General features: G+C 73.6%; 408 protein-coding genes, 5 tRNA genes, 3 rRNA genes, 2 pseudogenes and 1 riboswitch (2 of these 419 only partly in view). Of the genes and pseudogenes, 259 read left to right on the top strand and 159 right to left on the bottom strand.

Annotated features, from left to right (window positions below; genetic code table 11):
* The 4 genes in view from JOF54_RS09125 to xylB are tightly spaced (each overlapping or abutting the next) and all read left to right on the top strand, a layout consistent with a single transcriptional unit that may run on beyond the window.
* A protein-coding gene (locus tag JOF54_RS09125) for a shikimate dehydrogenase family protein (protein ID WP_210054941.1) crosses the window boundary here: on the top strand, positions 1-134 show its 3' portion. The gene continues 793 nt to the left of window position 1, outside the view; only the last 134 of its 927 coding nucleotides appear in the window; its start codon lies off the left edge, out of view; its stop codon occupies positions 132-134.
* A complete protein-coding gene (locus tag JOF54_RS09120; RefSeq protein ID WP_210054938.1) occupies positions 131-1,108 on the top strand; it encodes a phosphotriesterase family protein in 978 nt (325 codons plus the stop codon). The genes JOF54_RS09125 and JOF54_RS09120 overlap by 4 nt, the downstream gene beginning before the upstream one ends.
* Complete coding sequence (locus JOF54_RS09115; protein WP_210054937.1) at positions 1,105-1,713, top strand: glucose-6-phosphate isomerase family protein; 609 nt, start codon at positions 1,105-1,107, stop codon at positions 1,711-1,713. Before JOF54_RS09120 ends, JOF54_RS09115 begins: the two co-directional genes overlap by 4 nt.
* Positions 1,710-3,197 carry a xylulokinase gene (gene xylB / locus JOF54_RS09110; protein ID WP_210054935.1) on the top strand — a complete coding sequence of 496 codons (1,488 nt, stop codon included), beginning with the start codon at positions 1,710-1,712 and terminating at the stop codon, positions 3,195-3,197. Before JOF54_RS09115 ends, xylB begins: the two co-directional genes overlap by 4 nt.
* 61 nt (positions 3,198-3,258) lie before the next feature.
* On the opposite strand, the gene JOF54_RS09105 is transcribed toward xylB, so the two are convergent.
* Positions 3,259-4,146, bottom strand: coding sequence for a peptidoglycan-binding domain-containing protein (locus tag JOF54_RS09105; RefSeq protein ID WP_210054933.1), 888 nt, complete (start codon positions 4,144-4,146; stop codon positions 3,259-3,261).
* A gap of 187 nt (positions 4,147-4,333) precedes the next feature.
* On the opposite strand from JOF54_RS09105, the gene JOF54_RS09100 reads away from it, so the two are divergent.
* The 3 genes from JOF54_RS09100 to JOF54_RS09090 all read left to right on the top strand — a co-directional run bounded on the left by JOF54_RS09100 (position 4,334) and on the right by JOF54_RS09090 (position 6,620).
* Positions 4,334-5,914 carry a sugar porter family MFS transporter gene (locus JOF54_RS09100; RefSeq protein ID WP_281073669.1) on the top strand — a complete coding sequence of 527 codons (1,581 nt, stop codon included), beginning with the start codon at positions 4,334-4,336 and terminating at the stop codon, positions 5,912-5,914.
* On the top strand, positions 5,904-6,437 hold the full coding sequence (locus tag JOF54_RS09095; protein ID WP_210054929.1) for a hypothetical protein: 534 nt from the start codon (positions 5,904-5,906) through the stop codon (positions 6,435-6,437). Before JOF54_RS09100 ends, JOF54_RS09095 begins: the two co-directional genes overlap by 11 nt.
* Before the next feature lie 110 nt (positions 6,438-6,547).
* A tRNA-Lys gene (locus tag JOF54_RS09090) sits at positions 6,548-6,620 on the top strand.
* A 595-nt stretch (positions 6,621-7,215) separates the two neighbouring features.
* On the opposite strand, the gene JOF54_RS09085 is transcribed toward JOF54_RS09090, so the two are convergent.
* The 8 genes from JOF54_RS09085 to JOF54_RS09050 all read right to left on the bottom strand — a co-directional run bounded on the left by JOF54_RS09085 (position 7,216) and on the right by JOF54_RS09050 (position 23,747).
* Complete coding sequence (locus tag JOF54_RS09085; protein ID WP_210054925.1) at positions 7,216-9,810, bottom strand: DEAD/DEAH box helicase; 2,595 nt, start codon at positions 9,808-9,810, stop codon at positions 7,216-7,218.
* Positions 9,807-11,864, bottom strand: a complete 2,058-nt coding sequence (locus JOF54_RS20925) for a site-specific DNA-methyltransferase (RefSeq protein WP_307803991.1) — start codon at positions 11,862-11,864, stop codon at positions 9,807-9,809. Before JOF54_RS20925 ends, JOF54_RS09085 begins: the two co-directional genes overlap by 4 nt.
* The gene (locus tag JOF54_RS09075; RefSeq protein WP_210054923.1) at positions 11,852-13,288 is read right to left on the bottom strand and encodes an AAA family ATPase; all 1,437 of its coding nucleotides are present in this window, start codon (positions 13,286-13,288) and stop codon (positions 11,852-11,854) included. The genes JOF54_RS20925 and JOF54_RS09075 overlap by 13 nt, the downstream gene beginning before the upstream one ends.
* Positions 13,289-13,353: 65 nt before the next feature.
* The gene (locus tag JOF54_RS09070; RefSeq protein WP_210054921.1) at positions 13,354-16,089 is read right to left on the bottom strand and encodes a hypothetical protein; all 2,736 of its coding nucleotides are present in this window, start codon (positions 16,087-16,089) and stop codon (positions 13,354-13,356) included.
* A gap of 39 nt (positions 16,090-16,128) precedes the next feature.
* Positions 16,129-17,661: a hypothetical protein gene (locus JOF54_RS09065; protein WP_210054919.1), complete on the bottom strand. Its 1,533-nt coding sequence runs from the start codon at positions 17,659-17,661 to the stop codon at positions 16,129-16,131.
* Positions 17,658-20,834, bottom strand: a complete 3,177-nt coding sequence (locus tag JOF54_RS09060; protein ID WP_210054917.1) for a C-terminal helicase domain-containing protein — start codon at positions 20,832-20,834, stop codon at positions 17,658-17,660. Before JOF54_RS09060 ends, JOF54_RS09065 begins: the two co-directional genes overlap by 4 nt.
* Positions 20,831-22,573, bottom strand: a complete 1,743-nt coding sequence (locus tag JOF54_RS09055; RefSeq protein WP_210054915.1) for a phospholipase D family protein — start codon at positions 22,571-22,573, stop codon at positions 20,831-20,833. Before JOF54_RS09055 ends, JOF54_RS09060 begins: the two co-directional genes overlap by 4 nt.
* Complete coding sequence (locus tag JOF54_RS09050) at positions 22,554-23,747, bottom strand: DUF6361 family protein (protein WP_210054913.1); 1,194 nt, start codon at positions 23,745-23,747, stop codon at positions 22,554-22,556. The genes JOF54_RS09055 and JOF54_RS09050 overlap by 20 nt, the downstream gene beginning before the upstream one ends.
* Positions 23,748-24,271: 524 nt before the next feature.
* Between JOF54_RS09050 and JOF54_RS09045 the strand changes: the two genes are divergently transcribed.
* The 4 genes from JOF54_RS09045 to JOF54_RS21885 are packed head-to-tail and all read left to right on the top strand — an operon-like array spanning position 24,272 to position 36,250.
* A complete protein-coding gene (locus tag JOF54_RS09045) occupies positions 24,272-25,834 on the top strand; it encodes a 3'-5' exonuclease (protein WP_210054911.1) in 1,563 nt (520 codons plus the stop codon).
* On the top strand, positions 25,834-29,619 hold the full coding sequence (locus JOF54_RS09040) for a protein kinase domain-containing protein (protein ID WP_210054909.1): 3,786 nt from the start codon (positions 25,834-25,836) through the stop codon (positions 29,617-29,619). Before JOF54_RS09045 ends, JOF54_RS09040 begins: the two co-directional genes overlap by 1 nt.
* On the top strand, positions 29,616-31,229 hold the full coding sequence (locus JOF54_RS09035) for a methylation-associated defense system protein MAD7 family protein (protein ID WP_210054907.1): 1,614 nt from the start codon (positions 29,616-29,618) through the stop codon (positions 31,227-31,229). Before JOF54_RS09040 ends, JOF54_RS09035 begins: the two co-directional genes overlap by 4 nt.
* Positions 31,226-36,250, top strand: coding sequence for a helicase HerA domain-containing protein (locus tag JOF54_RS21885; protein WP_210054905.1), 5,025 nt, complete (start codon positions 31,226-31,228; stop codon positions 36,248-36,250). The genes JOF54_RS09035 and JOF54_RS21885 overlap by 4 nt, the downstream gene beginning before the upstream one ends.
* A 111-nt stretch (positions 36,251-36,361) precedes the next feature.
* On the opposite strand, the pseudogene JOF54_RS21880 reads toward JOF54_RS21885, so the two are convergent.
* The 3 genes and pseudogenes from JOF54_RS21880 to JOF54_RS09015 form a co-directional block, all read right to left on the bottom strand.
* A pseudogene (locus JOF54_RS21880) lies at positions 36,362-36,515 on the bottom strand (ISL3 family transposase); the annotation flags it as partial.
* 254 nt (positions 36,516-36,769) lie between these two features.
* On the bottom strand, positions 36,770-38,338 hold the full coding sequence (locus JOF54_RS09020) for an SIR2 family protein (protein ID WP_210054903.1): 1,569 nt from the start codon (positions 38,336-38,338) through the stop codon (positions 36,770-36,772).
* 180 nt (positions 38,339-38,518) lie between these two features.
* Positions 38,519-39,067 (bottom strand): helix-turn-helix domain-containing protein, encoded by a 549-nt coding sequence (locus JOF54_RS09015; RefSeq protein ID WP_281073357.1) that lies wholly within the window; start codon positions 39,065-39,067, stop codon positions 38,519-38,521.
* A gap of 97 nt (positions 39,068-39,164) precedes the next feature.
* Between JOF54_RS09015 and JOF54_RS09010 the strand changes: the two genes are divergently transcribed.
* From JOF54_RS09010 to JOF54_RS08995, 4 genes are all read left to right on the top strand, one after another.
* On the top strand, positions 39,165-40,433 hold the full coding sequence (locus JOF54_RS09010) for a vWA domain-containing protein (RefSeq protein ID WP_210054898.1): 1,269 nt from the start codon (positions 39,165-39,167) through the stop codon (positions 40,431-40,433).
* Between the two features lie 99 nt (positions 40,434-40,532).
* On the top strand, positions 40,533-40,973 hold the full coding sequence (locus tag JOF54_RS09005; RefSeq protein ID WP_210054896.1) for a protein-tyrosine phosphatase family protein: 441 nt from the start codon (positions 40,533-40,535) through the stop codon (positions 40,971-40,973).
* A gap of 66 nt (positions 40,974-41,039) precedes the next feature.
* Positions 41,040-41,399, top strand: a complete 360-nt coding sequence (locus JOF54_RS09000) for a hypothetical protein (RefSeq protein WP_210054894.1) — start codon at positions 41,040-41,042, stop codon at positions 41,397-41,399.
* Between the two features lie 180 nt (positions 41,400-41,579).
* Positions 41,580-42,755: a hypothetical protein gene (locus JOF54_RS08995; protein ID WP_210054893.1), complete on the top strand. Its 1,176-nt coding sequence runs from the start codon at positions 41,580-41,582 to the stop codon at positions 42,753-42,755.
* 281 nt (positions 42,756-43,036) lie between these two features.
* On the opposite strand, the gene JOF54_RS08990 is transcribed toward JOF54_RS08995, so the two are convergent.
* The 4 genes and pseudogenes from JOF54_RS08990 to JOF54_RS08975 form a co-directional block, all read right to left on the bottom strand.
* Positions 43,037-43,468, bottom strand: a complete 432-nt coding sequence (locus JOF54_RS08990) for a tyrosine-type recombinase/integrase (RefSeq protein WP_210054891.1) — start codon at positions 43,466-43,468, stop codon at positions 43,037-43,039.
* Positions 43,469-43,519: 51 nt separating this feature from the next.
* On the bottom strand, positions 43,520-43,639 hold the full coding sequence (locus tag JOF54_RS22135) for a tyrosine-type recombinase/integrase (protein WP_210054889.1): 120 nt from the start codon (positions 43,637-43,639) through the stop codon (positions 43,520-43,522).
* A 181-nt stretch (positions 43,640-43,820) separates the two neighbouring features.
* Positions 43,821-43,982, bottom strand: a pseudogene (locus JOF54_RS22130) (hypothetical protein); the annotation flags it as partial.
* Positions 43,983-44,485: 503 nt separating this feature from the next.
* Positions 44,486-45,988, bottom strand: a complete 1,503-nt coding sequence (locus JOF54_RS08975) for an MFS transporter (RefSeq protein WP_210054884.1) — start codon at positions 45,986-45,988, stop codon at positions 44,486-44,488.
* A gap of 83 nt (positions 45,989-46,071) precedes the next feature.
* Here JOF54_RS08975 and JOF54_RS08970 point away from each other — a divergent pair, with 83 nt between their 5' ends.
* Positions 46,072-46,812, top strand: a complete 741-nt coding sequence (locus tag JOF54_RS08970) for a TetR/AcrR family transcriptional regulator (RefSeq protein WP_245358028.1) — start codon at positions 46,072-46,074, stop codon at positions 46,810-46,812.
* Between the two features lie 6 nt (positions 46,813-46,818).
* Here the strand turns inward: JOF54_RS08970 and JOF54_RS08965 are convergent, their stop codons facing one another.
* Entirely contained in the window at positions 46,819-47,514 is a 696-nt protein-coding gene (locus tag JOF54_RS08965; RefSeq protein WP_210054880.1) for a TetR/AcrR family transcriptional regulator, read from the bottom strand.
* 133 nt (positions 47,515-47,647) lie between these two features.
* On the opposite strand from JOF54_RS08965, the gene JOF54_RS08960 reads away from it, so the two are divergent.
* Positions 47,648-49,021, top strand: coding sequence for an MFS transporter (locus JOF54_RS08960; RefSeq protein WP_307803990.1), 1,374 nt, complete (start codon positions 47,648-47,650; stop codon positions 49,019-49,021).
* A 94-nt stretch (positions 49,022-49,115) separates the two neighbouring features.
* The gene (locus JOF54_RS08955; protein WP_210054877.1) at positions 49,116-50,141 is read left to right on the top strand and encodes an aldo/keto reductase; all 1,026 of its coding nucleotides are present in this window, start codon (positions 49,116-49,118) and stop codon (positions 50,139-50,141) included.
* A 34-nt stretch (positions 50,142-50,175) separates the two neighbouring features.
* Here JOF54_RS08955 and JOF54_RS08950 read toward each other — a convergent pair whose 3' ends face one another.
* Both JOF54_RS08950 and JOF54_RS08945 read right to left on the bottom strand, forming a co-directional pair.
* Positions 50,176-50,814, bottom strand: a complete 639-nt coding sequence (locus JOF54_RS08950; protein WP_210054875.1) for a Pr6Pr family membrane protein — start codon at positions 50,812-50,814, stop codon at positions 50,176-50,178.
* A gap of 98 nt (positions 50,815-50,912) precedes the next feature.
* Positions 50,913-52,019, bottom strand: a complete 1,107-nt coding sequence (locus JOF54_RS08945; RefSeq protein ID WP_210054872.1) for a YeiH family protein — start codon at positions 52,017-52,019, stop codon at positions 50,913-50,915.
* Positions 52,020-52,112: 93 nt separating this feature from the next.
* Between JOF54_RS08945 and JOF54_RS08940 the strand changes: the two genes are divergently transcribed.
* From JOF54_RS08940 to JOF54_RS08930, 3 genes are all read left to right on the top strand, one after another.
* A complete protein-coding gene (locus JOF54_RS08940) occupies positions 52,113-53,024 on the top strand; it encodes a LysR family transcriptional regulator (protein WP_245358026.1) in 912 nt (303 codons plus the stop codon).
* 197 nt (positions 53,025-53,221) lie between these two features.
* Complete coding sequence (locus JOF54_RS08935) at positions 53,222-54,034, top strand: putative ABC transporter permease (RefSeq protein ID WP_210054870.1); 813 nt, start codon at positions 53,222-53,224, stop codon at positions 54,032-54,034.
* Between the two features lie 138 nt (positions 54,035-54,172).
* Complete coding sequence (locus JOF54_RS08930; RefSeq protein WP_091414909.1) at positions 54,173-54,376, top strand: cold-shock protein; 204 nt, start codon at positions 54,173-54,175, stop codon at positions 54,374-54,376.
* Positions 54,377-54,804: 428 nt separating this feature from the next.
* On the opposite strand, the gene JOF54_RS08925 is transcribed toward JOF54_RS08930, so the two are convergent.
* Together JOF54_RS08925 and JOF54_RS21455 are read right to left on the bottom strand one after the other, a co-directional pair.
* Positions 54,805-55,083 (bottom strand): hypothetical protein, encoded by a 279-nt coding sequence (locus JOF54_RS08925; protein WP_210054868.1) that lies wholly within the window; start codon positions 55,081-55,083, stop codon positions 54,805-54,807.
* Positions 55,084-55,137: 54 nt separating this feature from the next.
* Complete coding sequence (locus JOF54_RS21455) at positions 55,138-55,863, bottom strand: TetR/AcrR family transcriptional regulator (RefSeq protein WP_210054867.1); 726 nt, start codon at positions 55,861-55,863, stop codon at positions 55,138-55,140.
* Positions 55,864-55,948: 85 nt separating this feature from the next.
* Between JOF54_RS21455 and JOF54_RS08915 the strand changes: the two genes are divergently transcribed.
* Positions 55,949-56,809 carry an NmrA family NAD(P)-binding protein gene (locus JOF54_RS08915; RefSeq protein ID WP_210054865.1) on the top strand — a complete coding sequence of 287 codons (861 nt, stop codon included), beginning with the start codon at positions 55,949-55,951 and terminating at the stop codon, positions 56,807-56,809.
* A gap of 22 nt (positions 56,810-56,831) precedes the next feature.
* On the opposite strand, the gene JOF54_RS08910 is transcribed toward JOF54_RS08915, so the two are convergent.
* From JOF54_RS08910 to JOF54_RS08890, 5 genes are all read right to left on the bottom strand, one after another.
* A complete protein-coding gene (locus JOF54_RS08910) occupies positions 56,832-57,038 on the bottom strand; it encodes a hypothetical protein (RefSeq protein WP_210059762.1) in 207 nt (68 codons plus the stop codon).
* Positions 57,035-57,238 carry a helix-turn-helix domain-containing protein gene (locus tag JOF54_RS08905; RefSeq protein WP_210054863.1) on the bottom strand — a complete coding sequence of 68 codons (204 nt, stop codon included), beginning with the start codon at positions 57,236-57,238 and terminating at the stop codon, positions 57,035-57,037. Before JOF54_RS08905 ends, JOF54_RS08910 begins: the two co-directional genes overlap by 4 nt.
* On the bottom strand, positions 57,238-57,717 hold the full coding sequence (locus tag JOF54_RS08900) for a DUF2975 domain-containing protein (protein ID WP_210054861.1): 480 nt from the start codon (positions 57,715-57,717) through the stop codon (positions 57,238-57,240). The genes JOF54_RS08905 and JOF54_RS08900 overlap by 1 nt, the downstream gene beginning before the upstream one ends.
* A gap of 54 nt (positions 57,718-57,771) precedes the next feature.
* Entirely contained in the window at positions 57,772-58,821 is a 1,050-nt protein-coding gene (locus JOF54_RS08895; protein WP_210054859.1) for a LacI family DNA-binding transcriptional regulator, read from the bottom strand.
* Positions 58,822-58,896: 75 nt separating this feature from the next.
* On the bottom strand, positions 58,897-59,241 hold the full coding sequence (locus tag JOF54_RS08890; RefSeq protein ID WP_307803987.1) for a DUF3817 domain-containing protein: 345 nt from the start codon (positions 59,239-59,241) through the stop codon (positions 58,897-58,899).
* A 143-nt stretch (positions 59,242-59,384) separates the two neighbouring features.
* On the opposite strand from JOF54_RS08890, the gene JOF54_RS08885 reads away from it, so the two are divergent.
* The 3 genes from JOF54_RS08885 to JOF54_RS08875 all read left to right on the top strand — a co-directional run bounded on the left by JOF54_RS08885 (position 59,385) and on the right by JOF54_RS08875 (position 61,295).
* Positions 59,385-59,552, top strand: coding sequence for an Rv0909 family putative TA system antitoxin (locus JOF54_RS08885; RefSeq protein ID WP_210054857.1), 168 nt, complete (start codon positions 59,385-59,387; stop codon positions 59,550-59,552).
* Positions 59,553-59,702: 150 nt separating this feature from the next.
* Positions 59,703-60,092: a histone-like nucleoid-structuring protein Lsr2 gene (locus JOF54_RS08880; RefSeq protein ID WP_210054854.1), complete on the top strand. Its 390-nt coding sequence runs from the start codon at positions 59,703-59,705 to the stop codon at positions 60,090-60,092.
* A 255-nt stretch (positions 60,093-60,347) separates the two neighbouring features.
* Positions 60,348-61,295: an anti-sigma factor RsbA family regulatory protein gene (locus JOF54_RS08875; protein WP_210054852.1), complete on the top strand. Its 948-nt coding sequence runs from the start codon at positions 60,348-60,350 to the stop codon at positions 61,293-61,295.
* A gap of 24 nt (positions 61,296-61,319) precedes the next feature.
* On the opposite strand, the gene JOF54_RS08870 is transcribed toward JOF54_RS08875, so the two are convergent.
* On the bottom strand, positions 61,320-61,805 hold the full coding sequence (locus JOF54_RS08870) for a DUF309 domain-containing protein (RefSeq protein ID WP_307803985.1): 486 nt from the start codon (positions 61,803-61,805) through the stop codon (positions 61,320-61,322).
* Positions 61,806-61,864: 59 nt separating this feature from the next.
* Here JOF54_RS08870 and JOF54_RS08865 point away from each other — a divergent pair, with 59 nt between their 5' ends.
* A complete protein-coding gene (locus tag JOF54_RS08865) occupies positions 61,865-63,433 on the top strand; it encodes a hypothetical protein (RefSeq protein WP_210054850.1) in 1,569 nt (522 codons plus the stop codon).
* Between the two features lie 10 nt (positions 63,434-63,443).
* Here the strand turns inward: JOF54_RS08865 and pknB are convergent, their stop codons facing one another.
* Positions 63,444-65,363, bottom strand: a complete 1,920-nt coding sequence (gene pknB, locus JOF54_RS08860; protein ID WP_210054848.1) for a Stk1 family PASTA domain-containing Ser/Thr kinase — start codon at positions 65,361-65,363, stop codon at positions 63,444-63,446.
* Between the two features lie 215 nt (positions 65,364-65,578).
* Between pknB and JOF54_RS08855 the strand changes: the two genes are divergently transcribed.
* Entirely contained in the window at positions 65,579-66,658 is a 1,080-nt protein-coding gene (locus JOF54_RS08855) for a WD40/YVTN/BNR-like repeat-containing protein (RefSeq protein ID WP_210054846.1), read from the top strand.
* 505 nt (positions 66,659-67,163) lie between these two features.
* Here JOF54_RS08855 and JOF54_RS08850 read toward each other — a convergent pair.
* On the bottom strand, positions 67,164-68,195 hold the full coding sequence (locus tag JOF54_RS08850) for a DUF2891 family protein (RefSeq protein WP_210054844.1): 1,032 nt from the start codon (positions 68,193-68,195) through the stop codon (positions 67,164-67,166).
* 227 nt (positions 68,196-68,422) lie between these two features.
* Between JOF54_RS08850 and JOF54_RS08845 the strand changes: the two genes are divergently transcribed.
* The 3 genes from JOF54_RS08845 (at position 68,423) to JOF54_RS08835 (ending at position 70,462) form a co-directional block, all read left to right on the top strand.
* Positions 68,423-68,698 carry a hypothetical protein gene (locus tag JOF54_RS08845; RefSeq protein ID WP_210054842.1) on the top strand — a complete coding sequence of 92 codons (276 nt, stop codon included), beginning with the start codon at positions 68,423-68,425 and terminating at the stop codon, positions 68,696-68,698.
* Positions 68,699-68,763: 65 nt separating this feature from the next.
* Complete coding sequence (locus tag JOF54_RS08840; RefSeq protein WP_210054840.1) at positions 68,764-69,096, top strand: TfoX/Sxy family protein; 333 nt, start codon at positions 68,764-68,766, stop codon at positions 69,094-69,096.
* Positions 69,097-69,142: 46 nt separating this feature from the next.
* Positions 69,143-70,462, top strand: coding sequence for an amidohydrolase family protein (locus JOF54_RS08835; protein ID WP_210054838.1), 1,320 nt, complete (start codon positions 69,143-69,145; stop codon positions 70,460-70,462).
* A 130-nt stretch (positions 70,463-70,592) separates the two neighbouring features.
* On the opposite strand, the gene JOF54_RS08830 is transcribed toward JOF54_RS08835, so the two are convergent.
* Positions 70,593-71,564, bottom strand: coding sequence for a PDR/VanB family oxidoreductase (locus JOF54_RS08830; RefSeq protein ID WP_210059456.1), 972 nt, complete (start codon positions 71,562-71,564; stop codon positions 70,593-70,595).
* A 210-nt stretch (positions 71,565-71,774) separates the two neighbouring features.
* Here JOF54_RS08830 and JOF54_RS08825 point away from each other — a divergent pair, with 210 nt between their 5' ends.
* The 7 genes from JOF54_RS08825 to JOF54_RS08795 all read left to right on the top strand — a co-directional run bounded on the left by JOF54_RS08825 (position 71,775) and on the right by JOF54_RS08795 (position 78,875).
* Complete coding sequence (locus tag JOF54_RS08825; RefSeq protein WP_210054835.1) at positions 71,775-73,070, top strand: amidohydrolase family protein; 1,296 nt, start codon at positions 71,775-71,777, stop codon at positions 73,068-73,070.
* Positions 73,067-73,867, top strand: a complete 801-nt coding sequence (locus JOF54_RS08820) for an ABC transporter ATP-binding protein (RefSeq protein ID WP_307803984.1) — start codon at positions 73,067-73,069, stop codon at positions 73,865-73,867. The genes JOF54_RS08825 and JOF54_RS08820 overlap by 4 nt, the downstream gene beginning before the upstream one ends.
* Entirely contained in the window at positions 73,864-74,733 is an 870-nt protein-coding gene (locus JOF54_RS20910; protein ID WP_210054833.1) for an ABC transporter permease, read from the top strand. The genes JOF54_RS08820 and JOF54_RS20910 overlap by 4 nt, the downstream gene beginning before the upstream one ends.
* Positions 74,734-74,865: 132 nt before the next feature.
* Positions 74,866-76,035, top strand: coding sequence for a type 2 periplasmic-binding domain-containing protein (locus tag JOF54_RS08810; RefSeq protein ID WP_210054832.1), 1,170 nt, complete (start codon positions 74,866-74,868; stop codon positions 76,033-76,035).
* A 31-nt stretch (positions 76,036-76,066) separates the two neighbouring features.
* The gene (locus JOF54_RS08805; RefSeq protein ID WP_210054830.1) at positions 76,067-77,410 is read left to right on the top strand and encodes an FAD-binding oxidoreductase; all 1,344 of its coding nucleotides are present in this window, start codon (positions 76,067-76,069) and stop codon (positions 77,408-77,410) included.
* Complete coding sequence (locus JOF54_RS08800; RefSeq protein WP_210054827.1) at positions 77,407-78,186, top strand: creatininase family protein; 780 nt, start codon at positions 77,407-77,409, stop codon at positions 78,184-78,186. The genes JOF54_RS08805 and JOF54_RS08800 overlap by 4 nt, the downstream gene beginning before the upstream one ends.
* A 188-nt stretch (positions 78,187-78,374) precedes the next feature.
* The gene (locus JOF54_RS08795) at positions 78,375-78,875 is read left to right on the top strand and encodes a pyridoxamine 5'-phosphate oxidase family protein (RefSeq protein ID WP_210054826.1); all 501 of its coding nucleotides are present in this window, start codon (positions 78,375-78,377) and stop codon (positions 78,873-78,875) included.
* On the opposite strand, the gene JOF54_RS08790 is transcribed toward JOF54_RS08795, so the two are convergent.
* A complete protein-coding gene (locus JOF54_RS08790; protein ID WP_210054823.1) occupies positions 78,872-79,915 on the bottom strand; it encodes a methylenetetrahydrofolate reductase C-terminal domain-containing protein in 1,044 nt (347 codons plus the stop codon). The two genes, JOF54_RS08795 and JOF54_RS08790, sit on opposite strands and share 4 nt — an antisense overlap.
* Positions 79,912-81,210: an alpha-hydroxy-acid oxidizing protein gene (locus JOF54_RS08785; protein ID WP_307803982.1), complete on the bottom strand. Its 1,299-nt coding sequence runs from the start codon at positions 81,208-81,210 to the stop codon at positions 79,912-79,914. The genes JOF54_RS08790 and JOF54_RS08785 overlap by 4 nt, the downstream gene beginning before the upstream one ends.
* Before the next feature lie 213 nt (positions 81,211-81,423).
* Here JOF54_RS08785 and JOF54_RS08780 point away from each other — a divergent pair, with 213 nt between their 5' ends.
* From JOF54_RS08780 to JOF54_RS08770, 3 genes are read left to right on the top strand one after another with little or no spacing between them, the layout of a single operon-like run.
* Positions 81,424-83,058 (top strand): phosphodiester glycosidase family protein, encoded by a 1,635-nt coding sequence (locus JOF54_RS08780; RefSeq protein WP_307803981.1) that lies wholly within the window; start codon positions 81,424-81,426, stop codon positions 83,056-83,058.
* Positions 83,055-84,554 carry a gluconokinase gene (locus tag JOF54_RS08775; protein WP_307803980.1) on the top strand — a complete coding sequence of 500 codons (1,500 nt, stop codon included), beginning with the start codon at positions 83,055-83,057 and terminating at the stop codon, positions 84,552-84,554. Before JOF54_RS08780 ends, JOF54_RS08775 begins: the two co-directional genes overlap by 4 nt.
* Positions 84,555-84,592: 38 nt before the next feature.
* Entirely contained in the window at positions 84,593-85,315 is a 723-nt protein-coding gene (locus tag JOF54_RS08770; RefSeq protein WP_307803979.1) for a mycothiol-dependent nitroreductase Rv2466c family protein, read from the top strand.
* Between the two features lie 11 nt (positions 85,316-85,326).
* On the opposite strand, the gene JOF54_RS08765 is transcribed toward JOF54_RS08770, so the two are convergent.
* Complete coding sequence (locus JOF54_RS08765; protein ID WP_307803978.1) at positions 85,327-85,779, bottom strand: very short patch repair endonuclease; 453 nt, start codon at positions 85,777-85,779, stop codon at positions 85,327-85,329.
* 156 nt (positions 85,780-85,935) lie between these two features.
* Here JOF54_RS08765 and JOF54_RS08760 point away from each other — a divergent pair, with 156 nt between their 5' ends.
* Entirely contained in the window at positions 85,936-86,448 is a 513-nt protein-coding gene (locus JOF54_RS08760; protein WP_210054821.1) for a hypothetical protein, read from the top strand.
* A 106-nt stretch (positions 86,449-86,554) separates the two neighbouring features.
* Here the strand turns inward: JOF54_RS08760 and JOF54_RS08755 are convergent, their stop codons facing one another.
* From JOF54_RS08755 to JOF54_RS08740, 4 genes are read right to left on the bottom strand one after another with little or no spacing between them, the layout of a single operon-like run.
* Entirely contained in the window at positions 86,555-86,860 is a 306-nt protein-coding gene (locus JOF54_RS08755; RefSeq protein ID WP_210054819.1) for a hypothetical protein, read from the bottom strand.
* Positions 86,861-86,915: 55 nt separating this feature from the next.
* Positions 86,916-88,424, bottom strand: a complete 1,509-nt coding sequence (locus tag JOF54_RS08750) for an ADP-ribosylglycohydrolase family protein (protein WP_210054817.1) — start codon at positions 88,422-88,424, stop codon at positions 86,916-86,918.
* Positions 88,421-89,146 (bottom strand): NUDIX hydrolase, encoded by a 726-nt coding sequence (locus tag JOF54_RS08745; protein WP_307803977.1) that lies wholly within the window; start codon positions 89,144-89,146, stop codon positions 88,421-88,423. The genes JOF54_RS08750 and JOF54_RS08745 overlap by 4 nt, the downstream gene beginning before the upstream one ends.
* A gap of 4 nt (positions 89,147-89,150) precedes the next feature.
* Positions 89,151-89,597 (bottom strand): T3SS (YopN, CesT) and YbjN peptide-binding chaperone 1, encoded by a 447-nt coding sequence (locus JOF54_RS08740; protein ID WP_210054815.1) that lies wholly within the window; start codon positions 89,595-89,597, stop codon positions 89,151-89,153.
* Positions 89,598-89,773: 176 nt separating this feature from the next.
* Between JOF54_RS08740 and JOF54_RS08735 the strand changes: the two genes are divergently transcribed.
* Positions 89,774-90,709, top strand: a complete 936-nt coding sequence (locus JOF54_RS08735; RefSeq protein WP_210054813.1) for an NADP-dependent oxidoreductase — start codon at positions 89,774-89,776, stop codon at positions 90,707-90,709.
* A gap of 115 nt (positions 90,710-90,824) precedes the next feature.
* On the top strand, positions 90,825-91,208 hold the full coding sequence (locus JOF54_RS08730) for a DoxX family protein (protein WP_307803976.1): 384 nt from the start codon (positions 90,825-90,827) through the stop codon (positions 91,206-91,208).
* Between the two features lie 113 nt (positions 91,209-91,321).
* Here the strand turns inward: JOF54_RS08730 and JOF54_RS08725 are convergent, their stop codons facing one another.
* From JOF54_RS08725 to JOF54_RS08695, 7 genes are all read right to left on the bottom strand, one after another.
* A complete protein-coding gene (locus JOF54_RS08725) occupies positions 91,322-91,822 on the bottom strand; it encodes a PaaI family thioesterase (protein ID WP_210054810.1) in 501 nt (166 codons plus the stop codon).
* A gap of 5 nt (positions 91,823-91,827) precedes the next feature.
* Positions 91,828-93,546 (bottom strand): dipeptide ABC transporter ATP-binding protein, encoded by a 1,719-nt coding sequence (locus JOF54_RS08720; RefSeq protein ID WP_210054808.1) that lies wholly within the window; start codon positions 93,544-93,546, stop codon positions 91,828-91,830.
* Positions 93,530-95,335, bottom strand: a complete 1,806-nt coding sequence (locus JOF54_RS08715; protein WP_245358024.1) for a gamma-glutamyltransferase family protein — start codon at positions 95,333-95,335, stop codon at positions 93,530-93,532. Before JOF54_RS08715 ends, JOF54_RS08720 begins: the two co-directional genes overlap by 17 nt.
* On the bottom strand, positions 95,335-96,237 hold the full coding sequence (locus tag JOF54_RS08710) for an ABC transporter permease (protein ID WP_210054807.1): 903 nt from the start codon (positions 96,235-96,237) through the stop codon (positions 95,335-95,337). The genes JOF54_RS08715 and JOF54_RS08710 overlap by 1 nt, the downstream gene beginning before the upstream one ends.
* A complete protein-coding gene (locus JOF54_RS08705) occupies positions 96,237-97,190 on the bottom strand; it encodes an ABC transporter permease (protein WP_210054804.1) in 954 nt (317 codons plus the stop codon). The genes JOF54_RS08710 and JOF54_RS08705 overlap by 1 nt, the downstream gene beginning before the upstream one ends.
* Positions 97,190-98,815 (bottom strand): ABC transporter substrate-binding protein, encoded by a 1,626-nt coding sequence (locus JOF54_RS08700; RefSeq protein WP_210054802.1) that lies wholly within the window; start codon positions 98,813-98,815, stop codon positions 97,190-97,192. The genes JOF54_RS08705 and JOF54_RS08700 overlap by 1 nt, the downstream gene beginning before the upstream one ends.
* A 159-nt stretch (positions 98,816-98,974) precedes the next feature.
* Positions 98,975-101,278, bottom strand: coding sequence for a helix-turn-helix domain-containing protein (locus JOF54_RS08695; protein ID WP_210054800.1), 2,304 nt, complete (start codon positions 101,276-101,278; stop codon positions 98,975-98,977).
* A gap of 160 nt (positions 101,279-101,438) precedes the next feature.
* Between JOF54_RS08695 and JOF54_RS08690 the strand changes: the two genes are divergently transcribed.
* The 4 genes from JOF54_RS08690 (at position 101,439) to JOF54_RS08675 (ending at position 104,459) form a co-directional block, all read left to right on the top strand.
* On the top strand, positions 101,439-102,080 hold the full coding sequence (locus JOF54_RS08690; protein WP_210054798.1) for an HD domain-containing protein: 642 nt from the start codon (positions 101,439-101,441) through the stop codon (positions 102,078-102,080).
* Positions 102,081-102,190: 110 nt separating this feature from the next.
* Complete coding sequence (locus tag JOF54_RS08685; RefSeq protein WP_210054796.1) at positions 102,191-103,012, top strand: alpha/beta fold hydrolase; 822 nt, start codon at positions 102,191-102,193, stop codon at positions 103,010-103,012.
* 143 nt (positions 103,013-103,155) lie between these two features.
* Positions 103,156-103,896 carry a GAF and ANTAR domain-containing protein gene (locus JOF54_RS08680; protein WP_210054794.1) on the top strand — a complete coding sequence of 247 codons (741 nt, stop codon included), beginning with the start codon at positions 103,156-103,158 and terminating at the stop codon, positions 103,894-103,896.
* Positions 103,897-103,979: 83 nt separating this feature from the next.
* Entirely contained in the window at positions 103,980-104,459 is a 480-nt protein-coding gene (locus JOF54_RS08675; protein ID WP_210054792.1) for a DUF4383 domain-containing protein, read from the top strand.
* A 2-nt stretch (positions 104,460-104,461) separates the two neighbouring features.
* Here the strand turns inward: JOF54_RS08675 and JOF54_RS08670 are convergent, their stop codons facing one another.
* From JOF54_RS08670 to JOF54_RS08645, 6 genes are all read right to left on the bottom strand, one after another.
* The gene (locus tag JOF54_RS08670; protein WP_210054790.1) at positions 104,462-105,190 is read right to left on the bottom strand and encodes a GAF and ANTAR domain-containing protein; all 729 of its coding nucleotides are present in this window, start codon (positions 105,188-105,190) and stop codon (positions 104,462-104,464) included.
* Positions 105,180-105,896, bottom strand: a complete 717-nt coding sequence (locus tag JOF54_RS08665) for an ANTAR domain-containing protein (protein WP_210054788.1) — start codon at positions 105,894-105,896, stop codon at positions 105,180-105,182. Before JOF54_RS08665 ends, JOF54_RS08670 begins: the two co-directional genes overlap by 11 nt.
* Positions 105,893-106,645 carry an ANTAR domain-containing protein gene (locus tag JOF54_RS21875; RefSeq protein ID WP_210054786.1) on the bottom strand — a complete coding sequence of 251 codons (753 nt, stop codon included), beginning with the start codon at positions 106,643-106,645 and terminating at the stop codon, positions 105,893-105,895. Before JOF54_RS21875 ends, JOF54_RS08665 begins: the two co-directional genes overlap by 4 nt.
* Before the next feature lie 46 nt (positions 106,646-106,691).
* A complete protein-coding gene (locus JOF54_RS08655; protein ID WP_210054784.1) occupies positions 106,692-107,804 on the bottom strand; it encodes a VIT1/CCC1 transporter family protein in 1,113 nt (370 codons plus the stop codon).
* A 158-nt stretch (positions 107,805-107,962) separates the two neighbouring features.
* Complete coding sequence (locus tag JOF54_RS08650) at positions 107,963-108,517, bottom strand: universal stress protein (protein ID WP_210054782.1); 555 nt, start codon at positions 108,515-108,517, stop codon at positions 107,963-107,965.
* A gap of 10 nt (positions 108,518-108,527) precedes the next feature.
* Positions 108,528-110,000, bottom strand: coding sequence for an MFS transporter (locus JOF54_RS08645; protein ID WP_210054780.1), 1,473 nt, complete (start codon positions 109,998-110,000; stop codon positions 108,528-108,530).
* A gap of 242 nt (positions 110,001-110,242) precedes the next feature.
* Here JOF54_RS08645 and JOF54_RS08640 point away from each other — a divergent pair, with 242 nt between their 5' ends.
* Positions 110,243-111,385, top strand: a complete 1,143-nt coding sequence (locus JOF54_RS08640) for a sensor histidine kinase (RefSeq protein WP_210054778.1) — start codon at positions 110,243-110,245, stop codon at positions 111,383-111,385.
* A gap of 7 nt (positions 111,386-111,392) precedes the next feature.
* Here JOF54_RS08640 and JOF54_RS08635 read toward each other — a convergent pair whose 3' ends face one another.
* Positions 111,393-112,277, bottom strand: a complete 885-nt coding sequence (locus JOF54_RS08635) for a dihydrodipicolinate synthase family protein (protein ID WP_210054776.1) — start codon at positions 112,275-112,277, stop codon at positions 111,393-111,395.
* 59 nt (positions 112,278-112,336) lie between these two features.
* Positions 112,337-113,305 carry an aldo/keto reductase gene (locus tag JOF54_RS08630; protein ID WP_210054774.1) on the bottom strand — a complete coding sequence of 323 codons (969 nt, stop codon included), beginning with the start codon at positions 113,303-113,305 and terminating at the stop codon, positions 112,337-112,339.
* 119 nt (positions 113,306-113,424) lie between these two features.
* On the opposite strand from JOF54_RS08630, the gene JOF54_RS08625 reads away from it, so the two are divergent.
* The 3 genes from JOF54_RS08625 to JOF54_RS08615 are packed head-to-tail and all read left to right on the top strand — an operon-like array spanning position 113,425 to position 115,960.
* Entirely contained in the window at positions 113,425-114,411 is a 987-nt protein-coding gene (locus JOF54_RS08625) for an iron-siderophore ABC transporter substrate-binding protein (RefSeq protein ID WP_210054772.1), read from the top strand.
* Complete coding sequence (locus JOF54_RS08620; protein WP_210054770.1) at positions 114,411-115,211, top strand: siderophore-interacting protein; 801 nt, start codon at positions 114,411-114,413, stop codon at positions 115,209-115,211. The genes JOF54_RS08625 and JOF54_RS08620 overlap by 1 nt, the downstream gene beginning before the upstream one ends.
* A 29-nt stretch (positions 115,212-115,240) precedes the next feature.
* Positions 115,241-115,960 carry a DUF2470 domain-containing protein gene (locus JOF54_RS08615; RefSeq protein WP_210054768.1) on the top strand — a complete coding sequence of 240 codons (720 nt, stop codon included), beginning with the start codon at positions 115,241-115,243 and terminating at the stop codon, positions 115,958-115,960.
* Between the two features lie 66 nt (positions 115,961-116,026).
* Here JOF54_RS08615 and JOF54_RS08610 read toward each other — a convergent pair whose 3' ends face one another.
* On the bottom strand, positions 116,027-116,929 hold the full coding sequence (locus JOF54_RS08610; protein ID WP_210054766.1) for a hypothetical protein: 903 nt from the start codon (positions 116,927-116,929) through the stop codon (positions 116,027-116,029).
* Positions 116,930-117,069: 140 nt separating this feature from the next.
* Positions 117,070-117,789, bottom strand: coding sequence for a GntR family transcriptional regulator (locus tag JOF54_RS08605; RefSeq protein ID WP_307803971.1), 720 nt, complete (start codon positions 117,787-117,789; stop codon positions 117,070-117,072).
* Between the two features lie 122 nt (positions 117,790-117,911).
* Between JOF54_RS08605 and JOF54_RS08600 the strand changes: the two genes are divergently transcribed.
* Genes JOF54_RS08600 through JOF54_RS08590 form a run of 3 tightly spaced genes read left to right on the top strand, consistent with a single transcriptional unit; the run spans position 117,912 to position 121,081 of the window.
* Positions 117,912-118,733, top strand: a complete 822-nt coding sequence (locus JOF54_RS08600) for a 6-phosphogluconolactonase (RefSeq protein WP_210054764.1) — start codon at positions 117,912-117,914, stop codon at positions 118,731-118,733.
* A gap of 45 nt (positions 118,734-118,778) precedes the next feature.
* Positions 118,779-120,080: a family 4 glycosyl hydrolase gene (locus JOF54_RS08595; RefSeq protein WP_210054762.1), complete on the top strand. Its 1,302-nt coding sequence runs from the start codon at positions 118,779-118,781 to the stop codon at positions 120,078-120,080.
* On the top strand, positions 120,077-121,081 hold the full coding sequence (locus JOF54_RS08590) for a BadF/BadG/BcrA/BcrD ATPase family protein (RefSeq protein WP_210054760.1): 1,005 nt from the start codon (positions 120,077-120,079) through the stop codon (positions 121,079-121,081). The genes JOF54_RS08595 and JOF54_RS08590 overlap by 4 nt, the downstream gene beginning before the upstream one ends.
* A gap of 25 nt (positions 121,082-121,106) precedes the next feature.
* On the opposite strand, the gene JOF54_RS08585 is transcribed toward JOF54_RS08590, so the two are convergent.
* Positions 121,107-121,811, bottom strand: a complete 705-nt coding sequence (locus tag JOF54_RS08585) for an MOSC domain-containing protein (RefSeq protein ID WP_210054758.1) — start codon at positions 121,809-121,811, stop codon at positions 121,107-121,109.
* Between the two features lie 235 nt (positions 121,812-122,046).
* On the opposite strand from JOF54_RS08585, the gene JOF54_RS08580 reads away from it, so the two are divergent.
* Entirely contained in the window at positions 122,047-123,852 is a 1,806-nt protein-coding gene (locus tag JOF54_RS08580) for an ABC transporter substrate-binding protein (RefSeq protein ID WP_210054756.1), read from the top strand.
* Between the two features lie 84 nt (positions 123,853-123,936).
* Here the strand turns inward: JOF54_RS08580 and JOF54_RS20900 are convergent, their stop codons facing one another.
* Positions 123,937-124,746, bottom strand: coding sequence for a phosphatase PAP2 family protein (locus JOF54_RS20900; protein WP_245358022.1), 810 nt, complete (start codon positions 124,744-124,746; stop codon positions 123,937-123,939).
* 68 nt (positions 124,747-124,814) lie between these two features.
* Between JOF54_RS20900 and JOF54_RS20895 the strand changes: the two genes are divergently transcribed.
* Genes JOF54_RS20895 through JOF54_RS08570 form a run of 3 tightly spaced genes read left to right on the top strand, consistent with a single transcriptional unit; the run spans position 124,815 to position 127,650 of the window.
* Positions 124,815-125,894 (top strand): LolA-like protein, encoded by a 1,080-nt coding sequence (locus JOF54_RS20895; protein WP_245358019.1) that lies wholly within the window; start codon positions 124,815-124,817, stop codon positions 125,892-125,894.
* Entirely contained in the window at positions 125,891-126,841 is a 951-nt protein-coding gene (locus JOF54_RS20890; RefSeq protein ID WP_307803970.1) for an ABC transporter ATP-binding protein, read from the top strand. Before JOF54_RS20895 ends, JOF54_RS20890 begins: the two co-directional genes overlap by 4 nt.
* Entirely contained in the window at positions 126,838-127,650 is an 813-nt protein-coding gene (locus tag JOF54_RS08570; RefSeq protein ID WP_210054754.1) for an ABC transporter permease, read from the top strand. Before JOF54_RS20890 ends, JOF54_RS08570 begins: the two co-directional genes overlap by 4 nt.
* Before the next feature lie 188 nt (positions 127,651-127,838).
* On the opposite strand, the gene JOF54_RS08565 is transcribed toward JOF54_RS08570, so the two are convergent.
* On the bottom strand, positions 127,839-128,624 hold the full coding sequence (locus JOF54_RS08565) for a lipase family alpha/beta hydrolase (protein WP_210054752.1): 786 nt from the start codon (positions 128,622-128,624) through the stop codon (positions 127,839-127,841).
* Between the two features lie 104 nt (positions 128,625-128,728).
* Between JOF54_RS08565 and JOF54_RS08560 the strand changes: the two genes are divergently transcribed.
* Positions 128,729-129,517 carry an ANTAR domain-containing protein gene (locus tag JOF54_RS08560; protein WP_210054750.1) on the top strand — a complete coding sequence of 263 codons (789 nt, stop codon included), beginning with the start codon at positions 128,729-128,731 and terminating at the stop codon, positions 129,515-129,517.
* An 18-nt stretch (positions 129,518-129,535) separates the two neighbouring features.
* Here the strand turns inward: JOF54_RS08560 and JOF54_RS08555 are convergent, their stop codons facing one another.
* Positions 129,536-130,672 (bottom strand): carbohydrate kinase family protein, encoded by a 1,137-nt coding sequence (locus JOF54_RS08555; protein WP_210054748.1) that lies wholly within the window; start codon positions 130,670-130,672, stop codon positions 129,536-129,538.
* Positions 130,673-130,773: 101 nt separating this feature from the next.
* Here JOF54_RS08555 and JOF54_RS08550 point away from each other — a divergent pair, with 101 nt between their 5' ends.
* Complete coding sequence (locus JOF54_RS08550) at positions 130,774-132,090, top strand: 6-phospho-beta-glucosidase (RefSeq protein WP_210054746.1); 1,317 nt, start codon at positions 130,774-130,776, stop codon at positions 132,088-132,090.
* Positions 132,091-132,122: 32 nt separating this feature from the next.
* Here JOF54_RS08550 and JOF54_RS08545 read toward each other — a convergent pair whose 3' ends face one another.
* Positions 132,123-132,929 carry an SAM-dependent methyltransferase gene (locus JOF54_RS08545; RefSeq protein WP_210054744.1) on the bottom strand — a complete coding sequence of 269 codons (807 nt, stop codon included), beginning with the start codon at positions 132,927-132,929 and terminating at the stop codon, positions 132,123-132,125.
* 84 nt (positions 132,930-133,013) lie between these two features.
* Between JOF54_RS08545 and JOF54_RS08540 the strand changes: the two genes are divergently transcribed.
* Positions 133,014-133,919, top strand: coding sequence for an aldo/keto reductase (locus tag JOF54_RS08540; RefSeq protein WP_210054742.1), 906 nt, complete (start codon positions 133,014-133,016; stop codon positions 133,917-133,919).
* Positions 133,920-133,990: 71 nt separating this feature from the next.
* Here JOF54_RS08540 and JOF54_RS08535 read toward each other — a convergent pair whose 3' ends face one another.
* Entirely contained in the window at positions 133,991-134,998 is a 1,008-nt protein-coding gene (locus tag JOF54_RS08535; protein ID WP_210054740.1) for a LacI family DNA-binding transcriptional regulator, read from the bottom strand.
* Positions 134,999-135,168: 170 nt separating this feature from the next.
* Here JOF54_RS08535 and JOF54_RS08530 point away from each other — a divergent pair, with 170 nt between their 5' ends.
* The 5 genes from JOF54_RS08530 to JOF54_RS08510 all read left to right on the top strand — a co-directional run bounded on the left by JOF54_RS08530 (position 135,169) and on the right by JOF54_RS08510 (position 141,509).
* Positions 135,169-136,452 carry an ABC transporter substrate-binding protein gene (locus tag JOF54_RS08530; protein WP_210054738.1) on the top strand — a complete coding sequence of 428 codons (1,284 nt, stop codon included), beginning with the start codon at positions 135,169-135,171 and terminating at the stop codon, positions 136,450-136,452.
* A 95-nt stretch (positions 136,453-136,547) separates the two neighbouring features.
* Positions 136,548-137,504: a carbohydrate ABC transporter permease gene (locus JOF54_RS08525; RefSeq protein WP_210054736.1), complete on the top strand. Its 957-nt coding sequence runs from the start codon at positions 136,548-136,550 to the stop codon at positions 137,502-137,504.
* 17 nt (positions 137,505-137,521) lie between these two features.
* A complete protein-coding gene (locus JOF54_RS08520; RefSeq protein ID WP_210054734.1) occupies positions 137,522-138,379 on the top strand; it encodes a carbohydrate ABC transporter permease in 858 nt (285 codons plus the stop codon).
* Positions 138,380-138,453: 74 nt separating this feature from the next.
* Positions 138,454-140,394 carry a glycoside hydrolase family 127 protein gene (locus tag JOF54_RS08515; RefSeq protein ID WP_210054732.1) on the top strand — a complete coding sequence of 647 codons (1,941 nt, stop codon included), beginning with the start codon at positions 138,454-138,456 and terminating at the stop codon, positions 140,392-140,394.
* 80 nt (positions 140,395-140,474) lie between these two features.
* Positions 140,475-141,509: a zinc-dependent alcohol dehydrogenase gene (locus JOF54_RS08510; RefSeq protein WP_210054730.1), complete on the top strand. Its 1,035-nt coding sequence runs from the start codon at positions 140,475-140,477 to the stop codon at positions 141,507-141,509.
* Between the two features lie 11 nt (positions 141,510-141,520).
* Here the strand turns inward: JOF54_RS08510 and JOF54_RS08505 are convergent, their stop codons facing one another.
* Positions 141,521-143,371, bottom strand: a complete 1,851-nt coding sequence (locus JOF54_RS08505; RefSeq protein WP_210054728.1) for a D-apionate lactonase family protein — start codon at positions 143,369-143,371, stop codon at positions 141,521-141,523.
* Positions 143,368-144,108: a FadR/GntR family transcriptional regulator gene (locus JOF54_RS21870; RefSeq protein ID WP_210054726.1), complete on the bottom strand. Its 741-nt coding sequence runs from the start codon at positions 144,106-144,108 to the stop codon at positions 143,368-143,370. Before JOF54_RS21870 ends, JOF54_RS08505 begins: the two co-directional genes overlap by 4 nt.
* Positions 144,109-144,219: 111 nt before the next feature.
* Here JOF54_RS21870 and JOF54_RS08495 point away from each other — a divergent pair, with 111 nt between their 5' ends.
* From JOF54_RS08495 to JOF54_RS08485, 3 genes are read left to right on the top strand one after another with little or no spacing between them, the layout of a single operon-like run.
* Complete coding sequence (locus JOF54_RS08495) at positions 144,220-145,017, top strand: sugar phosphate isomerase/epimerase family protein (protein WP_210054723.1); 798 nt, start codon at positions 144,220-144,222, stop codon at positions 145,015-145,017.
* Positions 145,014-145,898 (top strand): phosphogluconate dehydrogenase C-terminal domain-containing protein, encoded by an 885-nt coding sequence (locus JOF54_RS08490; protein ID WP_210054721.1) that lies wholly within the window; start codon positions 145,014-145,016, stop codon positions 145,896-145,898. The genes JOF54_RS08495 and JOF54_RS08490 overlap by 4 nt, the downstream gene beginning before the upstream one ends.
* 11 nt (positions 145,899-145,909) lie before the next feature.
* Complete coding sequence (locus tag JOF54_RS08485; protein WP_210054719.1) at positions 145,910-146,665, top strand: SDR family NAD(P)-dependent oxidoreductase; 756 nt, start codon at positions 145,910-145,912, stop codon at positions 146,663-146,665.
* A gap of 1 nt (position 146,666) precedes the next feature.
* Here JOF54_RS08485 and JOF54_RS08480 read toward each other — a convergent pair whose 3' ends face one another.
* Complete coding sequence (locus JOF54_RS08480; protein WP_210054717.1) at positions 146,667-147,578, bottom strand: aminoglycoside phosphotransferase family protein; 912 nt, start codon at positions 147,576-147,578, stop codon at positions 146,667-146,669.
* 128 nt (positions 147,579-147,706) lie between these two features.
* Between JOF54_RS08480 and JOF54_RS08475 the strand changes: the two genes are divergently transcribed.
* On the top strand, positions 147,707-148,057 hold the full coding sequence (locus JOF54_RS08475; RefSeq protein ID WP_210054715.1) for a UBP-type zinc finger domain-containing protein: 351 nt from the start codon (positions 147,707-147,709) through the stop codon (positions 148,055-148,057).
* A gap of 10 nt (positions 148,058-148,067) precedes the next feature.
* Here JOF54_RS08475 and JOF54_RS08470 read toward each other — a convergent pair whose 3' ends face one another.
* Both JOF54_RS08470 and JOF54_RS08465 read right to left on the bottom strand, forming a co-directional pair.
* Positions 148,068-148,700 (bottom strand): alpha/beta hydrolase, encoded by a 633-nt coding sequence (locus JOF54_RS08470; RefSeq protein WP_210054713.1) that lies wholly within the window; start codon positions 148,698-148,700, stop codon positions 148,068-148,070.
* Positions 148,701-148,704: 4 nt separating this feature from the next.
* Positions 148,705-149,670 (bottom strand): ring-cleaving dioxygenase, encoded by a 966-nt coding sequence (locus JOF54_RS08465; protein WP_210054711.1) that lies wholly within the window; start codon positions 149,668-149,670, stop codon positions 148,705-148,707.
* 700 nt (positions 149,671-150,370) lie between these two features.
* On the opposite strand from JOF54_RS08465, the gene JOF54_RS08460 reads away from it, so the two are divergent.
* The 4 genes from JOF54_RS08460 to JOF54_RS08445 all read left to right on the top strand — a co-directional run bounded on the left by JOF54_RS08460 (position 150,371) and on the right by JOF54_RS08445 (position 157,027).
* Positions 150,371-151,889: ribosomal RNA gene (locus JOF54_RS08460) — 16S ribosomal RNA — on the top strand.
* A gap of 339 nt (positions 151,890-152,228) precedes the next feature.
* Positions 152,229-155,349, top strand: a 23S ribosomal RNA gene (locus JOF54_RS08455).
* 127 nt (positions 155,350-155,476) lie between these two features.
* Positions 155,477-155,593, top strand: a 5S ribosomal RNA gene (gene rrf, locus JOF54_RS08450).
* The 16S, 23S and 5S rRNA genes sit together here, the layout of an rRNA operon.
* A gap of 192 nt (positions 155,594-155,785) precedes the next feature.
* Positions 155,786-157,027 (top strand): MFS transporter, encoded by a 1,242-nt coding sequence (locus JOF54_RS08445; protein ID WP_210054709.1) that lies wholly within the window; start codon positions 155,786-155,788, stop codon positions 157,025-157,027.
* Positions 157,028-157,037: 10 nt separating this feature from the next.
* Here the strand turns inward: JOF54_RS08445 and cls are convergent, their stop codons facing one another.
* Together cls and JOF54_RS08435 are read right to left on the bottom strand one after the other, a co-directional pair.
* Positions 157,038-158,501 carry a cardiolipin synthase gene (gene cls / locus JOF54_RS08440; RefSeq protein WP_307803968.1) on the bottom strand — a complete coding sequence of 488 codons (1,464 nt, stop codon included), beginning with the start codon at positions 158,499-158,501 and terminating at the stop codon, positions 157,038-157,040.
* A 110-nt stretch (positions 158,502-158,611) separates the two neighbouring features.
* Positions 158,612-160,276, bottom strand: a complete 1,665-nt coding sequence (locus tag JOF54_RS08435; RefSeq protein ID WP_210054707.1) for a catalase — start codon at positions 160,274-160,276, stop codon at positions 158,612-158,614.
* 281 nt (positions 160,277-160,557) lie between these two features.
* Here JOF54_RS08435 and JOF54_RS08430 point away from each other — a divergent pair, with 281 nt between their 5' ends.
* A complete protein-coding gene (locus JOF54_RS08430) occupies positions 160,558-160,896 on the top strand; it encodes a hypothetical protein (protein ID WP_210054705.1) in 339 nt (112 codons plus the stop codon).
* A 3-nt stretch (positions 160,897-160,899) separates the two neighbouring features.
* Here JOF54_RS08430 and JOF54_RS08425 read toward each other — a convergent pair whose 3' ends face one another.
* Positions 160,900-163,866, bottom strand: a complete 2,967-nt coding sequence (locus JOF54_RS08425) for a helix-turn-helix transcriptional regulator (protein WP_210054703.1) — start codon at positions 163,864-163,866, stop codon at positions 160,900-160,902.
* A 198-nt stretch (positions 163,867-164,064) separates the two neighbouring features.
* On the opposite strand from JOF54_RS08425, the gene JOF54_RS08420 reads away from it, so the two are divergent.
* The gene (locus tag JOF54_RS08420; protein WP_210054701.1) at positions 164,065-164,274 is read left to right on the top strand and encodes a hypothetical protein; all 210 of its coding nucleotides are present in this window, start codon (positions 164,065-164,067) and stop codon (positions 164,272-164,274) included.
* A gap of 184 nt (positions 164,275-164,458) precedes the next feature.
* Positions 164,459-180,160 (top strand): DUF11 domain-containing protein, encoded by a 15,702-nt coding sequence (locus JOF54_RS21445; RefSeq protein ID WP_210054699.1) that lies wholly within the window; start codon positions 164,459-164,461, stop codon positions 180,158-180,160.
* 76 nt (positions 180,161-180,236) lie between these two features.
* Here JOF54_RS21445 and JOF54_RS08410 read toward each other — a convergent pair whose 3' ends face one another.
* The gene (locus JOF54_RS08410; protein ID WP_210054697.1) at positions 180,237-180,998 is read right to left on the bottom strand and encodes an alpha/beta hydrolase; all 762 of its coding nucleotides are present in this window, start codon (positions 180,996-180,998) and stop codon (positions 180,237-180,239) included.
* 117 nt (positions 180,999-181,115) lie between these two features.
* Here JOF54_RS08410 and JOF54_RS08405 point away from each other — a divergent pair, with 117 nt between their 5' ends.
* The 3 genes from JOF54_RS08405 to JOF54_RS08395 are packed head-to-tail and all read left to right on the top strand — an operon-like array spanning position 181,116 to position 183,254.
* Positions 181,116-182,126, top strand: coding sequence for an SDR family oxidoreductase (locus JOF54_RS08405; RefSeq protein ID WP_210054695.1), 1,011 nt, complete (start codon positions 181,116-181,118; stop codon positions 182,124-182,126).
* Positions 182,123-182,536 (top strand): hypothetical protein, encoded by a 414-nt coding sequence (locus JOF54_RS08400; RefSeq protein WP_210054693.1) that lies wholly within the window; start codon positions 182,123-182,125, stop codon positions 182,534-182,536. The genes JOF54_RS08405 and JOF54_RS08400 overlap by 4 nt, the downstream gene beginning before the upstream one ends.
* 10 nt (positions 182,537-182,546) lie before the next feature.
* Positions 182,547-183,254: a ZIP family metal transporter gene (locus JOF54_RS08395; RefSeq protein WP_210054691.1), complete on the top strand. Its 708-nt coding sequence runs from the start codon at positions 182,547-182,549 to the stop codon at positions 183,252-183,254.
* Between the two features lie 51 nt (positions 183,255-183,305).
* Here JOF54_RS08395 and JOF54_RS08390 read toward each other — a convergent pair whose 3' ends face one another.
* Together JOF54_RS08390 and JOF54_RS08385 are read right to left on the bottom strand one after the other, a co-directional pair.
* Positions 183,306-185,126: an ABC transporter substrate-binding protein gene (locus JOF54_RS08390; RefSeq protein ID WP_210054689.1), complete on the bottom strand. Its 1,821-nt coding sequence runs from the start codon at positions 185,124-185,126 to the stop codon at positions 183,306-183,308.
* Positions 185,127-185,167: 41 nt separating this feature from the next.
* Positions 185,168-186,109, bottom strand: coding sequence for a phytanoyl-CoA dioxygenase family protein (locus JOF54_RS08385; protein ID WP_210054687.1), 942 nt, complete (start codon positions 186,107-186,109; stop codon positions 185,168-185,170).
* A gap of 94 nt (positions 186,110-186,203) precedes the next feature.
* Here JOF54_RS08385 and JOF54_RS21865 point away from each other — a divergent pair, with 94 nt between their 5' ends.
* The gene (locus JOF54_RS21865) at positions 186,204-187,154 is read left to right on the top strand and encodes a helix-turn-helix transcriptional regulator (RefSeq protein WP_210054685.1); all 951 of its coding nucleotides are present in this window, start codon (positions 186,204-186,206) and stop codon (positions 187,152-187,154) included.
* Positions 187,155-187,285: 131 nt separating this feature from the next.
* On the top strand, positions 187,286-188,953 hold the full coding sequence (locus JOF54_RS08375; protein WP_210054682.1) for a hypothetical protein: 1,668 nt from the start codon (positions 187,286-187,288) through the stop codon (positions 188,951-188,953).
* Positions 188,954-189,037: 84 nt separating this feature from the next.
* Here JOF54_RS08375 and JOF54_RS08370 read toward each other — a convergent pair whose 3' ends face one another.
* The 3 genes from JOF54_RS08370 to JOF54_RS08360 form a co-directional block, all read right to left on the bottom strand.
* A complete protein-coding gene (locus tag JOF54_RS08370) occupies positions 189,038-189,352 on the bottom strand; it encodes a hypothetical protein (RefSeq protein ID WP_210054680.1) in 315 nt (104 codons plus the stop codon).
* A gap of 73 nt (positions 189,353-189,425) precedes the next feature.
* Positions 189,426-190,016 (bottom strand): GNAT family N-acetyltransferase, encoded by a 591-nt coding sequence (locus JOF54_RS08365; RefSeq protein ID WP_210054678.1) that lies wholly within the window; start codon positions 190,014-190,016, stop codon positions 189,426-189,428.
* The gene (locus JOF54_RS08360) at positions 190,013-190,453 is read right to left on the bottom strand and encodes a HEAT repeat domain-containing protein (protein WP_210054676.1); all 441 of its coding nucleotides are present in this window, start codon (positions 190,451-190,453) and stop codon (positions 190,013-190,015) included. Before JOF54_RS08360 ends, JOF54_RS08365 begins: the two co-directional genes overlap by 4 nt.
* 294 nt (positions 190,454-190,747) lie before the next feature.
* Between JOF54_RS08360 and JOF54_RS08355 the strand changes: the two genes are divergently transcribed.
* The 11 genes from JOF54_RS08355 to JOF54_RS08305 all read left to right on the top strand — a co-directional run bounded on the left by JOF54_RS08355 (position 190,748) and on the right by JOF54_RS08305 (position 201,512).
* Positions 190,748-191,881: an alcohol dehydrogenase catalytic domain-containing protein gene (locus tag JOF54_RS08355; protein WP_245358015.1), complete on the top strand. Its 1,134-nt coding sequence runs from the start codon at positions 190,748-190,750 to the stop codon at positions 191,879-191,881.
* Positions 191,878-192,720 (top strand): triose-phosphate isomerase, encoded by an 843-nt coding sequence (locus JOF54_RS08350; protein WP_307803967.1) that lies wholly within the window; start codon positions 191,878-191,880, stop codon positions 192,718-192,720. Before JOF54_RS08355 ends, JOF54_RS08350 begins: the two co-directional genes overlap by 4 nt.
* A gap of 184 nt (positions 192,721-192,904) precedes the next feature.
* The gene (locus tag JOF54_RS08345; protein WP_210054674.1) at positions 192,905-193,567 is read left to right on the top strand and encodes a DUF2291 family protein; all 663 of its coding nucleotides are present in this window, start codon (positions 192,905-192,907) and stop codon (positions 193,565-193,567) included.
* The gene (locus JOF54_RS08340; protein ID WP_210054672.1) at positions 193,567-195,156 is read left to right on the top strand and encodes a sugar ABC transporter ATP-binding protein; all 1,590 of its coding nucleotides are present in this window, start codon (positions 193,567-193,569) and stop codon (positions 195,154-195,156) included. Before JOF54_RS08345 ends, JOF54_RS08340 begins: the two co-directional genes overlap by 1 nt.
* The gene (locus tag JOF54_RS08335) at positions 195,156-196,295 is read left to right on the top strand and encodes an ABC transporter permease (protein WP_210054671.1); all 1,140 of its coding nucleotides are present in this window, start codon (positions 195,156-195,158) and stop codon (positions 196,293-196,295) included. Before JOF54_RS08340 ends, JOF54_RS08335 begins: the two co-directional genes overlap by 1 nt.
* Positions 196,296-196,478: 183 nt before the next feature.
* Entirely contained in the window at positions 196,479-197,480 is a 1,002-nt protein-coding gene (locus JOF54_RS08330) for a D-ribose ABC transporter substrate-binding protein (RefSeq protein WP_210054669.1), read from the top strand.
* Between the two features lie 130 nt (positions 197,481-197,610).
* Positions 197,611-198,420 (top strand): DeoR/GlpR family DNA-binding transcription regulator, encoded by an 810-nt coding sequence (locus JOF54_RS08325; RefSeq protein ID WP_210054667.1) that lies wholly within the window; start codon positions 197,611-197,613, stop codon positions 198,418-198,420.
* Positions 198,421-198,447: 27 nt separating this feature from the next.
* Positions 198,448-200,175: a dihydroxyacetone kinase family protein gene (locus JOF54_RS08320; protein WP_210054665.1), complete on the top strand. Its 1,728-nt coding sequence runs from the start codon at positions 198,448-198,450 to the stop codon at positions 200,173-200,175.
* Between the two features lie 33 nt (positions 200,176-200,208).
* Complete coding sequence (locus JOF54_RS08315; RefSeq protein ID WP_210054663.1) at positions 200,209-200,673, top strand: ribose-5-phosphate isomerase; 465 nt, start codon at positions 200,209-200,211, stop codon at positions 200,671-200,673.
* 106 nt (positions 200,674-200,779) lie between these two features.
* Positions 200,780-201,004 (top strand): hypothetical protein, encoded by a 225-nt coding sequence (locus tag JOF54_RS08310; RefSeq protein ID WP_210054661.1) that lies wholly within the window; start codon positions 200,780-200,782, stop codon positions 201,002-201,004.
* 19 nt (positions 201,005-201,023) lie between these two features.
* Complete coding sequence (locus JOF54_RS08305; RefSeq protein ID WP_210054659.1) at positions 201,024-201,512, top strand: hypothetical protein; 489 nt, start codon at positions 201,024-201,026, stop codon at positions 201,510-201,512.
* Positions 201,513-201,629: 117 nt separating this feature from the next.
* On the opposite strand, the gene JOF54_RS08300 is transcribed toward JOF54_RS08305, so the two are convergent.
* The 5 genes from JOF54_RS08300 to rhaI all read right to left on the bottom strand — a co-directional run bounded on the left by JOF54_RS08300 (position 201,630) and on the right by rhaI (position 207,960).
* Positions 201,630-201,929: a putative quinol monooxygenase gene (locus JOF54_RS08300; RefSeq protein WP_210054657.1), complete on the bottom strand. Its 300-nt coding sequence runs from the start codon at positions 201,927-201,929 to the stop codon at positions 201,630-201,632.
* A gap of 96 nt (positions 201,930-202,025) precedes the next feature.
* Complete coding sequence (locus JOF54_RS08295) at positions 202,026-203,075, bottom strand: LacI family DNA-binding transcriptional regulator (protein ID WP_307803966.1); 1,050 nt, start codon at positions 203,073-203,075, stop codon at positions 202,026-202,028.
* Between the two features lie 89 nt (positions 203,076-203,164).
* On the bottom strand, positions 203,165-204,616 hold the full coding sequence (locus tag JOF54_RS21440) for a rhamnulokinase (protein ID WP_210054655.1): 1,452 nt from the start codon (positions 204,614-204,616) through the stop codon (positions 203,165-203,167).
* Positions 204,613-206,646, bottom strand: a complete 2,034-nt coding sequence (locus JOF54_RS08285; protein WP_210054653.1) for a bifunctional aldolase/short-chain dehydrogenase — start codon at positions 206,644-206,646, stop codon at positions 204,613-204,615. The genes JOF54_RS21440 and JOF54_RS08285 overlap by 4 nt, the downstream gene beginning before the upstream one ends.
* Before the next feature lie 150 nt (positions 206,647-206,796).
* Positions 206,797-207,960 carry an L-rhamnose isomerase gene (gene rhaI, locus JOF54_RS08280; RefSeq protein ID WP_307803965.1) on the bottom strand — a complete coding sequence of 388 codons (1,164 nt, stop codon included), beginning with the start codon at positions 207,958-207,960 and terminating at the stop codon, positions 206,797-206,799.
* A 198-nt stretch (positions 207,961-208,158) separates the two neighbouring features.
* On the opposite strand from rhaI, the gene JOF54_RS08275 reads away from it, so the two are divergent.
* The 7 genes from JOF54_RS08275 (at position 208,159) to JOF54_RS08245 (ending at position 217,090) form a co-directional block, all read left to right on the top strand.
* Positions 208,159-210,435 carry an alpha-L-rhamnosidase gene (locus tag JOF54_RS08275; RefSeq protein WP_210054649.1) on the top strand — a complete coding sequence of 759 codons (2,277 nt, stop codon included), beginning with the start codon at positions 208,159-208,161 and terminating at the stop codon, positions 210,433-210,435.
* Positions 210,436-210,775: 340 nt separating this feature from the next.
* A complete protein-coding gene (locus tag JOF54_RS08270) occupies positions 210,776-212,119 on the top strand; it encodes an ABC transporter substrate-binding protein (RefSeq protein ID WP_210054647.1) in 1,344 nt (447 codons plus the stop codon).
* Positions 212,120-212,231: 112 nt separating this feature from the next.
* Positions 212,232-213,167 carry a carbohydrate ABC transporter permease gene (locus JOF54_RS08265; protein ID WP_210054645.1) on the top strand — a complete coding sequence of 312 codons (936 nt, stop codon included), beginning with the start codon at positions 212,232-212,234 and terminating at the stop codon, positions 213,165-213,167.
* Positions 213,167-213,994 carry a carbohydrate ABC transporter permease gene (locus JOF54_RS08260; RefSeq protein WP_210054644.1) on the top strand — a complete coding sequence of 276 codons (828 nt, stop codon included), beginning with the start codon at positions 213,167-213,169 and terminating at the stop codon, positions 213,992-213,994. The genes JOF54_RS08265 and JOF54_RS08260 overlap by 1 nt, the downstream gene beginning before the upstream one ends.
* Before the next feature lie 81 nt (positions 213,995-214,075).
* Positions 214,076-214,873 (top strand): (Fe-S)-binding protein, encoded by a 798-nt coding sequence (locus tag JOF54_RS08255; RefSeq protein ID WP_210054642.1) that lies wholly within the window; start codon positions 214,076-214,078, stop codon positions 214,871-214,873.
* Between the two features lies 1 nt (position 214,874).
* Positions 214,875-216,440 carry a LutB/LldF family L-lactate oxidation iron-sulfur protein gene (locus tag JOF54_RS08250; RefSeq protein ID WP_245358013.1) on the top strand — a complete coding sequence of 522 codons (1,566 nt, stop codon included), beginning with the start codon at positions 214,875-214,877 and terminating at the stop codon, positions 216,438-216,440.
* On the top strand, positions 216,437-217,090 hold the full coding sequence (locus JOF54_RS08245; RefSeq protein WP_210054640.1) for a LutC/YkgG family protein: 654 nt from the start codon (positions 216,437-216,439) through the stop codon (positions 217,088-217,090). The genes JOF54_RS08250 and JOF54_RS08245 overlap by 4 nt, the downstream gene beginning before the upstream one ends.
* A 228-nt stretch (positions 217,091-217,318) precedes the next feature.
* Here JOF54_RS08245 and JOF54_RS08240 read toward each other — a convergent pair whose 3' ends face one another.
* The 3 genes from JOF54_RS08240 to JOF54_RS08230 all read right to left on the bottom strand — a co-directional run bounded on the left by JOF54_RS08240 (position 217,319) and on the right by JOF54_RS08230 (position 221,525).
* Positions 217,319-219,352, bottom strand: coding sequence for a PhoX family protein (locus tag JOF54_RS08240; protein WP_210054638.1), 2,034 nt, complete (start codon positions 219,350-219,352; stop codon positions 217,319-217,321).
* 131 nt (positions 219,353-219,483) lie between these two features.
* Positions 219,484-220,422, bottom strand: a complete 939-nt coding sequence (locus JOF54_RS08235; protein WP_210054636.1) for a homocysteine S-methyltransferase family protein — start codon at positions 220,420-220,422, stop codon at positions 219,484-219,486.
* A gap of 50 nt (positions 220,423-220,472) precedes the next feature.
* Positions 220,473-221,525 (bottom strand): aldo/keto reductase, encoded by a 1,053-nt coding sequence (locus JOF54_RS08230; RefSeq protein ID WP_210054635.1) that lies wholly within the window; start codon positions 221,523-221,525, stop codon positions 220,473-220,475.
* Positions 221,526-221,624: 99 nt separating this feature from the next.
* Here JOF54_RS08230 and JOF54_RS08225 point away from each other — a divergent pair, with 99 nt between their 5' ends.
* Positions 221,625-222,320 carry a YoaK family protein gene (locus JOF54_RS08225; RefSeq protein ID WP_210054633.1) on the top strand — a complete coding sequence of 232 codons (696 nt, stop codon included), beginning with the start codon at positions 221,625-221,627 and terminating at the stop codon, positions 222,318-222,320.
* Positions 222,321-222,407: 87 nt separating this feature from the next.
* Here JOF54_RS08225 and JOF54_RS08220 read toward each other — a convergent pair whose 3' ends face one another.
* The gene (locus tag JOF54_RS08220) at positions 222,408-223,121 is read right to left on the bottom strand and encodes a hypothetical protein (protein ID WP_210054631.1); all 714 of its coding nucleotides are present in this window, start codon (positions 223,119-223,121) and stop codon (positions 222,408-222,410) included.
* A 177-nt stretch (positions 223,122-223,298) separates the two neighbouring features.
* On the opposite strand from JOF54_RS08220, the gene JOF54_RS08215 reads away from it, so the two are divergent.
* The 4 genes from JOF54_RS08215 to JOF54_RS08200 all read left to right on the top strand — a co-directional run bounded on the left by JOF54_RS08215 (position 223,299) and on the right by JOF54_RS08200 (position 226,860).
* On the top strand, positions 223,299-224,309 hold the full coding sequence (locus JOF54_RS08215; RefSeq protein ID WP_210054629.1) for a Bug family tripartite tricarboxylate transporter substrate binding protein: 1,011 nt from the start codon (positions 223,299-223,301) through the stop codon (positions 224,307-224,309).
* Complete coding sequence (locus JOF54_RS08210; RefSeq protein WP_210054627.1) at positions 224,306-224,860, top strand: tripartite tricarboxylate transporter TctB family protein; 555 nt, start codon at positions 224,306-224,308, stop codon at positions 224,858-224,860. The genes JOF54_RS08215 and JOF54_RS08210 overlap by 4 nt, the downstream gene beginning before the upstream one ends.
* 40 nt (positions 224,861-224,900) lie before the next feature.
* Positions 224,901-226,397 carry a tripartite tricarboxylate transporter permease gene (locus JOF54_RS08205; protein WP_210054625.1) on the top strand — a complete coding sequence of 499 codons (1,497 nt, stop codon included), beginning with the start codon at positions 224,901-224,903 and terminating at the stop codon, positions 226,395-226,397.
* A 70-nt stretch (positions 226,398-226,467) separates the two neighbouring features.
* Complete coding sequence (locus tag JOF54_RS08200) at positions 226,468-226,860, top strand: universal stress protein (protein WP_210054623.1); 393 nt, start codon at positions 226,468-226,470, stop codon at positions 226,858-226,860.
* A gap of 14 nt (positions 226,861-226,874) precedes the next feature.
* Here the strand turns inward: JOF54_RS08200 and JOF54_RS08195 are convergent, their stop codons facing one another.
* The 5 genes from JOF54_RS08195 to JOF54_RS08175 all read right to left on the bottom strand — a co-directional run bounded on the left by JOF54_RS08195 (position 226,875) and on the right by JOF54_RS08175 (position 230,719).
* Complete coding sequence (locus JOF54_RS08195) at positions 226,875-227,402, bottom strand: SRPBCC family protein (RefSeq protein WP_210054621.1); 528 nt, start codon at positions 227,400-227,402, stop codon at positions 226,875-226,877.
* The gene (locus JOF54_RS08190; protein ID WP_210054619.1) at positions 227,399-227,731 is read right to left on the bottom strand and encodes an ArsR/SmtB family transcription factor; all 333 of its coding nucleotides are present in this window, start codon (positions 227,729-227,731) and stop codon (positions 227,399-227,401) included. The genes JOF54_RS08195 and JOF54_RS08190 overlap by 4 nt, the downstream gene beginning before the upstream one ends.
* Positions 227,732-227,783: 52 nt before the next feature.
* Positions 227,784-228,188: a hypothetical protein gene (locus tag JOF54_RS08185; protein WP_210054617.1), complete on the bottom strand. Its 405-nt coding sequence runs from the start codon at positions 228,186-228,188 to the stop codon at positions 227,784-227,786.
* A gap of 58 nt (positions 228,189-228,246) precedes the next feature.
* Positions 228,247-229,851, bottom strand: a complete 1,605-nt coding sequence (locus JOF54_RS08180; protein ID WP_307803963.1) for a phospholipase D-like domain-containing protein — start codon at positions 229,849-229,851, stop codon at positions 228,247-228,249.
* A 91-nt stretch (positions 229,852-229,942) separates the two neighbouring features.
* On the bottom strand, positions 229,943-230,719 hold the full coding sequence (locus tag JOF54_RS08175) for an SDR family oxidoreductase (RefSeq protein ID WP_210054615.1): 777 nt from the start codon (positions 230,717-230,719) through the stop codon (positions 229,943-229,945).
* 123 nt (positions 230,720-230,842) lie between these two features.
* Between JOF54_RS08175 and JOF54_RS08170 the strand changes: the two genes are divergently transcribed.
* The 6 genes from JOF54_RS08170 to JOF54_RS08145 are packed head-to-tail and all read left to right on the top strand — an operon-like array spanning position 230,843 to position 235,895.
* Entirely contained in the window at positions 230,843-231,646 is an 804-nt protein-coding gene (locus JOF54_RS08170; RefSeq protein WP_210054613.1) for an SDR family NAD(P)-dependent oxidoreductase, read from the top strand.
* 25 nt (positions 231,647-231,671) lie between these two features.
* Positions 231,672-233,084: a hemolysin family protein gene (locus tag JOF54_RS08165; protein ID WP_210054611.1), complete on the top strand. Its 1,413-nt coding sequence runs from the start codon at positions 231,672-231,674 to the stop codon at positions 233,082-233,084.
* Positions 233,077-234,117, top strand: a complete 1,041-nt coding sequence (locus tag JOF54_RS08160) for a hemolysin family protein (protein ID WP_210054609.1) — start codon at positions 233,077-233,079, stop codon at positions 234,115-234,117. The genes JOF54_RS08165 and JOF54_RS08160 overlap by 8 nt, the downstream gene beginning before the upstream one ends.
* A 48-nt stretch (positions 234,118-234,165) precedes the next feature.
* A complete protein-coding gene (locus tag JOF54_RS08155) occupies positions 234,166-234,696 on the top strand; it encodes an RNA polymerase sigma factor (protein ID WP_210054607.1) in 531 nt (176 codons plus the stop codon).
* The gene (locus tag JOF54_RS08150; RefSeq protein WP_210054604.1) at positions 234,693-235,361 is read left to right on the top strand and encodes a methylated-DNA--[protein]-cysteine S-methyltransferase; all 669 of its coding nucleotides are present in this window, start codon (positions 234,693-234,695) and stop codon (positions 235,359-235,361) included. The genes JOF54_RS08155 and JOF54_RS08150 overlap by 4 nt, the downstream gene beginning before the upstream one ends.
* An 18-nt stretch (positions 235,362-235,379) precedes the next feature.
* Positions 235,380-235,895, top strand: a complete 516-nt coding sequence (locus JOF54_RS08145) for a universal stress protein (RefSeq protein ID WP_210054602.1) — start codon at positions 235,380-235,382, stop codon at positions 235,893-235,895.
* 24 nt (positions 235,896-235,919) lie between these two features.
* Here the strand turns inward: JOF54_RS08145 and JOF54_RS08140 are convergent, their stop codons facing one another.
* A complete protein-coding gene (locus JOF54_RS08140; protein ID WP_210054600.1) occupies positions 235,920-237,332 on the bottom strand; it encodes a protealysin inhibitor emfourin in 1,413 nt (470 codons plus the stop codon).
* 492 nt (positions 237,333-237,824) lie between these two features.
* Here JOF54_RS08140 and JOF54_RS08135 point away from each other — a divergent pair, with 492 nt between their 5' ends.
* Positions 237,825-237,983 carry a hypothetical protein gene (locus tag JOF54_RS08135; protein ID WP_210054598.1) on the top strand — a complete coding sequence of 53 codons (159 nt, stop codon included), beginning with the start codon at positions 237,825-237,827 and terminating at the stop codon, positions 237,981-237,983.
* A gap of 240 nt (positions 237,984-238,223) precedes the next feature.
* Here the strand turns inward: JOF54_RS08135 and JOF54_RS08130 are convergent, their stop codons facing one another.
* Entirely contained in the window at positions 238,224-239,228 is a 1,005-nt protein-coding gene (locus JOF54_RS08130) for a hypothetical protein (RefSeq protein WP_210054596.1), read from the bottom strand.
* A gap of 133 nt (positions 239,229-239,361) precedes the next feature.
* Between JOF54_RS08130 and gnd the strand changes: the two genes are divergently transcribed.
* Both gnd and JOF54_RS08120 read left to right on the top strand, forming a co-directional pair.
* On the top strand, positions 239,362-240,861 hold the full coding sequence (gnd, locus tag JOF54_RS08125) for an NADP-dependent phosphogluconate dehydrogenase (RefSeq protein WP_210054594.1): 1,500 nt from the start codon (positions 239,362-239,364) through the stop codon (positions 240,859-240,861).
* A 2-nt stretch (positions 240,862-240,863) separates the two neighbouring features.
* Complete coding sequence (locus JOF54_RS08120) at positions 240,864-242,072, top strand: CDP-glycerol glycerophosphotransferase family protein (protein WP_210054592.1); 1,209 nt, start codon at positions 240,864-240,866, stop codon at positions 242,070-242,072.
* Positions 242,073-242,103: 31 nt separating this feature from the next.
* On the opposite strand, the gene JOF54_RS08115 is transcribed toward JOF54_RS08120, so the two are convergent.
* Entirely contained in the window at positions 242,104-242,361 is a 258-nt protein-coding gene (locus JOF54_RS08115; RefSeq protein WP_210054590.1) for a PLD nuclease N-terminal domain-containing protein, read from the bottom strand.
* Positions 242,362-242,495: 134 nt separating this feature from the next.
* Between JOF54_RS08115 and JOF54_RS08110 the strand changes: the two genes are divergently transcribed.
* Together JOF54_RS08110 and JOF54_RS08105 are read left to right on the top strand one after the other, a co-directional pair.
* Positions 242,496-243,299, top strand: a complete 804-nt coding sequence (locus JOF54_RS08110) for a CDP-alcohol phosphatidyltransferase family protein (protein ID WP_210054588.1) — start codon at positions 242,496-242,498, stop codon at positions 243,297-243,299.
* The gene (locus JOF54_RS08105) at positions 243,296-244,192 is read left to right on the top strand and encodes a glycosyltransferase family 2 protein (RefSeq protein ID WP_307803960.1); all 897 of its coding nucleotides are present in this window, start codon (positions 243,296-243,298) and stop codon (positions 244,190-244,192) included. Before JOF54_RS08110 ends, JOF54_RS08105 begins: the two co-directional genes overlap by 4 nt.
* A 9-nt stretch (positions 244,193-244,201) precedes the next feature.
* Here the strand turns inward: JOF54_RS08105 and JOF54_RS08100 are convergent, their stop codons facing one another.
* Positions 244,202-244,513 (bottom strand): DUF1905 domain-containing protein, encoded by a 312-nt coding sequence (locus JOF54_RS08100; protein WP_210054587.1) that lies wholly within the window; start codon positions 244,511-244,513, stop codon positions 244,202-244,204.
* Positions 244,514-244,552: 39 nt separating this feature from the next.
* On the opposite strand from JOF54_RS08100, the gene cds1 reads away from it, so the two are divergent.
* Positions 244,553-245,638 carry an L-cysteine desulfhydrase Cds1 gene (gene cds1, locus JOF54_RS08095; protein ID WP_210054585.1) on the top strand — a complete coding sequence of 362 codons (1,086 nt, stop codon included), beginning with the start codon at positions 244,553-244,555 and terminating at the stop codon, positions 245,636-245,638.
* A 70-nt stretch (positions 245,639-245,708) separates the two neighbouring features.
* Here the strand turns inward: cds1 and JOF54_RS08090 are convergent, their stop codons facing one another.
* The gene (locus JOF54_RS08090) at positions 245,709-246,617 is read right to left on the bottom strand and encodes a 1,4-dihydroxy-2-naphthoate polyprenyltransferase (protein WP_210054582.1); all 909 of its coding nucleotides are present in this window, start codon (positions 246,615-246,617) and stop codon (positions 245,709-245,711) included.
* Complete coding sequence (locus JOF54_RS08085) at positions 246,614-247,804, bottom strand: AMP-binding protein (RefSeq protein ID WP_307803959.1); 1,191 nt, start codon at positions 247,802-247,804, stop codon at positions 246,614-246,616. The genes JOF54_RS08090 and JOF54_RS08085 overlap by 4 nt, the downstream gene beginning before the upstream one ends.
* Before the next feature lie 51 nt (positions 247,805-247,855).
* Between JOF54_RS08085 and JOF54_RS08080 the strand changes: the two genes are divergently transcribed.
* Positions 247,856-248,830: an o-succinylbenzoate synthase gene (locus tag JOF54_RS08080; protein ID WP_210054580.1), complete on the top strand. Its 975-nt coding sequence runs from the start codon at positions 247,856-247,858 to the stop codon at positions 248,828-248,830.
* Positions 248,823-250,469, top strand: coding sequence for a 2-succinyl-5-enolpyruvyl-6-hydroxy-3-cyclohexene-1-carboxylic-acid synthase (menD, locus tag JOF54_RS08075; protein ID WP_210054578.1), 1,647 nt, complete (start codon positions 248,823-248,825; stop codon positions 250,467-250,469). Before JOF54_RS08080 ends, menD begins: the two co-directional genes overlap by 8 nt.
* Here the strand turns inward: menD and JOF54_RS21860 are convergent.
* From JOF54_RS21860 to JOF54_RS08050, 5 genes are all read right to left on the bottom strand, one after another.
* The gene (locus JOF54_RS21860) at positions 250,444-252,369 is read right to left on the bottom strand and encodes a TM0106 family RecB-like putative nuclease (protein WP_210054576.1); all 1,926 of its coding nucleotides are present in this window, start codon (positions 252,367-252,369) and stop codon (positions 250,444-250,446) included. The two genes, menD and JOF54_RS21860, sit on opposite strands and share 26 nt — an antisense overlap.
* 13 nt (positions 252,370-252,382) lie before the next feature.
* Positions 252,383-253,078 carry a demethylmenaquinone methyltransferase gene (locus JOF54_RS08065; protein WP_210059436.1) on the bottom strand — a complete coding sequence of 232 codons (696 nt, stop codon included), beginning with the start codon at positions 253,076-253,078 and terminating at the stop codon, positions 252,383-252,385.
* A gap of 109 nt (positions 253,079-253,187) precedes the next feature.
* Entirely contained in the window at positions 253,188-253,985 is a 798-nt protein-coding gene (locus JOF54_RS08060) for an anti-sigma factor (RefSeq protein WP_210054573.1), read from the bottom strand.
* Entirely contained in the window at positions 253,982-254,608 is a 627-nt protein-coding gene (sigK, locus tag JOF54_RS08055; RefSeq protein WP_210054571.1) for an ECF RNA polymerase sigma factor SigK, read from the bottom strand. Before sigK ends, JOF54_RS08060 begins: the two co-directional genes overlap by 4 nt.
* Before the next feature lie 68 nt (positions 254,609-254,676).
* Positions 254,677-255,348, bottom strand: coding sequence for a fasciclin domain-containing protein (locus JOF54_RS08050; protein WP_210054570.1), 672 nt, complete (start codon positions 255,346-255,348; stop codon positions 254,677-254,679).
* Between the two features lie 168 nt (positions 255,349-255,516).
* Between JOF54_RS08050 and JOF54_RS08045 the strand changes: the two genes are divergently transcribed.
* The 3 genes from JOF54_RS08045 to JOF54_RS21855 all read left to right on the top strand — a co-directional run bounded on the left by JOF54_RS08045 (position 255,517) and on the right by JOF54_RS21855 (position 259,835).
* Positions 255,517-256,161, top strand: coding sequence for an ABC transporter ATP-binding protein (locus JOF54_RS08045; protein WP_210054568.1), 645 nt, complete (start codon positions 255,517-255,519; stop codon positions 256,159-256,161).
* Positions 256,158-257,804 (top strand): DUF6297 family protein, encoded by a 1,647-nt coding sequence (locus JOF54_RS08040; RefSeq protein ID WP_210054566.1) that lies wholly within the window; start codon positions 256,158-256,160, stop codon positions 257,802-257,804. The genes JOF54_RS08045 and JOF54_RS08040 overlap by 4 nt, the downstream gene beginning before the upstream one ends.
* 99 nt (positions 257,805-257,903) lie before the next feature.
* Entirely contained in the window at positions 257,904-259,835 is a 1,932-nt protein-coding gene (locus JOF54_RS21855) for a glycosyltransferase (protein WP_210054564.1), read from the top strand.
* A 42-nt stretch (positions 259,836-259,877) separates the two neighbouring features.
* On the opposite strand, the gene JOF54_RS08030 is transcribed toward JOF54_RS21855, so the two are convergent.
* Positions 259,878-261,467, bottom strand: a complete 1,590-nt coding sequence (locus JOF54_RS08030) for a molybdopterin-dependent oxidoreductase (protein ID WP_307803958.1) — start codon at positions 261,465-261,467, stop codon at positions 259,878-259,880.
* 106 nt (positions 261,468-261,573) lie between these two features.
* Between JOF54_RS08030 and JOF54_RS08025 the strand changes: the two genes are divergently transcribed.
* Together JOF54_RS08025 and mobA are read left to right on the top strand one after the other, a co-directional pair.
* Positions 261,574-262,872: an isochorismate synthase gene (locus JOF54_RS08025; RefSeq protein ID WP_210054562.1), complete on the top strand. Its 1,299-nt coding sequence runs from the start codon at positions 261,574-261,576 to the stop codon at positions 262,870-262,872.
* A gap of 10 nt (positions 262,873-262,882) precedes the next feature.
* On the top strand, positions 262,883-263,515 hold the full coding sequence (mobA, locus tag JOF54_RS08020) for a molybdenum cofactor guanylyltransferase (RefSeq protein WP_210054560.1): 633 nt from the start codon (positions 262,883-262,885) through the stop codon (positions 263,513-263,515).
* A 93-nt stretch (positions 263,516-263,608) separates the two neighbouring features.
* On the opposite strand, the gene JOF54_RS08015 is transcribed toward mobA, so the two are convergent.
* Positions 263,609-264,841: a geranylgeranyl reductase family protein gene (locus JOF54_RS08015; protein WP_210054558.1), complete on the bottom strand. Its 1,233-nt coding sequence runs from the start codon at positions 264,839-264,841 to the stop codon at positions 263,609-263,611.
* A gap of 247 nt (positions 264,842-265,088) precedes the next feature.
* Between JOF54_RS08015 and JOF54_RS08010 the strand changes: the two genes are divergently transcribed.
* The 15 genes from JOF54_RS08010 (at position 265,089) to JOF54_RS07940 (ending at position 282,633) form a co-directional block, all read left to right on the top strand.
* On the top strand, positions 265,089-265,448 hold the full coding sequence (locus JOF54_RS08010) for an NADH-quinone oxidoreductase subunit A (protein ID WP_091414586.1): 360 nt from the start codon (positions 265,089-265,091) through the stop codon (positions 265,446-265,448).
* 60 nt (positions 265,449-265,508) lie between these two features.
* Positions 265,509-266,063 (top strand): NuoB/complex I 20 kDa subunit family protein, encoded by a 555-nt coding sequence (locus tag JOF54_RS08005; RefSeq protein ID WP_210054556.1) that lies wholly within the window; start codon positions 265,509-265,511, stop codon positions 266,061-266,063.
* 152 nt (positions 266,064-266,215) lie between these two features.
* Complete coding sequence (locus JOF54_RS08000; protein ID WP_210059434.1) at positions 266,216-266,929, top strand: NADH-quinone oxidoreductase subunit C; 714 nt, start codon at positions 266,216-266,218, stop codon at positions 266,927-266,929.
* An 8-nt stretch (positions 266,930-266,937) separates the two neighbouring features.
* Positions 266,938-268,320 carry an NADH-quinone oxidoreductase subunit D gene (locus JOF54_RS07995; protein ID WP_210059433.1) on the top strand — a complete coding sequence of 461 codons (1,383 nt, stop codon included), beginning with the start codon at positions 266,938-266,940 and terminating at the stop codon, positions 268,318-268,320.
* 505 nt (positions 268,321-268,825) lie between these two features.
* The gene (gene nuoE, locus JOF54_RS07990) at positions 268,826-269,476 is read left to right on the top strand and encodes an NADH-quinone oxidoreductase subunit NuoE (RefSeq protein WP_245359386.1); all 651 of its coding nucleotides are present in this window, start codon (positions 268,826-268,828) and stop codon (positions 269,474-269,476) included.
* A complete protein-coding gene (nuoF, locus tag JOF54_RS07985) occupies positions 269,473-270,801 on the top strand; it encodes an NADH-quinone oxidoreductase subunit NuoF (RefSeq protein WP_210054552.1) in 1,329 nt (442 codons plus the stop codon). Before nuoE ends, nuoF begins: the two co-directional genes overlap by 4 nt.
* Entirely contained in the window at positions 270,798-273,299 is a 2,502-nt protein-coding gene (locus tag JOF54_RS07980) for an NADH-quinone oxidoreductase subunit G (protein WP_210054550.1), read from the top strand. Before nuoF ends, JOF54_RS07980 begins: the two co-directional genes overlap by 4 nt.
* Positions 273,296-274,651 (top strand): NADH-quinone oxidoreductase subunit NuoH, encoded by a 1,356-nt coding sequence (nuoH, locus tag JOF54_RS07975; protein ID WP_210054548.1) that lies wholly within the window; start codon positions 273,296-273,298, stop codon positions 274,649-274,651. Before JOF54_RS07980 ends, nuoH begins: the two co-directional genes overlap by 4 nt.
* Positions 274,651-275,289: an NADH-quinone oxidoreductase subunit NuoI gene (gene nuoI / locus JOF54_RS07970; RefSeq protein ID WP_210054546.1), complete on the top strand. Its 639-nt coding sequence runs from the start codon at positions 274,651-274,653 to the stop codon at positions 275,287-275,289. Before nuoH ends, nuoI begins: the two co-directional genes overlap by 1 nt.
* Positions 275,290-275,315: 26 nt before the next feature.
* Positions 275,316-276,164, top strand: coding sequence for an NADH-quinone oxidoreductase subunit J (locus JOF54_RS07965; RefSeq protein ID WP_307804464.1), 849 nt, complete (start codon positions 275,316-275,318; stop codon positions 276,162-276,164).
* On the top strand, positions 276,161-276,460 hold the full coding sequence (nuoK, locus tag JOF54_RS07960; RefSeq protein ID WP_091414569.1) for an NADH-quinone oxidoreductase subunit NuoK: 300 nt from the start codon (positions 276,161-276,163) through the stop codon (positions 276,458-276,460). Before JOF54_RS07965 ends, nuoK begins: the two co-directional genes overlap by 4 nt.
* 9 nt (positions 276,461-276,469) lie before the next feature.
* Positions 276,470-278,395, top strand: a complete 1,926-nt coding sequence (nuoL, locus tag JOF54_RS07955; RefSeq protein WP_210054544.1) for an NADH-quinone oxidoreductase subunit L — start codon at positions 276,470-276,472, stop codon at positions 278,393-278,395.
* Between the two features lie 13 nt (positions 278,396-278,408).
* The gene (locus JOF54_RS07950) at positions 278,409-279,968 is read left to right on the top strand and encodes an NADH-quinone oxidoreductase subunit M (RefSeq protein WP_210054542.1); all 1,560 of its coding nucleotides are present in this window, start codon (positions 278,409-278,411) and stop codon (positions 279,966-279,968) included.
* Positions 279,968-281,566: an NADH-quinone oxidoreductase subunit NuoN gene (gene nuoN, locus JOF54_RS07945; RefSeq protein ID WP_210054540.1), complete on the top strand. Its 1,599-nt coding sequence runs from the start codon at positions 279,968-279,970 to the stop codon at positions 281,564-281,566. The genes JOF54_RS07950 and nuoN overlap by 1 nt, the downstream gene beginning before the upstream one ends.
* A gap of 95 nt (positions 281,567-281,661) precedes the next feature.
* Entirely contained in the window at positions 281,662-282,633 is a 972-nt protein-coding gene (locus tag JOF54_RS07940; protein ID WP_307804463.1) for a polyprenyl synthetase family protein, read from the top strand.
* A gap of 45 nt (positions 282,634-282,678) precedes the next feature.
* Here the strand turns inward: JOF54_RS07940 and JOF54_RS07935 are convergent, their stop codons facing one another.
* Entirely contained in the window at positions 282,679-284,643 is a 1,965-nt protein-coding gene (locus tag JOF54_RS07935; RefSeq protein ID WP_210054538.1) for a M13 family metallopeptidase, read from the bottom strand.
* Between the two features lie 130 nt (positions 284,644-284,773).
* On the opposite strand from JOF54_RS07935, the gene JOF54_RS07930 reads away from it, so the two are divergent.
* Genes JOF54_RS07930 through JOF54_RS07915 form a run of 4 tightly spaced genes read left to right on the top strand, consistent with a single transcriptional unit; the run spans position 284,774 to position 287,223 of the window.
* A complete protein-coding gene (locus JOF54_RS07930) occupies positions 284,774-286,003 on the top strand; it encodes an FAD-dependent oxidoreductase (protein WP_307803957.1) in 1,230 nt (409 codons plus the stop codon).
* Positions 286,004-286,627, top strand: coding sequence for a TetR/AcrR family transcriptional regulator (locus JOF54_RS07925; RefSeq protein ID WP_210054536.1), 624 nt, complete (start codon positions 286,004-286,006; stop codon positions 286,625-286,627).
* Positions 286,628-286,651: 24 nt separating this feature from the next.
* Positions 286,652-287,053, top strand: a complete 402-nt coding sequence (locus tag JOF54_RS07920) for a hypothetical protein (protein WP_210054534.1) — start codon at positions 286,652-286,654, stop codon at positions 287,051-287,053.
* Positions 287,053-287,223, top strand: coding sequence for a hypothetical protein (locus JOF54_RS07915; RefSeq protein ID WP_210054531.1), 171 nt, complete (start codon positions 287,053-287,055; stop codon positions 287,221-287,223). Before JOF54_RS07920 ends, JOF54_RS07915 begins: the two co-directional genes overlap by 1 nt.
* A gap of 155 nt (positions 287,224-287,378) precedes the next feature.
* Here the strand turns inward: JOF54_RS07915 and rarD are convergent, their stop codons facing one another.
* Positions 287,379-288,293 (bottom strand): EamA family transporter RarD, encoded by a 915-nt coding sequence (gene rarD / locus JOF54_RS07910; protein WP_210054527.1) that lies wholly within the window; start codon positions 288,291-288,293, stop codon positions 287,379-287,381.
* 80 nt (positions 288,294-288,373) lie between these two features.
* Here rarD and JOF54_RS07905 point away from each other — a divergent pair, with 80 nt between their 5' ends.
* From JOF54_RS07905 to JOF54_RS07885, 5 genes are all read left to right on the top strand, one after another.
* Positions 288,374-289,861: a purine-cytosine permease family protein gene (locus JOF54_RS07905; protein ID WP_210054524.1), complete on the top strand. Its 1,488-nt coding sequence runs from the start codon at positions 288,374-288,376 to the stop codon at positions 289,859-289,861.
* Positions 289,858-290,403, top strand: a complete 546-nt coding sequence (locus tag JOF54_RS07900) for a cysteine hydrolase family protein (RefSeq protein ID WP_307803956.1) — start codon at positions 289,858-289,860, stop codon at positions 290,401-290,403. The genes JOF54_RS07905 and JOF54_RS07900 overlap by 4 nt, the downstream gene beginning before the upstream one ends.
* Complete coding sequence (locus JOF54_RS07895; protein WP_307803955.1) at positions 290,400-291,197, top strand: SDR family NAD(P)-dependent oxidoreductase; 798 nt, start codon at positions 290,400-290,402, stop codon at positions 291,195-291,197. Before JOF54_RS07900 ends, JOF54_RS07895 begins: the two co-directional genes overlap by 4 nt.
* Positions 291,198-291,355: 158 nt before the next feature.
* A complete protein-coding gene (locus JOF54_RS07890) occupies positions 291,356-292,336 on the top strand; it encodes an Ldh family oxidoreductase (protein WP_210054522.1) in 981 nt (326 codons plus the stop codon).
* A complete protein-coding gene (locus JOF54_RS07885; RefSeq protein WP_210054520.1) occupies positions 292,333-293,136 on the top strand; it encodes an alpha/beta fold hydrolase in 804 nt (267 codons plus the stop codon). The genes JOF54_RS07890 and JOF54_RS07885 overlap by 4 nt, the downstream gene beginning before the upstream one ends.
* Here the strand turns inward: JOF54_RS07885 and JOF54_RS07880 are convergent.
* The 4 genes from JOF54_RS07880 to argE all read right to left on the bottom strand — a co-directional run bounded on the left by JOF54_RS07880 (position 293,120) and on the right by argE (position 296,253).
* Positions 293,120-293,410 (bottom strand): hypothetical protein, encoded by a 291-nt coding sequence (locus tag JOF54_RS07880; protein WP_210054518.1) that lies wholly within the window; start codon positions 293,408-293,410, stop codon positions 293,120-293,122. The genes JOF54_RS07885 and JOF54_RS07880 overlap by 17 nt on opposite strands.
* Before the next feature lie 80 nt (positions 293,411-293,490).
* Positions 293,491-293,730 carry a hypothetical protein gene (locus JOF54_RS07875; RefSeq protein WP_210054516.1) on the bottom strand — a complete coding sequence of 80 codons (240 nt, stop codon included), beginning with the start codon at positions 293,728-293,730 and terminating at the stop codon, positions 293,491-293,493.
* Between the two features lie 52 nt (positions 293,731-293,782).
* Positions 293,783-295,063 carry an MFS transporter gene (locus JOF54_RS07870; protein ID WP_210054514.1) on the bottom strand — a complete coding sequence of 427 codons (1,281 nt, stop codon included), beginning with the start codon at positions 295,061-295,063 and terminating at the stop codon, positions 293,783-293,785.
* Positions 295,064-295,071: 8 nt separating this feature from the next.
* Positions 295,072-296,253 carry an acetylornithine deacetylase gene (gene argE, locus JOF54_RS07865; RefSeq protein ID WP_210054512.1) on the bottom strand — a complete coding sequence of 394 codons (1,182 nt, stop codon included), beginning with the start codon at positions 296,251-296,253 and terminating at the stop codon, positions 295,072-295,074.
* Positions 296,254-296,385: 132 nt separating this feature from the next.
* Here argE and JOF54_RS07860 point away from each other — a divergent pair, with 132 nt between their 5' ends.
* Together JOF54_RS07860 and JOF54_RS07855 are read left to right on the top strand one after the other, a co-directional pair.
* The gene (locus JOF54_RS07860; RefSeq protein WP_425560612.1) at positions 296,386-297,996 is read left to right on the top strand and encodes an ABC-F family ATP-binding cassette domain-containing protein; all 1,611 of its coding nucleotides are present in this window, start codon (positions 296,386-296,388) and stop codon (positions 297,994-297,996) included.
* Positions 297,997-298,064: 68 nt separating this feature from the next.
* Complete coding sequence (locus JOF54_RS07855) at positions 298,065-299,198, top strand: Kelch repeat-containing protein (RefSeq protein ID WP_210054507.1); 1,134 nt, start codon at positions 298,065-298,067, stop codon at positions 299,196-299,198.
* 61 nt (positions 299,199-299,259) lie between these two features.
* On the opposite strand, the gene JOF54_RS07850 is transcribed toward JOF54_RS07855, so the two are convergent.
* Positions 299,260-300,366 (bottom strand): 2-oxoacid:ferredoxin oxidoreductase subunit beta, encoded by a 1,107-nt coding sequence (locus JOF54_RS07850; RefSeq protein ID WP_210054505.1) that lies wholly within the window; start codon positions 300,364-300,366, stop codon positions 299,260-299,262.
* Positions 300,363-302,312 (bottom strand): 2-oxoacid:acceptor oxidoreductase subunit alpha, encoded by a 1,950-nt coding sequence (locus JOF54_RS07845; RefSeq protein WP_210054503.1) that lies wholly within the window; start codon positions 302,310-302,312, stop codon positions 300,363-300,365. Before JOF54_RS07845 ends, JOF54_RS07850 begins: the two co-directional genes overlap by 4 nt.
* A gap of 251 nt (positions 302,313-302,563) precedes the next feature.
* On the opposite strand from JOF54_RS07845, the gene JOF54_RS07840 reads away from it, so the two are divergent.
* From JOF54_RS07840 to JOF54_RS21850, 3 genes are read left to right on the top strand one after another with little or no spacing between them, the layout of a single operon-like run.
* Positions 302,564-302,965, top strand: coding sequence for an NADH-quinone oxidoreductase subunit B (locus JOF54_RS07840; RefSeq protein ID WP_210054501.1), 402 nt, complete (start codon positions 302,564-302,566; stop codon positions 302,963-302,965).
* Complete coding sequence (locus JOF54_RS07835; RefSeq protein ID WP_210054499.1) at positions 302,962-303,546, top strand: NADH-quinone oxidoreductase subunit C; 585 nt, start codon at positions 302,962-302,964, stop codon at positions 303,544-303,546. Before JOF54_RS07840 ends, JOF54_RS07835 begins: the two co-directional genes overlap by 4 nt.
* On the top strand, positions 303,543-303,866 hold the full coding sequence (locus JOF54_RS21850; protein WP_307803953.1) for a 4Fe-4S binding protein: 324 nt from the start codon (positions 303,543-303,545) through the stop codon (positions 303,864-303,866). Before JOF54_RS07835 ends, JOF54_RS21850 begins: the two co-directional genes overlap by 4 nt.
* A 195-nt stretch (positions 303,867-304,061) precedes the next feature.
* On the opposite strand, the gene thiD is transcribed toward JOF54_RS21850, so the two are convergent.
* The 10 genes from thiD to JOF54_RS07780 all read right to left on the bottom strand — a co-directional run bounded on the left by thiD (position 304,062) and on the right by JOF54_RS07780 (position 312,441).
* Entirely contained in the window at positions 304,062-304,868 is an 807-nt protein-coding gene (thiD, locus tag JOF54_RS07825; protein WP_307803951.1) for a bifunctional hydroxymethylpyrimidine kinase/phosphomethylpyrimidine kinase, read from the bottom strand.
* Entirely contained in the window at positions 304,865-305,488 is a 624-nt protein-coding gene (thiE, locus tag JOF54_RS07820) for a thiamine phosphate synthase (RefSeq protein ID WP_210054497.1), read from the bottom strand. Before thiE ends, thiD begins: the two co-directional genes overlap by 4 nt.
* On the bottom strand, positions 305,485-306,300 hold the full coding sequence (thiM, locus tag JOF54_RS07815) for a hydroxyethylthiazole kinase (protein ID WP_307803950.1): 816 nt from the start codon (positions 306,298-306,300) through the stop codon (positions 305,485-305,487). Before thiM ends, thiE begins: the two co-directional genes overlap by 4 nt.
* Positions 306,297-307,034, bottom strand: coding sequence for a thiaminase II (gene tenA / locus JOF54_RS07810; RefSeq protein ID WP_210054495.1), 738 nt, complete (start codon positions 307,032-307,034; stop codon positions 306,297-306,299). Before tenA ends, thiM begins: the two co-directional genes overlap by 4 nt.
* Before the next feature lie 5 nt (positions 307,035-307,039).
* Positions 307,040-307,128: riboswitch (TPP riboswitch) on the bottom strand.
* 15 nt (positions 307,129-307,143) lie between these two features.
* Positions 307,144-308,712 carry a beta-N-acetylhexosaminidase gene (locus tag JOF54_RS07805; protein WP_210054493.1) on the bottom strand — a complete coding sequence of 523 codons (1,569 nt, stop codon included), beginning with the start codon at positions 308,710-308,712 and terminating at the stop codon, positions 307,144-307,146.
* Positions 308,713-308,721: 9 nt separating this feature from the next.
* Complete coding sequence (locus JOF54_RS07800; RefSeq protein WP_210054491.1) at positions 308,722-309,150, bottom strand: VOC family protein; 429 nt, start codon at positions 309,148-309,150, stop codon at positions 308,722-308,724.
* Positions 309,147-310,391, bottom strand: a complete 1,245-nt coding sequence (locus tag JOF54_RS21845) for a cytochrome P450 (protein ID WP_210054489.1) — start codon at positions 310,389-310,391, stop codon at positions 309,147-309,149. The genes JOF54_RS07800 and JOF54_RS21845 overlap by 4 nt, the downstream gene beginning before the upstream one ends.
* A gap of 13 nt (positions 310,392-310,404) precedes the next feature.
* Positions 310,405-311,487, bottom strand: coding sequence for an alpha-hydroxy acid oxidase (locus JOF54_RS07790; protein ID WP_210054487.1), 1,083 nt, complete (start codon positions 311,485-311,487; stop codon positions 310,405-310,407).
* Positions 311,484-311,828 carry a hypothetical protein gene (locus tag JOF54_RS07785; protein WP_210054484.1) on the bottom strand — a complete coding sequence of 115 codons (345 nt, stop codon included), beginning with the start codon at positions 311,826-311,828 and terminating at the stop codon, positions 311,484-311,486. The genes JOF54_RS07790 and JOF54_RS07785 overlap by 4 nt, the downstream gene beginning before the upstream one ends.
* Before the next feature lie 121 nt (positions 311,829-311,949).
* The gene (locus JOF54_RS07780; RefSeq protein WP_307803947.1) at positions 311,950-312,441 is read right to left on the bottom strand and encodes a YajQ family cyclic di-GMP-binding protein; all 492 of its coding nucleotides are present in this window, start codon (positions 312,439-312,441) and stop codon (positions 311,950-311,952) included.
* Between the two features lie 185 nt (positions 312,442-312,626).
* Here JOF54_RS07780 and JOF54_RS07775 point away from each other — a divergent pair.
* The 9 genes from JOF54_RS07775 (at position 312,627) to treZ (ending at position 317,762) form a co-directional block, all read left to right on the top strand.
* Positions 312,627-312,708, top strand: a tRNA-Tyr gene (locus tag JOF54_RS07775).
* Between the two features lie 77 nt (positions 312,709-312,785).
* Positions 312,786-312,858 (top strand) — tRNA-Thr (locus JOF54_RS07770).
* A 98-nt stretch (positions 312,859-312,956) separates the two neighbouring features.
* Positions 312,957-313,032 (top strand) — tRNA-Met (locus JOF54_RS07765).
* 102 nt (positions 313,033-313,134) lie between these two features.
* The gene (gene rpmG, locus JOF54_RS07760) at positions 313,135-313,302 is read left to right on the top strand and encodes a 50S ribosomal protein L33 (RefSeq protein WP_210054482.1); all 168 of its coding nucleotides are present in this window, start codon (positions 313,135-313,137) and stop codon (positions 313,300-313,302) included.
* An 11-nt stretch (positions 313,303-313,313) separates the two neighbouring features.
* Positions 313,314-314,075, top strand: a complete 762-nt coding sequence (locus JOF54_RS07755) for a sirohydrochlorin chelatase (protein WP_210054480.1) — start codon at positions 313,314-313,316, stop codon at positions 314,073-314,075.
* Positions 314,076-314,085: 10 nt separating this feature from the next.
* Positions 314,086-314,511 (top strand): FAS1-like dehydratase domain-containing protein, encoded by a 426-nt coding sequence (locus tag JOF54_RS07750; protein WP_210054478.1) that lies wholly within the window; start codon positions 314,086-314,088, stop codon positions 314,509-314,511.
* Entirely contained in the window at positions 314,508-314,936 is a 429-nt protein-coding gene (locus JOF54_RS07745) for a MaoC/PaaZ C-terminal domain-containing protein (protein WP_210054476.1), read from the top strand. The genes JOF54_RS07750 and JOF54_RS07745 overlap by 4 nt, the downstream gene beginning before the upstream one ends.
* Complete coding sequence (locus tag JOF54_RS07740) at positions 314,929-315,978, top strand: UDP-N-acetylmuramate dehydrogenase (protein WP_210054474.1); 1,050 nt, start codon at positions 314,929-314,931, stop codon at positions 315,976-315,978. The genes JOF54_RS07745 and JOF54_RS07740 overlap by 8 nt, the downstream gene beginning before the upstream one ends.
* On the top strand, positions 315,975-317,762 hold the full coding sequence (treZ, locus tag JOF54_RS07735) for a malto-oligosyltrehalose trehalohydrolase (RefSeq protein WP_210054472.1): 1,788 nt from the start codon (positions 315,975-315,977) through the stop codon (positions 317,760-317,762). Before JOF54_RS07740 ends, treZ begins: the two co-directional genes overlap by 4 nt.
* A 99-nt stretch (positions 317,763-317,861) precedes the next feature.
* Here the strand turns inward: treZ and JOF54_RS07730 are convergent, their stop codons facing one another.
* Complete coding sequence (locus JOF54_RS07730) at positions 317,862-319,358, bottom strand: long-chain-fatty-acid--CoA ligase (RefSeq protein ID WP_210054470.1); 1,497 nt, start codon at positions 319,356-319,358, stop codon at positions 317,862-317,864.
* A 50-nt stretch (positions 319,359-319,408) separates the two neighbouring features.
* A complete protein-coding gene (locus JOF54_RS07725) occupies positions 319,409-320,431 on the bottom strand; it encodes a LacI family DNA-binding transcriptional regulator (RefSeq protein ID WP_210054469.1) in 1,023 nt (340 codons plus the stop codon).
* A 144-nt stretch (positions 320,432-320,575) separates the two neighbouring features.
* Between JOF54_RS07725 and xylA the strand changes: the two genes are divergently transcribed.
* From xylA to JOF54_RS07685, 8 genes are all read left to right on the top strand, one after another.
* Positions 320,576-321,766 (top strand): xylose isomerase, encoded by a 1,191-nt coding sequence (gene xylA, locus JOF54_RS07720; protein WP_210054467.1) that lies wholly within the window; start codon positions 320,576-320,578, stop codon positions 321,764-321,766.
* A gap of 122 nt (positions 321,767-321,888) precedes the next feature.
* Positions 321,889-323,172 carry an aspartate aminotransferase type Ic gene (locus JOF54_RS07715; RefSeq protein WP_210054465.1) on the top strand — a complete coding sequence of 428 codons (1,284 nt, stop codon included), beginning with the start codon at positions 321,889-321,891 and terminating at the stop codon, positions 323,170-323,172.
* Between the two features lie 207 nt (positions 323,173-323,379).
* Positions 323,380-323,452 (top strand) — tRNA-Trp (locus JOF54_RS07710).
* Positions 323,453-323,526: 74 nt separating this feature from the next.
* Positions 323,527-324,111, top strand: coding sequence for a preprotein translocase subunit SecE (gene secE / locus JOF54_RS07705; protein ID WP_210054462.1), 585 nt, complete (start codon positions 323,527-323,529; stop codon positions 324,109-324,111).
* A gap of 110 nt (positions 324,112-324,221) precedes the next feature.
* On the top strand, positions 324,222-325,076 hold the full coding sequence (gene nusG / locus JOF54_RS07700; RefSeq protein ID WP_307803945.1) for a transcription termination/antitermination protein NusG: 855 nt from the start codon (positions 324,222-324,224) through the stop codon (positions 325,074-325,076).
* Positions 325,077-325,185: 109 nt separating this feature from the next.
* Positions 325,186-325,617, top strand: a complete 432-nt coding sequence (gene rplK / locus JOF54_RS07695; protein WP_210054458.1) for a 50S ribosomal protein L11 — start codon at positions 325,186-325,188, stop codon at positions 325,615-325,617.
* A gap of 229 nt (positions 325,618-325,846) precedes the next feature.
* Entirely contained in the window at positions 325,847-326,548 is a 702-nt protein-coding gene (rplA, locus tag JOF54_RS07690; protein WP_210054456.1) for a 50S ribosomal protein L1, read from the top strand.
* A gap of 96 nt (positions 326,549-326,644) precedes the next feature.
* On the top strand, positions 326,645-328,066 hold the full coding sequence (locus tag JOF54_RS07685) for an MFS transporter (protein ID WP_210054454.1): 1,422 nt from the start codon (positions 326,645-326,647) through the stop codon (positions 328,064-328,066).
* Positions 328,067-328,075: 9 nt separating this feature from the next.
* Here JOF54_RS07685 and JOF54_RS07680 read toward each other — a convergent pair whose 3' ends face one another.
* Together JOF54_RS07680 and JOF54_RS21840 are read right to left on the bottom strand one after the other, a co-directional pair.
* Positions 328,076-328,750 carry a response regulator transcription factor gene (locus JOF54_RS07680; RefSeq protein WP_307803944.1) on the bottom strand — a complete coding sequence of 225 codons (675 nt, stop codon included), beginning with the start codon at positions 328,748-328,750 and terminating at the stop codon, positions 328,076-328,078.
* On the bottom strand, positions 328,738-329,949 hold the full coding sequence (locus JOF54_RS21840; RefSeq protein WP_210054452.1) for a sensor histidine kinase: 1,212 nt from the start codon (positions 329,947-329,949) through the stop codon (positions 328,738-328,740). Before JOF54_RS21840 ends, JOF54_RS07680 begins: the two co-directional genes overlap by 13 nt.
* Before the next feature lie 130 nt (positions 329,950-330,079).
* On the opposite strand from JOF54_RS21840, the gene JOF54_RS07670 reads away from it, so the two are divergent.
* Together JOF54_RS07670 and JOF54_RS07665 are read left to right on the top strand one after the other, a co-directional pair.
* Complete coding sequence (locus JOF54_RS07670) at positions 330,080-330,976, top strand: ABC transporter ATP-binding protein (protein WP_210054450.1); 897 nt, start codon at positions 330,080-330,082, stop codon at positions 330,974-330,976.
* Positions 330,973-331,785, top strand: a complete 813-nt coding sequence (locus JOF54_RS07665) for an ABC transporter permease (protein ID WP_210054448.1) — start codon at positions 330,973-330,975, stop codon at positions 331,783-331,785. The genes JOF54_RS07670 and JOF54_RS07665 overlap by 4 nt, the downstream gene beginning before the upstream one ends.
* Here the strand turns inward: JOF54_RS07665 and JOF54_RS07660 are convergent.
* A complete protein-coding gene (locus JOF54_RS07660; protein WP_210054446.1) occupies positions 331,778-332,284 on the bottom strand; it encodes a GNAT family N-acetyltransferase in 507 nt (168 codons plus the stop codon). The two genes, JOF54_RS07665 and JOF54_RS07660, sit on opposite strands and share 8 nt — an antisense overlap.
* Before the next feature lie 86 nt (positions 332,285-332,370).
* Between JOF54_RS07660 and JOF54_RS07655 the strand changes: the two genes are divergently transcribed.
* Positions 332,371-333,846: a carboxylesterase/lipase family protein gene (locus tag JOF54_RS07655; RefSeq protein ID WP_210054443.1), complete on the top strand. Its 1,476-nt coding sequence runs from the start codon at positions 332,371-332,373 to the stop codon at positions 333,844-333,846.
* A 77-nt stretch (positions 333,847-333,923) separates the two neighbouring features.
* Here the strand turns inward: JOF54_RS07655 and JOF54_RS20835 are convergent, their stop codons facing one another.
* Entirely contained in the window at positions 333,924-334,865 is a 942-nt protein-coding gene (locus JOF54_RS20835) for a C40 family peptidase (RefSeq protein WP_245358010.1), read from the bottom strand.
* Between the two features lie 514 nt (positions 334,866-335,379).
* Between JOF54_RS20835 and rplJ the strand changes: the two genes are divergently transcribed.
* Together rplJ and rplL are read left to right on the top strand one after the other, a co-directional pair.
* A complete protein-coding gene (gene rplJ, locus JOF54_RS07645; protein WP_210054441.1) occupies positions 335,380-336,084 on the top strand; it encodes a 50S ribosomal protein L10 in 705 nt (234 codons plus the stop codon).
* A 15-nt stretch (positions 336,085-336,099) separates the two neighbouring features.
* A complete protein-coding gene (rplL, locus tag JOF54_RS07640; protein ID WP_210054440.1) occupies positions 336,100-336,489 on the top strand; it encodes a 50S ribosomal protein L7/L12 in 390 nt (129 codons plus the stop codon).
* A gap of 123 nt (positions 336,490-336,612) precedes the next feature.
* On the opposite strand, the gene JOF54_RS07635 is transcribed toward rplL, so the two are convergent.
* From JOF54_RS07635 to JOF54_RS07625, 3 genes are read right to left on the bottom strand one after another with little or no spacing between them, the layout of a single operon-like run.
* Positions 336,613-337,368 carry an SDR family NAD(P)-dependent oxidoreductase gene (locus tag JOF54_RS07635; protein ID WP_210054438.1) on the bottom strand — a complete coding sequence of 252 codons (756 nt, stop codon included), beginning with the start codon at positions 337,366-337,368 and terminating at the stop codon, positions 336,613-336,615.
* Entirely contained in the window at positions 337,365-338,231 is an 867-nt protein-coding gene (locus tag JOF54_RS07630) for a fumarylacetoacetate hydrolase family protein (RefSeq protein WP_210054436.1), read from the bottom strand. The genes JOF54_RS07635 and JOF54_RS07630 overlap by 4 nt, the downstream gene beginning before the upstream one ends.
* Positions 338,232-338,260: 29 nt before the next feature.
* Positions 338,261-339,571 carry an L-fuconate dehydratase gene (locus JOF54_RS07625; RefSeq protein WP_307803943.1) on the bottom strand — a complete coding sequence of 437 codons (1,311 nt, stop codon included), beginning with the start codon at positions 339,569-339,571 and terminating at the stop codon, positions 338,261-338,263.
* A 151-nt stretch (positions 339,572-339,722) separates the two neighbouring features.
* Between JOF54_RS07625 and JOF54_RS07620 the strand changes: the two genes are divergently transcribed.
* Positions 339,723-340,607, top strand: coding sequence for an amidohydrolase family protein (locus tag JOF54_RS07620; protein WP_210054434.1), 885 nt, complete (start codon positions 339,723-339,725; stop codon positions 340,605-340,607).
* Positions 340,604-341,374: an SDR family oxidoreductase gene (locus tag JOF54_RS07615; RefSeq protein ID WP_307803942.1), complete on the top strand. Its 771-nt coding sequence runs from the start codon at positions 340,604-340,606 to the stop codon at positions 341,372-341,374. Before JOF54_RS07620 ends, JOF54_RS07615 begins: the two co-directional genes overlap by 4 nt.
* A gap of 94 nt (positions 341,375-341,468) precedes the next feature.
* Here JOF54_RS07615 and JOF54_RS07610 read toward each other — a convergent pair whose 3' ends face one another.
* Complete coding sequence (locus JOF54_RS07610) at positions 341,469-341,798, bottom strand: L-rhamnose mutarotase (RefSeq protein WP_210054432.1); 330 nt, start codon at positions 341,796-341,798, stop codon at positions 341,469-341,471.
* A 422-nt stretch (positions 341,799-342,220) separates the two neighbouring features.
* On the opposite strand from JOF54_RS07610, the gene rpoB reads away from it, so the two are divergent.
* Together rpoB and JOF54_RS07600 are read left to right on the top strand one after the other, a co-directional pair.
* A complete protein-coding gene (gene rpoB / locus JOF54_RS07605) occupies positions 342,221-345,697 on the top strand; it encodes a DNA-directed RNA polymerase subunit beta (RefSeq protein WP_210054430.1) in 3,477 nt (1,158 codons plus the stop codon).
* A gap of 99 nt (positions 345,698-345,796) precedes the next feature.
* Positions 345,797-349,651, top strand: coding sequence for a DNA-directed RNA polymerase subunit beta' (locus tag JOF54_RS07600; protein WP_210054427.1), 3,855 nt, complete (start codon positions 345,797-345,799; stop codon positions 349,649-349,651).
* Between the two features lie 147 nt (positions 349,652-349,798).
* Here the strand turns inward: JOF54_RS07600 and JOF54_RS07595 are convergent, their stop codons facing one another.
* From JOF54_RS07595 to JOF54_RS07585, 3 genes are all read right to left on the bottom strand, one after another.
* Positions 349,799-350,599 (bottom strand): ABC transporter permease, encoded by an 801-nt coding sequence (locus JOF54_RS07595; protein WP_210054425.1) that lies wholly within the window; start codon positions 350,597-350,599, stop codon positions 349,799-349,801.
* The gene (locus JOF54_RS07590) at positions 350,596-351,546 is read right to left on the bottom strand and encodes an ATP-binding cassette domain-containing protein (protein ID WP_210054423.1); all 951 of its coding nucleotides are present in this window, start codon (positions 351,544-351,546) and stop codon (positions 350,596-350,598) included. Before JOF54_RS07590 ends, JOF54_RS07595 begins: the two co-directional genes overlap by 4 nt.
* A gap of 61 nt (positions 351,547-351,607) precedes the next feature.
* Positions 351,608-352,144, bottom strand: coding sequence for an AAA family ATPase (locus JOF54_RS07585; protein ID WP_307803941.1), 537 nt, complete (start codon positions 352,142-352,144; stop codon positions 351,608-351,610).
* Between the two features lie 99 nt (positions 352,145-352,243).
* On the opposite strand from JOF54_RS07585, the gene JOF54_RS07580 reads away from it, so the two are divergent.
* The 13 genes from JOF54_RS07580 (at position 352,244) to JOF54_RS07520 (ending at position 364,360) form a co-directional block, all read left to right on the top strand.
* Entirely contained in the window at positions 352,244-352,642 is a 399-nt protein-coding gene (locus JOF54_RS07580) for a TOBE domain-containing protein (protein ID WP_210054421.1), read from the top strand.
* Positions 352,639-353,412: a molybdate ABC transporter substrate-binding protein gene (modA, locus tag JOF54_RS07575; protein WP_210054420.1), complete on the top strand. Its 774-nt coding sequence runs from the start codon at positions 352,639-352,641 to the stop codon at positions 353,410-353,412. The genes JOF54_RS07580 and modA overlap by 4 nt, the downstream gene beginning before the upstream one ends.
* A complete protein-coding gene (locus JOF54_RS07570; RefSeq protein WP_307803940.1) occupies positions 353,409-354,227 on the top strand; it encodes an ABC transporter permease in 819 nt (272 codons plus the stop codon). The genes modA and JOF54_RS07570 overlap by 4 nt, the downstream gene beginning before the upstream one ends.
* Positions 354,224-355,309 carry a sulfate/molybdate ABC transporter ATP-binding protein gene (locus tag JOF54_RS07565; RefSeq protein ID WP_307803939.1) on the top strand — a complete coding sequence of 362 codons (1,086 nt, stop codon included), beginning with the start codon at positions 354,224-354,226 and terminating at the stop codon, positions 355,307-355,309. The genes JOF54_RS07570 and JOF54_RS07565 overlap by 4 nt, the downstream gene beginning before the upstream one ends.
* A gap of 9 nt (positions 355,310-355,318) precedes the next feature.
* A complete protein-coding gene (locus JOF54_RS07560) occupies positions 355,319-355,744 on the top strand; it encodes a hypothetical protein (protein ID WP_210054418.1) in 426 nt (141 codons plus the stop codon).
* Between the two features lie 55 nt (positions 355,745-355,799).
* Positions 355,800-356,468 carry an MOSC domain-containing protein gene (locus JOF54_RS07555; RefSeq protein WP_210054416.1) on the top strand — a complete coding sequence of 223 codons (669 nt, stop codon included), beginning with the start codon at positions 355,800-355,802 and terminating at the stop codon, positions 356,466-356,468.
* Positions 356,469-356,780: 312 nt separating this feature from the next.
* Positions 356,781-357,152 carry a 30S ribosomal protein S12 gene (rpsL, locus tag JOF54_RS07550; protein ID WP_091414459.1) on the top strand — a complete coding sequence of 124 codons (372 nt, stop codon included), beginning with the start codon at positions 356,781-356,783 and terminating at the stop codon, positions 357,150-357,152.
* On the top strand, positions 357,152-357,622 hold the full coding sequence (gene rpsG / locus JOF54_RS07545; RefSeq protein WP_210054414.1) for a 30S ribosomal protein S7: 471 nt from the start codon (positions 357,152-357,154) through the stop codon (positions 357,620-357,622). The genes rpsL and rpsG overlap by 1 nt, the downstream gene beginning before the upstream one ends.
* A gap of 102 nt (positions 357,623-357,724) precedes the next feature.
* The gene (fusA, locus tag JOF54_RS07540; protein WP_210054412.1) at positions 357,725-359,827 is read left to right on the top strand and encodes an elongation factor G; all 2,103 of its coding nucleotides are present in this window, start codon (positions 357,725-357,727) and stop codon (positions 359,825-359,827) included.
* Positions 359,828-360,020: 193 nt separating this feature from the next.
* Positions 360,021-361,214 (top strand): elongation factor Tu, encoded by a 1,194-nt coding sequence (gene tuf / locus JOF54_RS07535; RefSeq protein WP_210054410.1) that lies wholly within the window; start codon positions 360,021-360,023, stop codon positions 361,212-361,214.
* Positions 361,215-361,330: 116 nt separating this feature from the next.
* Positions 361,331-362,041 (top strand): GNAT family N-acetyltransferase, encoded by a 711-nt coding sequence (locus tag JOF54_RS07530; protein ID WP_210054407.1) that lies wholly within the window; start codon positions 361,331-361,333, stop codon positions 362,039-362,041.
* Between the two features lie 55 nt (positions 362,042-362,096).
* The gene (locus tag JOF54_RS07525; RefSeq protein WP_210054404.1) at positions 362,097-363,587 is read left to right on the top strand and encodes an ABC transporter substrate-binding protein/permease; all 1,491 of its coding nucleotides are present in this window, start codon (positions 362,097-362,099) and stop codon (positions 363,585-363,587) included.
* Entirely contained in the window at positions 363,584-364,360 is a 777-nt protein-coding gene (locus tag JOF54_RS07520) for an amino acid ABC transporter ATP-binding protein (RefSeq protein ID WP_281073345.1), read from the top strand. Before JOF54_RS07525 ends, JOF54_RS07520 begins: the two co-directional genes overlap by 4 nt.
* A gap of 212 nt (positions 364,361-364,572) precedes the next feature.
* Here JOF54_RS07520 and treY read toward each other — a convergent pair whose 3' ends face one another.
* Positions 364,573-366,834: a malto-oligosyltrehalose synthase gene (gene treY / locus JOF54_RS07515; RefSeq protein ID WP_210054402.1), complete on the bottom strand. Its 2,262-nt coding sequence runs from the start codon at positions 366,832-366,834 to the stop codon at positions 364,573-364,575.
* A gap of 42 nt (positions 366,835-366,876) precedes the next feature.
* Positions 366,877-368,253: a gamma-glutamyltransferase gene (locus JOF54_RS07510; RefSeq protein ID WP_245359328.1), complete on the bottom strand. Its 1,377-nt coding sequence runs from the start codon at positions 368,251-368,253 to the stop codon at positions 366,877-366,879.
* A gap of 506 nt (positions 368,254-368,759) precedes the next feature.
* Between JOF54_RS07510 and rpsJ the strand changes: the two genes are divergently transcribed.
* The 27 genes from rpsJ (at position 368,760) to JOF54_RS21835 (ending at position 385,634) form a co-directional block, all read left to right on the top strand.
* A complete protein-coding gene (gene rpsJ / locus JOF54_RS07505; RefSeq protein ID WP_091414454.1) occupies positions 368,760-369,068 on the top strand; it encodes a 30S ribosomal protein S10 in 309 nt (102 codons plus the stop codon).
* 13 nt (positions 369,069-369,081) lie between these two features.
* Positions 369,082-369,756 carry a 50S ribosomal protein L3 gene (rplC, locus tag JOF54_RS07500; RefSeq protein WP_210054398.1) on the top strand — a complete coding sequence of 225 codons (675 nt, stop codon included), beginning with the start codon at positions 369,082-369,084 and terminating at the stop codon, positions 369,754-369,756.
* The gene (rplD, locus tag JOF54_RS07495) at positions 369,753-370,478 is read left to right on the top strand and encodes a 50S ribosomal protein L4 (RefSeq protein WP_210054395.1); all 726 of its coding nucleotides are present in this window, start codon (positions 369,753-369,755) and stop codon (positions 370,476-370,478) included. The genes rplC and rplD overlap by 4 nt, the downstream gene beginning before the upstream one ends.
* Positions 370,475-370,783 carry a 50S ribosomal protein L23 gene (gene rplW, locus JOF54_RS07490; protein ID WP_210054393.1) on the top strand — a complete coding sequence of 103 codons (309 nt, stop codon included), beginning with the start codon at positions 370,475-370,477 and terminating at the stop codon, positions 370,781-370,783. Before rplD ends, rplW begins: the two co-directional genes overlap by 4 nt.
* Before the next feature lie 19 nt (positions 370,784-370,802).
* A complete protein-coding gene (rplB, locus tag JOF54_RS07485) occupies positions 370,803-371,639 on the top strand; it encodes a 50S ribosomal protein L2 (RefSeq protein WP_091414451.1) in 837 nt (278 codons plus the stop codon).
* A 20-nt stretch (positions 371,640-371,659) separates the two neighbouring features.
* On the top strand, positions 371,660-371,941 hold the full coding sequence (rpsS, locus tag JOF54_RS07480) for a 30S ribosomal protein S19 (RefSeq protein WP_091414450.1): 282 nt from the start codon (positions 371,660-371,662) through the stop codon (positions 371,939-371,941).
* A gap of 32 nt (positions 371,942-371,973) precedes the next feature.
* Entirely contained in the window at positions 371,974-372,363 is a 390-nt protein-coding gene (rplV, locus tag JOF54_RS07475; protein WP_210054389.1) for a 50S ribosomal protein L22, read from the top strand.
* 2 nt (positions 372,364-372,365) lie between these two features.
* On the top strand, positions 372,366-373,199 hold the full coding sequence (rpsC, locus tag JOF54_RS07470; protein ID WP_210054387.1) for a 30S ribosomal protein S3: 834 nt from the start codon (positions 372,366-372,368) through the stop codon (positions 373,197-373,199).
* A gap of 2 nt (positions 373,200-373,201) precedes the next feature.
* Positions 373,202-373,621, top strand: coding sequence for a 50S ribosomal protein L16 (gene rplP / locus JOF54_RS07465; protein WP_210054385.1), 420 nt, complete (start codon positions 373,202-373,204; stop codon positions 373,619-373,621).
* Positions 373,621-373,908 (top strand): 50S ribosomal protein L29, encoded by a 288-nt coding sequence (gene rpmC / locus JOF54_RS07460; RefSeq protein ID WP_210054382.1) that lies wholly within the window; start codon positions 373,621-373,623, stop codon positions 373,906-373,908. The genes rplP and rpmC overlap by 1 nt, the downstream gene beginning before the upstream one ends.
* A 1-nt stretch (position 373,909) precedes the next feature.
* Positions 373,910-374,200, top strand: coding sequence for a 30S ribosomal protein S17 (gene rpsQ, locus JOF54_RS07455; protein WP_210054380.1), 291 nt, complete (start codon positions 373,910-373,912; stop codon positions 374,198-374,200).
* A 121-nt stretch (positions 374,201-374,321) separates the two neighbouring features.
* Positions 374,322-374,693, top strand: coding sequence for a 50S ribosomal protein L14 (rplN, locus tag JOF54_RS07450; protein ID WP_210054378.1), 372 nt, complete (start codon positions 374,322-374,324; stop codon positions 374,691-374,693).
* Between the two features lie 2 nt (positions 374,694-374,695).
* On the top strand, positions 374,696-375,112 hold the full coding sequence (gene rplX / locus JOF54_RS07445; protein WP_210054376.1) for a 50S ribosomal protein L24: 417 nt from the start codon (positions 374,696-374,698) through the stop codon (positions 375,110-375,112).
* The gene (gene rplE / locus JOF54_RS07440) at positions 375,112-375,684 is read left to right on the top strand and encodes a 50S ribosomal protein L5 (protein WP_210054374.1); all 573 of its coding nucleotides are present in this window, start codon (positions 375,112-375,114) and stop codon (positions 375,682-375,684) included. Before rplX ends, rplE begins: the two co-directional genes overlap by 1 nt.
* A 15-nt stretch (positions 375,685-375,699) precedes the next feature.
* Positions 375,700-375,885, top strand: coding sequence for a type Z 30S ribosomal protein S14 (locus tag JOF54_RS07435; RefSeq protein ID WP_091414441.1), 186 nt, complete (start codon positions 375,700-375,702; stop codon positions 375,883-375,885).
* A gap of 94 nt (positions 375,886-375,979) precedes the next feature.
* A complete protein-coding gene (rpsH, locus tag JOF54_RS07430) occupies positions 375,980-376,387 on the top strand; it encodes a 30S ribosomal protein S8 (RefSeq protein WP_210054372.1) in 408 nt (135 codons plus the stop codon).
* Between the two features lie 26 nt (positions 376,388-376,413).
* Positions 376,414-376,956 (top strand): 50S ribosomal protein L6, encoded by a 543-nt coding sequence (rplF, locus tag JOF54_RS07425; RefSeq protein ID WP_210054370.1) that lies wholly within the window; start codon positions 376,414-376,416, stop codon positions 376,954-376,956.
* The gene (gene rplR / locus JOF54_RS07420) at positions 376,956-377,339 is read left to right on the top strand and encodes a 50S ribosomal protein L18 (RefSeq protein ID WP_210054368.1); all 384 of its coding nucleotides are present in this window, start codon (positions 376,956-376,958) and stop codon (positions 377,337-377,339) included. Before rplF ends, rplR begins: the two co-directional genes overlap by 1 nt.
* Positions 377,340-377,357: 18 nt before the next feature.
* On the top strand, positions 377,358-377,957 hold the full coding sequence (gene rpsE, locus JOF54_RS07415) for a 30S ribosomal protein S5 (RefSeq protein WP_210054367.1): 600 nt from the start codon (positions 377,358-377,360) through the stop codon (positions 377,955-377,957).
* Positions 377,954-378,136: a 50S ribosomal protein L30 gene (gene rpmD / locus JOF54_RS07410; RefSeq protein ID WP_210054365.1), complete on the top strand. Its 183-nt coding sequence runs from the start codon at positions 377,954-377,956 to the stop codon at positions 378,134-378,136. The genes rpsE and rpmD overlap by 4 nt, the downstream gene beginning before the upstream one ends.
* Before the next feature lies 1 nt (position 378,137).
* Entirely contained in the window at positions 378,138-378,578 is a 441-nt protein-coding gene (gene rplO / locus JOF54_RS07405) for a 50S ribosomal protein L15 (protein WP_210054363.1), read from the top strand.
* A gap of 167 nt (positions 378,579-378,745) precedes the next feature.
* Positions 378,746-379,393, top strand: coding sequence for a DedA family protein (locus tag JOF54_RS07400; protein WP_210054361.1), 648 nt, complete (start codon positions 378,746-378,748; stop codon positions 379,391-379,393).
* Between the two features lie 118 nt (positions 379,394-379,511).
* Positions 379,512-380,483 carry an SMP-30/gluconolactonase/LRE family protein gene (locus JOF54_RS07395; protein WP_210054359.1) on the top strand — a complete coding sequence of 324 codons (972 nt, stop codon included), beginning with the start codon at positions 379,512-379,514 and terminating at the stop codon, positions 380,481-380,483.
* Positions 380,484-380,717: 234 nt separating this feature from the next.
* Positions 380,718-382,025: a preprotein translocase subunit SecY gene (gene secY / locus JOF54_RS07390; protein WP_210054357.1), complete on the top strand. Its 1,308-nt coding sequence runs from the start codon at positions 380,718-380,720 to the stop codon at positions 382,023-382,025.
* Positions 382,025-382,624, top strand: coding sequence for an adenylate kinase (locus JOF54_RS07385; RefSeq protein ID WP_210054355.1), 600 nt, complete (start codon positions 382,025-382,027; stop codon positions 382,622-382,624). The genes secY and JOF54_RS07385 overlap by 1 nt, the downstream gene beginning before the upstream one ends.
* Before the next feature lie 7 nt (positions 382,625-382,631).
* Positions 382,632-383,492 carry a type I methionyl aminopeptidase gene (gene map, locus JOF54_RS07380; protein ID WP_372443514.1) on the top strand — a complete coding sequence of 287 codons (861 nt, stop codon included), beginning with the start codon at positions 382,632-382,634 and terminating at the stop codon, positions 383,490-383,492.
* Between the two features lie 39 nt (positions 383,493-383,531).
* A complete protein-coding gene (locus JOF54_RS21835; protein ID WP_210054351.1) occupies positions 383,532-385,634 on the top strand; it encodes a prolyl oligopeptidase family serine peptidase in 2,103 nt (700 codons plus the stop codon).
* 106 nt (positions 385,635-385,740) lie between these two features.
* On the opposite strand, the gene mgrA is transcribed toward JOF54_RS21835, so the two are convergent.
* Positions 385,741-386,775, bottom strand: coding sequence for an L-glyceraldehyde 3-phosphate reductase (mgrA, locus tag JOF54_RS07370; RefSeq protein WP_210054349.1), 1,035 nt, complete (start codon positions 386,773-386,775; stop codon positions 385,741-385,743).
* Positions 386,776-386,832: 57 nt separating this feature from the next.
* On the bottom strand, positions 386,833-387,219 hold the full coding sequence (locus tag JOF54_RS07365; protein ID WP_245359322.1) for a VOC family protein: 387 nt from the start codon (positions 387,217-387,219) through the stop codon (positions 386,833-386,835).
* Positions 387,220-387,320: 101 nt separating this feature from the next.
* Between JOF54_RS07365 and JOF54_RS07360 the strand changes: the two genes are divergently transcribed.
* The 10 genes from JOF54_RS07360 (at position 387,321) to rplQ (ending at position 394,184) form a co-directional block, all read left to right on the top strand.
* Positions 387,321-388,352 (top strand): sigma-70 family RNA polymerase sigma factor, encoded by a 1,032-nt coding sequence (locus tag JOF54_RS07360; RefSeq protein WP_210054346.1) that lies wholly within the window; start codon positions 387,321-387,323, stop codon positions 388,350-388,352.
* A gap of 9 nt (positions 388,353-388,361) precedes the next feature.
* On the top strand, positions 388,362-388,730 hold the full coding sequence (locus JOF54_RS07355) for a DUF1707 SHOCT-like domain-containing protein (RefSeq protein WP_210054344.1): 369 nt from the start codon (positions 388,362-388,364) through the stop codon (positions 388,728-388,730).
* 138 nt (positions 388,731-388,868) lie between these two features.
* A complete protein-coding gene (locus tag JOF54_RS07350; RefSeq protein WP_210054342.1) occupies positions 388,869-389,750 on the top strand; it encodes a GTP-binding protein LepA in 882 nt (293 codons plus the stop codon).
* Between the two features lie 140 nt (positions 389,751-389,890).
* Positions 389,891-390,112 carry a translation initiation factor IF-1 gene (gene infA, locus JOF54_RS07345; protein WP_091414427.1) on the top strand — a complete coding sequence of 74 codons (222 nt, stop codon included), beginning with the start codon at positions 389,891-389,893 and terminating at the stop codon, positions 390,110-390,112.
* Positions 390,113-390,384: 272 nt separating this feature from the next.
* Positions 390,385-390,498, top strand: coding sequence for a 50S ribosomal protein L36 (gene rpmJ, locus JOF54_RS07340; protein ID WP_020490683.1), 114 nt, complete (start codon positions 390,385-390,387; stop codon positions 390,496-390,498).
* 257 nt (positions 390,499-390,755) lie between these two features.
* Complete coding sequence (gene rpsM, locus JOF54_RS07335; RefSeq protein WP_210054339.1) at positions 390,756-391,130, top strand: 30S ribosomal protein S13; 375 nt, start codon at positions 390,756-390,758, stop codon at positions 391,128-391,130.
* A 47-nt stretch (positions 391,131-391,177) separates the two neighbouring features.
* Entirely contained in the window at positions 391,178-391,582 is a 405-nt protein-coding gene (rpsK, locus tag JOF54_RS07330; protein ID WP_091414425.1) for a 30S ribosomal protein S11, read from the top strand.
* Between the two features lie 32 nt (positions 391,583-391,614).
* On the top strand, positions 391,615-392,220 hold the full coding sequence (rpsD, locus tag JOF54_RS07325; RefSeq protein ID WP_210054337.1) for a 30S ribosomal protein S4: 606 nt from the start codon (positions 391,615-391,617) through the stop codon (positions 392,218-392,220).
* A gap of 160 nt (positions 392,221-392,380) precedes the next feature.
* Positions 392,381-393,403, top strand: a complete 1,023-nt coding sequence (locus JOF54_RS07320) for a DNA-directed RNA polymerase subunit alpha (protein ID WP_210054335.1) — start codon at positions 392,381-392,383, stop codon at positions 393,401-393,403.
* Between the two features lie 133 nt (positions 393,404-393,536).
* Entirely contained in the window at positions 393,537-394,184 is a 648-nt protein-coding gene (gene rplQ, locus JOF54_RS07315; RefSeq protein ID WP_210054332.1) for a 50S ribosomal protein L17, read from the top strand.
* Positions 394,185-394,263: 79 nt separating this feature from the next.
* On the opposite strand, the gene JOF54_RS07310 is transcribed toward rplQ, so the two are convergent.
* Positions 394,264-394,929 carry an HAD family hydrolase gene (locus tag JOF54_RS07310; protein ID WP_210054330.1) on the bottom strand — a complete coding sequence of 222 codons (666 nt, stop codon included), beginning with the start codon at positions 394,927-394,929 and terminating at the stop codon, positions 394,264-394,266.
* A gap of 26 nt (positions 394,930-394,955) precedes the next feature.
* Positions 394,956-395,921 (bottom strand): glycosyltransferase, encoded by a 966-nt coding sequence (locus tag JOF54_RS07305; protein WP_210054328.1) that lies wholly within the window; start codon positions 395,919-395,921, stop codon positions 394,956-394,958.
* A 124-nt stretch (positions 395,922-396,045) separates the two neighbouring features.
* Between JOF54_RS07305 and JOF54_RS07300 the strand changes: the two genes are divergently transcribed.
* Positions 396,046-396,786: an SDR family NAD(P)-dependent oxidoreductase gene (locus tag JOF54_RS07300; RefSeq protein ID WP_210054326.1), complete on the top strand. Its 741-nt coding sequence runs from the start codon at positions 396,046-396,048 to the stop codon at positions 396,784-396,786.
* 92 nt (positions 396,787-396,878) lie between these two features.
* On the opposite strand, the gene JOF54_RS07295 is transcribed toward JOF54_RS07300, so the two are convergent.
* From JOF54_RS07295 to JOF54_RS07275, 5 genes are read right to left on the bottom strand one after another with little or no spacing between them, the layout of a single operon-like run.
* Positions 396,879-397,718 carry an ABC transporter ATP-binding protein gene (locus tag JOF54_RS07295; RefSeq protein ID WP_210054324.1) on the bottom strand — a complete coding sequence of 280 codons (840 nt, stop codon included), beginning with the start codon at positions 397,716-397,718 and terminating at the stop codon, positions 396,879-396,881.
* Positions 397,715-398,863 carry an ABC transporter ATP-binding protein gene (locus JOF54_RS07290; RefSeq protein WP_210054322.1) on the bottom strand — a complete coding sequence of 383 codons (1,149 nt, stop codon included), beginning with the start codon at positions 398,861-398,863 and terminating at the stop codon, positions 397,715-397,717. The genes JOF54_RS07295 and JOF54_RS07290 overlap by 4 nt, the downstream gene beginning before the upstream one ends.
* On the bottom strand, positions 398,860-399,822 hold the full coding sequence (locus JOF54_RS07285) for an ABC transporter permease (protein ID WP_210054320.1): 963 nt from the start codon (positions 399,820-399,822) through the stop codon (positions 398,860-398,862). The genes JOF54_RS07290 and JOF54_RS07285 overlap by 4 nt, the downstream gene beginning before the upstream one ends.
* Positions 399,822-400,832 (bottom strand): ABC transporter permease, encoded by a 1,011-nt coding sequence (locus JOF54_RS07280; RefSeq protein WP_210054318.1) that lies wholly within the window; start codon positions 400,830-400,832, stop codon positions 399,822-399,824. Before JOF54_RS07280 ends, JOF54_RS07285 begins: the two co-directional genes overlap by 1 nt.
* A 33-nt stretch (positions 400,833-400,865) precedes the next feature.
* Positions 400,866-402,695: an ABC transporter substrate-binding protein gene (locus tag JOF54_RS07275; RefSeq protein WP_210054316.1), complete on the bottom strand. Its 1,830-nt coding sequence runs from the start codon at positions 402,693-402,695 to the stop codon at positions 400,866-400,868.
* A gap of 564 nt (positions 402,696-403,259) precedes the next feature.
* Between JOF54_RS07275 and JOF54_RS07270 the strand changes: the two genes are divergently transcribed.
* On the top strand, positions 403,260-404,807 hold the full coding sequence (locus tag JOF54_RS07270; protein ID WP_210054314.1) for an ATP-dependent DNA ligase: 1,548 nt from the start codon (positions 403,260-403,262) through the stop codon (positions 404,805-404,807).
* On the opposite strand, the gene JOF54_RS07265 is transcribed toward JOF54_RS07270, so the two are convergent.
* Positions 404,804-406,156 (bottom strand): NAD(P)/FAD-dependent oxidoreductase, encoded by a 1,353-nt coding sequence (locus JOF54_RS07265; protein ID WP_210054312.1) that lies wholly within the window; start codon positions 406,154-406,156, stop codon positions 404,804-404,806. The genes JOF54_RS07270 and JOF54_RS07265 overlap by 4 nt on opposite strands.
* A 64-nt stretch (positions 406,157-406,220) precedes the next feature.
* Between JOF54_RS07265 and JOF54_RS07260 the strand changes: the two genes are divergently transcribed.
* Positions 406,221-406,955 (top strand): type 1 glutamine amidotransferase family protein, encoded by a 735-nt coding sequence (locus tag JOF54_RS07260; RefSeq protein WP_210054310.1) that lies wholly within the window; start codon positions 406,221-406,223, stop codon positions 406,953-406,955.
* Positions 406,956-407,202: 247 nt separating this feature from the next.
* Here JOF54_RS07260 and JOF54_RS07255 read toward each other — a convergent pair whose 3' ends face one another.
* Positions 407,203-407,829, bottom strand: a complete 627-nt coding sequence (locus tag JOF54_RS07255; protein WP_210054308.1) for a superoxide dismutase — start codon at positions 407,827-407,829, stop codon at positions 407,203-407,205.
* A gap of 169 nt (positions 407,830-407,998) precedes the next feature.
* On the bottom strand, positions 407,999-411,019 hold the full coding sequence (locus JOF54_RS21830) for a glycosyl hydrolase (RefSeq protein ID WP_210054306.1): 3,021 nt from the start codon (positions 411,017-411,019) through the stop codon (positions 407,999-408,001).
* 177 nt (positions 411,020-411,196) lie between these two features.
* Between JOF54_RS21830 and JOF54_RS07245 the strand changes: the two genes are divergently transcribed.
* Together JOF54_RS07245 and JOF54_RS07240 are read left to right on the top strand one after the other, a co-directional pair.
* Positions 411,197-411,967: an ABC transporter ATP-binding protein gene (locus JOF54_RS07245; RefSeq protein WP_210054304.1), complete on the top strand. Its 771-nt coding sequence runs from the start codon at positions 411,197-411,199 to the stop codon at positions 411,965-411,967.
* Positions 411,937-413,523, top strand: coding sequence for a hypothetical protein (locus tag JOF54_RS07240; protein ID WP_210054302.1), 1,587 nt, complete (start codon positions 411,937-411,939; stop codon positions 413,521-413,523). Before JOF54_RS07245 ends, JOF54_RS07240 begins: the two co-directional genes overlap by 31 nt.
* Positions 413,524-413,544: 21 nt before the next feature.
* Here JOF54_RS07240 and JOF54_RS07235 read toward each other — a convergent pair whose 3' ends face one another.
* The 10 genes from JOF54_RS07235 to JOF54_RS07190 all read right to left on the bottom strand — a co-directional run bounded on the left by JOF54_RS07235 (position 413,545) and on the right by JOF54_RS07190 (position 422,331).
* Entirely contained in the window at positions 413,545-414,585 is a 1,041-nt protein-coding gene (locus JOF54_RS07235; RefSeq protein WP_210054300.1) for a DMT family transporter, read from the bottom strand.
* 66 nt (positions 414,586-414,651) lie between these two features.
* Complete coding sequence (locus JOF54_RS07230; RefSeq protein ID WP_307803930.1) at positions 414,652-415,260, bottom strand: NUDIX domain-containing protein; 609 nt, start codon at positions 415,258-415,260, stop codon at positions 414,652-414,654.
* Positions 415,261-415,277: 17 nt separating this feature from the next.
* Complete coding sequence (locus JOF54_RS07225; RefSeq protein ID WP_210054298.1) at positions 415,278-415,895, bottom strand: class I SAM-dependent methyltransferase; 618 nt, start codon at positions 415,893-415,895, stop codon at positions 415,278-415,280.
* The gene (locus tag JOF54_RS07220; protein ID WP_210054296.1) at positions 415,892-416,770 is read right to left on the bottom strand and encodes a tRNA pseudouridine synthase A; all 879 of its coding nucleotides are present in this window, start codon (positions 416,768-416,770) and stop codon (positions 415,892-415,894) included. The genes JOF54_RS07225 and JOF54_RS07220 overlap by 4 nt, the downstream gene beginning before the upstream one ends.
* Positions 416,767-417,555 (bottom strand): tRNA (guanosine(46)-N7)-methyltransferase TrmB, encoded by a 789-nt coding sequence (trmB, locus tag JOF54_RS07215; RefSeq protein WP_307803929.1) that lies wholly within the window; start codon positions 417,553-417,555, stop codon positions 416,767-416,769. The genes JOF54_RS07220 and trmB overlap by 4 nt, the downstream gene beginning before the upstream one ends.
* Positions 417,552-417,749 (bottom strand): hypothetical protein, encoded by a 198-nt coding sequence (locus JOF54_RS07210; RefSeq protein ID WP_210054294.1) that lies wholly within the window; start codon positions 417,747-417,749, stop codon positions 417,552-417,554. Before JOF54_RS07210 ends, trmB begins: the two co-directional genes overlap by 4 nt.
* 9 nt (positions 417,750-417,758) lie before the next feature.
* A complete protein-coding gene (locus tag JOF54_RS07205) occupies positions 417,759-419,348 on the bottom strand; it encodes a M28 family peptidase (protein WP_210054292.1) in 1,590 nt (529 codons plus the stop codon).
* Positions 419,349-419,383: 35 nt separating this feature from the next.
* Positions 419,384-420,271 (bottom strand): ABC transporter permease, encoded by an 888-nt coding sequence (locus tag JOF54_RS07200; protein WP_210054290.1) that lies wholly within the window; start codon positions 420,269-420,271, stop codon positions 419,384-419,386.
* The gene (locus JOF54_RS07195; protein WP_210054288.1) at positions 420,258-421,220 is read right to left on the bottom strand and encodes an ABC transporter ATP-binding protein; all 963 of its coding nucleotides are present in this window, start codon (positions 421,218-421,220) and stop codon (positions 420,258-420,260) included. Before JOF54_RS07195 ends, JOF54_RS07200 begins: the two co-directional genes overlap by 14 nt.
* A gap of 10 nt (positions 421,221-421,230) precedes the next feature.
* Complete coding sequence (locus tag JOF54_RS07190; protein WP_210054286.1) at positions 421,231-422,331, bottom strand: LolA family protein; 1,101 nt, start codon at positions 422,329-422,331, stop codon at positions 421,231-421,233.
* Positions 422,332-422,431: 100 nt separating this feature from the next.
* Here JOF54_RS07190 and JOF54_RS07185 point away from each other — a divergent pair, with 100 nt between their 5' ends.
* The 4 genes from JOF54_RS07185 (at position 422,432) to JOF54_RS07170 (ending at position 426,951) form a co-directional block, all read left to right on the top strand.
* Positions 422,432-423,088, top strand: a complete 657-nt coding sequence (locus tag JOF54_RS07185; protein WP_210054285.1) for a response regulator transcription factor — start codon at positions 422,432-422,434, stop codon at positions 423,086-423,088.
* Complete coding sequence (locus JOF54_RS07180) at positions 423,085-424,464, top strand: sensor histidine kinase (RefSeq protein ID WP_307803927.1); 1,380 nt, start codon at positions 423,085-423,087, stop codon at positions 424,462-424,464. Before JOF54_RS07185 ends, JOF54_RS07180 begins: the two co-directional genes overlap by 4 nt.
* Positions 424,465-424,638: 174 nt before the next feature.
* Positions 424,639-425,166 (top strand): peptidase, encoded by a 528-nt coding sequence (locus JOF54_RS07175; RefSeq protein WP_210054283.1) that lies wholly within the window; start codon positions 424,639-424,641, stop codon positions 425,164-425,166.
* A gap of 87 nt (positions 425,167-425,253) precedes the next feature.
* Positions 425,254-426,951: an ATP-binding cassette domain-containing protein gene (locus JOF54_RS07170; protein ID WP_210054280.1), complete on the top strand. Its 1,698-nt coding sequence runs from the start codon at positions 425,254-425,256 to the stop codon at positions 426,949-426,951.
* Here JOF54_RS07170 and JOF54_RS07165 read toward each other — a convergent pair.
* The gene (locus JOF54_RS07165) at positions 426,909-428,024 is read right to left on the bottom strand and encodes a CDP-glycerol glycerophosphotransferase family protein (RefSeq protein ID WP_210054278.1); all 1,116 of its coding nucleotides are present in this window, start codon (positions 428,022-428,024) and stop codon (positions 426,909-426,911) included. The two genes, JOF54_RS07170 and JOF54_RS07165, sit on opposite strands and share 43 nt — an antisense overlap.
* Positions 428,025-428,250: 226 nt before the next feature.
* Positions 428,251-429,531, bottom strand: coding sequence for a citrate synthase (locus JOF54_RS07160; protein ID WP_210054276.1), 1,281 nt, complete (start codon positions 429,529-429,531; stop codon positions 428,251-428,253).
* 239 nt (positions 429,532-429,770) lie between these two features.
* On the opposite strand from JOF54_RS07160, the gene rplM reads away from it, so the two are divergent.
* Genes rplM through glmM form a run of 3 tightly spaced genes read left to right on the top strand, consistent with a single transcriptional unit; the run spans position 429,771 to position 432,130 of the window.
* Positions 429,771-430,214: a 50S ribosomal protein L13 gene (gene rplM, locus JOF54_RS07155; RefSeq protein WP_210054274.1), complete on the top strand. Its 444-nt coding sequence runs from the start codon at positions 429,771-429,773 to the stop codon at positions 430,212-430,214.
* Between the two features lie 29 nt (positions 430,215-430,243).
* Positions 430,244-430,762 (top strand): 30S ribosomal protein S9, encoded by a 519-nt coding sequence (gene rpsI, locus JOF54_RS07150; RefSeq protein ID WP_210054272.1) that lies wholly within the window; start codon positions 430,244-430,246, stop codon positions 430,760-430,762.
* 15 nt (positions 430,763-430,777) lie between these two features.
* Entirely contained in the window at positions 430,778-432,130 is a 1,353-nt protein-coding gene (gene glmM, locus JOF54_RS07145) for a phosphoglucosamine mutase (protein WP_210054271.1), read from the top strand.
* Between the two features lie 256 nt (positions 432,131-432,386).
* Here glmM and coaA read toward each other — a convergent pair whose 3' ends face one another.
* Positions 432,387-433,346 (bottom strand): type I pantothenate kinase, encoded by a 960-nt coding sequence (coaA, locus tag JOF54_RS07140; RefSeq protein WP_210059412.1) that lies wholly within the window; start codon positions 433,344-433,346, stop codon positions 432,387-432,389.
* Positions 433,347-433,423: 77 nt separating this feature from the next.
* On the opposite strand from coaA, the gene glmS reads away from it, so the two are divergent.
* From glmS to JOF54_RS07050, 18 genes are all read left to right on the top strand, one after another.
* Positions 433,424-435,268, top strand: coding sequence for a glutamine--fructose-6-phosphate transaminase (isomerizing) (gene glmS / locus JOF54_RS07135; protein ID WP_210054269.1), 1,845 nt, complete (start codon positions 433,424-433,426; stop codon positions 435,266-435,268).
* Between the two features lie 46 nt (positions 435,269-435,314).
* Positions 435,315-435,665, top strand: a complete 351-nt coding sequence (locus JOF54_RS07130) for a holo-ACP synthase (protein ID WP_210054267.1) — start codon at positions 435,315-435,317, stop codon at positions 435,663-435,665.
* A gap of 76 nt (positions 435,666-435,741) precedes the next feature.
* The gene (locus JOF54_RS07125; protein WP_210054266.1) at positions 435,742-437,196 is read left to right on the top strand and encodes an NAD(P)H-hydrate epimerase; all 1,455 of its coding nucleotides are present in this window, start codon (positions 435,742-435,744) and stop codon (positions 437,194-437,196) included.
* Positions 437,193-438,338, top strand: coding sequence for an alanine racemase (alr, locus tag JOF54_RS07120; RefSeq protein WP_307803923.1), 1,146 nt, complete (start codon positions 437,193-437,195; stop codon positions 438,336-438,338). Before JOF54_RS07125 ends, alr begins: the two co-directional genes overlap by 4 nt.
* A gap of 50 nt (positions 438,339-438,388) precedes the next feature.
* Positions 438,389-439,543, top strand: a complete 1,155-nt coding sequence (locus JOF54_RS07115; protein WP_210054263.1) for an alpha/beta fold hydrolase — start codon at positions 438,389-438,391, stop codon at positions 439,541-439,543.
* A gap of 221 nt (positions 439,544-439,764) precedes the next feature.
* Positions 439,765-442,755, top strand: coding sequence for a DEAD/DEAH box helicase (locus JOF54_RS20815; protein ID WP_245358005.1), 2,991 nt, complete (start codon positions 439,765-439,767; stop codon positions 442,753-442,755).
* Between the two features lie 89 nt (positions 442,756-442,844).
* Positions 442,845-443,792: a tRNA (adenosine(37)-N6)-threonylcarbamoyltransferase complex ATPase subunit type 1 TsaE gene (tsaE, locus tag JOF54_RS21825; RefSeq protein ID WP_307803920.1), complete on the top strand. Its 948-nt coding sequence runs from the start codon at positions 442,845-442,847 to the stop codon at positions 443,790-443,792.
* The gene (tsaB, locus tag JOF54_RS07100; RefSeq protein ID WP_210054261.1) at positions 443,785-444,453 is read left to right on the top strand and encodes a tRNA (adenosine(37)-N6)-threonylcarbamoyltransferase complex dimerization subunit type 1 TsaB; all 669 of its coding nucleotides are present in this window, start codon (positions 443,785-443,787) and stop codon (positions 444,451-444,453) included. Before tsaE ends, tsaB begins: the two co-directional genes overlap by 8 nt.
* Positions 444,450-445,055, top strand: a complete 606-nt coding sequence (locus JOF54_RS07095; protein ID WP_210054259.1) for a GNAT family N-acetyltransferase — start codon at positions 444,450-444,452, stop codon at positions 445,053-445,055. The genes tsaB and JOF54_RS07095 overlap by 4 nt, the downstream gene beginning before the upstream one ends.
* Positions 445,052-446,092: a tRNA (adenosine(37)-N6)-threonylcarbamoyltransferase complex transferase subunit TsaD gene (gene tsaD, locus JOF54_RS07090; protein WP_210054257.1), complete on the top strand. Its 1,041-nt coding sequence runs from the start codon at positions 445,052-445,054 to the stop codon at positions 446,090-446,092. Before JOF54_RS07095 ends, tsaD begins: the two co-directional genes overlap by 4 nt.
* Positions 446,093-446,126: 34 nt before the next feature.
* Complete coding sequence (locus JOF54_RS07085; RefSeq protein ID WP_210054256.1) at positions 446,127-447,320, top strand: class I SAM-dependent methyltransferase; 1,194 nt, start codon at positions 446,127-446,129, stop codon at positions 447,318-447,320.
* Positions 447,321-447,465: 145 nt separating this feature from the next.
* Positions 447,466-448,941, top strand: a complete 1,476-nt coding sequence (locus tag JOF54_RS07080; protein WP_210054254.1) for a metallophosphoesterase — start codon at positions 447,466-447,468, stop codon at positions 448,939-448,941.
* 365 nt (positions 448,942-449,306) lie between these two features.
* Positions 449,307-450,668 carry a metallophosphoesterase gene (locus JOF54_RS07075; RefSeq protein ID WP_210054252.1) on the top strand — a complete coding sequence of 454 codons (1,362 nt, stop codon included), beginning with the start codon at positions 449,307-449,309 and terminating at the stop codon, positions 450,666-450,668.
* 219 nt (positions 450,669-450,887) lie between these two features.
* Positions 450,888-451,184 carry a co-chaperone GroES gene (gene groES, locus JOF54_RS07070; RefSeq protein WP_091414381.1) on the top strand — a complete coding sequence of 99 codons (297 nt, stop codon included), beginning with the start codon at positions 450,888-450,890 and terminating at the stop codon, positions 451,182-451,184.
* Positions 451,185-451,208: 24 nt separating this feature from the next.
* On the top strand, positions 451,209-452,825 hold the full coding sequence (groL, locus tag JOF54_RS07065) for a chaperonin GroEL (RefSeq protein WP_210054250.1): 1,617 nt from the start codon (positions 451,209-451,211) through the stop codon (positions 452,823-452,825).
* Positions 452,826-453,005: 180 nt separating this feature from the next.
* Complete coding sequence (gene shbA / locus JOF54_RS07060) at positions 453,006-453,641, top strand: RNA polymerase sigma factor ShbA (RefSeq protein ID WP_210054248.1); 636 nt, start codon at positions 453,006-453,008, stop codon at positions 453,639-453,641.
* Positions 453,642-453,784: 143 nt separating this feature from the next.
* Positions 453,785-455,272 (top strand): IMP dehydrogenase, encoded by a 1,488-nt coding sequence (gene guaB, locus JOF54_RS07055; protein WP_307803919.1) that lies wholly within the window; start codon positions 453,785-453,787, stop codon positions 455,270-455,272.
* Between the two features lie 55 nt (positions 455,273-455,327).
* Positions 455,328-455,856 carry the start of a GuaB3 family IMP dehydrogenase-related protein gene (locus JOF54_RS07050; protein WP_210054244.1) on the top strand. The gene runs 575 nt beyond the window's last position, so 529 of the gene's 1,104 nt are visible here — the first part of the coding sequence; it begins with the start codon at positions 455,328-455,330; the stop codon falls past the right edge of the window.

Below are 455,856 nucleotides of genomic sequence, written 5' to 3'. Positions count from 1 at the left end.
GCGGCCTGCACGTGGAGGACGGCTGGCGCTACTTCGTGCACGGCTGGACCCAGGCCGTCGCCGAGGTGTTCGACGTCCCGATGCCGCCGGCCACCGTCGACGAGCTCGGCCGGATCGCCTCCGAGCACCGGTGATCACCACAGTCCTGGGCGAGATCCCGGCCGACGCGCTCGGGGCCACGAACTACCACGAGCACCTCTTCCAGGTGAGCCCGCTGCTGCCGGGCGACGAGCTCGACGACGAGCCCCGCAGCCTGGTGGAGGCGGTCTCGCTGCGCGCGTCCGGGTTCCCCGCCGTCGTCGACGCCACCCCGACCGCCCTCGGCCGGCGCCCGTCGGCTCTCGCGCGGGTGGCCGCGACGAGCGGCCTGCACGTCGTCGCCACCACCGGCGCCCACCGCGAGCCGCACTACGGCGCGGGCCACTGGCTGCTCGAGCTCACCGAGGCGCAGCTGGCCGACCGCTTCACCGCCGACGTCGTCGACGGCCAGCCCGACGTCGACGGCCCCGGGCGCGGCGCCCCCGCCCTGGCTCACGACGGCCGTCCGGTGCGCGCCGGCGTCGTGAAGGCGGGCATCGGCTACTGGAGCATCGGCGCCTTCGAGCAGCGGGTGCTGGCCGCGGTGGCCGCGACCTGGACGCGCACCGGAGCGGCCGTCATGGTGCACCTCGAGCACGGCAGCGCCGCCTTCGAGGTCCTCCGCGCACTGGAGGTCCTCGGCGTGCCCGCCTCCGCCGTCGCGCTGGCCCACGTCGACCGCAACCCCGACCCGGGCCTGCACGCCGAGCTGGCCGCCGCCGGCGCGTACCTCGGCTACGACGGCTGGGCCCGCAGCCAGCGCTGGCCCGACAGCCTGCTGCTGGACTGCCTGGTGCGCGCCGCCGAGCAGGGGGCGGGCGAGCGGCTGCTGCTGGGCGGCGACGTCGCCCGGGCCACCCGGTACCGCGGCTACGGCGGGATGCCGGGCCTGGCCTACCTGGGCGAGCGGGTGCTGCCCCGACTGGCGCGCGCGACCTCGCCGGCGCTGGTGACGGCGCTGACCCAGACCAACCCCGCCCGCTGGCTCAGCGGGACCGGGACGACCGAGCACGAGGAGGAGAGACGATGACAGAACCCGAGGTGCGGCCGGTGCCGCCGGTGACCCTGACCCTGCGGCCCGAGGAGGGCCGGCTGGAGGGCAGCAACGGGCGGTACGAGAAGTTCCTGCCCGACCTGGAGGGCCTGTACCGCGACCCGGATGCCTACGCGCACCGCCTCTCGACCGACGACGGCAGCCCCGTCTACTGGGTGGAGACCACCCAGACCGAGGACGGCCCCGGCGGGCTGATCACCGGCATCAGCGTGCTGGAGCCGGGCACCGTCGGCCGGGAGTACGCGATGACCCGCGGCCACCTGCACGCCGTCTCGGACCGCTCCGAGCTCTACGTCGGGCTGAGCGGGCGCGGCGTCATGGTGCTGGACAGCCTCGACGGCCAGAGCCACGTCGTCGAGGTGACCCCGGGCAAGGCCGTCTACGTGCCGGGGCACTGGGTGCACCGCAGCGTCAACGTCGGCGACGAGCGCTTCGCCACCCTCTTCACCTACGCCGCGGACGCCGGCCAGGACTACGCGATCATCGAGCGGGCCGGCGGCATGCGGTCGCTGGTCGAGGTGGACGGCGCCGGGTACCGGGTGCGGGAGAACCCCGACCACCGCGGGTACCAGCGGGCATGATCATCTCGCACGACCTCGGCACCACCGGGGACAAGGCCACGCTGGTCAGCGACGAGGGCCGGGTGGTGGCCGCCGTGACGGCGACCTACGGCACCGACTTCGGGCCCCGCGGCAAGGCCGAGCAGGACGCCGGCGACTGGTGGAACGCCGTCTGCCGCGCCACCCGGGACCTGCTGGCGCAGGCCTCCGTGGCGCCCGCCGACGTCGAGGTCGTCTCCTTCTCGGGGCAGATGATGGGCGCCGTGCTGCTGGACGGCGACGGCGTCCCGGTGCGGCCGGCGATCATCTGGGCCGACACCCGCTCGGTGGCCCAGACCGCCACCCTGGTGGAGCGCGTGGGCATGGAGCGCGGGTACCGGATCACCGGCCACCGGCTCAACCCGACGTACTCGCTGTCCAAGGTCATGTGGGTCCGTGATCATGAGCCCGAGACGTTCGCCCGGGCGCAGAAGGTCGTGCTGGCCAAGGACTACGTGGCCTTCCGGCTGACGGGCGTGCTGGCCACGGACCCGTCCGACGCCTCCAGCACCAACGCCTACGACCAGGCCGCCGGCCGCTGGTCCGACGAGCTGCTCGAGGCCGCCGCCCTGCCGCTGTCGCTGTTCCCCGACGTCGTCGCCTCGACGGCGGTCGTGGGCCGAGTCACCGACGAGGCTGCCACCGCGACCGGCCTGGCCGCCGGCACCCCCGTGGTGATGGGTGGTGGCGACGGCCCGATGGGCGCGCTGGGTGCCGGCATCCTCGGGCCGGAGTCCGGCGCCTACGGCTACCTGGGCTCGTCGTCGTGGGTCTCCGTCGCCGCGGACGCGCCGCTGCACGACCCGCAGATGCGCAGCATGACCTTCAACCACGTGCTGCCAGGGCGCTACGTGCCGACGGCGACGATGCAGGCCGGCGGCGCGTCGCTGGAGTGGGTGATCGACACCCTCGCCCCCGGTCAGGACGACCGCTACGCCCGGCTGCTGGCCGACGCGGCCGACGTCCAGGCCAGCGAGGACGGCCTCTACTTCCTGCCGCACCTGCTGGGGGAGCGCTCGCCCTACTGGAACCCCGCGGCGCGCGCGGTCTTCGCCGGTCTGGGCCGGCACCACGGGCCGGCGCACCTCACCCGGGCCGTCCTCGAGGGCGTGGCCTTCAACCTCTACACGGGCCTGCTGGCGTTCGTGGAGAACGGGACGCCCATCGAGGCCGTCGACGCCATCGGCGGGGCGGCGAACTCGCGGCTGCTGCTGCAGGTCTTCGCCGACGTCTGGGGCGTGCCGGTGACCCGGCGGAACCTCGTGGACGAGGCGACGGCGGTGGGCGCGGCGATCGTCGGCGGCGTGGGGGTCGGCATCTTCGACGACTTCGACGTCGCCGGACGGTTCTCCGAGGAGCTCACCTCCCAGGCCCCCGAGCCGGACCGGCACGCCCGGTACGCGGGCGAGTACGCCCTGTTCATGGAGGCCTACCAGCGCCTGGAGCCGTGGTTCGACAAGCTCTGAGCGCCCGCAGCCCCCGACCTGCAGAGGTCGGGGGGTGCGGTACGTCAGGGGGACGCGGGGGTCAGACGATCCCGGCGTAGCGCTCCCAGGTGGTGAAGGGGGTGCGGTAGCGGGTGGGGGTGTTGTCCCGGGCGTGCCCGGCCAGGCCGTTGCGGCCGACGAAGTAGTCGGCGACCTGGTCGCGGTTGGTGTACTTGCCGTTCTTCTGCCACAGGTCGGTGTCGCCGATCGCGATGGCGTGGATGTGGGCCGGCCAGCAGCCGCCGCACTGGCTGGGCAGCCGCAGCCAGGCGGCGAAGCCCACCTGGCGCAGGGCCTGCACGGTCCGCCAGCGCTGGGTGCTCGTCATCCCGGCGACCTTGAGGTCGATGCTGCCGCCCGCGTCGTGGGTGCCGCCGGACGCCTTCGCGCAGCCGGCCTTGGTCAGCACGCAGTAGGAGCCCTGGGTGACGGTGATGGTCCAGGGGACGGTGGCGTCGGCCGCGGTGAGCATCTGCCGGGTCCGGGTGTTGACCCGCTTGGTGCCGTAGCGGTCGTTGCGGCTGCCGATCTGCACCACCCGGGCGACGGCGAACCGGCCCTGGCCGAGCCGGGCCAGGGACTGCGGGCCGGGAATGCCGTTGGCGTCGACGCCCTTGTAGCCCAGCGAGCGCTGGTACTTGATGTAGGCCGCCGTGGTGGCCCGGCCGTAGTGGCCGTCGGCGACGACGCGGAAGCCGCGGGCGGTCAGGGCCAGCTGGACGAGCCGGGTCGAGTCGTCGTCGCCGAGGGCCGGCTGGTTGCCGCGGTAGCCCTCGACGTGCGCGGCGGCGGTCAGGGCGGTCATGTCGACCACCGGCAGCACCGGGACGGCCGCGGGCTTCGGGGCCGCCGAGGCGGGCGTCGCGGTCACGACCAGGCCGAGCAGGGTCAGCAGGGTGAGCAGGGGGAGTGCGAGCGTGCGGAGCATGGGGTCGGTCCTCGTCGGTCGCCCGGTCGCCCGGGTGCGGTGCGGCGAGGCGGCGCCTCGCCCGGATCTGGTCCTGCCCGACCCCCGCGGGCGAGGCAGCCGTGCGGCTGCTTGTACCGGACCTCGCGGGAGACAGTACCGACGGAACGCCGTCCGTCATGTTTCTGTCGTGTAACAGTCGTCCCAACTGCCCCAGGACTTTCGTCCCCGCTCCAGCTCCGAGGCCTCTCGTGAGGGCGCGACCGGGGGTGCCGTCGCCGCTCGGACGGGGTGGCATACCGTCCGGGAGGGACGTGGCTGGCGCGTCCGCCGCCCCTCCCAGGAGACCTCCCCCATGACCGCAGAGGCGCAGTCGACCTCATCCGCCCGCAAGGGCGACCGCACCGGGCCCGAGGTCTCGCAGCACCTGACCGGGCGGATGCTGATGGCCGCCGTCGTGTCGGCGATCTCGGCCCTGCTCTACGGCTACGACACCGGCATCATCTCCGGCGCCCTGCTGCAGATCAGCGAGGACTTCACCATCGGCACCGGCATGGAGCAGGTGATCGCCGCCAGCATCCTCTTCGGGGCCGTGCTGGGCGCCTTCGTCTGCAGCCGGCTGTCGGAGCGGCTGGGCCGCCGTCGCACGGTGCTGCTGGTCTCGGCCGTCTTCGTCGTCGGCTCGCTCGCCTGCGCCGTCGCCCCGAACGCCGCCGGCCTCTCTCTGGCGCGCGTCGTGCTCGGCTTCGCCGTCGGCGGCGCCACCCAGGTCGTGCCGATGTACGTGGCCGAGCTGGCGCCGGCCAGCAAGCGCGGTCGCCTGGTCCTGACCTTCCAGCTGGGCATCGGCGCGGGCATCGTCATCGCGACGCTGGTGGGGGCGACCGAGGTCGTGCCCTGGCGCGTCTCGGTGGGCAGCGCGGCGGTGCCGGCGCTGATCATGGGCCTGCTAATGCTGCGGCTGCCGGAGAGCCCGCGGTGGCTCGTCAAGGGCGACCGGCACGACGAGGCCCGCGAGGCCCTGCGCGGGGTGCGGGAGGACGGCAGCGACCTGGGTCCGGAGCTGGACGAGATCGTCGCCCTCGAGGACCGCGAGCGCGACGCCGGCAGCGGCAACCGCGGCTGGCGCGGGCTGCGGAAGCGGTGGGTGCGCCCGGCCCTGGTGGTGGGCTGCGGCATCGCCGTCTTCACCCAGCTGAGCGGCATCGAGATGATCATCTACTACGCCCCGACGATCCTCACCGACAACGGGTTCTCCACCACCGCAGCGCTGCGGGTGAGCGTGGCCCTCGGCGTGACGTACCTGGTGATGATGATCGTCGGGCTCGCGATCGTCGACAAGGTGGGCCGGCGACGGCTGACGCTGATCATGGTCCCCGGTGCGGCCGTCAGCCTCGCGGTGCTGGGCGCCCTGTTCGTCACCGGCCACAGCGGCCGCGGGGACGTCCCGTTCATCGTGGCCTGCCTCGTCGTCTTCATGTTTTTCAACGCCGGCGGCCTGCAGCTGATGGGCTGGCTCACCGGGTCGGAGATCTACCCGCTCGCCGTGCGCAGCGCCGGCACCAGCGCGCAGTCGATGACGCTGTGGGCGACCAACATGCTGATCACGCTCACGCTGCTGTCGATCATCGAGGGCATCGGTGTGGGCCTGACGATGTGGCTCTACGCCGCCTTCAACGTCGCTGCCTGGGTCTTCGTCTACCTGCGGATGCCGGAGCTCACCGGGCACAGCCTTGAGGGCATCGAGGGCCGGCTGCGCGAGGGCCGGTTCCGCCCGCGTGACTTCTGATCCCTCCCTGCCCGTCGTCTTGGCGCCCCGGTGGGGCGTCGTCGTGGCGCTGGCCGTCGCGGCCGTGCTCGGCGCTGTCGCGGTGCTGGGCATCCTTCGGCAGGCGCTCGACGTCGTCGAAGGCCGGGGGCTCTATGTTTTCGCGGCCGTCGGGGTGGGTCTCGTCGTCCTCGTCGCGCCGTTGGTGCTGCTCCGCGTGATCAGCAGGACGCGGGTCCACGTGGGCGCCGACGCCGTCGAGCGCCGCGCCGGCGACCGCGTGCTGGCCCGGCTGCGCTTCGACGAGGCCCGGGAGATCCGGGTGAGGTGGCAGGTCAGCCCTGGGGTGATGGGCCGACGGCCGGTCGTCGCGCTGCTCGGTCCGGCCGGCGGGGTCCGCGGCATCGTCGTCAACGGCCTATTGGTCGCCGACCTCGACCCTCTGCTCGACCGGGTCGCCGTCGAGGTCGGCTGGCGGCCGGCGGTGCTCACCTCCGACTGGGCCGTCTACGACGAGGTGATGGCTTCGCGGTCGAGCCACTGAGGGAACTGCTCTGTCGGCCGCGCCGGGGTGGTGCGGTCTGCGATGATGGACGCCGGGTCGGCACATCCGTCCTGTCGGTCACCGGGTCGCCTGTGCTGCCGCCCGGACCGGGGCCTCTAGCTCAACTGGCAGAGCAGCGGACTTTTAATCCGCGGGTTGTGGGTTCGAGTCCCACGGGGCCTACAAGTCACCTAGTCAGCGGCGGATTTGTCGGCTGCAGCGTCCTCGGATGCGGTCAGGGGAGACGAATGCCTCACGGGGGCTCGGTTCCCGAGCTGGCGGACGGAGGTCCGTACGACCCCAGCGCGGCGAGGTTGCCGGCGTTCGCGACCCGCCGGCCGAGGTAGACGTCCTGGGGTCATCGACACCCGAGAGTGACCCAGCTGGTCGGCGATTATGCGGGCGCTGGCGCCACTCCCGTCCAGCAGGGTCGCCACCGTCTTGCGGAAGGTGTGGGTCCGCCGACGCAGTGCTTCGGGTGACCAAGCGGCGAGAGCTCGGCGGCTCGGCCCCCACCGGTGAGCCCGCGGGCGAGTGCAGGCGATGCGGGCGGCTCCTCGTGCGCGTGGAAGGTCGGCAGGCGTTCGGGAGGTGTCCGCACTGTGTGACTTTCGAACTCGAGCGATGCCTTCGCAAGCGCGGTGATGACATCCCTGTAAGGGGGTGCTGCCCAGGGATTGCGTCACGAGAGAAGCGGGGAATAAGTCAATTGAGATTCCCGGGCTCTCTGCGAGGGCTGCACCCGGACGCCGCGCACCTCGTGGTCTCGGGTACGACCTCAACCAACGGCAACATACTCCACAGCCACCGTCGACTCGTAAAGCTCCAAGGGCGACGCTTGAGCGGCGAGGACTGCGTCTCGGACGACGGTCAGCTTCAGGTCGAGGATCTTCATAGCCGGACCAAGGAACGATACGGCCCAGATGCGTTCGAACTGGTCGCCGTGGTCGGCGGCGTAGCGAGCAAGGCCCTGCAGTTTGACCATCGAGTCCTCGAGATGGTGACCGTGCGGGTCCACGATCGAGGGTCGGACGGCTCCGTCGACCTCATTAAAGAAAATGAAGTCAGGATGCATCGAGCGCCAGTTGCCGAACTCGTCCCGGTAGGCGATGCCGATTGAGTCGGTGGACTGGCGTGGCGGGTTGCGGTACCAGCCGACCGAGCTGGGCCGGGCCAGCTCGCGAGTTAAGACCTCGCGCTCCCAGTCGTTGAGCGACCCGATCGGCATGCGACCGTGGTCGTCGGCCATCAGATGGCGCGTCACTAGTGGAGCGTCAACCAGGTAGCCGTCGGGCAACTCGACCTTGTAGTCCTCGATGCGCGTCCGTGGTCGGTCCAGGCTGGCCGGCTGCGGGCTGGTAGCGAGCGCCCGGATCTCCTCGTAGTCCTGCCGACGCAGGTCGGTCAGGTGACGGATCGCGTCGGCGTGCTCTGCGAGCCAGTCGGCGGCGAGCGCTGCGGCTGCGCCATCGACTAGGTCGCGGACCTTGGTCACGGTGGCTAGGGCGGCCGTGGCGACGTACGCCTCCCGCAGGCTGTCGTCGCCGGAGTCGTCGTCGCCCGCCAGGTGGTTGACGTACGACGTCGCGACGTCCGGGCCGAATGCCTTACGTGCGTCCTCGAAGGCCACCCGGATCGCGCGGTCGTCCGCCCGTTCGACGAAGTCTGCGTACGTCAACTGCGCTCCCGGCTTGCCGATCCGCCCCGCGATCGACTGGCCGCGGACGGCCCACACCTCGGCCACGGCGCGTTCCGCCTGGTCGGCATGCGTCGCCCCCGCCTCGTCGAGCAGCACGTGCATCCGCGTCTCGGCGTCGGCGATCGCCCCAGGGCGTAGCCCGTCTTGAGACAGCGCCAGCGCCAGCGACGTGAGCCGCCGAACCGGCGACGCCCCACGCTTGGGCACGGTCTCGCTGGGCAAGGCGTCCCAGCACGACCAGATCTCGTCCGAAACGTCAGGGTTCGGCTTGAGGGAGCACTCCTCATGAATGACCTTCTTGCCGGCGAGGTCGACGCCCTCGGTTGCTCCGGTGAGGAACTTGACGACCTTCCCCGCGGTGGTGCGGTCGAAGAAGGGCAGAATGCACTCGACCGAGTTGAGCTTCTCGTCGCCGGGGATCCGCCGCGCGAGCGGGTTGCGGACCATCCGCCCGAGCAGCTGGGTGATGTGGGTGTGGTCCTTCGCCGGACGGAACGACACCAGCACCTCGGCCCGCGGGCAGTCCCACCCGGTTGAGATCGCGTCCTTGGCGATCAGAACCCGCACCCGCGTCGTGTCCTCCACCCGCTGTGGCTCGATGTACTCCACCTCCCAAGTCCCGAACCTCTGCACTGTGTGCTCACCGAGCACGTGCCGCACCGAAGCCTCGTCCAACTCGGGCAGTTCGGCGAAAATGGTGTCCAGAGCGCGAGCGATGTCGTCGGGATCGGGAGCGGCCGGCGACTGCAGCACGAGCAACGGTCGCACGACGGTGGGCAGGCTCTGCGAGTCCGCGTACCGGCCCCACCGTTCCGAGGACTCGCGCAGCTTGCGCGCCGCACGCCGAACGAGGACGGAGTCGAAGGCGCCCGCCTCGGCCGGGATCTCGAGGACGATCGTGTCCTTCACGAGGCCGGACTCCTGCACGCGGAAGCCGTTGACGGTGACCATGGGGAGCTGGCGTCGCGTCCGGCTGACCGCGTGCATCGCCACCTCGAACCGCTCGATGGTGGCCGAGATCCCCCAGACCACCGGGATCGGTGGGTACCCGGCGTGCCCGTCGACCAGTCGCTTGATGATCGTGGGCTTTTCGGACTTGGCCTTCGTGTTGAACCCGCGGTGTGCCTCATCGAGAACCAGGTAGACGGTTGTGTCCTCGGCGTGGATGGTGTTGGCGATCGTCTCCCAGATCGTCCAACCCTGCAGGTCCGGATGGGCGTCGCGAGCGAGGCCCGGGAGCGACTCACCCTCGTCCGCGTCATGCCCACGGGTGAGCAGCGAGTTGCGACCGAGCCGCTGAGTGTTGAGGAAGTAGACCTTGCCCGGGTCGAGCCGGGGCTTGGCAAAGGGTGGCGCGACCGTGACCAGGTCGGAGTGCAGCAGTTTATCCGCGGCCTCCATCAGCCGACCACGGGTCTGGTCGTTGAGGTTGGGGTCGTCGGAGAACCAGATCACCACCGCGCCGGGGTCCGGCTCGAAGTCGAGGTCGCTGTTGCCGTAGAACAGCGCCTCGATTACCGCAGCCGCCATGACCGTCTTGCCCGCGCCGGTGCTCGCGGTCAGCGAGAACGACGACACCGTGTCGTCGCGTTCGTAGATTGTCTTGGCTTCCTCGAGTCGCTCAAGAACGTCAGCGACGGCCTCGGCCTGGTAATCATGCAGCCGGAACTTCACCGGGCTCCCCGTCCAGACTCAATCTCGAAGTTACGGAGGTACGACTCGTAGAGCCGCACCGGCTCCACGTGGTCCGGAAGATCGCGACACACCGACTCGAAGAGCCGGTTTTCGTCTGTCACCACGAAGACCAGAGTTGCGGCCTCCTGCTCCTTCAGCGCATGCAGAAACGCTTCGACCTGGTCGAGGTTGGCCAGCACGCCGTAGGTCTCGGCCACGTCCCAGCCGGCCTTGATGTCGTTGATCCGCCGACCCACGGAACCCGCACGCAACCACAGCAGCGGCGCGATCCGCTCGAACTCACGGTGGCTAGCCACGCGCAGCGGCGCCTCGTACGTGAGGGTGAAGAACTCAATATTTGCCGCAACAGTGTCTTGGTACTTCGATCCGTCTGGCCGCTCGCCGTCTACCACCGCAATGATTCGAGGCTTGGCCACATAGTCGTGGACGCCCAACTTCTCCCACTCCTGGTCTCCCTCCCGGTATCCCGCCTTTGCAAGGGTCTTCGCGTCCGTCGAGGGAATCTCATTGTTAGTGACTAGAAGACACTGACGTGCGCCCCCGTCCTCCGCATTGAGCCGTATGACGGCCTCCGAAGTGCTGCCGGAGCCGCCGAAGAAGTCGAGGATGAGGGCATCCTGCGGCGCGACGATGTTGAACCATCGCATCAGCACCGTGTGATCCTTCGGGTAGGGAAATCGTCTCTCACCTAGAATTGACGTCAGGCGGCTCGAAGCCGCCGCGCGGTCCTGGTTGAAGACGGGGCTGACAGCTTGCGAATCGTCGCTAGTAAGGTATCTCTTATATTGGACGCCCGATTCGGAAGTTGCGCCGAATAGGACATCGCCAGAGGCAATCCGCTCGGACATGACGTCCCGGCTCCAGCGCCAGCCATTCGGAGGCATCTTGCAAGGCGAGCCCGACGGATGCATAACTTCATACATTAGATTGGCGCGCGGATTTGGCGAGCTTAGCGGCAGCGTGCGGTAAACCCACCCCTCCCGGCCGGGAAGATGCTCGACGCGATCATAAATTGCTAGCCCAGGGTTGGACTTCGCTGGGTGATCGCTCGGAATAGATTTCCACCAGCGGCGAAGTTGATTCTGTGCTATCGCGCTCGCTTCTGGTCCAACTTTGCCCAGATCTATAGCAGCTTGCCACGCTAGTCCTCCTTGTCTTACAACCTCCGAAACTCCGGGTTTAGGCTCGCGCCATCGAACATTGTGGGCGGTGAGACCGTCCGCTGATTTTGCGTACATGAGCATGTAGTCGATCGAGGAGGAAACGTATCTAGAGTCATTTTTGCGCACGCCTTCCCAGGCCACATTTGCAAGAAAGTTGCTCGTGCCGAAGATCTGGTCGAGCAGCGACCTCAACCGGTGGTGCTCGTCGTCGCCAATTGCGACGATCAGCACCCCGGTGTCCTTGAGCAGTTCACGCGCAAGCAGCAGCCGGCGCTCCATAAATGCGAGCCACTTGCTGTGCTTGTAGTGGTCGTCGTCAGCGACGTAACGGTCGTTGTAGATCCAGCCCTCATTTCCCGTGTTATAAGGTGGATCAATATATATACAGTCAATTTTGCCGCGATGAGTGAATAATAGCGTTTGTAACGCGTGGTAATTTTCGGCGTTGATGACTATGTGAAAGGGCTCGTCGCCGCCGCGCTCGACCTTGCCGTTTGAAATCAGGCCGGGGTAGATCGGGTCGCGGAACTCGGCGACCACGACCAAGTCGTCAACTGACGACATAGCGGTGTCCCGCGGGTCCTCGCCGTCCATCGCCTCGAGGGACGCTTTTCCCGACGAGAGTCTACCGACCCGCCACAGCCGCCGATCCGCTGTCGTCGGCATGCTGCCGCGCAGCGGCAGGATGCGGACCTTGTCGCCGCGGCGGACCTTACGACCGGGCAGTTCGACCGCCTCGGGGACGTGGCGCTCGAAGTTCAAACCGAAGGCGCGGCGGTCGACAAGTGCGTCCACCTCGCGCTGCAGATCTGCTGCCAGGGCAGGGTCCTTGAGCCGGAGCTGACGGAGGAGGTCGTTCAGTCGGGACACGCAGTCACCTTTCCACGAGCGAACGTCGCCAGGATGCGTTGGTGGGTCTGACGCGGCAAGTGTCGGTTTCCCGGCTCGCCGAAGGGCGTCCCGGGCCGAGCCGGCGCTTCACCCAGCAGCTGGTCAAGCCCGGGTCGGGTGACCATCAGCAAACCGTGCGTCGCGCGTGTGCAGGCGACCGCCAACCGGCCGAAGGCCGAGTTGAACTCGTCCAGCTTCGACGCGCCGGTGAGGGGGTGCACCGCGATGGTGATTCCGTTGGTTTGGCCCTGCCACCGGTCTACCGTGGAGGCGAGGATTTCGGTCTCAGTCAGCCCGTGCCGCTCTCGCAGCCGCTCTACCACGTCGGTGGCGTCGTCCACGGCTTGGTTGCGGGTGGCCAGGATCGCCACCAGGGGGTCTCCCGAGCCGGCACCCGGTGCGGTCGTGATCGTCTCGCCGGTTGGGGTGCCGGTGCCGTCGGCGTACGTCGCCTGCTCGAGCGCGAACCCGGCTGTGAACAACTCGTCGAGCAGGGACTCGACGTACTGCATCAGGGGGAGGTCGACGTCGGCCGCCTCCGGGTCGGGAAGTCCGTCGACCTCGAGCAGTGTCGGGACGCCGGTGCCGACCTGTGTCCACACGTCGGTGGAGACCCCAGACAACCCTTGGACGACGAGACGCCGGTCCTCGGGGGCCGCGACGCAGTGCAGCTCCCCCCACTCGGGGTAGAACGCGCGCCAAAGGTTCAGCTGACCGGCGGCCGGTCGCCAGACCGCTGGTAGCTCGAGCGGAACGGTACGAGCGTCCTCGTCGTACTCGGTCGGCCACGCGCGGAACGGGTTGTGACGCGGATCGCCACGCCACGGGTTCTGACCCACCTCGAGCGGCGGCAGCTGCCCGACGTCACCGACGCCCAGATGGATAGGCGCCGCCCCCGAGACCCTGTCGAAAAGGTGGTGCGGCAGCTGCCAGGCCTCGTCGACGAACAGGACGTCGAACGCCGCCGCACCGTTGGCGGCCGGACCGAATCGAGCGAGCAGCTGCGTCAGCGTGGTGAAGGCACCGAGCTTGTGGGAGGTGGCGATCAGCACCTCCACGTCGGTCGGGACGGCGGCCGTCGCCGAGACCACGACGGCGTGTTGGTGCACCTCGTCCGGGACCTGCGGCTGCATGTCCTTGGCGACGAACAGGCACACGCGGTCGCGGCCCAACTCCCGCCCAACCGCAATGGCCAGCGGCCAGACTTGACGGTTCTGGAACGCGATCAGCGCTACGCGACGGCACCGCGGATGAGCGACCGCGTCGGCTACTAGACGGCGCAGTACGTAGGACTTTCCCGCGCCTGCGGCTGCCTTCAGCAGGATCCGGTTGACCTCGACGTCGCCGGAGAGCGCGTCGAGGAGCACGCCGCTCGCGTGGTCCGCGACTGCGGAGTTGCGCATCGCGGCCTGAGCGTGGTGTACCCGGTCGCCGGTGACAGCGAGGGGTGGGGGAGTGAATACGACGGTCACTCCAGGTCGTCCATTGTCACGTCGTCCGGAACTGGTGTGGCGGGCACCGCCAGCGGGTCTCCTACAGCAGACCCGGCAGCCACGACCTCGAAGGCGTCACCGTCGACAACAGGAGGCCATACCTGAGGGTTGAGTTCGCCCCGCGCCCGGCGTCGTGCGAGCTCGTCGGAGAAGTCCGCCTCAGCGATCTCGTGCGGCTTGCAGCAGTACTGATGAGCGTCGGGGTCGTCGTCGTAGGAATGCGGGTCACAGGTGGGCTTCGGCGCGGCTTGGTCGTCGGCGCCGGGTCGGGTGACGTTGAGGAAGGTGTTGCCCTTATTCGCGGAGAACCATTCGAAGTCGCCGATGACCAGCCGATCGCCCTGCTCAAGGCTCGGGGCGATGGACGGTGCCCAGCTGAAGCGATGTGGGTTCTGGTCGTCCGTCGCGGCGAGTGGTCCGATGGACAACCCGGCGATTCGGAAGCTGCCCTTCTGGTGCTTGATCTCGACCTGCGGGTCGTCGACGCACGTCTGATCGCCAGCATGAAGGAGGACAACGCGTGAACCATCGCCTATCCGGCGCGATTCGACGTCGAGCACGAGCGGTGTCGTGGACGCCACAGTGGCGGCGGCGATCTGTCGGGTGCCGGCGTCGATCGCCAGGTCCTCGGCGGCCTGACGGTTGGCCAGGACGAGCAGCTGCTCTCGACACGTGCCGTCACGCTCGATCACCTCGACCAGGCGGTTGCGCCAGAAGCGGTAGGTGCGGCCGAACCTGACGAGGTCGGAGGCGTGCAGCGAGAGCCGCCGTCGCCACACCGCCTGCGCGTCGCCCTCGATCGCCCGACGGATCTCGCGCACCGTCGAGTCAGGGAACGAGCCCAGCGCGTCGAGCGCGCGCTCCAGCGTCTGGCACTTGTAGGCGAGCTCCTCGCGTACGAGTGCGTCGTACGTCACCGGGTCGACCGGCCTCTGCTTCGGGTTCTGCCCGTGTGAGCCGGAGCCAGTGAGGGCGGTGTGGATCGCGTCGGAGCGTATCCCGGTGAGGCGGGCACCTGGGGTGTGCTCGGACTGCTCGACCAGGTCGGCGACTTCGCGATGCTCGAGCGGGTCGTCGGGGTGGGCTTTTGCCCACTCGACGAGGTAGTCGAGACGGAGCGAGTTGACTGCAGGACCGCCTGCGACGACGTGCCGAGCCAGAGCCTGACGGACGTCGACGATCGGTGAGCGCAGCGTGAGCGCACGGGCTCGGTCCTCCTCCAGCAGGAACGACACCGCGGTGCGGTCGGATTCGGGCAGCTTGGGCGGGATGGTGGCGGGTTCGCCGTTGAAGGTGAGTGCCTCGCGGCCCATCTGCTTGTCGCGCTCCCACCGAAGGCGGCTCAGCTCTACACCGGCCAGGTTGTCGGCGATGGAAACCAGCACGTCCGCAGTGGGCTGGTCGGGAACGACGAGGTGCACCGGACTGGGCGCCTCGCGATTCGCCTTTCGCTGAGCGGTCATCGCCTGGGTGAGCTGCTTGCCCAGCAGCCTCATCACCGCACGCCGAGTGTCGGCCGACTGCGGGTCGTCGACAACGGTGATCTCCCACGGCTGCCGGCCACTGGCGGTGACCTGTTGGGTCGCGACGCCATGGACGCCGAGCGCAGCGGCGTCGGACTTGGCGATCACGACGTTGATCGTTCCCGGTTGGTCGGCTTGATCGGTGCGCAACTGACCGGTCCGTCGCCCGACGCCGGTGAGGGTGGCCTCTACATTGGCGACGAGCGACGCTGACGCCCTGCCGATGACGCCGGAGCCGTCAACCATCCCGACGACGTGCGGTCGGGCGTCGGAGGCGACGCCCAGCTCGACCAGCAGTTCGGTGGGGTCGTCAGAGTGTCGCAACTCGTTCCGGCAGTAGGAGAACAACGTGCACGTAGTGCAGGACACCGGGTCGAAGGTGGCCTGCAGGTGGCCGACGAACGTCGGCAGCTCGTCCCTCTCGTCGTACGGCTCCCGGGCGGCCTCGCGGCGCCGTTCGGCGAGGCGCATACGTACCTCGGCACGGTGGTCGTCGAGGAGCTCCACCAGTGCCTCCGGCTGGAGGAAGGCGTTGCGCGGGACGGCGAGCACGCCGTGGCCGTGGACCGTCATGTCCGCGGGTAGGTGTGACCATCGATCCGCAGACTCGGCGCCCAGCGCGACCTGCAGGAACCCCTTGAGCAACCGGCCGTCGTCGATACGCGACCGCACCCGCTCGTAGTCCTTGGCGTCGCCCATCACCAGCCAGCTGCCCTGACTATGTTCGCCGACCTGCGGTGCCACCACGGCGAAGTCAGGTCGGACATCAGTGGCTCTGGTCTTCTCGAATCCGGCGAACGGCACAGCCAGCCCGTGGATGAGCGTCGCCGCCCGCTGGGAGACGGCGCGCACGTGCGCGTCGCCCAGGAGTTTGGCCGTGGTGTCGACGCTGAGGTGCGCGTTGACAGTGACCACCTCGGTCGGCCGATCGAGACCGAGTCGCCCCGCCGTCGTCGTGGCCACCTCACTGGCGAATCTGACGTCTCGGACTAGCCGCTCGAACGTCATCGCCCGCATCCACCGTGCCTCAGGGATGCGGCCCGAGTCGTCGGGGAAGTTGAGAGCGGTCGCCAAGGCGCGCCGGGTTACGCCGGTGATCAGCGGATCGGTGCCACGGAATCGGGCACAGGCCGCATGCGCTGATGCGGCGACAGCGCTGGAGCCACCTCCGAGGGCTTTGCCCGACACCTCGCTCCTTTCGATTGACCGTGTGTTGACTTCTAGCACCTAACTATCAAGTTCTCCGGCGAGTGCCGCCACGCTGGCCAGAAGGGCAGCCGTCGATCGCGGCCGTTGAGGGATTTCCTCCGGCGGCAGGCTCATCAGCGACTTCAGCAGGTCGTTGGCGTAGGTGACATCCACGTCCGAGGCATCCGACGGCCACTCCAGCTTGAACGTCCGTTCGACGGCGACGAGCTCGACGGTCCGCTTCTTCGCGTCGGTACGGACGTAGCGGATCGAATGGGAGGGCACCTGGTGGTCGAGGGCGTGGTCGTTGAACAGGGCCTTCTCGCGCGTGAGGACCAGCTCGCCGGGCAGCACGAAGAGGAACGCACTGCTGTTGAAGGCGCCGAGCTCGCAACTGGCCGCCAGCGTCTGGGGTCGCTCCTGCTCTAGGACCAGAGGCAGCATCCGGCTCGCGCGCTCGAGCTTGGATGAGCGCCCGAGGAAGACCTCGGGTGTCCCTAGGGCTCGATCAACAGCGGGCAGCGCGTCGAGGACCTTGGCGCGCAGGGCTTGCGCCACCTGCCGTGCCTCGGCCGCACTCTTGAAGCGGCCGAGCCGACGGTCGCCCGATTCCTGCAGCAGACCCAGCATCCGCTGAAGACGGTCAGCCAGGGCGATGACCAGGTCGGCCGTGATGCGGTTCTGCTCCTGCGCAGTCTCCCTGATCCGTGCCGTGAGCTTGATCCCCCGCTCGCTGGTGTCCGACTCAGCGACGTTGGCGGCCCGGAGCGCCTGGAAGACGAACCACGCCTGCTGCACCTGAACGAGCGAGCGGAGGTCGTTCAAGCTGCGCTCTGCGCGGTCCGAGAGCCACTTGCGTCGGGATTCAGGGTTGTCCGCCTGCTCGAGCTCAGTGACGTAGGCGGAGACCCTGGTGAGCAGGAGGGTGCGAGCCTTATCGATGCGGTCTTCCTTGCCCCGGATCTCGCCGTAGATCTGCGGGGTCACCGCGCCGACGTGCAACGCCTCAGAATACGCCCGGTGCACATCGCGAACGAGGGAGACCAGTTCGGCGTCGTTGGCCCAGCCGAGCTCCGTCAGAACCTCCTTGGTCAGGTCGATGTTCTGGTCGAGCTTCCGGCTGATGTCCTTCAGCTGCAACTGAATCGCCACCAGAGTCATCGCTGGACCCATGTTCGTGGCGAACTGAAGGCCAGCAGCCCCACTCGCCGGCGCCCATTGAACGCTGTGCGCGAACTTGCCCGCCGCTCGCAGCGTTCCGAGGTTCCAGCCGTTGGCTCCGACGATCGGCTCCAACGTCCGTAGGGCAGCCATCGTCGTCGGGGACAGCTGCACGATGCCCTGGGCAGCCATGAGGGCAGGACTGATCTGCAGAGCAACGTTCAGGCCGCCGACCGCCAGCGCAGCAGCTTCGTGGAGATGAGCACGGTCGGCCGAACTCGCCCCAAGGAATGGCTGCACCTCAAGCCACGAGGGTGAGTCAGCGCCGAAGACCAGTGCTGCGTCCTCACTGACCTGGACGAGCATCAGCTCTGCGGAAGGCTGCGTGTCCTGTGGTTCGTTCTCCGTCATCGCATTTCCTCCGGTGGTTCTGCTCGGTTGTCTCGCTCAGCGGCTCCTGGCGGTGGACGTAGGTCCAGCGGCTCCGTGGCCTGCGTCGTCCCGCGCCTCTTCATCAACTCCAACATGTCTTCCTGCCGAGGCTGCCCGAAGGCCAGACGGTACGTGGCCAGGTCGACCTTCAGTTGTTCATAGCGGCTCAAGTCGCGGCTCAAGGGATACGGGAGCACGTGGCGTTCGATCTTGGCCGCGCCCGGGAAAACCCAGTAAGGCGAGAACTCTCCCAGGTCCCCGGAGGCTGCCAGCGCCGCGTCGTAGGCGGCGCGCCACGGGTCAGCGTCACTCGACGCCAGAACGTCGTGGCGATGCGCGGCGGCCACGTTTCGTCGGACCGCGTGGCCACCGAAGCGGTGCACTCGGCCTTCGCGCTGCTCGAAGTCGACGGGGTTGCTCGGGGTATTCCAGTGGATGACGGCCGAGCACCACCAGTGAAAGTCAATACCTTCCTGGCCAGCGCTGGTCGTAGCCATGACGAAGGGCCAGAAGGGGCTGTTGAATGCGGCACGCACCTCGCTCGCCCGCACCTGGTCCGTCCCGGTTCCCTCGCGGGCGCCGTAGCGCAGAGCGAACCGGCAGCGCAGCGTGATCGGGTCCGCCGGGGCGTGCGGGTCGAAGGCGCGGAGAGTTACAGCCCGAAGCGACAGGACGTCTGAGGCCGACGTCGCCAGCTGGAGGAGCGTCTCGTCGTCGAGCGGTCCGCTCGGCTTCTCGCTCCTGAGGTGGTGCAGGTACTCGTCGAGGACAGCCTGCAGATCGCCGGCTGCGCAGTAAGCGAGCACCTGGCGCCAGTAGCTGTCTCCAGCGTCGTTCTCCCCGACGCCCTGCTCGATGACTAGGACGGACTCGGGACGCTGAAAGAGTGTCCGGAGCCCCGTCGCGATCGTCAGCGCAGCTCGCCACCTGCCTTCGAGGGTGACGGAGTCGCTTTCACCGAGGAGCCGGCTGACCGCCCGCCAAGCAGCGTTGCCCGGGGCGAAGAGCGCCAACGCCGCCAGGTCGCGACTTTCGCGCTCTACGTCCGCCGCAGACGCGGGCCGTCGTTCAAGCTGGAACGTCTCCTCCATGGCTCGGTCCCAGCCGCGGAGGTCGGTATCGTCATCCACGGAATCGTCGCCTCCGGGCAGGCTGCCTGCGTCGGGCTGTCGACGGAGTGGCCAACGCAGAGCGAGCTCGGCTGCCGATGCACCCGCCTCTCCATCGTTCCCCTTGACCCTCTCTGCGATCAGTGACTCGGCGTATGCGGTCGCCGCGGTGCTCGAGAGGAACCCCGGGCTGGATCGTGCCAACACGAGCGGGTCGCAGAGCTCGGCGAGCTCCGGCTGCGGCCAGAACAACGCGATCGCCGTCTGGTTGGGCCGGGGTTGGTCGAACCGTAGGGCGAGACGGCGGGTGGCGTTGCGGATCGCTAGCGGATCGTTTTCAAGCCCACGTCCACCCATCAGATGCCGTTCGACCTCGTAGCTGATCAACGAAGCCACAGCGGCCGGGGTGGCGTTCCACCCGGAGAACACGAGCCGCTTGGTGATGCCCGACTCACGCAGGGCACCGAACGGCTCCTCGAGTTGGACGTATGGCATCGAGGGCGGCATCCAGAGCAGCTTCCACCAGCCCGCGTCAACGGTTTGGGCAGCAACGGCCCGCAGGCGTGCGTTGCCGAGTCCGATGTCGTCAAATCGTCCGACGGCATGCCGATCGATCAGGCTCAGACTAGAAAGCAGCTCGCCGACATCGCGTTGCTTCAGCCGCTCCTTGATGCGCTGCCCGATCTGGTAGCTCTCGGCGAAGTTCAGAAAGTAGGGCGCGGACTTCCAGTAGTCGAGCGACATGTGGGCATCGATGGTCGTGGCAAGCTGACGCATGGCCACGTAAGAGACGAGGTCGTCAGCCAAGAGGTCCTCGGCCGCCACCATGTGCTCTCTCAGCATGCCGTCGTGCCGAGGGACGCCAGTAGCCTCGCCCACCTCACCCAGCGTCGGCCGCTCCGTACGGCTCATCACCTGGAGGAGCAGCCGACGCACGCGCTCCCGGGCTGGAGGCCCATCAGCGTCATCGCCCGTCAGCAGCGAACGGCGGTAGTCGGCCAAGGCGCGGTCGACCTCGCGATCCCAGTCCTCGTCCTGCGCCAGGAAGCCCAGCGTCTGACGGAAGTCCTTGTAGTGATCCTCGCCGGCTGAGCTCTCTTCGACGCTGGTGAAGGGCTTGTACGGCGTCGCCGACAGCAGCAGTAGGCGAGTGTCGCGATGGTCGTATAGGGCCTCCGCAAGCTCGGCGCTCTCCCCGCCCTGCTCAGGATCCATCAGGTGCCGGAACCGCTGGAACTCATCGAATATCACCAAATCGGGTTCAAGTCGTTCGACCGACGCGCGAGCGAGGCACTGCCGCAGATCGCTGATCAGCCGGCGCACCTCAGGCCACAGTGCGTTGGACACGTCCTTCGCGCGCTTGTCGATCAAGAGCTGGAGCAGGTCAAGGAAGCGCACGTCCAGGCCGCGTCGCTGCACCTCGCTCCAGAACGCGTTGGAGATGCCCTCGTCGGGCGGACCGTCGAGTGCGCGTCGGGTGTTGGCTATGGCCCCTTCGAACCCTTTCCTGGTGGCTGTCGCCCGGAGGAGGGTGACCGCGTAGTTCTTCTGCTGCTGCCCGAGCCGACAGGCTTCCGCGAGCATGACGTACAGCAGTGCTCGTTCTTCCGCGTGACCAGTCGCCCACCCGCTGCTGAACGAAGTGCCGGGCGTGAACGCGATGACGTTGACCGGCGTCGCCGCCACATCTGCGGCACCTTGGAAGGTCCTTGCGTCGCGCGCCAGCAGCGTGAGCCGCGTGGTCGAAACCGTTGCTGACCCCCCAGTGACGTCCAGCCGCTTCAGGTTCTGGCGGGCGATGTCGAAGTTTGAACAGACGTACACGATGTCGATCCGGTCGACGGAAGAATCGTCCTGCAGTCGCTCGATGACCCGTGCGACCACTCCACGGGCCACGACAGACTTGCCGAGGCCCGTCTCGTCGGCAACGAGAAAGCGCTTCGTCGGGAAGTCGCCGTAGAAGCGGTCAACGACGTGCTCGACAGTGGCGCGCTGGAAGTCCTTCAGCCCGTCGAGGATAGGCGCAGCGTCGAAGTGCGTCATGCTGCCGTGCCTCGCGCAAGGGCAGTGCGCACGACCTGCCACAGCTCGACGAAGCCCTCGGGCAGGACCTGGCGGTTGTCCGGGGAGCTGAGGACCTTGTCGACGAAGCGCTCGATCAAATGAAGCTGCTCCGGGTGGTCGGCGAGACCCGTGACCATGGCCTCGAACAGGCCGCGCTGCTGTGCCTGGACGAGCCATGAGCCGCCCGAACGCTCCTCGTCCAAGGGCACGAGAAAGCCGGCCCCGGGATCTTCGGCGAGCAGCATCAGGAGCCAGCGCAGGAACTTCTCGGCGGTGTCGACCTGGCCCATCAGGACGTGGTCGAGCCGCTCTGGTACGTCGTCCAGGAGCGTCGCGCGCAGGCAGGCTGATGCCGACTGCCCGTCCTGCTCCACTGTGAGAATCAGGAACGGGGTCACCTCGGGAATCGTGAGGGACGCGAAGCAGACAGCATCGACGGAACCGTTCGACAAGGCTTGTCGGCGCCCCCTGGTGGTCAGGAGCTCGACTCCTACCTGCTGCGTCGACGGGTAGAGCAGCGACTCCTCGGGCCAAACGAGCTCCGACCAGGCGTCTCCGTCGGCAGCCGCTCGAGCGCTGAAGGAGACGCCCGCCAAACTGCTAAGCGTGCTCTCCAGCGCCTCGGACGTCTCGTCGAGAGCACTCGGCGACTGTCTGTCGTAGTCCACCAGGAGGTGCCCCAGGCTGTCGTCGCTCAGCCAGCGGTCGAGGCCGAAATCCCTCTTGGACCCTTCGAGGGTCACGGCGAACTCGATGTTCGCTCGCCGGTCGCCGACCAGGCCCGGGCGTGTGGCGTTCGGCGAACCCAGGATGTTCCATGCTCGTCGGTCGTACTCGATCACGTAGGCCTTCGCGTGGAGGCCGGTCAGCTGGTTGTCTTCTCCGCCCTCGGACAGCCAGGCGGCCTCGTTGAGCACTCGGGCATCGATCCGGCTCAGGGCCGCGTCGTCGAGCCGGTCAAGCTCCTCGGGTCGGGACACGACGACGTGGGTGCGCGCCTTGATCAGGTCGAGACCGTCGGCCTGGATGAACGGCGAGACCACGAGGGCCCGAGTCCCAGCCAACTTGAGTGTGTTCGGCAGCCCGACGCCGAGGGCGTGCAGGGTGACCTCCCACGCGTCGGCCGGCTTCTCCCAAGCCGTGCGAGCCGCGTCGCCCAAGAGACCCTGCAGCCTCTCCTGCCGCCGTGGGCCGAGTGCCGGGCCCTTCGTGTGGCTGAGCGCCCACTTCACCAGCTCCGGGAGAGAACGGTCGCGGCGCTGCTTCGGGTCAACCTCCCCGTCGAGGGACACCGCGAGGTCCCATGCACGGTCGGCCGTCAGGTTGCGCGTGAGCACCAGCAGTCGCATGCGGGAGCCCAGCGGACCGTCGTACCGCAGGAGCCAAATCTTGGGGTGGAACAACCTCGACCGCTGCCAGACCTGGGTGATCATCGGCTCCAAGAACGCGAACAGCGTCGACTGGGTCGTCGGTGGCCTGATGGCTCCCGCTTGGCAGAAGATGTCAATCCGGTCCCGGCAGTCGCGCAGCGCCTCCATCACGGAGATCGGGTCGTTCAGGTCCTGGCTCCGACCGCGGGCAAATGCGATCGGAATGCTCATCGCCGTCTCGAGGTCGAGCGTGAAGGTCGTGGCCACGGCTTGGCCCAGCACCATCCCCAGCGGAGGCCGGAGTGCGCTGATCAACGCCGATCGGTCGTCAGGCGACAGCAACGTCATCGCTCCTCAAGCCGGCGATGACGTCGTTCAGCAGCTGCCGGGCCTGACTCCAGCGGAACTCGAAGGCTCCGGCACCGCTCGAACCGCCCCACCGAGACAGCATGGTCGGGTTGGTGAAGCGAGATTGGAGTCTCTTGATCGAGACCTCCCGGCTTCGTACGAGCGTCTGCGCGGCATCTGAGCGCCAGAGGTCGTGCGGTTCCTCCTGCGCCACGAGCGAGAACCAAGCCTCGGCGAAGGCGTTTAGACTCACGTTGCGCAGGACATTGCCGTTCTCGTCGGCCGCTCTCGTCCGGATGTCTCTCCATGACGGCCAGGACGGTCCCAGCTCCCGGAGTTTGACCGCCCAGTCGTCGAGCCGCGCCTCGTAGCGTTCGACCGGGTTCTCGACTGTCGTCCAGCCGTCCTGCTCGTACTTCCGCGCGACGAGGTAGTTGTAGAGCAGGTTGGCGCCGTGGGCGATCGTGGAGAACGTCTCAGCCAATTGGACATCGTCCCTGATGTGAGGCGGCGCTTGTTCGACAATTGGTTCTTTCCAGAGGCGTGGCGCCTCCAACGCGCGGCCGCAGTGGTCGGCGAGGTAGGCGAAGAGCGACGGCGGACCGTCGATGCTCAGCAGCCGGCCCTGGAGATATTCGGCCTCGCCGTAGGTGAGCGCGAAGGCCCCAGGAGCCCGTTCGGGGAAGTCGAGCGGTGGCGCCGGAAGCCGGCGGTGCCAGCCGTGGGTGGCGACGACCAACTCGCCGTCGTCAGGCGACGGAATGTCCTGGTCGTTATCGCCTTGAATGTGCCAGCGCTCGAGGGCGGTGCGGTAGGTCCCCGAGGGCAGATTGCGAACAGTCCACCCTCGTCGACCGCCGATCAGGCCATGGACGCCGGGTATCGAGCTCAGAGTCTGGATTAGTCGACGTTCGTTGTCGCGGCTGGCTCGTTCCAGGCGTTCCCCGGTGTATCCGCGTCCGGCTGCTGCGATCGAGCACCAAGGGATGAAAAGCAAGTACTTTGCCCGGGTGTGCAGTGTGGAGGTTCCCGGGAAGAGGAGGTCGCCATACGCGTCGCGGACCTGACCGAAGCCGAGAGCGTCCTGGGTCTCTGGCTGGTCGAACGACCGAATCATCTCGCGCACACGGCGCTCGTCCTCAGTTGAGTGGTCCAGCCAGGCGACGAAAGACATCGACCTCCTCGGGGGTGGGGTCAGGCCGTGCTGAGGAAGACTAACCAAACCCGGGTCGATTGGGGCACGTTCCACGAAGTTCGTCCGGAAAGTTGCTCGGTACTTGGTTCTCCATGGGCAGTTCTGAGGAAACGACGGAGCGGCTCTAGAGCCCTGCGGACGCTGGGCCGGACCTTCCTGTCACGACGGGCGCCGTCGTCCGACTTCCCGCCGAGGCGCATCGGGTCGGGCGCCAGGTGCGGCTTCCCCGCGCTCGCGATTCGCCCGCGACGACTGCCTGACGCCCGGCCCCTTGCTGGCCGACATCGCGCCGGGTCACGAGCTGGCCTGCTGCTCCCCCTGCCGCAACGGGGGCCTGGGGAGCGATCTCCCTGAGGTCCGTCGACGGCCCGCTGAGGTGCGAGAAAGTCCACCGGAATGTATACAAGGCACGCGCGCCTGCCCGCCTGATGGCAAGATCTCCCGCGAAGGATCTTTGCTCATCGTTGGACTGAGTGCTCAGAGACGGTTTGGAGGAGCAGGCCATGCCCAATGCTGGGGCGTCGGAACTCGAAGGCGCGCTCACGACGCACCTGACCGAAGCCGGCTTCGATGTCTTCTGGCCGAAGTCCGAAGATCTGCCGACCGTGGTCGCCGCGGGTGGTGGTTTGGGACTCTTGGTGCTCGACCTCGTCGATCACGAGGATGGCGCCCTGGTCGAGCTCAACCGAAAGCTCGCGAGGTTGCGCAACGACGTTCCGCAAGTCGCGCGGGTCCGCGCCCAACGAATCATTGTGGCCCCTGACGCTGGCGCCTCGAGCGATGTAATCTCAACCCCAGAGGACGCGGCTGCGGGTGTGTTCGTCAGACAGCTCTCGCCCAACGGCATGGATGACGGGGCCGTCAAGGCGGTGGCGGCCTATCTTGCGCCTCGTTTGAGCGTTGACGTTCCGCGGCGGCATCCAATGTCAGACGAGGGCGCGGCGGCGCGGGCCGTGGAGCGGCTGGTGTTGGACGCAGCCCAGAGCGACATCGCCTGCAGGCATGTGGACGACGTCTTGCACATCACGGGCCCCCCGGGCAGCGGCAAGACCCTGGTCCTGGCCGCCCGGGCCAAGTGGCTAGCGGCCCAGGATCCTAATTGGCGCATCGTGCTGCTCTGCTACAACCGCCTGCTCGTCCCCTACCTCGAGGCGTTGGTCTGGGGCCACGCCAACATCACCGTCTGCACATTCGGGCAGCTGACCAGTCGGCTCAGAGTCCGCGTCTCCCTAGACAATGAGGAGTGGGCTGAGCAGAACGTGGCGCAGGCGTTGGCGCACGTGAAGCCGGTGTATGACGCAGTCCTAGTCGACGAATGGCAAGATTTCATGGACCCATGGACCCGCCTGGTCCTTGCGACTGTTCGGCCTGGGCGGGGTGGGCTGACCGTCGCGGGTGACCCTAAGCAGGCGCTCTACCGCGACGCTCATAGCTACATCGCTCTCGCTGGGCACAATGTGGAGGAGGCCGCGCTGCATCGGCCCTATCGGTCGACGAGGCAGATCCTCGAGGTGACCTCTGCGCTGGACCAGTCCATGAACGTGGATGGCAGGGCGGACGCTGCCGAGGGTCGGCCCGTGGACCTCGTGTGGGCCGAGAACGTGTCGGAGCTCGGAGCAGCCGTAGCTCGGGACATCGAGCTGCTGCTTGCCGAGGAGGAGCGCCATCCGCAGGACATCGCGGTGCTCGTGACACGCAAGTGGGACATTGGCAAGGTCATGTACCCCCTCAAGAAGGCAGGGATCCCGGTCAGGGCGGTGTACCCGAACCACGCCGAGGAATTCGACTTGTCGGAGTCGTCGGTCAAGGTAATGACCGTGCACTCGTCCAAGGGCTACGAGTTTGACGTCGTCTTCCTCGTTGGCATGGAACACCTCGCAGATCCCGACGGGAGCGATCGCGCCGGTCGCGAGGGTCGGTGCGGCTACGTCGGATCGACGCGGGCCAAAGACCAGCTTGTCCTCACCTACTCACGCGAGAACGTCTATCTCGACCGGATTCGTTCGCTGCCAGACAGTTTGGTCCAGCCGTGGGTCTGGCCGGACGACTACCCCGAGGTGCATTGATGGCTGATCTACGAGTGAAGGGCGAATACGTCGGGCCCGGTGAGCAGCGGACGGCGGAGCACCTCGCTGCAACTCTTCCGAGCGACTGGGTCATCTTCGCCGGCCGTAAGTTGCCGGGCCCGAACCGTGACGATGCCGACCTCGTGGTGGTCGGCAAGTCTCTTGTCTTTGTCATCGAGGAGAAGGCCTGGGGACCCACAGTCGTCGTCGATGACAACAACTGGTATGTCGGCTCGGACGCCAGACCGAATCCGCTCAACCGCGTGGGTCAGGTGGCCCGGATCGTGGCCGGCACCCTCAAGCAGCGAGCCGACGGCTACAAGAACCTGGGTTCCGCCCGCCGCGTTGTACCAGCGGTGATCCTGAGCCATCCGAGGCTGCAGATCCTACGTGGGCGCAATCACGATGAGCGGGAGCACATCTGGGCGCTCACGGAGGCCGCGGACGCGCTCGTGGCCCTCGACGAGCAGTTCCCTGGGTCGGGTCTGGGCGTCGCCCGTCGCCCAGTGATCACCTATCTAGACGACCTGCCCAAGCCCTACGGCAAGCCGACCCTTGGTGGCTACACCCTGGAGTCTCGACTAGCCAGCGCTGGACAGGAACAGGCGTGGTCCGCGACGGACTCGACCGGCGAGCGGCTGGTGCTGAAGTGCTATCCCTCGGCCGCGTTCGGCGCTCACGGTGATCCCGGAGAGTTCCTCCGGCGCGAGTACGTTGCCGTTAACCGGGTTGCGGACCTCGGCCGGACTTGGCGTGCGTTCCCGCCCTTCAAGGATGATTCCGGCAGCCTCTTCGTCGTGCCGGTTGTGCCCCCTAGGGGCGGTACGACGCTGCATGCTTCCGTGCAGGAGGAGGTTCCGCAACGCCCGGGTGGGCGACTGGACGACCAGATCGCACGCGCAGTCACCATCGACGCCTTTCGCGCGCTCCAAGACATTCACGACGCCGGACTTGTGCACCGGGCGCTCCACCCCAAACGGGTCTGGCTGCACCAGAAGCGTCGAGTCATGTTTAGCGATCTCAACCTCGCTCGAGTGGAGGGTGACGAGTCGATCGCACTCTGGGCTGATGACGGCGACATCAGCGAGGACTACCGGGCCCCCGAATGCGCGAGCAGTCTGGCGCTAGCCAACCGAGCGTCGGACGTTTTCAGTCTGGCGCTGTGCCTCGGCTACTGGCTGCTTGGCAGGGACATCATAGAGCAAACGCGGGAGGAGATCGGCGAGCGTTTAATCACCGCGTATCCGTGGGTGCAGCCAATGCTTCGAGCCTTGTCCGGCGCCTCTCAGGACCGACCTCACGCCGGAGAACTGGCTGACAAGCTGTTGCCGGCCGCGCCAGTGGCGGAACCGGTACCCACCCCCTTGGGGGTGTTCGAGGTGGGCGGACTCATCGCAGACCGCTACGAGATCGTCCGCAAGCTCGGGCGCGGAGGGTTTGCGACGTCGTGGAGGGTTTACGACCGGCAGCGCGAGCTGCCGATGGTGCTTAAGCAGTTCCACCAAGACCTGCCGGACAACGTGCGCACCGAGTTTCAGTCGGCACACGGGCTGCATTATGACTACTGCGGAAGCGTCCACGACATTCACGTCAACGAGACGCCCCACTACCTTGTCTCGGAGTATGTCGACGGCGAGAGCCTCGCTGAGGAGGGGCAAGCCTTTTCGGTTGAGCAGCTGCTTGAAATCGCCGTCTGCGTTCTCAAGGCTTTGGATTACATCCACAGCCACGACCGGGTGCACGGCGACGTCACGCCCTCGAATGTGATTGCAGCCCCGGACGGCAGCAGCGCGAAGCTGATTGACTTCGGGCTGACGGTACGTGCCGGCCAGCGGCCGGCAGGTCAAACGCCCCGGTTCGCGGCGCCTGAGCTCAGCGCAGGGCAGCCCGCAACTGTGGCCAGCGACCTGTTCGGCTTCGCCGCGACCATGGCCTACGCCATGCTGGGGCGCCAGATCAGCTCAATGGCGTCCGGCAGCTTCGAGCTGGTTCCCCCGACCGACGCGGAGAAGGAGGCCTGGGGGCCAGGGGGTTCGCGGCTCCTGGACAGCTTCCTGGCGGCGGCCAGACCGGCCCCGGTCGAGCGTCCACCGTCGGCAGCAGCCCTCCTTGAGCTCGTGCGGAGCACACGCATCACCCCGGAGCCCGACACGCCACGTGACGGCGAGGACGAGTTTCGCGTGAACCCCTACGTCGCGAAGATCAGGCGCTTGTACCGCGCGAGCTCGATCGGCAACGCTGGCAATCGCGGGCTCGACGACGCGTTTGCCCTCGCGACGTACGTCCCCACGCGCCTTGATCAGAACCTGCTTCCGAGAGTGGAAGACGGCGACCTCGATGTGGTCCTCCTCAGTGGCAACCCGGGCGACGGAAAGACGTCACTGCTAGTGCAGCTCGGCCAGAGGCTGAGAGAGCGTGGCGCGGAGACGCTTCACGAGGACGAGGCGGGATGGAGCCTAAAGCTGGCTGATCGCACCTTCCACGCGGTTTTCGATGCCAGCGAGGCACACGGCTTGCTGACCTCTGACGAGCTTGTCAAGCAGGCGCTCGAGCCAGTCCGCAACGGGACAGCAGGGCCGGCCACGGCGCTCATCGCGGTCAATGACGGGCGCTTGCACCAGTTTTTCGAAGACAACAGTGAGCGCTACGAGGACTGGTGGTTTGAGATCCAGGACCAGATCGCGGGGAAGGGCCCGGGTAAATCGCGGGTGGTGCTCGTTGACCTCAAACGCCGCTCGCTCGCGTCGACGGACGAGTCCGGTCTGGCCGATCAAGCGCTCGCCTCACTGCTCCGACCCGAGCTCTGGGGCGTCTGCTCTTCCTGCGCAGCGCGGACAGCTTGCCCGATTCTCGCCAACCGGGAGAGCATGAATGGGCCGGGCGCGGGTGGCTTCAGTGAGCTAATGCTAGTCAGCCACCTGCGGCGCCGGCGCCGGGCAACTTTCCGCGACGTCCGGTCCGCGGCCGCCTGGGTCGTCACCGGCGATCGTGACTGCGTCGACGTCCACCAGCTGATCCTGGAGGGAAGGAACGCCAGCCTGATGTCTGACGCCCTTGCACATGACCTGGCCTTCGCGACGGACAGCAACGACTACCTAATCGACGAGTGGAGCGACCTCGATCCCGCGCTCGTCTCGAGTCCGAGCGTGGACCGTGCGCGGCGGCAGTCCAACACGGCCGAGGGGATGGCGTTCCTGCGCAGCACGGAGAGCGCCGCCCGCTCGGTTTACTTCGGCCACCACGTCGACGACGACATCACGCGCAGCGATGTCAGGGTGTACCGCCACTTGACCGAGTTCACCGGGATGCTCAACGGGGGGGATGCGATCGCCACGCGTGATCGTCTCCTGCTCGGCATCAGCAGGCTCCTCGGGGCGCCGGGCTACCGCTCCTCCGGGCTGGCCTTTGGTGTCGGTGCCGGCGACTCCAGCTGGGCGATCCTCCACGCGATCGAGAGCGAGGCCTTCACCGTGCATGTCGCCGACCCAACTCATCCCTACGTGGAGACGATGGCAGACCTACTCGAGCTGCGCCACAAATCCGGTGCGCACACGCTGAGGCTCAATCTCGATACGGCCGAGATGATCCTGCGCGCCGCCGACGGCGAGCTTGTCGATGATTCTGCGTCCGACGCTATCCGCCAGGAAATCGATGCCTTCGTCGGACAGTTGAGCCGCCACCCAGCAAAAGCTGCACACATAGTGGACTCGTCGGGCTCCGTGACCACAGCGACCAGGCGAGGCGTCGAGATCGCGTTCGCGGTCGACCGAGGCGAGCGCTCGTGACCTTCGCGATCCCCAAGGGACTTACGCAGAACTCGCTTGTAACCGAGAACGTCATCAACGTCGAACTCAACGACACCGACATCGACCGGATGATGACCAAGATCCTCGAGCGGGCCGTCAAGCGGGGCCGAGTGTCCGGTTCGCGGGTGGACACGAAGGACTATGACGGCTACCTCGCGAAGTTGCAGCGGTCCCCGCACCTCATCGGGGTTGAAAGCGACCGGGGGCTCGAAGTCCTCGACGGGTGGATTCGCGCCTCCGTCTTGGTTCAGGAGACGGCAGGGCTGCGACGCGACATTGTTCAGATGGGCTACCTCCGCCCACTTACCATTGCGGCCTATCGCAGCGGACTACCGCGGAGCCAGTCCCGCAACCGTCGGGCGGACGCCCTCGCCTACAAGGCAATGGCGCGTACCCTCAAGGCTCGTGGGGACGACAACGAGTCCGCCGTGATCCAGGGCCTATTCCTGCGCACCTTCGGCCGAGGCGTCGAGCTAGGGCCGTTTCCGTCGACGAATCCGACCTACGACGGGTCCGAGGTGGACATCGACACTCTTCTCGCCCTCCGGTTCATCGAGCAGTTTGAGGGCAACGAGGCGCATAACCGGGACCTTGAGCCGCTCGACCCGCCCGTACCTCTCGCCGTCGATCCCCTGAGCCGGGACCTCCTCGAATTCCTCACGTTTTACGGCCCGAAGCTGCCGGTTGCCGAGGCGTATATGCACCTCTCAACCCTGCTGAGCCTGCGCCTGTTTCAGCTACCTCTGGTTACTGCGCACGCCGTGCGGTCCCTGCTCGCCAGCGGGGCCGAGCTGCCTGCATCCGAAAACCCCTGTGCGCAGTACTTCGATTTCGTGCGCCTGCGCGGTCACCCTTCCGACGAGTTATCCCGCATGTCAGTCCAGCGTGACCTCGAGGTAATGCGCACGTTCTTCGGCGACCGACTGCTGCTTCGCTCGCTACAAGAAGCCGTCGTGCTACTACCGACCAAGCCGGATCTGGGTGAGACTGCGGCGTCCCGGCTCGCCGCGCTTGCCGCCTTGAGGGACGACGGCATGATGCAGATGGCCCTACAAATGCAGGTCAGCGCGGTCGAGGCCGCGCTCGCGCCGGAGGACGAGGGCCGCGCTTACATCGCAGAGGTGAGGGCGTCCGGGGGCCTCACCGCCGCCGATCAACTCACCGCGATCCTTGTCGAGGGGCTCCGCAGGCGCGGTCTGGAAAACCAGGTCAAGTGGTTCCACTCCACCGGAGGTATCAAGAAGCCGTACGGGGTCCTCAAGGGCGACCTGCGTTCCCGCGGAAGCTGGCGCTACTCGCTGTCCGACGAGGCGCTGGTCGCGCTCCTATGCATCATCTTCGTCGACGCTAGCGGACAGCGAACGACGACCAGACTGCCCATCCGAGAGGTTCTGGCCCGACTTGAGCGACGCTTCGGCATCCTCATCGCCTCACCCCCGGCGGACCTCGACTCCGCCGACGCCCGTGTCGGCGCGGCGGCGAATTTGTCCGCCTTTACCCAGCGCATGAAGCTGCTTGGCTGTTTCGAAGGACTCTCCGACGACTTCAATGCCCAGTTCGTGACCCGACCCAGGGAGTCGGTCAAGTGACGGCGTCCGCCAATGGGGTGCTCACGTCCACCCTCGCTGAGTACATCGCTTCGATACTCGACCAGGCCGAGGCGGGACACTGCGTGCGCGTCGACGATGTGAACACGGCGCTAGCGCCCGACCTTGCATCTGCCCTCTCTCAGAAGCTGCCGGCGGCCGCCATTCACGTGCTCCGGGCCAGGCCTCAAGGGAACCTGGACATCGCCGCAGAGCGTGCGATCGAGATCCGTAATCGCAAGCGACAACCGTGCGTCCTGGTGGTGCCAGCAGGAGAGGGCCACGCCGCCAGCTCCCTCGATAACTCCTTCCGACGCATCCCTGTCCTGGCCGCTTACCACCATGTCGAGCGACTGCTGCTTAACCGCATCGGCGACCAGGGCGTCCGCGAGCTGGCTACCCGTAACCGCCGCTGGCTCCGTGCTCAGCGTCAAGAGGCCTGGACGGAATTCTTGGCCCAGCTCTGCGTCGAGCCCAGTGAGGCCACTTTCGGGCGGCACCTGTGGATGGTCGGGCTGGTGCCCGACCACGCCGAACACCCGGGCGACCGCGTCGAGCGGAACCGGCTGGCGGTGCAGGCGATCAGCCGCCCGACTCGTCCCTCGGCTGCGATGGACGAGCGGTTCACCGTCGCGGGACTTCAGGATGGGCCGTGGCGGGGCCCTCTGCGCCGGTTCTGCGAGCAGCGCGGAGCTCAGCTTGCCAACCCGCGTCTTTGGACTCAAGCAATTGCCGAGCACTTCCCCGAGCTCACCTTCGACAAGTGGGTCCTAGCTGAAGACATCGCCGAGGACATCGACGAGCTCGAGGTCGTCCCCTTCACGAGGGCGGCCGGCACGGTCGAGAAATGGAGCAAGCTCAAGCAGGGAGCTGACGGCCAGTTGGTCCTAGAGGTCCCCGAGGGTGGCGTCGGGTCGGTCACAGTCAAGTGGAGGACGGCACCCGCCAACGTGGCCGTAGTCGCCTCGTGGGAGTTGTCCGTGGTGCCACCGAACGATCTGCGCACCGATGACACCGAGCCACTCGCCTTGACCGTGATCGCTGGCGCTCGCCGCCAGGGCACTGTGAAGGTTGCCCTCGATGAGGACTCCCTGACCGACGGCACCCGCTTCGTAGTGAGCGTCCGTGCGATCGGGGAGCACGGGGAGTCAGTCAACCTCACCTCAGGCGAGCTCGCGGCCGCGGACAGCCAGGAGTTCCAGATCGTCGGCGCTCAGGTGGGTGAGACGAAGACCCGACGGACCGCAGCCGCGAGTGTCCCCGAGGCCGTGGTCCGCGCCGCTCTCGACGGTCTCGATGACCTATCCGAGGATCTGGTCTCCTGGGACCTGGACGGGCAGGTCTTCTCCCTGCGGTTGGGCAACAAGCGCGCGGTCCAAGTCCGGATCTGTGCCCCGCTGATCAGCTGGCAGCGAGCGGCTACTGCCCGGCCCGATCGGCCTGTCCACTTACGCGCTAGCGGATCCCACGGCACCCCGCTCGACCTTGACCGGGTTCAACAGGTCGAACTGCCGCTCCCCACCGCGCTCCGGCGAGCGCGCGCTGAGTTCCTGTCCGCTCTGGCGGGGACGCCGCACCGCGACACGGTCGAGTCGGCCGCCTGGGATGATGTGCTGCGCGACCTCGCCGTGGCGTACGGCGCGACCTACAAGCGCGCGCTGGAACTCCCCGGCCAACAACTTGACGACCTGCTGCGTATGGACACCGTCTCAATCGATGTCCTGCGTAGCAACACGGTCATTCGTGCGGTCGTCGTCCTCCCAACGCACCCGCTGCGTGCGGTGTGGGCGGCGACTCATGACCGCGTCCTGCGGGACTGGGCCCACCAGCTGACCGAGCTGACACCGCGCGGCGCGCGCGCGCACATGGTCGACGCCGGCCTCGTGACGCAGGTCGTACCCGCCAACCTGCCGTTCACCGTTCCGGTTGACGGCGCGCTCGCGGTGTATACCGAAGAGCTGACTTTCGGCTCCGGCCTTTACTTGGTCCCTAGCAACGTCGACAGCGAAGCGGCTGCCGAGTCCGTGGCCTCGGTGCTCGAGCTTCAGCGGGCCGGTTCCACCATGCGCGCGTCGTCGCAGATGGTGGCGGAGCGGATCCAGGCTTACGAGGCCGCGCACAACCCCGGCGGCACGCTGCGGGTGCTCGCGGTGAACCCAGGTTCCGGTGAGCTGCTCGCTGGCGCTCTTCGCGAACCCGTACAGGTTAGCGAGGAGGAGGACGAGGAGGACCCGCGGCGGTTGGAGATCTTGGCCTACTCTGACAGCCCGTCCTACACCCACCCCGTTGCCGCTCTCTCAGGCCTGCAGCAATCCCTGCGGCGGCGCGAACTCGCCCGCAAGACCACCCACCTGACGCCGCCGCTGTCTCTGTCCGTGCGGCCTGTAGACCAACTCAAGACGGATCTGCAGGACGCCCACCTGACCGTCATTCAGGACATCGGCGCCCCTAAAGTTGAGTTCGGCGCGGACCCCGAGCGCCGGCCGGCGTTCGAGGACCTCCTCGTGCCTATTGTGACTCGATCGTTCAGTGCGGCCGGCGACCTCGTTTGGGAGAGTGTCCCGGCGACCGGCCCCGCGGCCGGGGGCAGCGACGGCGAACTACCAGTCGTGCACCGAACTCATCAACGAGCAGTGGCACGCCTTGCCTCAGGACCGGACGGCACTGTCCCAGCCGTGAGAGTGGTGCTGGATGGCGAGCACCAGGCCCGCATCGGCGCTGCCCATGGCCGGTCGGACTGGGTGATCGGCATCGACCGGTTCATCGGCGTCGACCTGTTCGAGTCGGGCGCCACCGGGGCGATTGGCAAGTCGTACATCCTCGACTACGCGCCGGACTTCGTCGAGGGCATTGGTGAGCGCCTCACCGTGACTACGGCGAACCGTCGCGAGGTGGAACTCCTCCTGGAGGAGGCGATGCGCGATCTCGGCCTCGCCGAGGTTCAGGACAGCGTGGGCGGGGTGCTGTCGACGCTAGCCGTTGTCTCCGGGCGGCTGGCGCTGCGGTTACTCGAGAACACAAACCATGCCCGCGAGGCGGTCGCTCTGGCAGCAGTGATCGCCCACCTTCGCGAACGGGGGGACCTGGAGGGGCTGATCGTGGTGCCTGTCGACGCCCACCCGGAGATCTTCGGCGTCGCGGCGCGCGATGAGGGAGCAGGGCATCGGTGTGACCTGTTGCTCGTGCGCGTCAGTCAGCGATCCTTCAAGATCGAATGCATCGAGGTGAAGTCCCGCAAGGAGGCGCGCCTGCCGCAGATGCTTGCCGACCACATCGTCGACCAGTTGCAGGACACCAAGCGTGTGCTGCAATCGCGATTTTTCGCCAACGATCCTCCTCGCATCGACGTCAAGCTGCAGCTCGCGCGGTTGGCGAGCATCCTTCATTACTACGCCGACCGATCTGCCCGACATGGCCTTATCGCGGAGGAAAGGGCTGCCGAGGTTCACCGTCACATCGATCGGGTAATCGAGGGCCAGGTGGTCCCGGAGATCTCCCTGCGCGGGTACGTCATCAGTCTGGCCGGCGGTGAGGGTTTTAAGAAGAAGTACGGGGAGGTCCCCCTAAACGTCTTAACGGCCAACGACTTGGGCAACCTCGGCTTCACCACCGTGCTGCCGATGCCCTCCGCGCGCTCCGAACCCGACGCGCCGATGTCACCCGGGCTCCCGGCTCAGCGGCGCGCCGGGAATCCGGCCTCGCCGACGCCCGCATCCCGCCCGGAACCCCAGCCCGCGCCCGCGCATGCGACGCAGCAGCCCGATCCCCTTTGGAAACTCGAGAGTCAAGCTGCAGCCAAGGATGATCCAAGGTCGCCGACGGAGGGCGAGCAGTCCGCCGGTTCGGACTCGGACGGCGCTAGCCCGGACTCGCGCCGAAGAGCGCGGTGGACGAGCGCCCCGAGGAACGAGCTCCCGGCTGCGACGCCTGCGCCCTCGGGTTCCGAAGGAGGTGAAGGTCCAGGGACGGGAAAGCCGATCGATCCGAAGAATCCCCGCGAGGTCGAGACCGTCCTGGGTGTTGATGCGAGCTCCTCTGACGTGCTGTGGCGCGTCAGCACCCAGGGCAGCCCTCACGCATTCATCATCGGTATCCCGGGACAGGGCAAGTCGGTGACGACCCGGCACATCATTCGAAGCTTCGCCGACCAAGGCCTGCCGTCGCTAGTATTTGACTTCCATGGTGACATGGCCGCGGATCCGCCGTCCGGCTCCACGGTGCTGAACGCCGCTGAGGGCTTGCCCTTCAGTCCTTTCGAGGCGGATGTCCGTGTGGGGCGACCTATCAACACGACCGCCTGGGAAATATCAGAGATCGTCGCGTACGTCACCAAGCTCGGTGAGATTCAGCGCAACCATGTTTACGACGCTCTTCAAGCGATGTACTCGGCTCGCGGGTGGCAGGGCGTCAATCGGGGGGACAGCGTTCCGGTCATCAGCGAATTTGGCGATGCGGTGGAGATCGCCGAGGCCAACGCTCGCGGCCGCAACGCGCGGCAGAGGCTTCGGCCGATGACCGACTTTGGCCTTTTCCGCGACGATGCGGATACGGCGTTCGACCTCCTCAACGCTTATCGCGGTGGCGTCGTCGTGGACTTGAGCCAGCTAGGGCTTGAAGAAGTGCAGCTTTTCGCGGCCTCCTTCATCTTACGCAAGATCTACCGTGAGATGTTCAACTGGCCGCAGGACCACACGCTGAAGCTGGCAGTCGTACTCGACGAGGCACATCGGATGGCACGTGACGTGACGCTACCGAAACTCATGAAAGAGGGCCGAAAGTACGGGATCAGCGTCATCGTGGCCAGCCAGAGCGCCGACGACTTCCACAAGGACGTCCTGGGCAACGCCGGCACTAAGATCGTCTTCCGGACCAACCACCCCGCCTCCCGCGCCGTTTCCGGGTACCTGCGCGGGCGAAGCGGACTGGACCTAAGTGTCGAGATCGAGAAATTGAACGTTGGCGCGGCCTATGTGGCAACTCCTGACCATCCCCAGGCGCGACGCACCTATATGAGGGATGATTAGCCCTGTGACAGGTTGCTCGGCGCAGTTGCCCGTACCCCGGCTCAGCCAGTCCAGGTCGAATGGCGCGTGCGCAAGCCGGCGCATTACGGTGTCTGGCGCTCTGCCCTGTCATCCGCACCTGCGGCACCACTCTTCAAACGTCGCCACTCGGCAAGCCAGCACCGCCCGGGCGGGGCTCCAGTCGTTGCGCGGCAGCCTCCAAGCCGATCTCGTCCAGCCGGCAGAAGGTGGTCAGGTCAGGACAAGCAAAGGTAGCGTCAACCACGTCGAGGTCTTCCTGGTGGGTTGTGTGAGGACTGGCATCATGGGAAGACCTCAACTCCAACCTCGCCAAACGATGCGCTGGCCACCACTACACCTTGATCTGTGAAGAGCCGCGTAAGCCACCATCCGGTCGACGGGCCCACCGCCTGGCCGCAGTCAGCGCTCCTCACCGAGCACCGCTGACGGTCCTCGGTTCTTGCCGAAAGGGTCGGTGTCTGCTCACTTCCTTCAGCGATAGAGCGGCGCAGCTGTCGATTAGTGCTGGTCTCGGGTCGTGCCGGGATGGGGACCAGACGTGGCGGTACCTGTGCCGCCAAGAGCTAGCAATGTTTCCTCGACCCGCGCCCATCCAGCACTCTGCCGCGCGGACATTGTGGCTCCAGCCTCGAACGCTTGCAGCGCGGCACGCAGTGCGCGGTCGTCCGCGTTCAGCCCGGTGGCGTACCTCTCGTCCAGGAGGTACTCCGCGGATAGGTTGCGATTCCTCGCGGCTGTCCAGGCGAGCCGATCCAAGAAGATCTCCAGGATGCGTGCGGCCGCCCCAGGATCGGCCTCGTCGGTCATGTTGAGGAGCTCCAGTTCGGAGTTCAGGTCGTTGTTCTGCCTGTCGCGCTGAGTGAGGGCGAGCGCGGTCCCGGCCGGTGGGAGGGGTGACCCGTCCTCGACCACGGCGTCGCGCCGTACCCGGGCGACTGCAGCGGCCATCTTTAGGAAGTTTCGGTCCGTCATGCTGAAGCCGACGAACAGGAGGTGGCTAGTCAGCAGGAGGCTCTGCACGACGCCGTGCAGAGCTGCGTACTCCTCGGCATGTGTCTGGTACTGCGCGCCATCGAGGACGAGGGACCCAGGCCGGTTGATATCGCCGTGGAGCTTCAGCAACCACGGCATGCTGGCGTCCGAGATGTGGCGGGTGAGCACCCGATACTTGCCGCTGGACTCGGCGTCCAGGGCGAGCTCCATGCACGGGTCGAAGTTGGTGGTCACCATTTGTCGGACCGCGAGTCCGGCTAGCAAACCATGCCCGATCCCATGCTTGGAACTTCCGAGCCGTTCGCGAATCGCGTCGTGGAAGCGGTCGCCGAGCTCGGCGACAATCGGAGTGGCGACCTCCACCGGGTCGGCCGACGCGGCCCAGTCCACCGCCAGGTTGGCTTCACGCGCCAGGTCCTTGAGCAAGCTCCACCAGTCCGGTAGACCAACCGGCCTGGATACCCCCGCCCCGATGAACAGTGACAGCTGCCCATGTGCCGCCCGCTCACCCAGGCGATCGGCGGCTAGCCTCAGAGGTGGGGAGAGTTCGGTCCAGTCGGCGCCGTCGGTGCGGCGGTGCTGAACTGCTGCGAGATCAGGTCGATTCCAGAGCACGAGCGCAATGTCGAAGCCCTGGGCGGCTCTCCGGAGCGCGGGGAGCAGCGCCTCGATTACCTCGCCACGCCTCTCCCGCAGGCCGCCGGTGCCGGTACCAACGAGCGGTACGGCGATGAGCGGCAGGTGCCGACCGTCTTGAGCCTGGAGGCCGCTCGCTGCAGTTTGGATGCCGTCAACGATCCGCTGCGCCACCGTCCCTGGGGTGGCGTCTGAGTTGGTGGGCGTCGTGATGGTTGCGTAGATGCGGCGTTTGTCAACCTGGGGAAGTCGGATGACATTGTCGCCAATGCGGTCGTTGTCGAGGCGCAGCCAATCCAGATCGCCGGGCGCGAGGCCCTCCGGCAGCAGGGGCTTCCAGACCGGGTTGATGTTGAGGCGGTCATCGCAGGAGAGGACGACTGCGTCGCAGGCGAGGCGGGTGAGGTCGCCGCGGAGGACGAAAAGGTGGCCAGGCATGCGCTACATCCTCGCCTAGAGCGTCCGCCGACTCGGACGGCTCGCCCGATCGCGGGGGGTCCGCACCGGCTGATAGTGGGTGACATCTCACCGTCGTACGGGCGCCATCCCGCCACGGCCATGACGGCCAGTGATCGGCCGCCCCAGCTGCTCATCCGGCTGTACCGTCCTTGACGATTCCTACTGGTAGTCCGGATGCGTGATCCGCTGCGCTTCGTGTTGAACGAGGTCTGACAGCAGCCGAGCTTGGACCTTCCCGAGTGCCTCGAGCCGTCGCCCGGCAGGTAGCTGTGACAGCAATTCGACCGCGCGGCTGACGATGTCAGATTCTGGCAGGGCCGGGACTGCAGGGGGGCCGGACGGGGCTGCAGCTTCAGGTGCTCTGGTGGCTGCCAGGTAAGCCGGGTTGGTGTACCAGGAGTCGTCGTCTCTGCCGGCTGCTTGGCTCGGCCGGGTTCCCTCGGCTCTGGTAGAGGTCGGTGAGGGTTCGCTGGCGAGGACGTCGTACAGGTCGGCGGGGTCGAGTTGGAGGGCGCGGGCGATGACGCCAAGGCGGCCGGGGGAGAGGCCGCGGTAGGCGGTCTCGATCTGCGCGACGGTCGAGTACGGGACGCCGGTGACGTCAGCCAGGTCCTGGCGGCTCATTCCGAGCTGTTGGCGGCGGTTCCGGATGAGCTGGGCCAGGACCGTGCTACCGGTCTTGCCGCTCCTTGGTGCTGAGGACACCATCTCTCTCCTTTTGCTTGTGGCATTATGCTGCTGGCGTTATGCTCTGAGCGTAGCACGGAGCGGCAGAAAGCTCTCCGACGAGGAAGGGACTAAACCGATGCATCTGAACACACATCTTGATCTGGACGTTCTCGCGCACGAGACCGAGGACCACGTCTCGGTGCTGGTAGAGCTCACCGCACCCCAGCTGCCCACCGATGTCACCCGGTCTCCAGCCACCTTGGTGGTGGTCCTGGACCGCAGCGGATCGATGGCCGGTGACCGGATCGAGGCCGCGAAGACGGGGCTGCTGGCGCTGGTCGACCGGCTGGACCCGCGGGACCGGTTCGGCCTGGTGGCCTTCGATGACCAGGTTCAGGTGGTGGTGCCGGCCGGGCCGCTGACCGACAAGCTGGTGGTGAAGCAGGCAATCGCAGCCATCGACGATGGCGGTTCCACCGACTTGGCGGCTGGGTACTTCCGCGGTTTGCAGGAGGCGCGCCGGGTCGCGGGCCGCAACGGTGCGACGTTGCTGCTGGTCAGTGACGGTCACGCCAACGCGGGGGTGTGCGATCCGACTCAGCTCGGCGACGTCGCCCGGAAGGCCCACGCGGACGGGATCACCACGACCACGCTGGGGTTGGGGTTGGGGTTCGACGAGCGGCTGCTGTCGGCGGTCGCGGCCGGGGGAGCGGGCAACGAGCACTTCGCTCGGAACGCCGACGACGCGGTCACGCTCGTCGCCGGCGAGGTTGACGGTCTGCTGTCGCTGGCCGCGCAGGCCGGGGCCCTGCTGGTGCGCACGTCGCCGCACGTCCGCGGTGTGCGCGTGGTCAACGAGCTGCCGTCGGTGGCGGTGCCGGAAGGGGTGCTGGTCGAGCTCGGCTCCTTCTACTCCGGGGAGTCCCGCAAACTGGTTCTCACCTTCGACGTCCCGGGAATCCCCGCGCTGGGGCTGGCCGAGATTGCCACCCTGGAGTTCACCTACGTGGCGCTGCCCGCCCTCGAGCAGCACACGGTGACCGTGCCGTTGCACGTCAACGTAATACCCGGTGACCAGGCCGCCGGCCGCATCCCGGACCCGGTGGTGCGGACCGAGCTGGCGTTCCAGCAGGCGCAGCGGGCGAAGCGGGAGGCGTCCACCGCCCTGTCCGCCGGGGACTCCAAGTCGGCGCGCCGGTCGCTGCGCGCCGCCCGGTCGGCGCTACAGGACGCCTGCGCCGCCGCACCAGCGGCAATGGCCGCGGAGCTGCAGGACGAGCTCGCGGTGCTGACGGAGCTGCAGCAGCAGGCCGCTTCCGGTGACCTGGCCCACGCCGCCAAGCTGAGCTCGGCCGACGCCTCCTACAAGTCCCGCACCCGCGGCCGCACCCGGCCCTCCGCGTGAACGGCCCTTCGATGCCTGCCGGTCTGGCGGCCCCGCGCTGGGTCGAGGCCGACGAGCTGCCGCAGTGGGTCGTTTTAGGAGATCCTGCCGCGGCTGTTCATGGGCGACACCGCCGACGACGCCGTCATCTCCGTTCCCGCGCTGCGGCGGTACCGGCCCGGCGAGCCGAGACCGTACGACGCGGTGGTCACCCTCTACGCCTGGGCGCAGCCGGTGGACTGGGAGGTGGAGGAGCTGCGCTACGGCTTCGGCGACGGCAACCTCACCCGCGTCGACCTGGATCGGGTCGTCCGTGCCGCGGAGTGGGCCTGGCAACGCTGGTACACCGGCGACCGGGTCCTGATCCGCTGCCAAGCCAGGCTCAATCGCTGCGGCGTGGTGACCGCCCTGGTCCTCATGCTCGACGGCCACGACCCGCAGGACGCGGTTCGGTTGATCCGCCTGCGCCGGTCGCCCTGGGCGTTGTGCAACGACGACTTCCTCGACTGGCTCCTGCACGGAGCAGGCGTACTGCTGAAGCACCGTCTTCTTGCGTCCTGAGCGTGCCGCTCCCTAGCCTGCGACCACAGCCGCACCCGATTCCCCCCTACTCCGTGGGAGGCACCCATGACTGACCTGACTGACCGTCCAGCCGTCGTTCTGCGGATCGGCAAGAAGTGGCGCCCCGGCATGGACGCGGACGAGGTTTACGACACCGTCCGCGGATGGTGGGTGATCGGGCCGAAACGGGAGCAGTGCGAGTACGCCATCGCCGTCGCCCGCGGCACCGTCCGAGGCGTCTACCAGATCCACAGTTGGGGGCCACGACAAGAAGGCGACCGTGACTGGCAGGACGACCTTCCGGGCAAGCCCAAGTGGGGATTCGATGGCGCACCCGCCCCCGAGCTCCAGCACCTCATCGGCCGCGACGTCTCCCACCTGTTCACCAGAGGCGCCGCCAACCCCGTCACCTACCTCAACTGCTGAGGGACGCGGAGCCCTGACGGGGGCGGCCACGGCCGCCCGGCTGGGCGAACGCCACACCAGCTGGCGGGTGTTCTTCTGGAATCAGGCCTTTGTGCCGCCACACACTTAGAACGAGGTAGAGATGCTTCACATGATGGGGAATGAACCGTGGGTCGGGCGACGCTCCGGCACAAGCATCAGGTGGACCGCCTGATGCGCATCGAGCAGTGGCAGGTCGACATGGCCAAGCGAACGCCGCCGTCCGTCGACACGTTCGTGCAGGGCTCCACGCCCGTGATCTCGTTCGGTGACCCGCTGACCGCGGAGGTAGCGACCATCGGGATCAACCCGAGTCGACGCGAGTTCGACGACGGCGGTTGGCTCCGAGGGTCGAAGCGGCGGCTCGCCACGCTCGACTCTCTTGGAGCGGCTCCCGGGCAGGAGCTGACCCAGGAACAGGCACGCCAGGCCGTCGAGGACTGCAACCGCTACTTTGACCACGACCGAAATCACTACCACAAGTGGTTCGGTCCGCTCGACAAGCTTCTGGCTGCTGCGATCGGTGGTGGCTACGGGGACGGGACCGCATGCCATCTGGACCTGGTGCAGTGGGCGACCGATCCCGTCTGGGGCAAGTTGGCGAACAGGGCAGACAAGGAAGCTCTGCTCCGGGAGGGCCGCCCCCACCTCGAACTGCTGCTTGCCAGGTCGAACGTCCGCCTGATCCTCGCTAACGGCAGGGCCGTAGTCGACCAGTTGCAGCGGATAGGAATCGTGCGCTGGCAAGAGATCGGCAGGCTCCCGCTCGGCCTCGGCACCTGCACCCTCCTGCAGAGTCAAGGTGATGACAGCCTCAGATATGTTGGCTGGTCGACCAACCTCCAGGCGGGGCGGGGGGTGTCGAACGAGTTCAAGGAGCGTTTGGCCGCAGCCATCGCGCCCCTCGCCGCGCCCGTCGTGGTGCGCGACCTTGAGCCGGGAACGAGCGACGGCCGACTTGAAGTCGATGCTTCAGGCCACCTGCCGCGCGTCCTTAGAGTAGTGGGCAAAGAGCAGCTCACAGAAGCACTGCGCCGCTGGTACGACGAGAGTGACGCTGCAACCGTCGGAGACGTCGGCCTCTTCGGTGGCCGCCCAGCCATCGCCATCGCCATCGACCTCGGCGACAAAACGGCTGTCCTCAACGTGGACACCAAGCGCAGCGCTGTAGCCGCCTACCTCGAGCACGCGAGAACCAACGGCGTCGACGCGCCCTGGCGGGTAGTGGCCAACACACGCGGCAACGTCAACAAGGTGATCTTTAGCGACGAACCCGCCGCAGCCGCCGGCTGGTATGTCTACCTACGGAAGCCTCTGGTGGAACCCGCGACGCTGTGAGTGGCCAACTAACTAACCCTCCCGCGGAGAACTCGAGTCGTTCGACCCCGCAATTGCTCCTCAGGGTCATGCTCGGCCACGCCGCTACCTCGCGCGCGGTTCCCGTAACGCGCCATTCCTGTCGATGTGGCGACGTCCGGCTCTGGAGATCGGTGCAATGAGAAGCCGTAGCGGGGGAGCTCGAAGGAATCGGGCGTGCGCCAAGGGGTGGCGGAGCTGACCGAGTCATCAAAGGGCCACTGAGGACTCCGCGGCATGATCACGCCGTGGGCGTCCTGGCGTCAAGACTGCCCGTGTGCCGCAGGTCTCGTGCCGACCCTTCTACTACTGGGAAGTTTCGCTAACTCGGCGCGTGGGCCCTCTAAGAGCTTCTCCAGGACTGCAGCCGCCCCGGTGGCCCGCTTCTTGCGCCCCATGTAGACGTCGGCCGTCAGTGACGTCTTCGAGTGCCCGAGCTGGTCGGCGGCGGCTCGAGCCGACAGTCCGGCACCATCCATCAGGGTGCCAACAGTCTTGCGGAACTGGTGGCTGGTGAGACCGTCGAACCCGGCGGCCCTGAAGGATTCCCGCATCATCTGTAGCGTGTTGTCCGGATCCCGGAGCCCGCCGGCGACGGGTGCTGGGAACGCGACGAAGGTTTCGGCGTCGGTCGACGGCTTTGCTGCCTGATGCCGTCGGCGGAACATCGCGATCGCCCACGAGGTCAGCTCCACGATCCGCTGGCCGGCCGCGGACTTCGTTGATGGCTTGATGATGAGCCCGCCCTACCGGAGCCGAAGGACGGTTCCGTGTATGTCGACTGTGCCGGCCTCGAGATCGATGTCGGACCAGCGCACGGCCAGGGCCTCGCCGATCCGCAGTCCGGTCGCGAGAAGGAAGGACACCAGGTCGGGGGAGGTCCCGGGTCACCGAGCGTGGGTCCTGTGACAACCAGAGGGCCAGCCGTCTGACCTCCTCGACGGTGAGGGCGGTGGGCCGCTTGCGGGGCTTGGCGGAGATGCGGGCGACGTCGCGGCAAGGGTTGTGGGCCAGGGCGTCGTGTCGGCACGCGAGGCGGCACATGTTGGACAGCACGGTCTTCGTGGTCTTGGCCAGGGCCGGTCCGTGCTTTCGCCGGACGGCGGCGAGGTGGCGGTCGACAAGACCGGTGGTGAGCTCGCGTACGCGGAGGTCGGCCATCGCGGGCAGGATCTGCCGGTCGAGGCGGTCACGGTAGAGGTGGTGCATGCCCGGACTGAAGTCGCTCTCGCGAGCCTGGTCGAACCAGATCTGGGCGAGCTTGGAGACCTTGGTCTCCGCAGTGAGGCCGGGCCCCCTCGATGCGGTGGCGCGGTCGCGGATCGCGGGCGCGAGGGTCCGGGTGGCTGCGCCCTTGGTGGCTGCGTGGCGCTCGATCTGTCGGGCCTTGCCGTCCCAGTCGCGGTACTGCGGTAATTGCCCGGTAGCCCTGCGGGGTCTTGTAGACCCGGACAGCACCCGCTGTGCCAAGGTCCAAACTCGGTCGTCCCATTCCCCTAGAATAACCCCAAGAACCACAGATTACTCACAAGGAAAAGTCCATAATTTTAGTTGTAGTTCACAGGTCTGGAGGCGAGTCGAGCGCGATTTACGGCTCCCGCTAGGGGTTATGCAACTCATTGGGAGCTATCGACAGGTAGTATCAAATGGCCCTGACCAATTCCGCGGGTTGTGGGTTCGAGTCCCACGGGGCCTACAAGAAGAGGGCCTGGTCAGCGCTGAGGCTGCGCGCCGATGGCGACCTGCTCCTCGTTGGTCGTCCGAACCTCCTCCGCCGTGCGGGAGTCGGTCAGTGAGAGCGAGCCGACGGTCGCGATCACGGCGACCAGGACGGCGACGGCGAGGTAGGTGACCCGTTCACCGGCGAAGTAGGCCTGGACGAGGTCGGGGCTCCACGCGCCGTCCGGCAGCGTGGTGGTGACCAGGGCGGCGATCAGGGTGCCGACGACGGCGGTGCCGAGGCTGGTGCCGACCTCCTGCGAGGTGTCGTTGAGGGCGGCGCCGATCGAGGTGCGGTTCCTCGGCATCGCCTCGACGAGGGCGACGGCGCAGATGGTCATGATCGTCCGCAGCCCGGTCGTCAGCACGACCATCATGGCGGCGATCGCGAGATAGCCGTGCTCGACCGCCCACGCCATCCCGACCAGCGAGCCCACCAGGAGCCCGGTCCCGACGAGGCAGGCCCGGCGGTGACCGAGACGGGTCGCCAGCTGCTCGGCGACCGGCGTCGCCAGGAGCATCGTGAGGATCAGAGGCAGGTTCGCGAGGCCGGCGCGGACGGGGCTCCACCCGTAGGCGTACTGGAAGTGCAGGATCAGGCCGAACATGACGCTGGCCATCGTCACGGAGGCGCCGAGCTGGGTGATCGCCGCGCCCCGGGCGGGTCCGGTGCGGAAGATCGCGAGGTCGATCATCGGGGAGGCGGCCTGCCGCTCGCGGAGGACGAAGCCCCCGACGGCGGCCACGGCACCGACGGCGCAGGCCAGCGTGACCGGTGCGAGCCAGCCGTGCTGCACCCCGCTGGTCAGGGTGTAGCAGCCGAGCCCGATCGCGGCGACGGTCAGAGCGGTGCCGGGTAGGTCGAGGCGCTCGCTGGTCAGGTCCTCGCGGCGGTCGGCCGGCACGCCGGCGCGCACGCCGATCCAGGCGATCAGCGCGATCGGTGCGTTGACGACGAGCAGCCACTGCCAGCTGGCGTGCGCCAGGACCGTCCCGCCCAGCAGGGGGCCGAGGACGAAGCCGGACATGCCGACGACCATCACCACGCTGATCGAGCGCATGCGGAGCTTCTCGTCGTCGAAGAGCCGGAAGATGAGCGACATCGTGACGGGCGCCATCGCGGCCGCGGCGCACCCGAGGGCCGCGCGCAGGACGATGAGCTGGCCGATCCCGGTCACCAGGACGACGGCCCCGCTGACCAGGCCGAAGACCGCGAGGCCGGTGAGCAGCACGCGCCGCCGCCCGAACCGATCGGCCGCCGAGCCGGCGGTCAGCAGCAGCCCGCCGAAGGTGAGGGAGTACGCACCCGTCACCCACTGCAGCCCCGTGGTGCCGCTGCCGAGCGCTCGGGCGATCGTGGGCAGGGCGACCGAGAGCAGGGTGTTGTCGACCATCTCGACGAAGAAGGCCAGGCAGAGCGCGGCCAGCGGGACGGCCGCGGCGCGCAACGAGGTGTAGGTGGGGGCTGGACGGAGCAGGACGGTGGCGGTGCTCATCGGCGACCTCTCGAAGATCGAACGTCGTTCGACTATCGAACGGCGTTCCAGACGATAGAACGCTGTTCGGTAACATGCAACCCATGACGGCAGACCGATCTCCGCAGACCGAGCGCCCCGGTCGCGCCCCTGCTCGCCCGAGCGGTCGGCGGCGGGCGTCGCACTCGCTGGAGGCGGTGCTCGGCGAGGCCATCGCGATCCTCGACGAGTCGGGGGAGCCGGCGCTGACCTTCCGCGCGCTCGCCGCCCGCCTGGGCGGCGGCGTGGCGAGCATCTACTGGTACGTCGGGAGCCGCGACGAGCTGCTCGAGCGGGTGACCGAAGAGGTGATGGGGCGGGTGCTGGCCGACACCGAGCCGCTCGCGCACGGACCCGACCCGGTCGCCAACGTGCGCGCCCTCGCCCTGGCCCTGTTCGACGAGTTCGTCCGCCGGCCGTGGTTCGGCCAGTTCATGCTTCGCAACAACGGGCTGCAGCCGAACTCGATGGCGATGTTCGACCGGGTCGGCCAGCAGGTCATGCAGTTGGACCTGACGCCCAAGCAGCGCTTCCACGCGGTCTCGTCGATCATCAGCTACGTCGTCGGGGTCGCGGTCGACCTCGCGCAGCCGCCGCCGCCGGAGTTCCTGGAGAGCGGGCTGGCGCCGTCGGAGTTCCTCGCGATGTACGCCGACCGCTGGCGCGCCCTCGACCCGGAGGTCTACCCGTTCGCCCACCAGATCGCCGACGAGTTCGCCGTCCACGACGACCTCGAGGTGTTCCGCTCCGGGCTCGACCTGCTGCTGGCGGGACTGCGTCTGCAGGCCGGCGTCGACACGTCGTAGCCGCCCTCACCGTCCGGCGTCGTCACCCCGCGCCGGCTTGCGAGTAGTGGTGGGGGCCATGACGGCGTGCGTCTGGTCGCTGGTCAGGGCGGCGACCGGCAGTGGCGTCGGGCGCCCGGGCTGCGCGCGCAGGCCGTCGAGCACCAGGTGGAGGTAGCGGCGGTACAGGTCGGGGTGCGCGTCGCGTGACCGCGTCATGACGGCGTTGAGGCCGACCTGCAGGAACGTGAGGTCGGTGCCGGTGACGTCGTCGCGCAGCACCCCCGCCTCGCGGCCGCGGGCGACGAGGGCCCGGTTCTTGGGCGCCATCACCTCGCGGTTCCAGTCGTGCTGCTCGGCGCTGATCCGGTCGCCGCTGACGATCTGGGCGAGACCCTTGTCGCGCAGCTGCAGGGCCAGCGACTGCTCGAGGTAGCCCACCAGCCCCTGCCAGGGATCCGGGTCGGCGAGGGCGGCGTCGGCGGCGGCGGCCAGCTCGACGGTCTGCTCGACGAACAGCGCGTCCAGCAGGGCGGCCTTGTTCGCGAACCGGCGGTAGGCGGTGCCGACGCCCACGCCGGCGTGGTGGGCGATGTCGTCGAGGGTGACGTCGAAGCCCCGGTCGGCGAAGAGCTCGCGGGCGGCGGCCAGCAACCGGTCGCGGTTCTGCGCGGCGTCGCGTCGCAGGGCCCGCGGGGGGCCGGCTGCTGCCGTCTCGGTCATCAGGTCACCCTACCCGATGCGGAGAGAAAACCTCCGGATCGCGTGCTAGAGTCGCCGCATCCGGAGATACCCGCTCCGGTTAGCGTCCACGGCAGGGAGAGAGACGTCGATGCCCGTCAGCACAGGGAGCCGGGTGGCCCCTCCGGTCGTCGGCCGGCCGGCCGCCCGGCACGCGCAGGTCGTGATCGCCGTCGCCTCGATGGGGTTCTTCCTCATCACGCTGGACATCTCCATCGTCAACGTGGCGCTGGTCCAGATCCGGGCCGAGCTGGGGGGCGGCACCGTCGGCCAGCAGTGGGTCATCGACGGCTACACCCTGCTGTTCGCCGCGCTGCTGCTCTTCGCCGGCAACCTGTCCGACCGGATCGGGGCGAAGAAGGCGATGGCGCTGGGCATCGCGCTGTTCGGCCTGACGTCGGCGGCCTGCGCCTTCGCGCCGAGCGCGGCGCTGCTCATCGCCGCCCGGTGCGCCCAGGGCGCGGCCGCGGCGGTCATGCTGCCCGCCTCGATGGCCCTGGTCCGCGAGGCGTTCCCCGACCCGGCCCGGCGCGCACGCGCCCTCGGGGTCTGGGCGGTCGGCGGCGCCGTCGCCGCCCTGGTCGGCCAGCCGCTGGGTGGGCTGCTGACCACCGTCGACTGGCGGTGGGTCTTCACCATCAACCTGCCCGTCTGCGCCGCCATGCTCGTCCTCCTCCGCGCGGTCGCCCCCTCGCCCACCCGGCCCGCCCCGTTCGACTGGGCCGGCCAGGTCCTCGCCGTCGTCGGTCTGTCCACGCTGGTCTACGGGCTGATCGACGGCGGGCACGCCGGTTTCGGCTCGCCGCCGGTCGTCGCGGCGCTCACGGTCGCGGTCCTCGCCCTGGCCGGCTTCGTGCTCGTGCAGGCCCGGGTCCGGCACCCGATGGTGCCGCTGGACCTGTTCCGGGCCCGCGGGGTCCGGCTCGCCCTGCCGGTCGGGTTCGCGTTCATGGTCGGCAACTACGGCCACGTCTTCGTCGTCAGCCTCTTCCTTCAGCAGGAGCTCGGGCTGTCGCCGCTGCGCGCCGGCCTGGTCTTCCTGCCGGCGGCCGTCTTCGCGATCGTCGCCAACCTGGCCTCCGGTCCGGTCACCAACCGCCTCGGGGCCCGCCTCCCCGTCGTCGCCGGCCTGACGTCGATGGCGGTCGGCCTCACGGCCATGCTGCTCGTCGCCCCGCTGGGCCACCCCCTCCTGATCGCCGCGTGCGTCATCCCGGTCGGCGCCGGGGGGGCGCTGGCCATGCCCTCGGTCACGGGCGTCGTCCTCGAGGGGGTGCCCGCCCAGCAGGCCGGGACGGCCTCCGCGGTGTTCAACACCTTCCGCCAGGTCGGCGGAGCCGTGGCGATCGCCGTCTTCGGCGCGCTCATCGCCGACCCGGACCAGGTCGTCCCGGGGCTGCGCCTCAGCCTCGGCATCGCGGCCGGGCTCCTCGTCCTCGCCGCCGTCAGCAGCCTCCGCATCCCACCCCGCCGCGACCCCTCGACCTGACCCGCACCCCGCTCACCGGGCGGGTCGCGCACGCGCACCCACCGACCACCGGACCGCCGCCCCGGCGTGACCGGACGACCACCAGGAGCACCCCGTGAACCACCACCTGCTCGGACGCACCGGCGTCTCCGTCAGCCGGCTCTGCCTCGGCGCCATGATGTTCGGCGCCTGGGGCAACCCCGACCACGACGAGTCCGTCCGGATCATCCACACCGCCCTCGACGCGGGGATCAACGTCATCGACACCGCCGACGTCTACGCGCAGGGCGAATCGGAGGAGATCGTCGGCAAGGCGATCAAAGGGCGGCGCGACGACATCGTCCTGGCCACGAAGTTCCACGGGGCGATGGGGGACGACCCCAACCGTCAGGGGAGCTCGCGGCGGTGGATCATCCGCGCCGTCGAGGACTCCCTGCGCCGCCTCGGCACCGACTGGATCGACCTCTACCAGGTGCACCGGCCCCGGACCGACACCGACGTCGAGGAGACCCTCGGCGCCCTCACCGACCTCGTCCACCAGGGCAAGGTCCGCTACGTCGGTGCCTCGACCTTCCCCGCCAGCCAGATCGTCGAGGCGCAGTGGCTGGCCCGGGAGCGCGGCCTGCAGCGCTTCGTCACCGAGCAGCCGGCCTACTCGATGCTCGTGCGGCGGGTCGAGGACGACATCCTGCCCACCTGCCAGCGGCACGGGATGGGCGTGCTGTCCTACAGCCCCCTGACGGGCGGCTGGCTGTCCGGTCGCTGGCGCAAGGACAGCGGCCAGCAGGCCTCCTCGCGCGCCGGGCGGCTGCCCGAGCGGTTCGACCTCTCCCAGCCGGCGAACCAGCGCAAGCTCGACGCCGTCGAGGACCTCGCCCAGCTGGCCGACGACGCCGGCCTCACCCTCATCCAGATGGCCATCGCCTTCGTGCTCACCCACCCCGCGATCACGTCGGCCATCATCGGCCCGCGGACCCTGGACCAGCTCACGGGCCAGCTCGCGGCCGCCGACGTCGTGCTGGAGGCCGACGTGCTGGACCGGATCGACCAGATCGTCGCCCCCGGCACCACGGTCAACCCGGTCGACAACTCCTTCGACAACCCGGCGCTCACCCCTGGAGCGCGGCGTCGGACCTCCTAGCGCAGGAGGCCTCGCGCACCCGGCCGCGCTGCCCTCAGGCGGTGCGGCCGGTGCTCCCCGTCTGCCGGGGCGAGCGGTTGCCGGCCCAGCGCACCAGGAGGGCGAGCGCGGCGAAGGCCATCAGCAGGACGAGGCAGGAGACGACGACACCTCCGTAGCCGCCGTTCGCCCCCGGGTTGAAGAACGGGTAGGGGTAGAAGCCGGTGGCCGAGCCGCGCACCAGGGAGTAGGCGACGTAGACCGCCGGGAACACCGCCCACAGCAGGGCGGTGCGCAGCGAGATCCGCACCCGGGACGGTTGCAGGACCCAGTCGACGACCACCACGAGCGGCATCACCACGTGGTGGACGAGGTTGACCCACGGGCGGAGGTCGCCCAGGTCCTCACCGCGCAGCAGGGTGTTGAACACCAGCCCCACGAACGCCAGGTAGACGACCGACGCGCCGCGGACGGCGACCGCCGGCGGCGAGGGTGCCCGGCCGGCGACCAGGCGGAGCGCGGAGCCGATGAGGACGACGCTGCCCAGCACGTTGGACAGCGTCGTGAAGTAGCTGAAGAAGCTGACCGCCCCCAGCCCGGTCTCGAGGGCCACCAACAACTGGACCACGACGCCGGCCAGCGACAGGGCGGCCGCCACGAGCCGGACGAGGACGACAGCGCGGAGCCGGGTCACGAGGGCACCCTAGGCCGTCAGCAGCCGGTCCACCCCGTCCACCACGCCGGGTCCGGCCAGCGCCGGTCGCGCGTCCCGCTGCCTCGCGCTCACCTCGGTCACAGGTCGAGCAGCCGGACGCCGAGGTAGGCCGTCCCGGCCACCAGCACCCAGGAGCCGAGGCCGAGGACCAGTGCGCGCCCGCCGGTTCGGCGGAGGGTGGCGAGCTGGATGCCGGTACCGAGCCCGACGAGGGCGGCGACCAGCAGCACCTCCTGCAGCTGCTGGGCGACGGCGAGGACTGCCGGCGGCAGCAGGTGGGTGCTGGTGAGGACGATGGCGGCGAGGAAGCCGACGACGAACAGCGGGACGACGGGCGGCCGCCGGGTCGCGAGGCCCGGGTCGGCGACAGCCGTCCGCCGCGCGCGACGGCGTGCGGCGAGACCCACCCCGGCGACCAGGGGGGCCAGCAGCACGACGCGGCTGAGCTTGACCACCACGGCCGTGGTCAGGGCGCCGGGGACCTGGTTCGCGGTGGCGACGGTCTGGCCGACGTCGTGGACGCTGGCGCCGACCCAGCGGCCGAAGTCGGCCGGGTCCAGACCCAGCGGGCCGCGCAGCAGCGGCAGCAGGACGATGGCGAGGCTGCCGCAGAGGGTGACGAGGGCGATCGCGACGGCGGTGTCGTCCTCGTCGCCGTCGGCGACGTCGGACATCGCGGCGACGGCGGAGGCGCCGCAGATCGAGAACCCGGTCGCGACCAGCAGGGCGCGGGCGCGCGGCACGCGGAGGGCGCGGCCGAGCAGCCGGGTGCCGGTGAAGGTGACGGCGACGGTGGCGACGACCACGGCCAGCCCGCCGGGGCCGAGCGCGACCAGCTGGGGCAGCCCGAGCTGCAGGCCGAGGAGGACGACGGCGATCCGCAGCAGCCGGTGCGAGGCCACGTGCGTGCCGGCGTGCAGGACGGGCCGGTGCAGCCGGAGGTTCGCCGCGAGGGCGCCCAGCACGACCGCGACCGTCGCCGGGTGGACCGCCGGCACCAGGTCCGCGACCCCGAACGCGAGCGCGGTGGCCAGGGCCACGGCGACCAGGCCGGGGAGCGCCGCCGACGTCGGGTCGCCGTCCGGCCGGTGGTGGCCGAGCAGGTGCCGCGGGCTCATCGGGGCCAGGTCGCAGCCGGGCCGGCACCGGCTCCGGGCCGGCGGTCGGAGGGTGGAGGTGGTCACGCCTCGAGCCTCGTCCGCTCCGGCCGACCGCGGTAGAGGTCGCGACCGGATCAACCCATCAGCGCTGCTGATGAGCGGCGATAGGGTGACCTGATGGTCTCGCCCCGGGTTCCTGACCTCGACAGCCTGGCGCTGCTGCTGGAGATCGCCGTCTCCGGCTCCCTCGGCCGGGCGGCGGCGCGGCACGGGCTGAGCCAGCCGGCGGTCTCGGCCCGGCTCCGGACGATGGAGGCGCTGGTCGGGGTGCCGCTGGTCGAGCGCAGCCCGCGGGGCTCCTCGCTCACGGCGGCGGGGGTGCTGGTCGCCGGCTGGGCGCGCGAGGTGCTGAGCGCCGCCGAGGTCCTCGACGCCGGCATCACGTCCCTACGCGCGGACCAGGACCAGCACCTGCGGGTCGCCGCCAGCATGACCGTCGCCGAGCACCTCCTGCCCCGCTGGCTGGTCCGGCTGGCCGCCGACCGCCCCCAGACCGCGGTGAGCCTGCAGGCGATGAACTCGACGCGGGTCGAGCAGGCGGTGCTCGGCGACGAGGCTGACCTCGGCTTCGTCGAGGGCCCCGACGTCGGGGGAGGGCTGGACAGCCGGGTGGTGGCGCGCGACCGGCTGGTCGTCGTCGTCGCGCCCGGCCACCCGTGGACGCGCCGGCGCGGGGTCGACGCGGCCGAGCTCGCCGCCACCCGGCTGGTGCACCGGGAGCCGACCTCCGGCACCCGCACCGCCCTGGAGGCCGCGCTCGCCGCGCACGGCCCGCTGGCGGCCCCGCTGCTCGAGCTCTCGACGTCGACCGCCGTCCGGTCGGCGACCGCGGCGGGTGCCGGCCCCGCCGTCCTCAGCCGGCTGGCCGTGCAGGATGACCTCGACCACGGACGCCTGCTGCCGGTGCCGGTCCGCGGCGCGGACCTGACCCGGCTCCTCCGCGCCGTCTGGCCCGCCGCGCGCCGCCTCAGCCCGCCGGCCGAGGCCCTGCTCGCCATCGCGACCGCCGCCGCCCGGGCCGACCGCTAGGTCGGCGCGCCTCGGGGCGTCCCCGGCCGCGTTTGCCCCGCACCGCCCCCGGGTAGGTCCTCGACCAGATTCGAGCCGTGGGTCTGCCGTCACCTGAGGGGCGCCATGACCACGCGCACGTCCACCCGCCCGCCCGCCCACCGGCGAGCACCCGCCGCCGCGCCGCGCCGCGCGGCCGCCGGGGTCGAGGGGGACCGGTGACCGTGCTCGGCTTCCCGCTCGACGTCGTCGGCTGGGTCTTCCTGATCTGCTCGTGCGCCGGCGTCGTGGTCGAGGGCGTGTTCTTCCTGGCCACCACCCGGCGGCTGGAGCTGCGGCTGGGCCTGCTCTACCTGCCGCTGCGGCCGCTCTACGGCGTCGGCGGCACGGCCTGCGCGGTGCTGCTCACCCCGCTGCTGGACCACCCCGTCGTCGTCTTCGTGCTCAGCGCCGTCGTCTGCAGCGTCGTCGAGTTCGTCTCCGGCTGGGTCGTCGACCGGGCGTTCGGCACGGTCTCGTGGGACTACAGCGACAAGTGGTGCCACCTGCGCGGCCGGATCTGCCTGCAGTACTCGCTGTGCTGGGGGTTGCTGGCGACGGCGGCGCTGTACGCCACCCGGCCGGTGCTGGCCGAGGCGGTCGCCCGGCCGGCGCCCCGACCGGGCGCGCGCCTGCTGGCGGTCCTCCTGGTGCTCACGCTGCTCTCGGCGGTCCTCACCGTGGCCGCGCTCGCCCGGGCGCGGCGCCGCGTGGACGCGTCCCGGCTCCCGACGGGCGAGGGCCCCGTCACGGCGACGCGCTGGGAGGGGCTGGTCGACCGTCTCGTGCCCGACGCGGTGCTGGTCCACAGCCTGCCCCGGATGGTGCTGAGCGCGGAGCTGCGGGCGCTGACCCCTCCCGGGGGGCGGGTCGGGGGAGGCGTCGCCGGGTCCCGGGGTCCGCGTGCGGGGGCTGCCGGGGGGGCCTCGCGACCCGTGCCGGACGGGCCCGGGACCCGCCGGGGAGGGCGCCGCTTCGGCGTCAGGGCCTAGGCGTGCAAGACTTGCCTTGCTGACGTAGGTCTCGCCTCCTGGCGTGTGCTTCGCGGAGAGGATCTGCCGAGCCCCGATTCGGGTGCCTCGCAGCATTCGAGGGCCGTGAGGTGCGGCCTCGAGATCTAGGAGATTGTCATGGCACAAGGCACCGTGAAGTGGTTCAACGCTGAGAAGGGCTTCGGCTTCATCGAGGTCGACGGTGGCGGCGCGGACGTGTTCGTGCACTACAGCGCGATCGCTTCCTCCGGCTTCCGCTCCCTCGACGAGGGCCAGAAGGTCGAGTTCGACACCACGCAGGGCCCGAAGGGCCCGCAGGCGGACAACGTCCGTCCCCTCTGAGCTCCTGCTGACGGCCGCCGGCCGTCGGTGACCGCACCTCCCGCGACCCTGTCGCCCGAGGAGCGCTCACCGGCGGTCGGCGGTTCGTCGTTTCCGGGCCGGTCAGCCACGCGTGCTGCACGCTCTGGTGGGTCCTGAGTGCGGGTACCGCCCGGGACGGCGGCGGTCGGGGTGCCCAGCCCGGAGCGACCCGCAGGTCCGCTCGACGGTGGCCGGAGAAACAGAGAAGTCCGTGACCACCTGCTCGGGGGTTCAGGTGGTCACGGACTTCAGCTGTGAGGTGTCGGGGACCAAGCTCGGGGGTTCATGGCCCCCGACACATCCCTTACCTTAGGGCAGCCCGAACGCCGGGTGTGACACTTCGGGCGTCCACTTCCGGACATGTCCGCAAGTGGACACGCTGGACCGGAACTCGGCCCGCGACGGGCTCAGGCCGGCGTGCTCGCACCGGGACCGGCCTCACGCCGGAACCGGAGCACCGCCTCCTGGGCGGTCGTGTCGGCGTAGGCGCCGGGGTCGGAGCCGGTGAGCGGTGACGTCGTCCCGGTCCGGGTCCGCGCCCGCGCCAGCGCGCCGAGCAGGCTGCTGAACAGGGCCCGGCGCTGCGCGGCCGAGAGGTCGCGGCGGGCGGCCCAGCGCGCCGTCACCCGCCCGACCCACTGGGCCAGCTGGCTCTCGTCGTCCTCAGCCCGGAACGGTCGCTGCACGCTGTCCTCCTCCGCCGTGGTCCCGCTGAGGCCACCGTAGCGACCTGGCCCCCCTCACGACGAGGGGCGCAGGGCGGCCAGGGACCGGTCCAGCCACTCGCCCAGCACCGACCGCTCGGCGTCGCTGAGCCCCGGCAGGTCCGGGACGGCCGCGGCGAAGGTGACGGCCACCGCCCGCGTCGTCGTGTCCGGCACCGCGGGCGCCTGGGCCAGCACGCGCCCCAGCACGGCGTCGAGCATGGCGTCGGCCAGGGCGGGGTCCCGCTCGGGCTCCGGGGTGCCGAGCAGGGCGAGCACCGTGCCCGTGCCGGCGGCGTGCACCATCGTCAGGGCGAGCGGCTCCTCGACCCGCAGCAGGCCGGCGGCGGCCAGCCGCCCGATCCGCCCGCGGAGGACGGCGATGCCGGCCAGCGTCGCGGGCGAGCGCGCGCTCCGCCCAGGTGCCCCCATCAGCGCGAACAGCTCCGGGTTGGCGAGCCCAAACTCGACGTGCCGGGCCCACGCCGCGCGCAGGTCGGCGACCGGATCGGTCGTACTCGCCCCCGGGTCCTCGGCCTTGCTCGCCACGTAGCTGGCCATCACGTGCTCGGCCACGGCGTCGACCAGCCCGTCCTTGTCGCCGAAGAGCCGGTAGATCGTCGGGGCCTGCACCCCCGCGGCCTGGGCGACGGCCCGCGTGGTCACCCCGTCCGCCCCCTTCTCGCGCAGCAGCCGGGCGGCCTCGGCCACGATCTCGGACCGGAGGTCCTCCCGCGAGCCCGTCTCCTGCGCCTTCGTCACCGGTCGATCGTAACGGCGGTCCACTCCAGGTGCTACCAGTGATAACGTACTCTCAGTATCAGCGGAAACACACAGAGGAGATCGCATGCACGTCGTCACCGGGGCCACGGGTCAGCTGGGCTCGCAGATCGTGGACCAGCTGCTGGAGCGGGTGCCGGCCACGGAGGTCGGGGTCAGCGTCCGCGACGTCGGGGCCGCCGCGGGGCTGGCCGCGCGGGGGGTGCGCGTGCGGCGTGGCGACTTCACCGAGCCGGCCACGCTGGCGGACGCCTTCGCGGGGGCGACGAGGGTCCTGGTGGTGTCGGCCGCCATCCGGGGTCCGGGAGCGGTGGCCGCCAACCTGGCCGCCCTGGACGCGGCGCGCGCCTCCGGCGCGGGGCGCATCCTCTACACCAGCCACCAGGCGGCGTCGCCGGACTCGCTGTTCGCCCCGCAGGCCACGCACGCCGTCACCGAGGACCACCTGGCCGGGCTCGGCGTGCCCTTCACCGCGCTGCGCAACGGCTTCTACGCCAGCACGCTGGGCTTCCTGACGGCCGGCGCGCGGGAGTCGGGCCGGATCGTGGCCCCGGCCGACGGGCCCGTCTCGTGGACCGCCCACGCCGACCTGGCCGAGGCGGCCGCCGTCGCGCTCGTCGACGACGCGGTCCTGGACGGCGTGACCCCGCCGCTGACGGCGTCGGAGACCCTCGACCTCGAGGCGGTCGCCGCCGTCCTGTCCGAGCTCACCGGCCGGACGGTCACCCGGGTGGTGGTCGACGACGAGGAGTGGAAGGCCGGCGCGGTCGCGTCGGGGATGCCGCCGGCGGCCGCGGACTTCACGCTCGGGATGTACCGGGCGGCCCGTCGGGGCGAGTTCGCCGTCACCCACCCCGCGCTCGCCGACCTCCTCGGCCGGGAGCCCCGCTCGGCGCGCGCGGTGCTGGCCGACCTCGTCGCCGGCTGAGGCTGGGGCCGCCGCCCGCCCGTCACGCCCGCGGCGGGGTCGGCCGGCGGTGGCGCCGGGCCCGGACGTGCAGCACCACCGCGGCGAGGACGAGCAGGGCGCCGAGGGCCTGCAGGCCGGGGGAGTCGTCCCGCTCCCCGGCCACGACGCCCGCGACGCCCGCCGCCACCACGAGCAGGGTCGCCACGGTGGCCGCGACCCGTCCGGCCGTGCTCCGAGCCCTGCTCACTCCACCCACTCGAGCAGGTCGCCCGGCTGGCAGCCCAGCACCCGGCACATCGCCTCGAGGGTCTGGAAGCGGACGGCCTTGGCGCGGCCGTTCTTGAGCACCGCGACGTTGGCCGGGCTGATCCCGACCTTCTCGGCGAACTCCCCGACGCTCATCTTGCGCCTGGCCAGCTCGACGTCGATCCGCACGACGATCGGCATCAGATCACCCCCTCCAGATCGGTCCGCAGGGTGGTGGCGCGGCGCAGCAGCGCCCGCATCACCACCATCAGCAGGCCCAGCACGGTGACCCCGACCGTCAGCAGGAACAGCAGCAGCGGCAGCCCCGGGTCGGTGGCGTTGAACCCGACGAACAGCAGCACGGCCACCAGCACGACCCAGGCGGCGCCGACGGCCCAGACGATCCCGTCCACCCAGCGCAGGGCGCCGTCGGTGAAGATCTCGTCGGCCAGCACCAGGGTGAGCAGCTTCCAGGTGCAGACCACGACCACCTGCACGCAGAGCACCCAGAACACCGTCACCGCCGTCGCCGGCCACCGGAGGTAGGCCATCTCGGGGTCCTGCTCGGCCAGGTGCCGGAACTGCCCCGGGAGCGACATCACCTGGAACAGCACGAGCACCGCGAAGAGCACGACGAGGAAGAACCGCAGGGCGGCCACCGCACGAGATTCCGTCACCATGCATCGATGGTCGACCATGATCTATCGAATGTCAATCGGTACGAGAGCTGCGCGTCAGCCCGAGCGGCGGCTCGGCGGGGCGGTCGACGCCCGCTCGACCAGCTGCGTGGCGAGCTCGACGTGGTGGCTCTCCAGCGTCTCGCCGTCCGCCAGCCGCAGCAGCGTCCGCAGCGCCACCCGGCCCATCTCCTCCAGCGGCTGGGCGATCGTCGTCAGCTTCGGGAAGCAGTGCTCGGCCAGGTAGGTGTTGTCGAAGCCGACGACGCTGAGGTCCTCCGGCACCCGCAGGCCCAGCGTCCGCGCCGCCTCGACGACGCCGACGGCGGTCGCGTCGCAGCCGGCGAAGACCGCGGTCGGCGGGTCGGGCAGCGCCGCCAGCGCGAGGGTGGCCGCGTAGCCGGTCGGGGTGTCGAAGCCCCCGCCGTGCACCAGCGCCGGGTCCTGCGCGATGCCCGCCTGGGCGAGCGCGGCGTGGTAGCCGTAGAGCCGGGCCTGGCTGCAGGTCGCGCCAGGCTCGCCGCCCACGTAGGCGATCCGCCGGTGGCCGAGCGCGGTCAGGTGGGCGGTCGCCGCCATCCCGCCCGCCCAGTTCGTGGCCCCGACGCTGACGGTGTCGCGGCGCGGCGGCGGGTTGATCGGGTCGATGAGGACCAGCGGCAGCCGTTCGCGCTCGAAGGCGCTGAGGTGGTCCGCCGTCATCTCCGTCGTCACCGAGATGATCCCCGAGCGGCCCGCCAGCCGGGAGCGCCGGGCCCAGTGGTCCGCGTCGGGCCGGCGGTCGCCGAAGCGGCCGAACTTGGCGATGACGACGTCGACGTCGTGGCTGCTGGCGGCGTCGGTCACCCCGCGCAGGATCTCGATCGAGTAGGCGCTGACCACGTCGTCGAAGACCAGCTCGACGACGGGGGTGGTGGGCTTGCCCGCGCGCCGGGTCACCCGGAGGTAGCCGCTGTCGCGGATCGCCTGCTGGACCCGCTGACGGGTCTCCTCGGCGACGTCGTGGTGGCCGTTGAGCACCTTGGAGACGGTGGGCAGGGACACCCCGGCCTCCCTGGCCACGCTGGCCAGCGTGACCCGCGTGCTCGGCTGCGTGTCGGACGTCATGGCGGCCCCCTCCGGTGCTCCGGCGATCATCTCACCGCGCGGAGGTGTTCTCGTCAGCGTCCGCCGTGGCCCCGGTCACCCGGCGACGGCGGCCGCGCTCCGGCCGGCGCGGCGGGCCGGCCAGGTCAGCCGGCCGGTGCGGACCGCCCACCACTCGAAGGCCAGGGTGGCAAAGGGCGGGACCGAGCAGGCCAGCGCCAGCAGCGTGGTCCAGACCGACCAGCGCAGCGTGCGGGAGACCAGCAGCGTCAGCAGCACGTAGGCGACGAAGACGCCGCCGTGCACGGGCCCGAAGATCTTGACGCCCAGCTCGCCCGCTCCGGTGAAGTACTTCACGTACATCCCGACGAGCAGGCCCAGCCAGGAGAGGGCCTCGACGGACGCGACGACGACGAACAGGCGGACGAGGGTGGCGGACACGGCCCCGATGGTAGGCGGGCGCTCGGCGGCGAGTCCTGGCCCGCTCAGGGGCGCCACAGGTCACCGGGTCAGCCCGCCGCGGGTGGGTACAGCACGCACGGGACGGCAGCCGCCGTCCCGTGCGCACCGATCGAGGAGGACCCATGGGTCTGGACGAGCTCAAGGACAAGGTCAGCGGCGAGGGCGTGGAGAAGGCCAGCGACGCGGGCCTCGACAAGGCCGGCGACGCCGCCGACGCCAAGCTCGGCGGCAAGGGCGGCGAGCAGGTGGACACGGCGCAGCAGGCCGCCGACGACAAGATCGGCCAGTAGGCGGGTGCCGGTCCCGCCCCGCACGGCGGGGCGGAGCCGGCGCTGTCGAGATTCCTCGGGGGAGGTGCGTGACGATCCGGCCCACGACGGCGTCCTGGCTGTCGTGGGGCCCGTGCGGACCGGGCCGACGAGCGACAGGAGGCGCAGAGCATGGTGCGGGTGATGACCTACCGCAGCTACGACGACCTCGACGGCCAGGAGGTCGACGAGGGCGGCGGGACCGTCCACTTCTGCTTCGAGGGCCGTGCCTACGAGATCGACCTGCGGGCCGAGAACGTCGAGGAGATGCGCCGCCTGCTGAGCCGCTACACCAGCCACGGACGGCCGGCCCAGCCGCCGCCGGAGGAGCCGGTGGACGGCCGTGAGGTGCGGGCCTGGGCCCAGCAGCAGGGTATCGAGGTCGCCCCGCTGGGCCGGCTCGCCAGCCAGGTGGTGGAGCAGTACCGGCGGGCGCGCGAGCAGGAGCGGGCCACCGCCGAGGACGCCGACGACGCGTCCGCCGCCGGCCCGGGCTGCCCCCTGCACACCCCGGCGGGCTAGCGCGGTGTCGTCTGCCCTCGCTCCGCTCGGGCGCGGACCGCGCTCTGACCCGCCGGCTTCGTCGTCACCCGTGGACGAAGAGCGTGTCCACGGGCTCCTCCTCACTCCGGCGGCGCGCGGTCCGGGTGCCTGGCCGCGATGCGCGGATGGGCCTGCTGTGGGCTCGAGAAGGGTGGGTGTTCTGGTACCTGACGCCCACCGGCGGGCCGGGCTACGGTCGGCGCTCCAGAGCATCGGTGACCGGGGGAGTCCAGCATGTCGTGGTCCTCGCCCGCGCGGGAGCACCAGAGCTACCGCCACGAGGCGTTCCTCTGGGCCGACGCCGACGACTTCACGGCCGGCCTCGTGCCCTTCCTGCGGGAGGGGCTGGACGCCGACGAGCCGGTGATGGTCGCCGTCGGCCCGGAGCACACCCGCTGGCTGCAGGAGGGCCTGGGGGAGCGCGCCGCCGAGGTCACCTTCGTCGACATGCACCAGCTGGGCGCCAACCCGGCCCGGATCATCCCCGCCTGGCAGCGGTTCCTCGACGAGGAGGCCGCGGGCGGCCGGCCGGTGCGCGGCATCGGCGAGCCGATCTGGCCCGGCCGCCGGGCGGAGGAGCTGCTGGAGTGCCAGCTGCACGAGGCGCTGCTCAACGTCGCCGTCGACCCCGAGGTCCCGTTCTGGCTGATCTGCCCCTACGACACCGGCGGGCTCGGCGCCGACGTCCTCGAGGAGGCCTTCCGCAGCCACCCGGTGCTGGTCGACGCCGGCGGGTGGAGCGGCAGCGCCGGGTACCGGGGCCGCGACCACGTGGACTCGCTCTTCGCCGGTGACCTCGCCGCGCCGCCCGTCCAGGTGAGGCGGGCGCACTTCACCACCGCCGACGTCGGCCGGCTGCTGACCTACACCCGGCTCGAGTTCTACGTCGCGGGGCTCAGCGCCGCCCGGGCGGCCGAGCTCGCGCACGTCGTCGAGCGGCTGGCGGCCGGCAGCCTCCACCGCGGGGCCGGGGGCGGCACCGTGACGATCTGGGCTCAGCCGGGCGCCGTCGTCTGCGAGGTCGCCGACGACGTCGGCGTGGACGACCCGCTGCTGGGCCGGCGGGCGCCCTGCGGGGAGGACCACGACGCGCTCTGGGTCGCCAACCAGCTCTGCGACCTCGTCCAGCTGCGCTCGACCGTCCGGGGGACCGCCGTCCGGGTGCACGCCTGGACCTGCTGACCCGTCCCCGCGGCGCGTCGCCGCTCAGCCGGCGGACGGGTCCTGCTGCAGCCGGGGCGCCGCCGCGGTCGCGGCACCGCCGGTGGCCAAGGCGTCGAGGGCCGTGTCGCACCAGGCGGCCAGCCCGACGACGTCGACCTGGTGCGGCGGGCCCGACGTGTAGGGCGCGATCCGCCGACGGGCGCGCTGCAGCAGCGTCGTCGCCCCGGCCGGGTTGCCGCGCAGCAGGTGGGTCCAGCCGACGGCGAGCTGGGCGAGGCCCTGCCAGAGCTCGCGTTCGGCGTCCGGCGCTGCCTTCCAGCGGGCCTCCAGCACCTCGTGGGCGTGGAACGGCATCCCGGCGTCGAGCAGCCGCTGGGCCTCGACGAGCGTGGGCCCGGGCGGCAGCAGCAGGTCGTCGGGCACCCGGGGCACCCCGGTGGCGCCGCGCGGCAGCGGCCGGCCCAGCCCGTCGCGCGGGCGCGCGTTGCGCGCCCGACCCTGCTCGTCCCGCTCGCGCTCCACCGCCACGGCCCCATCCTGCCCCGTGGTCACCGCCTCCGACCCGGCGTCCGGGCAGGATGAGCGCCATGACGGACTGGGACTGGTTCTTCACCAGCGAGGCGGGACGCACCAACCTGCTGCGCTCGCAGGTCGACGACCTGGCGGCCTCCTCGGCCTCGGCGAACGCGCGGAGCTCGCGGCTCAGCAGTCAGCTCGCGCAGCTGCAGGGCTCCCTGGAGACGCGGCTGAACGCCCTCTCCCAGGCCTTCGACGCCTACGTGGAGCTCGGTGACGTCCGCGAGCAGCTGGCCGCGCACGCCGGCACGGCGGCCGTCCGCCGCGACGTGCTCGCCGCCGTCGAGGCGCTGGTGGCCGGCCGCCCGGCCGAGCGCGTCGAGCCGGGGCCCGAGGACGACTACTGGCTGCCGCACGCGATGAACGCGGTGACGGCGCTGGTCGCCGGCGCGCCCGACCGCGCCGCGGAGGAGCGCGCCGCGGCCCTGGATCGGCAGGCCGACCTCTTCGTCGTCGTCCTGCTGGGAGCCCTCGGCCGCGGCGCCCTGGTGGCCGACCGGGTGCCCGACCTGCTGGTCACCGACGGCTCCCTCGGCCCCGAGCAGGTCGCGCTCTGGCACGCGCTGCTGGCCGGGGTGCACAACGACCCGGGTGGTGGCCCCGACCTGCTCGCCGCTGTCGGCGAGCGCTGGGCCCCCACGCTCGCGGGCGGCGACGCGGCGGAGTGGCGCGACTGGGTGGCCGAGCAGAGCGGCGCCGCGGACGCCGACGCCGAGCTGGCTTGGGTCCGCGCCCTGCTGGACGGCCAGGTGCTGCTGCCGCTCGTGGCCCCCGCCCCCCGCCGGCGGGAGGTCTCCCGCCGCCGCGCGGCCGAGGAGCCGGTGGCGCCGCCGGCCGCCGACGAGGACCCGCGGGCGGTGCTGCGCGCGACGGCGGGCGCGATGATCGCCGAGGGCTCGGAGCCGGAGCGCGACCTGCTGGTGCGCGCACGCCTGCTGCGGCAGCGGATCGAGGACCCGGGCGGGCTGCCGCCGACCGCACCGGCCGAGCCGGTCCGGACGGGGGTCCGGGACCTGGTCCGCGAGGCGTTCGCCGGCACCCGCGACCCCGCGCTGCGGGCCCGGCTGCTGGGCTGGCTGCACCCCGGGCTGCGGCAGGCGGTCGAGGCGGCGGCCGCGTCGCCGCTCCCGGCCGTCGAGCCGGTCGAGCAGCGCACCCCGGGCGGCCCGCTGGTGGTCGGCCCGGACGGCCCCGACCCGGCGCGGCTCGCACAGGTGCGGCACAACATCAGCGCCCGACCGCACGACGGGACCTGGAGCCCCGTCGTCCCGGGGGTGCTGGCGGGCGCCGCCGGCCTGCTGGCTCTGGTCGGCGCCCTGCTGGGCTGGCCCCTCGGCCTCGTCCTGCTGGTCCTCGCGGTGGGGGTCGTCCTGGGGCTGCTCGCCCTCGGGGCCGCTCGCTCCCGCCGGGCCGCGGCCACGGAGCAGGCCGGGGACCTGGCGACGGTCGACCGCGTGGTGGCCGAGGCCCGCCAGCGGCTGGCCGACGCGCGGGCGGAGCAGCAGCGGCGCGCGTCGGGACGCACCGTCCTGCTCGAGGGCCTGCGCCGCGACCTGGCCGCGGGGGGCCTGTCCGCCTGAGCGAGGGGCGCTAGCCCTGGTCGGAGCCCTCGTCCTGGCTGCCGTTCCCGTTCCCGTTGCCGCCGCCCTTGCCGTTGCCGCCGCCGTTCCCGCCGGACTTCGTCGGCTCCGGCTTCTCCGGCTTGCCCGGCTTCTCGCTCGACCCTCCGCCGGTGCCCTCCGACGCCGAGGCGCTCGGGCCCGGCTCGTCGGTCGCGCTGCTGCTCGGCTCCTCGGTCGGGGCGTCGGTGGTCGGGTCGTCGTCCGGGGCCTCGCTGGTCGCGTCGTCGGTGGGCTCGTCCGACGGCTCGGCGTCCTCGTCGGCCGTGGCGCTCGGGGCGCTCGACGCGCTGGGGGCCGCCGCCGTGGGCCCGTCGTCGCCGCTCTCGTCCTGGCCGTCGGCCGCGGCGGCGTCGCGGACGAAGCGGATCCGGACCGCCGCGTCCAGCGCCACACGCTTCCCTTCCGCGGGCTTGACCGAGACGACGTCGCCGGGCTCGGCGTCGCCGTCCCCGTCCACGGCGTCGGTGCTGACGTCGGTGAAGCCGAGCCTCTCCAGCGCCCGCTCGGCCTCGGCGACCGGGCGGCCGACCAGGCCGTCGGGGATGGTGGCGGTCGCCTCGCCGGCACCGACGGTGAGGGTGACGGTGCTGCCGGCCGGCACCCGGGCGTCGGCTCCCGGCTCCTGGTCGAGGACCGTCCCGACCGCGTCGTCCTCGGCGCCGGCCCGGGGGACGACGCGCGGGACGAGGTCGGCGTCGCGGAGGGCGGCCTCGGCGGCCGCGCGCGACTGGCCGCCGACGTCGGGGACGGTCACCGCCTGGCTGGCCGTCGGGCCGAAGACCCGGGACAGGCCGAAGGCGCCGAGCCCCAGCACGAGGAACACCGCCAGGACGACCAGCACGGCGCGGCGCCCGGAGGACCGCCGGCGCTCCTCCGGTGCCGGGTCCTCGCCCGCGGGCGGTGCGGCGGCACCCACGAGCGCGGTCGGCGCCGTCGGGGGTCCCGGCGGCGTGGCGGCGACGGCGGCGCCGGCCAGCCGCGGGGGCAGGGCGGCGGTCACGGTGCCGGGCGGCTCCGACGGCGCGGGCGGGGGCGCGACCGGGGCCCCGGCCAGCAGGCGGTCGACGTCCTCGCGCATCGCGGCGGCGGACGGGTAGCGCTCGTCGGGGTCCTTGGCCAGCGCCCGGAGGACGACGGCGTCCAGGGCCGGGTCCAGCGACGGCTCCAGGCTGCTCGGCGGCACCGGGTCCTCGCGGACGTGCTGGTAGGCGATGGCCAGCGAGGTCTCGGCGACGAAGGGCGGCCGTCCGGTCACCAGCTCGAACAGCAGGCAGCCGACGGAGTACAGGTCGCTGCGCAGGTCGACGGGGCGGCCCAGCGCCTGCTCGGGCGAGAGGTACTGCGCGGTCCCGATCACCGAGGCGGTGCCGGTGAGGCTCGTGGCGCTCTCGTCGACCGCCCGGGCGATCCCGAAATCCATGACCTTGACGGCGCCACCGGTCGTGATCATCACGTTGGCCGGTTTGATGTCGCGGTGCACCAGGCCCGCCGCGTGGCTGTGCGCCAGCGCGTCCAGGACGCTGCGGACCACCGTCAGCGCCCGGTCGGGGGCCAGTGGGCCGGCGGCCAGCACGTCGCGCAGGGTCGAGCCCTCGACCAGCTCCATGACGATGTAGGGCAGCGCGACGCCGGTCGCGGGGTCGGTGCCCTCGCCGGTGTCGAAGACCGAGGCGATGGCGGGGTGGTTGAGGCTGGCGGAGGCTTGCGCCTCCCGGCGGAAGCGGGCCTGCGCGGTGGTGTCCGCGGCCAGGTGGAGGCTGAGCTGCTTGACGGCGACCTGCCGGTCCAGCCGGCGGTCCCGGGCCCGGTGCACGGTGGCCATGCCACCCCGGCCCAGCGGCTCGCCGAGCTCGTAGCGGTCGCCGACGACGACGGGGGTCGCGCTCACCCGTCCGCTCCCCGGCCTCGTCGCTGCACCCGGACAGTCTGCCGTCTTCCCGACGTCCGCCCGACCGGGGTGGCGGGGGGAGCGCCGGTCCCGCGCACGCGGTGGCGGGGACGTCCCGATGAGTTCGGCGTCCCGCCGGGGTCTGACGCTCGACACCCTGGACCGCCCGCCGGCGACCGGGCCCGGGCGCGGGGGTGCACGAGCGAGGAGCGGTCATGGGCGGAGCGGTGCTGCTGGTGGGGACGCGCAAGGGGCTGTGGGTGGGCCGGTCGGAGGACCGGGACCGCTGGACCTGGTCGCCGCCGGAGTTCTTGATGCAGGGCATCTACGGCCTCGGCGTCGACGACCGCGGGGACGTGCCCCGGCTGTTCGCCGGCGGGACCAGCGAGCACTGGGGACCCGGCGTCTACTACTCCGACGACCTGGGCGAGAGCTGGACCGAGACCCACGGCGCGGCCGTCCGGTTCCCGGCCGACCTGGGCAGCAGCGTCGAGCGGGTCTGGCAGATCCAGCCGTCGGCCGTCGAGCCCGACGTGGTGTGGGCCGGCACCCAGCCCTCGGCGCTCTTCCGCTCCGAGGACCGCGGCGAGTCCTTCACCCTGGTCCGCTCGCTGTGGGACCACCCGCACCGCGAGGAGTGGGGCGCCGGCTTCGGCGGCCAGGCGATCCACACCGTCGTGCCGCACCCCGACGACCCGCAGCAGGTGACGGTGGCGATGTCGACCGGCGGGGTGTACCGGACCGCCGACGGCGGCGCCACCTGGGCGCCGGCCAACCAGGGCATCAAGGCCTACTTCTTCCCCGACCCGTGGCCGGAGTTCGGCCAGTGCGTGCACAAGGTGGCCGCGCACCCGTCGGCCCCGCAGCGGCTGTTCGCGCAGAACCACCACGGCGTCTACCGCTCCGACGACGGCGGGGACCGCTGGGTGTCGATCGCCGAGGGGCTGCCCGCGGACTTCGGCTTCCCGGTCGTCGTCCACCCGCACCGGCCCGAGACGGTCTACGTCTTCCCGCTGGTCGCCGACGGCGCCCGGATCCCGCCCGAGGGCCGGGCCCGGGTGTGGCGCTCCGACGACGCGGGGCAGAGCTGGGCCCCGTCGCGGACGGGGCTGCCGGACGACTTCTGGTCCGCCGTCATGCGGGACGCGATGACCACCGACCACGCCGAGCAGGCGGGCCTGTACCTCGGGGCCCGGGATGGCTCGGTCTTCGCCAGCCTCGACGACGGCGACTCCTGGAGCCAGGTCGCCGCCCACCTGCCCGACGTGCTGGCGGTCCGGGCGGTGGCGCTGTAGCGGCTCGCTCGCCGGAACGTCCCCGGGACGTCAGCGCTCGATGCGCGTCGCAGTCCTCCGGAGGCCCCGTGAGCTCGTCGAGCGCTGACTTCCCAGGGATCCGGCTCGAGCTCGGCTCTCGCGGTCCGGCACGCGGGCGAGGTAAGTGTGGGAGTGCCGCCCGGCAGACGCCTCTCGGCGAGTGGCCGCTCGAAGCGGCGAAGGGGTGAGGCCCGGGGGTCTTGCACCGGACGGCACTGCTCTCTCCAACCAGCGACCGGGTCCGATTGTTCCGGGCCCGTGCCCGACGTCCAGGGGGGCTGGGGTGCGACGGGGAGTCGCTGGTGGAAGCTGGCGTGCCGCCCGGCGGACGCCTCTCGGCGAGTGGCCGCTCGAAGCGGCGAAGGGGTGAGGCCCGGGGGTCACGCACCGGGCGGCACGGTGATCACAACCAGCTCACCCCCGCGGCTATTCCGGGCCCTCTCCCCGGCCGCCGGGTGACCCTGGCCACACCGGTGCCGGCGGCTCAGGCCTCCTCGGCGGTCGCGGCCAGCAGGGCGAACGAGACCAGCCAGTGGGTGGCCATGAAGTCGCCGTCGACGGTCTCCCCGGCCGCGGCCGCGGTCTGCCGCTCCGTCGCCTCGGCCACCCGACGACGACGTCCCGGCGGCAGGTGCGGGGTGAGCAGCCGCAGCTGCCAGGCCCGGGACAGCGCCAGGCCGACGAGGTGCACGGCCTGGCCGTCGGTGCGGTCGAGGACCTCGGGCACGCCGAGCAGCGGGTCCCCGGCCCGGCCGAGGCCGGGCAGGAAGGCGGCGAGCCAGGGCTCGAACGCGTCGGCCGGCAGCACCCGCCGCAGGAGGTCGGCCTCGCAGAGGGCGGGGGAGAGGAAGTCGCTGCCGCTCGGCTCCCAGCGGGCGGGGTAGTCGCGGTCGTCGGCGAACCACCGCCGGGCCGACGCCTCGACGGCCTCCACCACGTCGCCGCGTCCGAGCCGGCCGTACGCCTCGTGCAGCAGGGCCAGCGCGAAGGCGGTGTTGCTGTGCACGCCGTGCCGGACCGGGTGGGCGAGCCGGGGGAGCCACGCCAGCAGGGCGTCGGCCACGGCGTCGGCCAGCGGCTCGAGCGCGCGGGCCCACGTCGCGGCCCGGGGCAGCGGGGCGTCCGCGGCCGCCGCGGCCAGGGTCGCGGCCCACGCCCAGCCGTACGGCCGCTCGAAGGTCGGGCGGGCGCGCAGGTGCGCGGCCTCGGCCCCGACCGCGTCCGCGGTCAGGCGCTCGTCGAGCAGGGCGACGAGCGCCTCGCGGGTGCCGGCGGTGAGGTGCTCGGGCGCCAGCGTCAGCAGCCGGACCGCCGACCAGTGCATGTGGACCGACGAGTGCCAGTCGAAGCTGCCCCAGAAGGCCGGGTGCCGTCGGAGGGGGTCGGCGTCGGTGCTGTCCGGACCCTCGACGACGTGCTGGGACGCGTAGGGGTAGGGCGTGCGCAGCACCTGCAGGACGGTCCGCGCCCACGGCTCCGCGTGGGTGGCGCGCCAGCTGCTGGCGTCGGTGGTCATCGGGTTCCTCCCCGTCGGCGGACGTCCAGGATGGCCGCCCCGACGGGCGGGCGGTGCACCCGGTGCCCGTCGGTGCGTGTGCACCAAGGTCCCGGTGGGTAGACCGGGGGCAGCAGGGCACGGCGACGGCGGCGTGCCCGACCTCGCCCGCGCTCCCCGGAAGTGCCGCCCGTGCTCCAGACCTCGCTCCCACCGTCCCCCCGACGTCCCGCCCGCCCGGAGGCGTCATGAGCGCCCACCCCCTGTGGGCCCGGCTGTTCCTCCTGCGGGCCGAGCTCGGCGGCCCGCGCGCCCGTGCGGCCGGACCGGTCGTCCGCGCTCCCGGCCACCGCGCCTGCCCGCACTGCACCAACCTCGACACCCTGGCCCCGCACTGCCCCGACGACCGGTGCGGGTGGTCGCTGTGCACCTGCGGGGCGGTCATCTACGGCGGGCGCCGGCACCGCCACCCCCGGCACGGGAGCGGCGCCGACACCTGCCACGACCCGGCGGCCGCCGCCTGAGCCCGTTCGCATCCCGGCGGCCCGGGGCTGCTGACGCGGGTGCCGCGAGCCGCGATACTGCCGCCATGGGCTACGACCTCGACCTGGCCGAACGGCTGCGGGAACGCCTGGCCGCCGAGCCGGGCGTGCGCGAGAAGCGGATGTTCGGCGGGCTCGCCTTCCTGGTGGACGGCCACCTGGCCGTCAGCGCGAGCGGGCGCGGCGGGCTCCTCGTGCGCTGCGACGCGGGCGACCAGGACGCCCTGCAGCGCGACCCGCGCGTCGGGCCCTTCGTCATGCACGGCCGGCCGATGACCGGCTGGGTGCACGTCGACGTCGACGGCTCGGTCGGGGAGGCCGACCTCGACCTCTGGCTCGACCACGGCCTGGCGTTCGCCCGCTCGCTGCCGCCGCGCTGACCGCCCCGGCGGCCGTCGTCGGCGCCGTCCCCGCCAGACTGCCGCCATGACGGATGCGCACTCCACCGGCGCCGGGGCGCTCGCGGTGGTCGGGGCCGAGGTGGTCGTCGTCGACGGCGCCACCCGGACGACGGAGCCCGTGCACGTGGTCGACGGCCGGGTGACGCTGGAGCCGGCGCCGGGCGCCGAGGTCCTCGACGCGCGCGGCTGCGTCGTCACCGCGGGCCTGGTCAACGCCCACCACCACCTGCTCCAGACGGCGTTCCGGACGCTGCCCGGCACCCGCGGCGTGCCGATGGCCAGCTGGCTGCCGACGATGGCCGCGGCCTACGCGGCGGCGGGCGTGGACGCCGAGCTCTGCGCCGTCGCCGCCCGCGCCGGGCTGGCCGAGGCGCTGCTCTGCGGGGTCACCACCGTCGCCGACCACCACCTCACCTGGCCCGTCGGCGCCGACACCGTCGCGATGGCCCGGGCCACGGCCGGCGCGGCGCGGGACCTGGGGGCCCGGCTGGTCTTCGTCCGCGGCACCGCCCACGACGACGCCGAGACCGCGGCCGCCTCGGCCACCGCCATCGCCGAGGCCCTGGTGCCGGACCGGCCCGACGGGGTGAGCGCGGACGGGATGCTCCAGCTGGCCGTCGGCCCGGCCGGGGTGCACAGCGACGGCGAGGCCACGTTCCGGCTGCTGGGGGAGGTGGCCGCCCGCTTCGGGTTGCGCCGCCGGACCCAGAGCAACGAGCAGGTCGACGTCGCCGTGGCCGCCGAGCGCTACGGCCGCCGGCCGCTGGAGCTGCTCTCCGACTGGGGCTGGCTGGCCCCCGACGTCACCCTGGCCCACCTCTGCGACGTCACCCCGGCCGAGGTCGAGCGGATCGCCGACGCCGGTGCGACGGCGACCCACGCCCCGGGCTGCGACCTGCCGATGGGCTGGGGCGTCGCCCCCGTCGCCGCCCTCCGCGACGCCGGCGTGCCCGTCGGGCTGGGCACCAGCGGCGGCGGCAGCAACGACGCCGGCCACCTGCTGGCCGACGCCCGGCTGGCGATGCAGGTCGCCCCGCTGGCCGGCGGGTCGCTGGCCGCGCGCGACGTGCTGGAGATGGCCACCACCGGCTCCGCGACCGGCCTGGGCCGCCCCGAGCTGGGGCACCTGCGGCCCGGCGCCGCCGCCGACCTCTGCGTCTGGGACGTCTCGGGCGTGGCCGACGCCGGCGTGGCCGACCCGGTCGACGGCCTGCTCTGGGCCGCGCCCGGCCGCCGCCCCCGGCACGTCGTCGTCGGCGGGCGCGTGGTGGTCCGCGACGGCCGGCTGGTCAGCGCCGACGAGCGCGCGGTCGTCGCCGACCTCCGGGCCCGCGTCGGCCGCTGAGATCAGCGCCCCCGCGCTCGACCTGCGCGCCCTGAGCTCGGTCTCCTCCGTGCCCTGAGCCTGGGCCTCCTCCGCGCCCTGAGCCTGTCGAAGGGCCTTCGACGAGCTCAGGCAGCGGAGGCCGACGGGTTCAGAGGTCCAGGACCAGCCGCGGACCGGCGGCGCGGGAGACGCAGACCATCATCGTGTCGGCGCCGGCCTGCTCGTCGGGGGTGAGCACGGAGTCGCGGTGCTCGACCTCGCCCTCCAGCACCGGCGTCTCGCAGGTGCCGCAGGTGCCCTTGCGGCAGGAGGAGACGACGAGGACGCCCTGTTCCTCGACGACGTCCAGCACCGACTTCTCCGGCGGCACCTCGACGGTGACGCCGGTGAGCGCGAGCTCCAGCTCGAAGGGCTCCGGCCACACCGGCGGGCCGAACTCCTTGGCCTCGAAGTGCTCGACGTGCAGCTGACCCGACGGCCGTCCCGCCCAGGCCTCCTCGACGGCGCCGATCAGCCCCACCGGCCCGCAGGCGTAGACGTGGGCGTCGGCGGGCAGGGCGGCGAGGGTCGCGGCGACGTCGAGCCGGGTCGCCTCGTCGCTGACGTGCACCCGCACCCGGTCGCCGTAGCGCGCGAGGAGCTCGTCGACGAAGGCCATCCGCGACCGCGACCGGCCGGCGTAGACCAGCGTCAGGTCGCGGCCCTCGGCGTCCGCGGCGGCCGCCATCGAGAGCAGCGGGGTGATCCCGATGCCGCCGGCCACCAGGACGACGGGGGCGCCGGGCGGCGGCTCGAAGTGGAAGTGGTTGCGGGGGCCCCGGACCCGCAGGGTGGCGCCCTCGCCGAGGTCGGTGTGCACGGCCGCCGAGCCGCCCCGGCCGTCGACCTCGCGCAGCACCGCGACCCGGTACCGCGAGCGGTCGGCGGGGTCGCCGCACAGCGAGTACTGGCGCTCCAGCACGCCGGTGGTGGAGCCCGGCAGCAGCAGGTCGACGTGCGAGCCCGGCTCCCACGGGGGCAGGTCGCGGCCGTTGCGGGCGACCAGCTCCAGCAGGACGACGTCCTGCGCCACCGGGCGGTGGGCGGCGACGACGCAGTCCCGCTCGACGTCGCTGAACATGCCGCTCACGGGGCCTCCTGGCTCTCGGTCCTGCTGGGGCCTCGACTCTAGGTCGTCGGCCGCCGGCGACGCCCGACCGCGCACCGCAGGGGGCGGTCCGCCGCGCGGCTTTCACCCCCCGGTGATGCGGCTGTCACACGACCGGAACACGGGATCCCTACCGTCCTGGGCATCGACGTGGCCGACGTCGAGCAGCGGAGGGGGAGCACGGTGCCGGGTCCTGCGGAGCTGTCGCTGCTGAGGAGCGCGACGCTGGCCGACGGCTCCCGGGTCGACGTCGAGCTGGCCGGTGGCCGCGTCACCGCGGTCGTCCCCGCCGGCACGGCGGGGCCCGCTGCGGCCGAGCTCGACCTCGACGGGTACCTGCTGCTGCCGGCCGCCGCCGACCCGCACGCCCACCTCGACAAGGCCCGCTCCTGGGACGCCATCCGGCCGCCGATGGGCGACCTGGGCACCGCCATCGCGGCCTGGCGCGCCTACGCCGCCACCATGACCGAGGACGACGTCGCCGAGCGCGCGCGGACCCAGGCCCTGGCCATGCTGGCCGCCGGGACCACGGCGATCCGCTCCCACGTCGACATCCGCACCGGCGACGACCCCACCCTCGGCACCCGGGCGCTGGTCCGGGTCCGCGACGAGCTGGCCCCGCTGCTGGACCTCGAGCTGGTGGCCCTGGCCGGCCCCGAGACGACCGACCGCGCCGTCGAGGAGGCCCTCGACCTGGGGGTCGACCTCGTCGGGGGCGCCTGCCACCTGGCCGAGGACCCGCACGACGACATGGCCCGGCTGCTCGCCATCGCCGAGCGGCGGGGCGTCGGCGTCGACCTGCACGTCGACGAGTCGCTCGACGGCCCGGTCACCCTGGACGCCTTCGCCCGCGCCGTCCGCGGGTGGACCACCAACGTCTCCGCCGGGCACTGCTGCCGGCTCGGCACCCTCCCGCCCGCCGAGCGTGACCGGGTGATCGCCGAGGTGCGGGCCAGCGACGTCGGGGTCATCGCCAACCCGATCACCAACCTGTACCTGCAGGGCTGGCAGCACCCGACGTCGACGCCCCGCGGGCTCGCGCCGGCCCGGGAGCTGCTGGACGCCGGAGTCCGCTTCGCCGCGGGTGCCGACAACGTCCGTGACCCGTTCAACCCGCTGGGTCGCGGGGACGCGCTGGAGACGGCGGCGCTGCTCGTCGTCGCCGGCCACCTGACCGTCGCCGAGGCCTATGCCGCGGTGAGCTCGGGGGCGCGGGAGGTCCTGCGGCTGCCCGTCGCCGGCCCGGTCGTCGGCGGGGTGGCCGACCTGCTCGCCGTCCGCGGGGCCGACCTGGCCGCCGTCGTCGCCGACGCCCCCGCCGACCGGGTGGTGCTGCGCGGCGGTCGCGTCGTGGCCCGCACCACCACCACCACCGAGGTCGCGCTGCCCTGGTCCGCGCCCGCCCCGGCTGTCGAACCCCGCGCTGTCGCACCCCTCGCGCCCGTCCCACCCGCCCTGTCGTTGGAGGCCTCCCGGTGACCGCACCCACCACCCCTGCTGCCCCGCCGCGGGCGGAGCCGGATCCCGGCCCGACCACCCCGTCGGAGTCGCTCGTGGACTTCTCCGGCGTGGCCATGCAGTTCCCCAACGGGACGGTGGCGCTGTCCGGCGTCGACCTCACCGTGCGGCGCGGGGAGTTCGTCACCGTCGTCGGGCCCAGCGGCTGCGGCAAGAGCACCCTGCTGCGGATCGCGTCGGGCCTGGAGACGGCGAGCGAGGGCACGGTCGCGCTGGGCACCAAGCGGATCGGCTACGTCTTCCAGGACGCGACCCTGCTGCCCTGGCGCACCGTGCAGGCCAACGTCGAGCTGCTGGCCGAGCTGAACAAGCAGCCGAAGAAGGCCCGGGCCGAGCAGGCGCGGCAGGCCATCGAGCTGGTCGGCCTCGCCGGCTTCGAGAAGTCGCTGCCGAAGCAGCTGTCGGGCGGCATGCGGATGCGGACCTCGCTGGCCCGCTCCCTCACCCTGGACCCCGAGCTGTTCCTCTTCGACGAGCCGTTCGGCGCGCTGGACGAGATCACCCGGGAGCGGCTGGGCGACGAGCTGCTGCGGATCTTCGGCGAGCGGCGGTTCGCCGGGCTGTTCATCACCCACTCGGTGGCCGAGGCGGTCTACCTCTCCACCCGGGTGGTGGTGATGAGCGGGCGACCGGGCCGGATCGTCGACACCTTCGAGGTCGACCAGGCCTACCCGCGCGACCCCGACTTCCGCTTCACCCCCGAGTTCGCCGCCCTCAGCGGCCAGGTCTCGCACGCGCTGCGCGGGGCCCACTCGTGACCGCCACCGCGGTCAAGCAGGCCGCCGCCGAGGCCCAGCCCAAGGTCCCCGCCCCGCGCGGCCGGGCCGGGGCCGGCCGGCTCGCGGTCTACGGCCCGCCGCTCGCGGCCTTCGCCGTCATCCTCGTCGTCTGGTACGCGCTCGCCGCCTACCTGGAGTCGATCGGCCGGACGACGATCCTGCCCGACCCGACGCGGATCGTCGTCGACTCCTTCGCCCCGACCGACCCCCGCGACCGCCCGATCACCGGCGACCTGCTGGACGCGCTCGCGCTCTCCACCGGGGTGGCCCTGACGGGGCTGGCGATCTCCATCGTCATCGGCATCGGCTGGGCGGTGATCATGTCGCAGGCCCGGTGGGTGGAGCGCTCGCTGTTCCCCTACGCGGTGATCCTGCAGTGCATCCCGATCCTGGCCCTGGTCCCGCTGATCGGCTCGAGCCTCGGCTACAGCCTGTCCAGCCGGGTGCTGGTCTGCGTGCTGATCTCGCTGTTCCCCATGGTCTCCAACACCCTCTTCGGCCTGCAAGCGGCGGACAAGAGCCAGCGCGAGCTCTTCCAGCTGCAGGGCGCGAGCCGGTGGACGGTGCTGACCAAGCTCCAGTTCCCGGGCGCGATGCCGGCGATCTTCGCCGGCATGCGGATCTCGGCCGGGCTGGCGGTGATCGGCGCCATCGTCGGCGACTTCTTCTTCCGTCGTGGGTCGGCCGGCCTCGGGATCTTGATCAACAACTACGCCTCGCGGCTGCAGACCGCCGAGCTGTGGGCCTCGGTGCTCACCGCCTCGCTGCTCGGCGTCGTGATCTTCCTCGTCTTCGGCTGGATCCAGAAGGCCGCCGTCGGCCGCTGGTACGAGCCGTCGTCCTGACCCCCGCGTCCCACCCCGCGCCCTGAGCTCGTCGAAGGGCCAGCCCCGCCCCGCGCCCCGAGCCCGTCGCGGGGACCGCTCCCCCCTGCTGATCCGCACCGTGCCGACCCGACCCGCCTCCCAAGGAGAACCATGCCCGCTCCCCGGTCCCACCGCCTCGCGGCGGTCGCCTCGCTCGCCCTGCTGGTCGGGCTCGGCGCCTGCTCCGGCTCCACCCAGGAGCAGGAGGCGGCCCCGGTCGCCGCGGAGGCCGGCGCCGTCGACCTCTCGGCCGACTGCCCCGCCACCGTCGTCATCCAGACCGACTGGAACCCCGAGTCCGAGCACGGCGCGCAGTACGCCCTGCTGGGCAGCGACTACACCGTCGACACCAAGCTCAAGACCGTCTCCGGCCCGCTGATGAGCCAGGGCAAGGCGACCGGCGTCGACGTGGAGATCCGGGCCGGCGGTCCGGCCATCGGCTTCGAGGCCGTCGCCGCGCAGATGTACAAGGACGACGACATCACCCTGGGCTACGCCAGCACCGACGGCCAGATCCAGACCTCGCAGGACCTGCCCGTCAAGGCCGTCATGGCCCCGCTCGACATCAACCCGCAGATCATCATGTGGGACCCCGCCACCTACCCCGACGTCAAGACGATCGCCGACCTCAAGGCCACCGGCGCCGTCGTCCGCGTGTTCGGCGGCAACTCCTATGTCGAGTACCTGGTCGACAGCGGCCAGCTGGACCGCAAGCAGATCGACGAGGGCTACGACGGCACCCCGGCCAACTTCGTCGCCGCGCAGGGCAAGGACGCGCAGCAGGGCTTCGCCAGCGCCGAGCCGTACATCTACGAGAACGAGGTCCGCGACTGGGCCAAGCCGGTCGCCTTCCAGCTGATCCACGACGCCGGCTGGAAGATCTACGCCGGCGCGATGTCGGTGCGCACCGACCGGCTGGAGGAGCTGAGCCCCTGCCTGGAGAAGCTGGTGCCGGTCATGCAGCAGGCCGAGGTCGACTACTACACCGACTCCGCGCCGACCAACCAGCTGATCCTCGACCTCGTCGAGCAGTACGACACCGGCTGGGTCTACTCCGAGGGCGTCGCGACGTTCTCCGAGGAGCAGCAGAAGAAGCTCGGCCTGGTGGGCAACGCCGGCAACGCGATGATCGGCGACTTCGACACCGAGCGGGTGCAGGGCATCCTCGACGTCATGGTGCCGATCTCGGAGAAGCTGGGGACGCCGGCGAAGGCCGGGCTGACCGTCGACGACCTCGTGACCAACGAGTTCCTCGACCCGGAGATCGGGCTGGCCCCGTGACCCGCCCGTCCGAGCCGGGAGAGGTGGCCTGATGTCGGTCGAGAGCCTGCACGCCGAGCTGCTCGAGCTGCTCGGCCCGCGCGGGGTGTCGGTGGACCGCCGGGTCCGGGAGAAGGCGTCGCTGGACGGCGCCAAGATGTCGCCGATCATCGTCGAGCAGCTGCCGCTGGGGATGGCCGACCTCGTCGCCTTCCCCTCCGACGCCGAGCAGGTCGCGGTGGTCGTCGGGGCGGCCGTCCGGCACGGGGTGGCGATCACGCCGCGCGGCAAGGGCACCGGCAACTACGGCCAGGCGATCCCGATGCCCGGCGGCCTGGTGCTGGACCTGTCGCGGGCGCGCGCCGTCGTCGAGGTGGGGGACGGCGTCATCACCGCCGAGGCCGGCGCGTCGATGGTGAGCCTGGAGCAGGCGGCCCGGGAGACCGGCCAGGAGCTGTGGATGTACCCCTCGACGGCGCAGTCCAGCATCGGCGGCTTCCTCGCCGGCGGCTCGGGCGGCACCGGCTCGCTGGAGCACGGCAGCAACAGCATGGGCTTCGTCGCGGCGCTCGACGTCGTCCACGCGGTGCCCGACGCCACCCTCGTGCACGTCGAGGGGGACGAGGCGCAGCCCTACGTCCACAACTACGGCGTCACCGGGATCATCGCCCGGGCCACCGTCCGGCTGGACCCCGTGCGCGACTGGCACGGCTACTACGCCAGCTTCGACACCTTCGCGGACCTGCTGGAGGTGCTCCGGCCGATCGGCGACCTGACCCCGACGCCGCGGCTGGTCTCGGGCGACCTGCCGTTCCTCGCCGACGCGCTGCCGCCCGACCCGGCCATCCCGGGCGGTCGGGCCAGCCTGCGGGCGATCCTCGACGTGACGACGCTGGAGCAGGCGACGGCGCTGGTCGAGGCCGCGGGCGGCCGGGTGGAGGACGTCCGCCCCGGTCCGCAGGCCTGCGTCAAGATCAGCACGCTGTCCTACAACCACCCGATCGAGTGGCTGCAGAAGACCGACCCGGGCCGCTACTTCCACCTGGAGGTCGGCGGGCACGCGCTGGTCGACCGCATCGACGAGGTGCACGCGGTGTTCGAGGGCGGGATGCTGCACATCGAGGCGCAGTACGACGGCTCGCCGATCGGCATGCTGGCCGGGGTCTACGAGAGCCCCGAGCAGGTCTACGCCGGCATCGACGCGCTCCGGGCCCTCGGGGTGGGGGTGCACAGCCCGCACCAGTGGCACGTCGACTTCGAGGTGGAGCGGACCCGCGCGCTGGCCGCCCGGACCGACCCGCAGGGCCTGCTCAACCCGGGCAAGCTGGTCGCCGAGCTGGCGCCCGGGGCGGGCAAGACGATGGGCGGCCGGACCAGCGTCGGGGCGGCCACGTGACCCGGCTGCTGGCCGAGCTGTCCGGGCCGGCGGTCGCCGAGACGCTGACCGCCGACTCGGTGGTGGTCATCCCGACCGGGGCGGTCGAGCACCACGGGCCGCACCTGCCGCTGGTCACCGACGCGCTGCTGGCCGAGTCGCTGGCCCGCGCGGCGGTGGATCAGGGGGTGGCCGAGGGCCTCGACCTCTGGCTGCTGCCGACGCTCACCTACACCAAGTCCGACGAGCACCACTGGGCGCCGGGGACGATGTGGCTGAGCTACGAGACGCTGATGTCGACGCTGGTCGACCTCGGCCGCTCGGTGGCGGCGACCCCGGCCCGCAAGCTCGTCTTCATGAACGGCCACGGCGGCAACTCCGCGCTGCTGCAGGTGGCCAACCGCGAGCTGCGCCGCCGCTTCGGCCTGGTCACCTTCTCGATGCCGGCCGGCATCCAGACGGCCGGGACCGGCGGCACGGACGGGGCCGACGAGCTGGGCCAGGGCATCCACGCCGGGCACGGCGAGACCTCGCTGGTGCTGCACGTCCGCCCCGACCTGGTGCACATGGACCGGGCCGAGCGGCACGTGCCGGAGCACCTGGCGAGCCTGAAGTACCTGGGCATCAACGGCAAGCCGGTCTCCTTCGGCTGGCTGAGCGACGACTTCGACGACTCCGGCGTGATCGGCGACCCGACGCAGGCCACCGCCGAGGCGGGCCGGGCGATCTTCGAGGCCTCCGTCGCCGGCTCCGTCGCGGCGCTGCACGAGATCGCCGCCTTCCGCCACCGGCCATGACGGCGTTCCCTGAGCCTGTCGAAGGGCCCCCGGCGCGCCCCGAGCCTGGCCCCGCGTTCGCTGAGCCTGTCGAAGGGCCTTCGACAGGCTCAGGCCGCGGGGCCCTCCCCGAGCCCAGCGAGTCCCCGGAGCCGCACACCTGGGCCCGCTCCTGGCTCCCCGCCGACGAGGATCCGGCCCGCCCGCTGATGACCCTGGCCACCCACGGCCTCGACGGCTGCCCCGCGGCCCGGACGGTGCTGCTCTCCTCCGTCAGCGACGCGGGCTTCCGCTTCCACACCGACGCCCGCTCGGCCAAGGCGGCCGAGCTGGCCGCCGACGACCGCGTCGCCCTGGTCCTCGCCTTCCCCGACCGGGCGCAGCAGCTCGTGGTCCAGGGCCGGGCGGTGCGGGAGGACGCGGACGAGAGCCGGGCGGCGTTCGGCCGGCGGTCGGCGTACCTGCGGCACCTGGCCTGGGTCAACGACGTCGACCACGCCCGGCTGCCGGACATCGAGCGGCGCCGGGCCTGGGCCGCGGCCGTCGCCGAGACCCCGGACGGGCCGCTGGACCCGCCGACCACCTGGGTCGGTTACGAGGTGGTCCCGCACCGCTACGTCTTCTGGGAGGGCGACCCGGACGCGGCGAGCCACCGCACCGTCGTCGTCCGCGACGGCGACGGCTGGGCCGTCGACCACCAGCCGGGCTAGCCGTCCGCGCTGATCGGGGCGTCGACGCCCAGCCGGCGGCCGATCTCGGCCAGGGCGGCGGCGAAGGGCAGCTCGGCGCCCGGCGCGCTCCCGCCGGAGAGGTTGACCCCGGCGACCCCGGGCACGGTCATCAGCTCCTCGCTCAGCTCGACGGCGGCCGCGACCCCCGCCTCCTCGGGGTCGGCCGCCCGCAGGATCCGCTCGAGGAAGCCGGGCGGCAGGACGAACCCGGGGAACGACGCGAGCAGCTCGGCGCTGGCCACGTCGGTGACCACCGGCACGCACGGCAGGAACCAGGGGTCGGCGCCGCGGTCCCGCACCTCCGCGAGGAAGGCCCGGACCGGCGCGAGCCCGCCGCAGTGGTTGACGAAGCAGACCTCGGCCCCGGTCGACAGCTTCTCGACGAGCCGGGCCGCCCGCTGGTCGTGCGGGGGAGCGGTGGGCGACTCCCCGACCGAGGTCAGCAGACCGGCGCGGACGGCGAGCTCGGCCAGCTGGGTGGAGTCGAGGTCGAAGACGGCGGCGGCGTCGGCCCGCGAGCCGAGCGCGGGGTGGTCGCCGGTCACGCAGTGCACGGCGTCGACGCCCAGGTGGGCCAGGGCGGCCAGCTCGCCCTCCAGCGCGACGCGGTTGCGGTCGCGGCAGTTGAGGCCGGTCCAGGCGCGCAGCCCGGCGGCCCTCAGGAGCGCCGCCCGGTAGGCGGGCGGGAACTGCACCCGGCTGCGCGGGGAGTCCCCGGCGAGCACGGCGTGCACGCTTGGGGCCAGGACCCGCCCGACGGCCGTCACCGAGCCGGCGTCGAGGGCGACGCCCGGGAAGTCGGCGACGACGACCCGGCCTCGGCGGAGCAGCCCGCGCAGGTCGGTCGGGGCGGGCTCGGCCGTCCCGGCCGCGCCGTCGGCGAGCGGGTGCCGCAGGACGACGGGGACGTCGACGAAGGAGCAGCGGCGGTCGCCCAGCTCGCAGGTCCCGTCGGCGGCCACGCCCCCGCACGGCCCGTGCACCATGTGCTTGGGGCAGGCGGCGGTCGCGGTGCTCACGGGGCCAGCAGCTCGGGGGTCACGGCGGCCAGGTCGGGGGCGCCGGTGAGCGCCATCGTCAGCTCCAGCTCGGCGAGCAGGTTCTCCAGCACCTGCCGAACGCCGTCAGCGCCGGCGAGCGCGAGGCCGTAGAGGTGCGGGCGGCCGACGAGGCAGGCGTCGGCGCCCAGGGCCAGGCCGACGAGGACGTCGGTCCCGGTGCGGATGCCGCTGTCCAGCAGCAGGGTGGGCTGCGGCCCGACGGCGGCCCGGATCGCGACGAGGGCGTCCAGCGAGGCGACGGCTCGGTCGACCTGGCGGCCGCCGTGGTTGGACACGACGAGCCCGTCGACGCCGAGGTCCAGTGCGCGGCGGGCGTCGTCGGGGTGCAGGACGCCCTTGAGCAGGACGGGCAGCGTCGTGCGGTCGCGGAGGGTGGCGAGGTGGTCCCAGGACAGGCCGGGGTTGGAGTAGACGTCGAGGAAGGCCTGGACGGCGGCCCGCGGCTCGGCCGAGCGGAGGTTGTCCAGCAGCCGGCCGGGGTGGTGGCGGCTGATCGACCACAGGCTGCGCAGCGCCCCGAGGGTGACCGGCGTCCGCGCGGCGGCACCCGGCGTGCCGGCCAGCCGCTCTCGGACCAGGGCGGTGAAGCGCGGGTCCGAGGTGTACTGCGCCAGGCCCAGCCCACGGGCGAAGGGCAGCGAGCCGAGGTCGAGGTCCTGCGGGCGCCAGCCCAGCACGGTGGTGTCGAGGGTGACGACCAGCGCGCCCGCCCCGCAGGCCTCCGCCCGCCCGATGAGGGAGTCGACGAGGTCCTTGTCGCTGGACCAGTAGAGCTGGTACCAGAACGGCGTCGAGCCCATCGCCGTCGCCGTCCGCTCCATCGGGCTGCCGCCCTGGTTGGAGAAGACGTAGCCGACGCCGGCCGCGTCCGCGCCCTCGGCGATGAGCACGTCGGCGTCGGGCCGGACGAGGTCGGCCGCGCCGACCGGCGCCACCAGGAGCGGCGAGCGGTGCCGGACCCCGAGCAGGGTGGTGCCGAGGTCGCGCTCGACGACGCCGTGCAGCACCCGGGGCACGACCCGGTGCCGGGCGAAGGCCTCGCGGTTGTGCTGCATCGTCGCGCCGCTGCCGGCCCCGCCCGCGACGTAGGCCCAGGCCTCCCGGCTCATCACCCGGCGGGCCCGCCGCTCGAGGGCGTCGGCGTCGGTGGGGACGCCCGGCCGGTGGCCGAGCACGCCGGCGCGGTAGACCGCGTTCTGCCGGGCGCGGCCGATCCCGGCCCGTCCCGCCGTCTCCGGGCTCTCCGCCGTCACGTCGCCCCCTCGTCCGGCCCGGGTCCGGCCTGGTCCGGATCCGGTGCGGGCACCATACGGCGCCCTGGGAAACCAGCGCCAGATGACCGTCCGGGCCCCGATCGGGGCCTCCCGGGTGAACGAGCGCTGGATTCCCGGGGACGGACGCCGGACCCTCGTCGCCGGCCGGGCCGGGCCCTCGTCAGCCGCGTCGGGGTGTCCTAGGTTGAGGCCGTGCCCACCTCCCGGATCGGCCGCCTCGGCGGTGCCCTCGTCGTCACCGCCGTCCTCGTCGCGCCCGCCGGGGCGCCCGTCGCGGCGGCCAGCCCGCCCCGCCCGCCGACCTCCGCCCGCGAGCTGCCGCTCGGCCCCGCCGGTCTGGCCGAGCAGCGGACCACCACGACGCTGCAGCCGGGCGTCACGCTGACCACCGTCGTCCGCGGCGCCGTCGACCCGGCCGCGGTCTGGACGGTCGAGCTCGCCATCCCCGGCGGCCCGACCTCGCCCGACCCGGACGCGCCGCCCGCGGCCCTGTCGAGCCGGGTGGACGCCGACGCTCTCGCCGCCCGCGTGCGGGCCGCGGGCTCCGCCCCGCGCGTCGAGGAGGTCGTCACCCCGGCCACCGCCGACTACGCCGGCGGCAGCCTGGGCTGGCGGGTGCGGGTCGGCAGCGAGCCCACCCAGGCCGGCGCCGACGCGCTGCGGGCCCGGCTGGTCGCGGCCGGCTTCACCGGCGCCACCCGCTACACCGGCTGGGACGGCGGCTCGTCGGCCCGCGGACCGTGGCAGGTCCGGGTGCTGACCATCGACCCTCGGCGGTTCTCCGGCACGCTGGAGGCCTCCTACGGCCCCGACCTCGAGCGCCGCGAGACCACCAGCGCGCTGGCGACGGCCGCCGGTGCGACCGCCGCGACCAACGCCGGCTACTTCGTCCTCGACCCCGCCGCCGGCGCCCCGGGCGACCCCGCCGGCGTGGGCGTCTACGACGGCCGGCTGCTGAGCGAGACCGTCGGCCGCCGTCCGGCGCTGGTGCTGCGCTCCGACGCCCGCCGCACGTCGGTGGAGCGGCTGCACTGGGCGGGCTCGGTCGCGAGCCACGGCCGCCGGCTGGTCCTCGACGGCATCGACCGGGTGCCCGGGCTCATCCGCAACTGCGGCGGCACCGCCGACGAGCTGCCCACCGCCCTGCCCCGGCACGACGTCACCTGCACCGACGACGACGAGCTGGTCGTCTTCACCCGCCAATTCGGCGCCACCACGCCCGCGGGCCCGGGCACCGAGGTCGTCCTCGACCGCCGCTCGCGCGTCGTCGCCGTCCGCACGGCCCGCGGGGTCGCCCTGGCCGCCGGCCAGCGCTCGCTCCAGGCCACCGGCGACCTCGCGCCTCGGCTGACCCGGCTCGCCCGCGTCGGCCAGCGGCTGCAGGTCCGCACCGGTCTGCAGGGGTCGGGCCACCGGCTGATCCGTCCCGGCTCCGGGACCTCGGTCGTCAACGGCGGGCCCGAGCTGGTCCGCGACGGACGGGTGCACGTGACGCCGCAGGCCGACGGCTTCGTCCAGCCGTCGCCGAGCATCTACTACGGCTTCAGCCAGCAGCGGAACCCGCGCACCTTCGCCGGCGTCGACCGCGCGGGCCGGACGCTGATCGCCACGGTCGACGGCCGCAGCCTCACCAGCCTCGGGACGAGCATCGTCGAGACCGGGCAGCTGGCGCAGGCGCTCGGGATGCGCGACGCGATCAACCTCGACGGCGGCGGCTCGACGACGATGGTCGCCGGCGGCCAGGTCGTCAACGACCCCTCCGACGCCACGGGAGAGCGCCCCGTCGGCGACGCGCTGCTGGTGCTGCCCCGCGGCTCGCGCTGGTGACCCCGGGTCCGGACCCGGCCGCGCGGGTGCCGCTCGCGCAGGCCCAGGAGCCGTTGGTCCTGGCCCTCGACATCGGCTCCACCGCCAGCCGCGGCGACGTCTACGACGCCAGCGGACGGCCGGTCGAGGGCGGCCGGCACAAGGTGCCGCACGCGTTCACCACCGGCGGCGACGGCACGTCGGTGCTCGACCCCGACGCGGTGGTGCGCGAGGTCGAGGAGATCGTCGACGCCCTCGCCCGACCCGAGCTGGTGGGTCGGGTCGGCGGCGTCGCGCTCGACACCTTCGCGTCCTCGCTGGTGGGCGTCGACGCCGAGGGCCGGGCCTGCACGCCCTGCTACACCTACGCCGACTCCCGGTGCGGCGCCCAGGTGACCGCGCTGCGGGAGGAGCTCGACGAGGCCGCCATCCACCAGCGGACGGGTACCCGGCTGCACTCCAGCTACCTGGCGCCGCGGCTGCGCTGGCTGCGCGAGACCCGGCCCGAGGTGTTCGGCCGGGCCGCGCGCTGGATGTCGCTGGGGGAGTACGTCTACCTCGGGCTGACCGGCGTGACAGCCGCCGGGACCGCGACGGCCGCCTGGACCGGCATGCTCGACCGCCGGACCGGTGCCTGGGACCCCGAGCTGGTGGGCGCGGCCGGGATCAGCCTCGAGCAGCTGTCAGAGGTCCGCGACCCGGCTGACCCGTTGCGGGACGTCGCCGCCGGTGTCGCCTCCCGCTGGCCGGCGCTGGCGGGCGCGGCCTGGTTCCCGGTGGTCGCCGACGGCCTAGCCAGCAACGTCGGCGTCGGGGCGGTGGACGCGTCCTCGATGGCCGCCTCGGCCGCGACGAGCGGGGCGATGCGGATCCTGCTGCCCGCGGTGCCGGACGATCTGCCGTCCGGCCTCTGGTGCTACCGGGTGGACGCGCGGCGCTCGCTGCTCGGCGGCGCCGTCAACGACGTCGGCCGGGCGGTGAGCTGGCTGGAGTCGACCATCCGGCTCGCGCCCGGGTCGTCCCTCGACGCGGTGGCGGCGGCCGACCCGGAGCCGGGCGCCCCGCTGGTGCTGCCCTACTTCTCGGGCGAGCGCGCGACCGGCTGGGCGGCCGACGCCCGGGCGACGCTGACCGGGATCTCGGCCGCGACGACCGGCGCCCAGGTCGCGCGCGGGGTGCTGGAGGGCGTCGCGATCTCCTACGCCCGGATCGCCGACCAGCTGCGCGCGGTCTCCGGGCAGCAGCCGACGATCCTGGCCAGCGGCCGGGTGACCCAGGACGTCCCCTCCTTCCTGCAGGTCCTGGCCGACGTCCTGGACGCGCCCGTCGTCCCCGTCACGACGAAGCGCGCGACCCTGCGCGGCACGGCGCTGCTGGCGCTCGAGGTCCTCGCGCCGGACGTCGAGCGGGCCGACCCGGCGACGGGGGAGACGCTCGCCCCGGTGCCGCAGCGCGCCGAGTACTACCGGGGCCGGCGGGAGGAGTACCAGCGGCTGTACGCGGCGGTGGTGGGGTAGCCCGTCGCGGGTCGGGGCCGCGGGCTACCGTCGGCGGCGTGGACGCCGACCTGCACTTCTACTTCGACCCCGTCTGCCCCTTCGCCTGGATGACCTCGAAGTGGGTGCGCCTGGTCGCCGAGCAGCGCGACTACGCGGTGGACTGGCGGTTCATCTCGCTGCGGATCGTCAACGAGGGCGTCGACTACGCCGCCCAGTTCCCGCCCGAGTACGAGGCCGGGCACACCGCCGGCCTCCGGCTGCTGCGGGTGGCGGCGCGGGTGCGCGCAGAGCACGGCAGGGGCGCCGTCGGCGACCTCTACGCCGCGCTCGGCGAGCGGATCTTCGAGACCGAGGCGCAGGGCGACTGGGCCGCCGGCGAGCACCGGGACACCCCGGAGTTCCTGGCGCCGGCCCTGGCCGCGGCAGGCCTGCCGGGCACGCTGGTGGAGGCCCTCGACGACGCCGACCAGGACGACCTGATCCGGGCGGAGACCGAGGAGGCGCTGGCACTCACCGGGCGCGACGTCGGGACCCCGATCCTGCACGTCGACCCACCCGGGGGCACGGCCTTCTTCGGCCCGGTGATCAGCCGGCTGCCCAGCCCGGAGGACGCGGTCGCCCTGTGGGACCACGTCGTCGGGCTCGCCCGGTTCCCGGGGTTCACCGAGCTCAAGCGCAGCCTGCGCGAGCGCCCGCAGCTGCCGGCGTTCGGCGTCACCGCCGGTGCGGTGGGCCAGCAGGAGGACTGGCACGGCGGGAGCCGGCGGCAGCACCGCTGAGATCCTGGCCCTCAGGCTCGGTGCTCGGTCACCCACGTGCGCACCGTCGCCGCGGCGGCCGACGGGTCCTCGTGCTCCCAGAAGCGCATCACCGTCCAGCCCAGGCTGCCGAGCTGGGCGGTGACGTCGGCGTCGCGGGCCCGGTTGGTCTCGATCTTGCGCACCCACCACGCCGCGTTGGTGCGCGGGAGGTGCAGGTGCTGCGGGCACCCGTGCCAGAAGCAGCCGTCGACGAACACCGCGAGGTGCAGCCGGGTGAAGGCGATGTCGATGGTCCGGCGGCGCTGGCCGGGAACGGGCCAGGCGACGCGGTAGCGCAGCCCGGACGCGTGCAGGAGCCGGCGGAGGGCCAGCTCTGGTCCGTTGTCCCGACGCCTGAGGCGGCTCATCCGCAACGACAGGGCGCGGTCGGACGTGCCGGGGTGCCGACCGGGGTCGAAGGTCCGCGGCTGGTAGTCCGGCACCCGGTCAGGCTGGCACCCGCAGGGCGGCGACGACCCGCCGTGCACAGGGTCGTCCGCGCCGATGCGGCGATCGGGCGCCGAGGGCGCACAGTGGGAGGAGGTCGGACGACCCGCACGACACGGCGCCGCGATCCGCGGACGAGAGCAGGACTTCCCATGGGGGACCCCGAGAGCACGACGCTGACCGAGACCGCGATGCCGACGGCGGTCGCGGACCACCTGACCGGCCGGGGCGTCGCCCCCGAGCTGCAGGCGCTCGTGGCGTCGGTCTGCGAGCAGCGGCACCTCGTGAGCCGGGTCCGGGGCTACGTCGCCCTCTCACCAGCCGGTGGTGGCTACATCGTCGGCTATGTCCACCCGCAGGTGCTCAGCCTGGCCATGCCTCCGCCCCGCGCGCGCAAGGTCGCGTCCGAGCACGGCTGGACGGTCGAGGCGGACAGCGGCATCACCTCCTACCTGCGGGTCCCGGCGGAGGACCTGCGGGTGGAGAAGAACCGCACCCGGGTCCTCGACCTGTTCCTGCAGTCGGTCGACTGGCGCGCCGGCGGTCCGCACCCCGTGGTGGCCAAGACGGTCGACCCGGACGCCCCGCAGCCGCGGCTGATCCCCCAGTGCCCGGTGCACTTCACCGCCATGCCCGGCGGGCACTGCGACTCCTGCGACGACTGACCGACGAGCCCTGGACTGCGGTCGCCGCCGAGTGCGCTCTTCCGCAGGTGATCGGCTCCCCTAGACCTGCGTGAGCGCGCACTCGACGACGGCGAGCACCTGGCCGTCAGTCGGCGCTGCCGATCGACGTGCAGCTGACGTCCGTCGACAGGCAGCTCTGGCAGCGGACGGGCGCAGCGGTCGAGAAGCGGCCTCCGCAGGTGCAGGTGCCCGCCTGCTCGGACACCCACGCGTCGACGGCGTGCTGGCTCCGCCCACGCGGGCGGGCTGCACCGGAGCCGTCGTCGCGTTCGACGAGGCGCGTCTCACCGCAGCGGTCGCAGCGCGGCTGGTAGCCCGCGAAGAGGGCGCCGTCGAGCTGGTGGTCGTCGGTCCCGCACGCCAGGCAGTGCACCTCGAGGATCTGGGCCATCAGGCGTCCCTCCCTCGCGCGATCTCGGTCGTGGTCGTGAGAACCGTCGTCGCCGTCACCGAGCCGCCACCTCGGCCCGCAGCGCCCGGTTCGGCCGCGCCCGCGGCAGCACCCGCAGCACGTCGGCCAGGCACTCCCGCGCCGGCCGCCCGGTGACCAGCGCCCCGTAGAGCGCCGCGACGGCCGGCGTCCGGCTCTGCGCCTGGACGCAGTGCAGCAGCACCGTCCGGCCCTCGGACCGCAGCTGCCGGACCGCCGCCGCGGCGTCGTCGAGGACGAAGGGCAGGTGTGGGTTCTGCGCCGGGTCGGCCGAGTCGACCAGCCACACCTCGACGTGGTCGCCGGGAGCCACCCCGGCGGCCGGGACCTCAGAGGACCCGAGCCGGCAGAGCGAGACCACCGCGTCCACGCCCTCGGGCAGGCGGTCGAGCGCGCCGACGCCGGCGAGCCAGACCCGGGGGTCGTGGGGGTGCTGCACGAGGACGTTCCGCTCGGCCCACCGGCCGTAGTCGACGACCGGGGCGCTCGGCCAGCCGGCACGGTCGGGCCGACCCTGATGCGCGCTCAGCACGCCGAGCCGGACCAGGTCGCGGGCGCGCAGCCCCGGCCAGCCGTGCAGCAGGCGACGCCAGGCCGCGGGCACGGCCGACGCTCCCCAGCGGGCGCCGAGGAGCGCACCGGCGATGGCCGCCACGGTGTCGGTGTCGCGGCCGCCGCGGACGGCCGCCTCGAGCGCGAGCCGCAGGTGGTCGGCAGGTTGTAGCCCGCCCTCGCCGGCGTCGGGTACGGCCGTCCGGCTGATGGCCGACCAGGCGCCCTGCAGCGCCTCCACCACCCAGCCGTTGTGGGCGAACGACGCGGGCTCCCGCTGCTCGGCGACGTCGAGCCGCTGCGCCCACACCTGCCGGCGGTCGGCGGGCAGCCGGTCCAGGCTCAGCCGCAGCCCGTCGAACGTCCCGTGCAGGACCGCGTGCCGGATCGCCAGGCACCACAGCACGCAGGCCTCGCCCGCCTCCGGGTCGGCGTGCGTCAAGGCACTGAGGGCGAGCGCCGCCTCGACGAGGGCGTCCGGGTCGTGCAGGTGGGCCAGCGCGACCGGCGCGGTCCGCATCAGGGACCCGTTGCCGCCGGTCCGACCCGTCGCCTCGTGCAGCTCGGCCGCCACCTCCCGCAGGTGGGCGGCGGTCGGCCGCCCAGCGGACCGGTCAGCGGCCGAGGTGAGAACGCGACGGGTCTGCACGCCGACGTCCTTCGCGTGCCGTCCCCAGCCCACCCAGCGCACCGCGATGCTGTCCTGGGCGGCCGCCGTCCGGAGGTCCAGACCGGCTGCGGGGACCTCGGCGATGGCGACGGCCATCGAGGTGTCGTCGGTCCACTCCCCGGGCGCCCAGCCGAAGGACCCTCCTCCCCGCATCCGGATCTCGGTGGTGGCGGGCAGCGGTGGGCCGAACTCGTAGCCGGCGCCGAGGGCGTCGCCGCAGGCGAGGGCGAGCAGGACGCCGGCCGCGCGGTCGGACTGCGCGGTGGTAAGGGGTGGGCTGAGCGGTGCAGGGGCAGGGGTCACGGGCGGTGCCTTCCGGTCGGGGTGGGGGCGGGTTCGCCCCGCCACAGGGGTGGGTTGAGCAGGGTGGCGGGACCGGCCCGGTAGACGGCGGCCGGTCGGCCACGGCTGCCGCTGCGCTCGCCGGGCGCGCGCTCCACGAAGCCGGGGGAGCCGACGACCTTGCGGTGGAAGTTGCCCGGGTCGAGCCGGCGCCCCCAGACGGTCTCGTAGACGTGCCGCAGGTCGGCGATGGTGAAGGTCGGGCCGACGAAGGCCGTCGCCAGCGGGGTGTACTCCAGCTTGCTGCGGGCCCGCTCGACGCCGGCGGCCAGGATGTCGTGGTGGTCGAACGGGAGCTCCGCGTCCAGCACCTCCGCGACCGGCTGCCAGCTCGCCGCCGCGGCGTCGGTGCCGGCCACGGGCTCGGGGAGCGCGGGCAGGACGGCGAGGTGCGCGACGGCCACGGTGCGCGCTCGCGGGTCGCGGTCCGGCCGGCCGAACGTCCCCAGCTGCTCGAGGTGGGCGGGCTGGACGGCCAGACCGGTCTCCTCGCGGAGCTCGCGGCGCGCGGCGGCCAGCAGGTCCTCCTGCTGCTGGACGAAACCTCCTGGCAGCGCCAGCCGGCCCTGCCAGGGCTTCGAACCGCGCTCGACCATCAGCACGTGCAGGGCGTCGTCGCGCAGGGTGAGCACCACGACGTCGACCGTGACGTAGACCGGCGGGAACTCCGACGTGAACGCCACAGGCTCAGGCCGCCGAGGCGCTGCTGGCCTCGAGGTAGGTCGTGCCGCCGTGCACGGCGGTCAGCACCGGGCCTAGCTGGTCCGCCAGGGCCAGCACCCGACGCAGGACGAGCGTCAGCGTCTCCTCGGTGATGGCGTCGGCGAACAGGAAGCTGTCGACGAGCACGAGCCCCTCGGACCAGGCGACCCGGGTGCCGAGCCGGCCCCAGTTGTGCTGGTTGAGCTCGCGGAGGACCGCTGCCCGAGCCGGGACGTCGCGCGCCGCGTAGCCGAACACGTGCACCCCGCAGGGGTCGCCCGTGGTCAGCCGCACCCACGCCTGCGACGTCGTGCCCCGCACGGGGTAGTCGCCGTCGGAGTCGGTGGTGGCGGGCTCGCCCGTCATGCTGCTGACGATGCTGGCGACGTGGCTGCGGAGCCACCGGCGCTGGGTGCTGGTGCGAACGTCCATGGGGACCTCCTCGGGTCGGTCGTGCTGACACCGGGAACGCTATCTTGTGGGTCTGACAATTTCTGTCGAGTGCGCACCTCGGCAGGTGGTCGGCCGCTCCCAACCTGCAGGAGCGCGCACTCGACGAGGGGTGCCCCTGCCCCGAGACGCCCGCGCCCCGGGTGTTCGATGGGGGCATGACGCGGGCGTGGGTGGCGACGGACTTCGGCGGGCTGGATGTGTTCGGCGAGGTGGAGGTCGACGTCCCGGCGCCGGGATCGGGCGAGGTGACGATCGAGGTGCGCGCGGCCGGGATGAACCCGGCCGACTACAAGCACGTCGCCAGCGGGTCCGACCGCAGCACCCTGCCCGTGCCCGTCGGCTACGAGGTCGCGGGGGTCCTCAGCGCCGTTGGCCCGGGCACCGAGATCGCCTCCGGCGGCGGGGCGGTGGGCGACGAGGTGCTCGCCTTCCGGGTCCGCGGCGGCTACGCGGGCGCCCTCACCGCGCCGGCCCGCGACGTCTTCGCCAAGCCGGCCTCGCTCGGCTGGCCCGAGGCGGCGAACCTGCTGCTGGCCGGCACGACGGCGGCCGAGATGCTGCACGTCACCACCGTGGCGCCGGGGGAGACCGTCCTGCTGCACGGGGCGTCCGGCGCCGTCGGCGTGAGCGTGCTCCAGCAGGCCCGGTTGCTGGGCGCCCGGGTGATCGGGACCTGCGGGGAGGGCAGCGACGACGTCGTCCGCCGGTTCGGCGGCGAGCCCGTCCGCTACGGCGACGGCCTGGAGGAGCGGGTGCGCGAACTCGCGCCCGACGGGGTCGCCGCGGCCCTGGACTCCGTCGGGACCGACGAGGCCGTCGACGTCTCCCTGGCCCTGGTGCCCGACCGGCAGCGGGTCGTCACCATCGCCGCCCGCGAGCGGGCGGCGCAGGACGGGATCCGGCTCATCGCCGGCGCGATGCCCGCCAGCCAGGCCTTCCGCGACCAAGTCCGCGCCCGGCTCATCGCCCTGGCCGCGGCCGGCGACCTCGTGGTTCCCGTGGCCCGGACGTTCCCCCTCGACCAGGCGCGCGAGGCGCTCGAGCTGCTCAGCGGCGGCCACCCCGGCGGGAAGCTCGCGCTGATCCCCTGACGGACGCTCGAGCGTGTCGGGCACCTACGGCCTGATCGTGGGAGGTCGTGCCGCGACATCGCGGCACGACCCTCCACGGTCGGCGCGTCCACGAGCCGTGGGGCAGGGTGGGGGCGTGACCACCACCGCCCGGACCGCCGACCGCACCGCGCTGGGGCTCGCCGCCCTGCTGGCGGGCACCGGGACGCTCCACCTCGTCGACCCGCACCGCTTCGACCCGGCCGTGCCCACCTGGCTGCCGGGGAGCCGGCTGGGCTGGGAGCTGGTCTCCGGCGTCGCCGAGCTCGGCTGCGCGGCGCTGCTGGCTCTGCCCCGGACCCGCCGGCTGGGGGGCTGGGCCACGGCCGCGCTGTTCGTCGCCGTCTTCCCCGGCAACCTCGACATGGCCCGGCGGGCCCGCTCGCCGCGGGGCCGGGCGATCACCCTGGCCCGGCTGCCGCTGCAGCTGCCCCTGGTCGTCGGGGCCTGGCGCGTCGCCCGGCACGCCTCCGCCCGCTGACCCGCGTCCTGCACCCCGGGCGTCGCGTTGTACCCCGAGCGTCGCGCTGCACCCCGGGCGTCGCGCTGCACCCCGGCGTCGGGGTGCAGCAGGGTGCTCGGGGTGCGGGAGGCTCAGCCGGGCGTCGGCGGGGGCAGGATGAGCAGCGTCGAGGTGGCGTGGGCGAGCAGCCGGCCCTCGCCGTCGAGCACCCGGGCCTCGGCCAGGGCGGTGCGGCGGCCCTGGGAGAGGACGGTCCCGATGCAGCGGACGCGGCCGGTCCGCGCGGTCACCGCGCGCGTGTAGGTGACGTTGAGCGACGTCGTCGTGTACCCGACGCCGGCGGGCAGGGTGCTGTGCAGGGCGCAGGCCGTCGCGCTGTCCAGCAGGGTGGCCAGCACCCCGCCGTGCACGGTGCCGAGCGGGTTCTCGTGGAACTCCGCCGGCTCCAGGCCGAAGACGACGCGGCCGTGCTCGACCTCCTCGACGTCGAAGCCCAGCGTCGCGGCCACCGGCGGGCCGGGCAGGTCGCGACCCATCCGCCGGAGCAGCTCCAGCCCCGTCAGGTCGCGGTGCTGCAGCAGCGCCGCCGGGTCCTCCCAGGCGTAGGTGCGGGTCCGGGCGTCGTCGGGCACGGCGCTCAGCCCCGCTGCTCGGCGAAGAACTCGGCGCCCGGGATGGCGTCGAGCAGGCTGCGCGTGTACTCGGTCTGCGGGTCGGCGAAGACGCGGTCGACGGTACCCGCCTCCACCACCCGGCCCTCCTTCATCACCAGCACCTCGTCGGCGATCAGCCGCACCACGGCCAGGTCGTGGGTGATGAACAGGTAGGTCAGGCCCAGCCGGTCCTGCAGGTCGTTGAGCAGGGTCAGCGTCTGGTCCTGCACCAGCACGTCGAGCGCCGAGACGGCCTCGTCGCAGACGACGACGTCGGGGTCGAGCGCCAGCGCCCGGGCGATGGCGACCCGCTGCCGCTGCCCGCCGGACAGCTCGTTGGGCCGGCGCTGGGCCAGGGTCAGCGGCAGGGCCACCTGGTCGAGCAGCTCGGCCACCCGGCGCCGGCGCTGCTGCCGGTCGCCGACGCGGAAGACGCGCAGCGGCTCGTCGATGATCCGCTCGATGGAGAACGTCGGGTTGAGCGAGGCGTAGGGGTCCTGGAACACCGGCTGCATCGCCCGGCGGATGGCGCGGCGCTGCGCCCCGCGGGCGGCCTCGACCACCTGGCCGCGGACCCGGACCTCGCCCGAGGTCGGGGTCTCCAGGCCCAGCACCATCTGCGCGGTCGTCGTCTTGCCCGAGCCGGACTCGCCGACCACCGCCGTCGTCGTGCCGCGCCGGACGGCGAAGCTGACGTCGTCGACGGCGACGACCTGCTGGCCGCGCTGGCCGCGCAGCTTGAAGTGCTTGGTGAGGTGCTGGACGTCCAGCACGACGTCGTCGGCGTCCGCGTCCTCCGCGCGCGCACCGTCGCCCGCGGCACCCGGCCGCGGCACCGCGGTCACCGCCCCGGAGGAGGCGCCGGCGGACCCCGACGCCTGCAGCCGGGCGGCCCCGACCGACGGGGCGGCGGCGACCAGCGTCCGGGTGTACTCCGCCTGCGGGCGGCGGAGGATCTCCCCGGCCGGCCCGGCCTCGACGATCCGCCCCTTCGACATGACGACCACCTGGTCGGCGCGGTCGGCCGCCAGCCCGAGGTCGTGGGTGATGAGCATCAGCGAGGTGCCGCGGGCGGCGCGCAGCTCCTCGAGGTGGTCGAGGATCTGCCGCTGCACGGTGACGTCGAGGGCGGACGTGGGCTCGTCGGCGATCAGCAGCTGGGGCTGGCAGGCCAGCCCGATGGCGATCAGCACCCGCTGCCGCATGCCGCCGGAGAACTCGTGCGGGTACTGCTTCGCGCGGCGGGCCGCGTCGGGGATGCCGGCCTCGCCCATCAGCTCGACGGCGCGGGTGCGGGCCTGCTCGCCGGTGGCCAGGCCGTGCGCGGCCAGGGTCTCGGCGATCTGCCGGCCCACCTTGAGCACCGGATTGAGGTTGGACATCGGGTCCTGCGGGACGAGGCCGATCTCGCGGCCGCGGAGGCTGGCCAGCCGGGTCGCCGACGGGCGGGTGATGTCCTCGCCCTTGAACTCGATCCGGCCGCCGGTCACCCGGCCCGAGCCGGGCAGCAGCCCCAGCACGGCGGCGGCCGTCGTCGACTTGCCCGAGCCCGACTCGCCGACGATCGCCACCCGCTGCCCGGGCTCGATGGTGAACGAGGCGCCGTGCAGCACGGTGCGCAGCGCGCCGTCGGTCCGGTAGGCCACCTCCAGCCCGTGCACCGCGAGCACGGGCGGGGTGGCGCCCTCAGCGTCCGACGGCATAGCCCTGGCCTCCGCGGGGGTTGGCGGCGGCGGTCAGCTCACCGGTGGCGGGGTCGCGGACGACGGCGGACAGCCGGCCCAGCGACCAGTCGCCGGCCCGGGTCACCTGGTGGCCGCGGGCCTCCAGGCCGGCGATGACGTCCTCGCCCAGCCGGTCCTCGACGACGGCGCCCGCCGGCGTCCAGGTCCGCGGCCAGAACGAGCCGGCCATGGCCGTCGTGTGCAGGCTCGGTGCGTCGATGGCCTGCTGCGGGGTGTAGCCGCCGACCAGCACCCGGACCAGGTAGACGAGCTGCCACTGGTCCTGCTGGTCGCCGCCCGGGGTGCCGAGCACCGAGACCGGGACGCCGTCGCGCAGCAGCAGCGTCGGGGTGAGCGTGGTCCGCGGCCGGCGGCCGGGCCGCAGCACGGAGGGCGAGGCGGGGTCCAGCCAGGCCATCTGCATCCGCGACCCGAGGCAGAAGCCGAGCTCGGGGATGTGCGGGCTGGACTGCAGCCAGCCGCCCGACGGCGTGGCCGCGACCATGTTGCCCCAGCGGTCGACGACGTCGAGGTGGCAGGTGTCGCCCCGGGTCTCGCCCGCCTTGGAGACCGTCGGCTCGCCGACGCCCTCAGCACCGGGGTCGGGGGAGTCGGTGGCCAGCGGGGCGTGGTAGGCGGGGTACCCCGGCACCTCGCCGGGCCGCACCTCCGTCGACGCCCGGTCGGTGATGAGCGCCCGCCGGCTCGCCGCGTACCCGGCCGACAGCAGCACGTCCAGCGGCACGGGCCGCTCGCCAGCCTCGACGTCGGGGTCGCCGTAGTAGGCGTCCCGGTCGGCCATGGCCAGCTTGAGCGCCTCCAGCAGGTGGTGCGCGCCCTCGACGGTCTGCGGGTCGAGCTCGTCGTCGGAGTAGCCGTCGAGGATGGTCAGCGCCTGCAGCAGCACCGGACCCTGGCCCCAGGCGCCGGTCTTGGCCACCGTCCAGCCCCGGAACTCCGCGGTGGTCGCCGGCTCCCAGGTGGCGGTGTGGGCGGCGAGGTCGGCCTCGGTGAGGACGCCCGCGTGGTCGCGGCCGTCGGAGTGCCGGTGCGGCTGCGCCAGGAACGCCGTCGCCGTCCGCGCCACCAGGCCCGTGCGCCACTCGTGGCGTGCGGCGTCGACCCGCTCCTCCCGGGTGCCGGCGTCACGGCCGGCGTCGAGCATCCCGCGCAGCACCCGGGCGTAGGCCGGGTTGGTCATCAGCTCCGACGCGGGCCGCGGCTGCCCCTCGACCAGCCAGAAGTTCGCCGAGGTGGTCCAGTGGTCGGTGAACAGCTCGCGCACCGAGGCGACGGTGGCGCCCACCCGCGGCACCAGCGGGTAGCCCCGCTCGGCGTAGTCGATCGTGAAGGCCCAGACGTCGGCCAGCTCCCAGGTGCCGTGGTCGCGGAGCAGCAGCAGCCACGCGTCGACGGCGCCGGGTACGGCGGCGGCGAGCCCGCCGGCGCCGGGCACCAGGTCCAGGCCCTCCGCGGCGAAGTGCTCCAGGGTCGCGCCCTGCGGCGCCGGGCCCTGCCCGACGAGGACCCGCGGGGTGGGGTCGTCGGCGGTGGCGACCACGGCCGTCATGTCCCCGCCCGGGCCGTTGAGGTGCGGCTCGACCAGGTGCAGCACGAACGCGGCGGCGACGGCGGCGTCGAAGGCGTTGCCCCCGCGCTCCAGCACCGCCTGCGCGGTGGCGCTGGCGGTCCAGTGCGTGGTGGCGGCCATCCCGAAGGTGCCGCGGAGGTCGGGTCGGGTCAGGAACGCGGGGGGTGCGGTGAACATCAGTCCTTGCTCGAGGTCGTCGGGTCGAGGGCGTCGCGGAGCGCGTCGCCGAAGAAGTTGAAGGCCAGGCAGATGACCGCGATGGCCACGCCCGGGATGACCGCCGCGGCGGGCGAGCGGAAGATGTACTGCTGGGCGTCGGAGAGCATGATCCCGAGGCTGGGCGCGGGTGGCACGATGCCCAGGCCGAGGAACGACAGCGTGGCCTCGCCGATGATCGCCACGGGCATGATCACGGTCGCCTGGACGATGATCGCCGAGGCGGTGTTCGGCAGGATGTGCTGCCCCATGATCCGCACGTCGGAGGCGTCGAGCGCCCGGGCGGCGCCGATGAAGTCGGCCTCCCGCCAACGCAAAGTCTCCGCGCGCACGACCCTGATCATGGTCGGGATCTGCGCGACGCCCAGCGCGATCGCCGCGTTGGTGAGGCTCGCGCCGTTGATCGCGGCCAGCCCGACCGCGATGATCAGGAACGGGAACGCCAGCATGAGGTCGGTCAACCGGGACACGACCGCGTCCAGCCAGTTCCAGTAGCCCGAGAGCAGCCCGAGCGGGGTGCCCAGCACGATGGCCAGGGCGACCGAGAGCAGCCCGACCTGCAGCGAGGCGCGGGTGCCGTAGAACACGCGGGACATCACGTCGCGGCCCAGGTCGTCGGTGCCGAGCCAGAAGCCCTCGGTCCCGACCCGCTGGAACGGCGTCGCGAAGTGCACCTCCGTCGGCGGGTAGGGCGCGAGCACCGGGGCCAGCACCGCCACGGCGACGACGACCAGCAGCAGCACCGAGCCGACCACGCCCATCGGGTTGCGCAGCAGGCTGCGCAGGGCCCGGCCGCGGCTGCGGCCCAGGTCGCCCCCGCCGCCGGGGACCGCGACGGCGTCCCCCACCACCTGGACCGCCATCAGCCCCGACCTCCGACCCGGATCCGCGGGTTGATGACGGAGTACAGGACGTCCACCGCCAGGTTGATCACGATGTAGGCCGCCGTCACCACGACCACGACGGCCTGGATGACCGGGTAGTCGCGGGTGAAGACCGAGTCCAGCGTCAGCTTCCCGAAGCCCGGCAGGCCGAACACCCGCTCGGTGACGACGGCGCCCGAGATGAGGCCACCGAGCTGCAGGCCGATGATCGTCACGACGACGATGAGGGAGTTCCGCAGGGCGTAGTCGCGGAGCACCTTGCCGCGGGGCAGGCCTTTGGCCCGCGCGGTGCGGACGTAGTCGGTGCTCAGCGTCTCCAGCATCGACGAGCGGGTCTGCCGCATGACGACGGCGGCGAGCCCGGTGCCGAGGATGACCGCCGGCAGCGTCAGGTAGTACAGGGCTCGCAGCGGGTTCTCGCGGACCGGCACGTAGCCCGACGCCGGGAACAGCCCGAGCGCGACCGACAGGTAGAGGATCGCGAGCAGCCCCAGCCAGAAGTTGGGCACCGACAGCCCCGCGAGGGAGAACCCGTTGGCCACCCACTCGGGCCAGCGGCCGCGGTGGACCGCGGCGACGACGCCGCCGACGACGCCGATCACCACCGCCAGCACGATCGCGTAGAGCGAGAGCCACAGGGTCACCGGCAGCGTCGTGGCGATGAGGTCGGTCACCGGGGTGCCCGTCCGGATCGAGGTGCCGAGGTCGCCCTGGGCCAGGTTGGCCAGGAAGTGCCCGAACTGCACGATGACGGGCTGGTCGAGGCCGAGGTCGCTGCGCACCTGGGCCAGCGTCTCGGGGCTGGCCTCCTCCCCGGCCAGCGCGAGCGCCGGGTCCCCGGGCAGCGCGCGGACGCCGAAGAAGACGACGAGGGCCGACAGCAGCAGGGTGATCACGGCGTGCCACAGCTTGGTCAGCAGGTAGCGCGCCATCAGCGGCCGCCGTCGTCGAGGAAGGCCGCCCGGCTGAGCCGGACCACGCCGTCGGGGTAGACCTCGGCGCCGCCGATCGTGTCGGTGTAGGCGGCCAGGTTCCGCACCCGGTACAGGTAGATGATCGGGTTGTCCTCGCGGACCCGCTCGACGACGCGGGCGTAGGTGCGGGCGCGGGTCCCGGTGTCGGTGCTCTGCGCGGCCTGGCTGAGCAGGGTGTCCACCTTCTCGGAGCTGTAGCCGGCGTAGTTGTTGCCGCCGCCGGTGGACAGGAACGAGAACATGTTGCCGTGCGGGTCGATGCGGCCCGACCAGCCCAGCAGGATCGCGTCGAAGTCGCCGGCGCTCTGCTCGTCCAGCAGCGTCGAGTACTCCACCGGCTCGATGGTCAGCGCGAAGCCGGCCGGCGCGACCGCCGCCTGCAGGGCCTGGGCCAGCCGGAGCGCCTCGGAGGTGTTGCTGGTCTTGACGCTGATGGGGAACGGGACGTCGACGCCGGCCTCGGCCAGCAGCTGCTTCGACCGCTCCGGGTCGTAGGGCAGGCAGGCGTCGCTCTCCTGGGTCGCGTAGGGGGAGTCGGGCGAGATCGGCGAGCAGGCCGGCTCGTACCAGTTGTTGAAGACCGAGTTCACCAGGGCGTCGCGGTCGACGGCGTGCGCGAGGGCCAGCCGCACCCGCGGGTCCGACGCCAGCGGGGTGTCGATCCGACCCGGCGGCTCCCCGGCCCCGTCGACGTTGCCGACGTTGACCGTCATCGCCTGGTAGCCGAGCGAGCCCGTCTGCAGCAGGCCGATGCCGCGCTCCTCGACCAGGGCGTCGACGTCCTGGGTGGAGATGCTGTCGGCCACCTGGATGTCGCCGGAGCGCAGGTTGGCGGCGCGGATGTTGGCGTCGGCCATGATCCGGTAGGTGATGGTGGAGAGCCGGACCTCGTCGGCGGCGTAGTAGAGCGGGTCCTTCTCGACGCGGATCGAGGTCTGCGGCACCCGCTCGACGAACTTGAAGGGGCCGACGCAGGTGGGCCGGTCGCCGAAGTCGTCGCCCAGCTCCTCCAGCGCGGTGGGGGACAGGACCATCCCGGCCCGGTCGGCCAGCGAGGCGGCCAGCGGGGCGAACGGCGTCTCGTAGGTGATCACCACCCGGTCCGACGACGGCGCCTCGATGCTGCTCACCGGCCCCAGCTCGCTCTTGCGGGTGGAGTCCTTCTTGGTGAGGTTGCGCTGCAGCGTGGTCCGGACGGCGGCGGCGTCGAAGTCGGTGCCGTCGGCGAACCGGACGTCGTCGCGGACGGGGATCGTCACCGTGAGGCCGTCGTCGGAGACCTCGGGCAGGGCCGTCGCCAGCTGCGGCACGAGCTCCCCGGTGGCGTCGATGTCGTAGAGCTTCTCGCAGATGCTGTTCATCACGTAGCGCGTGTAGAGCGAGGACGAGGTCGTGGGGTCCAGCCGGTCGGGCTCGGCGGACAGGCCCATGACGAGGTCGCCGCCCGCGCGGACGGCCCGGTCGCCGACGGGGTCCGAGGGCCGGTCGGGGCGCGCGGGCGCCGCGCCGGGCAGCTGCACCGCGTAGCAGGCCGAGAGCGACGCCAGCAGCGCCGTCACGGCCAGGACCTTGATGTTCCGCACGTCACCCCGAAGCTCGAACCGGACAGGACTGCGTCCCCAACCCATCCCACGGAGGGAGCCGTGTCAAGGCCTACCACGCCTCGTAACCCGGACGTCACGGGTTCACCGGAGCTCTCGGATCGGGCGCACGTGCACGACGCTGCGAGGCAGGGGTACGGCTCAGCCCACCAGCAGCCGCCGGGTCTCCTCGACCAGCTCGGGGCTGCCGGCGGCGGTGAACAGCGCCTGCGCCCGCAGCAGCTCGGCCCGGCCGGCGTCGGCAGCGGCGGCCGGGGCGTCGCCGTCGGCCAGCAGCAGCCGGCCCAGCGCCTGCCGGAGCAGCCCCTCCACCCAGGTGCTCAGGGCCGCCGCCGGCTGGGCCAGCGCCGCGCGGTAGGCGGCGGCCGCGGCGTCGGGCCGGCCGGTGGCCTCGTGCAGCCGGCCGAGCAGGCGCTGCACCTGGACGGTGGTGAAGGCGGCCACCGGAGCGGCCGGGGCCCGCTCGGGGTCGGCCAGCGCGGCGAGCAGCGCGCGGGCGGCCGCCGCGGCGTCGGCGAACCGGCCGAGGTCGCGCATCGCGGTGGCGCTCAGCAGCCGGGCCTGGCTCTCGCCCTCGCGGTCGCCCGTGGCGGTGAAGAGCTCCGTCGCCTCCGCCGCCCGGGCCAGGACGGCGGCCGGGTCGCCCAGCCGGGCCGCGGCGAAGGCCGCGTAGGTCAGCGCCCAGCCGGCCTGGGCGTCGTCCCCGGTGCGCCGGGCCAGCGCCGCCGCCTCCGCCGACGTGGCCAGGCTCAGCTCGTGGCGGCGCAGGCAGACCGACTGCGCCCAGGCCAGGTAGTTGAGGTGCACGACCTCGAGGTGCGGGTCGCCGAGCGCGCGGGCCGCCGCCAGGGACAGCGTGAACACCTCGTCCCAGTGGCCCCAGAACACCCAGCGGTCGGAGAACCAGTGCATCGCCTCCGCGACCTCGACCACCCGGGCGTGCCGGCCGGCCGCGGCTGCGGTGCGCAGCGCCGGCAGCCAGCTGACGGCCTCGGCCTCCAGCCAGGCGTGGGCCGCGGCGGCGTCGGGCAGCGGGGCGCGCGGGTCGGGCACCGGCGGCGCCGCCGCCCAGGACGGCTCGAACCAGCGGCCGGCGTCGACGGCGGTGCGCAGCAGCCAGTCGTCCAGCCGGGCCGCGGCCTCCGCCCTCTCCTCCGCCGACGTCTCGGCCTGCAGCCGCACCCGGGCGTAGAGGTGCAGCAGGTCGTGGGAGCCGTACCGGTCCCCGGGCACCGCGTGCAGCAGGCCCAGCTCCAGCAGCTCGTCGAGCACCGGCTCGACGGCGTCGACGTCGGTCCCGGTGACCGCGGCCGCGACGCCGGCCGAGAGGTCGGGACCCGGCACCAGCGCGAGCAGCCGGAACGTCGCCCGCGCCCGGTCGGAGAGCTGGTCGTAGGAGGTCATGAACGCGCCCTCGACGCCCAGGTCGCCGGCGGTCAGCCGCTGCAGCCGGGAGTCCTCGTCGGCGAGCCGGGCGGCGAAGGCCGCCGCCGTCCAGCCGGGCCGGCTGCGCAGCCGGTTGCCGGCGATCCGCAGCGCCAGGGGCATCCCGCCGCACAGCCGCGCCACCTCCGCCAGCGCCGCCTCCTCCGCGGGGCCCGGGCGAGGACCGGCCAGGCCGGCCAGCAGGGCGCGGGCGTCGGCGGGGTCCAGCGAGCCGAGGACCAGCCGCTCCGCGTGCTCCACCCCGGTCAGCACCCGGCGGCTGGTGACCAGGGCCAGCGAGCGGCCGGTCGTCGGCAGCAGCGGCCGGACCTGCGCCTCGTAGCCGGCGTTGTCGAGGACGACGAGCACCGCCCGGTCGGCGAGGGTGCGCTGGTAGAGCGCCGCCCGGTCCTCGGCGCCGGCCGGGACCTGCCGCTCCGGCACCCCGAGCGCCCGCAGCAGCCGGGTGAGGGCGGCGTCCGGCTCCAGCGGCTCGGGGTCGAGCCCCCGCAGCGGCAGGAACAGCCGGCCGTCGGGGAACGCGGCGGCCAGCCGGTGCGCGGCGTGCACGGCGACGCTCGTCTTGCCCTGGCCGGCGGCACCGGAGACGACGAGCACGTGCGGGTGCCCGGCGCCGTCCCGGCCGGCGACCAGGGCGTCCAGCGCGGCCAGCTCGCGGGCGCGGCCGGTGAAGTCGGGGACGTCGGCGGGCAGCCCGCCGAGCGGGGCGGGGGCACCGGGTCGGGGACGGCCGGCGGCGGCCGCGGCGTCCAGCTGCGCGCGCTCGTCGTCGACCAGGTCGAGGGCGTCGGCCAGGGCGGTGACCGTCCGGGCCTGCGGGCCGAGGCTGCGGCCGCGCTCGAGGTTGCTGAGGGCGCGGTCGCTGACCCCGGAGCGCTCCGCGAGCTGCTCCAGGGTCCAGCCACGGGCCTGCCGCAGCCGGCGGAGCAGCGGGCCGAGCCCGTCCGTCCCGGGCGCCGCCACCGGCACCGCCGCCCGCGGCGACCCGACCTGCGTCACGCCGTCCTCCCGACCCTCGCCGACGCCCACGCAGCCCGGGCGTGCCCAGTTGTGCGTGCGCTTGTTCCTGGTGGTCGTCGCCGAGCCGGCGTTGGATCGGGACCAGGGCCCGGCTGGGGGCCCCGCCGGCCATTGTGGCCCGAACCGGGGGAGGACGCACGTGGAGCGGATCGCCGGCGTCCGGGTGCCGGACGGCCCGGTCGCGGCCGCGGCGACGGCGCGGGTCCGCGGCACCGCCGACGAGGTGCTGTTCCACCACTCGCGCCGGGTCTTCGTGCTGGGCACGCTGCGCGGCCGCCGCCGCGGCCTGGTCGCCGACCCCGAGCTGCTCTACGTCGCCGCCATGTTCCACGCCCTCGGGCTGGCGCCGGGGCTGCGCAGCCGCAGCCGCCGCTTCGAGCTGGACGGCGCCGAGCTGGCCCGGCAGTTCCTGCTGGAGGCCGGCCGCAGCCACGCCGACGCCCGGGCCGTCTGGCTCGCCGTCGCCCTGCACACGACGCCCGAGGTGCCGGCCGGTCTGGAGCCGGAGGTGGCGCTGGTCGCGGCGGGCGTCGACGCCGACCTCCGCGGCGACGGGCTGGCCGAGGTGGAGCCCGAGGCCGTCCGCGCCCTGCTCGCGGCCCACCCGCGGCACCGGTTCCCGCAGCGGTTCGCCGCCCTGCTGGCCGACGGCGTCCGCGACCGGCCCGCCGGGACGACGTCCACCCTCGCCGACGACGTGCTCGGGGCCCTCGACCCGACCCGTCCGCGGCCGGACCCGCTGGCCGCTCTGTCCTGCGACCCCTGGCCGGCGAGCCCCTGAGCCACGACCACCACTTGGACCACGACCACCCGCGGCAGCGTCGCCGCAGCACCGCACGACCGCACCGCCGTCCCGGGGACCGCCCCCGGGGCACCGCACGAGGAGGACCCATGCCCTACATCACCACCGCCGACGGCGCCGAGATCTTCTACAAGGACTGGGGCTCGGGCCAGCCCGTCCTCTTCAGCCACGGCTGGCCGCTGAACGGCGACGCCTGGGACGTGGAGATGAAGCTGGTCGCCGACCACGGCTTCCGCGCCATCGCCCACGACCGCCGGGGCCACGGCCGCTCGTCCCAGACCTGGACCGGCAACGACATGGACACCTACGCCGCCGACCTCGCCGCCCTGGTCGAGGCGCTGGACCTACGCGACCTCATCCTGGTCGGCCACTCCACCGGCGGCGGCGAGGTCGTCCGCTACGCGGCCCGGCACGGCGGCGACCGGGTGGCCGGGATCGTCACCGCGGGCGCCGTCCCGCCGATCATGGTCAAGTCCGACGCCAACCCCGAGGGCACCCCGCTCGAGGCGTTCGACGGCATCCGTGCCGGCGTCCTCGGTGACCGGTCCGCGTTCTACCAGGAGCTCTCGGCCGCCTTCTTCGGCACCAACCGCGAGGGCTCGACGATCTCCCAGGGGCAGCGCGACCAGTTCTGGCGCCAGGGCATGCAGGTCGGCCTGGCCGGCGCCTACGACTGCGTCAAGGCCTTCTCCGAGACCGACTTCACCTCCGACCTGCAGGCGCTCACCGTCCCGGTGCTGCTGGCCCACGGCGACGACGACCAGATCGTGCCCATCGCGGCCGCGGCCCTCAAGTCCGTCGAGCTGGTGCCGAACGCGACGCTGAAGGTCTACCCGGGCGCGCCGCACGGCATCGCCGGCCCCTACCAGCAGGCCTTCGACGCCGACCTGCTCGCCTTCATCACCGCCTGAGGGCCCCGAGACGTGCTCCTGCGCCCCGGATGGAGGGCGCAGGAGCACCCCGGTCGGAGGGCGTCCCCGCCCCGGCGCCGTTTCGGCCCCGTGGCGGCGGGGTACCCGGACGGGTCTCGTCGGACGACAGGAGGAGCGGGCGGATGGACCTCGCCGAGCGCTACCGGGCCGCGGTCACCGCGGTCTTCGACCCCGCCCGGGACGACGCCGGCCTGCTCCCCGAGGTGCTGGCCCGGGCCTGCGTCGCCGTGCTGCCGGTGGAGGGCGCCGGCATCACCGTCACCCAGGACCTGCGGGTCCCGCTGGGGGCCAGCGACGAGGTCGCGCTGCGGGCCGAGCGGCTGCAGACGACCCTGGGCGAGGGCCCCTGCCTGGAGGCCGTCCTGACGCCGCTGCCGCTGACCGCCGGGCTGGACGCCCTGCACCAGCGCTGGCCCGCCTTCGCCGCCGAGTTCGTCGGCCAGACCCCCTACCGCTCGGTGGCCTCGCTGCCGCTGATCCCGCCCCGCGGCGGGCGCCGGCTCGGCGCCCTGGACCTCTACCGCACCGACGCCGAGCCGATGGACACCCAGCTGCTCTTCGAGCTGGCCACCAGCGTGGGCAGCCCCGTCGCCGCGATGCTGGCCGGGGCCCCGGTCGGGGAGGACGCGGCCGGCATCACCATGCCCGTCTGGCTGGACACCGACCTGGTGCACGGGCGGATGGACGTGTGGGGCGCCGTGGGCGTGGTCATGGTGGCCTCGTCGCTGACGAACCCCGACGCCCTGGCCCTGCTGCGGGCTTACGCCTACGGCAACGGCACCACCCTCGACGACGTCGCCGCCCGGCTGACCACCGGTGCGCTCGACGTCGACGAGGTCGTCCAGGGCGTCCCGCTCGGCTGAGCGGTGCAGCCCGCCCCCGCTGGGTAGGGGAGGGGGCAGAGCAGCGCGCCCGCGGTGCCTCAGCCACCACCGGAGGAGCCCCCGTGAGCCACACCGTCGACGACCAGACCCCGCCGGGACGCGCGGCGGTCCAGAAGGGGGCGCTCGTGGTCGGCGCCGTCTTCGTGCTGGTCGGCGTGCTCGGGTTCGTGCCCGGGGTGACGACGTCCTACGACCAGCTGTCCTTCGCCGGCCACCACTCCCAGGCCCAGCTGCTGGGCCTGTTCCAGGTGTCGGTGCTGCACAACGTGCTGCACCTCGGCCTCGGCGTCGCCGGGCTGCTGCTGGCCCGCACCCCGCTGCGGGCCCGGAACTACCTCTTCTACGGCGGCCTCGTCTACGCCGCGCTCTTCTTCTACGGCGTGGTCGTCGACTACGAGTCGAAGGCCAACGTCGTCCCCCTCGACGACGCCGACAACGTGCTGCACGTCGCGCTGGCCGCCGGCATGCTCGTGCTGTCGTTCGTGCTGGACCGCGGCCCGGGCTGGCGGCGGGTCGTGCAGGAGGGGCGCGCCCAGATCTGAGCTCAGCCGCGGGGCCGGGCGCGCCGGTCGGCCTCGGCGAGCAGCTGCTCGGCCAGGTCGCGGAGCTTGACGTTCCCGGTCTGGGAGGTGCGGACGAGGAACTCGAACGCGCGCTGCTCGTTGAGCTGGTAGCGCTCCATCAGCAGCCCGATGGCGATGCCGATCGCGCGCCGGGAGGCCAGGGCCTCGTTCAGCTGGTCCAGCCGCAGCGTCCGGCCCAGCGCGTGCGCGGCGTGGGTGGCGAAGATCGCCGCGACGGCCGGCGTCTGGTCGTCGAAGGCGCCCGCCCGCGAGGAGTAGAGGTTCAGCACCCCGACGACGTCGGGCTCGTCGAACAGCGCGACGCCCATCTGGGAGCGGACCCCCAGCACCTCGGCCTGCGGGCCGAAGCGGGGCCAGCGGACGTCCTGGCCCAGGTGGTTGCTCCAGCTCTGCCGCCGGCTGCGGACGGCGTCGACGCACGGCCCCTCGCGCAGGCCGTACTGGACGGCGTCGATGCGCTCGACGACCGGGTCCGTCGCGGCGACCGTCTCGATCCGGCCGTGGGCGTGGGTGAGCGAGATGCCGGCCTGCTCGGCGCCCGGGATGGTCTCCTGCGCGGCGCGGACGATGGTGCCGAGCAGCTCCGCGAGCGGCACCGGCTGGTGGAACGTCGCGGCCACCGTCGCCATCAGGTCGGCCAGCGCCGTCCCGGCCTCGTCGTGCGCGTCACCGACGCCGCTACGGCTCACGGGGCTCGTCCTCCCGCCGCGAGGCGTCCCGCAGGATCCGCGTCGCCACCTCGGTGAGCGGTCGCCCCTGGTCGGCGGCGGCCTGGACGAGGAGCCGGTAGGCCTGCTCCATGTCCACCTTCCACAGGTAGGACAGCACCCCCTTGGCCTGCTCGACCACCACCCGGCTCTCCAGCGCCTCGAGCACCTGCTGCTGGACGGTGCCGACGCTGAGGTCGGCGGGCCGGGCCAGCAGCAGCGCCGCCATGGTGGCGAAGGTCGCGCCCGTGCGCTCGCCGTCGGGCGGGAGCGGGTCGTCACTGGTCCGGAAGACGTTGAGGGCGCCGAGGACGTCCTCGTGCCAGAAGACGGGGAAGGCCTCGACGCGGCGGTAGCCGGCGTCGAGCACCGCCCGCCCCACGCCGTCCCAGCGGGCGGCGAGGTCGTCGGGTCCCGCCGCGACCAGCCGGCCGGTGCTGATCGCCTCGACGCACGGCCCGACCCGCTCCTGCTTCTCGTAGAGCTCGAGCTCGGTCGCCCGGTGCGAGGTGCAGGCCACCAGCTCCAGCCCGCCGTCGGCCCGCCGCACCAGCAGGCCGGCCGCCTCCCCGCCCAGCAGGGCCGCGGCATCCTGCAGCAGGGCGACCGCGTTGCCGAGCACGTCCGTCCGGCCTGCGAGCCGCTGCGCCGCGTCGGCGTAGGCCTGCGCCAGGGTCTGCGCGGTCATCGCTCCTCCTCCCCGTGCCGTTCCTCCGCCGGGTCGCCGCCGTCGACGACCGTGAAGTCCAGGCGCCGCTCGAGCACGTCGGCGGCGATCTGCGGCAGCGACGCCGCGTGGGCGTAGGCGTGCGCCCGCAGCAGGGCCAGGGCGTCGTCGGGCCGGACCCGCAGCTGCGCCATCACCATCCCGACGGCCTGGTTGATCCGGGACCGCTCGCCCCACGAGCCCGCCCGCTCCTGCAGCGCCTCGTCGCCCGCGTCGGCCTGGGTGAGGGCCACCCCGACGGCGTCGACCAGCAGCTGCACGGTCCGCGGGGGCAGCGGCAGCGCGGTGTCGGGCCGGCGCCGGTAGAAGGTGGCGACGCCGAGGGGGCGGTCGCCGGGGCTGATGGGGACGGCCACGACGGTGCACGGCCCGCCGAGCGCCTCGCGGGCCGCCTCGGCGAAGTGCGGCCAGCGGTCGTCGGCCCCGTCGTCGACGGTGACGGCGACCAGCCGGTCCTCGCGCGAGGCGGCGAAGCTGGGGCCCTCGCCGAGCACCTCCTGCAGGTCCTCCAGGCGCGCGGCGTGCTCGTCGGTCACGCACAGCGTGGTGCGGCCCGGCTCGTCGTAGGCCAGCGTCAGGGAGCCGCCCTGGACGTCGAGGATGGTGGTGCACGCGAGGCAGAGCCGCAGCGACAGCGGGGCGTCGGGCGCCGAGCCGGCCACCACCTGGGCCAGCTGGCGCAGCACGCGCACCTGGTCGGGCTCCTCCACCGGGCCACCTCCTCGTCCCCACCTTGCCACGTCCGGGCCTCCGGCGTCAGACCGCTCCGGTGCCCAGCAGCAGGCCCAGCAGGTAGGTGGCGCCGGCGGCACCGTAGCCGATGGCCAGCTGCCGCAGCCCCCGGCGCAGCGGGGACGCCCCCGACAGCAGGCCGACGGCCGCGCCGGTCGCCAGCAGCGTCGCCCCAACCAGCACGGCGGCGACGACGACGGCCGTCAGCCCCGAGAGCCCCAGCAGGTAGGGCAGCACCGGGATGACGGCACCGGAGGCGAAGAAGCAGAAGCTCGAGACGGCCGCGCCCAGGCCGGTGCCGATCGCCTCGTGCTCGTCGACGTCGTCGGGCGGGGCGACGGCCGGGGCGTCGGCGACGTCGGGCACGGGCCGGCCCAGCACCTCCGCGGCGTGCTCCTCCGCCTCCTCGGGCTCCATCCCGCGAGCCCGGTAGACCAGGGCCAGCTCGTTGGCGTCGAGGTCGAGGTGGGGGAGCGCGGTGCGGGCCTGCGGGTCCGGGGTGGAGGCCTCGAGCAGCTCGCGCTGGGAGCGCACCGAGACGTACTCCCCGGCGCCCATCGACAGCGCGCCCGCCAGCAGCCCGGCCAGGCCGGTCAGCAGCACGTAGCTCGTCGCGACGCCGCTCGCGCTCACCCCCAGCACCAGGGAGAGGTTGGAGACCAGGCCGTCGTTGGCCCCGAAGACGGCGGCCCGGAAGGTGCCCGAGAGCCGGTTGCGGCCGCGGGCGGCCAGCCCGCGGACCACCTCCTCGTGGATCCGCTCGTCGGCCGCCATCGCCGCCGTGGCGTCGGCGTCGGCGTCGTAGGGGGAGCGGGCCTCGGCCCGCTGGGCCAGCGCCAGCACGAACACCGAGCCGAAGCGGCGGGCCAGGAAGCCCAGCACCCGGGTGCGCAGGTCGGCCCGGCGGGGCCGGCCGGCGCGCTCGCCCAGCAGGGCCAGCCAGTGCGCCTCGTGGCGGCCCTCGGCGTCGGCGAGGGCCAGCAGGATCTGCTGCTCCTCACCGCTCCGGTGGGTCGCGAGGTCGCGGTAGACGGCGGCCTCGGCCCGCTCGTCGGCGAGGTACTGCCGCCAGCGGCGGACGGCGGCCGCGCTCGGCTCGGCTGGCGCCGGGTGGCCGGGGCGGGACGGGTCGCTCACCGCGCCCCCCTCTCCTGGTCCGGTGCTGCACCCCTGGTGGGCTCGCAGCAGCGTAGTCGCGGGCCCCCGGTCCGGCCGCCGGAGCCGGGGGTCGGGACGTGGTCCGGCCCCGCCGGACCGAGGTCTCGACGGGGCCGGTCGTCACGGCCGGGGTGCGCTCAGGGCCCGATCGGGCGGCGGTAGCCGGGCCGGCCCGCGGTGCCGGCGGCCGTGACCACGCTGCGCCCGACCGACCGCGCGACCCGGTTGAGCACCGACGGCGGCTCGCCCGACACGTGCGGCGGCATCACCACCACCGGGCAGGAGGCGGCGTACACGAGCCGGTGGGCGAACATCGGCCCGGCCAGCAGCTGCCGGGGGGCGTCGACCACCAGCAGGTCCGCCCCGGCCGCGGCCTTGACGAGGACGCCGTACTTGCCGCCCCGGACCAGCTGCACCTCGGCGTCGTGACCGGTCCCGAGGGTGGCCTCGACGTCGGCGCGCAGCGAGGCGAGGGCGGCCTCCTCGACCTCCTGCTCGCGGGAGATCCGGCCCGCCGGGGTGCCCGAGGGCGTGGCCTGCGGGTTCGGCATCCGCCAGGCCCGGACGGCGACCAGGCGACCGCCGTTCTGCTCCGCCTGGGCCTGCCCCCACGCCAGCGCGGTGGGGGACTTCGACGTCGCGCTGACGCCGACCACGACCGTGTAGGGCCGCTCCGTCCGCTGCTCGCTCACGTCCGCCCCCCTACACCGGCAGCTTCGTGAGCTGGTTGCCCTGCTCGTCGTAGGTGCTGAGCGGCGGGGCGATGTCCTCCAGCGCCTTGCCCTCGGCGTCCACGCCGAACTTGAAGGCCACCAGCCCGCCGAAGAGCATGATCGCCGACGCCATCACGTAGCCCCAGAACAGCGGGCCCCGCGCGGTGCCCTCCCCGATCAGCGCCCCGAAGATCACCGGGCCCAGGGCGCCGAACAGCTGGGCGATCGAGAAGAAGTACGAGATCGCCTGGCCGCGGACCTCCAGCGGGAAGATCTCCGAGACCGTCAGGTAGCCCGCGGAGGCGCCGGCGGAGGCGAAGAAGAAGGAGATGCACCAGAGCAGCGTGTGCGTGCCGGCCGTCAGGACGTCGGCCTTGAACAGCACCGCCGAGAGGAACAGCACGACCGCAGCCAGCGCGTAGGAGCCGCCGATCATCTTGCGGCGGCCCACGGTGTCGAACAGCCGGCCGAGCAGCAGGGGGCCGGCGAGGTTCCCGATGGCGAAGGGGAAGAAGTACAGCGCCGCGCTGCTCGAGGTCTTGCCGTAGAAGTGCTGCAGCACCGTGGCGGAGGTGAAGAAGATCGCGTTGTAGAGGAACGACTGGGTGATCATCAGGGTCAGGCCGAGGAACGTCCGGGTCGGGTAGAGCTTGAGGAACACGTAGCGCAGCTGCTTGAAGGTGACGCCCTCGTGCGCTTTGATCCACCAGCCCTGGGAGTCCTCGAGGTGCGGCAGCTGGTGGCCCTGCGCCGCGACGTCGTGCTCGATGCGCGAGACGATCGCCTCGGCCTCCTCGCCCCGGCCGTGCGTCACCAGCCAGCGGGGGCTTTCCGGGATGTGCCGGCGCAGGTAGATGATGCCCAGGCCGAGCACCGGGCCGATGAAGAACGCGATCCGCCAGCCGACGTTCTCGCCGAACCGCTCGGTGTCCAGGAAGTAGAAGCTGGCCAGCGAGCCGATCATGGCCCCGGCCCAGTAGGTGCCGTTGATGGCCAGGTCCACCCGGCCGCGGTACTTGCCGGGCATCAGCTCGTCGATCGCGGAGTTGATCGCGGAGTATTCGCCCCCGATGCCCATCCCGGAGACGAACCGGAAGAACCAGAAGATCCAGACGTTGGGCGCCAGACCGGCGGCCGCCGAGCCGACCAGGTAGAGCGCGAGGGTCAGGACGAACAGCCGCTTGCGACCCAGCTTGTCCGTCAGCCGCCCGAAGAACAGCGCCCCGGCCACCTGGCCGACGAGGTAGATCGTCGCGGTGAGCCCGATCTCCGTCGCGTTCATGTCCAGGCTCTTGGCGTACCCGCCGGAGGCCACGATCTGGATCTCCAGGCCGTCCAGGATCCACGCGGTGCCCAGACCGAGGATCACCATCCAGTGGAACCTCGACCAGGGCATGCGGTCCATCCGGACGGGGATCAGGCTCCTGATGGGCTTCTCCTCGTCGACCGTCGTCGGTGACATCGACGTCCTCCTCCGCTGCTCTGCCCGGCTCCGGCGGCGAGGCCCCGGTGACCGGGCTGCTCCCGCTCCGGAGACGGGAAACTCATATCGACGCGAACAATGTAAGACCGCTGACCCGGGCCCCTGACGGGGGTCGGCGCGCAGAGCCCCGCGCTGCCCCTCGTGGCGGCCGGAGCGCCGCCCGGGCGCGGCTAGACTCCGCGGCAGGGGACGGCCTCGGGGACGAGTGGAGAGGCTGCACCATGACGGGCGCCGAGCGTCTGGACGACCCGGGGGACGAGGGCACGGAGCGGGGGTGGCTCCGGGCCGCGGCGGCGATCAGCCGCGACCTGCTGAGCGGCTACGCCGGGGAGCTGGAGGTCTGGCGGGCCGTGGCCCGCGCCGTCGAGCAGGTGGCCGGGGCGCGCACCGTCACCCTGTGCGTGCCGGACCCGGACGACGCGGCCGCGCTCCGCGTGGTGGTGGCCGCGGGGGAGGGCGCCGAACACCTGGAGGGCCGCTCCGCACCCGCCGCGGGGACCCTGGCGGGCGCGGTGTTCCGGAGCGGCCGCGGCCTGGTCGGCGGTCCGGGTGACCCGTGCAGCGGCCACGGCCACGTCGACGCCGGCCCGGAGATGGCCGTCCCGCTGCCGAGCCCGCACGCCAGCCCCGGGGTGGTGGTGCTGAGCCGGCACCCGGGCCGGCCGCCCTTCGCACCCGCCGACCTGGCCGCGGCCGCCGACTTCGCCTCCCAGGCCACCGTGGCGCTGGAGCTGGCCCGGATCCGGACCACCGAGCAGCGCCTGGAGGCGGCGGTCGAGCGCGAGCGCATCGCGGCGGACCTGCACGACCACGTGGTGCAGCAGCTCTTCGCCACCGGGCTGAGCCTGCAGAGCGCGGCCTCGCGCCTCGGTCCGGGCGCCCTGCAGGACCGCCTGCGCGGTGACGTCGCCGCCATCGACGCGACCATCCGGCAGATCCGGGCCACGATCTTCAACCTCCAGTTCGTCGCCGCGACCCCGGTCTCGGTCCGGGCCGCCGTCGGCGAGGTGGTGGCCGACGTCGAGCCGGTGCTGGGTACCCGGGTCGAGCTGGAGCTGCGCGGGGACCTCGAGCACCCGGCCGCGCTGGCCGCCGTCGGCGACCTCCGGGCGGTCCTGCGGGAGTCGCTGACCAACGTCGCCCGGCACGCGGCGGCCACCCGGGTGGCCGTGCTGGTCGAGGCGACGGCGGACGCGCTCGTGCTCGTGGTGGAGGACGACGGGCGGGGCCTGGGGTCCGGCACCCGGCGCAGCGGGCTCGGCAACCTGCGCGTGCGCGCCGAGCGGCTGGGGGGCGGCCTGGACCTCGGGCCCGGTGCGCAGGGGCGCGGGACCCGGGTCCGCTGGTCGATGGCGCTGGGCTGAGGGCCGCTCAGCCGGTGCGGTCGGACCCGGTCGCGTCGTCGACCCGGCGCAGCAGCCCGGCGACGGCGTCCCGGCTGCCCGGCGGCAGCGTCGGCCCCGGCATCCGGGAGCGCCACGGGTGGCCCGAGCGCAGGCTCAGGGCCAGGTGCAGGCCGGGCAGCGCGCTCACCGCGGCCACGGCCTCGCGGACGAGGTCCTGCAGCCCGGTCGCGTCCGAGCCGTCGCGGACGGCGCCCCGCAGCCGGGCGAACAGCGCGGGGAAGGCGCTCGCGGCGGCCGAGACCACGCCGTGCCCGCCCTCGGCGAGCACCCGCGGCAGCGCCGTCTCCTCGGTCGACCACAGCCGCTGGCCGGGCTGGAGCGCGGCCGCGTAGGCGGAGGTCCGGGCCGCGGCCGTGCCCCCGACCGTCAGCCCGCTCACCCCGTCGACCGCGGTGAGCAGGGCCGCCGCGGCGGGGGACACCGCCACCCCGGTGCGCTCGGGGTTCAGGGCGACCAGCAGCTCGCCGTCCTCCACCGCGCGCGCGACGTCCCGGTACCACTCCAGGACCGCGGCCCCGTCGACCGGCAGGAAGTAGGGCGTCAGGCAGACGAACCGCCGCAGGCCGATGCCGGTCGCGGCGTCGGCGAGGTGGCGCACCTGGGCCAGGCTCGGGGCGCCGATGTGGCCCAGCACGCGGTCCGGTCCCAGCGCGTCGAGGGCCAGGTCGAACAGCAGCAACCGCTCGTCGTCGCTCAGCGCCGGGAACTGGCCCGCGGTGCCGCCCACCAGGACGGCGTCCGCGCAGGGCTCGAGGTCCGCGAGCAGCATCCGCACGGCGTCCGGGTCCAGGCGCCCGTCGGAGCCGAACGGGGTCGGCACCGACGCGACGAGGATCTCAGCGGCCGTCATGGGTGTCACGCTATTGGATCGTGCACACCGGAATTGCGCAGGCCCGGCGGTCGGGCGGGTCAGCGCCCGACGCGCTCCCGCAGTCCGTCGACCAGGGTCCGGCCGAGCGGGGCCGGCCGGAAGGCCAGCGCGGCCGCGGTCAGCGCGTCGACGGCGTCGTGGCCCAGGTCGAGGTCGGCGGCGGCCACGTTGAACTCCAGCTGGGCGACGCTCGAGGCGCCGGGGATGACGACGACGCGCGGCTGGGCCAGCAGCCAGGCCAGCGCCACCTGGGCGGGCTGCGCGTCGACGGTGGTGGCGACGTCGCGGAGCAGGTCCAGCAGCGGGCTGATCCGCCGCAGGTTCTCGGTGCCGAACAGCGGGTTCACCGCGCGGACGCCGCCGGGCCGGTTGTCCGGGCCGTAGCGGCCGCCGAGCAGCCCCTGCGCCAGCGGGCTCCAGGCCATCACGATCCGGTTCTCCCGCTCGGCGAAGGGCACGAGGTCGGTGAGCGGCTCCGGCCGGGCCAGGGAGAACTGCACCTGGTTGCTGACGACCGGGCGGCCGAGCGCCGCGTCGGCCCGCTGCCAGCGGTCCAGGGAGTAGTTGGAGACGCCGACGGCGCCGATCCGGTCCTCCTCCAGCAGCCGGCGCAGGCCGGGCATGATCACCGAGTCCGGCACCACGGGGTTGGCCTGGTGCACCTGGTAGAGCGGGATGCGGTCCAGCTGCAGGCGGCGGGCGCTGCCGGCCTCCCGGCGACGGATCACGGGGGCGAACGGCGCGACCGGGAAGAGCTTGCTGGCCACCACGACCGAGGACCGCCTCTCGCCCAGCGCCTCGCCGAGGATGCGCTCGCTGCGGCCGGTCCCGTAGAACTCGGCGGTGTCGAAGAGGGTGACGCCGAGCTCGAGGGCGCGGGCGACGATCTCGCGCGCGGCCCCGCCGGCGTAGCCGTCGCCGTAGCCCCACTCGCGGGAGCCGAACTGCCAGGTGCCCAGGCCGACCCGGCTGACCGGGCCCACGCCGTCGACGAAGAGGTGATCCATGCCGCCAGTGTGGTCCCCGGTCCCGCACGCACCGCCCGCGGCGCCGGATCTGGACCGCCGGCGGGACAACGACGCGAGTTGTGGTTAGGGTAGCCTCACCAAACTCTCGGAAGGTCGATGTGAAGCTCCTCGCCCCTGCGGCAGCCGTCCTGGCCCTGGCCCTGGCCCTCGCCGGCTGCGCCAACCCCGACAACGCCGAGCAGCCGGAGGCGGCACCCGCGGCCAGCGGCGGCGCGTTCCCGGCCGTGGTCGCCACGAAGTTCGGCGACGTGACCGTGGAGAGCGCCCCCGCCCGCGTCGTCGCGCTGGGCTGGGGTGACGCGGAGACCGCGCTCGCCCTCGGCGTGCAGCCGGTCGGCGCGTCGGACTGGCTGCAGTTCGGCGGCGAGGGCGTCGGCCCGTGGGCGTCGGGCCAGTACGACCGGGCCCCGGAGATCATCGGCACGCTGGAGCCGTCCTACGAGGCCATCGCCGCGCTGGACCCCGACCTCATCCTCGACACCAAGAGCTCGGGCGACCAGAAGCGCTACGACCGGCTGCAGGCGATCGCGCCGACCGTCGGCGTCCCCGAGGGCGGCGACAGCTACCTGACCACCAGCGAGCAGCAGCTGAGCATGGTGGCCGCCGCGCTGGGCCGGACGGCCGAGGCCACCACCCTGCAGCAGGGCCTCGAGCAGGCCTTCGCCGACGCCCGCGCCGCCCACCCCGACTGGGCGGGCAAGACGGTCACGGCCGCCACCAAGACCAGCGAGGGCTGGGGCGCCTACGTCGAGGGCAGCGAGCGGGTGCAGTTCCTGCAGGACCTCGGCTTCGTGCAGAACCCGGAGGTCGCGGCCCTCGACACCAGCGCGACCGGGTTCACCGTGTCGATCTCCACCGAGCAGCTCGACCTGGTCGACGCCGACCTCGTCGTCGCCTTCCCGATCTTCATCGACAGCTCCGAGCTGACCGACGACCGGTTCTTCCGCCGGGTGCCGGCCGTCGCCGACGGGCGCTCGCTGGTGATCGACGGCGACCTCGCCTCGGCCTACTCCCTCGGCACGGTGGGGGCCCAGCGGTACGCGCTGGAGAACCTCGTGCCCCGCATCGCCGAGACGCTGTCCTGATGGCCCGCTCCGCGCGACCGCACCAGCCGCCGATGCGGCTGGAGGTGCTCCGCACGACCACGCTCTCGCCCAGCTTCCGCCGGGTGACCGTCGGCGGCGAGGCGCTGGCCGGCTTCGTGCCGCAGGGCTTCGACCAGTGGTTCCGGCTCTTCGTGCCCCGCCCCGACCAGGCGACCTTCCGGCTGCCCAGCAGCGGCACCGAGCTCTGGTACCCGCAGTGGCTGGCGCTGCCCGCCGGCGTCCGCCCCGAGTGCCGCAACTACACCGTCGCCGCCCACCGCGCCGAGCCCGCCGAGCTGGACATCGACTTCGTGGTGCACCGGGGTCCGGACGGGGCCGTCGACGGCGTGGCCGCGGGCTGGGCCGAGGCCGCCCGGCCCGGCGACCCGCTGGGTCTGCTCGACCAGGGCGTGCTGTGGGACCCGCACCCGGGTCACGACGGCGTCCTGCTGGTGGCCGACGAGACCGGCCTGCCGGGGATGGCCGGCGTGCTCGCCTCGCTGCCCGCCGACGCGCACGGCCGCGCCGTCCTCGAGGTGCCCGACGCCGGGGACCGCCGGCCGCTGGAGCACCCGCCGGGTGTCGAGGTGACCTGGGTGGTGCGGGCCGAGGCCGGCCACGCCCTGCCCGGGGCCGCCGCCCTGGAGCGCGTCCGGCAGACCCCGCTGCCCGGCCCGGACGCCTACGCCCTGGCCGTCGGCGAGTCCGGGCTGGCGGCCGGCGTGCGCCGGCACCTGGTGGCCGGGGGCCACCCGAAGAAGCACATCCGCTTCAGCGGCTTCTACAAGCTGTCCGACTGACCCGCCCCACCCCCGACCGAGGAGAGCGCATGGCCTGGACCCCCACCCCCACGCCGGCCGAGCAGGCCCGCACCGTGCTGGCCCTCGGCGGTCCGGCCGGCTGGCGCCTCGAGCCCTCCGGCGAGGTGCTCGTCGCCCCGTTCGTCGCGGCCGGCGGGACGCCGCTGCTGCTGGTGGAGCGCGAGCGGACCGACGACCTGCTCGGCCAGCACGGCGTCGCGGTCACGCTGGCGCCCGGGCTGGGCCTGGCGACCGTCACCCTCGTGGGCCGGCCCCGCCCGCCGCGCCCGCACGAGCTGGTGGGCGAGCTCCGCGCCTACCGCCACGAGCACGCCGGTTGCGGCCCGGCCTGCGGCACCGCCGGCCTGCCGGTCGCCCTGGAGCTGGTCCGGGTGCAAGTGGTCCCGGCGGGGGAGCGCGACGCCGTCCCGGTCGCCGTCGCCGACCTGCAGGCCGCCCGCCCGCTGGACGGCGTCCTGGCCGGCTACGACGTCGCCCGCCACCTCAACGCCGACCACACGGCCGAGCTGCTCCGGCTCGCCGCCGACGTCACCGGCCGCGACCCCGGCGAGCTGGTGGCCGCGCAGGTCGCCGCCGTCAGCGCCGACGGCGTCCGGCTGACCCTCATCGACGGCCTCGGCGTCACCGAGCTCGACGTCGTCTTCGCCCTCCCCGCCCGCACCCCCGCCGAGCTCGGCCGCGAGCTGCACCGGCTCCTCGCCGACCCCTCCACCCACCCCCTGGACTGACCGGTCGGCGTCGGCTGCGCGAGTGCTGGGAAGCCGTCGGATCGGGGCGCTCAGGACGACGGTTTCTCAGCACTCGTCCGCCCAGCGCGCCGCCGCCCGTGCGCGTCCCGCGGCGCCCCACCAGGAGTCGGCGACGAGCTGGCGCCAGGCCTGCAGACGGCGGCCGTCCCAGGAGCGGCCGAGGGCGGCGTCGGCCGAGGCGATGAGCGCCCCGCCGCGGAGCACCTCGGCCGCCGTCCAGCCGTAGCGCTGCCAGCCCTCGTCCAGCAGCCGCCGGTCCCGGTCCAGGTCGGCGCGGTGCACGGCCCGGTCACGGTGCACCTCGCCGTCGTACTCGTGCAGCCGTCGGGTGCCCACCAGCTGCAGGTCGGCTCGCGCGACGAAGCGGCCGTCGGCGTCGCGGACCACGTGCTGAGGGTCGACGGCGACCCCCGCCGCCCCGTGCAGCACCCGCATCACCGACTCCCAGGCCGACTCGCTGCGGGGGTCGAGCAGGGGCAGAGCCCGACGCAGGGCCGGGGCCCCGGGCCGGCCGGTCGCGCCCAGGGCGGTGAGCTCGGCGAGGCTGCAGTCGCCCGTGCGGAGCGCCGAGTCGGCCAGCGGGACGAGGTCCAGCACGGCCAGGTCGCGGGCGGCGGCCAGCAGCGTCTCGGGAGCGCTGGCCACGGCGAACCCGCGGACCTGCTCGGCGACCGGCGGCTCGCCGAGCCGGAGCACGACGAGCCCGCGCCGCTGCGGGTGCCGCTCGCCGCGGGCGACGGCGGCGACGGCGGGCCGCGGGACGTCCGCCGGGAGCCACCAGCCGCGCAGGGCCGCCGCGCTGAGGTGCGTCCAGACGGCCGACGGCGGGAGCACGAGCTCCCAGGCCCGCAGCCGGTCCTCCGGGCTGCAGGGCCCGTCGGCGTGCAGCCCGTGCGCCAGCCGCTGCCAGCGCTGCCCGCGCCGCTCCCCGCGCACCACCTCGACCACCCGCTCATACTCACCACCCGACCGCCCCCGCAGCCCCGCGCGCAGCAGATCTGTGGACGACCGCCTGCGAGTGCTGAGTTCCCGTCCGTTCCGGGCGTCCTGGACGACGGTTTCTCAGCACTCGCGTCCGGCGCCGGCCCTCAGCTCGGGCGGAAGAGGTCGGCCTGGAAGCGGTAGGAGTCGCCGCGGTAGTGGGTGGTGCCCAGCAGGACGGGGCGGCCGCCCTCGACGTAGCCCACCTCGGCGCCGACCAGGATCGGCCAGCCGACGGCGACGCCCAGCCGGCCGGCGAGGGTCGCGTCGGCGACCTCGGCGTGCACCGCGTAGGCGGAGCGCTCGACCCGCAGCCCGCACCGGGCCTCCAGCTCGGCGTAGAGCGAGCGGTCGGTGAGGTCGGCGTGCACCAGGCCGTCGGCCACCGACAGGGGCAGCACGGTCTCGTCCAGGCAGATCACCGTCTCGTCCATGCCCCGCAGCCGCACCACCTCCAGCACCTCGGCCGCCGGGGCGGTGCCCAGCTGCTCGGCCTCGGCCAGGGTCGCGGGACGGACGCGCTGGGTGAGCACGCGCGACGTCGGCCGCAGCCCCCGGGCGTGGGCCATCTCGGTGAAGGTCTGCAGGACGCTCGGCGGCTCCCCGACCACCTGCGGGGCGACGAACCAGCCGCTGCCCAGCACGCTCTCCAGCCGGCCCTCCTCGGCCAGCCGGCCGAGGGCGTTGCGGACGGTGACGCGGGAGACGCCGAACCGGGCGGCCAGGGCGCGCTCGGCGGGCAGCCGGGTGCCGGGGGCGAAGACGCCGTGCCGCAGGGCGTCCGCCAGCTGCTGGTACGTCTGCATCGAGGCACCGGAGTCGCGCACGGGCTCAGGGTAACCACCTCGTCCGGGCCGCCGGGGCCGACGACCTTGACCCTGATTGGTCTAATTGGTACCTTCGCGCTGTCCGGGGTGCTCCCCGGTCCGCCGATCCCGAGGAGCCAAGCGTGCGCGTCGCCGCCGACGTCTTCGCCGACCCGCAGGCCCTGGGCCAGCGCGCCGCCGAGCTGGTCGCCGACGGGCTGGAGCGCTCCCGGGCGGCCGGCCGGTCCTACCTGCTGGGCTGCCCCGGCGGCCGCAGCGCCGCCAGCACCTACCAGGCCCTCGCCGCGCTGGTCGCCCGCCGCGGCCTGGACGTCGGCCACCTCGTCGTCGTCATGATGGACGACTACCTGGTCCCGGGACCCGACGGGCGCCTGGACCACGAGGACGACGCGGCCCCGCACTCCTGCATCCGCTACGGCCGCGAGCAGGTGGTCGCCCCGCTCAACCGGGCCGCCGGACGCGGGCGCGGCGTCCCCGCCGACCAGCTCTGGGTGCCCGACCCGCACGACCCCGCCCGCTACGACGACGCACTGGCCGCGGCCGGCGGCGTCGACCTCTTCCTGCTGGCCTCCGGCGCCGGCGACGGGCACGTCGCCTTCAACGCGCCCGGCTCGCCGGCGGACAGCCGGACCCGCGTCGTCGACCTGCCCGACACCACGCGCCGGGACAACCTGGCCACCTTCCCCACCTTCGGCGGCCGCCTCGACGCCGTCCCGCGGCACGGCGTCACCGTCGGCATCCAGACGATCGTGGAGCACTCCGCCTCGGTCGTCCTGCTCGTCTCCGGCGCCGACAAGGGCCCGGCCACGGCCCGGCTGCGCGAGGCCACCGGCTACGACCCCGACTGGCCCGCGACGGTCTACGCCGCCTGCCGGGCGCCGCGGCTCTTCGTCGACGACGCCGCGCTGGCCGCCTCCGCGGCCGTCCCCGCCCCCGTGGGCTGAGCCCCCGGGCCCGCCCGCACCGCCACCCCCGACCTGAGGAGCCGCATGGCCCGGATCAAGCTCGCCTACCTGGGCGGCGGCTCGTCGCGCGCCGCCGGCACGATGGCCTCGCTCATCGACCACGGCGAGGAGTTCGCGGGCTCGGAGGTCGTGCTGGTCGACCAGCGGCCCGAGGAGCTGGAGATCGTCCGCTCCCTGGCCCAGAACATGGCCCGCGCCGCCGGCCTCGACCTCACCGTCACCGCCACCACCGACCGCCGGGCCGGCTTCGCCGACGTCGACGCGGTGCTCACGAGCTTCCGGCCGGGCGACTTCGCCATGCGCGTCCAGGACGAGCTGATCCCGATGCGGCACGGCGTCATCGGCCAGGAGACCCAGGGCCCGGGCGGGTTCATGATGGCGCTGCGCTCGGTCCAGGTCTTCCAGGGCCTGCTGGCCGACCTGGACGCCGTCGCCCCGCGCGCCCGCGTCTTCAACTACACGAACCCGGTCAACGTCGTCTCCCAGGCCGTCCTCGACCACACCGACACCGAGATCCTCTCGATGTGCGAGGGGCCGATGATCTTCTGGCCCTCGATCCTGCGGACCGCGGGCCTGGACCCCGAGCGGGCCCACGTCGTGATGGCCGGGGTCAACCACAACTGCTGGTCGACGACGCACCTCTACGACGGCGAGGACGTCATGCCACTGCTCGCCGAGGGCCTGGACCGGGTCCGCGACGACCCGTCGGTGCCGCTGTGGGACCGCCGGATGCTGCACCTGGCCGTCGCCATGCAGTCCATCCCCGCCGACTACTTCCGCTACTACTACTTCGGCCAGGAGTTCTTCCGCGAGGCCCAGAGCCGCCGGCTCACGAGGGCCGGGGTGATCCTGGAGAACGTGGACGACTACTGGCAGCACTACCGCGAGCAGGCGGCCAGCCCGACGCCGGTGCTGGACCCGGCCCGCTCCCGCGGCGGCATCCACGAGCTGGAGCTGGCCATCGACGTGATGAGCGCCTACTACAACGACGCCCCGACCGCGCTGCCCGTCAACCTGCTCAACACCGGCGGCGTGCTGCCCGGCTTCGACGAGGACACCGTCGTCGAGGTCTGGTGCACCGTCGACGGCCGGGGCGCTACGCCGCTGCCGCAGCAGCCGCTGCCGCACGCGGTCCGCGGCATCACCCAGCAGCTGGCGGAGTACCAGCGGCTGGCCGCCGTCGCCGCCTGGGACGGCGACCGCGCCGACGCCGTGCGCGCGCTGGCCGCTCACCCGTTCGTCCCGACGCTCCCGGTCGCCGAGGAGCTCTACGACGACCTCGCCCACGCCAACCGGGAGTTCCTGCCGGAGCGCCTGCTGCGGTGAGCCGCTGCTACCTCGGCGTCGACGCCGGCAACTCCAAGACCGTCGCCCTGCTCGCCGACGCCGACGGCCGGGTGCTGGGCCGCGGTCGCGCGGGCGTCGGGGACATCTACGGGGTGCCCGACGCGGAGGACGCCGTCGACGCCGTGCTGGACGCCGCCGGCCAGGCCCTGGCCGCCGCCGGGGTCGCGGTCGACGGCGTCGCGCACGCGGCCTTCCGGCTGGCCGGGGTCGACTGGGACGAGGACGAGGCCTTCTGGACCGCCGCCCTGGCCCGCCGGGAGCCGGCGCTGCGCCCGGCCAGCGTCCGCAACGACGGGTACGCCCTGCTGCGCTGCGGGCAGCCCTCCGGGGTCGGCGTCGCGGTGACGGCGGGCAGCGGACCCGCCGTCTCGGGGCGCGGACCGGACGGCCGCGAGTGGTCGGCGGGCTGGTGGATCCAGCACGAGCTGGCCGGCCGCGGGCTCGGGATGGCCGGGGTCCGGGCCGTGGTCGACGCCGCCACCGGGCTGGGGCCGGCGACGGGGCTGACCCCGCTGCTGCTGGAGCTGTTCGACGAGCCGGACGTCCCGGCCCTGCTGCACAGCCTGACCCGGCGGGAGGGCCGCCGGCCGGACCGCGACACCTGGCGGGCCGCCCGCAGCGTGCTGCGCGCCGCGGGGGACGGCGACGCCGTGGCCGCCGGGGTCGTCGACCGGCACGCCGCGGTGCTGGCCGGGCTGGTCGCGGTGACGGCGCGCGAGACCGGCCTGGACACCGCGCCCGGACCCGTCCCCGTCGTCCTCGGCGGGTCGGTGCTGACCTCGGAGCACCCCGCCTACCGGACGGCGGTGACCGCCGCGCTGGCCGACGCGGTCGGTCCCGTGGCGGTCACGGTGAGCACCGCCCCGCCGGTGGTCGGCGCCCTGCTGGACGCCCTGGCCGAGGGCGGCGTCGCGCTGGCTCCGGACCTGCACGCCCGGGTGCTCGGCACCCCGCACCCGGCGGACTTCCTGCTGACCTGAGCCCGCCCCGGGCGCCGGGCACGGCTCACTCCCCGGTGTCGGGCCCCAGCCGGCCGAGCTTGGCGTCCTCCAGGTGCCACACCGAGCGGTGGTCGGCCCAGGTGCGCCAGTGCGCGGCCAGCTCGGGGGCGTCCCAGATGGGGGAGAGGTCCTGGCTGTCGCCGTAGTAGACCCGGTTGACGTCGGCGGCGGTGATGCCGTGCGCCGGCGCCGGGCCCCGGACAACGGCGTCCCCGGCCTCGACGACGCCCTCCTCGAGCACCCGCAGCAGCACGCCGGGCCGGCGGGAGGCCGCCGCCCGGCGGGGGAACGCGGGGTCGCCCATCTTGAGCCCGAGCTTCCAGCACGGCGTGCGCGGCTCGGTGACCTGGAGCAGGGCGGTGCCCACCCGCCAGGTCTCGCCGATGACGGCGTTGGTCAGGTCCAGGCCGGCGGTGGTGAGGTTCTCCCCGAAGGAGCCGTCGGGGAAGGGCGTGCCCGTCTCGGCCTCCCACCAGTCCTCGTCCTCGCGGGCGTAGGCGTAGACGGCCTTGTCGGGTCCGCCGTGGCTCTTGCGGTCGGACTGCTCGTCCCCGGAGAGCCCGTCCACCCCGACGGCCACCGGCCCGAGGACCGGGTCCTTGAAGATGCTGCTCACCAGCTCGCGGCGGAGCCACTGGTAGGTCTGGGGCCGGCCGACGAGGACGGTGCGGACCCGGCGCGGGGGCACGGGTGGCGTGGGCGTGGTCATGTGGACCTCCGACGGGGTCCGGACGGCGCCCCGCCCGGTCACATGGCCGCGGTGGGTGCGTCCCCCGCCGCGTGCGGCCCGGACCCCGGCGACGGATGTGCGGGATCTGCGGACCGATGTCGAGGAAGACTAGACCAATCGGACCAAAGTTGTGCAAGGGTGTTCTCGACCACACCGGACCGGGCTCCGCGTGTGCCGTCACACCGCCGTGCACCACCGTCGAGGGGATGTCGTCATGGACCAGGAACCAGGGCTCGACCAGCAGACGGAGCGGGGCGCCGCCCTGCGGCCGACCCGGCGCCGCGTCCTCGGCATGACGGGGGCCGGCCTGGCCGCCGCCGCTCTCGGCCTGGGCGTCACCGGCTGCGGCACCGCGCAGACCCGCAGCAGCACCGGCGACAGCTCGACGGCCACCGGCCGGGCGGGCGCGTCCGGCGACACGCTGTTCGTCTTCGTGCAGTCGGGCGCCCCGACCAACTTCAACCCCCTCGGTGCCACCCCGGCCTGGCCGACGGCGTCGGGCCACACCCAGCTGATCTACGAGACGCTGCTGCGCTTCAACCTGCTGGACGGCTCGCTGCAGCCCGGGCTGGCCAAGGAGATGCAGGAGCCGGACGAGACCTCGCTGGTGCTCCCGCTGCAGGACGGCACCACCTGGAGCGACGGCACCGAGCTGACCGCCGACGACGTCGTCTACACATTCGAGCTCGCGAAGAAGACCGCCCTCGGCTACTCCAACCTGTGGGAGTACCTGGACTCGGTGGAGGCGGTGGACCCCCGCACGGTCAAGTTCACCGTCAAGAGCGACCCGTACAACCCCGGCTCGGTCAAGGACGCGATCTCGGGCACCTTCATCGTGCCCAAGCACGTCTGGGAGCCCTTCGGCACCGAGGTGATCAAGGAGAAGAACCTCGAGCCGGTGGGCAGCGGGCCCTTCACCCTGGAGAGCTACGACCAGACCCAGATCAACCTCGTCCGCTCCGACTCCTACTGGGGCAAGGCGCTCTTCGGCACGCCGGCGATGACGACGATCAACCACCCGATCTTCAAGGACAACAACGCCTCCGACCTCAAGCTGGAGGGCGGTGAGCTCGACGCCGCGCAGACCTTCACCGCCCAGATCTGGAAGATGTGGGAGAAGGGCGCGCCCGTCGGGACCTGGCTCAAGGACAAGCCCTACTACCTCCCGGGCAACCTGCCGCTGCTGGAGATCAACCCGGCCGTCAAGGGCCTGGACGAGCCGAAGGTCCGGCTGGCCATCGCCTACGCGATCGACTACCCGGCCATCGCCAGCACGGCCATGTCGGACTACTCCGACCCGGCGAAGGCCAGTCTGATGCTGCCGACGGGCGCCGAGGGGAAGTACTTCGACCAGGCGGCCGTGGACAGCTCGGGCTGGAGCCACGACCCGGACAAGGCCGTCGACATCCTCGAGAACGAGCTGGGCTGCACCAAGGGCTCCGACGGGATCTACTCGCTGCCCGACGGCACCCGGCTGGGCCCCTGGGAGGCCATCACCCCCTCGGGCTGGAGCGACTGGAACACCGCGCTGGAGATCGTCGCCAAGTCCTGCAAGGCGGTCGGCATCGACGTCTCCACCAAGTTCCCGCAGGCGCCCCAGGTGACGACGGCGATCCAGAACGGCAACTTCCAGCTGGCCTGCTGGAACGCCTCCGGCGTCAGCGTCGCCAGCCCGTGGACCCGGTTCCGCGACGTCCTCGACGACCGGGGCATCCCGCCGATCGGGAAGACGGCGTTCTCGAACTTCACGAGGTTCTCCCACCCCGACGTGGCCGGCCTGCTCGACTCGGTGGGCTCGGCGGCCGACGACGCGGCGCTCAAGGAGATCTACGGCAAGCTCGACGCCATCTACCGCGAGGGCATCCCGGTGGTGCCGCTGATGTACCGGCCCAACGAGTTCTACGAGTTCAACAGCTCGAACTGGACGAACTTCCCCGACGAGACGAACCCGTACGCCCCGCCCGGGTGGACGGGTGCGTCGATCGGCTGGATCTTCGGGATCAAGAAGGTCGGAACCTAGGCCCCGCTCGTCGGGAGGCCTGCGCGAGGGCCGCGGCCGGGGGAGCACCCCGGGCGCGGCCCTCGCCGCGTCCTGGCCCGGCGCTCAGGCGGTGCCGGGGGCCCGTCGGACGCTGAGGAACAGCCGGTGCGCGGTGACCACCAGCGCCAGCCAGGCGAGCCCGATGACCCAGCCGACCATCACGTCGGTCAGCCAGTGGTGGCCGAGGAACACCCGGCTGAGCCCGATGGCCACCGCCCAGACCCCGGCCAGCACGACGGCCAGCACCCGGGCCAGCCGGCTCTGCAGGTGCAGCAGCAGGAGGTAGGCGACCATCCCGGCGATGGCGGTGCTGTTGAGGGCGTGGCCGCTGGGGAAGGACGGGCTGGACTCGAAGGGCGGGACCGCGTCCACCCGCGGGGGGCGCAGCCGGCCGACGGCGTTCTTGCCGACGACGGTGGCGGTCAGCGAGCCGGCCACGGTGATGAGCATCAGCACCAGCGGGGTGCGCGAGCGCCAGCGCCAGACCATGGCGGCCGTGATCGTGGCCGCGATCACCGTCATGCCCAGCGGGCCCCCGAGGTGGGTGAACACCGTGAGCGCGGCGTCGAGGTCGGGGGAGCGGGCCGCCAGCGCCCGGTCCAGCACCGGGCGGTCGAGCCCGGCGATGCCGTCGGACTCCTCGACGGCGTCGTAGATGCCCCCGGCGGCCAGCACCAGGCCCAGCACCAGCACCAGGCCGACGGCCGCCGTCACGGCCAGCACGCCGTGCGCGGTCACCAGCCGGGCCAGCGCGACCATCCGGGTGACCAGCCAGCGCCCGCCCGCGGTGCCCCAGTGGGTCAGCGACCGGCCGCCGATCTCGTCCTCGCCCGGGGCGGTCTCGTGCAGCCCCAGCCGGTCTCTCTGCTCCATCGGACCATCATCCCCGGCCCGCCGTCACCGCCCGCGGGGGCTTCGGCGCCTCACCTACAGTGGCGCGCATGGGTCTGCGCTGGCTGGTGGTGCTGCTGGTGGCCGCCGCGCTGGTCGGCGCCCCGTTCGCCCTGGCCGCCCGTCCCGTGCCCGACACCCCCCGCGACCCGGCGGCCCTCGCGCGGCTGGTCCGGACATCGGCCACCTGGGGCTGGTCCGGCACGGTGCAGACCTCCGGTGCGCTGCAGGTGCCCGACAGCGACTCGTTCGCCACGCTGGGCCAACTGCTCGGCGAGGACAACCAGCTGCGCGTGTGGTGGCGCGGCCCGCAGGAGTGGCGGGTCGACCGGCTGCGCAGCACGGGGGAGACGGACCTGTTCCGCTCCCGCGGCCTGCAGGTCCGCTGGGTGTTCGAGTCCGACACCGCGACGGTCTCCCCGCTCAGCCGGGTGCGGCTGCCCGACGCGGCCGACCTGCTGCCCGCCACCCTGGCCCGGTCGTTGCTGCGCGGGGTGCGCGACGACGAGCTCAGCCGGTTGCCGGCGGCGCGGGTCGCCGGCGTCGCGGCCCCCGGCCTGCGGATCACCCCCGACGACCCGGCCGCCAGCGTCGACCACGTCGACGTCTGGGTGGAGCCGGGCAGCGGGCTGCCGCTGCGCGTCGAGCTCTACGGGCCCGGCGACGCCCGGCCCGTGCTGCGCACCGAGGTCACCGGGCTCGACCTCCGGCCGCCCGACTCCTCGACGACGGTCTTCCGGCCGGCGGCCAGCACCACGCTCACCTACGAGGACGCCGTCGACGCGGCCGCGGCAGCCAACGCGCTGGCCCCCTACGACCTGCCCGCGACGCTGGCCGGGCTGCCGGTGCGCGACGGCCAGGACCCGGCGGCCGTCGGGATCTACGGCCGGGGGCCGACGGCGCTCATCGCCCTCCCGCTGCGCGGCCAGGTGGCCCGCCCGCTCCGCGACCGGCTGGAGGCCAGCGCCACGGCGCGCAGCACCGACGTCGGCACCGTGGCGCTCGTCGGGCCGGTCTCGCTGCTCGTCACCCCCGGCCGGTTCGGGCGCGGCGCGTTCCTGGTCGCCGGCACCGTCACCCCCGAGACGCTGGAGCGGGCCGCGACCGAGCTGGCGGCGGTGACCCGGTGACCACCGACCGCGCCGAGCTCGTCGAGACCCTCCCGCCCCCGCCCGACGAGGCCGTCGTCATCCGCACCCGTGGGCTGACCAAGCGCTACGGCGAGCTGCGGGCCGTGGACGGCGTCGACCTCGAGGTCGGCCGCGGCGACGTCTACGGCTTCCTCGGCGCCAACGGCTCGGGCAAGACGACGACGGTCCGGATGCTGCTGGGGCTGGTGCTGCCCACCTCCGGCAGCGCGGAGGTGCTCGGCCGGCCGATGCCGGCGGGCCGGGCCCAGGTGCTGCCCCGGGTCGGCGCGCTAGTGGAGGGGCCGGGCGCCTACCCGCACCTGTCGGGCCGGGCGAACCTCGCGCTGCTGGACGCCAGCGGCACCGACCGGCTGCCGCGGCGCACCCGGCAGGGCCGGATCACCGAGGTGCTCGCCGAGGTGGGCCTCGACCCGGCCGACCGCCGGCCGACGCGGGCCTACTCGCTGGGCATGCGGCAGCGGCTGGGGCTGGCCGCGGCGCTGCTGCGCCGGCCCGACCTGCTGGTCCTCGACGAGCCCACGAACGGTCTCGACCCCCAGGGCATCCAGGAGATCCGCGACCTGCTGCTGCGGCTCAACGCCGAGGGCACGACGATCTTCCTCTCCAGCCACCTGCTGGCCGAGATCGAGCAGATGTGCACCCGGGTCGGCGTCCTCGACCGCGGCCGGCTGGTCCTGCAGGAGCGGCTCGACGTGCTGCTGCGGCCCTCCGGGCTCGTCGCGGTGCGCACCCCGGACGTCGCGCGCGGGACCGAGCTGCTGGGCTCGGCCGTGGCGGGCGTCGAGGCCGACCGGCTGCTGGTCCGCGCCGACGACGCGGCCGCGCTCAACGCGCACCTGGTCGGGGCCGGCCTGCGGGTGGCCGAGATCGGCCCGCACCGGCGCGACCTCGAGCAGCTCGTCCTCGATGCGGGGCGGCGCCCGTGATCACCGTCGAGCTGGTCAAGATGCTGCGCCGCCCGCGGACCTGGGTGATCATCGGGATGCTCGTCGCCCTGCCCACCCTGGTCGCGGTGCTGCTGGCCGTCACCGACCTCGCCCCCGCCCCGGGCGACGGCCCGCCGTTCCTGTCGGCGGTGCTCAGCGACGGGACGCTGTTCCCGCTCGCCGCGCTGGGCGTGGTGCTGCCGCTGTTCCTGCCCATCGCCGTGGCCGTCCTGGGCGGTGACGCGATCGCCGGCGAGGCGCAGACCGGCACGCTCCGCTACCTGCTGACCCGCCCCGTCGGCCGGACCCGGCTGCTGGTGGCCAAGCTGGTCACCGTCATCGCCTTCGTCCTGCTGGCGGTCCTGGTCGTCGCCGCGGTGACCGCGGTGGAGGGCCGGCTGCTGCTCGGCGACGCGCCGGCCGGCGGGACGGTCAGCCTCAGCGGCTCCACCCTCACCCCGGCCGACATCGCCGTCCGGACGGCGCTGGCCCTGGGCTACGTCGTCGTCTCGATGCTGGGCGTGGCCGCCGTCGCGCTGTTCTTCTCCACCCTGACCACGTCCTCGATCGGCGCCGCGCTGGGCACCATCGGCCTGCTCATCGCCTCGACGGTGCTGCTGGGCCTCGACGCGGCCGGCGCCCTGCACCCGTTCCTCCCCACTCGCTACTGGCTGGCCTTCGTCGACCTCTTCCGCGACCCGATCCTGTGGACCGACGTCGGCCGCGGCCTGGTCGTCCAGCTGGGCTACCTCCTCGTCTTCACCCTCGCCGCCTGGGCCAGCTTCACGACCAAGGACATCGACGACTGACCCCCCGCCGCCCCCGCTCCCCGAGCCCGGCCCCCGCTCCCTGAGCCCGCCGAAGGGCCCGCCCAGCTCAACGCGTGAACGAATGGCGGGTCTACTCACCACTCGTTCACGCGCTCCGGCCACAAGCCGTGAACGAACTCGTCGTCTAGTCCAACCTTGTTCACGGCTTGCGGGGTCCGAGGAGGGTCTCAGCAGCGGACGGCGGACGGCAGCGCCGGCGGACCGGCGCCGAGCGCGGATCCGACCAGGGCCCGGGTGACCGGGTCGGCCGGCAGGCCGGCGTGGGAGGTGGTGGCGGCGGGGCAGAGGTCCTGGACCGCGACGTCGAGGGCGCCGTCGAGGGCGGCGGAGTCGACGGGGGTGACCACCTGGTCGGCGGTCGAGCGCAGCGTCACCCAGGCCGGGCCGGCCGGGGTCTCGTCGCGGGCGTTCAGCCGGCGGAGGAGCTCGCTGCCCGGCACCAGCTGCTCGCAGGCCGGCGGGCAGCCACCGGCGAGGCTGGCGCCCAGGGCGGCCTGGGTGGTGCCGTGGTGCGGCGATCCGAGGGTGAGCACCCGGCGGGCGACGGCGTCCCCGCCGTGGTCGCGGACCCAGAGCCGGGCCACCACGCCGCCCGCGGAGTAGCCGACGACGTCGACCGACGTGGCGCCGAACTCCTCCCGCACGCGCTCCGCCACCGCCGCCAGGGCGACGGCCTGGGCGTCCAGGTCGCCGGTGCCGTCGCCCACCTCGGGCACGACGACGGCGGTCCGGCCGGCGTCGCGCAGCGCCTGCGCCAGCGGCTGCAGCGAGGACCCGTCGCCGCCGTAGCCGGGCACCAGGAGGACCGGACCCGGCTGGTCCTGGGGGACCGACGCCGCCGGCCGGACGGCCCGCACCACCAGCGTCGCGACCAGCGCGACCAGCAGGAGGGCGACGACGCCGGCCCCGGCCAGCACGACGCGGCGGCGCTGCGGGCTGAGGGCGTCGAGCACGGACCGAGGCTACGTCGTCCGCCGGCCCCGTCCCGGGCTCGTAGGGTGGCAGCGGAGCGGCGCCGGACCGGGAGCGCCGCCCCGACGACGAGGAGGGGGCGGGGATGGACGACGACGCCTTCCGGCACCAGGTCTGGAGCCGGCTGGAGGGGAGCCTCGCCCGCACGACGTCGGTGCAGGACTACCTGCAGGACGCGGTGCAGGAGACGGCCGGGCTGACCGGCGTCGAGGGCTCCTTCAGCCTGTCCGTGCTGGTCTACGACCACCTGCTGACGGTGGCCACCACCGACCGCGCGGCGTGGGACGCCGACCAGGTCGAGTTCGACACCGAGGCCGGCCCCTGCGTCGAGGCCCTGCGCCACGGCGTCGACACCGGGCTCGTGGACCCCCGCGTCGACGACCGCTGGCCGGCCTGGGCCGCAGTGACCTCGATGCTCGGCTTCCAGGCCGCGGCCGGGATCCCGGCCGTGCTCAGCCCCGGGCAGTGGATCGCCCTCAACCTCTACGCGCCCGACCCCGACGGGCTGGCCGGCGACCGGCTGGACCGGGCGCGGCTGTTCACCCAGGAGGTGGCCCGCACGGTGCCGACGGTGCTGCGGCTCACCGAGCAGGTGCAGCTGGCCGAGCACCTCCAGGAGGCCCTGGCCAACCGCTCGACCATCGACCAGGCGCTCGGCGTCCTGATGGCGCAGAACCGCTGCTCCCGCGACGAGGCGTTCGGCATCCTGCGGCGGGCCTCCCAGCACCGCAACCTCAAGCTGCGCGAGGTCGCCGCCGCGGTGATCGAGCGCTTCACCGGGCACCCGGCCGCCGAGCCGCCGCCCTTCCAGCCGCCCCGGCCCGGGCACGGGCGTCCCGAGCGGCCGTCCGACGGGGCGTCCGGACCCTCCTGAGCCCGGCGCGCCCGCGGCTCAGTCCAGCGGGCGCGGCACCCGGCCGATGGTCGCGGCCGCCCAGCGGCGCTCCCGCACCGGCTGCGGCACGCTGAGCCCGTCGAGGAAGGCGTAGCGGCGCCGCAGTGACCGCAGGTAGGCGCTCTGCCCCTCGGCCGCGGTGACGCCGTGCCACCAGTCGAGGACGTCGCCGAAGCCCGGCGCGGCCAGCGAGCCGCCGAACTGCTGGACGGCCAGGGCCGAGCAGAGCGCGCCCAGCGCCAGCCGGTCGGCCAGCGGCCAGCCGTGCAGCGTGCCCAGCACCAGGCCGCTGACGAAGACGTCGCCGGCGCCCGTCGGGTCGATGGCGGGCACCCGCAGGGCCGGCACCTCGGCCTCCTCGCCGGTGGTGGCGTCGATCGCCATCGCGCCGTGCGGGCCGTTGGTGACCACGGCCAGCGGCACCAGGTCGGCCAGCGCGTACAGCGCGTCCCGGGGGGTGTCCGTCCGGGTGTAGGCCATCGCCTCGACCGCGTTGGGGACGAAGGCGTGGCAGGACGCCAGCGGCTCCAGGGTGGACCGGGACCACTCCTGCGTCTCGTCCCAGCCGATGTCCGCGAAGACCAGCGCGCCGTCGGCGCGGGCGAGGTCCACCCAGGACGGCTCGCCCGGTTCGGTCGACCAGTCGTGGCCGAGGTCGACGACGACGGCTCGCGAGCGCGGGGGGTGGCCGATCATCTGGTTCGCGGCCAGTGGGGCGTCGTGGGCGTGGGTGACCATGCTGCGGTCGCCCTGCGTGGCCATCGACACGGTGACGGGGGAGTGCCAGCCCTCGAAGGTCCGCGAGCTGGAGAGGTCGATGCCCTCCTGGTCGGCGAGGGTCCGCCAGCAGAACTCGCCGTAGACGTCGTCGCCGAAGGCCGCCGCCAGCGAGGTGCGCAGGCCCAGCCGACTGGCCGCGGTGGCGAGGTTCGCGATGCCGCCGGGGGAGGACCCCATCCCGCTGGCGTGGGTCTCGACGCCCGGCGGCGGGAAGGTCGACAGCCCGGTGAAGATCAGGTCGAGGAAGACGGTCCCGTGCAGGAAGAGGTCGAAGGCCGCGGGCCCGCCCGCGCCGGAGGCGCCTCCAGCAGCTGCAGCCGCGCCGTCGGTGGTGCTCGCCCCGGGCTCGGTCACGCGCTCGCCTCCGTCCTCACCGGGTCCGGCCGGCCCGGTCCCGGCACCAGTCTGGCCCCTCGCGGCGCGGGCGGCCCGGACGGCGCCGGTACGCTCCCGGCATGGCCCGACTGACCGTCCTCGGCGGGGGCGGGTTCCGCGTCCCGCTCGTCTTCGGCGCGCTCCTGCGCGACCACGGCGACCCGCGCGTCGACGAGGTGGTGCTGCACGACGTCGACCAGGCCCGTCTCGACGTCGTCGCGCACGTGCTGGCCCAGCAGGCCGCCGGCGTGCCCGACGCGCCCCGGGTCCGGACCAGCACGGTCCTGGCCGAGGCGCTCGAGGGCGCGGACTTCGTGTTCTCCGCCGTCCGCGTGGGCGGTCTGGAGGGCCGGTCCCGCGACGAGCACACCGCCCTCGACCGCGGGGTGCTGGGGCAGGAGACGACCGGCCCGGGCGGGGTGGCCTACGGCTGGCGGACCGTCCCGTTCGCGCTCGAGGTCGCCCGCACCGTCACCCGCGTCGCTCCCGGGGCGCAGGTCATCAACTTCACCAACCCGGCCGGGATGATCACCGAGGCCATGCAGGCCGAGCTCGGCTCCCGCGTCGTCGGCATCTGCGACTCCCCGGTCGCGCTGGCCCGGCGCGCCGCCCTCGCGCTGGGACTGGACCCCGCCCGCACGCACGCCGACTACGCCGGCCTCAACCACCTCGGCTGGCTCCGCGCGCTGGTGCACGACGGCGTCGACGTGCTGCCCGAGCTGCTGGCCGACCCGGCCGCGCTGGCGACGATCGAGGAGGCCCGGCTGCTGGGCCCGGACTGGGTCGCCGCGCTGGGCGCCCTGCCCAACGAGTACCTGTACTACTACTACTTCACCCGCGACGCCGTGGCGGCGATCCGCTCGGAGCCGCAGACCCGCGGGGACCTGCTGCGGGACTCCCAGCAGGCCTTCTACGCCGACGTCGCCGCCGAGCCCGACCGGGCGCTGGAGCACTGGCGCGAGGTCCGCCGGGCCCGCGACGCCAGCTACATGGCCGAGGTCCGCGGCGCCGAGGACGAGCGCTCCGAGGCCGACGTCGCCGGGGGCGGTTACGAGGGCGTGGCGCTGGCCTACATGGCCGCGGTGCTGCGCGGGGAGACGACGACGATGATCCTCGACGTCGCCAACGGCTCCACCCTGCCGGGCCTGCCCGCCGACGCCGTCGTCGAGGTGCCCTGCCTGGTCGACGCCACCGGCGCCCGCCCGCTGGCCACCGCGCCGCTCACCGGTCACCAGCTGGGCCTGGTCCAGCAGGTGAAGGAGGTCGAGCAGCGCACCATCGCCGCCGCCCGCGACCAGGACCCCGGCGCCCTGGTCACCGCCCTGGCCCTGCACCCCCTGGTCGACTCCGTCACCGTCGCCCGCGACCTCGCCCGCGGCTACGGCATCCTCCGCTGACCTCTTCGCTCCCTGGGCCCGTCGAAGGGCCCTCACACCGCCCGCGCCACCACCACGACCGGGGCCAGCACCCCGGACCGGACCGCGGCGACGTCGTTGCGCAGCCGCTCGGCGAAGCCGGGCCCGAACACCGTCGCCGGGCTCAGCAGCGGCGGCCCGGCGCCGGGGGTGCCCTCGGTGACCGCGGCCGTGCGGTCCTCGACCTCCTGCACGGCGAAGCCGCTCGCCTCCAGCGCCCGGGTCAGCCCGTCGAGGTCGCGCAGGAAGGACGACGACGCGTCCTCGGCCCAGGGCAGCGGGTAGTCCAGCGGGCCGTCGCCGACCCGCACCTGCTCCCAGAGCCCGAACACCCCGTCGTCGGCCAGCAGCCGTCGCACCTCGGCGAACACCGCCGCCGGGTCGGGCAGGTTCATGCCGACGTGCAGCATCATCGCCCGGGCGAACCGGCCCGTCCCGAGACCGGTCCGCTCCGCCGGGCCCAGCCGGTGCTCGACCCGGTCGGCCAGCCCGACGCGCTCGGTGAGCACGCGGGCGGCGGCCACGAAGTCGGGGGAGAGGTCGACGCTGACGACGGGGCACCCCCACCGCGACGCCGCGGCCCGGGCCGGCCCGCCGAGGCCCCCGCCCACGTCCAGCACCGGCGTCCCCGGACCCAGCGCCAGCCGGCCGAGCAGGTGCGCGGTGCCCGCCGCGCCCCCGAGGTGCAGCTGGTCGACCGAGCCGAGGTCCTCGGGACGTAGGTGGTCGAGGTCCGCGCCGCTGGCGGCGACCGCCCGGAGCACGACGTCGGCCAGGTCCTCGCGGCTGTAGTGGCTGCGCACCCTCTGCTGCACGTCCATCGCGACCCCCTGGCCCGACCGTAGACCCGTGACCGCGGGCTGACCAGAGCGCGGCCCCGGTCGCGCGGCGGCTAGCGTCGGGGCGTGGCCCGACCTCTCTCCGACCTGCCCCCCTTCATCTACGGCACCACCCGTCTCGGACACCCGGACGTCCCGCGCGAGCAGCAGCTCGCCATGGCCCGGACCGCGCTGGCCGAGGGCCTGTGGATGCACACCTCCCGCCAGTACGACCACGCCCTCGAGGTCCTCGGCGAGGCCTTCGCCGAGAACCCGGACGCGGTCCCGCCGCTGGTCGTCAAGCTCGGCGGCGGAACCGTCGACGACGTCCGCGCGACCGTGGCGGAGAACCTCCGCCCGCTCGGCCTCGGCTCCATCGCCCTCGGCCAGCTCAACCCGGTGGGGCAGCTGGCCGACGACCTCGTCGCCGGTGGCCCCGCCCTCGACGGCCTGCGCGCGCTGCGCGACGAGGGGCTGGTCCGCCGCTTCGTGCTGGAGATCTTCCCGTGGACCAGCGACGCGCCCCTGCAGGCGCTGCGCGCCGGTCACCTCGACGGGCTCGTCGAGGGCGTCATCACCTACCTGAACCCGCTGCAACGCTTCGCCTCCAACGCCCTGTGGGACGAGCTGCGAGCGCAGGGCACCAGCGTCATCTCCATGCGCACCGTCTGCGGGGCCCCGGTGCAGATGCTGCGCGACGTGCCCGGCGCGGCCTGGAAGCCCTACCTGCAGGAGCGCGCCGTCGAGGTCGCGCCCGTCTTCGAGCGCTCCGGCGTCGCCACCTGGGCCGAGTTCTGCTTCCGCTTCGTCCGCAGCCACGAGCAGGTGGTCTCGACCGTCGGCTCGACCAGCCGCCCGGAGCACCTCGACGAGCTGCTGGCCGCCAGCCAGGGCGTCGGCGGCCTCGACGCCGACGTGCTGGCCGAGCTCGAGGCCCTGCAGCGCCGCTGGTCCGACGCGGTCGACGTGCACGCCGAGCCCTGGACCATGTGACCGGCCGACCGGTCAGACGCTGTGGCGGCCAGGACCGCCACCGCGTCTGACAGGTCGGGGCCGGTCCGCGCTCAGACCGAGGACTGCCGCAGCACCAGGTCGCAGGGCTGCAGCTGCACCCCGCGGGGCAGCTCCTTGCCGTCGATGGCGTCCATCAGCCGGGTGGCGGCGAGCTGGCCCAGCGCGGTGAGGTTGGGGTCGACGGTGGTCAGCGGGGGGCGGGCGGCCTCCACCATGACGTCCCAGTTGTCGAAGCCGACGACGGCGACCCGGCCGGGCACGTCGGCGCCGGCCTCGCGCAGGCCGTCGACCACCCCGCGCGCGATCTGGTCGCTGCCGCAGACGACCCCGTCGACGTCCGGGTCGCGGCGCAGCAGCTGGGTCGCGGCCGAGCGGCCCCAGGCCTCGCTCCACGGGCCCATCAGCACCAGCTCGGGCGCCAGGGACAGGTCCGCGGCCACGAGCGCCTGCTCGACGCCCTCCCGGCGGCGCTGCGTCGACCAGTGCCGCTCGGGACCGCTGACGTAGGCAATCCGTTTCCGTCCGGCCCCGACCAGGTGCTCGGTGCCGAGGGCCGCGCCCTGCACGTCGTCGTAGCTCAGCGACAGGTCCTCGGGGTCCTCGGACTGCACCAGGACGTAGACGACCGGGATCGGCAGCCGGCCGAGCGAGGGCCGCGGGTCCGGGCGCCGGCCCGTCACCACCAGTCCGTCCACCCGGCGGTTCAGCAGCTCCTGCACGTAGTGCCGCTCGCGCAGCGGGTCCCCGCGGCCGTCGCAGAGCAGGGTGGACATCCGGCCGGCGCCCAACGCGTCCTCGATGCCCACCATCACCGGCGTGGTGAACCGGCCGAAGCTGTCCGTGGTCAGGATCCCCACCGTGTAGGTGCGCCCCTGGAGCAGGCTCTTGGCCAGGTGGTTGGGCCGGAACCCCAGCTCCTCGGCGGCCGCCGTCACGCGGTCCCGGGTCGCGGCGCGCAGCTGGCCGGTGCCGTTGAGCGCCTTGGAGACCGTCCCCGGGGAGACCCCGGCCCGGGCGGCCACGTCGCGGACGGTGGGCGGGGCTGTCGGTGACCGCATGGGGTGGACCTCCGGACCTCGGCGGCCTCCCCGCGGCGACCGTGCGGTCCGGGGGGCCGGGCTGTCGCTCCTTGACCCGAGCGAGACCGGAAGACTAGCATCCGGCACGGAAAACCATTTCCGCATGTTCCGCGCCGCTCGGCGCGACGAGGCAAGGGAGCCGGAAGACGATGCACAACCCCAGGTGGAAGGTCGCGGCGCTGCTCAGCGGCCTGGCGATGGTGGCCGCGGCGTGCGGCGGCGGCGGTGGCGACACCGGTGGCGACGCCGGCGACGGCGCGGCGCCCACGGGCACCATCACGGTGTGGGCGCGCGACTCGCAGCAGGTGTTCATGAGCAAGCTCGTCGACCTCTACAACAAGAACCACGAGGTCCAGGCCAAGGTCACGGTGATCCCGGCCGCCAGCTTCGTGCAGAAGCTCGGCACGGCGGCGTCCTCGGGCAGCGGCCCGGACGTGGCCTCCATCGACCTCGTCTACGCGCCCTACTTCGCCTCCGTCGGCGCGCTCGAGGACATCACCGAGCTGGCCGACGCGCTGCCCTACAAGGACGCGCTCAGCCCGTCGCACCGCGCGCTCTCCACCTGGGAGGGCCAGACCTACGCGCTGCCCTTCACCGCGGAGGCCTCGGCGCTGTACTACAACAAGGACCTGTTCACGAAGGCCGGGCTGGACCCCGAGAAGCCGCCGACCACCTACGCCGAGATCCGTGAGGCCGCGCAGAAGATCCGCGCGCTGGGCGACGACTACTACGGCTTCACCTTCGCCGGGGCGTGCGGCGGCTGCAACGTGTTCGAGCTGACGCCGCACGTCTGGGCCAGCGGCGGCGACGTCCTCTCCGCCGACGGCAAGCAGGCCTCGCTGGACTCCCCGCAGGTCACCGCCGCCCTCCAGCTCTACCGCGACATGTGGACCGACGGCTCCATCCCCAGTGCCGCGAAGAACGACGCGGGCACCCAGCAGATCCCGCTGTTCACCAGCGGCAAGCTGGGCATGACCCCGCTGGGCGCCTTCGCCATCCCGACCGTCGAGGAGGCGAAGATCAACTTCGGGGTGACCCCGCTGCCCGGCCAGGACGGCGGCACCGGCTCCTTCGCCGGCGGCGACGTGATCTCGGTGATGTCCGGGACCAAGAACGCGGCCGGCGCGCAGGACTTCGTGAAGTGGGTGACCGACGCGGAGGCCCAGGACTTCCTGGCCCACAACGGGTCCGTGCCCGTCCGCACCGACCTCGTCGGCAGCATCTACGCCCCCCAGGGCGAGCCGTACGCCGTCTTCGGCGAGCTGATGGGGATCGGCAAGACGCCCTACAGCGTGGTGGAGAACCCGATCTTCAACGACAACAACGGGCCCTGGATCAAGATGATCAACGACGCGACCTTCGGCGGGGACGTCGCGGGTGCCCAGGCCGCCGCCCAGCAGGCGGCGCAGGCCCTGATCGACGACGCCGGCTGACCCGGTGCCCCCGTCCGGCCCGGCCTCGCTCCCTCCCCTCGGCCGGGCCGGACGGGAGCCGGTCCCGCCCTCCACCCCGTCGACTGGAGAACCTCATGACCTCCCTGGCTCCCGGCCGCGCCCTGCGGCCGCCCGGCTCGCCCCCGGCCCCCCGCACCGGTCGCGGCCGCCGCCGCAGCGCGTCCCGCCGCCGCGCCCTGCTGGGGCTGGCCCTCGCCGCCCCGGCCCTGGTGCTCGTGACGGTGTTCTTCCTCGTCCCGCTGGTGCTGACCTTCTGGATGTCGCTGCACAACTGGCCGCTGATGGGCCGGGCCCGCTTCGTCGGGCTCGACAACTACAGCCGGGCGGTCGGCGACGAGAACTTCCTGCGGGCGCTGCGGTTCACGCTGCTCTACACCGTCGTGATCACCCCGGTGCTGCTCGTGCTCGGGTTGTTCCTGGCCCTGCTGGTCCGCCGTCCCGTCCGCGGGGCGCGGTTCTTCCAGTCGGTCTTCTTCATGCCCGTCTGCATCGGCCTGGCGTCCGGCTCGTTCCTGTGGCTCTACCTGGGCCAGTCCCAGATCGGCCCGCTCTTCGACCTGCTGCGCCGCGCCGGCCTCGTCGACGCCTCGGACAACCTGTTCGCCGACGTCACGACGGCGCTGGCGCTGGTCATCGCCATGGTCACCTGGAAAGTCGTCGGGCTGCAGATGCTGCTGCTGCTCTCGGGCCTGCAGTCCATCCCCGACGAGGTCGTCGAGGCGGCCCGGATCGACGGCGCCGGCGGCTGGCAGCTGTTCCGCTGGATCACCCTGCCGCTGCTCCGGCCGACCCTGGCCCTGGTGCTGGTCTTCTCGGTCGCAGGCTCCCTGCTCGCCTTCGACCAGTTCTTCATCATGACCGGCGGCGGGCCCTCGAACTCCACCATCACGGCCGTCTACCAGGTCTACCGGATCAGCTTCACCAGCTTCCGGCTCGGCTACGGCGCCGCCCTCTCGGTGCTGCTGATGGTCATCCTCGCCGCGGTCAGCGCGGTGCAGATGCTCCTGCTCCGCGGCACCGACCACAACTGAGAGAGAGGAGACGACGCGTGCGCACGATCATCGGCGACGTCCGTTCCACCGTGCCCCGGATCGCCTGGTGGGTCATCTGCCTGGCCCTCACCGTGGTGTTCCTGTACCCGCTCTACGTGATGCTCTCGATGGCCTTCAAGGGCCCGACCGAGGCCGGGCTCATCCCGCCGACGCTGTTCCCGCACGAGCTCAGCCTGGCCAGTTTCCGGCGGTTGGCCAGCGTGCAGGGCCTCAACGTGTTCGGCAACGTCCTCAACAGCGTCGTCGTGACCCTGGGGGCGACGGCCGGCACCGTCGTGCTCAGCACGCTGGCCGGCTACGCCTTCGCGCGGGCCCGGTTCCCCGGCAGCGGCATCCTGTTCTTCCTGGCCCTGGCGACGTTCATGATCCCGTTCCAGGCGGTGATCACCCCCCTGTTCAAGGTGATGCAGGTGCTGCACCTCAACAACTCTCTGCTGGGGCTGGCGATCGTCTACATCACCTTCAACCTGCCGTTCGGGCTGTTCATCATGCGCAACTCCTTCGCCGCGCTGCCGGCGAGCCTGGAGGAGGCGGCGCTGGTGGACGGCTGCGGCATCCTCGGCGCGATCCGCAGCGTGCTGCTGCCGGTCGTCATGCCCGGGGTGATCACCACGGCGCTGCTGACGTTCTTCGCCACCTGGAACGAGTTCTTCGCCGCCCTCATCCTCATCACCGAGCAGGACAAGTTCACCCTGCCGGTGACCCTCACGCTGGTCTCCAGCGGCCAGTTCGGCACCGTCAACTGGGGCTCGCTGCAGGCCGGCGTCGCCCTGACGATCATCCCGTGCATCGTGGTCTACGTGCTGCTCCAGCGCTACTACGTCAGCGGGATGCTGAGCGGGGCGCTCAAGTGACGAGCAGCCCGACCGCCCCACCCGTGCACGACCGCTCCACCCCTGACCCCCACCCCGTTCCCGAGAGGACCTCCATGACCGAGACCGGCCGCGCCAGCGCGGGCCCGATCCGCCTGACCAGCTCCAGCGTCGTCGCGCTGCGCCCCGCGACGCAGGCCCGGATCACCGGGGGCCTCTGGGCGGGACGTCGCGCGGTCAACCGCGACGTCTGCGTCCCCCAGGGCTGGGACCGGCTGCACGAGGCCGGGAACTTCCACAACCTCGAGCTGGCCGCCGCGCGGGTGACCGGTGACTACGTCAACGACCTGCCCTTCCTCGACTCCGACCTCTACAAGTGGCTGGAGGGCGTGGCCTGGACGCTCGACGACCCCGACCTGGCCCAGGCACCGGCCGAGGAGCTGCTGCGCCGCGTCGCCGAGAGCACCGAGCTGCTCACGGCGGTCCAGCAGGAGGACGGCTACCTCAACTCCCACTTCCAGGTCCGCTTCCCCGGCGAGCGCTTCGTCCAGCTGCCGTGGGGCCACGAGCTCTACTGCGCCGGCCACCTCATCCAGGCGGCCGTCGCCCTGCACCGCAGCACGGGCGACGAGCAGCTGCTGGGCATCGCCCGCCGGGTCGCCGACCTCGCCGTCCGCGCCTTCGGCACCGGTGCCGGGCAGGTGGACGGCGTCTGCGGCCACCCCGAGATCGAGACGGCGCTGGTCGAGCTCTACCGGGAGACCGGTGAGCGCTCCTACCTCGACCTCGCGGTCTACTTCGTCGACCGGCGCGGCCACGGCCTGCTGGGCGACGACAAGTTCGGCCGGCACTACTGGCAGGACCACCTGCCCGTCCGCGAGGCGCCGTCGGCCGAGGGGCACGCGGTGCGCCAGCTCTACCTGCTGGCCGGGGTGGTCGACGTCTACGCCGAGACCGGCGACGCCAGCCTGCTCGCCGCCGTCGAGCGGATCTGGAGCGAGATGGTGGCGACGAAGACCTACCTGACCGGCGGGGTCGGCGCGCACCACCGCGACGAGGCCTTCGGCGACCCCTACGAGCTGCCCAACGAGCGCAGCTACTGCGAGACCTGCGCCGCCATCGCCTCCATCCACCTCAGCTGGCGGCTGCTGATGGTCACCGGGGAGGCGAAGTACGCGGACCTGCTGGAGCGCACCCTCTACAACGGCTTCCTCGCCGGGCTGTCGCTGGACGGCGAGCGCTACATCTACGCCAACCCGCTGCAGGTCCGCGACGGCCACGTCTCGAGCGGGGACGACGGTGACTACGTCCGGGTGCCGTGGTTCCGCTGCGCCTGCTGCCCGCCCAACGTCATGCGCCTGCTCGGCTCGCTGGAGCACTACGTGCTGCTGTCCGACGAGCGCTCGCTCGCCCTGCACCAGTACATGACCGGCACGTTCGCCGCCGCGGTGGCGGGCGGCGAGGCCCGGCTGTCGGTGAGCACCGACTACCCCTGGGACGGCGCCGTCCGGGTCCGCGTCGAGGACGGCCCCGACGGCCCCTGGGCCCTGGCCCTGCGGGTGCCGGGCTGGGCCGGGGGCGCCACCGTCGCCGTCAACGGGCAGCCGGTCGAGGGCTCCCCGGCTGAGGGCTGGTGGCGGCTCGAGCGGACCTGGGCCGCCGGCGACGAGGTGGTGCTGCACCTGCCGCTCGAGCCCCGGCTGACCGCGGCCGACCCGCGGCTGGACGTGGACCGCGGCAGCGTCGCGGTCGAGCGCGGCCCGCTCGTCTACTGCCTCGAGGGCGTCGACCACGACGGCCACCGGCTCGACGACCTCGTGCTGCGGCCCGACCAGCCGCTGGAGAGCGCGGCCGAGGACGGCGAGCTGGGCCCCGTCGTGCGGGTCCGGGCCGCCGGAGCGGTCCGCGGCCGGCCGGCGCCCGGCTGGTGGCCCTACGGCAGCGCGGCCGCCGTCGCCGCCGACGCGCGGGAGTCGGCCACGCTCAGCGCCGTGCCCTACTTCGCCTGGGGCAACCGGGCCGAGGGCGCGATGCGGGTCTGGGTGCCCACCGCCTGAGGCGCGGGCGCACCGCCCGGACGGGCCTGGCTAGGCTCGCCCGGGCGGTGGCCGCCGCCGTCGTCGACCGCGGAGGAACCGTGACCAGCACCCCCACCAGCCCGATGCGCCGCGTCGTCGTCAGCCCCGGCCGCATCGAGGTCGTCGCGGCCGAGGTTCCCCGTCCCGGCGCGGGCGAGGTGCTCGTGCGGACGGTGCTCGCCGGGGTCTGCGGGTCCGACACCCACGCCGCCGCCGGGCACCACCCGTTCGTGCCGCTGCCGTACCGGCCCGGCCACGAGGTCGTGGGCGTGGTCACGGCCCTCGGCCACGACGCCGGCGACCTCGCTCCGGGCGACCGGGTGACGCTGGAGCCGACGCTGCCCTGCGGGGCCTGCAAGATGTGCCGGACCGGCCGGAGCAACCTCTGCGAGAACCTCCGGTTCTTCGGCTGCGGCTGGGAGCAGGGGGCGATGGCCGACTGGTTCACCGCCCCCGCCGACCGGCTGCACCGGATCCCGGACACGATCGGCGACCTCGATGCCACGCTGGTCGAGCCGCTGTCCTCCCCGGTGCACGCGGTCCGGCTGGCCGGCGACCTCACCGGGGCGGCCGTCGCCGTGCTCGGCTGCGGCACCATCGGCCTGCTGACCCTGGCGGCGGTCCGCCGGGCCGGCGCCCGGGCCGTGGTGATGACCGACCCGCTGCCCGCCAAGCGCGAGCTGGCGCTGCGGCTGGGGGCCGACGCGGTGGTGGACGCCCGCGCCGACGACGTGGTGGCGCAGGTGCGGTCGGCGCTGGGGGAGTCGGCCGACGCCGTCTTCGACTGCGTCGCCAACCGGTTCACCGTCCCGCAGGCGGTCGGGATGGCGCTCAAGGCCGGCACCGTGGTGGTCGTCGGCGTGCCCGCCGGCGACGTGGCCGTGCCGCTCGCGCTCATCCAGGACCAGCAGGTGCGGCTGCAGGGCAGCGCCACCTACCTCGCCGAGGACATCGCGGTGGCGACGGCGATGGTGGCGGCCGGCGAGGTCCGGGCCGCCGACCTGGTGACGGCGGAGTTCCCGCTCGACGACGTCGCGGCCGCCTTCGCCGCCTCCGCCTCGGGCGCGCACGTCAAGGTCGTCCTCCGCGCCTGAGCCCGCGGCGGTCAGCCGAGCCGGACCTCCGCGGTGCCCCAGCCCGGCAGCGTGACGGCCACGTCGGCGCCGCCGGAGCGCTGCACCGTGACGGTGCGGGGCCCGGTGGTGAGGTTGGCCAGCAGGACGACGGTGCCACCACCGCCTTCCGATCCGGTGTCGTCGAGGGCCAGGACCGCGAGCCCGTCGGGGACCGCCACTGCGCGGAGCGAACCGCCGCGCAGGCCAGCCAGCCGGGTGAGCACCGCGGCCACCGGGCGGGGGCGGCCGTCGTCGTCGACCAGGCCGCGGGGCCCGGTGGTCTCCAGGTAGCTGAGGCTCGCGACGCTGGGCACGGCCAGCGCGGCGACGCTGGCGAGCGTCCAGGCCGCGGCCAGCGCGGTGTCCAGCAGCGGGTCGACGGCGCGCGCCGCCTCGGTGGGCGGGTCGGGTCGCGGGCCGGTGGCCACGGCGTTGAAGCGGCGGGCCAGCGTGACGGGCCCGACGTGCAGCGGCCGCCCGGCCGCGATCCGGACCGCGTTCTCGACCACCGTCCGCTGGGTGGCGAGGCTGTCGACGACGTGCGGCACCTCGGTCGCGTGCATCTGCGGCGTGAGGCTGAAGGTGAGGGCCGGGGCGTCGGCCGGCAGGTCGGCCTGCCGCCGGTTCAGCTCGGTGAAGTGGGCCCGGGTGCCGCCGACCAGGACGGCGGCCAGCCCCTGCCGCTCGGCCTCGTCACGCAGCGCCGCCCACAGCGGCGCGGTGCTCACGTGGCCGGTGGCGTCGAAGGCCCCCAGCCGCAGGACCGGCGTCCCGGCCAGCGAGCGGACGGCGCGGCGGACGGCGTCGGCGTCGTCGGTGACCAGGCGCACGTCGAGCCTGGCGTCCAAGGCCTCGGCCTGCCGGGCCGCCTCGGCCAGCCGTGCCGGCCAGCCGGCCTCCGGCCCGGTCAGCTCGACCAGCACCGCGTCGAACCCGGGCGCCGCGAGGGGTTCGGCGGGCGGCGGGTGCAGGGCGGCGCCGAGCCCCAGCGGGGGGAGGCTCGCGCCGGTGAGGTCCCCGACGCGCACGACGTCGGGCCCGGAGGTCGGGGCGGGTGCGGACGCCCGCCCGGCGACGGCCAGCCGCACGCGCTGGTGCACCCGGTCCCCGACGGCCAGCGGCACGGGGAAGGGCAGGGCCAGCGGCGTCGAGTAGGTCTTGAAGGACGCGTCGGTCCAGTTGCGCTGGTCCTCGGTCTCGAAGACGTCGCCTTCGAGGTCCAGCCGCGCGGCGAGCCCGCCCGTCGTCCAGTCGAACCCGACGACGTCGGCGAAGGGCTGGTGCGGGCTGATCGCCTCCGGCCACCGGCCCTCCTCGACCCCGCCGTCGGTGTGCCGGACCCGGACGGCCGCGCCGGCGTCGGTGGCCGGGTGCAGCACGACGAGCCCGACCCGGTTGCGCCGGAAGGCCGAGCGGGCCTCGCCGGCGAAGTCGACCACCAGCGAGTCCTCCTCCAGCGTCACGGTGAGGTCGCCGGCGTAGTCGACCCCCGCGGCCTCGAACCGCAGCGACCGCCGCAGCACCACCCCGCCGTCCCCGCTCCCCGAGCCGGAGCCCCCGCTCCCTGAGCCCGACCCCCCGCTCCCTGAGCCCGACCCCCCGCTCCCTGAGCCCGTCGAAGGGCCGCCGCCCGGGGACCCGTCCACCACCCGGACCGGCACGGTGCCCCAGTCCGCGTCCCGCACCACGGGCCGGACGGCTCGGAGCAGCAGGACGCCGTCGACGCGGACGTCGGCGACCTCGTCGCCGTGCACCTGCAGGGTCCAGCGCCCGTGCGCCAGGTCGGTCGTCGGGCCGCCGCTGCGCGCCGCGACCACGTCCGCCGGGCCGTCCCCGCTCACGCCCCCGCCTCCACGCTCGCCAGCAGCCGGGCTCCGGCGCTGTCCATGTGCACGCTCATCGCCGCCGCCGCGCCGTCCGGGTCGCCGGCCTCCAGCGCGGCGACGACGGCCGCGTGCTCGGTGCACGTGACCCGCACGTGCTCGGCGTCGCTGACCGCCCGCTCCACCCAGACCCGGATCAGCGAGCGGACGCTCTGCAGCATCTGGTCGAGCAGAGCGTTGCCGGTCTGCTCGGCCAGCTCCTGGTGGAAGCGGAGGTCGGCGGCGGCGAAGGCCTCGAAGTCGTCCTGCGACGCGCGCATGGCGTCGAGGTGCCCGGCCAGCGCGGCCAGCCCCTCGGCGCCGACGGTGCCGGCGGCCAGTCGGGCGGCCTGGACCTCCAGGCCGTGCCGGACCTGCACCAGCTCGCGGGTCTTCGGCTCGCCCAGCAGCATCCCCCAGGACAGCGTCTGGGGCAGCAGCTCCGACGTGCTGCTGCGCAGGTAGGTGCCCGAGCCGGGCCGCACCTCGACGACCCCGAGCACCTCGAGCGCGGCCAGCGCCTCGCGCACCGCCGAGCGCCCGACGGCGAAGGTCTCGGCCAGCCGCCGCTCCGGCGGCAGCCGCGAGCCCGGCGCGATGGTGCCGGCGGTGAAGTGGTCGAGGAGGCGGCGGGTCACCTCGGTGACGACGGAGGTGCTCGCGATGCTCCCGCCGAGGCTCGGCGCGACCGGGTCGCTGGGCGGGGGAGTGGGCACGGGCGCAGCCTAGGGTCCGGGCCCGCCGTCGGGCAACGACCGGCCAACCGGTTGACCAAAAATTGGTCAACCGGTTGACAGGTTGGGACGAGAGCGGCAGGCTTCCGGCCCGTGAGCACCGGCCTCGGCACCTACGCCTTCTTCTGGCAGTGGCACCCCAGCGCCGCCGCGCCCCTCAGCCTCGAGGCGATGCTGGAGCGCACCGCCGCCGCGGGCGTCGACCGCTTCCAGATCTGCGACTACCCCGCGGTCGAGGGCTGGGACGACCGCCGGCTCGACGCCGTCCGCGCCACCGCCGGAGGCCTCGGCATCACCCTGGAGCTGGGCACCCGGGGCATCGGGGCGGAGCACCTCGCGCGCTACCGGCACCTCGCCGAGCGGCTCGACGTCACGCTCGTCCGCAGCATGCTCAGCGCCGGCGACCACCGGCCCGGTCGCGAGGAGGCCGTGCGGCTACTGGTCGACGCGGTGCCCGCCTACGAGGCCGCCGGGCTCACCCTGGCCCTGGAGACCTACGAGCAGGTCCCGGTCGCGACCCTCGTCGACGTCGTCGAGGCGGTCGGCTCGCCGTCGCTGGGGATCTGCCTGGACCCCGCGAACTGCGTCGCGGCCCTCGAGCTGCCGATGGACACGGTGCGGGCGGCGGCGCCGCACGTGAAGAACCTGCACGTCAAGGACTTCCACTTCACCCGGCAGGACGGCTGGGTGGGCTTCAACCTCGTCGGCTGCCCGCTCGGCGAGGGCCTGCTGCCCTATGCCGAGATGGTCGCCCTGGTCGACCCCGACGCCCGCGGCATCAGCCGCATCGTCGAGCACTGGCTGCCCTGGCAGGGCGACAGCGCCACCACCACCGCGCTCGAGCAGCGCTGGACCGAGCACACCCTTTCCCACCTGAGGAGCACGCCATGACCACCGACACCACCAGCCGGCCGACAACCACCACCCCCTTGACCATCGCGGTCGTCGGGGCCGGCGGCAAGATGGGCATGCGGGTCTCGAACAACCTGCAGCGCAGCGCGCACACGGTGCTGTACAGCGAGAACTCCCCGGCGGGGCAGCAGCGCACGACCGACGCCGGCCGCACGGTGACCGACACCGCGAGCGCCGTCGCCGACGCCGACGTGGTCATCCTGGCCGTGCCCGACGTGGCCCTGGCCCCGGTCTCGGCCGAGGTCGTGCCGCAGCTCAAGACCGGCGCCGTCGTGCTGACCCTGGACCCGGCCGCCGCCTACGCCAACCTGCTGTTCCGGCGCGCCGACGTCGAGTACGCGGTGGCCCACCCCTGCCACCCGTCGGTCTTCCTGCAGCGCAAGACCGAGGCCGAGCTCGCCGACACCTTCGGCGGCATCGCCGCCCCGCAGGAGGTCGTCGCGGCCTTCGAGTCCGACGACCTGGCCAAGCGCGCGGTCGCGGAGGAGGTCATCACGCTGATGTACGCGCCGGTGCTCTCCGTGCACTGGGTGACGGTCAAGCAGCTGGCCTACCTCGAGCCGACGCTCGTCGAGGTCGTCGCCTGCATGGTCGGCGCGCTGCTCAACGAGGCCCTGCAGGAGACCATCCACACCGTCGGGGTGCCCGAGCCCGCCGCCCGCGCGATGCTCATGGGCCACGTCCAGGTCGCGCTGGCCAACGGCCTCCGCGGGGACAACCCCTTCTCCGACGCCTGCCTGATCGCCATGGACTACGGGCGCGACAAGATCGTCAAGGAGGACTGGAAGTCGATCTTCGCCGACGACGAGCTGGACCACGTCCTCAAGCAGATGCTGCACCTCGACGCCATCGAGCGCTGAGGAGCACGGGCATGAGCGGACGGCTGGAGGGCAGGACGGCGCTGGTCACCGGCGCCGGCTCGGGCATCGGTGCCGGGGTGGCCGAGCGGTTCCTCGCCGAGGGGGCGCGCGTCGTGGTCACCGACCGCGACGTCGACGCCGCCCGCCGGGTGGCGGGGGACCGGGAGGCCGCGCTCGCCGTGGCCCTGGACGTGGCGGACGAGACGAGCGTGGCCGACGGCTTCGCGGCGGCGGCGGCGGCGGGCTTCGCGCCCGACGTCGTGGTGGCCAACGCCGGGGTGCAGCTGTTCGGGCAGGACGCCCAGGTGGCCGACCTCGACCTCGAGGTCTGGCAGCGGACGATCGCCGTCAACCTGACGGGCACGTTCCTCACGCTCAAGCACGGCGTGCGGGCGCTGCTCGCCGGCGGGGGCGGCTCCATCGTGCTGACCGGCTCGCCGACGGGGCTGAACGGGGAGGGCCAGGACTTCACGGCCTACTCCAGCTCCAAGGCCGGGATGCACGGGATGGCGCGGGCCGTCGCCAAGGCCTACGCCGGGCGGGGCATCCGGGTGAACACCGTGGTGCCGGGCTACACCGAGACGCCGCTGGTCAGCGCCATCAGCGGCGACCCGCAGGACCGGGCGGCGATCGTCTCGCGGATCCCGCTCGGCCGACCGGGGACGCCGGCCGACGTCGAGGGGATCATGGTCTACCTCGCCAGCGACGAGTCGGCCTACGCGACCGGCGCGATCTTCCGCGTCGACGGCGGGATGACCACGCTCTGAGTCAGCGGCGGGCGTGGTCGGCGAGCACCTCGTCGACCACCGCCCGTGGCCCGGCCGCGGCCGGCCCGCCGTCCGCTGACACGATCAGCGCCTTCCACAGCGCCCAGCCGCGGGCCCGCGCCCAGGTGCCGTCGTCCAGGTCGACGCCGTCCCGGAAGGCCGCACGGGCGTCGCCGCGCAGCAGCGTCCACGCGATGACGAGGTCGCAGGCCGGGTCGCCCACCCCGCAGGTGCCGAAGTCGATGACGGCGCTCAGGGCGCCCGCGTCGTCCAGCAGCAGGTTCCCCGGGGCGATGTCGCCGTGGAACCACACCGGGGGTCGCTCCCACGACGACGCCAGGGCGGCGGCCCAGACCTCCCGGCAGGCGTCGGCGTCGACCTGGTCCCCGAGCGCGGCCAGGGCCGCGTGCACCTCCGCGTCGTAGAAGGCCGGCGGCCCGCCGCGGTGGAAGCAGTGCGCTCCGGGCGCCGGGCCGTCCGCGGCGTCGACGGCGCGCAGGGCGGTGAGGAAGGCGGCCAGGTCGCGCGCGAAGGCGACGGGGTCGGCCGGGGTGGTGCCCTGCACCGGCCGCCCGGGGATCCAGCGGCGCACCGACCACGACCAGGCGTAGCCCGCTCCCGGCCCGCCGGTGGCCACGGGCTCGGGCACGGCCAGCGGCAGCCGGGGCGCCAGCCGGGGCAGCCAGCGGTCCTCCTTGGCGACGGCGGCCGCGTAGCCGGCCGCGCTGGGCAGCCGGACCAGCAGCTCGTCGCCCAGCCGGTAGGTGCGGTTGTCCCAGCCGTCGGCCGGCACGGGACGCACCGGCAGGTCGGCCCAGGCGGGGAGCTGCGCGGTGAGGAGGCGACGGACGAGGTCGGCGGTGATGCCGCCGCGGCCGTCGGGGCCCGCGACGTCGGCGGGGGGAGTCGGCACGACGACGACCCTGCCGCATGCGGGGACGGGGTACCACCGGTTTCCCGCGCCGCCCCGGCCGACGCGTCCCCGGAGGCGGGACCGTAGCCTCGGCGCCAGACCCGTCCCGTGAGCCGCAGGAGGACCGCATGACCGAGCCCGACGACCTCGACCCCACGGTGCCGCCGAGCGGGACCGGGTGCGTGGAGTGCCTGGCCGCCGGGGGCTGGTGGGTGCACCTGCGCCGCTGCGCCTCGTGCGGCCACATCGGCTGCTGCGACACCTCGCCGTCCCAGCACGCGACGGCGCACGCCACGGGGTCCGGGCACGACCTGATCCGCAGCTTCGAGCCCGGTGAGGCCTGGTTCTTCCGCTACGGCGACGAGGCCTTCTTCGACAGCGGGCCGGACCTGGCGCCGCCGGAGCACCACCCCGTCGACCAGCCCGTCCCGGGACCGGCGGGCCGGGTGCCCGCCGACTGGCGGGACCACGTGCACTGAGCCGTCGCCCTCACCGGGTGGGCAGCGACGCCAGCCAGCCCGCCGTCCGGCGGAGCGCCTCCGGGTCCAGCTGGTGGCCCCCCGGGTGGGGGACGTCGGTGACGACGGCCCCGCGGTCGCGCAGCTGCCGCTCCAGCAGCTCGGTCCGCGCTCGGGGGATCATCGGGTCCCGGGCCCCGTTGGAGACCAGGACCGGCAGGCCGGCGAGCTCCGCCGCCGGTGGCTCGGCGTAGGGCACCATCGCGGCGAAGAGCGCGGCCCCGCGCAGCAGCGCGGGGTGCCGGAGCAGCAGCGCCGACGCGATGTTGGCCCCGTTCGAGAACCCCACCGCGACCAGGGATGCGGGCGGGGTCCCGTGGACCTCGGCGGCCGCGGTGACGAAGGCCGCCAGCTCGTCGGCGCGGGCCGAGAGGTCCTCCTCGTCGAAGACGCCCTCCCGGAGCCGCCGGAAGAAGCGCGGCATCCCCTGCTCGAGGACGGTCCCCCGGGGGGACAGCACCGCCGCGCCGGGGGAGAGCAGCTCCCGCAGCGGGAGGAGGTCGTGCTCGTCCCCGCCGGTCCCGTGCAGGAGCAGCAGCGACGGCCCGGTGCTGCCGCTCTCCCGGGGGAGGGCGACGTGCGGTCGGTCGAGCGGGTCGGCCACGTGCTCAGGCCTCGGGACCGGTCGGCTGGGGCGGTAGGCGGAGCGGGGGGAGTGCGGCCGCGATCTGCTCGCGGCTCGGCTCGAGCCACGGCGGCAGCCTGAGGTGACGGCCGAGCTCCAGGAGCGGCTCGTCGGTGGCGAAGCCGGGGTCGTCGGTGGCGATCTCGAAGAGGACGCCGCCCGGCTCGCGGAAGTAGATGGACTTGAAGTACTGGCGGTCGAGGATCTGCGTGACGCGGACGCCGCCATCAACCAGCTCGCCCTGCCACCGCGTCATCGTCTCGAGGTCCGGCGCGCGGAAGGCGACGTGGTGCACGGTGCCGCCCGCCTGGCGCCCGCGCTCCTGCACGCCGGCCAGCACGTCGACCAGGCCGCCCGCGCCCCGGTCGGCCATCCCGAACCGGACGCGGTCGCCGTCCTCGGCGTCCAGGGTGAGCCCCATCAGCCTGGTGAGCATCGCGGCGGAGGGGTCGAGCTGCTGCTCGGACAGGGTCACGGCGTGCAGCCCGCGCACCGCGTGCTCCGCCGGGATGTCAGCGACGCCGTCCCAGCCGGAGCGGTGGTCGCCCTCGGTCGCGACGAGCTCGACGCCCATGCCGTCGGGGTCGCGGAAGGCCAGCACCTCCTCGGTGTCGCGCGAGCGGGGAGCGTCGACGTCGACTCCCAGCCGGCGGAACCGCTCGTGCCACCAGCCGAGGGACGAGCCGGGCACGCTGAACGCGGTGGCCGTCATCATCCCGGCGCCCGATCGGCCCCGGGGGACGCCAGGCCAGGGGAAGAAGGTGAGCAGGCTCGACGGGGAGCCCGCCGCGTCGCCGTAGTACAGGTGGTAGGAGTTTGGGGCGTCGAAGTTGACGGTCTGCTTCACCAGCCGCAGGCCCAGGAGCGTCGTGTAGAAGTCGACGTTCGCCTGGGGGTCGGAGGCGATGGCGGTCACGTGGTGCAGTCCCCGGGGGCTGACGGTGCTCATGGCGGGAGCCTGGCACAGCACGGCCTCCGCACCGCCTTGTCCCACCACGCCGTGCCGGTGGAGGGTCGGCGGAGGGGACGCGCAGCCGACTTGAGCCATCGGGAGGAGCGGCGTAAGGTGGTGGAGCCTCCACGGGACGCGGGACACCAGCTCTGGTCACACAGGGACGGTGGCCGGCCGGGAGACGGACTCAGAGCCCGAGTTGACCTGAGGGTCGCTCACGGGTAACGTAGTCCGAGCCCTGAGGGTGCGGGACGTCAGCCGAAAGGCTCGATGGCCGGCCTCGGGCACCACCACCACCTTGGTCACAAGGTTGCTGTCCGCCCAGAGGCGGCAGGAGCTGGTCGAGGATGATGGGGTCGGACAGGAAGCCGGATTTGACACCGGCCGAGCGGATGACTAAAGTAAGTCGAGTTGCCCCAAGCCGGGAAATGAAAAGCCCGGTGCGGTGTGTGAGCGAGTCTTGAGAACTTAACAGCGTGCTTAAAGTCAATGCCAAATATGCACTATAGAAACCCGTGCCTGGCTGTGTCTGATGGTCGTCCTCACGTCGTGGGGGTGGGTGTTGGGTGTGGTTGGGGCGGATTCCTTTGAGATTGATTGATGATTGACCCAGCAATGGGTTCTGTCAGAGGTTGAACTCGTTGTTTTTGACGCTACTGCTGGCTGGCCTTCGGGTTGGTTGGTTTTGCGATATTTTTCAACGGAGAGTTTGATCCTGGCTCAGGACGAACGCTGGCGGCGTGCTTAACACATGCAAGTCGAACGGTAAGGCCCCTTCGGGGGTACACGAGTGGCGAACGGGTGAGTAACACGTGAGCAACCTGCCCTTGACTCTGGAATAACAGTTGGAAACAGCTGCTAATACTGGATATTCATCGTTCCCTTCCTGGGGGGTGGTGGAAAGCTCCGGCGGTCAGGGATGGGCTCGCGGCCTATCAGCTTGTTGGTGAGGTAATGGCTCACCAAGGCTTCGACGGGTAGCCGGCCTGAGAGGGCGACCGGCCACACTGGGACTGAGATACGGCCCAGACTCCTACGGGAGGCAGCAGTGGGGAATATTGCACAATGGGCGCAAGCCTGATGCAGCAACGCCGCGTGCGGGATGACGGCCTTCGGGTTGTAAACCGCTTTCAGTAGGGACGAAGGGTGACTGACGGTACCTACAGAAGAAGGACCGGCTAACTACGTGCCAGCAGCCGCGGTGATACGTAGGGTCCGAGCGTTGTCCGGAATTATTGGGCGTAAAGGGCTTGTAGGCGGTCCGTCGCGTCAGAAGTGAAAACTCAGGGCTTAACCCTGAGCCTGCTTTTGATACGGGCGGACTAGAGGGATGCAGGGGAGAACGGAATTCCTGGTGGAGCGGTGGAATGCGCAGATATCAGGAGGAACACCGGTGGCGAAGGCGGTTCTCTGGGCATTACCTGACGCTGAGAAGCGAAAGCGTGGGGAGCAAACAGGCTTAGATACCCTGGTAGTCCACGCCGTAAACGGTGGGCACTAGGTGTGGGGGACATTCCACGTTCTCCGTGCCGAAGCTAACGCATTAAGTGCCCCGCCTGGGGAGTACGGCCGCAAGGCTAAAACTCAAAGGAATTGACGGGGGCCCGCACAAGCGGCGGAGCATGCGGATTAATTCGATGCAACGCGAAGAACCTTACCTGGGTTTGACATATGCCGGAAAGCTGCAGAGATGTAGCCCCCGCAAGGTCGGTATACAGGTGGTGCATGGCTGTCGTCAGCTCGTGTCGTGAGATGTTGGGTTAAGTCCCGCAACGAGCGCAACCCTCGTCCTATGTTGCCAGCGGATAATGCCGGGGACTCATAGGAGACTGCCGGGGTCAACTCGGAGGAAGGTGGGGATGACGTCAAGTCATCATGCCCCTTAAGTCCAGGGCTTCACGCATGCTACAATGGCTGGTACAAAGGGCTGCGATACCGCAAGGTGGAGCGAATCCCAAAAAGCCAGTCTCAGTTCGGATTGGGGTCTGCAACTCGACCCCATGAAGTCGGAGTCGCTAGTAATCGCAGATCAGCAACGCTGCGGTGAATACGTTCCCGGGCCTTGTACACACCGCCCGTCAAGTCATGAAAGTCGGTAACACCCGAAGCCGGTGGCCCAACCCTTGTGGAGGGAGCCGTCTAAGGTGGGACTGGCGATTAGGACTAAGTCGTAACAAGGTAGCCGTACCGGAAGGTGCGGCTGGATCACCTCCTTTCTAAGGAGCCATATGGGGCACCCGTCGTGGTGTGTCCATGTCGGCCAGTTCTGCAGCGTTCGTCTGCAGCTGGTCGGGCACCGGAATGTGGAACATTGACTATTAAGCCTGGTCGTCTGATTCTCGTCAGTACAACTTCTGCGCCTTCGGGTGTGGGGGAGTGGAACCTCGAGGGTTGGGTGTCTGGGCCTGAGCACGCTGTTAGGTCCTGAGGGTTCGCTCACTTCGGTGGGTGGCTTTCAGTGCGGACCGATACCGCCGGCCCTTTGGGTCTGGTGGGTCTGGTTTCCGCCCGTGTGTTGAGAACTTCACAGTGGACGCGAGCATCTTTGTAGTAATTAACAAGCTACTAAGGGCAATCGGTGGATGCCTAGGCACCAAGAGCCGATGAAGGACGTTGTAACCTGCGATAAGCCCCGGGGAGCTGGTAAACGAGCTTCGATCCGGGGATCTCCGAATAGGGAAACCTCGAAAGAAACCGGAGTAATGTCCGGCGACCTCCGCCTGAATATATAGGGCGGTAGGAGGGAACGTGGGGAAGTGAAACATCTCAGTACCCACAGGAAAAGAAAACAACAGTGATTCCGTAAGTAGTGGCGAGCGAACGCGGAAGAGGCCAAACCTCATGCGTGTGATAGCTGACAGGCGTTGCGCATGTGGTGTTGTGGGGCCGTTCTGGTCGTGCTGTCAAGCGACTAAGCAGTAAGAAATGATCGTTGAAGTCGAAGGACTCTGGGAAGGTCCGGCATAGAAGGTAACACCCCTGTAGACGTAAGACGATCACTGCTGAGCGTTACCCCAAGTAGCACCGAACCCCTGAAATTCGGTGTGAATCTGGCAGGACCACCTGCTAAGCCTAAATACTCCTTGGTGACCGATAGCGGACAAGTACCGTGAGGGAAAGGTGAAAAGTACCCCGGGAGGGGAGTGAAATAGTACCTGAAACCGATTGCCTACAATCCGTCGGAGCAAACACATTTCGGTGTGGATGTGACGGCGTGCCTTTTGAAGAATGAGCCTGCGAGTTAGTGGTACGTGGCGAGGTTAACCCGTGTGGGGAAGCCGTAGCGAAAGCGAGTCCGAATAGGGCGATTGAGTCGCGTGCTCTAGACCCGAAGCGGAGTGATCTATCCATGGCCAGGGTGAAGCGACGGTAAGACGTCGTGGAGGCCCGAACCCACCAGGGTTGAAAACCTGGGGGATGAGCTGTGGATAGGGGTGAAAGGCCAATCAAACTCCGTGATAGCTGGTTCTCCCCGAAATGCATATAGGTGCAGCGTCGCGTGTTTCTTGCCGGAGGTAGAGCACTGGATAGTCTAGGGGGCCCACAAGCTTACCGAAATTAGCCAAACTCCGAATGCCGGTAAGTGAGAGCGCGGCAGTGAGACTGCGGGCGATAAGGTTCGTAGTCGAGAGGGAAACAGCCCAGAACACCAGCTAAGGCCCCTAAGCGGTTGCTAAGTGGAAAAGGATGTGGAGCTGCGGAGACAACCAGGAGGTTGGCTTGGAAGCAGCCACCCTTGAAAGAGTGCGTAATAGCTCACTGGTCAAGTGGTTCTGCGCCGACAATTTAGCGGGGCTCAAGCAATCCGCCGAAGCTGTGTCATTCACATGTGTACTCGGCCCCTTGTGGGTCCAGGTGTGTGGATGGGTAGGGGAGCGTCGTGTGCGCGATGAAGCGGCGGAGTGATCCAGCCGTGGAGAGCACACGAGTGAGAATGCAGGCATGAGTAGCGAATGAGGAGTGAGAAACTCCTCCACCGAAAGACCAAGGGTTCCAGGGTCAAGCTAATCTGCCCTGGGTAAGTCGGGACCTAAGGCGAGGCCGACAGGCGTAGTCGATGGACAACGGGTTGATATTCCCGTACCGGCGCTATGACGCCCGTGCCGAATCAGGTGATGCTAAGCACGCAAGTCGGGTGGATCCTTCGGGTGAAGCTTCGATGAGTCTGCGACCCGATCTTGTAGTAGGCAAGCTGCGGAGTGACGCAGGAAGGTAGCCCATCCCGGGCGATGGTAGTCCCGGGCTAAGTGCGTAGGGCGAGGTGTAGGTAAATCCGCACCTCTTGTGCCTGAGACATGACGGCTGGACAGACCACGGTCTGTCGAGTGGGTGATCCTATGCTGCCTAGAAAACCTTCGTGAGCGAGTTGTAGAGCCGCCCGTACCCTAAACCGACTCAGGTGGTCAGGTAGAGAATACCAAGGTGATCGAGATAACCATGGTTAAGGAACTCGGCAAAATGCCCCCGTAACTTCGGGATAAGGGGGGCCGACCATGTTGACGGACTTGCTCCGGAATGCGTGGGAGGCCGCAGAGACCAGGCCCAAGCGACTGTTTACTAAAAACACAGGTCCGTGCCAAGTCGCAAGACGATGTATACGGACTGACGCCTGCCCGGTGCTGGAACGTTAAGGGGAAGTGTTAGTCGCAAGGCGAAGCACTGAACTTAAGCGCCAGTAAACGGCGGTGGTAACTATAACCATCCTAAGGTAGCGAAATTCCTTGTCGGGTAAGTTCCGACCTGCACGAATGGCGTAACGACTTGGGCGCTGTCTCGACCATGGACTCGGCGAAATTGCACTACGAGTAAAGATGCTCGTTACGCGCAGCAGGACGGAAAGACCCCGGGACCTTTACTATAGTTTGGTATTGGTGTTCGGTACAGCTTGTGTAGGATAGGTGGGAGACTGTGAAGCGGCCACGCCAGTGGTTGTGGAGTCAACGTTGAAATACCACTCTGGCTGTTCTGGATATCTAACCTAGGTCCATTATCTGGATCAGGAACAGTGCCTGATGGGTAGTTTGACTGGGGCGGTCGCCTCCTAAAAGGTAACGGAGGCGCCCAAAGGTTCCCTCAGCCTGGTTGGCAATCAGGTTTCGAGTGTAAGTGCACAAGGGAGCTTGACTGTGAGAGGGACACCTCGAGCAGGGACGAAAGTCGGGACTAGTGATCTGACGGTGGCATGTGGAAGCGCCGTCACTCAACGGATAAAAGGTACCCCGGGGATAACAGGCTGATCTTGCCCGAGCGTCCATAGCGACGGCATGGTTTGGCACCTCGATGTCGGCTCGTCGCATCCTGGGGCTGGAGTCGGTCCCAAGGGTTGGGCTGTTCGCCCATTAAAGCGGCACGCGAGCTGGGTTTAGAACGTCGTGAGACAGTTCGGTCCCTATCCGCTGCGCGCGTAGGAGTCTTGAGGAGAGCTGTCCTTAGTACGAGAGGACCGGGACGGACGAACCTCTGGTGTGCCAGTTGTCCTGCCAAGGGCACGGCTGGTTGGCTACGTTCGGAAGTGATAACCGCTGAAAGCATCTAAGCGGGAAGCACGCTCCAAGATGATGGCTCCCACAGGGTAACCTGGTAAGGCCCCCAGCAGATCACTGGGTGATAGGTCGGATGTGGAAGCACAGTAATGTGTGGAGCTGACCGATACTAATAGGCCGAGGGCTTGTTTTCTACAAAGATGCTACGCGTCCACTGTGAGGTTCTCGAGATACGGTCGGGAACCCTCCAAGCACCACTGGTTCCGCCTTCGGGTGGAGCTGGTTGGGTGCGGGAGGGTTGCGCGTCATCTCTTTAGAGTTTCGGTGATCATTGCGTTAGGGAAACACCCGGTCCCATTCCGAACCCGGAAGTTAAGCCTTTCAGCGCCGATGGTACTGCACGGGGGACCGTGTGGGAGACTAGGACGTCGCCGGACAACACACTTCAAGCCTGACCCTCTTCGGGGGGTCGGGCTTGAAGTATTTCTGCGTCCAGATGCTTCCTCGGTAGCGCGGCCGGCCGCCGTGACCCGGTGCCGTTGACGAGGATGCAGCTCTTGCTAGGCTCCGGCTGTATCGATTCAGCCGACGCCCCCGCCGGCACCGTCCCGTCCTGAGAGCCGCGCCCCGTGACCAGCCCCCGCACGTCGACCGTGCGCATCATCCTCGCGTCCCGCTTCTACCGCAGCGCCTTCGTCGCGCTGCTGCTCAGCGGGCTGGCCATCTCGGCCACCACACCTCAGCTGACGCTCTTCCTGGTGCGTGATCTCGGCGCCCCGCTGCCGGTCGCGGGGCTCTACTACGTCACCAACCTCGCGGCGCCCGTCGCCGGCTACGTCGTCGGCCGCTGGTCCGACCGCAGCAGCAACCGGCTCGGGCTGTTCCGGGTCTGCGCGGCGATCGGGGCGCTGGGCTGGCTGGCCATGTCGTTCAGCACCGCCCTGTGGATGCCCTTCGTCATCAGCGTCGTCGCGCTCAGCGTCGGCGGCGCGTCCATGGCCCAGCTGTTCGCCGCCACCCGGGACGAGCTGAGCCGCCACCCCACCGGCGCGGACAACCGGGTGCTGTCCGCCGTCCGGATGGCCTTCACGGCTGGCTGGGTGCTGGGTCCGGTCGTCGGGAGCTGGCTGGGCAGCCTCGTGGGCCTGCGTCCCCTGCTGGTGGCGACCGCGGTCCTGACCCTGGCCCAGGTCCTGCCGCTCGGCCGGCAGCGCGTGGAGCGGTACCGGAGCCCGGAGGCCGAGCACGCGGCGAGGAGCGGCGGTCCCCGTCGTCGGATGGTGCCCCTCCTGGTGTTCACCGGTCTCTGCGTCCTGGCCATGACGGGCGACACCATCAAGTTCGGCTACCTGCCGCTGTACATGGCCGACGAGCTGAAGGTCCCCGACGCCGTCCGCGGCAGCGTCATCGCCTTCCAGCCGCTGCTCGAGCTGGCGCTCATGCCCTTCTTCGCCCGCTTCGCCGACCGCTACGGCGCGCTGCGGGTGATGGTGGTGGGGATGGCCCTCGGCGTGGGCGCCAACCTGGCCTTCGCCACCAGCACCGGCGTCGGCGGGCTCTTCGTCGGCCAGCTGCTGGCCGCGGGGTTGTGGGCGGCCCTGGGCGCCCTGGGCGTCTCCATCGCCCAGCACCTCTACCCGGAGGGCGTCGGGACGGCCTCCGGGCTCTTCCTCAGCTCGATGACCCTCGGTTCGGCGGCCGGCGGGCTCATCGGCGGCTTCGGCGTCGCCCGGTTCGGGCTCCCCGAGGTGTTCTTCCTCCCCGCGGGCCTCTCGGCCGTCGCCGTCGTCGGCCTCGTGGTCCTGGAACGGCGGCTGCGGGTGCCCGCCCCCGTCGTCGCCCCCGAGCCGGAGCCGGTGGGCCGCCGCTGAGGCGTCCGGCCTACTGGACGGCGGAGGTGAGCCGGGTGAAGTCGTCGACGGTGCGGTGCAGCACCCCGCGCCGTGACCAGCTCGCCGGGGTCAGTTCCCGTGACACCCGCCGGTACTCGTCCTCGACGGCCCGCATCTCGTCGACGAAGGTGCGGCCGCAGACCATGAGCATCAGCTCCAGGTCCAGCTGGAACGAGCGGATGTCCATGTTGGAGGAGCCGACCACGGCCACGTCGTCGTCGACGGAGATGTGCTTGGCGTGCAGGATCGCCGGACGCGGGTACAGGTAGATCCGCACCCCGGCGGCGAGCAGCTCCTCGTAGTAGGAGTGCTGGGCGTGGAAGACGAAGAACTGGTCCCCGATCTCGCCGACGAACAGCTCGACGTCCACCCCGCGGCGGGCCGCGGTGGTGATGGCCGCCAGCAGGGACTCGTCGGGGACGAAGTACGGGCTCGTGATGCTGATCCGCCGCTCCGCGTGGTACATCAGCGAGTTGAACAGGGCCAGGTTGTTCTCGGTGGGGAAGGCCGGTCCGCTGGGGGAGACCTGGGCCAGCAGGGCGCCCTGGTGCTGCTCGGCGGTCGCCTGCTCCTGGGAGCTGGTCAGCAGCACGTCGGTCTCGCTGTACCAGTCGGTGACGAAGAGGGCGTCGATCGCGTGCACGACCGGCCCGCGGATCTCGGCGAGCAGGTCCTGCCAGCGCAGGCCGCGCCGCCGGTTGGACCGGGAGTCGTAGCTGGGGTCGATGAGGTTGAGGGAGCCGACGAAGCCCACCTCCCCGTCGGCCACCAGCAGCTTGCGGTGGTTCCGCAGGTCCGGCCGCTGGTAGCGCCCCCGATAGGGCTGCACCGGCAGCATCAGCCGCCAGTCGGCGCCCATCCGGGTCAGCTCCTTGCGCGTCCGCCGGTAGCCGGGGTACTTGCGGGACCCCATGTGGTCCATCAGCACCCGCACCGTCACCCCGCGCTGCACCGCGTCGTCCAGCGCCTCGAAGAACGGGGCGGTCGTGGTGTCGAGCGAGAGGATGTAGAACTCCACGTGCAGGTAGCGGCGCGCCCCCCGGACGGCGGCCACCAGGGCGTCCAGCTGCTCCTCGAAGGTGGTGAGCAGGTGGGCGTCGTTGTCCTCCAGCAGCGGCATGGCCCCGACCGCGCGGTTGAGGCGGGCCACCGAGGGCAGCCAGGCCGGCATCCCCGGCTCGGGGCCGACGTCCTCGAGGTCGCGCGAGCGCTCGGTGATCAGCGCCGTCATGCTCTGCTGCTTCTCGCGCCGGCCGCGGGGGAGCTTGGGGCTGCCGATGAGGGCGAACAGCACCAGGCCGACGACGGGCACGAAGCCGATCAGCAGGATCCAGGCCAGGGCCGAGGACGGCCGGCGGTTGCGCGGCGCGACCAGCAGGGCGACCACCACGAGGACCGTCACGACGCCGGTCACGACCCCCGCCCCGGTCAGCTGGTCCCAGGTCTCCTCCACGTGGCCCCTTCTCGCTGCGGTCCCGGTCCCGGCCCCGGACGCACGTCGACCCGGCTGCGAGAGCCGGGTCGACGTCGTCCGCGTTCAGGTCAGGAGGGAGATCCTAGTGCTCAGCGCTCCACGACCACGTGCTCGTTCGGCACGGTGTGGGTCATCGTCAGGCCCGTGACGTCCCGCGGTCCGTTCTTGCCGAGGTTCGCCAGCCGGTCCAGCTCCGCCTCCGACAGCGTCTGGGTCTGCAGCGGCTCCAGCATCCGCACGTCGTCGGGGGAGATGCCCAGGCCGTCGCCCACGCGGAGCCCCAGCTCGTCGTCCACCATCAAGAAGTGCCAGACCATCCGCTCCTGCACGGGCCGGGCGGCCTGGCCGATGAGGTCGACGAAGTTCGCCACCAGGTCGTCCTTCTCCCAGTCCTCCATCAGCTGGAAGCGCTGGCCGGCCTGGGTGTAGTCGTCCGTGCGCGGGAGGCGCTTGCGGGTCAACCGGCCGGTGATCTCCGGGCCCTGGTCGTCGTGGGTCGGGTACTGCGCCTCGCGCAGGCCGCCGGTGATCGAGGGCTCGTAGTTGACGTGCGGGTTCTGCCCCTCGCCGAGGTCGGTGGTGAAGGACATCTGCCCGCCGCGCTGGTTGGTGGCCACCCGGGCGTTCTTCGGGCTGTTCACCGGCAGCTGCAGGTAGTTCGGCCCGACGCGGTAGCGCTGGGTGTCGGAGTAGCTGAACGTCCGGCCCACCAGCATCTTGTCGTCGGAGAAGTCGAGGCCGTCCACCAGCACGCCGGTGCCGAAGGCGATCTGCTCGTTCTCGTTGTGGTGGTCGGTGACGTTGCGGTTCAGCGTCATCGTCCCCACGAGCTTCGGCTCGAAGTCGTTCTCGGGCCACACCTTGGTGTCGTCGAGCGGGTCGAAGTCCAGCTCGGGGTGGTCGTCGTCGCTCATCACCTGGACGTAGAGGTCCCACTTCGGGAACTCGCCCCGCTCGATGGCCGTGTACAGGTCCTTCGAGGCGTGCCCGAGGTCGCCGGCCTGGATGTTGGCGGCGTCGGCCTCGGTGAGGCTCTTCACCCCGGCGTGCGGCTGGAAGTGGTACTTCACCAGGTGGGTGACGCCCTCGGCGTTGACCCACTTGTAGGTGTTCACCCCGAAGCCCTGCATCGTGCGGTAGTTCGCCGGCAGGCCGCGCGGGCTGAACAGGTTGACCAGCATGTGCATCGACTCCGGCGTCTGCGACATGAAGTCGAAGATCCGGGCGGGCTCCTGCCGGAAGGTGATCGGGTCGGGCTTCAGGGCGTGGATGACGTCGGGGAACTTGATCGCGTCGCGGATGAAGAAGACGGCGAGGTTGTTGCCGACGAGGTCCCAGTTGCCGTCCTCGGTGTAGAACTTCACCGCGAAGCCGCGCGGGTCGCGGGCCGCCTCGGAGGAGTCCCGGCCGCCGATCACGGTGGAGAAGCGGATGGCCACGTCGGTCTTCTTGCCGGCCTCGGCGAAGAGCTTGGCGCGGGTGTAGGCCGCGATCGGCTCGTCACCCCAGGAGCCGGTGGCCTCGAACTCGCCGAAGGCGACGAAGCCGCGCGCGTGCACGACCCGCTCCGGGATGCGCTCCCGGTCGAAGTGGCTGATCTTCTCCAGGAACTGGTAGTTCTCCAGCGTGGCGGGACCCCGGGCCCCGACCGTGCGCTGGTTCTGGTTGTCGTAGACGGGGTGGCCCTGACGGTTGGTCAGGACCGCCCGGTCCTCCTGGCCCGCGGCGGGGCCCTGGCTGGCGACGTCGGTCATGTGCACTCCGTTCCTGGCCGGTGCGCGGTGCGCGCCGGCGTTCTCGGCGGGCGTCCGGTCAGCCCGCGGGGTCGGTCCTGGCTCGTCGGCGAGGTCGGGGGTCGTCGTCGGCCGACGACGGCCACACTCCGTCCAGTATCCCGGACCGGTCCCCCTGAACCACGGGCCCGGGGTCCGCGGGATCCTCGGCCGGTCCTGAGCCGTCCCCGAGCCGACGCGGGGCCGGCGCAGAGGTGGCGGCGGCACGGTGACCTCACCACCTACCCCCGGAGGAGACGACGATGTCGGTCGAGGCCCAGCCCCAGCCCACCCCCACCACGGTCGCGGCCCGTCGCCCGCTGACCCTGCTGCGGGAGCCGCACCCGGCGCTGGCGGCCCAGGAGGCCTTCGTCGTCGGCGCCGCCCGGGTGCTGCGCCGGGCCGCCACCAGCGGGGAGCGGCTGACGACGGCGCTCTACCTGGTGCTCGCCGAGCACGCGGCCACGCCCGTCGCGGACGGCCCCGACGGGCTCCACCTGCGCTGCACCCGGTGCCGGCACGACGACCTCGACCCGGCGGCCCAGTACCCGTGCCCGACGGCCCGGCAGGCCTTCTGGGCCCTGGACGCCGCCCTGGGCTGAGCCTCAGCCCAGCAGGCCGCGCCGCCGGGCGACGGCGACCGCCTCGGTCCGCGACCGCACCGCGAGCTTGGCCAAGATGTTCGAGACGTGCACGCTCACCGTCTTCGTGCTGACCACCAGCCGCTCGCCCACCTCCCGGTTGCTCAGCCCCTGGGCCACCAGCGCCAGCACCTCGGCCTCGCGCGGGGTGAGCACCTCGGGTGCCCCGCCACGGCCCACCAGCGGCCGCAGCTCGGCCAGCAGCGGGGCCGCGCCGAGGGCCTCGGCCGTCTCCTGGGCCGCCCGCGCCGCGGCCGCGGACTCCGCCGCCCGGCCCACCCGCCTGAGCGCGGCCGCCCAGCGGGCCCGGCTCCGGGCCAGCTCGAAGGGCTGCCCGTAGCGCTCGACGGCGGTGACCGCCCGGGCCCAGGCCCGCTCGGCCTCCTCGAGGTCGACCGGCTCGCCCGCGGCGTGCCGCAGCCGCAGCAGCTCGGCGTCCACCCGGGCCAGCCAGGCCTGGCTCTCCAGCCCGGGCTCCGGGCGACGTCCCATCGCCCGGGCGCGCGCCGCGGCGGCGGCCAGCTCGTCGGCCCGCGCGAGCAGCGCCGTCCGCTCCCGGGCCTCGACGCCCCCGACGTGGGCCGCCAGCTGGCCGATCAGCAGGCCCGCCAGCCGGATGTGGGCCTGGAAGTCCCGCGTCCCCCACACCGCCCCGATGCAGTCCACCAGCTCGTCGTGCAGGGCCAGGGCGGCGTCGAGGTCGCCGGCGTCGCCGAGCAGGTCGATCGCCGCGGCGGTGCTGTGCACCCCGACCATGCCGTCGGTCGTCCACTGCGGCCGGACGCGCGCCATCAGCTCGGTCCAGCCCGCCGACCGCCCCCGGCCGGCGCGCACCGCCAGCGTGACGGCCGCCAGCCCGGCCGCCGCCAGCGGGGGCGGGGGACCGGTCTCCGGGGCCGCGAGCTCCTCCGCCAGGTCCCAACGGCCGAGCTGGTAGGCGACCAGGCCGGCGAGCACCCGGGAGTCGGCTCCCGTCGGGGCGTAGGGCCGGCCCAGCTCGGCGCTGCGCCGCGCGGCCCGCCGGAACGTCTCCAGCGCCTGCTCCAGCTGGCCGCCCTCCATCTCGACCCAGCCCAGCTGGTAGCGGACGCGGAGCCGGGCCAGGTCGTCCGGCCCCTCGCCCAGGACCCGGCGCAGCATCCGCTCCGACGCCGCCGGGTCCCCGCCGCGCTCGGTCACCCGGGCCAGCACCGTCTGCAGCAGGGTGGTGACCTCCCCGACCCGCAGTCCGGGCGGGGTGGCGAGCCCCTCCTCGGCCCAGCGCAGCGCCTCGTCGTCCTGCCGCTCCGACGCCAGCGCGGTGGCCAGCACGGCCACCGACCGGTTGCGCAGGGTGCTGGCCGGCTCGGCCGGCACCAGCGCGACTGCCTCCCGGGCGAGGGCGACGACGTCGGTCGCGGACTCCGACAGCAGGCCGGCCTCGGCGCGGGCCACGAGCAGCCGGGCGCGGTCCTGCACCGGGGCGTCCGCGGGCAGCCGGGCCAGCTGCTCGGCGACGACCGCCTCGGCCCGCAGCACGTGCCCGGCCGCAGCGGCCGCCGTCGCCGCCTTCTCCGTCAGCCGGACGAGGTCGGGGACGCCCGGCGCCCCCCAGCCCGGGTGCAGGTCCAGCGCCTGGGCGAAGTGCCGGGCCGCCTCGTCGGGCCCGCCCGCGGCGAGTGCCTCGTCGCCGGCCCGGTCGCCGGCCCGGACCGCGGTCGCGTGGTCACCGGCGGCTACCGCGTGCCGGGCCAGGTCGGCAGCACCCCCGGTGCCGAGGGCCTCGAGCGCGGGGACGAACGCGGCGTGCAGCCGGCGGCGCTCGCCCGGCAGCAGGTCCTCGTAGACGGCCTCGGCCAGCAGGGAGTGCCGGAAGCGGTAGCCGTCGACGTCGGCGACGAGCACGTTGAGCTCGACGGCCGCGCGCACGGCGGCCTCGAACGCCGCGGGACCGAGCCCGGCGACGGCGGCCAGCACGTCGTCGCGCACCTGGCGCCCGCCCGCGGCGGCCGCCCGGACCACCTGCCGGGCGTCGGGCTCCAGGGAGTCGAGCCGCAGCAGCAGCAGCCCGGCCAGGTCGCGCGGCACCTCGGGGGACCCGACGGCCGCGACCAGCTCCTCGGTGAAGAAGGCGTTGCCCTCGGCCCGCTCGACGACCGCCGCGACGTCCCCGGGCTCCAGGGGACCCGGGTGCAGCCGCTGCACGAGGGCGCGGACGTCGGCGTCGGGGAGCGGGCCCAGCTCGACGCGCCGCACGTCGGGCAGCCGGGACCACTGCGCGGCCACCGTGCGCAGCGGGTGGCGCCGGTGCAGGTCGTCGCTGCGGTAGGAGGCGACGACCGAGACGGGCTCGGCGAAGCCGCGGCTGAACAGGTAGGAGAGCAGGTCGCTGGTGGAGCGGTCGGCCCAGTGCAGGTCCTCGATGACCACGAGCAGCGGACCCGTCCGGCCCAGCTCGGCCAGCACCGCGTGCAGGGCGGCGAAGAAGGCGCCGCGGTCGACGGGCTCGCCGCTCGCGGCGCCGTCGGCCGGCGGGGCGCCGCCGGGCAGCAGCCGGGCCGCGGCGGGCCAGCGCTGCACGAGGTGCGCCATCACCTCGGGCCGGGTGGCCTGCAGCCGGCCGGCGATCTCGGTGAAGGGCAGGTAGGGCAGCGGGCTGCCGCCCAGGTCGAGGCAGTGCCCCACGGCGACCCGCCAGCCCCGCGCGGCGGCCTGGGAGCCGAGGGCGGCCAGCAGCCGCGACTTGCCGATGCCCGCGTCGCCGCTGAGCAGCACCAGACCCGCTCGCGCGGGCGGACCCAGCCCAGCCGCGGCGGCCAGCCGGGCCAGCTCGTCGTCGCGGCCCACCAGCGGGATGGTGGCGCCCGCCCCGGACGAGGGGGGCCCGGACGTGCCCGTCCCGGACGTGCCCGTCCCGGAGGCGGGGGTCCCGGGCGCGGGGGTCGCGGACATGGTCGCCATCGTGGCAGAGGGCGCTGACAGCGGCGGGGGGGTCCGCGACGACCGGGCCGCCGGTCTAGGTACCTCAGACCGCGGGGGCCACCGGTGGCACCCCGGGATACGCCGGTCACCCGATGCCGGGCCGGGCACCTCAGGACGAGGTTGGTCCTCAAGCGCGGGCCACCCGGCCCGCGGACCAGGAGGACCGAGATGACCGACGACTACAGCTACGGCTGGGAGCACCGCGCGCGGATCACCGAGCTGCAGGACATCGCCGCGATGGACCGGCTGGCGGCCCAGGTGGCCCCGCCGTCGGCGCTGCGCCGCTACGCCGCCTCCCGGGCGGCCCGGCGCCCCGAGCGCGGCCACCGCTCGTGGTGGGCCGGCCGGCGGCACCCGCGGGCGCACGCCGTCCGCTGACCGATTAGGCCGGACGCGGACATAATCCGCGCCCGGCGGTGGGCCGGTCCTGCGGGTCCGCGAGCACGTCGGAAGGGCTGGCGCGGGCGCCCGTGATCCGTTTACAGTGGCGCTCGTCCCAGTCTGTGGCTAGGATTTCGCCTGCCCGGTCGGGGGAGGGCGTGACCCCCGAGGTTGACGTCGCATGCCCCCACGCGCCAAGTCGCGCCGGTCGTCCCGTTCCGCCCGCTGGTTCGCCCCGGCGCCCTGGCGGGTGACGACCGCCTGGACCCTGAGCCTGGCCCTCGCCCTGCTGGTGCTGGCCACCGCCGTGCTGCCCCCGGTCACCGCCGAGGCGGCGCTGCAGAAGCCGTTCGCCAAGGTCTTCAGCACCCAGAACAACGGCGCGATCTCCATCGTCGGCAACACGCAGATGACCTGCCAGACCGCCGCGACCGGCTGCGCCGCCGCCCGCAGCGGCTCGGGCACCAACGTCAACAACAACAACTACGTGATGGCGTTCTCCGACGTCGACGACGTCGCCACCACCACGAACTCGACCAGCGCCGACCTCGCGCTGCCCGCCGGCTCGACCGTGCTCTACGCGCGGCTGCTCTGGAGCGCCCGGCTGGTGGCCGGCACCAACGGCCTCGCCGGCACCGGCACCCTGGCCAACGCGAAGTTCCGCGCGCCCGGGCAGGCCGCCTACAGCAACGTCACCGCGACGACGGTCACCACCACCACGATCGACACGACGCCCTACCAGGCCTCGCTGGACGTCACCGGCACCGTGCGCGCCGCCGGCAACGGCACCTACTTCTTCGCCGACATGGTGGGCGCGACGGGCTCGGACCGCTACGCCGGCTGGACCCTCGCGGTCGCCTACTCCAACCCGAACCTGCCGATCCGCGACCTCACGGTCTTCGAGGGCTTCGCCGACATCACCACCGAGAGTGCCGCGAACTCCACCGTCTCCACCAGCGTCTCCGGCTTCATCACCCCCACCGCCGGCACCGTCAACGCGACCGTCGGCCTGGCCGCCTGGGAGGGCGACCTGGGCACGACCGGTGACGTGCTGAAGTTCGGCGGCACGACGCTGGCCGACGCCGCGCGGCCGGCCAACAACTCCTTCGACTCGGCCATCTCGAACTTCGGCGCCAGCACCGGCGGCCGCAACCCGGGCGCCACCAACAACTTCGGCGTCGACATGGGCCGGGTGAACGCCAACGGCGTGCTGGCCAACGGCGCCACCTCGGCCACGGTCAGCGTCAGCACCACCGGTGACTACATCTACCTGGGCCTGCTGACCACCGAGATCGACCTCTACACGCCCTCGTTCGCCGGCGTCAGCAAGACCGTCACCAACCTCAGCGGCAACAACCCCGCCCAGGTGGGGGACACCCTGGAGTACCGGCTGAGCTTCACCAACTCGGGCCAGGACACCGCGGCCGACGTCGTCCTGCGCGACCCGCTGCCCGCCGGGGTGACCTACGTGCCGGAGAGCACGACGGTCGTCAGCGGGCCGAACGCCTCCACGACGCCGAAGACCGATGCGGCCGGGGACGACGTGGCGGAGTACGTCGCCGCCGACCGGCTGGTCCGCGCGCGGCTGGGCGCGGGAGCCAGCGCCACCGCGGGCGGCAGCGTCGCGGTGAACGCGGCCACCGCGGTCACCTTCCGGGTCCGCGTCGACCGCGCGGCGGCCGGCACCACCGTGACCAACGGCGGCCTGCTGGACTACCGCGCGGTGACGCTGGGCAACAACTACACGTTCACCACCAACACCGTCAGCACCCCGGTGCAGGAGATCGCCGACCTGGCGCTCACCAAGACCTCGGTGCCGACCAGCCAGACCGCCGGCTCGTCGGTGACCTACCGGCTGGGGGTCACGAACAACGGCCCGAACACCGCCACGGGCGTCGTCACCACCGACACGCTCCCGGCCGGCCTCAGCTACGCCTCGGCCGCCGCGCCGGCGGGCACCACCTGCTCCGCCAGCGGGCAGACGGTCACCTGCACCACGGCCAGCCTGGCCAACGGCGCGACGGTCACCATCCCGGTGACCGCCGACGTGGGCGCCACCACCGCGGCCGGCACCGTGGTCAACACGGCGAGCGTGACCGCGGCGACCACCGACGACGTCCCGACGAACAACACCGCGACCGCGAGCACGGTCCTCACCCGGGCGGCCGACCTGCGGCTGACGAAGACCGGCACCGCCTCGGTCGCCGCCGGCAACCAGGTGACGTACACCCTCACCGCGCTCAACGCCGGCCCGTCGTCGGCCGCCTCGACGAGCATCACCGACACCCTGCCGCTGGGCACCACCCTGGTCAGCACCGACCCGAGCCAGGGCAGCTGCTCGGCCAACGGCCAGACCGTCGTCTGCGCCGTCGGGACGCTGGCGCCCTCGGCCAGCGCGACCGTCACGGTCCGGGCCACCGTCGCCGCGTCCTTCACCGGCACCTCGGTCGACAACACCGCCTCGGTCACCTCGGCCACGGCCGACCCGACCCCGGCCAACAACAGCGCCACCGCGACGACCACCGTCCGGCAGGACGCCGACCTGGTCGTCAGCCAGACCGCCAACCCGACCACGGTCACCGCCGGCGGCACCCTGACCTACAGCGTCACCGTGGCCAACACCGGGGCCACGGACGCGCGCGGGGTGACCCTGGCCGACGCCGTCCCGGCCGGCCTCACCCTGCTGCAGGTCACCCCGACCCAGGGCACCTGCACCACCACGTCGCCGGTGGCCTGCGAGCTGGGGACGATCACGCCGGGCTCCAGCGCCCGGGTGACCCTGCTGGTCCGGGTCGACGCCGCCCGTGACCCGGGCACCGTCACCAACACCGCCCGGGCGACCACGACGACCGCGCAGACCGTCACCACGAACGACGCGGCCAGCACCGACGTCACCGTCGTGACCCGGGCCGACGTCTCGCTGACCAAGTCCGCGGCGCCGAACCCGGTCCAGCTGGGCAACGAGCTGACCTACACCCTCACCACGACCAACGCCGGTCCCTCCCAGGCGCGGGCGGTCGTCATCACCGACCCCCTGCCCGAGGGCACCGCCGTCGTCGGCACCCCCGCCGGCTGCACCACCGCGGGCCGGACCGTCACCTGCCCCGTCGGCACCCTGGAGGTCGGCGCCGGCGCCACCCGGACGGTGACCGTGAGCACCCCGCAGACCGCGCCCGCGGGCGGCCTCAGCAACACCGCCACCGCCGCGGCGGAGACCACCGACCCGGCGGCGGCCAACAACACCGCCACCTTCGTCAGCTCCACCGCCTCCAGCGCCGACCTGGCGCTGGCCAAGACGACGAGCCCGTCCCCGGTCGTCCCGGGCCGCGACGTCACCTACACCCTGACCGCCAGCAACGCCGGGCCCTCCGCGGCGACCGGCGTCGTGGTCACCGACCGGCTGCCCACCGGCGTCACCTACCGGACCTCCTCCTTCGCCGGCGGCCGCACCTGCTCCGTCGATGGCCAGGACGTCACCTGCACCGTGGGGGCGCTGGCCGGGAACGCCTCGGTCGCCATCACCGTCGTGGGCCGCGTCTCGGCCGACCTCGTCGACCGGAGCACGTCCAACACCGCGTCGGTGAGCGCCGCCACCCCGACGGACCCGACGACCTCCAACAACAGCGCCACCTCCACGACCGAGACCGCCCGCTCCGCCGACGTCGGCGTGGCCATGGTCGCCACCACCCCGACCGTCCGCGCGGGGGAGGAGGCCACCTACCGGGTGACCGTCACCAACGCCGGGCCCTCGACGGCGCGCAGCGTCATCGTCACCGGCCAGGTGCCCGACGGGCTCGAGGCCGTCCCGGGCTCCAGCGGAGGCGCCTGCACGGTGACCGGCCGGACCGTCACCTGCGCCGTCGGCACGCTGCCCGTCGACAGCAGCAACGCCCTGACCTTCCGCGCCCGGGTGCTGCCCAGCACGCCGGCCGGCACCATCGCGGGGACCGCGTCGATCGGCTCGACGACCGCGGACCCGAACGCCGCCAACAACGCCTCGGTCGCCGACCTCGTCGTCGTGGCCGAGGCCGACGTGCGGGCCAGCAGCAGCGTCTCCGTCGACGCCCTCGTCGCCGGGGGCACGGCCACCTACACCTTCGCCGCCACGAACGCCGGCCCGGCCGACGCCTCCCGCGTCACCCTCACCAGCACGCTGCCCGCCGGCCTCGCCGTCGTGTCGGCCGCGCCCAGCACCGGCACCTGCACCGTGGACGGGCAGACGGTCACCTGCACCGTCGACCGGCTCGCCCCGGGCGGCGTGCTGACCGCCCGGGTCGCCGTCGCGGTCGCCGCCGACGCCACCGGCTCCCGGACCAGCAGCGTCACCGTCGGATCGGCGGTGACCGACCCGGTCCGCGCCAACGACACGGCCGCCACGACCACCCCGGTGGTGCAGTCGGCCGACCTGCGGCTCAGCGCCGCGGCCGCCCCCGACCCCGTCACCGCCGGCTCGACGCTGCGCTACACCTTCGGCGCGGTCAACGTCGGGCCCTCGCTGGCCACCGCCGTCGTCCTCGACGAGGTGCTGCCGGCCGGGGTGCGGGTCGCCGACGGCGGTATCTCCGCCCCCGCCGGTGTCACGTGCACCGTCGACGCCGACCTCAACCGGGTCCGCTGCACCCTGGGCGACCTCGCCCCCGGCGCCGCCGCCACCGTCACCGTCGACACGCAGGTCTCGGCCGCCCTGGCCGACGGCAGCCGGCTGACCGCCCGCGGTGCGCTGAGCTCGCCGACCGGCGACCAGGACCCCGCCACCCGGTCGGCGGAGGTGACGACCTCGGTCGTCACCAGCGCCGACCTCGCCGTCACCAAGAGCGCGCGCAGCAGCTCCCCGGTGGCCGGTGACCAGGAGACCTACCTCGTCACCGTGACCAACACCGGCCCGTCGCTGGCGCGCGCCGCCCGCGTCGTCGACAGCCTGCCCGACGGCCTCACCTTCGTCTCCGCCGTCAACCCGGCCGGCACCTGCGCCGCCGACGGCCCGGAGGTCACCTGCGGCCTGGGCGCGCTCGAGCCGGGCGCCGTCGTCGTGGTCCAGCTCACCGCGCGGCTGTCGCCGACCGCGGCCGGCCAGCTCGTCCGCAACACGGTCCGGGTGGCCTCCGACACCCCCGACCCGACGCCGGGCGACGACCGGGCCAGCGTCGAGCAGCCCGTCAGCGCTCAGAACGACCTGCGGCTCACCAAGCAGGTGACCAGCGACGAGGTCGTCGCCGGCCAGCCCGTCACCTACCGGATGGTGCTCACCAACGCCGGGCCCTCCCAGGCGCGCGACGTCATCCTCACCGACGTGCTGCCGCCCGGTCTGACCTTCGCCCGCGCCGGCGCGACCGGCGGCGGGGGCTGCGTCTACGACGCCCTGGCCCAGACCCCGGCCGACGACGACCAGGTCACCTGCCGCTGGGCCACCCTCGACGTCGGCGACTCCGCCGTCGTCACCCTGACCCTCGACGTGCCCGTCGACCAGCCCGTCGACCAGCCGGTGGTCAACACGGCCACGGCCAGCGCCTCGGCCACCGACCCGACGCCGGCGACCGCCACGGTGAGCAGCACCGTCGGCGCCCGGGCGGACCTGTCGGTGCGCAAGAGCCTGCTCTCCGGCGCCCCGACCCCGGGCCAGGAGGTGCGCTGGCAGGTCAGCGTGCACAACGACGGGCCCTCGGTCGCCCGCGACGTGCGCGTCCGCGACGCCGCCCCGGCCGACGTCACCTTCACCAGCGCCCAGACCGGCCAGGGCACCTGCCCCGTCACCGCGGACGCCGTCACCTGCGCCCTCGGCGACGTGGCCGTCGGCGCCACCGTGACCGTGACGGTCAGCGGCACGCTGGCCGCCGGCTCGGCCGTCACCGAGCTCACCAACGAGGCCTCGGTCACCTCGACCACCGCCGACCCCGACGCGGACGACAACACCACCGCCGTCACCACCCCGGCCGTCGCCTCGGCCGACCTCGCGCTGACGGGCAGCGGTCCCGCCTCGGTCGTCGCGGGCCAGCAGGTCACCTGGACCTTCCGGGTGAGCGACGACGGACCCTCCGACGCCCGTGACCTGCGGCTGGTCGCCGACCTGCCCGACGGCGTCACCCCGGTCTCCGCGACGCTCGACGGGCCGGGACGCTGCACCGGGACGACGACCTCCACCTGCACCGTCGACGCGCTGGCCGCGGGGGCCAGCCGCACGCTGACCGTCGTCGCGCGCGTCAACCCGGGCTACGCCGGCACCTCGCTGCTGGCCACCGCCCGGGTGAGCTCGGCCGTCGCCGACCCCGACACCCTGGACAACGCCGCGACCGTGACCACGGCGGTCAGCCGGTCGGCCGACCTGTCGGTCGCCCAGACGGGGACGCCGCAGGTGGCCGCCGGCGGCACCGCCCGCTGGACGGTGACCGTGAGCAACGCCGGGCCCTCCGACGGCACCGGCCTCGTCGTCGTCGACGACCTGCCGGCCGAGCTGCTGGGCCTGACCGGCACCTCCGACGGCGGCACCTGCACCCTGACCGGCCAGCAGCTGCTCTGCCCGCTCGGGGTCGTGCCCGCCGGCGGCTCCCGGGTGATCGTGGTGACCGGCCAGGTCGACCCGGCCAGCACCGCGACCACGCTGACCAACGACGTCACCGTCGCCTCCGACACCCCCGACCCCGACAGCGACGACCTGCGCTCGGTCTTCGAGACCACCGTCACCCGCTCGGCCGACCTCACCGTCACCAGCACCCCGGGTGCGGCCTCCGTCACCGCCGGCGGCCCGGTGAGCTGGACGCTGACCGTCCGCGACGCCGGCCCCTCCGTGGGCCGTCAGGTCGTCCTCACCGACACGCTGCCCGCGGGCGTGACCCTCACCTCCGTCGACGCCGGCGGCGCCGTCTGCCGGCTGAACGGCCGGGTCCTCACCTGCGAGCTGTCCGACGTCGCCCCCGGCACCCCGGTCCGGGTCACCGTGAACGGGACGCTCGACCCCGCCAGCCAGCTGACCGAGCTGGTCAACGCCGTCGCCGTCCGCGCCGGCACCCCGGACCCCGACCTGAGCGGCAACGAGGCGACCTCGAGCACCCCGGTGGGGCAGAGCGCCAACCTCTCGATCAGCCAGCTGATCGGCTCCGGCAAGCCGGTGGCGGGCCAGGAGATCAGCAGCACCCTCGTGGTGCGCAACGCCGGACCCTCGGTGGCGCGCGACGTCGTGGTCACCGAGACCGTGCCCGCCGAGATCCTGAACGCGAGCGCCCTCAGCACGACCAGCGTCTGCACCCTCGACGGCCGCGAGCTGACCTGCCGGGTCGCGGAGCTGGCGCCGGGGGCGGAGGCCCGCATCGAGCTCAGCGGCGTCCTGTCGTCGGCCTTCAGCGGTGACCTGAGCAGCGTGGCCGTCGTGGGCAGTGCGACGCCCGACCCGGACCTGGCGGACAACACCGCCCGGATCTCCGGCACCGTCGAGGAGATCGCAGAGGTCTCGGCCCTGCTGACCGGGCCCGCGACCGTCCGGGCCGGGGAGCGGGCCACCTTCCGCGTCACCGTCCGCAACGACGGGCCCTCCCAGGCCCGGGGCGTCCAGCTGCTCGGGCTGCTGCCCGTCGGCGTCGTCGACGTGGTCGAGGAGTCCGCGGGCGACCGCTGCCGGCCCGACGGCCGGTGCCCCCTCGGCGACCTCGGGCCGGGGGACAGCGTCACCATCGTGGCCAGCGGCCTCGTGCCGCCCGACAGCACCCGGACCAGCCTGAGCAGCACCGCCGTCGTCAGCGCGAGCACGCCGGACCTCGACACCACCGACAACACGAGCCGCGTCGTCACCACCATCACCCGGGCCGCCGACCTCGTCGTCAGCACCCGGAGCAGCACCCCGCAGCTGGTCCCCGGCCGCGACGCCGTGCTCACCGTGACCGTCCGCAACGACGGGCCGTCGACGGCCCGCCTGGTGACGCTGGCCGACACCCTGCCCGAGGGCCTCGTGCTGCGCGGCGACGCCACCTCCGACGTCGGCACCTGCACCACCACCGGTCGCACGGTCAGCTGCGAGGTCGACGAGCTCGCCCCGGGCGCATCCCTGGTGCTCACCCTCCCGGTCAGCGTCGGCGCCTCCTTCACCGGCACCTCCGTCGCCGACGGCGCCTCCGCCACCAGCGCCACGCCCGACCCCGACCCGGCGAGCAACGCCGACGTCGTCACCGTGCCGGTGGTCGGCCGCGCCGACCTCACCCTGCGCAGCACCGCGCCGGCCGAGGTCGTGGCCGGCACCCCGCTGGCCTGGACCGTGGAGCTGTCCAACGACGGGCCCTCCGACGCCCAGAGCACCGTGGTCACCCAGACCCTGCCGGCGGGCACCGGGGACGTCAGCCTCGCCAGCACCCAGGGCAGCTGCAGCCAGTCCGGCCGCACGGTGACGTGCACCCTCGGGGTGGTGGCCGCCGGCCAGACCGTGGTCATCACCGTGGGCACCAGCGGCGTGCTGGACCCCCGCTACCCGGCCGGTCCGGTCACCGCGACCGCCCGCGCCACCTCCCCGACCGCCGACACCGACGGCGGCGGGGACGAGACGACGCCGGACGGCCGGACGGCCGCGTCGACGACGCTGGTCACCCAGCAGGCCGACGTCGCCGTCAGCACGGTGCCGGTCGCGGCCAGCACCGTGGCCGGCGGCCCCGCCGCGTGGACCGTCACCGTCAGCAACACCGGGCCCTCGACGGCCCGCGACGTCGTCCTGACCAACCCGGCACCCGCCGGCCTGCAGGGCTCCACGCTGGTCCCGCCGGCCGGGGTGACCTGCGCCGACGGCACCTGCACCATCGGCGAGCTGCTGCCCGGCGCCGACCAGGCCCTCGTGTTCACCGTGCGCGGCACCGTGCCCGCCGGCTCCACCGACGACGCCGTCGTCGACACCGCCACCGTCACCTCGAGCACGGCCGACCCCGACCCGGGCGACAACCGCTCCAGCGCGCCCGTCGCCGTCCAGCAGGCCGGCGGGGTGGGCGTCACCGTCGTCGGCCCGGCCACCGCGGTGCCCGGCCAGGACGTCCGGTGGACCGTCACGGTCACCAACCGCGGCCCCTCGCTGGCCCGCGGCGTCGCCCTCACCGAGCTGCTGCCCGCCGGGCTCTCCGGCGTCACCCTGACCGCCTCGAACGGCGCCACCTGCTCCGTCGGGGCCACCCCGACCTGCGCGCTCGGCACCCTCGGCGTCGGCGACGAGGAGGCGGTCGTCGTGGTCGTCACCGGCCGGCTCGCCCCCGACGTGGCCGTGCCCGAGCTGCGCTACACCGCGCAGGTCGCCTCCACCACGCCGGACCCGGACAGCGCCGACAACGCGGCGACCGCGGTCTCGGCCGTCCGGCCCACCGCCGACCTCGGCCTCACCAAGACCGGGCCCGCCCGGGTCAGCGCCGGCGAGGCCGTGGCCTGGGAGATCGAGGTCACCAACGACGGGCCGTCCCAGGCCCGCGACGTCGTCGTCGTCGACTCCGTGCCCGAGGGCGTGGCCGACATCGCGGCCGGCTCGGCCGAGGGCGGTGTGCGCTGCACCGTCGAGGGCGCCGGCGTGCGCTGCGACGTGACCGCCCTCGACCCGGGCGACGCCGTCACCGTGCTGGTCACCGGCGTCGTCGCCGACGGCACCCCGGCCGGCGCGCTGAGCAACGTCGCGACCGTCAGCTCGGCCGCGCTCGACGAGGACCCCACCGACGACCGCGCCGCGGCGCGCACCGAGGTGGGCACCGCCGCCGACCTGTCGCTGACCAAGACGGTCACGCCCGACCCGCTGGAGGCGGGCTCCCCGGCCACCTTCCGGCTGGCCGTGGCCAACGCCGGCCCCTCGCGGGCCCGGGGCACCGTCGTCACCGACGTCGTCCCGGCCGGGATGGCCGTCGGCGCCGTCACCAGCACCACCGGCACCTGCACGGTGGCGGGCCAGCGGGTGACCTGCGACCTGGGCGACCTCGCCCCGACCGGCAGCACGCCGGTCGTGGTGGAGATCCCGGTCGCCGTGGCCGACGACGTCGACCCCGACGGCTTCGCCAACACCGCCTCCGTCCAGTCCGACGTCACCGACCCCGAGCCCGGGGACAACAGCGACGTCGTGGCCGGGGAGGCGGCCAGCCGGGCCGACCTCGCGCTGACCAAGACCGCCGACCGGACGACCGCCGTCCCGGGCGAGCTCGTCACGTGGCGGCTGGCGCTCAGCAACGCCGGCCCCTCGGCCGCCCGGGCCGTCAGCCTCACCGACGCCCTGCCGGCCTCGGTGCAGCTCACCGCGGCCAGCGTGCCGGGCGGCAGCTGCGCCCCGCTCGACGCGCGCCCCCTGGTCTGCACGCTGGACCAGGTCCGCGCCGGCCAGACCGTCGTCGCCAGCGTCACCGGCCGGGTCGACGCCGGCACCCTCGACACCGTGCTGACCAACTCGGCCGCCGTGGGCTCCGCGGCCTCGCTGGACCCGGCGCCCGCCGACAACAGCGCTCAGGTCAGCACCCCGCTGCAGGGCGCGGCCGACCTCGTCGTCGAGCAGCAGGCGACCCCCACCCCGGCGGTCGCCGGGGCGCCTGTCACCTGGACCGTCACCGTCCGCAACGACGGGCCCTCCCAGGCCCGCGAGGTCGTGCTCACCGACACCGTGCCCGCCGGGGTGGACGTCACCGCGGCCGCTCTCGACGGCCGGGACTGCCGCGTCGTCGGCGGGACCGTGACCTGCGACGTCGGCACGCTGGCCGCCGGGGCGAGCGCCGTGCTCACCCTGACCGGCCGGACGGCCGCGGGCTCCGGCCCGGCGGACCTGGTCAACCGGGCCGTCGCCACCTCGACCACCGACGAGCGGACGCCGGCCGACAACGACAGCCGGCTGAGCACCCCGGTCGGCCGCAGCGCGGACCTCTCCGTGGCGCTCGACGCCCCGGCCGCGGTGCGTGCGGGTGAGGTCGCGACCTGGACCGTCACCGTCCGCAACGACGGGCCGAGCGACGCCGCCGGCGCCACCGCCGGCCTGGACCTGCCGCCCGGCCTGCTGGGCCTGACCGCCGTCGTCGACGGCGGCGCGGCCTGCCCGGTCACCGCCGAGGGCGTCCGCTGCGCCCTGGGCGTGCTGCCCGCCGGCGAGCAGCGCGTGGTCACGGTCAGCGGCCGGCTCGACCCGGCCTCGCTGGCGACCGACCTGCCCGTCCGTGCCAGCGCCGGCTCGACGACGCCCGACCCGGACGACGCCGACCTCACCGCCACCGCGGGGACCGCCGTCTCCCGGGCCGCCGACCTCGCCCTCACCAAGGTCGTCGAGGGACCCGTCGTCGCGGGCCGGACCGTCACCTGGTCGCTCGCGGTCACCAACCCGGGCCCCTCGACGGCGCGCGACGTGGTGCTGGCCGACGTGCTGCCGGCCGGCGTGCTCGACCCGGTCGTCACCTCCGGTGACGCCGAGTGCGCCCTGGTCGACGGCACCCTGCGGTGCACGCGCGACCAGCTGGCCCCCGGCGGGACGGTCCAGGTGCGGCTCAGCGGCACCCTCGACCCGGCCTACGCCGGCGCCGGGCTGCGCAACACCGCGACGGTGACGACCAGCACCCCGGACCCGGTGCCCGGCGGCGGCAGCGCCACCAGCGACGCCGCGGTCGGCACCTCCGCCGACCTCCGCGTGGGCAAGGCGCTCACCTCCGGCCGGCCGGTCGCCGGGTCGCCGATCACCTTCGAGGTGGTCGTCACCAACGACGGGCCCTCCGACGCGACCGACGTCGTGCTCACCGACGCCGTGCCCAGCCAGGTGCGGGCGGTGACGGCCACCTCGGCGGCCGGCTCCTGCACCGTCGTCGGGCAGGGCGTGCGCTGCGACCTCGGCACCCTCGCCGACGGCGCGGTCGCCCGGGTCGCCGTCGCCGGCGTCGTGGCCCAGACCTTCGACGAGCTGCTGACCAACACCGCGCGGGTCACCGCCGGCACCGCCGACCCGGACCCCGGGAACGACACCGGCTCGGCCGACGCGACCGTGGGGGAGTCGGCCGCGCTGGCCGTCGCCCTGGACGCCCCGGCGACCGCCACCGCCGGCGGCCCGCTCCGCTGGACGCTGACGGTGCGCAACGGCGGCCCCTCGACCGCCCGCGACGTCGACCTGGCCCTCCAGCTGCCCGCCGGGGTGCGCGGCGTGCGCGTCGACGACGACCGCTGCAGCACCGCGGTGGACTGCCGGCTCGGCGACCTCGCCCCCGGCGAGGTGGTGGTGGTCGTCGTGACCGGCACCCTCGACCCGGCCTCCACCGCCGCCGAGCTGGACGCGACCGCCACGGTCACCAGCCCGACGGCCGACCCCAGCTCGGTGGACGACACGGCGACGGCGACCACCGCCGTCGGCCGCGCCGCCGACCTGGTGACCACGCTGGACCTGCGGCCCACGACCCTGGTCCCGGGCACCGGCGCGACGCTCACCCTCGGGGTGCGCAACGACGGGCTCTCGGACGCCGACCGGGTGCTGCTCAGCACCACCCTGCCGGCCGGGCTCGAGCTGGCCGGGGACGTCACGGGCGCCGACTGCACGCTGACCGGCCGCACGCTGGTCTGCGCGGTGCCGGTGCTGGCTCCCGGGACCGACGTCGCCGTCACCGTGCCGCTCGCCGTCGCGCCGGGCCTCGCCGTCGCGTCGCTGGACCTCAGCGCCGCCGCCACCTCGGCGACGCCCGAGGCCGCCCCCGACGACAACACCGCGGCCCTCGCGGTGCCGGTCGCCGGCCAGGCCGACCTGACGCTGACCAAGACGGGTCCGGCGCGGGCCAGCGCGGGCACGCCGCTCGCGTGGCGGCTCGTGCTCACCAACGCCGGTCCCTCCGACGCCCAGGGCGTCGTGCTGACCGACCTCCTGCCGCCCGGTGCGGGCGCGGTCACCGCGACCGCCAGCCAGGGCGTCTGCACCCAGGACGGCGGCGAGCTCCGCTGCGCCGTCGGCACCCTCGCCGACGGCGGGCGGGTCACCGTCGACCTGGTCACCGCGCAGCCGCTCGACCCGGGGGCGCCGACCGGCGACCTCACCAACACCGCGCAGGTGTCCTCGCCGACCGGCGAGCCCGGCGGCGGCACCGGCGGCCGGACCGACGCCGTGACCACGGTGCTGGGCGCCGAGGCCGACGTGGCCGTCGACGTGGCGGCCGCCAGCACCTCCGTGGTCGCCGGCACCGACGTCCGCTGGACCGTCACCGTGCTCAACCGGGGGCCCGCCACCGCGCGCGGCGTCCGGGTGGAGCTGCCCGCCGACCGCGCGCTCACCGACGTCGTCGTCACCGGCCCCGCCGGGGTCGTCTGCGAGGACGGCGTCTGCACCCTCGACGCGCTGGGCGTCGGGGACGGCGCCGCGGTGGTCCTCACCGTGACCGGCCGGGTGCCCGCGGCCGCCACGGCCGACGAGGTCGCCCTCCGGGCCGCCGTCACCAGCCGCACCGACGACGCCGTGGCGGGGAACGACGAGGACGCCGCCGCCGTGCCGGTCGTCCGCACGGCCGGCCTGTCGGTCACCAAGACCGGCGCCGCCGTCGTCACGCCGGGCGGCACCGTCGCCTGGACCGTGGCCGTCGGCAACGCCGGCCCCTCCGTCGCCCGGGACGTCGTGCTCACCGACGTGCTGCCCGCGGGCGTCACCGACGTCGAGGTCGAGGGTGCGGACTGCACCGGCACCGACGAGGTGCGCTGCGCTCTCGGCACCCTGCTGCCGGGCACGACGACCGAGGTCACGCTGACCGGCACGCTGGCGGCGGGCTTCGAGGCCGACGCCCTGGTCAACACCGCCGAGGTCACCTCCTCGACGTCGGACCCCGACGCAGGTGACAACAGCGCCACCGCCCGCGGTGACGCGGAGGGCCTCGCCGACCTCGCCGTGACCAAGACGGGTCCCGAGGACCTGGTGGCCGGCGGGCCGGTCCGCTGGGCGCTCGCCGTCACCAACGACGGCCCCTCGACGGCGCGCGACGTGGTGCTCACCGACGCCGTGCCCGCCGGGGTCGGCAGCCTCCGGGCGACCGGGACCGGCTGCTCGGTGGCCGACCAGGTCGTCCGCTGCGCCCTCGGCGACGTGCCCGACGGGGGCTCGGCGGAGGTCGTCGTCACCGGCGTCGTCGACCCGGGCTACCGGGGCGCCGCGCTGGTCAACAGCGCGAGCGTCCGCTCCGCGACGGCCGACCCGGTGCCCGGGAACGGCACCAGCGACCCGGTGTCCAGCGCGGTCACGCGCTCGGCCGACGTGTCGGTGACCAAGACCGTCGACGCCGTGGTGGCCGGGGAGGACGCGACCTTCACCCTGACCGTCCGCAACGCCGGGCCCTCGACGGCCCGGGACGTCGTGGTCACCGACGACCTGCCCGCCGGGATGACCGCGGGCGCCGTCACCGGCGCCGACTGCGCCGTGGTCGAGCAGCAGGTGCGCTGCGAGCTCGGCGAGCTCGGCCTCACCGGCGACGACCCGGTGGTCATCACCGTGCCGGTCGCCGTCGCCGTCGCCGACGACGTGGACGCCGACACCTTCAGCAACACCGCGACGGTGCTGGGCGGGGACCCCGACCCCGACCCGGAGGACAACCAGGGCACCGCGGACGGCGACGCCGCCGCCCTGGCCGACCTGTCGGTCACCAAGGAGACCGACGCCCGGGCCTTCGTGCCCGGTGGCCAGGCGCGCTGGACGCTGACGGCCCGCAACGCCGGACCCTCCGCCGCCCGGGCCGTCACCGTGGTCGACCGGCTGCCGGCCGACCTGCTCGACGCCACCGCCACCCTGCGCGGCGGGCCCGCGGAGGCCTGCGTCGTCGACGCGGGCGTCGCCACCTGCACCGTGCCGCTGCTGCGGGACGGCGGCAGCGCCGTCGTCGAGGTCAGCGGCCGCTTCGGCGCCGACGTCGAGGGCGCGGAGGTCACCAACAGCGCCACCGTGAGCTCGTCGGCGAGCACCGACCCGGACGGGACGGACAACACCGACGAGGTGACGACGCCGCTGGCCGGGGCGGCCGACGTGTCGCTGACCAAGGTGCTCGACACCACCGCCCCGGTCGCCGGGGAGCGGGCGCAGTGGACGCTGACGGCGACCAACGCCGGTCCCTCGACCGCCCGCGGCGTGGTGGTCACCGACACCCTGCCGGCCGTGCCGGACGCGGCGACGCTGCCGCAGGGCTGCACCGCCGTCGACCGGACGGTGCGCTGCGCCGTCGGCGACCTGCCGGTCGGGGAGGACGTGGTGCTGGTGCTCGCCGGCACCGTGGACGCCTCCGCCACCGGGACGCTGTCCAACACGGCCACGGTGACCACGACCTCGGCCGACCCCGACCTCGACGACACCACGGCCACGACGCCGCCGGTGCCGCTGGGCCGGGTCGCCGACCTCGCCGTGACCAAGGCCGTGGTCGACGCCGGCCGGGTCGACGTCGGCGACGAGGTCGCCTACCGGGTCACCGTGCGCAACGACGGCCCGTCCGACGCCGACGCGGTCGTCGTCGAGGAGCGCTGGCCCGCCGGGCTGGTCCTCGTGGGCGCGGAGACGGCCACCGGCGGCTACGACGCCGCGCTGCGGCGGTGGACGGTCGGGGACCTGCCCGCGGGGGCGAGTGCCGAGCTCCGGCTCGTCGCGCGGGTCACCGCGGCCGGTGACGTGACCAACGCGGTCGCGGTGTCCGCCGGACCCGGCACGGTCGACCCGACCCCGGGCAACGGCGTCGCCGACGCCACGCTCGAGGTCGAGCCGGCGCCCGGACCGGGTCCCGACCAGCCGGCCGAGCCCGGTCAGCCGGCCGAGCCCGGTCAGCCGGCCCAGCCCGGTCAGCCGGCCCAGCCCGCGCAGCCGGCACCGGTCCCGCTGCTGCCGCGGACCGGTGGCCCGGTGCTCTGGGTCCTCGTCCTCGGCTGGCTCGCCGTGGTCGGCGGGGTGACCACCCTGTCGGTCCGGCGCCGTCGGGGCTGACCCGCCGGCCCGGCGTCCTCGTCGCGCTGACGGGGACGCCGGAGCCGCGGACCCCGCTCGCCCGGGCCCGCCGGCCTCAGCGGGCGCGGAGCGGGAGCCAGTCCAGGACGTCGACGACCCGGGCGTCCCAGAAGGCCCAGTCGTGGGCTCCCGGGCCGACCTCCAGCGGGGCGTCGACCCCCGCCGCGGCGCAGGCCGCGGCGAACCGGCGGTTGGCCGGCAGCAGCGCGTCGTCCGCCCCGCACCACAGCCGCAGCGCCGGCAGCCTGGCGGGGTCGGCCCGCCCCACCAGGTGCAGCAGGTCGGCGTCGGAGCCGGCGACGGGCCTGCCGCCGAACAGCCGCGTCGTCAGGTGCGGGTCCTCGGGGCGGACCCGGGCGCTCCAGGGACCGGCCAGGTCCAGCGCGCCGGACAGGCTCGCCGCCGCCGCGAACCGCTCCGGCGCGCGCAGCGCCCAGCGCACGGCGCCGTACCCGCCCATCGAGAGCCCGGCGACGAAGGTGTCCGCGCGCCGGTCCGAGACGCGGAAGAACCGGTGCACCAGCGCGGGCAGCTCCTCGGCGAGGAACGTCCCGTAGCGCTCCCCGACGGCGGTGTCGAGGGAGTAGCTGCGGTGCACCTGCGGCATCACGACGGCGAGCCCGCGCCCCTCGACGTGGCGCTCCAGCCCGGTGCGGCGCAGCCAGGTGGTGCTGTCGTCGCTCATCCCGTGCAGCAGGTACAGCAGCGGCGGGCCGTCGGCGCCGTCCCGGGCGCGGGCCGCCTCGGGCAGCAGGACGGTGAGCGAGGTGCCCAGCCCGAGGACCTCGGAGTGCACGTCGCAGCGGAGCACGGCCACGACCCGATCCTGGCACGGGCTCCGGGCCGGGCGTCGCCGCCGACCGGCCCGCGGGGGCGGGGGCTATACAGGGGGAGGCCGCGCGGACCCGCCGGCCGGAGCACGAGGAGGAGCTGGATGGCTGGACGTGTCGTCGTCGTGACCGGGGCGAGCGGGGGGATCGGCCGCGCCGTGGTGCGCGAGCTGGCCCGGCGGGGGGACCGGGTGGCCCTGCTGGCCCGGGGCGAGGCGGGCCTGGCCGCGGCCGCCGCCGAGGTCGCCGAGCACGGCGGGGAGGCGCTCGTCGTGCCCGTCGACGTCAGCGACGCCGAGGCGGTGGACGCCGCCGCCGGCCAGGTCGAGGACCGGCTGGGCCCGATCGACGTCTGGGTCAACGTCGCCTTCACCTCGGTGTTCGCCCGCTTCGGCGACATCACCCCCGAGGAGTACCGCCGGGTCACGGAGGTGACGTACCTGGGCTACGTCTACGGCACCATGGCCGCGCTGCGCCGGATGAAGCTGCGCGACCGCGGCACGATCGTCCAGGTGGGCTCGGCGCTGGCCTACCGCGGCGTCCCGCTGCAGACGGCCTACTGCGGGGCCAAGCACGCCATCCAGGGCTTCCACGAGTCGCTGCGCACCGAGCTGCTGCACGACCGCAGCGGCATCCGCGTCACCATGGTCCAGCTGCCGGCGGTGAACACCCCGCAGTTCGGCTGGGTGCGCTCGAAGCTGCCGCAGAAGGCGCAGCCTGTGCCGCCGATCTACCAGCCCGAGGTCGCCGCCCGGGGCATCCTGCACGCGGTCGACCACCCGGGCCGGCGCGAGTGGTGGGTGGGCGGCAGCACCGTCGGCACCCTGCTGGGCAACGCCGTCGCCCCGGCCCTGCTGGACCGCTACCTGGCCCGGACGGGCTTCGACGACCAGCAGGTCGACGAGCCGGAGGTGGCGGGCCGGCCCGACAACCTCTTCGCCCCGCTCGACGGCGACGACGGGCACGACTTCGGCGCCCACGGCACCTTCGACGACCGGTCGGCCTCGCGCAGCCTCCAGCAGTGGCTCTCGCACCGGGCGGGCCCGCTGGCGGCCGGCGCCGGCGTGGTGGTGGCGGGCGGCGTGGCCGCCCTCGTCGGCGCGCGCCGCCGGTGAGCCCGACGTCGACCGGCCGGGCCGCCGGGCTGGCCGGGCTGGCCTGGGGCGCGCTGCTGCTGGCCCGCGGCGACGGGCTGTGGCGGACCGTCGCGGGCCGGGCGCCGTCGGAGGTCGAGGGCGGGGTGGTGGCGGTCCTCGGGGCCCGGCACCTGGGCCAGGGGCTGCTGCAGGTGGCGGCCCCCACCCGGCTGACGGGGCTCTGGCTGCTCACCGACCTCGCCCACGCGGCGTCGATGGTGGCCCTGGCCGTCGCCGACCCCGGCCGTCGCCGGCCCGCCCTGGTGAGTGCGGCCGTCTCGGCGACGACGGCCGTGGCCGCGCTCGGCGCCGTCCGGTCCGGCCGGCGGGCGCCCGGTCCGGCGGCCCCGCTGGTCACCCCGCGACGGGCCCGCCGGCCGCGCCGCTAACGTCGGCGGCATGCTCGCCGCGCTCGGCTGGGGGGCGGTCGCGGCCGCCTCGCTCCTCCTCGGGACCCTGCTCGCCCTCGGCCGCCGCTGGCGGGCGGGGCTGGTCGGCGGGGTGCTCGCCTTCGGCGCCGGCGCCCTGATCTCGTCGGTGGCCTTCGAGCTGGCGCAGGAGGGGCTGGACGTGGGCGGCCCGCTCCCGGTCGCCGCCGGGGTCGCCGCCGGCGCCCTGGCCTTCTTCTCCGCCGACCGCGCCGTCGAGCGGATCGGGGGCCGCGACGGCGGCCGGCCCGGCGGCCTGCCCCTCGCCCTCGGCGCGCTGCTCGACGGCATCCCCGAGCAGGCCGTGCTGGGCATCGGCCTGGCCACCGGCCAGGGCATCAGCGTGGCGCTCCTCGTCGCGGTCTTCGTGTCCAACCTGCCGGAAGCGATCGGCTCGGCCAGCGACATGCGCGAGGCCGGCACCGCGCGGTCGAGGATCCTGGCGCTCTGGGCCGCGGTGGCGGTGGTCTGCACCCTGGCGACCGTCGGCGGGTACGCGCTGGCCGGCGTCGTCGGCGGCGGGCTGCAGGCCGGGATCGACGGCTTCGCCGCGGGCGCCCTGCTCGTCATGCTCGTCGACCAGATGATCCCCGAGGCGAAGGAGAAGGCCGGCGACCGGGCCGGGCTGGCCACGGTCCTCGGCTTCGCCGTCGCGGCCGGCCTGTCGACCCTGTCCTGAGGCGGGCGCCGGCGTCCGCCGGTCCCGTGCGGGCGGGACCGGCGGCGTCCGCTAGCTGCCCACCTTGGTGATCTTGAAGAGCCACTGGATGCCGGCGCCCTGCCACATGGGCGGGGCGTAGGGGTTCTCCGCCGTGGGGAACCCGGTCCAGTTCGAGGTCTGGAACTCGTAGAACTCCAGCGGGCGGTACATCAGCGGCACGACCGGGACCTGCTCGCGGTAGATCCGGTCCAGCGCCGTGTAGGCGGTCTTCGCCTCCTCGTCGCTGGTGGCCCCGGCCGCCGCGTCGAGCAGCCCGGGCACGTCGGGGTGGGAGAACCGGTTGTAGTTGAAGAACGCCGTCTTGCCGCGCTCGGGCACCCCGCGGTCGTCGAGCGCGTCGCGGAAGCGCACCCACGGGCTGGCCGGGCTCACGCCCGAGTACGAGTACATGCAGAGGTCGAAGTCGCCGTTCTGCATGGCCTTCTGCATGGTGGGCGCCTGGGGGAACTTCGTCTCGATCCCGATGCCCACGGCCTTGGCCGACTTGGCGACGATCTCGCAGGCGGTGTTCCAGTCGGTCCAGCCGGTCGGGGTGATGAGCTCCCAGCCGCCCAGCTTCGTGCCGTCGGGCAGCACGTAGATGCCGTCGGAGCCCTTCTCCGCCCCGAGGTCGTCCTCGAGGATCGTGACCGCCTGGTCGGGGTCGAAGGTCCAGCCGTCGGCCTCGACCCCCGCGGCGTCGTAGAACTTCTCCTCGTAGCCCGTGGGGACCACCAGGCTCGCATTCGCCGGGTCGGAGTAGCTCGACATCGCGGTGGCCGCGATGTTCGGGTAGTCGATCGCGTGGGCGAGGGCGCGCCGGACCCGGACGTCGTCGAGGCCCTTGCGCTCCAGGTTGAAGATCAGCAGCGGCAGGTTCCCGGGCAGGTAGTAGGGCTTCTCCGCCAGCCAGGTGGCCACCGGCTTGCCCTGGTCCTCCCACATCTTCCAGATCTGCGGGGTGAACTGCTGGCTGGCGTCGATCTCGCCGCTCTGCAGCTTGATGTCGCCGTCGTTGCCGGTCTTGAAGATCGGGTGCACGATCGCCAGCGGGGCCGGGGTGCCGAAGACGCCGGTGCCCCAGTACCCGTCGTGGCGCTTCAGCGACACCTGGGTCTGGTCGGCCTTGTCCAGCAGGTAGGGCCCCGAGCCGACCGGCTCCAGGTTGGTCTCGGAGATGATCTTGCTCTCGGGCACCGAGCCCCAGACCGCCTCCGGGACGACCAGCACCTTGGCGATCGCGTCCTTCACCGTGCCCGGGTTGTACGGCGAGCTCTTGAGCGTGAAGACCACGGTGCGCGGGTCGGGCGCGGTGACGGCGTCGAGGTAGGTCCAGACGCTGGAGTTGCCCGTGCTGACCTTCCGGGCGATCTCGAAGGTGAAGACGACGTCGGCGGCGGTCAGCTCGCTCCCGTCGGACCAGGTGGTGCCGTCCTGCAGCGGGACCGTGAAGGTCTGCCGGTCGGTCTCCTGCAGCTCCTTGCCCAGCCCCGGCTGCAGCGACCCGTCGATGAGGTTGAAGCGCAGCAGGGTCTCGTAGACCAGCTGGCTCTGCCCGCCGCCGGCCGGCCAGGCCGGCGCCGCCCCGAGCGGGTTGAAGTTGGCCGGCGGCCCCCACTGGAAGCCCGAGACGAACAGCGTGTCGCCCGAGGCACCCGGCCGGCCCTGCGCCTGGCCCGTGCCCGTGCTGTTCCCGGTCTGGGCCGTCCCGCAGCCCGCCGCGCCGAGGCCGAGGGCGGCGCCCCCCACCGCCAGCCCGGTGACCGAGAGGAAGCGGCGACGGCTCGCCGCCCAGCGGGGCGGCTCCGGCGGGGGAGCCGCGAACGGGGTGGGCAGGGACGGGTCGGGCATGGTTCCTCCTCGAACGCGTGCGGGACGGGTGGGGCTCAGGATCAGCGGTCGCAGCCGCCGTCCTTGTCGGGGCGGGAGTAGGGGCGGGCTAGGTCGGTGGTGCCCTTCCAGGCGTACGGGTCCTCGCCGGCCACCAGGACGACGTCGCGGTAGTCGGTCATGGCCATGTGCTCGCCCTCGGCGGGCGGGCGCCACGGCAGCAGCGACTCCGCGCTCATGTAGTGGTTGGCCAGCGCCCGGCGGTAGCCGTGCTTGCCGGAGTTCTCCAGCGAGCGGTGCAGCAGGTAGCCGTTGAAGACGAGCGCGGTGCCCGCCGGGATCTCCACCGGGACCGACTGCTCGTCGGTGTAGGGGAAGTCGTAGGCCTCGCTGCTGCAGTCGAAGCGCGGGTCGTCCTGGTCGCGCTCGGGGTAGATGACGCCGCGGCGGTGCGAGCCGGGCAGCACCCAGAGGCAGCCGTTCTCGACGGTCGCGTCGTCCAGGGCGATCCACACGGCGGTCAGCGAGCGGTCGCGGGTGGGGATGAAGTACTCGTCCTGGTGCCAGGCCTGGCCGGGCTTGCCCTCGGACTTGACGAAGAGCATCGACTGCATGGCCTTGACGTTCGGGCCGATGACGGAGACGAGGGCGTCCACGACGCGCGGCACCGTGAGGGCCTCGAGGGCGGGCGGGGACACCTTGTGCGGGTAGTGGATGCACAGGTAGCGGCGGAGCACCTCCTCGTCGCTGAGGTCGGCCACGGGGACGTTCTCCCCGTCACCGCTCCAGCCGTAGCCGATGTCGCCGTAGTCGCCGCGGCACAGCCGGAGGGCGTCGGCGTTGATGGCCGCCACCTGCTCGGGGGTCAGGGCGCCGGCCAGCAGGGCGAAGCCGTGCTCGGCGTAGTGGGCGACGAAGGCCTCGTCGACGACGTCGAACAGGGGCAGCGCCGGGCGGTCCGCCGCGGCGGGGGCGGTGGGGCGGGAGGTGAGCAGGTCGGTCATGGTGTGTTCTCCGGTCGGGAGGGGTTGACTACCTCACCCTCGCACCGGCCAGAGGGGGCGTCGATGCCCCGGACGCGCCGATTACTATCTGATCGTGACCTCTGAGGGGGAGCCCGCCGCACCCGCCCCGGCGGCCGCGGCCGGTCCGTCGACCCTGCCGGTGGTGGAGGTCGACGGGGCCGGCGTGGTGCAGGTCGTCGACTACCAGCCGGGCTCCAGCTTCGGCCCGCGCGAGCTGCACGACTTCGAGTTCCTCTGGCTGCTGCAGGGCTCGGCCGTCTGGACGGTGCACCGCGGCTGCGCGACCCTCGCCGCGCGGCCGGACCGGCCGGTGACGCTGCGCCCGGGCACCCTGCTGCTGGCCCCCGCGGGCGCCCTCGACTCCTTCCGCTGGGACGCCGACGTCGTCTCCCGGCACGCCTGGGCCCACTTCCGGGTGGCCGACCCGGGTCCGCTGCCCGACCCGGCCGGCTGGCCCGTGGTGCGCGACCTCGCGGGGGCCCCGGTGCTGGCCGGCCTCTGCCGCTACCTGGAGGACCTGGGGGCCCAGCCGTCCGAGGCGGCCCGGGCCCGCAGCGACCAGCTGCTCGCCCTGCTGCTCGACCTCTTCGTCCGCGGCCCGTTCGACGAGACCGCGGACCCGGTGCCCGAGCTCGTCGCCGTCGCCGTGGAGGCGGTCCGCCGGACCTGGGCCGCCGACGGCGTGCGGCTGGTCGAGGTGGACGAGCTGGCGGCCGCCGCCTGCGTCTCGGCCGGGCACCTCTTCCGCGTCTTCCGGCAGCACTTCGGCTGCGGCCCGGCCCGGGTGCTCGAGCTCGTCCGGCTGTCCCGGGCGGCGGTGCTGCTGCAGCGCAGCAACGCCTCGCTGGCCGAGGTGGCCGACGCCACCGGGTTCGCCAACGCCTACCACCTCTCCCGGCGGTTCCGGGCGGCCTACGGGGTGCCGCCGGGGGCCTACCGGCGCCGGCACGCCACCGACGACCAGGTGGCCCCGCTGCGGGCGGCGGGGCTGCTCCCGCTGGCGCGCGTCCTCGCCGAGGTCTGAGCGGTCCCGGGGGGACCGGGTCGCGCCCGTTGGCCGGGGCCGCGCAGGGGTGCGAGACTGTGCCCGTCGCTGGCATCCCCGGACCAGCGCGCTCTCGACGACGGCGTCGCGAACCACCGGAGGGAGCTCCCATGCTCGAAGCACGTCCTCGTGCCACCACCCTGCTCGTCGGGGCCGCTGCGGCGGCCCTGGTCCTGGCCTCCGCGGTCCCGGCCGCCGCGGCCACCACCGCCGGCCCCGCGATCACCCTGCGCGGCGCCAGCAGCGCCAGCAGCACCTCCGGCGACTCGGTCACCGTCCCCAAGCCCGCCGGCACCGTCGCGGGCGACGTCCTGGTCGCGCGCGTCGCGAACCGGGGTGACGTCACCGCGAGCATGACCTCCGCCGGCTGGACCCCCGTCGGCTCCACCCAGAGCGCGGCCCTGCTCAAGTCGGTCGTGCTGGTCCGGGTGGCCACGGGCGGCGAGCCGTCCTCCTACACCTTCGACGTGAGCGAGCCGACCAACCTCGCGGCCACCGTCACCGCCTACGACAACGTCGACAACGCCGACCCCGTCGACACCTTCGCGGGCCGCGTCAACGGCAACCTCGACCTGTTCACCACCCCGAGCGTGACCAGCACCGTCGGGAACGCGATGGCGGTCTGGTTCGGCACCCAGCTCTACACCGGCACCGACTGCCTGGTGGACGCCATCACCCCGCCGTCGGGCCTGACCGAGGTCCTCGACGACTGCCTGGCCCCCGGGGGCAGCGGGCTGGCGGTCGAGACCGCGCAGCGCCAGCTCGGGGCCCCGGCCGTCCGCTCCGGCTGGACGGGCAGCTCGGACTTCCTCCGCACCAACGTCACCCAGGTGCTGACGCTGCGGCCCGCCTCGGCGGTGCAGACCGCGAGCCGGTACGCGAGCAGCTCGACCGACGTCGGCAAGCTGTGGGAGGGCTACGACCTGCTGGGCAACCGTGACACCTGGCTCTCCGACGACACCCTGCACGAGCCCTCGGGCCTGGCCGCCAGCCGGGTGAACCCCGGCGTGCAGTACGTGCACAGCGAGTCCGACGTCCAGGGCATGGTCGCGGTCAGCACCACGAACGCCCGCGTCGTCGGGCGCTACGACGTGGCCATCCCGCAGCAGTGGGACTGGGAGGACATCGCCACCGGCCCCTGCCCCAGCGGCAGCTGCCTCTTCGCCGGGGACATCGGCCGCGCCAACGGCAAGCCCAACCCGCCGTCGACCTTCGCGGTCTACCGGGTCGCCGAGCCCGACCTGGCGGCCGGCGAGACCCGCGGCACCCTCCGCGGCGACTGGTTCCGGTTCCGCTACCCCGACGCCCCGCACAACGCCGAGGCGATGATGGTGCACCCGGTCACCGGCCGCATCTACGTCATCACCAAGGAGGCCGACGGCCGCAGCGGCGTCTACGCCTTCCCGACGACCCTGCCGGCCCCCTCGTCGACGACGGTGACCACGCTCACCCAGGTCGCCACGCTCGACGTGCCCACCTGGACCGGCGACCCCGACGACACCCACGCGGCCACCTGGTTCGCCCAGGTGACGGCGGCCTCGATCCACCCGGCCGGCGACCGCTTCCTGCTCCGCACCCCCTACCGGGTCTACGAGTACCGCGCCCCGGCGGGCAGCTCCTTCGAGTCGGCCTTCGACGCCGCCCCGGTGACGCTGACCGCGCCGTCCAACGAGGCGCAGGGCGAGGCGATCGAGTACGCGCCCGACGGCTCGGCCTACTACACGCTGGGGGAGCGGCAGTCCCCGCCCTTCACCCTCAAGCGGGTCGACCGGCGCTGACCCAGCCGCTCCCCGAGCCCGTCGCAGAGCCCTGAGCACGCCTCCGCGCCCCGGACCCGACCACGGGTCCGGGGCGCGGTGCGTTCAGGCCCGGTCGACCAGGACGTAGGACGCGCCCGCGCTGACGGCGGTGACGGCCAGCACCGAGGGCCAGGCGCCGATCTTCTTCGCCAGCGGGTGCGAGGCGCCGAAGCCCAGGACGTAGACGGCGGCGAGCGCGGCCGTCACGCCGGGGCCCCGTCGGGCCAGCCAGGTGCGCCCCGCGAACACGCCGGCGGCGGCCAGCACCACGCCGCCCAGCGGGCGCAGCCCGGTCTCGCGCGCGGTCAGGTAGCCGCCGAGCAGGCCGAGGGCGACCACGGGGGCGGTGTGCACGGACCGGGCGGGGGTGAGCTCCATGCCGGCGACGATAGCGCCGGGCGCGGCGAGTGCTGAGAAGCCGTCGTCCAGCGGGCCCCGGACCTGCGGTCCTTCAGCACTCGTCCGGGCGTCCCGTCCAGTGGGCCACCTGCTCCGACAGCGGGTGCTCGACGGGCAGCGCCGGGTGCCGGTAGCGGGAGTGCTCGACCAGCCCGAGCCGGCGCATGACCGCCTGCGAGCGCGCGTTGCCCACCGCGGTGATGGACCAGACGGTCCCGAGCCCGAGCGGGTCCAGCGCCACCCGCAGCGCAGCGGCCGCCGCCTCCGTCGCGTAGCCGTGGCCCCACGCGCGGCGCGCGAGGCGCCAGCCCACCTCCGTCCCACCCGCGCCGGGTGTCCCCGGCGGCATCGGGTTGAGCCCGGTGAAGCCGAGGAAGGCCCCGTCCTCGCGCCGCTCCAGCGCCCAGAGCCCGAAACCCTGCGTGACGAACCGCTCCTCGACCCGGTCGACGAGGGCGTCGCTCTGCCGGCGGTCCAGCAGGGCGGGGAAGTACCGCATCACCTCCGGGTCGGCGTTCAGCGCCGCGAACGGCCCGCGGTCCTCCTCCCGCCAGCGCCGCAGGCGCAGCCGCGGGGTGAGCAGCTCGTCGAACCGCTGCACCGGACCCGGGCCGCCGGAGGGCTCCGGCGTCGTCCGGCTCACGCCCGGTCCCGGGTGAGCCGCACCAGCGCGCGCTCGGCGGCCGCTCGTACCCGGGGGACCGGGTCGTCCCGCAGGGCGGCCACGCGCTCGACGGTCTCCCCGAGGCCGTGCCGGGCGACCACCTTCAGGGCCATCTCCCGGACGCGCCAGGTCTCGTCGTCCAGCGCCCCCGCGACCGCGGGCAGCGCCCGGTCCTCCCAGACCCACAGCAGGCCCCGGGCGGCCCAGACCCGGAGCCAGGCCTCCGACCACCCGGGCTCACCGGCCAGCACCGCCCGTGCCGGCCGCCCGCCCAGGGCCAGCACCAGCCCGTCGTCGACGGCCTCGCCGGCCAGCAGCGCCCGGCAGCCGTCGACCACCGCGTCCCGACCGCGGCGCGCGCACTCCTGCTCCACGCTCTGCCGGGGGGTGAGGCCCCACCGCGAGGGGCCGCTCACCGCGCACCGGGCCCGGGGCCGCGCTCCCGGGCGACCTGTCCGCCGCTCATCCCGCCATCGTCGGCCCCGCGGGCGCCCGGGTCCACCCCGCGGGCGGTGAGAACCACCGGCGACCGCCGTTGTGTCAGCCTCGATGACAACTTTTTCAGGGCGATCCGACAACTCTGCACACTTTCTGGACAGAACCAGGACCAGTGGCTAGCGTTCTGCCCGACGCGCGGCCACGCCGCGCCGCCCCGGCCGCCGCACCCGGCGACCCGGGCCCGCACGACCGAGCAGCATGGAGGCTGAACGATGACCGCAGCACCGGCCGAGAACACCACGACCCCGGAGTCGGCCGTCAGCGGCCCCCGGCTCCCCGAGACGATGCAGGCCGTCATCGTGCACGGCCCCGAGAACTACCAGCTGGAGACGGTCGCCGTCCCGCGCCCGGGGCCGGGCGAGGCCCTGGTCAAGGTGGAGGGCGTCGGCATCTGCGCCAGCGACCTGAAGTGCTACCACGGCGCCCCCAAGTTCTGGGGCGACGCGAACCGGCCGGCCTGGGCCGAGACCGAGGTCATCCCCGGCCACGAGTTCGTCGGCACCATCGTCCAGCTCGACGACGAGGCCGCCCAGCGCTGGGGCGTCACCGTGGGCGACCGCGTCGTCGCCGAGCAGATCGTCCCCTGCTGGAAGTGCCGCTACTGCCTCGACGGCAAGTACTGGATGTGCCAGCCGCACGACATGTTCGGCTTCAAGCGCCGCACCCCGGGCGCGATGGCGGAGTACATGCTCTTCTCCAAGGACGCCCTGGTGCACCAGGTCTCGGCCGACCTGCCGCCCGCCCACGCCGCCTTCGCCGAGCCCCTCTCCTGCGCCCTGCACGCCGTCGAGCGCGCCGACATCCACTTCGACGACGTCGTCGTGGTCGCGGGCTGCGGCCCGATCGGGCTGGGCATGATCGCCGGTGCGAAGTCCAAGAACCCCAAGCTGGTCATCGGCCTCGACATGGCGCAGGACAAGCTGGACCTCGCCCTCGAGTGCGGCGCCGACCTGGTGATCAACATCGGCACCGACGACGCGGTCGCCCGGGTCAAGGAGCTCACCGACGGCTACGGCGCCGACGTCTACCTCGAGGGCACCGGCCACCCCTCCGCCGTCGGCCAGGGCCTCAACCTGCTGCGCAAGCTGGGCACCTACGTCGAGTACAGCGTCTTCGGCAGCGACGTCACCGTCGACTGGTCGATCATCAGCGACGACAAGGAGCTCGACGTCCGCGGTGCGCACCTCGGCCCGCACTGCTGGCCCGCCGCCATCCGGATGATCGAGTCCGGCCGGCTGCCGATGGACAAGATCTGCACCCACCAGCTGCCGCTCGCCGACTTCCAGAAGGGCCTGGACCTCGTGGCCAGCGGCAAGGAGTCGATCAAGGTCTCGCTGATCCCGTGACGCCGACGCTGCCCGGGGGCGCCGATCCGGCGTCCCCCGGTCCGGCGCGCCCGCCGGTCCCCGGGCCGGGCACCCTGTGGGTGGGCACCAGCTGGAAGATGAACAAGACGCTCGCCGAGGCGGCGGCCTTCGTGGACGCGCTCGCGGCGGCCGAGGTGCCGCCGGGCCTGGTGCCGTTCGTGCTGCCGGCGCACACCGCGCTCGCGCACGTCCGCGACCGGCTGCCGGCGGGCTCGCCGGTGCTGCTGGGGGCGCAGAACGCCCACTGGGGGCCCGAGGGCGCCGGCACCGGGGAGATCTCGATGCGGATGGCCGCCGACGCCGGGGCGCAGCTGGTCGAGATGGGCCACTCCGAGCGCCGGGCGTCCTTCGGGGAGACCGACGACACGGTGGCGCTCAAGGCCGCGGCCGCTCTGGACCACGGGCTGCTCCCGCTGGTCTGCGTGGGCGAGCCGCTCGAGGTCCGCGACGCCGGGGGAGCGGCCGACTTCGTCGCCGCTCAGGTGCGGGCGGCCCTGTCCCGGGTCGCCCCCGCCGACGTCGGGCGGGTGCTCGTGGCCTACGAGCCGATCTGGGCCATCGGGGAGCACGGCCGACCGGCCACCCAGGACCAGATCGCGCCCGTGATGGCCCTCATCGCCGACGTGGTGGCCGGAGCCGCCGACGGCGGGGGAGCGCTGGCCCTGCTCTACGGCGGCGGCGTGCACCCCGACAACGCCGAGGAGCTGCTCACCGACCCCTGCACCGACGGCCTGTTCGTCGGCCGCGCGGGCTGGGACGTCCAGGGCTACCTGCGGCTGCTGGACCTCTGCGCGCCCTACGCGCGCCCCGCCTCCTGACGTCCGCCGCCCCGACCCCGGGACCGGTCCGCGCACGCCCGGCGACGGCTGCTGCACAACGGATTGAAAACTTTTCACGACTGATTGCAACAATCGCGAGAACTCCGGTAGGTTCCTCTCGTCCGGCTCAGCCGGACCCCGGACGCCGCGCCGCTGCTCGTCCGACAGCTTGAAGGAGCACCTGATGCAGATAACGCATCGATCCCGCACCCGGGCCCGCGTCGTCGGGGCCGTGGTCCTCGTGGTCCTGGTGGTGGCCATGGCGCTGAGCACCAAGTTCCTCACCCCCGCCGAGGTGGCGGCCATCGCCCCGAAGCCCTTCGACCCCGCGCAGGTCGCCACCGACCTCTACGCCCAGGCGGAGCAGGACCTCCCCGGCCGGGCCCAGCCGCTCGGCGAGGTCGTGCCCGCCCTGCAGGCCGACGTCGCGGCCGCCGCCGAGAAGTACGGCGCGACCACCCCGGCCGAGGGCTCCTACGTCTTCCCGGTCGAGCTGACCGGCACCGTCGTCGAGGCCAGCGACGCCTCGCTGCGGGTCGAGGTCGACGGCGTGCCCGCGCAGACCCCGGTGCTGGTCCCGCTCAGCACCGCCGTCAACGGCACGGTCATCCGCGACGTCATGGGCTTCAAGTTCGCCGACGCCCCCGGCCAGACCGACTACCAGTACGTCGGCGACGAGCTGAAGAAGCTGATGCTGGCCCAGATCGAGTCCTCGGTGCAGGACCCCGGCAGCCTCGAGGGCCGCCAGGTCACCGTGCTGGGCGCGGTCGGGGTCCAGGCCACCGGCGCCACGGTGCCGCGGGCCAAGCCCGTCAACGTGCAGCCGGTCTCGGTCGAGGTCGGCTGATGAGCACCGGGACCGTCGAGGCCGTGCCGGCCCCCGCCGCCGACGAGGACGGCGACGTCGTCCTGCGCGCGGTGGACATCGCCAAGACCTACGGCGTGACGCGGGCGCTCAAGGGCGTCAACTTCGAGGTGCGCCGCGGCCAGGTCACCGTGCTGTTCGGCGAGAACGGCGCCGGCAAGTCGACGCTGATGAAGATCCTCTCCGGCGTCGAGCAGCCCTCGGCCGGCCAGCTGCTGCTGGACGGGGAGCCGGTCACCCTGGCGGGGACGACCGACGCCGTCGAGCGCGGCATCTCGATCATCCACCAGGAGCTGAACCTCTGCGCGAACCTCAGCGTCCGCGACAACATCTTCATCGGCCGCGAGCTGCGGACCCGGACGGGCGGCATCGACTACGCCCGCGAGAAGCAGATCACCGAGGAGCTGATGCGCCGGCTCGAGGAGCCGATCAAGGCCTCGACGCTGGTCCAGGACCTCCGCGTCGGGCAGCAGCAGATCATCGAGATCGCCCGGGCGCTGGCCGCCGACACCCGCATCCTCATCATGGACGAGCCCACCTCCGCGCTCAGCGCCAGCGAGGTCGAGGTGCTGTTCAAGGTGATCCGCGACCTGACGGCCAACGGCGTGGCCATCGTCTACATCAGCCACCACCTCGAGGAGGCCATCGAGATCGCCGACCACGCGGTGGTCTTCCGCGACGGCGACCTGGTGGCGACCGCCCCGGCGGCGGACATCGACCTCAGCTGGGTGGTCCGGCAGATGGTGGGCCGCGAGGCCGACTACGACTTCCGCGACGCCCCGCGCGAGTTCGGCGACGTGGCGCTGTCGATCCAGGACGTCACGGTGGCCGAGCTCGACACGGGCCGGGTGGCGGTCAACAACCTGTCGCTCGACGTGCGCGAGGGCGAGATCGTCTGCCTCTACGGGCTGATGGGCGCCGGCCGCACGGAGCTGATGGAGGCCCTGGCCGGCCGCGACCCGCTGTCCGGGGGCCGCGTGCTGCTGGGCGGCACCGACCTCGCCGGGCTCGACATCGCCGAGCGGATCGAGCGGGGCCTCGGCCTGGTGCCGGAGGACCGGCAGCGCGACGGCCTGGTGCAGATGCTCAGCGTCGGCGCCAACATGTCGCTGCCCAGCCTGCTCTCGACGGTGAAGAGCTTCTTCATCGGCCGCCGGGCCGAGCGGGCCAACGTCGAGCGCGAGATCTCCGACGTGCGGGTCAAGACCGCCGGGCCGGGCGCGCTGATCACCTCGCTCTCGGGCGGCAACCAGCAGAAGGTCGTCATCGGCAAGATGCTGCTGACCGACCCGAAGGTGCTGCTGCTCGACGAGCCCACCCGCGGCATCGACGTCGGCGCCAAGGGCGAGATCTTCTCCCTCCTCTTCCGCGAGGCCGCCCGCGGGCTGGGCGTCCTCTACGTCACCTCCGAGGTGGGCGAGGCGCTCACCGCGTCGCACCGCGTCCTGGTGATGAGCAAGGGCCGGATCGTGCGCGAGCTCGACCCGCGCACCTGCACCCGCGACGACATCATGGCCGCGTCCGGCGAGCACGACACCGACTTCCCGCACGAGCCGAACGGAGCCCACTGATGAGCACCACGACCGCCGCCCCGGCGCCCGCGGGGGCCGGCCCCTCGGGCGGCGCCACGCCGGCCCGCTCCTTCAACCTGAACGCCGTGCTGATCGAGGGCCGCGCCCTCATCGCCCTGGTGATCATCGTCGCGATCTTCGCGATCATGAGCGACAACTACCTGACCACGGGCAACCTGACCACGATCACCAAGCAGGTGGCCTTCAACGCCATCGTCGCGCTCGGCATGCTGATGGTGATCCTCAACGGCGGGATCGACCTCTCCGTCGGCTCCACGGTGGGGCTCACCGCGGCCGTGGCGGGCAACCTGTTCCGCGGCCTCGACCTGCCGCTCACCCAGGCGATCATGTTCCCGCAGGTGTGGGTGATCGTCGTCCTCTCGGTCGCGGTCGGCATGCTCGTGGGGTACGTGAACGGGTTGCTGATCGCCAAGCTCAACCTGGCGCCGTTCATCGTCACCCTCGGCATGCTCTACGTGGCCCGCGGCCTCACCCAGGTGCTGCTCAACGGCCAGAACATCACCAACGAGCTCAGCGGCCAGCCCTACCTGGGCAACACCGGCTTCTTCGAGGTCTTCGCGAGCCGGCCGCTGGGGCTGCCGATCTCGGCCTGGGTCATGATCATCCTGGCCGTCGTCTTCTCCCTGCTGCTCACCCGGACGCCGTTCGGCCGCTGGCTGTACGCCACGGGCAGCAACGAGCGCGCGGCCCAGCTGTCCGGCGTCCCGGTCAAGCGCGTGCAGACCCGGATCTACGTGATCTCCGGCTTCTGCGCCGGCGTGGTGGGCATCCTGCAGATGGCCAACATCAGCTCCTCGACGGCCGACCTCGGCCAGTTCTACGAGCTGAACGCCATCGCCGCGGTGGTCATCGGCGGCGCGGCGCTCTCCGGCGGCCGCGGCACCGTGCGCGGCACGATCATCGGCGCCTTCGTCATCGGCTTCCTGGCCAACGGCCTCGTCATCGTCGGCGTCTCCCCGTTCTGGCAGCAGGTCATCACCGGCGCGGTGATCATCCTCGCGGTCGCCGTCGACCAGATCCAGCAGATCATCCAGCGCCGGCGCAGCGCCCGCCGCGCCGTCGCCAACGCCCGGGCGGCCAACCGGGGCGCGACGCCCCCCGCGGCCACCCCGGCCTGATCTCCACCGCCCTGATCTCCGCCGCCTGACCCACTCAGCCCGACCGCACACCACGACCTGCCCGACCCGGCCCCGCCGGGTCGCCCGGCCCCGCGCACGTCCCGCACCACCCCGTCCGGGGGTCTCCCCGGACGGGTCCAGGGCCCGTCCACACCGCCGTGCCCCACCCTGAAAGGAACACCCATGCGACCTCGCCTGGTCCTCCGCACCGCGCTCGCCAGCGCGGTCCTGCTCAGCCTCGCCGCCTGCGGTGGCGGCGGTGGCGACGCCGCCGAGCCCGCTGCTTCCGGCGCCTCCTCGTCCGCGGCCGCCGCCGGCGGGACGATCGCGGTCATCACCGTCGACCCGTCCAACCCGTACTGGAAGGCCGAGACCGACACGGCCGTCGCCGAGGCCGAGAAGCTGGGCTACGAGACGACCACCTCCGCGCACAAGAACGACCCGGAGACCCAGAACAGCCTCATCGAGACCGCGATCAACGACAAGGTCAAGGGCGTCGTCCTCGACCCGGCCGGCGCCGACGAGAGCGTCGCCGCCGTGCAGAAGCTCGTCGACGCGCAGATCCCGGTCGTCCTGGTGAACGCCGAGATCAGCAAGACCGGCCTGGCCAAGGCCCAGATCGTCTCCAACAACGCCCAGGGTGCCGTCGCCGGCGCCGAGGCGTGGTCGGAGGCCATGGACTACAAGGGCACCTACGTCGAGCTCCTCGGCAAGCCGAGCGACAACAACGCCCAGGTCCGCTCCGACGGCTACAAGTCGGTCATCTCCCAGTACCCCGACCTCAAGAAGGTCGGCGAGGAGATCGCCAACTGGGACCGCCAGGAGGGCCAGGAGAAGATGGAGTCGCTGCTGTCCAAGAACCCGGACATCGACGGCGTCATCGCGGGCAACGACGAGATGGCCCTCGGCGCGATCAACGCGCTCAAGGAGGCCAAGAAGCTCGACCAGGTCAAGGTCCTCGGCTTCGACGGCAACCAGGACGCGGCCGACGCGGTCAAGGACGGCGAGATGGTCGCCACCGTGCTGCAGCCGATCGTCGAGGGCACCACGAAGGCCGTCGAGCAGCTGAACGGCGTGCTCACCGGCGGCGAGACCGGTGTGCCCGAGGAGAAGCAGGCCATCGACTGCGTCCTCATCACCAAGGACAACGCCGACAAGCTGGACAACTTCGTCCTCAGCGAGTGACCCGCGACGGCGCGTCGTTATGATCCACGCGACGCGTCGTGGCACCGGGCCCGGGGGCGACCCCGGGCCCGGCCCGGCGGCCCCCGCGCGAGCCCGGACCGCGACACCCTTCGAGGAGGAACGGCCAGCCATGACGGCAGCTGAGGCGGGCTCCCCCCGCGAGCGGAAGACCGAGACGCGCAAGAGGCTCATCACCGAGGTGGTGCTGGACTCCGGCTCGGCCACGGCGCAGGACCTGGCCACCCGCTTCGGGGTCAGCATCGTCACCATCCACCGCGACCTCGACGAGCTCGAGCGCCGCGGGGTGGTGCGCAAGTTCCACGGCGGCGTGACCGCCCAGCCGTCGGGGATCTTCGAGTCCCAGATGTCCTACCGGCTGGCCACCATGACGTCGGAGAAGACCGCGATCGCCGAGACGGCGCTGGAGCACGTGCACCCCGGGATGTCGATCCTGCTCGACGACAGCACCACCACGCTCAAGATGGTCGAGGGGCTGCCCGACCGGGCCCCGCTGCACGTGGCGACGACGTTCGTCGCCGGCCTGCGCCAGCTCAGCGAGCTGACCCACGACCACAACCTCACCGTGATCGGGATCGGGATCGGCGGCCGCTACGACGTGGCCCACGACTCCTTCGTCGGGGTGCAGACCAACGAGCAGGTGCGCGGCATCCACGTCGACGCCGTGTTCATGTCCACCTCGGCGGTCTCGGCCACCGACATGTTCCACCAGGAGGAGCAGATCGTCGCGCTCAAGCGCGAGATGCTCAACTCCGCCACGAAGAAGTACCTGCTCGTCGACCACACCAAGCTCGGCCGCCTCGCGCTGCTCAAGATCGCCTCGCTGACCGAGCTGGACCTGATCATCACCGACGCCGGAGCGGACCCCGCGATCCTCGCGGCCTGGGCGGGCGCCGGGATCGACTACGCCGTCGCCCAGTAGCGGCGGACCGGACAGCCAGGAGGCGCCATGACCCACGTGCACAACGACCCCGCCGCGTTCAAGGACCAGATCCTGCGGGGCTTCGCCGCCGCGTACCCGGCCCACGTCGAGCGCGTGGAGGGCGCGTCCGGCTTCGTCCGCGCCGGCGGCCCGGGCGAGGGCAAGGTCAGCCTGCTGATCGGCGGCGGCTCGGGCCACTACCCCTCCTACAACGGCGTGGTCGGCACCGGCTTCGCCGACGCCGCCGTGCTGGGCGACCTCTTCGCCTCGCCCTCGGCCGAGCAGGTCTACCGGATCGGCCGGGCCGCCGACGGCGGTGCCGGCGTCGTGCTCTCCTTCGGCAACTACGCCGGCGACCGGCTGAACTTCGCCGTCGCCGCCGACCGGCTGCGGGCCGACGGCATCGACACCCGGATCGTCTTCGTCACCGACGACATCGCCTCCGGCCCCGCCGAGGAGCCCGAGAAGCGGCGCGGCATCGCCGGCACCTTCACCGTCTACAAGATCGGCGGGGCCGCCGCCGAGGCCGGTCTGGACCTCGACGGCGTCGAGCGCGTGATGCGCGCCGCCAATGCGGCCACCTTCTCCTTCGGCGTCGCCTTCGACGGCTGCACCATGCCGGGTGCCGACGCCCCGCTGTTCCACGTCGAGCCCGGCCAGATGGACTTCGGGCTGGGCATCCACGGCGAGCCCGGGATCAGCTCCGCCCCCTGGATGCCGGCCAGCGAGCTGGCCGCGCAGCTGGTCGAGCGCGTGCTGGCCGAGCGCCCCGAGGGCGTCAGCGGGCGCGCCGCCGTCCTGCTCAACGGCCTGGGCGCCACCAAGTACGAGGAGCTCTTCGTGCTGTTCGGCGACGTCGCCGCGCTGCTGGCCGATGCCGGCGTCGAGCTGGTCGCCCCGGAGGTGGGCGAGCTGGTGACGAGCCTGGACATGGCCGGCTGCTCGCTCTCGGTCACCTGGCTGGACGAGGAGCTGGAGACCTTCTGGACCGCGCCCGCCGACACCCCGGCCTTCAAGCGCGGCAACGCCGTCGCCACCCAGCGCACCCGGCCGGTCCGGCGCGAGGTCCCCGAGGACGACGCGGCCGCGGCCGAGGAGGCCAGCGAGGCCTCGGTCGCCGCCGCCGCCGTGGCCCGGCGCGCGGTCGCCGCGCTGCACGCCACCGTGGAGGAGCACAAGGAGCAGCTGGGCCAGCTGGACGCCGTGGCCGGCGACGGCGACCACGGCATCGGCATGTCCCGGGGCGCCACCGCGGCCACCGAGGCGGCGGAGGCGACGCAGGGCGGCGTGCAGACGGTGCTGAGCGCGGCCGGCGCGGCCTTCGGCGACCGGGCCGGCGGCACCAGCGGCATCCTCTGGGGCGTGCTGCTGGACGGCGTCGGCCAGGGCCTCGGCAACACCGAGCCCGTGACCACCGCGCGCGCCGTCGAGGCCGTCCGGTCCGCGGTGCAGAAGCTGCAGACCTTCAGCAAGGCCGAGCCGGGCGACAAGACGATGCTCGACGCGCTCTTCCCCTTCGTCGACGCCCTGGAGGCCGAGGTGCGCGGCGGCGCCGCGCTGGGCCCGGCCTGGCGCGCGGCCGCGGAGGTCGCCGTCCGGGCCGCCGACGAGACCGCCGCCCTCACCCCGCGGATCGGCCGGGCCCGCCCGCTGGCCGAGCGCAGCGTCGGCACGCCCGACCCCGGTGCCGTGTCGCTGGGGATGATCGTGAGCGCCGTCGGCGTTGTCCTGGACGACCTCCGTCCCGCGAGCTGACCCCCGTTCCCCCACCACAGAGAGACCACGACCATGAGTGACAAGATCCGCCTGCTGGTCGGCAGCGACAGCGCCGGCTTCGACTACAAGGACGCCATCCTCGCCGACCTGCAGGCCGACGACCGCGTCGAGGTGAGCGACCTCGGCGTGCACGCCGGCGACCTCGACGGCGGCTCCTACCCGTCGGTCGCCATCGCCGCCGGCGAGAAGATCCGGGCCGGCGAGGCCGACCGCGCGATCCTCTTCTGCGGCACCGGCATCGGGGTGGCCATCGCCGCCAACAAGGTGCCCGGCATCCGCGCCACCGTCGCCCACGACTCCTTCAGCGTCGAGCGCTCGATCCTGTCCAACGACTGCCAGGTGCTGACGCTGGGCCAGCGGGTCATCGGCCTGCAGCTGGCGCGCCGGCTGGCCAAGGAGTGGATCGGCTACGTCTTCGACCCGAGCACCCCCTCGGGCGCCAAGGTCGCCGAGATCACGGCGTACGAGGGCTGCTGAGCATGGCGGGCGGGTGACCCCGGCCGTCCGTGCATCCGGCGGCGGCCCGTGCCGGGAAGCAGAGTCGTCCGCGTCTGCGGACCTCTGAACACCCGAGGAGACACCCATGACCTCTCAGCCGACCGAAGGCACCGACGGCCAGGAGCCGCAGAGCTGGACCCAGCTCGGCAAGGAGATGTGGTCCTACCTGACCGGGCGCGGGGCCGCCATCAACTACAAGCTCATCGACATGACGGTCGAGGTCCCGCGCGACACGGGTGCCGACGCGCCCCGGGCGACCTGGAAGCTCGACGGCACGCTCCAGATCACCACCAGCGACGACGCGTCCTGACCGGAGCGCCACGTCCGCGATGAGGGGCGAGCAGCTCCACGTCAGGGCTGACCTGACGTTCACCGTCGACGTGCCGGGCGACCCGGCCCGCCCGACCCGGGTCACGGGTCGGGTGGAGGCCGACGGCGGCCGCGACGTCACGGTCAGCTTCTCGCCGATGCCCTCGCTGGGGGGCACGTCGACGCGCCCCCTGGTGCGTCCGCTGGCCGAGCGGCTGGACGACCTCGGCCTGACCCTGCACGTGAACGGCCCCGACGGACCCCTGGTCCGGCTCGGGGCCGGGGTCGCCGCGCCGTGGTGGCAGTGGCCGGCCACCCGCAGCGCGCGGATCGAGCTGGTCTCACCGCGCGCGGTCGCCCGCTCGCTGCGCGGCCCGCGGGTCTTCGAGGTCGCCCTGCCGCCCTCGGCCGTGCTGCCGGCGGTCACCGACCGGCAGCGCACGCGTCGCCGGCGGGTCGCCGTCACGCTGCGCCAGCTCGGCCGCCGGGTGGTCCGCCGCCGGCGCTGAGCCGGTGCCCGGTCCGTCCCGTCCCGCCCGGGCTCCGCCCCCTGCGCTCCCCGTCGTCCCCGCACCCGCGGGCGCGGTGGGGAGCTCAGGGGGCGTCGTCGTCCCCGGACCGGTGGCTCAGGTGCCGCTACCGGTGGGGGTGAGGAACTCCACCCGCGCGTCGGCCAGCAGGGCGTCCTTCTCCTGCAGGAAGTGCGCGGTGTGCGGCTGCCGCTCGTGCTCCTCGAACGCGTCGCGGTCGCGGTAGCACTCGTAGAAGACGCGCGAGGTGGGCGCGTCGTGGACCGTGTGGACCGCGTAGGTCAGGGTGCCGGGCTCGTGCGCGGCGATCTGCGGCAGCAGGTCGGCGACCAGGGCGTCGAAGCGGTCGGCGGCGGTCTCGTCGGTCAGGTTGAATCGGACGACCAGGGCGAACACGAGGGCTCCTCGGAGGGGTGACGACGGACGACGGTTCGCGGGGGCGAGGGCAGGATCCTCGCAGGTGGGCGGCCGGTGCGCGGCACCGGCCCGGGGTCAGCCGTGGCGCTGGGGGCCCGGCCCAGCGGTGGAGCGGCGCACCACGAGCGTCGGGGTGAAGCGGACGGCCTGGTGCTCGTGCGGCCGGTCTTCGTCGTCGGCCTCGATCTCCTCGAAGAGCAGCTCGGCGGCCCGCCGGCCGAGGTCGACGCGCGGCTGGCGGACCGAGGAGAGCGGGACGGCGGCGGCCGCGGCGAAGCTGATGTCGTCGTAGCCGATCAGCGCCATGTCCTCGGGCACCCGCATCCCGTGGGTGACGAATCCCTGCAGCAGGCCGATGGCCAGCAGGTCGTTGGCCGCGAAGGCCGCCGTCGGGCGCTCCCGGTCGGGCAGGGCCGCGAGCTCGTCGGCGGCGAGCACGCCGGCGGTGGTGTCCAGGCCGCTGGTGGACAGGGTCAGCAGGTCGACCACGTCGCCGTGCTCGGCCCGGGCCAGGTCGGCACCCAGCCGGCGGTCGCGGATCTGCTGCAGCCGTCCGGGACCGCCGACCAGCGCGATCCGCCGGTGGCCGAGCCGGACGAGGTGGTCCACAGCCAGCCGGCCGCCCTCGACGTCGTCGACCGAGACCGAGCAGAAGCCCGACTCCTCGGGGGCGCGGTCCACCAGGACCACGGGGATGCCGCGGCGGCGCAGGTCCTCGACCCGCTGGTTGACCCCCCAGATCGGCGCGCAGAGCACCCCGCGGACCCGCTGCTGCTCGAAGAGCCGCAGCTGGTCGTCCTCGCGCTGGGGCTGGGAGGCGCTGTTGCCCACCTGGACGGAGTAGCCGCGCTCCAGCACGTGGTCCTCGACGCCGCGCAGGACGTCGGTGAAGAACGGGTTGGCGATGTCCATGACGACGAGCCCGACGGCGCTGCTGCGGCCGGCCCGCAGCTGGCGGGCCGACTCGTTGGGCACCCAGCCCAGCTTGGCGATGGCGGTCTCGACGCGTTCGCGGGTGGCCGGGCTGACCAGCGCGGGGGAGTTGACGACGTTGGACACCGTGCCCAGCGACACACCCGCCAGGGCGGCGACGTCCTTCATGCTGATCGAGGCCTTGCGCGCCACGCGGGACACTCTCCTACCCTCCGACGTGCACGGGGGCCGGACGCCCGCCGGGCCTGCTGGTCACCGACGGCTCAGGCTAGCGGTCCGGCTCACGAGCCGCTCGGCACGTAGGTCTCCAGCGCCAGGCCGGCGCGCAGCGTGCGGCGGAGCGCCCCGAGGTCGGCGGGCAGCAGGCCGGCTGCCCGGGCCTGCACCGCGAGGTTGCCCAGCGCGGTGGCCTCGACCGGTCCGGACAGCACGGTGCGGCCCGACAGGTCGGCGGTGAGCTGGCACAGCAGGGCGTTCCGGCTGCCGCCGCCGACGAGGTGCACCACCGCGGCCCGCTGCCCGGACAGGGCCTCGGCCTCGGCGGTGGTGCGGGCGTAGGCGACGGCCAGCGAGTCGAGCACGGCCCGCACCAGCGCGGCCCGCGTCGGCGGTGCGGTGCCGCCGGCCGCCTGCACCGCGCGGGCGATGCGGCGGGGCATGTCGCCCGGGGCGATGAGGTCGGGGGCGTCGACGTCGAAGACGGGCCCGCCGGCCGGCAGCGCGGCGGCCGCGGCCAGCAGCGCGTCCTGGTCGGGGGCCGGGCCCTCCTCGGCCCAGTGCCGCAGGCTCTCCTGCAGCAGCCACAGGCCGCCCTCGTTGCGCAGGTAGCGGGTGCGGCCGTCGACCCCGCCCTCGTTGGTGAAGTTCGCCGCACGGCTCTGCGGCGTCAGCACCGGCGCGTCGAGCTCGAGGCCCACCAGCGACCAGGTGCCGGAGGAGACGTAGGCGAAGGCCCGGTCCTCGGCCGGCACGCCGACGACGGCGGAGGCGGTGTCGTGGGAGCCGACGGCGACCACCGTCGTCGTCGGGTCCAGGCCGGTCCGCCGGGCCACGTCGGGCAGCAGCGGGCCGAGGGTCTCCCCGGGCTGGATGAGCGGGGGGAAGAGGTCCAGCGGCAGGCCGAGCGCCTCGAGCAGCTCGGTCGACCAGGTCCGGGTGGTGGCGTCCAGCAGCCCGGTGGTGGAGGCGTTCGTCGCCTCGGTGCGGCGCTCGCCGGTCAGCCAGCAGGCCAGCAGGTCGGGCAGCAGCAGGGCCTGCGCCACCCGCGGCCACAGCGGGCCCTCGCGCTCGGCCGAGAGCTGGTAGAGGGTGTTGAAGGGCAGGAACTGCAGGCCGGTGACGGCGTACAGCCGGGCCGGGTCGACGCGGCGGTGCACGAGGTCGACGACGGACGCGGTGCGGCCGTCGCGGTAGGCGACCGGCTCGGCCAGCAGGGCGCCGTCGGACCCCAGCAGGCCGTAGTCGACCGCCCAGGTGTCGATGCCGACGCTGCGGACGCCCGGGTGGCGGGCGGCCAGCGCCGTCAGCCCGGTCAGCACCTCGGCGAACAGGCCCGTGAGGTCCCAGCGAAGGTGCCCGTCGACCTCGACGGCGCCGTTGGCGAACCGGTGCACGACCTCGAGGTGCAGCCCGTCGTCGTCGAGGACCCCGGCGACCACCCGGCCGCTGGACGCGCCGATGTCGACGGCGCCGAAGACCGCTCCGTCGGCCCCGGGGCGCGCGGGAGCGGTCACCGCAGGAACGCGGCGGCGACGCCGGCGTCGACGGGCACGTGCAGGCCGGTGGTGTGGCTGAGGTCGGCCGAGCACAGCACGAACACCGCGTTCGCCACGTGCTCGGGCAGCACCTCGCGCTTGAGCAGCGTCCGCTGGGCGTAGAAGGCACCCAGCTCCTCCTCGGGCACCCCGTAGACGGCGGCGCGCTTGGCGCCCCAGCCGCCGGCGAAGATGCCCGAGCCGCGCACGACGCCGTCGGGGTTGATGCCGTTGACCTTGACGCCGTGCTCGCCCAGCTCGGCGGCCAGCAGCCGGACCTGGTGGGCCTGGTCGGCCTTGGTCGCGGAGTAGGCGATGTTGTTCGGGCCGGCGAAGACGGAGTTCTTGCTGCTGATGTAGACGACGTCCCCGCCGAGCTCCTGCTCGATGAGCACCTTGGCCGCGGCCCGGGCGACGAGGAACGAGCCCTTGGCCATCACCGCGTGCTGCAGCTCCCAGTCGGCGACGGTGGTCTCCAGCAGCGACTTCGACAGCGACAGCCCGGCGTTGTTCACCACGAGGTCGAGCCCGCCGAAGGCGAGCAGGCAGGCGTCGACGGCGGCCTGCACGGCGGCCTCGTCGGTGACGTCGGCGGCCACCCCGACGGCGATGTCGGTCGAGCCCATCTCGGCGGCCGCGGCGCTGGCCTTCGCGGCGTCGAGGTCGGCGATGATGACGCAGGCGCCCTCGGCGGCCAGCCGGGTCGCGATGGCCTTCCCGATGCCCGAGGCGGCGCCGGTGACCAGGGCGATCCGGGTGGCCAGCGGCTTCGGCGCGGGCATCCGCGCGAGCTTGGCCTCCTCCAGCGCCCAGTACTCGATCCGGAACTTCTCCGCCTCGTCGATGGGCGCGTAGTGGGAGATCCCCTCGGCGCCGCGCATGACATTGATCGCGTTGACGTAGAACTCCCCGGCGACCCGGGCGGTCTGTGCGTCCTTGCCGTAGGTGAACATGCCGACGCCGGGCACCAGCACGACGAGCGGGTCGGCGCCGCGGAGGGCGGGGGAGTCCGGCGTCGCGTGCCGGTCGTAGTAGGCCTGGTAGTCCGCGCGGTAGGCGGCGTGCAGCTCGCGCAGCCGGGCGAGGCCGTCCTCGACGGACGCGTCGGCCGGCAGGTCGAGGACCAGCGGCTTCACCTTGGTGCGCAGGAAGTGGTCGGGGCAGGAGGTGCCCAGCGCGGCGAGCCGCGGGTGCTCGGTCGCGGCGAGGAAGTCCAGCACCACGTCGGCGTCGGTGAAGTGGCCGACGACGGGCTTGTCGTGGGAGGCCAGCCCGCGCAGCGTCGGCGCCAGCGCGGCCGCCTTCGCGCGGCGCTCGGCCGCCGGCAGCGGGCCGTAGCCCTCCAGCGGCGGGCCGAACGGCTCGGGCCGGCTGTGCTCGGCGATCCACGCGGCGGCGGTGTCGATGATACGCAGGCTGTGCTCCTCGGCCTCGGCGGAGGTCTCGCCCCAGGCCGTGATCCCGTGCCCGCCGAGGATGCAGCCGATCGCCTCGGGGTGCTCCGCCTGGATCGCCGCGATGTCCAGGCCCAGCTGGAAGCCGGGCCGGCGCCAGGGCACCCAGACGACGGTGCCGCCGAAGATCTGCTGCGTCAGGGCCTCGCCGTCGGCCGCGGTGGCCAGCGCGATCCCGGCGTCGGGGTGCAGGTGGTCGACGTGCGGCGCGTCGACCAGCGCGTGCATCGCCGTGTCGATGCTGGGCGCGGCGCCGCCGAGGCCGTGCCGGCAGTAGTCGAACGCCGCCACCATCTCGTCCTCGCGCTCCACGCCCGGGTAGACCCCGGCCAGCGCCCGCACCCGGTCCAGCCGCAGCACGGCCAGCCCCGGCTCGGTCAGGGTGCCGAGGTCGCCGCCCGAGCCCTTGACCCACAGCAGCTCGACGTCCCCCCCGGTGACCGGATCGGTCGCGGTGCCCTTCGCGGAGGTGTTCCCGCCGGCGTAGTTGGTGTTCTTCGGGTCCGCGCCGAGGCGGTTGGAGCGGCCGATCAGGTCGGCGACGGTCTCGTTCATCAAGGTCTCCCAGGGTTGGAGGTCGGGTGCGCCGGACCGCGCGCCGCCGAACGGAGGAGGAGCGGGTCGACACGTTCTTCCGTCGACCCGCGACGACGACGTCGGCGGGTCAGAGCGCGGGGCGCGCCCGAGCGGAGCGAGGGCAGAAGATCAGGCGCCCCAGCCCGACTGCGCGCCGCCGACCCGCTCCTCGGCGATCTGGCGCTGGTAGCCGGACTCGGCGTAGGCGCGCACCGGGTCGGCGGGCAGGCCGCGGCTCTCGCGCCAGGCGGCGAGGTCGGGCCGCACGTCGGTGTAGAAGGCGTCCATCAGCACGGCGTTGGCGCCGAGCACGTCGCCCTCGTCCTGGGCGGTGCGCAGCGCGGTCGTGTCGACGAGCAGCGCCCGCGCCGTCATCTCCTGCACGTTGAGCACCGAGCGGATCTGGCCGGGGATCTTGTCCTCGACGTTGTGGCACTGGTCGAGCATGAAGGCGACGGGGGAGTCCGGGCCGTAGCCGCCGCCGCGGACGACCTCGTAGAGGATCCGGAACAGCTGGAACGGGTCGGCCGCCCCGACGATGAGGTCGTCGTCGGCGTAGAAGCGGGAGTTGAAGTCGAAGGAGCCGAGCTTCCCGAGCCGCAGCAGCTGGGCGACGATGAACTCGATGTTGGTGCCGGGGGCGTGGTGCCCGGTGTCGAGGCAGACCAGCGCGCGGTCGCCGAGGGCGCTCACCTGCGCGTAGGAGGTGCCCCAGTCGGGGACGTCGGTGTGGTAGAACGCCGGCTCGAAGAACTTGTACTCCAGCACCAGCCGCTGCTGGGGCCCCAGCCGGTCGTAGATCAGCCGCAGGCTCTCGGCCAGCCGGTCCTGGCGGCCGCGGATGTCACCCTGGCCGGGGTAGTTGGTGCCGTCGGCCAGCCAGATCTTGAGGTCCCGGGAGCCGGTCTGGTCCATGATGTCGAGGCACTCGAGGTGGTGGTCGACGGCCTTGCGGCGGACCGCCTCGTCGGTGTGGGTCAGGCTGCCGAACTTGTAGAGGTCGTCCTGGAAGGTGTTGGAGTTGACGGTGCCCAGCGCCAGGCCGTGGTCGGCGGCGAAGCGGCCGAGGGCGGCGTAGTCGTCGACGCGGTCCCACGGGATGTGCAGGGCCACCGTCGGCGCCAGGCCCGTCAGCGCGTGCACCCGGGACGCGTCGGCGATCTTCTCCTGCACGGTGCGGGGGGTGCCGGGGGTGCCGAACACGCGGAAGCGGGTCCCGGAGTTGCCGAAGGCCCAGGAGGGCAGCTCGATGGCCTGGGCGGCCAGCCGGTCGGCGATGTCGGCGAATGCCACGGTCGACTCCTCAATGAGACGTTTCAAGTCGGTTGGCATGCTAGCGGGGCGTCCCCGGGCACGCAACGACGGCCCCGTGCGGCCCGGCCCCGGGGGGCAGCGAGCCGGACGATTGACAAGCCTCCGCAGCGGGTGGTTGCCTCCTCTTGATCGTTTCACAGGGCCGCTCGGCGGCCCACCCCGACCCGCAGGAGTGTCATGCCCGACTGGTCCGCCGCCCTCATCGTGCCCGGCTCGGAGCTCGACGGGGCCCCGCTGCTCCGCCGCGAGCTCACCCTGGACACCGGCCACGGGGAGGTCACCGCAGCCGTCCTGCACGCCACCGCGCACGGCGTCTACGAGGCCTTCCTCAACGGCCGCCCGGTCTCGGACGAGGTGCTGAGCCCCGGCTGGAGCGCTTACGAGTGGCGGCTCCGCTACCGCAGCCACGACGTCACCGACCTGCTCGAGCCCACCTCGGTGCTGGGCTTCGCCCTGGGCCACGGCTGGTGGGCCGGCCGGCTCGGCTGGAACGGCGGCCGCGGCTACTACGGCTCGGAGCTGGGGGTCCTCGCCCAGCTCGAGATCACCTTCGCCGACGGCCACGTCCAGCGCGTGGTCACCGACGAGGACTGGACCGCCGGGCCCTCGGCCGTGCTGGCCGACGACCTCTACGACGGCCAGACCGTGGACGCGCGGCGGTACTCCGACGCGTGGCTGCGGCCGGGGTTCGCCGGCGAGGGCTGGACCGGGGTCCGCACCGGCGAGCGCGACCTCGCCACGCTCACCCCCTACGTCGGCCCGCCCGTGCGGCGCCAGGCCGACATCGCCCCCGTCCGGACCTGGACCTCACCCGCCGGGGCGACGCTGGTCGACTTCGGCCAGAACCTCGTCGGCTGGGTCCGGGTGCGGGTCAGCGGGCCCGCCGGCACCGAGGTGACCCTGCGGCACGCCGAGGTCCTCGAGCACGACGAGCTGGGCGTCCGCCCGCTGCGCAGCGCGCTGGCGACCGACCACTTCGTGCTGAGCGGCGGCGAGGACGTCTTCGAGCCCACCTTCACCTTCCACGGCTTCCGCTACGCCGAGGTCCAGGGGTGGCCCGGCGAGCTGGCCGACGGCGACCTCACCGCCGTCGTCGTGTCCTCCGACCTGGAGCGCACCGGTGAGTTCTCCTGCTCCCACCCGCTGCTGGGCCGGCTGCACGAGAACGCCGTCTGGGGGACCGTCGGCAACTTCCTCGACGTCCCCACCGACTGCCCCCAGCGCGACGAGCGGCTGGGCTGGACCGGCGACATCGCCGCCTTCACGCCGTCGGCGGCGTTCCTGTTCGACGTCGAGCCCTTCCTGCGGGACTGGCTGCGCGACCTCGCGGCCGAGCAGCAGGCGGCCGACGGGATGGTGGCCTTCGTCATCCCCGACGTGCTCAAGTACGTGACGAAGGACGACCCGGAGGCCAGCGCGTTCCCCGACCCCGACTCCACCGCCGTCTGGAGCGACGCCGCCGTCTGGGTGCCGTGGGCGCTGTGGCAGGCCTACGGCGACCTCTCGGTGCTGGCCGACCAGTACGACTCGATGACCGCGCACGTCCGCCGGGTCGAGACGCTGACCTCACCGACCGGCCTGTGGGACACCGGCTTCCAGTTCGGCGACTGGCTGGACCCGACGGCCCCGCCCGAGAACCCGATCCTGGCCAAGGCCGACAACGGCGTCGTCGCGACGGCCTGCCTCTACCGCAGCGCCACCCTGGTGGCCGAGACGGCGGGGCTGCTGGGCCGGTCCGAGGACCAGGCGCACTTCGCCGAGGTCGCGGCCCGCACGCGCGCGGCGTTCTTGGAGCACTACGTCGGGGCCGACGGGCGGATCACCAGCGACGCCGTCACCGTCTACGCGCTGGCCATCGTCTTCGGTGTTGTCGAGGGCGAGCAGCGCCGGCTGGCGGGGGAGCGGCTGGCCGCCCTCGTCGACGAGGGCGGCTACCACATCCAGACCGGCTTCGCGGGCACGCCGTTCGTCACCGACGCGCTGACCACGACGGGACACCTGGACGCCGCCTACCGGCTGCTGCTGCAGGAGGAGTGCCCGTCCTGGCTGTACCCCGTGACGATGGGCGCGACGACGATCTGGGAGCGCTGGGACTCGATGCTGCCGGACGGCACCATCAACCCGGGGCAGATGACGAGCTTCAACCACTACGCCCTGGGCGCCGTCGTCGACTGGATGCACCGCACCCTCGGCGGCCTCGCACCGCTGGAGCCCGGCTACGCGAAGGTGCTCGTCGCCCCGCAGCCCGGGGGCGGCATCACCTGGGCGAAGACCGCCCTGCAGACCCGGCACGGCCGCGTCGCGGTCTCCTGGTCCACCGAGGGGGCCGAGGGCCTCGTCGTCGACGTCGAGCTGCCGGAGGGCGTCAGCGCCCTGGTCCGGCTGCCCGACGGCACCGAGCGCGAGGTGGGCGCCGGCACCTCCCGGGTGGCGGCGGCGACCGCCGGCGCCTGACGAGCGGGAGGCGGGGCCGCGGCTGACCAGCCGCGGCCTCGTCTCGATCGTTTCAGAATGCCGCTCGGACGGAAGCTCGATCCTCCAGGGCGGTAGGACCGCTGGGTAAGCGCTTGCCCCGCTCGGTGGAGCCATCCCGGCCGTGACTAGCGGGAACGCGGTCGGCCGCGCCCCGAGGGCCGCGACCGGCTGCCGCCGGGATCGCGGCGCGGTGACGATCGCGCCAACCTGTTGACGCGCACCCGTCGCTGCGCTAGCGTCCTCGCTTGAAACGATCCAGGCGACGATGCCGGTCGGCCCGCGGGCCCCGTCAGCTCTCGCTCACCCACACGGAGGTCCCATGAGGTTCAGCACGTCCGCCCGACGCGGTCTCGCGTTCGTGGCCCTGGCCACCGCCAGCACGCTGGTCGCCGCCGGCTGCAGCGCCGGCAGCCTCGGCAGCAGCACCGACACGGGGGAGGGCGGCGAGGCGGTCACCCTCACCTACCTGCTCGGCGGCAACGACGACGCGACCGTGGCCAGCGCCGCCAAGCTCGTCGAGGCCTTCCAGGCCGCCAATCCGGGGATCACCGTCGAGACCGAGTCCCGCCCCGGCGGCTCCGACGGCGACAACCTGATCAAGACCAAGCTCTCGACCCAGGACATGTCCGACGTCTTCGCCTACAACAACGGCTCCCTGCTGGCGGCGCTCAAGCCGACGACCAACCTCGTCCCGATGGCCGGCGAGGCCTGGGCCTCGACGCTGGACAAGGTGTTCGTCGACGCGACCACCGTCGACGGCCAGCTCTTCGGGGCGCCGAACGGCACGGCCTTCGGCGGCGGGGTCCTCTACAACACCAAGGTCTACGAGCAGCTGGGCCTGCAGATCCCCAAGACGTGGGACGAGTTCATGGCCAACAACGACAAGATCAAGGCCGCCGGGATCACCCCCGTCGAGGCCACCTACGGCGACACCTGGACCTCGCAGCTGCCGGTCCTGGCCGACTACGCCAACGTCGAGGCCGCCAACCCGGACTTCGCCGAGCAGTACACGGCCGGCCAGGCCAAGTACGCCACCACCCCGGCGGCGCTCGCGGGCTTCCAGCACATCGAGGAGCTGAGCAAGGGCGGGTACTTCAACAAGAACTTCGCCTCGGCCAAGTTCAACGACGGGCTCAAGGACATCGCCAGCGGCAAGGCCGCCCACTACCCGCAGATCGGCTCCGTCGCGGCCGGGCTCGACGCCCTGTCCGACGGCAAGACCAACGACGTCGGGATGTTCGCCTGGCCCGGCCAGGACGCGGGCAAGAACACGCTCACGGTGTGGTCGCCCAACGCCTTCTACATCCCGAAGACGACCGAGGGCGCGAAGCTGGAGGCGGCGAAGAAGTTCGTGGCCTTCACCCAGACCCAGCCGGGCTGCGACGCCGTCAGCAGCGCCGCCCTGCCGACCGGCCCGTACCTCAACAGCACCTGCACGCTGCCGGACGACGTGATCACCGTGGCCAAGGACACCAGCGCCTACTTCGAGGCGGGCGACGTGAGCCCGGCGCTGGAGTTCAAGTCCCCGATCAAGGGCCCGTCGCTGGAGCAGATCTGCATCCAGGTGGGCACCGGCCAGGAGAGCGGCGACAAGGGCGCGGCCCTCTACGACGCCGACGTGAAGAAGCAGGCCCAGCAGCTGGGCCTGCCCGGCTGGGACTGACCCCGGTCCGCTCCTGACCGCCCGCTCCTGACCGCCCGTCCTGACCGCCCGGCCCGGCCGTCGGCCCCCCTCGCGGGGGCCGGCGGCGGGGCGCCAGCCCGAGAGGCCCCGCATGGCCAACACCCTCAGCACCACGGACACATCGCGGCTCGCGGCGGCCGGCCCGGGTGCCCGGCCCAGCCCCACCGCTCGCGGGCGGACGGGGCCCTACCCCTACTGGTTCTACCTGCCGGGGGCGGTGATCTACGGGCTCTTCTTCGTGATCCCGACGTTCGCCTCCTTCTACTACTCCTTCACCCGTTGGGACCTGTTCACCTCCACCTGGATCGGCCTGGACAACTACCGCACGTTCTTCCAGGAGCAGGCGCTGCTGATCGGCCTGCGCAACACGCTCATCTACGCGTTCATGACCTCGGGGCTGAAGGTCGTCATCGGGATGGCCCTGGCGGTCCTGCTGACGTCGCAGATCATCGCCCGGGGCTACCTGCGCTCGGTGATCTTCTTCCCCGTCCTCGTGAGCACCATCGGGGTGGGCATCACCTTCACGGTGCTGCTCGACCCGGAGAGGGGGCTGGTCAACAAGGCGCTGGGCGCCGTCGGGGTGAGCGGGCCGGGGTGGCTCACCGACCCCGACCTCGCCATCTACTCGATCGGGCTGGTCGACATCTGGAAGGGCGTCGGGCTGGCCACGGTGATCTTCATCGCCGGCCTGGTCTCCATCCCGCAGGAGTACTACGAGGCGGCCCGGGTGGACGGGGCCAGCCGCTGGCAGGTCTTCCGCCGGATCACCCTGCCGCTGGCCAAGCCGGCCACCGCGAGCGTGATCACGCTCTCGCTGATCGGCGGCCTGCGCTCCTTCGACCTCATCTGGTCCATGACGCGCGGCGGCCCGGGGTTCGCCTCCGACGTCATCGCGTCGGTGATCTACAAGCAGTACCAGGCCGGGTTCTTCGGCCTCTCGACGGCGGGCAACGTGGTGCTCTTCCTGCTCGTGACCCTGATCGTCGTGCCCCTCACCTACTGGCTCAACAAGAACGAGGTCAGCTGATGAAGAACGCGCGGGGCACCCTGCTGGGGTCGGCGTCGATCCTGGTCACCTTCGTCGTGTTCGTCATCCCGTTCCTGTTCGTGGTCTCGATCGCCAGCAAGAGCGTCCGGGAGGCCGCGGACCTGGCCTTCACCCTGCCGACCCGCTTCGTGCTGCTCGACAACCTCGTCGCGGTGGTGCGGGCCCGGGACTTCCTCATGGTGATCGCGTTCATCAACTCGGTGGTCCTCACCGTGGTGAGCGTGACCGTGCTGGTGGTGCTGGGCTCGATGATCGCCTACGTCCTGCAGCGCCGGACCGGCAAGCTCAACGTCGCCGTCGGGCTGCTGGTGCTGGCCGGGCTCATCGTCCCCCCGGCCGTCGTGCCGACGATCTGGGTGCTGCAGAGCGTCGGGCTGTTCAAGACCATGCCGGGGCTGATCCTCGTCGAGATCGCCTTCGGGCTGCCCTTCAGCATCCTGCTGTTCCGGGCTTTCATCGCCGGCATCCCGCGCGAGCTCGACGAGGCCGCCCGGGTGGACGGCGCCAGCCCGGTCCGCACGTTCTTCCAGGTGATCTTCCCGGTGCTGCGCTCGGTGATCATGACCGTGGTGATCCTGCAGTCGGTGGCGATCTACAACGACTTCCAGAACCCGCTCTACTTCCTGCCGGGCACCCAGAACGCCACCGTCCAGCTGACCCTGTTCAACTTCCAGAGCCAGTTCAACACCCAGTACAACCTGCTGTTCGCGGGCATCCTGCTGGTCGCGATCCCGCCGCTGGTCATGTTCGTCTTCTTCAACCGCAAGATCGTCGAGGGCATGGCCGCCGGCTCCGTCAAGGGCTGACCCGCCGCGGCGCCGGGACCTCCGGTGCCGCGGCTAGGCTCGACCGCACCCCCGGACCACGAGAGGCTGACCGCAGAGCCCATGAGGATCGCGCTGTTCATCACCTGCCTGGCCGACGCGCTGTTCCCCGACGTCGGGCGGGCCACGGTCACCGTGCTCGAGCGGCTCGGCCACACCGTCGAGTTCCCCCGCGACCAGACCTGCTGCGGCCAGATGCACGTCAACACCGGCTACCAGGAGCAGGCACTGCCCCTGGTGCAGCGCTTCGCCGACACCTTCGCCCCCTACGACGCCGTGGTGGCGCCGTCGGGCTCGTGCGTGGGCTCGGTGCGGCACCAGCACGCGGTCGTGGCCGAGCGCTTCGGCTCCCCGCTCCTGCAGCAGCAGGTGGCGTCGGTCGCCGCCCGCACCCACGAGCTCTCCGAGCTGCTGGTCGACGTGCTGGGGGTCACCGACGTCGGCGCCTACTTCCCCCACCGCGTCACCTACCACCCGACCTGCCACTCGCTGCGGATGCTGCGGGTGGGGGACAAGCCGCTGCGGCTGCTGCAGGCCGTGCAGGCGATCGACCTCGTCGAGCTGCCGGGTGCCGAGGAGTGCTGCGGCTTCGGCGGCACCTTCGCGCTGAAGAACGTCGACACCTCCAGCGCCATGCTGGCCGACAAGATGCGGCACGTGAGCAGCACCGGGGCCGAGATCTGCACCGCCGGCGACAGCTCCTGCCTCATGCACATCGGCGGCGGGCTCTCCCGGCTGCGGGCCGGCGCCAAGACGGTGCACCTGGCCCAGATCCTCGCCGCGACGCGGGAGCGGCCGATGGTGCTGGCGCCGGGCGGCCAGGAGGCCGACGTGCATGCGGGCCCGACGGCGGTGGCCTGAGATGACCGCGGTCCGTCCTTCGTCCCCCGTGCTGCTGGGCATGCCGGCCCTGCCCACCTCGCCGCGCGGCACCGGCCACCTGCGCGGCGACGAGAGCTTCCCCGACGCCGCCCGCCGCTCGCTGACCGACACCCAGCTGCGCCGCAACCTCGGCAAGGCCACCCGCACCATCCGCGGCAAGCGGGCAGCCGTCGTCGCCGAGCTGCCCGACTGGGAGGCGCTGCGCGAGGCGGGCCGCCAGCTCAAGGTGCACACCATGGCCCACCTGCCGGACTACCTCGTCCAGCTCGAGGAGGCCGTGACGGCGCGGGGCGGCGTCGTGCACTGGGCCCGTGACGCCGAGGAGGCCAACCGCATCGTCGTCGACCTGGTCCGGGCCGCCGGCGCCGACGAGGTGGTCAAGGTCAAGTCGATGGCCACCCAGGAGATCGCGCTCAACGAGGCGCTGGAGGCGGCGGGCATCGCCGCGTTCGAGACCGACCTCGCCGAGCTGATCGTCCAGCTGGGGCACGACAAGCCCTCGCACATCCTGGTCCCGGCCATCCACCGCAACCGGGCGGAGATCCGGGAGATCTTCCTGCGCGAGATGGCCGACGTGGACCCGGAGCTCAGCGACGAGCCGGCCGCCCTGGCCGCCGCGGCCCGCCGGCACCTGCGGCGCAAGTTCCTCTCCGCGAAGGTCGCGGTCAGCGGGGCCAACTTCGCCGTCGCCGAGACCGGGACGCTGGCCGTCGTCGAGTCCGAGGGCAACGGCCGGATGTGCCTGACGCTGCCCGAGACGCTGATCACCGTGATGGGGATCGAGAAGCTGGTCCCGCGCGCGCAGGACCTCGAGGTGTTCCTGCAGCTGCTGCCGCGCTCGTCGACGGGGGAGCGGATGAACCCGTACACCTCGATGTGGACCGGTGTCACGCCCGGGGACGGCCCGCAGGCCTTCCACCTCGTGCTGCTCGACAACGGCCGGACGGCGGTGCTCAGCGACGCCCAGGGGCGCGACGCGCTGAACTGCATCCGCTGCAGCGCCTGCCTCAACGTCTGCCCGGTCTACGAGCGGGCCGGCGGGCACGCCTACGGCTCGGTCTACCCCGGCCCGATCGGGGCGATCCTGTCCCCGCAGCTGACCGGCATCGAGGACAACGCCTCGCTGCCGTACGCGTCCTCGCTGTGCGGCGCCTGCTACGACGTCTGCCCGGTCAAGATCGACATCCCGAGCATCCTGGTCCACCTGCGGGCCGAGCACACCGAGACCTACGCCGCCGAGCACCGGGTGCCCAGCGCGGAGGCGACCGCCATGGCGGCGGCGGCCTGGGTGATGCGCAACCCCACCCGGTGGACGCTGGCCCTGCGCAGCGGCCGGCTGGGGCGGGTGCTCGGCCGGCGCCGCGGGGTCATCGGCGAGGTGCCGCTGCCCGTGGCGTCGCAGTGGACGGCGACCCGCGACCTCAGCCGCCCGCCGCAGCAGACCTTCCGCGACTGGTGGGCCGCCGAGCACGCGTCCGCCGCACCGGAGCCCGACGGGCCGGGCGCCGACGGGCCGGGCGCCGACGGGTCGGAGGGCGCGCCGTGAGCGCGCGCGAGGAGGTGCTGGCCCGGATCCGCGCGGCGCACGCCGCCGCGCCGCCGCCCGACCTGCCCTACGCGACGCTGGCGCGGGACTACCGGACGACGTCGGAGCTCGACCACGAGGCGCTGGTGGAGCGGCTGGTGGACCGGCTGCTGGACTACAAGGCGCTGGTCCGTCGCTGCTCGGCCGACGAGCTGCCGGACGTGGTCGCGACGGCGCTGCGCGAGCGCGGGGTGCGGCGGCTGGTGGTGCCGGCCGGGACCGAGCCGCGCTGGCTGGCCGGCCTGGCCGACGACGTGGAGGTCCTGGCCGACGGGCCGGGCCCGGAGCAGCACCTCTCCGTGGCCGCGCTCGACGGCGCCGACGGGGTGTTCTCGGCCTGCGCGGTCGCGGTGGCAGAGACCGGCACCCTCGTGCTGGACGGGAGCGCGGGCCAGGGCCGCCGGGTCACCAGCCTCATCCCGGACTACCACCTCTGCGTGGTGCTGCCCGGCCAGGTCGTGGCCGACGTGCCGCAGGCCGTGCGGGCGCTCGACCTCACCCGTCCGACGACCATGATCAGCGGCCCCAGCGCGACCAGCGACATCGAGCTGAACCGGGTCGAGGGCGTGCACGGGCCCCGCACCCTCGAGGTGGTCGTCGTCGAGGGGTGAGCGCCCGGGCTCAGGCCAGGCGCATGATCACCAGCACGAGGATGATCACGACGAGCACTCCGATGATGGTCCCGATGATTCCTCTGTTCATGGCCGGAACGTAGCACCGGCGGACAGCGGTGGGGAGGGCTCGGACGACACCCTGAGCCGATCGTGAGGATCGGCGCCGCGGGACGGCGGCCGGGGCCGGCCGCGACCCCGCCCGGAGGCGGGGCCGCGACCGGGTGGTCAGTCCTGCGTGACCTGGATGACCGAGGGGCGCGGACCGCGCCAGGCGCCCTTGCGGGGCCGCGAGCCGGCCGCCACGTAGTCCGGGAAGAAGGAGACCTGCTCCTCCCAGGTGCCGTTCTCGCCCGGGTGCTGCACGGCGACGAACACCGAGCCGTCCTTGTCGTGGATGACCGGGCCGCAGGTCTCCGCTCCGGTCGGCACGGCGAGGAACTGCACGACGCGCCCGCGCTCCTCGCCCTCCAGCGGCACCCGGAACAGGCCGTCGTTCTTGCCGATCGAGCTGGGCTGGCCGTCGGTGGAGACCCACAGGTTGCCGCCGTTGTCGAAGGCGACGTTGTCCGGGCAGGAGATCGGCGCGACCGGGCCCTCGTAGCCGCCGAAGTAGGTGCCCGCCTGGCCCGTGTCGCCGCAGACCAGGAACAGGTTCCAGGCGAACGAGGTGGCGCCGGGGTCGCCGTGCCGCTCGGTGATCTCGATGACGTGGCCGTTCTTGTTGGCCGGCCGCGGGTTGGCCGCGTCGACCGCCGGGTTGGTGCCCGTGCCGCGCCGGTCGTTGTTGGTGCAGGCGACGTAGACCTTGCCCGTGCGCGGGTTCGGCTCGACGTCCTCGCAGCGGTCCATCGGTGTCGGCTTCACGACGTCGGCCGCGAGCCGGGTGTGCACCAGCACCTCCTCGACCGTGAAGCCGGGGACCATCGAGCGGCCGTCCAGCGTCAGCGGGATCCAGGCCCCCTGGCCCAGGTTGTCGTTCGTCGGCTTCTGGCTGCCGCTGAAGCGGGCGACGTACAGGTCGCCCTCGGTCAGCAGCTTCAGGTTGTGCCGGCGGGCGGCCTTGCTGGAGCCCGTGCGGTACTTCCAGCGGCTGACGAACTTGTAGAGGTAGTCGAAGCGCTCGTCGTCACCCATGTAGGCGACGACGGTGCCGTCGCGGCCGACCTGGACGTTGGCGCCCTCGTGCTTGAAGCGGCCCATCGCGGTGTGCTTGCGGGGGGTCGAGTCGGGGTCCGTCGGGTCGATCTCGACGACGTAGCCGAAGCGGTTCGGCTCGTTGACGTGGTCACCGCTGCGCGCGTCGAAGCGCGGGTCGATCGCCTCCCAGCCGTAGACGCTCGGGGTGTCGGTCAGGCCGTAGCGCTTGGAGCCCTTCGCGGCCGGGTCGGCGCGGAAGTAGCCGTTGAAGTTCTCCTCGCCCGACAGCACCGTGCCCCACGGGGTGGTGCCGCCGGCGCAGTTGCCGAAGGTGCCCTTGACCCGGGTGCCGCTCGGGTCGGCCGCGGTGCGCACCAGCTCGCTGCCGGCGGCGGGGCCGGTCAGCTGGAAGACGGTGTTCGCGGTGATCCGGCGGTTGTGCTCGCCGCCGCGGACGTAGCGCCACGGGCGGCCCTTGCCGCCGCGGCGCAGGTCCACGACGCTCATGCCGTGCGCGGCCATCAGCGTCCGCAGCACCTCGGCCTCGGCCGCGTCGTCGGCGGTCGGCGGGAACATGATCGCCCGGTTCGTGTACTCGTGGTTGCAGACCAGCAGGGCCTCGCGGCCGCGGCGGTCGGTGACCAGGATGTCCAGGTAGTCGTTGTTGTAGCCGAACTGCTCCTCCTGCGCCTCGGCGTCCGGGTGCTCCGGGTCGAAGGCGGGCGAGGTGTGGAACAGCGGGTCGCCCCAGCGCAGGATGGTGTTCCAGCGGTAGCCCTTCGGCACCGTCACCGCGTCGACGGTGTCGGCCACCGAGGCGATCGGGTCGAAGGCGAGCGGGGTGCGCGGGGCGCGGCGGCCGACGGCGGCCGCACCGGCGGCGGCCCCCGGCGCGGCGACGGCGTGCTGCGGGGCCAGCGTCGGCAGGCCCGCGGTCACTGCGAGGGCGCCGGCGCCGACCAGCAGCGTGCGCCGGTTCAGCTGCGTGCTGGCCACGTCGCGGAAGCTGGGGGCGTCGGAGGTGTTGGGCGCCGGGTGCGCGCACGCGCTGTCGCACTTGAGGTGGCAGGTCACCGCGCTGCGGTTGCCGTGGGTCTGGCCGAGCATGGGCAGGGTTTGCATGGGTCTCCGTCGGTCACCGGCGACACGGTCGCCGAGGGGCTGGACGGCTAGGAGCCTGGCGGGGTCAGGTGTCGTGCCGGTGTCCCCCGGGCGACCTCGCGGTGAAGCCCTGCCGCCGACCGTCCCGCTGCTCAGCCCGGCGGCTCGACACCCCAGAGCCGGGCGACGTGGCGGACGTCGGTGCCGCAGCACCCGCCCAGCACGGTCAGCCAGGGCAGCCGGGAGCGGATCGCGTCGTGGCCGGCGGCGAAGACGTCCAGGTCGCCCTCGTCCAGCTGCTCGGCCTCGTCCAGCTCAGCGTGGCTGGCGGTGGAGGCGTTGCAGCGGAGACCGCGGATCCGGGCCTGCCAGCCCCCGGGCTCGGCGAGCGCGCGCAGCACGTGCTGCGGGTGCGCGCAGTTGAGGAGGAAGAAGTCGGGGCCGCCGTCGGCGTCGACCTCCTCCACCGCGTCGGCCAGCAGGCTGCCGTCGGGCAGTCGGCCGTCGGTCTCCAGGGTGAAGGAGACGGCGACGGGCAGCCCGACCGAGCGGGCGGCCCGCACGACGCCCACCGCCTCGCCCGCCGTGGTCAGGGTGAGGGCGTCGGCCAGGTCGGCGCCGGCCTCGGCGAAGGCGGCCAGCTGCGGGCGGTGGTAGTCGGCGGCCTCGTCGGGGTCGACGGCGCCGTCGGTCCGGTAGCCGTCCCCCCGGGGGCCCAGCACACCGCTGACGGTGACGGCCGGCAGCCGGGCGGCGTAGTCCCCGCCGAGGTCGGAGAGGAACGCGACGGCCGCCCGGTTGGTCCGGGCCAGCGCGGCCGCGTCGACGGCCAAGCGCGCGCCCCAGTCGGGGTTCGCGCGCCACGTCGGCGTCTCCAGCAGCAGACCCACCCCGGCCCGTAGGGCCACCTCGGCGTAGCCGCGGTAGTAGGTCCGCAGCAGCGCCCGGCCCCCCTCGTCGTCGAGCAGCGGGAAGGCGGCGAAGAAGGGCAGCGGCACGCCGGCGTGGAAGACCAGGTCGGTCTCCAGCCCGCCGTCGGTGACGGTCGGGTGGGTCGCGGGCCGCAGGCCCGGGGTGGCGGTGGTGCTCACGCCCCCGTCCTAGCAGAGCCGGGGAGGCTCCACGAGGACGGGGAGCGCGCTCAGCCCAGGTGGCGCTGCAGCAGCGTGAGGTCGGCCGGGCTCAGCCGGTCACCGGAGGTGGCGGCCTGGTGCCAGAACGGGTAGGGGAGCGGCTGCGCGCTGACGGCGTCCAGCCGGTCTATCTCCTCGGGCGTGAGGGTCAGCTCGGCCGCGGCGAGGTTGTCGGCCAGCTGCTCCTCGGTCCGGGCGCCCACGATGACGGAGGTGACGGCCGGCTTCGCGATCGTGTAGGCCAGCGCGACCTGGGCGGCCGAGACGCCGTGCGCCTCGCCGACCGCGACCAGCTCCTCGATCGTGTCGTAGAGCTTGTCCTCGTCGTGGACGGGCGGCTCGCTCCACTCGCCGAGGTGCCGGCTGCCGGCCGGGGCGTCGACGCCGCGGCGGTACTTCCCGGACAGCAGGCCGCCGGCGATCGGGCTCCAGACCAGGATGCCGAGGCCCTGGTCGACGGCCAGCGGCACCAGCTCGTTCTCGATGTCGCGGGCCTGCAGGGAGTAGTAGACCTGCTGGCTGACGAAGGGCTGGTAGCCGTGCTTGTCGGCCGTCCAGAGCGCCTTGGTCAGCTGCCAGGCGGCGTAGTTGGAGCAGCCGACGTAGCGCACCTTGCCCGACTGGACGAGGGTGTCGAGCGCGTGCAGCGTCTCCTCGAGCGGGGTGTGGCCGTCCCACTCGTGCACCTGGTAGAGGTCGATGTGGTCGGTGCCGAGGCGGCGCAGGCTGGCCTCGGCGGCCCGGATGACGTGGTGCCGGGACAGCCCGGCGTCGTTCGGCCCGTCGCCCATCGGCATCCGCACCTTGGTGGCGACGAGGACCTCGTCGCGGGCGGAGCCGAGCGCGGCGCCGAGGATCTCCTCGGAGGTGCCGCTGGAGTAGACGTCGGCGGTGTCGAAGAGGTTGACCCCGGCGTCGCGGGCCAGGCCGATCTGGCGCTTGGCGCCCTCGACGTCGATCTGCCCGACGGCGGCGGCCCAGCCGCTGCCCCCGAAGCCCATGGTGCCGAGGGTGATGGTCGAGACGCGGAGGCCGGAGCGGCCGAGCTGGCGGTAGTCCATGGCCGGAGTCTAGGAACGGCCCGCGCGGACGCCCGACCAGGGTCCCGGGCGGGCGCCGTAGGGTGACCGCGACCTGACGCCGTCCGGAGGAGCCCCGGCATGACCGACCGACCCTGGCCGCAGCGCGCGTACGAGGGGGCGCTGCTGGTGCTGACCGCCGCGACGGGCGCCATCGACGCCGTCAGCTACCTGGCCCTGGACCGCGTCTTCACCGGCAACATGACGGGCAACGTGCTGTTCATCGGCTTCGGCCTCGTCGGGGTGGCCGACATCCCGCTGGTCAACAACCTCGTCGCGCTGCTGGCCTTCATGCTGGGCGCCGTGCTCGGCGGCCGGCTCTGCGGCGGACCCGGCCCGCGGGCGCGGCTGCGGCGGCGGACGCTGGTGATGCTGCTGGCCAGCACGGTGCTGGTGCTGGCCCTCGGCGCGGCGTGGCTGGCGCTGGGCCGGATCGGCACCCCGGTCATGGTGGTCATCACCGGGCTGCTGGCGCTGCTGCTGGGCGCGCAGGCGGCCGGGGTCAAGCAGGTCGGCATCCGCGACCTCTCGACGGTCGTGGTGACCATGACGATGGTCAACCTCTCGACCGACAGCCGGGCCGGCGGGGGCCGCGGCGAGGCCTGGCTGCGCCGGGTGGGCGCCATCGTGACGATGGGCCTCGGAGCGCTGGCCGCGGCGGCGGTCACCCGCTACCTGGGCGGGCCCTACGCGCTGCTGCTGGCGGGCGCGGTGATGCTCGTGGGCGTCCTGCTGCTGGGCCGGGCCCGGCGGCTCGACGCGCTCGGCGCGGCCTGACCCCGGCCGTCACCCCACGCCCGGCCGGGTTGTCAGCGCCGGTGGTCGTCCTGGCCACCACCGGCGCTGACCGGTCGGTCCGGCTGACTACTTCGCGGTCGCGAACGAGCTGACGCAGGCGCCCTGGTTGGCGAAGACCGGCTTGGTGCTGGTGGCCCAGCCGCCGTTCTTGCACTGCTCCTTGCTCGTCAGCACGACGGGCTTCGCGAAGGTGTAGCGGGTGCCGGCGAAGTTGATCGCATTCAGGACGCCGTCGCCCTTGACGCCGCTGCCCAGCGAGAAGCCGAAGGCCTGCACGGTGGCCGTCGGGAAGGCGGTGCGCCACTGGTCGAGGGTGCCGTGCCAGTCGGAGCCGGAGCCGCCTCCGGTGACCGGGGCGCCAGCCTTGACGAAGGTCTTCGCTGCGTTGTTGAGCCACCAGTCCTGTCCGTAGACGGGCTCTCCGACGAGGATCCCGTCGCGGGTGCCGTCGTTGTCGAAGTCGACGACCAGCTGGAAGCCAGGGACTCCACCGGCGGTGTTGGTGAAGTCGAGCGACGGCTCGCCGACGTCCGCCAGCGGGGTCGACGTGGCCACGTACTCGGCCACCTTGTCGGTGCCGGTGGCGCCGGTGGTCCAGACCCGGAGCCCGGTGCCGACGACCTCGTAGTGGCCGGTCGCCCGGGTGTCGGACAGGGCGGGGACGAAGTCGTCCGGGACGGCGATGGTGCCGGACGCCGCCGCGGAGGCGGGCAGGACGGCGGAGGCGGCCAGGACCAGGCCGACGGCGGCGGCGGTCAGGGCGGGCAGGGGCGAGCGCACAGAGAACTCCTCGAGGGTCGCGTCCCCGGACCGCACCGGCGCCGGGGGGCGTGGGTGGAGGGGAGCGCGGTCGAGCGTAGGGCGGCCGGCCGGGGCGCGCCGGAGAACGGTCGGCAGGACGCACATATGTGCGGGGACGTCGGTGTTCCCCCTCGTCAGCGCGGCGGTGTAGCGTCCGTGGCGACACCGGGGTCGAAGGGCGGGGAGACGATGACGCTGACGCGCAGGAGCGTGCTGGGCGGTGCGCTGGCCCTGCCGGCGCTGGCCCTCAGCGGGTGCGCGGGCACGGTCGCCCGGCCCGGTGACCTCTCCCGGCTGCGGATCATGGCTCCGGCCAGCCCCGGCGGCGGCTGGGACACCACGGCCCGGCTGCTGCAGCGGGTCATCCGCTCCACCGGGCTGGCCCGCAACGTGCAGGTGTTCAACGTCGAGGGGGCCGGCGGGACCATCGGCCTCGGCCAGCTCAGCCGCGAGTCCGACGACGCCCTGCTGATGATGATGGGCCTGGTCATGGTGGGCGCCGTCGAGACCAACAAGTCCGCCGTCAAGCTCACCGACGTCACGCCGATCGCCCGCCTGGTCGGCGAGGCCGAGATCGTCGTCGTCCCGGGGGACTCGCCCTACGACACCCTCGAGGACTTCGTCGGCGCCTGGAAGGGCGACACCCGCGGGCTGCCCGTCGCGGGCGGCTCGGCCGGCGGCACCGACCAGATCCTGGCCGGGCTGCTGGCCGGGGCGGGCGGGGTCGACCCGCGCCGGATCAACTACATCGCCTACTCCGGCGGCGGCGAGTCGCTGGCCGCGCTGCTGGGCGGGAAGGTCGCAGCCGGCATCTCCGGGGTGGGGGAGTACGGGCCGCAGGTGCTGTCCGGCGACCTCAAGGGGCTGGCCGTGTCCAGCGAGCAGCGCTCCGGCCAGGTCCCCGACGTCCCGACGATCTCCGAGGCCGGCTTCGACGTCGTGCTGTCCAACTGGCGCGGGCTGATGTCGCACCCGGGGCTGACGCCCGAGGCCCGCACGGCCCTGACCGACCTGGTCACCCAGGCGCACGACACCCCCGAGTGGAGGGACGTGCTGGCCAAGAACGGCTTCGACGACGTCTTCCTGCCCGGGGAGGAGTTCGCCGGCTTCCTGACCGAGGAGGAGAAACGCGTGCAAGCGATCCTGTCCGACATCGGGCTGACGTGAGCGCCCCGCCGGCCAGCGAGCGGGCGGCCGACCCCGTCGTCGCCGACCCGCCCGTGCGCGGCCCGCGCCGCGGCGAGCTCGCGCTCAGCGTCCTGCTGGTCGTCCTGGGCGCGTACCTGCTCCTCGACGCCCGCGGGATCGCCGTCCCCGGCTCCTCGAACACCGTCGGCCCGCGGTTCTTCCCCTACCTCGTGGGGGCGGCGACGGTCGTGGTGGGCGCGGTGCTCGCCCTGCGCATCCTGCGCGGCGACCGCGGTCCCGAGGAGGACGGCGAGGACATCGACCCCGACGCCCCCACCTCGTGGCGGGCGGTCGCCATCATCGCCGTCGCCTTCCTGGCCCACGCGCTGCTCATCAACGTCGTCGGCTGGCCGCTGGCCGTCACCTCCATGTTCGGCGTGGTCGCCTGGGCCCTGGGCGCCCGCGGCATCGTCCGCCCGCTGGTGGCCGGCGGCATCACCTCGGTGGTCGTCTGGCTGCTGTTCGTCAAGGCCCTGGGCGTCGTGCTGCCCGGCGGCGTCCTGCTCGAGCTCGCGACGGCGTGGCTGTGAGCGCCGGCGCCGGGCACCGGACCGGGAGCGGTGAGGGCTGATGGAGGCGCTCAACGAGCTGCTCAACGGCTTCGGCCAGGCCCTGACCCCGCTCAACCTGCTCTTCGCCCTGCTCGGGGTGCTGCTGGGCACGGCCGTCGGCGTGCTGCCCGGCATCGGCCCGGCCATGACGGTCGCCCTGCTGCTGCCCATCACCTACGTGCTGGAGCCCACGGCCGCGTTCATCATGTTCGCCGGCATCTACTACGGGGGCATGTACGGCGGCTCGACGACGTCGATCCTGCTGAACACCCCCGGTGAGTCCAGCTCGATCATGACGGCGCTCGAGGGCAACCGGATGGCCAAGGCCGGCCGGGGTGCGGCCGCCCTGGGCACCGCGGCGATCGGCTCGTTCGTCGCCGGCACCATCGCGACCCTGCTGCTGGCCCTGGTGGCCCCGACGGTGGTGGAGCTGGCCATCTCGATCGGCCCGGCCGACTACTTCGCGCTGGCCCTGCTGGCCTTCCTCGCGGTGGCCACCGTGCTGGGCTCCTCGCCGCTGCGCGGGCTCGCCTCGCTCTGCGTCGGGCTGTTCCTCGGCCTGGTCGGCACCGACCTGCTGACCGGTCAGCAGCGCTTCACCTTCGGGCTGCCGCAGCTGGCCGACGGCATTGACGTCGTCATCGTCGCCGTCGCCCTGTTCGCCGTCGGCGAGGCCCTTCACGTCGCCTCCCGGCTCCGGCACGGGCCGGTGGAGGTGATGAGCTCCAAGGGCTCCTTCATGACGAAGGAGGACTTCAAGCGCTCCTGGAAGCCGTGGCTGCGCGGGACCGCGTTCGGCTTCCCCTTCGGCGCGCTGCCGGCGGGCGGGGCCGAGATCCCGACGTTCCTCTCCTACGCCACCGAGCGCCGGCTGACCAAGCACCCCGACGAGTTCGGGCGCGGGGCCATCGAGGGCGTCGCCGGTCCGGAGGCGGCCAACAACGCGGCGGCCGCGGGCGTGCTGGTGCCCCTGCTGACCCTCGGCCTGCCGACCTCGGCGACCGCGGCGATCCTGCTCGCGGCCTTCCAGGGCTACGGCATCCAGCCGGGCCCGACGCTGCTGACGACGGAGTCGGCGCTGGTCTGGACGCTGATCGCCTCGCTGTTCATCGGCAACGTCATGCTGCTGGTGCTCAACCTGCCGCTGGTCGGCATCTGGGTGAAGCTGCTGAAGATCCCGCGGCCCTACCTCTACGCCGGCATCCTGCTGTTCGCCTCGCTCGGCTCGTACGCGGTCAACGCGCAGCCGCTGGACCTGGTCATCCTGCTGGTCCTCGGCCTGCTGGGCTTCGCGATGCGGCGCTTCGGCTGGCCCGTGGCGCCGGCGGTGATCGGGCTGATCCTCGGCCCCATCGCCGAGACCAACCTGCGGCGGGCGCTGGCCATCAGCGACGGCGACCTCTCGACGCTGGTGGACTCCTGGTTCAGCCGGGTCGTGCTGCTGGTCGCGCTGCTGGCGGTCGTCCTGCCGCCGCTGCTGAAGCTGACCCGCCGGCGCAAGGAGGCCCTGGTGTGACGGGGTCGGGAGGAGGTCCTGCGGTGAGCGCACGAGGTCCTGCGGTGCGGGGACAGGAGGAGGTCGGGGGATGAGTGCCGTCGTCGTGGGCTACGTGCCCAGCCCGGAGGGCCGCGCGGCCCTGGCCAAGGGCGTGGAGGAGGCCCGCTTCCGTGGGACCCGGCTGGTGGTGGTGAACACCACCCGCGGGGACGCCCTGGTGGACGAGCGCTACCTGCAGGACGGCGCCGTCGCCGCGCTGCTGGCCGAGCTGGACGCCCTGGACGTCGAGGCGGAGCTCCGCCAGGCCAGCGACGGCCAGGACGTCGCCGAGGACCTCGACCGGATCGCCGACGAGGTCGACGCCGAGCTCGTGGTCATCGGGCTGCGCCGCCGGACGCCGGTGGGCAAGCTCATCCTCGGCAGCGCCGCCAGCCGGATCCTGCTCACCGTCCACCGCCCGGTGATGGCCGTCAAGGCCTGAGCCGGTCCCCGCGGTCAGGCCGCGGGCACGGGGTAGGACTCCGCGAGCGCCGGGTGGTAGGCGGTGAAGTCGTCGGGCACGGGCGTGCCCTCGAGCGCCGCGTCCAGGCGGTCCAGGTAGTAGTGCCAGCCCGGGCCGACGGCGCTCGCGTCGTACGGCTCGGCCAGCCGGTGGGTGAACAGCAGCCGGGTTCGGCCCGCCTCCTCGGTGAGCCGCACGGTGAGGGGCCAGGGCCCGTCGGCGGTGCCCATCGTCACGTCGAGGCGGGTCGGGGGCTCGCAGCGGTCCACCTGGACGCGCTCGCCCGGGGCGCCCTCCTCGGCCGTCATCGACAGCAGCACCGACCCGCTGGCCGGGTCCCCGGTCCAGGAGCCGATCCAGCGCGCCGTCCGCCCGGGGTCGGTGAGGGCCGACCAGACGTCGGCGGCCGGGGCGTCGTAGAGCCGCTCGAAGCGCAGCAGCACCGCGCCGCCCTCGCGGACGACGGCGCCGAGGCGGCCGAGCGGGTGGCCGGTGGCCGGGGTGGTGCGGGTCTGGTTCACGGGGTGCTCCTGTCCCGGCGTCCTCGCCGGATCTCGGTGTCGAGGGCGTCCAGGCGGTGCGCCCAGTGCGCCCGGTAGGGCTCCAGCCACGCGTCGACCTCCTGCAGGGGGGCCGGCTCCAGGACGTAGAGCCGGCGGTTCCCGACCGCGCGGACGCGGGCCAGGCCCGCCTCCCGCAGCACCCGGAGGTGCTGGGAGACGGCCGGCTGGGAGATCCCGAACTCCTCGCCCACCCGCCCGCCGAGCTCCCCGGCCGCCTGCTCGCCGTCGCGCAGCAGCTCGAGCAGGCGTCGCCGGACGGGGTCGCCGAGGACGTCGAGCGCGTGCACGGGACCAGTGCAGCAGCACACGCTGCATAAGTCAACGCTTATGCAGGGGTGGTCAGGTCGTCCGCTCCGGACGGCCCGCCCGGGCGCGGAGGACCAGCACGGCGGCCAGGGCGAGCAGCGCGATGACCCAGAGGTTGACCTCGCCCCACACCCACGAGCCGCCGGCCGGGAGCAGCGCGCCGGCCGCCAGCGCGACCAGGGCGCCGCCGAGCGCCCCGACGACGAGCCCGAGGCCGGCGGCGACCAGCCGGCCGCGGCGTCCGGGCCGGCGGGCGAGGGCCGCGCCGGTCAGCGCGGCGGTGACGAGCAGGGCGACCAGGCCTGCGAAGAAGAAGGCGTTGACCCGAGGGTCGTCGAAGGGGTCCGCCCCGCGGGCGATCGTGGCGGCCTTGAGCGCGAACATCACGGCGGTGACCAGCGCGGCGACGAGCGCCCCGGTGAGCAGGCGGAGGGCCACGGGACTCCTTCCGGACGGTGGCCTCAGCGTAGGGCCGCCGACCGCCCGCGGACCAGGGTCAGAACCCGCCGCTGCGGCGCAGGGCGCGGGGCCGGCCGTCGGGGTCGTGCACCGCCCGGTAGAGCGGCCAGGCCCACGCCCGGGTCAGCCGGCCGACCCGGGGGACGTGCAGCGGGACGAGCCGGCCGGGCGGTCGGGGACCGGCCTCCCCGCCGTCGTGCCAGGCCTGCAGCCGGGCCGCGGAGGTCGCGAAGGCGGTGGCCATGCCCTCGGCGCTGACGCAGTCGGCCATCACCTGCTCGACCGGGGCGTCGTCCACCGCCCGGTCGAGGTGCTCGGCGGCCAGGGTGAGCCGCAGCCGGCGGGCGTAGGCCGAGTGGTCGCCGCCCTCGGTGTCGACGACGACCGCGGACAGCTCGGAGTCGTGGGTCCAGGAGCGGCGGTTGAAGTTGTCCGAGCCGATGGTGGCCCAGCAGTCGTCCATCACGCAGATCTTGGCGTGCACGTAGACCGGGGTCCCGGCGTGGTTCTCCAGCCCGTAGAAGGAGACCCGGTCCCCGCCCGCCTCCTCCATCAGCCGGACCGCCGCCTGGCGGCCGAGGTCCTGGGGGACCCGGGAGAGCGGGGAGGACTGGTCGGGGCGCTGGGGGAGCACGGCGACGACGTGCAGCCGCGGGCTGCGGCGCAGGGCGTCGGCGAACGCCTGCGCCACCTCCTGCGACCACAGGTACTGGTCCTCGACGTAGACCAGCTCGTCGGTCCGGGCCAGCGCCTTGCTGTAGCCGCGGGCGACGCTGCGCTCACCACCCCGGGCGAACGGGTGGTCGCGCCCGTGCCGCAGGTCCGGGTAGGTGCGCAGCAGCTGCAGGACGTGGGTGCCGCCGGGCACCGGGGGCGGCGGCGGGGCCTGCGCGGGCAGCGGGTCGGGGCTGGTGTCGTCGCCGGAGAGCCGGTCCCGCAGCCGCTGCAGCGGGTGCCGGCTGAGGGGTGTCGGGTCCAGCCAGCGCTCGCGGAACACCGTCTCGACGTCGTGCACGCCGGGTCCGCTGATCGCGGCCTGGGCGTCGTGCCAGGCGGGCGTCGGCCCGTAGACGGCCGCCATCCGCTGCGGCTGCGGGTCGCCGGCGTGCCCGGCGTCGTCGCGCCGGGAGTGGCAGAGGTCGATGCCGCCGACGTAGGCGACGTCGTCGGCCGGGCGGGCGGCGTACCGGATGACCAGCAGCTTCTGGTGGTGCGAGCCGCCCGTCCGCACCCGCATGTCCAGCAGCACCTCGGCGCCGTTGGCCTGCAGCCGCTCGCCCAGGGTGCGGTTCTCGGCGCCGGAGAAGGAGAGGGCGTCCCAGTGCGAGCGCCAGACCAGGCCGCGGACGTCGACGCCGCGTCGGTCGGCGGCCGAGAGCAGGGTCTCGACCTCGCTGCCCGCCTCCCCGGTCAGCCGCTCGTCGGCGTCACCGCGCCAGTCGGTGAAGTAGACGAGGTCGCCGGGGCCGGTGGCGGCGATCTTCTCCGCCAGCTCGGCGAAGTAGGTGGCGCCGTGCACGAGCGGGCGGACCTGGTTCCCCGTGGACCAGGCGGTGTCGTCGGGGTGGGCGTCGTCCAGCGTGGTGCGCGGGTTGCCGCGCTCCTCCTGGCTGAGCAGCCAGTCCGCGGGGTCCAGCGCCACCGCTACGCCCGCCCCGCCGTCGCCGTCACGCGGTCACCCTAGGCCGGGACGGACCCCGGTCACCACAGCGCCCGGTGCGCCCGCGGCCCGCCTAGCGACCGGCGGTGGCCGGGTCCTTCTTGGTCGGGGTGACGACGAGCTCGGCGACGCAGACGTGCGGCGGGCTGTCCAGGACGAACTGGACGGTGCGCGCCACGTCCTCCGGGCTCAGCATGGCCACCCGGTCGCCCTCCCCGGGCACGACCGGCCGCAGGCTCAGGAAGTCGCTGTCGATGTCGCCGGGGCAGACGCTGCAGGCGCGGACCCCGTTCCGGTTCTCCTGCGCGTTGAGGTGCGCGGCCAGCGAGCCGACCGCGGTCTTGCTGGCGCTGTAGGCGACCCCGGCGTCCGGGGAGAACTGCCAGCCCGAGACCGAGGACACGAAGACGACGACGCCGCCGCCGGCCGCGCGCAGGCCCGGCAGGGCGAGGTCGACCGCCATCGCGGCGGCGGTGAGGTTGGTGTCGACGATCGCCCGGAAGTCGGCCATCGTCTGGTCGCGCCAGTACCGCCGCGGGTGGTTGAGCCCGGCGGACAGCACGAGGTCGGTGGGGGCGCCCCAGGTCGAGCCCAGGGTCTCCCAGGCCGCCTGCAGCTGGTCCTCGCGGCTGGTGTCGGCCGGCAGCTCCAGGGCCTGCCCGCCGACGTCGCGGACCAGGGCGGCCGTCGCGGCCAGGGCGTCGGGGCGGCGGCCGGTCAGCACGACCCGGGCCCCGGCGCGGGCGGCCGAGACCGCGACGGCGCGGCCGACGCCGCTGCCGGCGCCGGTCACCCAGACGGTGCGGACGGCGCCCTCGCCGTTCCCGGAGGGGGTGGGAGCAGTGCTCACGGAGGTCCTCTCGACGCTGCCCGCGGCGGCCGACCGGCGCAGGACTAGGGTGCGGACCACTCTCCCGCACCGCCCCGTCGCCACCGCCGCCGGCCCCGCCGGCCCGTCCCCAGGAGTCCCCACGTGCTCATCGACCTGCAGGACCGCGTCGTCCTCGTCACCGGCGCCGGCCGGGGGATCGGCCGCACCATCGCCGAGACCTTCGCCCGCGACGGCGCCCGGGTGGTGGCGCTCGACCTGGTGCCCGCCGAGGTCGAGGAGGTGGTCGCCGGGCTCGAGGCCGAGGGCGCGACGGTGCTGCCCGCGACGGCCGACGTCCGCGACGGCGACGCCGTGCAGCGGGTGGTCGACGACGCCGTCGCCCGCTTCGGCCGGGTCGACGTGCTGGTCAACAACGCGGGCATCAACGTCGAGGGCAGGCTGGAGGAGCTGGACGCCGCCGCCTGGGACCGCTGCTTCGAGGTCAACGTCCGCGGCACCTTCACCACCTGCCGCGCCGTCGCCCCGGTGATGAAGGCCCAGCGCTCCGGCCGGATCCTCAACGCGGCCTCCTTCGCGGCGATCGTGCCCAGCATCGGCTCCTCGGCCTACGCCGCGTCGAAGGCCGCCGTCGTCCAGTTCACCCGCACCATCGCCGGCGAGCTGGGGCCCTGGGGCATCACCGCCAACTCCTACGCGCCCGGGATGATCCCGACGGCGATGAACGGCTTCGCCGACCTGCCGGCCGACGAGCAGTCGGCCAAGCTGGACACGCTGAGCCTGCGCCGCTGGGGCCAGGCCCAGGACGTGGCCAACCTGCTCTGCTTCCTGGCCAGCGACCTCGCCGGCTACATCACCGGCACCCTGGTCGACGTCAGCGGCGGCAAGCTGGCCACCCAGGTGCCCAGCGCCGCGTACCGGGGGCTCGCGGAGGACTCGCTAGGCTGACGCCCCACCCCTGGAGAGGCCCCGCATGCTGCTCGACTGGCTGATGGTCGCCGTCGGCCTGGTCCTGACCGTGGGCACGGGGCTGTTCGTCGCCTCCGAGTTCGCGCTCGTCAACCTCGACCGCTTCGAGCTGGAGGCCCGCGAGCGCGACGGCGAGGCCGGCCTGGCCACCACCATCAACGCCCTGCGCATCACCTCGACGCACCTGTCCGGCGCCCAGCTGGGCATCACGCTGACCACGCTGCTGACCGGCTTCACCTTCGAGCCCGCGGTCAGCCGGCTGCTGGAGGGCCCGCTGACCGGGCTCGGGCTGCCGGCCGGGGCCGTGCCCGTGGTGGGCACCGTCGTCGGCCTGGTGCTGGCCACCCTGTTCTCCATGGTGGTGGGGGAGCTGGTGCCCAAGAACTTCGCGCTGGCCCTGCCGCTGCGCACCGCCCGGCTGGTGCTGCCGTTCCAGACGCTGTTCACCGCCGTCTTCCGGCCGCTGATCATGCTCTTCAACGGCACGGCCAACGCCCTGGTCCGCGCGCTCGGCGTGGAGCCGAAGGAGGAGCTCTCGGGCGCCCGCTCGGCCGAGGAGCTGAGCTCGCTGGTCCGCCGCTCCGCCACCGAGGGGCTGCTGGACGCCGACCACGCCACGCTGCTCGGCCGCACGCTGCGCTTCGCCGACCGCACCGCGTCGGAGGTGATGACGCCGCGGGTCCGGATGACCAAGGTCGGCCGGGCCGACACCGCCGAGGAGATCGTGCAGCTCTCCCGGCGCAGCGGGATGTCCCGCTTCCCGGTGGTGGGGGTCGACGCGGACGACGTCGTCGGCGTGGTGCACGTCAAGCAGGCCTTCGCGGTGCCCGTGCACGAGCGGACCCGGGTCGCCGCGGCGACGCTGGCCGTGGAGCCGGTCCGGGTGCCGGAGTCGATGAACGTCGACACCCTGCTGGGCGTGCTGCGCCGCGGCGGCCTGCAGATGGCGATCGTGGCCGACGAGTACGGCGGCACCGCCGGCCTGGTGACCCTGGAGGACCTGGTGGAGGAGCTCGTCGGCGAGCTGGAGGACGAGCACGACCGACGCCGCGCGACGCTGGAGCGCGACGGCGACGTCGTCACCTTCGACGCGGGCCTGCGCCCCGACGAGCTGCTGGAGGACACCGGCATCCGGGTGCCCGACGACCGCGAGTACGAGACGGTCGGCGGCTTCGTCACCGACGAGCTGGACCGGCTGCCCGCCGAGGGCGACGAGGTGGCGCTGGACGCCGGCACGCTCCGCGTCGAGCGGGTCGACGGGGCCCGGGTCGACCGGCTGAGCTTCACCCCCACCCCCACCCCCGCCCCGGCGGACGACCCGGACGAGGCCGACGAGGACGGGGACCCCGCCGACGGGCGCCGCGCCCGTGCCGGCGCCACCGCGGTCGGCTCCGACGAGGAGGCCCGTCATGGGTGAGTACGTGCCCGGGCTCGTCTGGCTGGTCGTCCTGCTGGCCGCCAACGCGTTCTTCGTCGGCGCCGAGTTCGCCGTCATCTCCGCCCGCCGGTCCTCCGTCGAGCCCCGCGCCGAGGCGGGCAGCCGGGCGGCGCGCACCACGCTGTGGGCGATGGAGCACGCGACGCTGATGCTGGCCACCAGCCAGCTCGGCATCACGATCTGCTCGCTGCTGATCCTCAACGTCTCCGAGCCGGCGATCCACCACCTGCTGGAGGTCCCGCTGGGGCTGACGCCGCTGTCGGCGACGGCGATCTCGGTGGTCGCCTTCGTCGTGGCCCTCGCCCTGGTCACCTTCCTGCACGTGGTGCTCGGCGAGATGGTGCCCAAGAACCTGTCGTTCTCGGTCCCCGACCGCGCCGCGCTGCTGCTGGCCCCGCCGCTGGTGCTCTTCTCGCGGGTCTTCCGGCCGGTGATCTGGTCGCTGAACGCCGTGGCGAACGCCGTCGTCCGGCTGTTCGGCGTCGAGCCCAAGGACGAGGCCACCAGCACCTACACCCTCGACGAGGTGGCCAACATCGTCGCCCAGTCCACCCGCGAGGGGACCCTGGAGGACTCGACCGGCGCGCTCAGCGCGGCCTTCGAGTTCACGGCCAAGAAGGTCGCCGACGTCGAGGTGCCGGTCGCCGCGCTGGTCGTGCTGCCGCCCGGCTGCACCCCGGCCGACGTCCAGTCCCGGGTGGCCGAGCACGGCTACTCCCGCTACCTGGTCGGCGGCCCCGGGGGGATGGTCGGCTACCTCCACCTCAAGGACGTGCTGGACCTCAGCGGCGACCAGGTCTTCACCCGGCCGGTGCCCGCCGGCCGGATCCGCCGGCTGGCCACCGTCCCGCACGACGCCGACCTCGAGGACGCGCTGGCGGCCCTGCGGACCACGGGCGCGCACCTGGCCCGCTGCGTCGACGCCGGCGGCGCGACGACGGGCGTGCTCTTCCTCGAGGACATCATCGAGGAGCTCGTCGGCGAGGTGCGGGACGCGACCAGCACGCACTGACCGGGCCGGCGACCTCACGTCCGGGCCCCGGCCGGCGTCTACCCGGTGATGAGCACCCTGCCGTTCGACGTCGTCGTCACCCGCCACGGACCCGCCGTGCTGCGGGTCTGCCGCTCCGTGCTGACCCCGCCCGACGCGGACGACGCCTGGTCGGAGACCTTCCTGTCCGCGCTGCGGGCCTACCCGGACCTGCCGGGCGGCGCCAACGTCGAGGCCTGGCTGGTCCGGATCGCCCGGCGCAAGGCGCTGGACGTGCTGCGGGCCGCCGGCCGGCGCCCCGCCGCGGTGGCGGAGGTCCCCGACGGGCCCTCGGCGCTGGGGGTGTGGCAGCCGCCGGAGGACGAGCTGTGGGACCGGCTGCGGGCCCTGCCGCCGAAGCAGCGCCAGGCCGTGGCCTACCACCACGTCGCGGGCCTGCCGCACGCCGAGGTCGCGCTGCTGCTCGGCGGGACGGCCGCCGCCGCCCGCCGGGCCGCCGCCGACGGCATCGCGGCGCTGCGCCGGGCGACGCCCGGGGCCCCGGCACCGCAGGGGCGCTCGTCGTCACCCGACCGGACCGACCCCCAGGAGCGACCATGACCACCCCGACCTCCCGCACCCCCGGGCTCTCCGCCCCCGCACAGGCCGCCACCGACGCGGCAGGTCTCTCGGCCGACGCCCAGCTGGAGCGGCTCCGGCACCGGCTCGCCGCCGCGGCGGAGGACGCGGACCTGCTCGACGTCGGCTACACCACCACCGACTCCCCGTTCGGCCCCCTGCTGCTGGCCGCCACCCGCGAGGGGCTGGTCCGGCTGGCCTTCGCCCGCGAGGACCACGACGCGGTGCTGGTGCGGCTGGCCGAGCGGGTCAGCCCGCGGGTTCTCCGGGCCCCGGCCCGGCTGGACGGCGTCCGGCGCCAGCTCGACGAGTACTTCGCCGGCCGGCGCCGCGACTTCGCCGTGGCGCTGGACCTGCGGCTGAGCAGCGGGTTCCGCCGGACGGTGCTCGACCACCTCCGCGTGCTGCCGTACGGGCGGACCGAGACCTACACCGAGGTGGCGCGGGCGACGGCCAGCCCGCGGGCCGTCCGCGCCGTCGGCTCGGCGTGCGCGACGAACCCGGTGCCGGTCGTCGTGCCCTGCCACCGGGTGCTGCGGTCCGACGGCAGCCCGGGCGGCTACGTGGGCGGGCTGGCGGTCAAGGCGGGCCTGCTCGCCCTGGAGGCGCGGACGGCCGCCGAGGACTATCGTTCCCAGGACCGGTAGCCGGCGCGAGGAGGACTCATGGACCGCACCCCTGGGCAGCACCGCATCCTGGTCGGCGTGAACCACGGCCAGGCCGACGTCGTCGTCGAGCAGGCGGTCCGGCTGGCCCGGGCGCTCGCCGCCGAGCTGGTCTGCGCCCACGTCGACGTCGGCCGGTACGTGGTGGAGGAGCGGCCCGACGGCACCGTCGTCTCCCGCCCGCTGGACCCCGACCTGCCCGAGCTGTCCGAGAGCGACTTCGACCCCGCCCTGGCCGAGCACGTCCGCGGGCTGGTCGGCGACCTGCCCGTCACCTTCCGCGAGCTGGCGGGGGACCGGGCCTACGCCCTGGCCCGGCTGGCCGACATCTGCGACGCCGAGATGCTCGTCGTCGGCAGCCGCCGCCGCGGCGTGCGCTCGGGCCTCAAGGAGTTCTTCGGCGGCTCGGTCGCGGCCCAGCTGGCGCACCGGCAGCACCGGCCCGTCGTCGTGGTGCCGGTGCAGCCGGTCAGCGCCGGCACCCCGCTGCCGTGGGAGGACCCGCCGGTCGGCTGAGGCGCGACCGGCGGGCCCGCCGGCTCAGCCGAGGTCGAGGCGGCCCGAGCCGCCCAGCACGATCCGGACCACCTGGTCGAGCTCGGGCGTCAGGTCCTGCTCGGGCACCGTCAGCTGCCACTCCCCGACCGCCACGGTGTAGACGAAGCGGTCCGCCGCCGGCCGGCTGCCGGCCAGCCGGGTGAGGTCGGTGTCGAGCAGCAGCCGGCGCACCTCCGGGCCCTGCGGGTCGCCGTCGAGGTCGAGCTCCGCGGCGCGCACGGCGCCGGCGAACCCGCCGCTGCGCCGCACCGCCACCGTCCGGGCCTCCGCCGCCGGGACGCCAGGGGCCGCGGGAGCCGGCGGGGTGGCGGGCGCGGCGTCGACCGGGACCGGCGGCGTGGCCCCGGGGGTCTCCGCGGCGGTGAGCACGCCCACCTCGGCCCAGGCGCCGCGGACCCGGGTCGCGACGTCGGCGTCGTCGGGGAAGAGCCGGGCTGCCGAGGCGACGGTGGCCTCCGCGAAGCCGACGAAGTCGACGTCGGAGCCGATGGCCCCGCCCGTCAGCGTGTCGTACCACACCCGTCCGGCGCGCTCCCAGCTGGGACCGCCGAGGGCCACCGCGGCCAGGGCGAACGCGCGGTTGGGGATCCCGGAGTTGAGGTGCACCCCGCCGTTGTCCTCCTCGGTCTCGACGTAGTCGGCCATCGAGCCCACCTGCGGGTCGCGGCCCAGCTGCGGGTCGTCGTAGGCGGTGCCGGGCTCCAGCATCGAGCGCAGGGCGCGGGCGGCGATGCCGGGCCGGAACAGCCCCTCGCCGATCAGCCAGTCCGCCGCGCCGGCGTCCTGGCCCAGCGCGCGCTGCTTGGTCAGGGCGGCGAAGACGTCGCTCACGCTCTCGTTGAGGGCGCCCGACTGGCCCTGGTAGGTGAGGTTCGCGCTGAACTGGGTGACCCCGTGGGTGAACTCGTGCGCCATCACGTCCATGGGCTTGGTGAAGCGCTCGAAGACCTCGCCGTCGCCGTCGCCGAACACCAGCTGGCTGCCGTCCCAGAAGGCGTTGTCGTAGCGCTGGCCGTAGTGCACGGTGACCGAGAGGGTGCTGCCCTGCCCGTCGACCGAGCGGCGGTCGAAGAGCTCGGCGAAGAGGTCCCACACCTGGCCCGAGGAGACGAAGGCCTCGTCGACGGCGGCGTCGCCGCTGGCCGGGTCGTCGTCGGAGCGGACGGGGGTGCCCGGCAGCGTCTCGGTGCCGCCCGCGCTGTGCACGACCCGGCGCTCGGCGACGACCCCGGCCCGCACCGTGGCGACCCGGGGGAGCAGGGCCGGCTGGAGGCGCTGCTCGCGCAGCCGCTGGTCCAGCACCAGGGTCGAGCGGCCGAACGCGCCGGCCGGGGTGTCGGCCGCGGCGGTGGCCAGGTGGTCGAGCAGGTACGGGGGGATGAAGGTGCAGGTCATGGTGTCTCCCAGGTCTCGTCGTCGGAGCCGATGCTGGCAGGGACCGCTGACACCCACGGTACGCCGGGCGGTTCGTGCGCGATTTCGCCGCGCGGACCAACTAATTCCTCAAACGTCGGCCGACACCCTTGACGGCGCCCGCTAATGGGGAAAGGCTGATCGGCGGGAAAGGGCGCGACGAAAGGCGCCCCGGTTCTCCCACCGGTCGAGATGGCCGGCACACGGTGACGGCTCCTCCACAGGGGCGAGCGATTCCACGACCACGGGGGCCGGTGGACCGGGTGCGGTGATCGGAGATCTCACGCGTAGGGGCCAGAAAGGGCACCTAACGCGATTTTGCTATGTCCTCTTGAGGACATGTCCGGTAGTGGCCACGTCTGGGTAGTGACGACCAATGCCCCGGGTGCATAGATTTCTTCTCGAAACGTCAGGGTTCCCGCCATCATTAACCCTCCCCCCCGATGGCTGGACAAAATCGGAAGGAATTCCCCCATGCGCACTTCTCGTACCGCTCGCAAGCTCGTCGCCGGCGTCACCGCTGCCGTCGTCTCCGTGCTCCTCGTCGGCGGCACCGTCGCCTCCGTCTCGTCCGACGACGCCGGCCGCGGCATCAAGGGCTCGTTCTCGACGCTCGACGGCCGCGGCATCTGAGGCCGGCTCCCGGCACCGGGCGCGGGCGACCCGTCGCCGGCGCACCGGTCGGGGAACGGGCAGGTCAGGGCCAACGCGGCATCCTTCGGGAGGCCGGAACCCTGACAGTCCCGGAAAACGGCTAGCGACGAGCCACAGCACGACCCCGTCGCCCGGCCCGCTGTTCCCCGCAGCGAGACCGGTCGCCACGCCCGACCAGCAGCGCCCGCACCCCACCGGGGGTGCGGGCGCTGCTGCGTGCTAGGGGCGCGAAGAGGCCGTGGCGCCCATCATGCCGGAAGTCTGGGTCCGGATGTACTCGGCCCGGACCATCGCCGCCCCGAGCTGCAGCCGGGTGGTGACGCCGAGCTCGTCCATCAGCTCGGAGATCCAGCGCCGGACCGACCGGACGTTGATCCCGAGGTTGCTGGCGATGGCCTGGTCGGTCGAGCCGGTCATCAGCAACGAGAGCAGCATCTGGCGCCGGGGGTCGTTCTCGGTGTAGGTCGAGGCGACGATCGGGACGGCGGTGTCCCAGACCGCCTCGAACAGCCACTGGAGCGCCTCGACCAGCAGCGGGTGCCGCACGATGGACATCCGCAGCTCGTGACCCGGCAGGTAGGACCGCATGGAGGGGATGAGTGCGACCGACGCGTCGACGATGACCAGCTTCATCGGCACGGGCGCGGTCCGCGACTTCTCGCCCTTCGCGGCGAAGAGGGTGAGCTCCTTGAGCCGGTCGGCGTCGAAGCCCGGGTGGTAGACGCAGCGCAGCTGGGTGCCGCGGTCCAGCGCCTTCCACTCCTCGGCGTCCTCCTCGAGGAGCTCCTCGTCCGCCTCCCGCTCGTCGACGTAGGGCGGCTTGTCGAACATGCAGATCTCTTTCTGCGCCTTCGAGCAGAGCTCCTTGTTGATGGCCGACATGGCCTCGCGGCCGACGATGATCCGGATGTCGTCGCTCTGGTTCTGGGTGGCCGCCAGCAGGTGGCTGTGCAGCGACTCCGCCGCCAGGCTCGCCATCTCCAGCTCCGAGAGCCGCTGGGCCTTGAGCGCGTTGGCGACGTCGGGCAGCGGGAGCGAGCGCCAGGTGCCGCGCGAGACCTCGGTGGCCAGCCCCAGCTTCCGCAGCTCGTCGAGGCGGCGCTCGAGCTCGTCGGAGGGGACCGAGCTGAGCTCGGACAGCTCTGCGCTGGTGGCGTTGCCGATCGGCGCGAGGACGAGGTAGACGGCCTCCGCCTCGGCGCTGATGCCCAGCGGCTGGAGCATGGCGTTCCTCCGGCTTCAGGTGGTGAGACTGCGACTGTAGCCACTGCTTGCCCCCGCGGCGGTGTGGTTACGCTGAGGCCGCGCGACCCCCGTTCGCGCTCCGATCGTCTCACAGCCCCCGAGGAGTCCCCGCATGCCTGAGCTCGCCCAGATCGGTGTGACCGGCCTCGCCGTGATGGGTCGCAACCTGGCGAGGAACTTCGCTCGGCACGGCCACCGGGTCGCCATCCACAACCGCACCTACGCCAAGGCCGAGTCGCTGCTGGCCGAGGCCGGCCACGAGGGCACCTTCATCGCGTCGGAGACGATGGCCGACTTCGTCGCCTCCCTCGAGCGGCCGCGGCGGGTCATCATCATGGTCAAGGCCGGGCCGGCGACCGACGCGGTGATCGAGGAGCTGATCCCGCTCCTGGAGACCGAAGACATCGTCATCGACGCGGGGAACGCGCACTTCCCGGACACCATCCGGCGCGAGGCCCAGCTCAAGGAGCACGGTCTGCACTTCGTCGGCACCGGCGTCTCGGGCGGTGAGGAGGGCGCGCTCAAGGGCCCCTCGATCATGCCGGGCGGGTCGCGGAAGTCGTACGAGTCGCTGGGCCCGCTGCTGGAGGACATCTCCGCCAAGGTCGACGGCGAGCCGTGCTGCACCTACGTCGGCCCCGACGGCGCCGGCCACTTCGTCAAGATGGTGCACAACGGCATCGAGTACGCCGACATGCAGCTGATCGCCGAGGCCTACGACCTCATCAAGCAGGGCACGGGCGCCAGCGCCGCCGAGATCGCGGCGATCTTCCGCACCTGGAACGAGGGCGACCTCGAGAGCTTCCTCATCGAGATCACCGCCGACGTGCTGGCCCACACCGACGCCGAGAGCGGGCAGGCCTTCGTCGACCTGATCCTGGACCAGGCCGAGCAGAAGGGCACCGGCCGCTGGACGGTGCAGAACGCCCTCGACCTCGGGGTGCCGATCACCGGCATCGCCGAGGCGACCTTCGCCCGCGCGCTGTCGGGCTCGCTGCCGCAGCGCGAGGCCGCGCGGGGCAAGCTCGCCGCGCACACCGCGGACTGGGACGTGCCCGACCGCGACGCCTTCGTCGAGGACGTCCGGCAGGCCCTGTACGCGTCCAAGGTGGTGGCCTACTCCCAGGGCTTCGACCAGATCGCCGCGGCCAGCGAGGAGTACGGCTGGGACGTCGACCGCGGCGCGATGGCCCGCATCTGGCGGGGCGGCTGCATCATCCGGGCCCGCTTCCTCAACCGGATCACCGAGGCCTACGAGCGCGACGCCGACCTGCCCCTGCTGCTGGCCGACGACTACTTCGCCGACGCGGTGGGCAGCTCGCTGGCCGCGTGGCGCCGGGTGGTCTCGCTGTCGGCGCAGAACGGGATCCCGACGCCGGCCTTCTCCTCCTCGCTGGCCTACTACGACGGCATCCGCGCCGACCGGCTGCCGGCGGCGCTGATCCAGGCCCAGCGCGACTTCTTCGGGGCGCACACCTACCGCCGCGTCGACAAGCCGGGCTCCTTCCACACGGAGTGGAGCCTCGACCGCAGCGAGACCGCGCTCGACGCGGGCGACGCCCAGGCGCTGCCGCCGGAGCCGGCCGAGAAGTCGGACCCGACGCCGGCCTGAGGATGCGTCCGCCCCCCTCGGCGCCCGCGGTCCTGGCGCGCCCGGTCCGGCGCGCCGCCCGGCTGGCCCGGGCGGCGGCGGCCCGGGCGGCCAACGAGGTCAACGCGCCCCGCTTCGCCCGGCAGGCCGCCGAGCGGGCGATGCTGCCCAACGGGGCGGTGGTGGTCTTCTTCGCCACCGGCCCCGAGAACCTCTACCAGTTCGAGCAGTGGCGCCGGCCGCTGGAGGAGCTGGCCTCGCAGCGGCCGGTGCTCGTCGTCGTCGACCGCGCCGACACGGGCGAGGCCGTGCTGGCGGGCAGCCGGCTGCCGGTGACGCTGGCCCGCGGGAGCGCGGCGCTGGAGACGCTGGTGGCCGAGCGGGACGTCCGGGTGGTGCTCTACCTCAACCAGGTCGAGGCCAACTTCCGGATGCTGCGCTTCGCCGCGCCCGTGCACGTCCAGCTGGGGCACGGGGAGAGCGACAAGGCCTCCAGCGTCTCCAACCAGCACAAGGCCTACGACCTCACCTTCGTCGGCGGGCCGGCCGGCAGCGAGCGGCTGGGGGCGGCCCTGCGCGGCTTCGACCCGGCGACCCGCACCGTCCAGGTCGGCCGGCCGCAGCTGGACCACGCCTACCCGGGCGCCCCCGACTGGCCCGTCGACGGCCGCCGGCGGGTGCTCTACGCCCCCACCTGGGAGGGCGACCGGCCCAGCATCGCCTACGGCTCGCTGGCCAGCCACGGCGTCGCCCTGGTCGAGGCGCTGCTGGCCGCCGGCGACGTCCGCGTCCTCTACCGGCCGCACCCGCGCACCGGCGTCGCCTCCGCGGCGCACGCCGCCGCCGACCGTCGTGTCCGCGAGCTGCTGGCCCGGGCGGGGGAGGACCACCTCGTCGACCGCGGCCCCTACGGCTGGCAGTGGACCTTCGCCGACGCCTGCGTCACCGACGTCTCGGCGGTGGCCTACGACTGGGTGGCCACCGGCAAGCCGCTCGTGGTGACCGAGCCGGCGCGCTCGGCGCTGCGGCCGCCGTCGGCGCTGCTGGACCGGCTGCCGCTGCTGGCCGGCGCCGACGCCGGGCAGGTCCTCGGGCGGCTGGACGACCAGGACCCGGCCGTGCTGGGGGACCTGACGCGGCACTACTTCGGCGACACCGCCGGCCGGGCCTCGACCGCCCGGTTCCACGCGGCCGTCGAGGCCTGCTACGCGCTGCCCACCGGTCGGGGCTGAGTGCGCGGGAGAGCCGGGCTGACGTGCGGGGCTAGAGGCCGCGGAGGAAGTCGATGTCGTCGTCCGGGGCCTGGGGGCGGGGACGGGGGCGGCTGGTGCCGAGGCTCTCGGCGTTGGGCCGGCCGAGCAGCAGCCACGCGACGGCGCCGACGAGCGGCACGCAGATGATGGCCACGGCCCACAGCCAGCGGGGCATCCGGCGGACGGCGAGCGGCGGCGCCTGCGCCACCTCGACCACGCAGTAGATCATCAGCAGGGCCACGATGATGATCGGCAGGTACCGCCCCATGGGTCGAGTATGCGTCGCGGTGCCGAGCGGGACAACCGGGCCCGGCGCGGGCGCCCGGCCGCCGTCGCCGTCGCCGCTAGGGTGGTCGCCATGCCTGCCGCCCGAACCCTGGATGAACTCCGGGTGACCAGGCGGTGAGCGACCCCGCCACCGCGTCGGCGCGGCCCGCCGACCCGACGATCGCGCAGCTGCGCGAGGTGACCCAGCCGCCGAGCGTGCGCACCCGGGCCGGCGCCGAGCACTGGGTCGCCCACGCCTACCTCCGCGACATCTCGCCGTACCTCACCCGGCTGCTGCTGCGGGCCGGCCTCACCGCCAACGGCGTGACCTGGCTGATGATCCTCAGCGCCGCGCTGGCCGCCGTCGCCACCGGCTGGCCCACCCTGCTCGGGGCGGTCCTGGTCGTGGTGCTCGTCCAGCTGCAGATGCTGCTCGACTGCAGCGACGGCGAGGTCGCCCGCTGGCGCGCGACCTCGTCCCCGCTCGGGGTCTACCTCGACCGGGTGGGCCACTACGTCGCGGAGTGCGGCATCGCCGTCGCCCTGGGCGTCCGGGCCACCGGCGAGCTGCGGGTCAGCGGGCCGTGGATCAGCGCCGGCCTGCTGCTCGGCCTGCTCGTCGCGCTCAACAAGGTGGAGAACGACCTCGTGCACGTGGCCCGGCACTACGCGGGGATGACGCAGATGCGCGACGCCGAGGAGGTGCGGGTGCCCAGCCGGGGCCTGCTGCGCCGGGCCCGGCAGGTCGCGCGGTTCGTGCCGTTCCACCGCGTCTTCCACTCCGTCGAGCTCTCGCTGCTGGTGCTGGCCGCCGCGCTGGTCGACCTGGTCGCCGACGGCGTGGCCACCCGGGTGCTGCTGGCCGGCCTGGTCGCCGCGGCGGTGGTCACCGTCGTCGGGCACCTCGCGGCCGTGCTCGGATCGGCGCGGCTGCGGTGAGCACCCCCGCAGGACCCGGCGCGGCGGACGAGCGGCCCCGGATCGGCGCCGTCGTGCTGACCATGGGGAACCGGCCCGCCGACTTCGAGCGGGCCCTGACCTCCCTGCTGGGCCAGGTCGACGTCGAGCTCGACGTGGTCGTGGTCGGCAACGGCTGGCAGCCCGTCGGGCTGCCCGACGGCGTCCGGGCCCACCGGCTGCCGGAGAACCTCGGCATCCCCGCCGGCCGCAACGCCGGGGTGCCGCTGGTCGAGGGCGACCTGCTGTTCTTCCTCGACGACGACGCCCGGCTGCCGCACGAGCGGGTGCTGGCCACCATGGCCGCGCAGTTCGCCGCCGACCCCGAGCTGGGCCTGGTCCAGCCGCGGGTCGTCGACCCCGAGGGCCGTCCCGCCCCGCGCCGCTGGACGCCGCGGCTGCGGGTGGGCGACCCGGGCCGCAGCAGCCCCGCCATGTCGGTGTGGGAGGGCGCGGTGGCCATCCGCCGCGAGGCGTTCGACTACGCCAACGGCTGGCCCGAGCGGTTCTGGTACGCCCACGAGGGCGTCGAGCTGGCCTGGCGGGTGTGGGACGCCGGCTTCCACGTCCGCTACGACGGCGAGATCGAGGTCCACCACCCGGCGATCCAGCCCACGCGGCACGCGGAGTTCTACCGCTACCAGGCCCGCAACCGCGTCTGGCTCGCCCGCCGCAACCTGCCGCTGCCGGTCGGCGTGCTCTACGTGCTGTCCTGGGTGCTCGTCGGCGGGGCGCGGCTGCGGTCACGGGTCGCGGTCGCCGAGACCCTGCGCGGCTACTGGCTGGGCCTGACCGAGCCGGGCGGGCGGCGGCGCCCGATGAGCTGGAGCACGGTCGGCCGGATGCTGCTGGCCGGGCACCCGCCCGTCATCTGAGGCCCCCGGTCAGACGTCGGGCTCCAGCACCCGCAGGTGGACGGTCGCGGTGCCGCCCAGCTCCCAGGCCTGGGCCCGGCGCACCGCCCGCTTCACCGGCAGCACGTAGGCCCCGCGGCCGGCGTCGGGGAAGACCGACGTCCGCCAGCGGCTGAGCCCCACCTGCACCTCGACGCGGACGGCGCCGAAACCCCGGGGCGGCCCGCCGCCCACGAGGTCGCGGATCTCCTCGGAGGCCTCCACCGGCACGCTGACCAGGGCCACCTCGGCGTCGGTGCGCGACTCCCAGAGGAACAGCACGGCCTCGAACGCGAACTCCACGACGCCAGCCTGGCACGGGCGGCTGGGTAGCGTGCTCCCATGAGCGCGCCAGCAGCCCCGGGCGGGGACCGGTCCTGGTCCACCTGGGCCATCGACCAGGTCGAGGCGGACGCGAACCGCAGCGCCGACACCCACCTGCACGTCTTCCCGCTGCCCCCGGCGTGGGGCGTCGACCTCTACCTCAAGGACGAGTCGGTGCACCCGACCGGCAGCCTCAAGCACCGGCTGGCCCGCTCGCTGGTGCTCTACGGGCTGTGCAACGGCTGGATCACCGAGGGGACCCCGCTGGTCGAGGCGTCGTCGGGCTCGACGGCGGTCAGCGAGGCCTACTTCGCCCGGCTGCTCGGGCTGGACTTCGTCGCCGTCATGCCCGCCTCGACGGTGAAGGAGAAGTGCGCGCTCATCGAGTTCTACGGCGGCCGCTGCCACCTCGTCGACGACCCGGGCCAGATCTACGCCGTCGCCGAGCAGCTGGCCGAGAGCTGCGGCGGCTACTTCCTCGACCAGTTCACCTACGCCGAGCGGGCCACCGACTGGCGCGGCAACAACAACATCGCCGAGTCGATGTTCGCCCAGCTGAGCCGCGAGCCCCATCCGCTGCCGACGTGGGTGGTCGTCGGGGCGGGCACCGGCGGCACCAGCGCCACGATCGGGCGCTACCTGCGGCTCAAGAAGCTCCACACCCGGCTCTGCGTCGTCGACCCCGAGGGCTCGGCCTTCCACGCCTCGTGGACCACGGGCGACTCCGGCGTCACCGCCGCGGGCTCGAAGATCGAGGGCATCGGCCGCCCCCGGGTGGAGCCCAGCTTCGTCCCGCAGGTGGTCGACCGGATGGTCGCGGTGCCCGACGCGGCCTCCGTGGCCGCCATGCGCTGGACGACGGAGAAGCTGGACCGCTGGGCGGGCGGCTCGACCGGGACGAACATGTGGGGCGCGCTGCAGCTGGCCGCCGAGATGCGCGCCGCCGGGGTGCGCGGCAGCGTCGTCACCCTGCTGTGCGACGACGGCCGGCGCTACGCCCGCAGCTACTACGACGACGCGTGGGTGGCCGAGCGCGGCTGGGACCTCGCCCCGCACCGGGCCGTGCTCGACGAGCTGCTGGCCACCGGCGTCTGGACCGGCTGAGGCCGGGCGGAGCGCCGAGCTGTCAGACGTCAGGTCGGCCCCGGCCGACCTCGGTTCTGACAACTCGGCGCTAGAGGACCCCGGCGGCGACGAGGGCCAGGCCCAGGGCGAAGGCGACGGCGGCGACGAGCTCGGCCAGCCCCGTGGCCTTGAGGACGGGGACGAGGTCACGGCCGACGGCGCCCTCGAGCACCCGGCGCGAGGCGGGCACGGCGACGACCAGCCCGGCGAGCCCGAGCAGCGCCCAGCTGGTGGTGAGCAGGGCCACGACGACGACGACCAGGGCGGCGCCCCGGACCAGGCTGACGTAGAAGATCCGGGTGCCGCGGTCCCCGAGCCGGGTGGCCAGCGTCGCCTTCCCGACGGCGCGGTCGCCGTCGAGGTCACGGAGGTTGTTGGCCACCAGCAGCGCGCAGGCCAGCGCGCCCACCCAGACCCCGGTCAGCAGGGCCGCGACGCTGACCCGGCCGGCCTGCACGTAGTAGGTGCCGCAGACCGCGACCAGGCCGAAGAAGACGAAGACGAACACCTCGCCGAGCCCGCGGTAGCCGTAGGGCCGCTTCCCGCCGGTGTAGTACCAGGCGGCGACGACGCAGGCGACGCCGACGGCCAGCAGCCACCACTGACCGGTCAGCACCACCAGGGCCAGGCCGGCCAGGCCCGCCAGCCCGAAGCAGGCGAAGGCCGCGCGCTTGACCGCCCCCGGCTCCGCGACGCCGGAGCCCACCAGCCGCAGCGGCCCGACCCGGACGGCGTCGGTGCCGCGGATGCCGTCGGAGTAGTCGTTCGCGTAGTTGACGCCCACCTGCAGGGCCAGCGCCACCACGAGGGCGAGCAGGGCGCGGACGGGGGAGAGCCCGCCGTCGAACGCGGCCAGCCCGCTGGCGGCGACCACGGGTGCCGCCGCGGCGGGCAGCGTGCGCGGCCGCGCGCCCTCCAGCCACTGGCCGGGGGTCGGGCGGGCGGTCTCGGTGGTCACGCGTCTCCTGTCGTCGGGGTCCCGGGCGCGCCGGGGGTGCTCAGCCCGGCGACGAGCCGGAGCCGGTCGATCTTCCCACTGCTGGTGCGGGGCAGCCGGTCCCGTCCGAGGACCCGGCGGGGCGTTGCGTAGGCCGGCAGCCCGGCCCGCAGGTGCGCGCGGACGGCGGCGGTGTCGGCGTCGGACCACCCCGCCCGCTCGACGACGGCGACGACGGCGGTGCCCCACTCGGGGTCGGGCACCCCGACGACGGCGACGTCGTCCCCGGCCAGCCCGGGCCAGGTGCGCAGCCGGCGCTCGACCTCGGCGAGGTCGACGTTCACCCCGCCGCTGACCACGACGTCGTCCACCCGGCCCAGCACCACCAGCCGGCCGTCCTCCCAGCGCGCGCGGTCGGCGGTCCGCAGCCGGCCGTCGACCAGCGCCTCCGCGCTCAGGTCGGGCCGGCCCCGGTAGCCCGAGAACAGGACGGCCCCGCCCAGGGCGACCCGGCCGTCGTCGGCCAGGGCGACGTCCACCCCGTCCAGCGGGACGCCGTCGTAGACGCAGCCGCCGCAGGTCTCGCTCATCCCGTAGGTGGTGACGACCCGGATGCCGGCCGCGGCCGCCGCGGCCGCCAGCGCCGGCGGCAGCGGGCCGCCGCCGACGAGCACGGCGTCGAAGGCGGCCAGGGCCCGGGCCAGCGGGGGCTGCGGGAGGGCCCGGGCCAGCTGCGTGGGCACCAGGGACAGGTAGCGCCGGCCCTCCGTCGCGGACGCGACCGCGGGCAGGTCGGCCAGGTCCGGGGCCGCGCGGAGCGCGCGGGTGCCGCCGAGGGCGGCGCGGGCCAGCACCATCAGCCCGGCCACGTAGTGCGCGGGCAGGGCGAGCACCCAGTCGCCCGGACCGCCGAGGCGCTCGTGGGTGGCCCGGACCGAGGCGGCGACGGCGTCGGCGGACAGCAGCACGCCTTTGGGTCGGCCCGTGGAGCCCGAGGTGGAGACGACGACGGCGGTGCCGGGCTCCAGGGGCTCGTCGGGCGTCAGCATGGCCAGCGCCTGCTGCCGCTCCAGCGGGGCGGGTGGCAGGGGGGCGACCGCGGGCCCCCCGGCCAGGGCCTCGGCGAGCGCGGCTGGCAGGTCCGCCGCGTCGACCAGCCGGAGCCCGGCGTCCGGGCGCCCCGGGGGAGCGCTGCCCTCGTGCTGCACGCCCGCCAGGCTAGGCGCTGCCGGTGCGCGGAGGTGCGCGAGACTGGGCCGGTGACCGTCCCCACCGCGTACGCGCTGCCGCTGCGCACCCGCTTCCGCGGCATCCTCGAGCGGCAGGGTCTGGTCTGGCGCGGCCCCGCCGGCTGGGCCGAGTGGAGCCCGTTCCTGGACTACGACGGCGACGAGCTGGTGCCCTGGCTCCGGGCCGCCGACGAGGCCGCCGAGCAGGGCTGGCCGGCGCCGCGCCGCGACCGGGTCGAGGTCAACAGCACCGTCCCCGCCGTGGGGCCCGAGCACGCCCACCGGCTGGCGACCGAGGCCGGCTGCCGCACCGCCAAGGTCAAGGTGGCCGAGCGGGGCCAGACCCTGGCCGACGACGTGGCCCGGGTCGAGGCGGTCCGCGACGCCCTCGGCCCGGACGGACGGGTCCGGGTCGACGCCAACGGCGGCTGGTCCGTCGACGAGGCCGGGCGCGCCCTGGCGGCCCTGGCGCCGTTCGGGCTGGAGTACGCCGAGCAGCCCTGCGCCTCGGTCGAGGAGCTGGCCGACCTGCGGCGCCGGCTGGCCCGCTCCGGCACCGACGTGCTGGTGGCGGCGGACGAGTCGATCCGCCGCGCCGCCGACCCGTACCGGGTGCGGGCGCTGGAGGCCGCCGACGTGGCCGTGCTCAAGGTCCAGCCGCTGGGCGGGGTGCGCGCGTGCCTGGAGATCGCCGAGCGGATCGGCCTGCCCGTCGTCGTCTCCAGCGCGCTGGAGACCTCCGTCGGCATCCGGGCCGGCCTGGCGCTGGCCGCCGCGCTGCCGGAGCTGCCCTTCGCCTGCGGGCTCAACACCGTCCGGCTGCTGGCCGACGACCTCGTCGCCGCGCCGCTCGTCGCGGTGGACGGGGTGCTGCCCGTCGGCGCGCTCGACGTCGCGCCCGAGGCCCTGGAGCGGCACCGCGCGCCCGACGCCGTCGGGGCGTTCTGGCAGGCTCGGCTCGTGCAGACGCGAGCGCGGGCCGCCGCCGGAGCCGGTCGTGGCTGAGGCCACCCGGCTGGCCCGGGCGCTGGTCGAGGGGCTGCTGGGCGCCGGGGTCCGCGACGTCGTGCTGGCGCCCGGCTCGCGCAGCGCCCCGCTGGCCTACGAGCTGTTCGAGGCCGACCGGATCGGGCTGCTCACCCTGCACGTCCGGATCGACGAGCGCAGCGCCGGCTTCCTCGCCCTCGGCCTGGCCAAGGGCTCCGGGCTGCCCGTCGCCGTCGTCACCACCTCCGGCACCGCGGTGGCCAACCTGCACCCCGCCGTCCTCGAGGCCTTCCACGCGCACCTGCCCCTGGTGCTGCTGACCGCCGACCGGCCGCCGGCGATGACCCACACCGGGGCCAACCAGACCACCGACCAGACCCACCTGTTCGGCCGGCACGTCCGGGCCTTCGCCGCCGTCTCCGACGCCCCGGTCGGGCCCGAGGGGGGCGACGTCGCCGGCTGGCGCTTCGAGCTGGGCCGGCTGCTGAGCGCGGCCACGGGCGCCCGGACCCGCCAGCCGGGCCCGGTGCACCTCGACGTCGCCCTCACCGAGCCGCTGGTCCCCGGTCCGGCCGCCCCGCTGCCGACCGGACCCGAGGTGCTCGTCAGCGCCGCGCGCGGCGCCGAGCCGGTCGTGCTGCCCGCCGGGCCGCAGACCGTCCTCGTCGCCGGCGACCTCCCCCCGGCCGCCGGCCGGGCCGCCGCGGAGCTGGCCGCCGCGGCCGGGGTCCCGCTGCTCGCCGAGCCCTCCAGCAACGCCCGCCGCGGCCCCGCGGCGCTGGGCACCTACCGGCTGCTGCTGGCGTCCTCGCTGGCCGAGGACGTCGAGCGGGTCGTGGTCCTGGGCCGCCCGACCCTGTCCCGCCCCGTCAGCCGGCTGCTCGCGCGCACCGACGTCGAGCTGGTCGTCGTCTCCGCCCACGCCGACTGGCCCGACCCCGGCCGGACCGCGTCCGCCGTCGTCGACGCGGTGGCGTTCGAGCCCGCGGCGGCGGGTGACTGGCTGCCGGCCTGGCAGGAGGCCGACGTCCGCGCGCGGGAGGCGCTGGCGGAGCTGCTGGCCGCGCAGACCGTGCTCACCGGGCCGGCGCTGGCCGCCGCGCTGTGGGCCGCGCTCGGCGGCGCGGACGCGCTGGTGGTCGGCTCGTCCAACCCGGTCCGCGACCTCGACCTCGCCCCGGTGCTGGCCGACCCCGCGGAGGTCTTCGCGAACCGCGGGCTGGCGGGCATCGACGGGACGGTGTCCACCGCCGTCGGGATCGCGCTGACCCGCAGCCGCCCGACGCACGCCCTGCTGGGCGACCTCACCCTGCTGCACGACGCCGGCGGGCTGGTCATCGGCCCGTCCGAGCCCCGGCCGGACCTGCGGCTGGTGGTCGCCAACGACGACGGCGGCAGCATCTTCGCCACCCTCGAGCAGGGCCGCCCCGAGCACCAGGCCGCCTTCGAGCGGGTCTTCGGCACCCCGCACGGCGCGTCCTTCGAGGCGCTCGCCGCGGTCTCGGGCGCCCGCTACCAGCGGGTGCGGACCACCGACCAGCTGGCCGAGGTCCTCGAGGAGCCGCCGGTGGGCGTCGAGCTGGTGGAGGCCGTCGTCGACCGCGGCCAGCGCCGGACGCTGAGCACCGCCGTCAGCGCGATCGCAGCCACGCTCTGAGCACGGCGGTGGCGCGCACGTCGTCCTCGTTGTACTCCAGCACCCGGGTGCGGGCCCGCTCGCGGGCGGCCTCGTCGGGCCCGTCGACGGCGTCGGCGAACCAGGCCTGGGAGTTGAGCCCGCCCGGGTCCTCGTCGCGCCAGCGGAAGCCCGCGTGCTGGGCGATCGGCTTGAGGCCCAGCCCGCCGGCGCCGAAGAAGTGGGCCTTGACGACGTCGTAGAGGTCGACGAACCGGCCGGCCCACCCGGCGGCCCAGTCCAGGGACGCGTGGCCCGGCTCACGGGCGGCGAGGGTGCGGACGGCCGTCGGCTCGTAGGCGCTGTAGTGGTAGACGGCGACGCTCCGCGGACCCTCGACCAGACCGCGGAGCCAGCCGAAGGCCTCCTCGGCGAGCGCGGCCTCGGCGGCGTCGTCGAGCGCGGTGAAGCGGCTGAACGCGACGTAGCGCGGCGGGTCCGCCGACGCCGTGTCGTGCAGCAGGAAGCCCCACAGGTAGATCCGGCCGTCCGCCGCGCTCTCGATGTCGAGGTCGACCTCCAGCGCGGCCGCCGGCACGGCGATCGGCCCGGTCGTCTCCCGGTCGAAGGACACCCCGTCGGTGAGCATCCGGGCCCGCCGCGACGCCACCCGCAGGCGCTTCTCGGGCCCGGTGCGGTGGCTCACCTCGGGCAGGTAGCCGGGCAGCAGGGCGTCGAGGTCGGCCGACGCCAGCTCGGCCACGGTGCCGATGCCGCGGCGGCGGAGCGCGAGCACCTCGCGCACGTCGAGCGCGCCCTTGTCGATCCGCAGGCTCACCTCGTCGTCGGCCAGCTCGGTGCGGCAGTGCGGCCACCACGTGCAGGTCTGGCACTCGCGCTGGACCACCGGTCGCACCAGGGGCTCCGGGTCGCTCGCCGGGTCACCCGTCCGGGCGGCGGCGGCCCGGGCGACGTCGACGCGCAGGCCCTGCTCGTGGTCGTAGCGCTCCAGCAGGCTGCGCAGCCGCCAGCCGGACGCCGCGCTGCGCGAGAAGGTGCGCACGACCGGCGCGGACAGGTCGACCCAGGCGAGCACGGCGCCCTCGTGGTGCCCAGGGCTGTCGTGCGCAGGGCCGTCGGGCAGAGCGCCGTCGTGCGCGGGGCGCTCGCGCACGGTGTCGGTGGCGAGCACCGCCCCCAGCGGCTCGGCGGCGGCGAAGCCGGCGGCCTCCAGCATCCGGTGGTAGTGCGCCAGCTGCAGGAAGTCGCCCTCGCGGCTGCCCAGCCGGGGGCCGACGCCGTCCCACACCTGCAGGTCGAGCGGTCGCGGCGCCTCCAGCGGCGACCAGCGGACGGCGGGCACCGGCGGCTCCTCCTTCGACGGGCTCAGGACGGGGTCCGACGGGCTCAGGACGGGGTCCGACGGGCTCAGGACGGGGTCTGACGGGGTCGGGTCGGCCTCGGCGGAGGGCGCGGGCTCCTCGACCGGGCGGCGCTTGGCGGGGAGCAGCACCTTGTGGGCCTTGACGACCCCGGGGTGGTAGGTGGGCCGGCCGTCGGGGCGGTCGGCGCCGCGGACCAGCAGGTCCGGTCGGCCGAGCCGGTGGCCGGCGGCGTCGACGGGCAGCGGGCCGCCGACGACCACGGCCGCGCCGACCTCCATCGCCTGCCGGCAGGCCTCCGCGGCGCTGGCGACGTCGAGCAGCCGCAGGTCGACGACGAGCCCGGGCACCGCCTCGATGAGGGCCTCGAGCTGCTGGGCCTCGAACGTCCGGGCGGCCTGCACCCGGACGGGCAGCTCGCCCGAACCCTCCGGCGGGCGGGGGACGGTGCGGTCGAAGGCGTTGTGGGTCTTCACCGGGCAGCTGCGGGCAGCCGTGGCGCCCAGCAGCACGGCGTGCCGCTCGCTGCCGGCTGCGGCCTCGGCCTCCACCTCGATCACGGGCGCACGCCGCTCACGCCCGACCCCGGTGCAGGGCCACGACCCCGCCACTGAGGTCGCGCCACTCCACCTGCTGCCAGCCGGCCTCCTGGAGGAGCGCGGCCAGCGCCGCCTGGTCGGGCCAGGCCTGGATGGACTCGGCCAGGTAGCGGTACGCCGCGGGGTTGGGGGAGAGGGCGGTGGCGATCCGGGGCAGCGCCGCCACCAGGTAGTCGGAGTAGACCGTGCGGAACGGGCGCCAGGTGGGGGTGGAGAACTCGCAGACGACGAGCGTCCCGCCGGGCCGGGTGACCCGGCGCAGCTCGCGGAGCGCCCCCAGCGTGTCCTCGACGTTGCGCAGACCGAAGGAGATGGTGACAGCGTCGAAGGCGTCGTCGGCGTAGGGCAGGGCCAGCGCGTCGCCGGCGACGAAGCCGAGCGCCGGGCGGCGCCGCTTGCCGACCTCGAGCATGCCCAGCGAGAGGTCGGTGGGGACGACGGTGGCACCCGCCCGGTCGAACGGCTCGCTGGAGGTCCCGGTGCCGGCCGCGAGGTCGAGCACCCGCTGCCCCGGCCGGGGGGCGACGGCCTCGACCACCCGGCGGCGCCAGGCGCGGTCCTGGCCGAGCGAGAGCACGTCGTTCAGCAGGTCGTACCGGACCGCCACGCGGTCGAACATCGCCGCCACGTCGGCCCGGCGCTTCTCGAGCGTCGCTCGTGCGTTCTCCACCACGCCGCGAAGCCTGCCACGCCGGGCTGACAGTTCCGCCCGTCCGAGCGGCCCCGGACGCACGACGGGCCGGCCCCCCGCGAGGAGGACCGGCCCGGTGCGTGCGTCGTCAGAGGTTGGTGCCGCCCCGGATGTCGGTCGGGGTCTGCGACCCGCCGGCCGGCTCGACGCTCACCGCGAGGGCGCCGGACTGCGCCACCGGGCCGCGCAGCCAGGACTTCGCCGTGCCGCCGCCGCTGACGATGTTGTCCGGGGTGATGACGCCGGGATCGGTCAGCGAGCCGGACAGCGTCCAGAGCTGGTAGGTCTTGTCCGCCGGCAGCGCGGGGAGGTCCCCGCTGGAGAACAGCGCCCGGCCCAGCGTCTTGGAGGCGACGAAGGTCGCCTGGCCGCCGCCGGACAGCGGGACCGTGTAGCCCTTGACGTCCGGCGCGTTCAGCAGCTCGGTCTCCAGCGTCGACGTCGCGACGGGGGTCTCCCGCTGCGTCAGCGACACCACCCAGCCGCCCAGCCCCAGCGCCACCACGAGGGCGGCGGCCACGGCCAGGGACAGCACCCGGGTGAGCCGGCGCTGCCGGCGCAGGGCCAGCTCGTCGACCCGGGTGACCGGCGCCGCCGCCACGACGGGCTCGTCGTCCACGGCCTCGACGACCGGGCCCTGGTCCTCGGCGGGGACGTCGGGCGGCAGCACCCGGACCCCGCTGATGGCGGACATCACCGAGCCCTTGAGCGCGGGCGGCGGCGGGGCCGACGCCAGCAGCGACAGCTCGGCGGCCGTCTCGCAGAACTCGACGACCTCCCGGCTGCAGGTCGGGCAGACCGCCAGGTGCGCCTCGAACTCCTCGAGCTCGTCGGCGTCCAGTGCGTGCAGCACGTAGGAGCCCGTGGCTCCGTGGATCTCGCTCATGCCTCTACCCCCAAGGCGTCGCGGAGGCCGATGAGGCCGTCGCGTATTCGTGTCTTCACGGTTCCGAGCGGCAGCTTCAGCAACGAAGCCACCTGGCTCTGGGTGTACCCACCGAAGTAGGCCAGGGTGAGCGCCTCCCGCTGGATCGCGGTCAGGCTCGCCATCCCCTTGCGGACGCGCTCGACGTCGAGCTTCTGCTCGACGCCCTCCCACACGTGGTCGACCTCGCGGTCGGCCCCGGTCACGGCGTAGCGCTCGTCGCGCGCCACCTCGCTGGTCACCGAGCGGACCCGGTCGACCGCCCGGCGGTGCGCCATCGTCGTCATCCAGCCCAGCACGCTGCCCCGGTCCGGAGCGTAGCGGGCCGACTGGCGCCAGACCTCCACGTAGACCTCCTGCGTGACCTCGGCCGCGTGGTCGGCGGACCGCAGGACCCGCAGGACCGTCCCGTAGATCCGGGACGACGTGAGGTCGTAGAGCTCGGAGAACGCGTCCTCGTGGCCCCGGGCGGAGCGGGCCATCAGCTCAACCAGGTGCGCGGCATCGGCCTCGCGCCCGGTCGCGACCGGCTCGGGTCGGGAGGACTCGCCTCCCGGCCCGGCCGGTACGACGGAGATGTTCATCTCGGTGGGTTCCTTCGTCAGGTGACGGGGTGCCGTCGTGGAACTGTCTCACGGGGCAGCCCGCAGGCTCAGGACTTCGGCAGCAGGACGGTGTCGATGATGTAGACGGTGGCGTTGGCGGTCTGGACGTTGCCGCAGAGGACCTTGGCGTCGCCGTTGACGGTGAAGTTCTCACCGGAGCCCTCGACGGTGATGCCCTGCTTGGGGTTGAGGCTGTCGTGCTCGCCGGCGAGGGTCATCGGGTCGAGCTTCTCGCCGACGACGTGCTCGGTGAGGATCGCGGTGAGCATCTCCTTGTCGGCGAGGACCTTGTCGAGGGTCTTCTTGTCGATCTTGGCGAAGGCGTCGTTGGTGGGGGCGAAGACGGTGAGGTTGTCGGTGGTGTTGAGGGTGTCGACGAGGCCGGCCTTCTTGACCGCGGTGACGAGGGTGGAGAGGAGGGGGTTGTTGCTGGCGGCGGTGGCGACGGGGTCGGCGCTCATGCCGTCGAAGGAGCCCTTGCCGGTCTTGGGGACGGCGGAGCAGGCGGCGCCGAAGGGGGCGTCGGCGGTGGAGGCGCTCATGGAGGGGGTCATGGAGGGGCTGGCCATGGGGGAGCTGGAGGCGCTCATGGAGGGCGCGGAGGAGGTGGAGGTGCCGGCGGGGGTGGCCTCGGTGCCGCCACAGGCGGCCAGGGTCAGCGGCAGGGCGAGGGCTGCGGCGAGGCCGGCGATCTTGGCGATGCGGGTGGTGGTGAACATGAGGGGAGGTCCTTCCGAAGACTGCGGGACGGGCCTGGTCAGGTCCGTCTCTCGCCAGGGGTTCGGCACGGCGGGCCCCCGGGATTGGTCACGGTCGGGCCACGGACCCCGCACACCCGCGACCGCCGGCGGTCGGGGGACGTGGCGCGGAGGGGCAGAATCGTCCCCATGGCCAAACGCAGCACGGTCCTCAAGGTCTCCGGCCTCCGCCGGGCCTTCGGGCCGGTGACGATCATCGACTCCTTCTCCCTCGAGGTGCGCGCGGGTGAGGCCATCGCCCTGACCGGCCGCAACGGCGCCGGCAAGTCGACGCTGCTGCGCTGCCTCGTCGGCGCCGACCGCCCGGACGAGGGCACCATCGAGGTGCTCGGCAACCCGATGTCGGAGACCTCCCCGCAGATCCGGCGCGACGTCGCGACCGTCATCGACGACCTCGACTTCTTCCCCGACCTCAGCGTCGTCGAGCACCTCGACCTGCTCGCCCGCGCGCACGGCATCCCCGACCCCGACGCCCGCGTCGACGAGGTGCTCGAGGAGGTGCAGCTGGTCCCGCAGTCCGGCCAGCTGCCCGGCACCCTGTCCTCGGGCCAGCGCCGACGGCTGGCCCTGGCCACCGCCTTCGTCCGGCCGCGCAAGCTGCTGATCCTCGACGAGCCCGAGCAGCGCCTCGACACCGAGGGCGTCGCCTGGCTGGCCCAGCGGCTCAAGGCCGAGCGGCAGCAGGGCCTCGCCATCGTCTTCGCCAGCCACGAGCCCACGCTGGTCGAGACCGTCGCCACCCGCGTCGTCGAGCTGGGGGCGGCGCGCGGATGAGCACCCTCGACACCGCCGAGGCCGACGGCTGGGCCGAGCCCAGCCCGCCGCGGGACCCGGCCTCGCCCCGCGAGCTCAAGGGGCTGATCCGCGACTGGCGGCGCGGCCGGGCCACCAAGAACCTCACCGAGGTCTTCCACGACGCCTACGTCGCCCTGATCGGCGCGCTCATGATCGGCGCGATGCTGGTCAACGTCGTCCTCAAAGCCCAGCGGACGATCGCCCAGTGCGACTCGGTGTCCTGCCTGTCCGCGCGGACGGTGCTGCCCTGGGCCGGCTTCGCGGCCGCGGTCGCGGTGGCGCTGGCGGTCAGCCGGCTGTTCGGGCCGGTGCTGGCCTCGGCCGCCGAGGGCTTCTGGCTGCTCGACGCCCCGATCTCGCGGGCCCAGCTGCTCGGCGCCCGGCTGGTCGGCGCTGTGGCCGGCGCCTTCGCCCTCGGCGCGGCGCTGGGCGCCCTCGTCTCCGCGCTGACCGGCTCGCCCGGCGGGGAGGTCCTCGTCTGGGCCGCCGCCACCGGGCTCTCGGCCGCCGCCGCGGTGGCCTTCGCCGCCGCCCAGCAGGGCGTCGAGCGCACCCGGCTCACCCAGGCCATCGGCTACCTCTTCGGCTTCGTCGGGGTGGCGGCCCTGTTCCTCGTCGTCGCCGTGGCCGCGGAGTGGGTGCGGCTGGGGATCAGCGACGACGTGGGGGCCGAGGTGGCCCTCGTGCTCGGCGGCTTCTCCCTGCTGGTGCTGGCCGCCAGCTACCTGCTGGCCCGGGTCCGGCTGCGGCAGATCCGCCGCACCCGGCTGCTGAGCGGCGGGGCGCTGGTCAGCGGCATCTCCGGGGCGTTCTTCGCCCTCGACATCGGTCTGGCCCGTGACATCGTCGTCGAGCGGCGGGCGGTCGAGAAGGGGCACGTGAAGCCCCAGCGAGGGCAGGGGCTGGGCGTGCAGGCGCTGACCTGGCGCGAGTGGCAGCGGCTGCGCCGGTTCCCCCAGCCCCTCGTGGTGCTGGCGGCGACCGTCGTCGTCCCCTACGCCGCCGACGCGCTGGGGATGAGCGTGCTGACGCCGGTGCTGTCGGCGCTGGCGCTGTTCGGCGCCCTGATCCCGACCCTCGGCGGCCTGCGGGTGCTCACCCGGACCGGCGGGCTCGCCCGCTGCCTGCCGTTCTCGCTCGCCCAGATCAAGATGGCCTCGATCACCGTGCCGGCCATCCTCGCCGGCGTCTGGGCCGTGCTGACGACGGCGGCCTACCGGGGCTTCGGCGACGGCGCCGTGGACCGGAGCATCCCGGAGGCCTCGCTGATGGCCGTGGCCACCGCCGCCGCCGGCCTGCTGGCCGCGGTCCGCTGGACCCAGGCCAAGGGCGTCGACTTCAGCGCCCCGATGGTCTCCACCCAGGCGGGCGCCTTCCCGCCCGGGCTGATGACCAACATCTTCCGCGGGTTCGACGTCGCGATCCTGGTCACGGCCCCGATGCTGCTGGGCTTCTCCCCGGTCTGGTCCCTGCTGATCGCCGGCATCGCCGCCCTGGTGCTGCTCAACTCGATGGACGCCGAGTCGGTCCGCGCCCGCCAGGCGGAGCAGCGCCAGGAGCTGGAGCGGCAGCGCAAACAGCGCGACGCGGCGGTCGCCCAGAACAAGCAGCGCAAGCGCTGACGGGTCCCCGGGTCCGGCCGGGAGCCGGCGGTGCGGACACGCCCGGGCCCCCCGGTGGCTGCCCGGCACCGGGACGGCGTCGCCCCTAGGGTGAGGTCCGTGACGGACGTCGAGCTGCCACGGGGACGCTACGTCTTCGCCATGAACGAGATCCGCAGCGGCTCGGGCGGGCTCATCCGCGCCGTCCTGCTCCGCAACCGGCTCTTCGCCGAGCGTGCCGGGGTGACGACGACGCTCCTCGTGCTGCGGCCCTACCCCGACTACGCCGAGCGCCGCGCCCGGCTGGTGGCGGAGGGGCTGCTCGACGAGCGCACCCCGGTGCTGTCGGTGTTCGACCACCTGCGGGCGACGCCCACCGGCCCCGCCCCCGCCGACGCCCCGGTGCTGCCGCAGGTCCCCGGCACCGAGCCGGTCGAGGAGACCTACCCCGACGGCTCGCCCTGGCGCACGGTGCACCGCGACCGGCTGAGCGGGGACGACGCGGCCTGGGACTACCGGCGGGCCGACGGGACCGTCCACCTGCGGGTGGCGGCCGGGCCGCTGGGCGCCACGGCCGACGGTGGCCCGCGCGCCCGGGTGGTGGACCCCGAGGGCCGGGTCGTCCGCGCGTTCCGCTCGATGCCCGCGTTCCACCGCCACCACCTCGACGTGCTGTTCCCCGAGCCCGGTCCCGTCTTCGTCTTCCTCGACAGCCGGGTGAGCGTGCCCCTCGTGCTGCCCGCCCCGGCGCCCCGCTTCCGCACGCTCTACGTGCTGCACAACCAGCACACGACGCGGACCCGCCGCTGGGACTCCCCGATGTCGCCCAGCTACGCCGCCGCGCTCGACCGGCTCCCGGAGCTGCACGCCCTGGTCACCCTCACCGAGCGGCAGCGCGCCGACGTCCGGCTGCGGTTCGGCGCGGTGAGCCACGTCTTCGCCGTGCCCAACCCGGTGCTGCCGGTGCCCGTCCCCGAGCCGCGGCCGGCCCGTGACCCGCGCCGCCTGGTGATGGTCACGCGGATGGCGCCGCAGAAGAACCTCGGCGACGCCCTCCGCGCCTTCCGGCTGGTGCTGGACGCCCGGCCCGACGCCCGGCTCGACCTCTACGGCGACGGCCCCGAGCGGCCGCAGGTGGAGGCCCTGGTCGCCGAGCTGGACCTGGCGGGCGCCGTCACGCTGCACGGGTTCCGACCGCTCGCCGAGGCCGACCTGTGGACCGCGTCGGGGTTCCTGCTGACCAGCCGCTTCGAGGGCTACCCGCTCGCCACCCTGGAGAGCCTCGCGCACGGCTGCCCCGTCGTCGCCTACGACATCCGCTACGGCCCCCGCGAGCAGATCAGCGACGGCGTCGACGGCTACGTGGTCCGCCGCGGCGACGTCGCCGCGCTGGCCGAGCGCGCCGTCCGGCTCCTCGACGACCCGGCCCTCGTGGCCCGGATGAGCGACGCGGCGCTGCAGAAGGCCGCCGACCACGGCCCCGACCGCTTCGTCCGGGACTGGCAGCGGGTGCTCGAGGGCGTCGAGGAGCTGGAGCCACGCCGGACCCGGCTCGACGAGGTGCGCCTCGACGTCACCACGCTGACGCGGCCGGTGCCGCCCGCACCGCCCGCCCGCTCCCGGCGGGAGCGCGTCCGGGCGCGGGTGCGGGCCCTCACCGCGGCCGGACCGGGCGAGCCGCCGTTCCGGTGGGCGGCGCGACTGGTCGTCGACGGCGCGGCCGGCGGCGCGGACCCGGCGGAGCCCGTGGTCACGCTGACCGCGCTGGGCGACAAGGGCGGTGAGCACCGCCGGCTCCCGCTGCGGGTGACCCGCGACGGGGAGGCCTTCGTCCTCGCCCGGGGTGGCACGACGCGCGCGCTGTTCACCGGCCTGCGGACCTCGGAGCACGTCCGGCTCCGGCTCGACGTCGCCTGGGAGAACTCCAGCTGGCAGGGGCTGCTCGGCGACGGCGCCCGCTGGCCGCGGCCGGGTGCCCTGACGCCGACCAGCCGGCCCGCCCGGCTGCTGCGCGGGGCCCGTCGCCGGGTGCGCCGGCTGCTGCGGGCCTGAGGTCGGCTCAGCGCCGCCGGACCGCCGCGCGGCGCCGGGAGCTCACTCGCTCCGGAACTGGATCTGGTGCCAGCCGCGGGCGCCGTCGGGGAACACCTTGGTGCGCTCCTCGGGCTGGGTCTCGCCGTCGAGGTCGGTGGCGCGCACCTGCGCGCTGTGCAGCCCCGCCGGCCCGTCGTAGCGGTACGACCACTGCCGCCACAGGTCGACGCCGCCGTCCGCGGCCAGCGTCGTCTCCTGCCACGGGCCCTCGTCGATGCGGATCTCGACCTTGGCGATCCCGCGGTGCTGGGCCCAGGCCACGCCCGCCAGCACGGGCTTGTCGGCCGGCAGCGTGGACAGCGACTTCGGCATGTCGATGCGGCTCTGGGTGAGCACCGGGGCGTCGGTCGCCCAGTCCCGCTCGGTCCAGTAGGCGGTCCGCTCGGCGTAGGTGGTGAACTCGATCCGCTCCAGCCACTTGGTGGCCGAGACGAAGCCGAACAGGCCGGGCACCAGCATCCGCGCGGGGTAGCCGCGCTCGTCGGCCAGCGGCTGCCCGTTCAGGCCCACGACGACCATGGCGTCCCGGCCGTCGCTGACGGCCTGGTAGGGCGTCGAGCAGGTGTAGCCCGAGTCGGAGGAGTAGGAGTACACCTGGTCCACCCCGGCCCGGACGCCGACGCGCTCGATGATCGCGCTGAACGGGACGCCGAGCCAGCGGCCGGTGCTGACGTAGGACCCGCCCACCTCGTTGGAGACGCAGGTCAAGGTGATGTCGCGCTCGATCATCGGCATGGCCAGGAGGTCGTCGTAGCTCAGGGTGACCGGCTCGTCGACCATGCCGTCGATGGTCAGCGACCACGACGAGGCGTCGATCCGCGGCGTCACCAGGCTGATGTCGACCCGGTAGAAGGCGTCGGCGGGCGTGGTGAACGGGGTCATGCCGGGCAGTTGGACGCCCTCGGGCAGCGCGGCGGCGGGGGAGGAGGGGGTCGGCAGGCCCAGCGCGCGGCGCGCGGCGGCCCCGGCGTCGCGGACCCGCCCGACGACGGCCCCGCCGCCCCCGGCCAGGGCGGCGACGACGGCCGTCCCGCCCAGGGCCAGCAGGAAGCCGCGCCGGGAGCGGCCAGCGGCCGCGTCGGTGGCGTCGGCCGGTCGGGCCTCGGCGACGGCGCGGGACCGACCGCGGGTGCGGAGCAGCTGGAGCGCCAGCACGCCGACGACGCCGGCGACGACGGAGGGGACGGCGGCGCTCAGCGGGCCGCGGGTCAGCGCCGCGACGGCCCCGGCGACGCCCAGCAGGCCGATGGCCACGGCGGCGGTCCGCGGCCGGCGCCAGGCGACCAGCCCGACGGCCGCGGCGAAGACCAGCAGCACGACCCCGACGCTGCCGACGAGGATCGGCTTGTCGGCGGTGCCGAAGGTGCGGACGGCGAACTCCTTCGCCGGCGTGGGCGCGGCGTCGATCAGGGCGGAGCCGACGGCCAGGACGGGGGAGGTGACGGGGTCGGTGAGCGCGGCCACCAGGTGGCCCACCCCCACGGCCGCGCCGGCGGCGGCGACGCCGCTGAGGGCGCGCAGCACGCGCCCGGGCTGGGCCGGACGGGACTCCGGAGCCGGGGCGGCGGGACGTTCGAGGGTGGTGGTCACGCAGGGAGTTCGTCGCGGCGGGCCCCGGAGATTGGCGCGCGTGACGTTGAGCACCTCGGCCCTCGTGGAGGGGGGTCGGTGCCGGGGCCCGCACTACGCTGGCGAGGTGATCGAGACGGCCGGCGAGACGGGCACCGCACCCCCGCGGCTGCACGTCAGCACCGCGGAGATCGACGACCCGGGGCCGCTGGAGGCCCTGCTGCCGCCCGACGGCGCGCTGGCCTGGGTCCGCCGCGGCGACGGGATGGTCGCCTGGGGCGAGGCCGACCGCTACAAGCCCACGAGCATCGCCGACGCCGAGGAGTGGTGGTCCGGCCTCAGCCGCGACGTCGTGGTCACCGACGCGCTGGACGACCCGCCCGCCGGGGCCGGCCTGCTCGCCTTCGGCAGCTTCGTCTTCGACCCCGACTCCGCCGGCCGCTCCACCCTCGTCGTGCCGAGCACCGTCGTCGGCCGCCGCGACGGCCGGGCCTGGCTGACCCGGGTCACCGCCGGGCCGGAGCCCGTCGCGCCGCCGGTGCCCACCGCCACCGTGCCGCCGCGGGCCCCGCGCGGGCTGCGCTGGAGCGCCGGCACCCTCTCTCCGGAGGCCTGGCAGGACGCCGTCAGCGAGGCGGTGCGGCGGATCGGCACCGGCGCCCTCGACAAGGTGGTGCTGGCCCGCGACGTCGTCGCCACCGCCGAGGACGAGATCGACCCCCGTTGGCTGGTCGGCCGGCTCGCCGACCGCTACGCCAGCTGCTGGACCTACCTCGTCGACGGCCTCGTCGGGGCCACCCCGGAGATGCTCGTCCGCCGCCAGGGCGGCCTGGTCACCTCCCGGGTGCTGGCGGGCACCATTCGGCGCTCCGCCGGCGGTGACGCCGACCTCAACCTGGCCGCCGCCCTGGCCCGGTCCAGCAAGGACCTCGAGGAGCACGAGTACGCCGTCGCCTCGGTGGCGCGGGCCCTGGCCCCGTCCTGCTCCGCGGTGCACGTCCCCGATGCGCCGTACGTGCTGGAGCTGCCGAACGTGCTGCACCTGGCCACCGACGTCACGGCCGTCGCCCGCCCCGGCGCCACCGCGCTGGGCCTGGCCGCTGCGCTGCACCCCAGCGCCGCCGTCTGCGGCACCCCGACCGACGTCGCCCGCACCCTGATCCCCGCCCTGGAGCACCTCGACCGCGAGCGCTACGCCGGCCCGGTCGGCTGGGTCGACGCCGCCGGCGACGGCGAGTGGGCCATCGCCCTGCGCTGCGGCCAGGTCGAGGAGACCGACGCGCGCCGGATCCGGCTGTTCGCCGGCTGCGGCATCGTCGCGGGCTCGGACCCGGCGGCCGAGCTGGCCGAGTCGGCGGCCAAGCTGCTGCCCATGCGCGAGGCGCTGGGCGACCTGCCGCTGCCCGTCGCCACGCCGGCCCCGTGACGCCGGCCCCGTGACGCCAGCTCCGCCGCACCCCGCTCCCGCCGAGCCCGCCGGCCGCACCGTCGCCGTCGTGCTCGCCGGCGGGACGTCGCGCCGCTTCGGCACCGACAAGCTGGCCCACCCGGTCGCGGGCCGCCCCCTGCTGGACCACACCCTCGCCGGCCTGCCCGCCGACGTCGACGTCGTGCTCGTCGGGCCCGTCCGGCCGACGGCCCGCCCGGTCGTGCACGTCCGCGAGGAGCCGCCCGGCGGCGGCCCGACCGCCGCGCTGGTCACCGGCCTGCGGCACGCGCTGGCGGCGGGCGCCGGGCTGGTGCTGGTGCTGCCGGGGGACGCCCCGGGCGCCGGCGCCGGGTCCCGCGTGCTCGCCGACGCCCTGCGCGCCCGGGACCAGGACGCCGTGCTCGGGGTGGACGTCGAGGGCCGGGAGCAGCCCCTGCAGCTGGCCCTGCGGCCCGCCGCGGCCCGACGGCTGGTGGAGCTGGCCGGGCCCGGCGGCGGGGCCGGCCAGTCGGCGCGCCGGCTGGTGCAGCGGCTGAACCCGCCCGCGACGACCTGCCCGCTGCCCGCCGCCGCGACCTTCGACGTCGACGACCGCGCGCAGCTGGACCTCTGGCTGGACGGCGGCCCGGCCGGCGGCTGACCCCGGTGACCTCCGACCTGTCAGAACGGGTCGGTGCCCTGGCCCCGGGGCGTCCGACCGCTCGGCGAGGGGATGGGGCCGGCGGGGCGGGCCTCAGCCGAAGGGCGGGCGGGCGTCGACCACCCGGCTGACGCGGCCGGCGGCCCGCCAGAGCCGGGCCGTGAGGTCGCGGTCCTCCTCGGTGACGAGGTTGCCCATCAGCCGCAGGGCGAGGGTCATCAGCAGCCGGGAGCGCATCCCGACCGGACCCAGCGCCCCGAGCAGCCCGGGCACGGTGATGAGCCCGGCCAGCCGGCGGGCGATGCTGAAGGAGGCGCCGTAGTGACCGGTCAGCAGGGCGGGCCAGGCGCGGGTCAGGTCGGCGTCGCCGGGCAGCAGGTCGGCCAGCAGCCGGCCGGTCTCCAGCCCGTAGTCGATGCCCTCGCCGTTCAGCGGGTTGACGCAGGCGGCGGCGTCGCCGACCAGGGCCCAGTTGGCCCCCGCCACCCCGCTCACGGCGCCGCCCATGGGCAGCAGCGCCGAGGTGGGCGCGCGCAGGTCGCCGCCCAGGGCGAAGTCCTCGCGGCGCTGGTCGGCGTAGTAGCGCATCAGCGGGCGCAGGGCGACGTCGGCCGGCCGCTTCGCCGTGGCCAGCGTGCCGACGCCCAGGTTCACCTCGCCGCCGCCCAGCGGGAAGATCCAGCCGTAGCCCGACAGCAGCTCGCCCTGCTCGCCGCGCAGCTCGAGGTGGGAGGAGATCCACGCGTCCGGCCGGTCGGTGTCGACGTAGCAGCGCCCCGCCACCCCGTAGACGGTGTCGCGGTGCCAGGTCCGGCCCAGCAGCCGGCCGAGGGGGGAGCGGACGCCGTCGGCGACGACGAGGCGGCGGCAGGCCACCGTCCGCGGCCCGTCCGCGGTGGCGAAGACCACGGCCGAGACCCGGTCGCCCTCGCGGACGACGTCGACGGCGCGGGCGCCGTCGAGCGCGGCCGCCCCGGCGTCGAGGGCGGCGGTGCGGATGCGGTCGTCGAGGTCGGCCCGGGGCACGGCCGAGCCGTGGTCGGGCAGCGAGCCGCCGGGCCAGGGGAGCTCCAGCACCTGGCCGAAGCCGTGCGCCCGCAGGCCCCGGTTGGTCGCGCGCTCGCGGGTCCAGCTGCCCAGACCCAGCCGGTCCAGCTCGGCCAGCGCCCGCGGGGTCAGGCCGTCGCCGCAGGTCTTGTCGCGGGGGAAGGTGGCCGCGTCGGCCAGCACCACCTGGGCCCCGGTCCGGGCCGCCCAGGCCGCCGCCGACGCGCCGGCCGGGCCCGCGCCCACCACCAGGACGTCGGCCTGCTCCGTGCCCGTCATCTGCCCCCGCCCGTCGCTCGTGCCCGTCGCCCGGACCCCGCCATCCTGCCACCGGGTGCCGCGCGCCAATTCCGCGCGGGAACCGTTGCGTAAATCGTTCCAAGAACCGGGCGGCACGCCCTCGTATCCGGGTGGCGGAAGTGTCGGCAGCGCGTCGTACAGTGAGCCTGCACGGACCTCGTGAAGACATTCACGAGCACTCGCGAACCTCTGACGACACGTCGACGACGACGGTGGAAGGGCGGTCATGAACCCCTACCTCGGCATCGTGATCCTGCTGGCCCTCGCGGCCGGTTTCGTCGCGCTGACGATCGTCACGAGCCTGCTGGTGGGGCCGGGCCGCTACAACCGGGCCAAGTACGACTCCTACGAGTGCGGCATCGAGCCCACCCCCCAGCCCGTCGGCGGCGGCCGGTTCCCGGTGAAGTACTACATCACCGCGATGCTCTTCATCGTCTTCGACATCGAGATCGTCTTCCTGTACCCGTGGGCCGCCTCGTTCGACCTGATGGGCACCTTCGCGCTGGTCGAGATGGTGCTGTTCATCGTCACCGTCTTCGTCGCCTACATCTACGTCCTGCGGCGCGGGGGCCTGGAATGGGACTGACCGCGCCCGGCGCGCGCACCACGCACCGCACCGCCACCACCGCACGAGGGAAGAGCTGAGATGGGTGTCGAGGAGAAGCTGCCCAGCGGGGTCCTGCTGACCACGGTCGAGGGCCTGTTCGGGTACATGCGCAGCGCCGCCTTCTGGCCGGCCACCTTCGGCCTGGCCTGCTGCGCCATCGAGATGATGACCTACGGCGCGCCCCGCTACGACTCCGGCCGCTGGGGCCAGGAGGTCTTCCGGGCCTCGCCGCGCCAGGCCGACCTGATGATCGTCGCCGGCCGGGTGAGCCAGAAGATGGCCCCGGTCCTGCGCCAGATCTACGACCAGATGCCCAACCCCAAGTGGGTGCTCGCCATGGGCGTCTGCGCCAGCACCGGCGGCATGTTCAACAACTACGCGATCGTCCAGGGCGTCGACCACGTCGTCCCCGTCGACATGTACCTGCCCGGCTGCCCGCCGCGGCCCGAGATGCTGATCGACGCCATGTTCAAGCTCAAGGACAAGGTGGCCCACACCCCGATCGGCACCCACGCGGCCGAGGTGGCGGCGGCCGCCGAGCAGGCGCAGCTCGAGGCGCCGTCGACGCGCGAGCTCAAGGGCCTGCTGCGGTGAGCGACGACACCCGGGGCGACCGCACCGCGAGCGGGGAGCCGATCAACGCCGAGTCCGACGCCAAGGCGCGCGTCAAGGGCGCCGTCCCCGAGGGGGAGTCGGCCCCCGACGCCGGCACGAAGCCCGGCTCGCTGACCGGCGCCGCGCCCGACGTGGCCACCGACGAGACCGAGGCCGGGGAGGACCGCTCCGAGCTGGCCGCCGCGGGCCAGCCCGCGGCCGAGGTGCTGGAGACCCGGCGCGGGATGTTCGGCGTCCGCGGCACCGGCGACACCTCCGGCTACGGCGGCCTGACGAAGACGATCGAGTTCCCCTCCGCCGTGCAGCCGCCTTTCGGCGGCTGGTGGGACTCGGTGCACGACCGAGTGGGGGAGCTGCTGCCCAACTCCTCCGACGTCATCACCAAGGTCGTCGTGCACCGGGGCGAGATCACCTTCCACGTCGCCCGCCAGCACCTGCCGGCCCTGGTCCGGCACCTGCGCGACGACGCCCAGCTGCGCTTCGAGTTCTGCAGCAGCGTGTCCGGCGTGCACTACCCGGCCGACGCGGGGGCGGAGCTGCACGTCGTCTACCACCTGCAGTCGATGACCCACAACCGGCGGATCCGGCTCGAGGTCTCCGTGCCCGACGCCGACCCGCACCTGCCCTCGGTGGTCCCCACCTACCCCACGGCCGACTGGCACGAGCGCGAGACGTGGGACATGTTCGGCGTCATCTTCGACGGCCACCCGGCCCTGACGCGGATCCTCATGCCGGACGACTGGCCCGGTCACCCGCAGCGCAAGGACTACCCGCTCGGCGGGATTCCCGTGGAGTACAAGGGGGCCGCCGTGGCGCCCCCCGACCAGCGGAGGAGCTACACCTGATGAGCAGCATGGCCGACACCCACCTCGAGGACACGACCAGCGCGGCCGACGGCGACCAGCCCGAGGACGCCTACGGCGCCGCCGCCGACGCCGCCGAGGGCCGCGTCTACACCGTCACCGGCCAGGACTGGGACTCCATCGCGGCCGAGCAGGCCGAGCGCGGCGACGAGCGCATCGTCGTCAACATGGGTCCGCAGCACCCCTCCACGCACGGCGTGCTGCGGCTCATCCTCGAGATGGAGGGGGAGTCGGTCACCGAGGCCCGCTGCGGCATCGGCTACCTGCACACCGGCATCGAGAAGAACCTCGAGTTCCGCAGCTGGACCCAGGGCACCACCTTCGTCACCCGGATGGACTACCTGGCCCCGCTGCACAACGAGACCACCTACTGCCTCGGCGTCGAGCGGCTGCTCGGCATCGAGGCGGAGATCCCCGAGAAGGCCAGCGTCATCCGCGTGATGATGATGGAGCTCAACCGGATCTCCTCCCACCTCGTGTGCATCGCCACCGGGGGCATGGAGATCGGCGCCCTGACGGTCATGACGATCGGCTTCCGCGAGCGCGAGAAGGTCCTCGACGCCTTCGAGCTGATCACCGGCCTGCGCATGAACCACGCCTACATCCGGCCCGGCGGCGTCGCCCAGGACCTGCCCGACAACGCGCTGGCGCACGTCCGCGACCTCGTCGTCTGGATGCGCAAGCACCTGCCCGAGTACGCCGCCTTCTGCAACGAGAACCCGATCTTCAAGGGCCGGCTCTCCGGCGTCGGGCACCTCGACCTGGCCGGCTGCCTGGCCCTGGGCATCACCGGCCCGCCGCTGCGGGCCACAGGCTACGACTGGGACCTGCGCAAGAAGCAGCCCTACTGCGGCTACGAGACCTACGACTTCGAGGTCCAGACCTGGGACACGATGGACGCCTACGGGCGCTTCCGGATCCGGCTCAACGAGATGTGGGAGAGCCTCAAGATCGTCGAGCAGTGCGTGGCCCGGCTGGAGAAGATGACCGGCGACCCGGTGTTGGTCGCCGACAAGAAGATCGCCTGGCCCTCCCAGCTGTCCGTCGGCTCCGACGGCATGGGCAACTCCAACGAGCACATCAAGCACATCATGGGCGAGTCCATGGAGTCGCTGATCCACCACTTCAAGCTGGTCACCGAGGGCTTCTCCGTGCCGCCCGGCCAGGCCTACGTGCCGGTCGAGAGCCCGCGCGGCGAGCTCGGCGCGCACGTCGTCTCCGACGGCGGCACCCGCCCCTTCCGGACCCACTACCGCGACCCGAGCTTCACGAACCTCCAGGCCATGCCCGCGATGTGCGAGGGGTCGATGGTGTCCGACGTGGTGGTCGCGGTGGCGAGCCTCGACCCGGTGATGGGGGGTGTGGACCGGTGATCCCGCTCCCGGCGCTCCCCGAGCTCGGCTCCCCGCGCCCTGAGCTCGTCGAAGGGCCCTCGTGTGCGGCGCCGGACGTCCGTGGAGGACGCCCGGCCCGCCCTCGGCGCGGCGCTCCGCTAGCGCTCCGCGCCGCGCCAAACGCCCGACCCACCCGGCCGGGCGTCCTCCACGCACCTCCGGCGCCACCGTGCCGTCTGCGGGGCCCGGGTCGCGTCGTCGGCCGGCACGGGTCCACTGCCCACCCCCGCCCGGGGGTCGCCACCGCGACCACCACGTCGGTCAGCAGCGTCCCCTGGGGCGCACGTTCACGGTCGAGGAGGACGGCATGAGCCTGCCGGTCGAGCCGCAGGGACCCGGGGCACGGGCGGGTGCGCCCGCGGGGACGAACGCCAGCGAGGAGCTGGCCGGGCACGGGCACCTCAAGACGCACTTCGACGAGCCCAGTCTCGACTTCGACGGGCCCGTCAGCCTGATCGACGACGGGGTGCTGGACGAGCTGCGGATGATCGCGGGGCGCTACCCGCAGGCGCGGTCGGCGCTGCTGCCGATGCTGCACCTGGTGCAGAGCGTCGAGGGGCGGGTGACGCCGGCCGGGATCGAGGCGTGCGCCGCGATCCTCGGGATCAGCACCGCCGACGTCAGCGGGGTCGCGACCTTCTACACGATGTACAAGCGACGGCCGGTCGGGAAGTACCACGTCGGGGTCTGCACCACCGCGCTCTGCGCGATCATGGGGGGCGACGAGGTCTACGCGCGGCTGCAGGAGCACCTCGGCGTCGGGAACGACGAGACGACCGACGACGGCCAGGTCACCCTCGAGCACCTCGAGTGCAACGCGGCCTGCGACTACGCGCCCGTGATGATGGTCAACTGGGAGTTCTTCGACGGCACGACGCCCGAGCGGGCTGTCGAGGTCGTGGACTCCCTGCGCGCCGGCACGCCGGTGCAGGCGACCCGCGGCGCCCGGGTGGTCACCTGGAAGGAGACCGAGCGGATCCTCGCCGGCTTCCCGGACGGCCGCGCCGACGAGGGCCCGACGTCGGGTCCGGCGTCCCGGCTCGGCCTGCAGATCGCCAAGGAACGCGGCTGGCACGCGCCCAGCGCTCCGCCCCCCGAGCAGCCCGACGACGAGTCGACGACGGAGACGCCATGACCGACCTGCTGACCCCCGTGCTCACCGCCAACTGGGGCGACGAGCGGGCCTGGAAGCTCGTGAACTACGAGCGCACCGGCGGCTACCAGGGCCTGCGCACCGCGCTGACCATGGACCCCGCCGACGTCGTCGCCCAGGTCAAGGACGCCGGCCTGCGCGGCCGCGGCGGCGCGGGCTTCCCGACGGGCATGAAGTGGGGCTTCATCCCGCAGGACAACCCCAAGCCCAAGTACCTCGTCGTCAACGCCGACGAGTCCGAGCCGGGCACCTGCAAGGACATCCCGCTGATGATGGCCTCGCCGCACACGCTCGTCGAGGGCGTGATCATCTCGGCCTACGCCATCCGCTCGCACACCGCGTTCATCTACGTCCGCGGCGAGGTCGTGCACGTGGTGCGGCGCCTCCAGCAGGCGGTCCGGGAGGCCTACTCCGCGGGCTACGCCGGGCAGAACATCCTCGGCACCGGCTACGACCTGGAGATCATCGTGCACGCCGGTGCGGGCGCCTACATCTGCGGCGAGGAGACGGCGCTGCTCGACTCGCTGGAGGGCCGGCGCGGCCAGCCGCGGCTGCGGCCGCCGTTCCCCGCCGTCGCCGGGCTCTACGCCAGCCCGACGGTGATCAACAACGTCGAGTCCATCGCCTCGGTGCCCTCGATCCTCGCCCGCGGCGCGGCCTGGTTCTCCTCGATGGGGACCGAGAAATCCAAGGGCATGACGATCTACTCGCTCTCGGGCCACGTCACCCGGCCGGGGCAGTTCGAGGCGCCCCTGGGCATCACCCTGCGCCAGCTGCTCGACCTCGCCGGCGGGATCCGCGCCGGGCACCAGCTGAAGTTCTGGACCCCGGGCGGCTCGTCGACGCCGATCCTCACCCCCGAGCACCTCGACGTGCCGCTGGACTACGAGGGCGTCGCCAGCGTGAAGTCGATGCTGGGCACCAAGGCGCTGCAGTGCTTCGACGAGACCACCTCGGTGGTCCGCACCGTGCTGCGCTGGACCGAGTTCTACAAGCACGAGTCCTGCGGCAAGTGCACGCCCTGCCGCGAGGGCACCTGGTGGCTGGTCCAGATCCTCGGGCGGATGGAGGCCGGCCGCGGCGAGGAGGGCGACATCGAGAAGCTGCTCGACCTCTGCGAGAACATCCTGGGCCGCTCCTTCTGCGCCCTGGGCGACGGGGCCACGTCCCCGATCAGCTCGGCCATCAAGTACTTCCGGGACGAGTTCGAGGCCGCCATGCACACCCCGGCCTGGGAGCTCTTCCCCTACGAGCGGAGCACGGTGTTCGTCCGCGAACCCGCGCTGTCCGGAGGAGGTCAGGCATGACGGTCACCAGCCCGGCGACGGGCGCCGGCGGCGGCGGCGAGCTCGCCCAGCGCGAGGACCTCGTCACCCTGACGATCGACGACGTCGAGGTCTCGGTGCCCAAGGGCACCCTGGTCATCCGCGCCGCCGAGCTGATCGGCGTCGACATCCCGCGGTTCTGCGACCACCCGCTGCTGGACCCGGTCGGCGCCTGCCGGCAGTGCCTGGTCGAGGTGCCCGACGCCGGCAACGGCCGCGGCATCCCCAAGCCGCAGGCCTCCTGCACCCTCGAGGTCGCGGCCGGGATGGTCGTCAAGACCCAGGTCACCTCCCCGGTCGCGGACAAGGCGCAGCACGGGAACATGGAGTTCCTGCTGGTCAACCACCCGCTCGACTGCCCCATCTGCGACAAGGGCGGGGAGTGCCCGCTGCAGAACCAGGCGATGTCGCACGGCTACGCCGAGAGCCGGTTCCACGACGTCAAGCGGACCTACCCCAAGCCGGTCAACATCTCGGCGAACATCCTGCTGGACCGGGAGCGGTGCGTCCTCTGCGCCCGCTGCACCCGCTTCTCCGAGCAGGTCGCCGGCGACCCCTTCATCGCCCTCGTCGAGCGCGGGGCCCTGCAGCAGGTCGGCATCTACGAGCGCGAGCCGTTCCAGTCCTACTTCTCGGGCAACACCATCCAGATCTGCCCGGTCGGCGCGCTGACCAACGCGGCCTACCGGTTCCGCTCCCGCCCCTTCGACCTCACCTCGACGCCCTCGGTCGCCGAGCACGACGCGTGCGGCTCCGCGGTCCGCGTCGACCACCGGCGCGGCGTCGTCGTGCGCCGGCTGGCCGGTGACGACCCCGAGGTCAACGAGGAGTGGATCACCGACAAGGACCGCTTCGCCTTCGCCTCCGGTCGCGGCCAGGACCGGCTGCTCCGGCCGCTGGTCCGCGACCACGAGGCCGGCACGCTGCGGCCCGCCTCCTGGCCCGAGGCGATCGACGTCGCCGTGGAGGGCCTGCGCCGCGCGCAGCAGGGGTCGACCGACGAGGCGGGGGAGCCCCTGGCGCGCGGCGTCGGGGTGCTGACCGGCGGCCGGCTCACCCGCGAGGACGCCTACGGCTACGCCAAGTTCGCCCGCGCCGTCCTGGGCACCAACGACGTCGACTTCCGGGCCCGGCCGCACTCCGACGAGGAGGCCCGTTTCCTGGCTGCCGCCGTCGCCGGCACCTGCCGCGGGGTCACCTTCGCCGACCTGGAGCAGGCCTCGTCGGTGCTGCTGGTCTGCCTGGAGCCCGAGGAGGAGGCCGGCACGCTGTTCCTCCGGCTGCGCAAGGCCTTCCGCAAGGCCGACCTGACCTCGTGGACGGTCGCCCCGCTGCTCAGCCGCGGCGCGGCCAAGATGGGCGCCACCCTCGTGCCCGCGGTGCCGGGCGGTGAGGCCGCGGTGCTCGACGCGCTCGACCTGCCGCTGGACGCGCGCTCGGTCGTCCTCGTCGGCGAGCGGGCCGCCACCTCGACCGGCGCCCTCAGCGCCTGCCTGCGGCTCGCCGCCCGGACGGGGGCCCGGCTCGCCTGGGTGCCCCGGCGGGCCGGGGACCGCGGGGCCGTCGACGCCGGCTGCCTGCCCGGCCTGCTGCCGGGCGGCCGGCCGGTCCTGGACGCCTCCGCCCGCGTCGACACCCAGGCCGCCTGGGGCGTCGGCCCGCTGCCCGCCGACCCCGGCCGCGACGCCGGCCAGATGGTCGACGCCGCCCTCGAGGGCCGGCTCGGCGCCCTGCTGGTCGCCGGCGTCGAGCTGCAGGACCTGCCCGACCCGCACGCCGCCCGCCGGGCGCTGGAGGAGGTCGGCTTCGTCGTCAGCCTCGAGACCCGCGCCTCGGAGGTCACCGAGCGGGCCGACGTCGTCTTCCCCGTCGCCCTGGTCAGCGAACGCAGCGGCACCTTCGTCACCTGGGAGGGCCGGGAGCGGCCCTTCGACGCGGTGCTGGCGCAGCCGAACGCGATGTCGGACCTGCGGGTGCTCGCCGCGCTCGCCGAGGGCTTCGGCGCCGACCTGGGCTTCCGCACCACCGAGGGCGCGCGCGCCGACCTGGCCGAGCTCGGCGCCTGGGAGGGCGCCCGCGCCGCCGCACCGAACATCGGCCCCGGCCGCCCGGCCGAGCCCGACGTCACCACGCTGGTGCTGGCCACCTGGCGGCTGGCGCTGGACGACAGCCGCGCGGCCGACGGGGAGCCCTTCCTGCTGGCCACCGCCCGGCCGCCGGTGGCCCGGGTGAACGCGTCCACGGCCGCGGCCGCCGGGCTGACCGACGCGGTCACCATCCGCGGCCCCCGCGGCACCCTCACCCTCCCGCTGGAGGTGGACGCCGCCATGGTCGACGGCGTGGTCTGGCTGCCCGCACGGGCGCCGGGCCTCGGCCTGGCCGAGCACCTCGGCGCCGGCTCCGGCGCGCTGGTGGAGGTGTCGGTCCCGGTGCCGACGTCGGTCTCCGGCGACCCGAGCGCGCAGAGGAGCCACGCATGAGCACCGCGACGCTGGTCCTGGCCCCGCTGGACCTCGGCCCCTTCCTCGCCGACCGCTGGTGGCTGGTGGCGGTGAAAGCCCTGCTCGCGCTGGTGCTGCTGCTGCTCCTGACGCTCTTCACCATCTGGTACGAGCGCCGGCTGGTCGGCTTCATGCAGCACCGCAAGGGCCCCAACATGAACGGCCCGTTCGGCCTGCTGCAGTCCCTGGCCGACGGCATGAAGCTCATGTTCAAGGAGGACTTCACCCCGAAGGCGGCCGACAAGGTCGTCTTCATGCTGGCCCCCTTCGTGACCGCGGTCCCGGCCATCACGGCCTTCGCGGTCATCCCGGTGGCCGGTGAGGTGCGGATCCCCTTCACCGACATCACCACGCCGCTGCAGGTCACCGACCTGCCGGTCTCGGTGCTCTTCATCGTCGCCGTGGCCTCGATCGGGGTCTACGGGATCGTGCTGGCCGGCTGGTCGTCGGGCTCCACCTACGCCCTGCTGGGCGCCCTGCGCTCCAGCGCCCAGGTGATCAGCTACGAGGTGGCGATGGGGCTGGCCCTCGTCGCGGTCTTCCTCTACGCGGGCTCGCTGTCCACGTCGGAGATCGTGGCCAAGCAGGCCGAGCCGGCCGTCACCATCCTCGGCCAGGACCTGCCCGTCTGGTTCGCGGTGCAGCTGATCCCCTCGTTCCTCATCTACCTCATCGCGATGGTGGGGGAGACCAACCGGGCGCCGTTCGACCTGCCCGAGGCCGAGGGCGAGCTGGTGGGCGGCTTCCACACCGAGTACTCCTCGATGCGGTTCGCGATGTTCTTCATGGCCGAGTACATGAACATGATCACGGTGTCCGCCCTGGCCACGACGCTGTTCCTCGGGGGCTGGCACGCCCCGCTGCCGTTCAGCCTGATCGACGGCGCCGACGCCGGCTGGTGGGGCCTGCTCTGGTTCCTCGTCAAGGTCGTGCTCGTGCTGTCGGTGTTCGTCTGGCTGCGCGGCACGCTGCCGCGGCTGCGCTACGACCAGTTCATGCGCTTCGGCTGGAAGTGGCTCATCCCGATCTCGCTGGGCTGGATCCTGCTCGTCGCCACCTTCCGCGTCGGCCGCCGCGACGGCTGGTTCGCCACCCCGGTCTTCTGGGTGGCCGCCGCCGTCGTGTTCGTCGCCCTGCTCGTCGCCTCGTTCTTCGGCGGGGAGAAGGACAAGCCCGTCGTGGCCGAGGCGCCCGCCGGGGAGTTCGACGCCTTCGCCGGCGGCTACCCGGTGCCCCCCACGGGCGGCCAGGAGCTGCCCGAGCTGGCCCAGGTCCTGCCCGGCGACGCCGACCACCCGCCCGCACCCGCACCCGAGAGGGGAGAGGCCTGATGGGCCTGTTCGACCCGGTCGCCGGCTTCGGCGTCACCTTCCGCACCATGTTCCGCAAGACCTTCACCGAGGACTACCCGACGAAGCCGAAGGTGACGGCCCCGCGCTTCCACGGCCGCCACCAGCTCAACCGCTGGCCCGACGGGTTGGAGAAGTGCGTGGGCTGCGAGCTCTGCGCCTGGGCCTGCCCGGCCGACGCGATCTACGTCGAGGGCGCCCAGAACACCGACGACGAGCGGTTCTCCCCGGGCGAGCGCTACGGCCGCGTCTACCAGATCAACTACCTGCGCTGCATCCTCTGCGGGCTCTGCATCGAGGCCTGCCCGACGCGGGCGCTCACGATGACCAACGAGTTCGAGCTGGCCGACGACAGCCGGGCCGCGCTCATCTACGAGAAGTCGGACCTGCTGGCCCCGCTGCTGCCCGGGATGGACGCACCGCCGCACGAGCGCCGCCTCGGCGACGACGAGCAGGCCTACTTCCTCGGCCTGCCGGGCTCCGGCCGGCCCGACGACCGGGCCGGCGACATCAGCGGCGCGGTCCCGCAGCCGGTGAACCAGGGCTACCTGAACAAGAAGAAGACGGCGCGCAAGACGCCCGGCACCGGCACCGCCGTGGCGTCGGGCGAGGGGCGGTGAGCGGCGTGGCCCCCGAGCAGGTGGCGATGGTGCTCGTCCCGATGGTGACCGGGGCGCAGGTGGCCTTCTGGCTGCTCGCCCCCGTCATGGTGCTGGCCGCGCTGGGGATGATCCTGTCCCGCAAGCCGGTGCACTCCGCGCTGTGCCTGGCCACGGTGATGATCTCCCTGGCCGTGCAGTACGCCGCCCAGGACGCGCCGTTCCTGTTCGCGGTGCAGATCATCGTCTACACCGGCGCGATCCTCATGCTCTTCCTCTTCGTGCTGATGCTCGTCGGCGTCGACGCCGCCGACTCGCTGGTGGAGACGATCAAGGGCCAGCGGCCGCTCGCGATCCTCGCGGGGCTCGCCTTCGGCGCCCTGCTGGTCGTCGCGATCGGCAACGCGGTGGTCGAGCCGCCGGCGGGCCTCGGCGGCGCCAACGCCGAGAACGGCGGCAACGTCCAGGGCATCGCCGCGCTGCTCTTCAACCGCTACGTCTTCATCTTCGAGGCGACCTCGGCGCTGCTCATCACCGCCGCCGTCGGGGCCATGGTGCTGGCGCACCGCGAGCGGCTGACCAAGAAGCGCACCCAGGGCGACCTGGCCGCGGACCGGCTGCGCCGCTACGCCGAGCACGGCGAGCACCCCGGCCCGCTGCCGACCCCGGGCGTCTTCGCCCGGCACAACGCGGTGGACACCCCGGCCCTGCTGCCCGACGGCACCGTGTCCGAGCTGTCGGTCTCCGCCACGCTCCGGGCCCGCGGGGAGATCCTCGACAGCCAGGACCTCGTCCGGCCGGTCGACGCCACGATGAAGGCGCTGGCCGCGGACGGCGACGACGAGGACCGCCCGCCGCACCGCAGCGAGCCGCTGCCGGGGGAGGGGTCGCGGTGAACCCGGACCACTACATCGTGCTGTCGGCGATCCTGTTCACGATCGGCACGGTCGGCTTCATGACGCGCCGCAACGCCATCGTGGCGTTCATGTGCGTCGAGCTGATGCTCAACGCGTCCAACCTCGCGCTGGTCACCTTCTCGCGGGTGCACGGCACCCTCGACGGGCAGATCGCCGCGTTCTTCGTCATGGTGGTGGCCGCGGCCGAGGTCGTGGTCGGGCTGGCCATCATCATCACGATCTTCCGCACCCGCCGCTCGGCCTCGGTCGACGACGCCAACCTGCTGAAGTTCTAGGGGACGTCGATGCACGCACTGGAAGTCGTCACCCCCGTCGCCGCAACCGGGCTGTTCGCCTGGGCCTGGCTGATGATCGCGATCCCGGCCGCCAGCGCCGCCGTCCTGCTGCTGGTCGGCCGGGCGGGCAACGCCTGGGGGCACCTGCTGGGGACGGTGGCGCCGTTCGCCTCGTTCGTCGTCGGGCTGCTGCTGTTCGTCCAGCTGCTGGGCCGCGACGAGGCCGCGCGCTCGGTCGGGGTGCCGCTGTACGAGTGGTTCGGCAGCGGCCGCTGGAGCATCGGCGTCGGCCTGCTGGTCGACCAGCTCTCGATCGTCTTCGTGCTGCTGATCACCGGCGTCGGCGGGCTCATCCACGTCTACTCCATCGGCTACATGGCCCACGACGAGCGCCGGCGCCGGTTCTTCGGCTACCTCAACCTCTTCGTCGCCGCGATGCTGCTGCTGGTGCTGGCCGACAACTACCTCGTGCTGTTCGTCGGCTGGGAGGGCGTGGGCCTCGCGTCCTACCTGCTCATCGGCTTCTGGCAGCACAAGCCGTCGGCGGCGACGGCGGCCAAGAAGGCCTTCGTCGTCAACCGCGTCGGCGACATCGGCATGAGCCTGGCGATCATGTTCATGCTCTACCTCTTCGGCTCCTCGGCCTTCGTCGACGTGAACGAGGGCGCGGCCGCCATGCCGGCGCTGGTCGCGACGGTGCTCGGCCTGCTGCTGCTCCTCGGGGCCTGCGGCAAGTCGGCGCAGGTGCCGCTGCAGTCCTGGCTGCTCGACGCCATGGAGGGCCCCACCCCGGTGTCGGCCCTCATCCACGCGGCCACCATGGTCACGGCCGGCGTCTACCTGGTCACCCGCAGCCACGCCGTCTTCGCCGAGTCCGAGGCGGCCAGCACGGCCGTCGTCGTGGTCGGCACCGTGACGCTGCTCTTCGGCGCCTGGATCGGCTGCGCCAAGGACGACATCAAGAAGGTGCTGGCCGGCTCCACGATGAGCCAGATCGGCTACATGATGCTGGCCGCCGGCATCGGCCCGGCGGGCTACGCGTTCGCGATCTTCCACCTGCTGACCCACGGCTTCTTCAAGGCCAACATGTTCCTGGGCGCCGGCTCGGTCATGCACGGGATGGCCGACGACGTGAACATGCGCCACTACGGCGGGCTGGCCAAGCCCATGCGGATCACCTTCGTGACCTTCGCCGCCGGCTACCTCGCCATCATCGGCTTCCCGTTCTTCGCCGGGTACTACTCCAAGGACCACATCATCGAGGCCGCCTTCGAGCACAACGCGGTCATCGGCTCGCTGGCCCTGCTGGGTGCGGGCGTCACGGCGTTCTACATGACCCGGCTGATGCTCATGACCTTCTTCGGCGCGAAGCGCTGGGAGAACGGCGTGCACCCGCACGAGTCGCCGCTGGTGATGACGGTGCCGCTCGTCGTGCTCGGTGCCGCCTCCGTGGTCGGCGGCCTCCTGCTCAACGGCTGGATCGAGGGCTGGCTGCACCCGGCGACCGGCGGGGCACCCGAGGGCGCGCACGCGCCGACCGGGCTGTTCCACGTCTCCCTCGTCGGCGTGGTCACGCTGCTCGTGGTCGCGGCCGGGGTGGTGGTCAGCGTGCTGCTCTTCGGGCCGCGGCGGGCCATCCCGCGGGAGGCGCCGTCCAGCCGTTCCCCGCTCACGATCGCCGGCCGGCGCGACCTCTACGGCGACGCCGTCAACGAGGCCGTCTTCATGCGGCCCGGCCAGAAGATGACCGCCCTGCTGGCCCGCTTCGACCTCGGGGTCGTCGACGGGGTGGTCCGGGGGACCGGGCTGGCCCTGGCCGACTTCTCCAGCCGGCTCCGCCGCGTGCAGAACGGCTTCGTCCGCACCTACGCCCTGACCATGATGGCCGGCGCGGCCGTCGTCGGCGCCGTCCTCGTGCTCGGCCGGCTGGGCTGAGGGAGAGATCACCATGAACCTGCCCTGGCTCACCCTCCTCGCCGTGCTGCCCGCCCTCGGCGGTCTGGTCGCCGTGCTGGCCGGCGCCCGCGCGGCCAAGCAGGTCGCGCTCGTCGCGTCCCTGCTCACCCTCGTGCTCGCCCTCGTCATCGCCGCCCGCTACGAGCCGGGCGGCGGCATGCAGCTCACCGAGCAGGTGGCCTGGATCAAGCCGCTCGGCGCGTTCTACGCCCTCGGCCTGGACGGCATCGGGCTGACGCTGGTGCTGCTGGTCGTCATCGTCACCCCGGTCGTGGTGCTGGCCAGCTGGCGCGACTTCGACGACCCGGTCCGCGCCTTCCCCGGCATCACCGCCCCGCTGGCCCCGAAGTACGACGGCCGGGTGTTCTTCGCGCTGGTGCTGGCCGTCGAGACCTGCGCGCTGTTCCTGTTCCTGGCCACCGACGTCTTCCTGTTCTACGTCTTCTTCGAGGTCATCCTCATCCCGATGTACTTCCTCATCGGGGGGTTCGGACCGACGGCGAAGCGCTCGGCGGCCGCGGCGAAGTTCCTCATCTTCGGCCTGCTCGGCGGCTTCGTCATGCTGGCCTCGGTCATCGGGCTCTACGTGCTCTCCGCCGCCGACGGATCGCCGAGCTACCTGCTCAGCGACCTCACCCAGCTCGACATCGCCACCGGCACCGGCCGCTGGCTGTTCGTCGGGTTCATGTTCGCCTTCGCGATTAAGGCGCCGCTGGTGCCGCTGCACACCTGGCTGCCCGACGCGGCGGAGGAGTCCAGCCCGGGCGGCGCCACCATGATGGTCGGCGTCATGGACAAGATCGGCACCTTCGGGATGATCCGGTTCTGCCTCGGCCTGTTCCCCGAGGCCAGCCAGTGGGCCACCCCGGTGGTGCTGGCGCTGGCGACCCTGTCGATCCTCTACGGCGCCGTGCTGGCCATCGGCAGCCGCGACCTCATGCGCTTCATCGCCTACACCTCGATCAGCCACTTCGGCTTCATCGTGCTGGGCATCTTCGCGCTCACCACCCAGTCCCTGGCGGGCTCGACGCTCTACATGCTCAACCACGGGCTCTCGACGGCGGCGCTCTTCATCGCGGCGGGCTACCTCGTCCGCCGGGGCGGCTCCCGCGACATCCAGGCCTACGGCGGGGTGCAGAAGGTGGCGCCGGTGCTGGCCGGGCTGATGCTCTTCGCCGGCCTCTCGACGCTGTCGCTGCCGGGGCTGTCCAGCTTCGTCTCGGAGTTCATGGTGCTGGCCGGCACCTTCACCCGGTACCCGGGCGTCGCGATCGTGTCCACGCTGGCGATCGTCCTGGCGGCCCTCTACATCCTGATCATGTACCAGCGCACGATGACCGGGCCGCTGAACCCGCGGCTGGAGGCCGAGCCGGTCCGCGACCTGAGCGGCCGCGAACGGCTGGCGATGGCGCCGCTGGTGCTGCTGATCATCGTGCTCGGGGTCTTCCCGCGGCCGGTGCTCGACGCGATCAACCCGGCGGTCGAGGCGACCATGAGCCTCGTCGGCGTGAGCGACCCGCAGCCGCGGGTCACGGCAGAGGGAGGCCGCTGATGACCACGACCGCCGGGGCGCTGCTGGCGATCCCCGCCCCCGACCTGGACTACGGCCTGCTGATGCCGTTCATCCTCGTCTTCGCCGGGGCCTGCCTGGGCATCCTCGTCGAGGCCCTGGTGCCGCGGGCCCTGCGCCGCTCGGTGCAGCTGGTGCTCACCGTGCTGACCCTCGGCGCGGCCTTCACCGTCAACGCCCTCAACTGGGCCGCGGGCCGGGTGGCCGTCGCGGCCGAGGGCTCGCTGGCCGTCGACGGGCCCACCGCGTTCATGTGGGCCCTGCTGCTGGTGCTCGGCCTGGTCTCGATCCTCACCTTCGGCGAGCGGGCCGTCGGCAGCGCCTTCGCGGCCCAGGCCGCCACGGTGCCGGGCACGCAGGCCGAGCGGGAGGCCGTCGAGGCCCGGGTGGAGCACACCGAGGTCTTCCCGCTGGCGCTGTTCGCCCTGTCCGGGATGATGATGTTCCCCGCCTCGAACGACCTGCTGGCCATGTTCGTCGGCCTCGAGGTGCTGTCGCTGCCGCTCTACCTGCTGTGCGGGCTGGCCCGGCGCCGGCGGCTGCTCTCCCAGGAGGCGGCGCTCAAGTACTTCCTGCTGGGTGCGCTCTCCTCGGCGATCTTCCTCTACGGCGTGGCGCTGCTCTACGGCTACGCCGGCTCGTTCGAGCTGTCCGCCATCGACGCCGCGCTGAGCCTCGGCACCGGGAGCACCGGCCTGCTGCTGGCCGGGATGGGGCTGGTCGCCATCGGGCTGCTGTTCAAGTTCGGCGCGGTCCCGTTCCACTCCTGGACCCCCGACGTCTACGCCGGCGCCCCGACCCCGGTCACCGGGTTCATGGCCGCCTGCACGAAGATCGCGGCCATCGGGGCCCTGCTGCGGGTGTTCTACGTCGGCCTCGGCGCCGACCGCTGGGACTGGCAGCCGCTGATGTCGATCGTCGCGGTGGCCACCATGGCTCTCGGCTCGCTGCTGGCCATCACCCAGACCGACGTCAAGCGGATGCTGGCCTACTCCTCGATCGCGCACGCCGGTTTCATCATGACCGCGTTCGTCGGCGCCTCGCAGGCCGCGAACGGCGCCCCGGCCGGCTCGCTGACCAGCGTCTCCTCGATCCTGTTCTACCTCGTCGCCTACGGCGCGGCCACGATCGGCGCCTTCGCCGTCGTGACGATGGTCCGCGACAGCAGCGGGGAGGCGACCCTGCTCTCCAGCTGGGCCGGTCTCGGCCGGCGCTCGCCCCTCACCGCGGCCGTCTTCGCGCTGTTCCTGCTGAGCTTCGCCGGCATCCCGCTGACCAGCGGTTTCATCGGCAAGTGGGCCGTCTTCGCGGCGGCCTGGACCGGCGGGGCCCGCTGGCTGGTGGTGGTGGCCGTGGTCATCAGCGTCGTCGCCGCGTTCTTCTACATCCGCGTCGTCGTGCTGATGTTCTTCACCGACGCCGAGCCCGGACGGCCCGACGGCTCGGGCGTCCTCGTCGGCCGGCCGCAGGCGGTGACCCTGCTGGCGGTCGGCGTCGCGGTGGTCGCCACGGTCGCGCTGGGGGTGTTCCCGGGCCCGCTCCTGGACCTCGCGCAGCAGGCCGGCGAGTTCATCCGGTGAGTCCAGGGTCACCCCCGTGAGGGTCCGGTCCGTTGTCGGCGCCGGATAGGCTGGCCCCGCCAGTGGGCGTCCGCCGAAGGAGCGAAGTGCTAGCAGTGGGTACGCGGGACGACGTCTTCGAGATCGCCCTGCGCGGTCAGCTGGACGTCATCGAGGCGGCCCTGCTGGAGGCGGCCGAGGCCGAGACCCCCATGATCACCGAGGCGGCGCAGCACATCATCGCCGCCGGCGGGAAGCGTTTCCGCCCCCTGCTCGTCGCCCTCACCGCCCAGCTGGGTCCGGACGCGGTGGAGGAGGAGGTCGTCAAGGCGGCCGTCGTCGTCGAGCTCACCCACGTCGCCAGCCTGTACCACGACGACGTGATGGACGAGGCGCGGATGCGCCGCGGCTCGGTCAGCGCCAACTCCCGCTGGGGCAACACCGTCGCCATCCTGGTCGGCGACTTCCTCTTCGCCCGCGCCTCCGACCTGGTGTCCGAGCTCGGCCCCGAGTACGTCTCCATCCAGGCCCGCACCTTCGCCCGGCTGGTCCAGGGCCAGATCGCCGAGACCGTCGGCCCGCCCCCCGGTGTGGACCCGCTCGACCACTACCTCGGCGTGCTGGCCGGCAAGACCGGGGCGCTCATCGCCACCTCGGCGCTGTTCGGGGCCAAGCTGTCGGGCTGCTCGCCGGCGCTGCAGCAGCGCGTCGCCGAGTTCGGCGAGCAGATCGGGCTGGTGTTCCAGCTCAGCGACGACATCATCGACATCACCTCCGACGTCACCGGCAAGACGCCCGGCACCGACCTGCGCGAGGGCATCCCCACCTTGCCGACGCTGCTGGCCCGCCGCTCCGTCGACCCGGCCGACGCCCGGCTGCTGGAGCTGCTGGACTCCGACCTCAGCGACGACGCCGCCCTGGGCGAGGCGCTGGCCCTGCTCCGGGTGCACCCGGCCATCGAGCAGGCCCGCGCCGAGGTCGAGCGCCGCGCGGCGGTCGCCCGCGACCTGCTGGACGACCTGCCGCCGGGGCCCGCCCGGCTGGCGCTGGTCGCGCTGTGCGACTCCGTCGTCAGCCGCGCGGTCTGAGCCGCAGCCACCCCGCCCGGGGCCGCTGCGGCTCCTCCCGCGTCCTCACCAGATCTTGACGCGCTGGTCCTCCGGCATCCACAGCCCGTCGTCCTCGGTGACGCCGAACGCCGTGTGGAAGGCGTCGACGTTCTTGACGATCTGGTTGCAGCGGAACTCGTTGGGCGAGTGCGGGTCGGTGGCCAGCCGCTGCTGCACCGTCTCGGGCCGGGCCTTGGACTGCCAGATGGCGCCCCAGCTGAGGAACAGCCGCTGCTCGGGGGTGTAGCCGTCGACCGGCTCGGCGTCGGTGCCCTCGGTGGCGATCCGGTGCGCCAGGTGGGCGATGCTCAGCCCGCCGAGGTCGCCGATGTTCTCCCCGATGGTCAGCCGGCCGTTGACGTGCTGCCCGGCCCCGCCCTCGGGCGACAGGGCGTCGTACTGCTCGACGAGCGCCGCGGTCCGGGTCTCGAAGGCCTCCCGGTCCGCCGCCGTCCACCAGTCCCGCAGGGCGCCGTCGCCGTCGCAGGTCGAGCCCTGGTCGTCGAAGCCGTGGCCGATCTCGTGCCCGATGACCGCGCCGATGCCGCCGTAGTTCACGGCGTCGTCGGCGGTCTCGTTGAAGAACGGCGGCTGCAGGATGGCGGCCGGGAAGACGATCTCGTTCTTCAGCGGGTGGTAGTAGGCGTTGACCGTCTGCGGGGTCATCAGCCACTCCTCGCGGTCCACGGGTGCGCCGATCTTGGCCACCGAGCGGTCCACCTCGAAGGCGTGCGCCCGCATGACGTTGCCCAGCAGGTCGTCGCGCCGGACCTCCAGCGCCGAGTAGTCGCGCCACTTGGTCGGGTAGCCGATGTGCGGGCGGAACTTGGCGAGCTTGGTGAGCGCCTCCTCCTTGGTCGCCTCGGTCATCCACTCGAGCTCGGTGATCGAGCGGCGGTAGGCCTCGATGAGGTTGGCGACGAGGGTGTCCATCCGCTCCTTCGCCGTCGGCGAGAAGTGCCGCTCGACGTAGGCGCGGCCGACGGCCTCGCCCAGGGCGCCCTCGACCAGGGCGACGCCGCGCTTCCAGCGCTCCTTGATCTGCGGGGTGCCCGACAGCACGGTGCCGTAGAAGCGGAAACGCTCGTCGACGAAGGCGCTGGACAGGTAGGGCGACATCGAGGAGATGAGCTTCCAGCGCGCCCAGGCCCGCCAGGCCGGCAGCCGGTCCTCGGTGAGCAGGGCGGCGACCTCCGGGAAGAAGGACGGCTGGGCGACGACGACCTCCTGGGTCGCGGCCTCCGGGATGCCCGCCCCCTCGAGGAAGGTGCGCAGGTGCAGACCGGGCGCGTCGGCCAGGAACGTCTCCAGCGGGGTCAGGTTGTACATCAGCCGCAGGTCACGGGTCTTGACCTTGTCCCAGTGCGCGGCGGCGATGTCGGTCTCCAGCGCCATGACGTCGGCGGCCCGGGCCTCGGCGTCCTCGATCCCGGCCAGCGCCAGCGAGGCGGCGACGTGCGCCTGGTAGGCGGTGCGGATCTCCGCGTAGGTGTCGGCCCGGTAGTACTCCTCGTCGGGCAGGCCGAGGCCGGACTGCTCGACGAACATCACGTAGCGGGTCGGGTCGCCCGGGTCCGACTCGGCCTCGACGCCGACCAGGCCGGCGACGCCGCGGCGCGCGAACCCTCCGACCAGCCGGACGAGCTCCTCCGGGGTGGTGACGGCGTCGACCTCGGCCAGCGGTCCGGTCAGCGGGTCGGCGCCGGCGGCCTCGATGCTCTCGGTGTCCATGAAGCTGGCGAAGAGGTCGGCGACCTTGGCCTCGTCGCTGCCGGGTGCGCCGCCGTCGGAGCTGGTGATGATGTCGCGGACGGCGGCCTCGGCGCGGTCCCGCAGGTCGACGAAGGAGCCGACCAGCGGCTTGTCGTCGGGGATCTCGGTGCGGGCCGCCCAGCCGCCGTTCACGTGGCGGAACAGGTCGTCCTGGATCCGGACGGAGGTGTCGAAGTCGTCGAACTGGAAGGCAGGGGCAGGGGTGGTCTCGCTCACCCCGCCGAGCCTACGTCGCCCCCTCCCACCGGCCGCGGACGCGTCCCGACCGGTGCCGCGGGGCCCTGGACAACCGCACGGCGGGGGAGGACGCTGGAATTCACCCGGTGGTGAATTCAGGAGGTCGACGGTGCGGACGACGTGCGTGGTGGCCGGCGGGGGACCGGCGGGGATGGTGCTGGGGCTGCTGCTGGCCCGGGCCGGCGTGCGGGTGGTGGTGCTGGAGAAGCACGACGACTTCCTGCGGGACTTCCGCGGTGACACCGTGCACGCCTCGACGCTCCGGCTGCTCGACGAGCTGGGACTGGGGGAGCGGTTCGCGGCGCTGCCGCAGAGCCGGCTCCAGAACCTCGAGCTGCCCCAGCCCGACGGGAGCCGGCTCACCCTCGGCGACTTCTCCCGGCTGCGGCCGCCCTACGACCACGTTGCCATGGTCCCGCAGTGGGACCTGCTCGACCTGCTCGCCGACGCGGCCCGGCAGGAGCCGACCTTCACGCTGGCGATGGGCACCGCCGCCGTCGACCTGCTCCGCGACGGACGCCGGGTCGTCGGCGTCCGGACCCGCACCGCCGACGGCGTCGAGGACCAGGTGCGGGCCGACCTCGTCGTCGCCTGCGACGGCCGCGGCTCGGTCCTGCGCCGGGCGGCCGGGCTGGTCCCGCGCAGCTACCCGGTGCCGTTCGACACCTGGTGGTTCCGGCTCCCGCGGACCCCGGCCGAGCAGCGCGAGCAGGCCTCCCTGGTGCCCACCCTCGTCGGCCAGGAGATCCTGCTCAGCTTCCCCCGCACCGACTACTTCCAGGTGGCCTACTTCAACCGCAAGGGGATGGACGGCCAGCTGCGGGCCGAGGGGGTCGAGCGGCTCCGCGCCCGCGTCGCCCGGCTGCGGCCCGGCTTCGCCGACCGGCTCGACGCCCTGGCCTCCACCGACGACCTGCACCACCTCGACGTCCGGCTGGACCGGCTCCGCCGCTGGCACCGGCCCGGCCTGCTGCTGATCGGCGACGCCGCCCACGCGATGTCGCCCGCGGGCGGGGTGGGCATCAACCTCGCCGTGCAGGACGCCGTGGCCACCGCCACCCTGCTGGCCGGCCCGCTGCGCGAGCGCCGGGTGCAGGAGCACCACCTGGCCGCGGTGCAGCGGCGGCGGAGCGGGCCGACGGCGGTGGTCCAGCTGGCCCAGCGGGGGCTGCACCGGCTGCTCTTCCGGCCCGCGCTGGCCGGCCGGACCCCGCCGGCGCTGCGCGTCGTGTCGGCGCTCGCCCGCCGGGTGCCGGCGGTGACCGCGCTGCCGGCCCGGATGATCGCCTTCGGCCCGCGGCCCGAGCACGCCCCGGCGTTCGCCCGCCGGGGCGGCTGAGTGCCGCCCGCCGGCCGCCGGCCGGGCCCCAGCCGGACCCGCGAGGCCGTGCTGGTCGCCGCCCGGGAGGAGTTCGCCGCCCGCGGCTTCGACGCGGTGACGCTGCGCCGGGTGGCCGCCCGGGCCGGCGTCGACGCGGCCATGGTCACCCACCACTTCGGCTCCAAGGGCGGGCTGTTCCGCGCGGTGCTCGACGTCCGGCTCGACCCCGGCGCCGAGGTCGCCGCCGTGCTGCCCGGACCGCCCGACGCGCTCGCCGAGCGGCTGCTGACCCGGCTGCTCGTGCTGTGGGACGCCCCCGCCGGTGCCGCGACCCTGGCCGCGGTCCGGACCGCCCTGCAGGACGAGGAGGGCACCCGGCTGCTGCGCGAGCTGGTCACCCACCAGGTGCTCGGGCCCCTCGCCGACGCGCTCACCGGGCCCGCGGAGGAGCGGCGCTGGCGCGTCGACCTGGTGGCCAGCCAGGTCGTCGGGCTGCTGCTCACCCGGCACGTGCTGCGGCTGGAGCCGCTCGCCTCGGCGTCGCACGCGGACCTCGTCGCCGCGCTGGGCCCGACGCTGCAGCGCTACCTCACCGGACCGCTGCCGCCCGCTAGCGTGGGGGCCGGCGGTGGGCAGGGCTGAGGGTCGACGGGGAGGGGTGGCGCGGTGCTGGAGTGGGCGACGTTCGGGGCCGCCGCGCTGGCGGCGGTGGGCACGTTCCTCGGGCCGCTCGTGGCCTACCGCAGCGTCACCCGGACCGCCGCCGCCACCCGGCTGCAGGCCGACGTCGACCGCTACATCTCCCTGGCCCTGGAGCCCGACGCCGTCACCTGCCGGCTCGGGATCGCGCAGCTGCAGTACCTGCTGAACGCCGGCGACCTGTCGGAGGCCCAGCTGAACGCCGTCTCCGAGGCCATCACCGCCGGCCTGCGGCGGCTCCAGGAGGAGATGGAGGCCGACCCCGACGCGGTCGTCGCGCTGGAGGTCGGCGACGCCGACCTGGACCCGGCCGCCCTTGACGGACCGCGCGATACTGGGGGTGCCGGACGAGACGGAGGAGCACCCTGATGGCCAAGGTCGTGAAGGTGACGAGCGCCGACGTGCAGCGCGCCCGCCTGCTGGTCCGCGTCAACGACTCGCTGAAGCGGCCCACCCCGGCCGGCATCCGCAAGATCGCCGAGGTCCGGCCGGCCCGCTCGACGACCGGTCCCGCCGGTCCCGCGCTCGCCCAGCCCTGACCCGCTCCGCCCCTGCGCTCTGAGCCCGTCGAAGGGCCACGCCGCCCCCTGAGCCCAGGCCCCGCTCCCTGAGCCTGTCGAAGGGCTCCCGCCCGAGCCCAGGGCCGCCCCCGCGCCCTGAGCCGCCCCTGCGCCCTGAGCCCGTCGAAGGGCCGTCAGACCGGCTCGGGCACCAGCCGTCCGCGACGGTTCGCGTTGGCCCGGTGCAGCCCGTGGCCGCTCATCAGCATCAGCGCCACCCAGACCAGCCCGAACCCGACCCAGCGCCCGGTCGACATCTGCTCGCCGAAGTAGAGGACGCCCAGCAGGAACTGCAGCGTCGGCGCCAGGTACTGCAGCAGCCCCAGCGTGGTCAGCGGCAGCCGCGTGGCCGCGGAGGCGAAGAACAGCAGCGGCACCACCGTGACGACGCCGGTGGCCACCAGCAGCAGGCTGTGCGCCCAGCCGAGGGAGACGAACGTGCTGCCGCCGGCCACCTGCAGGTAGACGAGGTAGCCGAGCGCCACCGGGGTGAGCAGGGCCGACTCGACGGTCAGGGTCTCCACCGCGCCGCCGTTGACCTGCTTCTTCATCACCCCGTAGGTCGCGAAGCTGGCCGCCAGCACCAGCGAGATCCAGGGCAGCCGGCCGTACTCCACCGTCAGCACGACGACGGCGAGGGCGGCGAGCCCGACGCTCACCCACTGCAGCGGCGCCATCCGCTCGCCGAGGACGACGACGCCGACGAGGATCGAGAGGATCGGGTTGATGTAGTAGCCCAGCGACGTCTCGAGCACGTGGCCGTGGTTGACCGCCCAGATGTAGAGGCCCCAGTTCACCGAGACGACGGCGGCCGCCAGCCCCAGCATGAGCAGCGTCCGACGGTTCGCCATCCTCCGAAACCAGCCGCGCGGCAGCAGCACCAGCGCCAGCACGGCGGAGATGACGAGGGACCAGACGACCCGGTGCGCGAGCAGCTCCAGCGAGCCCGCCCGGGCGACCAGCGGCCAGAACAGCGGCACCGCGCCCCAGAGCCCGTAGGCCCCGAGCCCGTAGAGGATGCCTCGACGCTGACGGTCCTGCTCGCTCACCGGTGGCCCTCTCTCGTGCGGGGCGTTCGCCCCGGAGAGATTAGCCGATCGAAGCAGTCGCGCCTCCCTAGGATCGGAGCATGACCAGCACCCCGACGGGCACCGACCCGGGCGGTTCCCGCACCTCCACCCCGACCGCCGCGGGGGACACCCGCGGCGGCATCGAGGTCAACGGCCTCAACACCATCGACGAGAGCGAGCGCCGGGGCACCGCGCGCGACCTCTTCTGGCCCTGGTTCGGGGCCAACGTCTCGGTCTTCGGCATCAGCTACGGCTCGTTCCTGCTCGGCTTCGGCGTCTCGTTCGCGCAGGCGACCGTCATCGCGGTGGTCGGGGTCGCCATCTCCTTCCTGCTCTGCGGCTTCGTCGCCCTGGCGGGCAAGCGCGGCTCCGCCCCCACCATGGTGCTGAGCCGGGCGGCCTTCGGGGTGCGCGGCAACCGGCTGCCGTCGCTGCTCTCCTGGGTGCTGACGGTGGGCTGGGAGACGGTGCTCACCTCGCTCGCCGTGCTCAGCACCGCCACGGTGCTCGACCGGCTGGGGGCCGGCGGCGGGACGGGGACCAAGGTCGTCGCCCTCGTCGTGGTGGCCGCCCTCGTCGTCGCGGCCGGCGTCGCCGGGTTCAGCGCGATCATGCGCCTGCAGCGCTGGATCACGGTCATCACCGGCGTGCTGACCGTCGCCTACGTCCTGCTGGTGCTGGACGACATCGACCTGGGCGCGGTCGCCGCCCTCCCGGCGGGCTCGGCCGCGGCCGTCGTCGGCGCGCTCGTGTTCATGATGACCGGCTTCGGGCTGGGCTGGGTGAACGCCGCCGCCGACTACTCGCGCTACCTGCCGCGCAGCACGCCGGGCGCCGGGGTGACGCTGTGGACGACGCTCGGCGGCTCCCTCGCGCCGGCCCTGCTCGTCTTCTTCGGCGTCCTGCTGGCCGGCTCGTCGCCCGCCCTCGCCGACAGCATCGGGGACGACCCCATCGGCGCCCTCACGACCCTGCTGCCCACCTGGTTCCTCATCCCCTTCGCCCTCGTCGCGGTGCTGGGCCTGGTCGGCGGGGCCGTGCTCGACATCTACTCCTCCGGGCTGGCCCTGCTGAGCGCCGGCGTGCGCATCCCGCGGCCCGTCGCCGCGGGCGTCGACGGCGTGCTGATGGTCCTCGGCTCCATCTACGTCGTCTTCTCCGGCGGCAGCTTCCTCTACACCTTCCAGGGCTTCCTCATCACCCTCGGCGTCCCGGTGGCCGCATGGTGCGGGGTCATGCTGGCCGACGTGGCGCTGCGCCGGCGGGACTACGACGAGCCGGCCCTCTACGACGTCCGCGGCCGCTACGGCGACGTCCGGCTCGTGCCCGTCGTGCTGCTGGTCGTCGCCACCGTGCTGGGCTGGGGGCTGGTGACCAACACCTACGCCGGCTGGCTGGGCTGGCAGGGCTACCTGCTGGGCCCGCTGGGCGGCCGCGAGGGGGCCTGGGCCTTCGCGAACCTCGGCGTGCTGCTGGCGCTGGTGATCGGCTTCGTCGGCACGCTCGCGCTCACCGCGGGCGCCGTCCGCCGGCAGGAGGACCGGTGACCGCCGGCGACGCCTGGCTGGTGGGGATCGACCTCCAGCACGTCTTCGGCGACCCGGCCAGCCCGTGGGCCTCGGCCCAGTACCCGCGCGCCGTCGTCGGCACCCAGCGGCTGCTGCCGGCCTTCGCGGGTCGGACGGTGCTCACCCGCTTCGTCGCGCCCGCCGAGCCGTCCGGCGCCTGGGTGCCCTACTACGCCGACTGGCCCTTCGCCCTGGTGCCCGACGACGACCCGCTCTACGCGCTGGCGCCCGAGCTGGGCGGCGCGGGCCTGCCCGTCGTCACCGCCCCGACGTTCGGCAAGTGGGGTCCCGACCTGGCGGCCGCCGTGCAGGGCGCCGGCACGATCGTGCTGACCGGGGTGTCCACCGACTGCTGCGTGCTCTCGACGGCGCTGGCCGCCGCCGACGCCGGGGTGGCCGTCCGGGTGGTGGCCGACGCGTGCGCCGGGGCCAGCGAGGCCGATCACCAGCGGGCGCTGGACGCGATGGCCCTCTACGCGCCGCTCATCAGCCTGACCACGGTCGCCGAGGTCCTCGGGTGAGCGGCCGCGGGGTGCTGGTCACCGGCTCGTCGCGCGGGGTCGGCGCCGCCACCGCACGCGCCTTCGCCGCCCGCGGCGACCGCGTCGTCGTGCACTACCGGACGGCGGAGGACCCTGCCCGGGCGCTGCTGGCGTCGCTGCCGGGGGAGGGCCACGCCCTGGTCCGGGCCGACGTCGCCGACCCTGCGGAGGTCCAGCGGCTGGCCGCCGAGGCCGTCGAGGCGCTGGGCCGGGTCGACGTCCTGGTCAACAACGCGGCCCTGTTCCTCGACCCGGCCGCCGAGGGCGGCGGCCGCGGCGACCACCGCGTGACCGACGTCGACTACGACGCCTGGGTCCGGGCCTGGCAGGTCACCCTGGCGACGAACCTGCTGGGGGCGGCCAACCTCACCTGGTGCGTCGCCCGGCACATGGTCGAAGTCGCCCCGGCCGCGGGCTCCCCGCGCGGCCGGATCGTCAACGTCGGGTCCCGCGGCGCCTACCGGGGCGAGCCCGACGTCCCGGCCTACGGGGCCAGCAAGGCCGGGCTGCACGCCTTCGGCCAGTCGATGGCCGTCGCCCTGGCGCCGGAGGGCATCTCCGTGGTCAGCCTGGCGCCCGGCTTCATCGCCACCGACATGGCCGCCGCCCTGCTCGACGCCCCCGCGGGCGACGCGATCCGGGCCCAGAGCCCCTTCAACCGGGTCGCGGACCCCGACGAGGTCGCCCGGGCCGTCGTCGCCCTGGCCGACCCGGGCGCCGAGTGGGCGTCCGGCGCCGTCGTCGACTTCAACGGGGCGAGCCACCTGCGCTGAGGCGCTCCCGCATCCCGGTCCCGCTCCTGCACCCCGGCGTCGGGGTGCGGCGCGGAGGCCGGGGTGCAAGGGGCCGGGGTGCGACGTGCCCGTCCGCTCCCCGCGCACTCCTGCCAGACTCGCCGACAGCCTGGTCCACCACCCCCGAGGAGATCCGCGTGAACATCCCGCCCGAGACCGCCGTCCGGGTCGACCCCGCGGCGCTGGAGCGCTTCGCCGCCGCGCTGGGCGAGGCGGCCGGGATGCCGCCCGCGCGGGCGGGCCTGCTGGCCGAGCTGCTCACGGCCAACGACCGGCGCGGGGTGTGGAGCCACGGCACCCAGCAGCTCGCGACCTACGTCCGGCTGGTCCGCGACGGGTCCCTGAACCCCGCCCCGGAGCCGGCGGTCGTCCGCGAGACGGCGAACAGCCTCCTGGTGGACGGCGACGGCGGGCTCGGCTACTTCGCCGCCGCCGAGGGCACCGCGCGGCTGCTGGACAAGGTCGCCGACGCCGACGTGGCCGTCCTGGTCACCCGCCAGCACGGGCACTTCGGGGCGGCCGGGCTCTACGCGCGGATGACGCTGGGGCACGACGTGCTGTGCTTCGTCACCTCCGGCCACCAGCTGGCCCTGCAGCCGGGTGAGCCCGTCTACTCCGCCGCGGGCGGCTCGCCCATGGCGTTCACCGCGCCGACGGCGGAGGAGGACCCGCTGGTCCTCGACTTCGGGGCGATGCACGACCTCTACGCCGACTCCCCGCACCGCGACGAGATCGCGGCCCTCGCGCCCGGGCTGGTGCACCGGGCCATCGGGATGGGGGCGGTCTGCCAGGCCTGGGGCGGGCTGCTGGCCGGTGTCCCGCTCGACCCCGCCCGGGCGGTCCGGCGCTGGCCGGGGGCCAACCAGGGCTCGATGGTCGTCGTCGTCAAGATCGCGCTGTTCGCCCCGCCGGAGCAGTTCCGGGCCGAGATGGACGCCTACGTCCGCGCCGTCCGGGAGCTCCGGCCCTTCGTGGCCGGCCAGCCGACCTACCTGCCGGGCGGCGTCGAGGCCGAGCGCGAGCGCGCGGCCCGCGCGGACGGCGTCGGGCTGGGCGAGGAGCACCGTGCGCTGCTCGGGGCCGCGGCGGCCGAGCTCGGGGTCCCGGTCCCCTGGTGAGCGCGGGTCGGGCCCGGGCCGAGGACGGTGCCGAGCTCGTCTGGTGGTCGACCGGGAGCGGGGAGCCGCTGCTGCTGGTGGCCGGGCAGGCCGTCGGGCACCGCAGCTGGGACCCGGTGCTGCCCGCCCTCGCCGCCCACCACCGCGTGCTGACGTTCGACCACCGGGGGATCGGCCGCTCCACGACCGGCTCGACCGGGCGCCCGACCACCCGCGACCTGGCCCGGGACGCCGTCGCCGTGCTGGACGCCGCGGGGGTGGGGCGGGCGCACGTGCTCGGCCACTCGATGGGCGGCCGGGTGGCGCAGTGGCTGGCGGTGGACCACCCGGAGCGGGTCGGCGCCCTGGTGCTCGCGGCCACGAGCGGGGGCGACGCGCGCACCGCGCCCCGGCCGGCCGACGTGACGCGGGCCCTGCTCAGCGGGGACCCGGCCCGGGTGGCACCGCTGTTCTTCACCGACGCCTTCGCGGCCTCGCACCCGGCGGAGGCGGCGGGTGTCTTCACCGCCGGCGGGGACCGCGCCGCGCGGCTGCTGCACGCGCGGGCCAGCCGCGGCCACGACGCCTGGGACGTGCTGGGCCGGGTGGTCGCCCCGACGCTGGTGCAGCACGGCGCGGACGACCCGGTCACCGCGGTCGAGCACGCGGAGCTGCTGGCGGCGGCGGTCCCGGGGGCGGTGCTGGACGTCCGGCCCGGGTTGCGGCACGGGTACCACGTCGAGTCCGCCGACGCCGTCGACGCGGTGCTCGGCTTCCTGGCCGAGCACCCGCTGACGACCGGGGTCAGCGACCCCCGCTGACCCCCTGCGGGCCCTTGAAGCCGAGCTCCTCGGGGCCGCTGTCGGCGGTGACGGCCTCGTCGGCGTCGTCCTCGCTCATCTCCAGGCCGGCGACGGGGTTGCCGTCGGCGGTGCCGTCGAGGACGGGCTCGGGGAGCTCGCCGGCGTCCGGGCCCTGACGGGGCGGGGCGCCGCCGTCGCTGGCGCGGGCCACGGGGCTGGCGTGGGTGGCCGCGGCGGCGCGGGACTCCCGGTTGTTGCGGACGTCGACGGTCTCGAGCGGCTCATCAGGCATGGCCCGACCCTACGTGCCGGTGCCGCCGCAGCCGTCATCGTGCGCAGCCGTCATCGTGCGACGGCGGCCCTGACCGGGTCCTACTCCTCGGAGCTGGCCTCCACCGCCGCGGCCGCCGCGCCGGGGTCGACCTCGCGGCCCGCGACGGGGTTGCCGGCGGCGGTGCCCTCCGGCACCGGGGCCGGGGAGGAGCCGGACGAGGCCGGGTGACCCGCGTCGTCGGCGTCCTGCTCCCGGGCGATCCCGCTGCTGCGCCGGGCGGCGGCCTGCGCCAGCGCCGGGTCGTCGCGGCCGTCCACGTCCTGCTGCTCTCCAGCCATGGGTCCCAGCGTAGGAAGCCCTGCCGGCGACCTGTCGCCGGGTCCGCCGGCCTCAGCGGGTGACGTAGCCCCGGCTGCGGATGACGAGCAGGCCGAGGATCGACACCACCGCGACGGCCATGAAGTAGTAGCTGGGCGACAGCAGGCTGCCGCTGGCGCTGATCAGCCAGGTGAGCACGATCGGGGCGAACCCGCCGAACAGGGTGACGCCCAGGTTGTAGGAGATCGACAGCCCCGTCGTCCGGATCGCCGTCGGGTACATGAAGGACAGCAGCGCCGGCAGCGGCCCGAAGTAGAAGGCCATCTGGATCCCCAGCACCACCTGGACCAGGGTGAGCACCAGCACCGAGGGGTTGGCCACCAGGACGAGGAACAGCGGCAGCGCCAGCACCAGCGAGACGAGCGCGGCGGGCAGCATGATCCGCAGCGGGCCCACCCGGTCGGCCAGCCGTCCGACGAACGGCACGCCGACGAAGCTGACGAGGCCGCTGATGATGCCGCCGAGGAACCCGGCGTAGCGGGGCAGCTCGAGGTTGCTCACCGCGAAGGTCGGCATGTAGAGGATGAGGTAGACCGAGATGGAGGCCAGCCCGACGGCGGCCGCGGCGCTCAGCACCCGGCCGGTGTGGTCGACGAGGGTGCGCACCACCGGCGACGTCACTTTCTCGCTGGCCGCGAACTCCGGCGTCTCGTCCATCTTGAGCCGGATGTAGAGCCCGACCGGGCCCACCAGCAGGCCGAAGAGGAACGGGATCCGCCAGCCCCAGGCGTCGAGCTGGGCGGTGGTGAGGAAGTAGTTGAGCCCGAAGCCGAACGACGACGCCAGCAGCATGGCCAGCCCCTGGGTGGCCACCTGCCAGGACGCGTAGAACGCCTTGCGGTGGGGCGCGTTCTCCACCAGGAAGGTGGTGGCGGTGCCGAACTCGCCGCCGGCCGAGAAGCCCTGCAGCAGCCGGGAGAGCAGGATGACCAGCCCGGCGCCGGCGCCGATCGTCGCGGCCGTCGGGGCGAAGGCCATGATCGCGGTGCCGACGGTCATGATCGCGATGGTCAGCGTCAGCGCGGCCTTGCGGCCCGACCGGTCGGCGTAGGAGCCCAGCACGAGGGCGCCGAGGGGCCGGATCAGGTAGGACGTCGCGAAGGCGCCGAAGGTGAACAGCAGCCCGGTCACGCCGCCCGCCTCGGGGAAGAACAGCCGGCTGATCACGACGGCGAACGAGGCGTAGACGATGATGTCGAACCACTCCAGGGCGTTCCCCATGGAGGAGGCGACGACGGCCCGGCGGGTGGTGCTGCGCTGCTGCGGGGTCAGCGTGGTGGCGGTCTGGCTCATGGGGCTCCTCAGCCGTCGGTGCGGGTCAGCCGGTCCACCAGGGTCGCGACGAGCTGCTCGCACGCCACCACCTGGTCCAGCTCGATGTACTCATCAGCCGCGTGGGCCTGGGCGATGTCGCCGGGACCGCAGACGACGGCGTCGATGCCCGCGTCCGCGAACTGCCCGGCCTCGGTGCCGTAGGTGACCTTGTCGCCGGACGGGGTGCCGCCCAGCTCGACGGCCAGCCGGGCGGCGGGGCCGTCGGGGCTGGAGTCCAGGCTCGGCACCTGGGCCATCACGCGCACGTCGACCGACGCGGACGGGTGCTCGGCCCGCATCTCGGCCTCCAGCCCGCGGGCCACGGCGGTGATCTCCTCGATCACGGCGGCCGGGTCGTCCTCGGCGACGGTGCGGAACTCGTAGCGGACGGTGCACAGCTCGGGCACGGTGTTGGTGGCGATCCCGCCGCTCACGACGTTCACGCCGGCGGTGGTGAAGGGCACGACGTAGGCCTCGTCGAAGGGGCCCTCGGCGCGGCGGCGGTCGGCCAGGTCGCGGACCGCGGTGACGGCCCGGGCGGCGTACTCGATGGCGTTGACGCCCTGCGGGGTCAGCGAGGAGTGGGCGGAGCGGCCGTGGAAGACCAGCTCGACGAGGTTGCTGGACTTGTGGCCGGCGATCACGCGCATGCTCGAGGGCTCCCCGACGATGCAGACCCGGGGCGGCTCGGGACGGGCGCCGAGGGCGGCGGCGATCTGGGCGCCGCCGAGGCAGCCGACCTCCTCGTCGTAGGAGAAGGCCAGGTGCACCGGCTCGGCGAGGGAGGCGGCCGCCAGCTCGGGCAGCTGGTGCATGACCACGCCGATGAAGGACTTCATGTCGGCGGTGCCGCGGCCGTAGAGCCGGCCGTCGCGGACCTCCGGGGTGAAGGGGTCGCTGCTCCAGGTCTGGCCGTCGACGGGCACGACGTCGGTGTGCCCGGACAGCACGACCCCGCCCCCGGTGCTTCCGTCGGACGCCGGCAGGGTCAGCACGAGGTTGGCCTTGGTGCCCGTGGCGTCGGGGATCCGCTCCGGGCTCAGCCCCAGCCGGGTCATCTCCTCCTCCAGCACCTCGATCAGCTCGAGGTTGGAGTTCCGGCTGGTCGTGTCGATCGCGACGAGCCGCTCGATCCAGGGCAGGGAGGCGGGCAGGGAGTTCTCCGGCATCCGCTCAGTCTCGCGCACCCCGCCCGCGGCCCCGGGCGGGGCCCACCTGCTGGGGTGCTGGGGAAAGCGTGCGGCGGTCGGGGCCCGCGTCCCTACGATGGGCCGGTGAGCGCAACTCTGGTGGCCAAGGGCCTGGCGGGCGGGTACGCGCACCAGACCCTGTTCGAGGGTCTCGACCTCAGCGTCGGCCCGGGCGACGTCGTCGGGGTGGTCGGGGCGAACGGGGCCGGCAAGTCGACGCTGCTCCGGCTGCTGTCCGGTGAGCTCGGGCCGCTGGCCGGCACCGTGAGCACCGCCCCGCCCGACGCCTTCGTCGGCTGGCTGCCCCAGGAGCACGAGCGGGTGCCGGGCGAGACCGTCGCCGGCTACCTCGCCCGCCGCACCGGGGCCGCCGAGGCGACGGCCACGATGGAGGCGACCGCCGCCGCGCTCGGCTCGGACGTGCCCGGCGCCGACGACGCGTACGCCGTCGCCCTGGACCGCTGGCTGGCCACCGGCGCGGCCGACCTCGAGGACCGCATCCCGGCCGTGCTGGCCGACCTGGGCCTGGACGCCGACCCGGGGGCGGCGATGACCAGCCTCTCCGGGGGCCAGGCCGCCCGCGCGGGGCTGGCCGCGCTGCTGCTCAGCCGCTTCGACCTCGTGCTGCTGGACGAGCCCACCAACGACCTCGACCTGGCCGGGCTGGAGACCCTGGAGACGTTCGTCCGCGGGCTGCGCGCCGGGGTCGTGCTGGTCAGCCACGACCGCGAGTTCCTCGCCCGGGTCGTCACCCGGGTCGTCGAGCTGGACCTCGCCCAGCACCAGGTCGCCGTCCACGACGGCGGCTACGACGCCTTCCTCGCCGAGCGCGCGGTGGCCCGTCGGCACGCCCGCGAGGCCTACGAGGAGTTCGCCGACAAGAAGGCCGACCTCGTCTCGCGGATGCGCACCCAGCGCGAGTGGAGCTCCCAGGGCGTGCGGAACGCCATCAAGAAGAACCCGGACAACGACAAGATCCGGCGCAAGGCCAGCCAGGAGTCGGCCGAGAAGCAGGGCCAGAAGGTCCGCCAGATGGAGTCCCGGATCGCCCGGCTGGAGGAGGTCGAGGAGCCGCGCAAGGAGTGGGCGCTGCAGTTCAGCGTCGGCGCCGCCCCCCGCTCCAGCGCGGTCGTCGCCGTGCTCGACGGCGCGGTGCTGCGGCGCGGCGGCTTCACCCTCGGCCCCGTCTCGCTGCAGGTGGACGCGCGGGACCGGATCGGCATCACCGGGCCCAACGGGGCGGGCAAGACGACACTGCTGGAGCTGCTGCTGGGCCGGCTCCAGCCCGACGAGGGCCGCGCATCGCTGGGCGCGTCGGTCGCCGTCGGCGAGATCGACCAGGCCCGCACCGGGCTGGCCGAGGACCTGCCGCTGGGCGACGCGTTCGAGGCCGTCGTGCCCGCGATGGACGCCGGTGCGGTCCGCACCCTGCTGGCCAAGTTCGGCCTCAGGGCCGACCAGGTCACCCGGCTGGTCGGCCGGCTCTCCCCGGGGGAGCGGACGCGGGCGGCGATGGCCCTGCTGCAGGCCCGCGGGGTCAACCTGCTGGTCCTCGACGAGCCGACGAACCACCTCGACCTGCCCGCCATCGAGCAGCTGGAGCAGGCGCTCGCCTCCTACGACGGCGCCCTGCTGCTGGTCAGCCACGACCGGCGCCTGCTGGGCAACGTCGACCTCGACCAGAGCTGGTCGGTCGAGGCCGGGCGGGTCACCGTCGCCTGAGGTCTCGACCCCTCAACCGTGACCTCGTGGCTCTGTCCGGACCGGCCCCGCGCTGGCAGGCTGAGGCCGTGCGGCGACGGGGCAGGAGCGGGCTGGGGCTGGCGGCGCTGCTGCTCGTCGCCGGCGGCGGCGCGCTGGCCGGCTGCGGCGCCCCGGCGACGCCTGCGACGCCGGGCGACCGGGTCGGGTCGTGGGTGGCCGTGCCGGCCGGCCCGCTGAGCGCTCGGCACGACCCGGCGACGGCCTGGGTGGGTGACCGCTTCGTCGTCGTGGGCGGACGGGAGGACCGGCCCTGCCCGCCGGCCGCCGCCTGCCTGCGGCCCCGCACGCCGGACCTCCGCGACGGCGCCGCCTTCGACCCGGCCACCGGGGTCTGGGCGCCGATCGCGCCGGCGCCGGTGGGTGTGAGCGGCTCCGCCACCGCCGTCGGCGGCAGCACCCTCTACGTCCGCAGCACCGACGTCAGCGAGGAGGACGCGCCGGGGGTGCTGCTGGCCTGGGACGCCGCGCAGGACCGCTGGTCGGAGCTGCCGGTCCCGGCCGGGGAGCACGGCGACCCCGTCGTCGTGGGGGAGCGGCTGGTGGTGGTCAGCACCCCGTACGAGGAGCCGGCCGGCCCCGACCTGGTGCTCGACCCCGGGGCCTCGCGCTGGCGGCCGCTGCCGGCGGACCCCCTCGGGCCGCTGACGGGGCGGGCCGCCGCCTGGGACGGGGAGCGGCTGGTGCTGTCGGGGGTGCCGCGCAGCGGGTCGGACCGGCGTCGACGGGTGGCCACCCTGGACGCGGGCCTCACCCGCTGGACGGCGCGCGAGGAGCGGGTCGACGCCGAGGGCGGCGCGGTGGCGGTGGGGGACCGGTGGGTCTTCCCGAGCTACTCCTACGACGGCATGGGCGGCCCGACGCCCTACCCCTCGGGGAACGGGCAGGTCGTCGACCCGGCGACCGGCACGGTCTCGGCCGTCCCGGAGCCGCCGCGGGGACGTGGGGCCGAGACCGAGGGAGAGGTCGTGGGCGGTCGCGTCGGTCTCTGGCGCCACCTGCTCGATCCCGAGACCCTGCGCTGGACCACGGTGCCGGCGCTGCCCGCGGCGGACGAGCGGCAGGCGATGGGGTCCGCGGGGGGCGGCCGGTGGCTGTTCGCCTTCGGCGGCGACGATGGCACCGGGATCCGCGCCGACGGCTTCCTGCTGACGCTGCCCTGAGCCCCGCCCCCGCTACCTGAGCCTGTCGAAGGCCCTTCGACAGGCTCAGGGCACGGGTCGGTCAGTCCTCCTGTGCGCCGCCCACCATCCAGGCGTCGGCGCCGTTGATCAGCGACTGGAGGGCGTCGTCGTCGCCGCCGGAGGCGCTGGCCAGGGCGACCTGCTCGCGGGCGAGGTCGTCGTAGGCCGGGGCCGCGACGTCGCGGAAGATGCCGATCGGCGCGCGGTGCAGGACCCCGGCGTCGGTCAGCCGGGAGAGCCCGAACGCGTACGACGGGTCCTGCAGGTGCGCGTCGTGCACCACCAGGGCCTCGACGCCCACGTCGGAGACCTCGACGACGCTGAACTCGCCCGTTGCCGGGTCGCGGACGACGCCCAGGTGCAGGTCGGTGCCGAAGCGGATCGGCTCGCCGTGCACCAGCGGGATGATCGCGTCGGCCGACGTGCTCGGGTCCTTCAGCGCGTCGAAGGCGTTGTCGTTGAAGATCGGGCAGTTCTGGTAGATCTCCACCAGCGAGGTGCCGCGGTGGGCGGCGGCCTCGCGCAGCACCGAGGTGAGGTGCTTGCGGTCGGAGTCGATGGTCCGGGCCACGAAGGTGGCCTCGGCGCCCAGGGCCAGCGAGACCGGGTTGAACGGGTTGTCGAGCGAGCCCAGCGGCGTCGACTTGGTGACCTTGCCGATCTCGGACGTGGGGGAGTACTGGCCCTTAGTCAGGCCGTAGATCCGGTTGTTGAACAGCAGGATCGTCACGTTGACGTTGCGCCGCAGGATGTGGATGAGGTGGTTGCCGCCGATCGACAGCGCGTCGCCGTCACCGGTGATGACGAACACGGCGGCGTCCTCGCGGGCGGTGGCCACGCCGGTGGCGATCGCCGTCGCCCGGCCGTGGATCGAGTGCATGCCGTAGGAGTCGACGTAGTACGGGAACCGCGACGAGCAGCCGATGCCCGACACGATGATCGTGTTCTCCTTCTTGATGCCCAGCTCGGGCATGAAGCCCTGGAAGGCCGCGAGCACGGCGTAGTCGCCGCAGCCGGGGCACCAGCGGACCTCCTGGTCGGAGGTGAAGTCCTTGCGCGTCAGCGGCTCCAGCGCCAGCGGGACGCCGGCGATGCCGGAGCGCGGGGTGCTGCCGGGAGCGGTGGAGGGGCGGTCGAGCGTGGTCACGCGGGGACTCCTTCGGTGCTGAGGGTGGTGAGCTCGTCGGCCGGGTCGGGGGAGGGCTCGCGGTCCGGGTCGCCCGCCAGGGCGTCGATCTCCTCGTCGAGGTCGCGGGCCAGCTCGCTCAGCGAGATCGGCAGGCCGCGGACGCGCGAGTAGCTGTGCACGTCGACGAGGTACTTGGCCCGCAGCATCATGGCCAGCTGGCCGAGGTTCATCTCGGGCACGATGACGCGGTCGTAGCTCCGCAGCACCTCGCCGAGGTTGCCCGGGAACGGGTTGAGGTGGCGCAGGTGGGTCTGGGCGACCAGCCGGCCGCCGTTGCGGACCCGGCGGACGGCCGCGGTGACGGGGCCGTAGGTCGAGCCCCAGCCCAGCACGAGGACGCGCGCGGTGCGGCCCTCGGCGTCGGCCGGGTCGTCGACGACGAGGTCCGGGATGTCGCGGACGATGCCGTCGATCTTGGCCTGCCGGGTGCGGACCATCGCGTCGTGGTTCGCCGGGTCGTAGGACACCGCGCCGGTGTCCTTGGCCTTCTCGATGCCGCCGATCCGGTGCTGCAGGCCGTCGGTGCCGGGCGCGGCCCAGGGCCGGGCCAGCGTCTCCGGGTCGCGGAGGTAGGGCAGGAAGACCGGCTCGCCCTTCGCGTCGGTGCCGTTGGCCTCGGTGGCGAACTGCGGGTCGATCGGCGCGATGGCCGACAGGTCCGGCACGTGCCAGGGCTCGGCGCCGTTGGCGATGTAGCCGTCGGAGAGCAGCATCACCGGGGTGCGGTACTTCACCGCCATCCGAACGGCCTCCACGGCGGTGTCGAAGCAGTCCGACGGGGACTGCGCGGCCAGCACGGGCACCGGCGCCTCGCCGTTGCGGCCGTACATCACCTGCAGCAGGTCCGACTGCTCGGTCTTGGTGGGCATCCCGGTGCTGGGGCCGGCGCGCTGGACGTCGATGACGACGAGCGGCAGCTCGGTCATCACGGCCAGGCCGATCGTCTCGGCCTTGAGCGCGATGCCGGGGCCCGAGCTCGTCGTGACGCCGAGGTGGCCGGCGAAGCTGGCGCCCAGCGCGGCGCCGACGCCGGCGATCTCGTCCTCGGCCTGGAACGTGGTGACGCCGAAGCGCTTGTGCTTGCTCAGCTCGTGCAGCACGTCGGAGGCTGGGGTGATCGGGTAGGCGCCGAGGAACAGCGGCAGGTCGGCCTTGCGGGCGGCGGTGACCAGGCCCAGCGCCAGCGCGGTGTTGCCGTTGATCTGGCGGTAGCGGCCCGGCGGCATGGGGGCCGGGGCCACCTCGTAGCGGACGGCGAACACCTCGGTCGTCTCGCCGAAGGCGTAACCGGTCTTGAAGGCGGTGACGTTGGCGTCGCGGATGTCCGGCTTGCTGGCGAACTTGCGGGTCAGGAAGGCCAGCGTGCCCTCGGTCGGGCGGTGGTACAGCCACGACAGCAGGCCGAGCGCGAACATGTTCTTGGCCCGGGAGGCGTCCTTGCGGCTCAGCCCGAAGGGCTTGACGGCCTCGACGGTCATGCCCGTCAGGTCCAGCGCGTGCACCTGGAAGTCGGCGAGGCTGTCGTCCTCGAGCGGGTTCGCCGCGTAGCCGACCTTGGCCAGGTTGCGCTTGGTGAAGTCCGCGGTGTCGGCGATGACGACGCCCCCGCGCGGCAGGTCGGCGATGTTGGCCTTGAGCGCCGCCGGGTTCATGGCGACGAGCACGTCCGGCCGGTCGCCCGGGGTCATGATGTCGTAGTTGGCGAAGTGCAGCTGGAAGCTGGAGACGCCGGGCAGGGTGCCGGCTGGCGCCCGGATCTCGGCCGGGAAGTTCGGCAGCGTCGAGATGTCGTTGCCGAAGACGGCGGAGTCGGCGGTGAACCGGTCGCCGGTCAGCTGCATCCCGTTCCCGGAGTCCCCGGCGAACCGGATGACGACGCGGTCGAGGGTGTGGACCTGCTTCACAGCTACGTGCCCTTCTGTGGCGGACGGGGTCGTGACGGACCTGCTGGGCCGGCGCGGGGGCGCGAGGCCCGGGGGATGGTTCGGAGCCGGCGGTGCCGGCGGATGCTGGTTCGCGCCGCGCGTGGCACCGTGCCCCAGCGTTCCATGATAAGGCGGCCCTAACCTGGGCCCCCGACCATCCATCGGCTGAGAACCCCCGCTGCCTCGCGGCGACGCCTGGTGCAACACCCGACCGGGTTAGCGTGTTCCCCATGCGGTGGCTCGACTGGTACGGCGACGGGACGCTGCACGTGCTGGAGATCGGCCTGGCCTGCTGCAGCCTGGAGGTCGAGGCCGCGACCCTCTCCGCCGCGGCGCTGCCCGTCGCGCTGCCGGTCGGCGCCCGCGTGGCGGTGGTCGTCTCCGGGACCGTCACCGACCGGCTCGCCCCCGCCGTCGCCGCGCTCGTCGACGCCTGCGCCACGCTGGCCGGGACCCCGCCGGTGGTCGTTGCGCTCGGCGTCTGCGCCTCCTCCGGCGGGCCGTACTGGGACTCCTACGCGGTGACCAAGGGCGTCGACGCGCTGGTCCCGGTCGACGTGTACGTGCCCGGCTGCCCGCCCCCGCCCGGCGCGCTGCAGGCCGTCCTCGACGACCTGCGGGTGCCGGCGTGAGCAGCGTCACCGTCCCCGCCGCGGGCTGGCGCGAGGCCGTCGGCGCCGCGCTGTCCGAGGGGTTCACGTTCTTCGAGTGGCTGGGCGCCGTCGACGAGGTGGGCCGCGCCGACGTCCTGCGGGTCGTCGTCGTGCTGCGCCACCCCGACCGCCCCGCCGAGACCCGCCGGCTGGGCACCGAGGTGCCGCGCGAGGGCGGCCGGCTCGACAGCCTCCGCGACCTCGTTGCCGGCGCCGGCTGGCCCGAGCGCGAGGCCGCCGAGATGTTCGGCCTGACCTTCGACGGCGGCGACCCGCGCCGGCTGCTGCTCGGCCCCGACTTCGAGGGCGCGCCGCTGCGCAAGGACGCCGTCCTCGGCGCCCGGACGGCGCTGGCCTGGCCCGGCGCCAAGGAGCCGGGGGAGAGCGCCGCGTCCCCCAGTCGACGTCGGATGGTGCCGCCCGGGGTACCTGACCCGGCCGTCTGGGGCGACCGCGACCCCGACGCCGGGCCGGCCAGCCCCGACGAGGTGGCCGAGTCCGCCGTCGGGGGCCGGGTCCGCCGTCGCCCCGGTACCGCACGACGCGGGGCTGACCGGTGACCGGGCACGGCTCCATCCGGCTCATCGAGCCGGCCTGCACCTCCTGCATGGTCTGCGCGCGCGAGTGCCCGGCCTGGTGCATCACCATCGACTCGCACACCGAGCCGGTCCCGGACCTGCCCGCCGGTGCCCGCGAGCGGACCCAGAACGTCCTCGACCGCTTCGAGATCGACTGGAGCCTCTGCATGTACTGCGGCATCTGCGTCGACGAGTGCCCCTTCGACGCCCTCGCCTGGGAGCCCCAGCACACCGCCGCCGCCCCCAGCGCCGTCCTCCTCCGGCACGGCATCGACGACCTGACCGGCCCGCCCCCGACCTGAGCGCCCCTGCGTCGCCCCCGGGGTCACCTCAGTGCCGACTTGTCAGACGTGGCGGCGGTCCTGGCCGACCTCAGTTCTGACAACTCCCGCTGGTGGGGGCGGGGGGGCGAGTGCTGGAAGACCGCGCTCCTGGGCGCCTGATTCCTGCCGTTTCTCAGCACTCGCTGCGCCCGCCGGGCGGAGTTGGCGCGGGGCTCAGGGCCAGAGGGCGTGGAAGTGGTGGACGGGGCCGTGACCGGTCCCGACGTCGAGCCGGTCGGCGGCGCGCAGGGCGGCGGTGAGGTAGCCCTTCGCCCCGCGGACGGCGGTCTCCCAGTCGGGGGCGGCGGGCCGGAGGGCGGCGACGGCGGAGGAGAGGGTGCAGCCGGTCCCGTGGGTGCTGGTGGTGTCCACCCGGGGGGCGGCCAGCCGGACGACGGCGTCGCCCTCGGCGAGCAGGTCGACGCTCTCCGGTCCGCCGAGGTGGCCGCCCTTGAGCAGCACCCGCGCGGTCACCCCGGCCAGCCGGACGGCCTGGGCGTGCTGCTCCTCCTCGTCGCGGGCCTCGGCGACGCCCAGCAGGTCGGCGGCCTCGGGCAGGTTGGGGGTGACGAGGTCGGCCAGCGGCAGAAGCTCGTCGCGCAGGGCGGCGACGGCGTCGGCGGCCAGCAGCCGGTCGCCGCTGGTGGCCACCATCACCGGGTCGAGGACGACGTGGCGCAGCCGGTGCCGGCGCAGCACGGCGGCGACGGCCCGGGTCACCCCGGCGGTGCCGAGCATGCCGATCTTCACCGCGTCGACGCGGACGTCGGCCAGCAGCGTCTCCAGCTGCTGCTCGACGAACGAGCCGTCCAGCTGGTGCACCGCGTCCACCCCGCGGGTGCTCTGGGCTGTCACGGCGGTGACGACGAGGGTCCCGTAGGCGCCCAGGGCCGCGAAGGTCTTGAGGTCGGCGGCGACGCCGGCACCACCGCTCGGGTCGGTGCCGGCGATCGTCAGCACGGTCGGCACAGGCACCGTCACGCCCGACGCCCCCGCAGCGCCGCGGCGGCCGCCGCCGGGTCGTCGGCGGCGCAGACCGCGGACACGACGGCGATCCCGGCCACCCCCGTCGACCGCACCTCCGCGGCGTTCGCCGGGCCGATCCCGCCGATCGCCACGCAGGGCACCCGGGCCGCGGCCACCAGCGCCGCCGTCCCCGCCAGCCCCAGCGGTGCCGCAGCCTCCGGCTTGGTCGCCGTCGCCCGCACCGGCCCGACACCCAGGTAGTCCAGCCAGTCCGGCGCCGCCGCGACCTGCTCCGGCGTCGAGACCGACAGCCCCAGCAGCAGCTCCGGCGCAACCCGGTGCGCGTCCTCCGCCGGCAGGTCGGACTGCCCGAGGTGGACGCCCTGCGCGCCGACGGCCAGCGCCACGTCGAGGCGGTCGTTCACCAGCAGCGGCACCCCGGTCCCCGCCAGCACCGCGAGCAGCTCGCGGCTGAGGGCGCAGAGCTCCCGGGTCGTGGCGCGCGGCTCGCGGACCTGGACCGCGGTCACCCCGCCCGGCAGCGCCCGGCGGACGGTCTCGACCACGCCCCGCGGCCCGCAGAGCGCGCTGTCGGTCACCAGGTAGAGGTCGAGGTCCAGCGCCGGCCGGCTCACCGGGCCGCCCGGGCCCGGGTCCGGGCGTCCAGCGTCGGGCCGTCCAGCGCGTCGAGCGCGTCCAGCAGCGCGACGGCGAAGGAGCCCGGCCCGCGGCTGAGGACCGCGGCCTCCTCGGCGGCGACGGTCAGCACCGTGGTCGCGGCGACGGCGGCCAGCAGCCGGTCGTCCTCGACGGCGCAGCAGGCGGCGACCAGCGCGCCCAGCGCGCAGCCGACGCCGGTCACCCGGGTCATCAGCGGGTGCCCGGTGCGGACCTCCACCAGCTGCTCGCCGTCGGTGACCTGGTCGACGGCCCCGCTGACGGCGACGACGCCCCCGGTCCGCGCGGCCAGCGCGCGGGCGGTGCCCACCGCGGCCTCCGCGCCGACGGTGCTGTCCACGCCCCGGCCGGCCCCGGCCGCACCGGCCAGGCTCAGCACCTCCGAGGCGTTGCCGCGGACGACGGCGGGGCGGTGGGCCAGCAGGTCGGCGGCGAGGCCGGTGCGGAAGGTCATCGCCCCGACGGCCACCGGGTCCAGCACCCAGGGCTTGTCGTGGGCCTGCGCGGCGGCCGCGGCCAGCCGCATGGCCCGCGAGCGCTCGGCCGACAGGGTGCCGAGGTTGACCAGCAGCGCGTCCGCGATCCCGGCGAACTCGGCCGACTCCTCGGCGTTCTCCACCATCGCCGGCGACGCGCCGACCGCCAGCAGCACGTTGGCGGTGAAGCCGGCCACCACCACGTTGGTCATGCAGTGCACCAGCGGCGCGCGCTCGCGCACCGCCGTCAGCACCCGCAGCACCTCCGCGCTGTCCACGTCCGTCCCGCTCACACCGGCCACCTCTCCTGCCGCAGCGCGGCGTCGAAGAACATCCACTCGTACCGGGCGCTGGTCAGCGCCGCGGCCTCGGCGTGCGCGCGCTGCGCCGCCGTCAGGCCCGTCCCCAGCCGGTCGACCAGGGCGAGCACCTCCTCGACGACAGCCGCGAAGGCCTCGCCGGCGTAGCTGTCGACCCAGCGCTGGTAGCGCGGCTCGGGACTCCCCGCGGCCGCCAGCGCGGCGCCGGCCCGGGCGTACAGCCAGAAGCAGGGCAGCACGGCGGCCACCCCGTCGGCGACCGCACCGAGGGCGGCGGCGGCCAGCAGGTGGGCGGTGTAGGCGTGCGTGGTGGGGGAGGGTCCCGCCGGCAGCGCGGTCGCGTCGACGCCGACGGCGGCCAGCAGCTCTGCGTGCAGGACCAGCTCGCCCTCGACGGTGCCGGCGGCGTGCCGGGCCAGGACGGCGGTGTCGGCCAGCGCCTCCGCGCGGGAGCCCAGCAGCGCCAGCGCGCGGGCGTAGCCGGCGAGGTAGTGGGCGTCCTGGACGAGGTAGCCGGTGAACACCGCGGGCGCCAGGGTGCCGTCGGCGACCCCGGTCAGGAACGGGTGGGCGAGCACGGCCGCGTCGACGGGAGCGAGCACCGCCCAGAGCCGCTCCGACCACGAGCCGAGGGGTCGCGCCGGCGCGGCCGCCGGGGGTAGCGGCGCGCGGGCGCGCGGGGTGGCAGCTGGGGTGACGTCGAGCACGGCCCACTTCCTCCGCCGGCATTACCCGGCTCAGGTTCAAGCGGTCGGTGGCCGGCAGCCACCCTCTCAGCCCGATCCCGTCGAGCTCCCGCGTCTTGGCCGCACCAGCCTAGGCGAGCGCCTCCGCCCGGTGCGCGTCGGGTCGGCGCATCCGGCCGGTGCCGCCCTGCTGCCAGGGGTGGGGCCCGGCGAGCGGCCGGTAGTCGACGCCGAGGGCGTCCAGCCGCTCCAGATGGGCGACCAGCCGGGGCTCGAACTCGTCCCAGGAGCGGTCCGCCGGGTCCGACCACGCGACCTCGGCGTGCGCGCAGGCCCGCGGGAAGAGCATGTAGTCGACGCGGCGGGTGGTCGGCATGTACTCGGTCCACAGCTGGACCTGGGTGCCCAGCACCAGCGGGTGCGAGTCCGCCGGGATGCCGTCCAGCGGGTCGAAGCCGTACACCTTCTCGACGGTGGTCAGACCGCCGATGGAGTACTGCTCGTCGTCGGAGGCGCTGGGGTAGAAGTCGAGGTAGAGGTGGGTCATCGGCGCCATCACCGTCGGCAGGCCCGCGGCGGTCGCGGCCCGGCCGTAGGAGGAGTCGCGCCAGGCCATCACCACGGAGTCGGCGACGTGCCCGTCGTCGGCGATCTCGTCCCAGCCGACGAGGATCCGCCCGCGCTCGGCGAGCCAGGCGCCCAGCTCGGCGGTGAACCAGCGCTGCAGCTGGTCGGGCCCGAGCAGCCCCCGCTCGGCGGCGAGCTTGCCCGCGGCGTCGCTGGCCAGCCACTCGGTGCGCGGGCACTCGTCGCCGCCGACGTGCACGTAGCGGCTGGGGAAGACGTCGAGCAGCTCCTCGAACAGGTCGTAGACCACGGCCATCGTCCGGTCGTCGAGGTTGAGCACCTCGTCGAAGACGCCGAACGTCGTCGCCGTCGCGTAGCCGGTCTCGGGGTGGTTGCCCAGCTCGGGGTAGGCCGCCAGCACGCCGCTCACGTGGCCGGGGAACTCCAGCTCGGGGACGACGGTGATGCCGCGCTGGTCGGCGTAGGCCACCACGGCCCGCAGCTGGTCCTGGGTGTAGTAGCCCCCGTGCGGGGTGCCGTCGCCCTCGGCGTCGGCGGGCCGGCGCGTCTCGCGGCGCCAGCTGGCCACCTCCTGCAGCTTCGGGTAGCGCTTGGACTCGAAGCGCCAGCCCTGGTCCTCGGTGAGGTGCAGGTGGAGGACGTTGTACTTGTGCAGGGCGATGAGGTCGACCATCCGGAAGAGGTCGGCCAGCGGCATGAAGTGCCGGCCGACGTCGAGGTGGACGCCGCGCCAGGCGTAGGCGGGGGCGTCGTCGACCTCCACGCCCTCGACGACCAGGGCGGCCCCGCTCGGCGCGGGGCGCAGGACGGCCGGCGGCAGCAGCTGCCGCAGCGTCTGGACCGCCCAGTTGACCCCGGCGTCGTCGCCCGCGGTGATGGTGATGCCGTCGGCGTCCACGGCGAGCCGGTAGGCCTCGACCGGCAGCTCCTCGTCGGCGACGAGCCGCAGGGCCCCGCCCTCGGCCCGCGGCAGCTCCAGCCCGGTGCCCGGGGAGAGCAGCCGTCGCACGATCGCCGCCCAGGCGGGCGGGCCGTCCACGGCCAGCTCGGGCGTCAGCGTGAAGGAGGTGTCGGGACGGCGGTGGACCGAGCGCGGTCGGGGTAGCAGCACGCCGTCAGCCTAGGCGGGAAAGGGCTTCCCGTCCGTCACCAGGTGCGCGTAGGGGTCGGCCACCTCGGTGACCCCCCGGAGCACGCAGAACTCGTTGCCCTCGGGGTCGGCCAGGGTGACCCAGCCGCCGCCGTCCGGGCGCCGGTGGTCGCCCACCAGGGTCGCCCCGAGCGCCGTCAGCCGCTCGACCTCCTGCTCGCGGGTGCCGTCGGTCGGCCGCAGGTCCAGGTGCAGCCGGTTCTTGACCGCCTTGCCCTCCGGCACCTCGATGAACAGCAGCCGGGTCCGGCCGTCGGGGGAGAAGATCATGCACTCCTCGTGCCCCGGCTCGTTCGGGTCGGCCGGGTCGTCGGCGAAGCCCAGCACGTCGGCCCACCAGCGGGACTGGGCGCAGGCGTCCCGGCTGTCGACGCTGGTGTGGCTGATGCCCGAGGTCATGCGGCCCGCCGCACCATCAGCCGGTCGAGGTCGTAGCCCTGGGAGACCGGGTTCCACGCCACCCGCGGCGGCCCCTCGGCGACGACGTCCTGCGCGAACAGCGCGCTGAGGAAGATCTCGCTCTCCATGATCGCGATCGGGGCGCCGGGGCAGCGGTGGTGCCCGTCGCCGAAGCTCATCAGCGCCGGCGGCACGGCCCGGGGGAGCGGGCGGCCGGGGCACAGGCTCAGCGGCTCCCCCCCGGCGGTGGCCTCGTCGGCGTTCGCCGCCCGCAGGTCGAGGTCGACGAGGGCGCCGGCGGGCAGCGTCTGCTCCGCGCCGTCGACGTCGACCGCGAGCGGGGCGCGCAGCCGGCGGTAGAGGTGGCCGACGACGGGCTCCAGCCGCAGCGTCTCCTGCAGCAGCGCCTGCCGCGCGTCGCGGTCGCCGGCGCGGTAGCGGGCCAGCAGGTCCGGGTCGTCGAACAGGTGCCAGGCGGCGACGCAGATGAACTCCCGGGTGGTGACCATGCCGGCCGCGCCGTAGGTCAGGCACTCGGTGAGCACGTCGAGGTCGCGGAAGCCGTCGGCGAGCAGCTGGCTGATGACGTCCTCCTGCGGCGCCCGCCGCCGGGCCCGGATCGCGGGCTTCACGTCCTGCCAGTAGAAGCGGGCGGTCGCGGTGCCGGTCCGGGCGGCGCGCAGCCGGCCGAGGACGCCGGAGCCGGAGCTGAGCGGGTCGCCGTCGAAGAGGCTGCTGAGCCGACGGCTCATCCCGCGCCGCGACGACGCCGTCAGCCCGACGACGCGGGCCACCACCTCCACGGCCATCCCCATGGAGAGCTGGCTGAGGTCGACGGCCCGGTCGGTGCGCAGCCCGCCCACCAGCTGGGCCGCGAGCGACTCCATCATCGGCCGGTAGTCCTCGGTCACCTTGGGAGCGAAGAAGCGGGCGGCCGCCCGGCGCTGGTCGCGGTGCTGCGCCCCCTCGAGGAAGAGGATCGGCGGCCGCATGGCCCGCCGGGTGCGGGTGGGCCGGCCCGGCCGCGGGGTCTGGGTGCCGGCCAGCACGCCCTCGGCGCCGAAGCCGGCCTGGGTGGTGCCCTCGGGCTCGCGCAGCACCTGGCGGGCGACGTCGAAGGAGCGGACGACGTAGCGCTCGGGCCCGGCGCCCCGGACGTGCTCCAGCGGCGGCCGGCCGGCGGAGTCGTCGGGGTCGAGCTTGCGGACGGGACAGCCGAGGTGCGGCGCGGGGGAGCTCACGGGGCCCAGCCTCTCAGGCGACCAGATCGCGGGTGATCCGGTCGAGCGACGCCGCGCCCAGCTGCGTCATCACCTGCCGCAGCTCGCCGGTCATCCCGTCCAGCACCGCGCGCACCCCGGTCTCGCCGTCCGCCGCCAGGGCCCACAGGGCGGGCCGGCCGACGAAGACGGCCCGGGCGCCCAGCGCCAGCGCGGCGGCCACGTGCTCGGCCGAGCGGATCCCGCTGTCGGCGTAGACCTCGCCCGCGTCCCCGACGGCCTCGACGACCTCCGGCAGCGCGCGCGCCGCGCTCACCGACGGGCCGAGCCGGCGGCCGCCGTGGGTGGACACGATGACGCCGGCCGCCCCGGCGTCCACGCAGGCGGCCGCGTCGTCGCCGCGCAGCACGCCCTTGACCAGGACGGGCAGCCCGCTGATCTCGCGCAGCCAGCCGATGGTGGCCAGGCTGATGCCGGCGTCCATGTCGACCGCCCCCGGTCCGGCCGCGGCCAGCTCGGCGGCGGTCAGGTTGGTGAGCCGGGACTTCGCCGGCCCCTCCGGCCACTGCCGCGGGTTCACCGACGCGGGCAGCAGCGCGACCATGTCGACGGTCAGCAGCAGGGCGCGGGCGCCGTGGTCGACGGCGCGGCGGACCAGCAGCTCGGTGAGCCCGTGGTCGCGCATGACGTAGACCTGGAACCACCAGGGCGCGCCGGCGGCGGCGACGGTGGAGAACGGCACGGCGACGTTGGTCGAGACCCCCAGCAGGCTGCCGGACGCGGCCGCGGCCCGGGCCATCACCGCCTCGCCCTCGGGGTGCGCACCCAGCTGCTGGGCCATCGGGGCGACCAGCACGGGCGTGGCGACCGGGGTGCCCAGCACCGTCGTCGACGTGTCGAGGGTGCGGAGGTCCTGCAGCGCGCGGGGACGGAAGCGGACGGCCGACCAGTCGGCGGTGCCCTCGGCCGAGCCGCCGCCGGAGCCGGCCGCGGCCCCGTAGTAGGCGCTGACGTGCGGCGGCAGCAGCCCCCGGGCCTGCTCCTCGTAGTCGAACCCGACGACGGGGTCGGGACGGACGTCGTGCACGCCGGGCGCGGAGGTCAGCGGTGCGCTCACGCCGGACGCGGGCCGTCCGCCGGTCCGTCGAGCGGGTCCGAGCCCAGCGGCTCCGCCACGGGCGGCGGGTCGGCGACCGGTGCGGCGGCCCCGGTGGGCGCGCTGTCGGCGGTGCCCGGGGTGTCGTCGCCGTCGAGGCGGTCCCGCACGTCCTCGACCAGCCCGGCGGCCCGCTCGCGGGCGACCTCGACGACCTCCTGCGCAGCCCCGCCCAGGTCCTCCGCGCGGTCCCGGGCCGCCTCGGCCAGGTCGCCCGCCCGGTCCTTGGCGACCGCGAGCGACTCCTCGACCTTCTCGCCCAGCTCCCCGGCCTTGCTCTTGAGGTCGTCCAGCAGTCCCACGGCAGTCTCCTCGGAGTGGCCGGCACGGGGCCGGGCTGGGGTCATCGTAGGACGCCGGCCCGGCCCGGGCCAGGGGCGCGGGAGGTCTGCGGAGCCCGCGCCCGCGGGCCCGGTGGAGGGCTCAGCGGTAGTTCGTGAACTGCACCGCGAAGTCGTAGTCCTGCGCCTTGAGCAGGGCCTGCACGGCCTGCAGGTCGTCGCGGCTCTTGCTGCTCACCCGCAGCTCGTCGCCCTGGATCTGGGCCTTGACGCCCTTGGGTCCCTCGTCGCGGATCAGCTTGGTGACCTTCTTGGCGTTCTCCTGGCTGATGCCCTCGGTCGTGGTGGCGGTGATCTTGTAGAGCTTGCCGGAGGAGCGGGGCTCGCCGGCGTCGAGGGACTTGAGGCTGACGCCGCGCTTGACCAGCTTGGTCTGGAAGACGTCGAGGACGGCCTTGGCCCGCTCCTCGGAGACGGCCTCGATCTCGATCGTCTCGCCCGACCAGCGGATCGAGGCCTCGGTGCCCTTGAAGTCGAAGCGCTGGTGCACCTCCTTGGCCGCCTGGTTGAGGGCGTTGTCGACCTCCTGGCGGTCGACCTTGCTGACGACGTCCATCGAGCTCTCGGATGCCACGTCCGGTCCTCCTCGCGTGCGTGCGGCGGTCGGCGGCTCGGTGCTGCCGCGCGGGTGGACCCGCCGCTCGCCCCCATCATGGCCGAACCCCTCCGCCGGGCGCACGGGGCCGGAGACCGGTTCGCACCGCGGCACGGGAGTTGCTATCGTTCCTTCCCGCCGACCGATCCCCGGATCGCCGGCACGGCAGGTTGCCCGAGTGGCCAAAGGGAGCAGACTGTAAATCTGCCGGCATCGCCTACGTTGGTTCGAACCCAACACCTGCCACGCGAGGATTCGCGTCCACCCCCGGTGGTCGTCTATCCTTGGTTGTCGGTCTGGCCCCTCGGGGCAGGTCCGGTGCGGCCCCTATAGCTCAGTAGGTAGAGCGTCTCCATGGTAAGGAGAAGGTCTGCGGTTCGAATCCGCATGGGGGCTCGGAAACGTCTCCGGGGTGGCTGCGCGAGCAGCCCGACCGGCAGGAATACGCGCTCGGTCCGGGCCGTTGTCCCGTCGGTCACCGAGGGCGGAGCCAGAGCGGGATAGCTCAGGTGGTAGAGCAAGCGGCTCATAATCGCTGTGTCGCGGGTTCGAGTCCCGCTCCCGCTACCAGGTGGCCCGGTCCACGTGACCAGCACGACCCGTCCTCCGGGACGACCCGCTCGAGCATCACCCAGTAGGTTCGAGCAACCGAGAAGAACAAGGATCACCACGATGGCGAAGACCTCTGACGTCCGGCCGAAGATCACGATGGCGTGCACCGTGTGCAAGGAGCGGAACTACATCACCAAGAAGAACCGGCGGAACGACCCCGACCGCATGGAGCTGAACAAGTTCTGCCCGCGCTGCCACACGCACACCGCGCACCGCGAGACCCGCTGAGCACCACGCGCGTGCCGGGTCCCCGACCCACGACCGAGCCGTCCGCTGATGCGGGCGGCTCGTCCGTTTCCCCGACCGGGCCGGCGCTGGTCGGCCTGGCGCACGGCAGCCGCGACGCCGCCGGCACCCGTGCCGTCGAGCAGCTGCTGGAGCTGGTCGGGACGAGCGGCGGCGTCGACGCCCGGACCGCCTTCCTCGACCTCGCCGAGCCGGACCTGACGACCACGGCCGCGGCCCTGGTCGCCGCCGGCCACCGCAGCGCCGTCGTCGTCCCGCTGCTGTTCACGGTCGCCTTCCACGCCACGGTCGACGTCCCCGAGGCCGTCGCGGAGGCCACCGCGGCGACCGGGCTGGAGATCGTCCTCTCCGACATCCTCGGCACCGGGGCGGACACCCTCGAGCTGGTCGGCGCCAGCCTGGCCCGCTCCGCCGTCCCCGCCCAGCACGACGTGCTGCTCTACGCCGTCGGGTCCTCCAACGCCGCCGCCAACGACGCCGTCCACGACCTCGCCGCCCGGCTGGACCGGCAGCGCCCCGGCCGCGTCCGAGCCGCCTTCGCCACCACCGACCCGCGGACGGCGGCCGTGCTGCCCGAGCTGGGCGACCCCGTGGCCCTGCTGCCGCTGTTCCTGTCCCCGGGCCTGCTGCTCCGCCCGCTGGCCGCCCTGGCCGACGAGCGCGGCTGGGCCCTGCTGCCGCCGCTCGGCGACCTCGCCGCTCCGCTGGTCTTGCGCCGCCACGCGCAGGCGCGGCAGCGCTCCGGACTCCGTTAGCGTTGGCGTCATGGCCATCGCGCAGGAGCACGTCGGGCGCACCTACCCCCCGACCGAGCCGTACGAGGTGACCGCGGTCAAGGTGGCCGAGTTCGCGGCCGCCCTCGGCGACCCGGACCCCCGGTACGCCGGTCCCGACGCCGTCGCACCCCCCACCTTCGCCGCCGTGCTGGCCGCCACCGCGTGGCAGGCCCTGTTCGAGGACCCCGAGCTGGACCTGGCGCTGCGCCGGGTGGTGCACGGGGACCAGCGCTTCGACTTCCACCGGCTGCTCCGCGTCGGCGACCGGGTCACCGCGACGCTGACCATCGACAAGGTCCGGGTGCGCGGGGCCGCCGACATCATCGGCGCCTCGATCGCCATCCGCACCCTCGACGACGAGCCGGTCGCCACCGCCGTCGCCACCTTCTTCCACAGCCGCGAGGCCGCCGCGTGAGCGCCGCCGCCGTGCCCGCTGACGTCGCCGTCGGCACGGAGCTGCCGCCGCTGACGGTGCGGCTGACCCGGACCGACCTGGTCCGCTACGCCGGCGCCTCGGGCGACCTCAACCCGATCCACCACTCCGAGCACTTCGCCGCCGCCGTCGGGCTGCCGGGCGTCGTCGCGCACGGGCTGCTGACCATGGGCACGGCGCTGCGCGTCGTCACCGACTGGGTGGGCGACCCGGAGCGCGTCCGCAGCTACGCCGTCCGCTTCACCAAGCCCGTCGTGGTCCCCGACGACGGCGTGGGGGCCGAGGTCGTCGTCACCGCCTCCGTCGTCGCGCTGGAGGGCACCCTGGCCACCGTCGCGCTCGAGGTCGTCGCCGGCGGCCAGAAGGTGCTCGGCGCCGCCCGGGCCCAGGTCGAGCTCGGTGGCTGAGGCCGCCGGGGACGCGCTCTCGCCCCTGCTGGCCGCGCACACCACGCTCCGGGTCGGCGGTCCCGCGCGGCGCGTGCTGGCGCCGGCCACCGAGGCCGAGCTGGTGGCGACCGTCCGCGACCTCGACGCCGCCGGCGAGCCCGTGCTCGTCCTCGGCGGCGGGTCGAACCTGCTGGTGGGCGACGACGGGTTCGACGGCACCGTCGTCAAGGTGGTGACCCGGGGGATCGAGGAGGACGTCGCCGCCTGCTCGGGCGCCGTCCTGACCGTCGCCGCGGGCGAGCCGTGGGAGTCGCTGGTCCGGCACACCCTGGAGCACGAGCAGGTGGGCCTGGAGGCCCTCGCGGGCATCCCCGGCTCGGTCGGCGGCACGCCGATCCAGAACGTCGGGGCCTACGGCACCGAGGTCGGCCAGCTGATCACCACCGTCCGGACGCTCGACCGCCGCACCGGCGCGATCCGCACCTTCTTCGCCCTCGAGTGCCGCTTCGGCTACCGCTCGTCGGTGTTCAAGAGCGAGCCCGGCCGCCACCTCGTCCTGTCGGTGACCTTCCAGCTGCGGCTGGGGTCGCTGTCGGCGCCGGTCCGCTACCCCGAGCTGGCCCGCGCTCTCGGCGTCGCGGTGGGGGAGCGGGCGCCCGCCCGCGAGGTCGCCGAGGCCGTGCTGGCGCTGCGCCGGGGCAAGGGGATGGTGCTGGACGACGCCGACCCGGACACCTGGAGCGCCGGCTCCTTCTTCACCAACCCGGTCCTCGACCCCGAGCGGGCCGACGCCCTGCCTGCCGACGCCCCCCGCTTCCCCCAGCCCGACGGCCGGGTCAAGACCAGCGCGGCGTGGCTGATCGAGCGCGCCGGCTACGGCCGGGGTTTCGGCGAGGGCCCTGCCCGGGTATCGAGCAAGCACTCGCTCGCCCTGACCAACCGTGGTCGGGCCACCGCGGGTGACCTCCTCCACCTCGCGCGGCAGATCCGCGCGGGCGTGGAGAGCACGTACGGCATCACCTTGGTGCCCGAACCAGTCCTTGTGGGGTGTGAACTGTGACAACCTTCGACTTCGCCGTCTGGGCTCCGTTGCCGGAGTCCGTCGAGTTGTGGACCCGCCCGGTCGGGTCCGACGGCCCGGGCGAGGTGAGCCGGGTCCCGATGGAGCGCGACGAGGAGGGCTGGTGGCGCCCCGCGTCGCCCGTCCCCGGCGCCGGGGAGGGCGAGCTCGACTACGGCTACGTGCTCGACGGCTCCGACACCGTCGTCGCCGACCCGCGCTCGCAGCGCCAGCCCGAGGGCGTGCACGGGTGGTCGCGGACCTACGACGCCACGGCCTTCGGCTGGACCGACGACAAGTGGACCGGCCGCCAGCTGGCCGGCGGGGTCATCTACGAGATGCACGTCGGCACCTTCACCCCCGAGGGGACCCTCGACGCGGCGATCGGCAAGCTCGACCACCTCGTCGGGCTCGGCGTCGACTTCGTCGAGGTGATGCCGGTCAACGACTTCAACGGCGTCCACAACTGGGGCTACGACGGCGTCCTCTGGTACACCGTGCACGAGGCCTACGGCGGCCCGGCGGGCTACCAGCGCTTCGTCGACGCCTGCCACGCGCGCGGCCTCGGCGTCCTGCAGGACGTCGTCTACAACCACATGGGTCCCAGCGGGAACTACCTGCCGCTGTTCGGCCCGTACCTGAACGCGGCCGGGGTCAACACCTGGGGCGAGTCGCCGAACCTCGACGGCCCCGAGTCCGACGAGGTCCGCCGCTACATCATCGACAACGTCCTCATGTGGCTGCGCGACTTCCACGTCGACGGCCTGCGGCTCGACGCGGTGCACGCCCTCGCCGACAACCGGGCGATGCACCTCCTCGAGGAGATGGCCGTCGAGGTCGACGCGCTCAGCGCGTTCGTCGGCCGGCCGCTGCCGCTGATCGCCGAGTCCGACCTCAACGACCCGCGCCTGATCACCGCCCGCGAGGGCGGCGGCTACGGCCTGACGGCGCAGTGGAGCGACGACTTCCACCACGCGCTGTACGTCAGCCTGACCGGCGACACGAGCGGCTACTACGCCGACTTCGACTCCCTGGCCGCGCTGGGCAAGGTCTTCGAGGCCGGCTACTTCCACGACGGCACCCGGTCCAGCTTCCGGCACCGCTCGCACGGCCAGCCGATCGACACCTTCCGCACCCCGACCTGGCGGCTGGTGGTCTGCTGGGACAACCACGACCAGATCGGCAACCGGGCCACCGGGGAGCGGCTGTCGGCCAAGATCAGCACCGACCAGATCGGCATCGCGGCCCTGCTGACGCTGCTCAGCCCCTTCACCCCGATGATCTTCATGGGCGACGAGTGGGGCGCCTCGACGCCGTGGCAGTTCTTCACCTCCCACCCCGAGCCCGAGCTCGGCGAGGCGGTGGCCAAGGGCCGGCTCGAGGAGTTCGCCGAGATGGCGTGGGACACCTCCGACGTCCCCAACCCGCAGGACCCGAAGACGTTCACCCGCTCCAAGCTCGACTGGTCGGAGCCGGCCGAGGGGGACCACGCCCGGCTGCTGGCGCTCACCACCGAGCTGCTCCGCGTCCGGCGCAGCTACCCCGACCTCACCGACCCGCGGTTCGACCACGGCCGGGCCACCTCCGACGACGACGGCGGCTGGCTGGTGCTGGAGCGCGGCGCGGTCGTCCTGGTGGCGAACTTCAGCGACACCCCCAGCGAGGTCGACGTCGAGGGCGGCCCGCTGGAGACCCTCGTCGTGGTCGGCGACGTCAGCACCGAGGGCGAGCACGTACGGCTAGCGCCGCACTCGGCCGCCGCGCTGCTCCGCCAGCAGGACTGAGCCCCCGCTGCCTGAGCCTGTCGAAGGCTCGCCCGACCACCGCTGCCTGAGCCTGTCGAAGGCCCTTCGACAGGCTCAGGGCGCGGAGGTTGCGCGGGGCTAGCCCTCGAGCTTGATCTCGCGCTTGAGGATCTTCCCCGTCGGTCCCTTGGGCAGGGTGCCCAGCCGGACCACGCGCGGGTACTTGTAGGCCGCGATCTGGTCGGCGACGAAGTCGCGCAGCTCCTCGGGGGTGGCGGTGGCGCCCTCCTTGAGGGTGACCACCGCGGCGACCTCCTCGCCGTGGGTGGCGTCGGGGATGCCGAAGACGGCGGCCTCGGCCACCGCGGGGTGGGTGTAGAGGACCTCCTCCACCTCCCGCGGGTACACGTTGAAGCCGTTGCGGATGATCATGTCCTTCTTGCGGTCGACGATGAAGTAGAAGCCGTCCGCGTCCCGGGTGGCGAGGTCGCCGGAGTGGAACCAGCCCCCGCGCAGCGCCTCGGCGCTCTCCTCCGGCCGCTGCCAGTAGCCCTTCATGATGTTCTCGCCGCGGATGACGATCTCGCCGATCGCCCCCTCGCCGACGGGGTTCCCGTCCTCGTCGTGCAGGTCGAACTCGACGCCGCGGATGGGGGTGCCGACCGAGCCCGGCTTGGTCGGCCGGTCCGGGTGGTTGAAGGAGGCGACGGGGGAGGTCTCGGAGAGCCCGTAGCCCTCGATCACGCTGAACCCGAAGGTCCGCTCGACCCCGTGCAGCACCTCCACCGGCAGCGAGGCGCCGCCGGAGGCCCCCAGCTTGACGGTGCTGACGTCGAAGCGGCCGGGGTCCTTCACCGCGAGCAGCGCCATGTACATCGTCGGCACGCCGAGGAAGATCGTCACCCGGTCGCGCTGGATGACCTCCAGGGCCTGCTCGCCGTCGAACTTGGGCAGCAGGGTGAGGCAGGCGCCGCCGGCCATCGCGGCGTTGAGGCCGCAGGTCTGGCCGAAGGAGTGGAACAGCGGCAGCCCCCCGAACAGCACGTCGCCCGGGCCGTTGGGCATCAGCGTCTCGCGGGTGGTCGTGGCGTTGCTGCGCAGGTTCGCGTGGCTCAGCTCGGCGCCCTTGGGCTGCCCGGTGGTGCCGGAGGTGTAGAGGATGACGGCGGTGTCGCCCGGCTCCACGGCAGCGACCTCGTCGGTCGGCTCGGCGGCCGAGAGGCCCTGCTCGAACTCCTGCGGCACCGTGACCACGACGTCGGTGCCGGTCGACGCGGCGGCCTTGCCGGCCTCCTCGGCGAACAGCGGGAAGACGACGGCGACGCGGGCGCCGGCGTCCTGCCAGGTGTAGGCGATCTCGCCCGCCTTGAGGAGCGGGTTCATCGGCACCACGACGGCGCCGAGCCGCAGGATCGCGTAGTAGACGATCGGGAAGTAGGCCACGTTGGGCATGATCAGCGCGACCCGGTCGCCGGCCCGCACCCCCCGGGCGGCGAGCTGGGTGGCGAAGCGCGACGCGGCCCCGTCGAGGGCGGCGTAGCTGAGGATCGTCTCGCCCTGCTGGATGGCGGGCAGGTGCGGGTCGGAGAGCGCCCGGTCGGCGACCCAAACGGCGATGTTGGAGTTCCCGGTCATGGCCCGAGCGTAGACGGGCGCAGCCCCGCAGCGGTGAGGATCGGCCCTGATCAGCGCGGGGGAGCGGGGGCGGCGGGCGGCGGGGCCGTGGAGTGCCGGACGACCAGCCGGGTGTCCACCACGACCTGGGGTGCCGGCGTGCCGCCCTGCAGCAGCTCCAGCAGCATCCGCAGCGCCTGCTCGCCCATCGCCTGCATCGGCTGCTCGACGGTGGTGAGCGCCGGCGTGGACATCACGGCCTCGGGCACGTTGTCGAAGCCGACGACCGACAGCTGGCCCGGCACGTCGAGGCCGAGGTCGCGGGCGGCGTCCAGCACGCCGAGCGCGGCCATGTCGTTCCCGGCGAAGACGGCGGTGGGCCGGTCCGGGCGCTCCAGCAGCGCGCGGGCCAGGGCGTGCGCGCGCTCCTCGGTGGCGTCGCCCTCGACGTCCAGCGACGGGTCGTGCGGCACCCCGGCGGCGGCCAGCGAGGCGCGGTAGCCCTCGTGCCGTCGCCCGGTCGAGCCCAGCCCGGGCCAGCCCGAGATGAAGGCGATCCGCCGGTGGCCGAGGGCCAGCAGGTGGTCGACGGCCAGCCGGGCGCCGCGCTCGTCGTCGGCCCGGACGGTGGGCACCGCGCCGACGCCGGTGTGCGGGTCGACGGCGACGACGGGGAGCCCGCTGTCGGCGTCGACCGCGGTCGGGGTGACGAGCAGCGCGGCGTCGATGAGGGTGCCGCCCAGCCGCGAGAGGTAGCGGCGCTCCCAGCCGACGCGGTCCCCGGACCGGCCGCCGGCGGAGTAGATGACCAGCTCGTAGCCCGTGCCGCGGACGGCGGTGGCCACCCCCTTGAGCAGCTCGGTGCTGAAGGGCTCGAGGTCGGCGACGAGGACCCCGAGGACGCCGGTCCGGTGGCTGCGCAGGCTGCTGGCCACGATGCTCGACTGGTAGCCCAGGTCCTCGATGACCTGCCGCACCCGCCCCTGGGTGGCCACGCTGACGCCGTAGCGGTCGTTCAGCACCTTGGACACCGTCGCGACGGAGACGCCGGCCTGCTCGGCCACGTCACGGATCGTCGCTCGACTGCGGGGCACGGCCCCACCCTAGCGTCTGGATAACGTTATCGATAACGATTGACAGGCGGCGCCGGGGCGGGGCAGGATCGGACCAGGACCCCGGGGGAGGGGCCGCTCCGTGCGCGCCCGGACCCCACCACCCGCGACCGCGAAGGATCGACGATGACCCCCACCCCCACCCGCGACGACAAGTTCTCCTTCGGCCTCTGGACCATCGGCTGGGTCGGCCAGGACCAGTTCGGCGGTGCGACCCGCGAGCCCCTCGACGTCGTCGAGGCGGTCGAGAAGCTGAGCGAGCTGGGCGCCTACGGCCTGACCTTCCACGACAACGACCTCTTCCCGCTCGAGGCCACCGAGGCCGAGCGGCAGGCGCAGGTCGACCGGCTCAAGGGCGCGATGGAGTCCACCGGGATCGTCGTCCCGATGGTCACGACCAACCTCTTCAGCCACCCGGTCTTCAAGGACGGCGGCTTCACCTCCAACGACCGCTCCGTCCGCCGGTACGCGCTGCGCAAGGTGCTCAAGAACGTCGACCTGGCCGCCGAGCTGGGCGCGCAGACCTTCGTCATGTGGGGCGGCCGCGAGGGCAGCGAGTTCGACGCCGCCAAGGACGTGCAGGCCGCGCTGGCCCGCTACCGCGAGGCCGTCAACCTGCTCGCCGAGTACGTCACCGACCGCGGCTACGACATCCGCTTCGCCATCGAGCCGAAGCCGAACGAGCCCCGCGGCGACATCCTGCTGCCGACGCTGGGCCACGCCCTGGCCTTCATCGAGACCCTCGACAAGCCCGAGCTCTTCGGCATCAACCCCGAGGTCGGCCACGAGCAGATGGCGGGGCTGAACTTCACCCACGGCGTCGCCCAGGCCCTCGACGCCGGCAAGCTCTTCCACATCGACCTCAACGGGCAGCGCTCGATCAAGTTCGACCAGGACCTGGTCTTCGGCCACGGCGACCTGCAGAACGCCTTCTCCCTCGTCGACCTGCTCGAGCACGGCGGCCCGGACGGCGGCCCGGCCTACGACGGCCCCCGCCACTTCGACTACAAGCCCTCGCGCACCGAGGACTACGACGGCGTGTGGGAGTCGGCCAAGGCCAACATGTCGATGTACCTGCTGCTCAAGGAGCGCGCCCAGTCCTTCCGGGCCGACCCGGAGGTGCAGGAGGCGCTGGCGGCGGCCAAGGTCGCCGAGCTGCGCGAGCCCACGCTGAACCCGGGCGAGGACTACACGGCCCTGCTGGGCGACGCGTCGGCCTTCGAGGACTTCGATCCGGCCCCGTACTACAACGGCCGCGGCTTCGGCTTCGTCCGCCTGCAGCAGCTGGCGCTCGAGCACCTGATGGGTGCCCGCTGACCGCCGGTCCCTGAGGCCACCACCCTGAGCCGTCCACCCCGGGGCGCGGGCACCGTCCGCCCCGGGGTGGCCCGGCTAGAGTGGCCCGCGGCCCGAGACCCCCCTGCAGGAGTGGTGCACCCATGTCGTTGTCCGAGCTCAGCCGCGACGAGCTCGTCGCGCTGCACGCCGAGCAGTCCGCCGCCTACGAGGCCCTGGTGGCGCAGGGGCTGACGCTCGACCTGACGCGCGGCAAGCCGTCGTCCGCTCAGCTGGACCTGTCGAACGCGCTGCTCTCGCTGCCGGGGGAGGGCGACCACGCCGACGCCGCCGGGGTCGACGTCCGCAACTACGGCGGCCTCCAGGGGCTGACCGAGCTGCGGGAGATCTTCGCGCCGCTGCTCAACGTCCCCGTGGCGCAGCTGGTCGCCGGTGACAACGCCAGCCTGGCCGTCATGCACGACGCGATCGTCTTCTCCCTGCTCAAGGGCACCGTCGGCTCGCCGCGGCCCTGGGCCCAGGAGGAGAACGTCAGGTTCCTCTGCCCGGTGCCGGGCTACGACCGGCACTTCGCGCTCTGCGAGCAGTTCGGCATCGAGATGGTGCCGGTGCCGCTGGGGGCCGACGGCCCCGACCTCGACGCCGTCCGCGCCCTGGTCGCCGACGACCCGTCGGTCAAGGGCATCTGGGTGGTGCCGACCTACGCGAACCCGACGGGGGCGGTCTACAGCGAGGACGTCACCCGCGCGCTGCTGGCCATGCCGACCGCGGCGCCTGACTTCCGCGTCTTCTGGGACAACGCCTACGCCGTCCACCACCTGACCGACGTGGAGACCCCGGCGCTCGACGTCCTCGGCCTGGCCGCCGAGGCCGGCAACCCGGACCGCGTGTTCCTCTTCGCCTCGACCTCGAAGATCACCTTCGCGGGCGCCGGCGTCTCCTTCTTCGCCTCCTCGGCCGCCAACATCGCCTGGTACCTCGGGCACCTCGGCAAGCGGACCATCGGCCCGGACAAGGTGAACCACCTGCGGCACGCCCGGTTCCTGCGCGATGCCGACGGCGTCCGCGCCCTGATGCGGGCCCACCGCGCGATCATCGCGCCCAAGTTCGCCCTGGTCGACCAGATCCTGTCCGACCGGCTGGGCGACCTCGGCGCGGCGACCTGGACCGACCCCGACGGCGGCTACTTCATCAGCCTCGACGTCGCCGACGGCACCGCGACCCGCGTGGTCGCGCTGGCGAAGGACGCGGGCATCGCCATGACCGGCGCCGGCGCGGCCTTCCCGTACGGGCGGGACCCCCGCGACCGCAACATCCGGATCGCGCCCACCATGCCGAGCCCGGACGCCGTGGCCCAGGCCATCGAGGGCCTCGCCGTCTGCGTGCTGCTGGCGGCGGTCGAGCAGCGGCTCGCCGAGGCGTCCTAGGTCCTGCCCGCCCCCGGTCCCGGCGCCCGCGCGTGCGGGCCGCGGGGCCGGCGTCGGGTAACCTCGGACGAGCAGGTGGGGGTGCGCGAGCCCCCCGGGTCCGGTTCGACTCGGGCACGGGACGTCGCTACACTCGACCTCTTGGTGACGATCACCAGTGCCTCCGTGCGCCCTCACAGCGCCCGGAGCACGGGGGAGCGGCACCGAAGGGCAATAGCTCAACTGGCAGAGCATCGGTCTCCAAAACCGAAGGTTGGGGGTTCAAGTCCCTCTTGCCCTGCGAAGGCCAGGTCCGGGGCCGGCGCGGTCCGTGGTCGGACCGGCAGGCCGCTCAACGCGAGGGAAGGTCACACCGTGGCAGACAAGGACGAGGAGGGTACGGCCGGCGAGCCGACCTCCGATGACCGGTCCACGCCTACCTCGGGCTCGACCGGCGCGCACGCGATGCGGGCCGACGACACGGACGGCAGCGCCGACCACGAGGTCGAGGAGGGCAGTGCGCCCTCCGGCGACGAGCTCGCCGCCTCCGGCTACGACACCGCCGGCCGCTCCGACGTCGCCGACCTCGACCACACCGGCTCCGGGGACGCGCACGACGACCGCGCCGAGGACGGCGCCGAGGACCGCAGCGACGCCCTCGAGCCCGTCGCGGCCGGCGCCGTCGGCCGCGAGGCGAAGCGCGGCCGCGAGCGCCGTCCGGCCCCCCGGGCCAAGGACGCGCCGACCCCCTCGCGCGACCGGCCCGAGAAGGTGCACCGCACCACGCCCGTGGGGTTCGTCAAGGAGTCGGTCGGCGAGCTGCGCAAGGTCGTCTACCCGACGGGTCAGCAGCTCCTCAACTACTTCGTGGTCGTCCTGGTCTTCGTCCTGTTCGTGATCGCCTACGTCAGCCTGCTGGACCTCGGCATGGGCTGGGCGATCTTCCGGGTCTTCGCCTGATGACCCACACCCCCACTAGTGACGGAGATATCCACGTGTCAGACACCTTCTCAGCCGACGAGCCGCAGAAGGCCGCGGAACCGCGGGAAGGCGCTGCCGACAGCACCCCGGTGAGCGACGCGCTCCCGCGCACCTCCGACGACGACACCGCGGTCCAGGCCGCCGACTTCGACATCGACTTCGGCCAGGGCGACTACCACCGCAGCGCCGACGACGACCTCGGCATCGACCTCGACTTCGGCGCGGGCAGCAGCCCCGCCGAGGGCTCGGTGGCCGGCGAGGGCGAGGGCATCGACCTCAACTTCGGCGAGCCGGAGCCCGAGGAGGAGGACGAGGACGACGAGGAGGAGTCCGAGGCCGGCACGAACGCCCTCGAGGCCTTCCGCAGCGAGCTGCGCGCCAAGCTGGGCGACTGGTACGTCGTGCACACCTACTCCGGGATGGAGAACCGGGTGCTGCAGAACCTGGAGAACCGGGTGTCCTCGCTCAACATGGAGGACTACATCTTCGAGATCATCGTGCCGACCGAAGAGGTCACCGAGATCCGCAACGGCCAGCGCAAGCAGATCCGCCGCACCGTGCTCCCCGGCTACGTCCTGGTCCGGATGGACCTGACCGACGAGTCCTGGTCGACCGTGCGGCACACGCCCTCGGTGACCGGTTTCGTGGGCCACTCGAACTCCCCCGTGCCGCTGAGCCTGGAGGAGGTCGAGAAGATGCTGGCCCCGGCCGTCGTCGCGGCCGCCAACGCCGCCAGCGACACCCCCAGCCGCCGCAAGAAGAAGGTCGAGGTGGCCGACTTCGCGGTCGGCGACTCCGTCATGGTCGTCGACGGGCCCTTCGCCGGGGTGCACGCGACCATCACCGAGATCAACGTCAACAACCAGCGGCTGAAGGCCCTGGTCGAGATCCTGGGTCGCGAGACCCCGGTCGACCTGACCTTCCCTCAGATCCAGAAGGTCTGAGGCCGGTCGGGCCGCAGGGTCCGACCACCACCCACGCCGGGTCGCACGACCCGGCACGACCACCGCGGCGGGTGCACGCCCGCCGCACATCGAGAAGGACCCACACGCAATGCCTCCCAAGAAGAAGGTCGCGGCCCTCGTCAAGGTCGCTCTGAACGCGGGCGCCGCCACCCCGGCGCCGCCGGTCGGTACCGCCCTCGGCCCGCACGGCGTCAACATCATGGAGTTCTGCAAGGCCTACAACGCCGCGACCGAGTCGCAGCGCGGGAACGTCATCCCCGTCGAGATCACCATCTACGAGGACCGCACGTTCACCTTCATCACGAAGACCCCGCCGGCCGCGGAGCTGATCAAGAAGGCCGCGGGCGTCGCCAAGGGCTCCGGCGTCCCGCAGACCACCAAGGTCGGCAAGATCACCCGGGACCAGGTGCGCGAGATCGCCACCACCAAGCTCCCGGACCTCAACGCCAACGACGTCGACGCCGCCATGAAGATCGTCGAGGGCACCGCCCGCTCGATGGGCGTCACCGTCTCCGAGTAGTTGGACCTCGCTCCGCTCGGTCGCGGAGATCGCTCAGACCCTCCGTCGGCGTCACAACCGCGGGAACGAAAAGCGTGTTCCCGCGGTTGCTCCTTCCGACGGAGGCGCGATCTCCGTGTGCCTCTGGAGCACCGCTCCTCGAACTCGTCGAAGGGCAGCACCAGCACCACCCAACTGATCTGTGGGAGAGCCCGAGCGCGGCTCGTCACCACACCTGGAAGGAACCAGAATGAAGCGCAGCAAGGTCTACAACGCCGTCGCCGAGAAGATCGACGGCGAGAAGCTCTACGCCCCGGTCGAGGCGATGGACTTCGCCAAGGCCAACACCAAGGCCAAGTTCGACGAGACGGTCGACGTCTCCATGCGGCTGGGTGTCGACCCCCGCAAGGCCGACCAGATGGTCCGCGGCACGGTCAACCTGCCCAACGGCACCGGCAAGACGGCGCGGGTCCTCGTCTTCGCGACCGGTGACCGCGCGGCGGCGGCCGAGGCGGCCGGGGCCGACGAGGTCGGCTCCGACGAGCTGATCGAGAAGGTGGCCGGCGGCTACCTCGACTTCGACGCCGTGGTCGCGACCCCGGACCTCATGGGCAAGGTCGGCCGGCTCGGCCGCGTCCTCGGCCCGCGCGGTCTGATGCCGAACCCGAAGACCGGCACCGTGACCGTCGACGTCGCCAAGGCCGTCACCGACATCAAGGGCGGCAAGATCGAGTTCCGGGTCGACCGGCACGCGAACCTGCACTTCATCATCGGCAAGGCGTCGTTCAGCACCGAGCAGCTGGAGCAGAACTACTACGCCGCCCTCGACGAGATCCTGCGGCTCAAGCCCAGCGCCTCGAAGGGCCGCTACCTGAAGAAGATCACCCTCTCGACCACGATGGGCCCGGGTCTGCCCCTGGACCCGAACCGGACCAAGCCCGAGGCGGAGTGACCTCGCTCCCCACCTCCCGGTGACCAGCTCGACGGACGGGCCGCGCACGCTGTGCGCGGCCCGTCCGCGTCCCCGGACCCCGACGGCCCCCCAGCGGTGACCGTCGCCCCGGCCGAACTCGTCCGGGCCGGCAGCCCGCAGGGCCGCTGGGTCCTGTTCGCCACCATCGCCGGCTCGGGCCTGGCCCAGCTCGACGGCACCGTCGTCAACGTCGCGCTCGCCGCCATCGGCCGCGACTTCGACGCCGGCTTCACCGCCCTGCAGTGGGTGGTCAACGCCTACACCCTCACCCTGGCCGCGCTGATCCTGCTCGGCGGCGTGCTCGGCGACCTCTACGGCCGCCGGCGCATGTTCCTGGTCGGCGTCGTCTGGTTCGCCGTCGCCTCCGCGCTCTGCGCGCTCGCGCCCGGGGAGGAGGTGCTGGTCGCGGCCCGGGCCCTGCAGGGCGTCGGCGGCGCCCTGCTCACCCCGGGCAGCCTCGCCATCATCTCCGCCAGCTTCCGCCCCCAGGACCGCGCCCGGGCCGTCGGCGCCTGGTCCGGCCTCGGCGGCATCGCCGGCGCCGTCGGCCCCTTCCTCGGCGGCTGGCTGGTCGGCGTCGACTGGCGCTGGGTGTTCCTCATCAACCTGCCGGTGGCCGCGCTCATCGTCGTCGTCACCCTGCGGCACGTGCCCGAGAGCCGCGACGACGAGGTCGCCGCCGGCACCGGCCACGTCGACCTGCCGGGCACCCTGCTGGTCGTCGCCGCTCTCGGCGGCCTCACCTACGCCCTCACCGAGGCCGGGCGCAGCGGCTGGCACCCGGTGCTCGCCGCCGTCGCCGGCGCGGGCCTGCTGGCCGGGGTGGCCTTCGTGCTCGTCGAGCGGCGGGCCCGGCAGCCGCTGGTCCGGCTCGACATGTTCGCCGACCGCGTCTTCGCCGCCACGAACCTCGTCACCGTCTTCGTCTACGCCGCGCTGTCGGTCTACTTCTTCCTCATCGTCCTGCAGCTGCAGGTGGTCAGCGGCTGGAGCCCGCTCGCCGCCGGGACCGCCGTCCTCCCGGTGACGCTCTGCATGCTGCTGCTCTCGGCCCGCGCGGGCGCCCTGGCGCAGCGGCAGGGCCCGCGCCTGCTGATGACGGTCGGCTGCCTGCTCGCGGCCGCCGGCTTCGTCGCCGCCCTGCGGGTGGGCCCCGGGGCCGACTACCTCACCGACGTGCTGCCCTCGGTCCTGCTGCTCGGCCTGGGCCTGTCCTGCGCGGTGGCGCCGCTCACCGCCGCCGTGCTGGCCGCCGCCCCCGACCACCTGGCCGGCGCGGCGTCGGGGGTCAACAACGCGACGGCCCGCTCGGCGGGGCTGCTGGCCATCGCCGTCGTGCCCGCGGTGGCCGGTCTGGGCGGGGCCGGGGTCGACGACGCCGGTGCGCTCGAGCAGGGCTTCGTCGTCGCCATGCTGGTCGGCGCGGGGGTGCTCGTCGTCGGCGCGGTCGTCTCCTGGGCGGGCCTCGGCCGCCACGGCGCCCGGCCCCTCGCCTGAGCCGTCCGCTCAGGCCAGGCCCGCGTCGTGCACCTGGATCGCCACCTGCACCCGGTTCTCGACGCCGAGCTTGACCATCACCCGCGAGAGGTGCGCCTTCACCGTCGCGACGCTGAGGTAGAGCTCCGCCCCGATCTCGGCGTTGCTGCGCCCCGCGCCGACGGCCAGGGCGACCGCCCGCTCCCGCTCGGTCAGGCTGTCCAGCCGGGTCCGGGCCGCCGCGGTGCGGTCGGGCTGCGGGCCGCTCGCCACGGCGGCGATCAGCTGGGCCGTGACGGTGGGGGAGAGCGCCGGCTCGCCCGCGGCCACCCGGCGGACGGCGTCGACGATCCGGTCGGGCGGGGTGTCCTTGAGCAGGAACCCGCTCGCCCCGAGCCGGAGGGCGGTGAGCACGGAGTCGTCGGTGTCGAAGGTCGTCAGCACGAGCACCGCCGGCGGGGACGGGGTGCGGAGCAGCTCCTCGGTGGCCGACAGCCCGTCCCGGCGGGGCATCCGGATGTCCATCAGGACGACGTCGACGGCCAGCCGGCCCGCCAGCGCGACCGCCTCCACGCCGTCGCGGGCCTCGCCCACCACCTCGAGGTCGGGGTGCCCGCCGAGGATCATCCGCAGCCCGGCCCGGACCAGCGCGTCGTCGTCGGCCAGCAGCACGCGGACCACCCCCGGCTCCGTCACGCCGGCCACGGCAGGCTCGCCCGGACCCGGTAGCGGCCGCCGTCGGGGCCGTGGGCCAGGTCGCCGCCGGCCAGCCCGACCCGCTCGGCCAGCCCGACGAGGCCGACGCCGGCCCCGGGCACGGCGGCGGGCGGCCGGGCCGGGGAGCGGTCAGCGACGGGCACCGGGGAGCGCCGCAGCGGGTTGGTCACCTCGACCTCCAGCCGGCCGCCCGGGCCGCCGGCCAGCCGCAGCACCGCCGGACCGCCGGGCGCGTGCTTGCGGACGTTGGTCAGCGCCTCCTGGACCACGCGGTAGGCGGTCCGGCCGACGGCGTCGGGCACCGTCCCGGGCTCCCGGTGGTCGACGACCTGCACCGGGGACCCGGCCTGCCGGGTCTCGCGGACCAGGGCGGCCAGGTCGGCCAGCGTCGGCTGCGGCGGCGCCGGGGCCGGACCGGTGGTCGCCGGCGCGGGAGCCGGGTCGCGGAGCACGCCCAGGACGTCGCGCAGCTCGCCGAGGGCCAGGTGGGCGTTCTCCTGCACCACCGCCGCCGACGAGCGCAGCTCCTCGGCCCCCAGGTCGGTGCGGTACGTCATCGCCCCGGCGTGCAGCGCGACGAGGGAGATCCGGTGGGCCAGCACGTCGTGCATCTCCCGGGCGATCCGGGCGCGCTCGCCCATCCGCGCCTGCTCGACGCGGGCCGCCTGCTCCCGCTCGGCGGTCTCGGCGCGCTCCCGGTAGGACTGCACGAGGTCGCGGCGGGCGCCGATGTAGAGCCCGGCGACCAGCGCGATGCCGGTGGCCAGGGTGAGGAAGATCAGCGACGTCCACCAGGGCAGCCCCGCCGTGCCCCGGCCCGGGGCGGGCACGTACTCGTAGAGGTGCCCGGCCGCCAGCCCCACCAGCGACACCCCGACGATCGGCCGCCAGCGGCGGGTGGTCACCAGCGAGACGTAGGCCAGGGCGCCCGCCACCCCCGCCGTCGCGGAGACCGCGGTGGCCAGCGTCGTGACCCAGGCGACCAGCACCGGCCAGCGCCGGCGGTGGTGGGCCAGCACGACGCAGCCCGCCCCGACCAGCAGGTCCACCACCCCGAACCAGCCGACGACCGCGCCGTTCGTGCCGAACTGGCCCACCCAGAGCGCGAGCCCGCCCAGCGCGGCGACGGCGAGCCGCCAGCCCTCCTGGAACCGCGTCAGCGGGGGCGGGGCGGGGCGGTCGGGCACCCGCTCAGGCTAGGGCGAGGGGGGCCGTCCCACCACCGACCAACGGCTCGACCGGGTACGACCTCGGTCGGGGGTGCCCCGTCCCCACGGCCGATGCGGCGGGCCGGGTGGCGGGACCAGACTGGCGGCCATGATCACCATCGACAGGCTCAGCCGGCGGTACGGGTCGTTCACCGCCGTCGACGACATCAGCTTCGAGGTCCGCCCGGGCAGCGTGACGGGCTTCCTCGGACCCAACGGCGCGGGCAAGTCCACCGCCATGCGGATGATGGTGGGGCTGACCCCGCCCTCCAGCGGCACCGCCACCGTCCTCGGCCGGCCCTACCGCTCGCTGGTCAACCCCGGCCGCGAGGTCGGCGTGCTGCTCGACGCGGGCGCCCAGCACGGCGGCCGCACCGGCCGCGAGGTGCTCACCCTGGCCGCCGTCCTGATGGGCGTCGACCGGGGCCGGGTGGACGCGATGCTGGCCCTGGTCGGGCTGTCGCCGGCGGAGGCGCGGCGCCGCACGAAGCACTACTCCCTGGGCATGCGCCAGCGGCTGGGCATCGCCCACGCCCTGCTCGGCGATCCCCGGGTGCTGGTCCTCGACGAGCCGGCCAACGGGCTCGACCCGGCCGGCATCCACTGGATGCGCGGCCTGCTGCGCGACTTCGCCGCCCGCGGCGGCACGGTCCTGCTCTCCTCGCACCTGCTGCACGAGGTCGAGGTGGTGGCCGACGAGCTGGTCCTGATCGGCCGCGGCCGGATCGTCGCCCAGGGCACCAAGGCCGAGCTGCTCGCCGGCACCGGCACCGTCGTCGGGGCCGCCGACCTCGCGACCCTGGCCGAGGCGCTCGAGGCCGCGGGCGTCACCGTCACCCGGGGCGGGGACCGCACCCTGGTCGCCTCCGCCCCACCGGAGCAGGTCGGGAGGCTGGCCGCGGCCGAGGGGCTGGCCCTCACCGAGCTGCGGTCCGGCGACGGCGGGCTGGAGCAGATGTTCCTCGAGCTCACCGCTGACGACGCGCGGGAGCAGGTGCGGGCATGACCACCACCGCGACCCCGACGACGCCCCGTCCGCCCGCCCCCGGCGAGGCACCCGCCCGCCGGACCGCCCCCACGGGCGTGCCCTTCCACCGGCTGCTCGCCGTCGAGACCCGCAAGATCGTCGACACCCGCGCCGGGCGCGGGCTGCTGCTGGTCATCGCCCTCGTCACCGCCGCGACGATCGCCGTGGTGCTGCTCACCGCCGAGCCCGAGGAGCTCACCTGGAGCACCCTGGCGCTGGCCACCGCGCTGCCGCAGGCCTTCCTGCTGCCGGTCCTCGGCATCCTCACCGCCACCGCGGAGTGGACCCACCGGACCGGTCTGGTCACCTTCACCCTGGAGCCGCGCCGGCTGCGGGTCGGGGTGGCCAAGCTGCTGGCCGCCACCCTCGTGGGCCTGCTGGCCGTCGTCGTCGCCCTGGCCGTGGGGGCGCTGGCCAACGTCGCCGGCATGCTCTGGCTGGACGGCGACGGCTCCTGGTCCCTCGACGCCGGGCAGGTCGGCGGCGCCGCGCTGCTCCAGGTCATCGGGGTGGCCCAGGGCGTGGGCTTCGGCGCCGCCATCGGCACCAGCGCCCCCGCGATCGTCGCCTTCCTCGTGCTGCCCACGCTGTGGACCGTGCTGGGCGCGATGATCTCGTGGCTGGAGACCCCGGCCCGCTGGCTGGACCTGGCCATGACCAGCGAGCCGCTGCTGGCGGGCAGCCTCGCCGCCGGCGACTGGGCCCGGCTGGCCACCTCGGTGGGCCTGTGGGTGCTGCTGCCGCTGGCCGTCGGCACCCACCGGCTGCTGCACCGCGAGGTCAGCTGAGCCGGTTCCTGGCCCCGTCCTGCGCGCCCGCGACGGCGCGCAGGGCGTCGCCCGTGAGCCGGTGCACGGTCCAGCCGTCCATGGCCACGGCCCCGAGCGCGCGGTAGAACCCGAGCGCCGGGGCGTTCCAGTCCAGCACCGACCACTCGACCCGCGCCCAGCCGCGGGCGAGCGCGGTCTCGGCCAGGGCCGCCAGCAGGGCGCGGCCGAGGCCCCGGCCGCGGTGGGCGGGCTCGACGTAGAGGTCCTCGAGGTAGACCCCGTGCACGCCCTCCCAGGTGGAGAAGCTGAGGAACCACAGGGCGAAGCCGACGACGACGCCGTCCACCTCCGCGACCAGCGCGTGCACGGCCGGGGACGGCCCGAACAGGGCTCTGCGGAGCTGCTCGGGCGTCGCCCGGACCTGGTCGGCGGCGCGCTCGTAGGTGGCGAGGTCGACCACCAGCTGGTGGATCCGGTCGACGTCGTCGGACCGGGCGGGACGGAGGGCGGGGTGCACCGGTCCACCCCACCACGACGGCACCCGGCCGGCGCCGGGGGACCCGGTGGCAGGATCGGACGCCGGACCAGGGAGAGGCGACGGCGATGGAGCAGGAGCACGACACGGTGGTGACGGTGGCCGCGGGCCGGCTGCAGGGGGTCGAGCGGGACGGGGTCACCTCCTGGCTCGGGGTGCCCTACGCCGCGCCGCCGCTGGGGCCGCGGCGCTTCCGCGCACCGGCCCCCGTCGAGCGCTGGGACGGCGTCCGGCCGGCGGTGCGGCCGGCGGGCGCCGCGCTGCAGGCCCCGGGCCTCGGCGGCGGGAAGGGGCTGGGCCCGTCCGTCGGCGAGGACTGCCTCTACGTCAACGTGCACGCCCCGGCCGGGGCGCCGCACGACGGGCGGCCGCGCCCGGTGCTGGTGTGGCTGCACGGCGGCGCCTTCACCGGCGGCAGCGGCGCCCTCTACCGCGGGGCGCCGCTCGCGGCGCAGGGCGACCTCGTCGTCGTCACGGTCAACTACCGGCTGGGGGTCTTCGGCTTCGTCGACCTGGCCTCCGCCGTCGACGCCGACGTGCCGAGCGTGCTCGGCCTCCGCGACCAGGTCGCCGCGCTGCGCTGGGTGCAGGAGAACGTCGGCGCCTTCGGCGGGGACCCCGGGCAGGTCGTCGTCGCGGGGGAGTCCGCCGGCTCCATCTCGGTGGCCCTGCTGATGACGGCCCCGTCGACGGCGGGGCTGTTCCGGGGCGCGGTGATGCAGAGCGGCTCGCACAGCCTCATCCACGGCGACGAGGCCCGTCAGGAGGTGGCCCGGGCCTACGCCCGCCGCCTCGGCCTCGGCCGCGGCGACGGGGACCGGCTCTGGCAGCTCACGCCGCAGGAGCTCCTCGCCGCGCAGCAGGCCGTCGACGCGGAGTTCCCCGGGACCCTGCCCGCGGCGCCCTGGTTCGACGGCGACCTGGTGCCCGGCTCGCTGGAGGAGGCGCGGCGGTCGACCCGGCCGGAGGTGGCGCTGCTGGCCGGTCACAACCGGGACGAGATCTCGTTCTTCCAGACCTCGCGCCACGACATCCTGCCCACCACCCGGCCGGCCCTGGTGGCCCGGCTGCAGGCCGCCCTCGGCTGGGAGGAGGCGCAGCGGCTGCTGGCGCACTACCCGGACTCGGCGGCCGGCACCCGCGCCCTCGGCACCGACCTCACCTTCGCCGGGCCCACCCGGCACTTCGCCGAGCGGCACGCCGGCGCGGGCGGGGCGACCTGGTCCTACCGCTTCGACGCCGCCGTGCCCCTGCTGGGGGCGACGCACGCGGCGGACCTGCCCTACCTGTGGGACTGGGGCGGGCTGCCCGGGCTGGTGCTGCGCGGCCGGCGGACGCCGCAGCGGCAGGCGCTGGCGGGGCGGATGCGGCAGCGCTGGCTGGCCTTCGCCCGGCACCTCGACCCGGGGCCGGACTGGCCCGCCCTCACCCTGCCGGAGCGGCGCACCCTGGTGCTGGACCCGGCGGGCGACCACGTCGAGGACGACCCCGGCGCCGAGCGCCGCCGGGCCTGGGCCGGCCGTGACGTCATGCCCCGCCCCTGAGGTCCGCGGACGCACGACGTCCGCAGACCCCGGGTGGACCGGGAGCTGCGGACGTCGGCGGTGCTGCGCGGGGTGGGTCAGCCCGGGCGGCGGGCGCCCTGGTAGGGCATGTACTTCATCTTGATGGTCCCGACCGGCTTGCCGGGTCGCGAGGCGTGCACGACGTTGCCGTTGCCCGCGTAGATCCCGACGTGGGTGATGCCGGAGTAGAAGAACACCAGGTCACCGGGCTTGAGGTCGGACTTGGCGACCTTCTTGCCGGAGCGGAACTGGGCCTGCGAGGTGCGCGGGATCTTCACCCCGGCCGCCTTCCAGGCGCCGCCGGTGAGGCCGGAGCAGTCCCAGCTGCTCGGGCCGGTGGCCCCGTAGCGGTAGGAGTCGCCGATCTGCTTCTTGGCGAAGGCGAGCGCCTTGGCCCCCTTGCTCGACGAGCTGGAGGAGCTGGAGGACGGCTTCTTCTTCGGCGCGGGGACCGCGGAGACCCGACCGTGCTGCAGGGCCGACCACAGCGCGTTCGTGGTCTTGCCGGACTGCTTGAGCCCGCGCTTCTTCTGCGCCGACTTCACCGCGGCGGCGGTGTTCGCGCCGAAGGTGGAGGTCAGGGTGACCTTGGTGTAGCCGAGTGCACGCAGGGAGCGCTGCAGCCGGAGGACGTCGGCACCCTTGTCGCCGCGCTCGAGCAGCGGCCGCGAGCCCTGGGAGAGCAGCGCGCTCCAGGGGCGGGGGCCGGCGACCTTGAGCGGGCTGAGGCCCACGGACTTGCGGAACTTCGCGAGCTTGGCGGCGTCGTGCACCGAGAAGCTGCCGTTGACGGTGGTGCTGTAGCCGGCGTCGCGCAGGAGGCACTCCAGGGCCTTCGTCTGCGCGCCCTTGCTGCCCTTGCTGATGGTCTGGTACTTCGTGAACGAGGCGCTGCAGGTCGCGGCGGCGCTGGCGGGGAGCTCGGCGGTCGCGGTGACGGAGACGGCCAGGGCCAGTCCGGTCGCCAGCGACGCTGCTCTCTTCAGGATCTTGCCCATGGGGTGGGTCTCCCTCGAGTCGACGGGCCGGCCCTCGGTGGTTCGACAACGGTGTCGACGCGGACTGGCGGGCACACGTTATCCAAACGAGACCAATTCGCCAAAACTCTGAGGATCCCTCAGGGCGCGGCGGGTTGACGGGCTACCGTCTGCGGGTCGTTCTCAGGGTGGTCGAGCTCCTTCTCAGGCCCGAGGGCGGTCCGGTCCCGATTTGGTCTGCGTCGCCGCCGGGGGCTACGCTGGCGGACGCCGAAGACCGCTGGTCGGCTGATCCCCCCGGGGTGAGGCCCGAAGACGTCGTGCTCGTCACGGATGGCCCGCGCAGGTTGATCGAGGATCGTCGCCGAGCTGTCAGCCCCGGTGCCCCCGTCCAGGGGAGCCCGGGTCCGTCACCTCGGCACCGCCCCACGACGCCTGCGCGTCGGGGGCTTTTTTCGTCCCCGGTCCGCCCCGCACGTCGGGCCAGCCCTTCGGAAGCGCTGCAGAAGCAGCACGGAACGAAGTGGAGGAGACTATGGCGAGGCCGGACAAGGCAGCTGCGGTCGCCGAGCTGAAGGACAAGTTCTCCAGCTCCTCGGCGGTCGTCCTGACCGAGTACCGCGGTCTCACCGTGAAGGCGTTGAAGGACCTGCGCCGCTCGCTCGGTGAGAACGCCACCTACGCCGTGTCGAAGAACACCCTGACCACGATCGCCGCCCGCGAGGCGGGTGTCGAGGGTCTCGACGAGCACCTCGTCGGACCCACGGCGATCACCTTCGTGGACGGCGACCCCGTCGTCGTCGCGAAGGGTCTGCGTGACTTCGCACGGACCAACCCGCTCCTGGTCATCAAGGGCGGAGTTCTGGACGGCAAGTTCCTGAGCTCCGACGAGGTGCGCACGCTCGCCGACCTGGAGTCCCGCGAGGTCCTCCTCGCGAAGGTCGCCGGCGGCATGCAGGGTGTCCTGCAGCAGGCCATCTCGCTGGTGTCCGCCCCGCTGTCCCAGGTCGCGCGGCTCGCCGCCGCCCTGGAGCAGGCGGCCCAGGAGGACCCCTCGATCATCGGCGGCGCCGGCACCCCGGCCGCCACCGAGCAGGAGTCGAGCACGGAAGACCCGACCGAGGCGGCACCTGCCGCCGAGGCCAGCTCTGAGGCAGCACCCGCTGCGGAGGGCACCGAGGCGGCTGCTGCTGCCCCGGACACCAACACCGTCGCGGCTGACGCTGCGGAAGAAAACTAAGGAAGGACGCCCATCATGGCGAAGCTCAGCACTGCAGAGCTCCTTGACGCCTTCAAGGAGCTGACCCTGATCGAGCTCTCCGAGTTCGTCAAGGAGTTCGAGACCACCTTCGGCGTCACCGCTGCCGCTCCCGTGGCCGCGGCCGCCCCGGCCGGTGCCGGCGGCGGCGCCGCTGTCGAGGAGGAGGAGGCCTCGGACGAGGTCGACGTCATCCTCGAGGCGGCCGGCGACAAGAAGATCCAGGTCATCAAGGAGGTGCGCACCCTCACCAGCCTCGGTCTCAAGGAGGCCAAGGACCTGGTCGAGGCCGCCCCCAAGGCCGTCCTGGAGAAGGTCACCAAGGAGCAGGCCGAGAAGGCCAAGGAGGCCCTCGAGGGCGCCGGGGCCAAGGTCACCCTCAAGTGATCTCCCGGGTCGCCTAGGCGACCCACCTGCACCACGCACGACGAAGCCCCGACCTCCACGAGGTCGGGGCTTCGTCGTCCCTGCAGTTCGGGCTCGGCCCCGGCGAGGGGTCCCGGCGACCGCTCAGCCGCGGGGGCGGAGCCGCAGCTCCTGCATCCCGCCGTCGACGGCGATCGAGGTGCCGGTCGTCGAGCGCGAGCGGGGGCTGGCCAGGTAGGCCACGGCGTCGGCGACCTCCTCGGCCGAGACCAGCCGGCCGTGCGGCTGCCGGGCCTCCAGCGCCGTCCGCTCCGCCGCCGGGTCCTCGGCGGCGTCCAGCAGCCGCTGCACCCAGGGGGTGTCCGCGGTCCCGGGGTTCACGCAGTTCACCCGGATGCCCTCCCGCACGTGGTCGGCCGCCATCGCCCGGGTCAGGGCCAGCACCGCGCCCTTCGACGCGCTGTAGAGGGCGCGCTGCGGCAGGCCGGCCGTCGCCGCGATGGACGACGTGTTCACGACCGCCGGGGCGGTCGAGGCCCGCAGGTGGGGGAGCGCGGCCCGCGTCACCCGGACCATGCCGACGACGTTGACGTCCAGCACGCGGTGCCACTCGTCGTCGTCGTTGTCGGCGACGGTGCCGGCGGCACCGATGCCGGCGTTGTTGACCACGACGTCCAGCCCGCCCAGCTCCTCGACGACCCGGTCGACGGCGGCCCGCACCGACGCGTCGTCGCCGACGTCGCAGGCGACGCCCAGCTGGCCCTCCGCGGCGGCGCCGGGGTTGAGGTCGAGCACCGCCACCCGCGCGCCGTCGGCCTGCAGCCGGGCGGCGACCGCCGCGCCGATGCCGGACGCGCCCCCGGTGACCAGGGCGACGAGGCCCTCGAGCTCGCCGCTCACCGGCCCTCCTCCAGCGGGGCCCACGGGGTGAAGACGTGCCGCTGGCGGCCCAGCCCCTCGATCTCCACCTCGACCACGTCGCCCTCCCTCAGGTAGGGGAACCGGCCCGAGAGCGCGACGCCCTCCGGGGTGCCCGTCAGGACGAGGTCGCCGGGCTCCAGCACCATGTACTGGCTCAGCTGGTAGACGATCTCCTCGACGCCGAAGATCAGGTCGGCGGTGGTCGAGTCCTGCCGCGGCTCGCCGTTCACCCAGCTGCGCAGCCGCAGGCCGGTGTGGTCCACCTCGTCGGGGGTGACCAGCCACGGGCCCGTCGGGGAGAACCCGCGGCAGGCCTTGCCCTTGCTCCACTGCCCGCCGGAGACCTCCAGCTGGAAGGCCCGCTCGGACAGGTCGTCGCAGATGGTGAAGCCGGCGACGTGGTCCAGGCTCTGCGCGGGGGAGTCGAGGTAGGCGGTCCGGCGCCCGATGACCAGGGCCAGCTCCACCTCCCAGTCGGTCTTCTCGCTGCCGCGCGGGATCTGCACCGGGTCGTCGGGCCCGCCGACGGTGTTCGGGGTCTTGAGGAACAGCACCGGCTGCTCGGGCGGGGTGGCCCCGGACTCGGCGGCGTGGGCGGCGTAGTTCATCCCGATGCAGACGACGGCGCTGGGGCGCGCGACCGGCGCCCCGACCCGTACGCCCTCGGCGGGGAACAGCGGCAGCTCGTCGGCGGCCAGCGCGTCCCGGACCCGGTCCAGGCCGCCGCTGGCGAAGAACTCGCCGGTCAGGTCGTACACGACGCCGCTGAGGTCGTAGGTGCCGTGGTCGGTGACCACGACGGGGGTCTCCTGGCCCTCGGGGCCCAGTCGAGCCAGCTTCATCGGGGCTCCTCTCGTTCGGTGGGGGTGGGTCAGGCCACGCTAGGCCGTCCGGCCCAGTAGCTCCCGCCCGGATAGGCGTAGACGTCCAGCGACGCCTCGTGCATCTGCGCGCTGTAGCCCGGTGCGGTGGGCAGCACGTAGGCCGCGCCCTCGACGACGCACGGGTCGACGAAGTGCTCGTGCAGGTGGTCGACGTACTCCGCGACCCGGCCCTCGGTGCTGCCGGAGACGACGAGGAAGTCGATGACCGACAGGTGCTGGACCAGCTCGCAGAGCCCGACCCCGCCGGCGTGCGGGCAGACCGGGATGCCGAACTTCGCCGCCATCAGCATCACGGGGAGGATCTCGTTGAGGCTGCCGAGGCGGCAGGAGTCCAGCTGGCAGAAGTCGATGGCCTCCGCCTGGAACAGCTGCTTGAACAGCACCCGGTTCATCCCGTGCTCCCCGGTGGCCACGCCGACCGGCGCCACGGCCGCCCGGATCGTCGCGTGCCCCAGCACGTCGTCGGGGCTGGTCGGCTCCTCGATCCACAGCGGGTCGAAGTGGCTGAGCGCGCGCGTCCACTCGATCGCCGTGCCGACGTCCCACACCTGGTTGGCGTCGACCATCAGGTGCCGGTCGGGCCCGATGACGTCGCGGGCGATCGCGCAGCGGCGCAGGTCGTCCTCCAGCGAGGCCCCGACCTTGAGCTTGAGGTAGCGGTAGCCCTCGTCGACGGCCTCCTGGCAGAGCCGGCGGAGCTTCTCGTCGGAGTAGCCCAGCCAGCCGGCGGAGGTGGTGTAGCAGGGGTAGCCCGACGCCTCGAGGACGGCGACCCGGTCCTCCAGGGTCGGCCGCAGCGCGGTGAGCGCGGCAACGGCCTCCTCCCGCAGCAGGACGTCGGAGAGGTAGCTGAGGTCCATGGTGTCGACGAGCGCCTCGGGCTCGAGGTCGGCGACGAAGCGCCACAGCGGCTTGCCGGCCCGGCGGGCGGCGAGGTCCCAGACGGCGTTCATCACCGCGGCCAGGGCCAGGTGCACGACGCCCTTCTCCGGGCCCAGCCAGCGCAGCTGGGAGTCCGACTGCAATAGCCGGTAGGTGCCGCCGAGGTCGGCGACCACCGCGTCGACGTCGAGCCCGACCAGCGGCTCGCCGCGCTGCTGCGCCGCCAGGGCGACGAGGTCGTTGCCGCGGCCGATGGTGAAGGTGAGGCCGTAGCCCTCCACCCCGTCGGCGTCGGTGCGCAGCACCACGTAGGCGGCGGAGTAGTCGCCGTCCTTGTTCATGGCGTCGGACCCGTCCGCGGTCAGCGAGGTGGGGAACCGGACGTCCACGACGTCGACGGCGGTGATGAGCGGCACGGCAGGTCTCCTGGCGGGTCGGCGGGGTCTCGACCCTAGGGCCTGCGCTCCGGGCGGGACGGCGGCGGACCACCCCTAGGATCGCGCCGTGGCGCCGTCCGGCCCGCGGGGGGACCGGGTGGGCGGGGTCGCACGACCCGACAGGAGAGCCGTGATCATCGACGCCCACCAGCACGTCTGGGACCTCGACCGGGTCGCCTACCCGTGGCTCGGCCGGCAGCACGGCCCGATCCACCGGACCGTCGCCCAGGAGGAGGTGCTGCCGCGGCTCCGGGCGCACGGCGTCGACGCCGTCGTGCTGGTGCAGGCCGCCGACGACGACGCCGACACCGCGCTGATGCTCGATACCGCGGCCGCGCACCCCGCGGTCGTGGCCGTCGTCGGGTACGTGCCGCTGGAGGACCCCGACGCCACCGCGGCCCGGCTGCCCGCCCTCGCGGCCGACCCCCTGGTCGTCGGCATCCGGAACCTGATCCACGACCGGCCCGACGCCGACTTCCTGCTGCGGCCGGAGGTCGGCGAGAGCCTGGGCCTGGTCGCCGCCGCGGGGCTGGCCTTCGACGTCGTCGGGGTGCTGCCCCGTCACCTCGAGCACGTGCCCGTGCTCGCCGCCGAGCACCCCGGCCTCCGGCTCGTGGTGGACCACCTCGGCGCGCCCCCGCTCGACGGCCCGCCGGCGGACCTGGACCGGTGGCGGACGCTGCTGACCCGGGCGGCGGAGGCGCCGCAGGTGCACGCGAAGGTGTCCGGCCTCTACCCCGACGGCGGCCTGGACGCCCGCTCGGCCGAGCTGCTGCGCCCGGTGGTGGCCCACGCCGTCGAGGTCTTCGGGCCCGAGCGGCTGATGTACGGCGGCGACTGGCCGGTCTCGCTGCTGGCCGGCGGCTACGACGCGGTGTGGGACAGCGTGCAGCCGCTGCTCGCCGGGCTCGGGGCGGACGCGGCGGCCGCGGTGCTCGGCGGCACCGCCGCCCGGGTCTACCGGGTCGACCCGGCCCGGCTGGCCGCGGCCGCGGCGTCGGGGGAGCGGGCGTGACCGGCGTGCAGGCCCGGGGGCCCTTCGACCTGACCGGCCGGACGGCGGTGGTGACGGGCGCCTCGCGCGGCATCGGGGCGGCCGTCGCGGCGGGGCTGCTGCGGGCCGGCGCCGACGTCGTCGGGCTGCAGCGCGGGCCGGTGCCCGAGGAGCTGGCGCGGCTGGCCGCCGAGTGCGGGCGCCACCTGCACCGGGTGCCGGTCGACCTGGCCGACCCGGTCTCGGTCGACGACGCCGTGGCGGCCGCCCTCGCGCTCGGGCCCGTCGACATCCTGGTCAACAACGCCGGCACCCAGGTCCGGCACCCGGCCGAGGACTTCCCGCTCGCCGACTTCGACGCCGTGCTCGCGGTCAACACCCGCGCGGTGTTCCAGCTGTGCCAGGCCTTCGGCCGGCCGATGCTGGAGCGCGGCTGGGGCCGGGTCGTCAACGTCGCGTCGCTGCTCAGCTTCCAGGGCGGCCTCCGGGTGCCCGCCTACGCCGCGTCCAAGGGCGCGGTCGCGCAGCTGACCAAGGCGCTCTGCAACGAGTGGGCGGCGCGCGGCGTCGCCGTCAACGCGGTGGCGCCCGGCTACGTCGACACCGACATGAACGAGGCCCTGCTCGCCGACGCCGAACGGCACGCCGCCATCTCCGCCCGCATCCCGGCCGGCCGCTGGGGACGGGGGGAGGACCTGGCGGGCGCCGTCGTCTTCCTCAGCTCCGAGGCTGCCGCCTACGTGCACGGGGTGGTGCTGCCGGTCGACGGCGGCTGGCTGGCCCGCTGACCGCCGGCCGGGCAGCCGGTCCGCGGGCGACCCGCGCTCCCAGCCTGCCGCCGGCGCCCGAGCCCGGAGACCGAGCCCGGAGGCCGTCGAAGGGTCAGTCGACGTGGAAGACCTCGGGCAGGACGGCCCACCAGTCGCCCTCGGCGCGGCCCTCGAGCGGGCGCTGCATCGGCATCGTCAGCTGCCACCACTCCTGGGTGACCGGGTCGGCGGCCATCGCCGCCTGGTCGGCCTCGTAGTCCTCGCCGATGTACTCGAAGTAGGCGAACAGCAGCAGCTCGGGCTCGCGCAGGAAGATGGAGTAGTTCCGGATCCCGCAGGCGTGGATGGTCCGCAGGACGTCCGGCCACACCGAGGCGTGCAGCTCCTGGTAGCGGGTCACCGCCTCGGGGGCGAGTCCGACGATCTGGGCGACGCGCTGCATGGCTCTCCTGTCCTCGGCGGGTGCCCGAGTCTAGGCCGCGGGGTCCCGCCCGGGCCCCCGGCGGGGCCGCGCCGGGGGCCGACGGGCCGGTTGTGGCGATGTGCTTGCCAGGCCGGGCCCGGCGGGTATGCTTCCCGCAAGCGTTCGGCGAGGCCGGCGCGGTTCGAGTGCCCTGCACTCCCGCGCCCCGGGTCCGGTTTGACCGTTCTGGTTCGTCCTGCCCTCGGACTTGTCAAACCAGGGACTGCTCCCTAGACTAGAACCTTGCCCTCCGCATTCGTCGACCCGTTTCGCTTGACGCGGGCCGTTCGGCGTGCGCGGAGGCCGGTCTGGTCCGTCCACGCGGGCGTCCGGACCTGACACACGTGAACTCATCCAACTTCATAGCTCCACCCGCCCGAGAGTCTCGGAAGGACCCACTGTTGGCCGCCTCGCGCACCGCCTCGAACACCAAAGTCGTCTCATCCACCGGCCGCATCTCGTTCGCGAAGATCGCCGAGCCGATGGAGGTTCCCGATCTCCTCGACCTGCAGGTCGACTCCTTCGACTGGCTCGTCGGCAACGACGCCTGGCGCACGCGGGTCGACTCCGCGCTCGCCGAGGGCCGGACCGACGTCAACACCAAGTCCGGTCTGGAGGAGATCTTCGAGGAGATCTCCCCGATCGAGGACTTCTCGGGCACCATGTCGCTGTCGTTCCGCGACCACCGCTTCGAGCCCCCGAAGAACAGCGTCGAGGAGTGCAAGGACCGCGACGTCACCTACGCGGCCCCGCTCTTCGTCACCGCTGAGTTCATGAACAACGAGACCGGCGAGATCAAGAGCCAGACCGTGTTCATGGGCGACTTCCCGCTGATGACCGACAAGGGCACCTTCGTCATCAACGGCACCGAGCGCGTCGTGGTCTCCCAGCTCGTCCGCAGCCCCGGCGTCTACTTCGAGCAGACCACCGACAAGACCTCGGACAAGGACATCTTCACCTGCAAGATGATCCCCAGCCGCGGTGCGTGGCTCGAGTTCGAGATCGACAAGCGCGACATGGTCGGGGTCCGCCTCGACCGCAAGCGCAAGCAGAACGTCACCGTGCTGCTCAAGGCGCTCGGCTGGACCGACGCGCAGATCCTCGAGGAGTTCGGCCAGTACGAGTCCATGCGGCTCACCCTGGAGAAGGACCACACGTCCACCCAGGACGAGGCCCTCCTCGACATCTACCGCAAGCTGCGCCCCGGCGAGCCGCCGACGCGCGAGGCCGCGCAGGCGCTGCTGGAGAACTACTACTTCAACCCGAAGCGCTACGACCTCGCCAAGGTCGGCCGGTACAAGATCAACAAGAAGCTGGGCCTCGACGAGCCCTTCGACAAGCAGGTCCTCACCACCGACGACATCGTGGCGGCCATCCGCTTCATCGTCGCGCTGCACGACGGCAAGGAGGTGCTGGACGCCCCCCGCGGCGAGCTGCTGGTCGAGGAGGACGACATCGACCACTTCGGCAACCGTCGCCTGCGCACCGTGGGCGAGCTGATCCAGAACCAGCTCCGCACCGGCCTCGGCCGGATGGAGCGCGTGGTGCGCGACCGGATGACGACCCAGGACGTCGAGGCGATCACGCCGCAGACCCTGATCAACATCCGGCCCGTCGTCGCGGCGCTGAAGGAGTTCTTCGGGACCTCGCAGCTGTCGCAGTTCATGGACCAGACGAACCCGATCGCGGGCCTGACGCACAAGCGCCGCCTGTCCGCGCTCGGCCCGGGTGGTCTGTCCCGTGACCGCGCCGGCATGGAGGTCCGCGACGTCCACCCCTCGCACTACGGCCGCATGTGCCCGATCGAGACCCCGGAGGGCCCGAACATCGGCCTGATCGGCTCGCTCGCGTCCTTCGCCCGGGTGAACGCGTTCGGCTTCGTCGAGACGCCGTACCGCAAGGTCGAGAACGGCCAGGTGACCGACCAGATCGACTACCTGACCGCCGACGTCGAGGACCGCTACACGATCGCCCAGGCGAACGCCGCGCTGACCGAGGACCTGCACTTCGCCGAGGAGCGCGTGCTGGCCCGCCGTCGCAAGGCCGACCCGGACACCGTGCCGGCCAACGACATCCAGTACATGGACGTCAGCCCCCGGCAGATGGTGTCCGTCGCCACCGCGATGATCCCGTTCCTCGAGCACGACGACGCCTCCCGCGCCCTGATGGGTGCGAACATGCAGCGCCAGGCCGTCCCGCTGATCCGTTCCGAGGCCCCCTTCGTGGGCACCGGCATGGAGTACCGCGGCGCGGTCGACGCCGGCGACGTCACGACGGCCTCGCAGGGCGGTGTGGTCACCTCGGTGAGCGCCGACCTGATCGAGATCGCCTACGACGACGGCAGCTACCGGACCTACCGGCTCAGCAAGTTCAAGCGCTCCAACCAGGGCACCGCCATCAACCAGCGGCCCCTGGTCCGTGACGGGCAGCGCGTCGAGGCCGGCACCCCGCTGGCCGACGGCCCCTGCACCGACGGCGGCGAGATGGCGCTCGGGCGCAACCTGCTCGTGGCGTTCATGCCGTGGGAGGGCCACAACTACGAGGACGCCATCATCCTCAGCCAGCGCGTCGTCCAGGACGACCTGCTGACCTCGATCCACATCGAGGAGCACGAGGTCGACGCCCGCGACACCAAGCTGGGCGCCGAGGAGATCACCCGGGACATCCCGAACGTCTCCGAGGAGATGCTGGCCGACCTCGACGAGCGCGGGATCATCCGCATCGGCGCCGAGGTCTCGACCGGTGACGTCCTGGTCGGCAAGGTCACGCCCAAGGGCGAGACCGAGCTCACCCCCGAGGAGCGGCTGCTCCGCGCGATCTTCGGCGAGAAGGCGCGCGAGGTGCGCGACACCTCGCTGAAGGTGCCCCACGGCGAGTCCGGCACCGTCATCGGCGTCCGCGTCTTCGACCGCGAGTCCGACGACGAGCTCTCGCCCGGCGTGAACCAGCTGGTCCGGGTCTACGTCGCCCAGAAGCGCAAGATCCAGGACGGCGACAAGCTCGCCGGCCGGCACGGCAACAAGGGCGTCATCTCCAAGATCCTCCCGGTCGAGGACATGCCGTTCATGGAGGACGGGACCCCGGTCGACATCGTGCTCAACCCGCTGGGCGTGCCCAGCCGGATGAACGTCGGCCAGGTCCTCGAGACCCACCTGGGCTGGGTCGCCAGCCAGGGCTGGGACCTCGCGGGCGTCGAGGGTGCGTGGGCCGAGCGGCTCCGCAGCGTCGGCCTCGAGCACGTCGACGGCAACACCAACCTCGCCACCCCGGTCTTCGACGGGGCGACCGAGGAGGAGATCACCGGTCTGCTCGGGAACACCAACCCGACGCGGGACGGCGACCGCCTGGTGAACGCCGACGGCAAGGCCAACCTGTTCGACGGCCGCTCCGGTGAGCCGTTCCCGATGCCGGTGGGCGTGGGCTACATCTACATGCTGAAGCTCCACCACCTGGTCGACGACAAGATCCACGCCCGTTCCACGGGTCCCTACTCGATGATCACGCAGCAGCCCCTGGGCGGTAAGGCCCAGTTCGGCGGCCAGCGGTTCGGCGAGATGGAGGTGTGGGCCCTCGAGGCCTACGGCGCCGCCTGGGCCCTGCAGGAGCTGCTCACGATCAAGTCCGACGACGTCCCCGGCCGCGTGAAGGTCTACGAGGCCATCGTCAAGGGCGAGAACATCCCCGAGCCGGGCATCCCCGAGTCGTTCAAGGTGCTCGTCAAGGAGATGAAGTCGCTCTGCCTGAACGTCGAGGTGCTGTCCTCCGACGGCACCGAGGTGGAGCTGCGGGACTCCGAGGACGACTACCGCGGCGGCGAGGACTTCGGCATCGACCTGTCCCGCCGTCCGGGCGAGTCGCTCGGCGTCGAAGAAGTCTGATCCGTCTCCCCGGTCCGTCGGAGGGCGTCCTCCGACGGACCGGGGCCGGATCGGTCCACAGCATTTGAGATCGCGTACTAAAGAGAAGAGACAAACAACGTGCTCGACGTGAACTTCTTCGACCAGATCCGCATCGGCCTCGCGACGGCCGACGAGATCCGTGGTTGGTCCCACGGTGAGGTGAAGAAGCCGGAGACGATCAACTACCGCACGCTCAAGCCCGAGCGCGACGGCCTGTTCTGCGAGAAGATCTTCGGCCCCACCCGGGACTGGGAGTGCTACTGCGGCAAGTACAAGCGCGTGCGCTTCAAGGGCATCATCTGCGAGCGCTGCGGCGTGGAGGTCACCCGCTCCAAGGTCCGCCGCGAGCGGATGGGCCACATCGAGCTCGCCGCCCCGGTGACCCACATCTGGTACTTCAAGGGTGTGCCGTCCCGGCTGGGCTACCTGCTCGACATCGCGCCGAAGGACCTCGAGAAGGTCATCTACTTCGCCGCCTACATGATCACCGCCGTCGACGACGAGGCCCGCCACCGCGACCTCTCCTCGCTCGAGGGCAAGATCGACGTGGAGCGCAAGCAGCTCGAGGGCCGCCGCGACTCCGACATCGAGAACCGGATGAAGAAGCTCGAGGAGGACACCGCCGGCCTCGAGGCCGAGGGTGCCAAGGCCGACGCCAAGCGCAAGGTGCGCGAGGGGGCCGAGCGCGAGGTCAAGCAGCTGCGCGACCGCGCCCAGCGCGAGCTGGACCGCCTCGACGCCGTCTGGAACCGGTTCAAGAACCTCAAGGTCCAAGACCTCGAGGGCGACGAGATCCTCTACCGCGAGATGAAGAACCGCTTCGGCAAGTACTTCGCCGGCTCGATGGGGGCGGACGCGATCCAGAAGCGTCTGCAGACCTTCGACCTGGAGGCCGAGGCCGCCTCGCTGCGCGAGACCATCCAGACCGGCAAGGGCCAGCGCAAGACCCGCGCCCTGAAGCGGCTCAAGGTCGTCTCCGCGTTCCTGTCGACCCAGAACAGCCCGGCCGGCATGGTGCTGGACTGCGTCCCGGTCATCCCGCCGGACCTGCGCCCCATGGTGCAGCTCGACGGCGGCCGCTTCGCGACGTCGGACCTGAACGACCTGTACCGCCGCGTGATCAACCGGAACAACCGCCTCAAGCGGCTGCTCGACCTCGGCGCGCCCGAGATCATCGTCAACAACGAGAAGCGGATGCTCCAGGAGGCCGTGGACTCGCTGTTCGACAACGGCCGTCGTGGCCGTCCGGTCACCGGCCCGGGCAACCGGCCGCTGAAGTCCATCTCGGACATGCTGAAGGGCAAGCAGGGCCGGTTCCGCCAGAACCTGCTGGGCAAGCGCGTCGACTACTCCGGCCGTTCGGTCATCGTCGTCGGCCCGCAGCTCAAGCTGCACCAGTGCGGCCTGCCCAAGGCGATGGCGCTGGAGCTGTTCAAGCCCTTCGTCATGAAGCGGCTCGACGACCTCAACCACGCGCAGAACATCAAGTCCGCCAAGCGCATGGTCGAGCGTCAGCGTCCCGTGGTGTGGGACGTGCTCGAGGAGGTCATCTCCGAGCACCCCGTGCTGCTGAACCGGGCGCCCACCCTGCACCGGCTGGGCATCCAGGCGTTCGAGCCGCAGCTCATCGAGGGCAAGGCCATCCAGATCCACCCGCTCGTCTGCACCGCGTTCAACGCGGACTTCGACGGCGACCAGATGGCTGTCCACCTCCCGCTGAGCGCGGAGGCGCAGGCCGAGGCCCGCATCCTCATGCTGTCGACCAACAACATCCTCAAGCCGGCCGACGGCCGTCCCGTGACCATGCCCACCCAGGACATGATCATCGGCCACTACTTCCTGACCATGCAGGTCGACGGAGCAGCGGGCGAGGGGCGTGCGTTCGGCTCGGTGGCCGAGGCCCTGATGGCCTTCGACCGCAAGGAGCTGTCGGTCCAGGCGAAGATCAAGCTGCGCCTCACCGACCTCGTCCCGCCGGCCGGCCACGCGCTGGCGCCCAACGGGTCGGTCATCCTCGAGACGACGCTGGGTCGCGCCCTCTTCAACGAGGCGCTGCCGGCCGACTACGCCTACTGCGACTACGAGGTGGGCAAGAAGCAGCTGGGGCAGATCGTCAACGACCTGGCCGAGCGCTACCCCAAGGTCGACGTGGCCTTCTGCCTGGACGCCCTGAAGGACCTGGGCTTCCACTGGGCCACCCGCTCGGGCGTGACCGTGTCCATCGGCGACGTGACCACCCCGGCCAACAAGGCCGAGCTGCTCGCGGGCTACGAGGACCGGGCGTCCAAGATCGACAAGCAGTACGAGCGCGGTCTGATCACCGAGGACGAGCGTCGTCAGGAGCTCATCGAGATCTGGACCGACGCGACGTCCAAGCTCGGCGCGGCCATGGAGGCCAACTTCTCCAAGACCAACCCGATCTACATGATGGTCCACTCCGGTGCCCGCGGGAACATGGTGCAGATGCGCCAGATCGCCGCCATGCGCGGCCTCGTGGTGAACCCGAAGGGCGAGATCATCGCCCGGCCCATCAAGTCGAACTTCCGTGAGGGCCTCTCGGTCCTGGAGTACTTCATCTCCACCCACGGTGGTCGCAAGGGGCAGGCCGACACCGCGCTGCGGACGGCCGACTCGGGTTACCTGACGCGTCGGCTCGTCGACGTCAGCCAGGACGTCATCATCCGCGAGGACGACTGCGGCACCGAGCGGGGTCTGACCAAGACCATCGCGGTGGGCGAGGACGGCGCGCTGGGGCTGCACGAGTACGTGGAGACCGCGGTCTACGCCCGCACGCTCGCCACGGACGTGCTCGGCTCCGACGGCGACGTGCTGCTGCCGGCCGGGACCGACCTGGGCGACGTCAACATCGGCCTGCTGGTGGCCAACGGCGTCACCACGGTCAAGGTCCGCAGCGTCCTCACCTGTGAGGCCGTGACCGGCACCTGCGCCATGTGCTACGGCCGTTCGCTGGCCAGCGGCAAGCTGGTCGACGTCGGCGAGGCCGTGGGCATCGTGGCCGCGCAGTCCATCGGCGAGCCCGGCACCCAGCTGACGATGCGCACCTTCCACACCGGTGGTGTGGCCGGTGACGACATCACGCAGGGCCTGCCCCGCGTGGTCGAGCTCTTCGAGGCCCGGCAGCCCAAGGGCAAGTCGCCGATCTCCGAGGCCGCCGGCCGCGTGCAGATCGAGGACAGCGACCGGCTCCGGAAGATCACCATCACCCCGGACGACGGGTCGGAGGCCGCCGAGTTCTCGGTGTCCCGCCGCGCCCGCCTGCTGGTGGAGGACGGCAGCCACGTCGAGGTCGGCCAGCAGCTCACCGCTGGTACCCCCGACCCGCACGACGTGCTCCGGGTGCTCGGTGTCCGTCGGGTGCAGGAGCACCTGGTGGACGAGGTGCAGTCGGTGTACCGCACGCAGGGTGCCCCGATCCACGACAAGCACATCGAGATCATCATCCGGCAGATGCTGCGCCGGGTGACCGTGATCGAGTCCGGGGACGCCGACCTGCTGGCCGGCGACCTGGTCGACCGCCTCACCTACGAGGGCCAGAACCGCAAGGTCGTGGCCGAGGGTGGGACGCCGGCCTCCGGTCGTGCCGTGCTCATGGGCATCACCAAGGCGTCGCTGGCCACCGAGTCGTGGCTGTCGGCGGCGTCCTTCCAGGAGACGACGAAGGTCCTGACCGACGCGGCCATCAACGGCAAGTCGGACAGCCTCATCGGGCTCAAGGAGAACGTCATCCTCGGCAAGCTGATCCCGGCGGGCACCGGTCTCGACCGGTACCGCAACATCCGGGTGGAGGCGACCGAGGAGGCGAAGGCGCAGGCCTACTCGATGGTCGGCTACGACTCGTTCGACTACGACTTCGGTCAGGGTTCGGGCGCGGCCGTGCCGCTCGAGGAGTTCGACCTCGGCGACTACCGCTGAGCTAGGCAGGAGCAGGACCGCCGGAGGGCGGGTCGGGGACACCCGGCCCGCCCTCCGGCGCGTTCCGGGGTCGGGACCGGCCGGGTACGCCCCGGCGGCGGTCCCGGCCCGCGGCGCCGGTCGTGACCCGGGACCGGCGCCGGGTCGTCAGCGGCTGGCGGCGCGGCGGAACTGCCAGGTGGTGAGCGGGATGAAGACCACCAGGACGACGGCGGACCAGATCAGGGTGTAGATGACCGGGTGCTGGAGCGGCCAGACCGTCGCGGGGGAGGTGAGCGCGTCGTTGCCGAACAGCTCCCGCGCGGCCAGGGTGATGGCCGAGACCGGGTTCCACTGCGCGAAGACCTCCAGGGGGCCGGGCAGCGACTCCAGGGGGACGAAGGTGTTGGCGATGAAGGTGATCGGGAAGATGACGATGAACGACGCCTGGTTCACCACCTCGACGCTGGGCACCAGCAGGCCGACGAAGGCCATCACCCAGGAGATGGCGTAGGCGAAGACCAGCAGCACCAGGTAGCCGGCCAGCGCGTCGAGGAACGAGCTCCGGATCCGCCAGCCGACCAGCAGCCCCGTCAGCGACATCACCACCAGCACGATGACGTTGTTGACGACGTCGGAGAGCGTGCGGCCGGTGAGCACCGCCGTCCGCGACATCGGCAGCGACCGGAAGCGGTCGATGATGCCCTTCTGCACGTCGTCGGCCAGCCCGGCGCCGGTGGTCGTCGCCCCGAAGATGACGGTCTGGGCGAAGATGCCGGCGATGAGGAACTCGCGGTACTGCTGCGGGTCGCCACCGGAGATCGCGCCGCCGAAGACGTAGGCGAACAGCAGCACGAACATGATCGGCGAGAGCGTGGTGAAGACCAGCAGCTCGGGGACCCGGCGGATCTTGATGAGGTTGCGCTGGGCGACGACCAGGCCGTCGCCCAGCGAGCTGAGCACGCTCACTTCTCCTCCTCGGCGGCGTGGCCGGTCAGGGACAGGAACACGTCGTCGAGCGTCGGGCGCCGCAGCCCCACGTCGTCGACGGTGACGCCCGCGGCGTCCAGCCGGCGGAGCGCCTCGACCAGCACGCCCGCCCCGCCCGTGACCGGGGCGACGACGCCCCGGGTGTGGGCATCGGCGCTCACCGGGCCGGCCGCCAGCCCGCCGAGCACGGAGACCGCCGTCTCCAGCTGGTCGGGGACCGAGACCGTGAGCTCCAGCCGCTCGCCGCCCACCTGCGCCTTGAGCGCGTCGGAGGTGCCCTGGGCGATGACCAGCCCGTGGTCGATGACGACGATCTCGTCGGCCAGCCGGTCGGCCTCCTCCAGGTACTGGGTGGTGAGCAGCAGCGTCGTGCCGCCGGCGACCAGCGACCCGATGAGCTCCCAGATGTCGATGCGGCCCTGGGGGTCGAGGCCCGTCGTCGGCTCGTCGAGGAACAGCACCTCGGGCTCGGCGACCAGCGCCGCCGCCAGGTCGAGCCGGCGCCGCATGCCGCCCGAGTAGGCCTTGGCGGGCTTGCCGGCCGCGTCCTCCAGCCCGAACTGGCGCAGCAGCTCGCGCGCCCGGTCCCGGCTCCGCGCCCCGCCCAGGTGGTAGAGCCGGCCCACCATGACGAGGTTCTCCATCCCCGTCAGGTACTCGTCGACCGCCGAGTACTGGCCGGACAGCCCGATCCGCTCGCGGACGCCGCCCGGGTCGGCCAGCACGTCGACCCCGGCCACCTTCGCCGAGCCGGCGTCGGGGCGCAGCAGCGTCGTCAGGCAGCGGACGGTCGTCGTCTTCCCGGCGCCGTTGGGGCCGAGCAGGCCGAGGACGGTGCCCCGGGGCACGGCCAGGTCCACCCCGCCCAGGGCGGTGAAGCTCTTGTAGCGCTTGACGAGGCCGTGCGCCTCGATCGCTAGGTCCATGCGCGGACAGTAGCGGAGGCCGCCGACAGAAACCCCGGCGTCGGCGTCAGGAGGTGCGGGCTCAGACGGCCGCGCGGTCCAGGTGGGTGAGGATGTCCTCGACGGTCTCGTCGGGGGTCTGCGCGCTGGAGTCCAGCCAGTAGCCGATCTGCGCGGTCTCGCGGCGGAGCACCTCGTCGAGGGCGCCGGGGGAGAAGTGCACGTAGCCCGACTTCGCCCGCTGCTCCTCCCGCCACTCCAGGGCGGACACGCTGGGCGAGAGCACGACGAGGTGGCGCCGGGGCGTGGTGATGCGCTCGACGAAGTGCTCGAGCTCGGTGCCGATGATGACGTCCTGGACCACGGCGTCGAAGCCGGCGGCGGCGTACCGGTCGGCGGTCCGGGCGGCCAGCTCGTAGCGCAGCTGCAGCTGGGCGGTGGCCTCCGGGTCGGCCTGGGGCGTCATGTCGGCCCGTCCGTTGACGACCATCTTGCGGAAGACGTCGCCCCGGATGTGCACCGAGCGCGGCAGCCGGCGGGCCAGCAGCTCGGCCACCGTCGACTTGCCGGCCGCCATCGCCCCGGTGATGACGATGACCCTGCCCTGCTCCGCGCTCACGGGACCATCCTGCACGGGCGGGGCGCCGGATGCCCAGGATTACGCAGCTGCGGTGATCTACGGCCTGCAGGACCGCACCTGCGGTACTACGCTGCCCCCGTGCCCCGCTACCGCATCGCCCACGCCGCCGCCCTCCTCGGCGTCTCCGACGACACCGTCCGGCGGTGGGTGGAGTCCGGGCGGCTGCGGGCGGTCGAGGGGCCCGGGCCGGTCCAGGTGGAGGGCCGCGACCTCGCCGCCCTCGCCCAGCAGGTGGCCACCGCACCCGAGCTGGGCAGCCCCGTCGCGGCGAGTGCCCGCAACCGGCTCACCGGGCTGGTCACCCGGGTGGTGAAGGACACCGTGATGGCCCAGGTCGACCTGCAGTGCGGCCCGTTCCGGGTCGTCTCGCTGATGTCGGCCGAGGCCGCCACCGAGCTGGGGCTGGAACCGGGCGTGCTGGCGGTGGCCTCGGTCAAGTCCACGCACGTCGTCGTCGAGGTCCCGGAGCGCCCGTGAGCCCCCAGCGCCGCGCGGCCCTGCTGGCCCTCGCCCTGACCCTGCCGCTCACCGCCTGCGCCCCGGACGCCCCGGCGCCGGCCGCCGGCGAGGCGCCGTCCGGGACCGTCACCGTCCTCGCCGCCGCCTCGCTCACCGAGGCCTTCACCACCCTCGGCGAGCAGTTCGAGGCCGCCCACCCGGGGACCACCGTCACCTTCTCCTTCGGCTCCAGCGCGACGCTCGCCGCGCAAGCGGTGCAGGGTGCGCCCGCCGACGTCCTCGCCGCCGCGAGCACCGCCACCATGGCCACCGTCACCGACGCGGGGGCCGCCGCCGACCCGGTCGACGTCGCCACCAACACCCTCGAGATCGCCGTCCCGCCCGGCAACCCCGGCGGGGTGCGCGGCCTCGCGGACCTCGCGGACCCGGACCTGCGGGTCGCCCTCTGCGCCCCCCAGGTGCCCTGCGGTGCGGGCGCGGAGCAGGTGCTGCGCGCGGCCGGGGTGACGGCGGCGCCCGACACCCTGGAGTCCGACGTCAAGGCCGTCCTGCAGAAGGTGACGGCCGACGAGGTCGACGCCGGCCTGGTCTACACCACCGACGTCCGCGCCGCGGGCGACGGCGTCGAGGGGATCCCCGTGCCGGAGGCCGCCGACGCGCCCAACCGCTACCCCGTCGCCGTGCTGACCGCCAGCCGCAACCCGGTCACGGCCCGCGCCTTCGTCGACCTGGTGCGGTCGGCCCCCGGTCAGCAGGTGCTGGCCGGCGCCGGCTTCGGCCCGCCGTGACCCGGACCGGCGGAACGCCCCGGACCGCCGACGTCCGGGGCCGGGTGCCGTGGGTGCTCGGGCTGCCCGCTGCCGTGGCCCTGCTCTTCCTGCTCGGCCCGCTCGTCGGCCTGGTCCTGCGCGCCCCATGGGGCCAGGCTGGCTCCCTGCTGACGTCCGGCGGGGCCCTGCAGGCCCTCCGGCTCTCCCTGGTCACCGCCACCGCCTCGACCGCCCTGGCGCTCGTCCTGGGGGTCCCGCTCGCCTGGCTGCTCGCACGGCCCGGGCTGCGCGGCGGGCCGGTGCTCCGGGCGCTGGTCACCGTGCCGCTGGTGCTCCCGCCCGTCGTCGGCGGGGTCGCGCTCTTCACCGTGCTGGGCCGGTCCGGTCTGGTCGGCCGGCCGCTGCACGCTCTCACCGGCTTCGCGTTCCCCTTCACCCCCTACGCGGTGGTGCTGGCCCAGGTCTTCGTGGCCCTGCCCTACCTGGTGCTGGCCGTCGAGGGGGCGCTGCGCGGCGCCGACCGGCGCTACGAGGAGGCCGCCGCCACGCTGGGCGCCCGGCCCGTGACGGTCTTCCGCCGCGTCACCCTGCCCCTGGTGGGGCCGGGGATCGCGGCCGGGGCCGTGCTGGCCTGGGCGCGGGCGCTGGGGGAGTTCGGCGCCACCATCACCTTCGCCGGCAGCTTCCCCGGCACCACCCGCACCATGCCGCTCGAGGTCTACCTCGCGCTGGAGACCGACCCGGGCGCGGCGCTGCTGCTCTCGGTGCTGCTGCTGGCGGTCTCGGTCGCCGTGCTGGCGCTGCTCCGCGACCGCTGGACCGCCCGGTGGTGAGCGGGCTGGCGGCCCGGCTCGTCGTCGAGCGCCCGGGCTTCCGCCTCGACGTGGACCTCGCCGCCGCCCCCGGGGAGGTGGTGGCCCTGGTGGGGCCGAACGGGGCCGGGAAGTCGACGGCCCTGCGCGCCCTGGCCGGCCTGCTGGCCCTGGACGAGGGCCGGGTGGAGCTCGACGGCCGTGTGCTGGCCGACGCCGCCACCCGGCTGCACCGGCCGGCCCACGAGCGGGGCGTCGGCGTCGTCTTCCAGGACTACCTGCTCTTCCCGCACCTGTCGGTGCTCGACAACGTCGCCTTCGGGCTGACGGCCCGCGGCCGTCCCCGCGCGGAGGCGCGCGCGGTCGCCGCCGGCTGGCTCGAGCGGGTGGGGCTGGCCGCGCTGGCCGCGGCCCGGCCCCGCACCCTGTCCGGCGGGCAGGCGCAGCGCGTCGCGCTGGCCCGGGCGCTGGCCCCCGGGCCCGGTCTGCTGCTCCTGGACGAGCCGCTGGCGGCCCTCGACGTACGCACCCGGCTGCTCGTCCGCGGCGAGCTGCGCCGGCACCTGCAGGCGTTCGGCGGTGCGGCCGTCGTCGTCACCCACGACCCCGTCGACGCGGCCGTGCTGGCCGACCGGCTGGTGGTCGTCGAGGACGGCCGGGTGGTGCAGACCGGCACCCCGGCCGCCGTGGCCGCGCGCCCGCGCACCGACTACGTCGCCCGGCTGGTCGGGCTCAACCTGCTGGGGGGCGACGGCGTCGACGGCGTCGTCCGGCTGCCCGGCGGGGGACGGGTGCACGGCCCCGACGTCGTCGGCGGCCCGGTCCGCGCCGCCTTCCGCCCGGCCGCCGTCGCGCTGTTCACCGCGCGGCCCGAGGGCTCGCCCCGCAACCTGTGGGCGGGCCGGGTGACCGGTCTCGAGCCGCACGGCGCCGGCGTCCGCGTCGAGGTGGCCGGGGCCCCGGACGCGGGGAGCAGCATCCTCGCCGAGGTCACCCCGGCCGCGGTGGCCGAGCTGGACCTGCGGCCCGGGTCGCCGGTCTGGGCGGCGGTCAAGGCGTCCGACGTGACCGTCTACCCCGACGGCCCCGCGGCCGGCCCGTAGCGTGGCCCCGTGGACCTGGCCGCCTCCTCCCTGCCGCTGCTGGGCACCTGGACGGGCCTGGAGCGGCTGACCGCTGCGGACGGGTCGACGACGACGGCCCGCGCCTCGCTGGTGCTGCACCTCGACGTCGGGGGCACCGCCGTGGTCGCGGACTACCGCAGCGTGCGGGCCGACGGCGCCGAGCTCACCGCGCACGGCGTCCTGCGGGCCGGCGCCCACGACGCGGTCACCGGCTGGCTCTTCGACTCCGCGGGCGGCCCGCCGGCCGTCCTGGCCGGGAGCCTCGACGCCGCCGGCCTGGTGCTGACCGGTGACGGCCGCCGGCTCCGGGTCACCGGCGACGGCGACGCCCTGGAGCTGGCGGTCACCCGGGAGGCCGCCGACGGCCGGCGACCGCTGCTCGACGGCCGCTACCGCCGCCTCACCGGGCACTGAGGCCGGCGCCGGAAACCCGGAGGGCCGGACGGGCCCGGTCGCCTACCCTGGGCCGGTGGGTCAGATCCTCTCCGTCAACGTCGGCCGCGCCGAGCCGAACCCGTACAAGTCCGCGAAGTCGACGGGGATCGGCAAGCGGCCCGTCGACGGCCCCGTCGAGGTGCGCGCGCCCGGGCCCAAGCGGGGCGGCCTGGGCAGCGGCCTGGTCGGGGACTTCGTGGGCGACACGCAGCACCACGGCGGGGACCTGCAGGCCGTCTACGCCTTCCAGCGCGAGGACCTCGACGCCTGGGCCGAGCGGCTGGGCCGCGAGCTCCCGAACGGCTTCTTCGGGGAGAACCTCACCACCACCGGGATGGACGTCAACGAGGCCCGCGTCGGCGAGGTCTGGCAGATGGGCGACACCCTCCGGCTGCAGGTCACCTCGCCCCGCATCCCCTGCGCGACCTTCCGCGGCTGGATGGGGGAGCGGGCGTGGGCCAAGACCTTCGTCGCCGCCGGCCGCCCGGGCACCTACCTCAGCGTCGTGGTGCCCGGCGCCGTCCGCGCGGGCGACGAGGTCACGGTGGTGCACCGGCCCGAGCACGACGTCACCGCCGCCCTCGTGTTCCGGGCCACCACCACCGAGCGCGACCTGCTCCCGCAGCTGCTCGCCGCCGGCGACGACCTCGAGCCCGAGATCGCCGAGGCGGCCCGCGAGCGCCGCCTCGTCGTCCTCGACTGAGCCCGCCGACGGCCCGGAATACCGCGACCCCCGCCCCGGTTGCACCTCGTGCACCCCGGCGTGGCTCCGCCGTGGGCGGAGGCGACCGGTGCAGGGTCAGGTTCTTTTGACCGCTCGGAGTGCGCCGGGTAGCCTAGATCCTTGTGTTCGGGCTTGCCCGACCTCTCGTGCGTGCCCCGAGTGTCTTGCGACGTGGCCGAGCGCGCACGGCGGGCTCCCCAGCGTCGCTGGGAACCCGCTCCCCGCAGTTCCAGCCATGGCAGTGAGTCAGTGCCGCGCTCCGCGCAGCCCAAGAGAAAGAGATAGGACGCAGTGCCCACAATTCAGCAGTTGGTCCGCAAGGGCCGGGCGGACAAGGTGAGCAAGAACAAGACGCCGGCGCTCAAGGGTTCGCCCCAGCGTCGCGGTGTGTGCACCCGCGTGTACACCACCACCCCCAAGAAGCCGAACTCCGCTCTGCGCAAGGTGGCGCGTGTCCGCCTCTCCTCCGGGGTCGAGGTCACGGCCTACATCCCCGGCGTCGGCCACAACCTGCAGGAGCACTCGATGGTGCTCGTCCGCGGCGGTCGCGTGAAGGACCTGCCCGGCGTCCGCTACAAGATCATCCGCGGCTCGCTCGACACGCAGGGCGTGAAGAACCGCAAGCAGGCTCGCAGCCGCTACGGCGCGAAGAAGGAGAAGTAATGCCTCGCAAGGGCCCCGCCCCGAAGCGTCCGCTCCCGGTCGACCCGGTCTACGGCTCCCCGCTGGTCACCCAGCTGGTGAGCAAGATCCTCGTCGACGGCAAGAAGACGATCGCCCAGGGCATCGTCTACACCGCGCTCGACGGCACCCGCACCAAGACCGGTGTGGACCCCGTCCAGACCCTGAAGCGCGCGCTGGACAACGTCCGCCCGGCGCTGGAGGTCAAGAGCCGCCGCGTCGGCGGTGCGACCTACCAGGTGCCGATCGAGGTCAAGCCGAACCGCGCGACGACCCTCGCGATGCGCTGGCTGGTCAGCTTCGCCCGCGCCCGCCGCGAGAAGACGATGTCCGAGCGCCTCATGAACGAGATCCTCGACGCCTCCAACGGCCTCGGTGCCGCCGTGAAGCGCCGCGAGGACACGCACAAGATGGCTGAGGCCAACAAGGCCTTCGCCCACTACCGCTGGTAACCCACCCAGCACCACTACCCGGTCTCTCCGCCGGCGGGGTCACCACCCCGCCCGGCACGGACAGGTCGGACCACTCCCGAACGAGAGGTTGAAGACGCCGCGATGGCTGTCGACATCAAGACTGACCTGTCCAAGGTCCGCAACATCGGCATCATGGCCCACATCGATGCCGGTAAGACGACCACGACCGAGCGCATCCTGTTCTACACCGGCATCAACTACAAGATCGGTGAAGTGCACGAGGGTGCGGCGACGATGGACTGGATGGAGCAGGAGCAGGAGCGCGGCATCACGATCACGTCCGCCGCGACGACCTGCCACTGGCACGACACCCAGATCAACATCATCGACACGCCCGGCCACGTGGACTTCACCGTCGAGGTGGAGCGTTCGCTCCGCGTCCTCGACGGTGCCGTCGCCGTCTTCGACGGCGTGGCCGGCGTCGAGCCGCAGAGCCAGACCGTGTGGCGCCAGGCCGACCGCTACAAGGTCCCGCGCATCTGCTTCATCAACAAGCTGGACCGCACGGGCGCGAGCTTCGACTTCTGCGTCTCCACGATCAAGAGCCGCCTGATGGCCATCCCGGCCATCCTGCAGCTGCCGATCGGCTCCGAGGGCGGCTTCCTCGGCGTCGTCGACGTCGTCCGCATGCGTGCCCTCACGTGGCGCGGCGAGACCACGATCGGCGAGGACTACACGGTCGAGGAGATCCCGGCCGACATGCGCGAGCAGGCCGAGCAGGCCCACGCCGACCTCATCGAGCTGGTCGCCGAGTACGACGACACGCTGATGGAGGCCTACCTGGCCGAGGACGAGGCGGCCATGACGCCCGACCTCATCGACGCCGCGATCCGTCGCGCCGTGCTCTCCTCCAAGATCACCGCCGTGCTCTGCGGCAGCGCGTTCAAGAACAAGGGCGTCCAGCCCCTGCTCGACGCGGTCATCGCCTACCTGCCGTCCCCGCTGGACGTGCCGGCCATCGACGGGTTCAAGCCCGGCGACGAGTCGACCGTCATCGAGCGGCACCCCGACGACAGCGACCCGTTCTCCGCGCTCGCGTTCAAGATCGCCGCGGACCCTCACCTGGGCCGGCTCACCTACATCCGCCTCTACTCGGGCAAGCTCGAGGCCGGCTCCACGGTGCTGAACAGCACCAAGGGCCGCAAGGAGCGGATCGGGAAGATCTACCAGATGCACGCGAACAAGCGTGAGGAGATCGCCAGCGTCGGCGCCGGCCAGATCGTCGCGGTGATGGGTCTGAAGGACACCACCACGGGCGAGACGCTGTCCGACCAGGCGAACCCCGTCGTGCTGGAGTCCATGGACTTCCCCGCGCCGGTCATCGAGCAGGCCATCGAGCCGAAGACGAAGTCCGACCAGGAGAAGCTGGGTGTCGCCATCCAGCGGCTCGCGGAGGAGGACCCGACCTTCCGGGTCCACACCGACGACGAGACCGGCCAGACCATCATCGCCGGCATGGGCGAGCTGCACCTCGAGGTGCTGATCGACCGGATGAAGCGCGAGTTCCGCGTCGAGGCCAACATCGGCAAGCCGCAGGTGGCCTACCGCGAGACGCTGCGCCGCCCCGTGCAGAAGATCGAGTACACCCACAAGAAGCAGTCGGGTGGCTCGGGCCAGTACGCCCGCGTGATCATCGACCTCGAGCCGCTGGAGCCGGGTTCTGGGTACGAGTTCGTGAACGCCGTCACCGGTGGCCGCATCCCCAAGGAGTACATCCCCGCGGTGGACAACGGCATCCAGGACGCCATGCAGTTCGGCGTGCTGGCCGGGTACGCGGTGGAGGACATCAAGGTGACGCTGCAGGACGGCGCCTACCACGACGTGGACTCCTCCGAGCTCGCGTTCAAGATCGCCGGCTCGATGGTCTTCAAGGAGGCCGCCCGCCGCGCCGACCCCGCTCTGCTGGAGCCGGTGATGGCCGTCGAGGTGACCACCCCGGAGGACTACATGGGCACCGTCATCGGTGACCTGAACTCCCGCCGCGGGCAGATCCAGGCCATGAACGACGTCCACGGCAACAAGGTCGTCGAGGCCCTGGTGCCGCTGTCGGAGATGTTCGGCTACGTCGGCGACCTCCGGTCGAAGACGTCCGGCCAGGCGTCGTACTCGATGGAGTTCCACTCCTACGCCGAGACGCCGAAGTCGGTCTCGGACGAGATCATCCAGAAGGCCCGCGGCGAGTGATCGTCGTTCCGGTCCGGGGCTGACCGGGGGGCTCGTCCCCCTGGTACCCCGGTCCGGACGGGCCCGGTCGAGACCCCCGTTTTGACTGAGCCTGCCCCCGGCCCCAGAATTGACCGGCACAACCCGGTCAGCACAGACCAGCAATCCGTAGTCGCCCCGCGAGCGCGAGGCGAGGAATCCAGAAGGAGCCCCAGTGGCCAAGGCCAAGTTCGAGCGGACTAAGCCGCACGTCAACATCGGCACCATCGGGCACATCGACCACGGCAAGACCACGCTGACCGCGGCGATCACCAAGGTGCTGCACGACAAGTACCCGACCCTCAACCAGGCGTCGGCCTTCGACCAGATCGACAAGGCGCCCGAAGAGCGTCAGCGCGGCATCACGATCTCGATCGCGCACGTCGAGTACCAGACCGAGTCGCGGCACTACGCCCACGTCGACTGCCCCGGTCACGCCGACTACATCAAGAACATGATCACCGGTGCGGCCCAGATGGACGGCGCGATCCTCGTGGTCGCCGCCACCGACGGCCCCATGCCCCAGACGCGCGAGCACGTGCTGCTCGCCCGCCAGGTCGGCGTGCCGGCGATCGTCGTCGCGCTGAACAAGTGCGACATGGTCGACGACGAGGAGATCCTGGAGCTCGTCGAGCTCGAGGTCCGCGAGCTGCTCAGCGAGTACGAGTTCGACGGCGACGAGACCCCCGTGGTCCGCGTGGCTGCGTTCCCGGCGCTGAACGGCGACGAGAAGTGGGCCGACGCGATCATGGAGCTCATGGGCGCGGTCGACACCTTCATCCCGCAGCCCGAGCGCGAGATCGACAAGCCGTTCCTGATGCCCGTCGAGGACGTCTTCACGATCACCGGTCGTGGCACCGTCATCACCGGCCGCATCGAGCGCGGTGTCGTCAAGGTCAACGAGACCGTCGACATCATCGGCATCCGCACCACGAAGCAGACCACCACGGTCACCGGCGTGGAGATGTTCCGCAAGCTGCTCGACGAGGGCCAGGCGGGCGAGAACGTCGGCCTCCTGCTCCGCGGCACCAAGCGCGAGGACGTCGAGCGCGGCATGGTCGTGATCAAGCCGGGCACGACCACCCCGCACACCGACTTCGAGGCGCGCGTCTACATCCTCTCGAAGGAGGAGGGCGGCCGTCACACGCCGTTCTTCAACAACTACCGCCCGCAGTTCTACTTCCGGACGACGGACGTGACCGGTGTGGTGAACCTCCCCGAGGGCACCGACATGGTCATGCCGGGTGACAACACGGACATGTCCGTGCAGCTCATCCAGCCCATCGCCATGGAGGAGGAGCTGAAGTTCGCCATCCGCGAGGGTGGCCGGACCGTCGGCGCCGGCCGGGTCACCAAGATCCTCAAGTGACCCACCCGGTCAGCTGACCGCTGACCAACCGCACGCAGGCCCCGGACCTCACGGTCCGGGGCCTTCGTCGTCCCCGGGGCCCGGTGGCCCCCGTCGCGTCCGCCTACCATCGCCGGGTGGAAGCGAACACCCAGGCCATCGTCCGGCTCGCCTGGTCCCGGCTCCTGGGCCTGCCGGACGACACCCTCGACCCCGCGGCGAACCCGGTCCGCGTCGTCCGCTCCGACACGGCGGACGACGCGATGGTGGTGCGGCTCTGGGACACCTGGGTCGTGCGCGGTCCGGGCTGGTTCCACGACCGCACCGCCGACGCCGACCCGGCCGCCCTCGTCGACCCCGGCACCCTGCTGCGCACCTGCGCCGGCCACCCGGCCCGGCTCGTCGGGCACGCGGTGCTCGGCTTCACCGACCGCTACGCCGAGCCGTCCGTGCCCGGCTCGGTCGCCCTCGAGGACGTGCCGGTGGACGACGCGCCGGCGGCGGCCGCGGCCCTGGAGCGGGCCTGCCCGCCCGACGACGTCCGCGAGGTCGGGCTGGCGGAGATGGGCCGGCTGTTCGTCACCCTCGACGACCGCGACCAGCCGACGTCGGGGGCCGGCTACGACGAGTGGCAGGGCCTGCTGGGCCACCTCGGGGTGCTGACGCCCCCGGAGCTGCGCGGGAGCGGCTGGGGCACCGTCGCGGCCGCGCTGGCCCTCAACGACGCCCTGGACGTCGGGCTGGTGGCGCAGTGGCGGGCCCGCACCGACAACGCGGCCTCCCGCCGGGTGGCCCGCAGGCTCGGCTTCGCGGCGGCGGGGGAGCAGAGCACCGTCACGCTCGGCTAGCGCTGTCGGCGGGCCGGTCTAGGGTGAGCGGGACGCCGACCACCCAGGGAGCCCCATGCGCCGCACGACCGCCCGCCTCGTGGCCCTGCTGGCGGTGCTCTGGCTGGCCGCGGCCTGCTCGGCCGGGGCGCCGCGGTCCACGCTGGACGAGGTCCGCGACTCGGGGGTGCTGCGGGTCGGCACCGAGGGCACCTACACCCCGTTCAGCTACCACGACCCGACGACGGGCGCGCTGACCGGCTACGACGTCGAGGTCATCACCGCCGTCGCCGGGAAGCTCGGCGCGGAGCCCGAGTTCGTCGAGGCGCCCTTCGACGCGCTGTTCGCCAGCCTGGTCTCCGACCGCTTCGACGTCGTGGCCAACCAGGTGACCCGCAACCCGGAGCGTGAGGCCCAGTACGCGCTGTCCCAGGGCTACACCTACTCCCAGGGCGTGATCATCACCCGCGCCGACGACGACTCGATCACCGGCCTGGCCGACCTCCGGGGCAAGACGACGGCCCAGAGCTCCACCAGCAACTGGGCCGGCGTGGCCGAGGAGGCCGGGGCGGAGGTGGAGGCCGTCGAGGGCTTCACCCAGGCGGTCACCCTGGTCAAGCAGCAGCGGGTGGACGCCACCGTCAACGACAACCTGGCCGCGCTGGAGTACTTCACGACCACCGGCGACACCGCGGTGAAGGTGGCCGCCGAGACCGGGGACACCAGCGAGCAGGTGCTCGCCATGCGCCAGGACGACACCGAGCTGCGCGACGCCGTCAACGGCGCGCTGGCCGACCTGAGCGCCGACGGCACCCTGGCGTCGATCTCCGACAGGTACTTCGGCGAGGACGTCTCGACCGGCACGGCCGACGCGGCCCAGCCCAGCCAGCAGCCGGTGGTGACGCAGACGACCTGGGAGCTGGTCAAGGCCTCGGCGGGGCCGATGGCGCTGGCGGCGGTCAAGGCCACCATCCCGCTGACGGTGATCAGCTTCGTCGTCGGGCTGGCCATCGCGCTGGTGGTGGCGCTCATGCGGCTCTCGTCGGTGCCGGTGCTCGCGCAGGTGGCCCGGGTCTACATCTCGCTGATCCGCGGCACCCCGCTGCTGGTGCAGCTGTTCCTCATCTTCTACGGCCTGCCCGGGCTCGGGCTCACCTTCAACCCGTTCACCGCGGCCGTCATCGCCTTCAGCCTTAACGTCGGCGGCTACGCGGCCGAGGTGATCCGCTCGGCGATCCTGTCGGTGCCGCGCGGCCAGTGGGAGGCGGCGTCGACGATCGGCATGGGCTACACGACGACGCTGCGCCGGGTGATCCTGCCGCAGGCGGCGCGGACCGCCGTGCCGCCGCTGTCCAACACCCTCATCTCGCTGGTCAAGGACACCTCGCTCGCCTCCGTGGTGCTGGTCACCGAGCTGCTCCGGGTGGCGCAGGTCGCGGCGGCGCCCACCTTCCAGTTCTTCGCCCTCTACGGGGTGGCCGCGCTCTACTACTGGCTGATCTGCCTCGTGCTGTCCTTCGGCCAGCAACGCCTGGAGCACCGACTCGAGAGGGGCGTCAGCCGATGAGCGACCCCACCCCGCAGGACGCCCGGCCGCTGGTCGAGGTGGCCGACCTGCACAAGCGCTTCGGGGACAACGAGGTCCTCCAGGGCGTCGACTTCACCGCCGGCGCCGGCACGGTGACGGTGCTGATCGGCCCCTCGGGCTCGGGCAAGACGACGGTGCTGCGCTCGCTCAACGGGCTGGAGGTGCCCGAGCAGGGCTCCGTGCGGATCGGCGACGTCGCAACCGAGTTCGCGTCCCGCCCCGACAAGCGGGCGCTGGCCCGGCTGCGCGGCCAGAGCGCGATGGTGTTCCAGTCCTACAACCTGTTCCCGCACCTCACCGTGCTGGAGAACGTGATGATCGGCCCGCGGGTGGTGCAGCGCCGGCCGGCCGAGGAGGTCCGCACCGAGGCCCTCGGCCTGCTGGACCGGGTGGGGCTGGCGGCCAAGGCCGAGCAGCGACCCTTCGAGCTCTCCGGCGGCCAGCAGCAGCGGGTGGGCATTGCCCGGGCCCTGGCCCAGCGGCCGGAGCTCATGCTGTTCGACGAGCCCACCTCGGCGCTGGACCCTGAGCTGGTGGGGGAGGTCCTCGCGGTCATGCAGGACCTGGCCGGCGAGGGCTGGACGATGGTCGTCGTCACCCACGAGATCCGCTTCGCCCGCTCGGTGGCCGACCAGGTGCTGTTCCTCGACGGCGGCGTCGTGCTGGAGCGGGGCGCACCCGCCCAGGTGCTCACCGACCCGCAGCAGGACCGCACCCGCACTTTCCTCAAGCGCATCCTCGACCCGATCTGACCCGGCCGAGCCCCGAGCCTGGCGAGGGGCCGCTCCGCGCCCTGACCGACCCCGCGCCCTGAGCCCGTCGAAGGGCGGACTCCCGGCGCCCTGGCCGACCCCGCGCCCTGAGCCCGTCGAAGGGCGGACTCCCGGCGCCCTGGCCGGCCCCGCGCCCTGAGCCTGTCGAAGGGCCCTCGACAGGCTCAGGCCGCGGTGAGCGGGCAACCGGCTCAGGCCGGCAGCAGCAGCGCGACGGGGTAGCGGTCCAGGACGTCGGCGACCTGCACCGTGCCCTCGTGCTCCCGACCCGTCAGCTCGTCGACCACGCGCCCGGGCAGGGTGAGCGTCGTGTCCAGCCAGCCGCCGGCGGCGGCGAGCCCGAGGGGCAGCCGGGTGGCCAGGGTGAGCGCCCCGCCGCGGTCGAAGGCCACCAGGTGGTGAGCGGCCGGGCCGGTGGCGTGCAGCGGCGTGTAGCCGGTGAACAGCTCCGGGTGCTCGCGCCGGGCGTGCAGGGCCTGGGTGGTGACCCACAGCTTGGCCGCCCCCGTGCCGTCGACGCCCGGGTGGCTCTGCCGCACCTCGGCCAGCAGCGCGCGGCGCCGGTCGAAGTCGACCGGACGCCGGTTGTCGGGGTCCACCAGCGAGTCGTCCCACAGCTCGGTGCCCTGGTAGACGTCGGGGACCCCCGGCATCGTCAGCTGCACGAGCTTCTGGCCCAGCGCGTTGGTCCAGCCGTGCGGGGTGACGGCGGCGACGAGGTCGTCCCACGCGGCGCGCAGCTGCGGCTCGTCGTAGGCGGCGTCGACGGCGGCGTGCACGGCCGCCTCGTAGGCCTCGTCGACGTCGGTGTAGGTGGTGCCGTCGCTCGCCTCGCGCATCGCCTTCTCGGCGTAGGCGTGCATCCGCTCCCGCTCCACCGGTCCGGCGCCCACCAGCGTCTGGGCCAGGAAGTAGCCGAACGCCGGGCGGGGGACGGCGGTGGCGGCGAGGAACTGCTCGGCGAACTCGCCCCAGGCCTGGGGGATCTCGGCGAGCACGGCCAGCCGCGCGCGGACGTCCTCGCCACGCTTGGTGTCGTGGGTGCTGAGCCCGGTCATCGACCGGGGCTGGCGCTCCTGGCGGGCCACCTGCGCGGCGTGGAAGGCCTCGAGGTCGATGCCCAGCTCGTCGGGGTCGGCGCCGACCTCGTTGAGCGCGACGAAGCGGGCGTAGCGGTAGAAGGCGGTGTCCTCGGTGCCCTTGGCCATGGTCGCGCCGCTCAGCTGCTGCATCCGGCGGGCCAGCTCGTCGTCGCCGTCGTGCAGCCGCGGGCTGAGGGCGTCGAGCGCCTCGCGCAGCTGCGGGCGCCGGCGGGCGGCCAGGGCCAGGGCGTGGTCGAGGTCGGCCACGCCGTCGGGGAGGTAGGAGCGGTAGACGGCGAAGGCCACGGCCACCTCGGCGATCGCCGCCTCCGCGTCCTCGACGTCGGGCACCAGCGCCGCCATCCGCCGGATCTCGGCGACCAGCAGCTCGGTGACGACCATCCGCTTGCCCGCCTCGACGTGCTCGGCGATGTTGCGCTCGTCCCCGGTGAGCCGCTGGTAGAGCGCGGTCAGCTCGTGCTCGTGGCCGGGGTCGACGAACAGCCCGTTGACCTCGCGCATGGCGTCGTAGCCTGTCGTGCCCTCCACCGGCCAGTCGGCCGGCAGCTGCTCGCCGGGCTCGAGGATCTTCTCCACGGTGATCCACTGGTCCGGCGCCAGCGCGCGCAGCCGGCGGAGGTACTCCCCGGGATCGACGAGACCGTCCGGGTGGTCGATCCGCAGGCCGGTCACCCCGCGCTCCACCCACTCGCGGACCTTGACGTGGGTGGCGTCGAAGACGGCCTCGTCCTCCTGCCGCACCCCGGCCAGGGTGGTCACGGCGAAGAACCGGCGGTAGCCCAGGTCGGTGTTGCCCCGCGACCAGTGCACCAGCTCGTAGTGCTGCCGGTCGTGCACCGTGGCGGCGTCCTCGCCCTCGGACCAGCTGCCGGGGGCCAGCGGGAAGCGGTGGTCGTAGTAGCGCAGCTCGCCGTCCTGCACGGTGAGCTCGGCGTCGTCCCCGAGCACCGGCAGCAGCAGCCGCGGCCGGCTCCAGTCGATGTCGAACCAGGACGCGTGAGCGGCGTCGCGGCCGTGCTGGAGGACGTCCCACCAGGCCGGGTTCTCGGCGGGCACCTCGACGCCGAGGTGGTTGGGCACGATGTCGACGACGACGCCCAGGCCGGCCGCCTCCGCGGCCGCGAAGAGCGCCCGCAGGCCCTCCTCGCCCCCGCGGTCGGGGTCGACCTCGGTCACGTCAACGGTGTCGTAGCCGTGCGCGGAGCCGGTGGTGGAGCGGAGCAGCGGCGACAGGTACACCGCGCCGACGCCGAGGTCGGCCAGGTGGTCGAGGAGGGCGGTCGCGTCGGCGAGGGTGAAGTCGCGCTGGACCTGGAGACGGTAGGTGGAGGCAGGCGCCGTAGGGGTCACACCGGAAACCCTAGAGGGCGGTGACGGGGCGCCCGGACCGGCTCAGAGCAGGGCGACCGAGCCGCTGCGCCGCGGGTCGGCGCCGCCGCCGAGCGGGCTCAGCGCCGAGACCCCGCCGAAGTAGGGGTCGCGCGAGGCCGCGACGGCGACGGGGTCCCGCTCGCCGAGCGCCGCCAGGACGGCCGGGCTGAAGCCGGGCTCGGCCCGCACGAGGTCGGGGAGGGCGTTGAGCCGGGGGGCGTCGATCGCCTCCTGGGGGGAGGCGCCGCGGAGCATCCGCACCAGCACCTGCAGCAGCGCCGGCCGGATCCGGCTGCCCCCGGCGGCGCCGGCGACGGCCACGGGCGCGCCCTCGGCGTCCAGCGCCACGAGCGGCGACATCATCGAGCCCATCCGCAGGCCGGGGTCGAGGCTCTCCCGGATCAGCTCGCCCTCGCCCAGCATCGAGTTGAGGTGCACGCCGAACCCCGGCACCCAGACCCCGGAGCCGAGGCCGAGGCTCGTCGTCAGCGCGCAGGCGCCCCCGTCGGCGTCCACGGCGACGACGTTGGTGGTCTCCGCCCGGCGGTCGGGGCCGCGCAACGCCTCCACCAGGCCGAGGGCCGAGGCCGGGTCCGTCGTCGGGTCGCCGGGGACGGTGCCCGCCGCCCGGGCCAGGGTGGTGAGCAGGTCGTCGAGGTCGTCGCCACGCGCGTGCACGGTGACCTCGTCGAAGCGGGCCTGCCGGGGACGGGTCTCGACCACCCGGTAGGCGGCCAGGTCCGCCGCGCTCAGCGCGCCGCCGTCGGCGACCGCCGCGACCAGCGCGTCGGCGTAGGCGCCGCGGTAGAAGGCCTCCGGGTCCTGCGCCAGCAGCCGGTAGGCGTGGTGGTGGTCGGGGTGGGCCAGCCGGTCGCCCGCCTGGAGGAGGGTGCCGTCGGGCCGGCGGTAGACCTGCAGGCCGTCGCCGACGCACATGGCGGGCGCGATCACCGGCAGCAGCACCGCGTGGGTGAGCGGGAAGGGGGTGCCGTGGGAGGCGGCCAGGCCGGGGGCGACGACGTCGGCCCAGGGCAACCGGCCCCAGCGCCGCCACAGGTGGTGCGCGCCGGCGGGGACCCCGGGCACGGCCACGGTCGCCGGGCCGATCTCGTACGGCATGGGCTGGCCGACGAAGCTGACCTCGATCGCGGTGCCGGCGCCGGGGGAGGTGCCGTCCAGCCCGGGGACCGCGACGAAGAAGTCGACGCAGGTGACCTCGCCGGCCGTGTCGACGACGGTGGCGAAGCCGCCCCCGCTGAGGCCGGTGAAGATGGTCTCGGCCGCGCAGCTGACCAGCATCATGGCCACCGCGGCGTCGACGGCGCTGCCGCCTGCCCGCAGGGTCGCCAGGCCGGCCGCCGTCGTCGAGGGGTGGCCCGCGGCCACCCCGGCCCTCATCCGCACCGGGTCAGCGTAGGGGTGCCGGCGCCGGCGGAGCCCCGGCCGCCGTCCCGTGGTCCGCGACCGCGGGCGACGGCACCAGCGTGCTCCGCCGCCGCGACGACCCGCGAGGGCCTATGCTGGGCGCAGCCCGGTGGACGTCGTCCCGGGCGGAGCCCCGGCCGGGGCGGGCCCGCTGGCCCGCGAGGCGGGATGGGTGCGGCCCAGATTTGATCTCACCGCCCGTGTCTGACAAGATTGCCAGGTTGCTTTGGCAGGTTCGCCGGGGTGCGCCACGCCTGAGGACGTCTTCGGACGGCCGGGGTGGGGAGCAGTGCCCCGACAGCCTCCGACCTCCTGGTCCTCCGGACCGGGGAGGGCGGTCCCCGGATCGCCCAGGTCACCCCCCACCGCAGGGAACTGCGGGGAGCCGTGCGCCGGAAGGCGCCCGACACGCCCGACCGCGGGGGTGGGAGCAAGTGCAGGACTTCAATGCCGGATGTACTGAGACGTAAGGACGAACTGTGGCGGGACAAAAGATCCGCATCAGGCTCAAGGCCTATGACCACGAGGTCATCGACTCCTCCGCGCGCAAGATCGTGGACACGGTGACGCGCACGGGTGCCCAGGTCGCCGGGCCGGTGCCGCTCCCGACCGAGAAGAACGTGTTCTGCGTGATCCGTTCTCCCCACAAGTACAAGGACAGCCGGGAGCACTTCGAGATGCGGACGCACAAGCGTCTGATCGACATCATCGACCCGACCCCCAAGACCGTTGACTCTCTGATGCGTCTCGACCTGCCCGCGGGCGTCGACATCGAGATCAAGCTCTGAGGACGAAAGAACCATGAGCACTCCTTCTGTCATCTCCGACCGCAAGGTCAAGGGCCTGCTGGGCACCAAGCTCGGCATGACGCAGCTGTGGGACGCGAACAACCGCGTCGTCCCGGTCACCGTCGTCCAGGCCGGTCCCTGCGTCGTCACCCAGGTCCGCACCCCCGACGTGAACGGCTACGGGGCCGTGCAGCTGGGCTTCGGCGCCATCAAGGCCAAGCAGGTCACCAAGCCGTCGGCCGGTCACTTCGAGAAGGCCGGGGTCACCCCCCGCAAGCACCTCGTCGAGATCCGCACCACCGACGCCACCGAGTTCACCCTCGGGCAGGAGCTGACCGCTGAGGTCTTCGCCGCCGACGAGGTCGTGGACGTGACCGGCGTCAGCAAGGGCAAGGGCACCGCCGGCGTCATGAAGCGGCACGGCTTCCACGGTCTGCGCGCCTCGCACGGTGTGCACCGCAAGCACCGCTCGCCCGGTTCCATCGGCGGCTGCGCCACCCCCGGTCGTGTGTTCAAGGGCATGAAGATGGCCGGCCGGATGGGTGTCGAGCGCGTCACCGTGCAGAACCTCACCGTGCACGCCGTCGACGCCGAGCGCGGCCTGATCCTCATCAAGGGGGCGATCCCGGGCGCCAAGGGCGGCCTGGTCGTCCTGCGCAGCGCGGCCAAGAAGGGAGACCCCGCATGAGCGAGACCCGCACTGTCGACGTCCTGGACGCCAGCGGCGCGAAGGCCGGCACGACCGACCTGCCCGCCGAGCTGTTCGACGTCACCGCCAACGTGCCGCTGATCCACCAGGTCGTGGTGGCCCAGCTGGCCGCCGCCCGTCAGGGCACCCACGCCACCAAGACCCGCGCCGACGTGCGCGGTGGTGGCAAGAAGCCGTACCGCCAGAAGGGCACCGGCCGCGCCCGCCAGGGCTCGACCCGTGCGCCGCAGTTCGTCGGCGGTGGCGTCGTGCACGGCCCGCAGCCGCACGGCTACGCCCAGCGGACGCCCAAGAAGATGATCGCCGCCGCCCTCCGCGGCGCGCTGTCGGACCGGGCCCGTGACGGCCGGGTGCACGTGGTCGCCGACCTGGTGCTGGGCGACGTGCCCTCCACCAAGACCGCGATCGCCGCGCTCGCCACCGTGGCCTCCAGCCCGAAGGTGCTCGTCGTCCTCCACCGTGACGACGACCTGGCCTGGCTGAGCCTGCGCAACGCGGCCGACGTGCACGCGATCGCCGTCGACCAGCTGAACGCCTACGACGTGCTCGTCAACGACGAGGTCGTCTTCACCGCCGCGGCGCTCGACGCCTACGTGGCGGGGCCGGCCAAGGGCCGTTCGGCCAAGGCCGTCGCCACCGCCTCCGAGGCCGACGCCCTGACCGGCGCTGACGCCGAGCTCGCCGAAGGAGAGGTCCAGTGACCAACGTCAAGATCCGCGACCACCGCGACATCCTGCTCGCCCCCGTGGTGAGCGAGAAGAGCTACGGGCTGCTCGACGAGAACAAGTACACGTTCCTCGTCGCCCCCGACGCGAACAAGACCGAGATCAAGATCGCCGTCGAGGCCGTCTTCAAGGTCAAGGTCACCGGCGTGAACACGCTGAACCGGACCGGCAAGAAGCGCCGCACGCGGGCCGGCGTCGGGAAGCGTCCCGACACCAAGCGGGCCATCGTCTCCGTCGCCGACGGCGAGCGGATCGACATCTTCTCCGCACCCGCAGGCTGAGGACAGGTAAGGAACAGACATGGGTATCCGTAAGTACAAGCCGACCACGCCGGGTCGTCGCGGCAGCAGCGTGGCCGACTTCGTCGAGCTGACGCGCTCGACCCCGGAGAAGTCGCTCCTGGTCCCCAGCCCGAAGACCGGTGGCCGCAACAACACCGGCCGGATCACCACCCGGCACATCGGCGGCGGCCACAAGCAGGCCTACCGCCTGGTGGACTTCAAGCGCTACGACAAGGACGGCGTCCCCGCCAAGGTCGCGCACATCGAGTACGACCCGAACCGCACGGCGCGCATCGCGCTGCTGCACTTCGCGGACGGCGAGAAGCGCTACATCATCGCTCCCCAGGGCCTGGCCCAGGGTGCGGCGGTGGAGGCCGGCGAGGGCGCGGACATCAAGCCGGGCAACAACCTCCCGCTGCGCAACATCCCCGTCGGCACCACGATCCACGCCGTCGAGCTGCGTCCGGGCGGTGGCGCCAAGCTGGCCCGCTCCGCCGGGTCGAGCATCCAGCTGGTGGCCCGCGAGGGCAAGAACGCCACGCTGCGCATGCCCTCGGGCGAGATGCGGCTGGTCGACGTCCGCTGCCGCGCCACCATCGGCGAGGTCGGCAACGCCGAGCAGTCGAACATCAACTGGGGCAAGGCCGGCCGCAACCGCTGGAAGGGCAAGCGCCCGACCGTCCGCGGTGTCGCCATGAACCCGATCGACCACCCGCACGGTGGTGGTGAGGGCAAGACCTCCGGTGGTCGCCACCCGGTCTCGCCGTGGGGCCAGGCCGAGGGTCGCACCCGCGACAAGAACAAGGCCAGCAGCCGCATGATCGTCCGCCGCCGCAAGTCCGGCAAGAAGCGCTGAGCAGGAGCTAGGGAAAACAGATGCCACGCAGCCTGAAGAAGGGCCCGTTCGTCGACGACCACCTCGCCAAGAAGGTGGAGGTGCAGAACGGCCGCGGGACCAAGAACGTCATCAAGACCTGGTCGCGCCGCTCGATGATCGTGCCGGACATGATCGGCCACACCATCGCGGTGCACGACGGTCGCAAGCACGTGCCGGTCTTCGTGACCGACTCCATGGTGGGCCACAAGCTCGGTGAGTTCGCCCCGACGCGGACCTTCCGTGGCCACGTCAAGGACGACCGGAAGTCCCGCCGCCGCTGACGCGGGGCGGACGCAGAGAAGGAATGGATCAGATGAGCAAGGACACACGTCCGAGCCGCCGCCAGGCGCTGCTCGGTGACCGTCCCGGTTCGTACGCCGTGGCGCGCCAGGTCCGGGTCTCCCCGACCAAGGCCCGCCGGGTCGTCGACCTGGTGCGCGGCATGAGCGTCCAGGACGCCCTGGTGACCCTGAAGTTCGCGCCCCAGGCTGCGAGCGACCCGGTCTACAAGGTCGTCGCCAGCGCGGCGGCCAACGCGGCCAACACCGACAACCTGCGCAGCGAGGACCTCGTCGTCTCGCAGGCGTTCGTCGACGAGGGCATGACCATGCGACGGATCCGGCCGCGGGCCAAGGGCAGCGCGAGCCGCATCCTGAAGCGCTCCAGCCACATCACCGTCGTCGTCGAGCCGAAGGAGGCCTGAGCATGGGCCAGAAGATCAACCCGTACGGCTTCCGCCTCGGGATCACCACGGACCACAAGAGCCGCTGGTACTCCGACAAGCTGTACTCCTCCTACGTGGGCGAGGACGTCAAGATCCGCAAGCTCCTGGTCAAGGGCCTCGAGCGCGCCGGCATCTCCAGCGTCGAGATCGAGCGGACCCGTGACCGGGTGCGCGTCGACATCTACACCGCCCGCCCGGGCATCGTCATCGGCCGCAACGGCGCCGAGGCCGAGCGCGTCCGCGGCGAGCTGGAGAAGCTGACCGGCAAGCAGGTCCAGCTGAACATCCTCGAGGTCAAGAACCCCGAGACCGACGCCCAGCTGGTCGCCCAGGGCGTGGCCGAGCAGCTCGCCTCCCGCGTGCAGTTCCGCCGCGCGATGCGCAAGGCCCAGCAGAGCGCCATGCGCTCCGGTGCGGCCAAGGGCATCCGGATCCAGTGCTCGGGTCGTCTCGGCGGCGCCGAGATGAGCCGGTCGGAGTTCTACCGCGAGGGCCGGGTGCCGCTGCACACGCTGCGCGCGGACATCGACTACGGCTTCTACGAGGCCAAGACGACCTTCGGCCGGATCGGCGTGAAGGTCTGGATCTACAAGGGCGACGTGTCCGGCTCCCGCGCCGAGCGCGCCGCGCAGAAGGCGGCCCGCAACGCCGCCGGCGGTCGCGCCCGTCCGCAGCGCGCCGGTCGTCCGACCCGTGGTGCCGAGGGCCGGCCCGAGCGCGGCGGTCGTCGTCGCGCCGAGGGTGCCGAGGCTCCCGCGCCCGTCGAGGCCGGCGTCGCCGCCGCCCCCGCAGAGACGTCCGGACAGGAGGCCTGACCATGCTGATCCCTCGCAGGGTGAAGTTCCGCAAGCAGCACCACCCCACCCGTCGCGGTGCGTCCAAGGGCGGCACCAAGCTGGCCTTCGGCGAGTTCGGCATCCAGGCCCTGGAGCCCTCGTACCTGACCAACCGTCAGATCGAGGCCGCCCGTATCGCCATGACGCGTCACATCAAGCGTGGCGGCAAGGTGTGGATCACGGTCTACCCGGACCGCCCGCTGACCAAGAAGCCCGCCGAGACCCGCATGGGTTCCGGCAAGGGCTCCCCCGAGTGGTGGATCGCGAACATCAAGCCCGGACGCGTGCTCTTCGAGCTGTCCGGTGTCGACGAGACCGTGGCCCGCGAGGCCATGCGTCTGGCGATCCACAAGCTGCCGATGAAGGCGCGCTTCATCAAGCGCGAAGCAGGTGAGATCTGATGGCGAAGACCACGACCGCCGCCGAGCTGCGCGGCCTCAGCCGCGGTGACCTCGACGGCCGCGTCCGCGAGCTGAAGGAGGAGCTGTTCACGCTCCGCTTCCAGTCCGCGACCGGCCAGCTGGAGTCCCACGGCCGGCTCCGGGAGGTCCGCAAGGACATCGCCCGGATCTACACGGTGCTGCAGGAGCGCGAGCTCGGCATCGTCGAGGACCCCGACCTGGCCTCCGCCGAGGACAGCTCGGACGAAGGAGCAGCCGCGCCCGCGGTGGAGAGAGTGAAGGCCTGACATGAGTGAGCAGCTGAACGAGAACGCGACGGCCCAGGCCGAGCGCGGCGCCCGCAAGGTCCGCGAGGGCTACGTGGTCAGCGACAAGATGGACAAGACCGTCGTCGTGGCGGTCGAGGACCGGGTCAAGCACCGTCTGTACGGCAAGGTGCTCCGCCAGACCGCGCGGCTCAAGGCCCACGACGAGGCCAACAGCGCCGGCGTCGGGGACCGCGTGCGGATCATGGAGACCCGTCCGCTGAGCGCGACCAAACGCTGGCGCCTCGTCGAGATCCTCGAGAAGGCCAAGTAGCACAGGCCGGCCGGCCGCCCCGGAACACCTGACGGTGTCCCGGGGTCGTCCCCGGTCGGAGGCAAACCACACGTTCCACGAGGCCCGCGAGGGAACCGGTGAGACAACCAGGAGATAACAGATGATCCAGCAGGAGTCGCGGCTCAAGGTCGCCGACAACACGGGTGCCAAGGAGATCTTGTGCATCCGCGTTCTCGGCGGTTCCGGTCGCCGTTACGCCGGCATCGGCGACGTCATCGTCGCCACTGTCAAGGACGCCATCCCCGGTGGCAACGTCAAGAAGGGCGAGGTCGTCAAGGCGGTCATCGTCCGGACCGTCAAGGAGCGCCGTCGCGCTGATGGCTCGTACATCAAGTTCGACGAGAACGCTGCCGTCATCCTGCGGGCCGACAGCGGTGAGCCGCGCGGTACCCGCATCTTCGGCCCCGTCGGCCGTGAGCTCCGCGAGAAGCGCTTCATGCGCATCATCTCGCTCGCCCCGGAGGTGATCTGACCATGAGCTCCAAGAAGCCCACCGCCCTCAAGAGCGGCACGAACAAGCTGCACGTCATCAAGGGTGACCGCGTGAAGGTCATCGCCGGCAAGGACAAGGGTCTGGTCGGCGAGGTCATCGCCGTCTTCCCCGAGCGCCAGAAGGTGACCGTCGCGGGCGTCAACATCGCCAAGCGGCACCTGAAGGACACCTCGGCGCAGCCGCAGGGCCGGAACACCACCAAGGGCGGGATCGTCTCCTCGGAGGCCCCGATCCACGCGTCCAACGTCCAGCTGGTCGTCAAGAACGACAGCGGCGACGAGGTCGTGACCCGCATCGGCTACGACCGCGTCGAGGTGACGAAGCGTCGCCCCGACGGCTCGGAGTACAAGTCGTTCCGCAGCGTGCGCATCGCCCGGGCGACCGGACAGGAGATCTGATGAGCACCGCCACGACGGAGCCGAAGACGCTGCCGCGTCTGAAGCAGCGCTACCGCGAGGAGATCCGGGCTGCCCTGCAGCAGGAGTTCTCGATCGCCAACGTCATGCAGACCCCGGGCCTGGTCAAGGTCGTGGTCAACATGGGTGTCGGCGAGGCGGCCCGCGACTCGAAGCTGATCGACGGCGCGGTCAAGGACCTCGCCACGATCACCGGCCAGAAGCCGCAGGTCACCCGCTCGCGCAAGTCCATCGCCCAGTTCAAGCTGCGCGAGGGGATGCCGATCGGCGCCCACGTCACGCTGCGCGGCGACCGCATGTGGGAGTTCGCCGACCGGCTGATCTCGCTGGCCCTGCCCCGCATCCGCGACTTCCGCGGCCTGTCGCCCAAGCAGTTCGACGGCCACGGCAACTACACCTTCGGTCTCAACGAGCAGGTCATGTTCCACGAGATCGACCAGGACCGGATCGACCGGGTGCGCGGCATGGACATCACGTTCGTGACGTCGGCGACGACGGACGACCAGGGCCGCGCGCTGCTGCGGCACCTCGGTTTCCCGTTCCGGCAGAACTAAGAGAGGGCTCAGAAGATGGCCAAGACAGCGCTCCGGGTCAAGCAGGCCCGCAAGCCGAAGTTCGCCGTGCAGGGCTACACCCGGTGCCAGAAGTGCGGGCGGCCGCGTTCGGTCTTCCGCAAGTTCGGCCTGTGCCGCATCTGCCTGCGCAGCATGGCGCACGCGGGCGAGCTGCCCGGCATCACGAAGTCCTCGTGGTGACCGCAGCCTCCTGCTGACCCGCACGCATCCAGACCAGAAACACTGAAGGTCCCCGGTCAGGGGAAACCACGGTGAGAAAGAAGTACCGACAGCCATGACCATGACAGACCCCATCGCGGACATGCTGACCCGTCTCCGGAACGCCAACCAGGCGTACCACGACACGGCCGTCATGCCCCACAGCAAGATCAAGGTCGGGATCGCCGAGATCCTCGCCAGCGAGGGCTACATCGCCAGCTTCGCGGTGAACGAGCCCAAGGAGGGCGAGGTCGGCAAGACCCTCGCGATCACCCTCAAGTACGGCCAGAACCGCGAGCGCTCGATCGCCGGCGTCCGCCGCATCTCCAAGCCCGGCCTCCGGGTCTACGCGAAGTCGACCGGGCTGCCCAAGGTCCTTGGCGGCCTCGGCATCGCGATCATCTCGACCTCCCAGGGGCTGCTGACCGACCGTCAGGCCCACCACACCGGCGTGGGTGGCGAAGTCGTCGCCTACGTCTGGTGACCGACGAGATCTAGAGAGGAAACAACATGTCACGCATTGGCAGGCTTCCTGTCCCGGTCCCGTCCGGCGTCGAGGTCACCCTCGACGGCCAGCAGGTCTCGGTCAAGGGCCCCAAGGGCACGCTGCAGCACCGCGTCAAGGAGCCGATCACGGTCGCCCGCGCGGAGAACGGCCAGCTGGAGATCAGCCGGCCCGACGACGAGCGCGAGAGCAAGTCGCTGCACGGCCTGACCCGGACGCTGGTGGCCAACATGGTCACCGGTGTCACCACGGGGTACGAGAAGAAGCTCGAGATCGTCGGCGTGGGTTACCGCGTCGTCGCCAAGGGCCCGACGCAGCTCGAGTTCGCGCTCGGCTTCAGCCACCCGGTCGCGATCAGCGCGCCCGAGGGGATCACGTTCAACGTGGAGGCGCCGACCCGGTTCTCGGTCATCGGCATCGACAAGCAGCAGGTGGGCGAGGTCGCGGCCAACATCCGCAAGCTGCGCAAGCCGGAGCCCTACAAGGGCAAGGGCGTTCGCTACGCGGGCGAGCACGTCCGTCGCAAGGTCGGAAAGGCTGGTAAGTGATGGCTGTCTCGCTGTCTTCGCACAAGGGAACCGCAACCAAGACCCGGTCGCGGCTGCGCCGTCAGATCCGGGCCCGGAAGAAGATCTTCGGTGCCCCGGAGCGCCCGCGGCTCGTCGTCACCCGGTCGGCCCGGCACATCATGGCCCAGGTCATCGACGACACCGCTGGTCGCACCCTCGCGTCGGCCTCCACCATGGAGGCGGACCTGCGGTCGGCGTCCGGTGACAAGTCGGCCAAGGCCAAGCAGGTGGGCGCCCTGGTCGCCGAGCGTGCCAAGGCCGCCGGTGTCGAGCAGGTCGTCTTCGACCGCGCCGGCAACAAGTACCACGGGCGGATCGCCGCACTGGCTGACAGTGCGCGCGAGGCCGGCCTCGGATTCTGACGAGAGATAGGTAGACGGATGAGTGGATCACAGCGCCGCGGTGGCGGCGCAGGTGGTGACCGTCGCGGCCGTGACGATCGTCGTGGCCAGGCGGCAGAGAAGAGCAACTACATCGAGCGCGTCGTGGCGATCAACCGCGTCGCGAAGGTCGTGAAGGGCGGTCGTCGCTTCAGCTTCACCGCCCTGGTCGTGGTCGGCGACGGCGACGGCACGGTCGGCGTGGGCTACGGCAAGGCCAAGGAGGTGCCCGCGGCGATCGCCAAGGGCGTGGAGGAGGCGAAGAAGCACTTCTTCACCGTCCCCCGCATCCAGGGCACCATCTCCCACCCCGTCCAGGGTGAGAAGGCGGCCGGCGTGGTCATGCTGCGTCCCGCCTCCCCGGGTACCGGCGTCATCGCCGGCGGCTCGGCCCGGGCGGTGCTGGAGTGCGCCGGCGTGCACGACGTGCTCGCCAAGTCGCTGGGCTCGGCCAACGCGATCAACGTGGTGCACGCCACGGTGGCCGCGCTGCAGGGCCTCGAGATGCCCGAGCAGGTGGCCAAGCGCCGCGGGAAGTCCGTCGAGGACGTCACCCCGGCCGCGCTGCTGCGCGCGCACCGAGCGGGGGCCCAGTCGTGACCCGCATCAAGGTCAGCCAGGTCAAGTCCGGTATCGGCGGCAAGCAGAACCAGCGGGACACGCTCCGCTCGCTCGGCCTGAAGCGCATCGGCGACGTGGCCGTCAAGGAGGACCGTCCCGAGATCCGCGGGATGTTGAACACGGTGTCCCACCTGGTCACCGTCGAGGAGGTCGACTGACATGGCACTCAAGGTCCACCACCTGAGGCCGGCGCCCGGCGCCAAGACCGCCAAGACCCGCGTGGGTCGCGGTGAGGGCTCCAAGGGCAAGACCGCCGGACGCGGCACCAAGGGCTCCGGCGCCCGCAACAACATCCCCGAGAACTTCGAGGGTGGGCAGATGCCCATGCACATGCGCATCCCGAAGCTCCGGGGCTTCAAGAACCCGTTCCGGGTCGAGTTCCAGATCGTGAACCTCGACCGGCTCGGCGCCCTCTTCCCCGAGGGCGGCACCAAGGGGGTCGACGACCTGGTCCAGGCCGGCGCCGTCCGCGCCGGGCACCCGGTCAAGGTCCTCGGCACGGGCGAGATCACCGTCGCGGTGCAGGTCACCGCCGACGCGTTCTCGACCTCGGCCAAGGACAAGATCGCCGCCGCCGGCGGCAGCACCACCCAGCTCTGAGCCCCGCGCTCCGAGCACCGCACGTCGAGCAGGGCCGTCCCCACCCGGGGGCGGCCCTGCTGCGTTCCCGGGCCGGGTCGCCCCGGGGCGCCTTGCCCGGGGTCCCTAGGCTCGACGTCCACCTCTGATGCCGGCCCCCACCGCCCCCGACCCCTCAGGAGCCCCGCGTGACCCCCTTGGAGCTGACGGGCCTGCTCGGCTGGGCCGAGCGGGTGATCACCGCGCTGGGGGAGTGGGGCGTCGGGCTGCTCGTCCTGCTGGAGACGGTGTTCCCGCCGCTGCCCAGCGAGGTCATCCTCCCGCTGGCCGGCTTCCTCACCTCCCAGGGCGCGATCAACCTGCCGCTGGTCGTCCTCGCGGCGACCCTCGGCGCCTGGGCCGGCGCGCTGCTGCTCTACGGGCTCGGCGCCCGCCTGGGCCTGGAGCGCGCGGTCCGGCTGCTGGCGCGGCTGCCGCTGGTGGACCGCGAGGACTTCGAGCGGGCGGCGGCCTGGTTCGAGCGGCACGGCCGGTCGTCGATCTTCTTCGGCCGGCTGATCCCCGGGGTGCGGAGCCTCATCTCGCTGCCGGCGGGCGCGGCGCGGATGCCGCTGGTCACCTTCTCGGTCTTCACCCTCGCCGGCAGCGGGGTCTGGAACGCGCTGCTGATCGGGGCCGGCGCCGCGCTGGGCGGCAGCTACGGGACGGTCGCCCGGTACGCCGACCTGCTCAACTACCTCGTCTACGCCGCCATCGCCGCCCTCGTCGCCTGGCTGGTGGTGCGCCGGGTGCGGCGCGGTCGCGCCGGCGCGGGGCAGCGGGCCCAGGAGGGCTGATCCCGTCCTGCGGGTCCGGGGGTGAACGAAACCCCCGCCTGCTCCGTAGCCTCGGGTGGAGCCACCAGCCGCCGCGGCACGCGCCGCGGCACGACCCCCAGGGGGACCCTCGATGACGATGCGTTCACGACTCCAGCTGCTCGGCGTGGCCCTCGCCGGCGCCGCGCTCACCGCCACCCTCGTGGCACCGGCCCAGGCCCTGCCCCGGCACGGCGGCGGGAAGGCCGACCTGCCCGACCGGATCGCGCTGCCCGTCGGCTTCCAGCCCGAGGGCATCGCCACCGACCGCGGACCGGTCGCCTACCTCGGCTCGCGCGCCGACGGCGACATCTACGCCGTCGACCTCCGCACCGGGAAGGGCGGGGTCATCAGCCAGGGCCCGGGTGCCGGCTTCCCCTCGGTCGGCCTCAAGGTCGACCGGCACCGCATCTACGTCTCCGGCGGCACCGCGGGCACCGCCCGCGTCGTCGACGCCCGGACCGGCGCCCTGCTGGCCGACTACCAGCTGGCCCGGGGTGCGGGGGAGAGCTTCGTCAACGACGTCGTGCTGACGAAGCGGACCGCGTGGTTCACCGACTCGCGCCGGCCGCAGCTCTACGCGGTGGCCCGGAAGGGCGACCCGGCCCGGGCTCGCGTCCGCACCCTCCCGCTCCGCGGCGACTGGGTGCAGGCGCCGGCCGGCACCAACAGCGCCAACGGGATCGTCCAGAGCCCCGACCGCCGCTCGCTGCTGGTCGTGGACTCCGCCACCGGGACGCTGTTCCGGGTCAACCCCTCGACCGGCGTGGCCCGCGAAGTCGACCTGGGCGGGGCCAAGCTGACCAACGGCGACGGCCTGCTGCTGCGCGGCCGGACCCTCTACGCGGTGCAGAACCGGCTCAACCAGGTCGCGGTGGTCCAGCTGGACCGCCGGGGCACCCGCGGCACGCTGGTGGACACGCTGACCGCCGCCGACCTCGAGGGCGACGCGACCTTCGACGTGCCGACGACGGCCGCGTCCTTCCGGGGGAGCCTCTACCTGCCGAACGCCCGCTTCGGCAACGCCAGCCCGGCGACGGCCACCTACTGGATCTCCCGCCTGGAGCTCTGAGCCGCGCCGCACGAGCCGTCAGCCGCCGGTCGACCTGCCTGAGTCGACCGGCGGCTGTCGTCGTCCCGGGTGCCGACGCGCGGTGCGCGGGGACCTCCGCGCCGGTCCGGGCTCGTCGGGGATGCGTGCTTCCCCGCGATCCCTTGATAAAGTCGTCCGGTCCTGCGCGGTCGGGGTCGTCCCGAGAGGTGCTCGGTCACGACGGGGCTGTCGAACAAGAGAGGGAGGGCGGGAGTGCTCACCGCATTCGCCAACGCATTCCGGACCCCGGACCTGCGGAAGAAGATCTTCTTCACGCTGGCGATCCTCGCCGTGTTCCGGCTGGGGTCGATCATCCCGACGCCGAACGTCAACGTCAGCCAGGTCGACTTCTGCCTCAAGCAGGCCCAGAGCGGCGAGCAGCAGGGCCTGTACTCCCTGATCAACCTGTTCTCCGGCGGGGCGCTCCTCCAGCTCGCGATCTTCGCGCTGGGGATCATGCCCTACATCACCGCCAGCATCATCCTGCAGCTGCTCACCGTCGTCATCCCGCGGCTCGAGGCCCTCAAGAAGGAGGGCCAGGCGGGCCAGACGAAGATCACCCAGTACACCCGGTACCTGACCCTGGTGCTCGCCGTCCTCAACTCGACGGCGTTCGTCACCGTGGCCGTCAACGACCGGCTCTTCACCGGCTGCCCCGGCCTGGTCTACGACAAGGGCATCTTCCCGGTCATCACGATGATCCTGACGATGACCGCCGGCACCAGCGTCATCATGTGGATGGGTGAGCTGATTACCGAGCGCGGCGTCGGCAACGGCATGTCGGTGATGATCTTCACCCAGATCGCCGCCACCTTCCCGAGCGCCCTGTGGGGCCTCAAGGTCGCCCGCCCGGGCTCGCAGGGCTGGGTCATCTTCCTGCTGGTGATCGCCCTCGGCCTGGTGGTCATGGCCGGCGTCATCTTCGTCGAGCAGTCCCAGCGCCGCATCCCCGTGCAGTACGCCAAGCGGATGGTCGGCAGCCGGATGCTCGGCGGCTCGACGACCTACATCCCCATCAAGGTCAACCAGGCCGGCGTCATCCCCGTCATCTTCGCCTCGTCGCTGCTGTACCTGCCCGCCCTCTACGCCCAGTTCCGGCCCGAGGGCCGCTTCTCGTCGTGGATCTCGGCGAACTTCGTGCGCGGCGACCACCCGCTCTACATGGTCACGTTCTTCCTGCTGATCGTGTTCTTCGCCTACTTCTACGTGGCCATCACGTTCAACCCGAACGAGGTCGCCGACAACATGAAGAAGTACGGCGGCTTCATCCCGGGGATCCGGGCGGGCAAGCCGACCGAGGACTACCTCGCCTTCGTGCTCTCCCGGCTGACCTTCCCGGGCTCGCTCTACCTGGGCCTGATCGCCCTGCTGCCGTCGGTGGCGTTCATCTTCCTGGACGCCAACCAGAACTTCCCCTTCGGCGGCACCTCGATCCTCATCATCGTCGGCGTCGGCCTGGACACCGTGAAGCAGATCGAGAGCCAGCTGCAGCAACGCAACTACGAAGGGTTCCTCCGCTGATGCGTCTCCTCATCATGGGTCCGCCGGGGGCGGGCAAGGGCACCCAGGCCGCGCACGTCGCGCAGCGCTACGGGATCCCGGCCATCTCGACGGGCGACATCTTCCGGGCCATGAAGACCTCGGACACCCCGCTCGCGCAGCAGGTGCGCGAGATCATGGACTCCGGCGGCTACGTGAGCGACGAGATCACCAACGAGATCGTCGCCGCCCGGCTCGCCGAGGTGGACTGCGTGCGGGGCTTCCTCCTCGACGGGTACCCGCGCACGCCCGACCAGGTGGAGACGCTCGACGCCTTCCTGGCCGGCCGTGGAGAGGCGCTGGACGCCGTCATCTGCCTGGTCGCCGACACCGACGAGGTGGTCGCCCGGCTGCTGAAGCGGGCCGAGACCGCCGGCCGCGCCGACGACCGCGAGGAGACCATCCGCGTCCGGCAGCAGGTCTACGCCGACCAGACCGCACCGCTGCTCGAGATCTTCCGCCGCCGCGACCTGCTGGTGGAGGTGGACGGCCTGGGTGCGGTCGACGAGGTCTCCCGGCGCCTGTTCGACGCGCTGGACGCCAAGACCGGCGGCGCGCCGGCCCTCAGCACCGAGGGCTGACCCCGTGGTGTTCGGCCACCGGGGCGTGGAGATCAAGACCCGCGAGCAGTTGCTGCTGATGCGGCGGGCCGGCCTCGTCGTGGCCGCCGCCCTCGCCGCCACCCGGGCGGCCGTCCGGCCCGGCGTCAGCACCCGCGAGCTCGACGCCGTCGCCGCCGAGGTCATCCGCTCCGCCGGCGCCACCCCGTCGTTCCTGGACTACGGCGCCCACGAGGGCGTCGGCGGGTTCCAGGGCGTCACCTGCCTGTCGGTGAACGAGGAGGTCGTGCACGGCGTGCCCGGCCACCGGGTGCTCGCCGAGGGCGACCTGCTCTCCATCGACTGCGGCGCCGTCGTCGAGGGCTGGCACGGCGACTCCGCCCTCACCGTCGCCGTCGGCGAGGTCGCGCCGGAGGCCCTGGCCCTCAGCGAGGCCACCCGCGGCGCCCTGTGGCACGGCATCGCCGCCGCCCGGCTGGGCGGCCACGTCGGCGACATCTCCGCCGCGGTCGAGGAGCACGTCCGCTCCCTCGACGGCGGCTACGGCATCGTCGAGGAGTACGTGGGGCACGGCATCGGCTCGGCCATGCACCAGCCGCCGGACGTGCCCAACCTGGCCCCCCGCGGCGTGCTGCCCGGCCGCGGCCGCGGGCCCCGGCTCGTGGAGGGGCTGGCCCTGGCCGTCGAGCCCATGCTCACCCTCGGCTCGCCCGAGAACCACGTGCTGGCCGACGACTGGACCGTCGTCACCGACGACGGCCGGGTGGCCGCGCACTGGGAGCACACGATGACCGTCACCGCGCACGGGACCTGGGTGCTCACCGCCGAGGACGGCGGCGAGGAGATGCTCACCGCGCTCGGCGTCCCGTTCGGCCCGCTGGCCGACTGAGCGCGACCCGCCCGAGCGGGCCGGGTAGCGTGGGCCGACGTGGTCGACTACCCCAGCACCCGACGTGACGACACCCGCGAGCAGCTCCACGGCCGGGCCGTGGCGGATCCGTACCGCTGGCTCGAGGACCCCGACGCCGCCGAGACCGCCGACTGGGTCGCCCGGCAGAACGCGACCAGCAGCGCCTACCTCGCCGCCCTGCCCGAGCGGGCGTGGTTCGGCGCGACGATGGCCGCCGTGCTGGCCCGGCCCCGTGCCGGCACCCCGCTGCACCGGGGCGGCCGCTACCTGGTGAACCGGAACGACGGCCGCCAGGACCAGGACGTCTGGTATATCGCCGACTCCCTGCCCGAGCTGCTCGAGGGCGGCCGCGTGCTGGTCGACCCCAACACCTTCTCGGCCGACGGCACCAGCTCCCTGGCCGCGCTGGCCGTGCGCCGGGACGGCGCCCAGCTGGCCTACGCCGTCAGCGAGGGCGGCAGCGACTGGCACACCTTCCACCTGCTCGACGTCGAGAGCGGCGCCGAGGTGCCCGACGTCGGCGTCCAGACGAAGTTCTCCGAGGCCGTCTGGCTGCCGGACGGCCGCTCGTTCGTCTACACCGCGTTCGACCACGAGGGCCACGCCGAGGGCACCCAGACCTCCGCCCTCGCCGGCGGCAAGCTGCGGCTGCACCGCGTCGGCCGGCCCGTCGCGGAGGACGAGCTGCTGCTGGAGTTCTCCGACGAGCGGCTGATGCTCTGGGCCGAGACCACCGACGACGACCGCTGGCTGGTCGTCAGCATCGTCGCCGGGACCGAGAACCAGAACCGGCTGTGGGCCTACCCGGTGACCACCGACGACGGCGCCAGCGCGCTGGGGGAGCCGCTGAAGGTCGTCGACGAGCCGGTCGCGGAGTTCACGCTGGTCCGCTCCGAGGGCTCGACGCTCTACCTCTCCACCGACGACGAGGCCGAGCGGGGTCGCGTCGTCGCCGTCGACCTCGAGGCCGTCCGCCGGGGCCGCGACGACGCGTGGCGCGAGGTGCTGGCCGAGACCGAGCACACCCTGGGCCAGGTCGTCGCCGCCGGGGACGGCTTCGTCACCGTGCACCTCGTCGACGCCCAGCCACGGGTGAGCCGCTACGACCTCCACGGGCGGCTGCTCGGCCCCGTCGACCTGCCCGCCGGCGCCGTCGTCGGGCTCGAGGGCCACGCCGGCGACGACGAGGTCTTCGTCGGCCTGTCCTCGGTGGTCAGCCCCACGGCGGCGCACCTCGTCCACTTCGGCTCGGGCGAGGTCACCCCGCTGCCCGGGCTGGTGCGGGGCGCGGGCGGGGGTTTCGTGCCGCCGGAGGTCACCGTCGAGCGGTCCGCCGCGACCAGCGCGGACGGGACGCGGGTGCCCTACTTCCTCATCCGGGCGGCGGGGGCGGACGCGGACGCGCCGCGGCCGACCCTGCTGTGGGGGTACGGCGGCTTCAAGATCCCGCTCTTCGCCGACTACCGGCCGGGCTGGGCAGGCTGGCTGGCCGCCGGCGGCGTGCTGGCCATCGCCAACCTGCGCGGGGGCGGGGAGTACGGCACCGAGTGGTACGAGGCCGGCCGGCTCAGCCGTAAGCAGAACGTCTTCGACGACTTCGTGGCCGTGGCCGAGCACCTGCAGTCCACCGGCGTGACGACGCGGGAGCAGCTGGCCCTGCACGGGCGCAGCAACGGCGGCCTGCTGGTGGGGGCGGTGATGACGCAGCGGCCCGACCTGGCCGCGGTGGCGCTGCCTGGCGTCGGCGTGCTGGACATGCTGCGCTTCCACCTCTTCACGGTGGGCGCGGCGTGGATCTCCGACTACGGCGACCCGCGCGACCCCGCGCAGTTCGCCGACGCGCTGGCCTACTCGCCGCTGCACGCCGTCCGGCCGGGGACCCGCTACCCGGCGACGCTGGTGGTGACGGGGGACCACGACGACCGGGTCGTCCCGCTGCACAGCCACAAGTTCGTCGCGACCCTGCAGCACGCCCAGGCGGGCGACGCCCCGGTGCTCACCCGGGTGGAGGTGGCCACGGGCCACGGCGCGGGCAAGCCCGCCGCCCTCCAGGCGGCCGAGTGGGCCGACCTGCTGGCCTTCGCCGCCCACCACACCGGTCTGGTGCCGCCGGCCGCCTGAGCCTCCCGCTCCCTGAGCCTGTCGAAGGGCCTTCGACAGGCTCAGGCCGCGGAGGGGTCGGCTCAGGCCGCTGCGTCGCGGGCGGCTCAGCCTCGGTGGGTCCGGCTCAGCTGGCGGTGGCGTCCCGGGCCCCGGCCCAGAGGTCGATGCCGGACTCGACGGCGTGCTCGTCGATGGCGGCGAGCTCGTCGGCGGTGAAGTCCAGGTTGCCGACGGCGGCGACGTTGTCCTCCAGCTGGGCGACGCTGCTGGCGCCGATCAGGGTCGAGGTGACCCGCGCGTCGCGCAGCACCCAGGCGAGCGCCAGCTGCGCGAGGGTCTGGCCCCGGCCGGCGGCGATCTCGTTGAGCGCGCGGACCCGGGCGAGGTTGTCCTCGCTGATCTGGTCGGTGCTCAGCGACTTGCCCTGCGCCGCGCGGGAGTCGGCGGGCACGCCGTCGAGGTACCGGTTGGTCAGCAGGCCCTGGGCCAGCGCGGTGAAGGCGATGCAGCCGACGCCCTCCTGCTCTAGGACGTCGAGCAGCCCGCCCTCGATCCAGCGGTTGAACATCGAGTACGAGGGCTGGTGGATGAGCATCGGGGTGCCGAGGTCGCGCAGGATCGCGGCGGCCGCGGCGGTGTGCTCGGGGGAGTAGGACGAGACGCCCACGTAGAGCGCCTTGCCGGCCCGGACGGCAGCGTCGAGCGCCCCCATCGTCTCCTCCAGCGGCGTCTCGGGGTCGGGACGGTGGTGGTAGAAGATGTCGACGTAGTCGAGGCCGAGCCGCTCCAGGGACTGGTCGAGGCTGGCGGTGAGGTACTTGCGCGAGCCGTGGTCGCCGTAGGGGCCGGGCCACATGTCCCAGCCGGCCTTGGAGGAGATGACCAGCTCGTCGCGGTACCGCGCGAAGTCCTGGCGGAGGATGGTCCCGGCGTTCACCTCGGCGGCGCCGTAGGGCGGGCCGTAGTTGTTGGCCAGGTCGAAGTGGTTCACGCCGAGGTCGAAGGCGCGGCGCATCACCGCGCGCTGGGTCTCCAGGGGCTTGTCGTCCCCGAAGTTGTGCCAGAACCCGAGGGAGACGGCGGGGAGCTTGAGCCCGCTGCGGCCGCAGCGGCGGTAGGGCTGGACGTCGTAGCGGGCGTCGTCGGCGACATAGGTCATGGGACCCACGCTAGCGGCCGGGCCGGGGGCTCCTGGACCGGTTCAGCGCCGGCGGGATCAGCCGCCCTGGGCCATGTGCAGGACTTCCCAGACGTGGCCGTCGGGGTCGGTGAAGCTGTGCCCGTACATCGGCCCGTCGACCATCTTGTCCAGCCACGGCCGGCCGCCGTGCCGCAGCGCCCGCTCGACGAGGGCGTCGACCTCGTCCGGGCTCTCGGCCGAGAGGCAGCTGATCGAGGTCGTGGCGGCGGCCGGGTCGCCGACGGGTCCGGCGACGAAGTCGGCGAAGCGGTCCCGCTGGAGGGCCATCACGACGATGGTGTCGGACACCACGACGCAGGCCGTCGAGGCGTCGGAGTACTCGGGGTTGAGGCTGAAGCCGAGCCCGGTGTAGAAGGCCTTGCTGGCCTCCACGTCGGCGACGGGCAGGTTGACGAAGATCATCCGGTGCACGGCGGTCACTCCTGTTCGGGGCAGCGGGACGCTGTGCAGGAGAGACCGCGGCAGGGGCTGCGGATCATCGGCTGCGGCGGTACTTTCTCGGGGTGAGCCTCGCGACCGACGACGACGTCTTCCTCAGCCAGGTCGAGCCCCTGCGCGGGGAGCTGACCGCTCACTGCTACCGGATGCTCGGCTCCGTGCACGACGCCGAGGACCTGGTGCAGGAGACCTACATCCGGGCCTGGCGCGCCTTCCACGGCTTCGAGAACCGCTCCTCGCTGCGCACCTGGATGTACCGGATCGCCACCAACGTCTGCCTGACGGCGCTGGAGTCGCGCCAGCGCCGGCCGCTGCCCACCGGCCTCGGCCAGCCCGCCGCGGACCCCGCCGGGCAGCTGAGCAGCCGGCCCGAGACGCCGTGGCTGGAGCCGCTCCCCGACACCGTCGTCTGGGGCCACGGCGACGCCGACCCGGCCTCCGCGGTGGTCAGCCGCGACAGCGTGCGGCTGGCCTTCGTCGCCGCCCTCCAGCACCTGACGCCGCCCCAGCGGGCGGTGGTCATCCTGCGCGACGTGCTGGCCTGGCACGCCAGCGAGGTGGCCGAGCTGCTGGACCTCTCGGTGGCCGCGGTGAACAGCAGCCTGCAGCGGGCCCGGGCCCAGCTGGCCAAGCTCGACCCCGACGCCGAGCTGCCCCCGGTCGAGGAGGAGCACGCGCAGCGGATGCTCACCGCCTACGTGGACGCCTTCGAGCGCTACGACGTGGCCCGGATCGTCGAGCTGCTCACCGAGGACGCGGTCTGGGAGATGCCGCCGTTCGACGGCTGGTACTCCGGCCCCGCGGCGATCGGCACCCTGATCAGCACCCAGTGCCCGGCGTCCGCGGCAGGGGACCAGGTGATGGTCCCGGTGATGGCCAACGGCCGGCCGGCGCTGGCCCTGTACATGCTGGGGCCGGACGGGCGGCACCACGCGTTCCACGTGCAGGTGCCGACGCTGACCCCGCACGGCTTCTCCCACGTGGTCGCGTTCTTCGAGCTGACGCTCTTCGACCGGTTCGGGCTGCCGCGGGTGCTGCCGGAGGACCCCGGGGAGCGGCGCGCGCTCGTCCGCGGGACGGCCGCGGTCGCCGGGTAGCGTGACGGGGTGAGCAGCGACCTGCCGATCTCCTCGCCCTACCGCAGCACGCCGGCGCTGCCGGTCGACGACGGCGAGCGCGACCGGCTCAGCACCCGGCTCAACGCGGCCTTCGAGGCCGGCACGCTCGACGCCGACGAGTACCGCGCCCGGCTCGACCGGCTGTTCGCCGCGCGGACGCTGGGCGAGCTGGTCCCCGTGGTCGAGGGCCTGGCGCCCCTGCCCACCTACGCCGACCCCGCCCTCGTCGCGAGCTCGGGCGGCCGTCCCGGGGAGCTCGCCCCGGCCCGCAGCGGGAACGGGCTCACCGTCGTCGCCGTCGCAGGGGTCGCCGGCGCCGTGCTGCTGGTCGTGGTGCTGCTGCTCCTGCTGCTCTGAGCCGGCGCGCTGGCCGACGGCAGGGGAGCGAACACCATGGTTCGGCACCGGCGGGGTGAGGGTTTGCCCTCATGACCTGTGGGTAACAACACGTCTTCCGAGGACGGCGCACGCCCGCGCCGTCCGTAGGATGACCGCGTGCCACGGCAACCCGTCACCCCGCGCAAGATCGCTGAGCACGTCCAGCGACTGGGTGAGCTGTACCCGCCGATCCCCCTGGGGTCGGTCGACCGGACGATCCTCGACCCCCGCCGGGTCGCCGACCGCTTCGGCCACGTCATCGACTACCTCGCCCGCGTGGAGCTCGAGGTAGACCGCAACGTCCTGGAGCTGCTGGTGCTGCTGCCCGACGTCGACGACACCAACAAGACCTTCTACTCCGACGTCTGGCAGCCCCAGGAGATCCAGCACGGGCTGATCCTCGACCGGCTGCAGACCGACTTGGGCCGTCCGCCCGCGCAGCCCCACCTCGACGTGTCCTTCCGGATCAAGATCCTGGGCGCGCTGGCCACGCTGAAGCCGGTGCAGGACATCGCGAAGCTGCTCTACTTCCTCACCGGCGCGAGCACCGAGCGCCAGGCGGTGCTGGCCTACAACCAGCTGAACACCGGGCTCAAGGAGATGGGGGAGCACGCGATCGTCGAGACGATCGTGCACCCCATCAAGCAGCAGGAGCCGGGGCACTTCGCCTTCTACCAGATGTCGGCCACCGCGATGGTCCAGGACAAGGTGCTCAAGCCCTGGCAGCTGTTCCTGGCCCGGGTGCTGCGCGAGAAGAGCTACAACCTCGTCGGCACCAACGCGATGCCGGGCTACAAGGCCGATATGGGCCGGGTCGCCACCGACCTCGGCATCGACGCCGACCTCGCCGGCTACGCGCGCGAGATCGGCCGCGTCGAGCACCGCCTGCTGTGGGCCGACCGGCAGGGGCTGGACTTCCCGCCCTACATCCTCAAGGCCCTGAAGGAGAGCGTCGAGCTCTACCGGGAGCGCGTCGACCGCGGCCAGACCGCCTTCTGAGCCGGATCCCCGCGCTCCCGCGCGGTCGGGCGCCGTTTGAGCGGTGCGGCGGCGGCGCGTAGACTGACATGTCGGTCAGCCGTGCCCAGGTCCTCCCGGGCGGTCCGGCCACACACACGTACAGCAACAGATGGGGATCCATGGCCAAGAAAGAGGGCGCGCTCGAGCTCGAGGGAACGATCGTCGAGGCCCTGCCGAACGCGATGTTCCGGGTCGAGCTGACCAACGGGCACAAGGTGCTGGCGACGATCAGCGGCAAGATGCGGCAGCACTACATCCGCATCCTCCCGGCCGACCGGGTGGTCGTCGAGCTCTCGGCCTACGACCTCACCCGCGGCCGGATCGTCTACCGCCACAAGTGAGGCCCGGACGCGGCGTCCGCGCCGCGTCCCCACGAGTGCTTGGCCCGTCGGGGCGAACTTGAGTCCGACGGGCGGCGAGCGTACAGTATCCCCTTGGCCGCCTGTCGGTGGTGCCTGCGAGCGTGTCCGGTGACGGATCGTCGAGCGGGACCGACGCGCAGGGCGTGGTGCCGGGTCTCCCGGAGCCGCCTGGCCGATGTCCACACCACCCCCCTCCGGGCCGGCCGCTCTCGCGAGCGGGTGCGCGCGGGGCAGAACCAGGAGTGAGCTCCATGAAGGTCCAGCCGAGCGTCAAGCGGATCTGCGACAAGTGCAAGGTCATCCGCCGCCACGGCCGCGTGATGGTCATCTGCGACAACCCGCGCCACAAGCAGCGGCAGGGCTGAGCCTCCCGCTCCGCTCGAACCCGGTGGCCGGCCCCGGTCGGCCACCCGCACCACCCCAGAACGTGTGATCGCACCTCCGTCGGCCTGCCGGCGGAGCCACCCCCGGTCGGAGGCCGGGGCCCCGGTCGGACGAGCAGATCTCGTCCGCAAGGCAGCCAGGGACGCATCACGCCAGACACCTCCGCGACGCACCGGCCCCCGCGGCCGGGGCCCCTGACCGGGCCGGCGTCGACCATCCCGAAAGGCAGTACCGCCTGATGGCACGTCTCATCGGTGTCGACCTCCCGCGCGACAAGCGCCTCGAGATCGCCCTCACCTACATCTTCGGCGTCGGCCGCACCCGCGCCCTGGAGACCCTCGAAGCCACGCAGATCAGCGGCGACCTCCGCGTCCACCAGCTGAACGACGAGCACCTGGTCCAGCTGCGTGACTGGATCGAGGCGAACTACCAGACCGAGGGTGACCTCCGTCGCGAGGTGGCCGCCGACATCCGCCGCAAGGTCGAGATCGGCTCCTACCAGGGCCGGCGTCACCGCAGCGGCCTGCCGGTCCGCGGTCAGCGCACCCGCACCAACGCCCGTGGTCGCAAGGGCGCCCGCAAGCCCGTCGCCGGCAAGAAGAAGGCCAAGTAAGCCCCCCGGGCCTTACTTGGGCGAGACTCCAGGAGATCTGAGAACACATGGCTACTGCAGGCCGCAACACCCGCTCCACCAAGGTGCGGAAGAAGGAAAAGAAGAACGTGGTCTCGGGCCACGCTCACATCAAGAGCACGTTCAACAACACGGTCATCTCCATCACCGACCCGACCGGCGCGGTCATCGCGTGGGCCTCGGCCGGGACCGTGGGCTTCAAGGGCTCGCGCAAGTCGACCCCGTACGCCGCCCAGATGGCGGCCGAGGCTGCTGGCCGTCGCGCCATGGAGCACGGCATGAAGCGCGTCGACGTGTTCGTCAAGGGTCCGGGTTCGGGCCGGGAGACCGCGATCCGCTCGCTCGGGGCCGTCGGCCTCGAGGTCGGTGCGATCGCCGACGTCACCCCCGTGCCCCACAACGGCTGCCGCCCGCCCAAGCGCCGCCGCGTCTGACCCGACCTACGAACAAGGACTGAGACACACACATGGCTCGCTACACCGGTCCCATGACCAAGAAGTCCCGTCGGCTGGGTGTTGACCTGGTCGGTGGCGACAAGGCTTTCGAGCGCCGCCCGTACCCGCCCGGCGTGCACGGCAAGGGGCGCACCAAGGAGTCGGAGTACCTGCTCCAGCTCCGCGAGAAGCAGAAGGCCCGCTTCTCCTACGGCGTCCTCGAGAAGCAGTTCCGCCGCTACTACGAGGAGGCGAACCGCCTCCAGGGCAAGACGGGTGACAACCTGCTGCAGATCCTGGAGTCCCGCCTCGACAACGTGATCTACCGCGCCGGCTTCGCCCGGACCCGGCGGCAGGCGCGCCAGTTCGTCGTCCACGGCCACTTCCTGGTCAACGGGCACAAGGTGGACATCCCGTCCTACCGCGTCTCCGCGCACGACATCATCGACCTGGCGCCGAAGCTGCGCGAGACCACCCCGCACGTGGTGGCCCGCGAGACCCACGGCGAGCGCGACGTCCCGGCCTGGCTGCAGGCCCTGCCCGAGCGCGGCCGCGTCCTGGTCCACCAGCTGCCGACCCGTCAGCAGATCGTGGTGGACGTCCAGGAGCAGCTGATCGTCGAGCTCTACTCCAAGTAGGACCCACCACCCGTCGACAGGCTCAGGGAGCGGGTCCCCCTCCTCAGGGAGCGGGTCCGTGCCCTGAGCCCGTCGATGGGCAGCACGACCTCCGGTGCCGGATGCACCGGGGGCACCGCGCCTTCAAATAGCGGGAAGCGCGGAGGAAGAAGGAACCACCATGCTCATCGCCCAGCGTCCGACCCTGTCGGAAGAGGTCGTCTCCGACAACCGCTCGCGGTTCGTCATCGAGCCCCTCGAGCCCGGCTTCGGCTACACCCTCGGCAACTCGCTGCGTCGCACCCTGCTGTCGTCCATCCCGGGCGCGGCCGTGACCAGCCTCAAGATCGACGGCAACCTCCACGAGTTCTCGACGATCGAGGGCGTCGTCGAGGACGTCACCGAGGTCATCCTCAACCTCAAGGGCCTCGTCGTCTCCTCCGAGGAGGACGAGCCCGTCACGATGTACCTGCGCAAGGCCGGTCCGGGCGCGGTCACCGCGGCCGACATCGCGCCGCCCGCGGGCGTCGAGGTGCACAACCCCGACCTGCACATCGCCACCCTGAACGAGACCGGCAAGATCGAGATGGAGCTGGTCGTCGAGCGCGGCCGCGGCTACGTCTCCGCCGTCCAGAACAAGATGGCGGACGCCGAGATCGGCCGCATCCCGGTCGACTCGATCTACTCCCCGGTCCTCAAGGTCACCTACAAGGTGGAGGCCACCCGCGTCGAGCAGCGCACCGACTTCGACAAGCTGATCCTCGACGTCGAGACCAAGCCGGCCATCCGCCCGCGCGACGCCGTCGCCTCCGCCGGTCGCACGCTGGTCGAGCTGTTCGGCCTGGCCCGTGAGCTCAACGTCGAGGCCGAGGGCATCGAGATCGGCCCCTCGCCGATCGACGAGCAGCTGGCCGCCGACCTGGCCCTGCCGGTCGAGGACCTGAACCTGACGGTGCGGTCCTACAACTGCCTGAAGCGCGAGGGCATCCACACGGTGTCCGAGCTGGTGTCCCGCAGCGAGCAGGACCTGCTGGACATCCGGAACTTCGGCTCCAAGTCCATCGACGAGGTCAAGCTGAAGCTGCACGAGATGGGTCTGTCTCTCAAGGACAGCGCCCCCGGCTTCGACCCGCTGGCCGCCATCGGCCGCTACGACGACCTCGAAGAGGAAGACGCCGACTTCAGCGAGACCGAGCAGTACTGAACACCTCGAAGGGGGGCGACCCCCTTCACCCCCGCCCTCGGCGGGGGACCGGAGCGGGGTCAGGTGACCGTCCCGCCTCGGCGCCCCGGTCGCCTCTGATCCTCTGCACCACCATCGCTAACGGAGAGTAGACATGCCAGCACCTACCAAGGGCAATCGTCTGGGCGGCAGCCCGTCGCACGAGAAGATCATCCTGGCGAACCTCGCCACCCAGCTCTTCGAGCACGGGCGGATCACCACCACCGAGGCGAAGGCCAAGCGCCTGCGCCCGCTGGCGGAGAAGCTGATCACCAAGGCGAAGCGGGGTGACATCCACTCCCGCCGTCTCGTCCTGACCACCGTCAAGGACAAGGGCGTGGTGCACACGCTGTTCACCGAGATCGCGCCGACCATGGCCGACCGCGAGGGCGGCTACCTGCGCATCACCAAGGTCGGCCCGCGCAAGGGCGACAACGCCCCGATGGCGATGATCGAGCTGGTGACCGAGTCGGTCGAGGACAGCAAGAAGGCCAACCGGCCCGCCGCTGCCGCTCCCCGACGCAGCGCCGCCCCGGCGGCCACCGCCGCCGCGGGCACCCCGGCCGCGGCCGACGCCCCCGACGACGCGGTCCAGTCCGAGGGCACGTCGGAGGAGGCGCCCGCCGAGGGCCTCGTCACCGGCACCGAGGAGCGCGACGCCGCCACCGACACCGAGCAGGCGCCGAGCGACGACGTCGAGGTGGAGGAGGCCGCGGCCGAGCCGACCGTGGACGAGACCACCGACGGGCCCACCAAGGCCTGACGCACCTCCCGCACGCAGCGCAGACGGCGCCCACCCCTCGGGGTGGGCGCCGTCTCGTCGTCCGGGGCCGGGGGAGCCGTCAGGCCAGCGCGGCCAGCAGCGAGGACGACCAGTGCTCCAGCAGGTCGGCCGGACCCGACCAGACCTCGTCCGCGCCGGCCTGCTCCAGCTGGCAGCGGGGGATGCCACCGGTGGTGAAGGCGACGACCCGGATCCCCGCGTCGTGGGCCGCCTGGACGTCCCACACGGTGTCGCCGACGGCGACGGTCCGAGCGGGGTCGAGCCCGTGCTGCTCCATCGCGGTGGTCAGCAGGTCGGGGTGCGGCTTGGCCCGCTCGACGTCGCCCGAGGTCGTCGAGCCGTCGATCAGCCCGTCCTCGACGCCGATGGCCGGCAGCATCCACTCCAGGTCCTGCTGGCGCCCGCTGGTGGCCAGCACGACGGCCAGCCCGGTGCCCGCCAGCTTCTGCACGAGGTCGGCCGAGCGGTCGAACGCGACGACCTGGTCCTGCAGGGCGTCGTAGCGGGTGGAGTGCGCCTCCACGACCGCGTCGTCGTCACGGCCGGCGAGGCGGCGCACCAGCTCCTCGCTGCCGATCCCGACGGCCTGGTGGCAGTCGGCCATCGTCACGCCCTCGACGCCGCCGTCGCGCATCGCCTGCCACCAGGCCAGGGCGTGCAGGTAGTTGGTGTCCAGCAGGGTTCCGTCGACGTCCAGCAGGACGCCGGCGCGGGGTGCGGCCATCGGGGAGCTCCTCGGGGTGGTGGTGGTCAGCGGGGGTGCTGGTCGCGGGCCCGCTCGAGCACGGCGTCCCAGGCGCGGCAGAACGCCGCCAGGCCGTAGCGCTCGAGGGCGGCGGTCCGGGCGACGGCGCCGCGGGCGGCCGCCTCGGCGGGGTCGGCCAGCAGCCGGGCCGCCTCGCGCCGCAGCACCTCGACGTCGGTGGACAGCGCACCGGCCCCCGGGGGCACCGCCCGGGAGGCCTCGGTGGTGTCGAGGACGAGGACGGGCATGCCCAGCAGCATCGCCTGGATCAGCGACAGCCCCAGCGAGGTCCAGCGGTTGAGGTGCAGGTACGCCCGGCGCTGCGCCATCGCGGCGTAGAGCTCGGTGGGCGTGAGGTTCCCGGCGTAGGACAGCCGGGACGAGCCGGGGAGCGCGCCCGGCAGCAGGTCGGCGTCGATGCCGAAGGCATCCACGGGGTGCTCGGCGAAGCGGGGGAGCAGGTCGGTCCCGGTGTTCCGCCAGCGCCGCACCGGCTCGTTGACGACGAAGGCCAGGTGCCCCAGCTCGCCGGTCCACAGCGGGCCGGGGTCGGCGATGCCGTGCTCGACCACCGCGGTCCGGGTGCGGCCGCAGTCCCAGACCAGCGCGTTGAAGTGGGTGACGTGGACGACCGTGACGTCGTCGCGGTCGGCCAGCGGGTGCCGGCTGTCGGGCACGTCGCCGCGCGGCGTGTTGTGCTCGCAGAACACGGCGGGGGCGTCGATCCCGGGCCGCACGCCGGCGGCCGCGGCGAGGTCCAGCTCCTCCAGCCGCTGCAGGACGACGACGTCCGGCGGGTCGTCGCGCAGCTCCTCGGGGCTCGTGAGCCGCACGTCGACCCCGTCGGGTCGGTCCAGCCGCGGCAGGCCGCCGCTGCCGTGCTCGTCGGCCGGCAGGTAGAGGTAGGTGTGGCCCCCGCTGGTCAGGGAGTCGCTGTAGCCGCCGTGGACGTTCCAGAGCAGGATGCGCACGCAGTGCCGATCAGTTCGCAGGGGCAGGTCCTGGTACTCCTACCCAGCGGTTCGGCTTCGTACCGGCTGGGTACTGTGCTGCTCCGGCGGCCGGGTCAGCCGGCCGGACGACGAGGAGACGCGCGTGGCAGGACTGGACGGACGGGTGGCGCTGGTCACCGGCGGGGCGAGCGGGCTGGGACGGGCCACCTGCGTGGCGCTGGCGGCCCGGGGTGTGCACGCCGTGGCCGCCGACATCGACGAGGCGGGTGCTGCGGAGACGGTCCGGCGCGTGCAGGCCGCGGGCGGCTCCGCGGAGGCCGTTCGGCTGGACGTGACCGCCGGCGAGGACCGGACCGCCGTCGTCGGCGGCCTCTTCGAGCGTTTCGGCGCCCGCTTCGACATCCTCGTCAACGTGGCCGGCATCGACCGGCCCGGCTACCTGACCGACGTCGACGAGGCCGCCTACGCCCAGGTGTTCGCCGTCAACTGCCACGGCCCGGTGTTCCTCATGCAGGCTTTCCTCAACGGGTACCTGCAGGCGCGGACCGGGGACACCGAGGCCGAGATCTTCAACGTCATCTCCATCTCGGCGGTGACGGTGGGCAGCGGCGCGGTGGCCTACAACAGCTCGAAGGCCGCCTTCGCGAAGGCGACCGAGATCTTCCAGACCGAGGTGCGGGAGTTCTCCCACCCCTGCCGCATCCAGGGCATCATGCCCGCGGCGATGGACACCCCGATGATGGAGCAGTGGGGCATCCCGCCCGAGCGGATGATGGACCCGGGCGAGGTGGCGGCGGAGATCGTGCACGCGCTGGGCCGGCCGCGCGGGGTGCTGGGGCAGAACCTCGTCTTCACCCCGCGGGTGGAGTACTTCCCCCGCTGAGCCGGTCCGTCGCCGGCCGCGCCGGGGAAGGCGCGAGGCCGGCCGCGGGGCCTGTTCCGCGGCCGGCCTCGCAGTCCGGGGGAGTGCGGGTGCTAGACCCGCTGGGCGTGCGCGCCGGAGGCGGACGGGCCGTCCGACACCCGGGCGCGGGTGAGGTCCTGGACCTCGTGCAGCTTCGGCACGTCGGCCAGCAGCCGCTGGGTGTACTCGTGCTGCGGGTTGAAGATGACGTCCTCGGCCCGCCCCTGCTCCACCATCACCCCGTGCTCCATGACGAGCACCCGGTCGGCCACGTAGCAGGCCTGGCCGATGTCGTGGGTGATGAACAGGACCGTCATGCCGAGCTGCTCGCGCAGGTCGGTGAGCACGTTGAGCACGTTCACCCGCAGGGAGGCGTCGAGCATCGACGTCGCCTCGTCGGCCACCAGCAGCTTGGGCCGCATCATCAGCGCCCGCGCGATCATGACGCGCTGGCGCTGCCCGCCCGAGAGCTCGTGCGGGTAGCGGTCCAGGACGTCGGCCGGGTTCGGGAACCCGACGTGGCCCAGGGCCTCCTCCAGCCGCTCGGCGCCGACCTTGTCGTCCAGCAGCCGCATCGAGCGGGCCAGCAGCCGGCGCACGGTGAAGAACTGGTTGAAGGACGAGAACGGGTCCTGGAAGACCGCCTGGACGTCCTTCCAGTAGTCGGTCCGGCCGCGGGCGTTCATCTTGCTGACGTCGTTGCCGCGGAAGGTCATCGTGCCCGAGGTGATGGGCATGAGGCCCAGCACCATCCGGGCCAGCGTCGACTTGCCCGAGCCGCTCTCGCCGACGACGGTGACGACCTCGTTCTCCGCCAGGGCGAAGGAGACGTCCTTGACGGCCTCGACGACGTTCTTGCCGTGGCCGAAGGTCTTGCTCACCCCGCTGGCGACCAGCACGTCCTCGCTCATGCCGACACCCCTCCCGTCGGGACCTCGCGGCCCTGCGCCGACCCCGTGCGGGCCGGTCCGTCCTCGTCGTCGTGCTCCTCGGACTCCGCGGGACGCGGGTCCGTGCCCACCGGGTCGGCCTCGGCCAGCGAGTCCGACGTCACGGCCTCCAGCGGCACCGACTCGCCGGGGTGCTTCTTGGCCCAGAAGCACTTGGAGAAGCGCAGCTCGTCGCCGACGTGCGGCGGCTCCTCGGTGGCGCACTCCGCGTAGGCCACGCCGCAGCGCGGGTGGAACCGGCAGCCGGTCGGCGGGTCCAGCAGGCTGGGCGGCGAGCCGGGGATGCCGAAGACCCGCATCTCGCGGTAGCGGGGCTCGGGCACCAGGACCGCGCCGAGCAGCGCGCCCGCGTAGGGGTGGCGCGGCCGCTCGGTGATCTCCTCGGCGTCGCCCACCTCGACGATCTTGCCGGCGTACATGATGGCGATCCGGTCCGAGACCGTGCGCAGCACCGGCAGGTCGTGGGTGACGAAGACGACGCCCGACATGATCTTCTGCTCCAGCATCTGCAGCAGCATGTCGATGAGCGCCTTCTGCGACGACACGTCGAGCGCGGAGGTCGGCTCGTCGGCGATCAGCAGCCGCGGGTTCAGCAGCGTCGAGATGATCGTCACGGTCCGCTGCTTCATGCCCCCGGACAGCTGGTGGGGGTAGGAGTCGAGCACCCGGACGGGCAGGTCCAGCGACTTCAGCCGGTCGCGGGCCCGGTCGAGGGCCTCGTCCCGCTTGATGCTGCGGTCGTGGGCCCGCATGACGTCGAACACGAGGTCCCGCACCCGCTGGGTGGGGCTGATCGAGTTCATCGCGCCCTGCGGCAGCAGGGAGACGACCGAGCCGCGCCAGGTGCGGGGGATCTTGCTCCGCTCGCCGAGCTCCTGGCGCTTGCCGTCGATCTCGAGCGTGCCGCTCTCGACGTAGAGCGGGGGCCGGGTGGTGAGGGAGAGGATCGCGCCGAGGGTCGACTTGCCGGAGCCGGACTCGCCGGCGACGCCGAGCACCTCGCCCTCGTCGATGTAGACGCTGACGTCGTCGACGGCGAAGACCTGCCGGCCGTCAGGCGTGCGGTAGGCCGCGCGCAGGTTCTCGGCGTTGAGCAGCCGGGTCATCGGGTTCCTCCGGTGGACGCGGGGACGGGGTTCTCGACGATGCCGGCCGCCCCCACGGGGGTGGGGGCCGCGGTCGCGACGGGCAGCGGCAGCGGCTGCCCGCCCTTCGTCTTCCGCTTGGCCAGCTTGCCGCGGCGCAGCCGCGGGTTGAAGACCTCGTCGAGGCTGGACTGCAGGAGCAGCAGGGAGAAGGCGATCAGCGTCAGCATGACCGTGGGCGGCAGGAAGGCCCAGATCGCGCCGGTGCGGATCGAGCCCCACTGGAGGGCCCAGTAGAGCATCACGCCCAGGCTGGTGGTACCGGACGGGCCGAGGCCGAGCAGGCTGAGCGCCGCCTCGGCCAGGATCGCGCCGGACACCTGCAGCACGAACGCCATCACGACGTAGCTGAGCAGGTAGGGGAGCACGTCGCGGCTCAGGATGCTCACCCACGACGCCCCGGACAGCCGGGCGACGTCGATGTGCTCGCGGGCCCGGATGCTCGTGGACTGCGCGCGCACCGCGCGCGCCATCCACGGCCAGGAGGTGATGCCGATGATGAAGGCCAGGGCCAGCGAGCTGCGGTTGTTGAGCGCGATGCCCAGCAGGATCACGAGCACGATGGAGGGGATGGCCAGGGCGACGTTGGTGAGGCCCGAGATGGCGTCGTCGAGCCAGCCGCCCTGGTACCCGGCCACCAGGCCGAGGACCAGGCCGATGGTGCTGGCGATGATGCCGGCGACCAGCCCCACGAGCAGCGACGTCCGGGTGCCGTACACGAGGTTCGCGAGCACGCTCTGGCCCTCGTTGTCGGTGCCCAGCAGCAGCGGCAGGGTGCCCGAGGGGGCGTCGTAGAGCCCGCCGATGACGGCGTCCGGGTCGGTCCGCACGATGAACGGCCCGACCAGGCCGATGAACAGGGTGATGAGCACGAGGACGGCGGCGAACCAGAACCTCGGGGTCAGGTTGATCGACTTCATCAGCGCTCTCCACTCCGTGCGGCCCGGATCCGGGGGTCGATCAGGCCGTTGACGATGTCGACGGCGAAGTTGGCCAGCAGCACGGCCAGGGTGATGATCAGCGTGACCGCCTGGATGACCGGGTAGTCGACGGTGCTGATCGCGTTGAACAGCAGGGTGCCCACGCCCGGGTAGGAGAACACCAGCTCGGTGACGAGGGCGCCGCCGACCAGGCCGCTGATGGACAGCGCCAGCCCGGTGATCTGGGGCAGCATCGCGTTGCGGAACACGTAGCCCGTGATCCGGTTGTCGGTGAGCCCGAGGCCGCGGCCGTAGTTCACGTAGTCGGCGCCGAGCTCGTAGATGGCCATCGAGCGCATGCCGACGGCCTGGCCGCCGATGAACACGATCACCAGCGACCAGAACGGCAGCCAGAAGTAGGTGATCGCGTCACCGAAGAACGCGGCGCTGAACTCGGGGCTGAGCCCGAAGGAGTAGGCCCCGCCGATGGGCAGCACGCCCATCTGCACCCCGACGATGAAGAGCAGCAGGATCGCCAGGCAGTAGTAGGGGATGGAGGTGGCGAACAGCGACGTCACGAAGGCGCCGCGGTCGAACCAGCCGCCGCGGAAGGCGGCCATCGCGCCGAGGATGTTCCCGACGACCCAGCCGATGAGGATCGCCGGCACCTGGAGCACGATGCTCCAGGGCAGGGACTGACCGACCAGGGTGTTCACCGAGGCGGGGTACTGCGCGAACGAGGTCCCGAGGTTCCCCTGGGCCAGCTGGCCCAGGTAGATGAAGAACTGCTGCCAGATCGGCTTGTCCAGCCCGAACTCGCGGTTGTAGTTCTCGTAGATGATCTTCAGGTCCTCGCCGCCGACCCCGCCCCCTCGGGCCAGGTTGCTGACGATGGAGTCCACCGGGTTGCCGGGGATCAGACGTGGCAGGAAGAAGTTGAGCAGCAGCGCCACCACGAGGGTGCCGAGGAACCACAACAGTCTTCGTCCGAGGTAACGGGTCAGGCCCATGGTCGGTCAGTCCTCTCGAGCTCTCGCGGTCCTCTAGCTGCCCACCTTCTTGATCTTGAACAGCCAGTTGATGCCGGCTCCCTGCCACATCGGCGGGGCGTACGGGTCGTCCTCGGTCGGGAAGCCCGTCCAGTTCGTCTCGTTCACCTCGTAGAACTCCAGCGGGCGGTACATGAGCGGGACGACCGGGATCTGCTCGCGGTAGATCTTGTCGAGCGCCGTGTAGGCCGCCACGGCCTCCTCGTCGGTCTTCGCGCCGGCGGCCGCGTCCAGCAGGCCCGGCACGTCGGGGTGGGAGAACCGGTTGTAGTTGAAGAAGGCGGTCTTGCCGGCCTCCGGCACACCCCGGTCGTCCATGGCGTCGCGGAAGCGGACCCACGGGCTGGCGGCGGTGACGCCGGTGTAGGAGTACATGCAGAGGTCGAAGTCAGCGTTCTGCATGGCCTTCTGCATGGTCGGGGCCTGCGGGAACTTCGTCTCGATGCCGATGCCGACCGCCTTGGCGGACTTGGCGACGATCTCGCAGGCGGTGTTCCAGTCGGTCCAGCCGGTCGGGGTGATGAGCTCCCAGCCGCCCAGCTTGGTGCCGTCGGGCAGGGAGTAGATGCCGTCGGAGCCCTTGGTGCAGTTCAGCTCGCCCTCGAGGATCTCGACGGCCTTCTCCTTGTTGAAGGACCAGCCCTCGGAGTCGACGCCGGCCTGGTCGAAGTACTTCGACTCGTAGCCGACGGGGACGATGAGGCTGGCCTTGGCCGGGTCGGAGTAGCTGGACATGGCCGTCGCCGCGATGTTCGGGTAGTCGATCGCGTAGGCGATCGCCTGGCGCACCTTCGGGTTGTCGAGGCCCTTGCGCTCCAGGTTCATGATCAGCAGCGGCAGGTTGCCCGGCAGGTAGTACGGCTTGTCCTTGAGCCAGGTCTTGACCGGCTTCTTCTGGTCCTCCCACATCTTCCAGATCTGGGCGGTGAACTGCTGGCTGGCGTCGATCTCGCCGCTGGCCAGCTTGAGGTCGCCGTCGTTGTTGCTCTTGAAGATCGGGTGCACGATCGCCAGCGGGGCGGGCGTGCCGTAGACCTCCTTACCCCAGTAGTCGTCGTTGCGCTTGAGCGCGACCTGGGTCTGGTCGGCCTTGTCCATCAGGTAGGGACCGGAGCCGATCGGCTGCAGGTTCGTCTCGGCGGTGATGCTGTCGTTGCTGAACTTGCTCCAGATCGCCTTCGGCAGGATGTAGACGTTGGCGATGGCGTCCTTGACCGAGCCCGGGTTGTAGGGGTCCGTCTTGACCTTGAACACCACGGTGCGCGGGTCGGAGGCGGTGACCGAGTCGAGGTAGGTCCACACGCTGGAGTAGCTGGTGCTGACGTCCTTGGCCAGCTCGAAGGTGTAGACGACGTCGTCGGCGGTGAGCTCGCTGCCGTCGGAGAACTTCGTCCCCTCCTGCAGCGGGACCGTCAGCGTGGTGTCGTCGGTCTGCTGGATCTCCTTGCCGAGGCCGGGGGAGAACGAGCCGTCGATGAGGTTGAAGCGGACGAGCGACTCGTAGATCAGCTGGCTCTGCCGCCCGGCGGTGGGCCACTGGGGCGTCGCGCCGACCGGGTTGAAGTTGGTGGGCGGGCCCCACTGGAAGCCGGCGACGAAGAAGGTGTCGCCCGAGGCGCCGGGGCGGCCCTGGGCCGCGCCGTCACCGGTGCTGTTGCCCGTCTGGGCGGTGCCGCAGCCGGTGGCGCCGACGCCGACGAGGGCGCCGCCCACGGCGAGGCCGGACAGGGAGAGGAAGCGCCGGCGGCTGGTGCCCCAGGGCTGGGCCGGGGCCGGGCTGCCGCCGAAGGCGGGAGCTGCCGGGTCGATCTCGGGGTTGGTCATCGAGGTCCTTTCGGAGGATCGCGTCGTTGCTGTGGTCGATGAGTCGAGCGGTCGGGCGTGGAGCGTGAGCGGACGCAGCGGGGCGGCGGTCAGCCCGTGGGGCGGTGGCGGGGTGGGGCGGTGGCGGCGGCGCTGGCTGCGCCGCGGACCGGGAGGCGCCGGGCGGACCCGGGCCGGTGGCCGGGGACCCGCGGGTCCGGAGGCCTCACGCCGGCGCCGGGCTGGATGGTCCCGCGGCGCCGGGGTCGGACGTGGAGGAGGTGGGGGGTGACGCCGTCGCGGCACCGGTGCGGACCGCACCGGCGGCTGGGCAGGCGGCGCGGGCGTGCCGACCCCCGGCAGGCAACATCTTCGTCACTCCTCGCTCTCCCTCGAACGTCTGGGGGTCAACCCATCACTTAACCGGTTCGGTGTCAACAGGCCGGGCTCCCCGCGCCCCGATCTTGACGAAAGGGTGACCCCTGCGGAGGGCCCCGCCTTCTTAGCACACCTCCGCCGGGCCGCGGGCGGTCCGTCGCCGGTCCGTGCGGCCCCGCTGTCAGCGCCGGGCGGCATGATGCCCCCATGTTGTTGAGCCGTCTGGCGGAGACCTCCGCCGCGCTCGCCGCCACCCGGTCGCGGCTGGCCAAGCGCGACCTCATCGCCGCCGTGCTGGCCGGCACGGCTCCCGAGGAGGTGGAGGTCGTGATCTCCTACCTCAGCGGGTCGCTGCGCCAGCGGCGCACCGGCGTCGGCTGGCGCACCCTGCAGGACGCGCCGCCGCCCGCCGCCGAGCCGTCGCTGACCGTCGCCGAGGTCGACGCCGCCTTCGCCGCCGTCGCGGGCCTGGCCGGGACGGGTTCCGCCGCGGCCCGGACGGCGGCCGTCCGCGACCTGTTCGGCCGGGCGACGGCGGCCGAGCAGCGGCTGCTGGCCGGTCTGGTGTCCGGGGAGCTCCGCCAGGGCGCCCTCGAGGCGCAGGTGCAGGAGGGGCTGGCCGCGGCGTTCGGGGTGCCGGTCGCGGCCGTCCGGCGGGCCGCCATGCTCACCTCCTCCACCACGACGGCCGCCCGGCTGCTGGCCGGGGGCGGGCTGCCCGCGCTGGAGGCCGTCGGGCTGCGGGTGGGGACGGCTGTCCAGCCCATGCTCGCGGCGGCGGCCCCCGGACCGGAGGCGGCGGCAGAGCGCAGCGGGCTGCCGGCCGTCGTCGACGCCAAGCTCGACGGCGTCCGGGTGCAGGTGCACCGCGACGGGCACGCGGTCTCCGTCTTCACCCGCAGCCTCGACGACATCACCGCCCGGCTGCCCGACGTCGTGGCGGTGGCCCGCTCGCTGCCGCACGAGCGGCTGGTGCTGGACGGGGAGGTGCTGGCCCTGCGCGACGACGGCACCCCGGAGGCCTTCCAGGTGGTGGCCTCGCGCACGATGAGCGCCACCGATCCGGCACCGGGCGGCCGCCCGCTGCGGGTGTTCTTCTTCGACCTGCTGCACGTCGACGGCCGCGACCTGCTGGACGAGCCGCTGCACGAGCGGCTGGCGGTGATGGAGACCGTGGTGCCCGCCGCCCTCCGCGTGCCGCGCCGCACCTGCGCCGACGTGGCGGGCGTGGCGACGGCCTTCGCCGAGGCGGTCGCGCAGGGCTACGAGGGCGTCGTGGTGAAGAACCTCGACGCTCCCTACGCGGCCGGCCGCCGCGACGCGGGGTGGGTCAAGGTGAAGCCCCGGCACACGTTCGACCTGGCCGTCGTCGGCGCCGAGTGGGGCCACGGCCGCCGCCAGGGCTGGCTCTCGAACCTGCACCTGGCCGCCCGCGACCCCGCGACGGGCGGGTTCGTCATGCTCGGCAAGACCTTCAAGGGCCTCACCGACGAGCTGCTGGGCTGGCAGACCGAGCAGCTGCTGGCCCGCGAGGTGCGGCGCACGCCCGGCACGGTGCACGTCGACCCGCCGCTGGTCGTCGAGATCGCGGTCGACGGGCTGCAGGCCTCCACCCGCTACCCCGGCGGCGTCGCCCTCCGGTTCGCCCGCGTGCTGCGCTACCGGCCCGACAAGACGCCCGACGAGGTGGACACGTTGGACACCGTGCGGGCCCTCGGCGGCCCGCTGCGGGCGGGGGAGGAGCAGGAGGGCTAGCCGTGGGCGGCGGTGAGCAGCGCCTCGAGCTCGGGCGGGCGCGGCGCCGACGGCTGCGCCGGGCCTCGACGACGACGGGCGGCGGCCAGCAGCAGCGCCGGGTGCGCGAGCTCCAGCGGTGAGCCCATCAGGTGGTACAGCCGGCCGAGCGCGACGAGCGCGCGCCGGTCCCCGGCCACGGCGAGGTTCCCGACCTCGGTGGTCCAGGCCCCCACCAGCCGGGCGGCGGGGCTGGGGGTCGTGCCGTCGAGGTAGCGGCGGTCCTCGCCGGTGGCCACGGCCCAGGGCAGGTCCGCCGCCGCGCGGAGCCGCCGCTGAAGCCGCCGGGTGCTGCCGCCCCGCCGCCGGCGCAGGGCCTCGCCCAGCAGCCGGGCCTGGATGGCGGCGACGGTGATGCCCTGGCCGTAGACGGGGTTGAAGGCGCAGAGCGCGTCGCCGACGGCGAGCAGCCCGTCGGGCCAGTCCCGGCGACGCCCGTGCTGGTGGCGCCGGTTGCCCGTCTGCCGGTGCACCGCGACCTCCCCGACGGGCTCGAGGCCGGCCGTCAGCTCGCCGAGGGCCGGCTCGCGGAGCCCGCCGAGGTACGCGACGAGGTCGACGTCGCGATCCGGGCGGTGCTCGCCGTAGCCGCAGGCCAGCACGAGGAGGCCGCCGTCCTCGACGGGGAGGGCGAGGCCGCCGCGCGGGCTGTCCGTCGTGCTCTGGACGACGGCGCCGTTCGTCAGCGGGTGGCCGTCGCGGGCCCGGTAGAGCCGGCTCGCGTAGCCGAGCCCGGCGTCGACGGTCTCCGGCTCCTCGACCGCGAGGCCCAGGGCGGCCAGCCAGGTCGGCAGCCGGGAGCCGCGGCCGGAGGCGTCGACGACCAGGTCGGCCTCCTCGTCCGGGCCGTCCTCCACCAGCACCCGCCAGCGGCCGCCGGCGCGCTCCAGCCCGCGGACCCGGCACCCGCCGCGCAGCCCGACCCCGGGCAGGGCCAGCACCCGCTCCCGGACCACGTGCTCGAGCAGCGGCCGGGTCAGCGAGAGCACGGCGTACGAGGGGACATCGGTCGGCTGCCAGCCGGCCGGGCCGAACCAGGGGAGCCGCCCGGTGTCGACGCGGACGGCGCCCGCGGCGAGCAGGTCCTCGCCCAGCCCGGGCAGCAGCGTCGTCGCCTCCGCCAGCCCGCGGTGCAGCAGCACGTGCGGCTGGGCGCCCTGGGCCACGCCCCGGCGCGGGCCGGGCGGACCGGTCAGGGCGTCGCGCTCCAGGACGGTGACGGGGTGGCCCGCCCGCGCCGCGGCGGCCGCCGCCAGCAGGCCGGCCAGGCTGGCGCCGACGACCACGACGGTCGGGTGGGCTGCGGGCACCGGTCCTCCTCGGGGACGACCGTCCTCGCTCCGAGGGGCGGGCCGGTACCCCTAGTGTGCCGCCATGAGCACCCACCTCGTCGGCGGCGGCCGCGACCAGGGCCGGCACCGGGACGTCTACGGGCCCTTCCTCGCCGAGGCGGCGGCGCTCGCCCGTGAGCGCGGGACCGACGTCGCGGAGGTCGGCGTCGTCGTGGTGCACGAGGTCGACGACGACGGGCCGGCCGACCTGGCCTGGTTCGCCGCGGCGCTGGCCGCGTGCGGGCCGGTCCGCTGCCGCCCGCTCCCCGTGCCGGAGGGCGGTCGGCTGGACCCGGCGTCGCTCGACGGGCTGCACGGGCTGCTGGTGGCCGGGGGCCTGACGCCCGCCTACGCCGAGGCGCTCGCGCCCGCGGCCGCCGCCGTCCGCGCGCTGGTGGACGGCGGGGCGCCCTACCTGGGCTTCTCGGCCGGCGCCGCCGTCGCCGCGCGGCAGGCCCTGGTCGGCGGCTACCGGCTGGACGGGGTGGTGGTGACGGCGGAGGACAACGGCGAGGAGCGCGACGAGCTGGCCGTCGTCGAGGGCCTGGGCCTGGTCGACCTCGCCATGGACGTGCACGCCGCCCAGTGGGGGACGCTGACCCGCCTCGTCGCGGCGGTCGCGGCCGGCCGGCTGGGCCCCGGCGTCGCGGTGGACGAGGGGACCGTGCTGGTCCTCGCGCCGGGGGCGACGCCCCGGGTCGCCGGGGCCGGCCGGGTCTGGTGGGTCGAGCCGGCGGGCGACGGCGCCGTCCGGGTCTGCCCGCAAACCGCCGCCTGACCCATCCCGCCTGACCGGTCCGCCTGACCCGTCCCGAGGACAACGCGTGAACGAGTGGTGCGTCTACTCACCACCCGTTCACGCGCTCCGGTCCGGCAAGCCGTGAACGAGGTGGTCGTCCAGTCCAAGTTGGTTCACGGCTTGCGGGGCGGGGCGGGGCGGGGGGGCGGGGCGACGCGGGAGCCCGGACGCGACGACGGCGCCCACCCGGTGGGGTGGACGCCGTCGGCGGTGGGGCGAGGAGCGCTCAGAAGGGCGCGATGAGCCCGGCCGTCTGGGCCTTGGCGGCGGCGAAGCGCTGCTGGGCGTCGGCCCAGTTCACGACGTTCCACCACGCCTTGGCGTAGTCGGCCTTGACGTTCTTGTACTGCAGGTAGAAGGCGTGCTCCCACATGTCGAGCAGCAGCACGGGGATCTGCCCCAGCGGGACGTTGCCCTGCTGGTCGAACAGCTGCACGATGTTCAGCCGCTGGCCCAGCGTGTCGTAGACCAGCATCGACCAGCCGGAGCCCTGGATGGCGTTGGCGTTGGCCTCGAACTGCGCGCGGAAGGCGTCGAAGCTGCCGAAGAACTCGTCGATCGCGGCACCCAGCTCGCCGTCCGGCTTGTCGCCGCCGTCGGGGGACATGTTCGGCCAGAACACCGAGTGGTTGATGTGCCCGCCCAGGTGGAAGGCGAGGTCCTTCTCGAGCTTGTTGATGTTGCCGAACGAGCTGCCCTCGCGCGCCTCGGCCAGCTGCTCCAGCGCGGTGTTCACGCCCTTGACGTAGGTCGCGTGGTGCTTGGAGTGGTGCAGCTCCATGATCTCGGGCGAGATGTGGGGCGCGAGCGCGCTGTAGTCGTACGGCAGGTCCGGCAGGGTGTAGTCGGCCATGGGTGTCCCTTCGAGTGGAGAGTCGTCATGTCGCGGGCCGGTGACATGACCTCCTGGCATCGTACGGCGGCCCCCGCGGCGCCCGACAGGCGGCGTCCCCGCCCCCCGGACGGCGACGGGCCCGCCCTCCCACCAGGGAGGACGGGTCCGTCGGCCGGGTCCGGGACGCTCAGGACAGCGGCAGCACCACCCGCGAGGTCGCGCCGACCCCGAGGGTCGTCGGTCCGCTGCCGATGGCGCTCCAGACCTGGACGGTGACGGTGCCGCCCTCCAGGTCGCCGCCGGTCCCGCTGCTGGAGAGCAGCTGGGTGCCCTGGGTGGAGTGCTCGTAGCCCGGCACCGGGTCGGTGGCGAAGTACCGGTAGGTCTCCACCCGCTCGGCCGAGCCGTTCCCGGTCAGGTCGTAGGAGACCCGGACCTGGGTGGCGTTGCCGACGCCGGTGCCGGCGTCCACCGACAGGTCGAAGGCGGTCCGGCCGGACCAGCGGCCGGTCACCCCCGTCGCGGTGAAGGTCCGGGCGGCGTGCGGGGTGCCGTCGTAGTTGCCGTTCGCCGCGGCCACCACGACCGTGCCCGCGCTGCCCGCCGCGCCGAGGGTGCCGTCGGCCCGCAGGTAGCGGGTCGACGCGCTGCTCGGCGGGGTGGTGGGCGGCGTCGTCGGGTTCTCGCTCGTCGGCGGTGCCGTCGGGGTCGGGCTGGCCGGCGGGGCGGTCGGCGTCGGGCTGCTGGTCGGCGGCGGCGAGGTCGGCGGGGTCGTGGGCGGGGTGGTCGGGACCGCCCCGGCGCTCCCGCCGCTCCAGGTGCGCGCCCCCGCGGCGACGGTGCGGCCGGCCGGGGCCGCGACGGAGCGGCCGTCGGAGAACGTCACCGTCAGCGCCTTGGTGGAGATGTTGGCCACCACGTAGGTCCGCTTCCCGCCCTTGGTGAACGCCATCGCCATCGGGTGGTCGGCGGTGACGCGGGTGTCGACGGTGCCCAGGGCGGCGAGGTTGCGGATCCAGTGGAAGGTGTGCGCCTTCGACTCGCCCTCCTCGGAGGTGAAGCCCGGGTCCGCCCGGTACTTGGCCAGCGCCGCGTCCGGGTCGCCCAGGGCCAGGAACTCCCAGAGGATGTCCTGCCACACCGTGGGCTCACCGCCCCGGTTCCGCACGACCTCGGCGTAGTTGGTGCCGTTGTAGGCGGGCCGGTAGCCCAGGTAGAAGTGGCTGCCGGTGATCGGCAGCTGGTTGATGCCCTGGATCTTCTCCGGGTCGGCGGTGAACCAGGTGGCGTAGGCACCGCCGTCGCCCCAGACCATGCCCACGGCGCTGTGCGGGAAGGCGGCGGGGAAGTTCGTGCCGTCGACGTCGAACCAGTACTCCTGGATGGCCGCGGCCTGGGTCGTGTAGAGGTGGATGCCGGCGTCGCGGACCTTCGTGTTGCCGGTCGCCTGGCCCCACTGGATGAGGGCGCCCGCGAAGTTCATCCCCTCCGAGGAGGACTCCTGGTTGTTGCCGGAGGCGAAGGCCCCGTGGCCGGAGGCCCAGTCGTGGCCGGCGTAGATGTCGAAGTCGCGCAGGTAGGGGAACCGGGCGTCGGCGCGGTCGTAGTTGTTGGCGTCGCGGACCAGCAGGTCGACCATGCCGCCGTACTTCCCGGTGGCGGCCCAGGCCGGGTCGAACTTGGCCAGGGTGGCCGCCGCGGCGATGAAGTAGCCGTAGTGGAAGTGGTGGTCGTTGAGCTCGGCGTCGGAGCCGTAGCTGGCGCCGTAGCCGATCAGCGTCCCCCAGCTGCGGTCGTAGTAGAAGAGGTGGTCCTGCTCGCCCGGGGACGCGGTGAGCCAGTCGGTGAGGGTGGAGCGGATGGAGGCGAGCGCCTTGTCGCGCACCGCGGTGCTGCCCAGCTGGTCGGCGATCTCGGCGATCCGCGCCGCCCGGCCCAGGCCCTTGCCGGCCCAGTAGGTGTCGGGCTTCTGCTCCCCGGCGGGGTCGTCGGCGACCTGGGCGAGCAGCGCGGTCAGCGTGGCCTTGTCCGCGCCCTGGCTGGTGGCGACGGCGGGCACCTCGGGCAGCACCCCGCGGAACACCTGGGAGGTCAGGAAGCTGCTCGCGCCGACGAGGGTCTTCATCATGCCGCGCGGCGAGACGTAGGTCTGGCTGATCGGCGTCCCGCCGTTCAGCGCCTTCCACTGGTGCGGGTAGAGGGCGACGACGGTGCCGGCCCCCGAGCCCTCCCGCCGGGTGGTGGTGAAGGAGTAGCGCGCGTTCGCGGCGGCCGTGCGGGTGTTGTAGGCGTAGGTCAGCTTCGTGCCCGTCACCACCGCGTGGGCGTAGCGGCCGTAGGAGGTGGCGAGCGCGGTCCGGGTGGCGTCGGTGCTGGCCGGCGTCGTCGGCAGCACCGCGACGCTGAAGTAGCCCTTGCCGCCCAGGGTCGAGCTGAGGGTGGAGCCGCTCTGGCTCCAGGTGGCCCCGGTCGGGGCGTAGGCGACGTAGTCGTGGCCGCGGACGGTGAAGCCGACGGTGGCGCCGGTCCGGGACCAGACGCGGGGGGCGTCGTCGGTCCGGATCTGGGCCTGCCCGCCGGTCACCTGGTAGTAGGAGAGCGGCAGGCCGTGGCCGATCGTCGCCTTGAGGGTCCGGGTGCCGTCGGACCAGACGGGGGTGACGGTCCAGTCGGTCCAGCCGTCCACCATGACCTTCGGCGCGTCGAGGCCGGCGACGCCCACCTCGAGGTCGCGGGTGTAGGGGAACTTGTACTCCCCGACCCCGCGGGCGGTGCCGGTGATGACGGGCGTCGTCGTGTACGAGATCCCGAGGCCGCCGCGGTCGGTGTCGTAGGAGGCGGGGTGGGCCATCATCGGCTCGCCGAAGGAGCAGTCGAGGCGCTTGAACAGCAGCGGGCTCCACCAGTCGTTGGTGGGCACCGCGCCCTTCGGGGCGTTCGCGGTGACGAAGGCGCGCGGGTTCGTCGACAGGTCGCCGCAGCCGGACGGCAGGGCGGCGCCGGCGGGCAGCGTGGTCGTGTACGAGCCGGCTCCGACCCCGGTGGTGGCGGCGGTGGCGCGCTCGGGGGCCACGGCGCCGGCGACGGCGCCGACGACGAGGGCGGCGGCCGCGACGGCGGCGGCACCACGACGGCGCAGCCGGCCGCGGCCGGGGGACCGGTCGCCCGCAGGGCTGGCGGTCGGGAGGGGGACGGGGGCACGGGACACGGTGGGGGCTCCTCTGGGCAGAGTTCGCTGGCGCCCCCGACCGGCGTGAGAGCGCTCTCACACCCGTGCGGTCACCGTAGCCAGCCCCGGACCGGTCGTCAACGACGGCCGCGCCCGGGCCCGCCGGACCGCCCGTCGGGTCCGGCGCCGCCCGGGGAGAGGTGTTTGACTGGACCCATGTCAGCGGCACTGGCCCTGCAGGGCCTGACCAAGAGCTTCGGCGCGAAACGGGCGGTCGACGGCCTGGACCTGGAGGTGCGGCGCGGCTGCATGTTCGGGCTGGTCGGACCCAACGGCGCCGGCAAGACGACGACGCTCTCCATGGCCACCGGGCTGCTCCGGCCCGACGCGGGCACGGCCCGGGTGCTGGACCACGACGTCTGGGCCGACCCGGCGGCGGCGAAGGCGCTGATGGGCGTGCTGCCCGACGGCGTCCGGCTGTTCGACCGGCTGAGCGGCGGGGAGCTGCTGCACTACGTCGGCCTGCTGCGCCGGGTGCCGCCCGCCGACATCGCCAGCCGCTCGGGGGACCTGCTGGAGGCGCTGGGGCTGACCGGCGACCGCGACACCCTCGTCGTCGAGTACTCCGCCGGCATGACGAAGAAGATCGGGCTGGCCTGCGCGCTCATCCACGCGCCGCGGCTGCTGGTGCTCGACGAGCCGTTCGAGGCCGTCGACCCGGTGTCGGGGGAGGGCATCCGCTCGATCCTGCGCGGCTACACCGCCAGCGGCGGCACCGTGGTGCTGTCCAGCCACGTGATGGAGCTGGTCGAGAGCCTCTGCGACGAGCTGGCGGTGGTGGCCCAGGGCCGCGTGCTGGCCGCCGGCACCGTCGACGCGGTCCGCGCCGGCAGCACGCTGCAGCAGCGGTTCCTCGACCTCGTCGGGTTCCAGGCCAGCGGAGAGGAGACCCTGGCGTGGTTGCGCTCCTCGTCCGCCTCAAGCTGACCCTGCTCCGCAACGGCCTGCGGCGCAGCGCCTGGCGCACCGTCGGGCTGGTGATCGGCGGTCTCTACGCGCTCGGCCTGGTCGCCGGCGTGCTCGCGGGGCTGGTCGCCCTGCGCTGGACCTCGCCCGCCACCACCGCCGACGTCACCGTGCTCACCTTCGCGCTGCTGAGCGCGGGCTGGCTGGTGCTCTCCCTGCTCGTCTTCGGCGTCGACGAGACGGTCGACCCGGCCAAGTTCGCGCTGCTGCCGGTCCGGGCCCGCGAGCTGCTGCCCGGGCTGCTGGTGGCCGGCGCGATCGGCGTCCCCGGCGTGGCCACCGTGCTCATCGGGCTCGGCCTGCTGCTGACCTGGACGCGGTCGGTCCCGCTCACCCTCGCGGCGCTGGTCGCGGTGCCGCTCGGCGTGCTGACCTGCCTGCTGCTGGCCCGCGCCGCCACCGCGGCCTTCGCCGCGTTCCTGTCCTCGCGCCGCTTCCGCGACCTCGCCTTCGTCCTGCTGGCCCTGGTGGGGGCCGCGCTCGCCGTCGGCGGCAACTTGCTGGGCGGCCTCGCCCAGGCCGGTCCCGAGCGGCTGCGCGCCCTGCTCGCCACCGCCGCCCAGGTGGCCGGCTGGACCCCGTTCGGGTGGGCGTGGGCGCTCCCCGCCGACGTCGCCCGCGGGGCCTGGGTCCCCGCGCTCGTGCACCTGGTGCTGGCGGTGGCCCTGGTGGCCGGGCTGTGGAAGGCGTGGGAGCACTTCCTCGCCGCCCGCCTGGTCGAGCCGGTCGAGGGCGGCGGCGAGGCGGCCCGGGCCGGGCACAGCGGCTGGGTCGACCGGCTCTACCCGGCGACGCCGGCCGGTGCCGTGGCGGCCCGGACGCTGCGGTACTGGCGCCGGGACCCGCGCTACGTCGCCGGCATCGCCGGCTTCCTCATCGCGCCCGTGGTCCTCATCGCCACCTCGCTGCTGAACCCCGGGGGCAGCCCGCTGGTCGCGGTGTTCGCCCCCAGCCTGCTCGCCCTGCTGGTGGGAGCCAGCGTCGCCCAGGACCTCTCCTACGACGGCAGCGCCCTCTGGGCCCACGTCACGACGGGGATGCCGGGTACCGCGGACCGCTGGGGCCGCGTCCTGTCGACCCTGACGATCTTCCTGCCGCTGCTCGTCGTGATGCTGGTGGCCGCGGTGGCGCTGACCGGCCGCTGGGACCTGCTGGGCCCGGTGCTGGGCCTGACGGCGGCGTTCCTGCTGGGCAGCCTCGGCGTGGGCGCCTTCGTGGGCGGGCTCTGGCAGTGGCCGGCGCCGCCGCCGGGGGCCAACCCGTTCCAGAAGGGCAGCAGCGGGGGCCTGCCGGCGTTCCTGTCCTTCGGCGTCACCACCCTCGGCACGCTCGTCGTGGGGCTGCCCACGGCGGCCCTCGTCGTCGGCTCGCTGTTCCGCCCCTGGGTGGGCTGGCTGTCGGTGCCCGTGGGGCTCGCGACCGGGGCGCTCGTCCTCGTGCTCGGCGTCGGCCGCGGCGGGCGCCTGCTGGAGCGCCGCTGGCCCGAGGTCCTCTCGGCGGTGTCGGAGAGCCGCTAGCCGGCGTGCTGGCGGAGCTCGTCAGCCGGCGTGACGGCGGCGCTGGGCCAGCCCGACGACGGCGGCCCCGGCCAGGCTGACGGCCACGGCCGCCCAGGTCGTCGGCCCCGGCCGCCCGGGCCCGGTGAGCAAGCCGATCAGGGCCGCGGTGACCACCTGCCCGGCCACGGAGAAGACGCCGACGACGAGCACCCCGTGCACCCGCACGGTGACCGTCGAGGCCCAGATGAAGCCGATGCCGCAGAGCCCGCCCAGGTACAGCCAGGGCTCCGTCGGCAACCCGGTGAGGTGCCCCGGCCGCAGCAGGGCGACGGCGAGGAAGAGCACGAGGCCGAGCGTCCCCACCCAGAAGTTGTTCCAGGTGGTGACCCAGGGTCCGACGTGGGCCGCGAGCCGGCCGTTGACGCCCTGCTGCGCGCTGTTGACCGCCCCGGCCAGCAGCGGCAGCGCGGCCAGCACGAGCAGGGAGCCGGTGACGGGGACCGCGCTGAGCAGCCCGGCCCCGGAGACGGCGACCGCGAGCACGGCCAGCACGGCGCCGGCCACCCGGGAGCGGGTGAGGGCGGTGACGCCGTTGGGTCCCCAGCCCCGCTGGTCGACGACGAGCGCCATGACGGCCTGGCCGGCCACGAAGCAGAGGATGAAGAAGGTGATGCCGAGCGTGGGGGCCGCCAGCCCCTGGGACGCGACGAAGAAGGCCCCGCCGAGGCCGCCCAGCACCAGCCACAGCGGGATCCGGCGCCGGCGCACGGCGCCGCCGAGGGCCGCCACCCCGCGACCCGTCGGCCGGTGCAGCAGGGCCAGCAGGCTCAGCACGAGCAGGCCGGAGCCGAAGCTGACCAGGGCCGCGAGCGCGGACGCCCGGAGCCCGGTGCCCAGCCGACCGGTGAGGGCGCCGTTCACCTGCGACTGCAGGGCGATCAGCGCGCCGCCGCCCAGCATCAGGGGCAGGGTGACCAGCCAGCGCGGCGCGGGACGGGCGGGTGCCGTCGTCGGGTCCGGGGTGGACGGCGTCGGGGTGCCGGGTGTCGGGGCCACGACCGGGACCGGTGGTGTCGCCACGGAGATCTCCTCGGCTGGGAACGGGGCCGGCCCACCGCTGCGCCGACGTCTAGCACCCCTATGTTCTCAGGTCCCGCCGCCGTCGCCGGTCGCGCGGCTCCCAGCGGACCGGCCCGCACCGGAGCGGCCCGCCAGCAGGGCGCGGGCGCGCTGCAGGCGGGTGGCCACGCTGCCGGCCAGCGGCTGGGGCAGCGCGTCGAGGGCGAACCAGGCCACCGCGTGGCTCTCGTCGCTGACGGCGGGCACGGCGTCGGCCGGGGCGGTCACGGCGACGCCGACGTCCCAGTGGACGCGGCAGGCGCCGAAGCCGGCCGGCAGGGCGTGCCGGTTGAGGTCCAGCAGCCCGGGCAGTGCCATCGGGCCGGTCAGGCCCGTCTCCTCGCGCGCCTCCCGCAGCGCCGCGGCGGCCACGTCGGCGTCGTCCGGCTCGAGGTGGCCGCCCGGCTGCACCCAGAACCGGCCCTTGCGGTGCAGGCACAGCACGGTCCGCTCCAGGTCGGGGTCCAGGACCAGGGCGCTGGCCGTCACGTGCTCCGGGCCGCCGTCGCGGCGCAGCGCCGCCGGACCCGCGGCGAGCAGCCGGTCGCGGTACGCCGTGCGCAGCCGCGCCTGCTCCGGGTCGGGCGGGGACCAGGCGGCGAGGTCGGCCAGCAGGGCGTCGAGCGGCGGGGTCACCGGAAGCACAGCAGGCGTCAGCCCTGGGTCGCGGCCGGGCGGACGACGAGCACCCGGAAGCCCTTGGCCGAGGCGACCCGCTCGGTGGGGTGGCCCTGCTCGACCAGCCAGCGCTGCAGGGTGTCCGCGCCGAGGTTGCGGCCGACGACCAGCCGGGCCTCCCCGTCGGGGGTCAGCCGCGGCAGCCACCGGAGCAGCAGCACGTGCAGCGCCTCCTTGCCCACCCGGATCGGCGGGTTCGACCAGATCTGGTCGTAGCGGGCCGCGTCCTCCACCTGCTCGGGCCGCAGCGCCCGCACCCGGTCGCCGACGCCGAGGGCCGCGGCGTTGTCGCGGCACAGGCCCAGCGCCCGGTCGTTGACGTCGACGGCGTCCACCTGCGCCCCGGGGCAGTGCACGGCGATCCCGACCGCGATCGGCCCCCAGCCGCAGCCGAGGTCGAGCACCCGGGGACTGCCCGTCGGCGGGGCCGACGCGCGCAGCAGCACCGCGGTGCCGCGGTCCAGGCCGTCGCCGGCGAAGACGCCGTTGGCGGTGCTCAGCTCCAGCTCGCGACCCCAGACGCCGACGGTGACGGTCCGCCGGCGCTCGGGGCCGGTCGGGGTCGCGTCGAAGTAGTGGGACGGCTCGCTCACGCGGGCACCTCCTCGGACGGGGTGGGTTCGGGGTCGGGCTCGGCGGCAGCCCGGCGGACGCTGCGGGCCTCCAGGCCCCGGGCCACCAGCTGGTCGTCGGGCGGGTAGCCGACCTCCTCCAGCACCAGCCCCTTCGCCGGCATCACCTGGACGTCGGGGGAGCGGGCCGCCTCGGTGGTCACCCGCCGCAGCCAGCCGAGGTCGCGCCGGCCCGCGCCGACGTCGACGAGCGCGCCGACCAGCGAGCGGACCATCGAGTGGCAGAAGGCGTCGGCCCGGACTGTCAGCTCGACGGCGCCGGCGAGCGGCCCCGAGGGCACCCGGGCCGCGGACAGCTCCAGCAGGGTCCGGACCGTCGTCGCGCCCTCGCGCCGCTTGCAGAAGGCGCCGAAGTCGCGCAGGCCCAGCAGGACGGGCGCGGCGGAGGCCAGCCGGTCGAGGTCCAGCGCCGGCTGGACGGCCACCACCCAGCCGCGGTGCAGCGGGTCCAGCGGGGCGCCGCCGTCGCTGAGCCGGTAGACGTAGCGCCGCCAGACCGCGCCGAAGCGGGCGTCGAAGCCCTCGGGGGCCGGCGTGACGGCGCGCACGACGAGGTCACCGGCCAGCACCCGGTGCAGCCGGCGGGTGAGCAGCGCGCCGTCCTCGAGGGCGTCGGCGGGCAGGTCGACGTGGGCCACCTGGCCGCGCGCGTGCACGCCGGTGTCGGTGCGGCCGGCGCAGACCAGCGCCGCCGGCTCGGGCAGCCGCAGCACCCGGGTCACCCAGTCCTCCAGCTCGCCCTGCACGGTCCGCAGGCCGGGCTGGCGGGCCCAGCCGGAGAAGCCGGCGCCGTCGTAGCCGAGGTCCAGCCGCCAGCGGCGGGTGGGGCCGCTCACGGGGCCGCCGGCGTGACCCGCCGGTAGGTGAGGTCGTGCACGGCCCGGCCGGCGTCCAGCCCCCGCTGCTCGAAGCGGGTGAGCGGACGGGCGTCCCAGCGCGGCGCCCAGCCCCCCGGGTGGAGGTTCTCCAGTCCGGGCTCGGCGTCCAGCACCTCCCGCATGGCGAGGGCGTAGTCCTCCCAGTCGGTGGCGAGCCGCCAGGTGCCGCCGAGCTGCAGCCGCTCGGCGGCGACGGCCGCCAGGGCGGGGCTGACCAGGCGGCGCTTGTGGTGCCGGGACTTGGGCCACGGGTCGGGGAAGAAGGTCCACAGCTCGGCCAGGCGACCAGCGGGCAGCAGGTGCTGCAGCCCCGCCACCGCGTCGGCGACGACGATGCGGACGTTGTCCAGACCGGCCCGGTGCAGCGCGCTGACCAGCTGGGCCGCTGCCGGCTCGTAGACCTCGAAGGCCAGCACGTCGACCTCGGGCCGGGCGGCGGCCATCGCCACCAGCGAGTCGCCCGGGCCGGGGCCGATCTCGACGACCAGCGGGGCCTCGCGGCCGAAGGCCGCCGTCAGGTCCAGCCGGGCGTCCGGGTCGACCGACGTGCTCGTCTCGCGCCGGTCCACCGGCAGCACGAAGCGCTCGTGGTGGGCGTCCCAGGCGCGGCGCTGGTTGGGCCGCATCCGGGCGCTGCGCCGGACGAACGACACGACCTCGCGGTGCACCCGCGGCGGCCGGGCGGGCCGCTCGCCGGCCGGTTGCACCGGGGCCGGCGGGGGCCCGGCGTCGGGCGCGCTCACCGCCGGTGCCGCTTCTCGTACAGCCGGAGCAGCGGGCCGAGCACGGCGAGCGCCACCAGGAAGGCGAGCACCCCGGGCGGGATGGCGTCGGTCACGGCGACGGTGACGGCGCCGGCCGTCGCGCAGACGGCGGCCATCGCCCACAGCCGGCCCTCCTTGGCGAGCTTGCCGCGCAGCTCCGGGTCCCGTTCCACACCCCGAACCTACCGGGGCGGGTCGCCCGCCCGCCTGCGCGCGCCCGCCGGTGGATGGTGGCCGAGGACGGCCCGGCGCCGGGCCGGCGGGGCCAGGGCGGGGACGACGGCGCGCGGCGCGACCGGGTCCGGCGCCGGTCCGGCCCCGCCCGCGGCGTAGCGGCCGACGGTCCAGGCCAGGGCGTCCAGGTGCAGGCCGAGGGCCGGCAGGTCGACGTTGCCGAGGTCGTCGCAGGCCCGGTGGTAGCAGGGGTCGAACGGCTCGCCGGCGGTGCCGCCCCAGCGCGCGGCCTGCGCCGGCGTCTTGAGCGCCTCGGCGCCGCTGAACAGCCCGCCGGCCGGGACGCCGACGTCGATGAACGGGCCGTAGTCGGAGCGGCCGTCGAAGTCCGTCGGGCCGGGGGCGGTGCCGAGGGCGGTGAGCCGGTCGACGAGGGTGCGCTCCAGCGCGGCGGAGCCGGCCGGTCCGGGCCCCGCGCCGTCGTCGGCGGAGTCGTCGCCGTCGTAGACGAAGAAGCCCGGGTTGGGCGAGCCGAGCATGTCGACGTTGAGGTACAGCGCGAGGGCGCGCCGGCCGGCGGCGTCGAGGCCGTCGACGTAGGCCTGCGAGCCGAGCAGGCCGAGCTCCTCCCCGCCCCACCAGGCGAACCGGACCGCCCGGTCGACGGCGGGCTCGGGGCCCAGCGCCGTCGCCAGCTCCAGCAGCGCGGCCGCCCCGCTGCCGTTGTCGTTGATCCCCGGGCCCTCCTCGACGCTGTCGAGGTGGCCGCCGACCACGACGACGTCGTCGGCCCGGCCGGTCCGGGTCTGGGCGACGACGTTGCGGCTGGTGCGGGTCTCGGTGCGGGTCCGCAGGTCGAGCACCACCCGGGTGCCGGCGCGCGCGGACAGCCGGTCGCCGTCGGCGGTGCTGACCCCGGCGACGGGCAGCCGGCCGCGCTCGCGCAGCGTCCCGCCGGTCAGCGGGCCCGCCTCGTCGTTGGCCACCAGCAGCGCCGCGGCGCCCGCGTCGGCGGCCCGCGCGGCCTTGGTGGCGAAGGGGCACCCGCCGCGGCGGACCAGCAGCACCGCCCCGGCCGCGGTGAGCGGGTCGAGGTCGGCGGCGCGGCAGCCCGTCGCGGCCCCGCCGCCCGGCACCACCAGGGGTCCGGCGACGCCGTCGGCGGGGGTCTCGGGGCTGCCCTCGAGGCGGTCCGCGCGCAGCCGGTCGCCGTCCAGCACGACGTGCCGGGCCAGCACGACCTCGACGGGGTAGCGGAACTCCGGGGTCTCGACGGCGAAGCCGGCGGCCCGCAGGGCGTCCGCGACCAGGGCGACGCTCGCGTCGTGACCGGGGGAGCCGTCGGCCCGGTGGCCGTCGTGCGCGTCGGCCGCGGCCTGCAGCGCCGCGAGGTGGGGCCGGACCCCGGCGACGTCCACCCGCGCGGCGAGCGCCGTGGCCAGCACGTCCGCCGGGGGCGGGGGCGGCGCCGGACGGGGCACGGGCCGGGGGAGCGAGCCCACCAGGGCGAGGGCGAGCGCCGTCGCGACCAGCCCGGCGGCCACCCGGGCGGGGGCGCGGTGGGGGCTCGGCGCAGCGGCGCCGGCCACCGGGGGCACCGGCGGTCGGGACCGCCGGGACGGCCGGTCTGCGCTCAGCTGGTGACGTCCTTGCCGGAGAACCGGGCCCAGGCCGCCAGCCAGAACACCCCGGCGTAGACGGCCGCGGTGACCAGGCCGCGGGTGATGTCCTCGGTGGCCACCGGGTCGCGCAGCAGGTTGCCGAAGGCGGTCCACCAGTGCGTCAGCAGCCAGGGGTGCAGCCACGACAGCTGGGAGATCGAGTCGAGGACGAACATCATCACGTTGACGAGGACGACGGCCACGGTCGCGCCGATCGGCTGCTCGGTCAGGGTGGAGATGAACAGGCCGATCGCCCCCAGCGCCGCGAGCTGGACGGTGAGGTAGAGGCAGGTCAGCAGGAGCCGGCCCAACCCGTCGGCCATCGAGGTCTGCGTGCCCGACAGCAGGGTCATCGGCCCGCCCCCGAACAGCGCGAGCCCCATCACCGTGCCGACGACGGCGACGACGAGCACCGCCACCAGCGCGGAGATCGCGATGGCGGCGAACTTCACCGCCAGCAGCCGGGTCCGGCCCGCCGGGATGGTGAGCAGGTAGCGCAGGGTGCCGATGTTGGCCTCGCCCGCCACCGAGTCGCCGGCGATGACGCCGACGGCCAGCGGCAGGAAGATCGGGATCTCCAGGGTCAGCGCGGCGAAGGCGACGAACAACCCGTTGCCGGTGATGGCGCTGATGAAGTCCGGGCCGCCGCCCCCGCCCGGGGCGGAGACCTTGACGGCGATCGCCAGCACGACCGGCACGACGGCCAGCACGCCGATGCCGGCGAGGTTGCGGCGCCGGCCGAAGATGATGGTGAGCTCGGAGCGCAGGAAGCGCAGCCAGCCGAGCGGCGAGGCGGGCGCGGCCGCCGGCACGGGTCGGGGGGCGGCGCCGGGCGTGCCCAGCACCTCAGCCGCTGACATCGAAGCCCTCTCCGGTGAGCGAGACGAACACGTCCTCCAGGCTGGGGCTCTGCACGGTGAAGCCCAGCACGGGGACGTCGGCGTGCACCAGCTCGGGCACGATCTTGGCGGCCTCGACCTCGCCCAGCACGGCGCTGACGCGGGTGGCGGTGCGCGCCACCTCGGTGAGGCCCAGCTGCGCGAGCACCCGGGCCGCGTCCTCGGTCCGGTCGGTGTCGACGCGGACGGTCTTGGTGGTGCCGGCGGACAGCTCGGCCATCGAGCCCTGCGAGACCAGCTGGCCCTCGAACATGACGCCGACGTGGCTGCACATCTGCTCCACCTCGGCGAGCAGGTGGCTGGAGACCAGGACGGTGGCGCCGTCGGCAGCGAGGTCGCCGACGAGGTGGCGCACCTCGCGGGTGCCCTGCGGGTCGAGGCCGTTGGTCGGCTCGTCGAGCACCAGCAGGTCCCGCGGCATCAGCAGGGCGTTGGCGATGGCCAGCCGCTGCCGCATGCCGAGGGAGTAGGCCCGGTAGCGCTTGGTGGCGGCGGCCAGCAGGCCCACGCGGTCGAGGGCGGCGTCGATCCGGGCCGCCGAGGTGCGGGCGTCGCTGTGGCCGTCGGCGGCGTCCAGCCGGGCCAGGTTGGCCCGTCCGGAGAGGTAGGGGTGGAAGGCGGGGCCCTCGACGAGGGCGCCCACCCGGCGCAGGGCCTCGCCGCCGCGCTCGGGCATCGGCAGGCCGAGCAGCTCGACCGAGCCGGCCGTGGGCCGGACCAGGCCCAGCAGCATCCGGATCGTCGTCGTCTTGCCCGACCCGTTGGGGCCGAGGAAGCCGTAGACGGCTCCCGCGGGCACCTCGAGGTCGACGGACCTGACCGCCGTCTGGCGGCGGAACTGCTTGGTCAGCCCGCGGGTGAGCACCGGCGGCGCGCCGGTGCCCCCCGGGGCGTCGTCTGGTCGGACCACGCCCGGCGGCCTAGCGGGCGAGGGCGTCGTAGAGCAGCTGCGGCGCCACGGCGCCGACGGCGACCCGGCCGTCGTCGGTCAGCACCGCGGAGAAGGCGGTACCGGCCAGCAACTTGCCGCTGCCCCAGGAGCCGGAGACGGTCGGCAGGGTGGCGAGCACGGTGCCGAGCTGGCCGCTGGCCGCGTCGGTCGAGCTGGCGGGGAGCTTCGAGACCACGACGGTGGTCCAGCCCTCGCCCACGACGCGGGTGGAGGCCTTGGCCGCCTCGGCCGCCTCGCGGTCGGCCGTGCCGGGCTCACGCGGCGCGGGGGCGTCGAGGGCGCCCTTCTCGGTGACCTCGGCCCCGGGCGGGGGGTTGAAGCTGAACTGGCCCGCGTCGGGGGCGCTGAAGTCGACGGCGGTGAAGCCGATCTCGGCGACCGTGGCCGCGTCCTCGCCGAGCACCTGCACCCGCAGCGGGGCCGACGTCGCGTCGTCGACGGCGATCCGGACCTGGCTGATGAGCGAGCGGTCGTCGGTCGGGGCGAGCACCAGCTCGCGCGCCGGCCGGTCCGCCACCTCGACGGCGGAGTCGGTGCTGACCACGGTGGACGGCCCGATCGCGTCGAGCACCGTCTTCGCGGCCTCCTGCGGGGTGGTCGGCACGCCGGGGCGGCTGGGCCGCTCACCGGCCGCGGGCTCCGCGGGGAGGGTGGCGTGGGTGGCCTCGTTGTCCTGGCTGGACCAAGTCCACAGGTCCCGGCCGCTGACGATGACGTCGGTCTCGCCGAGGTCGTCGTCCAGCAGCGCGAAGCGCGCCTTGTCGGGGCCGTCGTACCAGACCCGCAGCGTGTGGCTGCCGCTCAGCAGCGAGGTGAGCTGCGAGGCGTCCGCGCCGCCGCCCATCGCGGGCAGCGCGGGCAGGCCGAGCTCGGCCTTCTGCACGACCGTGCCGGAGAGACCGGCGACGTCGGAGCCCTGCAGGTCGACGAGCAGCTGCTCGGCGGTCTTGGGGGCCAGCTTCGGGTCGGCGTCGGCGGTGGCGGCCACGATGCCGGTGCCGCCCACGGCGAGCGCGAGGGCCACCGGGGCGATCCAGCGCAGGGCCGGACGACGGGTGAGGATCTGCATGCGGCCATCCTGCTCTCGGGGTGCTGAGAGGACGCTGAGCCCGCGCCCGAGGGGGCGTCGGGCCGGGTCCCGGCGGGCGCCCCGTGCCACGCTGGACCCCGTGCGGGTGCTGCTGGTGGACGACGAGGAGCGGCTGGTGGCCGCCCTGCGGCGCGGCCTGGCCGCGGAGGGGTTCGCGGTCGACAGCGCGGGCACGGGGCCCGAGGGCCTGCGGGCGGCCCGCAGCGGCGACTTCGACGCCGTCGTGCTCGACGTCATGCTGCCGGGGATGTCCGGCTACGAGGTGGTCCGCCGGCTGCGGGCCGAGGACAACTGGGTGCCGGTGCTGATGCTCTCGGCCAAGGACGGCGAGCACGACCAGGCCGACGCCCTCGACGACGGCGCCGACGACTACCTCACCAAGCCCTTCTCCTTCGTCATCCTGCTGGCCCGGCTGCGCGCGCTGCTGCGCCGCGGGGTGGTGGCCCGGCCGGCGGTGCTGGCCGTCGGCGACCTCACCCTCGACCCGGCCACCCGCGCGGTCGGCGTCGCCGGCGCCCCCGTGGAGCTGACGCCGCGGGAGTTCGTGCTGCTGGAGTACCTGATGCGCCAGGGTGACCGGGTGGTGGCCAAGGGCGAGCTGCTCGAGCACGTCTGGGACAGCGCCGCCGACGTGGCCCCCAACGCCGTCGAGGTCTACGTCGGCTACGTCCGCCGCAAGATCGGGGCCGAGCGGCTGGTCACCGTCCGCGGGGTCGGCTACCGGCTGGTGGCGTGAGCGGCCGGCTCACCCCGCGCCGCTGGTCCGCGCGGCTGAGCCTGCGGGCCCGGCTGATCATCATCGGCGTGACCGGCGTGGGGGTCGCCCTGCTCGCCGGCGGGTTCGCCTTCTACGGCGCCCTGACCTTCGCCGTCGACCGCACCCTGGACGACGGGGCGCTGGCCGCCGCCGACGAGGTGGCCGTACTGGTCGAGGCGGGCCGGCTGCCGAGCCCCGTCCCCGTCTCCGGCGCCCAGGTGGTGCAGGTGGTCGACGCCCAGCAGCGCGTGGTGGCGGGCTCGGCGACCGCCGACCGGCTGACGCCGCTGCTCCGGCCCGACGAGCTGGCCCGCGCGCTGGCCGGGGAGGCCGTCCAGGTGCCCGGCGCCCGGGCGGCGCTGGCCGTGCCGCTCCGCGTCCGGGCGGTGGCCGCCGAGGCGCCCGACGGCCCGGTGAGCGTCCTGGTGGCCCTGCCCGTCGGCGACGTGCTGGCCGTCCGGGCGGCCCTGCGCACCGGCCTGCTGACCCTGTTCCCCCTGGTGCTGGTCGCGCTGGCCGCCGTCGCCTGGCGGGTCGTCGGCTCGACGCTGCGCCCGGTCGAGGAGCTGCGGGCGCAGGCCGAGCGGATCAGCGGCACCGGTCGGACCGAGCGGCTGCGGGTGCCGGTGGCCGACGACGAGGTGCACGCGCTGGCCGTGACGCTCAACCAGATGCTGGACCGGCTGGCCGCCGGCCGGGCGCGGCAGCGCTCCTTCGTCGCCGACGCCGCCCACGAGCTGCGCAGCCCGCTGACGTCGATCCGGACCCAGCTGGAGGTGGCGGAGCGGCTGGGGGAGGGCGGGCAGCTGCCGGCGGAGCTGCTCGTCGACGTCGACCGGCTCGGCCGGCTGGTGGAGGACCTGCTGCTGCTGGCCCGCGCCGACGCCGACACCCGCGGCCCCGCCCGCACCGTGCCCGTCGCCGTGCGGGGGCTGCTCGAGGACGTCGCGGAGCGGACGCCCGCGCGGGTGCCGGTCACCGTCCGGCCGGGCGCCGACCCGACCGTGCTGGCCGACCCGGAGGAGCTCCGCCGGGTGGTGCAGAACCTCCTCGACAACGCGGTGCGGCACGCGGGCTCGGCCGTCGAGCTGGCGGCGGTCGTCGCCGAGGGCCGCGTCCGGCTCGTCGTCCTCGACGACGGGCCCGGGCTGCCCGACGAGGAGCGCGAGCGGGTGTTCGAGCGCTTCACCCGCCGCGACGACGCCCGCAGCCGCGACGTCGGCGGGACGGGGCTCGGCCTGCCCATCGCCCGGGAGCTGGCGGCCCGGGTCGGCGGCGCCGTCCGGCTGGAGGACGCCGCGCCGCCCTGGACCCTGCAGGCCGTCGTCGAGCTGCCGGCCGCCGGCGGGTCGTGATCTGCGTCACTCCGGCCCCAGCGGCACCTCGCCCCGCACCCGTGCCGCGGCCGCTGGCACTCGACCCCTCTTGTCTGCCAGCCCTGGACTGCTGACGATGGTGCCAGCCCGCTCGGGTGCTGCGTCGTCGCCGTGACCGGGAGGGGCGTCTGCTCCGCCGAGCTGGAGGTCGCCATGACTGGTCGTCCGTCGTCGATCGAGGTCGCACCGCTGCAGTCGGGCGGGTCGCTGTACGGCTTCCTGCTGAGCGGCCGCTGGCCGCAGGACACCGTCGAGTGGGCCCGGTTCCTGGTGCTGGCCGTGCAGATGGCCGCCGTGCCCGGGCTGCTGCCCGTCAGCACGGTGTTCCGGGTGCGCGAGGAGCTGCCCGACGCCCCGCAGGCGGGCGCCGTCGGGCTGGTCGTGGCCGAGGGCCAGCTCATCGGGGAGCACCCGCTGCGGCCCGGCCTGTTCGCCGACGCCCAGCCGCCCGGCCTGGTGGTGCTGCACCCGCCGTCGAGCACCCTCGCCTCGGTGCCCGAGTACGCGGTGGCCTCCGGCTGCGTCTTCCTGCCCGGGCTGCCGCACCTCGGCCTCGACCACCGCGCCGCCTGGGTGGAGGCCGACGTCGAGGGCACCGTCACCCAGCTGGTGAGCCGCAACGGCGTGGACCCGCAGAGCAACGTCGACACCGCCGCGCTCGCCCTGCTGCTCGCGGCCTGAGCGGCGGCGCCGCGGAACCGGCTTGCCAGGAGGGGGTCGGGTCGTAGCACCCTAGGGGCCTCACCCACCAGAACGGAGGCGGCCGCCATGGGGCACGTCGACCTGTCGGCCGTCGGCTACCACCTGCCGGACGGCCGCGTGCTGCTCGACGACGTCTCGTTCCGGGTGGGCGAGGGCGCCGTCGTCGCGCTCGTCGGACCCAACGGCTCGGGCAAGACGACGCTGCTGCGGATCATCGCCGGCGACCTGGCGCCCAGCAGCGGCTCGGTCTCCCGCAGCGGCGGGCTCGGCGTGATGCGCCAGTTCATCGGCTCCATCCGGGACGGGAGCACCGTCCGGGACCTGCTGTTCTCCCTCGCCCCGCCGCGCCTGCGGGCCGCGGCCGCCGCCGTCGACGCCCTGGAGCTGGCGCTCATGGAGGACGACAGCGAGCCCACCCAGATGGCCTACGCGCAGGCGCTGGCCGACTACGCCGACGCCGGCGGCTACGACGCCGAGGTCACCTTCGACGCCTGCTGCACCGCCGCGCTCGGGGTCTCCTACGACCGCGTCCGGTGGCGCGAGGTGGGCACGCTGTCGGGCGGGGAGCAGAAGCGGCTGGCGCTGGAGGCGCTGCTGCGCGGGCCGGACGAGGTGCTGCTGCTCGACGAGCCCGACAACTACCTCGACGTCCCCGGCAAGCGCTGGCTGGAGGGCCAGCTGGCGGCCACCCAGAAGTCGGTGCTGCTGGTCAGCCACGACCGGGAGCTGCTGGCCCGGGCCGCCACCGCCGTCGCCGTCCTCGAGCTGGGGGCGGCCGGCAACAGCGTCTGGGTGCACGGCACCGGCTTCGCCAGCCTGGCCGCCGCCCGCGCGGCGCGGTTCGCGCGCTTCGAGGAGCTCCGCCGGCGCTGGGACGAGGAGCACCAGAAGATCGTCGACCTCGTCCAGATGCTCAAGGTCAAGGCCAAGTACAACGACGGGCTCGCCTCGCGCTACAAGGCCGCCCAGACCCGGCTCGCGAAGTTCGAGGAGGCCGGCCCGCCCGAGGCGGTGCCGCTGGAGCAGAAGGTCTCCATGCGGCTCGGCGGCGGGCGGACCGGCAAGCGGGCCGTCGTCGTCGACGACCTCGAGCTGACCGGGCTGATGAGGCCGTTCAGCACCGAGATCTGGTTCGGCGACCGGGTGGGCGTGCTCGGCTCCAACGGGTCCGGGAAGTCCCACTTCCTGCGGCTGCTGGCCCGCGGCGGGACCGACCCCGACGTCGAGCACCAGCCCGTCGGCAGCCTCGACATCGCCCCGGTGGCCCACACCGGGACGGCCCGGCTGGGCGCCCGGGTCCGGCCGGGCTGGTTCGCCCAGACCCACCACCACCCCGAGCTGGTGGGGAGGACGCTGCTGGAGATCCTGCACCGCGGCGACACCGGGCCGAACGGGATGGGCCGGGCGGGGATGGGCCGCGAGCTCGCCTCGCGCAAGCTCGACCGCTACGAGCTGGCCGGCGCCGCCGAGCAGCGCTTCGACTCCCTCTCCGGCGGCCAGCAGGCGCGCTTCCAGATCCTGCTGCTGGAGCTGTCCGGGGCGACGCTGCTGCTGCTCGACGAGCCCACCGACAACCTCGACCTCGAGTCGGCCGAGGCCCTGGAGCAGGGCATGGACTCCTTCGAGGGCACCGTCGTCGCGGTCACCCACGACCGGTGGTTCGCCCGCGGCTTCGACCGGTTCCTGGTCTTCGGCAGCGACGGCGGGGTCTACGAGGCCGATCAGCCCGTCTGGGACGAGAGGCGGGTCGAGCGGGCCCGCTGAGCGGGTGCGTCGGCGGGCCAGAGGGCCTCGACGACGCGGTCGGTGGCCCGGCCGTCCTCGAGGGAGCAGAAGCGCTCCCGGAAGGCGGCGTAGCGCTCGGCCCAGGCCACCTGCAGGGCGGGCAGCTCGGCCAGCACCTCGGCCAGGACGTCCTGGTCCTGGACGACGGGGCCGGGCAGCTCGGTCTCCAGGTCGAGGGTGAACCCGCGGAGCCGGTCGCGGAAGTGCTCGAGGTCGTAGGCGTAGACCACGACCGGACGGCCGGTCACGACGAAGTCGAAGATCGAGGACGAGTAGTCGGTGACGAGCACGTCGGCGGCCAGGTGCAGCTCGCCGATGTCGGGGTGGCTGCTCAGGTCGCGGACCTGCGGGTGGGGGGACCGGGCGGGCCGGTCGCCGAGGTAGTAGTGCCGGCGGACCAGCACGACGGCGTCGGGACCGAGGTGCTCGGCGAGCGCGCCCGCGTCCAGGCCGTCCGGGGCGTCGTCGTCATCGACGTCGTCGTCGCGCCAGGTGGGCGCCCAGAGCACGACGGGGGAGGCCGCGGACAGGCCCAGGCGGGCGCGGGCCCGGGCCCGCCGCTCCTCGACGCCGGGGCCGGTCAGCTGGTCGTTGCGGGGGTAGCCGGTCTCCAGCACCGAGCCGGTGTAGCCGAAGGCCGAGCGCAGCAGCGTCGTCGCGGCCGGGCTGGGGGAGATGAGGTGGTCCCAGCGCCGGATCTCGACGTCGAGCGCGTCCATCAGCGCCGGCGCGGGATGGCTGAGGGCGGAGCGGTGGATCCGCTTGAGCGGCGTGCCGTGCCAGGTCTGCAGGTAGACCTGCCCGGGCTGCTTGGTCCAGGGGTCGAGGTCGGTGTGGGTGTTGGACACCAGGACGTCGGCGGACTCCAGCGTCGCCACGGCCTCGGCGCTGCGGATGGGCACCGTGGTGACGTCGGACGGGAAGCCCGCGAGGTGGCGCGGGTCGGCGAGCCACACGTGCTCCAGGCCCGGTCGGCGCCGCCGCAGGCCCTCGAAGACGGCCCGCGGGTTGTCGGCGTAGCGGCCGTTGAAGCTGTTGTAGACGACCTTCACGGGCGCCTCCTTCCTGGAAGAGCGGAGCGTAGCGGCCGGGCGCGCACCAGCCCCGGGACCGGCAGGTTTCGGCGGTACCCGGGGCCGGGATGCAGCTCGGTGACGAGCGGCGGTCACGGGCGTCGAGGGGGCGCCGCCCCCACGGGCAGAGCCCCGGAGGGACGACGGGGTCTTCCGTCGTCCCTCCGGGGCTCTGGCCGTGAAGGTCTGAGCGCCCCCGCGCGGGTCAGCGCTCGGAGATCGGGATGAAGTCCCGCGTGCGGTGGCCGGTGTAGATCTGCTTCGGCCGGGCGATCTTCTGCTCCTTGTCCTGCACGAGCTCCGACCACTGGGCCAGCCAGCCGGGCGTGCGGCCGATGGCGAAGAGGACGGTGAACATCTCGGGCGGGAACTGCAGGGCCTCGTAGATCAGCCCGGAGTAGAAGTCGACGTTGGGGTAGAGCTTGCGCTTGACGAAGTACTCGTCCTCCAGCGCGATCTTCTCCAGCTCCAGCGCGATCTCGAGCAGGGGGTTGACCCCGGTGACGGCGAAGACGTCGTCGGCGGCCTTCTTGATGATCTTGGCGCGCGGGTCGTAGTTCTTGTAGACCCGGTGGCCGAAGCCCATCAGCTTCTCCTTGCCCTCCTTCACCCCCTCGATGAACGCGGGGATGTTGTCGGTGGTGCCGATCCGCCGCAGCATCGCGAGCACCGCCTCGTTCGCCCCGCCGTGCAGCGGGCCGAAGAGGGCCCCGATGCCGGCGCCGACGGCGGAGTAGGGGTCGACCTCGGAAGAGCCGACCGAGCGCACCGCGTTGGTCGAGCAGTTCTGCTCGTGGTCGGCGTGCAGGATCAGCAGCACGTCGAGGGCCTTGACCAGGCGCGGGTCGGCCTCGTAGCTCGGCTCGCTCATCTTGAACAGCATGGCGAGGAAGTTCTCGGTGTAGGAGAGCCGGTTGTCCGGGTAGACGTAGGGCTTGCCGAGCTGGTGGCGGTAGGCGAAGGCGCCGAGCGTCGGCATCTTGGCGATCAGCCGGGCGATCTGCAGCTTCCGGTTGTCGGCGTCGTGGATGTTGCGGGCGTCGGGGTAGAAGGTCGACAGCGCGCTCACCGAGGCCATCAGCATGCCCATCGGGTGCGCGTCGTAGCGGAAGCCCTCGATCAGCTGCTTCACGTTCTCGTGCAGGAAGGTGTGGTAGGTGATGTCGTGCGTCCACTGCTCGAGCTGCTCGGTGGTGGGCAGCTCGCCGTTGAGGAGGAGGTAGGCGACCTCGAGGAAGGTCGACTGCTCGGCCAGCTGCTCGATCGGGTAGCCCCGGTACTCGAGGATGCCGGCGTCGCCGTCGATGTAGGTGACGGCGCTGCGGCAGGACGCGGTGTTGACGAACCCCGGGTCGTAGGTCGCGAGCCCCGGCTCTCCGTCGACGGCGATCTGCTTGAGATCGGCGGCCCGGATGGTTCCATCCGTGATCGCTACCTCGAACTCCCGCCCGGTCCGGTTGTCGCGAATGGTGAGCGAATCAGTCATGGCGACAACCTAGCCGTGCCTCCAGGGCCCCAGCGAGCCGGGGGACTATGATCCACGACACCTGCCGGGCCCTCTGCGCCAGCGGGCGGCACCGCCTGTTTTGACCCCTCCCCGGGGCGGCGGTAGTCTGGCTCGCTGTTGCCCGCGTGCGTGTTGTCCGACCGTGCGCCAGGGCAGCAGGGCAAGCACCTCTCGAACGACGATCCACCTCTCGAACACAACGGAAGCTGGTCACGACCGTGTCTACGTACAGTCCCAAGCCGGGCGAGATCACCAGGTCTTGGCATGTCATCGACGCCGAGGACATCGTCCTCGGCCGTCTCGCGGTCACGGCCGCGACGCTGCTGCGCGGCAAGCACAAGGCGACGTTCGCCCCGCACGTCGACGGCGGGGACTTCGTCGTCGTGGTCAACGCGTCGAAGATCGCCCTGGGCGGTGCCAAGCGGACCGACAAGTTCTACCACCGGCACTCCGGGCGTCCCGGCGGTCTGACCTCGGTCGCGGCCGGCGACCTGCTCGCCAAGGACCCGCGCCAGGTCGTGGAGCTCGCCGTCTGGGGCATGCTGCCCAAGAACCGGCTGAGCCGTCAGCTCATCAAGAAGCTGAAGGTCTACTCCGGCCCGGAGCACCCGCACACGGCGCAGCAGCCGCAGCCGTACCAGATCACCCAGATCGCCCAGTAGTAGCGACCGAAGAGCCAAGGGAATCACCAGTGTCTGACACCGTCACCGAGACCACCCCCGACGAGGTCGCGCCCTTCGTCGAGGAGGACCGCGAGATCGCCTACCGTTCGGAGGCCGCCGCGCAGACGTCCTTCGGGCCCTCCGGCCGCCCGGCCGTGGTCGCCCCCGCCGGCGCCACCGGCCGCCGCAAGGAGGCCATCGCCCGCGTCCGCATCGTGCCGGGCAACGGCCAGTGGGTCATCAACGGCCGCACCCTCGAGGACTACTTCCCCAACAAGGTGCACCAGCAGATCGTCGCCGAGCCCTTCTCGACCGCGGCGGTCCCCGGCTCCTACGACGTCATCGCCCGCATCCACGGCGGCGGCGTCACCGGTCAGGCCGGCGCCCTGCGCCTCGGCATCGCCCGGTGCCTCAACTCCGTCGACGAGGAGGCCAGCCGCCCGTCGCTGAAGAAGGCCGGGATGCTGACCCGCGACTCCCGCATCAAGGAGCGCAAGAAGGCCGGTCTGAAGAAGGCCCGCAAGGCTCCGCAGTACAGCAAGCGCTGACCCGGCGGTCCCTGCATGGGTCGCCTGTTCGGTACCGACGGTGTCCGGGGCCGGGCCAACGACGCGTTGACCGCGGAGCTGGCCCTGCAGCTCTCGGTGGCGGCGGCCCACGTGCTCGTCGAGGCTGACGAGACCACCGGGCCGCGGCCGCGCGCCGTCGTCGGGCGTGACCCGCGAGCCTCCGGGGAGTTCCTGGAGGCCGCGGTCGTCGCCGGCCTGGCCAGCGCCGGCGTGGACGTGCTCCGCGTCGGCGTCGTGCCGACCCCGGGTGTGGCCTACCTGACCGGCGCCCTCGGCGTCGACTTCGGCGTGATGCTCTCCGCCAGCCACAACCCGATGCCGGACAACGGCATCAAGTTCTTCGCCCGCGGCGGCGCGAAGCTGGACGACAGGCTCGAGGACGCCATCGAGCAGCGCCTCGGCGACGACTGGCCCCGGCCCACCGGCGGCGGCGTCGGCCGCGTCACCGAGGACCTCTCCCTGCTCGAGACCTACGTCGCCCACCTGGTGGGCAGCGTCGGCGGCCCCGTCAGCCTCGAGGGCATCAAGGTCGTCGTCGACTGCGCCAACGGCGCCGCCTCCGTGGCCGGACCGGCCGCGTTCGAGGCCCAGGGCGCCGAGGTGGTCCGCATCCACGCGACGCCGGACGGCCTCAACATCAACGAGAACTGCGGCTCCACGCACATGGACTCCCTGCGGGAGACCGTCGTGGCCACCGGCGCCGACCTCGGCATCGCCCTGGACGGCGACGCCGACCGCTGCCTGGCCGTCGACGCCGCCGGCCGGATGGTCGACGGCGACCAGATCCTCGCCGTCCTGGCCCTGGCCCTGCGCGAGGACGGCCGGCTGAAGCACGACACCGTCGTGGCCACCGTGATGAGCAACCTCGGCTTCGTCCAGGCCATGCGGGCGCACGGCATCACCGTCGACCAGACCCGCGTCGGGGACCGCTACGTGCTGGAGTCGATGCGCAGCGGGGGCTTCTTCCTGGGCGGCGAGCAGTCCGGGCACGTCGTGATGATGGAGCACGCGACCACCGGCGACGGCGTGCTCACCGGCCTGCACCTGATGAGCCGGATGGCCACCTCGGGCCAGTCGCTGGCCGAGCTGGCCTCGGTGATGACGCGGCTGCCGCAGGTCCTGGTGAACGTCCCCGGGGTGGACAAGAACCGCACGGACACCGACCCGGTGCTGACCGCGGCCGTGGCGGAGGCCTCGGCCGAGCTGGGCGACTCCGGCCGGGTGCTGCTCCGCCCCTCGGGCACCGAATCGCTGGTCCGGGTGATGGTCGAGGCCACGACCTACGACCAGGCCAACGACGTGGCCCACCGGCTGGCCGACGTCGTGAAGTCCTCGCTCGCCCTCTGAGCCCGGACCCCCGTACCCCGCTCCCCGAGCCCGTACCCTGCTCCCCGAGCCCGTCGAGGGGTGCGCCCGCTCTCCCCGTCACGGACGCACCTCCGACGTGCCGACCCTCCCCGCGGGTCGTCGACGGAGGGACCGGGGCGCCCCCCAGAACGCGCGCAGGACGTCCCCTCGCGCCCCGGTCCGACCGTCTGCCCCCCAGGAGCGGTGGGACCGCGCCCTGATACGTCACACCCCCGGCGCTCTCCCGGAGGCGGTCTCAGACCTTGCGGATGCGGACCCAGCGGACGTGGTGGTCGGGGTCCTTGCGCAGGATCGCCGTCGCCCGGCCGCGGGTGGGGCGGATGTTCTGCACGAGGTTCGGGCCGTTGATCGTGTCCCACACGCCCTCGGCCTGCCGCACCGCCTGCTCCACGGTCAGCTCGCCGTAGCGGGTGAAGTAGGAGCGCGGGTCGCGGAAGGCGGTCTCGCGCAGCGACAGGAAGCGCTGCACGTACCAGGCGCGGATGTCGTCGGGGTCGGCGTCGACGTAGACGGAGAAGTCGAAGAAGTCGCTGACGGCGAGGCCGGTGGTGCCGTCCCCGCGCACGCGGGCCGGCTGCAGGACGTTGAGGCCCTCGATGATGACGATGTCGGGGCGGCGCACCACCACCTGCTCGTCGGGGACGATGTCGTAGACGAGGTGGCTGTAGACCGGGGCCGCCACCTCCTCCTTGCCCGACTTCACGTCCATGACGAAGCGCAGCAGGGCGCGGCGGTCGTAGGACTCCGGGAAGCCCTTGCGGTGCATCAGCCCGCGGCGCTCCAGCTCGGCGTTGGGCAGCAGGAAGCCGTCGGTGGTGACGAGGCTGACGCGGGGGTGCTCGGGCCAGGCGGCGAGCAGCTCGCGCAGCAGCCGCGCCGTCGTCGACTTCCCGACCGCGACCGAGCCGGCGATCCCGATGACGAAGGGCGTCCGGTCCACCGAGAGCCGCAGGAACTCGTTGGACGAGCGGTGCAGCTCGCCGGTGTGCAGGACGTAGCGGGTGAGCAGCCGGCTCAGCGGCACGTAGACCTCGCGCACGTCGAGCAGGCTGGTCGGGTCGCCGAGGCCGCGGACCCGCTCGAGGGCGTCGGCGTCGAGGCCGGCCGCGGTGGACTCGGCGAGCGCGGCCCAGTCGTCCCGGCTGCGCTCCACGTAGGGTCCCCACACCTGGGCGTCCACCGGCACAGGACGAATCTAACGGCTCCGCGGCCGGGCGCCCCGCCCGTGTCACGGCCGCGTCGGCCGGGGCCCCGGCCGGTAGGGTTCCCCCCATGTGCGGAATCGTCGGCTACGTGGGCCCGCAGCCCGCCGTGGAGGTCGTCGTGCACGGCCTGCGGCGCCTGGAGTACCGCGGCTACGACTCCGCCGGCGTGGCCGTGGTGGCCGAGGGGACGCTGCGGGTGGCGAAGAAGGCGGGCAAGCTCGCCAACCTCGAGAAGGAGCTGGCCGAGCACCCGGTGCCGGCCGACGGGGTCGGCATCGGGCACACCCGCTGGGCCACCCACGGGGCGCCCAACGACGTCAACGCCCACCCGCACGTGAGCGCGGACGGCCGGGTGGCCGTGGTCCACAACGGCATCATCGAGAACTACGTGACGCTGCGCGCCGAGCTGGAGGCCGAGGGCGTCACCATGGCGTCCGAGACCGACACCGAGGTCGTCGGGCACCTGCTGGGCCGCGCCGTCACGGCCGGGGCCCGGCTGGACGACGCGATGCGCGCGGTCTGCGTCCGGCTGGAGGGCACCTTCACCCTCGTCGCCGTCGACAGCCACGACGAGACCGCCGTCGTCGCCGCCCGCCGCAACTCCCCGCTGGTGGTCGGGGTGGGGGAGGGCGAGAACTTCGTCGCCTCCGACGTCGCCGCCTTCATCGAGCACACCCGCGAGGCCGTCGAGCTGGGCCAGGACCAGGTCGTGCGGATCACCGCCGGCACCGTCGAGGTCACCGGCTTCGACGGCCGTCCGGCCGTCGTCCGGCCCTTCCACGTCGACTGGGACCTCTCCGCCGCCGAGAAGGGCGGCTACGACTGGTTCATGCGCAAGGAGATCTACGAGCAGCCGCGCGCGGTGGCCGACACCCTGCTGGGCCGCTACGACGAGAGCTCGCGGCTGGTGCTGGACGAGATGCGGATCACCGAGAACGAGCTGCGCAGCATCGACAAGATCGTCGTCATCGCCTGCGGCACCGCCTTCTACGCCGGGATGGTGGCCAAGTACGCCATCGAGCACTGGACGCGGATCCCCTGCGAGGTGGAGCTGGCCAGCGAGTTCCGCTACCGCGACCCGATCGTCGGACCGACGACGCTGGTCGTCGCCATCAGCCAGTCCGGCGAGACCGCCGACACCCTGATGGCCATCCGGCACGCGCAGGAGCAGAAGGCCCGGGTGCTCGCCGTCTGCAACACCAACGGCTCGACCATCCCCCGGGAGGCCGACGCCGTCATCTACACCCACGCCGGCCCCGAGATCGGCGTCGCCTCCACCAAGGGCTTCCTCACCCAGCTGGTCGCCTGCTACCTGCTGGGGCTCTACCTGGCCCAGGTCCGCGGCACGAAGTTCGGCGACGAGATCGCGGCCACGATGGCCGAGCTGCAGGCCATGCCGGCCGCCATCACCGAGGTGCTGGAGGCCATCGGGCCGGTGCTGGACCTGGCCGGGGAGTTCGCCGACGCGCCGTCGGTGCTGTTCCTGGGCCGGCACGTCGGCTACCCGGTGGCCCTGGAGGGCGCGCTCAAGCTCAAGGAGCTGGCCTACATCCACGCCGAGGGCTTCGCCGCCGGCGAGCTCAAGCACGGGCCCATCGCCCTGCTGGAGGACGCGCTGCCCGTGTTCGCGGTCGTGCCGCCCAAGGGCCGGGACCAGCTGCACGCCAAGGTGCTGTCCAACCTGCAGGAGGTGCGCGCCCGCGGGGCCCGGACGATCGTGCTGGCCGAGCACGACGACACCGACGTCGTGCCCTACGCCGACGTGCTGATCCGGCTCCCCAAGGTCTCGACGCTGCTGCAGCCGCTGGTCGCGACGGTGCCGCTCCAGGTCTTCGCCTGCGAGCTGGCCACCCGCAAGGGCCACGACGTCGACCAGCCGCGCAACCTCGCCAAGTCGGTCACCGTCGAGTGAGCCCCGTCCGCCGGGGCCGCCCCCGGGACCCGGCCGGGACCGCGCCGTGATCGTGGGCCTGGGCATCGACGTGTGCGACGTGGGCCGCTTCGCCGCCGCCGTGCAGCGCCGGCCCGGCCTGGTCCGGCGGCTGTTCACCCCCGCCGAGGCCGAGCGCCCGGTGGCCTCGCAAGCCGCGCGCTTCGCCGCCAAGGAGGCGCTGGCCAAGGCCCTCGGGGCGCCGTCGGGGATGTCCTGGCTGGACGCCGAGGTGGTCACCGACGCCAGCGGGCGGCCGTCCTTCGTCGTCACCGGCACCGTCGCGGCGCGGGCGGCCGCGCTGGGCGTGGCCAGCATCCACGTCTCCCTCTCCCACGACGCCGGGATCGCCTCCGCCGTCGTCGTCTGCGAGGCCTGACCATGATCACCGGCGTGGTCAGCACCAGGACGCCGCTGGCCACCAGCAGCACCATGATCGCCACCAGGAGGGCGCGATGATCACCGCCGCGACCGCGGACGCCGTGCGCGAGCTGGAGCGCCGGACCATGATCAGCACCGGCGACGACGCCTTGATGCAGCGGGCCGCCGCCGGCCTGGCCGCGGTGCTGGCGGCCGAGCTCCGGCACCGGGCCGGGCACCTGTACGGCACGGCGGTGACGCTGCTCGTGGGCCCGGGGAACAACGGCGGCGACGCCCTGTTCGCCGGCGCCCGGCTGGCCGCCCGCGGGGTGGCGGTCCGCGCCGTCCGCTGCCTGGGCCGCCCGCACGCGGCCGGGCTCGCGGCGCTGCTCGCCGCCGGCGGCCGGGTCGTCGACCTGCCCGAAGACGGCCGGCTGAGCGGCCCCGTCACCCTCGTCGTCGACGGCGTCCTGGGCATCGGCGGCCGGCCGGGGCTCCCGGAGCCGGTCGCCCGGCTGGCGGAGGCGGTGGCGGAGGATGGCTGGCCCCTGGTGGCCGTCGACCTGCCCTCCGGGGTCGACGCCGACACCGGGGCCGTCGCCGGGGCGGCGTTCTGCGCCGACCGCACGGTGACCTTCGGCGTGCACAAGGCCTGCCACCTGCTGGAGCCCGCCCGCGGCCGCTGCGGGGTGGTCGAACGCGTCGACATCGGCCTGGAGGCCGCGGACACCACCGCGCCGGGGTGGCTGCACGCCCTCGAGGACGACGACCTGGCCCTCGGCTGGCCCTACCCGGGCGCCGCCAGCGACAAGTACGCCCGCGGGGTCGTCGGCCTGGACGCCGGCTCCGACCAGTACCCGGGCGCCGGCGTACTCTCCACCACCGGCGCGGTGCACGCGGGCGCCGGGATGGTCCGCTTCCTCGGCGCCGACCGGCCCGCCGAGCTGGTCCGGCGCCGGCTGCCCGACGTCGTCTTCTCCCCGGGCCGGGTGCAGGCGCACCTGCTGGGCTCCGGCTGGGGCGACCGCCCCGACGGCGCGGACGTCGTCGCGGCGGCCCTGGACACCGGCCTGCCCGCCGTGGTCGACGCCGACGGCCTCCGGTTCCTCCCGGACCACCTGCCCGCGAGCTGGCTGCTCACCCCGCACGCGGGCGAGCTGGCCCGGCTGCTGGACCGCGAACGGGGCTGGGTCGAGGAGGACCCCTTGCGGGCCGTCCGCGCGGCCGCGGCGCGGACCGGGGCGACCGTCCTGCTCAAGGGCGCCAGCCAGCTGGTCGCCAGCCCGGAGCACGGCTGGGTCGGGGTGGCGGTGCCCGGTCCTGCCTGGACGGCCCGGGCCGGCTCCGGCGACGTCCTCGGCGGCATCTGCGCGACGCTGCTGGCCGCCGGGCTGCCGGCGTGGCGGGCGGGGCTGCTCGGGGCGTCGGTGCAGGCCGTCGCCGCCCGCACCCACCCCGGTCCGCTGCCGCCGCACGCGCTGGCGGAGCGGCTGCCCGAGACGGTGGGCCGGCTCGAGGCCCGCGCCCGCGCGCTGGGGGTCCGTCCGTGACCGCGCGGATCGACCCGATGACGGCGAGCGCCGACGTCGACCTCGACGCGGTGGCCGCCAACGTGGCCGCCCTCGTCGACCTCGTGGCTCCGGCCGCGGTGATGGTCGTCGTCAAGGCCGACGGCTACGGGCACGGGATGCTGCCCTGCGCGCGTGCGGCCCGGGCCGCCGGCGCCGGCTGGCTGGGGGTCGCCACGCCGGCGGAGGCGCTCGCGCTGCGCGAGGGCGGGGACACCGGGCCCGTGCTCGCCTGGCTGTACGGCGTGGACGAGGACCTGACGCCGCTGGTCGCCGCCGGCGTCGACGTCTCGGTGTCGACCGCCGAGCAGGTCAGCCGGCTGGTGGGCGCGGCCGCCACCGTCGAGCAGCCCGCGCGGGTGCACCTCAAGATCGACACCGGGCTCTCCCGCAACGGCGCGCCCGCCGCGGCCTGGGACGGGCTGTGCGCGGCGGCGGCGGAGGCCGAGGCGGCGGGAGCGCTGGAGGTCGTGGCCATCTGGTCGCACCTGGCCGCCGCGGACGAGCCGGGCCACCCGTCGGTCCCGCTGCAGGTCGCGGCCTTCGACGACGCCTACGCCCGCGCCCGGGTGGCCGGCCTGGAGCCCCGGCTGCGCCACCTGGCCAACTCGGCAGCCGCGCTGGTGGTGCCGGAGGCCCGCTACGACCTCGTGCGGGTGGGCATCGCCAGCTACGGCGTCGACCCGGCGCCCGGGATCGCGGCGCGGGCCGGGCTGGTGCTGCGGCCGGCGATGACGCTCCGGGCCCAGCTGGTGCAGGTCAAGGACCTCGCCGCGGGAGCCGGGGTGTCCTACGGCTGGACGTGGGTGGCCGACCGCCCGGTGACCGTCGGCCTGGTGCCCCTCGGCTACGCCGACGGGGTGCCGCGGCACGCGAGCGGCGTGGCGCAGGTGCAGTCCAGCGCCGGCCGGGCGCCGGTCCGCGGCCGCGTCTGCATGGACCAGCTGGTCGTCGAGCTGCCGGGCCCCGCCGCGACCGGCGACGAGGTCGTCCTCTTCGGGCCGGGGACCGACGGGGAGCCGACCGCGGCCGCGTGGGCGGACTGGTGCGGGACCATCGGCTACGAGATCGTCACCCGGGTGGGGGAGCGGGTCCCCCGGCGGTACCGGGGCGGGGCCGCTTGATGGCCGTCCTCCCGCCGCGGCGTCCGCCCGGCCGGCGAGGACTGCGGCCGGTGCTGCCGGCCAGCGGGCCCGCCGCGCTGCTGGCCCGGCTGGCGGCCCCGCCGCGGCGGACCGCTCCGCTGGTCACCCCGGGCCGGCTGGCCACGGGCGCCGGTCTGCTGGCCGGGCTCGCGGCGCTGGCCGCGGGCGGCGTCGCGGCCGGCCTGCAGCTGGAGCGCCGCCTGGTCACGCGGCGGATCTACGAGCGCCACGAGGTCGAGGAGCAGCGCGGCGAGGAGGAGCCGCCCTTCTTCTCCCTGCGCGCGCCCGGTCCCGACGTGCTCACCCCCGACGGCGTCGTGCTGCACACCGAGGTGGACGAGGTGGCCGGAGGCGCGCCCGACGACCTCACCGTCGTCCTCGTGCACGGCTACGCGCTGAGCCTGGACTGCTGGCACTTCCAGCGCCTGCACCTGCGCGGACGCGTCCGCACGGTCCTCTACGACCAGCGATCGCACGGCCGCTCGGGGCGCTCCGACGTCGCCCGCTGCCGCGTCCCCCAGCTGGCGGAGGACCTGTTCCAGGTGCTCGAGGAGGTGGCCGGCCCGGGGCCGGTGGTGCTGGTGGGGCACTCGATGGGCGGCATGACGATCATGCACCTCGCGCAGGAGCGGCCGGAGCTGTTCGGCGACCGGGTCCGCGGGGTCGCGCTCTTCTCCACCGCGGCGGGGGAGATGGCCGACTACTCCCCGGTCCGCGGGCTCCCGGGCCGGGTCTTCTCCCGGGCGGCGCCGCCGCTGCTGGCCGCGCTCAACAAGGCGCCCGAGCTGGTCGAGCGGGGCCGCCGGGCGGGCTCGGACCTCAGCCACGTCGTCACCCGGGCGATGGCCTTCGGCTCCGACGTCCCCGTCAGCTACGTCGAGTTCATGTCCGACATGCTCGCCCAGACCTCGCTCGAGGTGGTCGCCGACTTCTACCCGGGCTTCGCCGAGCTCGACGAGTACGCGGCCTTCTCGGTGCTGAGCACGGTCGAGACCGCCGTCGTGGGCGGCGAGGACGACCTGATCACCCCGGTCACCCGCACGGACGCGATCGTCGAGCTGCTGCCCGACGCCGACACCCGCCGGGTGGCCGACTGCGGGCACATGGGAATTCTCGAGCACCACGCGGTGTTCGACCAGGTGATCGACCAGCTGGTCGAGCGGGTCCGCCGGCGCTTCGGCTGATCCCGGGTCCGCGAGGGCCGGGGATCATCGCAGAGCTCGGGTGGTCGGGGAGCCGCCGTCCGGATGGTAGTCTTGTTCTTCTGGCCGTTTGCCGGCCATGCCCATCGCGCGCTCCACGACGGAGCGGCGCACCGAGGCTCGTCTTCCCACCACATCTTGCGATGGTTCGGGCGTTGACGTGCCTGAGCCAAGGTCCGCACCGCCGGACAGAAGTGAGATGCATGCCTGCCAAGAGCACGCCCGCGCCCAAGAGCCGCAAGGCGGACGGCACGGAGAAGAAGCGCTGGAGCGCTGCCGAGCGGAAGGACCGGGGTCACGACCCCCGTCGCCGCGGCGGCCAGTCCGGCCCCACCCCCCGTCGCGAGGGCCGCGACGACCGCCGCCCCTCGGGTGAGCGCAGCGAGCGTCCGGCCTACAGCCGGGACGACCGCCGTTCGTCCTCCGGCGAGCGCACCGAGCGCCCCGCCTACAACCGCGACGACCGCCGCCCCTCCTACGGCGAGCGGACCGAGCGTCCGGCGTACAACCGGGATGACCGTCGCCCCTCCTCCGGGGACCGCGGCGAGCGTCCGGCCTACAACCGGGATGACCGTCGCCCCGCCGGGGGCCGGGACGACCGTCGCCCCTCGTACGGCGAGCGGACCGAGCGCCCGGCGTACAACCGCGACGACCGTCGCCCGGCCGCGAACCGTGACGACCGTCGCCCCTCGTACGGCGAGCGGACCGAGCGTCCGGCGTACAACCGTGACGACCGCCGCCCCTCGTACGGCGACCGGACCGAGCGTCCGGCGTACAACCGTGATGACCGTCGCCCCTCGTACGGCGAGCGCAGCGAGCGCCCGGCGTACAACCGGGACGACCGTCGCCCGGCCGCGAACCGCGACGACCGTCGCCCCTCGTACGGCGACCGGACCGAGCGTCCGGCCTACAACCGTGACGACCGTCGCCCCTCGTACGGCGAGCGCAGCGAGCGCCCGGCGTACAACCGCGACGACCGTCGCCCCTCGTACGGCGACCGGACCGAGCGCCCGGCCTACAACCGGGACGACCGCCGCCCTTCCGGGGACCGCGGCGACCGTCCGGCGTACAACCGTGACGACCGTCGCCCGGCTGCGAACCGCGACGACCGTCGCCCCTCGTACGGCGACCGGACCGAGCGTCCGGCCTACAACCGTGACGACCGCCGGCCCTCGTACGGCGAGCGCAGCGAGCGCCCGGCCTCCAACCGGGACGACCGTCGCCCCTCGTACGGTGACCGGACCGAGCGTCCGGCCTACAACCGCGACGACCGTCGCCCTTCCTCCGGGGACCGCAGCGACCGTCCGGCGTACAACCGCGACGACCGTCGCTCCTCGTACGGCGAGCGCAGCGAGCGTCCGGCGGACAACCGGGACGACCGCCGTCAGGCCTTCGAGGAGCGCGACGAGCGCTCCGCCCAGCAGCGGGCGGAGCGCACCGAGCGCCCCGACCGTCCCCGGACGGCGGCGCACCGCGAGGAGCGCGCGGCCGCCGCAGCCGCTGCCGCCGCCAGCTCCGACGAGGCACCCGTCCTCGTCGAGCCGACGCCGGCCCCCGCCGACGAGGCCCCCGTCACCGACGAGGCCCCCGTCCTGACCGACGAGGCGCCGACCGTCACCGACGAGGCCCCGGCCGCCGTCACCGACGAGGCCCTCGTGACCGACGAGGCCACGGCCGTCACCGACGAGGCCCCGGCCGCCGTCACCGACGAGGCCCTCGTGACCGACGAGGCCACGGCCGTCACCGACGAGGCCCCGGCCGCCGTCGCCGACGAGGTGCCCGTCACCACCCCCCAGCCCGACACCCGTCCGCTCGACCGCAGCGACACCCCGCAGGAGCACCAGCACGTGACCATCACCGAGCCCACCGCCACCACCCCGACGACCACGGACGGCGACTTCGCCAGCCTCGGTCTCCCGCCCTCGCTGGTCAGCGCGCTGACCGCCGGCGGCATCACCGCGCCCTTCCCGATCCAGGCCGCGACCATCCCCGACGCGCTGACCGGCCGGGACGTCCTGGGCCGCGGCCAGACCGGCTCCGGCAAGACGCTGGCCTTCGGCCTGCCGATGCTCGCCCGGCTCGCCGGCGGCACCAGCAAGCACCCCCGCGGCCTGGTCCTCGTGCCGACCCGCGAGCTGGCCATGCAGGTCACCGACGTGCTGACCCCGCTGGCCCGCACCCTCGGCCTCTCGACGGTCCTCATCGCCGGCGGCATGTCCTACACCCCGCAGCTGCGCGCCTTCCAGCGCGGCGTCGACGTCGTCGTCGCCACCCCGGGCCGGCTCATCGACCTGATGGACCAGAACGCCGTCGACCTGACGCGCGTCGAGACCATCGTCCTGGACGAGGCCGACCACATGGCCGACCTCGGCTTCATGCCGGCCGTCACCCAGATCCTCGACACGATCCCGGCCGGCGGCCAGCGGATGCTCTTCTCCGCGACCCTCGACGGGGCGATCGACCGGCTGGTCAAGCGCTACCTGAGCAACCCGGTCACCCACGAGGTCGACTCCGGCCAGGCCAGCGTCACCACCATGGCGCACCACCTGGTCTACGTGGCCCCGCACGACAAGGCCACCCTGACCGCCGAGATCGCCGGCCGCCCGGGCCGCACCGTCGTCTTCGTCCGCACCCAGCGCGGCGCGGACCGCGTCGCCGAGCAGCTGCGCGACGCCGGCGTCATGGCCGGGGCGCTGCACGGCGGCCTGACCCAGGGCGCCCGTACCCGGATCCTCTCGGTCTTCAAGGAGGGCGACCTGCCCGTCCTGGTGGCCACCGACGTCGCCGCCCGCGGCATCCACGTCGACGAGGTCGGCCTCGTGCTCCAGGTGGACCCGCCCGCCGGGCCCAAGGAGTACCTGCACCGCGCCGGCCGCACCGCCCGCGCCGGCGGCACCGGTGTCGTCGTCACCCTCGCGCTGCCGCACCAGCGTCGCGAGATGACCCGGCTCACCTCCCAGGCCGGCGTCAAGCCCCAGTCGCTGACCGGTGCTCCCGGGGACGCGGCCGTGGCCGACGTCACGGGCGCCGTCCGGCCGACCGGGGTGGCCGTCAGCGCCGCCGACTACGAGCGGCTGATCGCGCCGCCGCGCAGCAACCGCCGCCCCTCGGGCGACCGCGGCTCGCGCGGCCCGCGCTCCCGCTCCGGTGGCTACGAGGGCCGTCGCCCCCAGCGCCGCAGCTTCGAGCGCTGACCGGCGCGCCCACCCGGGCGCCTGCTGCACCGTGCCCCGGTCCGGACGTGGAGAACCACGTCGGGACCGGGGCACTAGCATGTCCGCCGGTGAGCACCTCGGTATCTGAACTCGTGGTCTCGGTGGCGGAGCAGGACGACGCCGCCGGGATGGTCGAGGTCATCCACGCCGCCTTCGGGGCCCGGCCGCCGCTCGACCCGCCCTCCACCGCCATCACCGAGACGCCCGCGTCGGTCGCCGCCACGCTGGCCTCGGGGACGGGGGTCTACGCCGAGGTGGCGGGCCGCCCGGCCGGCGCCCTGCTCGTGGTCCCCACGGGACCGGGGCTGGTCACCTTCGCCCGGGTCTCGGTGCACCCCGACTTCCAGCGGCACGGCATCGCCTCCGCCCTCGTGCACGCCGCCGAGGAGCTGGCCGCCCGGGCCGGCCACCGGCGCGTCGAGCTCTTCGCCCGCGCGGAGTTCGGCCAGCTGATCACCTTCTGGGAGCACCGCGGCTACGTCGTCGACCGGCCGGCGCCGCACGGCGTCATCCTGGCCAAGGACCTGCCCGCCGTCGTCGTCGTGCCCACCGGCCCGGCCATGCAGGACCTGGGGGAGCGGCTGGCGGCGCTGCTGCGGCCCGGCGACCTGCTCATCGCCACCGGCGACCTCGGCGCGGGCAAGACGACCCTCACCCAGGGCATCGGCCGCGGCCTCGACACCGCCGGGCCGGTGATCTCGCCCACCTTCGTGCTCTCCCGGATCCACCCCGCGCGCGGCGACGGGCCCGCGCTGGTGCACGTCGACGCCTACCGGCTGCACAGCGCCGAGGAGCTCGACGACCTCGACCTCGACGCCACGCTGGCCGACGCCGTCACCGTCGTCGAGTGGGGCGCCGGGCTGGCCGAGGGCCTGGCCGAGGACCGGCTGGAGGTCGACGTCGTCGTCCGGCCCGCGCCCGACGCCGACGACGACCTGCGGCTGGTCGCCCTGCACGGCGTCGGCCCCCGCTGGGCCGGCGTCGACCTGCACGCGCTGCGGGGCCACCGTGGCTGAGCCGCTGGTGCTGGCGCTCGACACCTCCACCACCGTCGCCGTCGGCCTCGCCCGGGGCGGGGAGGTGCTGGGCACGGCCGGCGTGGCCGACCGGCGCGCCCACGTCGAGCAGCTCACCCCGCTGGTCCAGCGCTGCCTGGCCGACGCCGGGCTGCGGCCGGCCGACGTCGACCAGCTCGTCGTCGGGCTGGGCCCGGGACCGTTCACCGGGCTGCGCGTGGGCATCGTCACCGCGCAGGTGCTGGCCAGCGCGCTCCGCCGGCCCTGGCGGGGCGTCTGCAGCCTCGACGTGCTGGCCCGCCAGCACGTCCTCGAGCACCGCGACGCCGACGACGTCGGCCGGGCCTTCGTCGTCGCCACCGATGCGCGCCGGCGCGAGGTCTACTGGGCCCGCTACGACGCCGACGGCACCCGCGTCGAAGGGCCCCGGGTCAGCGCGCCCGGCGAGGTGCCCCGGCTGCCGGTCGTCGGTCCGGCCGCCGACCTCTACCCCGACCTCCTCGACGGCGTCCTCGGCCCCCGGACCCTCGACGCCGGCGTGCTGGCCGCGCACGGCCCCGACCTCCCCGACGCCGGCCGCGAGCCCCTCTACCTGCGCCGCCCGGACGCGGCCGAGCCCACCCGGCGCAAGTCGGTCCTGCTGCCGCGGGGGCCGCGGTGAGCGTCCGCACCGGCACGGTGAGCATCACCCCCGCCCGGCGCGACGACCTGCCGGCGGTGCTGGCGCTGGAGCGCGCCGGCTTCCCCGAGGCCGAGCAGTGGAGCGAGCGCAGCTGGGCCGGCGAGCTGCTGGGCGAGGGCCGCACCGTGCTGCTCGCCCGCGCCGAGCAGGTGCTGGGCGTCGTCGCCTTCCGCACCACCGGCGAGCACGCCGACCTGCACCGCCTCGTCGTCGCCCCGGGCCAGCGGCGGGCCGGGCTGGGCACCGCCCTGGTCACCGCGGGTCTGGAGGCCGTCCGGCACCTCGGCGCCCGCGCGGTGCTGCTGGAGGTCGACTACGACAACGAGGCCGCGATCGGGCTGTACCAGCGCCTCGGCTTCGAGCAGCTGACCGCCCGCCGCGACTACTACGGCCCCGGCCAGGACGCGCTGATCCTCAAGCTCTACGACCTCGAGGACTGGCCGCGGCGCCACGCCGCCCAACGCCGTGAGGAGGAGGCCGAGCGCGCGCAGGACGCCGCCCGGCCCCGACCCGTCGACCCGCCCCGACCCGTCGACCAGACCCGACCCGCCGACCAGGCCGAGACCGAGGAGCACCCGTGACCGGTCCGCTGATCCTGGGCCTGGAGTCCTCCTGCGACGAGACCGGCGTCGGCATCGTCCGCGGGCACGAGCTGCTGGCCAACGAGGTCGCCTCCAGCGTGGAGGAGCACGTCCGTTTCGGCGGCGTCGTCCCCGAGGTGGCCAGCCGCGCGCACCTGGAGGCGATGGTGCCGACGCTGGAGCGGGCCTGCGCCGCCGCCGACGTCGACCTGTCCGAGCTGGACGGCATCGCCGTCACCGCCGGTCCCGGGCTGATGGGTGCCCTCGTCGTGGGTCTGGCCAGCGCGAAGGCGCTGGCCCTGGCCCTGGACAAGCCGCTCTACGGCGTCAACCACCTCGCGGGCCACGTGGCCGTCGACCTGCTGGATCACGGCCCGCTGCCGCAGCCGTGCATCGCGCTGCTGGTCTCCGGCGGGCACACCTCGCTGCTGCGGGTGGAGGACATGGCCCGCTCGATCACCGAGCTCGGCTCCACCATCGACGACGCGGCGGGGGAGGCCTACGACAAGGTCGCCCGCGTCCTCGGCCTGCCCTACCCCGGCGGACCGGTCATCGACCGCGCGGCCACCGGCGACCCGCGGGCCATCACCTTCCCGCGCGGGCTGACCGCCGGCAAGGACCAGGAGCGGCACCGCTTCAACTTCTCCTTCTCGGGGGTGAAGACCGCGGTGGCGCGCTGGGTCGAGACCCGGCAGCGCGACGGCGAGGACGTGCCGCTGGCCGACGTCGCGGCGAGCTTCCAGGAAGCGGTCTGCGACGTGCTGAGCGCCAAGGCCGTCGACGCGTGCCTGGCCACCGACACCCCGGCGCTGCTCATCGGCGGTGGGGTGGCGGCCAACCGCCGGCTGCGCGCCCTGCTGGAGGATCGGACGGCGGCGCACGGCATCGAGCTGCGCACCCCGCGGCCGGCCCTGTGCACCGACAACGGCGCCATGATCGCGGTGCTGGGCTCCGCGGTGGTCAGCGCCGGCGGCCGGCCGTCGTCCCTGGACATCGGCGCCGACTCCTCGCTGCCGGTCGAGACCATCCTGCTGTAGGGCCGCGCCGTCCGCCCCGGGGGATGATGCCGGGGTGAGCGCACCCGCCCTGCCCTTCGGGCTGACCCCCGAGGCGCTCGCGGACGCCGCGGCCGAGCCGGACCCCGACGGGCTGGCCGCCGCCACCCGGCTGCGGGCCGCGCACGGTCCCGAGGTCGCCGCGGCCGCCCTGCACCAGGCGTCGCTGCGCCGCCGGGCCCGGACGAAGTTCGGCGAGCGGGCCACCACGCTCTTCTACACCCGCGACGGGCTGGAGCAGGCGACCCGGCCGGCCGTCGCCGCCCACCACGCCGCGCGGCTGGTGGCCGCCGGCGCCACCCGGGTGGTGGACCTCGGCTGCGGCATCGGCACCGACGCGCTGGCCTTCGCCGACGCCGGCCTGGAGGTGGTGGCCGTCGAGCGCGACCCGGGCACGGCGGCGGTGGCCGCGGCCAACCTGGGGGAGCGGGGCCGGGTGCTCTGCGCCGACGCGGAGGAGGTCGCCGCCGAGCTGCTCACCCCGGGCACCGCCGCCTTCTGCGACCCGGCCCGCCGCACCGGCAGCGGCCGGCTCTGGCGGGCCGCCGACTTCAGCCCGTCCTGGGACCTCGTCACGGCACTGCTGGCCGGGGACCGGGTGGCCGGGGTCAAGCTCGGACCCGCCCTGCCGCACACCCTGGTGCCCCCCGGCGCCGAGGCCGAGTGGGTGACCCACGACGGCGGCACCGTCGAGGTCGGTCTGTGGGCCGGCCCCGGGGCCCGGGCGGGCGTCGACGTCGCCACCCTGCTGGCCGGGTCGTCGGAGGAGGTGGCCCGGCTGGAGGTGCCGCGGCCCGCGCCCGGCCGGCCCGCGGAGCCGCTGCCGGTGGGACCGGTCGGCCGCTACCTCTACGAGCCCGACGGCGCGGTCATCCGGGCCCGCGGCGTCGCCCCGCTGGGCCGCCGGCTGGGGGCCCACCTGCTGGACGCGGAGATCGCCTACCTCACCGGCGACGACCTCACCCCGACGCCGTTCGCCACGGCCTTCGAGGTGCTCGAGGTGCTGGGCGCGGGGGAGAAGGCGCTGCGCCGGTGGGTGCGCGAGCACGCGGTGGGCACGCTGGAGATCAAGAAGCGCGGGGTCGACGTCGACCCGGCCGTGCTCCGCCGGCGGCTCGCCCCCCGGGGCCCGGGCGCGGCCACCCTGGTCCTGTCGCGCACCCCCGACGGCGCCGTCGCCCTGGTCGTCCGTCGCCTGAGGACCGCCTGAGACAGCCGTGGTGTGAGACCGGTCACGCAGCGCCTGTGATCCCGCTCACGAGCCACGTGTGCGGGCCTTTGCAGATGAGGGCAGGCTGAGAACCAGCGGTTACGGTACGCGCACCACCCTCCCCGGCTGCGAGCGGAGAACCGCCATGCACGTCTCGTCCCTGCGACCGCGGAGCGCGGTGAGGCCCGGCGCTGCGGCTCTCGCGCTCGCCCTGGCCGTCGTCGGCCTGCCCGCCCTCACCAGCTCGTCCTCGACCCCGGGCGCGCTGCCCGCCGCCGCGGCCGCGGCGCCCACCTGCTCCGCCCTCGGCGCGACCGTGCGCGAGCGTGTCAGCCCCACCACCCAGGCCAGCCTGCTCACCACGTCCGCGGCCGCCGCGACGAAGGCCGAGGCCGCCGGCTACACCTCCGTCCGCGACACCTCGGTGCGGGCGGGAGCGCGGAAGGCCGCGGGCCTGGTGGCGGTGCACCGGCTGTACCGGTCCGCCCGCGGCGGCAACTACTTCTACAGCACGAAGGCCGCGGAGATCCGGCGCGCCGTGAGCGCGCTGGGCTACACCGACCAGGGCGTGGCGTTCTGGGCCAGCCCCGTCGCGCGCAGCTGCCTGGTGGGGGTCACCAGCTACCACAAGGGCGGCACCCACCGCTACGTGACCAGCGCGGCGGACCGTGCGGCGCTCGCCGCCACCGGCTGGCGGGAGGAGGGGGTGCGCTTCTACCTGCGGAAGGCGCCGGTCGACCCCCGGTTCAGCATCGCCGTCATGCCCGACACCCAGCAGGAGGTGCTGAAGGCCGGCGACGGTCGCCTGGCCCAGCGCAGCCGCTGGCTGGTGGACCAGCGCGACGAGCTCGACCTCCGCTTCGTCAGCCACACCGGGGACGTCGTCAACTGGGACACCTCCGACCACGCCCAGTACCGCCGGGCGGCCGCCGGGCTGGCGCCGCTCGTCGACGCCGGCGTGCCGACCTCGCTGAGCATCGGCAACCACGACACCGCGGCCACCTGCCCCGGCGGCAGCGCCTGCGACGCCGCCCGGACCCGGGTGCTCTTCCGCCGGACGACGACCTTCAACCGCTACCTGGGCACCGGCCCGCTGGACCAGGAGGGCGCCTACGAGGCCGGCAAGGTCGACAACACGTACCACGTGTTCACCGCCGGCGGCGCGAGCTGGCTCGTGCTCAACCTCGAGCTGTGGCCGCGGACGTCCGTCGTGTCCTGGGCGGGGGAGGTCGTCCGCACCCACCCGAAGCACAACGTGATCGTGCTGACCCACTCCTACCTGACCGGCAAGGGCGGCATCAACCAGACCCGGGGCGGCTACGGCGACACCACCGGGCAGTACTTGTTCGACCACCTCGTCGGGCGCTACGCCAACGTCCGGATGGTCTTCTCGGGCCACGTGGGCACGGCCAAGCACCGCGTCGACCGCGGGGTGAACGGCAACCGGGTCGACTCCTACCTGCTGGCGATGCACAGCGACACGACCAACCCCGTCCGGCTGGTGGAGGTCGACACGCAGGCCGGGACGCTGCGGACGAAGGTCTACGCCCCCTGGACGCGGAAGACCTACACCGGAGCCGGCTACGCGAGCACGGTGCGCGGCGTCTCCTGGGTGCGCTGAGCCCCCGGGGCGGCGTGAGGTTGGCCACACCTCACGCCGTCCCGGGGCGCCCCGCAGGCGTGGCGGGCCCCCCAGCACCACCGACCGGGGCCCGCGCGAGCGCTGACCGTTATCGCGCGTGCATCGTTTCGTGACTTCTTCGTTATGCTTCGGGCGAGTCGTTCGGGGGGGCACTCTTCAACTAGGAGCCCGATCACATGCAGCAAGCACCAACCAGATCAGCCAGGGTCCGTTCCGTCGCTGCAGCCGGGACCGCAGGACTGCTGGTCACCACCACGTTCGCACTGGCACCGGCGACGACCGCCGCGGCCGCACCGACCACCACCGCACCGAGCTGCTCGGCGTTCGACGACCCGGTCTACACGGTGGTCAAGCCGTCCAACGGCGCGAGCCTGACGACCCCGTGGGCGGGTGAGGCCACCAAGGCCGCCGCCGCCGGGTTCACCGACAACCAGGGCGTCTCCTTCAAGGCGTCCACCGAGCCGGGTCCGGGGCTGGTCGCGGTCAAGCGGATGTACCGCTCCCTGCCGCAGGACTACATCTTCACCCGCTCGACCACCGAGCTGGTCTCGGCCGCGAAGCTGTTCGGCTACCGCGACCAGGGCACGACGTTCTACGTCTCGAAGGTGAAGGCGGACTGCCTGCAGCCCGTCGAGCGCTTCCGCAAGGGCACCCGGCACCGTCTCGCCGCGGGTGCGGCCGACCGGTCCGCGCTGCTCGCGGCCGGCTGGAAGTACGAGAACGTCGCCTTCTACGCGGCGCCGGCCGGCACCACCAGTGCTCCGCCGCCCACCACGCCGGCCCCGCCGCCGCCCACCCCGGCCAAGCCGCCGGTGACGAGCCCGGTGTCCAACGGCGCGTTCAGCTTCGCCGTCGTCCCGGACACGCAGAACGAGGTGCTCGTCAGCGGCGACCCGCGGCTGACCAACCGCAACCAGTGGCTGGTCAAGCAGAAGAACCTGGCCTTCGTCGCCCAGACCGGCGACCTGGTCAACTGGGACACCCCCGACCACCGCCAGATGGCCGCGGCCAAGAGGTCGATGGACGTCCTGGAGGACGCGGGCGTCCCCTACACCGTCTCGGTCGGCAACCACGACACGATGGCCACCGGCGTGGGCGGCAGCGCGCGGGACCCCAAGAACACCTACCGCCTGCAGCGCGACACCACGACGCTCAACAGCTACTTCAAGGCGAGCGACTTCGGCTCGGTGGCGGGCGCCTACGAGTCGGGCAAGGTCGACAACGTCTTCACCACCCACACCGCGGGCGGGCTGAAGTGGATGGTGCTGAGCCTGGAGTTCTGCCCCCGCCCGGGCGTGGTGGCGTGGGCCAAGAAGGTCGTCGCGGCCCACCCCGACCACAACGTGCTGATCTCGACCCACAGCTACCAGAACGGCGGCGGCGGGATCGACGGCAGCAACCAGGGCTACGGCGACACCAGCGGCCAGCAGCTGTTCGACCAGCTGGTCAGCCAGTACCCGAACATCAAGATGGTGTTCTCCGGGCACGTCGGCCTCGCGCAGCGGGCCCGCGTGGACACCGGTCGGAACGGCAACAAGATCTACTCGTTCCTCACCACCATGCACGACCCGGTCACCAACCCGGTGCGGATGTTCGACGTCGACCCGGCCAACGGCACGGTCAAGACCCGGATCTACGCCCCGCTGACGGGCACCACCTGGGGCACGTACAGCCAGACCCTCACCGGCGTGCAGTTCGTGCGCTGAGCCCCCCGGCCGCACCCCGCGGCCACCGACGACCCGACGGGTCGGCTCCTGCGGGAGCCGGCCCGTTCGTCGTCCCCGGTGCTGGCACTCCACCAGGGCGAGTGCTAATCTCGCCACTGGCACTCTCCCCCGGAGTGTGCCAACGGACGGGACGGCACCGCGACGACGTCCTGACCGCTCCTCCTGAACATCCCACACACTCGTGAAAGGGGTTTGGACGTGGCCACCACGATCAAGCCGCTCGAGGACCGCATCCTCGTTCAGCCGCTCGAAGCAGAGCAGACCACCGCCTCCGGCCTGGTCATCCCGGACACCGCCAAGGAGAAGCCGCAGGAGGGCAAGGTCATCGCGACCGGGCCCGGCCGCGTCGACGACAACGGCAACCGCGTGCCCCTCGACGTCGCCGAGGGTGACGTCGTCATCTTCAGCAAGTACGGCGGCACCGAGGTGAAGTACGACGGCAAGGAGCTCCTGCTCCTGAACGCGCGCGACATCCTCGCCGTCGTCTCCAAGTAGTAGAGCCGAGCAGAGGAACAGACCATGGCAAAGATCCTCCAGTTCGACGAGGAGGCCCGTCGCTCGCTCGAGCGCGGCGTCGACACCCTCGCGAACACCGTGAAGGTCACGCTCGGCCCGAAGGGCCGCTACGTGGTCCTCGACAAGAAGTGGGGCGCCCCCACCATCACGAACGACGGCGTGACCGTCGCCCGTGAGGTCGAGCTCGACGACCCCTACGAGAACCTCGGCGCGCAGCTCGCCAAGGAGGTCGCCACCAAGACCAACGACGTCGCCGGTGACGGCACGACGACGGCCACGGTGCTCGCCCAGGCGCTGGTGCACGAGGGCCTCAAGGCCGTCGCGTCCGGGGCCAACCCGATCGGCCTCAAGCGCGGCATCGACAAGGCCGTGGAGGCCGTCGTCGAGCGCCTGCGCGAGAACGCCCGCGAGGTGCAGACCACCTCCGACATGGCGAGCGTCGCCACCATCTCCGCCCGCGACGAGGTCATCGGCGAGCTCATCGCCGACGCCTTCGACAAGGTCGGCAAGGACGGCGTCATCACCGTCGACGAGTCCAACACGATGGGCACCGAGCTCGAGTTCACCGAGGGCATGCAGTTCGACAAGGGCTACCTCTCGCCGTACTTCGTGACCGACGCCGAGCGGATGGAGGCCGTCCTGGACGACCCCTACATCCTCATCAACTCGGGCAAGATCTCCTCGATGACCGAGCTGCTGCCGCTGCTCGAGAAGGTCATCGGCGCCTCCGGCACGCTGTTCATCGTGGCCGAGGACGTCGACGGCGAGGCCCTGTCCACCCTGGTGGTGAACAAGATCCGCGGCACCTTCACCTCCGTGGCCGTCAAGGCCCCGGCCTTCGGCGACCGCCGGAAGGCCATGCTGGAGGACATCGCCACCCTCACCGGTGGTCAGGTCGTGGCGCCCGAGGTCGGGCTCAAGCTCGACCAGGTCGGCCTCGAGGTGCTGGGCCGTGCCCGGCGCGTCGTGGTCACCAAGGACAACACCACGATCGTCGACGGCGCGGGCAGCTCCGACGAGGTCAAGGCGCGCGTCGCGCAGCTGCAGGCCGAGATCGAGCGCACCGACTCCGACTGGGACCGCGAGAAGCTGCAGGAGCGGGTCGCCAAGCTCGCCGGCGGCGTCTGCGTCATCAAGGTCGGCGCGGCCACCGAGGTCGAGCTCAAGGAGAAGAAGCACCGGATCGAGGACGCCGTCTCCGCGACGCGCGCCGCGATCGAGGAGGGCATCGTCGCCGGTGGCGGCTCCGCCCTCATCCACGCGGCGGAGGCGCTCAAGGGCGACCTCGGCCTCACCGGTGACGAGCGGACCGGCGTCGCCATCGTCCGCAAGTCCGCGGTCGAGCCGCTGCGCTGGATCGCCGAGAACGGCGGCGAGCCCGGCTACGTCGTCACCTCCAAGGTCGCCGAGATGCAGCCGGGCAGCGGTTACAACGCCGCCACCGGTGAGTACATCGACCTGATCGCGGCCGGGGTCATCGACCCCGTCAAGGTCACGCGTTCGGCCCTGGCCAACGCGGCGTCCATCGCCTCGCTGCTGCTCACCACGGAGACCCTCGTGGTGGAGAAGCCCGAGGACGAGGAGCCGGCGGCTGCCGGCGGTCACGGCCACAGCCACTGACCCAGCAGGACCGGCACGACCCAGCACGACCCGCACGACCCGCGAGGGCCCTTCCCGGCAGGGGAGGGCCCTCGTGGCGTTCCCGGGCGGCGCGCCGTCCCGCTTGTGGCGCCCCGCACCGTCTGCAACAGTGGCGCGCAGCAGGTGGCTCTCTCTCGGGGACGACAGGGGGTACGTAGGGTGACCGATCACGACCCGTTCGACCCGGCGCTCGTCGCCCGGGCGCAGTCCGGCGACGAGGTGGCGCTGCACGCGCTGCTGTCCGCCGTGCGGCCGCTGGTGCTGCGGTACTGCCGCTCACGGCTGCGCAGCTACGCCGGCGGTCTGGAGGCCGCCGACGACGTGGCCCAGGAGACCTGCGTCGCGGTGCTCGACGTGCTGCCGCGCTACCAGCGCCAGGGCGCACCCTTCGCCGCCTTCGTCTACGGCATCGCCGCGCACAAGGTCGCCGACGCCCAGCGGGGTTTCCGCCGCTCGGCCGTGCCGGTCGAGGAGGTGCCCGACCAGACCGAGCCGTCCCCGACGCCGGAGGAGCAGGCGGTCTCGGCCGCCGGGGTGCGGGCCGCGGCCGAGCTGCTGGGCCGGCTCCCCGCGCGCACCCAGCAGGTGCTGCTGCTGCGCGCCGGCGGGCTCAGCGCCGAGGCCGTGGGGCAGCGGCTGGGGATGACGGCCAACGCCGTGCGGGTGGCCCAGCACCGCGGGGTGGCCAAGCTACGGCACCTGGTGGAGGACTCCGAGGAGCACCGCGAGCTGTTCGCCGGCTTCCTGCGACCCGCGCCGCCCCCGGTCGAGCTGGGGCTCGCCGCCGGCTTCTGAGCCCGCCCGCGGGCCGGTCCGACCGGCTCCCGGCGGTGCTGGTCACGGCGGGCGGTCCGGGCCCGCTCGGCTAGCATGGGCACTCCGTTCCGCGTGAAAGGCCCAGGCCCGTGTCCTCGTCTCCCGGTCTCAGTGCTGCTGGTGTGCCCGAACCCTTCGCGACGCTCGGCCTGACGTTCGACGACGTCCTGCTGCAGCCGTCCGAGAGCGACATCATCCCGTCCCAGGTGCGCACGGAGTCCCGTGTCTCCAAGCGGATCAGCGTCAAGGTGCCCCTGGTCTCCTCGCCGATGGACACCGTCACCGAGGCCCGGATGGCCGTGGCGATCGCGCGCCAGGGCGGGCTCGGGATCATCCACCGCAACCTCTCCATCGAGGACCAGGCCCACCAGGTCGACGTGGTCAAGCGCTCCGAGGCCGGGATGGTCGACGAGCCCATCACCATCGCCCCCGACGCCACGATCGGGGAGGCCGACGCCATGTGCGGCCGCTTCCGGATCTCCGGCGTCCCGGTCGTCGACCGCGACATGACCCTGCTGGGCATCGTCACCAACCGCGACATGCGCTTCGAGAGCGACCCGGCCCGCCTGGTCGGCGACGTGATGACGAAGATGCCCCTGGTGACCGGCCCCGTCGGGATCAGCGGCGAGGACGCGATGTCGCTGCTGGCGGCGCACAAGATCGAGAAGCTCCCGCTGGTCGACGAGCGCGGCCGGCTCAAGGGCCTGATCACCCTCAAGGACTTCGTGAAGTCCGACCAGTACCCCGACGCCTCCAAGGACGACCAGGGCCGGCTGCGCGTCGGCGCGGCCGTCGGCTTCTTCGGCGACGCCTGGAAGCGGGCGATGTCGCTGATCGAGGAGGGCGTCGACCTGCTGGTCGTCGACACCGCGCACGGGCACTCCCAGGGCGTCATCGACATGGTCCGCCGGCTCAAGGCCGAGAAGGCCGCCGCCGACGTCGACGTGGTGGGCGGCAACGTCGCCACCTACGCCGGCGCCAAGGCCCTCGTCGAGGCTGGCGTGGACGGGGTGAAGGTCGGCGTCGGGCCCGGCTCGATCTGCACCACCCGGGTGGTCGCCGGCGTCGGCGTCCCCCAGGTGACCGCCATCCACAACGCGTCCCGCGCCTGCCGGCCCGCCGGCGTCCCGCTGATCGGCGACGGCGGCCTCCAGTACTCCGGCGACATCGCCAAGGCCCTGGTCGCCGGCGCCGACACCGTGATGCTCGGCTCGCTGCTCGCGGGCTGCGACGAGAGCCCCGGCGAGCTCATGTTCCTCAACGGCAAGCAGTTCAAGAGCTACCGCGGGATGGGCTCGATGGGGGCGATGGCCTCCCGGGGCCGCAGCGCCTCCTACTCCAAGGACCGCTACTTCCAGGGCGACGTGACCTCGGACTCCCAGCTGATCGCCGAGGGCATCGAGGGCCAGGTGCCCTACCGCGGCCCGCTCGCGGCCGTCGCCTACCAGCTGGTCGGCGGGCTGCGGCAGTCGATGTTCTACACCGGTGCGGCGACCATCCCCGAGCTCCAGGAGCGCGGGTCCTTCGTCCGGATCACCTCGGCAGGGCTCCGCGAGTCGCACCCGCACGACATCCAGATGACCGTCGAGGCCCCGAACTACGCCGGCTGAGACCGACCCGCTCCCGCACGGCCACCGCAGACCCAGCACGGGGAAGGCTCCCACCATGTTCGAGATCGGCCTCAGCAAGCGCGCGCAGCAGGCGTTCGCGTTCGACGACATCACGATCGTCCCGTCGCGGCGCACCCGCGGCGAGGAGGAGGTGTCGATGAGCTGGCGGATCGACGCCCAGACCTTCGCCTTCCCCCTGATCGCGGCACCGATGGACTCGGTCATGTCGCCGGCCACGGCCATCGCCGTCGGCCGGCTCGGCGGGCTCGGCGTGCTCAACCTCGAGGGCCTGTGGACCCGCTACGAGGACCCGCAGCCCTGCCTGGAGGAGATCGCCTCGATCGCCGACCCGGTGCAGGCCACCCGGCGGATGCAGGAGCTCTACGCCGAGCCCATCAAGGAGGAGCTGATCGGGGCCCGGGTGGCCGAGATCCGCGCTGCCGGCGTCCCCGCGGCCGGAGCCCTCTCGCCCCAGAACACGGCGGCCTACGCCCGCGCCGTCGTCGACTCCGGGGTGGACTTCTTCGTCATCCGCGGCACGACGGTCTCGGCCGAGCACGTGTCCTCGGCCAGCGAGCCGCTGA

Origin of the sequence: Microlunatus capsulatus (assembly GCF_017876495.1) — a bacterium.
Taxonomy (GTDB): domain Bacteria; phylum Actinomycetota; class Actinomycetes; order Propionibacteriales; family Propionibacteriaceae; genus Microlunatus; species Microlunatus capsulatus.
This window is presented reverse-complemented; position numbering and strand designations above follow the sequence as displayed.

What these genes read in the sequence shown, in the direction of transcription:
- JOF54_RS09115 (WP_210054937.1), top strand. Translation starts at nt 1,105, where the DNA reads ATGACAGAACCCGAGGTGCGGCCGGTGCCGCCGGTGACCCTGACCCTG.
- xylB (WP_210054935.1), top strand. Translation starts at nt 1,710, where the DNA reads ATGATCATCTCGCACGACCTCGGCACCACCGGGGACAAGGCCACGCTG.
- JOF54_RS09105 (WP_210054933.1), bottom strand. Translation starts at nt 4,146, where the DNA reads ATGCTCCGCACGCTCGCACTCCCCCTGCTCACCCTGCTGACCCTGCTC.
- JOF54_RS09075 (WP_210054923.1), bottom strand. Translation starts at nt 13,288, where the DNA reads ATGCGCAACTCCGCAGTCGCGGACCACGCGAGCGGCGTGCTCCTCGAC.
- JOF54_RS09065 (WP_210054919.1), bottom strand. Translation starts at nt 17,661, where the DNA reads ATGACGGAGAACGAACCACAGGACACGCAGCCTTCCGCAGAGCTGATG.
- JOF54_RS09060 (WP_210054917.1), bottom strand. Translation starts at nt 20,834, where the DNA reads ATGACGCACTTCGACGCTGCGCCTATCCTCGACGGGCTGAAGGACTTC.
- JOF54_RS09055 (WP_210054915.1), bottom strand. Translation starts at nt 22,573, where the DNA reads ATGACGTTGCTGTCGCCTGACGACCGATCGGCGTTGATCAGCGCACTC.
- JOF54_RS09050 (WP_210054913.1), bottom strand. Translation starts at nt 23,747, where the DNA reads ATGTCTTTCGTCGCCTGGCTGGACCACTCAACTGAGGACGAGCGCCGT.
- JOF54_RS09045 (WP_210054911.1), top strand. Translation starts at nt 24,272, where the DNA reads ATGCCCAATGCTGGGGCGTCGGAACTCGAAGGCGCGCTCACGACGCAC.
- JOF54_RS09040 (WP_210054909.1), top strand. Translation starts at nt 25,834, where the DNA reads ATGGCTGATCTACGAGTGAAGGGCGAATACGTCGGGCCCGGTGAGCAG.
- JOF54_RS09020 (WP_210054903.1), bottom strand. Translation starts at nt 38,338, where the DNA reads ATGCCTGGCCACCTTTTCGTCCTCCGCGGCGACCTCACCCGCCTCGCC.
- JOF54_RS09015 (WP_281073357.1), bottom strand. Translation starts at nt 39,067, where the DNA reads ATGGTGTCCTCAGCACCAAGGAGCGGCAAGACCGGTAGCACGGTCCTG.
- JOF54_RS09010 (WP_210054898.1), top strand. Translation starts at nt 39,165, where the DNA reads ATGCATCTGAACACACATCTTGATCTGGACGTTCTCGCGCACGAGACC.
- JOF54_RS09005 (WP_210054896.1), top strand. Translation starts at nt 40,533, where the DNA reads ATGGGCGACACCGCCGACGACGCCGTCATCTCCGTTCCCGCGCTGCGG.
- JOF54_RS09000 (WP_210054894.1), top strand. Translation starts at nt 41,040, where the DNA reads ATGACTGACCTGACTGACCGTCCAGCCGTCGTTCTGCGGATCGGCAAG.
- JOF54_RS08975 (WP_210054884.1), bottom strand. Translation starts at nt 45,988, where the DNA reads ATGAGCACCGCCACCGTCCTGCTCCGTCCAGCCCCCACCTACACCTCG.
- JOF54_RS08970 (WP_245358028.1), top strand. Translation starts at nt 46,072, where the DNA reads ATGACGGCAGACCGATCTCCGCAGACCGAGCGCCCCGGTCGCGCCCCT.
- JOF54_RS08965 (WP_210054880.1), bottom strand. Translation starts at nt 47,514, where the DNA reads ATGACCGAGACGGCAGCAGCCGGCCCCCCGCGGGCCCTGCGACGCGAC.
- JOF54_RS08940 (WP_245358026.1), top strand. Translation starts at nt 52,113, where the DNA reads ATGGTCTCGCCCCGGGTTCCTGACCTCGACAGCCTGGCGCTGCTGCTG.
- JOF54_RS08930 (WP_091414909.1), top strand. Translation starts at nt 54,173, where the DNA reads ATGGCACAAGGCACCGTGAAGTGGTTCAACGCTGAGAAGGGCTTCGGC.
- JOF54_RS08915 (WP_210054865.1), top strand. Translation starts at nt 55,949, where the DNA reads ATGCACGTCGTCACCGGGGCCACGGGTCAGCTGGGCTCGCAGATCGTG.
- JOF54_RS08905 (WP_210054863.1), bottom strand. Translation starts at nt 57,238, where the DNA reads ATGCCGATCGTCGTGCGGATCGACGTCGAGCTGGCCAGGCGCAAGATG.
- JOF54_RS08900 (WP_210054861.1), bottom strand. Translation starts at nt 57,717, where the DNA reads ATGGTGACGGAATCTCGTGCGGTGGCCGCCCTGCGGTTCTTCCTCGTC.
- JOF54_RS08895 (WP_210054859.1), bottom strand. Translation starts at nt 58,821, where the DNA reads ATGACGTCCGACACGCAGCCGAGCACGCGGGTCACGCTGGCCAGCGTG.
- JOF54_RS08885 (WP_210054857.1), top strand. Translation starts at nt 59,385, where the DNA reads ATGGGTCTGGACGAGCTCAAGGACAAGGTCAGCGGCGAGGGCGTGGAG.
- JOF54_RS08880 (WP_210054854.1), top strand. Translation starts at nt 59,703, where the DNA reads ATGGTGCGGGTGATGACCTACCGCAGCTACGACGACCTCGACGGCCAG.
- JOF54_RS08875 (WP_210054852.1), top strand. Translation starts at nt 60,348, where the DNA reads ATGTCGTGGTCCTCGCCCGCGCGGGAGCACCAGAGCTACCGCCACGAG.
- JOF54_RS08865 (WP_210054850.1), top strand. Translation starts at nt 61,865, where the DNA reads ATGACGGACTGGGACTGGTTCTTCACCAGCGAGGCGGGACGCACCAAC.
- JOF54_RS08855 (WP_210054846.1), top strand. Translation starts at nt 65,579, where the DNA reads ATGGGCGGAGCGGTGCTGCTGGTGGGGACGCGCAAGGGGCTGTGGGTG.
- JOF54_RS08850 (WP_210054844.1), bottom strand. Translation starts at nt 68,195, where the DNA reads ATGACCACCGACGCCAGCAGCTGGCGCGCCACCCACGCGGAGCCGTGG.
- JOF54_RS08845 (WP_210054842.1), top strand. Translation starts at nt 68,423, where the DNA reads ATGAGCGCCCACCCCCTGTGGGCCCGGCTGTTCCTCCTGCGGGCCGAG.
- JOF54_RS08840 (WP_210054840.1), top strand. Translation starts at nt 68,764, where the DNA reads ATGGGCTACGACCTCGACCTGGCCGAACGGCTGCGGGAACGCCTGGCC.
- JOF54_RS08835 (WP_210054838.1), top strand. Translation starts at nt 69,143, where the DNA reads ATGACGGATGCGCACTCCACCGGCGCCGGGGCGCTCGCGGTGGTCGGG.
- JOF54_RS08830 (WP_210059456.1), bottom strand. Translation starts at nt 71,564, where the DNA reads ATGTTCAGCGACGTCGAGCGGGACTGCGTCGTCGCCGCCCACCGCCCG.
- JOF54_RS08810 (WP_210054832.1), top strand. Translation starts at nt 74,866, where the DNA reads ATGCCCGCTCCCCGGTCCCACCGCCTCGCGGCGGTCGCCTCGCTCGCC.
- JOF54_RS08805 (WP_210054830.1), top strand. Translation starts at nt 76,067, where the DNA reads ATGTCGGTCGAGAGCCTGCACGCCGAGCTGCTCGAGCTGCTCGGCCCG.
- JOF54_RS08795 (WP_210054826.1), top strand. Translation starts at nt 78,375, where the DNA reads ATGACCCTGGCCACCCACGGCCTCGACGGCTGCCCCGCGGCCCGGACG.
- JOF54_RS08760 (WP_210054821.1), top strand. Translation starts at nt 85,936, where the DNA reads ATGGGGGACCCCGAGAGCACGACGCTGACCGAGACCGCGATGCCGACG.
- JOF54_RS08755 (WP_210054819.1), bottom strand. Translation starts at nt 86,860, where the DNA reads ATGGCCCAGATCCTCGAGGTGCACTGCCTGGCGTGCGGGACCGACGAC.
- JOF54_RS08740 (WP_210054815.1), bottom strand. Translation starts at nt 89,597, where the DNA reads ATGGACGTTCGCACCAGCACCCAGCGCCGGTGGCTCCGCAGCCACGTC.
- JOF54_RS08735 (WP_210054813.1), top strand. Translation starts at nt 89,774, where the DNA reads ATGACGCGGGCGTGGGTGGCGACGGACTTCGGCGGGCTGGATGTGTTC.
- JOF54_RS08720 (WP_210054808.1), bottom strand. Translation starts at nt 93,546, where the DNA reads ATGCCGTCGGACGCTGAGGGCGCCACCCCGCCCGTGCTCGCGGTGCAC.
- JOF54_RS08715 (WP_245358024.1), bottom strand. Translation starts at nt 95,335, where the DNA reads ATGTTCACCGCACCCCCCGCGTTCCTGACCCGACCCGACCTCCGCGGC.
- JOF54_RS08710 (WP_210054807.1), bottom strand. Translation starts at nt 96,237, where the DNA reads ATGGCGGTCCAGGTGGTGGGGGACGCCGTCGCGGTCCCCGGCGGCGGG.
- JOF54_RS08705 (WP_210054804.1), bottom strand. Translation starts at nt 97,190, where the DNA reads ATGGCGCGCTACCTGCTGACCAAGCTGTGGCACGCCGTGATCACCCTG.
- JOF54_RS08685 (WP_210054796.1), top strand. Translation starts at nt 102,191, where the DNA reads ATGCCCTACATCACCACCGCCGACGGCGCCGAGATCTTCTACAAGGAC.
- JOF54_RS08680 (WP_210054794.1), top strand. Translation starts at nt 103,156, where the DNA reads ATGGACCTCGCCGAGCGCTACCGGGCCGCGGTCACCGCGGTCTTCGAC.
- JOF54_RS08665 (WP_210054788.1), bottom strand. Translation starts at nt 105,896, where the DNA reads ATGACCGCGCAGACCCTGGCGCAGGCCTACGCCGACGCGGCGCAGCGG.
- JOF54_RS08645 (WP_210054780.1), bottom strand. Translation starts at nt 110,000, where the DNA reads ATGTCACCGACGACGGTCGACGAGGAGAAGCCCATCAGGAGCCTGATC.
- JOF54_RS08640 (WP_210054778.1), top strand. Translation starts at nt 110,243, where the DNA reads ATGACGGGCGCCGAGCGTCTGGACGACCCGGGGGACGAGGGCACGGAG.
- JOF54_RS08635 (WP_210054776.1), bottom strand. Translation starts at nt 112,277, where the DNA reads ATGACGGCCGCTGAGATCCTCGTCGCGTCGGTGCCGACCCCGTTCGGC.
- JOF54_RS08630 (WP_210054774.1), bottom strand. Translation starts at nt 113,305, where the DNA reads ATGGATCACCTCTTCGTCGACGGCGTGGGCCCGGTCAGCCGGGTCGGC.
- JOF54_RS08620 (WP_210054770.1), top strand. Translation starts at nt 114,411, where the DNA reads ATGGCCCGCTCCGCGCGACCGCACCAGCCGCCGATGCGGCTGGAGGTG.
- JOF54_RS08615 (WP_210054768.1), top strand. Translation starts at nt 115,241, where the DNA reads ATGGCCTGGACCCCCACCCCCACGCCGGCCGAGCAGGCCCGCACCGTG.
- JOF54_RS08595 (WP_210054762.1), top strand. Translation starts at nt 118,779, where the DNA reads ATGGCCCGGATCAAGCTCGCCTACCTGGGCGGCGGCTCGTCGCGCGCC.
- JOF54_RS08585 (WP_210054758.1), bottom strand. Translation starts at nt 121,811, where the DNA reads ATGACCACGCCCACGCCACCCGTGCCCCCGCGCCGGGTCCGCACCGTC.
- JOF54_RS08580 (WP_210054756.1), top strand. Translation starts at nt 122,047, where the DNA reads ATGGACCAGGAACCAGGGCTCGACCAGCAGACGGAGCGGGGCGCCGCC.
- JOF54_RS20900 (WP_245358022.1), bottom strand. Translation starts at nt 124,746, where the DNA reads ATGGAGCAGAGAGACCGGCTGGGGCTGCACGAGACCGCCCCGGGCGAG.
- JOF54_RS20895 (WP_245358019.1), top strand. Translation starts at nt 124,815, where the DNA reads ATGGGTCTGCGCTGGCTGGTGGTGCTGCTGGTGGCCGCCGCGCTGGTC.
- JOF54_RS08560 (WP_210054750.1), top strand. Translation starts at nt 128,729, where the DNA reads ATGGACGACGACGCCTTCCGGCACCAGGTCTGGAGCCGGCTGGAGGGG.
- JOF54_RS08550 (WP_210054746.1), top strand. Translation starts at nt 130,774, where the DNA reads ATGGCCCGACTGACCGTCCTCGGCGGGGGCGGGTTCCGCGTCCCGCTC.
- JOF54_RS08545 (WP_210054744.1), bottom strand. Translation starts at nt 132,929, where the DNA reads ATGGACGTGCAGCAGAGGGTGCGCAGCCACTACAGCCGCGAGGACCTG.
- JOF54_RS08535 (WP_210054740.1), bottom strand. Translation starts at nt 134,998, where the DNA reads ATGCGGTCACCGACAGCCCCGCCCACCGTCCGCGACGTGGCCGCCCGG.
- JOF54_RS08530 (WP_210054738.1), top strand. Translation starts at nt 135,169, where the DNA reads ATGCACAACCCCAGGTGGAAGGTCGCGGCGCTGCTCAGCGGCCTGGCG.
- JOF54_RS08525 (WP_210054736.1), top strand. Translation starts at nt 136,548, where the DNA reads ATGACCTCCCTGGCTCCCGGCCGCGCCCTGCGGCCGCCCGGCTCGCCC.
- JOF54_RS08515 (WP_210054732.1), top strand. Translation starts at nt 138,454, where the DNA reads ATGACCGAGACCGGCCGCGCCAGCGCGGGCCCGATCCGCCTGACCAGC.
- JOF54_RS08490 (WP_210054721.1), top strand. Translation starts at nt 145,014, where the DNA reads ATGACCACCGACACCACCAGCCGGCCGACAACCACCACCCCCTTGACC.
- JOF54_RS08485 (WP_210054719.1), top strand. Translation starts at nt 145,910, where the DNA reads ATGAGCGGACGGCTGGAGGGCAGGACGGCGCTGGTCACCGGCGCCGGC.
- JOF54_RS08475 (WP_210054715.1), top strand. Translation starts at nt 147,707, where the DNA reads ATGACCGAGCCCGACGACCTCGACCCCACGGTGCCGCCGAGCGGGACC.
- JOF54_RS08465 (WP_210054711.1), bottom strand. Translation starts at nt 149,670, where the DNA reads ATGAGCACCGTCAGCCCCCGGGGACTGCACCACGTGACCGCCATCGCC.
- JOF54_RS08435 (WP_210054707.1), bottom strand. Translation starts at nt 160,276, where the DNA reads ATGACCGACGTCGCCAGCCAGGGCCCCGCCGCGGGCCAGGAGGACCGG.
- JOF54_RS08430 (WP_210054705.1), top strand. Translation starts at nt 160,558, where the DNA reads ATGTCGGTCGAGGCCCAGCCCCAGCCCACCCCCACCACGGTCGCGGCC.
- JOF54_RS08425 (WP_210054703.1), bottom strand. Translation starts at nt 163,866, where the DNA reads ATGTCCGCGACCCCCGCGCCCGGGACCCCCGCCTCCGGGACGGGCACG.
- JOF54_RS08420 (WP_210054701.1), top strand. Translation starts at nt 164,065, where the DNA reads ATGACCGACGACTACAGCTACGGCTGGGAGCACCGCGCGCGGATCACC.
- JOF54_RS21445 (WP_210054699.1), top strand. Translation starts at nt 164,459, where the DNA reads ATGCCCCCACGCGCCAAGTCGCGCCGGTCGTCCCGTTCCGCCCGCTGG.
- JOF54_RS08405 (WP_210054695.1), top strand. Translation starts at nt 181,116, where the DNA reads ATGGCTGGACGTGTCGTCGTCGTGACCGGGGCGAGCGGGGGGATCGGC.
- JOF54_RS08395 (WP_210054691.1), top strand. Translation starts at nt 182,547, where the DNA reads ATGCTCGCCGCGCTCGGCTGGGGGGCGGTCGCGGCCGCCTCGCTCCTC.
- JOF54_RS08390 (WP_210054689.1), bottom strand. Translation starts at nt 185,126, where the DNA reads ATGCCCGACCCGTCCCTGCCCACCCCGTTCGCGGCTCCCCCGCCGGAG.
- JOF54_RS08385 (WP_210054687.1), bottom strand. Translation starts at nt 186,109, where the DNA reads ATGACCGACCTGCTCACCTCCCGCCCCACCGCCCCCGCCGCGGCGGAC.
- JOF54_RS08375 (WP_210054682.1), top strand. Translation starts at nt 187,286, where the DNA reads ATGCTCGAAGCACGTCCTCGTGCCACCACCCTGCTCGTCGGGGCCGCT.
- JOF54_RS08370 (WP_210054680.1), bottom strand. Translation starts at nt 189,352, where the DNA reads ATGGAGCTCACCCCCGCCCGGTCCGTGCACACCGCCCCCGTGGTCGCC.
- JOF54_RS08355 (WP_245358015.1), top strand. Translation starts at nt 190,748, where the DNA reads ATGACCGCAGCACCGGCCGAGAACACCACGACCCCGGAGTCGGCCGTC.
- JOF54_RS08345 (WP_210054674.1), top strand. Translation starts at nt 192,905, where the DNA reads ATGCAGATAACGCATCGATCCCGCACCCGGGCCCGCGTCGTCGGGGCC.
- JOF54_RS08340 (WP_210054672.1), top strand. Translation starts at nt 193,567, where the DNA reads ATGAGCACCGGGACCGTCGAGGCCGTGCCGGCCCCCGCCGCCGACGAG.
- JOF54_RS08335 (WP_210054671.1), top strand. Translation starts at nt 195,156, where the DNA reads ATGAGCACCACGACCGCCGCCCCGGCGCCCGCGGGGGCCGGCCCCTCG.
- JOF54_RS08330 (WP_210054669.1), top strand. Translation starts at nt 196,479, where the DNA reads ATGCGACCTCGCCTGGTCCTCCGCACCGCGCTCGCCAGCGCGGTCCTG.
- JOF54_RS08325 (WP_210054667.1), top strand. Translation starts at nt 197,611, where the DNA reads ATGACGGCAGCTGAGGCGGGCTCCCCCCGCGAGCGGAAGACCGAGACG.
- JOF54_RS08320 (WP_210054665.1), top strand. Translation starts at nt 198,448, where the DNA reads ATGACCCACGTGCACAACGACCCCGCCGCGTTCAAGGACCAGATCCTG.
- JOF54_RS08315 (WP_210054663.1), top strand. Translation starts at nt 200,209, where the DNA reads ATGAGTGACAAGATCCGCCTGCTGGTCGGCAGCGACAGCGCCGGCTTC.
- JOF54_RS08310 (WP_210054661.1), top strand. Translation starts at nt 200,780, where the DNA reads ATGACCTCTCAGCCGACCGAAGGCACCGACGGCCAGGAGCCGCAGAGC.
- JOF54_RS08305 (WP_210054659.1), top strand. Translation starts at nt 201,024, where the DNA reads ATGAGGGGCGAGCAGCTCCACGTCAGGGCTGACCTGACGTTCACCGTC.
- JOF54_RS08285 (WP_210054653.1), bottom strand. Translation starts at nt 206,646, where the DNA reads ATGAACGAGACCGTCGCCGACCTGATCGGCCGCTCCAACCGCCTCGGC.
- JOF54_RS08275 (WP_210054649.1), top strand. Translation starts at nt 208,159, where the DNA reads ATGCCCGACTGGTCCGCCGCCCTCATCGTGCCCGGCTCGGAGCTCGAC.
- JOF54_RS08270 (WP_210054647.1), top strand. Translation starts at nt 210,776, where the DNA reads ATGAGGTTCAGCACGTCCGCCCGACGCGGTCTCGCGTTCGTGGCCCTG.
- JOF54_RS08265 (WP_210054645.1), top strand. Translation starts at nt 212,232, where the DNA reads ATGGCCAACACCCTCAGCACCACGGACACATCGCGGCTCGCGGCGGCC.
- JOF54_RS08260 (WP_210054644.1), top strand. Translation starts at nt 213,167, where the DNA reads ATGAAGAACGCGCGGGGCACCCTGCTGGGGTCGGCGTCGATCCTGGTC.
- JOF54_RS08255 (WP_210054642.1), top strand. Translation starts at nt 214,076, where the DNA reads ATGAGGATCGCGCTGTTCATCACCTGCCTGGCCGACGCGCTGTTCCCC.
- JOF54_RS08250 (WP_245358013.1), top strand. Translation starts at nt 214,875, where the DNA reads ATGACCGCGGTCCGTCCTTCGTCCCCCGTGCTGCTGGGCATGCCGGCC.
- JOF54_RS08240 (WP_210054638.1), bottom strand. Translation starts at nt 219,352, where the DNA reads ATGCAAACCCTGCCCATGCTCGGCCAGACCCACGGCAACCGCAGCGCG.
- JOF54_RS08230 (WP_210054635.1), bottom strand. Translation starts at nt 221,525, where the DNA reads ATGGACTACCGCCAGCTCGGCCGCTCCGGCCTCCGCGTCTCGACCATC.
- JOF54_RS08225 (WP_210054633.1), top strand. Translation starts at nt 221,625, where the DNA reads ATGACCGACCGACCCTGGCCGCAGCGCGCGTACGAGGGGGCGCTGCTG.
- JOF54_RS08205 (WP_210054625.1), top strand. Translation starts at nt 224,901, where the DNA reads ATGGAGGCGCTCAACGAGCTGCTCAACGGCTTCGGCCAGGCCCTGACC.
- JOF54_RS08200 (WP_210054623.1), top strand. Translation starts at nt 226,468, where the DNA reads ATGAGTGCCGTCGTCGTGGGCTACGTGCCCAGCCCGGAGGGCCGCGCG.
- JOF54_RS08165 (WP_210054611.1), top strand. Translation starts at nt 231,672, where the DNA reads ATGCTGCTCGACTGGCTGATGGTCGCCGTCGGCCTGGTCCTGACCGTG.
- JOF54_RS08160 (WP_210054609.1), top strand. Translation starts at nt 233,077, where the DNA reads ATGGGTGAGTACGTGCCCGGGCTCGTCTGGCTGGTCGTCCTGCTGGCC.
- JOF54_RS08155 (WP_210054607.1), top strand. Translation starts at nt 234,166, where the DNA reads ATGAGCACCCTGCCGTTCGACGTCGTCGTCACCCGCCACGGACCCGCC.
- JOF54_RS08150 (WP_210054604.1), top strand. Translation starts at nt 234,693, where the DNA reads ATGACCACCCCGACCTCCCGCACCCCCGGGCTCTCCGCCCCCGCACAG.
- JOF54_RS08145 (WP_210054602.1), top strand. Translation starts at nt 235,380, where the DNA reads ATGGACCGCACCCCTGGGCAGCACCGCATCCTGGTCGGCGTGAACCAC.
- JOF54_RS08140 (WP_210054600.1), bottom strand. Translation starts at nt 237,332, where the DNA reads ATGACCTGCACCTTCATCCCCCCGTACCTGCTCGACCACCTGGCCACC.
- JOF54_RS08135 (WP_210054598.1), top strand. Translation starts at nt 237,825, where the DNA reads ATGCGCACTTCTCGTACCGCTCGCAAGCTCGTCGCCGGCGTCACCGCT.
- JOF54_RS08130 (WP_210054596.1), bottom strand. Translation starts at nt 239,228, where the DNA reads ATGCTCCAGCCGCTGGGCATCAGCGCCGAGGCGGAGGCCGTCTACCTC.
- gnd (WP_210054594.1), top strand. Translation starts at nt 239,362, where the DNA reads ATGCCTGAGCTCGCCCAGATCGGTGTGACCGGCCTCGCCGTGATGGGT.
- JOF54_RS08120 (WP_210054592.1), top strand. Translation starts at nt 240,864, where the DNA reads ATGCGTCCGCCCCCCTCGGCGCCCGCGGTCCTGGCGCGCCCGGTCCGG.
- JOF54_RS08115 (WP_210054590.1), bottom strand. Translation starts at nt 242,361, where the DNA reads ATGGGGCGGTACCTGCCGATCATCATCGTGGCCCTGCTGATGATCTAC.
- cds1 (WP_210054585.1), top strand. Translation starts at nt 244,553, where the DNA reads ATGAGCGCGCCAGCAGCCCCGGGCGGGGACCGGTCCTGGTCCACCTGG.
- JOF54_RS08060 (WP_210054573.1), bottom strand. Translation starts at nt 253,985, where the DNA reads ATGAGCGAGATCCACGGAGCCACGGGCTCCTACGTGCTGCACGCACTG.
- sigK (WP_210054571.1), bottom strand. Translation starts at nt 254,608, where the DNA reads ATGAACATCTCCGTCGTACCGGCCGGGCCGGGAGGCGAGTCCTCCCGA.
- JOF54_RS08050 (WP_210054570.1), bottom strand. Translation starts at nt 255,348, where the DNA reads ATGTTCACCACCACCCGCATCGCCAAGATCGCCGGCCTCGCCGCAGCC.
- JOF54_RS08045 (WP_210054568.1), top strand. Translation starts at nt 255,517, where the DNA reads ATGGCCAAACGCAGCACGGTCCTCAAGGTCTCCGGCCTCCGCCGGGCC.
- JOF54_RS08040 (WP_210054566.1), top strand. Translation starts at nt 256,158, where the DNA reads ATGAGCACCCTCGACACCGCCGAGGCCGACGGCTGGGCCGAGCCCAGC.
- JOF54_RS08015 (WP_210054558.1), bottom strand. Translation starts at nt 264,841, where the DNA reads ATGACGGGCACGGAGCAGGCCGACGTCCTGGTGGTGGGCGCGGGCCCG.
- JOF54_RS08010 (WP_091414586.1), top strand. Translation starts at nt 265,089, where the DNA reads ATGAACCCCTACCTCGGCATCGTGATCCTGCTGGCCCTCGCGGCCGGT.
- JOF54_RS08005 (WP_210054556.1), top strand. Translation starts at nt 265,509, where the DNA reads ATGGGTGTCGAGGAGAAGCTGCCCAGCGGGGTCCTGCTGACCACGGTC.
- JOF54_RS07995 (WP_210059433.1), top strand. Translation starts at nt 266,938, where the DNA reads ATGGCCGACACCCACCTCGAGGACACGACCAGCGCGGCCGACGGCGAC.
- nuoE (WP_245359386.1), top strand. Translation starts at nt 268,826, where the DNA reads ATGATCGCGGGGCGCTACCCGCAGGCGCGGTCGGCGCTGCTGCCGATG.
- nuoF (WP_210054552.1), top strand. Translation starts at nt 269,473, where the DNA reads ATGACCGACCTGCTGACCCCCGTGCTCACCGCCAACTGGGGCGACGAG.
- JOF54_RS07980 (WP_210054550.1), top strand. Translation starts at nt 270,798, where the DNA reads ATGACGGTCACCAGCCCGGCGACGGGCGCCGGCGGCGGCGGCGAGCTC.
- nuoH (WP_210054548.1), top strand. Translation starts at nt 273,296, where the DNA reads ATGAGCACCGCGACGCTGGTCCTGGCCCCGCTGGACCTCGGCCCCTTC.
- nuoI (WP_210054546.1), top strand. Translation starts at nt 274,651, where the DNA reads ATGGGCCTGTTCGACCCGGTCGCCGGCTTCGGCGTCACCTTCCGCACC.
- JOF54_RS07965 (WP_307804464.1), top strand. Translation starts at nt 275,316, where the DNA reads ATGGTGCTCGTCCCGATGGTGACCGGGGCGCAGGTGGCCTTCTGGCTG.
- nuoL (WP_210054544.1), top strand. Translation starts at nt 276,470, where the DNA reads ATGCACGCACTGGAAGTCGTCACCCCCGTCGCCGCAACCGGGCTGTTC.
- JOF54_RS07950 (WP_210054542.1), top strand. Translation starts at nt 278,409, where the DNA reads ATGAACCTGCCCTGGCTCACCCTCCTCGCCGTGCTGCCCGCCCTCGGC.
- nuoN (WP_210054540.1), top strand. Translation starts at nt 279,968, where the DNA reads ATGACCACGACCGCCGGGGCGCTGCTGGCGATCCCCGCCCCCGACCTG.
- JOF54_RS07915 (WP_210054531.1), top strand. Translation starts at nt 287,053, where the DNA reads ATGGCCAAGGTCGTGAAGGTGACGAGCGCCGACGTGCAGCGCGCCCGC.
- JOF54_RS07905 (WP_210054524.1), top strand. Translation starts at nt 288,374, where the DNA reads ATGACCAGCACCCCGACGGGCACCGACCCGGGCGGTTCCCGCACCTCC.
- JOF54_RS07880 (WP_210054518.1), bottom strand. Translation starts at nt 293,410, where the DNA reads ATGCCTGATGAGCCGCTCGAGACCGTCGACGTCCGCAACAACCGGGAG.
- JOF54_RS07875 (WP_210054516.1), bottom strand. Translation starts at nt 293,730, where the DNA reads ATGGCTGGAGAGCAGCAGGACGTGGACGGCCGCGACGACCCGGCGCTG.
- JOF54_RS07870 (WP_210054514.1), bottom strand. Translation starts at nt 295,063, where the DNA reads ATGAGCCAGACCGCCACCACGCTGACCCCGCAGCAGCGCAGCACCACC.
- argE (WP_210054512.1), bottom strand. Translation starts at nt 296,253, where the DNA reads ATGCCGGAGAACTCCCTGCCCGCCTCCCTGCCCTGGATCGAGCGGCTC.
- JOF54_RS07840 (WP_210054501.1), top strand. Translation starts at nt 302,564, where the DNA reads ATGCGGTGGCTCGACTGGTACGGCGACGGGACGCTGCACGTGCTGGAG.
- JOF54_RS07800 (WP_210054491.1), bottom strand. Translation starts at nt 309,150, where the DNA reads ATGACCTCGGGCATCAGCCACACCAGCGTCGACAGCCGGGACGCCTGC.
- rpmG (WP_210054482.1), top strand. Translation starts at nt 313,135, where the DNA reads ATGGCGAAGACCTCTGACGTCCGGCCGAAGATCACGATGGCGTGCACC.
- JOF54_RS07750 (WP_210054478.1), top strand. Translation starts at nt 314,086, where the DNA reads ATGGCCATCGCGCAGGAGCACGTCGGGCGCACCTACCCCCCGACCGAG.
- JOF54_RS07730 (WP_210054470.1), bottom strand. Translation starts at nt 319,358, where the DNA reads ATGACCGGGAACTCCAACATCGCCGTTTGGGTCGCCGACCGGGCGCTC.
- xylA (WP_210054467.1), top strand. Translation starts at nt 320,576, where the DNA reads ATGACCCCCACCCCCACCCGCGACGACAAGTTCTCCTTCGGCCTCTGG.
- JOF54_RS07715 (WP_210054465.1), top strand. Translation starts at nt 321,889, where the DNA reads ATGTCGTTGTCCGAGCTCAGCCGCGACGAGCTCGTCGCGCTGCACGCC.
- rplK (WP_210054458.1), top strand. Translation starts at nt 325,186, where the DNA reads ATGCCTCCCAAGAAGAAGGTCGCGGCCCTCGTCAAGGTCGCTCTGAAC.
- rplA (WP_210054456.1), top strand. Translation starts at nt 325,847, where the DNA reads ATGAAGCGCAGCAAGGTCTACAACGCCGTCGCCGAGAAGATCGACGGC.
- JOF54_RS07670 (WP_210054450.1), top strand. Translation starts at nt 330,080, where the DNA reads ATGATCACCATCGACAGGCTCAGCCGGCGGTACGGGTCGTTCACCGCC.
- JOF54_RS07665 (WP_210054448.1), top strand. Translation starts at nt 330,973, where the DNA reads ATGACCACCACCGCGACCCCGACGACGCCCCGTCCGCCCGCCCCCGGC.
- JOF54_RS07655 (WP_210054443.1), top strand. Translation starts at nt 332,371, where the DNA reads ATGGAGCAGGAGCACGACACGGTGGTGACGGTGGCCGCGGGCCGGCTG.
- JOF54_RS20835 (WP_245358010.1), bottom strand. Translation starts at nt 334,865, where the DNA reads ATGGGCAAGATCCTGAAGAGAGCAGCGTCGCTGGCGACCGGACTGGCC.
- rplJ (WP_210054441.1), top strand. Translation starts at nt 335,380, where the DNA reads ATGGCGAGGCCGGACAAGGCAGCTGCGGTCGCCGAGCTGAAGGACAAG.
- rplL (WP_210054440.1), top strand. Translation starts at nt 336,100, where the DNA reads ATGGCGAAGCTCAGCACTGCAGAGCTCCTTGACGCCTTCAAGGAGCTG.
- JOF54_RS07630 (WP_210054436.1), bottom strand. Translation starts at nt 338,231, where the DNA reads ATGAAGCTGGCTCGACTGGGCCCCGAGGGCCAGGAGACCCCCGTCGTG.
- JOF54_RS07610 (WP_210054432.1), bottom strand. Translation starts at nt 341,798, where the DNA reads ATGCAGCGCGTCGCCCAGATCGTCGGACTCGCCCCCGAGGCGGTGACC.
- JOF54_RS07590 (WP_210054423.1), bottom strand. Translation starts at nt 351,546, where the DNA reads ATGGACCTAGCGATCGAGGCGCACGGCCTCGTCAAGCGCTACAAGAGC.
- rpsG (WP_210054414.1), top strand. Translation starts at nt 357,152, where the DNA reads ATGCCTCGCAAGGGCCCCGCCCCGAAGCGTCCGCTCCCGGTCGACCCG.
- fusA (WP_210054412.1), top strand. Translation starts at nt 357,725, where the DNA reads ATGGCTGTCGACATCAAGACTGACCTGTCCAAGGTCCGCAACATCGGC.
- JOF54_RS07525 (WP_210054404.1), top strand. Translation starts at nt 362,097, where the DNA reads ATGCGCCGCACGACCGCCCGCCTCGTGGCCCTGCTGGCGGTGCTCTGG.
- JOF54_RS07520 (WP_281073345.1), top strand. Translation starts at nt 363,584, where the DNA reads ATGAGCGACCCCACCCCGCAGGACGCCCGGCCGCTGGTCGAGGTGGCC.
- JOF54_RS07510 (WP_245359328.1), bottom strand. Translation starts at nt 368,253, where the DNA reads ATGAGGGCCGGGGTGGCCGCGGGCCACCCCTCGACGACGGCGGCCGGC.
- rplC (WP_210054398.1), top strand. Translation starts at nt 369,082, where the DNA reads ATGAGCACTCCTTCTGTCATCTCCGACCGCAAGGTCAAGGGCCTGCTG.
- rplD (WP_210054395.1), top strand. Translation starts at nt 369,753, where the DNA reads ATGAGCGAGACCCGCACTGTCGACGTCCTGGACGCCAGCGGCGCGAAG.
- rplB (WP_091414451.1), top strand. Translation starts at nt 370,803, where the DNA reads ATGGGTATCCGTAAGTACAAGCCGACCACGCCGGGTCGTCGCGGCAGC.
- rpsS (WP_091414450.1), top strand. Translation starts at nt 371,660, where the DNA reads ATGCCACGCAGCCTGAAGAAGGGCCCGTTCGTCGACGACCACCTCGCC.
- rplV (WP_210054389.1), top strand. Translation starts at nt 371,974, where the DNA reads ATGAGCAAGGACACACGTCCGAGCCGCCGCCAGGCGCTGCTCGGTGAC.
- rpsC (WP_210054387.1), top strand. Translation starts at nt 372,366, where the DNA reads ATGGGCCAGAAGATCAACCCGTACGGCTTCCGCCTCGGGATCACCACG.
- rplP (WP_210054385.1), top strand. Translation starts at nt 373,202, where the DNA reads ATGCTGATCCCTCGCAGGGTGAAGTTCCGCAAGCAGCACCACCCCACC.
- rpmC (WP_210054382.1), top strand. Translation starts at nt 373,621, where the DNA reads ATGGCGAAGACCACGACCGCCGCCGAGCTGCGCGGCCTCAGCCGCGGT.
- rpsQ (WP_210054380.1), top strand. Translation starts at nt 373,910, where the DNA reads ATGAGTGAGCAGCTGAACGAGAACGCGACGGCCCAGGCCGAGCGCGGC.
- rplN (WP_210054378.1), top strand. Translation starts at nt 374,322, where the DNA reads ATGATCCAGCAGGAGTCGCGGCTCAAGGTCGCCGACAACACGGGTGCC.
- rplX (WP_210054376.1), top strand. Translation starts at nt 374,696, where the DNA reads ATGAGCTCCAAGAAGCCCACCGCCCTCAAGAGCGGCACGAACAAGCTG.
- rplE (WP_210054374.1), top strand. Translation starts at nt 375,112, where the DNA reads ATGAGCACCGCCACGACGGAGCCGAAGACGCTGCCGCGTCTGAAGCAG.
- JOF54_RS07435 (WP_091414441.1), top strand. Translation starts at nt 375,700, where the DNA reads ATGGCCAAGACAGCGCTCCGGGTCAAGCAGGCCCGCAAGCCGAAGTTC.
- rpsH (WP_210054372.1), top strand. Translation starts at nt 375,980, where the DNA reads ATGACCATGACAGACCCCATCGCGGACATGCTGACCCGTCTCCGGAAC.
- rplF (WP_210054370.1), top strand. Translation starts at nt 376,414, where the DNA reads ATGTCACGCATTGGCAGGCTTCCTGTCCCGGTCCCGTCCGGCGTCGAG.
- rplR (WP_210054368.1), top strand. Translation starts at nt 376,956, where the DNA reads ATGGCTGTCTCGCTGTCTTCGCACAAGGGAACCGCAACCAAGACCCGG.
- rpsE (WP_210054367.1), top strand. Translation starts at nt 377,358, where the DNA reads ATGAGTGGATCACAGCGCCGCGGTGGCGGCGCAGGTGGTGACCGTCGC.
- rplO (WP_210054363.1), top strand. Translation starts at nt 378,138, where the DNA reads ATGGCACTCAAGGTCCACCACCTGAGGCCGGCGCCCGGCGCCAAGACC.
- JOF54_RS07395 (WP_210054359.1), top strand. Translation starts at nt 379,512, where the DNA reads ATGCGTTCACGACTCCAGCTGCTCGGCGTGGCCCTCGCCGGCGCCGCG.
- JOF54_RS07385 (WP_210054355.1), top strand. Translation starts at nt 382,025, where the DNA reads ATGCGTCTCCTCATCATGGGTCCGCCGGGGGCGGGCAAGGGCACCCAG.
- mgrA (WP_210054349.1), bottom strand. Translation starts at nt 386,775, where the DNA reads ATGACCTATGTCGCCGACGACGCCCGCTACGACGTCCAGCCCTACCGC.
- JOF54_RS07365 (WP_245359322.1), bottom strand. Translation starts at nt 387,219, where the DNA reads ATGATCTTCGTCAACCTGCCCGTCGCCGACGTGGAGGCCAGCAAGGCC.
- infA (WP_091414427.1), top strand. Translation starts at nt 389,891, where the DNA reads ATGGCCAAGAAAGAGGGCGCGCTCGAGCTCGAGGGAACGATCGTCGAG.
- rpmJ (WP_020490683.1), top strand. Translation starts at nt 390,385, where the DNA reads ATGAAGGTCCAGCCGAGCGTCAAGCGGATCTGCGACAAGTGCAAGGTC.
- rpsM (WP_210054339.1), top strand. Translation starts at nt 390,756, where the DNA reads ATGGCACGTCTCATCGGTGTCGACCTCCCGCGCGACAAGCGCCTCGAG.
- rpsK (WP_091414425.1), top strand. Translation starts at nt 391,178, where the DNA reads ATGGCTACTGCAGGCCGCAACACCCGCTCCACCAAGGTGCGGAAGAAG.
- rpsD (WP_210054337.1), top strand. Translation starts at nt 391,615, where the DNA reads ATGGCTCGCTACACCGGTCCCATGACCAAGAAGTCCCGTCGGCTGGGT.
- JOF54_RS07320 (WP_210054335.1), top strand. Translation starts at nt 392,381, where the DNA reads ATGCTCATCGCCCAGCGTCCGACCCTGTCGGAAGAGGTCGTCTCCGAC.
- rplQ (WP_210054332.1), top strand. Translation starts at nt 393,537, where the DNA reads ATGCCAGCACCTACCAAGGGCAATCGTCTGGGCGGCAGCCCGTCGCAC.
- JOF54_RS07310 (WP_210054330.1), bottom strand. Translation starts at nt 394,929, where the DNA reads ATGGCCGCACCCCGCGCCGGCGTCCTGCTGGACGTCGACGGAACCCTG.
- JOF54_RS07295 (WP_210054324.1), bottom strand. Translation starts at nt 397,718, where the DNA reads ATGAGCGAGGACGTGCTGGTCGCCAGCGGGGTGAGCAAGACCTTCGGC.
- JOF54_RS07290 (WP_210054322.1), bottom strand. Translation starts at nt 398,863, where the DNA reads ATGACCCGGCTGCTCAACGCCGAGAACCTGCGCGCGGCCTACCGCACG.
- JOF54_RS07285 (WP_210054320.1), bottom strand. Translation starts at nt 399,822, where the DNA reads ATGAAGTCGATCAACCTGACCCCGAGGTTCTGGTTCGCCGCCGTCCTC.
- JOF54_RS07280 (WP_210054318.1), bottom strand. Translation starts at nt 400,832, where the DNA reads ATGGGCCTGACCCGTTACCTCGGACGAAGACTGTTGTGGTTCCTCGGC.
- JOF54_RS07275 (WP_210054316.1), bottom strand. Translation starts at nt 402,695, where the DNA reads ATGACCAACCCCGAGATCGACCCGGCAGCTCCCGCCTTCGGCGGCAGC.
- JOF54_RS07270 (WP_210054314.1), top strand. Translation starts at nt 403,260, where the DNA reads ATGTTGTTGAGCCGTCTGGCGGAGACCTCCGCCGCGCTCGCCGCCACC.
- JOF54_RS07260 (WP_210054310.1), top strand. Translation starts at nt 406,221, where the DNA reads ATGAGCACCCACCTCGTCGGCGGCGGCCGCGACCAGGGCCGGCACCGG.
- JOF54_RS07255 (WP_210054308.1), bottom strand. Translation starts at nt 407,829, where the DNA reads ATGGCCGACTACACCCTGCCGGACCTGCCGTACGACTACAGCGCGCTC.
- JOF54_RS07245 (WP_210054304.1), top strand. Translation starts at nt 411,197, where the DNA reads ATGTCAGCGGCACTGGCCCTGCAGGGCCTGACCAAGAGCTTCGGCGCG.
- JOF54_RS07200 (WP_210054290.1), bottom strand. Translation starts at nt 420,271, where the DNA reads ATGTCAGCGGCTGAGGTGCTGGGCACGCCCGGCGCCGCCCCCCGACCC.
- JOF54_RS07190 (WP_210054286.1), bottom strand. Translation starts at nt 422,331, where the DNA reads ATGCAGATCCTCACCCGTCGTCCGGCCCTGCGCTGGATCGCCCCGGTG.
- JOF54_RS07175 (WP_210054283.1), top strand. Translation starts at nt 424,639, where the DNA reads ATGACTGGTCGTCCGTCGTCGATCGAGGTCGCACCGCTGCAGTCGGGC.
- JOF54_RS07170 (WP_210054280.1), top strand. Translation starts at nt 425,254, where the DNA reads ATGGGGCACGTCGACCTGTCGGCCGTCGGCTACCACCTGCCGGACGGC.
- JOF54_RS07160 (WP_210054276.1), bottom strand. Translation starts at nt 429,531, where the DNA reads ATGACTGATTCGCTCACCATTCGCGACAACCGGACCGGGCGGGAGTTC.
- glmM (WP_210054271.1), top strand. Translation starts at nt 430,778, where the DNA reads ATGGGTCGCCTGTTCGGTACCGACGGTGTCCGGGGCCGGGCCAACGAC.
- glmS (WP_210054269.1), top strand. Translation starts at nt 433,424, where the DNA reads ATGTGCGGAATCGTCGGCTACGTGGGCCCGCAGCCCGCCGTGGAGGTC.
- JOF54_RS07125 (WP_210054266.1), top strand. Translation starts at nt 435,742, where the DNA reads ATGATCACCGCCGCGACCGCGGACGCCGTGCGCGAGCTGGAGCGCCGG.
- JOF54_RS20815 (WP_245358005.1), top strand. Translation starts at nt 439,765, where the DNA reads ATGCCTGCCAAGAGCACGCCCGCGCCCAAGAGCCGCAAGGCGGACGGC.
- JOF54_RS07080 (WP_210054254.1), top strand. Translation starts at nt 447,466, where the DNA reads ATGCACGTCTCGTCCCTGCGACCGCGGAGCGCGGTGAGGCCCGGCGCT.
- groL (WP_210054250.1), top strand. Translation starts at nt 451,209, where the DNA reads ATGGCAAAGATCCTCCAGTTCGACGAGGAGGCCCGTCGCTCGCTCGAG.